Source organism: Campylobacter sp. (genome assembly GCF_019423325.1).
Taxonomy (GTDB): domain Bacteria; phylum Campylobacterota; class Campylobacteria; order Campylobacterales; family Campylobacteraceae; genus Campylobacter_B.
Genome location: NZ_JAHZBQ010000001.1, coordinates 402,451 through 863,823, shown reverse-complemented (window position 1 = coordinate 863,823; position 461,373 = coordinate 402,451). Strand labels below are relative to the sequence as shown.

The 461,373-nt window shown below is 46.7% G+C and carries 392 protein-coding genes, 2 tRNA genes, 1 other RNA gene, 8 pseudogenes and 2 CRISPR repeat arrays (2 of these 405 cut by a window edge); of the genes and pseudogenes, 189 read left to right on the top strand and 214 right to left on the bottom strand.

Features of this window, described 5'->3' with window-relative positions:
• From QZ367_RS03885 to cas1, 8 genes are all read left to right on the top strand, one after another.
• Positions 1-614, top strand: the 3' portion of a protein-coding gene (locus tag QZ367_RS03885; protein ID WP_291937676.1) for a CRISPR-associated endoribonuclease Cas6. The gene continues 118 nt to the left of window position 1, outside the view; only the last 614 of its 732 coding nucleotides appear in the window; its start codon lies off the left edge, out of view; it ends in the stop codon at positions 612-614.
• Positions 615-730: 116 nt separating this feature from the next.
• Positions 731-2,524, top strand: coding sequence for a TM1802 family CRISPR-associated protein (locus tag QZ367_RS03880; RefSeq protein ID WP_291937673.1), 1,794 nt, complete (start codon positions 731-733; stop codon positions 2,522-2,524).
• Positions 2,524-3,441, top strand: a complete 918-nt coding sequence (cas7b, locus tag QZ367_RS03875; protein ID WP_291937669.1) for a type I-B CRISPR-associated protein Cas7/Csh2 — start codon at positions 2,524-2,526, stop codon at positions 3,439-3,441. The genes QZ367_RS03880 and cas7b overlap by 1 nt, the downstream gene beginning before the upstream one ends.
• The gene (gene cas5, locus QZ367_RS03870) at positions 3,442-4,155 is read left to right on the top strand and encodes a CRISPR-associated protein Cas5 (RefSeq protein ID WP_291937668.1); all 714 of its coding nucleotides are present in this window, start codon (positions 3,442-3,444) and stop codon (positions 4,153-4,155) included.
• Entirely contained in the window at positions 4,145-6,322 is a 2,178-nt protein-coding gene (cas3, locus tag QZ367_RS03865; protein WP_291937666.1) for a CRISPR-associated helicase Cas3', read from the top strand. The genes cas5 and cas3 overlap by 11 nt, the downstream gene beginning before the upstream one ends.
• Positions 6,322-6,819, top strand: coding sequence for a Dna2/Cas4 domain-containing protein (locus tag QZ367_RS03860; RefSeq protein WP_291937663.1), 498 nt, complete (start codon positions 6,322-6,324; stop codon positions 6,817-6,819). Before cas3 ends, QZ367_RS03860 begins: the two co-directional genes overlap by 1 nt.
• A gap of 8 nt (positions 6,820-6,827) precedes the next feature.
• On the top strand, positions 6,828-7,106 hold the full coding sequence (gene cas2 / locus QZ367_RS03855) for a CRISPR-associated endonuclease Cas2 (RefSeq protein ID WP_291937660.1): 279 nt from the start codon (positions 6,828-6,830) through the stop codon (positions 7,104-7,106).
• Positions 7,107-7,122: 16 nt separating this feature from the next.
• Complete coding sequence (gene cas1, locus QZ367_RS03850; protein ID WP_291937657.1) at positions 7,123-8,121, top strand: CRISPR-associated endonuclease Cas1; 999 nt, start codon at positions 7,123-7,125, stop codon at positions 8,119-8,121.
• Between the two features lie 389 nt (positions 8,122-8,510).
• Positions 8,511-11,603: a CRISPR direct-repeat array (repeat unit 30 nt; unit sequence GTAGAATTCCATCCCGTTGGGAATTGAAAC).
• A 625-nt stretch (positions 11,604-12,228) separates the two neighbouring features.
• Here the strand turns inward: cas1 and QZ367_RS03845 are convergent.
• The 18 genes and pseudogenes from QZ367_RS03845 to dsbD form a co-directional block, all read right to left on the bottom strand.
• Positions 12,229-12,363: a hypothetical protein gene (locus tag QZ367_RS03845; protein ID WP_005869088.1), complete on the bottom strand. Its 135-nt coding sequence runs from the start codon at positions 12,361-12,363 to the stop codon at positions 12,229-12,231.
• Between the two features lies 1 nt (position 12,364).
• The gene (locus QZ367_RS03840) at positions 12,365-12,610 is read right to left on the bottom strand and encodes a helix-turn-helix transcriptional regulator (RefSeq protein WP_040303199.1); all 246 of its coding nucleotides are present in this window, start codon (positions 12,608-12,610) and stop codon (positions 12,365-12,367) included.
• A 1,032-nt stretch (positions 12,611-13,642) separates the two neighbouring features.
• Positions 13,643-14,197 carry a hypothetical protein gene (locus QZ367_RS03835; RefSeq protein WP_291937603.1) on the bottom strand — a complete coding sequence of 185 codons (555 nt, stop codon included), beginning with the start codon at positions 14,195-14,197 and terminating at the stop codon, positions 13,643-13,645.
• Positions 14,198-14,351: 154 nt separating this feature from the next.
• A complete protein-coding gene (locus tag QZ367_RS03830) occupies positions 14,352-14,804 on the bottom strand; it encodes a hypothetical protein (RefSeq protein ID WP_291937599.1) in 453 nt (150 codons plus the stop codon).
• A gap of 16 nt (positions 14,805-14,820) precedes the next feature.
• Positions 14,821-15,027, bottom strand: coding sequence for a hypothetical protein (locus tag QZ367_RS03825; protein ID WP_291937596.1), 207 nt, complete (start codon positions 15,025-15,027; stop codon positions 14,821-14,823).
• Positions 15,028-15,042: 15 nt separating this feature from the next.
• The gene (locus QZ367_RS03820) at positions 15,043-15,525 is read right to left on the bottom strand and encodes a hypothetical protein (RefSeq protein ID WP_291937593.1); all 483 of its coding nucleotides are present in this window, start codon (positions 15,523-15,525) and stop codon (positions 15,043-15,045) included.
• 221 nt (positions 15,526-15,746) lie between these two features.
• Positions 15,747-15,904: direct repeats of the CRISPR family, unit length 29 nt; unit sequence GGTAAAGCATGGTTGTATGAAATTTAAAC.
• Positions 15,905-16,072: 168 nt separating this feature from the next.
• Positions 16,073-17,893 carry a penicillin-binding protein 2 gene (gene mrdA, locus QZ367_RS03815; protein WP_291937589.1) on the bottom strand — a complete coding sequence of 607 codons (1,821 nt, stop codon included), beginning with the start codon at positions 17,891-17,893 and terminating at the stop codon, positions 16,073-16,075.
• Positions 17,890-18,378 carry a hypothetical protein gene (locus QZ367_RS03810; RefSeq protein WP_291937587.1) on the bottom strand — a complete coding sequence of 163 codons (489 nt, stop codon included), beginning with the start codon at positions 18,376-18,378 and terminating at the stop codon, positions 17,890-17,892. Before QZ367_RS03810 ends, mrdA begins: the two co-directional genes overlap by 4 nt.
• The gene (locus QZ367_RS03805; RefSeq protein ID WP_291937584.1) at positions 18,345-19,193 is read right to left on the bottom strand and encodes a GNAT family N-acetyltransferase; all 849 of its coding nucleotides are present in this window, start codon (positions 19,191-19,193) and stop codon (positions 18,345-18,347) included. The genes QZ367_RS03810 and QZ367_RS03805 overlap by 34 nt, the downstream gene beginning before the upstream one ends.
• A gap of 112 nt (positions 19,194-19,305) precedes the next feature.
• A pseudogene (locus QZ367_RS10390) lies at positions 19,306-19,668 on the bottom strand (YihA family ribosome biogenesis GTP-binding protein); the annotation flags it as partial.
• A gap of 321 nt (positions 19,669-19,989) precedes the next feature.
• Positions 19,990-20,205, bottom strand: a pseudogene (locus QZ367_RS10385) (GTPase); the annotation flags it as partial.
• Positions 20,202-20,717, bottom strand: coding sequence for a lipopolysaccharide transport periplasmic protein LptA (gene lptA / locus QZ367_RS03795; protein WP_291937578.1), 516 nt, complete (start codon positions 20,715-20,717; stop codon positions 20,202-20,204). The pseudogene QZ367_RS10385 and the gene lptA, both read right to left, overlap by 4 nt.
• Entirely contained in the window at positions 20,681-21,214 is a 534-nt protein-coding gene (gene lptC, locus QZ367_RS03790) for an LPS export ABC transporter periplasmic protein LptC (RefSeq protein ID WP_291937575.1), read from the bottom strand. Before lptC ends, lptA begins: the two co-directional genes overlap by 37 nt.
• Before the next feature lie 55 nt (positions 21,215-21,269).
• Positions 21,270-21,758, bottom strand: coding sequence for an HAD family hydrolase (locus tag QZ367_RS03785; protein ID WP_177389116.1), 489 nt, complete (start codon positions 21,756-21,758; stop codon positions 21,270-21,272).
• Positions 21,759-21,844: 86 nt separating this feature from the next.
• Positions 21,845-22,792: a substrate-binding domain-containing protein gene (locus QZ367_RS03780; RefSeq protein WP_291937569.1), complete on the bottom strand. Its 948-nt coding sequence runs from the start codon at positions 22,790-22,792 to the stop codon at positions 21,845-21,847.
• A gap of 1 nt (position 22,793) precedes the next feature.
• Entirely contained in the window at positions 22,794-22,931 is a 138-nt protein-coding gene (locus QZ367_RS03775) for a hypothetical protein (protein WP_005869117.1), read from the bottom strand.
• Between the two features lie 698 nt (positions 22,932-23,629).
• Positions 23,630-24,208 (bottom strand): imidazoleglycerol-phosphate dehydratase HisB, encoded by a 579-nt coding sequence (hisB, locus tag QZ367_RS03770; protein WP_291937558.1) that lies wholly within the window; start codon positions 24,206-24,208, stop codon positions 23,630-23,632.
• Positions 24,209-24,256: 48 nt separating this feature from the next.
• Positions 24,257-26,230 carry a protein-disulfide reductase DsbD gene (gene dsbD / locus QZ367_RS03765; RefSeq protein ID WP_291937556.1) on the bottom strand — a complete coding sequence of 658 codons (1,974 nt, stop codon included), beginning with the start codon at positions 26,228-26,230 and terminating at the stop codon, positions 24,257-24,259.
• 108 nt (positions 26,231-26,338) lie between these two features.
• Between dsbD and ppk2 the strand changes: the two genes are divergently transcribed.
• Positions 26,339-27,241, top strand: coding sequence for a polyphosphate kinase 2 (ppk2, locus tag QZ367_RS03760; protein ID WP_291937553.1), 903 nt, complete (start codon positions 26,339-26,341; stop codon positions 27,239-27,241).
• 577 nt (positions 27,242-27,818) lie between these two features.
• On the opposite strand, the gene QZ367_RS03755 is transcribed toward ppk2, so the two are convergent.
• Positions 27,819-30,428, bottom strand: a complete 2,610-nt coding sequence (locus QZ367_RS03755; protein ID WP_291937550.1) for an AAA family ATPase — start codon at positions 30,426-30,428, stop codon at positions 27,819-27,821.
• A 216-nt stretch (positions 30,429-30,644) separates the two neighbouring features.
• Here QZ367_RS03755 and QZ367_RS03750 point away from each other — a divergent pair, with 216 nt between their 5' ends.
• From QZ367_RS03750 to QZ367_RS03715, 8 genes are all read left to right on the top strand, one after another.
• The gene (locus tag QZ367_RS03750) at positions 30,645-31,934 is read left to right on the top strand and encodes a S41 family peptidase (RefSeq protein WP_291938142.1); all 1,290 of its coding nucleotides are present in this window, start codon (positions 30,645-30,647) and stop codon (positions 31,932-31,934) included.
• 10 nt (positions 31,935-31,944) lie between these two features.
• Positions 31,945-32,664, top strand: a complete 720-nt coding sequence (purC, locus tag QZ367_RS03745; protein WP_291937547.1) for a phosphoribosylaminoimidazolesuccinocarboxamide synthase — start codon at positions 31,945-31,947, stop codon at positions 32,662-32,664.
• A 3-nt stretch (positions 32,665-32,667) separates the two neighbouring features.
• Entirely contained in the window at positions 32,668-32,904 is a 237-nt protein-coding gene (gene purS, locus QZ367_RS03740) for a phosphoribosylformylglycinamidine synthase subunit PurS (RefSeq protein ID WP_291937544.1), read from the top strand.
• On the top strand, positions 32,901-33,566 hold the full coding sequence (purQ, locus tag QZ367_RS03735) for a phosphoribosylformylglycinamidine synthase subunit PurQ (protein ID WP_291937541.1): 666 nt from the start codon (positions 32,901-32,903) through the stop codon (positions 33,564-33,566). The genes purS and purQ overlap by 4 nt, the downstream gene beginning before the upstream one ends.
• Entirely contained in the window at positions 33,560-34,852 is a 1,293-nt protein-coding gene (locus tag QZ367_RS03730; protein WP_291937538.1) for an SH3 domain-containing protein, read from the top strand. The genes purQ and QZ367_RS03730 overlap by 7 nt, the downstream gene beginning before the upstream one ends.
• A complete protein-coding gene (locus tag QZ367_RS03725) occupies positions 34,833-35,519 on the top strand; it encodes a lysophospholipid acyltransferase family protein (protein WP_291937535.1) in 687 nt (228 codons plus the stop codon). Before QZ367_RS03730 ends, QZ367_RS03725 begins: the two co-directional genes overlap by 20 nt.
• A gap of 440 nt (positions 35,520-35,959) precedes the next feature.
• Positions 35,960-36,445, top strand: coding sequence for a hypothetical protein (locus tag QZ367_RS03720; RefSeq protein ID WP_291937532.1), 486 nt, complete (start codon positions 35,960-35,962; stop codon positions 36,443-36,445).
• Positions 36,446-36,460: 15 nt separating this feature from the next.
• Positions 36,461-36,943, top strand: a complete 483-nt coding sequence (locus tag QZ367_RS03715) for a hypothetical protein (RefSeq protein ID WP_291937529.1) — start codon at positions 36,461-36,463, stop codon at positions 36,941-36,943.
• A 163-nt stretch (positions 36,944-37,106) separates the two neighbouring features.
• On the opposite strand, the gene QZ367_RS03710 is transcribed toward QZ367_RS03715, so the two are convergent.
• Positions 37,107-38,144 carry a hypothetical protein gene (locus QZ367_RS03710; RefSeq protein WP_291937526.1) on the bottom strand — a complete coding sequence of 346 codons (1,038 nt, stop codon included), beginning with the start codon at positions 38,142-38,144 and terminating at the stop codon, positions 37,107-37,109.
• Between the two features lie 106 nt (positions 38,145-38,250).
• On the opposite strand from QZ367_RS03710, the gene truD reads away from it, so the two are divergent.
• Complete coding sequence (gene truD / locus QZ367_RS03705) at positions 38,251-39,363, top strand: tRNA pseudouridine(13) synthase TruD (protein WP_291937523.1); 1,113 nt, start codon at positions 38,251-38,253, stop codon at positions 39,361-39,363.
• A 404-nt stretch (positions 39,364-39,767) separates the two neighbouring features.
• Here truD and QZ367_RS03700 read toward each other — a convergent pair whose 3' ends face one another.
• The gene (locus QZ367_RS03700; protein WP_291937520.1) at positions 39,768-40,133 is read right to left on the bottom strand and encodes a hypothetical protein; all 366 of its coding nucleotides are present in this window, start codon (positions 40,131-40,133) and stop codon (positions 39,768-39,770) included.
• Positions 40,134-40,473: 340 nt separating this feature from the next.
• Between QZ367_RS03700 and rnpB the strand changes: the two genes are divergently transcribed.
• Together rnpB and QZ367_RS03690 are read left to right on the top strand one after the other, a co-directional pair.
• Positions 40,474-40,790: RNase P RNA component class A (gene rnpB, locus QZ367_RS03695), an RNA gene on the top strand.
• 36 nt (positions 40,791-40,826) lie between these two features.
• Positions 40,827-41,105 carry a hypothetical protein gene (locus tag QZ367_RS03690; RefSeq protein ID WP_291937518.1) on the top strand — a complete coding sequence of 93 codons (279 nt, stop codon included), beginning with the start codon at positions 40,827-40,829 and terminating at the stop codon, positions 41,103-41,105.
• A 1,958-nt stretch (positions 41,106-43,063) separates the two neighbouring features.
• On the opposite strand, the gene QZ367_RS03685 is transcribed toward QZ367_RS03690, so the two are convergent.
• The 3 genes from QZ367_RS03685 to rsmH all read right to left on the bottom strand — a co-directional run bounded on the left by QZ367_RS03685 (position 43,064) and on the right by rsmH (position 47,029).
• Positions 43,064-44,134 carry a DNA recombination protein RmuC gene (locus QZ367_RS03685; RefSeq protein WP_291937516.1) on the bottom strand — a complete coding sequence of 357 codons (1,071 nt, stop codon included), beginning with the start codon at positions 44,132-44,134 and terminating at the stop codon, positions 43,064-43,066.
• Positions 44,124-44,939 (bottom strand): hypothetical protein, encoded by an 816-nt coding sequence (locus QZ367_RS10380; RefSeq protein WP_367116679.1) that lies wholly within the window; start codon positions 44,937-44,939, stop codon positions 44,124-44,126. The genes QZ367_RS03685 and QZ367_RS10380 overlap by 11 nt, the downstream gene beginning before the upstream one ends.
• Positions 44,940-46,093: 1,154 nt before the next feature.
• The gene (gene rsmH / locus QZ367_RS03675; RefSeq protein ID WP_291937514.1) at positions 46,094-47,029 is read right to left on the bottom strand and encodes a 16S rRNA (cytosine(1402)-N(4))-methyltransferase RsmH; all 936 of its coding nucleotides are present in this window, start codon (positions 47,027-47,029) and stop codon (positions 46,094-46,096) included.
• A 64-nt stretch (positions 47,030-47,093) separates the two neighbouring features.
• Between rsmH and QZ367_RS03670 the strand changes: the two genes are divergently transcribed.
• From QZ367_RS03670 to QZ367_RS03645, 6 genes and pseudogenes are all read left to right on the top strand, one after another.
• A complete protein-coding gene (locus QZ367_RS03670) occupies positions 47,094-47,654 on the top strand; it encodes a class II aldolase and adducin N-terminal domain-containing protein (protein ID WP_291937511.1) in 561 nt (186 codons plus the stop codon).
• Positions 47,655-47,786: 132 nt separating this feature from the next.
• Positions 47,787-49,244 carry a peptidylprolyl isomerase gene (locus QZ367_RS03665; protein ID WP_291937508.1) on the top strand — a complete coding sequence of 486 codons (1,458 nt, stop codon included), beginning with the start codon at positions 47,787-47,789 and terminating at the stop codon, positions 49,242-49,244.
• A complete protein-coding gene (gene ftsA, locus QZ367_RS03660; protein ID WP_291937505.1) occupies positions 49,237-50,610 on the top strand; it encodes a cell division protein FtsA in 1,374 nt (457 codons plus the stop codon). Before QZ367_RS03665 ends, ftsA begins: the two co-directional genes overlap by 8 nt.
• A 22-nt stretch (positions 50,611-50,632) precedes the next feature.
• Positions 50,633-51,793: a cell division protein FtsZ gene (gene ftsZ / locus QZ367_RS03655; RefSeq protein ID WP_040303139.1), complete on the top strand. Its 1,161-nt coding sequence runs from the start codon at positions 50,633-50,635 to the stop codon at positions 51,791-51,793.
• Positions 51,794-52,306 carry a pyridoxamine 5'-phosphate oxidase family protein gene (locus QZ367_RS03650; RefSeq protein ID WP_291937499.1) on the top strand — a complete coding sequence of 171 codons (513 nt, stop codon included), beginning with the start codon at positions 51,794-51,796 and terminating at the stop codon, positions 52,304-52,306.
• A gap of 97 nt (positions 52,307-52,403) precedes the next feature.
• A pseudogene (locus QZ367_RS03645) lies at positions 52,404-52,823 on the top strand (methionine ABC transporter permease); the annotation flags it as partial.
• 707 nt (positions 52,824-53,530) lie between these two features.
• Here QZ367_RS03645 and QZ367_RS03640 read toward each other — a convergent pair.
• Together QZ367_RS03640 and QZ367_RS03635 are read right to left on the bottom strand one after the other, a co-directional pair.
• Positions 53,531-60,340: an autotransporter outer membrane beta-barrel domain-containing protein gene (locus QZ367_RS03640; RefSeq protein WP_291937496.1), complete on the bottom strand. Its 6,810-nt coding sequence runs from the start codon at positions 60,338-60,340 to the stop codon at positions 53,531-53,533.
• A gap of 861 nt (positions 60,341-61,201) precedes the next feature.
• Entirely contained in the window at positions 61,202-62,623 is a 1,422-nt protein-coding gene (locus QZ367_RS03635; RefSeq protein WP_291937493.1) for a Do family serine endopeptidase, read from the bottom strand.
• Positions 62,624-62,791: 168 nt separating this feature from the next.
• Between QZ367_RS03635 and QZ367_RS03630 the strand changes: the two genes are divergently transcribed.
• The 3 genes from QZ367_RS03630 to QZ367_RS03620 all read left to right on the top strand — a co-directional run bounded on the left by QZ367_RS03630 (position 62,792) and on the right by QZ367_RS03620 (position 66,151).
• Entirely contained in the window at positions 62,792-63,706 is a 915-nt protein-coding gene (locus tag QZ367_RS03630; RefSeq protein WP_291937489.1) for a DnaJ C-terminal domain-containing protein, read from the top strand.
• Positions 63,707-63,718: 12 nt separating this feature from the next.
• On the top strand, positions 63,719-64,030 hold the full coding sequence (locus QZ367_RS03625) for a helix-turn-helix transcriptional regulator (RefSeq protein ID WP_291937486.1): 312 nt from the start codon (positions 63,719-63,721) through the stop codon (positions 64,028-64,030).
• 489 nt (positions 64,031-64,519) lie between these two features.
• Positions 64,520-66,151 (top strand): cation:proton antiporter, encoded by a 1,632-nt coding sequence (locus QZ367_RS03620; protein ID WP_291937484.1) that lies wholly within the window; start codon positions 64,520-64,522, stop codon positions 66,149-66,151.
• Between the two features lie 385 nt (positions 66,152-66,536).
• On the opposite strand, the gene QZ367_RS03615 is transcribed toward QZ367_RS03620, so the two are convergent.
• From QZ367_RS03615 to QZ367_RS03525, 19 genes and pseudogenes are all read right to left on the bottom strand, one after another.
• Positions 66,537-67,538: a hypothetical protein gene (locus tag QZ367_RS03615; protein ID WP_291937481.1), complete on the bottom strand. Its 1,002-nt coding sequence runs from the start codon at positions 67,536-67,538 to the stop codon at positions 66,537-66,539.
• 263 nt (positions 67,539-67,801) lie between these two features.
• Positions 67,802-68,614, bottom strand: coding sequence for a class I SAM-dependent methyltransferase (locus tag QZ367_RS03610; protein ID WP_291937478.1), 813 nt, complete (start codon positions 68,612-68,614; stop codon positions 67,802-67,804).
• A gap of 269 nt (positions 68,615-68,883) precedes the next feature.
• Positions 68,884-69,345 (bottom strand): hypothetical protein, encoded by a 462-nt coding sequence (locus QZ367_RS03605; protein WP_291937475.1) that lies wholly within the window; start codon positions 69,343-69,345, stop codon positions 68,884-68,886.
• 132 nt (positions 69,346-69,477) lie between these two features.
• Positions 69,478-70,011: a hypothetical protein gene (locus QZ367_RS03600; RefSeq protein ID WP_291937472.1), complete on the bottom strand. Its 534-nt coding sequence runs from the start codon at positions 70,009-70,011 to the stop codon at positions 69,478-69,480.
• Positions 70,004-70,687 carry a hypothetical protein gene (locus QZ367_RS03595; RefSeq protein ID WP_291937469.1) on the bottom strand — a complete coding sequence of 228 codons (684 nt, stop codon included), beginning with the start codon at positions 70,685-70,687 and terminating at the stop codon, positions 70,004-70,006. The genes QZ367_RS03600 and QZ367_RS03595 overlap by 8 nt, the downstream gene beginning before the upstream one ends.
• A 188-nt stretch (positions 70,688-70,875) precedes the next feature.
• Positions 70,876-71,202, bottom strand: coding sequence for an ABC transporter ATP-binding protein (locus QZ367_RS03590; RefSeq protein WP_291937467.1), 327 nt, complete (start codon positions 71,200-71,202; stop codon positions 70,876-70,878).
• Between the two features lie 289 nt (positions 71,203-71,491).
• Positions 71,492-72,130, bottom strand: coding sequence for a YggS family pyridoxal phosphate-dependent enzyme (locus QZ367_RS03585; protein WP_291937464.1), 639 nt, complete (start codon positions 72,128-72,130; stop codon positions 71,492-71,494).
• On the bottom strand, positions 72,127-73,242 hold the full coding sequence (rseP, locus tag QZ367_RS03580; protein ID WP_291937461.1) for an RIP metalloprotease RseP: 1,116 nt from the start codon (positions 73,240-73,242) through the stop codon (positions 72,127-72,129). The genes QZ367_RS03585 and rseP overlap by 4 nt, the downstream gene beginning before the upstream one ends.
• 627 nt (positions 73,243-73,869) lie before the next feature.
• Positions 73,870-74,427 carry a CDP-diacylglycerol--glycerol-3-phosphate 3-phosphatidyltransferase gene (gene pgsA / locus QZ367_RS03575; protein WP_291938139.1) on the bottom strand — a complete coding sequence of 186 codons (558 nt, stop codon included), beginning with the start codon at positions 74,425-74,427 and terminating at the stop codon, positions 73,870-73,872.
• A complete protein-coding gene (locus tag QZ367_RS03570; RefSeq protein ID WP_291937459.1) occupies positions 74,424-75,203 on the bottom strand; it encodes an enoyl-ACP reductase in 780 nt (259 codons plus the stop codon). The genes pgsA and QZ367_RS03570 overlap by 4 nt, the downstream gene beginning before the upstream one ends.
• Positions 75,204-76,100: a 4-hydroxy-tetrahydrodipicolinate synthase gene (dapA, locus tag QZ367_RS03565; RefSeq protein WP_291937457.1), complete on the bottom strand. Its 897-nt coding sequence runs from the start codon at positions 76,098-76,100 to the stop codon at positions 75,204-75,206.
• Positions 76,093-77,346 (bottom strand): pitrilysin family protein, encoded by a 1,254-nt coding sequence (locus tag QZ367_RS03560; protein WP_291937455.1) that lies wholly within the window; start codon positions 77,344-77,346, stop codon positions 76,093-76,095. The genes dapA and QZ367_RS03560 overlap by 8 nt, the downstream gene beginning before the upstream one ends.
• Positions 77,347-78,383: 1,037 nt before the next feature.
• A pseudogene (locus QZ367_RS03555) lies at positions 78,384-79,436 on the bottom strand (quinone-dependent dihydroorotate dehydrogenase); the annotation flags it as partial.
• 354 nt (positions 79,437-79,790) lie between these two features.
• The gene (locus QZ367_RS03550) at positions 79,791-80,987 is read right to left on the bottom strand and encodes a hypothetical protein (protein WP_291937452.1); all 1,197 of its coding nucleotides are present in this window, start codon (positions 80,985-80,987) and stop codon (positions 79,791-79,793) included.
• Between the two features lie 11 nt (positions 80,988-80,998).
• On the bottom strand, positions 80,999-81,298 hold the full coding sequence (locus QZ367_RS03545) for an AtpZ/AtpI family protein (protein WP_291937449.1): 300 nt from the start codon (positions 81,296-81,298) through the stop codon (positions 80,999-81,001).
• Between the two features lie 31 nt (positions 81,299-81,329).
• Positions 81,330-82,601: a glutamate-1-semialdehyde 2,1-aminomutase gene (gene hemL / locus QZ367_RS03540; RefSeq protein WP_291937447.1), complete on the bottom strand. Its 1,272-nt coding sequence runs from the start codon at positions 82,599-82,601 to the stop codon at positions 81,330-81,332.
• Complete coding sequence (locus QZ367_RS03535; RefSeq protein WP_291937444.1) at positions 82,598-82,990, bottom strand: cytochrome C oxidase subunit III; 393 nt, start codon at positions 82,988-82,990, stop codon at positions 82,598-82,600. The genes hemL and QZ367_RS03535 overlap by 4 nt, the downstream gene beginning before the upstream one ends.
• A 50-nt stretch (positions 82,991-83,040) precedes the next feature.
• Entirely contained in the window at positions 83,041-84,282 is a 1,242-nt protein-coding gene (locus tag QZ367_RS03530; RefSeq protein ID WP_291937441.1) for an ArsS family sensor histidine kinase, read from the bottom strand.
• A 488-nt stretch (positions 84,283-84,770) separates the two neighbouring features.
• Positions 84,771-85,448, bottom strand: a complete 678-nt coding sequence (locus QZ367_RS03525; protein ID WP_005870247.1) for a response regulator transcription factor — start codon at positions 85,446-85,448, stop codon at positions 84,771-84,773.
• Between the two features lie 326 nt (positions 85,449-85,774).
• Here QZ367_RS03525 and QZ367_RS03520 point away from each other — a divergent pair, with 326 nt between their 5' ends.
• The 7 genes from QZ367_RS03520 to QZ367_RS03490 all read left to right on the top strand — a co-directional run bounded on the left by QZ367_RS03520 (position 85,775) and on the right by QZ367_RS03490 (position 89,939).
• The gene (locus QZ367_RS03520; RefSeq protein WP_291937435.1) at positions 85,775-86,071 is read left to right on the top strand and encodes an HU family DNA-binding protein; all 297 of its coding nucleotides are present in this window, start codon (positions 85,775-85,777) and stop codon (positions 86,069-86,071) included.
• A gap of 70 nt (positions 86,072-86,141) precedes the next feature.
• Positions 86,142-86,228, top strand: a tRNA-Leu gene (locus tag QZ367_RS03515).
• A gap of 115 nt (positions 86,229-86,343) precedes the next feature.
• Entirely contained in the window at positions 86,344-87,777 is a 1,434-nt protein-coding gene (locus QZ367_RS03510) for an acetyl-CoA carboxylase subunit A (RefSeq protein ID WP_291937433.1), read from the top strand.
• Between the two features lie 8 nt (positions 87,778-87,785).
• Entirely contained in the window at positions 87,786-88,070 is a 285-nt protein-coding gene (locus QZ367_RS03505; protein WP_291937431.1) for a hypothetical protein, read from the top strand.
• Positions 88,063-88,782, top strand: a complete 720-nt coding sequence (locus tag QZ367_RS03500) for an arginyltransferase (protein ID WP_291937428.1) — start codon at positions 88,063-88,065, stop codon at positions 88,780-88,782. Before QZ367_RS03505 ends, QZ367_RS03500 begins: the two co-directional genes overlap by 8 nt.
• Before the next feature lie 263 nt (positions 88,783-89,045).
• Positions 89,046-89,450: a hypothetical protein gene (locus QZ367_RS03495; protein ID WP_291937426.1), complete on the top strand. Its 405-nt coding sequence runs from the start codon at positions 89,046-89,048 to the stop codon at positions 89,448-89,450.
• The gene (locus QZ367_RS03490; RefSeq protein WP_291937423.1) at positions 89,451-89,939 is read left to right on the top strand and encodes a hypothetical protein; all 489 of its coding nucleotides are present in this window, start codon (positions 89,451-89,453) and stop codon (positions 89,937-89,939) included.
• A gap of 153 nt (positions 89,940-90,092) precedes the next feature.
• On the opposite strand, the gene QZ367_RS03485 is transcribed toward QZ367_RS03490, so the two are convergent.
• From QZ367_RS03485 to QZ367_RS03470, 4 genes are all read right to left on the bottom strand, one after another.
• Positions 90,093-90,911: an ATP-binding protein gene (locus QZ367_RS03485; protein WP_291937419.1), complete on the bottom strand. Its 819-nt coding sequence runs from the start codon at positions 90,909-90,911 to the stop codon at positions 90,093-90,095.
• Between the two features lie 1,026 nt (positions 90,912-91,937).
• Positions 91,938-92,660, bottom strand: a complete 723-nt coding sequence (lptB, locus tag QZ367_RS03480; protein ID WP_291937416.1) for an LPS export ABC transporter ATP-binding protein — start codon at positions 92,658-92,660, stop codon at positions 91,938-91,940.
• A complete protein-coding gene (gene tsaE / locus QZ367_RS03475) occupies positions 92,653-93,060 on the bottom strand; it encodes a tRNA (adenosine(37)-N6)-threonylcarbamoyltransferase complex ATPase subunit type 1 TsaE (protein WP_291937413.1) in 408 nt (135 codons plus the stop codon). Before tsaE ends, lptB begins: the two co-directional genes overlap by 8 nt.
• The gene (locus QZ367_RS03470; protein WP_291937410.1) at positions 93,044-93,289 is read right to left on the bottom strand and encodes a S4 domain-containing protein; all 246 of its coding nucleotides are present in this window, start codon (positions 93,287-93,289) and stop codon (positions 93,044-93,046) included. Before QZ367_RS03470 ends, tsaE begins: the two co-directional genes overlap by 17 nt.
• Positions 93,290-93,377: 88 nt before the next feature.
• Here QZ367_RS03470 and QZ367_RS03465 point away from each other — a divergent pair, with 88 nt between their 5' ends.
• From QZ367_RS03465 to QZ367_RS03385, 17 genes are all read left to right on the top strand, one after another.
• Positions 93,378-94,601, top strand: coding sequence for an argininosuccinate synthase (locus QZ367_RS03465; RefSeq protein ID WP_291937407.1), 1,224 nt, complete (start codon positions 93,378-93,380; stop codon positions 94,599-94,601).
• A 174-nt stretch (positions 94,602-94,775) separates the two neighbouring features.
• Positions 94,776-95,219: a 50S ribosomal protein L9 gene (gene rplI, locus QZ367_RS03460; RefSeq protein ID WP_291937405.1), complete on the top strand. Its 444-nt coding sequence runs from the start codon at positions 94,776-94,778 to the stop codon at positions 95,217-95,219.
• Positions 95,212-95,760 (top strand): ATP-dependent protease subunit HslV, encoded by a 549-nt coding sequence (gene hslV, locus QZ367_RS03455; RefSeq protein WP_005870266.1) that lies wholly within the window; start codon positions 95,212-95,214, stop codon positions 95,758-95,760. Before rplI ends, hslV begins: the two co-directional genes overlap by 8 nt.
• Positions 95,757-97,076: an HslU--HslV peptidase ATPase subunit gene (gene hslU / locus QZ367_RS03450; RefSeq protein WP_291937399.1), complete on the top strand. Its 1,320-nt coding sequence runs from the start codon at positions 95,757-95,759 to the stop codon at positions 97,074-97,076. The genes hslV and hslU overlap by 4 nt, the downstream gene beginning before the upstream one ends.
• 491 nt (positions 97,077-97,567) lie before the next feature.
• Positions 97,568-98,437 carry a GTPase Era gene (era, locus tag QZ367_RS03445; RefSeq protein WP_291937395.1) on the top strand — a complete coding sequence of 290 codons (870 nt, stop codon included), beginning with the start codon at positions 97,568-97,570 and terminating at the stop codon, positions 98,435-98,437.
• 62 nt (positions 98,438-98,499) lie between these two features.
• Positions 98,500-100,020 (top strand): hypothetical protein, encoded by a 1,521-nt coding sequence (locus QZ367_RS03440; RefSeq protein WP_291937392.1) that lies wholly within the window; start codon positions 98,500-98,502, stop codon positions 100,018-100,020.
• A gap of 116 nt (positions 100,021-100,136) precedes the next feature.
• Positions 100,137-100,673, top strand: coding sequence for a hypothetical protein (locus QZ367_RS03435; protein ID WP_291937389.1), 537 nt, complete (start codon positions 100,137-100,139; stop codon positions 100,671-100,673).
• 23 nt (positions 100,674-100,696) lie between these two features.
• Positions 100,697-101,101, top strand: a complete 405-nt coding sequence (locus QZ367_RS03430) for a hypothetical protein (protein WP_291937386.1) — start codon at positions 100,697-100,699, stop codon at positions 101,099-101,101.
• Complete coding sequence (mshL, locus tag QZ367_RS03425) at positions 101,079-102,584, top strand: pilus (MSHA type) biogenesis protein MshL (protein ID WP_291937384.1); 1,506 nt, start codon at positions 101,079-101,081, stop codon at positions 102,582-102,584. Before QZ367_RS03430 ends, mshL begins: the two co-directional genes overlap by 23 nt.
• Positions 102,577-103,407, top strand: a complete 831-nt coding sequence (locus QZ367_RS03420) for an ATP-binding protein (protein WP_005870282.1) — start codon at positions 102,577-102,579, stop codon at positions 103,405-103,407. The genes mshL and QZ367_RS03420 overlap by 8 nt, the downstream gene beginning before the upstream one ends.
• A complete protein-coding gene (locus tag QZ367_RS03415; protein WP_291937378.1) occupies positions 103,400-104,407 on the top strand; it encodes a hypothetical protein in 1,008 nt (335 codons plus the stop codon). The genes QZ367_RS03420 and QZ367_RS03415 overlap by 8 nt, the downstream gene beginning before the upstream one ends.
• Positions 104,404-104,943, top strand: coding sequence for a hypothetical protein (locus tag QZ367_RS03410; RefSeq protein ID WP_291937375.1), 540 nt, complete (start codon positions 104,404-104,406; stop codon positions 104,941-104,943). The genes QZ367_RS03415 and QZ367_RS03410 overlap by 4 nt, the downstream gene beginning before the upstream one ends.
• 5 nt (positions 104,944-104,948) lie before the next feature.
• Positions 104,949-106,697 carry a GspE/PulE family protein gene (locus tag QZ367_RS03405; RefSeq protein ID WP_040303655.1) on the top strand — a complete coding sequence of 583 codons (1,749 nt, stop codon included), beginning with the start codon at positions 104,949-104,951 and terminating at the stop codon, positions 106,695-106,697.
• Positions 106,694-107,938, top strand: a complete 1,245-nt coding sequence (locus QZ367_RS03400) for a type II secretion system F family protein (RefSeq protein WP_005870289.1) — start codon at positions 106,694-106,696, stop codon at positions 107,936-107,938. Before QZ367_RS03405 ends, QZ367_RS03400 begins: the two co-directional genes overlap by 4 nt.
• 159 nt (positions 107,939-108,097) lie before the next feature.
• Positions 108,098-110,329, top strand: a complete 2,232-nt coding sequence (locus QZ367_RS03395) for a DNA translocase FtsK (protein WP_291938137.1) — start codon at positions 108,098-108,100, stop codon at positions 110,327-110,329.
• A 1,095-nt stretch (positions 110,330-111,424) separates the two neighbouring features.
• Positions 111,425-112,585 (top strand): FtsW/RodA/SpoVE family cell cycle protein, encoded by a 1,161-nt coding sequence (locus tag QZ367_RS03390; protein ID WP_177389148.1) that lies wholly within the window; start codon positions 111,425-111,427, stop codon positions 112,583-112,585.
• 136 nt (positions 112,586-112,721) lie between these two features.
• The gene (locus QZ367_RS03385; protein WP_291937358.1) at positions 112,722-113,735 is read left to right on the top strand and encodes a UDP-N-acetylglucosamine--N-acetylmuramyl-(pentapeptide) pyrophosphoryl-undecaprenol N-acetylglucosamine transferase; all 1,014 of its coding nucleotides are present in this window, start codon (positions 112,722-112,724) and stop codon (positions 113,733-113,735) included.
• Positions 113,736-113,963: 228 nt separating this feature from the next.
• Here the strand turns inward: QZ367_RS03385 and QZ367_RS03380 are convergent, their stop codons facing one another.
• Positions 113,964-114,875: a hypothetical protein gene (locus tag QZ367_RS03380; RefSeq protein WP_291937355.1), complete on the bottom strand. Its 912-nt coding sequence runs from the start codon at positions 114,873-114,875 to the stop codon at positions 113,964-113,966.
• A gap of 334 nt (positions 114,876-115,209) precedes the next feature.
• Between QZ367_RS03380 and htpG the strand changes: the two genes are divergently transcribed.
• The gene (gene htpG / locus QZ367_RS03375) at positions 115,210-117,051 is read left to right on the top strand and encodes a molecular chaperone HtpG (protein WP_291937352.1); all 1,842 of its coding nucleotides are present in this window, start codon (positions 115,210-115,212) and stop codon (positions 117,049-117,051) included.
• Between the two features lie 447 nt (positions 117,052-117,498).
• On the top strand, positions 117,499-118,890 hold the full coding sequence (locus QZ367_RS03370; RefSeq protein ID WP_291937348.1) for an OprD family outer membrane porin: 1,392 nt from the start codon (positions 117,499-117,501) through the stop codon (positions 118,888-118,890).
• 472 nt (positions 118,891-119,362) lie between these two features.
• On the opposite strand, the gene QZ367_RS03365 is transcribed toward QZ367_RS03370, so the two are convergent.
• The 4 genes from QZ367_RS03365 to QZ367_RS03350 form a co-directional block, all read right to left on the bottom strand.
• On the bottom strand, positions 119,363-119,815 hold the full coding sequence (locus QZ367_RS03365) for a hypothetical protein (RefSeq protein WP_291937346.1): 453 nt from the start codon (positions 119,813-119,815) through the stop codon (positions 119,363-119,365).
• A gap of 389 nt (positions 119,816-120,204) precedes the next feature.
• Complete coding sequence (locus tag QZ367_RS03360) at positions 120,205-120,876, bottom strand: NapC/NirT family cytochrome c (protein WP_291938135.1); 672 nt, start codon at positions 120,874-120,876, stop codon at positions 120,205-120,207.
• Positions 120,873-121,304 (bottom strand): cytochrome c3 family protein, encoded by a 432-nt coding sequence (locus tag QZ367_RS03355; RefSeq protein WP_291937344.1) that lies wholly within the window; start codon positions 121,302-121,304, stop codon positions 120,873-120,875. Before QZ367_RS03355 ends, QZ367_RS03360 begins: the two co-directional genes overlap by 4 nt.
• An 80-nt stretch (positions 121,305-121,384) precedes the next feature.
• Positions 121,385-122,926: a flavocytochrome c gene (locus QZ367_RS03350; RefSeq protein ID WP_291937343.1), complete on the bottom strand. Its 1,542-nt coding sequence runs from the start codon at positions 122,924-122,926 to the stop codon at positions 121,385-121,387.
• 141 nt (positions 122,927-123,067) lie between these two features.
• Between QZ367_RS03350 and QZ367_RS03345 the strand changes: the two genes are divergently transcribed.
• Positions 123,068-123,979 carry a LysR family transcriptional regulator gene (locus QZ367_RS03345; RefSeq protein ID WP_291937341.1) on the top strand — a complete coding sequence of 304 codons (912 nt, stop codon included), beginning with the start codon at positions 123,068-123,070 and terminating at the stop codon, positions 123,977-123,979.
• Positions 123,980-124,219: 240 nt separating this feature from the next.
• Here QZ367_RS03345 and QZ367_RS03340 read toward each other — a convergent pair whose 3' ends face one another.
• Positions 124,220-125,209 (bottom strand): c-type cytochrome, encoded by a 990-nt coding sequence (locus tag QZ367_RS03340; RefSeq protein ID WP_291937339.1) that lies wholly within the window; start codon positions 125,207-125,209, stop codon positions 124,220-124,222.
• Positions 125,210-125,913: 704 nt separating this feature from the next.
• On the opposite strand from QZ367_RS03340, the gene QZ367_RS03335 reads away from it, so the two are divergent.
• Positions 125,914-126,171 (top strand): hypothetical protein, encoded by a 258-nt coding sequence (locus QZ367_RS03335; protein WP_291937336.1) that lies wholly within the window; start codon positions 125,914-125,916, stop codon positions 126,169-126,171.
• 532 nt (positions 126,172-126,703) lie between these two features.
• Here the strand turns inward: QZ367_RS03335 and QZ367_RS03330 are convergent.
• The 14 genes from QZ367_RS03330 to QZ367_RS03265 all read right to left on the bottom strand — a co-directional run bounded on the left by QZ367_RS03330 (position 126,704) and on the right by QZ367_RS03265 (position 143,190).
• Positions 126,704-127,882, bottom strand: a complete 1,179-nt coding sequence (locus QZ367_RS03330) for a pyridoxal phosphate-dependent aminotransferase (protein WP_291937333.1) — start codon at positions 127,880-127,882, stop codon at positions 126,704-126,706.
• Complete coding sequence (locus QZ367_RS03325) at positions 127,879-128,358, bottom strand: hypothetical protein (RefSeq protein WP_291937330.1); 480 nt, start codon at positions 128,356-128,358, stop codon at positions 127,879-127,881. Before QZ367_RS03325 ends, QZ367_RS03330 begins: the two co-directional genes overlap by 4 nt.
• A gap of 10 nt (positions 128,359-128,368) precedes the next feature.
• Complete coding sequence (cysE, locus tag QZ367_RS03320; RefSeq protein WP_291937327.1) at positions 128,369-129,064, bottom strand: serine O-acetyltransferase; 696 nt, start codon at positions 129,062-129,064, stop codon at positions 128,369-128,371.
• Complete coding sequence (speA, locus tag QZ367_RS03315) at positions 129,061-130,899, bottom strand: biosynthetic arginine decarboxylase (RefSeq protein ID WP_291937324.1); 1,839 nt, start codon at positions 130,897-130,899, stop codon at positions 129,061-129,063. Before speA ends, cysE begins: the two co-directional genes overlap by 4 nt.
• Positions 130,896-132,137 (bottom strand): histidine--tRNA ligase, encoded by a 1,242-nt coding sequence (gene hisS / locus QZ367_RS03310; protein ID WP_291937322.1) that lies wholly within the window; start codon positions 132,135-132,137, stop codon positions 130,896-130,898. Before hisS ends, speA begins: the two co-directional genes overlap by 4 nt.
• 206 nt (positions 132,138-132,343) lie before the next feature.
• On the bottom strand, positions 132,344-132,895 hold the full coding sequence (locus QZ367_RS03305; RefSeq protein ID WP_291937319.1) for a hypothetical protein: 552 nt from the start codon (positions 132,893-132,895) through the stop codon (positions 132,344-132,346).
• A gap of 1,023 nt (positions 132,896-133,918) precedes the next feature.
• Positions 133,919-134,401 carry a hypothetical protein gene (locus QZ367_RS03300; protein ID WP_291937315.1) on the bottom strand — a complete coding sequence of 161 codons (483 nt, stop codon included), beginning with the start codon at positions 134,399-134,401 and terminating at the stop codon, positions 133,919-133,921.
• Positions 134,402-134,615: 214 nt separating this feature from the next.
• Entirely contained in the window at positions 134,616-136,067 is a 1,452-nt protein-coding gene (gene recG / locus QZ367_RS03295) for an ATP-dependent DNA helicase RecG (RefSeq protein ID WP_291938133.1), read from the bottom strand.
• A gap of 2,152 nt (positions 136,068-138,219) precedes the next feature.
• A complete protein-coding gene (locus QZ367_RS03290) occupies positions 138,220-139,479 on the bottom strand; it encodes a pitrilysin family protein (protein ID WP_291937313.1) in 1,260 nt (419 codons plus the stop codon).
• Between the two features lie 450 nt (positions 139,480-139,929).
• Positions 139,930-140,979 (bottom strand): dehypoxanthine futalosine cyclase, encoded by a 1,050-nt coding sequence (locus QZ367_RS03285; RefSeq protein ID WP_291937310.1) that lies wholly within the window; start codon positions 140,977-140,979, stop codon positions 139,930-139,932.
• 2 nt (positions 140,980-140,981) lie between these two features.
• Entirely contained in the window at positions 140,982-141,356 is a 375-nt protein-coding gene (locus QZ367_RS03280) for a HepT-like ribonuclease domain-containing protein (RefSeq protein WP_291937307.1), read from the bottom strand.
• Entirely contained in the window at positions 141,349-141,699 is a 351-nt protein-coding gene (locus QZ367_RS03275) for a nucleotidyltransferase domain-containing protein (protein WP_291937304.1), read from the bottom strand. Before QZ367_RS03275 ends, QZ367_RS03280 begins: the two co-directional genes overlap by 8 nt.
• On the bottom strand, positions 141,689-142,273 hold the full coding sequence (locus tag QZ367_RS03270; RefSeq protein ID WP_291937301.1) for an NfeD family protein: 585 nt from the start codon (positions 142,271-142,273) through the stop codon (positions 141,689-141,691). Before QZ367_RS03270 ends, QZ367_RS03275 begins: the two co-directional genes overlap by 11 nt.
• Complete coding sequence (locus QZ367_RS03265; protein WP_291937299.1) at positions 142,270-143,190, bottom strand: stomatin-like protein; 921 nt, start codon at positions 143,188-143,190, stop codon at positions 142,270-142,272. The genes QZ367_RS03270 and QZ367_RS03265 overlap by 4 nt, the downstream gene beginning before the upstream one ends.
• Before the next feature lie 116 nt (positions 143,191-143,306).
• Between QZ367_RS03265 and QZ367_RS03260 the strand changes: the two genes are divergently transcribed.
• On the top strand, positions 143,307-144,497 hold the full coding sequence (locus tag QZ367_RS03260; protein ID WP_291937295.1) for an MFS transporter: 1,191 nt from the start codon (positions 143,307-143,309) through the stop codon (positions 144,495-144,497).
• Between the two features lie 10 nt (positions 144,498-144,507).
• Here the strand turns inward: QZ367_RS03260 and QZ367_RS03255 are convergent, their stop codons facing one another.
• From QZ367_RS03255 to murJ, 4 genes are all read right to left on the bottom strand, one after another.
• A complete protein-coding gene (locus QZ367_RS03255) occupies positions 144,508-145,659 on the bottom strand; it encodes an MFS transporter (RefSeq protein ID WP_291937291.1) in 1,152 nt (383 codons plus the stop codon).
• A gap of 509 nt (positions 145,660-146,168) precedes the next feature.
• Positions 146,169-147,890 (bottom strand): ABC transporter ATP-binding protein, encoded by a 1,722-nt coding sequence (locus QZ367_RS03250; RefSeq protein WP_291937288.1) that lies wholly within the window; start codon positions 147,888-147,890, stop codon positions 146,169-146,171.
• A gap of 885 nt (positions 147,891-148,775) precedes the next feature.
• Positions 148,776-150,206, bottom strand: coding sequence for a cysteine--tRNA ligase (cysS, locus tag QZ367_RS03245; RefSeq protein ID WP_291937286.1), 1,431 nt, complete (start codon positions 150,204-150,206; stop codon positions 148,776-148,778).
• Complete coding sequence (murJ, locus tag QZ367_RS03240; RefSeq protein WP_291937283.1) at positions 150,193-151,590, bottom strand: murein biosynthesis integral membrane protein MurJ; 1,398 nt, start codon at positions 151,588-151,590, stop codon at positions 150,193-150,195. The genes cysS and murJ overlap by 14 nt, the downstream gene beginning before the upstream one ends.
• An 80-nt stretch (positions 151,591-151,670) precedes the next feature.
• Here murJ and QZ367_RS03235 point away from each other — a divergent pair, with 80 nt between their 5' ends.
• The 15 genes from QZ367_RS03235 to QZ367_RS03165 all read left to right on the top strand — a co-directional run bounded on the left by QZ367_RS03235 (position 151,671) and on the right by QZ367_RS03165 (position 165,889).
• Positions 151,671-152,774, top strand: coding sequence for an ABC transporter permease (locus tag QZ367_RS03235; RefSeq protein ID WP_291937280.1), 1,104 nt, complete (start codon positions 151,671-151,673; stop codon positions 152,772-152,774).
• Positions 152,771-153,541 (top strand): ABC transporter ATP-binding protein, encoded by a 771-nt coding sequence (locus QZ367_RS03230; protein ID WP_291937277.1) that lies wholly within the window; start codon positions 152,771-152,773, stop codon positions 153,539-153,541. Before QZ367_RS03235 ends, QZ367_RS03230 begins: the two co-directional genes overlap by 4 nt.
• Before the next feature lie 478 nt (positions 153,542-154,019).
• Positions 154,020-154,949, top strand: a complete 930-nt coding sequence (locus QZ367_RS03225; protein ID WP_291937273.1) for an MlaD family protein — start codon at positions 154,020-154,022, stop codon at positions 154,947-154,949.
• A 2-nt stretch (positions 154,950-154,951) separates the two neighbouring features.
• Positions 154,952-155,515: a hypothetical protein gene (locus QZ367_RS03220; protein WP_291937270.1), complete on the top strand. Its 564-nt coding sequence runs from the start codon at positions 154,952-154,954 to the stop codon at positions 155,513-155,515.
• The gene (gene ruvA / locus QZ367_RS03215) at positions 155,512-156,066 is read left to right on the top strand and encodes a Holliday junction branch migration protein RuvA (protein ID WP_291937267.1); all 555 of its coding nucleotides are present in this window, start codon (positions 155,512-155,514) and stop codon (positions 156,064-156,066) included. The genes QZ367_RS03220 and ruvA overlap by 4 nt, the downstream gene beginning before the upstream one ends.
• A gap of 23 nt (positions 156,067-156,089) precedes the next feature.
• Positions 156,090-157,118 carry a D-alanine--D-alanine ligase gene (locus QZ367_RS03210; RefSeq protein ID WP_291937264.1) on the top strand — a complete coding sequence of 343 codons (1,029 nt, stop codon included), beginning with the start codon at positions 156,090-156,092 and terminating at the stop codon, positions 157,116-157,118.
• A gap of 59 nt (positions 157,119-157,177) precedes the next feature.
• Positions 157,178-157,396, top strand: coding sequence for a type II toxin-antitoxin system Phd/YefM family antitoxin (locus QZ367_RS03205; RefSeq protein ID WP_177389042.1), 219 nt, complete (start codon positions 157,178-157,180; stop codon positions 157,394-157,396).
• Entirely contained in the window at positions 157,386-158,117 is a 732-nt protein-coding gene (locus QZ367_RS03200) for an alpha/beta fold hydrolase (RefSeq protein ID WP_291937259.1), read from the top strand. The genes QZ367_RS03205 and QZ367_RS03200 overlap by 11 nt, the downstream gene beginning before the upstream one ends.
• 856 nt (positions 158,118-158,973) lie before the next feature.
• Positions 158,974-160,770, top strand: a complete 1,797-nt coding sequence (locus tag QZ367_RS03195; RefSeq protein WP_291937256.1) for a Mur ligase family protein — start codon at positions 158,974-158,976, stop codon at positions 160,768-160,770.
• Between the two features lie 242 nt (positions 160,771-161,012).
• On the top strand, positions 161,013-161,693 hold the full coding sequence (locus tag QZ367_RS03190) for a DNA alkylation repair protein (RefSeq protein ID WP_291937253.1): 681 nt from the start codon (positions 161,013-161,015) through the stop codon (positions 161,691-161,693).
• Positions 161,694-161,791: 98 nt separating this feature from the next.
• Positions 161,792-162,160 carry a pyridoxamine 5'-phosphate oxidase family protein gene (locus QZ367_RS03185; protein ID WP_177389050.1) on the top strand — a complete coding sequence of 123 codons (369 nt, stop codon included), beginning with the start codon at positions 161,792-161,794 and terminating at the stop codon, positions 162,158-162,160.
• Positions 162,161-162,418: 258 nt separating this feature from the next.
• Positions 162,419-163,192: an SDR family oxidoreductase gene (locus QZ367_RS03180; RefSeq protein WP_291937249.1), complete on the top strand. Its 774-nt coding sequence runs from the start codon at positions 162,419-162,421 to the stop codon at positions 163,190-163,192.
• Between the two features lie 376 nt (positions 163,193-163,568).
• Positions 163,569-164,162 carry a BON domain-containing protein gene (locus QZ367_RS03175; protein WP_291937246.1) on the top strand — a complete coding sequence of 198 codons (594 nt, stop codon included), beginning with the start codon at positions 163,569-163,571 and terminating at the stop codon, positions 164,160-164,162.
• Positions 164,163-164,756: 594 nt separating this feature from the next.
• Positions 164,757-165,383, top strand: coding sequence for a uracil phosphoribosyltransferase (gene upp, locus QZ367_RS03170; RefSeq protein ID WP_291938131.1), 627 nt, complete (start codon positions 164,757-164,759; stop codon positions 165,381-165,383).
• A gap of 344 nt (positions 165,384-165,727) precedes the next feature.
• On the top strand, positions 165,728-165,889 hold the full coding sequence (locus QZ367_RS03165; RefSeq protein WP_291937244.1) for a hypothetical protein: 162 nt from the start codon (positions 165,728-165,730) through the stop codon (positions 165,887-165,889).
• A gap of 65 nt (positions 165,890-165,954) precedes the next feature.
• On the opposite strand, the gene QZ367_RS03160 is transcribed toward QZ367_RS03165, so the two are convergent.
• On the bottom strand, positions 165,955-168,009 hold the full coding sequence (locus tag QZ367_RS03160; RefSeq protein ID WP_291937242.1) for an ATP-dependent helicase: 2,055 nt from the start codon (positions 168,007-168,009) through the stop codon (positions 165,955-165,957).
• 41 nt (positions 168,010-168,050) lie between these two features.
• Here QZ367_RS03160 and QZ367_RS03155 point away from each other — a divergent pair, with 41 nt between their 5' ends.
• The 6 genes from QZ367_RS03155 (at position 168,051) to QZ367_RS03130 (ending at position 181,889) form a co-directional block, all read left to right on the top strand.
• Complete coding sequence (locus tag QZ367_RS03155; RefSeq protein ID WP_291937239.1) at positions 168,051-171,662, top strand: transglycosylase domain-containing protein; 3,612 nt, start codon at positions 168,051-168,053, stop codon at positions 171,660-171,662.
• A gap of 47 nt (positions 171,663-171,709) precedes the next feature.
• Positions 171,710-176,875 carry an alpha-2-macroglobulin family protein gene (locus QZ367_RS03150; RefSeq protein ID WP_291937237.1) on the top strand — a complete coding sequence of 1,722 codons (5,166 nt, stop codon included), beginning with the start codon at positions 171,710-171,712 and terminating at the stop codon, positions 176,873-176,875.
• A gap of 272 nt (positions 176,876-177,147) precedes the next feature.
• The gene (locus QZ367_RS03145) at positions 177,148-178,698 is read left to right on the top strand and encodes a flavocytochrome c (RefSeq protein ID WP_291937234.1); all 1,551 of its coding nucleotides are present in this window, start codon (positions 177,148-177,150) and stop codon (positions 178,696-178,698) included.
• A gap of 458 nt (positions 178,699-179,156) precedes the next feature.
• Positions 179,157-180,701: a flavocytochrome c gene (locus QZ367_RS03140; RefSeq protein WP_291937230.1), complete on the top strand. Its 1,545-nt coding sequence runs from the start codon at positions 179,157-179,159 to the stop codon at positions 180,699-180,701.
• Positions 180,702-180,849: 148 nt separating this feature from the next.
• Positions 180,850-181,611, top strand: coding sequence for an EFR1 family ferrodoxin (locus QZ367_RS03135; protein ID WP_291937226.1), 762 nt, complete (start codon positions 180,850-180,852; stop codon positions 181,609-181,611).
• 65 nt (positions 181,612-181,676) lie between these two features.
• Positions 181,677-181,889: a hypothetical protein gene (locus QZ367_RS03130; protein ID WP_291937223.1), complete on the top strand. Its 213-nt coding sequence runs from the start codon at positions 181,677-181,679 to the stop codon at positions 181,887-181,889.
• Positions 181,890-182,470: 581 nt separating this feature from the next.
• On the opposite strand, the gene QZ367_RS03125 is transcribed toward QZ367_RS03130, so the two are convergent.
• The 3 genes from QZ367_RS03125 to QZ367_RS03115 all read right to left on the bottom strand — a co-directional run bounded on the left by QZ367_RS03125 (position 182,471) and on the right by QZ367_RS03115 (position 186,101).
• Positions 182,471-184,192, bottom strand: a complete 1,722-nt coding sequence (locus QZ367_RS03125) for a HAMP domain-containing sensor histidine kinase (RefSeq protein WP_291937220.1) — start codon at positions 184,190-184,192, stop codon at positions 182,471-182,473.
• Positions 184,176-184,838 carry a response regulator transcription factor gene (locus QZ367_RS03120; RefSeq protein ID WP_291937217.1) on the bottom strand — a complete coding sequence of 221 codons (663 nt, stop codon included), beginning with the start codon at positions 184,836-184,838 and terminating at the stop codon, positions 184,176-184,178. The genes QZ367_RS03125 and QZ367_RS03120 overlap by 17 nt, the downstream gene beginning before the upstream one ends.
• 759 nt (positions 184,839-185,597) lie before the next feature.
• On the bottom strand, positions 185,598-186,101 hold the full coding sequence (locus QZ367_RS03115) for a PepSY domain-containing protein (protein WP_291937215.1): 504 nt from the start codon (positions 186,099-186,101) through the stop codon (positions 185,598-185,600).
• A 207-nt stretch (positions 186,102-186,308) separates the two neighbouring features.
• On the opposite strand from QZ367_RS03115, the gene QZ367_RS03110 reads away from it, so the two are divergent.
• On the top strand, positions 186,309-187,925 hold the full coding sequence (locus QZ367_RS03110) for a phosphoethanolamine--lipid A transferase (RefSeq protein WP_291937213.1): 1,617 nt from the start codon (positions 186,309-186,311) through the stop codon (positions 187,923-187,925).
• A gap of 193 nt (positions 187,926-188,118) precedes the next feature.
• On the opposite strand, the gene QZ367_RS03105 is transcribed toward QZ367_RS03110, so the two are convergent.
• Entirely contained in the window at positions 188,119-189,024 is a 906-nt protein-coding gene (locus QZ367_RS03105) for a LysR family transcriptional regulator (RefSeq protein ID WP_291937211.1), read from the bottom strand.
• A gap of 141 nt (positions 189,025-189,165) precedes the next feature.
• Between QZ367_RS03105 and sdhA the strand changes: the two genes are divergently transcribed.
• From sdhA to QZ367_RS02950, 29 genes and pseudogenes are all read left to right on the top strand, one after another.
• Entirely contained in the window at positions 189,166-191,046 is a 1,881-nt protein-coding gene (gene sdhA, locus QZ367_RS03100; RefSeq protein WP_291937206.1) for an 8-methylmenaquinol:fumarate reductase flavoprotein subunit, read from the top strand.
• Complete coding sequence (gene sdhB, locus QZ367_RS03095; RefSeq protein ID WP_291937203.1) at positions 191,043-192,017, top strand: 8-methylmenaquinol:fumarate reductase iron-sulfur subunit; 975 nt, start codon at positions 191,043-191,045, stop codon at positions 192,015-192,017. Before sdhA ends, sdhB begins: the two co-directional genes overlap by 4 nt.
• Before the next feature lie 21 nt (positions 192,018-192,038).
• Positions 192,039-192,884 (top strand): 8-methylmenaquinol:fumarate reductase membrane anchor subunit, encoded by an 846-nt coding sequence (gene sdhE, locus QZ367_RS03090; protein ID WP_291938129.1) that lies wholly within the window; start codon positions 192,039-192,041, stop codon positions 192,882-192,884.
• 405 nt (positions 192,885-193,289) lie between these two features.
• Positions 193,290-194,435, top strand: a complete 1,146-nt coding sequence (locus tag QZ367_RS03085) for a hydrogenase small subunit (protein ID WP_291937201.1) — start codon at positions 193,290-193,292, stop codon at positions 194,433-194,435.
• Between the two features lie 2 nt (positions 194,436-194,437).
• Positions 194,438-196,159: a nickel-dependent hydrogenase large subunit gene (locus QZ367_RS03080; protein ID WP_291937198.1), complete on the top strand. Its 1,722-nt coding sequence runs from the start codon at positions 194,438-194,440 to the stop codon at positions 196,157-196,159.
• 3 nt (positions 196,160-196,162) lie between these two features.
• A complete protein-coding gene (gene cybH / locus QZ367_RS03075; protein WP_291937195.1) occupies positions 196,163-196,837 on the top strand; it encodes a Ni/Fe-hydrogenase, b-type cytochrome subunit in 675 nt (224 codons plus the stop codon).
• Positions 196,834-196,929: pseudogene (locus QZ367_RS03070) on the top strand (hydrogenase expression/formation protein); the annotation flags it as partial. The gene cybH and the pseudogene QZ367_RS03070, both read left to right, overlap by 4 nt.
• A gap of 27 nt (positions 196,930-196,956) precedes the next feature.
• Entirely contained in the window at positions 196,957-197,670 is a 714-nt protein-coding gene (locus QZ367_RS03065; protein ID WP_291938127.1) for a hydrogenase maturation protease, read from the top strand.
• Complete coding sequence (locus tag QZ367_RS03060) at positions 197,654-199,291, top strand: hypothetical protein (RefSeq protein ID WP_291937191.1); 1,638 nt, start codon at positions 197,654-197,656, stop codon at positions 199,289-199,291. Before QZ367_RS03065 ends, QZ367_RS03060 begins: the two co-directional genes overlap by 17 nt.
• A gap of 285 nt (positions 199,292-199,576) precedes the next feature.
• Positions 199,577-202,681, top strand: a pseudogene (locus tag QZ367_RS10375) (Sua5/YciO/YrdC/YwlC family protein); the annotation flags it as partial.
• Positions 202,682-204,089: 1,408 nt separating this feature from the next.
• On the top strand, positions 204,090-204,521 hold the full coding sequence (gene nikR, locus QZ367_RS03040) for a nickel-responsive transcriptional regulator NikR (protein ID WP_291937189.1): 432 nt from the start codon (positions 204,090-204,092) through the stop codon (positions 204,519-204,521).
• A 764-nt stretch (positions 204,522-205,285) separates the two neighbouring features.
• Complete coding sequence (hypB, locus tag QZ367_RS03035; RefSeq protein WP_291937186.1) at positions 205,286-206,113, top strand: hydrogenase nickel incorporation protein HypB; 828 nt, start codon at positions 205,286-205,288, stop codon at positions 206,111-206,113.
• Positions 206,113-206,394 carry a HypC/HybG/HupF family hydrogenase formation chaperone gene (locus QZ367_RS03030; RefSeq protein WP_291937183.1) on the top strand — a complete coding sequence of 94 codons (282 nt, stop codon included), beginning with the start codon at positions 206,113-206,115 and terminating at the stop codon, positions 206,392-206,394. Before hypB ends, QZ367_RS03030 begins: the two co-directional genes overlap by 1 nt.
• 34 nt (positions 206,395-206,428) lie before the next feature.
• On the top strand, positions 206,429-207,526 hold the full coding sequence (hypD, locus tag QZ367_RS03025) for a hydrogenase formation protein HypD (RefSeq protein ID WP_291937180.1): 1,098 nt from the start codon (positions 206,429-206,431) through the stop codon (positions 207,524-207,526).
• Between the two features lie 186 nt (positions 207,527-207,712).
• Positions 207,713-208,915, top strand: a complete 1,203-nt coding sequence (hypE, locus tag QZ367_RS03020) for a hydrogenase expression/formation protein HypE (RefSeq protein WP_291937176.1) — start codon at positions 207,713-207,715, stop codon at positions 208,913-208,915.
• A gap of 109 nt (positions 208,916-209,024) precedes the next feature.
• Entirely contained in the window at positions 209,025-209,582 is a 558-nt protein-coding gene (locus QZ367_RS03015) for a hydrogenase maturation nickel metallochaperone HypA (RefSeq protein WP_291937173.1), read from the top strand.
• Positions 209,583-210,271: 689 nt separating this feature from the next.
• The gene (locus QZ367_RS03010; RefSeq protein ID WP_291937171.1) at positions 210,272-212,341 is read left to right on the top strand and encodes a TonB-dependent receptor; all 2,070 of its coding nucleotides are present in this window, start codon (positions 210,272-210,274) and stop codon (positions 212,339-212,341) included.
• A 34-nt stretch (positions 212,342-212,375) separates the two neighbouring features.
• Positions 212,376-213,122 carry a DUF4198 domain-containing protein gene (locus QZ367_RS03005; protein WP_005870462.1) on the top strand — a complete coding sequence of 249 codons (747 nt, stop codon included), beginning with the start codon at positions 212,376-212,378 and terminating at the stop codon, positions 213,120-213,122.
• A 384-nt stretch (positions 213,123-213,506) separates the two neighbouring features.
• The gene (locus QZ367_RS03000; RefSeq protein ID WP_291937165.1) at positions 213,507-213,896 is read left to right on the top strand and encodes a hypothetical protein; all 390 of its coding nucleotides are present in this window, start codon (positions 213,507-213,509) and stop codon (positions 213,894-213,896) included.
• Complete coding sequence (locus QZ367_RS02995; RefSeq protein ID WP_291937163.1) at positions 213,872-214,273, top strand: hypothetical protein; 402 nt, start codon at positions 213,872-213,874, stop codon at positions 214,271-214,273. Before QZ367_RS03000 ends, QZ367_RS02995 begins: the two co-directional genes overlap by 25 nt.
• Positions 214,252-214,431: a hypothetical protein gene (locus QZ367_RS02990; protein WP_291937161.1), complete on the top strand. Its 180-nt coding sequence runs from the start codon at positions 214,252-214,254 to the stop codon at positions 214,429-214,431. The genes QZ367_RS02995 and QZ367_RS02990 overlap by 22 nt, the downstream gene beginning before the upstream one ends.
• A gap of 116 nt (positions 214,432-214,547) precedes the next feature.
• Complete coding sequence (locus QZ367_RS02985) at positions 214,548-215,486, top strand: ABC transporter substrate-binding protein (protein ID WP_291937159.1); 939 nt, start codon at positions 214,548-214,550, stop codon at positions 215,484-215,486.
• 361 nt (positions 215,487-215,847) lie between these two features.
• The gene (locus QZ367_RS02980) at positions 215,848-216,894 is read left to right on the top strand and encodes an ABC transporter substrate-binding protein (RefSeq protein ID WP_177388356.1); all 1,047 of its coding nucleotides are present in this window, start codon (positions 215,848-215,850) and stop codon (positions 216,892-216,894) included.
• Positions 216,894-217,874: an iron ABC transporter permease gene (locus QZ367_RS02975; protein ID WP_291937156.1), complete on the top strand. Its 981-nt coding sequence runs from the start codon at positions 216,894-216,896 to the stop codon at positions 217,872-217,874. Before QZ367_RS02980 ends, QZ367_RS02975 begins: the two co-directional genes overlap by 1 nt.
• Positions 217,858-218,622: an ABC transporter ATP-binding protein gene (locus tag QZ367_RS02970; RefSeq protein WP_291937153.1), complete on the top strand. Its 765-nt coding sequence runs from the start codon at positions 217,858-217,860 to the stop codon at positions 218,620-218,622. Before QZ367_RS02975 ends, QZ367_RS02970 begins: the two co-directional genes overlap by 17 nt.
• A 481-nt stretch (positions 218,623-219,103) precedes the next feature.
• Positions 219,104-219,697, top strand: coding sequence for a hypothetical protein (locus tag QZ367_RS02965; RefSeq protein WP_291937151.1), 594 nt, complete (start codon positions 219,104-219,106; stop codon positions 219,695-219,697).
• 108 nt (positions 219,698-219,805) lie between these two features.
• Complete coding sequence (locus QZ367_RS02960) at positions 219,806-220,501, top strand: hypothetical protein (RefSeq protein ID WP_291937148.1); 696 nt, start codon at positions 219,806-219,808, stop codon at positions 220,499-220,501.
• A gap of 109 nt (positions 220,502-220,610) precedes the next feature.
• Positions 220,611-221,255, top strand: coding sequence for a hypothetical protein (locus tag QZ367_RS02955; protein ID WP_291937146.1), 645 nt, complete (start codon positions 220,611-220,613; stop codon positions 221,253-221,255).
• Between the two features lie 151 nt (positions 221,256-221,406).
• Positions 221,407-222,225, top strand: a complete 819-nt coding sequence (locus QZ367_RS02950; RefSeq protein WP_291937145.1) for a hypothetical protein — start codon at positions 221,407-221,409, stop codon at positions 222,223-222,225.
• 190 nt (positions 222,226-222,415) lie between these two features.
• On the opposite strand, the gene QZ367_RS02945 is transcribed toward QZ367_RS02950, so the two are convergent.
• Genes QZ367_RS02945 through QZ367_RS02925 form a run of 5 tightly spaced genes read right to left on the bottom strand, consistent with a single transcriptional unit; the run spans position 222,416 to position 229,127 of the window.
• The gene (locus tag QZ367_RS02945; RefSeq protein WP_291937142.1) at positions 222,416-223,507 is read right to left on the bottom strand and encodes an ABC transporter permease; all 1,092 of its coding nucleotides are present in this window, start codon (positions 223,505-223,507) and stop codon (positions 222,416-222,418) included.
• Positions 223,504-224,745 (bottom strand): hypothetical protein, encoded by a 1,242-nt coding sequence (locus tag QZ367_RS02940; RefSeq protein ID WP_291937140.1) that lies wholly within the window; start codon positions 224,743-224,745, stop codon positions 223,504-223,506. The genes QZ367_RS02945 and QZ367_RS02940 overlap by 4 nt, the downstream gene beginning before the upstream one ends.
• Complete coding sequence (locus QZ367_RS02935; protein ID WP_291937137.1) at positions 224,742-226,358, bottom strand: ABC transporter permease; 1,617 nt, start codon at positions 226,356-226,358, stop codon at positions 224,742-224,744. The genes QZ367_RS02940 and QZ367_RS02935 overlap by 4 nt, the downstream gene beginning before the upstream one ends.
• Entirely contained in the window at positions 226,355-227,236 is an 882-nt protein-coding gene (locus QZ367_RS02930; protein ID WP_291937135.1) for a hypothetical protein, read from the bottom strand. Before QZ367_RS02930 ends, QZ367_RS02935 begins: the two co-directional genes overlap by 4 nt.
• Entirely contained in the window at positions 227,223-229,127 is a 1,905-nt protein-coding gene (locus QZ367_RS02925; RefSeq protein ID WP_291937133.1) for an ATP-binding cassette domain-containing protein, read from the bottom strand. Before QZ367_RS02925 ends, QZ367_RS02930 begins: the two co-directional genes overlap by 14 nt.
• 663 nt (positions 229,128-229,790) lie before the next feature.
• Between QZ367_RS02925 and QZ367_RS02920 the strand changes: the two genes are divergently transcribed.
• On the top strand, positions 229,791-230,084 hold the full coding sequence (locus QZ367_RS02920; protein WP_291937131.1) for a hypothetical protein: 294 nt from the start codon (positions 229,791-229,793) through the stop codon (positions 230,082-230,084).
• Positions 230,085-230,413: 329 nt separating this feature from the next.
• Here the strand turns inward: QZ367_RS02920 and QZ367_RS02915 are convergent, their stop codons facing one another.
• Complete coding sequence (locus QZ367_RS02915; RefSeq protein WP_291937129.1) at positions 230,414-231,379, bottom strand: HlyD family efflux transporter periplasmic adaptor subunit; 966 nt, start codon at positions 231,377-231,379, stop codon at positions 230,414-230,416.
• Between the two features lie 661 nt (positions 231,380-232,040).
• Positions 232,041-232,523 (bottom strand): flavodoxin domain-containing protein, encoded by a 483-nt coding sequence (locus QZ367_RS02910; RefSeq protein ID WP_291937127.1) that lies wholly within the window; start codon positions 232,521-232,523, stop codon positions 232,041-232,043.
• Between the two features lie 213 nt (positions 232,524-232,736).
• Here QZ367_RS02910 and QZ367_RS02905 point away from each other — a divergent pair, with 213 nt between their 5' ends.
• The 3 genes from QZ367_RS02905 (at position 232,737) to QZ367_RS02895 (ending at position 234,574) form a co-directional block, all read left to right on the top strand.
• Positions 232,737-233,234, top strand: a complete 498-nt coding sequence (locus QZ367_RS02905) for a hypothetical protein (RefSeq protein WP_291937125.1) — start codon at positions 232,737-232,739, stop codon at positions 233,232-233,234.
• Between the two features lie 270 nt (positions 233,235-233,504).
• Positions 233,505-234,020: a hypothetical protein gene (locus QZ367_RS02900; RefSeq protein ID WP_291937123.1), complete on the top strand. Its 516-nt coding sequence runs from the start codon at positions 233,505-233,507 to the stop codon at positions 234,018-234,020.
• A 50-nt stretch (positions 234,021-234,070) separates the two neighbouring features.
• Entirely contained in the window at positions 234,071-234,574 is a 504-nt protein-coding gene (locus tag QZ367_RS02895) for a hypothetical protein (protein WP_291937121.1), read from the top strand.
• 117 nt (positions 234,575-234,691) lie between these two features.
• On the opposite strand, the gene QZ367_RS02890 is transcribed toward QZ367_RS02895, so the two are convergent.
• The 6 genes from QZ367_RS02890 to mltG all read right to left on the bottom strand — a co-directional run bounded on the left by QZ367_RS02890 (position 234,692) and on the right by mltG (position 239,854).
• On the bottom strand, positions 234,692-235,246 hold the full coding sequence (locus QZ367_RS02890) for a 2-oxoacid:acceptor oxidoreductase family protein (protein WP_291937119.1): 555 nt from the start codon (positions 235,244-235,246) through the stop codon (positions 234,692-234,694).
• Positions 235,243-236,088 (bottom strand): 2-oxoglutarate ferredoxin oxidoreductase subunit beta, encoded by an 846-nt coding sequence (locus QZ367_RS02885; protein ID WP_291937117.1) that lies wholly within the window; start codon positions 236,086-236,088, stop codon positions 235,243-235,245. Before QZ367_RS02885 ends, QZ367_RS02890 begins: the two co-directional genes overlap by 4 nt.
• The gene (locus QZ367_RS02880) at positions 236,089-237,210 is read right to left on the bottom strand and encodes a 2-oxoglutarate synthase subunit alpha (protein WP_291937115.1); all 1,122 of its coding nucleotides are present in this window, start codon (positions 237,208-237,210) and stop codon (positions 236,089-236,091) included.
• The gene (locus tag QZ367_RS02875; protein WP_177388316.1) at positions 237,210-237,521 is read right to left on the bottom strand and encodes a 4Fe-4S binding protein; all 312 of its coding nucleotides are present in this window, start codon (positions 237,519-237,521) and stop codon (positions 237,210-237,212) included. The genes QZ367_RS02880 and QZ367_RS02875 overlap by 1 nt, the downstream gene beginning before the upstream one ends.
• 393 nt (positions 237,522-237,914) lie before the next feature.
• On the bottom strand, positions 237,915-238,796 hold the full coding sequence (locus QZ367_RS02870; RefSeq protein ID WP_291937111.1) for a hypothetical protein: 882 nt from the start codon (positions 238,794-238,796) through the stop codon (positions 237,915-237,917).
• Positions 238,797-238,903: 107 nt separating this feature from the next.
• Complete coding sequence (mltG, locus tag QZ367_RS02865) at positions 238,904-239,854, bottom strand: endolytic transglycosylase MltG (RefSeq protein WP_291937108.1); 951 nt, start codon at positions 239,852-239,854, stop codon at positions 238,904-238,906.
• Between the two features lie 49 nt (positions 239,855-239,903).
• Between mltG and QZ367_RS02860 the strand changes: the two genes are divergently transcribed.
• Both QZ367_RS02860 and QZ367_RS02855 read left to right on the top strand, forming a co-directional pair.
• Positions 239,904-242,573: an AsmA-like C-terminal domain-containing protein gene (locus tag QZ367_RS02860; protein WP_291937105.1), complete on the top strand. Its 2,670-nt coding sequence runs from the start codon at positions 239,904-239,906 to the stop codon at positions 242,571-242,573.
• A complete protein-coding gene (locus QZ367_RS02855; RefSeq protein ID WP_291937101.1) occupies positions 242,570-243,631 on the top strand; it encodes a tyrosine-type recombinase/integrase in 1,062 nt (353 codons plus the stop codon). Before QZ367_RS02860 ends, QZ367_RS02855 begins: the two co-directional genes overlap by 4 nt.
• Before the next feature lie 930 nt (positions 243,632-244,561).
• On the opposite strand, the gene QZ367_RS02850 is transcribed toward QZ367_RS02855, so the two are convergent.
• The 4 genes from QZ367_RS02850 to QZ367_RS02835 form a co-directional block, all read right to left on the bottom strand.
• Positions 244,562-245,206, bottom strand: coding sequence for a ferritin family protein (locus tag QZ367_RS02850; RefSeq protein ID WP_291937099.1), 645 nt, complete (start codon positions 245,204-245,206; stop codon positions 244,562-244,564).
• A gap of 411 nt (positions 245,207-245,617) precedes the next feature.
• A complete protein-coding gene (locus QZ367_RS02845; RefSeq protein WP_291937097.1) occupies positions 245,618-246,292 on the bottom strand; it encodes a histidine phosphatase family protein in 675 nt (224 codons plus the stop codon).
• A 44-nt stretch (positions 246,293-246,336) separates the two neighbouring features.
• Entirely contained in the window at positions 246,337-246,894 is a 558-nt protein-coding gene (locus QZ367_RS02840) for a rhomboid family intramembrane serine protease (protein ID WP_291937094.1), read from the bottom strand.
• A gap of 752 nt (positions 246,895-247,646) precedes the next feature.
• Positions 247,647-248,282 (bottom strand): NlpC/P60 family protein, encoded by a 636-nt coding sequence (locus tag QZ367_RS02835; RefSeq protein ID WP_291937091.1) that lies wholly within the window; start codon positions 248,280-248,282, stop codon positions 247,647-247,649.
• A 123-nt stretch (positions 248,283-248,405) separates the two neighbouring features.
• Here QZ367_RS02835 and murA point away from each other — a divergent pair, with 123 nt between their 5' ends.
• The 9 genes from murA to QZ367_RS02790 all read left to right on the top strand — a co-directional run bounded on the left by murA (position 248,406) and on the right by QZ367_RS02790 (position 256,237).
• The gene (gene murA, locus QZ367_RS02830) at positions 248,406-249,674 is read left to right on the top strand and encodes a UDP-N-acetylglucosamine 1-carboxyvinyltransferase (RefSeq protein WP_291937088.1); all 1,269 of its coding nucleotides are present in this window, start codon (positions 248,406-248,408) and stop codon (positions 249,672-249,674) included.
• Between the two features lie 476 nt (positions 249,675-250,150).
• Positions 250,151-251,332, top strand: coding sequence for a molybdopterin molybdotransferase MoeA (locus QZ367_RS02825; RefSeq protein ID WP_291937085.1), 1,182 nt, complete (start codon positions 250,151-250,153; stop codon positions 251,330-251,332).
• A 61-nt stretch (positions 251,333-251,393) separates the two neighbouring features.
• Positions 251,394-251,468 (top strand) — tRNA-Gly (locus QZ367_RS02820).
• Between the two features lie 76 nt (positions 251,469-251,544).
• Positions 251,545-252,099, top strand: coding sequence for a UbiX family flavin prenyltransferase (locus QZ367_RS02815; protein WP_291937083.1), 555 nt, complete (start codon positions 251,545-251,547; stop codon positions 252,097-252,099).
• A complete protein-coding gene (coaD, locus tag QZ367_RS02810; RefSeq protein WP_291937081.1) occupies positions 252,099-252,575 on the top strand; it encodes a pantetheine-phosphate adenylyltransferase in 477 nt (158 codons plus the stop codon). The genes QZ367_RS02815 and coaD overlap by 1 nt, the downstream gene beginning before the upstream one ends.
• Before the next feature lie 73 nt (positions 252,576-252,648).
• Positions 252,649-253,731: a hypothetical protein gene (locus QZ367_RS02805; protein WP_291937079.1), complete on the top strand. Its 1,083-nt coding sequence runs from the start codon at positions 252,649-252,651 to the stop codon at positions 253,729-253,731.
• 603 nt (positions 253,732-254,334) lie between these two features.
• Positions 254,335-254,667, top strand: a complete 333-nt coding sequence (locus QZ367_RS02800; protein ID WP_291937076.1) for a hypothetical protein — start codon at positions 254,335-254,337, stop codon at positions 254,665-254,667.
• 41 nt (positions 254,668-254,708) lie between these two features.
• Positions 254,709-255,335, top strand: a complete 627-nt coding sequence (tmk, locus tag QZ367_RS02795; protein ID WP_291937073.1) for a dTMP kinase — start codon at positions 254,709-254,711, stop codon at positions 255,333-255,335.
• 314 nt (positions 255,336-255,649) lie between these two features.
• Positions 255,650-256,237, top strand: a complete 588-nt coding sequence (locus QZ367_RS02790) for a hypothetical protein (RefSeq protein ID WP_291937071.1) — start codon at positions 255,650-255,652, stop codon at positions 256,235-256,237.
• A 270-nt stretch (positions 256,238-256,507) separates the two neighbouring features.
• On the opposite strand, the gene QZ367_RS02785 is transcribed toward QZ367_RS02790, so the two are convergent.
• The gene (locus QZ367_RS02785) at positions 256,508-257,221 is read right to left on the bottom strand and encodes a hypothetical protein (RefSeq protein WP_291937068.1); all 714 of its coding nucleotides are present in this window, start codon (positions 257,219-257,221) and stop codon (positions 256,508-256,510) included.
• Positions 257,222-257,320: 99 nt separating this feature from the next.
• On the opposite strand from QZ367_RS02785, the gene QZ367_RS02780 reads away from it, so the two are divergent.
• The gene (locus QZ367_RS02780; protein WP_291937065.1) at positions 257,321-257,545 is read left to right on the top strand and encodes a hypothetical protein; all 225 of its coding nucleotides are present in this window, start codon (positions 257,321-257,323) and stop codon (positions 257,543-257,545) included.
• Positions 257,546-257,948: 403 nt separating this feature from the next.
• Here QZ367_RS02780 and ychF read toward each other — a convergent pair whose 3' ends face one another.
• From ychF to secA, 11 genes and pseudogenes are all read right to left on the bottom strand, one after another.
• Positions 257,949-259,052 (bottom strand): redox-regulated ATPase YchF, encoded by a 1,104-nt coding sequence (gene ychF / locus QZ367_RS02775; protein ID WP_291937062.1) that lies wholly within the window; start codon positions 259,050-259,052, stop codon positions 257,949-257,951.
• The gene (locus QZ367_RS02770; RefSeq protein ID WP_291937059.1) at positions 259,053-260,513 is read right to left on the bottom strand and encodes a leucyl aminopeptidase; all 1,461 of its coding nucleotides are present in this window, start codon (positions 260,511-260,513) and stop codon (positions 259,053-259,055) included.
• Positions 260,488-261,105 carry a DedA family protein gene (locus tag QZ367_RS02765; RefSeq protein ID WP_177388946.1) on the bottom strand — a complete coding sequence of 206 codons (618 nt, stop codon included), beginning with the start codon at positions 261,103-261,105 and terminating at the stop codon, positions 260,488-260,490. The genes QZ367_RS02770 and QZ367_RS02765 overlap by 26 nt, the downstream gene beginning before the upstream one ends.
• 2 nt (positions 261,106-261,107) lie before the next feature.
• On the bottom strand, positions 261,108-261,656 hold the full coding sequence (locus tag QZ367_RS02760; RefSeq protein ID WP_291937052.1) for an adenine phosphoribosyltransferase: 549 nt from the start codon (positions 261,654-261,656) through the stop codon (positions 261,108-261,110).
• On the bottom strand, positions 261,653-261,895 hold the full coding sequence (locus QZ367_RS02755) for a hypothetical protein (RefSeq protein WP_291937050.1): 243 nt from the start codon (positions 261,893-261,895) through the stop codon (positions 261,653-261,655). The genes QZ367_RS02760 and QZ367_RS02755 overlap by 4 nt, the downstream gene beginning before the upstream one ends.
• A 650-nt stretch (positions 261,896-262,545) precedes the next feature.
• Positions 262,546-262,788 (bottom strand): annotated as a pseudogene (locus QZ367_RS02750) (RpiB/LacA/LacB family sugar-phosphate isomerase); the annotation flags it as partial.
• Between the two features lie 306 nt (positions 262,789-263,094).
• Positions 263,095-263,259, bottom strand: a pseudogene (locus QZ367_RS02745) (RpiB/LacA/LacB family sugar-phosphate isomerase); the annotation flags it as partial.
• 9 nt (positions 263,260-263,268) lie between these two features.
• Positions 263,269-264,114 carry a signal peptidase I gene (gene lepB / locus QZ367_RS02740; protein ID WP_291937048.1) on the bottom strand — a complete coding sequence of 282 codons (846 nt, stop codon included), beginning with the start codon at positions 264,112-264,114 and terminating at the stop codon, positions 263,269-263,271.
• A complete protein-coding gene (folD, locus tag QZ367_RS02735; protein ID WP_291937045.1) occupies positions 264,115-264,972 on the bottom strand; it encodes a bifunctional methylenetetrahydrofolate dehydrogenase/methenyltetrahydrofolate cyclohydrolase FolD in 858 nt (285 codons plus the stop codon).
• Positions 264,973-265,763: 791 nt separating this feature from the next.
• The gene (locus QZ367_RS02730; RefSeq protein ID WP_291937042.1) at positions 265,764-266,954 is read right to left on the bottom strand and encodes an ABC transporter permease; all 1,191 of its coding nucleotides are present in this window, start codon (positions 266,952-266,954) and stop codon (positions 265,764-265,766) included.
• A gap of 947 nt (positions 266,955-267,901) precedes the next feature.
• Positions 267,902-270,520 (bottom strand): preprotein translocase subunit SecA, encoded by a 2,619-nt coding sequence (gene secA, locus QZ367_RS02725; RefSeq protein ID WP_291937039.1) that lies wholly within the window; start codon positions 270,518-270,520, stop codon positions 267,902-267,904.
• Between the two features lie 121 nt (positions 270,521-270,641).
• Here secA and lolA point away from each other — a divergent pair, with 121 nt between their 5' ends.
• The 5 genes from lolA to QZ367_RS02700 all read left to right on the top strand — a co-directional run bounded on the left by lolA (position 270,642) and on the right by QZ367_RS02700 (position 273,810).
• A complete protein-coding gene (gene lolA, locus QZ367_RS02720; protein WP_291937036.1) occupies positions 270,642-271,154 on the top strand; it encodes a LolA-like outer membrane lipoprotein chaperone in 513 nt (170 codons plus the stop codon).
• A 6-nt stretch (positions 271,155-271,160) separates the two neighbouring features.
• Positions 271,161-271,721 (top strand): low molecular weight protein-tyrosine-phosphatase, encoded by a 561-nt coding sequence (locus QZ367_RS02715; protein WP_291937033.1) that lies wholly within the window; start codon positions 271,161-271,163, stop codon positions 271,719-271,721.
• A 65-nt stretch (positions 271,722-271,786) separates the two neighbouring features.
• Positions 271,787-272,239, top strand: a complete 453-nt coding sequence (locus QZ367_RS02710; protein WP_291937031.1) for an FxsA family protein — start codon at positions 271,787-271,789, stop codon at positions 272,237-272,239.
• Positions 272,236-273,165, top strand: coding sequence for a hydroxymethylbilane synthase (hemC, locus tag QZ367_RS02705; RefSeq protein ID WP_291937029.1), 930 nt, complete (start codon positions 272,236-272,238; stop codon positions 273,163-273,165). Before QZ367_RS02710 ends, hemC begins: the two co-directional genes overlap by 4 nt.
• A 9-nt stretch (positions 273,166-273,174) precedes the next feature.
• Positions 273,175-273,810 (top strand): hypothetical protein, encoded by a 636-nt coding sequence (locus QZ367_RS02700; RefSeq protein ID WP_291937026.1) that lies wholly within the window; start codon positions 273,175-273,177, stop codon positions 273,808-273,810.
• Positions 273,811-274,074: 264 nt separating this feature from the next.
• On the opposite strand, the gene QZ367_RS02695 is transcribed toward QZ367_RS02700, so the two are convergent.
• The 8 genes from QZ367_RS02695 to QZ367_RS02660 all read right to left on the bottom strand — a co-directional run bounded on the left by QZ367_RS02695 (position 274,075) and on the right by QZ367_RS02660 (position 280,276).
• Positions 274,075-274,275 (bottom strand): hypothetical protein, encoded by a 201-nt coding sequence (locus QZ367_RS02695; protein ID WP_291937023.1) that lies wholly within the window; start codon positions 274,273-274,275, stop codon positions 274,075-274,077.
• A gap of 78 nt (positions 274,276-274,353) precedes the next feature.
• Entirely contained in the window at positions 274,354-274,596 is a 243-nt protein-coding gene (locus QZ367_RS02690) for a hypothetical protein (protein WP_291937021.1), read from the bottom strand.
• Entirely contained in the window at positions 274,589-275,296 is a 708-nt protein-coding gene (locus tag QZ367_RS02685) for a hypothetical protein (RefSeq protein WP_291937018.1), read from the bottom strand. Before QZ367_RS02685 ends, QZ367_RS02690 begins: the two co-directional genes overlap by 8 nt.
• 116 nt (positions 275,297-275,412) lie before the next feature.
• Complete coding sequence (locus QZ367_RS02680) at positions 275,413-275,769, bottom strand: MmcQ/YjbR family DNA-binding protein (protein ID WP_291937015.1); 357 nt, start codon at positions 275,767-275,769, stop codon at positions 275,413-275,415.
• The gene (locus tag QZ367_RS02675) at positions 275,766-276,968 is read right to left on the bottom strand and encodes a replication-associated recombination protein A (protein WP_291937013.1); all 1,203 of its coding nucleotides are present in this window, start codon (positions 276,966-276,968) and stop codon (positions 275,766-275,768) included. Before QZ367_RS02675 ends, QZ367_RS02680 begins: the two co-directional genes overlap by 4 nt.
• A gap of 699 nt (positions 276,969-277,667) precedes the next feature.
• Positions 277,668-278,582 (bottom strand): cysteine synthase A, encoded by a 915-nt coding sequence (gene cysK / locus QZ367_RS02670; RefSeq protein ID WP_291937011.1) that lies wholly within the window; start codon positions 278,580-278,582, stop codon positions 277,668-277,670.
• A 9-nt stretch (positions 278,583-278,591) separates the two neighbouring features.
• Entirely contained in the window at positions 278,592-279,005 is a 414-nt protein-coding gene (locus tag QZ367_RS02665) for an Rrf2 family transcriptional regulator (protein ID WP_005870604.1), read from the bottom strand.
• A complete protein-coding gene (locus QZ367_RS02660) occupies positions 279,005-280,276 on the bottom strand; it encodes an aminotransferase class I/II-fold pyridoxal phosphate-dependent enzyme (RefSeq protein ID WP_291937005.1) in 1,272 nt (423 codons plus the stop codon). The genes QZ367_RS02665 and QZ367_RS02660 overlap by 1 nt, the downstream gene beginning before the upstream one ends.
• Positions 280,277-280,468: 192 nt before the next feature.
• Between QZ367_RS02660 and QZ367_RS02655 the strand changes: the two genes are divergently transcribed.
• From QZ367_RS02655 to QZ367_RS02630, 6 genes are all read left to right on the top strand, one after another.
• Positions 280,469-280,828, top strand: a complete 360-nt coding sequence (locus tag QZ367_RS02655) for a hypothetical protein (RefSeq protein ID WP_291938123.1) — start codon at positions 280,469-280,471, stop codon at positions 280,826-280,828.
• A complete protein-coding gene (locus tag QZ367_RS02650; protein ID WP_291937001.1) occupies positions 280,829-281,743 on the top strand; it encodes an HAD family hydrolase in 915 nt (304 codons plus the stop codon).
• 935 nt (positions 281,744-282,678) lie between these two features.
• Positions 282,679-282,924: a DUF2018 family protein gene (locus QZ367_RS02645; protein WP_291936998.1), complete on the top strand. Its 246-nt coding sequence runs from the start codon at positions 282,679-282,681 to the stop codon at positions 282,922-282,924.
• 1 nt (position 282,925) lies between these two features.
• Positions 282,926-283,924 (top strand): polyprenyl synthetase family protein, encoded by a 999-nt coding sequence (locus QZ367_RS02640; protein WP_291936996.1) that lies wholly within the window; start codon positions 282,926-282,928, stop codon positions 283,922-283,924.
• Positions 283,924-285,480 (top strand): glutamyl-tRNA reductase, encoded by a 1,557-nt coding sequence (gene hemA / locus QZ367_RS02635; protein ID WP_291936995.1) that lies wholly within the window; start codon positions 283,924-283,926, stop codon positions 285,478-285,480. The genes QZ367_RS02640 and hemA overlap by 1 nt, the downstream gene beginning before the upstream one ends.
• The gene (locus QZ367_RS02630) at positions 285,470-287,188 is read left to right on the top strand and encodes a proline--tRNA ligase (protein WP_291936992.1); all 1,719 of its coding nucleotides are present in this window, start codon (positions 285,470-285,472) and stop codon (positions 287,186-287,188) included. Before hemA ends, QZ367_RS02630 begins: the two co-directional genes overlap by 11 nt.
• Before the next feature lie 613 nt (positions 287,189-287,801).
• Here the strand turns inward: QZ367_RS02630 and QZ367_RS02625 are convergent.
• The 9 genes from QZ367_RS02625 to QZ367_RS02585 form a co-directional block, all read right to left on the bottom strand.
• Positions 287,802-288,125, bottom strand: coding sequence for a hypothetical protein (locus tag QZ367_RS02625; RefSeq protein ID WP_291936989.1), 324 nt, complete (start codon positions 288,123-288,125; stop codon positions 287,802-287,804).
• A 545-nt stretch (positions 288,126-288,670) separates the two neighbouring features.
• The gene (locus QZ367_RS02620; RefSeq protein WP_291936986.1) at positions 288,671-288,976 is read right to left on the bottom strand and encodes a hypothetical protein; all 306 of its coding nucleotides are present in this window, start codon (positions 288,974-288,976) and stop codon (positions 288,671-288,673) included.
• Positions 288,940-289,128: a hypothetical protein gene (locus tag QZ367_RS02615; RefSeq protein WP_291936983.1), complete on the bottom strand. Its 189-nt coding sequence runs from the start codon at positions 289,126-289,128 to the stop codon at positions 288,940-288,942. The genes QZ367_RS02620 and QZ367_RS02615 overlap by 37 nt, the downstream gene beginning before the upstream one ends.
• A gap of 592 nt (positions 289,129-289,720) precedes the next feature.
• Positions 289,721-290,272, bottom strand: coding sequence for an NAD(P)H-dependent oxidoreductase (locus QZ367_RS02610; RefSeq protein WP_291936979.1), 552 nt, complete (start codon positions 290,270-290,272; stop codon positions 289,721-289,723).
• Between the two features lie 119 nt (positions 290,273-290,391).
• On the bottom strand, positions 290,392-291,027 hold the full coding sequence (locus tag QZ367_RS02605; protein ID WP_291936977.1) for a Type 1 glutamine amidotransferase-like domain-containing protein: 636 nt from the start codon (positions 291,025-291,027) through the stop codon (positions 290,392-290,394).
• 377 nt (positions 291,028-291,404) lie between these two features.
• Positions 291,405-292,355 (bottom strand): UDP-3-O-(3-hydroxymyristoyl)glucosamine N-acyltransferase, encoded by a 951-nt coding sequence (lpxD, locus tag QZ367_RS02600; RefSeq protein WP_291936974.1) that lies wholly within the window; start codon positions 292,353-292,355, stop codon positions 291,405-291,407.
• 31 nt (positions 292,356-292,386) lie between these two features.
• A complete protein-coding gene (gene ilvN / locus QZ367_RS02595) occupies positions 292,387-292,857 on the bottom strand; it encodes an acetolactate synthase small subunit (RefSeq protein WP_291936972.1) in 471 nt (156 codons plus the stop codon).
• Positions 292,858-292,859: 2 nt separating this feature from the next.
• The gene (locus QZ367_RS02590) at positions 292,860-294,554 is read right to left on the bottom strand and encodes an acetolactate synthase large subunit (protein WP_291936969.1); all 1,695 of its coding nucleotides are present in this window, start codon (positions 294,552-294,554) and stop codon (positions 292,860-292,862) included.
• Between the two features lie 464 nt (positions 294,555-295,018).
• Positions 295,019-295,717 carry a helix-hairpin-helix domain-containing protein gene (locus QZ367_RS02585; protein WP_291936966.1) on the bottom strand — a complete coding sequence of 233 codons (699 nt, stop codon included), beginning with the start codon at positions 295,715-295,717 and terminating at the stop codon, positions 295,019-295,021.
• Positions 295,718-295,829: 112 nt separating this feature from the next.
• Between QZ367_RS02585 and pta the strand changes: the two genes are divergently transcribed.
• The 3 genes from pta to QZ367_RS02570 all read left to right on the top strand — a co-directional run bounded on the left by pta (position 295,830) and on the right by QZ367_RS02570 (position 299,804).
• Entirely contained in the window at positions 295,830-297,428 is a 1,599-nt protein-coding gene (gene pta / locus QZ367_RS02580) for a phosphate acetyltransferase (RefSeq protein ID WP_291936963.1), read from the top strand.
• Positions 297,428-298,660, top strand: coding sequence for an acetate kinase (locus QZ367_RS02575; protein WP_291936960.1), 1,233 nt, complete (start codon positions 297,428-297,430; stop codon positions 298,658-298,660). Before pta ends, QZ367_RS02575 begins: the two co-directional genes overlap by 1 nt.
• A 610-nt stretch (positions 298,661-299,270) precedes the next feature.
• Entirely contained in the window at positions 299,271-299,804 is a 534-nt protein-coding gene (locus QZ367_RS02570; RefSeq protein ID WP_291936958.1) for a hypothetical protein, read from the top strand.
• 243 nt (positions 299,805-300,047) lie between these two features.
• Here the strand turns inward: QZ367_RS02570 and QZ367_RS02565 are convergent, their stop codons facing one another.
• From QZ367_RS02565 to QZ367_RS02535, 7 genes are all read right to left on the bottom strand, one after another.
• Entirely contained in the window at positions 300,048-301,220 is a 1,173-nt protein-coding gene (locus tag QZ367_RS02565; protein WP_291936953.1) for a HAMP domain-containing sensor histidine kinase, read from the bottom strand.
• A complete protein-coding gene (locus QZ367_RS02560) occupies positions 301,213-301,875 on the bottom strand; it encodes a response regulator transcription factor (protein WP_291936950.1) in 663 nt (220 codons plus the stop codon). The genes QZ367_RS02565 and QZ367_RS02560 overlap by 8 nt, the downstream gene beginning before the upstream one ends.
• Positions 301,875-302,108, bottom strand: a complete 234-nt coding sequence (locus QZ367_RS02555) for a hypothetical protein (RefSeq protein WP_291936948.1) — start codon at positions 302,106-302,108, stop codon at positions 301,875-301,877. Before QZ367_RS02555 ends, QZ367_RS02560 begins: the two co-directional genes overlap by 1 nt.
• A gap of 430 nt (positions 302,109-302,538) precedes the next feature.
• Entirely contained in the window at positions 302,539-303,528 is a 990-nt protein-coding gene (locus QZ367_RS02550) for a methionine ABC transporter ATP-binding protein (RefSeq protein WP_291936946.1), read from the bottom strand.
• 43 nt (positions 303,529-303,571) lie between these two features.
• Positions 303,572-304,558, bottom strand: coding sequence for a diaminopimelate dehydrogenase (locus tag QZ367_RS02545; RefSeq protein WP_291936943.1), 987 nt, complete (start codon positions 304,556-304,558; stop codon positions 303,572-303,574).
• A 60-nt stretch (positions 304,559-304,618) separates the two neighbouring features.
• A complete protein-coding gene (locus QZ367_RS02540) occupies positions 304,619-304,765 on the bottom strand; it encodes a hypothetical protein (protein ID WP_169748464.1) in 147 nt (48 codons plus the stop codon).
• A 40-nt stretch (positions 304,766-304,805) separates the two neighbouring features.
• Positions 304,806-307,421: a valine--tRNA ligase gene (locus tag QZ367_RS02535; RefSeq protein ID WP_291936937.1), complete on the bottom strand. Its 2,616-nt coding sequence runs from the start codon at positions 307,419-307,421 to the stop codon at positions 304,806-304,808.
• Between the two features lie 233 nt (positions 307,422-307,654).
• On the opposite strand from QZ367_RS02535, the gene QZ367_RS02530 reads away from it, so the two are divergent.
• The 6 genes from QZ367_RS02530 to QZ367_RS02505 all read left to right on the top strand — a co-directional run bounded on the left by QZ367_RS02530 (position 307,655) and on the right by QZ367_RS02505 (position 314,368).
• On the top strand, positions 307,655-308,431 hold the full coding sequence (locus QZ367_RS02530) for a MetQ/NlpA family ABC transporter substrate-binding protein (RefSeq protein WP_005870677.1): 777 nt from the start codon (positions 307,655-307,657) through the stop codon (positions 308,429-308,431).
• 114 nt (positions 308,432-308,545) lie between these two features.
• Positions 308,546-309,370, top strand: coding sequence for a peptidylprolyl isomerase (locus QZ367_RS02525; protein ID WP_291936931.1), 825 nt, complete (start codon positions 308,546-308,548; stop codon positions 309,368-309,370).
• Positions 309,371-309,605: 235 nt separating this feature from the next.
• On the top strand, positions 309,606-310,205 hold the full coding sequence (locus QZ367_RS02520; RefSeq protein ID WP_291936929.1) for a DedA family protein: 600 nt from the start codon (positions 309,606-309,608) through the stop codon (positions 310,203-310,205).
• A gap of 315 nt (positions 310,206-310,520) precedes the next feature.
• Entirely contained in the window at positions 310,521-311,927 is a 1,407-nt protein-coding gene (locus QZ367_RS02515; RefSeq protein ID WP_005870686.1) for an aspartate ammonia-lyase, read from the top strand.
• 286 nt (positions 311,928-312,213) lie between these two features.
• Entirely contained in the window at positions 312,214-313,557 is a 1,344-nt protein-coding gene (locus QZ367_RS02510; protein WP_291936921.1) for an anaerobic C4-dicarboxylate transporter, read from the top strand.
• Positions 313,558-313,840: 283 nt separating this feature from the next.
• A complete protein-coding gene (locus QZ367_RS02505; RefSeq protein WP_291936917.1) occupies positions 313,841-314,368 on the top strand; it encodes an NAD(P)H-dependent oxidoreductase in 528 nt (175 codons plus the stop codon).
• A gap of 1,477 nt (positions 314,369-315,845) precedes the next feature.
• On the opposite strand, the gene QZ367_RS02500 is transcribed toward QZ367_RS02505, so the two are convergent.
• From QZ367_RS02500 to QZ367_RS02470, 7 genes are all read right to left on the bottom strand, one after another.
• Positions 315,846-316,529 carry an SMI1/KNR4 family protein gene (locus QZ367_RS02500; RefSeq protein ID WP_291936915.1) on the bottom strand — a complete coding sequence of 228 codons (684 nt, stop codon included), beginning with the start codon at positions 316,527-316,529 and terminating at the stop codon, positions 315,846-315,848.
• A gap of 323 nt (positions 316,530-316,852) precedes the next feature.
• The gene (locus tag QZ367_RS02495; RefSeq protein ID WP_291936912.1) at positions 316,853-317,011 is read right to left on the bottom strand and encodes a hypothetical protein; all 159 of its coding nucleotides are present in this window, start codon (positions 317,009-317,011) and stop codon (positions 316,853-316,855) included.
• A gap of 64 nt (positions 317,012-317,075) precedes the next feature.
• Complete coding sequence (locus QZ367_RS02490) at positions 317,076-317,762, bottom strand: tyrosine-protein phosphatase (protein WP_291936910.1); 687 nt, start codon at positions 317,760-317,762, stop codon at positions 317,076-317,078.
• 419 nt (positions 317,763-318,181) lie between these two features.
• Entirely contained in the window at positions 318,182-318,637 is a 456-nt protein-coding gene (locus tag QZ367_RS02485; protein WP_291936907.1) for a DIP1984 family protein, read from the bottom strand.
• Between the two features lie 18 nt (positions 318,638-318,655).
• Entirely contained in the window at positions 318,656-319,336 is a 681-nt protein-coding gene (locus tag QZ367_RS02480; protein ID WP_291936904.1) for a DUF799 domain-containing protein, read from the bottom strand.
• Positions 319,333-319,827: a DUF4810 domain-containing protein gene (locus QZ367_RS02475; protein ID WP_291936901.1), complete on the bottom strand. Its 495-nt coding sequence runs from the start codon at positions 319,825-319,827 to the stop codon at positions 319,333-319,335. Before QZ367_RS02475 ends, QZ367_RS02480 begins: the two co-directional genes overlap by 4 nt.
• Positions 319,828-319,836: 9 nt before the next feature.
• Positions 319,837-320,514, bottom strand: a complete 678-nt coding sequence (locus QZ367_RS02470) for a CsgG/HfaB family protein (protein ID WP_005870708.1) — start codon at positions 320,512-320,514, stop codon at positions 319,837-319,839.
• Between the two features lie 98 nt (positions 320,515-320,612).
• Here QZ367_RS02470 and QZ367_RS02465 point away from each other — a divergent pair, with 98 nt between their 5' ends.
• Together QZ367_RS02465 and QZ367_RS02460 are read left to right on the top strand one after the other, a co-directional pair.
• The gene (locus QZ367_RS02465) at positions 320,613-321,293 is read left to right on the top strand and encodes a response regulator transcription factor (protein ID WP_291936894.1); all 681 of its coding nucleotides are present in this window, start codon (positions 320,613-320,615) and stop codon (positions 321,291-321,293) included.
• On the top strand, positions 321,290-322,342 hold the full coding sequence (locus QZ367_RS02460; RefSeq protein WP_291936891.1) for a HAMP domain-containing sensor histidine kinase: 1,053 nt from the start codon (positions 321,290-321,292) through the stop codon (positions 322,340-322,342). The genes QZ367_RS02465 and QZ367_RS02460 overlap by 4 nt, the downstream gene beginning before the upstream one ends.
• Here QZ367_RS02460 and QZ367_RS02455 read toward each other — a convergent pair.
• Positions 322,326-322,526 (bottom strand): hypothetical protein, encoded by a 201-nt coding sequence (locus tag QZ367_RS02455; RefSeq protein WP_291936889.1) that lies wholly within the window; start codon positions 322,524-322,526, stop codon positions 322,326-322,328. The two genes, QZ367_RS02460 and QZ367_RS02455, sit on opposite strands and share 17 nt — an antisense overlap.
• 1,020 nt (positions 322,527-323,546) lie before the next feature.
• Here QZ367_RS02455 and QZ367_RS02450 point away from each other — a divergent pair.
• A complete protein-coding gene (locus QZ367_RS02450; RefSeq protein WP_291936886.1) occupies positions 323,547-324,167 on the top strand; it encodes a hypothetical protein in 621 nt (206 codons plus the stop codon).
• Positions 324,168-324,228: 61 nt separating this feature from the next.
• Here the strand turns inward: QZ367_RS02450 and QZ367_RS02445 are convergent, their stop codons facing one another.
• The 3 genes from QZ367_RS02445 to QZ367_RS02435 all read right to left on the bottom strand — a co-directional run bounded on the left by QZ367_RS02445 (position 324,229) and on the right by QZ367_RS02435 (position 327,817).
• A complete protein-coding gene (locus tag QZ367_RS02445; RefSeq protein WP_291936883.1) occupies positions 324,229-324,969 on the bottom strand; it encodes a sulfite exporter TauE/SafE family protein in 741 nt (246 codons plus the stop codon).
• 116 nt (positions 324,970-325,085) lie between these two features.
• Positions 325,086-325,769: a hypothetical protein gene (locus QZ367_RS02440; protein WP_291936880.1), complete on the bottom strand. Its 684-nt coding sequence runs from the start codon at positions 325,767-325,769 to the stop codon at positions 325,086-325,088.
• Positions 325,770-326,392: 623 nt separating this feature from the next.
• Positions 326,393-327,817 (bottom strand): SPFH domain-containing protein, encoded by a 1,425-nt coding sequence (locus QZ367_RS02435; RefSeq protein ID WP_291936877.1) that lies wholly within the window; start codon positions 327,815-327,817, stop codon positions 326,393-326,395.
• A gap of 159 nt (positions 327,818-327,976) precedes the next feature.
• On the opposite strand from QZ367_RS02435, the gene QZ367_RS02430 reads away from it, so the two are divergent.
• The 4 genes from QZ367_RS02430 to QZ367_RS02415 all read left to right on the top strand — a co-directional run bounded on the left by QZ367_RS02430 (position 327,977) and on the right by QZ367_RS02415 (position 330,666).
• A complete protein-coding gene (locus tag QZ367_RS02430; protein WP_291936874.1) occupies positions 327,977-328,996 on the top strand; it encodes an ABC transporter substrate-binding protein in 1,020 nt (339 codons plus the stop codon).
• A 500-nt stretch (positions 328,997-329,496) separates the two neighbouring features.
• A complete protein-coding gene (locus tag QZ367_RS02425; protein ID WP_291936871.1) occupies positions 329,497-330,060 on the top strand; it encodes an isoprenylcysteine carboxylmethyltransferase family protein in 564 nt (187 codons plus the stop codon).
• Between the two features lie 70 nt (positions 330,061-330,130).
• The gene (locus tag QZ367_RS02420) at positions 330,131-330,361 is read left to right on the top strand and encodes a hypothetical protein (protein WP_291936868.1); all 231 of its coding nucleotides are present in this window, start codon (positions 330,131-330,133) and stop codon (positions 330,359-330,361) included.
• Positions 330,362-330,471: 110 nt separating this feature from the next.
• The gene (locus QZ367_RS02415; RefSeq protein ID WP_291936865.1) at positions 330,472-330,666 is read left to right on the top strand and encodes a hypothetical protein; all 195 of its coding nucleotides are present in this window, start codon (positions 330,472-330,474) and stop codon (positions 330,664-330,666) included.
• Between the two features lie 240 nt (positions 330,667-330,906).
• On the opposite strand, the gene QZ367_RS02410 is transcribed toward QZ367_RS02415, so the two are convergent.
• Positions 330,907-332,262 (bottom strand): SH3 domain-containing C40 family peptidase, encoded by a 1,356-nt coding sequence (locus QZ367_RS02410; protein WP_291936862.1) that lies wholly within the window; start codon positions 332,260-332,262, stop codon positions 330,907-330,909.
• Positions 332,263-332,318: 56 nt separating this feature from the next.
• Here QZ367_RS02410 and QZ367_RS02405 point away from each other — a divergent pair, with 56 nt between their 5' ends.
• Positions 332,319-333,656: an AAA family ATPase gene (locus tag QZ367_RS02405; RefSeq protein WP_291936859.1), complete on the top strand. Its 1,338-nt coding sequence runs from the start codon at positions 332,319-332,321 to the stop codon at positions 333,654-333,656.
• Positions 333,657-333,664: 8 nt separating this feature from the next.
• A complete protein-coding gene (locus QZ367_RS02400) occupies positions 333,665-334,630 on the top strand; it encodes a DUF3137 domain-containing protein (protein WP_291936857.1) in 966 nt (321 codons plus the stop codon).
• A gap of 46 nt (positions 334,631-334,676) precedes the next feature.
• On the opposite strand, the gene QZ367_RS02395 is transcribed toward QZ367_RS02400, so the two are convergent.
• Positions 334,677-335,555 (bottom strand): aminotransferase class IV, encoded by an 879-nt coding sequence (locus QZ367_RS02395; RefSeq protein WP_291936854.1) that lies wholly within the window; start codon positions 335,553-335,555, stop codon positions 334,677-334,679.
• 83 nt (positions 335,556-335,638) lie between these two features.
• On the opposite strand from QZ367_RS02395, the gene QZ367_RS02390 reads away from it, so the two are divergent.
• The 5 genes from QZ367_RS02390 (at position 335,639) to QZ367_RS02370 (ending at position 344,225) form a co-directional block, all read left to right on the top strand.
• Positions 335,639-336,142, top strand: coding sequence for a hypothetical protein (locus QZ367_RS02390; RefSeq protein WP_291936850.1), 504 nt, complete (start codon positions 335,639-335,641; stop codon positions 336,140-336,142).
• A gap of 412 nt (positions 336,143-336,554) precedes the next feature.
• The gene (locus QZ367_RS02385) at positions 336,555-337,364 is read left to right on the top strand and encodes a transporter substrate-binding domain-containing protein (RefSeq protein WP_291936847.1); all 810 of its coding nucleotides are present in this window, start codon (positions 336,555-336,557) and stop codon (positions 337,362-337,364) included.
• A 94-nt stretch (positions 337,365-337,458) separates the two neighbouring features.
• On the top strand, positions 337,459-338,265 hold the full coding sequence (locus QZ367_RS02380) for a transporter substrate-binding domain-containing protein (RefSeq protein ID WP_291936845.1): 807 nt from the start codon (positions 337,459-337,461) through the stop codon (positions 338,263-338,265).
• Between the two features lie 100 nt (positions 338,266-338,365).
• Positions 338,366-339,169 (top strand): transporter substrate-binding domain-containing protein, encoded by an 804-nt coding sequence (locus QZ367_RS02375; protein ID WP_291936842.1) that lies wholly within the window; start codon positions 338,366-338,368, stop codon positions 339,167-339,169.
• A gap of 583 nt (positions 339,170-339,752) precedes the next feature.
• Positions 339,753-344,225, top strand: coding sequence for a hypothetical protein (locus tag QZ367_RS02370; protein ID WP_291936839.1), 4,473 nt, complete (start codon positions 339,753-339,755; stop codon positions 344,223-344,225).
• A gap of 996 nt (positions 344,226-345,221) precedes the next feature.
• On the opposite strand, the gene QZ367_RS02365 is transcribed toward QZ367_RS02370, so the two are convergent.
• The 3 genes from QZ367_RS02365 to QZ367_RS02355 form a co-directional block, all read right to left on the bottom strand.
• Positions 345,222-345,896, bottom strand: coding sequence for a methionine ABC transporter permease (locus tag QZ367_RS02365; RefSeq protein WP_291936836.1), 675 nt, complete (start codon positions 345,894-345,896; stop codon positions 345,222-345,224).
• 261 nt (positions 345,897-346,157) lie between these two features.
• A complete protein-coding gene (locus tag QZ367_RS02360) occupies positions 346,158-347,993 on the bottom strand; it encodes a menaquinone biosynthesis decarboxylase (protein ID WP_291936834.1) in 1,836 nt (611 codons plus the stop codon).
• A 9-nt stretch (positions 347,994-348,002) separates the two neighbouring features.
• Positions 348,003-348,992: a hypothetical protein gene (locus QZ367_RS02355; RefSeq protein WP_291936832.1), complete on the bottom strand. Its 990-nt coding sequence runs from the start codon at positions 348,990-348,992 to the stop codon at positions 348,003-348,005.
• Positions 348,993-349,223: 231 nt separating this feature from the next.
• Between QZ367_RS02355 and QZ367_RS02350 the strand changes: the two genes are divergently transcribed.
• Entirely contained in the window at positions 349,224-349,805 is a 582-nt protein-coding gene (locus QZ367_RS02350; RefSeq protein WP_291936830.1) for a hypothetical protein, read from the top strand.
• A 40-nt stretch (positions 349,806-349,845) separates the two neighbouring features.
• Here QZ367_RS02350 and metG read toward each other — a convergent pair whose 3' ends face one another.
• From metG to mqnE, 6 genes are all read right to left on the bottom strand, one after another.
• On the bottom strand, positions 349,846-351,843 hold the full coding sequence (gene metG, locus QZ367_RS02345; protein WP_291936827.1) for a methionine--tRNA ligase: 1,998 nt from the start codon (positions 351,841-351,843) through the stop codon (positions 349,846-349,848).
• A 27-nt stretch (positions 351,844-351,870) separates the two neighbouring features.
• Positions 351,871-352,566, bottom strand: coding sequence for a type II secretion system protein (locus tag QZ367_RS02340; RefSeq protein WP_291936824.1), 696 nt, complete (start codon positions 352,564-352,566; stop codon positions 351,871-351,873).
• Positions 352,567-352,593: 27 nt separating this feature from the next.
• Positions 352,594-353,820 (bottom strand): hypothetical protein, encoded by a 1,227-nt coding sequence (locus QZ367_RS02335; RefSeq protein WP_291936821.1) that lies wholly within the window; start codon positions 353,818-353,820, stop codon positions 352,594-352,596.
• Positions 353,821-353,932: 112 nt separating this feature from the next.
• A complete protein-coding gene (locus QZ367_RS02330) occupies positions 353,933-354,382 on the bottom strand; it encodes a phosphoribosyltransferase (RefSeq protein ID WP_005871628.1) in 450 nt (149 codons plus the stop codon).
• Positions 354,383-354,397: 15 nt separating this feature from the next.
• On the bottom strand, positions 354,398-355,693 hold the full coding sequence (locus QZ367_RS02325) for an NCS2 family permease (protein WP_291936815.1): 1,296 nt from the start codon (positions 355,691-355,693) through the stop codon (positions 354,398-354,400).
• A gap of 18 nt (positions 355,694-355,711) precedes the next feature.
• On the bottom strand, positions 355,712-356,794 hold the full coding sequence (gene mqnE / locus QZ367_RS02320) for an aminofutalosine synthase MqnE (RefSeq protein ID WP_291936813.1): 1,083 nt from the start codon (positions 356,792-356,794) through the stop codon (positions 355,712-355,714).
• Between the two features lie 141 nt (positions 356,795-356,935).
• Between mqnE and glmS the strand changes: the two genes are divergently transcribed.
• Together glmS and QZ367_RS02310 are read left to right on the top strand one after the other, a co-directional pair.
• Positions 356,936-358,753 (top strand): glutamine--fructose-6-phosphate transaminase (isomerizing), encoded by a 1,818-nt coding sequence (glmS, locus tag QZ367_RS02315; RefSeq protein WP_291936810.1) that lies wholly within the window; start codon positions 356,936-356,938, stop codon positions 358,751-358,753.
• 60 nt (positions 358,754-358,813) lie between these two features.
• Positions 358,814-359,947 (top strand): hypothetical protein, encoded by a 1,134-nt coding sequence (locus QZ367_RS02310; protein WP_291936807.1) that lies wholly within the window; start codon positions 358,814-358,816, stop codon positions 359,945-359,947.
• A 657-nt stretch (positions 359,948-360,604) separates the two neighbouring features.
• Here the strand turns inward: QZ367_RS02310 and tgt are convergent.
• From tgt to QZ367_RS02235, 15 genes are all read right to left on the bottom strand, one after another.
• Positions 360,605-361,771: a tRNA guanosine(34) transglycosylase Tgt gene (tgt, locus tag QZ367_RS02305; RefSeq protein WP_291936805.1), complete on the bottom strand. Its 1,167-nt coding sequence runs from the start codon at positions 361,769-361,771 to the stop codon at positions 360,605-360,607.
• 372 nt (positions 361,772-362,143) lie between these two features.
• A complete protein-coding gene (locus QZ367_RS02300) occupies positions 362,144-362,488 on the bottom strand; it encodes a hypothetical protein (protein ID WP_291936802.1) in 345 nt (114 codons plus the stop codon).
• Positions 362,478-364,559, bottom strand: a complete 2,082-nt coding sequence (locus tag QZ367_RS02295) for a heavy metal translocating P-type ATPase (RefSeq protein WP_291936799.1) — start codon at positions 364,557-364,559, stop codon at positions 362,478-362,480. Before QZ367_RS02295 ends, QZ367_RS02300 begins: the two co-directional genes overlap by 11 nt.
• 3 nt (positions 364,560-364,562) lie before the next feature.
• Entirely contained in the window at positions 364,563-365,057 is a 495-nt protein-coding gene (locus tag QZ367_RS02290) for a hypothetical protein (RefSeq protein WP_291936797.1), read from the bottom strand.
• Positions 365,050-365,352: a Cys/Met metabolism pyridoxal-phosphate-dependent enzyme gene (locus tag QZ367_RS02285; RefSeq protein ID WP_177386687.1), complete on the bottom strand. Its 303-nt coding sequence runs from the start codon at positions 365,350-365,352 to the stop codon at positions 365,050-365,052. Before QZ367_RS02285 ends, QZ367_RS02290 begins: the two co-directional genes overlap by 8 nt.
• Positions 365,353-365,360: 8 nt before the next feature.
• Positions 365,361-365,852, bottom strand: coding sequence for a hypothetical protein (locus QZ367_RS02280; protein WP_291936792.1), 492 nt, complete (start codon positions 365,850-365,852; stop codon positions 365,361-365,363).
• A 95-nt stretch (positions 365,853-365,947) separates the two neighbouring features.
• Positions 365,948-366,559, bottom strand: coding sequence for a hypothetical protein (locus QZ367_RS02275; RefSeq protein ID WP_291936789.1), 612 nt, complete (start codon positions 366,557-366,559; stop codon positions 365,948-365,950).
• The gene (locus tag QZ367_RS02270; protein WP_291936786.1) at positions 366,556-366,873 is read right to left on the bottom strand and encodes an HMA2 domain-containing protein; all 318 of its coding nucleotides are present in this window, start codon (positions 366,871-366,873) and stop codon (positions 366,556-366,558) included. The genes QZ367_RS02275 and QZ367_RS02270 overlap by 4 nt, the downstream gene beginning before the upstream one ends.
• A gap of 65 nt (positions 366,874-366,938) precedes the next feature.
• A complete protein-coding gene (gene mog / locus QZ367_RS02265) occupies positions 366,939-367,466 on the bottom strand; it encodes a molybdopterin adenylyltransferase (RefSeq protein ID WP_291936781.1) in 528 nt (175 codons plus the stop codon).
• 29 nt (positions 367,467-367,495) lie between these two features.
• A complete protein-coding gene (locus QZ367_RS02260; RefSeq protein WP_291936779.1) occupies positions 367,496-369,277 on the bottom strand; it encodes an AAA family ATPase in 1,782 nt (593 codons plus the stop codon).
• Positions 369,246-370,478, bottom strand: coding sequence for a tRNA (N(6)-L-threonylcarbamoyladenosine(37)-C(2))-methylthiotransferase MtaB (mtaB, locus tag QZ367_RS02255; RefSeq protein ID WP_291936776.1), 1,233 nt, complete (start codon positions 370,476-370,478; stop codon positions 369,246-369,248). The genes QZ367_RS02260 and mtaB overlap by 32 nt, the downstream gene beginning before the upstream one ends.
• Positions 370,475-372,184, bottom strand: a complete 1,710-nt coding sequence (locus tag QZ367_RS02250) for a mechanosensitive ion channel family protein (protein ID WP_291936773.1) — start codon at positions 372,182-372,184, stop codon at positions 370,475-370,477. The genes mtaB and QZ367_RS02250 overlap by 4 nt, the downstream gene beginning before the upstream one ends.
• On the bottom strand, positions 372,181-373,212 hold the full coding sequence (gene aroB, locus QZ367_RS02245; protein ID WP_291936771.1) for a 3-dehydroquinate synthase: 1,032 nt from the start codon (positions 373,210-373,212) through the stop codon (positions 372,181-372,183). Before aroB ends, QZ367_RS02250 begins: the two co-directional genes overlap by 4 nt.
• Positions 373,213-373,255: 43 nt before the next feature.
• Positions 373,256-374,674, bottom strand: coding sequence for a TrkA C-terminal domain-containing protein (locus QZ367_RS02240; RefSeq protein ID WP_291936768.1), 1,419 nt, complete (start codon positions 374,672-374,674; stop codon positions 373,256-373,258).
• A 291-nt stretch (positions 374,675-374,965) separates the two neighbouring features.
• Positions 374,966-377,284 carry a TonB-dependent siderophore receptor gene (locus QZ367_RS02235; RefSeq protein ID WP_291938121.1) on the bottom strand — a complete coding sequence of 773 codons (2,319 nt, stop codon included), beginning with the start codon at positions 377,282-377,284 and terminating at the stop codon, positions 374,966-374,968.
• Between the two features lie 226 nt (positions 377,285-377,510).
• On the opposite strand from QZ367_RS02235, the gene QZ367_RS02230 reads away from it, so the two are divergent.
• A complete protein-coding gene (locus tag QZ367_RS02230) occupies positions 377,511-378,332 on the top strand; it encodes a YihY family inner membrane protein (RefSeq protein WP_291936766.1) in 822 nt (273 codons plus the stop codon).
• Positions 378,333-378,529: 197 nt separating this feature from the next.
• Complete coding sequence (locus tag QZ367_RS02225) at positions 378,530-379,015, top strand: hypothetical protein (RefSeq protein ID WP_291936763.1); 486 nt, start codon at positions 378,530-378,532, stop codon at positions 379,013-379,015.
• A gap of 74 nt (positions 379,016-379,089) precedes the next feature.
• On the opposite strand, the gene QZ367_RS02220 is transcribed toward QZ367_RS02225, so the two are convergent.
• The 6 genes from QZ367_RS02220 to QZ367_RS02195 all read right to left on the bottom strand — a co-directional run bounded on the left by QZ367_RS02220 (position 379,090) and on the right by QZ367_RS02195 (position 384,642).
• Entirely contained in the window at positions 379,090-379,326 is a 237-nt protein-coding gene (locus QZ367_RS02220; protein ID WP_291936760.1) for a hypothetical protein, read from the bottom strand.
• Between the two features lie 236 nt (positions 379,327-379,562).
• A complete protein-coding gene (locus QZ367_RS02215; RefSeq protein ID WP_291936757.1) occupies positions 379,563-380,318 on the bottom strand; it encodes a septal ring lytic transglycosylase RlpA family protein in 756 nt (251 codons plus the stop codon).
• Positions 380,319-380,331: 13 nt separating this feature from the next.
• Complete coding sequence (locus tag QZ367_RS02210; RefSeq protein WP_291936754.1) at positions 380,332-381,330, bottom strand: lytic transglycosylase domain-containing protein; 999 nt, start codon at positions 381,328-381,330, stop codon at positions 380,332-380,334.
• Positions 381,327-382,124: a TatD family hydrolase gene (locus QZ367_RS02205; RefSeq protein WP_291936751.1), complete on the bottom strand. Its 798-nt coding sequence runs from the start codon at positions 382,122-382,124 to the stop codon at positions 381,327-381,329. Before QZ367_RS02205 ends, QZ367_RS02210 begins: the two co-directional genes overlap by 4 nt.
• Before the next feature lie 125 nt (positions 382,125-382,249).
• A complete protein-coding gene (locus QZ367_RS02200) occupies positions 382,250-383,773 on the bottom strand; it encodes an AAA family ATPase (RefSeq protein ID WP_291936749.1) in 1,524 nt (507 codons plus the stop codon).
• The gene (locus QZ367_RS02195) at positions 383,767-384,642 is read right to left on the bottom strand and encodes an NAD(+) kinase (protein ID WP_291936745.1); all 876 of its coding nucleotides are present in this window, start codon (positions 384,640-384,642) and stop codon (positions 383,767-383,769) included. The genes QZ367_RS02200 and QZ367_RS02195 overlap by 7 nt, the downstream gene beginning before the upstream one ends.
• 84 nt (positions 384,643-384,726) lie before the next feature.
• Between QZ367_RS02195 and aspS the strand changes: the two genes are divergently transcribed.
• The 6 genes from aspS to QZ367_RS02165 all read left to right on the top strand — a co-directional run bounded on the left by aspS (position 384,727) and on the right by QZ367_RS02165 (position 389,925).
• Positions 384,727-386,481, top strand: a complete 1,755-nt coding sequence (gene aspS, locus QZ367_RS02190) for an aspartate--tRNA ligase (protein WP_291936743.1) — start codon at positions 384,727-384,729, stop codon at positions 386,479-386,481.
• Positions 386,478-387,059, top strand: a complete 582-nt coding sequence (locus tag QZ367_RS02185) for an adenylate kinase (RefSeq protein ID WP_291936740.1) — start codon at positions 386,478-386,480, stop codon at positions 387,057-387,059. The genes aspS and QZ367_RS02185 overlap by 4 nt, the downstream gene beginning before the upstream one ends.
• Before the next feature lie 278 nt (positions 387,060-387,337).
• Positions 387,338-387,694 (top strand): NirD/YgiW/YdeI family stress tolerance protein, encoded by a 357-nt coding sequence (locus tag QZ367_RS02180; protein WP_291936737.1) that lies wholly within the window; start codon positions 387,338-387,340, stop codon positions 387,692-387,694.
• A 9-nt stretch (positions 387,695-387,703) separates the two neighbouring features.
• Complete coding sequence (ppa, locus tag QZ367_RS02175; RefSeq protein ID WP_291936734.1) at positions 387,704-388,222, top strand: inorganic diphosphatase; 519 nt, start codon at positions 387,704-387,706, stop codon at positions 388,220-388,222.
• Between the two features lie 205 nt (positions 388,223-388,427).
• Positions 388,428-389,510: a hypothetical protein gene (locus QZ367_RS02170; RefSeq protein ID WP_291936731.1), complete on the top strand. Its 1,083-nt coding sequence runs from the start codon at positions 388,428-388,430 to the stop codon at positions 389,508-389,510.
• A 28-nt stretch (positions 389,511-389,538) separates the two neighbouring features.
• The gene (locus QZ367_RS02165) at positions 389,539-389,925 is read left to right on the top strand and encodes a leucine-rich repeat domain-containing protein (RefSeq protein WP_291936728.1); all 387 of its coding nucleotides are present in this window, start codon (positions 389,539-389,541) and stop codon (positions 389,923-389,925) included.
• 760 nt (positions 389,926-390,685) lie between these two features.
• On the opposite strand, the gene QZ367_RS02160 is transcribed toward QZ367_RS02165, so the two are convergent.
• The 8 genes from QZ367_RS02160 to QZ367_RS02125 form a co-directional block, all read right to left on the bottom strand.
• Positions 390,686-393,703 carry a TonB-dependent receptor gene (locus tag QZ367_RS02160; protein ID WP_291936725.1) on the bottom strand — a complete coding sequence of 1,006 codons (3,018 nt, stop codon included), beginning with the start codon at positions 393,701-393,703 and terminating at the stop codon, positions 390,686-390,688.
• A 460-nt stretch (positions 393,704-394,163) separates the two neighbouring features.
• The gene (locus QZ367_RS02155) at positions 394,164-395,189 is read right to left on the bottom strand and encodes an SEL1-like repeat protein (RefSeq protein WP_291936720.1); all 1,026 of its coding nucleotides are present in this window, start codon (positions 395,187-395,189) and stop codon (positions 394,164-394,166) included.
• Between the two features lie 133 nt (positions 395,190-395,322).
• On the bottom strand, positions 395,323-397,404 hold the full coding sequence (locus tag QZ367_RS02150) for an RNA degradosome polyphosphate kinase (RefSeq protein ID WP_291936717.1): 2,082 nt from the start codon (positions 397,402-397,404) through the stop codon (positions 395,323-395,325).
• Between the two features lie 113 nt (positions 397,405-397,517).
• A complete protein-coding gene (locus QZ367_RS02145) occupies positions 397,518-397,685 on the bottom strand; it encodes a hypothetical protein (protein ID WP_291936714.1) in 168 nt (55 codons plus the stop codon).
• A 174-nt stretch (positions 397,686-397,859) separates the two neighbouring features.
• Entirely contained in the window at positions 397,860-398,453 is a 594-nt protein-coding gene (locus tag QZ367_RS02140) for a hypothetical protein (protein ID WP_291936712.1), read from the bottom strand.
• Entirely contained in the window at positions 398,393-398,932 is a 540-nt protein-coding gene (locus tag QZ367_RS02135; protein ID WP_291936709.1) for a hypothetical protein, read from the bottom strand. The genes QZ367_RS02140 and QZ367_RS02135 overlap by 61 nt, the downstream gene beginning before the upstream one ends.
• A 490-nt stretch (positions 398,933-399,422) precedes the next feature.
• A complete protein-coding gene (locus QZ367_RS02130; protein ID WP_291936706.1) occupies positions 399,423-401,597 on the bottom strand; it encodes a hypothetical protein in 2,175 nt (724 codons plus the stop codon).
• Complete coding sequence (locus QZ367_RS02125; RefSeq protein ID WP_291936703.1) at positions 401,551-403,665, bottom strand: replicative DNA helicase; 2,115 nt, start codon at positions 403,663-403,665, stop codon at positions 401,551-401,553. Before QZ367_RS02125 ends, QZ367_RS02130 begins: the two co-directional genes overlap by 47 nt.
• A 286-nt stretch (positions 403,666-403,951) precedes the next feature.
• On the opposite strand from QZ367_RS02125, the gene QZ367_RS02120 reads away from it, so the two are divergent.
• Positions 403,952-404,155 carry a hypothetical protein gene (locus tag QZ367_RS02120; protein WP_291936701.1) on the top strand — a complete coding sequence of 68 codons (204 nt, stop codon included), beginning with the start codon at positions 403,952-403,954 and terminating at the stop codon, positions 404,153-404,155.
• 315 nt (positions 404,156-404,470) lie between these two features.
• On the opposite strand, the gene ispG is transcribed toward QZ367_RS02120, so the two are convergent.
• From ispG to groES, 4 genes are all read right to left on the bottom strand, one after another.
• Entirely contained in the window at positions 404,471-405,538 is a 1,068-nt protein-coding gene (ispG, locus tag QZ367_RS02115) for a flavodoxin-dependent (E)-4-hydroxy-3-methylbut-2-enyl-diphosphate synthase (RefSeq protein ID WP_291936698.1), read from the bottom strand.
• A gap of 629 nt (positions 405,539-406,167) precedes the next feature.
• Positions 406,168-407,232 carry a hypothetical protein gene (locus QZ367_RS02110; protein WP_291936695.1) on the bottom strand — a complete coding sequence of 355 codons (1,065 nt, stop codon included), beginning with the start codon at positions 407,230-407,232 and terminating at the stop codon, positions 406,168-406,170.
• Between the two features lie 583 nt (positions 407,233-407,815).
• Complete coding sequence (gene groL / locus QZ367_RS02105) at positions 407,816-409,453, bottom strand: chaperonin GroEL (protein ID WP_291936693.1); 1,638 nt, start codon at positions 409,451-409,453, stop codon at positions 407,816-407,818.
• Positions 409,454-409,465: 12 nt separating this feature from the next.
• Complete coding sequence (gene groES / locus QZ367_RS02100) at positions 409,466-409,729, bottom strand: co-chaperone GroES (protein ID WP_005871710.1); 264 nt, start codon at positions 409,727-409,729, stop codon at positions 409,466-409,468.
• A gap of 205 nt (positions 409,730-409,934) precedes the next feature.
• On the opposite strand from groES, the gene QZ367_RS02095 reads away from it, so the two are divergent.
• A complete protein-coding gene (locus QZ367_RS02095) occupies positions 409,935-412,181 on the top strand; it encodes a hypothetical protein (protein ID WP_291936688.1) in 2,247 nt (748 codons plus the stop codon).
• 382 nt (positions 412,182-412,563) lie between these two features.
• Here QZ367_RS02095 and QZ367_RS02090 read toward each other — a convergent pair whose 3' ends face one another.
• From QZ367_RS02090 to alaS, 10 genes are all read right to left on the bottom strand, one after another.
• A complete protein-coding gene (locus QZ367_RS02090) occupies positions 412,564-413,199 on the bottom strand; it encodes a hypothetical protein (RefSeq protein WP_291936685.1) in 636 nt (211 codons plus the stop codon).
• Between the two features lie 52 nt (positions 413,200-413,251).
• Positions 413,252-413,869, bottom strand: coding sequence for a hypothetical protein (locus QZ367_RS02085; RefSeq protein ID WP_291936681.1), 618 nt, complete (start codon positions 413,867-413,869; stop codon positions 413,252-413,254).
• A gap of 186 nt (positions 413,870-414,055) precedes the next feature.
• A complete protein-coding gene (locus QZ367_RS02080; protein ID WP_291936678.1) occupies positions 414,056-414,499 on the bottom strand; it encodes a GatB/YqeY domain-containing protein in 444 nt (147 codons plus the stop codon).
• Positions 414,500-414,771: 272 nt separating this feature from the next.
• On the bottom strand, positions 414,772-417,009 hold the full coding sequence (locus QZ367_RS02075; RefSeq protein ID WP_291936677.1) for a nitric-oxide reductase large subunit: 2,238 nt from the start codon (positions 417,007-417,009) through the stop codon (positions 414,772-414,774).
• A 144-nt stretch (positions 417,010-417,153) separates the two neighbouring features.
• Positions 417,154-417,804, bottom strand: coding sequence for a hypothetical protein (locus QZ367_RS02070; RefSeq protein ID WP_291936674.1), 651 nt, complete (start codon positions 417,802-417,804; stop codon positions 417,154-417,156).
• Between the two features lie 50 nt (positions 417,805-417,854).
• A complete protein-coding gene (locus tag QZ367_RS02065) occupies positions 417,855-418,496 on the bottom strand; it encodes a hypothetical protein (RefSeq protein WP_291936671.1) in 642 nt (213 codons plus the stop codon).
• 144 nt (positions 418,497-418,640) lie between these two features.
• Positions 418,641-420,551 carry a transglycosylase domain-containing protein gene (locus QZ367_RS02060; RefSeq protein WP_291936669.1) on the bottom strand — a complete coding sequence of 637 codons (1,911 nt, stop codon included), beginning with the start codon at positions 420,549-420,551 and terminating at the stop codon, positions 418,641-418,643.
• Positions 420,545-421,090, bottom strand: coding sequence for a septum formation inhibitor Maf (maf, locus tag QZ367_RS02055; RefSeq protein ID WP_291938119.1), 546 nt, complete (start codon positions 421,088-421,090; stop codon positions 420,545-420,547). The genes QZ367_RS02060 and maf overlap by 7 nt, the downstream gene beginning before the upstream one ends.
• Positions 421,090-421,599: a hypothetical protein gene (locus QZ367_RS02050; RefSeq protein ID WP_177386618.1), complete on the bottom strand. Its 510-nt coding sequence runs from the start codon at positions 421,597-421,599 to the stop codon at positions 421,090-421,092. Before QZ367_RS02050 ends, maf begins: the two co-directional genes overlap by 1 nt.
• A complete protein-coding gene (alaS, locus tag QZ367_RS02045; RefSeq protein WP_291936664.1) occupies positions 421,596-424,139 on the bottom strand; it encodes an alanine--tRNA ligase in 2,544 nt (847 codons plus the stop codon). The genes QZ367_RS02050 and alaS overlap by 4 nt, the downstream gene beginning before the upstream one ends.
• 122 nt (positions 424,140-424,261) lie before the next feature.
• Here alaS and QZ367_RS02040 point away from each other — a divergent pair, with 122 nt between their 5' ends.
• Together QZ367_RS02040 and hemH are read left to right on the top strand one after the other, a co-directional pair.
• Positions 424,262-425,134 carry a Gfo/Idh/MocA family oxidoreductase gene (locus QZ367_RS02040; RefSeq protein ID WP_291936661.1) on the top strand — a complete coding sequence of 291 codons (873 nt, stop codon included), beginning with the start codon at positions 424,262-424,264 and terminating at the stop codon, positions 425,132-425,134.
• The gene (gene hemH, locus QZ367_RS02035; RefSeq protein ID WP_291936658.1) at positions 425,131-426,228 is read left to right on the top strand and encodes a ferrochelatase; all 1,098 of its coding nucleotides are present in this window, start codon (positions 425,131-425,133) and stop codon (positions 426,226-426,228) included. The genes QZ367_RS02040 and hemH overlap by 4 nt, the downstream gene beginning before the upstream one ends.
• 16 nt (positions 426,229-426,244) lie before the next feature.
• Here hemH and QZ367_RS02030 read toward each other — a convergent pair whose 3' ends face one another.
• From QZ367_RS02030 to sstT, 15 genes are all read right to left on the bottom strand, one after another.
• Positions 426,245-426,808, bottom strand: a complete 564-nt coding sequence (locus tag QZ367_RS02030) for a hypothetical protein (RefSeq protein ID WP_291936655.1) — start codon at positions 426,806-426,808, stop codon at positions 426,245-426,247.
• Positions 426,809-426,907: 99 nt separating this feature from the next.
• Positions 426,908-427,036 carry a hypothetical protein gene (locus tag QZ367_RS02025; RefSeq protein ID WP_291936652.1) on the bottom strand — a complete coding sequence of 43 codons (129 nt, stop codon included), beginning with the start codon at positions 427,034-427,036 and terminating at the stop codon, positions 426,908-426,910.
• 57 nt (positions 427,037-427,093) lie between these two features.
• Complete coding sequence (locus QZ367_RS02020; RefSeq protein WP_291936650.1) at positions 427,094-428,329, bottom strand: nucleotide sugar dehydrogenase; 1,236 nt, start codon at positions 428,327-428,329, stop codon at positions 427,094-427,096.
• Positions 428,330-428,837: 508 nt separating this feature from the next.
• Entirely contained in the window at positions 428,838-430,658 is a 1,821-nt protein-coding gene (locus tag QZ367_RS02015; RefSeq protein WP_177386612.1) for a penicillin-binding protein 2, read from the bottom strand.
• Positions 430,659-430,720: 62 nt separating this feature from the next.
• Entirely contained in the window at positions 430,721-431,404 is a 684-nt protein-coding gene (gene aat, locus QZ367_RS02010) for a leucyl/phenylalanyl-tRNA--protein transferase (RefSeq protein WP_291936645.1), read from the bottom strand.
• Positions 431,404-433,785, bottom strand: coding sequence for an AAA family ATPase (locus tag QZ367_RS02005; RefSeq protein ID WP_291936643.1), 2,382 nt, complete (start codon positions 433,783-433,785; stop codon positions 431,404-431,406). The genes aat and QZ367_RS02005 overlap by 1 nt, the downstream gene beginning before the upstream one ends.
• Positions 433,786-433,800: 15 nt before the next feature.
• Entirely contained in the window at positions 433,801-434,106 is a 306-nt protein-coding gene (locus QZ367_RS02000) for an ATP-dependent Clp protease adaptor ClpS (protein WP_291936640.1), read from the bottom strand.
• On the bottom strand, positions 434,096-434,794 hold the full coding sequence (locus tag QZ367_RS01995) for a TlpA family protein disulfide reductase (RefSeq protein ID WP_291936637.1): 699 nt from the start codon (positions 434,792-434,794) through the stop codon (positions 434,096-434,098). Before QZ367_RS01995 ends, QZ367_RS02000 begins: the two co-directional genes overlap by 11 nt.
• A 55-nt stretch (positions 434,795-434,849) precedes the next feature.
• Positions 434,850-435,314, bottom strand: a complete 465-nt coding sequence (gene smpB, locus QZ367_RS01990) for an SsrA-binding protein SmpB (protein WP_177386608.1) — start codon at positions 435,312-435,314, stop codon at positions 434,850-434,852.
• 125 nt (positions 435,315-435,439) lie between these two features.
• Positions 435,440-436,183, bottom strand: a complete 744-nt coding sequence (locus tag QZ367_RS01985) for a 4-(cytidine 5'-diphospho)-2-C-methyl-D-erythritol kinase (protein WP_291936627.1) — start codon at positions 436,181-436,183, stop codon at positions 435,440-435,442.
• 826 nt (positions 436,184-437,009) lie between these two features.
• Positions 437,010-437,858 carry a tRNA pseudouridine(55) synthase TruB gene (truB, locus tag QZ367_RS01980; protein ID WP_005871770.1) on the bottom strand — a complete coding sequence of 283 codons (849 nt, stop codon included), beginning with the start codon at positions 437,856-437,858 and terminating at the stop codon, positions 437,010-437,012.
• The gene (locus QZ367_RS01975; RefSeq protein WP_291936626.1) at positions 437,851-439,911 is read right to left on the bottom strand and encodes an ATP-dependent helicase; all 2,061 of its coding nucleotides are present in this window, start codon (positions 439,909-439,911) and stop codon (positions 437,851-437,853) included. Before QZ367_RS01975 ends, truB begins: the two co-directional genes overlap by 8 nt.
• Entirely contained in the window at positions 439,908-440,315 is a 408-nt protein-coding gene (locus QZ367_RS01970; protein ID WP_005871775.1) for a hypothetical protein, read from the bottom strand. Before QZ367_RS01970 ends, QZ367_RS01975 begins: the two co-directional genes overlap by 4 nt.
• A 1-nt stretch (position 440,316) precedes the next feature.
• On the bottom strand, positions 440,317-442,230 hold the full coding sequence (locus QZ367_RS01965) for a M3 family oligoendopeptidase (protein ID WP_291936616.1): 1,914 nt from the start codon (positions 442,228-442,230) through the stop codon (positions 440,317-440,319).
• 110 nt (positions 442,231-442,340) lie between these two features.
• The gene (gene sstT / locus QZ367_RS01960; RefSeq protein ID WP_291936613.1) at positions 442,341-443,600 is read right to left on the bottom strand and encodes a serine/threonine transporter SstT; all 1,260 of its coding nucleotides are present in this window, start codon (positions 443,598-443,600) and stop codon (positions 442,341-442,343) included.
• 144 nt (positions 443,601-443,744) lie between these two features.
• Here sstT and metK point away from each other — a divergent pair, with 144 nt between their 5' ends.
• Entirely contained in the window at positions 443,745-444,944 is a 1,200-nt protein-coding gene (gene metK, locus QZ367_RS01955; protein WP_291936610.1) for a methionine adenosyltransferase, read from the top strand.
• Positions 444,945-446,009: 1,065 nt separating this feature from the next.
• Here metK and QZ367_RS01950 read toward each other — a convergent pair.
• Complete coding sequence (locus QZ367_RS01950) at positions 446,010-447,194, bottom strand: TRAP transporter substrate-binding protein (RefSeq protein WP_291936607.1); 1,185 nt, start codon at positions 447,192-447,194, stop codon at positions 446,010-446,012.
• A 121-nt stretch (positions 447,195-447,315) separates the two neighbouring features.
• Here QZ367_RS01950 and QZ367_RS01945 point away from each other — a divergent pair, with 121 nt between their 5' ends.
• A complete protein-coding gene (locus tag QZ367_RS01945) occupies positions 447,316-448,662 on the top strand; it encodes an FAD-dependent oxidoreductase (RefSeq protein WP_291936604.1) in 1,347 nt (448 codons plus the stop codon).
• A 34-nt stretch (positions 448,663-448,696) separates the two neighbouring features.
• Here the strand turns inward: QZ367_RS01945 and QZ367_RS01940 are convergent, their stop codons facing one another.
• Positions 448,697-448,864 (bottom strand): hypothetical protein, encoded by a 168-nt coding sequence (locus QZ367_RS01940; protein WP_291936602.1) that lies wholly within the window; start codon positions 448,862-448,864, stop codon positions 448,697-448,699.
• Positions 448,865-448,973: 109 nt separating this feature from the next.
• On the opposite strand from QZ367_RS01940, the gene pyk reads away from it, so the two are divergent.
• From pyk to QZ367_RS01915, 5 genes are all read left to right on the top strand, one after another.
• Entirely contained in the window at positions 448,974-450,443 is a 1,470-nt protein-coding gene (pyk, locus tag QZ367_RS01935) for a pyruvate kinase (protein WP_291936599.1), read from the top strand.
• Positions 450,444-450,452: 9 nt separating this feature from the next.
• Positions 450,453-451,403, top strand: a complete 951-nt coding sequence (locus QZ367_RS01930; protein WP_291936596.1) for a hypothetical protein — start codon at positions 450,453-450,455, stop codon at positions 451,401-451,403.
• A 197-nt stretch (positions 451,404-451,600) separates the two neighbouring features.
• Positions 451,601-452,308, top strand: a complete 708-nt coding sequence (locus QZ367_RS01925) for a cytochrome-c oxidase (protein WP_291936593.1) — start codon at positions 451,601-451,603, stop codon at positions 452,306-452,308.
• A gap of 412 nt (positions 452,309-452,720) precedes the next feature.
• Complete coding sequence (locus QZ367_RS01920) at positions 452,721-453,956, top strand: hypothetical protein (RefSeq protein WP_291936590.1); 1,236 nt, start codon at positions 452,721-452,723, stop codon at positions 453,954-453,956.
• A gap of 289 nt (positions 453,957-454,245) precedes the next feature.
• The gene (locus QZ367_RS01915; protein ID WP_291936585.1) at positions 454,246-454,680 is read left to right on the top strand and encodes a hypothetical protein; all 435 of its coding nucleotides are present in this window, start codon (positions 454,246-454,248) and stop codon (positions 454,678-454,680) included.
• A gap of 88 nt (positions 454,681-454,768) precedes the next feature.
• Here QZ367_RS01915 and QZ367_RS01910 read toward each other — a convergent pair whose 3' ends face one another.
• Entirely contained in the window at positions 454,769-454,981 is a 213-nt protein-coding gene (locus QZ367_RS01910; protein WP_291936583.1) for a hypothetical protein, read from the bottom strand.
• 267 nt (positions 454,982-455,248) lie between these two features.
• Between QZ367_RS01910 and QZ367_RS01905 the strand changes: the two genes are divergently transcribed.
• The 8 genes from QZ367_RS01905 to QZ367_RS01870 all read left to right on the top strand — a co-directional run.
• Entirely contained in the window at positions 455,249-455,416 is a 168-nt protein-coding gene (locus QZ367_RS01905) for a hypothetical protein (RefSeq protein ID WP_291936580.1), read from the top strand.
• 9 nt (positions 455,417-455,425) lie between these two features.
• The gene (locus QZ367_RS01900) at positions 455,426-456,982 is read left to right on the top strand and encodes a disulfide bond formation protein B (RefSeq protein WP_291936577.1); all 1,557 of its coding nucleotides are present in this window, start codon (positions 455,426-455,428) and stop codon (positions 456,980-456,982) included.
• 21 nt (positions 456,983-457,003) lie between these two features.
• Positions 457,004-458,431: a hypothetical protein gene (locus tag QZ367_RS01895; protein ID WP_291936574.1), complete on the top strand. Its 1,428-nt coding sequence runs from the start codon at positions 457,004-457,006 to the stop codon at positions 458,429-458,431.
• 15 nt (positions 458,432-458,446) lie between these two features.
• Positions 458,447-458,902: a hypothetical protein gene (locus QZ367_RS01890; protein WP_291936571.1), complete on the top strand. Its 456-nt coding sequence runs from the start codon at positions 458,447-458,449 to the stop codon at positions 458,900-458,902.
• Between the two features lie 154 nt (positions 458,903-459,056).
• Positions 459,057-459,404, top strand: a complete 348-nt coding sequence (locus QZ367_RS01885; protein WP_291936570.1) for a hypothetical protein — start codon at positions 459,057-459,059, stop codon at positions 459,402-459,404.
• A gap of 251 nt (positions 459,405-459,655) precedes the next feature.
• Positions 459,656-460,396, top strand: coding sequence for a hypothetical protein (locus QZ367_RS01880; protein ID WP_291936567.1), 741 nt, complete (start codon positions 459,656-459,658; stop codon positions 460,394-460,396).
• A 68-nt stretch (positions 460,397-460,464) separates the two neighbouring features.
• Positions 460,465-460,890, top strand: coding sequence for an ecotin family protein (locus QZ367_RS01875; RefSeq protein WP_291936564.1), 426 nt, complete (start codon positions 460,465-460,467; stop codon positions 460,888-460,890).
• A 203-nt stretch (positions 460,891-461,093) separates the two neighbouring features.
• Positions 461,094-461,373, top strand: partial view of a YbaK/EbsC family protein gene (locus tag QZ367_RS01870; protein ID WP_291936561.1) — the beginning only. 422 nt of this gene lie beyond the right edge of the window; the window shows 280 of its 702 coding nt (coding positions 1-280); it begins with the start codon at positions 461,094-461,096; its stop codon lies off the right edge, out of view.

Below are 461,373 nucleotides of genomic sequence, written 5' to 3'. Positions count from 1 at the left end.
GGCACGAATCAAGCGGTAAAATTTTTAAACGCACGGTGTTTGATTTTATCTTGCGAGGAGAGGACTTGCGCGTGCGATTTACTTCATGCGAGCCGGAGTTTGAACGTAAAATCGCGCTAGCAGTGCTAAAAGACGGGCTAAGCTTGGGTGAAATTCTATTTACGCAAACTACCGTCGAAGCGAAAAATCATAAAATTTGCGAGAACGAAACTATTGTGCAAGGCTACGTGGCGTGCGCAGTAAGCGGGCTTTTGGGACATAAGGTCTATTTGCAGCCGCAAGATAGCAGGCATTTAGAGATGATGAAGACGAATATTTTACAGCGATTTGAGACGATTATGGGGCGAAAATATAATGGCGAAATGGAGTTAAATTTATTGTGGCAAAAGCTGGGTGAGTCTGTGAAATTCTATTATGGCAACAATCGCGAGCCGGTATATGCGTGGCAAGCAAGATGGAAAATTGTAGCTAATGCAGAACTAATCAATTTGATCCTTGGCACGGGCGCTGGAAGTGGGTGCATGAACTACGGAGTAGGGGTTTTGGAGGTTGTAAAGCAAGACTGCATTAAAGCACAAATTTCAAATCCTAAAAAAGATGATTGCTTGCTTTAAAACCGATTGTATAATAAAAATTTAAAAAAGGCAAATTATTTCATTAAAACACAATAACTATTGACAATATAATTAAAATTAGTTATAATTCGCGTATATTTTAGAAAGGATAAATTTTGGGCGATATAGTTAAAATTTTTTCTAGTATCGGCGAAATTTATGATAAACAGAAAACCAAAATTAACAACAAGAGCTACGAATACGATGCTATTAAAATTTATCTTTGTGATATTAAAAGTAAAGAAATATCGGTAAATAACAATATTTCAAGAGACGATTTAATAGTTTGTAGATTTGGTATAGGCGCGAATTCTGGTAATTTGTTCCCTAATGTTCAATTCATTAGCAAAGCCGTAAAATACGATACTCCTAAATTTATAAAAGGAATTTTAAAAGCCGTAAAAAATATGCTCTCTTGCTTCAATCCTGACGATATCAAAAATGATAAAATATTAACGGATTTATCTAGCTTAAACGAGAGCTTTTTTGATGATATTTTAAGTGAAATTGTAGCTCTACAAGAAGAGCCTAAGAAAAAGGGCATGAAAGTAGCTACTTTTTTTGCATTATCTTGGGAGGGTAGGCCGATTTCAGCGTATTTCAAAAATATTTTTACGAGTCATTTAAGTGATAGCGATAATGGTAAAACTGCCAAAATTTATGGTTATGATATGCTTACAAATAGTATGGGTATCGGTGGAGATGCGAATTTAGCGTTTTGTTCTGTAAATGAGCTACCGACTGCTTTGCAAGACATTAAAGTTAGATTACTACCTCTAAATAGTGCTAATGCAAATTTGGTTAAAAACGGTTTTATGGCAATTGATAAGGAATTATCTTTTAATTTTTACGGGGATAAAATGGCGGTCTTACCGACGTTAATGGTAAATGATGCAAATTTATTAGAAAAAATAGTGGAAATTTTAAAAGATCCGAGCGAAAAGAAAAAAGATCTGCAAGGCATACAAAATATCGAAGAAAGTATTAATTACGAGTTGGAATCCGTAGCTAAAGCGCAAGCAAATATGCCCGTGCTAAATACAATTTTATTTTATAAAAAAAGCAATGCTGCGGTTAATGTATTATTGCAAATAGATGATGTATTGCCGTCTTATATTTCTAAAATTTCCGATTTAATGGGTAGATATAACATTAGGGCGATTAGGCGAAAAGATAGTAAAGATCAACAAGACGATACTATTTACATGCAAAATTTATTTCTTAAAAACATCGATATTATGGATTTTTTATTATCGCAAAATAGGATGAATTTAGATGATATGATGGAAAAATACGCTGCTTTGATTTATAAAGGCAATATTAACTCTAGTTATGCGTCAAAAATAGAATGGGGATTTTATTTTAATCGCGTTAAGACATATCAAAATAGAAGTATAGAAAGTATCGAAAAATATCAAAATTTCTTTAATGAAATAGGTGCTTTAAATGAAAAAATATCATTTGCAAGGGAGGTTAATTTGCAAGGTTTAAGCGATAAAAAAGAGCTAATAAGCTCGATTTTGAAAAATAGCGAATTTCTAAAAGATAATGAAGTATTGCAGAGTGCATATTTACTAGGAATGATGTCTGCAGGGTTGATAAATCGCCAATTTGCTATTAGCAAAAATAGTTCATTTGAAAAATGGCTGAATAATGCCGGACTAATTACGAAAGAGCTTTTAGAACGGATTTGGACCAAGTGCGATGAAACTAACAAAAAACTCTCCAATGTATCGCGAGGAAAAAGAAGTGCTAATATAGAAATCATGCGCGATATTTTGATTGGAATTTTACCAAGTGCGTTTTTATCTCAAAAGCGAGTTAAGAGCGCTTATGTAACTCTGGCTTTTGCTATGGGCGGAAGTGATTTTACGAAATATATTAAAGATAACACTCAAGGAGACGAGTAATGAAAAAGAAGGAAATTCTATTTCTTTGGGATGGCGAAAATTTTAATCCAAACGGCGATATGCTAAGAGATAACGCTCCTAGGATAGACGATGAGACGGGTATAGCAGAAGTCACTGATGTACGTATAAAGCGAACAATTAGAGATGAAATTATGAAAAAAGACGAAAGTGCGATTTTCATTAAAGAGTATAAAAGAGATGAAAATATCTTAGATTGCAAAAGCGCAATACGTGAAGTAATTAATGTAAGGCAAGAAAAAATCGAGATTGAAAAAGAAATTTTATCTAAATTTATCGATATTCGCGCATTTGGTGGAGTTTTGCCGATATCGGATAAAGACGAGATGAAAAAAGAAGGCATAAAAACGGCAGGAATTCAATTTGTTGGACCCATTCAGTTTAGAATGAGCAGATCGCTTCATAGAGTTGCGGTAGAGCATATAAAAGGCACCGGCGCGTTTGCAAGCGGTATCGATAAGGCGAATAAAACGTTTAGAGAAGAAGATTTTTTAAATTATGCAATGTTTGCAACTTACGGAATAGTGGATAATCATAGTGCAAAGATTACAAATTTAAGTGAAGATGATGTAAAAGTGATTTTAAGAGCACTCTGGAGCGGGACTAAAAATTTAATTACTCGCACGAAAATGGGTCAGATGCCTAGATTTATGCTAGTAATTACATATAAAAATGATACTTTTGCTGGAGATTTAAATAACTGTATAGCTATAAATAGTAGCAAAGAAGACATAGAGATAAGAAGTATAAATGATTTTACGATTGATTTTTCTAGATTAAAAGCTAAACTTACTAGATACGCGCAAGAGATCGAAAAAATAGAGTATATGAGCGATTTTGACTTCGAGCAAAATAACAGATCACAATTTGATAGTAATTGGATAAAAATAGGATTTTAAATGGATATAATAGCTTTTGAGCTATCGGGAGATTATGCGCATTTTTCTCATCCGGCTACTATCTACTCGTCTCTTACATACCCAGTGCCGCCAAAGACTGCCGTAATGGGGTTTTTGGGGGCGATTATAGGTGAAATGAATTATTTTAAACTTAACGATATAGGTTATAGCGTTATTTTAAGTTCGCAATTTCGCAAAAAAACTATGATTTTTAACGGTATAAAATTTGCTCTATCGTCAAGTATGCATATCGAACAAGGCTATCAAGATTCTAGCGAGAAAAAGCAGTTTTATAAAGAGCTAATAAAAGATCCCAGATATATCATATTCGTTGATTTAAGTGCTTTAAACGTTTCTTATAAAGAAAATATAATCAACAGCTTAAAAGCTCATAGATGTGTCTTTACGCCATATTTAGGTATAAATTTTTGTATAGCGGATTTTAAATATATCGAGATAAAAAATTGTGAATTGGTGCATGAAAAGGAAAGTTTTATAGATACGTTCGTTTTAATGGACGATTTTATATTTGATGCACAAAGCTTTGATATCAGACTTACTGCGGCCAGAATGGCTTGCGGATGCGAAGAGGATCGAATTTTTAAGGATTTTAAAGATTTCGTTATCAAGCTAAGCGGCAATAGTCAAATCAAAGCAAAGAATAGAGGAAATATTTATCAAATAAATGACTACAAGGTCTACTTTGCAAAGTGAGCTGCTATCGCATCCTAATAAACCGCTAATAAAGCATATAACAAATATGCTTGCTGAAACGGATAGTAGGCTTTTACAATGCATTAAAATTTATCACGATATAGCTAAGCTAAAAACTAATTTTCAAATTTATATCAAAAATCCTACCGAAAAAATTGCAGATAAAAATCATGCTTTATTATCCGCTTACATATTTTTACTAAATTCAGAATTTAATGAGCTAGATACGGCTTTTGGGTTTTTATCCATCGTATCACACCACGGAAATGTAGAAAATTTTTGTGAGCTTACAACGCAAAATAAAAATTTCGGTAAATATTTTGAGAGCTCGAAAGAGCTAGGCTTTTGGGATGAGGTCTTAGATAAAGCTTTAGGTTTAGAAATTTACAAAGATATTAAAAGGGATAAAAATGAGCTTTTAATTAAAGCTAAACATTTAAGAGAATATTTCAAATTTGCGAAAAAGAAGTTTGATTACGATGACTTTTTAAATTTCAAAGACATATTTTCGTCGCTTATTTATAGTGATAAATATGAAGCTATTTTTAATCAAAGAATTCCTGTTTCTAAACCGGCGAATTCTAATACGATCGAAAAATATATCAAAGCTCTGGAAAATCGTAAGCCAAACGCAAAAAGAAGTGAGTTTAGAAAATTCGTTTTAAATAATTTCGATGTAAATCATAATCTTTTTACTTTAACCGCGCCTACTGGCTACGGCAAGACTTTGACTGCGCTAAATTTTGCCGCTAAATTTAATAAAGAACGTATTATTTACGTGCTGCCGTTTACGGCTATCATAGATCAAGTTTATGATGAGATAAAAGAGATTTTCAAAGACGATAAAAATATATTAATTCATAAAATTCATCACAAAACTATGATAGATGAAAGCACTCCGCAAGATCGCTATTCTAAAGTTAAATTTTTGATGGATTCTTTTAGCGGAGATATTAACGTAACTACGCTATATCAATTTATATTTGCACTCTTTGGAAACAAAAATAAAGATAGCGTAAAATTTAACCGATTAAAAAATAGTGTAATAATAATCGATGAGGCGCAGGCGGTACCGTATAAGTTCAGGGCGGATTTTATGAAACTTTGCGAGATGATGGCGGAGAAATTTGGCTGCATTTTTATCTTTATGTCCGCCACGATGCCTATTGTTGATACGACTAAATTTAAAGAAATTTCAAATTTGGATTATTTCAAAGACCAAAATAGATACGTTTTAAAGTGGTTTGATGGCAATGAGAGTGCTTTAAAAGATAAGATTAAACAATCGGCAAAAGGCAAAAATACACTAGTCGTCGTAAATACCATTAAAAAAGCGCAAGAGCTATTTTTGGAATTTTACGACGAATTTAAAGTTTTTTGCCTAAACGGATATATGTGCGACGATCACAAACGAAAAAATATCGAAAATATAAAAGATGCAATTGCTAAAAATAAAAGTGGGCACGGTGATCCGATCTTGCTAATTTCTACGCAGTCTATCGAAGCTGGCGTGGATTTGGATTTTGATGTCGGATTTAGAGAGATAGCGCCCATTAGCTCGATTATCCAAACTGCCGGTCGTATAAATAGAAATTTTGCAGCTCTGGGAGAATTATACGTATTTAACGATATTTGCGACTATTCCGATCTCATTTACGGTGATTTAAAACGCATTAGCGATAATATTTTGGTAAAAATTCTAAAGCAAAGGGATATCATCGAAAGCGAAATTTTAGATATTTCCACTAGGTATTTCAGCGCCATAAAGCAAAGCCTAGAGAGTTTATTTTTGGCGGAGCAGATGCGAGAGCTCGGATTTTACGATATAAAGGAAAAGATTAGCGAGGCGATGGATGATGGGCTTAAAATTTTAGTAATAATTGAGCCAAAAGAAGATTATATTAAAAAATTTCAAAATGAAATTTTTGAAATCAATAGGCTTGATATGGACAAATTTAATAAGAAAGATATATTTACGAATACTATTAAGAAAATTAATAGATTTGGTGTAAATATCACAGAATTTGATGCAAAGCGTTTAAATATAAAGCGTATTGATGGGCTAAAAGATGTCTATTATTTACCATTCGGCGATACTTCGTACAATAATAATTTCGGGATTAAAAAGGATGCCGCCTTAAATCTCAAGAATGAGTTTTTCGACTAATGTTTTGCAAGGACCAAATCACCGGCACGCTTGTGAATTATTACATCACCTGTAAGCGTGAGGCGTGGCTTTACGGACACAATATTCACGCCAATCAGGAGGATGAAAACATGCTGATGGGCAAGGCGCTAGCGGATATCAAAGAGAACGGTTTGCAGGAATTCGCATTTTCAAATTTGAAATTTGACAAGCTTTCCAAGCAGCGCGGACATTATCTCATCACCGAATATAAAAAGAGCCTAAAAAATCCAGAAGCAGGCAAGATGCAGCTACTTTTTTATATCTATCTTTTAAAAATAGGCTTAAATTTAAAAGAGGTGAAAGGCAAATTAATTAGCGGCAAAACCGTCATAGCCATTGAGGATAACGCCGAAAATTTTACTAAAATCGAAATAATTCTAAACGACATTGTCGCCCTTGTGAACGAGCCAAAGCCGCCTAAATTTAGACCGCAAAAGATTTGCGAGAGTTGCGCTTATTGTGATTATTGCATTTAGGAGATAGGATGTACGCTATTTTATTTTACGATATTTCAAGCAGCGACGAAAAGGAGAAAAATAACGCCGCGCGCGTCCGAAAGGCGGTCGAGAAGTTTCTGCCTCGCGTGCAATTCAGCGTTTTTGAGGGTGAAATCAGAGCGAGTGATCTTAAAAAATTAATGGCGATTTTGCAAAAAGAATGCGCCAGCAAGCTTGATTCGGTAGTAATTTATACTTTTAATTCGCTCAAATATTCACAGCGTCTCGTCATCGGACGCGATAAAAACGAAGCGATTTTCAGCTAAAATTTAAGGATAAAGTATGCAAAAATCGGATCGCACGCATTTTATTTTAAGCCCCGGCCGATTGCGCCGCAAAGATAATAATCTATACTTCGATAAATTTAACGACGAGGGCGGAATTTTAACTAGTAAAATTTTGCCGATTAACGCGATTGATGAAATTTATATTTTGGCGCGAGTGGAGCTTGATACCTATGCTATGGCATTTTTGGCCGATAATAACATTTTGCTTCATATTTTTAGCGCCTATCAGAGCTTCCGCGGCAGTTTTTTCCCAAATACTTCAAATTCTGTAAACAAAAGCGGCTTTGTGCTTTTGGCGCAGCTGCGGGCTTTTGATGATCTTTCTAAACGCCTTTTTATCGCTCGCGAGATTACTCGCGTTCGCATCTTAAATGCGACCATTAATTGCAAGGCTTATGGCGTCTCGCTCAATACTACGCCGCATCTGGATGCCCTAGCGCGCGTCTGCGACATAGCAGCGGTAATGGCAGTGGAAGGCGGCTTTGCCAAGCAATATTTCGCGGCCTGGAACGAAATCATCGAGGATCAGCGCAGTTTTAAATTTACGACGCGTTCCAAACGCCCGCCGGCAGATAAAATTAATGCCCTCATTGGCTATGTAAATACGCGCATTTATAACATCTGCCTCAGCGAAATTTACAAAACCGAGCTTGATCCGCGCATCGGCTTTTTACACGAGCCAAACTACCGCGCGTTAAGCCTGCATCTAGATCTTGCGGAGATTTTTAAGCCCATTTTAGGTGATAGATTAATTTTTGGAATGTTAAATAAACGCGAGATTACGGCAAAAGATTTTGAAACGAATGCGGGGCGTATTCGATTCGGTCGAGAAGCGGTGCAAAAAATCGAGCTAAAAATGATTGAGAAACTATCATCTTGCGCGAACGTAGCGGGACAGAGCTTAACCTGGCGTCAAATCATCCGTCGCGAGGCAAATCAGATTAAAAAATACGTCTGTGAAGGCGTGCCTTACGAGGGGCTGGTATGGCGGTAGGTTGGGGATTTAAGCTCATTCGTGCTTTTGAAATTTTGACTAGAATCACTTGTGCCTATAGATTGTGCCCTCTTAAGATGTATGTGCTTTTGAAATAAATTTGATCTGAAGCACGGAACGGCGAACAAATTGGCTTTAAAAATATATATGCTTTTAAAATTTTAGCTTTTTTTGTTATTCACACTTCGATTTTTTGAATGTCTTATATTGAGATTTTAACATTTGCACTCACGATACATATAGATAGCGATAAAGTTGCTTTTAAGATTTTGAAATGCCGAAATCTTGGGCATTGAGCGATCGAAGCTTTTTTAAATTTAGTCCATTTTAAGGCATAAAAATATATACTCTTAACACTTTCTACCTAGAAAAATGGCAAAATTCGTGCTGTAGAATTCCATCCCGTTGGGAATTGAAACACCTGGTGGCTTACCTATCACGCGCATTTGTTTGTAGAATTCCATCCCGTTGGGAATTGAAACCGCCGAGATAGCCAATAGGACAAATACTATACATATGCGTAGAATTCCATCCCGTTGGGAATTGAAACGCATTTCGTCGCTAAGCCCAACATCTACCGATCGGTAGAATTCCATCCCGTTGGGAATTGAAACATAAGCTTTATGAATGTTTTATCAGTGATACTAAAACGTAGAATTCCATCCCGTTGGGAATTGAAACAAGCGTTTTTGCAAACTTCAAAAGCTAAGGTTTTGTAGAATTCCATCCCGTTGGGAATTGAAACTGGGATTTGCAAGTAAAGTTAAAGCGTTTTTGCAAAGTAGAATTCCATCCCGTTGGGAATTGAAACTATATTCGCAAATTTCTCGTATTGTCAAAATTTTTCGTAGAATTCCATCCCGTTGGGAATTGAAACTCAGTCTTAGCACTATCAGGATTTGATGCGCTCTTAGTAGAATTCCATCCCGTTGGGAATTGAAACTGGGTTAAGAAAAAGACGCAAGTTTTTAATCCTTGGTAGAATTCCATCCCGTTGGGAATTGAAACATTCTATGCTACCCGGACTCGAAGGGCGATATAAGTAGAATTCCATCCCGTTGGGAATTGAAACTCGATTTTTTCAACTATCGAAGAGAAATAAAAAAGTAGAATTCCATCCCGTTGGGAATTGAAACCGCCGATCTGTATTTGAAATTTGGCAAGAAAGAGTGGTAGAATTCCATCCCGTTGGGAATTGAAACAAGAGCTATATCGCTCCAAGCTCAGACCGGTTAAAGTAGAATTCCATCCCGTTGGGAATTGAAACGAAGTCTCCTGCGATTGCGTAGGAGCGTTTTGAGTAGAATTCCATCCCGTTGGGAATTGAAACAAGAAAGGTGTTGCTATGAAAAAGTTGTCTTTTCGTAGAATTCCATCCCGTTGGGAATTGAAACCTGCTCGCTGCTTGATCCGAACTCGCCGCATTATCGTAGAATTCCATCCCGTTGGGAATTGAAACAGTCTTTGGGCGTCATAGAAGCTTTTAAGGATGTGTAGAATTCCATCCCGTTGGGAATTGAAACAATAACGTTTCTCCTAAAAAATAACAAACTTTACAGTAGAATTCCATCCCGTTGGGAATTGAAACGATCAGAGCGGGTCACGATGTCGCCTAAAGAATTGAGGTAGAATTCCATCCCGTTGGGAATTGAAACCCAGACGGCAAGTCTTATGAAATAGTAGTGGATTAGTAGAATTCCATCCCGTTGGGAATTGAAACAAAAGCCGTCGCTGGAGTAATCTAAAAAGCTACTGTAGAATTCCATCCCGTTGGGAATTGAAACAAATTCCCTCATTCATAAATCCCGAAATTTGGAAAGTAGAATTCCATCCCGTTGGGAATTGAAACTTCTTGGGGTTTTGGCTTGTCCTATCATCATATTCCGTAGAATTCCATCCCGTTGGGAATTGAAACGCCAGCGGTAGCGTGTATAGCTATTTTAGCCGCGGTAGAATTCCATCCCGTTGGGAATTGAAACGTTTCGTGCGATTTTCATCGCCCGTCTCAATAGTGAGGTAGAATTCCATCCCGTTGGGAATTGAAACTACCCCAGCCTCTTAGGGTATCGTATGGGATACCGTAGAATTCCATCCCGTTGGGAATTGAAACGCTAAATTTTTGCGGTAATCGCCTTTTTTTATACTGTAGAATTCCATCCCGTTGGGAATTGAAACGCCGAAAGCCTGCAAGCGGTCAAGAAATTCGACAGCGTAGAATTCCATCCCGTTGGGAATTGAAACCATTTCCAAAGGAGAGGCGGCATTTGCTAACGGCAGGTAGAATTCCATCCCGTTGGGAATTGAAACCCTTGCGCTGGCGGGGCTAAATCATAGCCTAAAGTAGAATTCCATCCCGTTGGGAATTGAAACCGTCCTCTATCTCTCCGTCGTTTAGGGCGTATAGGTAGAATTCCATCCCGTTGGGAATTGAAACTAATTCAAATTTCCGACGAAACAATAAGAAACAACGCGTAGAATTCCATCCCGTTGGGAATTGAAACCCCTACAAGATAAATTTCAATACCGCGGCAAAACCGTAGAATTCCATCCCGTTGGGAATTGAAACTTAAATCAACGGCGCTAACTAGCGCTGCATAAATGTAGAATTCCATCCCGTTGGGAATTGAAACTCGCAAGCTCGCATACGGCAAATTTAAACTTCGGTAGAATTCCATCTCGTTGGGAATTGAAACGCTTGCCGCCGATCACGTATTTCAGCGCAGCCGGGGTAGAATTCCATCCCGTTGGGAATTGAAACTTATTGTTGACCGTTCGCTCGCTCTTTGTAATTTGTAGAATTCCATCCCGTTGGGAATTGAAACTAGCTTGGCACCAAATGCACCTCTTTTACGTCCGCCGTAGAATTCCATCCCGTTGGGAATTGAAACGCATGATCGTAAGTTTCATACTTGAGAAAATTACAGTAGAATTCCATCCCGTTGGGAATTGAAACAAGGCAAAGGCTTTTCAAGGGTTCAATCTGAAATTGTAGAATTCCATCCCGTTGGGAATTGAAACTAGTTTTGCTCGATAGAGAAAAGATACTTTAAAATAGTAGAATTCCATCCCGTTGGGAATTGAAACGTATTCTTAATAGGTTAAAGACGCTCGGTATGCTAAGTAGAATTCCATCCCGTTGGGAATTGAAACCTCTTGCAAATAACTCTTACGATGACGCGGATAAGAGTAGAATTCCATCCCGTTGGGAATTGAAACTCTTACGATAAACCCAAAGCGGGATTGGGTTTTGCGAAGGTAGAATTCCATCCCGTTGGGAATTGAAACTCGATCGCTAAATATCTATAGTCGGCGCCGTTTAACGTAGAATTCCATCCCGTTGGGAATTGAAACCGCAACTGCTAAAGGCAAAGGACGGGTCGATATTGTAGAATTCCATCTCGTTGGGAATTAAAACTTCTGCCACTGCATTTTATAGTGTCCCGTAGGAATGTGGAATAATTCTATCCTTTGGGAATTGAAACGTATAAATAGGCTCATTGTACGATTCGCGTAGGCTGTAGAATTCATCTTATTGAAATCAAAACGGATCTTTTTACGGCGGAAATGGATAGAATTCTCATCTCGCTATAAAATTTAAAAAGATTAGTTGTGGCTGGGATAGGATACAACATGGGGTACTTATATGAAATTCATTCGGTTTTAATTCACCTACTAAATATGTTAAATTTATGGGTTACGAATGAAATTTTGGAGTTACTCACAAATTAAAATTTTAACGAACTATATATTTGCCGCAATATAAATAGATTTAAATGCAACTCATTTAATAGCAATTCAAAATATTTATAAAAATGCACGCTATGGATCTTAAAAGCTAGGTTAAAGAAGGAATTCTGCATTAATTTTAATTAAATTTACGCTACAAATTTAAGATCATGAGCCAAAGTTAGAATTTAAAATTAAATTAGATGATACCAAAGAGGCAGAAAGATGGAAAAAATTTTATAAAGCAAAATTCGGTAGCATCCTCTGAAAATGCAAAACAAAGAATATCGGTGTGGTCGTCATAAAAAGGAAAATCATCTAAATTTAATGGATACTACCGCCTTTGCCACATAAAGTATAATAAATAAATGCCTCCGCCAATTATTTTTTAAAATTTTTAAAAAATTTCTTCAAAAGCGCCTTATAAAAGATCGCGAATTTCGACTCTTTTTTCTCATAAATCACGCGAAAGACGCCCTGCAGATCCAGCTTTTCTTGCAAAGTAATGTTTTGCACTCTACTCTCCTATAAGTTTTTTTATCTTATGCAGCACAAACGCAGCGTCGTCGCTATCGAGCTCGCACAACATCTGGCATATCGCGGTCGCGGCTTGCGGTTTGGTCGTGCCCAAGCGCCAGTCCTGATACGTCCGCATCGACACGCCTAACCTCTGCGCCATCGCGGCGTGCGAGATCTTTTTACCGTTATTTTTGGCTTCGACGGCATTGTGCAAAATGTTGAATATATCGCTCGTTTCTAACATATGAAAATTATACAAATTTATTCGTTAATTATACATAAAATCGTATAAAATGAATAAAAATCGTGTCATTCATAAGTAAAAATGGCAAAACACTTCGTTTATCCGTGTGAATTATACAGAATACTGCATAAAATAAACATAAAATTTTATAAAATTTTGCAAGTTATGCTATAAGGATGAATAGACTCGCGTAAACAGGCATCTTACAGAACGGCACATTAAATTTTAAAACGGGGATAGATGAAATTTTACACATCGAAGCTTTTGGGGTTTGATTTTTTTTGATCGGCTCTGGTAGCAATTACAAACAAGATGTAATTTTACCCCATGCCGAGCCATATCTGCCGGCACAAAGAGCGTTTCAATTCCTAGTGGAATAGAATTTTCTACGGAAAGGCGGTGAATGCGGGATATGTGAATTTCGCATTTCAATTCCCGTTGGGAATTGAAACTTTTGCTTGGTGGGATCAGCCTGTTAAACGGGTATTGTAGAATTCCATCCCGTTGGGAATTGAAACAAATTAATATTTTCCTGCCCTAAAATTTCACTTTTGAGGTAGAATTTCATCCCGTTGGGAATTGAAATGCTGTATTTGAGATTTCATATTTTTCTCTCCTATAGGAGCATTTAATAGAATTTACCGAGCCGAATTCTGCCCGATAAAATTTTTATCAAATTAAATTCTAGACTTGAAGTTTTAAAATTTTATCGAGCAAGGCTCCGCATCTCAGAGCTTAGAATTTCAAATTTAAGAAACAGTGACTTTGAGCTGCAGGATTCAAAAGCGCAAGTATTTTAGATTAAAAAATTTAAGAAGGCAGATGAGATTGAAATTTTAAAATTCGAAGTCGATGATCGAAATTTCAAACCGCGCAACTTGAAATTTCAAATCTGAAGCGGAGGCAAATTTTAAGATCGTTTCAAAATTTGCCCTTTTAAATTTACATATCTCGAGCTATATTCGTAAAATTTTGCGTATTAATTTACATAAAATTTAGCTAAATAAAGATAATCCCATAAACTTATCCATATTAAATTTTATCTCTTCTTTTTAGAATAAAAACCGTTACAGACGCGATTATTAGCGACGATAAAGCGCTTATCATCATTATGTTAAAATTAAAATTTGAGCGATCAAACAGATGTCCCAACCAAGTCAAATCGGCTTTTGCTAGGATTATCACAGCTAGCGGATAAGCATAAAATAAACTTATAAAAAATGCAGATGCGGCGGATATTTTATCCAGCAGAATAAAAGCCTTTATCTTTGAAAATACAAAACAGCAGATGATTAGAGGCAAAATTACCGTCGCGCAAAATAGATACAATACCATAGCGCCGAAAATATCGCTTTCGCTATCGCTTGCTTCTTCGTGCCACGTTAGTTCAAAAGCTTTCATAACGATAGAAAGCGGATTCGCGATATCGTAACCGCTATACTCCGCCAAAAAAACCGCGTCTATGCTGGCAAATATAACGCCCAAGCAATCTATAGTAAAAATGAGCAAGGCGATCCAGAATAAAATCCTCACCCCTTTTAGCTCAAAACATTTTTTAATGAACTCTTTTATCGCCCTACTCCCCAATTCATAGCTTTTAAGATAAATTTGGCTTTTATATCTCGTTTCATTTCGGCGCTTTTAAAAACACTTTGTCGTAATTTATCATCAAAATTTAAGCCTTTCGCTGCGCTAAATTTTAAAATTTACCGAGCTGAATTCTGATCGGATAAAAAATTATTTATCCTTTTCTTGCATCTATCAACGTGACTTTATAATTCTCACCTTGCTTATATAATCCATCAAGCCCAAATACTATAAGTTGCTCTTTTAAAAGTGAAAAAATTTCATCTACTGATATTTTTTCGCTACCATTTGGCACTATTGACAATACTTTCCAGACTTTATTATATTGGATACCTGAAACTTTTTCATCTAATCCATAATCAAGAACGATGTCAAATATATTACCTTTATAATAGAATTTCCACATTGCTTTTGATAGATATGCGTGGTCTATCTCTGGATCATTAAATAATTGAGTTTTCATAATCCAACAATCCAGTTTTTTATCTATAATCCAGCTCTTTTGACTTGGTAGTGTCTTATATAATGGATTGTACTTATAGTAAATCTCGCTAAGTCCATACTTCTCATCATCCTCTTTAGTGATAATTGCATTTTCAAACGCCATTTTCTACTCCTTAAATTTAATATTTAATTATATCTACGACATATTGATATTCGCTTATATGCTCGTAGATATCGCCTTCGCTTTTAGTGCCTAGCTTTCTAACCATATCGTTTAGAAAAAATTTCTCAAAATTTTCACCGGTTACCTTAGCGCCGCTACTGGTGCGTACATCTTTACCATTTGCAATATCTGCTAAAATTTGATCGGCTTGTTTACTCGTCATTATTTATCCTTTAATTTAATCATGCAGAAAAGTTACGACTTCATGTTCTTTTGGCAAGAACTTTCTACCGTGTATACCACTTTCTCCATATTCTATCAAAGCTTCATTAAGCACCTTATAGAGCTCATCTAACGAAATTCTGTCAAGACTAGAATTGATATTTTCTAGCTTATATTTTATAAAAAACGGATTGTCTACGAGCATTTTACTCGTAGTTTCGTCATAGACCCGTCTAATGTCAAGCTCAATTTCTCTACCTTTATAATAAAGCAGCCAAATCATCTCTCCGGTATATCCGTCTCTTGGATCAGGCAGATGCGGGCTACAAACAAAGATAAGCCAAATATCTCTTTGCCTGTCGATGACCCAGTTCAACCACTTTATTTCATTGGGCTCCTGTGGATCATAATGATATTTTGCCAAGCACTGATCTACGCGATTTATAATATCATATTTCTTCAAGTCCTCTTTAGAAATATGCTCCGCAACAAACGCCATTCTCTCCTCCTCAAGAAATTTTTAATAATCTTAGATTTTACAATATGTTTATATTCGCCTATGCGCTAATATATAATGTATTTAAAATTTAAAACTACTTTGATCTACTCAATTTTAAGGTCTTTTACTACTATAAATTTTAAAATTTAAAATCTGCGAAGGACGGGTAAAATTCTAAATTTAAAAGCCTCCGCACTGCGCTAAATTTTAAAATTTAAAGCAGGTAAAGCATGGTTGTATGAAATTTAAACTCTTCGCTCATATTCAAAACACCAGGCAGTGGCGCAGGTAAAGCATGGTTGTATGAAATTTAAACCGCGCCCAAGCTCTTTAAGAAGTCTTTCATATTGGGTAAAGCATGGTTGTATGAAATTTAAACCCCCAAATCCTAAAGACAAGATAAATTCTATACCTCTAGCCTGCACGAAATTTTAAAATTTCAGACTCACGGAAGCGGATAAATTCCAAACCTATGGAAGCTAGATAAAATTCCAAGCCCGCGAAGGACGAGTAGAATTCTAAAATTTTATAATTTTAAAATTCCGCTCTACTTCGTTTTCTTTGCGCTGTCTTTGATAGTCGTTGCGTTGGCGTCGATGTAGCCCATCTGAGCGAGCTTTTCGTAGATTTGCATTATCACGGGACCCGCCGCGCTTCCGCCGCCGCCGCCGTGTTCGACTAGTACGGTTACGGCATATTGCGGCTTGTCGTACGGCCCGAAGCTAGTCATCCAGGCGTGCGAGCGGTGGAAGTAGTCCATATCGGCCTCTTTCATTCGCTTTTTGGTGGTCTGAGAGATGCCCACGACCTGCGCGGTTCCCGTCTTGACCGCTAGAGGCACGACTGCGGTATGGATGAGCTTGTAGGCGGTGCCTCCGTCGGGGTTGTTGCCGACCTCATACATACCGCGTCGCACGAGCGGCAGCTGAGCCTTTTCTTTCGGCGTGAAAAGCTCGGTAGGGGCAAATTCCACCGGCTTGCCGTCGATGCTTTTTAAAAAATGCGGCGTGATAGCCTTGCCCGAGGCGATCTGCGCGGTGTTTTTCGCCACCTGCATAGGGGTTACGAGCACGTCGCCTTGACCGATCGAGGCATTGACCGTCTCGCCCTGATACCACGCGCGCTTAAATTTCTGCATTTTCCAGGCCTTATTAGGCATCGTGCCTACAAACTCATTGGGTAAATCGACGCCTGTTTTACTACCAAACCCCAGACGCTGCAGATACGCGGACATGTAGTCGATCCCCACTAGCAGCGAGCCTTCGTAAAAATACACGTCGCAGCTGCCTTTAATCGCCTCTACTAGGCTCACGCGGCCGTGACCCCAGCTCTTCCAGCAGCGAAATTTACGCCCCCCTAGCTCTATCGCGCCGCTGCAAAACACGCTCCAGTTCTCGTTGATCTTGCCGCTGTTTAAAAAGCTCATCCCCACGGCCATTTTAATTACTGAGCCCGGCGGATAGAGGCCGTTTACGAGCTTATTCGTAAACGGATGGCGCGGGTCTTTTATCAGCTCGTCCCACTGCGCCTGCGAAATTCCGCCCACGAAGGTGTTTAGATCATACTCGGGGAAGCTGCCCGCCGCGATGATAGCGCCGTCGCGCAGATCCATCACGATCGCTACGCCGTCCTTGTCTTTAAAAATTTCCTCGAGGTATTTTTGCAGCTCAAGATCGATGGTAAGCGAAATTTCGCTGCTGCTGGGCTCTTGCATCGAGATCTCCTCTACGACCTGATTTAGCGCCGTAACCTTCGTCTTGCGCTCGCCCTTGCTGCCCTGCAAAAGCTCGTTATAATACCCCTCGACGCCGCTTCTGCCGTTGTATCCGGTAAGCGCGCTTAGGGGGTTACTTTGGATATCCTTTTTATTGGCGCGGCCCACGTAGCCGATGATGTGCGAAGCAAGCGCACCGTAAGGGTAGAAGCGCTGCGAAGCGGGCGAAATTTTAATATTTTCGTGCAGGCTCAAGCTCGCGAAATGCTGTATCGTGGCGTTGTAGTCCAAAAACGGCACGACTTCGATAAAGTCTTGATTGTAAGCGGAATTCGCGTCCTTGTAGCTCTTGCTCATCGCAGTGACGTTGAGATCTTTGAAATAGCGCGAGATATTATTTAGCTCGCTTTGCAGCGCGGCGTCTTTTAGATGCGGCGCGATCGATAGCGAAAAGCCGAGATTGTTTATCGCAAGCGGGCGGCCTTTGGCGTCTAAAATTTGACCGCGCACCGGTGGGATGTATTCGGTGGAGATGACGTTGTTTTTAGCGACCTGCTCGTAGAATTCGTTTGATTTGATCGAAAGATAATAAATTCTAACCAAAAGCATGCTAAAAAATAGTATCACGAAAGCAAATACGAACTTCAGCCTCATACCAGCCGCCCCTTAAAAAAGAGCAGAGCAAGCAAAATTTCAATCACGATGTAATTTAAATACTCGCCGCTTAGAGGCAGATACTCGCTCTTTTTGATCGCCGAGATCGCGTTGCTCACCACAAAGACCAAAACATAGCTGATCATAACGTCAAAGCAGATCAAAAAATTTCTAAATTTAATATATTTAAATGAGTTTTCATAGACCACGAAATAAAATATACAATACGCGATAGCCACGCTAAATAGGTTAAATCCGTGGATCTGCTCGGCGCAAAACAGATAAAAAATAGAGAAAAACCAGCTAAATCCGAACTTTTTAAATTTTACGTCGTTTTCATATTTTTGCACCACCATCGCCGTGAAAAAAAATCCGATCAGCGGCGGTAGCCCCCTATACACCGCACTTAGAAGCAGGTAGAAAAGAACCCCCGCGCTAAAAAGCGTGTCCGCTATAAGGTATAGATAAGTGCGATTTCGTTGCATACCGGAAACTTTTTGCATTTAATACAATCGGCCCAAATTTTTTGCGCGGGCAGCTCATCCTTTGGGATTTCGGTAAACCCCAGCCGCTCGAAAAATTCCTTTTGATAGGTGAGCGTAAATACGCTTTTTAGCCCGTAAAATCTCGCCTCGTCTAGCAGCTCATTTACGATAGCTCTGGCAATGCCCCGCCTGCGAAACTGCGGAGCGACGATGAGCGAGCGCACCTCGGCAAGATCTGCGTTAAAAATTTTAAGCGAAGCAAAGCCCGCTAAAATTTCGGCTTCTTTTAAGCACTGGGATTCGTGGGGCTGCGAATGTTCGGTTCTATAGATGCCCGCTTCTTGCGTATATCCGCTCCGTAAAATTTGCTCTTTTCCCGCTTGTGCGCAGCTTGCCCCGGATACGGCTTGCGCTGCGCTATTTTGCGGCGTAGCTAGTTGCGGCGCAAAATTACCCGCGGCATCTTCGGCGGAATTTTCAGAAGTAATTTCGGCAAAATTTTCTGCGGAGCTTTGGATTAAATTTAAATCGGCATTGCGCGCTAAATTTGAATCCGAATTGCGTGCTAAATTTAAATCGGAATTCCTGGCTAAATTTAAATCGGAATTTTTTTTAGAATCGAAACTCAAATTTTCCTTGGAATCAAAGCTCGTATCCGCCTTAGAATCGCAGCCGAACGCCAGCACGTATGAGCGAATATGAGCAGCGATCTCATCGCTTTCAAGCGGCAAGATTACGCCGTTTTGAACCTCCTCTTTTACGAGCTCCTGCATACGCAAAATGTCGCAAAGGCGCGCCTTTTTTAGCCGTATCATCTAAAATTTTCCCTAATCTTTGCGCGATCTTGGCGGCGCATTTTATATCCTCTAAATTTAATTATTTTGAAATTCTGCGCCGCTAAATTTAACGTATTTAAATTTAGAAATTTCATAATCCAAACGCCCCGCGTACGATGATCTCGCGCGCTTTCGCAAGCCCGCTGCCTTTTAGCGTAGAGACCAAAACCGCCTGCGGATCGTGCCTCAAAAGCTTTGCGCGCTCGCTTTGGTTGAGCTTGTCGGCTTTGGTATAGAGCCTCACGACCTTTTGATCGCCGCGCAGAAAACTAGCGAGATAGTTTTGCAAATTTTTATCTATCGCAAGATCAAACTGCCTCGCGTCGATAAGATGGACGAAAAGCTTGATATTTAGGCGCTCTTTGATGAACTCGTCGAGATTTTTCTGCCAGATATAATGCAGTTTTTTGGAGACCTTAGCGTACCCGAACCCGGGCAGATCCACGAAGATCAAAGAGATATTTTCTCCCAAGCTCGCAAGACCCGAGAAAGCGGAATTGCCCGCTAAATTTAGCGCGGATCTGCCTGTAAAATTTAATTCGGAGTTTTGCGCGGAATTCGGCGCGAAACCCGCCGCAAGATCTGTCTCGCGATCCGATCTAAAATCCGCCGAGGCGCTTTTTAAATTTAAAACGAAATCCTGCTTCAAATTTCGCTCAGACGCCGCAGCATCCGCGTGATCTTGCGCACAATTTGCAGCCGAGCTTAAAGCCTCTTTGCTTGCTAGATCGGGCGATGTTTCATTTTGCGAGCCGTCCGAGCCTGCGGCAAGCTTTTGTTTAAATTTAACTTCAAAGAAATTTATCAGCTGTGTTTTGCCCGGCGTCGAGCTTGATTTGGCTAGATTTTTGCGCCCGGTAAGCGCGTTTATCAGACTGCTTTTGCCGACGTTGGAACGCCCCAAAAACGCCACTTCGCTCATCGCAAACTCGGGCGCACCCGCGATATTTGCGGCGGAGGTGATAAACTGCGCGCTGCTAGGATAGATCATTTGTTTTGATCTTCGACCTGAAAAATCAGACGCACGGGCTTTTTCTCGCTGCCGCCGCTTTTTACTTCGTAGGTGCCCTTTTGGCGATTTACGATGATCTTATCGCCGTAAACCTCCTTTTTGGTCTCGGCTTCGTGCAGATAGGCGTTGTTTTCAAGCGTATAAGCCTCGATAGTCGGATCGTAGGTCAGCATGCCGCCCTTGCCGTCGTAATGCTTCTGATTGAGTAAAATTTTAAAATTTGCGTTTCCGGTCGCGACATATTTAGTAGGCTGGCGTTTAGCGTCGAAGTAGATCGTCACTTTGTCGGAATTTAGCGTATCATAAGCGCCCTTTTTGATACGGACGTTGCCTGTTAGGACGCTGATCTGCTTGATCTCGTCGGCGAAAAAATTATCCGCCGTGACCTCGACCTGCTCCTGCGCGGCGCTAAGAGTAGTCGCGCCAAAGCCCGCAATTAGCGCAGATGCGAATATTAGTTTGTGGAATTTTGATCTTTTATTAAATACCATGCGTGGATTCCTTTTGAGTTTGTTTGTTTGGTTTTGGTGTCGTAGCTGATACTTGCGCCCGTGATGCGGTCGCCGCCTTGGCGCAGCACGTACGGCACGTCGGAGCGGACGATCTTGCTGCTCGTATCGTAGATGATCTCCTGCGCCGTGTAATCAAAGCCTCTGCTATTTACGTAATGCGCGTCGCCGTTAAATTTTATCAGCTCGCCTGCGCGCGTCGCGGTCTTTGAAACCAAAGTGTGATTCAGATCCGCGCTAATCTCCTCGGCTTTAAAATTTACAAACTCGTCGCGATCCTTATAGCGAGTGCCGCTGTCCGCGGTAAATTTAGCATCCACGCGCTCGCCGATCTGATAATCGACGATCTTTTTCATCTCCATATTCGCAATGCTTAGATCCTGTCTAAACATATCGCTAAAATACGGCGTCTGCACGCTTAGAAACACCATCGCGACGCAAAAGATCGCAATCGCGACGTAGAAAATTTTTATCACCATCGCTCAGTCCTCTTTGATCTGCGCGGAATTTTACCCATCGCGCGCGCTTGCGAAACTACAGCCATTTACTATTCCACTCTTCGCGCATGCCGTTTTTATCGACGAGTATTTCGATCATCTCGCGCACTGCGCCGCAGCCGCCGTTTTTGCTTAGCGCGACGTCCGCTTTTAGCGAGCTTAGCGCATCGGCGGGCTTGAAGCTGATCGCGACCGCATTTAAAAGCTTCGCGTCGTTTATATCATCGCCGATTGCAGCGGCCTCATCGAAGCTTAGGTTAAAATTTTTTAAAATTTGCTCCGCCCTTGAGAGCTTATCTTTTTCGCCTTGAAAGAGCGTATCGATCTTTAGCTCGCGCGCGCGGTTTGCGACGATTTGCGAGCTTTTGCCGGTGATGATCGCGACCTTTAGCCCCAGCCGTTGCCACTCCTGGATGCCAAACCCGTCTTTTACGTTAAATTTCTTCATCTCTTCGCCGCCGTTTGAATGGTACAGCCCGCCGTCGCTAAGGCAGCCGTCTACGTCTAAAAATATGATCTTTATCACTTTGTTTTCCGTTTTTTGAAATTTTATGATTTTAACGAAATTTGGCTGAATTTTTGGCAAACGCCGTATAAATTTAAGCTGCGATCTTAGCCCTTAATCGGCACGTAGCCGCTATTTTCGATGATACTTTGCCCCTGCGGTGAAAGGATCCAATCTATCAAGATGCGGATATTTTCGTTTTTGTTGTTTTCATCGTAAACCGCGTAAATTTCGGCTACGAGCGGGTATTTGCGGCTAGCGATATTTTCTTTGTTAGGATACGCGCCGTTTAGGCTAAGCATCTTCACGCCGCCGTTTCGCACGATCCCCTCGACGTAGTATCGAAACGAAAAGCCGATCGCGCTACCGAAAAAGCCCGTGATCTTGCGCTTAGGCTGCGTCTCGCCCATAAATTTCAAAAATGCGCTCTGGCTGCCGCTGCCCGCGTTTCGCTGCACGGCATCTATTCGCATTCGCTCGCCGCCGAGCTGCGACCAGTCGCTATATTGCCCCGAATAAATTCCTCGCACCTGATCCACGCTTAAGCTTGAAACTTTGTTATTTGCATTTACGATAAAGACGAACGCCTCCAGCCCGATCGGCACGAAGCGTAAATTTGCGCCCTTTTCTCGCGCGTAATCAAGCTGCTGCTTCGAAGGGGCGGCGACGAATATCAGATCCGCCTCGCCGTCGCTTACGGCCTTGTATGCGCCGCGAGTGTTGCTAAATTTGAGCCTGCTAGCATTCGTGAAATTTCGCCCGTCAAATTCCACGCTGTCCTTCGGATAGCTCGCCGCGACGAATGCCGAAAAGACGGGATACAAAGCCGCTGCTCCGTCGATTATCGGCAGATCGCCGCTAAGTTTTAAACTGGAGCTAACGCGCACGATCTGCGAGCCCTCATCAAACGGCAGAAATTTATGTAGCTCGATCGATTTGGCCTGCATCTCGGCGCTGCTTTGATTTACGTATCGCTTCACGACGAGGCGGTAAAACGCAAAATCGAAAGCCGCCAAGATAAACACCAGAAAAATGGCGATAATTGCACGCTTCATCTTAGTTTCCGTTTGCGATATAGGAGATGATCGAGCATTTGCTCTGCAGATACAGCGCCGCTGCGACTAGCGCGCAAACGCTGATCGCCCAAGCCGTAAATATTACGGCGATCGTTTTTTGAAAAATTTCATCGCTCATTTTGTATCTCACATATGCGCAAGTGCGTTGTTAAGCAGCCATAAAAAGCCTATTAAGGCGGCTGAAAAGATTATGAATAAAAACGCGGAGAGAATCAAGAGATTTCTAATTCTTCTACGGCGCTCAGCCGTGCTTTTAGCAGATCTAATAAATTTTACTAAACTTACAATTAGCCAAATGAACGAAATTACCGGCAGCCAGGTAAAAACCAAGATAAGTGTAGAAAAAGGATCAAATAGCCACTGAGAATATATGAATGGAGCAAAAGCGCATGCAAACACAACCATCGAAATAATTAGAAATTTTTTATCTCTTTTATGGCGCTCCGGCTCATCTTTTGATCTGATAAATTTAATCAAGCACGCGACAAGCCAAACAAAGCAGATCAAAAACAGCACATTTAAAATCTCCATAAGCGATCCGAAAATATTCATTTTTTACCTTTAAATTTTAATGTACAAAGCAGCATTTTAGCGCGCCGATTAAATTTACGCGCCCGTCAAGCAAGAGCACAAGCGCAAATACGCTAGAGCAAGCGATCTTAATAAAGCGGCGATCCTCGCCCGAACAAAAGCGAAATTTTGCAAATTTCAAGCAGCGGCGAGAGTAAAATTTCAAACGCCGATAAAATTACAAAACCACGAATTGCTAAATTTATTAAATTTAGCTTCCGTTTTTAATTTAACGCCCCTCTACCGCTATAAAACGCCCTTAGTGCTAGGCACGCCAGCGCGCTCGTTGATACTTATCGCGCGACGAAATGCGACGGCGAGCGCCTTAAACGCGGCTTCTGCGACGTGATGCAGATTTTCGCCTCGAATCTGGCTTATATGAAGCGTGAAATTTGCGTTGAAAGCCAAAGCGCGGAAAAATTCCTCCACGAGCTCGGCGTCGAATTCGCCGATCTTGCCGCGCTTCAGGCTCGGGCAATCAAATACCAAAAACGCGCGGTTGGAAAAATCAAGCGCTGCAGAAACCGCCGCCTCGTCCATCACGAGGACGCTATCGCCGAAGCGCTCGATATTTTGCGCGGGATAGATCGCCTCTTTGATCGCGCTTCCGAGCACTATGCCGCAGTCTTCGACGCTGTGGTGAAAATCGACCTGCAAATCGCCCTCACAGCGTAGGTTCAGATCGATCCACGCGTGCTTGGCAAACGCGCCAAGCATATGATCGAAAAAACCGATGCCAGTTTGTATCTGCGCTGCGCCGCGCCCGTAAAGCTCAAGCTCAAGCTCGATTTTAGTCTCTTTCGTAGCCCTATTTTTGCTTATCATCGCGCAATCCTTAAAACTAAATTTTGTTTGAAATCTATCTAAATTTCACTAAATTTCGGTTAAAATTTCGGCCAGCTTTTCGGAATTTACGCTGCCGATCTGGCGCAGGTTCGCAATCTCGGCGCCCTCTTTAAAAAACAGAATCGTAGGCGGGCCGAATACGTTAAAATGCGTTTTTATCGCCCTATTTTGCTCGCTATCTTCGCTAAGATCGATCTTTAAAAGGCTAAATTTATCAAGAGCGCCAGCAAGAGCGGGATCTGCGAACGCTCGCTCGCTCTGCTCGCAATTTTTACACCAGCTAGCCCAAAAATCCACTATCACGGGCTTTTTGGAATTTTCTATTTCGCCGCGCAGCTGCGCCAGATCGTGCACAAACGAAAAATGTGCGCCGCTTAAATTTTTAACGCGAAAAATTTCGCCCGCTTGCAAGCTCTCGCCGCCCAAACCGCCGCTGGAATATCTCGTGCTTTGCGGGATTAGATTACCAAGCGGTCTGGAAAAATCTCTCGCGCCGCTGGCAAAGCCCGCGAGTAGCAGCGCCGAATATAGCGCGATTATAAGGGCCAAAGCGCGCTTTATCCCGCTCGCGCCGCCGTCAAACAGCCCCAAAAATCCTGCGAAAATCGCGCCCAAAACCGCATAAATCAGCAGGCTTAAATTTTCGCCGATGAGCGTGCGCGAAATCCACACAGCCGTAAAAAGCAGCAAAAAGCCAAAAATTTTAGGCACCGCCTCCATCCAAGCTCCCGGCCTAGGCAATGCGCCGCCGAGCCCCACCACAAGCAGCAGTGCGCCGCTTCCGAGCCCAAGCGCAAAAAGAGCCGCCGCACCCAGCAGAACGTCGCCGCTGCCCGCGATGTAAACGAGCGCGCCTGCAAGCGGAGCGGAGATGCACGGCGATACGACGAGCGCCGAGATAAGCCCCATCGAAAAAACTCCGATCAGGCCGCCAGCATTTTCGCTTTTGCTATTTAAAAAGCTCTGAAAGCGCGCAGGCAAGCGGATCTCATAAAATCCAAACATAGAAAACGCGAGCGCAGCGAATATCAGCGAGGTTAGGATCAGTGCGGGCGGAGTTTGCAGCAGGCCCTGTAAATTTTGCCCGAAAACCGCCACGAAAGCTCCTAAAATCGCATACGAGCTCGCCATCCCGAGAATATACGCAAGGCTTACGGCGAGGCTTTTTTTCGCGCTCGGCTTCGAGGAAGTTTTCGCCACGATGATCGACGAGAGGATCGGGATGAGCGGATAGACGCAAGGGCTTAGCGAAAGCAACACGCCGTAACCAAAAAACAGCGCGATCGCCGCGATGAAGCTTTTGCCGCCAAGAACGTTTAAAATTTTATCCTGTTCGGAGATGGGATTTGCGCCGCGTGGATTTTTGTGAGCGGAGGATTCATCGGAATTTACAGCAGTGTTTTCAGCCGAGCTTGCCGCGGAATTCCCCGCTGCGTGCGAGCTTGCCAAGGAATTTGCCTCTGCGCCCGAAGCTGCGGCATTGCTTTTAAAATTTACAGCCCCGCCTTGTGCGCTGTCTGCGGCAGAAATCTGCGCGTAATTTGCGCCTTTTCTATATTTTTTCAGTTCGGAGTTTGAAATTTTGCTGATCTCATAGCCCTCCACCACGCGCTTAAAGCTAAAGCCGAACTGCTGCGGCTGGTAGCAAAAGCCCGCTTTAGTGCATCCCAAAAAATCACCATTAAGCACGAAATCATCGCTGTCTGCGGCATTTGCAAGCACGAGGCCCAAAGGCACGGTGATGCTAAATTTGCCCTCGTAAATTTTATAATCCTTATATTCGGTCGCGGCGGGCAGATTTATTAAATTCGTTACCTCCGCGCCGTCAGTGAAAATTTTTATCTCGTTTTGATAGAGATAGACCCCGTCCGCGATATCGAAGCTTAGCGTTACGCTATCGCTTTGCGCCGCCGCATTAAGCTTGAACGCATCGGAGGGTTTCAGGGGCTCGGCGCCCAAGCCTAAAAGAAGAAACGCTGCCAAAATAAGTGATCTGATCAAATTTTATCCTTTGAAATTTTTTCCTACATTCTAACGTAATAAGTATGAATTTATAGTGTAATATAAAGAACTTTTTTGTAAAATTCCTCAAAATTTTTAGGAGGCGATATGAGCAAAGAAATCAAAACCGAAACAGGCGAAATAGCGCTGAAAGAGATAGAATTTAAAAGCTCAAAGTACGAAAAAATCTCGTTCAAAGACTACGAAACCCTGCTTGAGAGATACCAGATCGAGCTTTTGAAGCTGCAAAAATTCGTAAAAGAAAAAGGCTTAAAAATTTTGATTTTGATGGAGGGGCGCGACGCGGCGGGCAAAGGCGGCACGATCAAGCGTTTAACCGAGCACCTAAACCCGCGCGGATGCCGCATCGTAGCGCTCGAAAAGCCGAGCAATGTCGAAAAGACGCAGTGGTACTTCCAGCGCTACGTCGCGCACCTACCCAGCGGCGGCGAGATCACGATCTTTGACCGCAGCTGGTACAACCGCGCGATGGTCGAGCCCGTGATGGGCTTTTGCACCCACGCCGAACATAAAGATTTCCTGCGTCAAGTGCCTAAATTTGAGGAGCTTTTGGTAAGTGCGGGGATAATTTTGTTTAAATTTTACTTCTCAGTCTCCAAAGAGGAGCAAAAAAGGCGCTTCGAATCGCGCCGTACCGATCCGCTGAAGCAATATAAACTCTCGCCGGTGGATGCGAGATCACAGGAGCTGTGGAATCAATACACGCTCGCAAAATACTCGATGCTGCTCGCTTCGAATACCGAGTTTGCGCCGTGGACGATCCTTGATAGCAACGACAAAAAGATCGCGCGGCTAAACGCCTTCCGCTGCATACTCTCGCGCATAGACTATCCCGAAAAGATCGACGCGAAGGAGCTTGCGGTGGACCCAAACCTCGTGCGAAACGGAGCCAGGGAGATAGTGCTAATGGAGGATAGCCAAAAAAGCGAGGCTTGGCGCAAGCTGGGAAGCCCCTCTCGCAAGAACAAAAAGGATAAGAAAAAGGGCTAAATCTTGCCAATGAAGATTACTCGCTAAGAATTGCCATGGAGGCTTGCTAAGAAAATTGCTTATTAGGAATTTATTTCCTAATCATAGAAAGGCATTAAATTCTATGATTGTGCTCCTCAAGATCCTTTGGAATTCTATCTAATGGAATGGAATTATGCACAACGCCACGGGCTACGCGATGAAGTATATCACGTTTCAATTCCTAATGGAATGGAATTCTACGTTACGCGCGCTGCCCTTCGTATATAGACAAGCAAAGTTTCAATTCCCAACGGGATGGAATTCTGCCCGATGAGGATGACGCTTACTGGATAAATTTCTTAAAGTTTCAATTCCCAACGGGATGGAATTCTGCGTAAGTTATACGTTATGCGTCATACATATGCGACGTTTCAATTCCCAACGGGATGAAATTCTACTACAATACGCTTCCGGCAAGCGAGATGAATTTGCTGTTTCAATTCCTAAGGGGATAGATTATTCGCCCAATTTATATTAATAAAGTATTAGATTCACCTCGCCAAATTTACTCCACCAAAGCGAGGAATTTACCCTGCAGGATAAATTCCGCCCGATTTTACTTCACCCTCTTTATCTCGATCTCGCCGTCACGCGCGCCGATTTCGATCCGATCGCCCGTTTTGATCTCGTCGCTTAGGATCATATCGGCGATCTTATCCTCCACCAGATCGTAGAGCGCCCTTCGTAGCGGTCTTGCGCCGTATTCGATATCAAAGCCCGCCGAGGCGATGAGCTTTTTGGCATTTTCACTTAGGCTCGCGTTAATGCCGCGATTTGCGAGCGTTTTTTGCAGGCTCTTAAACATAATGCCCACGATTTTGATGAGATTGTCCTCGCTTAGGGCGTTGAAGATCACGATGTCGTCCAGACGGTTGATAAATTCGGGCTTGAAATAATTCTTCAGCTCGCTCTTTATCGCCTCCTCGCGCTCGGCAAGCGCGACCTCGCGCGGCTTGTCCGCATTTTTGGCGTCAAGCTCCATAATTTTAGCCGAGCCGATATTGCTCGTTAGGATGATGATCGTGTTTTTGAAATCGACCGTAATGCCCTTGTTATCGGTCGCGCGCCCGTCGTCTAAAATTCCAAGCAGGATGTTAAAAACGTCCTTGTGCGCCTTTTCGATCTCATCAAAAAGCAGCACAGAGTAGGGCTTTCTGCGCACCGCTTCGGTAAGCTGTCCGCCCTCATCATAGCCTACGTATCCAGGAGGCGCGCCGAGCAAGCGCGAGACGCTGTGCTTTTCCATATACTCGCTCATATCAAAGCGGATCATCGCTCGCTCATCATCGAATAAAAACCTCGCTAAGCTCTTTGCGCTCTCGGTCTTGCCGACGCCGGTAGGGCCTAAGAACAAAAAGCTTCCGATTGGACGGTTTTCGTTTACGAGCCCCGCTTTGTTGCGCTTGACGGCGCGAGCGATGGCGTGCAGCGCCTCATCCTGCCCCACGACGCTTTCTTTTAGATGCTCCTCGATGTGGAGGAATTTCTCCTTTTCGGAGGAGAGCATTTTGCTTACCGAGATGCCCGTCCATTTGCTTAAAATTTCAGCCACGCTCTCATCGTCCACGCGGTTTCGCAAAAGCACGCCGTTTTCTTTCATCACGTCCCATTTCGCCTCAAGCTCCTTGACCTTTGCCTGCGCGGCGGGGATCTTGCCGTACTCGATCTCGGCAGCCTTGCTAAGATCGCCGTTGCGTCTTGCTAGGCTGGCTTCGTTTTTAAGGCTATCGATTGCTTTTTTCGCCTCGCTGATGCCTCCAAATACGGACTTTTCGTTTTCAAATTTAGCCTGAAGCGCATTTTTCTGCTCAGTTAAATTTTCGATCTCTTTATCGATCTGCGCGAGCCGCTCGTCGTTTTTGCCGTCATCCTCCATCTTAAGGGCTTCCTTTTCGACCTGAAGCGTGAGGATGTCGCGCTTAGCCTTGGCAAGCTCGTTGGGCTCGCTTTCGATCTGCATTTTAAGCTCCGCCGCCGCTTCGTCTATCAGATCGATCGCCTTATCAGGCAGAAATCTATCGCTGATGTAGCGGTCGCTTAGCCTTGCAGCCGCCACAAGCGCGCTATCGGTGATGGTGACGTTGTGATGCACCTCTAGCCGCTCCTTTATGCCGCGCAAGATCGCCGTAGCCTCGCTCACGCTAGGTTCTGCGACCGTTACGGGCTGGAAGCGGCGCTGAAGTGCGGCGTCTTTTTCAAAATACTTTCGGTATTCTTTCAGCGTCGTAGCGCCGATCGCATGTAGCTCGCCGCGCGCAAGGGCGGGCTTTAGGATGTTTGCGGCATCCATCGAGCCTTCGCTTGCGCCTGCGCCTACGATGGTGTGAATTTCATCGATGAAAAGTACGACGTTTGCGGCTTTTACGACTTCGTTTATGACGGCTTTGAGCCTATCTTCAAACTCGCCGCGGTACTTCGCGCCCGCAATCAGCGCACTCATATCAAGCGCGATGACGCGTTTGTTTTGCAGGCTGAGCGGAACCTCTTTTTTGGCGATCAGCTGAGCAAGACCCTCGACGACCGCGGTTTTTCCCACGCCCGGCTCGCCCAGTAGGATAGGATTGTTTTTCGTCTTGCGGATTAAAATTTGCATCATTCGCGAGATCACCTCGTCGCGACCGATGACCGGATCGAGCTCGCCCGCGATCGCCTTAGCGGTGAGATCGACGCCGAATTTACTAAGCGCCTCAAGCGTCTCGTCGGCGGTTTGCGAATCGATGCTTTTGCCGCCGCGAAGCGCTTCTAGCTCCTTTTTGATCTCGATAAGATCTGCAAATTTAGACAGAATTTTCTTTAGCGGATCTGCGTTTAAATTTGCAATCAGCCAGGTATCTACGGCGATAAATTTATCGCCCGAGCTCGTCATCAGCCCTTTTGCGATCTCTAGCGAGTTCATCAGCTCGCGCGAGATTCGCACGTTTTCCTTTGTGACGTTTGAACTGGTCGGCAAATTTGAAATTTCGCTTTTGATCTCAAGCTCGACCGCGGTCTTTTCGATGCTAAATTTATTAAAAATTTGATTTAGAACCGAGCCGCTGTCGGCTACCAAAGCCCAGAGCATGTGTAATACGTCCACTTCGCTATTTTTAGAATGGATCGCCAAAGAAACGCTGCTTTCGAGCAAAGAGCGCATTTTATCGGTTAAAATTTCAATGGTTTCGTTCATAAATTTTCTCCTAAAGTTGAAGTTGATCGCATTATATAACTTTAGTGTCTTTATGTCAAGGTTTTTTAGTGAGATTTTAAAATTTTCGGTTTAAATTTATCCGTAAACGCGCAAATTTCGTATGAAATTTACCTTATTTTTAGCCAATTTTCTATAAAATTCACTCCATTTTACTTTCAAGGATAAACTTTGCGACAAAAACACCTCTTCTTCGGCTTGGGATTCATATTTTCTCTATTTTTAGGCGTTAGTTTTTTTACCGGAAATTTACAAGCCAGAGAGGTCAATGCGACTAAAAAACCAGATAGCGAAAAAACGCGTCTGGAGGCGCTAGCTAAGCTTACCAAAACGCTTGCGATCGTCGAAAACAATTATGTTGATGAGATGACATTCTCGGAACTTGTGGACAAGACGATCTCGGGGCTTATGAATAACCTCGACGCGCACTCAAGCTATATGGACGAAAAGGCGTTTAACGATACGAAAGTCCAGACTGAGGGCGAGTTCGGTGGGCTTGGAATTCAAGTGGGTATGAAAGACGGCGCTTTGACCGTCATCTCGCCTATCGAGGGCACTCCTGCCGACAAGAAAGGTATTCAGGCTAACGATGTGGTCTTGCGTATCGACGGCAACGCGACCTTCGGCATCACGATCGACGATGCGGTCTCAAAAATGCGCGGTAAGCCGAAAACCAAAATCACTCTAACGATCGTCCGCAAGGGAGTTAGCAAGCCTTTCGACGTCGAGATTATCCGCGACATAATCAAAGTAGAATCGGTCTATGCCAAGATGATCGAGGAAGATAAAATTTTATATCTGCGCGTTACGAATTTCGACCAGCACGTGGTGGCGGATGCGAGTAAATTTATAAAAGAGCACAGAGACGCCAAAGGCATTATTTTGGATCTGCGAAACAACCCGGGTGGGCTTTTGGATCAAGCGATCGGGCTTGTAAATTTATTCGTCGGCAAAGGGCTTATCGTCTCTCAAAAAGGACGCGCGAAAAACGAAACCGAAGCGCATAACGCCGATCCTAAAAAGAAGATCACTGATTTGCCTCTGGTAGTGTTAGTAAACGGCGGCAGCGCGAGTGCGAGCGAGATCGTAAGCGGATCGCTTCAGGATCTAAAGCGCGCCGTGTTGGTTGGTGAAAAAACTTTTGGTAAGGGAAGCGTGCAGGTGATTCTACCGATCGAGGATAAAGAAGCCTTGCGACTAACCATAGCGCGTTACTATCTATCAAGCGGCCGCACCATCCAAGCGGTGGGCGTGACGCCCGATCTCATAGTGGCGCCGGGCAAGGTGCCGAGCCGCGACGAGGATGAATTCTCGCTAAAAGAAGCCGATCTCAAAAAGCATTTGCAAGGCGAGTTAGCCAAGGTCGAGACCAAGAAAAAAGATGCTCAGAAAAAGGATGAGAAAAATTTCATCACCGCAGAGCAGATTAATAACGATATCCAGTTAAAAACCGCAATAGACGCGATAAAAATTCTAAACATCAAGTAAGGAGAGTGTGATGCAAGCTACCAAAAAAGAGCTCATCTACGAAGGCAAGGGCAAAAAGATGTGGTCGGTTAACGAAAGTGACGACCTTTTGATCTCAGAATTTAAAGATTCGCTGACGGCGTTTAACGGCGTCAAAAAAGCCGAAGAGAGCGGCAAAGGTGCGCTGAATTGTAAAATTTCGACGCTGATTTTTGATCTTCTTAAAAAGCATGGTATCGACACCGCGCTTGTTGAGACGATCAGTCCGACCGAGCAGCTCGTAAAAAAATGCAAGATTTTCCCTCTTGAGATCATCGCTCGCAATATCGCCACCGGCTCGCTTACAAAGCGCCTGGGCATCAAAGAGGGCACGAAGCTTCCGTTTACGCTGGTGGAGTTTTGCTACAAAGACGATGAGCTGGGCGATCCGATACTAAACGACGAGCATTGCTTGCTGCTTGGCGCCGTAAAGAGCCAAAGCGAGCTTGACGAGCTCAAAAAGATCGCGCGCAAGATCAACGAAATTTTGATTAAATTTTTCGACGAGCGAAATTTAAAGCTCGTGGATTTCAAAATCGAGCTCGGCAGGGATAAGGACGGAAATATCCTGCTTGCAGATGAGATCAGCCCCGATAGCTGCCGCTTTTGGGACAAACAAACTGACAAAAAGCTCGATAAGGACGTATTCAGGCAGGATCTCGGTAGCGTAAAAGTGGCCTACGAAGAGGTCTTGCGTAGAATTTTAGGATAAGCGATGAAGGTAATCGTAAACGTAAGACTTAAAGAGGGCGTGCTCGATCCGCAGGGCAAGGCGGTCAAACACGCCCTCGCTTCGCTTGGTTTTAGCGGAGTAGAGGACGTGCGCGTAGCCAAACAGATCGTGCTTGAGCTAAACGGCGAGGATAGGGATAAAATTTACGCCGACGTCGCTAAGATGTGCGATGAAATTTTGGCAAACACCGTCATTGAAGACTACGAGATCGAGATATGAAGGTAGCGATCGTAAATTTTCCCGGCACCAACTGCGAGCGCGACAGCAAATACGCTTTTGACGCGCTGGGTTGCGAAACGCAGATAATCTGGCATAAAGAAACCGCTATAAATGCCGATCTGATCGTGCTGCCTGGCGGATTTAGCTACGGGGATTATTTGCGAACCGCGGCGATTGCTAAATTTAGCCCCATAATGCAGGCGGTGCTTGATCACGCGCGAAAGGGCGGCTATATTTTGGGTATCTGCAACGGCTTTCAGATGCTTTTGGAGCTGAAGCTGCTTGCAGGAGCGATGAGTAGAAATATAAATTTAAGCTTCATCTCAAAATTTCACCATCTGCGCGTCGTTTCAAACGACAATAAATTTCTGCACTGTTGCGACAAGGGCGAAATTTTAAATATCCCGATCGCGCATGGCGAGGGAAACTATTATGCGCCTGCGGATACGCTAAAGTCGCTATACGACGATGACTGCGTGCTTTTGAAATACTGCGACGAAAACGGCGCGGATCTAAATCCGAACGGCTCAGTGGACGCAATTGCCGGGATTTGCGATAAAAACAAAAAGATTTTCGGCCTGATGCCGCATCCTGAGCGCGCGATAGAGCCTATTTTGGGCGGTACGGACGGAGGGAAAATGCTAAAAGGCTTAATTTGCTAAAAAGAATTCTTACTATTTTAGGTGTCTGTACGCTTGCGTTTGCTGCGCCGGAGATTGAGATCGATTCGCTTGATGATCTAAGTAAATATGCGCCGAAAAAAGCTGAGGATAAGCCCGACGAGCCGCAGACGCGCGATAATTCTAAAGTAATGCTGAAGTATAATAAAAAAGAGGTTATGTCGATGGATAATCTAAGCATCGACGATCTTAAGGCTCTGGCGCCTACTAACGAAGTCGATCTGGATGTATCCGACGATAAGGTCTATCAGGACATTAAGCCCAAGGAGCTTACGCTAAAAGCCAGTGGAATGCCTAGGAAGGTGTATTGCAATCAAATTTTTAAGATTGATTTCGCCGTGTATTTGGGGCAGAAAATCACCGTTAAGCCAAAGCTGGAGATCAGCCGCACCAATGGCATGAAGTGGCTTAATGCCGACAATCTTACGTGGATTGAGGGCGACGAGATGTTTGAGACGACGCTGTGGTTTGCGGCAAGCGATAAGAGCGATAAGATAAATGAGCTCGTTTTGACGCTGCAGCGCAACGGAGAATTCTTTGAAAAAAGCTCTATTAAGCCTGATAATCCGGAATTTATGAAGCTTGACACGAAGCCTAATTTTTCGCATATCGTAGCCGACGAGCTGAAGCTTAAAAACTACAAAACTACAAAATTTGACGACGCTTCAAATTTACTCACGCTCGATCTTGGTATCCGAAACGGCGCAATCAGCGCTTTTAGTATCGATAATCCAGCCATTATCAAGCAGGGCGTGGACTCCGTGCGCGGCACATACGCAAGTCAGAGCGGATATTATTTCGCCGTCGTGGATAAAAATATCACAAATTTAGATTTCAGCTATTTCAATCTTAATACTAAAAAATTTGAAAATTTCGGTCTTGAGCTTAATCCGCGCGCCGAGGATCTTAGCACGCAGATCGGGCTAAATCCGAAAGAGAGCAAGTTCGAAGCCTATAAGCAGATCGCGATCTACACGCTAGCTGCTGTGCTTTTGGTGATGTTTCTGCTTAGCAAAAATATCACGCCGCTTATCTTTGCTGTGCTGATTTTGGCTGTAAATTTCTATGCGCAAAGGCCTTATGGCACGGGCAGTATCGCGCAAAATTCCCCGGTTAGAATTTTGCCTATGCAAAGCTCCACGGTATTTTACGTGACTAAAAATCCCGAAAAGGTTGAAATTTTGGGTACGAATAAGGAATTTTATAAAATCATGCTAGGCGGCAACAAGATCGGCTGGGTTAAAAAAGATGAGCTTAGCAAGGATTAGAGCGCTATTTTACGCGATTTGGTTTATTTTTACCGTCGTTTGCGTCGTGATCGCTATGGCGGTGAAAAACTCCTCTCATCGCCGCTTCCGCCGCATTTGGGGGCGCTTCCAGCGCTACGGCGTCGGATACGATATCCAGATCATAGGTACTCCCGATCCGCGCGCGCAGCTAGTAATCGCCAACCACCAAAGCATAATGGATATCGTCGTGCTCGAAGAAACCCATCCCGCCGATATCTGCTGGATCGCTAAAAAGGAGATCGCAGACATCCCTATCATCGGCAAAATCATCACTCTTCCGAAGATGATCCAAGTCGATCGCTCAAATCCGCGCGATCTGGTGCGGATCGTGCACGAAGTACAACAGCGCGTGAGCGAAGGGTGCGTCATCACGATGTTTCCCGAGGGCACCAGACATCGCGGCACGCAGCTTTTGCAATTCCAAAGCGGCGCCAAAGCGATCGTTAGCAAGCTCGGTCTGCGTGTCCAGCCCGTGGTGCTCATCGGCACGCAGCACATCGCAAACTCCCACGATTTCACCGTCCACAGCGGACACGTCAAAATCATCTACCTAGACCTGCTCGATACGAGCGATAAAGATTGGCTGCAGCACGCCAGAGAGGCGATGCAAGCCGTAATCGACGAAAACGAAACCGCCGAAGCATAGGCGGGATTCATAAATTTATCGATAAAATTCAAACGCGACTTTTGTTAGTTCGCGCGATTTCTGTGCGCTAGCGCGTTTATTTGCGCTTTGATTTGCGGCGGCAAAATTTTATAAAATTTCATCCGCTCGTGTTAAGCGGCGTGGAATTTTAAAATTTCGTTCGTGCGCGTGGACGACGAAATTTTAAAATTTTATCCATGCGCTCAGGTAGTGGAATTTTAAAATTTCATCTAAGCAGCAGGCGGCGAGTTATCGGCGAGAGACCCGCAAGAAAACAGCGCCTACATAAAAGCGAAATTTTAAAATTTACGCGGCGCGGCAAGATAAAATTTAGCCTATATTTAGCCATTTGCGAAAATGGCTAAACGATTTGTCGCAAGAGCAAAAGATGGCGGCAACCCGCAAGCGGTCTAAAATTTTAAATTCTTAAGGAGGATAGAATGGCGTTTGTTACAGAGGAAATTTCAAAAGAGGATGTCGAGAAATACGATTTGCTAAAACCGTGCAATGAGATATGCAATAAGTATTATCAGGGTGAGCTTGATTTGGTAGATTTAAATTCGAGAGATTGGTGCATAGATCGAGAAAGAGGTATTTGGCTTTTTCCTGTGCGCAGTATCACTATCGGAGATCCGAGAGATATGAACTATAGCGGCGAAGATATATGGATCTTGCACTACAAGGGTAAAGATATAGAAATCGATCTGAGGAATATACATAATGAATATACCAGTAAAAAAGATACGGATAATCCGTTTATACTAATATATGAACTGGAATCTATAAGAAGCGATATCGGGGATATACCAAAACAAGAGATTGTAGATATTTTAAAAGAAATTTTAAATGAGTTTAAGGGAGGAGACATTATAACGTATTTTATCCCTAAAGAGAATATTCAAGTAACTTTCATATCAAAAATTTAAAGCAAAGGGGATAAGGTGGCGTTTGTTACAGAGCGTATTTCAAAAGAGGATATTGAAAAATATAGTTTATTGGAAACGATAAACAAAATACGCAAAAAATATGATGATGATGAAATTAGTCTATGGTTCCTAGAAAGATTAGATTGGTGTATAGACCGAGAAAATAACACTTGGCTAATTCGTATATCGCATGATCATTTAAGAGATATAGGAGATTATGCCTTAACTAAAACGATATGGTTATTGCATTATAAAAGTAACGATATAGAGCTGGACTTGAGGCGGATTTTTAATGATGAAACGATTGGCGATCCGCATAGAATTATTTATGAGCTTCACGATATAAAAACAGATGCCGAGAATACAACCAGCGATGAAATTATAGATATTTTGAGAAAAATTTTAAACATATATGGCGGTGGTGGAGTTGGACTAGAAAATTTTACTTTAAAAGAGAAATTAAAGGTAAGCTTTAATAGTCAATTTATAGCAAAGTAAGAATACGAGCCATAGGGCAAAACAACAAATACCCGAATTAAAGAAATAGTAGAGGATAAACCGCCTGCGATTAAGAAAACTATTTGCTTTATGCCGATCATCAATATGCAGTCGATTTAAAATTTTACCGTCGTAATAGGATAAATTTTAAAACCTCGTCCGCTTAAATCAGCATCGGCTTTAGCTTGCGTGCCGAAAAGTCGGGCCTCTCGCCGCGAGCTAGAGCGATGAGCTCATCCGTCGCGATTAGATAAAAGCCCGCGAGATCTCTACCGAAAAGCCTTTGGATTTCATCGCTTCTGCCGTCTAAAAAATCAAGCGCAAGCTTGGAATTTACTAGCAAAAAATCGCTTCCGCTATCAAACGCGTCAAATAAAATTTCGCCCCCCAGCCGCAGCGCGCACTCCTGTTCGCGCTCATATATCTGCGCTCCAAGCGGCGCGCCTTCGTGCTCAAAGTGCACGATCTGCGCGCCCAGCCTGCTGGCTAGATCCTCCGCAGCCTCGTCGTACCATACGGCGACGTTAAAGCCGCTAAAATTGTGCTTCGCGCCCGCTGCGTCAAATTCCGTCATGCTCTGCGCGCTTAAAATTTTATTGCTGCGCGCTGGCTCAAATTTTAAAATATCGCAAAACGCCCTGTATGCCGCGCGGTCGTCAAACTCCATCCCCACGGCGTCGCACTTCGTAAAATACGCCATCTGCAGCTCGATGATCTCTAAAACCCTCATACGCTCGCTCGGGTGCGTCTGCATCAGGCGGTGCGCGAAGATAAAGGCGCTGTTGCCCAAAAACTCCTGCGAGCATGCGGGGATTTTCGTCGAGTAAAAATAGGGCGCAAGGCTTTTGTAAAACTCGAAATCAGCAGCGTCCGCGATGCTCTCAAAGGCTCTAAATTTATCCAAAAACGCTCGTGGCTCGCAGTGCAGATCCTTTATCGCCTCTTTTTCGCTAAGAGGCGAGATGATTAGCTCGCTTCCAAAGTGCGCTATGAGCGTATCTAGCGGCTCTTTTACGCTCACCGCGGTGCCGCCAATTTTTACAAATTCCACCCCCTGCGCGCTAAAATAGGGATCGTGCGCATAGATGTCGTCAAACAGTGCCGCAAGATCGGCAAAGGGCGCGCTTTCATAAACATAGGGCTTGAAGTAGCTCGTGACGTCGCAGTGCGGATCGAAGCGAAAGAGCCTGATTTGAAGCATTTTTCATCCTTTTTTTATGGCGAATGATACTAGAATTTGCCTTAATAATGAGTTTTTTAGGCTCAATTTTATAAAATTGAGCCTTAGATTAACGCAAAGGCGGGCTATGAAAAATTTATACACCCTAAATCACGCGCCGATAAATGCGCATTTTAGTAAAAACTCCAGCGATTTCGTCGTGCGCGAAGTACCGCTTTACGAGCCTAGTGGTGAGGGCGAGCACTGCATTTTGCTGCTGCAAAAAAAGGGCATCAGCACGCACGAGGCGCTGCGGATTTTAAGCGAGTGCACGTGTGCAAAGATGCGCGAGTTCGGCTACGCGGGGCTTAAAGATAAGCAGGGCCTTACGACGCAGCACGTTAGTATGCCCGCTAAATTTGAGCCCGCGCTGGGCGGATTTTCGCACGAAAGCCTTAAAATTTTAAGCGTGCAAAGGCACAAAAACAAGCTTAAAATCGGCCATCTTAAGGGCAACGACTTTTTCATCCGCCTAAAAAAGGTCCTGCCGCCCGACGCCGTCAAGCTCGCAGCCGCGCTAGATACGCTAGGGCGCGAGGGCTTTGCGAACTACTTCGGCTATCAGCGCTTCGGCAAGTTCGGCGACAACGCGGCGCAGGGCGAGGAGGTGCTGCGCGGACAGAGGCGGCTTAAAAACCCCAAAATGCGCGACTTTCTAATCAGCGCCTATCAGAGCGAGCTTTTCAATCGCTGGCTTAGCAAGCGGGTCGAAATTTCAAAATTTGCGGCGGAATTTAGCCTTGGCGAGTTTTCTAAAATTTATGGACTAAGCAAGGAGGAGGCACGCGAGATCACGGCTCAACCGCAGTTTTTTAAGCTTTTAAGAGGCGAGATTTTAGGACACTTTCCCCATGGTGCGTTTTTTAGCTGCGACGATCTTGGCGCGGAGTGCGAGCGGTTTGCGAGGCGAGAAATCACGAGCGCAGGCCTTATCGTCGGGCGAGCTAAGCTGCGAGCTAGCGGGCTTGGCGGTAAATTCGAAGATGAGATTTTCGCGCCTGCTCGCGAGCTTGAGGCGCAGATGAACGGCTCGCGCAGGTTTGCGTGGAGCTTTATGGAGCGCGTGCAACACGCCTATGATGCGCAAAATGCGCATTTTAGCTTCAGTTTCTACCTGCCGAAAGGCTCTTATGCGACGGTCGTTCTGGAAGAAATTTTGCACCGAGATATATTCGAGGGCGCCGCGACAGACGAGGATTGAGCCGCATCGCGCCGCGGATTAGGGCTCATGCCGCGTCAAACGGCACCGCAGAGTGGGGTTCACGCCGCACTTGCGCTCATCGCACCGCGCCGCGAAGTAGGGCTCGCGCGTCCCATGTCGCGCCCACGTCAAACCACGCCACGTCGCGGTGCACCACGCTGCACGGAATTTTGGAGCCAGCTGCGCGGATTTAAATTTGCGCGGTAGAAAAATTTTATGAAATTTCGTAAAATTTTATTGCAATAAGCGCGCCGTTTTGTCTAAACCATAGAATTTAAAATTTTATTCTGCTCGGTCGTAGGTGAAATTTTATAAAATTCACCTTTTTATAGTTGCCCAAATTCATTTTGGCCAATAACTAGCAAAATATTATTAAGCTTAAAATCGCTTAAGTCTTTTATCTACTATTGCCAGTTTACAATATTTTCAAAAAAATTATTCTCTTCCCAAAAGTAGCATTCTAACATTTTTAAAATTCCATTTTCCAAAAGAACCATTGCTCCTCCAATGTTTTCATCAGAAAGCGTTAAATTTACATTGCCGACAAAACCGTTGTTTTTGCTTTTTTCTAATATTTTTTTACACTTGAAATGGCAATAATATCCGGCTGTCGAAACCTCTCTTTTTGTAATTTCTGAATTTTCAAACTGCTTATAAAGCGCATAATCGCCTAAATCATCACTTATTAGCTTAATAATTTCAGCTTCGATATTTGCAATATCCGTAAAATTATCTAAGGATAAACATTGTTCCGATTTTTGGTTTTCCATTTTTTATAACTCCACGTACAGTAATTTCATAGCCTTTAATATTGACTTTATGTCATTAGTAAAATTATTTGGCAACTTACCATTTGCCATATCTTTTTCAAATTCTTTAATTATAGCATTATAAGCTTGTTATTGATTATTTTTAAATTTATTTAAAAAATCATCTAATTTATGCCCTTTTTTGTTAAAGATATGATTTAATTTATTAGCTTCTTTATCGTCATCATCCTCCGGCGGTAATGATGCAGGGGCAGGAGTTTATACTTGCTCTCGGCGTAAAATTCCACTCCTTAAATTCCGCGAGTCCTGAAATTTAAGCCAAAAAAGCTATAATTGCGCTCGGGTGTGGCGTGCGGTCGCTCCGCAAGGAGAGGAAAGTCCGAGCTGCGATAAGACAAGGTTGCGTCTAACGGACGCCGGGGGCAACCCTAGGGAAAGTACAACAGAAAGCAAACCGCCGCGCAAGCGGTAAGGGTGAAAGGGCGGGGTAAGGGCCCACCGCGCGCGTGGAGACACGGGCGGCAATGCAAACCCAACCTGCAGCAAGAACGGGTGGTTTCGTCTTATATTCGAACCGTTCGCTCGAACCGATTTGCAAAAATCGGTCTAGATAAATGACCGCTGTAACGGAACTCGGCTTATAACCACACCTCTTTTACGCCGAATTTATTTACTTGAAATAAGGAAAGAATTTTGAAAAGCTTAATTTTATGTGGCGCGCTTTGCGCCGTCGTTTTAGGGCTCGGAGGCTGCGCGAGTGCGGGTCCTGATAAGTCAGTAATCTTGCAAGGCGATGCTCATGATCGCGCTTGCGCAGAGGTTTATGAGCACTACAAAGAGCTCGAAGCGGAGCTTTTGGCGGTCGAGGATAGATACGCAAACCCAAGCGTTGCAAACGATTATATACAGGCTTACGACGAGTACGAGCGCACCATAGCCTACTACAATGAAAATTGCGCGACCGATAAATAGGCGGTGCAGACTGAGCGTGATTTGGTATAAGTGTGGCGCGGCGCAGCAGCGCAAAATGCTCAAAATTTTATAAAATCTCTAAAAACTATTGAAAATTTTATGCGAAACAAAAAGCATTTAAAATTTATTACGTACGCTTGGCTCTAGCGATACAAAGTCGCGGCACGGCGTATATCGGCGGTGCTTATTTGTGCCCGCATTTAGCTTAGCACGCCAAATTTGCTGTAATCGTATAACGGCGTCACATACTCGCGCATTGGCTAAGGAGCGCGCAATTTATTAATCGAATCGGCGCTAAGCCTTGAAGTTGCGAAGTTGCACCAAAAATTCCGTCGCGTGGATTTGGCTGTTATGTCCGTTTATGTGTCTGCCAAAGCCTCGCAGCCTCAATATAAATAATTTCATCGAGTGGATTTGAATTGGCGCCTAGGCGCTTGGATCGATCGTAAAATCAAGCCTTTAAAATCCTATCTCGCTCAGTTTCGACCTATTGCGCGATTTTCGCGGCATATAAAGGCGGTAAAACGAGATCGTTAGGGTAGCTTTAAGGTGCAGCGATTTTTTCGCTTACGCATGCGGCTTTGAGACGCTCGGTAATTTCGATTTACTCGCAGAATTTTCATATGCGCAGTTTTTTGAGACTATGGCAGCGGGATTTTGGGTTTTTAGCGCGAAGGTATTTGGCGAATTTGCAGTGCTATGGCTTTGATTTTTGTCGAGAAATTTTGGAATCTTACGATTTTACAGGAGAATTTTGTGTGTTTTGGCACCGCGTCGAACTTAAAATTTCATCTTGCCGCCGCGTAAGATTGCGCGCCTCATCTTTCCATTTTTTTAAATACGGCGTATGTTTTGAGATTTGCGTCCGTTTTTAAAATTTTACTCCAAATAAACACCTAATACACAAAATAAGCTGCCTGGCGGATAATTTTAAAAAGCCTGCAAGCCTGCAATGCAAAAGCTAAAGCTTTATGAGAGGCGGAACTTAAGGCGCCTTTGCCGATAATCTAGCCGCTCAAAATGCCGTGGCTTTAAAATTTCGCGAGTTAAATTTTAAAATTTACGCCACTTGCTGCGGCTGATAAAATTTCGCGAGCTAAATTGCGCTGAAATTTTACGAACGGCGACAAAAAATATTCGGCGTAGAATTTTATTTGGCTTGTTTATACGTAGCGAAGGTTTGAGCTCGCAAGTAGCCGCGGTTTTTGCTTTACGCTCGCACCAACCATCCGAAGCCTATTGCCGTATTAGCGCGATGTTTATCTTGGCTACGCTTTAATGCGCGAGGTTTTTGTGTCGCCGTAAAATACAAATTTACGAGCTTTTGGGATTGCAGATTAATTTTGCGTGCTTGCAGATCGCTTTTGAAATTTTGTCAAAATATGAATTATATCCGCGCAACGCTCATAGATTTCTTAGCGTCAAACGGCTAATCCTGCTCGCAGCGCTGCTATTTGAAATTCATAGTACCCGTAAGCCGCTTTTTAGAGTTTCGCCAAAATACGAAATTTAGCTCATGAATCATGAATTCCGCCTCTGAAATGTAGAATTTTGCCTACAACCGCAAATTTACGCATGCAATAATGCGGCGTCAAATTTTGTTTCGGTATAGCAGCGCTGAATTTCTTGGGCAAAAAGCGTAGCGATTGATCTTGCCACATCGTGATGAGGGCGTGCGTTTAATGCTTGAGCGGATTGAATTAGCTCGCGCGTCCATAAAATTTAGCCGATCAAATTTTATGCGCGTCAGACAGCCTTTGAATTCTGCTCGCTCGCGTAACAAATCCATTAAGCTGAGTTTTAAATTCTATCTATCTACCCTAAATGGGAATTTTATCTGCAAAATAGGCGAGGTGCAAATTTAATTTGAATGCCACTCGCCTGCCTATGAAATTCCGCCGCGTTACGGCGTGCTAAGGCCGCCCGAAGCGCCGCATTGTACGCTACGGTTCGCCTCATTACAGCTCGCTAAAACGCTCAAAGCGGGCTTTTAGAGATTTTGCATTTTTGTTTAAAAGCTCTGCTTGCGCGGCGAGCTTATCTGCGTATGCTTGAAGCGCCGTCGCATACTTAGCATGCGTTTCAAAGTCCGATTTTAGCGCGTAAATTTCATCTTTTACCGATTTGATATTTTGCGCGAGCGCCTCGTCTTTTGCGAAAATTCGGATTGTGCCTAAAAGCGCCAGTAGCGTCGTGGGTGATGCCGCAAAAATGCCGATTTGCGCGCAGTATTCAAGCACCTGCGGCAGCCTCTCGCAGACGTAGACGAAAACCGCCTCACTCGGCACGAATAGCACCGCAAACTCCGTGCTAAGAGGCGGTATGATGTATTTTTCCGCGATATCTGCGGCGTGCTTTTTCATATCGGCGGCGAGTTGCTTATCCGCGCTAGCAAGCGCTGCGGCGTCGTTTGAGGCGGAGGCGGCGATAATTTTTTCATAGCTTTGAAGTGGAAATTTTGAGTCGATGCAAAGAATTTTTTCTTTTGCGATATGTAGCGCGCAGTCCGCGATCCTGCCGTTTGGTAGATGCTTTTGCAGCTCGTAAAACGCGGCGTTTTGCCCATAAATCATCGATAAAATTCTCTCTAATCGGTACTCGCCGAAGTTGCCGCGTAATTTTACATTACCTAAAATCGAGTTTAGCCTTGCGATTTCGTCACGCACCTGAAGTGAAGTTTTATTTTGTTCGCTCATTCGCGCTAGATTTTCCGCTATGTCCTTAAAGCCGCGATCCAGCGAGCTTAAATTTTCGCTAAGTGCGCTGTTTTGGCGTTGCAAGCCCTCGCCCAGGGATCTATTAAGATAATAGAATTTATCACTAAAGCCGTCATTTAGGCTTTGATTTAGCTTAAAAAGCTCGGCACTTGCTCTCGCACTTTGAGCCGTGAGTTTTTCGTTTAAAAGCTCGCTAAGCGTGGAGTTTGCATCGTTTATGCGGCGGTTTTGTAGCACGAGCGCGATCAGCAAGGCAAGCACTAGCGCAGCAAAAAACGCAAACGCCGCGAGCAAAATCCCATCAGCGCCCATTTTCTTGTACGCTTTGTGGATCTAAAATTTCATTTTTATAGCGTAGATATTCGATATCGTTGTTAAGCGCGCGATTTTCCTCAAGCAAAACCTCGTGCTTGGTACGAAGCGCGGCGATGTCGCGGCTGATGTAATAAATTTCGTTGCGGATGTAAATCGCCGGCACCGTCAGCAAAAACGCAAATCCGATCAGCAGATAAACGACTAAAAGCTGATAAAGCGTGAGATTTTTCTCCTTTTTTTTCTCGGCGTCGTAGTTACGTAGCAGCTCGTCCTGCGCGCCAGCAAAGCCGCCGTAGCCGCGCCCTGCAGCAAGGCTTGAATAATCCTGCGCGCCCAGATCCGCGTAATTTTGATTTTGCGTGCCTGTAAAGCTTGCATCTGCAAACGCCGCATAATCCACCTTGCCGGTAAAATTGGCACCTGTAAAATTGCTGTAACCTACCTCGCTTGCGGATTTCTCGCTGCCTCGATTGGCTGAAAGATTTGCGTCGCCGCCACGTCCTTTTAATTTTACTTTGCTGCTTTTATTAAATTTTGTTCCGCCGCTTTCGGAATTTAGATAGTTTTGGGTGTTTGTAAAGCCTGAACTTTCGAATCCCAAGCCGGTAAAATCGTCGTAACCGCCCGCTGCGCCCGCGTAGTTTCGTTTTACGGAAAGATCCGCGGCAAGCTTATCCTCTAGCTCCTCATCCGTCAGATCCTCCATAGCTCGTCTTTTTGCGAGCTCTATGCCCGCTAGATCGGATGTCCCTGCGAAGTCGTGCCCGTCATCGTCGTCGGCAAAATATTCATATTTGTTCATCTAAAATCTCCATAAATTTAAAACCACGATCCTATTTTTACTTGCTGCCAAAGCGCCTGCGTCAAGATAAATTCTGCTCGAAACCCGCAGCTAGCGTACGCCCAGTAATGAGCCGTTAAGGTAAAATTTAAAAGCCAAAGTTACGAGCAAAATTTTTCTTTGCAATTTTACCTCGGTAAATGGAATTTTATCTTAACTTGCCAAATTCTATCTCGGCAAGCAAAAGTAAAATTTTAATTTAGCGGGCTATTACGTTTATTTATTTGGCTCTTTGCACGATATTGTATAGCAAGCAGAAGCTTCAAAAGAAGCATCGCGTTAATTTTGCTCGCCTTTGCACCGGCAGGCTCGTGGAATTTAGGTAAAGATCAATTCCGCCGTAGCGAGCAGAATTATGCTGATTTTACCCATTTTATACGCTGTCGGCTTGCAAAATTTATATCAGCAGCAGAGTTATCTGCTGAGTCCCGCTGCCTAGTTTAAAATTTTTACGTTGATAGTTTTTGCATTTGCGGCGAAATTTCATTTACTTTATCCGCTATCTATCTGCAAAATTCTATCTTGGCAAGCGAAATTTTAATATCTTTGCCTATTTACACCGCCTCTTTGGGAAATTCATTTTGACAAGTAAAAATAGAGCTCACTTTACCAAGATTGACTATTTATAAAATTTTGTCAAATCGTCTGAAAAACCGCTTAAAATTTTTACTGCGTCTTCGATGCGCCTTAAAACGCTAAGCGAAAGATATCGCTTGCAAGATAAGCTCTATCATCTAAAATGTCAATGAAACTACTGCTCGCTTACAAAATTTCGTTAAAGCAAAGGGTGAGATTTGACATTACGCCGCTTGCTTTAGGCGCCAAATTTTAACTCTCACTCTGTTTTGTATCCATGCTGCCACTTAGTTTTTAAAATATGTAGCAGTTAATAAATCTCATAAAATTATACATTAAATTTAGCGTAAAATTCAATGTTAAATTTTATGATTTAGACATTGCGCGTTCGAAGTAGCGCTGAAAATATCATAAATTCTAAAGCGAATCTTTGTAAGCTGGATTTTAAAATTCCATAAAATTTTAAAATTTAATGCCTGCAAATCTATAAATTTTACAAAATTTCGTCAAAATTTAAAATTCATAGCAATCAAAGGCGGTCATTTTAGTCGAAAAATTCTTAGCTTCGCGCTTGCAGCTCGCGAGTTTTTTGCAAGCTCTTGCGCGTCCGCTATTATAGGGCTTTTGGTTAGGATTTTACCTAACGAATGCCCGCCGCCGCATTCGCAGCGCATAAACTCTCTAGGGCAGACGCAATCGCGCTCCCACGCCCTAAATCGCTCCTTTACTATGCGGTCTTCAAGCGAATGAAATGAGATTATAGCGACAGTTGCATTAGTTATAATTGAATCGCGCGATTTTTGCTCAATGAGCGCGAGCAGGCGCTTTAGTTCGCCAAGCTCGTCGTTTACCTCGATGCGGATCGCCTGAAATGCTAGCGTAGCCGTGCTGATGTTGCGCCCTTTAACGGGCTTTTTTCCGATTAAATTTGCCAAAGCTTTAGCGCTTGTTAGTGGTGCGTTAGTCCGCGCAGTAGCTATTTTGGCAGCGATTGCGTTAGCGTTTGTTAGCTCGCCGTATTCGCGGAAAATGCGCGCCAGATCTGCTTGTGAGTAGTGGTTTACGACGTATGCCGCATCTAGAGCTGCGCTCTCATCCATTCGCATATCCAGCGCGTCGCTTTTAGTGGAGAAGCCGCGGCAGTTTTTATCCAGCTGAAGAGATGAAACGCCGATGTCGGCTAATATCCCGCGAACTGCGCGGAGCTTTTGCTCGGGCAGAATTTCTAAAATTTCGCTAAATTTTGCTTTGTGAATTTCTATGCGATCTTTAAATTTACTGAGCCGCTCGCGCGAAAATTCCACCGCTTCGGCATCTCTGTCGCAAGCGATGAGTTTAAGGTGCGGATTAGCGGTCAAAATGCCCTCGCTGTGCCCTCCGTAGCCTAGCGTGCAGTCGATAACATAGCCGTCTTCAAGCTGCGAAAATGCTGCGATCGTTTGCGAAAAAAGTACCGGAATATGTGGAGCTTGCACTTAAATTTATCCTTTTGAAATTTCTAATCCTATATAATAGCGAAATTTTTTACAAAGGCGAGAGATGGACGAGTATTATTATGAAATTTTACGCAAAATTTCGCTTTCGATGTTTAGAGATAGGCTTTTTGGGATCTTTCACGGCTCGATTTCAGCAAAAATTAAAGAAAATCAATTTTTGATCAACAAAAAAGACGCGATTTTCGATAGCCTGGATAGAGATGATTTTATAACGCTGTTTTCAAAAAAAGACTACCGCTGGCAGGATGCTAGCATCGATAGCGATATACATATAAATATTTACAAAAATATAAAAGAGGCGAAATTTGTAACCTACGCGACACCGCCATATCTCGTCGCATATACGCTGGAGCATGATTTTATTTTGCCGCGAGATTACTTTGGGGCGAACAAATTTAAGCGCATTGAAATTTACGATCCTAAGAGTTACGACGACTGGCACGAGCGCGCGCCGTATGAAATTTGTAACTATATGATAAATGAAAATAGCGATATAATGGTGATTCGCGGCTATGGGGTTTTTGCCCATGCAAGGAGCGCGCAGCAAATGGCAAAAAAAATAGCGATTTTAGAAATGAGTTCAAAGCTGCTTTTGCTAAGCTAAGATTAATGTATACCAAATCGTTTACTAACGCGTTATAATTCGCTAAAAATGCCTATTTTTCAGCCTTACATAAGGTTTTATCTGTATAATTACTAACAAAAAATTTCTTTAGTTAGCTATTTAAGGATTTAGATGATAGAATGGATGCAAAAGCATAAGAAGTCGCTTATACCGACGATTTGGATAAGCACGATAGCTTTCGTGGGCGCAGGCTTCGTCGGCTGGGGCGCATATGATATGAACGCTAACCGCGCAGGCTCAATCGCTAGAGTAGGACAGATCTCTATAACAAATCAAGAACTAAACACAAAATATTCCGAACTATACAACAGGCTGAGTGCTATGAGCGATGGGCAATTTACTCAAGAACAAGCCAAAAATATGCATCTAGATCAGATCGCAGTAGATCAGCTAATTGGCGAGGCATATTTTCTAAATTTTGCTAAAGATCTAGGCGTTCAGGCTAGTGATAAAGATGTCGCGGAGTTTGTAGTAAGCTCGCCGAATTTCCAAGAAAATGGCGTATTTAGTAAGGAACTTTACAACAACGTAGTAAAAAATTCTGGACTTACTAAAAAAGAATTTGAGCGCAATCTACAAAAGGTCCTAACTTTAGAAAAGCTCGGCAAAGCGCTAAAAATAACGCCTAGTCCTAAGATCGTAGAAGCATTTGCTGCATCGCAGCTGATGCAGGATAAGGTTTCTGCAGAGATAGTCTACGCAGACGCTAACGTCACTTTTAACGATGACGAGCTAAAGAAATTTTGGGAAGGCGAGAAATCACATTTTATGACTGAGAAAAAATATACTCTCGGAGCGTATTTTGTGGCACCTAGCAATGCCGATGTGAATGAGACCGAACTAAGTAAATTTTATGAAGAACACAGAGGCGAGTATAGAAGCCTGGATGATAAACTATTGGATTTTGCAGAAGCCAAACCTAACGTCTTAAAAGATTACCGAATGGATCAGGTTAAAAAAGACGCTACAAAGGATTATCTGGAGATTAAAAAAGGCAAGCTCGATACTAATGAAACCATAGTCGCTACGGCTAGCAATTTTCCAATATCTGAGATTGAGGTTGCAAAGCCAGGAGATGTCATCAAGCCTTTCGAGTACAAAGGCGGATATTTGATTGCTAAACTAAACGGTGTAGAGCAGCCTAGGCAGATGAGCTTTGAAGAGGCTAAGTCTTTGGCTTCTAAAGAATTTGAAACGAAAAAACGTAAAGAGCTACTTGAAAAAAGAGCTCAAGATGCGCTTAAAAATTTCAAAGGCGAAGATTTCGGCACGCTATCTCTTAATAGTAAAAACAATACCAAGCTAAGCGATGACGAATTTTATAAATTTCTTATCGATATGTTTAATAAGCCGGCTAAAGAAGGGATAGTGATGTTTGATAACAAAGCCGTAGTGTATAAAATTTCACAGCAGAGCCTAGGTAGCAGCGAAGAGATAGATAAAGAAAAAACGATCGTAGCTGATAGGATAACCGCTTTATTAAATTCCAATCTGCAAGACGATCTAACCAAAATGCTAGAAAAGCGCTATAAAACCGAAAGATATTTTAAAGGTAAAGACAGTGAGTGAATATATTTTAGGTCTAGATATAGGCTCGACTAAAATTCGCGCGATAATCGCTAAAAATGATGGCATTTTTACGGTCTTAGGCGTTGGCGGAGCCGATACTTTAGGTATCAAAAAGGGTGTTATAACAAACATAGAGCAAGCTGCGGGCTCAATAAAACAGGCGGTAAAAGCAGCGGTAAAAGGCGCCGGCAGAAGCTACGATAAAGCTATTATATCGATCTCTGGCTCATATGCCAAAAGCGTTAAATCTCGCGGCGTCATAACTATGGAAAATGAGATCGGACTAGATGAAATCAAGCGTGCTATGCAGGTTGCCGAAGCTCAGGCTAACGTGCCTAGCGATAGTGTAATCTTACATGTGCTTCCGTACGATTTTAGAGTCGATGAGCAGGAACACATCGAAGACCCCCTCGGTATGAGTGGCACGCGTCTAGAGGTATCTACGCATATCGTTATTGCGCCAGAAAGCTCTATTAAAAATTTGAAAAAATCCGTTGAGATGGCGGGTGTAAAGGTAGATAACATCGTCCTTTCTGGCTATGCATCTTCTATATCTACGCTTAGCAAGGACGAAAAAGAGCTAGGTGTCGTACTGATCGATATGGGCGGTGCTACTTGCGATATAGTCATCCACCTGGGGAATTCCTTACGTTATAACGATGTTGTGATGTTTGGCTCCAATAACGTTACTAATGATCTATCGCGCGCTCTGCATACGCCGCTTCCGTATGCGGAAAACATAAAGATCACCTATAACGATCTGATTAATCAAGGCAATAGCGAAGTTGAGCTGCCTGCTTTGGGCGATAGCGAGTCGGAAAACCACATCATAAGCCTTGAGATCATCTCTCAAGTCATACTCGCTCGCGTTAAAGAGACCTTCGATATGATAGCCGACAAGATCGAAAGAAGCGGTTATAAAGACCGCATAGGCGCAGGTATCGTGATCACCGGCGGCATGGCGAAGCTAGACGACGTGCGCGATTTAGCGGCGATAGTTTTTGATAACACTTCCGTTAGGGTCGCAAGAGCAAAGAGTGTGGGCGGCTTGCACGAGATCGCCGATGATATTTCAAATTCTTGCGCACTAGGACTTTGCATGTATGGCTTTGGCGAATTTACCCCTTACGAGATGGACTCTAACGGCAAACTCCGCTACAAAGACGAAGTTATAAACAAGGCTTCGAAACGAAACGTGAACGAATATTATGAAAAAGAGGTCAGCAAGGCGATAGAAAAAGACGGCGTTAGAGCGGACGGCGGTGCAACTGCGACTAAGAAGGAGGATTTGAATATCCAACTTCCTAAAAAAGACGGAACAAATTTTTTCAATAAAATTTGGTCGTCTATGAAAAATTGGTTTTAAATTTTAAGCTAAGGAGATACTCGTGAAAGGATATAGTATGGAAGAAAGAAAGGGCATCTACGGTGCCAAGATGAAGGTTATCGGCGTCGGCGGCGGCGGATGCAACATGATAAATCATATGATCCGCGAAGGATTTACCAAAACCGACGTTGAGCTTATGGTGGCTAACACCGACGCACAGGCGTTAGAAAAGTCGATCGCAAATACTAGAATTTTACTAGGCGAAAACACCACCAAAGGCCTTGGCTGCGGAATGGATCCTGCGCTTGCTAAGATGGCTGCGGAGGAGAACTACGACGATCTTAAGGACCGCTTGGACTACTCTGACATCGTTTTCGTGGGCTCCGGTCTAGGCGGCGGTACCGGCACGGGCGCCGCACCTATCGTTGCAAAAGCTGCAAAAGAGAAAAAGGCGCTAACTATCGGCGTCGTTACTACCCCTTTCGGTTTTGAGGGTAAAAAGCGCATGCGACTAGCACAAGAAGGTCTTGAAGAGCTTAAAAAAGAGTGTGATTCTATAATCGTCATCCCAAATCAAAATTTATTAAAGATCATCGATAAAAAAACAGGTCTAAAAGACGCCTTTAAGATCGTAGATAATGTCCTATTCCAAGCCGTAAACGGCATGATCTCCGTGATCTTAGAATCAGGCGATAGCGATATAAACGTCGATTATGCCGACGTTAAAAAGGTAATGACTCACCGCGGTTTAGCACTGATGGGTATCGGCGTTAGCGAAGGCGACGGCGCGGCGGAGGAAGCGCTAAAAAGCGCGATCCAATCTCCACTTTTGGACAATACCTCCATCCACGGCGCTATGGGCGTGTTAGTGCATTTCAAGATGTCGCCTGATTGCTCCTTGCTTGAGATCGAATCTGCTATGAATATCATCGAAGATACCGTGGATAAGGATGCCGACGTTACTTGGGGCACTACCACCGATCCTAAGATGGAAAATAACCGCGTCGAGGTTACTCTCATCGCCACCGGCTTTGAAAGGAGCATCGAGGAAAAAAAGCAGGTCGCCAGCGATAACGTAGCAGATCGCAGGAAGGCGCTTTTAGAGAGCATGGGTCGAAATTCTATCTTTTCTAGACAAAAGGTAAGTAGCGGCGATTTTAACGGAGACGAAACCTACGACGAGCTCGATGAGCCCGCATTCTTACGCAACCAGATGGACTAAATGCGCAGACGAGATAGGCAGCTAAGCGAAGATGAGGCGTTAAAAATCATCGACGAGAGCGAATATGCTACGCTTAGCTGCATCGACGAGAGCGGCGAAATTTTTAGCGTGCCTATCTCGCCCGTGCGCGATGCAGACATTATTTATATTCACGGCGCGCCTGCCGGTACAAAGGCGAAACTCTTTCAAAACGGACGCGCGGTAACGGCTGTTTTTGTTAGCTACAACCGCGTTCCTACCCCAAGCGACGAAGAATACCGATCTATCGCAAACGACGCTGCCGCTTTAGGCTCTAGAGTTTATACGACGGAGTACCGTAGCGCGATCGCCGTTTGCGAAGCAAACGAAGTGTTAGATGACGAGCGTAAAATTTACGCCCTGCGGATACTATGCGAAAAATACACCCCAAACTATATGTCGCGCGTGGAATTCGCCTCCAGAGCATCATTAAAGCGCACGAAAATTTATGAACTCAAAATGAAATCCGTAACCGCAAAGGCTAAAATTTTATAGAATTAAATTTAAGAAATCTAAATTTAAATTGCTTGATTTCTTAAAATTTCAAGTTTTAATGCTAGATAAATTTTAATTTTAAATTTCGTATCGCCAAATTACGAAGCTTCTTGTCGGCACGAGCATCGGCACCACCGCGGCGATCGTGCCGCTTACTATCGGTTCGGCCCCCTTTATCGCTCGCCTCATCGAAAGCGCGCTGCTGGAGGTCGATAGCGGCGTGATCGAGGCGGCGAAGAGCTTCGGCGCGAGCAAGACGCAGATAATCTTTCGCGTAATGTTCGTCGAGGCGCTACCTAGCATCATCGGCGCAATTACGCTCACGCTCATTGTCATCATCGGATTTACGGCGATGGCGGGCACGGTCGGCGGCGGTGGGCTCGGCGACGTGGCGATCCGCTATGGCTTTCAACGCTTCCGCCCCGACGTAATGGCATACACAGTCGTGATCCTGATCGTACTCGTGCAGATCATACAAAGCATAGGAAATTTACTCTATAAAATTACGAAAAAGTAGGGGCATATAATTTATCACTAAATACGGTGCGTAAAATGTCTAAGGTGTTTGCAATTAGAATTTTTGCTAAGATTGCGTGAAATGGAATTTTGAAATCGAAATTCCATGAACCGTTAATTCATAAGTAAAATTCTAAAATTTTTTAATTATTTATGCTCCGGTTTTTAAATTTCATTGTATCTAGCATTGCTATGGATGGCTTGCTAAATAGTTGTGTATATTCATAAGATTCTATTCTTGCCAAAGAATTTCGTCTTTACTTTAGATTTTGCTTTGCTCTTTAAATTCTGCTCTTGTTAGCAAGACTAATTAGATGCAACCTGGCGAAGATAATAAAAGCTCATTTGAGAGACTCTACTCTTACTAGCGAGATTCGGCATTCACTCGCAAGGCTCCGCTTTCGCTCATTTGATTGCACCCTTGCAGTGAAATTTTGCCGTAAATTTTAAATTTGAAATTTCGTATTGCAAATTTTAAAACGGCATAGAATTTTATGAATTATCTTGCACCGCTTGCAGTAAATTTTATGCGGGCGGATACGGCGCGTTTAATTAAGATAACTATCTGTATATAAGAGCGAAGCTATGAAATTTATCTAGTGCATAGCGTCTAAATTTAAAAAGGGGCGAGAAATTTCCCGCCCCTGAAATTAAGTATAGGATCTGAAATTTTATAGATATGCAAGCTAGGGCTTACGCATCTTTTATTTAAAACATAATCTCAAACCCTGCATTGATAGCACCGCCTCTTGTTTTACCTATATAGCCCTTGCCTCCTAGGCTAAGGATAAGGTTTTTACTCTCATACTTATAGCCAGCTTCAAATACTCCGGTCGAGCCTTTTAGGCTAGGCTTAGGAGCGTCAAGTCCCATAGTGGATGCTTTAGCATCTCCGCTAAACTCATACTCGTATGCGCCTCCAAAGTATAGGTTATGCTCATCTTTTAGATTTATAGTATCTCTAAGGCCAGCTCTTAGCCTATTAGATGTAACGCTATCAAAGTGATATCTCTCGCCAGAGCTTATAGTAGCATCTGCATCATCCGTGTAAGCATATAACCATTTAGTATAAACGTCTAGTTTATTACTTTGGCTTAGATCAAAGATCTGACCTATTCCTATATGAGTAGCTATATAGGTTGAGCTGATATCAAACTTCTCATTATGAGCTAATACTCCAGGAGCTATAGCATAGGTCCAGTCGTTACTATTGTAGTCGCTGCTTATCTTACCTACGTGAAAGCTTGCATCTAGGTAGGTGCCGCTAGTAAAGTTTTGCTTTAGCATCAAGCCTCCGCCTATATACTCGCTATCTCCGTCTGCATGTAGACCGCTATCTAAGTAGCTATCGTAGTTTGCTTTTCCATATTCAACGAATACTCCGCTTAAGATATCTCCTGCGAAATTCTCAGTTAAGCTGGCAAGGCCTGCTGCTACTCCATAGCCTTTGGAATTTACGTGTGAGCCCGTCTCATACCTTAGAGAGTAAGCTTCGCTTATAGCAAAAGGAAATAGCTCTAAGTGTCCATCAGGTATTAGCTTATCTAGGTAGTTGGTAATTAACTCGCTTCCGCTCTTTAAGCTGGCTAAGCTTGCGGCACGGGTTTCGGCGAAGGATTTGGTATCCTCTTTTACCCTTCTTTTACCGCTAAATCTAAGATCCAATGCTCTTCCGTTTGCGTCTACCATACCGTAGGTCTCATACTCTATGGTAGCTCCTTGTTGAACCCTGGTTTGTAGATGCGAAGGATCAGGAAGTAGTAATTGTCCGCTTCCTTGCTTATCGATTAGGTGGATAGTGCTGGTATCTCCTACATCAGTATTTCCACTAACATAAGCGGTGATCTTGCCTCTCATATTGCTTAGATCGGTATTGGCTGTAGGATCGGTAAGCTTGATCATCGAATCGCCGTCTTTAACGGTAGGTGGCATAAAGATATTGATATCGTCAAACCCTCCGATATTCTTGGCGGTGATCGAATTAGGAGCTGCTGGATTGGTAGTATCTTTACCCACGTTTAGAGTGCTTCCGGCTCCACCGGTGATATCTCCGATATTATTGCCGCCGGTTAAATTTACGGTAGAGTTGTTGCCGCCGTCGATATTTAAGCCGTTGAAATTCGTAGGATTGTTTGGATTTTCGTTAACTACGTTTATTATAGGATTTGGGATCGGATTGTATCTATTGATCTCATCGTTTCCAAACTCGCCGCCGGTGATATTTCTAGACGTAAGCTTGTTTCCTTGAATCAAGATAGATTGATCGTCGCTGCTCTTAATCAAGCCTTTTAGCATTATATCGTAGGTGGTAGAGTTTTTAAGAGTAAACTCGTTGGTCGTTTGCTTAGCCTTCTCTGTAAAGCTCGTAAAGGTATTACCAGTATTGCGGATAAGGTGATACTCTTTACCCTCTTCGATATTAAGTGAGCCGTAGGTATCTTTATCTACGTTGTACTCTTCACCGCCAAGTTTAAATTTGGCGTCATTAATGTCCGTATCGGCATTAGTAGTTAAATTTAAAGCAGCGGTTGCAGCATTGCCGTTAGCATCCGAAATTCCGTCAAAGTTAAGAGCATTGAAATTCTTAATATCGCCTGCGGTTTTTTGGGTGGAAGCGTTATTTACGTTTAGGGTGTTGCCACTATTATTGCCTCTTGCGTTAGATGCATCATCAGAGCCGCTAATAGCATTTACTACGCTTCCTGCATTGAAATTTACTACGTTGTCGTAAACCCTACCGCTACCTTTAGAAGCACCGGCGAAAATCTCTTTAGTATCAGCACCATTAATGTTTACGGTATTGTTAAATACGTCATCCGTGCTGCCGCTTAGTGTCGCACCGCCGTAAACGGATTTAGTGCTTAGATCGCCTGCAGTAGATACGATATTTACGGTATTGCCTTTATTATCAAATAGAGGCGTTCCGCCTTGATGCGCGTTATCTGCTTTATTCTTAGTTAGCTCGTTGCTATCAAAGTCGTTGTCGTTCCAAGCATCGGTAATGGTGCCTTCTCTATAGATAAGCTCTTTATTGTTATTTTGCTTTCTAAAGGTCTCGCCGTCATATTGATAGTGAGCGTTGTCTATAATGTTATAGACTTGCTCTTTTTGAGTGGTTTTATCTTGGAAATTTATATCAGCGTTGCCTTTGATTAGGGTATAGTCCTTATCTTTTTGAGCATTATTTATCTTAACGTCGGTACCGATTAGATTTGTAGAGGTATTGCCAGTTAGTTTAAGAGCCGGATCGCCGTTGTAACCATTAGGCATATTGAAATTTAACTTGCCAACGCCTACGATATTTTTAGCTTCGATAGTGCCCGGTACTAAAGAGCCATCTTCTTTACCTACGTTTATCGTATCGTCAGCATCTCCTTTGATAGTGCCGATATTTTTACCATCTACCAAAGTAACTTTAGATTTAACGCCAGGTGTATTTGAAGTATCTATGTCAAGTCCTTCAAAATCTTTATTAGTTCCCGGAGTTTTTCCTACGTTAATATTAGCACCATTGCTTAGATCCGGAGTATATTTAGTAATTTCTTCGTTATCGAATTTGCCGTCGCTAGATATATTTCTGCCGGTAAGTCTTTTGCCTTGAACTAAGATAGATTGATTGTCGGCACTTTGGATTAAGCCTTTAAGGTTAATCTCATAGCTACTCTTACCGGTAATGGTAAATTCATTATCCGTTTGCTTAGCTTTTTCTTTGAAGCCTGTAAAGGTATTGCCGGCATTATGGATTAGATAATACTCCTTACCCTCCTCAATATTAAGCGAGTGGTAGGTATCTTTATTTACGTCATACTCTTCGCCATTTAGTTTAAATTTAGCGTCATTGATGATATTAGTATCATTAGTAGTAGTTAAATTCAAAGCTGCAGTTGCAGCGCTGCCGTTAGCGCTTGAAATTCCGTCGAAGTTTAATACGTTAAGATTTGCTATATCGCCTGCGGTTTTTTGAGTAGAGGCGTTATATACGTTTAAGGTGTTATTTGTGCCGCCTGCGCTAGATAGACCGTAGATAGTTTTACCGACTTTACCACCATAGAAATTTACGGTATTACCGCTGCCGCTAGCAGCATCTGCTGCGTAGACGTTGCCAGCAACTTGCGTGTTGCTTAAATTCACGGTACTGTTTGTTGCAGAACCGCTAGCTTTTGAGCCGTATACATCGCCACCTACTCTACTGCCTTGTAGATTTACAATGTTTTTAACTGCATTGCCGTTAGCTGTCTGTGCGCCGTAGACATTGCCGTTAATGGTGGTATCATCAGTGGTTACCTTATTATCATGAACGTTTCCATTAGCGTTATAGCCTGCACCGATATTTCCGTTTACTACCGCGCCTTTTGAAGTCTCTTCAAAGTTTAGATGGTTGTCGTGAACATCTTGGGTTCCGCTATCACCATAGCCTGCATATACATCGCCAAATCCCGTTCCGCCTTTGATCGTAGTGTAGTTATTGTGGATAGTATTAGGCGTTTCAGTATCTTTGACGTCGGCTCTACCTGAGCTTATGTTTTTGTTGCCTAGATTACCTGTGCCCTCTTTTACGATTACGGTGTTGCCTTTATTGCCGAATAGCTCAGTAGCGCCCGCAGCTTTATTGCTAGCTTGATTTTTGGTTAGCTCGCTGCTATCGAAATCGGTATCGCCCCAAGCGTTGGTAATGGTACCTTTTTTATAAACAAGCTCTTGATTGCCGTTTTCTCTTCTAAAAGTCTCGCCATCATACTGATAGTGATCTTTGTCTGTAATAGTATAGGTCTGGTTTTTTTGGACGTCTCTATCGTTGAAATTTATAGTGCCGCCGTTAGTCTTTTTAACGAGTGTGTATGTGGTGCCATCTTTGGCATTATTTACATTGACATCAGTACCAGTTAGATCAGTAGTGCCCGAGTCCGTAAGTTTGATCGCAGGATTACCTCCATTATAGTTATTAGGCAAATTGAAATTTATCTTTAGTTTGCCGGGGCCTGATTTTTCGATATTTTTTGCAGTTATATTGCCCGGCACTAGTGGATTGTTGCCGTCTTTGCCTACGTTTATAGTATCATCATCATTGGCTTTTATCGTGCCGATATTATCACCGCTTACTAGATTTATCGTGGCTTTAGGAATGGCATTCGTATCGATATTTAGCCCACCGAAATTCTCCGGTGCATTTGGATCTTCGCCTACATCGATAGTAGGATCCTCACCTGCAGGTCCTTTGTATTTATTAAATTCGCTTTGGTCGAATGTTCCGTCGGTGATAGTGCGGTTGGTTTTCTTTTTGCCTTGGATTACGATGGATTTTCCGTCATCGTCCTCCATCAAGCCCTTTAAATTCATCGAATAGGTAGTAGCATTTTTGATAGTAAATACATTATCGGTGTGCTTGACCTTTTCATCAAATTTTTCAAATTTGGCTTCATTATGGATCAGATAGCGCTTCTCGCCGTCGCCTATCGCGTAAGTATCTACATCATAATCATGGTCGCCAAGCTGAAATTTAGCCTTATTGATATTAGTTTTAACCCCGTCCGTGATTTGAAGTGCGGCTTTGCTTGCATCGGAATATGCATTTGATATGTTTTGGAAATTTAAAACATTAAATCTAGCAATATTGCCCGCTTGATTTGGATTGCTAGCGTTTGAAGCATTTATCAAGGTGTTGCCGCTGCCGCTACCGGTGCCGTATAAGCCGTAAATCGTGCCGGTGACGGTGCTATCTGATAAATGTACCGTATTATTATCACTATTTGCCCCCACAGCCTCCGCGCCGAAAACATCTCCCGTTACGGTGGTATGATCCCATAAATTTACACGGTTACCCGATGCGGAGCCCAACAACATAGCATTGCCGCCTTTGACTTGTTTACCACCCTCTACTTTAGAATTTGACAAGGTTAAAACGTTTCCCGTAGCATTACCTTTTGACGTAGTTCCACCAGAAACGTTGTCGTTAAAGGTTACTCCGGTTGCAGAGAATTCATTGCCGCTGACGCCTTGCTCGCCGCGTCCGCCTAGAGCAGCACCATTTAGCGTTCCGCCGGTTACTTGCACGTGGTTATTATTTGCCGTTCCGCTGCCGATGCCGATTTTATTGGTTCCGCCGATTACTTGATTAACGGTCTTATTTGTTAAATCCGCTACTACCCAACTACCTTCGACCTTGCCTTCTTCACTTCTACCGCCGATGATATCGTGACCTATCGTAGCGCCTTTTTTGATATCTACTCTGGCGCCCGTAACCTCGCCATTAACGCTGTTTCCGCCGATGACATCGTGGCTCACTTCGCCACCGTTTAGAGTTACTTTGGTGTTTGAAATTTTGCCGTTAACGCTGTTTCCGCCTATAGCATCTTGTGCTACTTTGCCTCCGCTCATTTCAACGTAACTACTTTTTATCTCTCCGTTTACGTTGCGGAAGCCGTAAGCGCTACCGCCTATCTCGCCGCCGCTTATATTCGCATAGTCGCCCTCGCTCGTAGCGACGTGAGTAGTGTTCCCGCCGCCGCCAAAGCCTCCTTGTACATCGCGTATAACGGTTCCTCCGGTAATCTTAGAATAGTTATTTTTAGATACTGCAGCCATATATGAGCCGGTGGTGGACTCGACTTGTCCAGCTTTTAACTCTACCCAGTTGCCGATCGCCGTAGCGTTGCTTCCAATGGTAATGCCCTCTCTAGTAGCATTGGCGCCTGTTATATTTTGAAGCTTAGCGCCGGCGCTGTTTATGACGACATAATTCTCCTCTAATGTACTAACGAAATTTGGAGATACAGATACCGCGCCGTCTATTTCTTGACCGCTGTTTAAGACGATAGCACCCGTAATATTTACGCTATTACCTTTTGCAGAGCCACCTTCGTGTATGGTAGCACCTTCTATTCTGTATTTATCTATTTGTGCTGCACTTTTTATATTTACCGTATTATTTTCTGCGGAGTGACCATATCTAGCACGACCTCCCGATACTATAGCTTGGAAGTATCCCATTGTTTTATTATCGCCGATTATATGGCTATTGCCTTCGATATTTACGGTGTTGCCGACGGCATTTCCCGATTGAGGTCTCATTCCTGCCCAAGTGCCGTTGCCGCCGAGAACAACTCTATTAACGGTTGCATTTATTATGTTTACGGTATTGCCTGTTGCGCCTATACCTTCACCACCTATTACGGTAGTAACGGTAGCGCGGTTTTGAATAGTGATCTGATTTCTATCGGCCGATGTCGTAGGTGTAATGTTAGAATTACCCATACCGCCACCATATATACTGTATCCCGACATATCAGTGCCTGAAGCACTTCCGGTGATAGTTACTATATGATTTTTAGAGCCGCCTCCGTTACCAGTTCCCTCGTAGCCGCCCGAGTAATACCCGTCGCCTGGAGTATGCAAAACACCATCACTACCGCCGCCGGTTACTGTCGCTATTGCATTGTCGGCTAAAGCTTGCATCGGCATCAGTGCTAGCGTAGCAGCGATGCTCAGACCTGAGATAATTGGTATCTTAATATCTTTCATAGTTGTAATCCTTCGTAAAAAATAAAAACTATTCATTATACTATAAAAATACCTATTTACAATAAATTTAATAAAATTTCTAACGAAAGGTAGCTTAACGCGAAAAAATGGGTATCGCGATGTAACGTTTTCGATAATAAAGTAAAATTTCAGCTTATTTTTGTTATCGAAGCTTAAATGAAAAATTACGATTACAAAATGATGGAATTTTAAAATTCCGACCTTAAAATTTAGTCAGCGGGATCCCCAAGAAACGAGGCTGCGAGAAAAGCGCTAGAATAAAAAGACAGCAGTTTCTGATATCGAGAAATAGGGCAAGGCATAAATTTTATAAATTTGGATTTTGTGGAATTTAAAGCGAAGCAATATATATGAGAGGGATTAAAATTTGAAGTCCAGGCTAGAAGCGCATAATTCTACGATATGTCGTTTAAAATTTTAAAGCAGTTCCATGCAAAGCGACAAAAGCGATAAAGTAGCGGCGTGGAGGGTTAAATTTTAAAAATTCTAAGTGAAAACAAAAGTAAAATTCTAAGAATTTTAAGCGAAATCTAGGCTTTCAGAGGTGTTTTTAAATAGCTAAAGGTCTTTCAGTGGTATTTGAAATGGCAAAGGGCTTTCGGAGCTGTTTGAAATAACAAAGGGCTTTCGGCAGCATTTTAATGCTCGCCAAAAGCCCATTTTTATAGTTTATGTATCTCTTACGCTCGAAAGCTCGAAATTCCGCTTGTCAAAAAGTCCAAAACCTCAAAAGATTCTGTTTGCTTACTCGCAATGCTCCGCTAATGCTTTGAGCTGGGCTTGTCGCGGTTAAATTTTAACGTTTGCGCGTTTCTCGCAGCTAAGCTTGGTGGACCAAGCTTAGCGGATTACAAGACCTTGCGGAATTCCGCGTCTGATGACCCAGACTAGGGTCTTTTTGCCCTTGTAATCTTTGATGTATCGATCGAAGTCGTCTGAGCTTTTGACATCGTTTTGACCGACTTGGATGATCACGTCGCCTACCTCAAAGCCGTAATCATCGGCTTTTGAGCCATCTTTGACGCTTAAGACGAGGGCACCCGAGACATCGTCGTCGAGGTTATATTTGCGGCGCAAGCTGTCATTTAACGTCCTTAGCTTTAGCCCCTCTATTGCGCTTTTTGAGTCCTCGCCGGCTGAGCCTAAGGTGGTGGAGTCGGATTTCATCGCGTCTAGCTTGATAGTTGTGCTCTTGCTTTTGCCGTCGCGCTCAAATTCTACATCCACTGAGCTTCCTGGAGCCATTGAGCCGATTAAATTTTTTAGCTCGTTGGCGTTTTTGATAGATTTGCCGTTTATTTTGGTAATCAAATCGCCGCGCTTGATGCCTGCTTTATCGGCAGGCATGTCTTTTTCGACGCTTGAGATTAGCGCGCCCTCTTTGCTTTCATAGAGCTCTTTTTGGTCTTTAGACATATCTGAGATCGTAACGCCTATAAAGCCACGCTCGATCTTGCCGTTTGTGATGAGCTTTTCAGCGATCTCTTTTACCATATTTGAAGGGATCGCAAAGCCTACGCCATTATTTCCGCCGCCGCGACTTAAAATGGCGGAATTTATTCCCAAAAGTGCGCCGCGACTATCCACTAGTGCGCCGCCTGAGTTGCCCGGGTTGATCGAAGCGTCGGTTTGGATGAAATTTTCATATTGATTTAGCCCGATGTTGTTTTTATTTAACGCGGAGATTATGCCTTGAGTGATGGTGCCGCCCACGCCGAAAGGATTTCCAATAGCAAAGACGATATCGCCCTCCATAGCCTTGGACGAGTCGGCAAATTTAACCGCAGAGAGATTTTTTTCGTCGATTTTGATGATCGCAAGGTCGGTTTTAGGGTCGGTGCCGATTACCTTGGCTTTATACTCTTTATCGCCTTCTAGTAGTGTAACTACGATTTCGTCGGCATTTTCTATTACGTGATTATTTGTGACAATATAGCCGTCTTCGGAGATGATGACACCAGAGCCTAGTGAGCTTCCCTCGCGCTCTTGTTGTTGCGGAATGTCAAAGTCGAAAAATTGCTTAAAAAACGGATCGTCAAACATCTGTGACATCGGGCTGTTGCCTGCTTTGATCTTGGTTTTAGTCGCGATATTTACGACGGATTTTTTCACGTCCGCAAGCGAGCTGTGATACGAAAGCACGACATCTTGATTAAAGCCCGGATTTACGCGCTCATAATTGCTTGGAGCTTCTTTAATGTCGATACTGGCGCCAAAAAGCGCACCTGCTAAAGCTATCGATATGATGATCGATTTTTTCATTTTTGCTTCCTTTGTGATAATGAAATTTTGGCGGAATTATAAATTTTGTCCGCTAATATATTCTTAACGCAAAATTAAAATTTATAAATAGAATTTAGCAAACTTGATTGACACTCACTAAAGTTTTATGATATAATCTACATAAATTTTAAGATTTTAAGGATTAAAATGGCAAGTACAAGCAGTTTATACGAAACCTTAGGCGTGGATAAATCAGCAAGCGCCGAGGAGATTAAAAAAGCTTACCGCAGGCTGGCTCGCAAGTATCACCCGGATATCAATAAAGAGCCCGGAGCTGAGGATAAATTTAAAGAGATCAACGCTGCGTATGAAATTTTAAGCGACGAGAAAAAGCGGGCGCAGTATGACCGCCACGGCGACGAGATGTTCGGCGGGCAGAATTTCCACGATTTCGCGCAGGGTTCGGCAAACATGGGCGATCTAAACGACATCCTAAACAGCATTTTCGGCGGCTCCTTCGGCGCAAAAAGCGCAGGTTCGCGCGGTGGATTTAGTTTCAGCTCTTTTGGTGGCGGCGAAGGTTTTAGTGGCTTTAGCGGCAGCAGTTTCGGTGGCGGATTTGGCGGCGCGCAGAGCCTAGATACGCACAGCTCGATTGAAATTCCTTTTGAAACCGCGATACAAGGTGGCGAGATGAGCGTGCGCATAAGCGGCGAGACGGTTAAATTTAAAGTACCCGCGGGTATAAATGCTGGCGAGAAGCTGCGCATAAGGGGCAAGGGACAAAAATCAGGCGCTCAAAGCGGCGATCTAATTTTAGAGATAAAAATCGCGCCAAGTGCCGAGTATAGCCGCGAAGGCGACGATCTTTTCAAAAAGATTGACGTGCCTTTGAAAACGGCGATGTTTGGCGGAAAAGTAGAAATTTCGACGCCGAGCAAAAGCGCAACAATAAAGATCGCAAAAAATACCAAAAACGGGCAGAAATACCGCTTAAAAGGCTACGGCGTGCAAAATCGCAAGAGTAAAATTTTAGGCGATCTATACGCGGTGGTAAATGTCGTTTTGCCCGACGTCGATTCGCTGGGCGAGGACGTCAAAGCCGCGCTGCAAAAGCTATAAGGAGGCATCAAAATGCATGATTACGACGAGCCGGTTTATCTCATATCGATAGTTTCGAAGGTCCTAGATATCCATCCGCAGACGCTGCGGCAATACGAGCGCGAAGGACTCGTGAGTCCTGGGCGCACGGAGGGCAAGATGCGCCTGTACTCGGCGCATGATATGGACCGCATACGCATGATTTTAAACCTTACAAAGGAGCTTGGCGTCAATCTTGCGGGCGTGGACGTGATCTTTCGCCTGCAAGAAAGGATCGCCGAGTATGAGCGCGAGATCGAGGAGCTGCGGGCTAAAATTTTAGAGCTTGGCGGAGAGACAGATTAAGGTTTGCGAGATAAAGACTTCAAAGCTCAGCAAAAATCAGATCCTGGTGCTATAAGCTGAAATTTTAATGCTATCAAAAAGCAAGATCGCCTCTTTAAGCATCGATTCAAGCGATAAATTTTGACTTTCAGTGCAGATTTATGGGCGCGTCAAATTTAAAGTTGCGCTAAGTAAACCCGGGCGAATTTTCTTGCAATTAAATTTTAAAACCGCCTTGATCTAATTTGGTTTTAAAATTTAAAATTCCAAGCCGTACTGGGCTTTAAAATTTTGTCGCGAACCTCTAAATTTAGCGATAAAGTGCGATATAATTTCTCTATTTTTAAGCGGGATTTTAGTAAAATCACATTATAAAATTTACCCGTAAATTTATATGAAAAGATAAAATTTCATCGATTATCGCCTCCGGTAAATGGTCGCGGATAATGTAAAATTTGACAATAAATTTAGCGCTAAATTTTACGCACAATCTTACAAAAAAGGGAGTTAATGGAGCTTGTTATAGAGCTATTTCTTGCGATCACCGCGCTTGCGATAGTGCTAAATATCGTCTTTAAAATTTTTGAAATTCCCACTATCATCGGTTATATTGTTGCGGGCGTGTGCTTTTCACAGATCTATAGTCTAAGCAGTGTCGAAAACGCCCATATGTCCGAGCTAGCAGAATTTGGCATCGTCTTTTTGATGTTTACCATCGGGCTTGAGTTTAGCTTCCATCACCTGATGAGCATGAAAAAGGACGTGTTTTTTAACGGTATACTCCAAGTGCTCGGCACCGGTATTATCTTAGCGCTCATCATCGATCAAGCTTTCGGCGGAAACATAAAAACGGTGATGATTATCGGGCTTGCGCTCGCGCTTAGCTCTACGGCGATCGTGCTAAAAACGCTCAACGAAACAGGCGAAATCAACCAAAACTACGGGCGCAAGGTGCTTGGGATCCTGCTCTTTCAGGACCTCGCTGTCATTCCGATCTTGCTGATGATTGACATATTCGGCTCGACCGACAGCACCCCCGTGAACTATCTAATCTTAAAAACCGCCGTAAGCGCCGCCATAGTGGTAGTGATCCTTTTCGTGCTCGGTAAATTTGCTTTTAACCGCTTCCTCTACTACGTCGTAAGGACAAATTCTAAAGAAATTTTCATCGCAACCATCCTTTTTACCGTCGTGGGGGCTAGCTTTTTGGCGCATGTTTTTGGCTTTTCGTACACGCTGGGCGCATTCATCGCGGGTATGCTCATCGCAGAGACCGAGTATAAACACGAGATAGAGGCTGATCTGACGCCGTTTCGAGACATACTGCTCGGACTTTTTTTCATCACGATTGGCATGCAGATAAATTTTGAAGTCATCGTCTCGCACTATGGGCTGATCCTGCTCGCTATTATCGTTATAATGGCGCTTAAAACGGTTGTAATTTACGCGATCTTATTTCTCTCGACCGGCAAAAGGATAGCGCTAAAAGCGGCGCTGTCGCTATGCCAGATAGGTGAGTTTGCGCTTGCGATCTTTTCGCTGTTGATGAGCCGCGATATGCTAAGTAAGGAAAACGGGCAAATTTTAATTACAGTCGTAACCGCGACTATGATTTTAACGCCGTTTATTCTTAAGAATTTAAACAAAATCGCCAACCGTTTCGAGTCCAAGGTCGAAAAGCTCGAAGATGAGGAGCATAAAACTCAAATCCCTCCAATGAAAAATCACATCATTGTAGCAGGCTACGGCAGGATAGGGCAGGAAGTTGTGCTACGCCTTAAAGATCAGGGGCTGCTATACGTAGTCGCCGAGAGCGATTTAGAGCTTGTGGATCTGGGCAAATCGCGCGGAGAGAATATATACTTTGTAAATATAATGCAAAAAACTGCGATCGACGAGCTGCATGCGCGCGAAGCGTCGGTCATCATCCTAACGATTGCAAATCAACAAAAGCTCGACATCGTCGCTAAGATGCTAAACGGCTCCAATCTAAAAGCAAATATCATAGTGATGCATACGGGCGCTGATCCGCAAAGCGAGCTGCAGAGCGAATACGGCGAAAATTTTATCTTCGTAAAAAAGGAGAGAGTAGTAGCCAATGCGCTTTTGCAAGAGGCGCTGAAATGTAAGCTAACGCAGTAGCCTTGAGCGTTTAAGATCAAATTTAAACGCATTTGCTATGCCTAAAATATCCACGCTCTTTATTCTTACTTCTATGCTCAGCTAATTTGAAGCGTTTTAATGAACGCAGATAAATAGATATATTTAAATGGCGGGCTTGCAAATTTAAAGACGCAAAGTGCTGCTTTGGATTGATTTAAATTCTAAATTTAAGCTGTCATTCCATAGCAAAAGGATACTCCGACAAGGAGCTGATGAAGTATATTCGCGCGATATTCGTTTAAATTTTACTAATTTCACTCTTTTATCTCTTTATAAACGCTTAAGTTGCGTGCTAGGCAAACGATGGTAGTAATAACGGACACAGGCGTCACTGCTAGAAGATAAAATAAGCCAAAAAATAGCCCTATATCGCTGATTCACTACCGCCGCCGGCAAGCCATAACGCTATAGCCATAATGGGATAATACAAAACCAATGTCACAATCGCAAAATTTTCTATCGCGAAAATCGTATTGCTTTTTTCGGGATTTTCTACGAAAAGTTTGCTATATCTGCGTTTTGAAAAGAAAAATATAATCGTGCAAACGGCGCTAACTATAAATGCCCAGTGTAATTCGTACGAATCCGATAAAAATAAAATCAAAAAAACCGTTGTTGCAAAACTCACGAAAGCAAATCTGATCAAACGGTGAAGCTGATATTTTTGCTTTAAATTTTTTGCAATTCGTGCTAGAGCTTTGCCGTACTCTAGCGCTTCCTCTTTGCTTTGGATAGATTCTGTTTCAAGGCTCGCGTCATTAAATTTTTGCTCAAATTTAGCAGTTTCATCTTGGGCGCCTTGCGCCTCGCCGTTTGTTTTGTTAAAATTTTGCTCGCCGGAAATTTTATCAGCGATCGCTCTGCTAATTTTTGTCTGCGATTTTGGCGCCGGTAGATACACGGTCTCATCGGCGTCAAATTCCGGATTTGCGTTATATGTTATTATCGCCACCGGAATAGCGATAAAAATAGCGGGTATAATCTGACGTGTATCCCAGTCTATGTGATATTTTATCTGTAAATAAAATCCGGCCAAAGCATAAAGGACGTAAAATATCGTAGCCACATGTATCCATATAAGCATAAAGGCCTTATCTGCATCGCTAAATAAGAGCAGGGCGTATTTTTTATACTTCAGCCTGTTTAGGCAGACGAGTATATTTATCGCAGATAGCGTGAGCATGCATGAAAACGACATTATGGGCGCATTATGTACAAACGTAAGAAACACGATGATATAAATCAGGAAGGTCAAAAGTGCCCCGAAAAACAGATATCTACAAAAGCGAAATCTATCGTAGCTTTTTAAAATTTCTTGCGGAATTTGGCTGATGTCCGCGGGGATTTTGTCTTTTTGCGTTTGCATTTTACCGCCTTTCTCGGTTATTTTAGCTCAAATTTTGCTTTTTTACTCCGTGGCGTTTTAAATTTAATGAAGCGAGTTTTTTGACTTGCTTCTTTTTTAGCGGACAAGCGATCCCGATTTCTCATTAAATTTTAAAAGCGAATACTTACCGGCTCTCGCAATTTAATCGATAAAATTTTTAGCAGGCTAAATTTACGCTTCATTTCTAGCTAAATTTAGCTTCAAAATTTATCTTGCTTCATTCATAAAATAAGGCAACCAAACTAAGGCTCATCCATTTTATCCACCCGCACGAACGCCCAGTGCATAAAATCCCGCTTTGGCTCGTATTTGCCGCTGTTGAAATACTCCGCTAGCCGCGCTTCCTCCGCGCCGCTTAGCTCGTCGCCTAGCATCCAGCGCGTCTTTTGCATAAACTCCTCCGCGCTTTTCGCTCCACCGCCGTGGCACTGGGCTTTGATATAGCTGAGACTCGGCAAATAGTCCATTTGAAACAGGATGTTTAAAAGATAAACGAAGCCTGGCTTTTGCTCCACTTCGCGCCCTATCGCGTCTAAAATATCCCCGTCCACGAAGCTGCCACCCACCTTAAACGTGATGTAAAGCGATTTTTTAGTCTTTGAAAGAAGCTTATTAAGCGCGGTTTTTAGATCGTCCACCTCAAGGCAGCGCGAAGCAAAGACGATATCGCACGCAGGCACGTCCGACCAGTCGTCCTCAAAGGCTTTTTGCGCAAATTTCGCGTTTTTTGCGCCGTAAATTTGAGCGTTTTCGCGGGCAAATTCCAGCATTTTGGGCGAAAAGTCATAGCCGTAAATTTGATCCACCTTTTCCGCCGCCAGCACGCTTAGCGCGCCCGCTCCGCATGCGAAATCAAGCAGCGTAGAAACACCCGTAAAATCGACCTTGTCTATAAACTCGCGCGCGTAGGCGCTTTTCATCACGCCCTCGCTGAAGCTCGGCGCCTTTTTGTCCCAATGCTCGGCCAGTTTTTTGCCGAATGAGCTTTTTGCTTTTTGTGCCTTATAAAGCGCGTCAAAGTCTATTTCATAGTAGTTTGAAGCTAAAATCATCATTATCCTTTCCTGAATTTATCGGGCAGATCGCACCGATTTTTCATTAAATTTTAGCGTAAAATTATGCGCCACGCCCAAACCCGCCTGAAATTTCAAACCGCCCGGCGAAAAGTACTAAGGCAAGCCTACCTCTGCGTATTTTATATGCTCGAAATTCTTTAAATTTTCACCGAATGATTGCAGTTAAATTTTAAAAGTCCGTGCATAAATCAAAATTTTTAGTTTGTCGTCCGCACTTGTTCGCTCCGCTTTTAAATCATCGCTCAAATTTATTGCAAAGCCCCCAATCTAGCCGCTATCACCTTTTGCATCGCTTGATTTTTCTTGTTTTTGGCTAAAATTTGCAGCCTCCTTTTGCCGATGCGCTTGTCGGCGGCCTTCAAAATATTTGCGAGCCCCCATTCATCGGCATCAAAGTGTTTTTTAAACAGCTCCTCTTTTGGCGTATCGATATATTCGGGGATAAGCTCGCCGATGTCGCTTATGTCGTTACCATACGGATAAATTTTCGCTAGAGCACCCTGTGCTAAGCTTTTTACGCCACCGCTTTTTAGCACGAAATCCTTCGGGTAATCAAAAATAATCTCGCCCGCAAGCGTGATAAAATATCGCGGCAAATCCGTGCTGCCGCGCTTGCTTTGCATCCGATAAACCGTGCAGTGGAGCTTAAAATCAATGCTTTCATCCACGAGTTTGTAAAGCCGTTTTGCAAGCTTGCTCCAACGTTTCATTTTGCCTCCCATTATCTATTTATCGCCTCTTGCGGTTTTGCGCGTAGCTTTTGCCGTCCTTTGCGACGATCGCCGCTCAAAGATCTGCACTTTTTCTATTTTTTGCAAATCGCTTTATAAAATTCTGCCTCGCTAAACGCTCTCCCAAAATCTAGACTCCGTCTTGATCGCGCCTCGGTTTTTCTCGCGTAAAATTTGCAAAAATTCTTTAAAGTTTGGCTCAAAAATCGAAGCGGCGGGCGCAAATTTATACTCGTTTGCGCCGTCTTGCTCGGGCTTGTTCGTGCTGCCGCGTTCAAGCTCGCTCGCGCCGCCTGCAAAGCTGATCCGCCAAATCCTAGCATGATTTATCCGTATTTTTGTGGCTTCAAGCGTCAAAATTTGCTCAAATTTATACCTCGCCGCGAGCTTCTGTCCATCAAAAACGTAGATAAAATCCTGATCGAACCAAAGGCTCTCACGCGAAATGAAAAATCGCTCCAGCCAGAACAAAAACGGCCTCACGGAAAGTCTTTTTACCGCGCTTGCTTCGCTTATCCAATCTATCGCGGCAAGCTCGCGCGAGCTAAGCTTGCGAGGATTGCGCCAAAAAAGCGTCCAAACAATCCCGCCCAGAAGTAAAACGCTAAAAATTACGATTAAAATTTGAATTAAAGCTTCAGCCATTTAAAATTCTAAGTCCTTTTACAAATGCAAATTTCTCCTCCGTATCGCCCACAAACAAACTCTTGCTAAAATCCGCCTCCGCGCCGTTTGCAAGCTCCTCGTAAAGCTTATAAAATCGCCCTTTGTAGGTGCAATCGCTTAGGCAGACGTTGAAAAACGCCTCCGCCGCGTCCCTGCCGCCGAAATAATAGATAAAGTAGATCGGGCGCAGATCGAAGGCGCTTAGATTTTTATTAAATTTAGCCCCGCGTTGCGTCATAAATTCCACCGCCTTTTGCTTGTCCTCAAAAAGCTCAAAAATAGGCAGCGAGTAGTCTTTGATAGCCGCGCTAATCTCGCGAACACTGGGCTCAAAGCTAGCGCCCGCGAGCTGCCAGTCGCGAAACTGCCTGCGCGGCGTGAGATAGCTCAGATACGATACGAAAACAAGGTCGGTCGAGTAGGGCAGCTCCTCTTGCATAAGCTTTTTTAGGCGCTTGCAGTAGATCGCGACCTGCGGTAGGATGCTCACGCTGCCCGAGTAATTGCGCATGCTGGAGCTGAAATAAATTTCAAACGAAATATCTTTGTTGCTTGCGAGCTTCGTTAGTTTTTGCCCCTTTTGCGTGGGCTTGAAGTCCGTGAAATTCGCCGCAATCTCATTGCAGCCGTTTAAAAATATCTCCCGCGGAGTCATGATTTTCCTTTTAAATTTATCGTTTTGTTCGCTAGCAATTCGGTTTGCTGCTTACATTGCCGCAGTCGCGATCTGCAGCTTGCAGCTTGGCGTTTTTCGGCGCGCCGTCTTGCCGCCGAAAAGTTATTCTATACGCGCAATTTTACCCCAATTCGGCTAAATTTAACGGCGCTACGCGCTCGTAAAATTTATAATCTATCCTCGTATCTTTCGTAGTTTATGCTGTAAATTTTATCGATATTTTCGGCGTTTATGAGCTGCTCGCTGCGCCCGAAGGCTAAAATTTCGCCGTCTTTTATAAACAGCGTCAAGCTTGAAACGAACTTCGCGTGGCGTGGATAGTGCGTCGTCTGCACGAAGGTGTAGCCCTCATCTCCCAGCGCTTTTATCATCTCTAGTAGCTTGATCTGATTGCCAAAATCCAGCCCGTTGGTCGGCTCGTCCATAAAGATCACTTTCGCGCCCTGAACCAGCGTGCGCGATGTACGCCAGCTGCCGCTACTTTGAAATTTCATCTTTTAAAATTCCGTCTTTATACGGATCGCGCTTAAAATTTTATATCGCCGCGTCTTTAAAATTTACGTCGTTGCGAATAAATTTTTATCGAAGTTTAAAATTTGATGTCGCATTACCGCGCCGCGTAAAATTTCAATAACGCGCTAAATTTAAGTAGCACGTAAAATCAAGCATTGCGCTAAATTTCAAATTACGCGCCCAATTTCGCCTGCGCGGCAAATCAAGCACGCCGCCTAATAAAAGCGGTATAAAATTTGCTCGCGCGATAAAGCCCGTCTTTCGGTAGCCTTAGGCGTATAAAATTCTACCCAGGCGGATCATGTTCGAGCCGCATTTGATCGCGAGCTCAAAATCATCGCTCATCCCCATCGAGCAGATCCGCGCGCCGTGCGGCACGAGCGCATCAAAGATCTCGCGGCTCACCTCGAAGCTTCGCGCGATCTGCGCGGGCTCGCTCACGTGCGCGCCGATGCTCATCACGCCGATTAAATTTAGATTTTTGCACTCCTGCTTGATGCGCAAAAACTCCTCCACCGCGCGGTTTTTATCAAGCCCCGTTTTGGAGCTCTCGCCCGCAGCGTTGATCTCCAGCAGCGTATCTAGCGGATAATTCAGCCGCTTATTTACGGCAAGCGCGAGCTCGCAACTGTTGCAGCTCTGCCACAGCGTCGGGCGTAGAGCGATAAGCTGATTGATTTTGTTGCTTTGCAGCGTGCCGATGAAGTGCCACTTTAGCGGCAGCTCGCGCAGTACCTCGCTTTTGCGCTTCAGCTCCTGCACCCTGTTTTCGCCAAACGCGATCTGTCCTTGCGAATACAGCTCGCGCACCTCATCCGTGCCTACGTTTTTGCTTACCGCGACTAGCTGCACGTCGCCTGCGCCTGCTTTTGCAGCCTCAATGCGCTTTAAAATTTCATCCAGCCTCATTTGTAAAATCCCAAAATTCTAGCGAAATCATTTAGTACCGTAAATATCATCAAAAGCGCCAAAATCCCCATACCTACGTAGCTGGCACTCACGAATACCCGCTTTGGTACCGGGCGGCGGAATATGAGCTCAAAGAGATTAAACGCGATGTGTCCGCCGTCGAGCGCAGGGATCGGAAATAGATTGATGAGCCCTAAATTTACCGATATTAGCGCCACGAGCGCGAGTAAGACCGCCGCGCCGTAATCGACCGCCTTTGAGGTGATATCGGTAATGGCGACGATGCCACCCATCTCCTTTGGCGAAACGACGCCGCTGGCGAGCTTCTCAAGACCCACCAAGATGAGCTTTGATGCCTCTACCGTCTGATCCCACGCGAAGCTAAGCGAGCGAGCACCTTTGTGATACAGCGTCACGGTCGCGTTGTAATCGGGCGAAATGCCGATGAGCGGCACTCTGATACTCTCGCGCCAGATAGTTTTTTTCTCGCCGAGCTTTGGCGTGAGCGTCAGGCTCAGCCGCTCGCCGCCGCGCATGATTTCTAGGCTTAGGGGTGCTGCGGTTACCTGCTTTGAGATGTCGTCCCATTCGCGGATCTGCTTGCCGCCGATCGCTAAAATTTCATCGTTTAGCATTAGCCCTGCGCTTGCCGCGGCAGAGCCCGGCGAGATTTTGCCGACCTTCGGCGCTAGCTTTTCGACGCCGATGTAGCCAAGCGCGATGTAGATCAAAAACGCAAGCAGCAGGTTGAAAAACGGCCCCGCAAAAAGTATGATTATGCGCGCGATCGGGCCTTTGGAGTTGTAGCTGTCGGGATCCGTGCTTGCCGCGGCGGGATCTAGATCCTCCTGCCCCTTAAGGCTTACATAGCCTCCCAGAGGGATCGCGCTGATGGCGTACTGCGTCGCGCCGATGCGCTTAGTAAAGACCTTCTCGCCGAAGCCCACGCTAAAGACGTTCACCCCCACGCCCAGCGCCCGCGCCGCCAAAAAATGCCCCAGCTCGTGGAAAAAGATGAGGAAGCTGATCGCCAGCACCGTGACCATAAAATTTATCGAGTAAAAATAAAATCCGACCGCCAGGATCGCGAGCGTTAAAATTATGCTTTTCAAATTTCAGACCTTTGTAAAAAATGGGCTAAGCTTACTATGATTTTGTAAATTTTAAGCTTAGATTGCTTTTTGGGCTTAGCCCGCTTTTTTAAACTTGGTTAGCTTTTAAACTTAGCTCACCGCCGTTTCGGGCTATAAATTTAGCTAAATTAAGGTGCGCGGCGGATGGAGGACGCGAGGAATTTAAAATTTTAAAAGCGAAATTTTACTGCGAGATTTTGCGGAGCGGATTATAAAATTTCGCCGCACGAGGCTTTGTGGTTTGAATTGCCGCTATGCTTTGAAAGGTCGTTATACTTTGTAATTCCGTCGTGTTTTAAAATACTGCCGCGCCGCCCTGAAATTTTGCGTGGCGGTTAGACGGAATTCTGCGCCGTGAAATTTTGCGCGGTGGATTTTATCTTTCAAATTTTATAGGCTTAGCGCACTGCTGTGCGCGTACAAATTAAACATTTATAAAATTTTATGTCACAATTTATAGCGCGAAATTTTAAAATTTTACGCTTGTCGGTATGAGTGAAATTTCACGCTGAAATTTTATCACCAAAACCCGCTTTAAGCATGCGTTTTGGCGCTCTACGATACCGATTTTGTCTTCAAATATGGAAGCTATATCTAGCCTAAAATTTAGCCTTTTTTCGTAGCCTTAGCATACGCTGCGACGTATTCAAAGCCCGAATATAGCGTCAGCGCAACTGCGATCCAGAGTAGGGTGTTTGCATAGGGCCATTGCATCGTGAGCCAGCCGATAGCGATCATCTGAAAGACCGTCTTTACCTTGCCCGCCATCGACGCGGCGACCTCTACGCCGTCGCCCGCCATCGCCACGCGAAGACCAGTGATAAAAAACTCGCGGATTAGGATCAGATAGATCGCCCAAGCACTGGCGCGCCCGATAAACATAAGCCCCAAAAAGCCCGCAAGCGTTAGCATCTTATCGGCGAGTGGATCGATGATGGCGCCTAGTTTGGTCTTCTGGTTCCAAGAGCGCGCGATGTATCCGTCGAAAAAGTCCGTGACGGAGGCGATGACGAAGACGAGCGCGGCAAAATAATCGATCCAGCTTACGTGCACCGAGCCTACCATGCCGCCGTTCGCATGGCCTGCTAGTAAGATCAGCCAGAAAAACAGCGGCGCCAGCGCAACGCGAAAGCTCGCTAAAATATTGGGTAAATTTAGCATTATTTAAAGGTCGTTCCGCCGTCGACGATGAAGGTGTGCCCTGTTACCCAGCTAGCCTTGCTTGAGCATAGAAACAAACATGCTCCCGCCAGATCCTCCGGCTGTCCCATGCGTCCTAGCGGGCTAAGCTCGGCGGTTTTATCGCGTACTTCTTCGTAGTTTGTAAAGGCTCGTAGCGCGTCCGTCTCGATCGGGCCGCCGCTTACTACGTTTACGCGGATATTTTTCTCCCCAAGCTCGGTCGCGGCGTAGCGTGCCATCGCTTCAACCGCGGCTTTTGCTGTGCCGTGACCCGCGTAGTTTTCGATATAGACTAAATTTCCCGTGGAGCTAAGCGAGATGATCGAGCCGCCGCCTACCGCTTCCATGCGTTTTGCGGCTTCTTGCGCACCCACGACGAAGGCATTTACGGTCGCGGTAAAGATATTGTTGATGCCGCGCGGCTTTAGCCTCATAAATTTAGTGTATCCGCCCGCGACTGCGCGACCCGAGATGATGGCGTTTGAGATGAAAAAATCCACTCGCGCAAAATCCTCGTCGATCTTGGCAAAGAGCTCCTTGTAGGTCTCGGGCTCTAAGATATTGAGCGCATAAGCGCGCGCCTTGATGCCGTAAGCCTTCTCAAGATCGGCTGCTTGCGAAGTCGCTAGCTCCTCGTTAGAATTATACGTAAAAGCGATATTCGCCCCTGCAGCTGCGAATTCCAAAACTATCGCCCTGCCTATACCTCTCGTGCCGCCGCTGATAACTAGCGTTTTTCCTTTAAATTCGTTCGTCAATTAAAATCCTTTGATAGTGTATTGTTTCATCACGTTTTCTATTTTTTTGAGGTTTTCCGCGCTCGGCTCGCAAAGCGGCAAGCGGTACTCCAAACTCGGCGCGAGGCCCGCGATATACATCGCCGCTTTGATCGGGATCGGATTGCTCTCGCAGAATAAAATTTTATTGATCGCGTAGAGATCGTCGTTGATCTGCTTGGCTTTTAAAAACTCATTTTGCAGCGCAAATTTCACAAGCTTCGCCGTGTAATCGGGCAGTAAATTTGCCGTAACGGAGATCACGCCCTTGCCGCCGTTACTTAGGATCGGATAGTTGATCGCATCCTCGCCGCTAAGCACGCTAAGGCGCGGCTCGTGTGCGAGCAGATCGACGCATTTATCGATGCTGCCGCTAGCTTCTTTGACGCCGTAGATGTTCTCGCAGTCGTTAAAAAGCTTGATGATCGTATCTGCGGCTATGTCGCAGCCGGTGCGCCCTGGCACGTTGTATAGCAGTACCGGCAGATCTACCGAGCTAGCGATCGCCTTGTAGTGCAGATAGAGTCCTTTTTGGGTGGGTTTGTTGTAGTAGGGCGCTACGGATAAAATTCCGTCCGCGCCGTGAGCCTGCGCAAACTGCGCTAGCCCGATCGCTTCGTGAGTTGCATTACTGCCCGCGCCCGCTAGCACCTTGACGTCCGTGCCCTTACACGCATCTACGGCGATCTCGATACAGACGCGGTGCTCGTCGTGCGTCAGCGTCGCGCTCTCGCCCGTGGTGCCTACGGGTACGACCGCGCTTATGCCGTTTGCGATCTGTCTTTTGATGAGCTTAGCGTAGGTCTGCTCGTCTAGTTTGCCCTCTTTAAAAGGCGTGATCAGCGCCGTCATAGAGCCGATTATGACATTTTTATTCATCGTTTTCCTTTCGTAAGATAATGCTTGTGGAGCTTTTAAGGCTTAGATAGGTTTTCATCGCTTTTTTAACCGCGTTTTTATCTAGACTTTTGATTTCACGCTCCAGCCTAAATAGCGCGTCCAGATCGCCGCGGACGATGTAGCTGCCGTACATCTGCGCTACCTTGCTAGCGCTGTCGAGGGAGTAGATAAGATCGCTGCTTAGGGTGTTTTTGATCTTTAGCATATCGTCGTCGCTTATTTTAGCTTTTTTGGCTTTTTCGATCAGCGTTAAAATTTCATCTCTCAGCGCCTCGCCGCTTACGCCTTGGTTGCAAACGGCAAAGACTATAAATAAATTCTCGTCCTTGGCGCTCATATCGTAGATGTTGATCTGATTGGCGAGCTTTTTCTCATCGACCAGCACGCGCTGCAAAAGTGAGCTCTTGCCGCCGCTAAGATATATATCCATCGCTTTGATCGCCGCGGCGTCGGCGTGGTTAAACGGCGGAATTTTAAAGGCGACCGCCACGATCTGCGCCTCGCTGCTTTTGTAAATAACGCTAAGCTTCTCGCCGTCTTGCGCGGGCTCGGTGCAGTGAAGGCGCGGAATTTCGCTTTTGTTTTTTACGGACGCGAAGTATTTTTTAGCCGCATCAAACGCAGCCTTTTCGCCGATGTCGCCGGTGATCAGCAGCACGGCGTTTTGCGGCTGATAAAATTTAGCGTGAAATTCTTTGATATCTTTGATACCCCAGTTTTCGATATCCTTACGAAAGCCGATCGGCGTCCAGTGGTACGGGTGGTACAAAAACGCGGCGTTATATAGCCTGAAAAATAGGTATCCGAACGGATCGTTATCGGTGCGCCACAGCCGCTCCTCGAGCACGACCTTGCGCTCGGGCTGAAATTCTTTGTCTTTGAGGCTTAAGTTTTGCATTATGTCGGCGTAAAGATCCAAGCAGACCTCTAAATTTGAGCTCGCGCACTTGATGAAGTAGTGCGTGTAATCAAAGCCCGTGCTTGCGTTATTTACGCCGCCAAAGCCCTTTACGATCGCGTCGAACTCGCCCGCCTTGCGATTTTTCGTGGATTTAAAATTTAGATGCTCCAGCATGTGCGCTATGCCGCTTTTGCCCATCGTCTCGTCGCGCGAGCCGACGTTGTAAAACACGTCCACGCTGATGACGCCGCTGCCTTTATTCATCGGAATGTGATAAATTTGAAGCCCGTTTTGTAGCGTGATTTTCTTAAATTTCGGAAACATTAATCTTTTTTCGCCTTTCGTTTTTTGTTTGAGTTTTGCTCCGCGTCTTGGGCGCCGCTCGCTTCTTTAACCTCTTTAAGCTCTTTGGCCTCGGAATTTTTAGTTTTGGCGCTGCTTTGCTTTGCGTTTTTGCTCTTGGAACTTTTGCTTTCTGCGCTACTTTTTGGCGCGGCTTTAGTTTTAGAATTTTTGCTTTCTATGTCATTTTTTAGTGCAGCTTCAGTTGTGGTTTTATTTTTCGGCGTGGTTTTGGTTTTGGCGGTTTTACTCGCCGTGTCGCTTTGTTTTGCTTTTTTGGCCTCTAAATTCTCGCTTTTTGTGTCGCTTTTCGAGAGATTTTTAGCTGTGGCATCTTTCTGCTGCGAGGCGTCCTTCTGTAAGGCGTCATTATCCTGCGGAATATCCTTCTGCGCGGCGTCTTTTTGCGTAGCATCCTTTGAAATTTTATCGCATTTAGAGCTTACGTCGCTTTTGGAGGTAGTTTTTGAAATTTTATCCGACTTTCGATCCGCACCGCTTTGCTTTGCGCTTTTAGCCTCTAAATTTTTGCTTTTTGCGCTGCTTCGTTTTGTGTTTTTAACCTCGGAATTTTTACTTTCCGCGCTACTTTTAATCTCTGAATTTTCGCTCTCCGCACCGCTTTGCTCGATTGATCTTTGATCCGTCGCGGTATCTGCGCTTACCAAGGCGTTTAAATTTGCCGAAGCACTAGAAATTTCATCCTCTTCGGAGCTTGAGTTTGTTTGAGCGCTCGAAATTTCATCTGCTTGAACGCTCGAAATTTTATCTGTTTGAACGGCGGGAATTTTATCGGCTTGGGCACTCGATATTTCACTTTTGCCGTCGTTAGAATTTTCGTCCGCATCCCTGCTTTCGGGCGCGTTTGAAATTTCATCCGTTTCCTCGCCTTCGGTCGCACTCGAAATTTTATCCGCTTTAGCTTCCGCGTCTTTATTTTTGTAAGTGCGCAAATCCGCGCCGTTGCCGAGATTTTCCGCCAGATCATTTCTGATGCCGTATCCTTCGCCCGCGCGAGCTTTTAAATTTACCCCGATCGCCTCGCCGATGCTATTAAAGCCGTCTGCGCGCAGAAGCTTCGCGAGCCCCTCGTTGATCGATTTTGCGACGAACGGACCCTTGAAGATAAAGGCGGTAAAAATTTGAACCAGGCTCGCGCCCGATTTGATGCGCTCATAGGCCTCTTGCGCGCTGTCTATGCCGCCGCAGCTGATTAGGATCGTGCGGCCGAAGAGCTCGCGAGCGACCTGCGCGAAAAGCTTTCGCGATTTTTCGGTGATCAGTCTGCCGCTTAGGCCGCCGAAGTCCCTGGCGTTGGGGCTTAGCGAATAATCGACGCTCGTGTTGTTTATGATGATGCCGCTTGCGCCGCTTTGCACCGCGCACTCGCACAGTGCTATCGCCTGATCCGCGCTCATATCGGGCGCCAGCTTTAAAACGAGCGGTCTGTTCGTGATCTTTTTCATCGCTCCGATCAGCTCGCTTATGAAGCTGTTTTCTTGCAAAGCGCGCAGATTTGGGGTGTTCGGCGAGCTTACGTTGATGATAAAAAAATCGCACAGCCCGTTAAATTTACGGCCCAAGGCTTCGTAATCGCTTAGCGCGTCCTCGTTCGAGGTGGCTTTGTTTTTGCCGATATTTGCGGCGATCGGGATTACAAAAGGATAAATTTTTCGCACGCGACGCTCGATAACATCGGCACCTTCGTTGTTAAAGCCCATCGCGTTTTGAATGCTCTGCTCGCTAACGAGGCGAAAAAGTCGCGGCTTAGGATTGCCGCTTTGAGGACGCGGCGTAAAGGTGCCAAAATCGATGTGTCCGAAGCCAAGAGCAGCTAGTGGCGCGATCATTGTGGCGTTTTTGTCGAATCCGCCCGCGATACCTACTGGATTATCGAAGCTTAAATTCCATATATTTTGAGTTAAAATTTCATCTTTATAAACGCCGAATTTTGCCAAAGCCTCAAGCCCGCCCGGAGTCGCATAGAGTGCCCGAAGTCCGAATTCTGCGATCTTGTGGGCGGTTTCTGGATCGAATAGAAAAAAGATTTTTTTCAAGGTATTGTAATTCATAATTTTTCCTCAAATTTTGCATAATGGTAGCTAAAATTTAATTAAATATAGATAAGGATTTCGCGCTGTATTTGCAATCTGCGGCGGTTAAATTTAATTTTAAAATTACGCGCTTAAATGCTGCGTAGAATTTCTACGGCTCGTCGCGACGATCTGAATTTACGCAGAAGTTTAAAGATGCGCGCCGCAAATTTTATAAATTTAGCCCGCCCGGGTACGTGCCGAAACGCGCGGTGTCCGTGGCGCAGCTTGCGGTGGCGGGCATCGCCGCGATTTTATCCTGCGCCAATCTGCGCTCAATCCCGCTGACGCTAAATTTTAAAATTTAAAGCGTCCACTCGCACTGTTTGAACTTTAGCGTGCGTCTTTGTCAGCGAAGGCAACGATCATCGTGCCCAGAGGAATGATCGCAACGCCCAATATAATAGCTAGCGGGTTTAGCAATGACAGCTTGGCAAGCAGGTAGATCGCCGCCACGAGCGCCGCGTAGGACAAAATTTTAAACGGAGAGAAAAACGCCCCCACGAAATTGCTCCGAACCTCGCCTCTTTTGCGCTCATCATCCAAACCATCAATGCTGCCGTCCGCGCCGTCGAAATTATTATTTGATACGTCGCGCGCGCCGCCAATCTCACCTCCAAAATCACTCGTACCGTCGCCCAGCTCGCTGCTATTTACATCGCCGCCACGATTGCCGCTATCTGTGCCATCGCTCCACTCGCTGCTATCTAAGCCGCCGTCCAGATCGCTGCTCGCTGCATTTTTCAAGTCGTCGCAACGCTCGCCTATGCCGCCTTGCGAACTATCGCTAGCTTCGTCGCTTATGCAGCCGTGTGAGTTGCCGCAAGTCGAGCTGCCATTCATATTAAATTTATCGGCGGCGTGTCCCAAAGCAGTTGCGCCGCAAGTAGAGGTTTCGTTGCGACTGCTCTCGGTGGAATTTACGTCGCACTCGCTAGCGGCGGCTCTGCCGTATTCGGCGTCTAAATTTGAGCCGCGAGTAAAATTTATATCGGCGGAGCTTGCGGCGCGCTCGGCGGAGGTCTCATCGTACAGAGCGTGGCTATCATCGTTTTCGGTGCTGGTCTCGCCGCTAGTGAAATTTACCGCGCCTTCGGAATTTTGAGAATTTGAAATTGCGGCGCCTGAATTTGCGCCGCTAAAATTCTCGCTCTTTAAAATTTCGCCGCTGCAAGTTTTGCCGTATGAAATTTTATCGTCGCCGCTCGCACCGCCTTGGTTTTCGCCGCCAAAGCTTGCGGAATTCGTATCGTTTGCGGAAGTTTCGCCGCTTATGAAACCTGCGGAATTTTTAGAGCTTTGCTGCAAAATTTCATCGTATTTGCCGGCTCTTAGCTCATCTTCTATCTTGTTGCGGTAAGCGCGAAACGAAAAATATACCGCGCCGAATGCGCCCAAAAATCCGGCCTCCAAGCTGAGAAGCCACGCTAGCGCCCGCACGCCGAAAGAGCCCGTGCCGAAAAATCCGCCGCCGCAAAGCGCTAGCCCAAGCAGGACAAACGCCGCGTTTAGCGCGCAATATATGAGCAAAAACCGCCTATTCAATCCCGCTCATCCCATTCATCGTCGTCGTCGAAATTTTTCGGATCCGCCTTGTATTTCGGATCGTTTTCAAGCTCTTTTAGACTCGAATTTAGCGCCTTGCAGGCGCGGTAAACGTTCAAAAACGCCGCCGCGATGCCGATAGCGATGCCAAGCCATAATAAAAGCAGCGAGCCCGTGAGGTGCCGCAGCCCAAGCCCGATCGCTACGCCGATGCCGATCGCTACGACGATCGAGATGCCTAGACTGATGTCGCAGGCGCCCCTTGCGATTTTGTTTAAATTTTTCGTTACTCTCATCTAAAATCCGTAAAATTTTAAAACGTAGCCCTTAAAGCGCCGCCATCGCTTCATCCGCGGCGTTTAGCGCAAAGTCGATCTGCGCTTCGTCCATGCTGGCGCAGATAAAGCCTGTCTCAAACTGACTAGGCGCCAAAAATACGCCGCGCTTAATCATCTCGCCGTGAAATTTCGCAAAGCGCGCGGTGTCTGCCCGCAAGGCGCCGTCATAGTCGCGCACCTCTTCGTCTGCAAAAAAGTAGCCGAACATCGAGCCTACGCAGGCGGTTTGCAGCGCGATGCCGCGGTGCTGCGCGATGGCGCAAAGCCCGTCCGTAAGCCTGCGCGCCAGCTCACCGAGCCTTTCGTAAAGGCCGCTGTTAGCGTAAATTTTACTTAGGCTAGCGATGCCTGCAGCCATTGCGACGGGGTTTCCGCTTAGCGTGCCCGCTTGATACACCGCTCCTAGCGGGCTTATCATATCCATGATTTCGCGCTTGCCCGCAAACGCCGCCACGCTCATACCGCCGCCGATGACCTTGCCGAAGGTTACCAGATCGCCGCGGACGCCGTAGATGCCGTAGCTGCCTAGCTTGCTAGCACGAAAGCCGCTCATTACCTCGTCTATTATCAGCACGATCTTTTTCTCGTCGCACAGCGCGCGAAGCTCGGTTAAAAATTCGGGATCCGCTGGCACCAAGCCCATATTCCCCGCGATAGGCTCGATGATAATCGTGCCGATGTCGTTTTGTGCTAGGACGTCCTTTACGCTTTGTATGTCGTTGTATCTGGCTAGGTAGGTGTTTTTCGCGACATCCTGCGGCACGCCCGCGCTGCTTGCGTTACCGAAGGTGCTTGCGCCGCTGCCCGCTTTGACGAGCAGGCTGTCGCTGTGGCCGTGGTAGCAACCCTCAAATTTTAAAATTTTATCTCGTCCGCTAAAGGCGCGCGCAAGACGGATCGCGCTCATCGTGGCTTCCGTGCCGCTGCTGGTAAAGCGGATCTTATCTAGGAAATCGAAATTTTTTAGCACCAGCGAGGCAAGCTGCGTCTCAAGCGGGCTGGATGCGCCGAAACTTAGCCCCTTTTTAGCGGTCTGCACGACGGCGCGCTCAATGTCAGCATCGGCGTGGCCGAAGATGAGCGGGCCCCAGCTCTGCACGAAGTCGAGATATTTTTTGCCCTCGACGTCGTAGATGTACGAGCCCTCGCCGCGATCTACCATAAAAGGCTCGCCGCCTACGTTACCGAATGCTCGCACTGGCGAATCTACGCCGCCTGGGATAAGTTTTTGTGCCGCTAAAAATTCGTCGTGATTATTCATTTTTTCTCCTTCTTTTTGGGTTGATTTATCGATTTTATATATTTGTAGATGATGATGATCTCGTTTTGCGTCAGGAAGTAGCTCGGCATCACGTCGCGCGAGCTGCTGATCCCGTCGGCGAGCTCCTGAAGCGAGAGATTGTTGATCGGCGGTGCGTTTAGAGAGCGCTCGTAGTAGGCGCCTGCGGTGCGGTTAAATTCTTTATATGTCGCGATCAGCGAGCCCTCGCCCTTTTCGCCGTGGCACTTGTCGCAGCCCACGCCGCGCGGATTTTTATACAGCATTGCGCCGTACTCCTCATCGGTGATAAAGCTCTCAGCTTCTGCGCCGCGAGGTAGAAAAAATATGACCGCGTTTAAAAACAGCGCTAAAAATATGAAATTTCGCATCTTCTCATTTCGAATTTTTGGCGCAATAATATAAAAAATGTGCTTAAATTTCATAACGCAGCTATCTTTTCGATCCCCTCGAAATAAAAGACATTTAGCTCGTCCTGCCTGCGGTAGAGGAATTTTAGCCCGTGCGCCTTGGCGATGTTATCGACGATGTAAAGCCCCAGGCCGAAGCTTTGCTTAGCGTTCGTGCCCTTGACGAAGGCCTCTTTGTAGTAGCTAAAGTCCTTCTGCAGCGGCTCTCCGAGCGTTATGAAGTCCATCGTTTGGGCATCTAAGCGGATTAAAATTTTACCGTCTGCGGCGTATTTTACGGCGTTGTCGATTAAATTTTTCACCGCGACGCAAAAGAGCTTCAGATCGACGTTTAGGCTTAGGCCTAGCGGATTTTCCAGCGTCACGCAGCCGGGCTCGATCATTGCGATACTAAGCGCTTCTTTTAAAATTTCATCCATTGAAAAAATTCCGCGTTCGATTAGTGCCGTACCCGCGGTCGCGCGCTCGACCGCCGCAAATTCGTTGATTAGGCTTTCCAGCCGCTCAAAGACCGAGATGAGGCGCTCTTGATTTTTGCCGTGCTCGATCATCTCGACGGCGATGCGACCCTTTGTGATGGGAGTTTTGAGCTCGTGCATTATGTTTCGCAAAAACAGATGGCGTGATTCGTTAAGCTTATTTATCTGCGTGACCGCCTCGTAAAATGCGTGCGAAACCTCGGAAATTTCGTCGTTTCCTACGCTTACGTCCTTGATCTGAAGATCGCCTTTAGCAAATTTATCGATCTGGCGTTTGAGCTTGCGAAGGGGGCGAATTTTGCGGATGATGAAGATATACGCAAGCAGGATGATCACCAAAATGACGCCGTAGATCGCCTTGAAAATATCGTAGCGGTAGGGCTGATACTCCTTGTCGTTTAAAAGCCGCGTCTCGCCAGCGTGAGTGATTTTTAAGTAGTGCTTGCGCTTAAAAAGCAAGATGTCCGCAGAGCCGATGTCTGCGGAGATGCTATCTAAAATTTCGGCGCCTTTGATGATCTCATCGCGCTTGGCTTCATCGCGGATGGTCGAAAACTCGAAATTTGCGACCTGCCGTTCGTATTCGACGTCGCTGATGAGCTTGCTCATTTGATATAGGTTCGCGCGCGCAACGATGGAGTATTTGGAGTTTAGCTCGCGGGTGTAGTTTTGCTGATCGTAGCCAATGAGCCAGAGTAGAGCGAGCGAAACGCCCACGGCAGCGAGCGCGAAGATGAACGTGATGGTGTAAAAAATCGACGATCTTACTTTCATTAAATTTATATGATCCTTAAATTTTTAAAATTTCAAAGCTTTTAAGTCGCTGACTTGCTTTGCTTTGGCGCACGGACCGGCTTGCTCGGCTTTAAATTTATGGCGCGTCTTAAAGGCGCGACACGTAAATTTTAAAATTTCATCGCAAAGCAGGGTGCTTTTAAATTTAACAGCCGCGCCGCTTTAAATTTTAAAATTTGCCTCTTCTTGCTGCCCTGGGCTCTGTCTTTTACAACTCGCCTCGCGCGTAGAGCCGAATTGCTTGTCGAATTCGACGATAAAATTTCGCGCGCATCTAACCGCGTACCAAATCTATAACTACAAAATTTTATCGTAAAATTTTAACGCTTCAGTTGCGGCGCCTTAAATTTAAAGGGGAAATCGCGCGGACCTACTTGCGATTTCAGTTTCGCCGCGCGGACATCTATTATAAATTTATAGCCGCGTGCGGCTAAATTCTATACGCGACACCCGCCAGGCGCAAGTGCTTATTGTATCAGCTTATAGCCTACGCCGCGGATGGCGTGGATGTAGCTAGGCGCCTTGGACGTTTCGCCGAGCTTTAGGCGGATGCGACCGATGATGACGTCGATGCTTTTGCTCGAGGATTCCTCGCTTATGGAGCTGCAGTTGTAGATGAGCTCCTCGCGGGTGATCGCGCCGCCTTCCTTTTTGATGAGATACGAAAGCACGTCGTATTCGGCGATGGTGAGCGACAAGGGCTGTCCTTTGAAGCTGATGACGTGGCGGAAATCGTCCACTTCGAGGTCTTTTTTTGGCTTTGCGGCGCGCTGAATGGAGTTTATGTCGTAGCGCTCGATGTGGCGCTTGATGCGCGCTAAAAGCTCTTGCGGATTATAGGGCTTTGGCAGATAATCGTCCGCGCCGAAGTCAAAAGCGTTGATCTTGTCGGTCAGATCGTGGCGGGCGCTTGATATTATGATCGGTATATCGGTGTTTTTGCGGATCTCTTTGCAGACCTCAAGCCCATCCATCCCAGGAAGCGTGAGATCTAAAATCACGAGGTTGAAATTTTCTAAATTTAACTTAGAAAGCCCCAAAAACGGATCGTCCGCGACGGTGATATCGATATCGTATTGTTGCAAATATTCGCTTAAAATTTCGGCGAGTTCTAAATCGTCCTCTATCATTAAAATTTTAGTCATAAAAAGCCTTTGAAATTTTGCGCGGATTATAACAAAATATAGTTTATATATTTTAAAGCGGCGGGCTGGGGCGAAATTTTATAAAAATGAAGCGCTAATGGGTAAAATTTTGAAATTTTTCGAAATCTGGTGAAATTTCAAAAATCAGCCCCAAAAATATGGCGAAATTTTGAAATTTAAAGAAGCAAAATCTGAAAAATTGACGAATTTGGGCTAAATTCGGCTAAATTTTGCCGATTTTTGCGTTTTTTTCTTAAAAAACTATTGTATTTTTTGCGAAACTATTGTAGAATACCGCCCAAGCCACTTTATTTTAAAGGATTAGCATGAAAAAAGCTGATTTTATCCAGGTAGTTGCCGATAAGGCAGGTCTTTCTAAAAAAGATACCGTTAAGGTAGTTGATTCTGCACTTGAGGCTATCAAAGAGCTTTTGGTAAAAGGTGATGACATAAGCTTCATCGGCTTCGGATCTTTCGGTATTGCAGAGCGTGCAGCTCGCGAGGGTAAAGTTCCTGGCACAAACAGAACTTACAAATCTCCTGCTACTAAAGTAGTAAAATTTAAAGTCGGCAAACAGCTAAAAGAGGCTGTTGCAGCTGCAAAAGGCAAGAAGAAAAAATAATTTTCTTGCTTCAAGCCCCGTCTTCGGGGCTTATCTTTTTTAAATTTATACAATCAAAACTTTTTAAAATGCCCGAGTGGTGAAATTGGTAGACGCACCAGACTCAAAATCTGGCGAGGGCGACCTCGTGTCGGTTCGATTCCGACCTCGGGCACCATAAATATTCTTTAAATTTTGTCCGTAATTTCAACTGCCTTTTGCAAATTTCAACTTGCTATAAAATTTTTTATACTATTATTACCGCGGTATTTCTTTAAAAGAGGCAATTATTTATGATACGTAAAATTCTTATCGCTAATCGCGGCGAGATCGCGGTTCGCATCATTAGGGCCTGCAGAGATCTGCATATTAAAAGCGTCGCGATCTACACCAAACCCGACATCGATTGCTTGCACGTAAAAATCGCCGATGAGGCCTACGAGGTCAGCGCCGACGCGCTAAAAGGCTATCTGGACGCCAAAAAGATCGTCGAAGTCGCCAAAGAGTGTGGCGCTGATGCGATACATCCTGGATACGGCTTTTTGAGCGAGAATTTTGACTTTGCAAGAGAGGTTGAGGACGCGGGGATCATATTCATCGGCCCAAAGCCTGACGTTATCCGCAAAATGGGCAACAAAAACATCGCTCGCTATTTGATGCGCAAAAACGGCATTCCGATCGTGCCAGGCACCGAAAAGCTAAATCACGAGAGCATGGATACGATCAAAAAATATGCGCGCGAGATCGGCTATCCCGTGATTTTAAAGGCTAGCGGCGGCGGCGGCGGACGCGGTATCCGCGAGGTGTGGGAAGAGAAGGATATGCAGAGCGCCTATGACTCGTGCACAAGGGAGGCGAAAACCTTTTTTAACAACGATGAAATTTTTATGGAAAAACTCGTCGTCAAGCCTCGCCACATCGAGTTTCAGATCATCGGCGATAACTACGGCAACATCATTCACCTCTGCGAGCGCGATTGTTCGATCCAGCGCCGCCACCAAAAGATCATCGAGATCGCGCCGTGTCCCTCGATAAGCGAGCATCTGCGTAAAACTATGGGTACGACTGCAGTCGCTGCGGCAAAAGCGGTGAATTATACCAATGTCGGCACGGTGGAATTTTTGCTCGATGACTACAATAACTTTTATTTTATGGAGATGAATACCCGTATCCAGGTCGAGCACGGCATCACCGAGGAAGTTACGGGCGTCGATCTGGTCGTGCGCCAGATCCGCATCGCAAACGGCGAAATTTTAGAGCTTGAACAAAGCGATATTAAGCCGCACGGCTATGCGATCGAGGCGCGTATTACCTCTGAAAACGTCTGGAAAAATTTCACCCCCGTTCCCGGCACCGTCAGCGATTATTATCCAGCACTTGGTCCTTCCGTGCGCGTCGATAGCCACATCTACAAAGGTTATAAAATTCCGCCGTTTTACGACTCGCTTCTAGCCAAGCTCATCATTAAAACCACCGACTACGATCTAGCCGTCAATAAGCTAGAGCGCGCGCTGAAGGAGTTTCGCATCGAGGGGGTGCGCACGATCATTCCGTTTTTGCTCAGTATCAGCAAGTCGCGTGAGTTCCGGCTTGGCTTTTTCGATACGAGCTACGTAGAGAAAAATTTAGACAAAATTTTAGAAAACACTATTGATGATATGCAGCCGAATAAAAACGAAGCGATCGCCGCCATCATCGCTGCGATGCGTAAATCGGCGCGGATTTAGGAAAGAGTATGGATTTTTTAGATAGCCTAAAAGATATAAAAAAGGATATGCTTAAGGATAAGGCGGCAAGCTCCGCGCCCAAAAAGCCCAAAAAACCTAATCCAAATCGCGACGAGTTTAAAGATATTTTTAAAGATGATGATTTGAGCTTGCAAAGCGGGGGCGGCTTAGACGGCGTCGTGACGGAAGAGCTTGACGTAGCCAAAGAGAGTATCGCCGCACGCGAAAAGCGCCTCAAAGACGAGTTTTTAAAATACGTGGACGCGGCAAATATCAAAAAGCTGAATGACTGAAATTCCATTTTGTACGCTGGATTTTGCCTGCCCCTATCTAGGCGGCAGAGCCGCACGCAGCGAGTATCTCTACATAAAAGACTGCGACTTCGAGTATAATTCAAGCTTAGTGCAGCACGGCTACCGCCGCTTCGGCAGGTATTTTCAAAAGCCCATTTGTGCAGCCTGTGCGGAGTGTAAAAGCCTACGCGTCGATGCGGCAAATTTTAAATTTAGCAGATCGCACCGCCGCGTCTATAAAAATAATCGCACGACCGCCTATGTGTGGCAGCCTCGCCCGCTTTTAAACGATGCGCGTTTGGAGCTTTTCGCGCTCTATCACGACTACATGCATCTAAAAAAGGGCTGGCCTCTGCAAGAGATCGATTTTGAGCGATATGATGAAATTTACGTCCAGGGCCACGGCGACTTCGGCAAAGAAATTTCCTACTACGGCGAGGACGGGCGACTTATCTGCGTCGATCTCATCGATATCGTGGATGACGGCATCAGCTCGGTGTATTGCTACTACGATCCGTATCTGCCGCATCTAAGTCTGGGTAAATTTTCGCTTTTAAAACAGATCGAGTTCGCCCAAGATCTGGGGCTACGCTGGATTTATTTGGGCTATGCGGTTGAACAGTGTCCGAGCCTAGCGTATAAATTTAGCTACGAGCCGTATGAAATTTTATCTAACTACTCTGACCTAAACGAAAAGGCGGCTTGGAAATAGGCAGCGTAAATTCTGCGCCAGTACTCGTTATTTTGTGTTTTTGAGCATTTGTTATAGTTGCCTAATTTTTCGTTTGAGAAGAATTAATTTTTCATCAAATTCTACGAAATTTAAATCAAGTCTTATGTATATTTTTTGCTACGCAGTATTTTAAAAATTTGTGTATTGAATCGAAAACTATTTAAATTCTATTAAATTTTTAAGGTATCTTTTATATGCACGTATATATAATTCCAGCTAATTTTTTCATTAAAGGAGTTTAGTTGAAATATATTTTTTGCATTATGATCGCGTTACTATTTTGTGGTTGTGCAAGCGGGTATAAATACAGAGAAACATTACTTGTGCCAGATAGCAAAAAGATCGGTATAAAAAGTTTTTACGTTGTTAAAAATCCATATGACCAAAACGGTATTGCGGGAATGATCGAACGTTCGATTTCTCGTCAGGGTTTTAATATTACTTCGGATCAAAAGAATGCAGATGCGGTTGTAACTTATGACGTTGTACATTTAAGCATAGGCGTGCTTTACGTCTTTTTTAGAGATGCTAAAGATAATTTTCCTATGGTTATCTGTAATGATGCACGTCGCGGAACTGATGCCATAAATCAAGAGCTTGCAGTTAGCGAAATAATCGAATCCATGTTGAAAAAAGAAGGAATCTAGATGAGATATGTATTAATTTTTATTATGGCACTATTTTTAGGTGGTTGTGTACAAAAGACTACTTACACTGAGCTTACGCCAAATTTTATTGGCATGAATATGTTTAAAAAGAGTGTAGAAATCCATGCTTCTGGTATTGCGCTTGTAGATACGGACTTTTATGATGCATTTGAAAAGGCAATTGGCGAGAGCGTGCAAAGATCTAATCTATTTTCCCAAGTAGTCGCAAGCGGTTCAGACGTGACACTAAATACATTTTTAGTAAGGGTATCCACACCGATAGCGGCTATTAATTTTGACGCTACGGTAGAGGTTGCATGGACGTTAAAACAGAATGGACGAGTTATTTATAGGCGTTCGTTTACTACTAGCTCATCCCAAATTCGAACAAGTTTTGCCGCCATAGATCGTGCAAAATCTGCAATCAATGCAGCGGTAAAAGAAAATATTGCTCTTGCGCTTACCGATATATCGAGGCAGAAGCTTTAGAAAAAAAGATATATTCAGGGTATGAATTTAGTAAATTCCATAGATATTAAGCTTTGTAGAGTGGCTATTTGAGACTACTTGCAAATTTCTAAGCCGATTTGAAATTTACAAATTTTAAATCGGCTTGAGAAGTTGTGGAAATTTTTAAAATTTTCAAGGCAAATTTATCAGCTCCACCTTGTTTTCCAGCGTTTTTGGGATCAATAAAACCTTGCCGTCGCTTGAGATGTCCGCAGGTCTTTGCATCGCGCCGAGGTTTATTTTGCGTATCTGCCCGTTTGCATCAATACGCCAAATTTTGCCGCTTAAAAGATCCTCGCCCCAGTCGCTAACTAAAATTTCGCCGTTTTTTCCGCGCGCTATGCCGTAGAAAACCCCCTTCATATCGGCAAAGATCGAAATTTCTCGAGATTTCAGATTCATGCTTAGCACGCGCCCCGAAACCTTTCCACTAAGATCGAATGTAGTGATCAGAAGCTTATCGCCTTTAGCCAAAAGTCCGTTTGGGCTGCCTAGCGATGGATCGATGCGCGCAAACTCATCCGCGGTGCGCGAGAGCAGGTCGATGCGCCAGATCGTCCCACGCACATTATCGCTTGCGAGCAAAACCTCGCTACCGAGCGCTACGACGTCGTTTAAGGCCTGCGCTCCCTCGATTTTTAGATTGAAAATCTCCTGGCCTTTGCTAAAGCCCCTGATTGCGTCCAGATCGCACACGTAGAGCACGTCGCCGATCTGCGCCATTCCGCCCGGATTTACCAGATCGTCTATAAAATTTGTCTCAACGACACCCGAGTTTTTTACTATGCGGCTGATGAAGCCGTCGCGCTCTTGTGGATCTTCACTACTACCGCGATTTGCGATATAAAAGGCGTCATCGGTAATGAGCGAACCGCTAGGTGCGCTAAATCCGTCGATCTCTAGGCCAAAAAGCGCGCCCGCCAAGGCGCACGAAAGTAGAACTTTTTTCATAATCTCTCCTTGATCTCGCCAAAATTTTAAGAATTTTAAAATTTAAGCCGAAAACGACGAGCGCCGGGTTAAAATTTTAAAATTCGCAGCGAGCTTTAAGATGAGCGAAATTTAAACCCGCAGAGCAAATAAAAGCGCAATTTTAATTAAACAAAGTGGCTTAATCGGAAAAATTCTAGCGGGTTGGAAGGCCTTGCTTCGCGCGTCGCTTTTAATTTGATGCGTCGAAGCAGAAGCGAGTGGTTTTGTGTGCGCTTTGGTTTACGCCGCGGCTCGCGGAATTTAGCCGTGAAATTAGACAGCATCTCGCGCGTAATTTCAAGCACCGTTGAATATGTAATTCATTTGCGGCTGTGTTCGTTTTGAAATTTAATTCTACGAGTGGATATTTTTTGCAAATTGTGGGCGTGATTTTGGTGCGCAGACGGCGGCGCCGTGTTTATAAAACGGCTCGCGCTTTAGAATTCGGCCGAATTTAAACAAAGCGCGATTAAAATGCGATTTAAATTTTATGCACCGCGGGTGTAAAATTTCGGTCGTAAAAGTGAGTCTGTAGCAAAAAATATTTAAAATTTGCAGCGTAAAACGCCCTTTGAAATTTAAAAATTTTAAAACGAGTCTATATGCTCTTAAAAATTTAATACGTGAAATTTAAACTTTGAATAGAACGCGCCATCCTATCCTTACTGCGCCTTTAAAAATTTAATATGCTAAATTTTAAACGCTGGACTCAAATCCCGCCGCCATAACTACTTTAAAAATTTAAAGCGTAAAATTTAAACCCCAGCTTTAGAATCGGGCGCGGACAATAAAATTGGCTTTTAAGATTTAAAGCACAAAATCAAATCGCTCTATCGTACGGCCGTGGCAGTGGCTTTAAATTTTAATATGCAAAATTTTAAATAAGTGTCGCGCGTACGGCTAATCGCAGCCGTACACTTGAAATTTAAATCGCAAAACTTAAATTATAGAATTTAACCGTGCGCGCCGAAGTGGGAGCTGAAAATCTAAAACGCCCTTGCCGGCTTAGATACTAAAATCCTCGCCGAGATAGAATTTACGGACATTCGGATCGTTAGCTATCTCTTTTGCGGTGCCGCCTGCGAACAGCTCGCCGTCTTTGATGACGTAGGCACGGTCGCAGATCGCAAGCGTTTCGCGGACATTGTGATCGGTGATGAGCACGCCGATGCCAAGATCGCTTAAATCGCGCACGATGCTTTGGATGTCGTTAACGGCGATCGGATCGACGCCTGCAAACGGCTCGTCCAAAAGTAGAAATTTCGGCGTTATCATTAGGCTTCGCGCGATCTCGCAGCGCCTGCGCTCGCCGCCGCTTAGGCTCACGCCTTTGCGTAATCTGATCGGCTCGATGTTGAGTAGATTTAGCATCTCATCGACCTTTCGTGAGGCTTCGGCCTTGTTTTTATAGGTAATCTCTGCGGCAAGCATTAAATTTTCCTCCACACTAAGCTCCTTAAAGATGCTACTTTCTTGTGGCAGGTAGCCTATGCCGAGCTTGGCGCGCTTATGAAGCGGAACCTTTGCGATGCTATTTTCATTAAGCAAGATATCACCACCGCTAGCGCTTATCAGCCCGCAGATCATATAAAATGTCGTGGTTTTACCCGCGCCATTGGGCCCTAGCAGCCCTACAATCTCGCCGTTGTAAAGCTCTAGCGAGATTCCTTTGATGATCGGCGTGCCTTTTATGGTTTTTTTAAGACCCCTGACTTCCAGTTTATGCATAGCTTACCTCGTATTTTCGCCCTTGCGCGTGCGGCGTGATCCTCACTACGCAAAAATCAAGCTCATATTTTTTAAGTAAATTTATCAAATTTTCATCCGCCCATTCAATCAGATGAAGCCCCTCTTCAAATAAATTTTCAAATAGTCCGTTTTTTAAAATCCCCTCACAGCCGCCGTTATAGATGTCGTAATGATAAATTTCGCCGTAGTTTTGCATGATCGAAAACGTAGGCGAGCTCACGTGCTCGTTTAATCCGTGCGCCCGCACGATTGCGCGCGCAAGCGTCGTTTTGCCGGCGGCGAGACCCCCGATTAGCAATATTATGCCGCTTTTTGGCAGAGCCTGCACGAGGCGCAAAATTTCATCCTCGCCGCAGATGAGTTCAAAGCTCTTGGACATACTTAGCCTGCTCGCTTTTGGGCGTATTTTTCGCACTAGGAAAGGCTAGGACTTTAAAGCTTTGTTTTCTATCCAAAAAGCTTATCGTGATAACGTCGCCGATTTTAAGCTCTTTGGCGGGCTTTACTACCGCGCCGTTTACGGCCACGACGCCGCTTTTGCACATATCTTCGCTGATTGCGCGCCGCTTGGTGATATTGACTGCGTTTAAAAATTTATCGATTCTCATAAGCGTGAGTTTAGCGATATTTGCCTTAAAAGCAACTATTAAACTATTTTTGGTAGAATTTCGCCAAATTTTACGTAAAGGATTTGAGATGGCAAAAAAAGATGTAAAAAAGGTCGTTTTGGCGTATTCCGGAGGACTTGATACTAGTATTATTTTAAAGTGGCTCGGCGATACTTACGGCTGCGATGTGGTGACTTTCACCGCAGATATCGGTCAGAACGAGGATTTAGAGCCGATCAAAAACAAAGCTGTGAAGCTAGGCATCAAAAAGGAAAATATCTTCGTAGAGGATCTGCGCGAGGAATTCGTGCGCGATTACGTGTTCCCGATGTTTCGCGCAAATGCCGTCTATGAGGGCGAGTATCTTTTAGGCACATCGATCGCGCGCCCGTTGATCGCTAAAAAGCTAGTCGAAATCGCTAAAAAAACCGGTGCGGACGCCATAAGCCACGGTGCGACCGGTAAGGGTAACGACCAAGTCCGCTTCGAGCTTGGCGCATACGCGCTAAATCCCGATATTAAGGTGATTGCGCCGTGGAGGTTGTGGGATCTAAACTCTCGCGAGAAATTGCTTGCCTATGCTAAGAAAAACGGCATCGACATCGCTTCAAAGCCAGGCAAATCGCCGTATTCAATGGATGCTAATATCCTTCATATCTCCTACGAGGGCTTGGTGCTAGAAGATCCCGCTCATGCGCCCGAGGAGGATATGTGGCGATGGACCGTGAGCCCTAAAAATGCACCCGATAAGAGCGAGATCATCGAGATCGAATACAAACACGGCGATCCCGTAAAGCTAAACGGCAAGGCGCTTAAGCCGCACGAGATGCTGGCAGCACTTAACGAGCTTGGCGCTAAAAACGGCATCGGCAGGCTCGATCTAGTAGAAAATCGCTACGTCGGCATGAAGAGTCGCGGCTGCTACGAAACTCCGGGCGGCACGATTATGCTAAAGGCTCACCGCGCGATCGAGAGCATCACGCTGGATCGCGGCGCGGCGCATCTAAAAGACGATCTGATGCCGCGCTACGCCGAGCTTATCTACAACGGCTTTTGGTTCAGCCCGGAGCGCTTGCTGCTTCAAGAGCTGATAAACAAATCCCAAGAGCACGTAAACGGTAAGGTTAAACTCGAGCTTTATAAGGGCAACGTGACCGTGCTAGGCAGGGAAAGCAAGAGCGATAGCTTGTTTAATACCGATTTTGTGACGTTTGAAGAGGACAAGGTTTTCAATCAAAAGGACGGCGACGGATTTATCAAGCTAAGCGCGCTAAGATTTATCATTGCAGGCAAGAACGGACGCAAGCTTTAGCTGAAATTTTGCCGCAGGGCGTGCAGGCAAATTTCGCAAAACGAAATTTTAAAATTTATCGAAAAAGTAGCGAGCGGCTGCGGGCAGGTTTCATGAAATTTCACTAAATTTCAGATCCGCCCGCGCCGCTTATAAAATTTTATAAATTTAAAGCTAAATTTAAAAGGATAATGGATGAAAGTATTACTAATAAAAGACGTTAAGGGGCTCGGAAAGGCGGGCGAGGTAAAGGAAGTCAAGGACGGCTACGGTAATAACTTCCTAATCGGCAAAGGTTACGCCAAAGCCGCTACGACTGAGGTTTTGCGTAAATTTGAAGCGGATAAGAAAAAGCAAGCCGAGCTAGAAAAATATGAGGTTGCAAGCTTACAAAAATTAGCCGAGGAGCTAGCTAAGATTCGCGTAAAAATCGAAAAGCAAACGGGCGAGAGCGGCGCGCTTTTCGGCTCGGTGACCAAAGATGAGATCGCAACCGCGCTAAAAGAGCAAAAAGGGATCGAAATCGATAAGAAAATTTTAGAGACCAAAGCCATCAAAACGACCGGGATCTACGACGTAAATGCCAAGCTAAAGCACGGTATAAGCGCTAAATTTGAGATAGAGGTGGCTAGTGTTTGAAGCGACTACCATTTTAGCCTACAAAGGCGCGAAGGGCTCCGTCATCGGCGGCGACGGGCAGGTTACGTTCGGAAACACCGTCTTAAAAGGCAATGCGACTAAAATTCGAAAGATCGGTAAAGAGGGCAACGTCTTGGCGGGCTTTGCGGGCAGCACTGCCGATGCGTTTAATCTTTTTGATATGTTTGAGAAGTGCTTAGATGGCGCAAAGGGCGATCTTTTAAGGGCTGTGATAGAATTTAGCAAGCAGTGGCGCAAGGATAAGTATCTGCGAAAGCTCGAAGCGATGATGCTGGTGCTGGACCGCAAAAATATCTTTTTGCTTAGCGGCACGGGCGACGTGGTAGAGCCGGACGACGGCAAGATCGCGGCGATCGGAAGCGGCGGAAATTACGCTCTTAGCGCGGCGCGAGCTTTAGATAAATTTGCTAGCCTAGACGAAGAGGAGCTCGTAAAGCAAAGCCTTAAAATCGCGGGCGAGATTTGCATTTACACGAACGAAAACATCAAAACATACGCAATTTGGGACGAAAAGAGATGATGACGCCAAAGCAGATTGTAGAGAAATTAGATGAATATATAATCGGACAAAATAGCGCCAAACGCACGATAGCGGTGGCTTTGCGAAATCGTTACCGTAGAATGGCGCTCGAAGATGAGATGAAAAACGAGGTGATGCCCAAAAACATCCTGATGATCGGATCTACCGGCGTGGGTAAGACCGAGATCGCGCGCAGGCTTTCGAAGATGTTCGGACTTCCTTTTATCAAGGTCGAGGCGAGCAAATATACTGAAGTAGGCTTCGTGGGGCGCGACGTGGAGAGCATGGTGCGAGATCTGGCCGCCGCGTCGGTAAATTTAGTACGCGGCGAGGAATTTGAAAAGAACAAAGACAAGATCGATGATTACATCAAGCGTAAAATTTTAGAAAAAGTCCTTCCGCCGCTTCCGCGCGGAGCGAGCGAGGAGAAGGTCGCAGATTACGAAAAAAGCTACGAAAAGATGGCGACCAAGCTCGATCGCGGCGATCTGGACGATCTTAGTATAGAGATTGAAGTAAGCGAAAACGCGCTCGAATCAAATCCGAATTTGCCGCCCGAGATGGCGAATATGCAGGAAAGCTTCATCAAAGTAATCGGAATTTCGACGCGCAAAAGCAAAAAAGAGATGAAGGTCAAAGATGCCAAAGTTGCCCTTAAAAGCGAGGCTAGCGAGAAGGTCTTGGATATGGAGAGCATCAAGGCCGAAGCCGTTAGGCGCGCGCAAAACGAGGGCATTATCTTTATCGACGAGATCGATAAGGTGGCTGTCTCAAGCGGAAATAGCGGCAGGCAGGATCCGAGCAAAGAGGGGGTGCAGCGCGATCTGCTTCCGATCGTGGAGGGCAGCAGCGTAAGCACGAAATTCGGCAATATCGACACCGATCACATCCTTTTTATCGCCGCGGGCGCCTTTCATATCAGCAAGCCTAGCGATCTCATACCCGAGCTTCAGGGGCGCTTCCCGCTTCGCGTCGAGCTTGACAGCCTAGACGAGGCGGCGCTGTGTGAAATTTTAACCAAGCCAAAAAATTCGCTTCTTAAGCAGTACTCGGCGCTTTTAAAGACCGAGGGCGTGGAGCTGGAATTTAGCGAGGACGGGGTTAAAGCGATCGCGAAATTTGCGGCAAGCACGAACGAAAAAGTCGAAGACATCGGCGCTAGAAGGCTGCATACGATAATGGAAAAGGTGCTTGAGGATGTCAGCTTTGAGGCGGATAAGTTTAAAGGGCAAAAGATCGTCGTGGATGAAAAGCTCGTAAGCGAAAAGCTCGCAGACATCGCAAGCGACGAGGATCTGGCGAAATACATTTTATAAGGTGGCACGGTAGCTACTTTTAGAATTCTACAGAGTCGCGGAATTTTGCGGTTTTTAAATTTACAAAGCGCTAGAATTTTAGGTATAACATTTAGTGTAATTTTAAAATGCGCAGAAATTTTATCTTTTTAAATTTGACGATGCTTTAAAATTTTAAGTCTGTAAAATTTCAAGAATGATTGAATTCTGCGCGGTATAGGCTATATATAATGTAGTCGTGGGATGAAATTTAAAATTTTGTTGCTAGTTTATGAAGCCGCAAAATTTATGGCGCGCAGAATTTGAAATAGATAAAATTCTGCGCTATGGCAAGCGAAATTCAGCGCTACCGTGCAGCTTGAAATTTTAAAATTTCACTTGCTTATACGGCGTTGGAATTTTAAAATTCCGACGCTCGTGCGGAGCCGGCCTGCGCAAAACGAGTTTTTAGAATTTACCTGCAAGAGCTTAGTGTTGCGGTCGCAAGATAAATTTATAAATTTAAGGAAAATATGAAAAGCGGATTTGTAACGCTCATCGGGCGGACGAATGCGGGCAAGAGCTCGCTGTTAAACTATCTCTGCGGCGAGAAAATTTCGCTCGTCTCACACAAGATCAATGCCACGCGCCGCAAGATTAACGGCATCGCGATGAACGGCGCAGATCAGGTGATTTTCACGGACACGCCGGGGCTGCACGAAAGCGCCAAGCTGATGAATAAGCTGATGGTCGAAGTGGCGCTCGGGGCGATTGAGGGCTGCGATTTGGTGTTGTTTTTGGTGCCCGTGCACGACGATACCGCGGAATACGAGAAATTTTTAAATTTAAATCCTAGCACCAAACACATTGTGATTTTAACTAAAATTGACGAAGCAAATGACGAAAAGATCGTGCAAAAGCTGCTGCAATATCAAAAATTTACCGATAAATTCGAAGCTATAATCCCCGTTAGCATCAAAAAAAAGGTCTATAAAAAGCAGGTTTTGGACGAAATTTGTAAAATTTTACCCGAGCACGAGTACTTTTATGATCCTGAAATTTTAAGCGCGACCAATGAGCGTGAAATTTATCGCGACTTCATACTTGAAGCGATCTTTGAGAGTATGAGCGACGAGATCCCGTATTGCAGCGACGTCGTGATGGAAAAAATAGTGGAAAAACCCAGTCTAATCTCGGTATATGCGCGGATCATAACGGACAGCAATTCACACAAAGAGATGTTGATCGGCAAAAACGGCGAGGCAATAAAGCGGATCGGAATTCGAGCCAAAAAGTTAATTTCAAATTTTTCTAAGGTCAAAATTTACTTAAAATTAACAGTTTTTGTAAAAAAAAGCTGGAAAAATGACGAATTTATGGTGAAAACCGATTTTATCTATTGACATTTTATTTTATTTCTATTAGTATTAGCAACGTAGAAAATTTCATTTGGAAGTGGAGTGTTATGGCAAAGAATAGTAAAAATGCTAGTTCGATTGTTGCGATTAACAAAGTCACGCAAACCATATTCGGTCTAAGTGAGAATGAAGTTTTCGAGCACGACTTCTCAAAAGCGAATCGTGCGAAGGAAACTTACGTCTCATATATTCCGTATAAGGATATAATGACTGCGACGGTCGAGATAAGCAGATCGGTAGAGGACGCGGATCTTTTAGATGCGATCGTCGTTAAGGTGTATGAGGAGCTGGGGCTTGACACCGCTTTGGATTACAAAATCACTTATAGTGAGGTAATAGGCGCTGGCGGCGACGATAGAATTTTCAATGTCTTTGTCGTAGATAATGCCAAACTCACTTCAGAATTCGATGCGATCGCCGCTAGGACGAACTACATCGACTATGTGGCTATGGCTCCGTTTTTATACGAGGGCTTGTATAATAGAGGTGTCCTAACTCGCGACGGGATCGACTGCTTTATCTACTTACAGCGCGACGATGCATTTTTGGTAGTGTATCAAAACGGCGAATATTTTCAATCTCGTCAAGTAAGATATAACCTAAAATTCTTGCATGAAAAATATGTCGAGCTAGTCGGTAGCAGAGTCGATGAAGAGAGCTTTTATAGATTGCTCTCCAAACAGGGAGTAAATTTAGAAAATCCGACCGATCGTGATTATATGATCCAAATTTTTGACGATATGTTTTACTACATCAACGACGTGTTGAACGGTATTAGTAAAATTTACAACGTCAATATTCAAAACGTTTATATCGGAACGGATATCGGTAAAATTCCTGCGATCGAGGTTTTTGTAGAAAATAATCTAAAGCTAAGATACAAAGATTTTAATTTTAACGTTGCAATCAACGCGAAAGATTATCCGCTCACTCAGCTAGATATTTTAATGTTCTTGGTGGGTCAAGATTATTTGGTTACTAAAGACGACGATCACAACTACTCGCCGTTTATGAGACCTCCGCCTTTGACTCAAAGATCAACCGGCAAGCTGATAGGCTATATGTTGCTAGGCTGCCTACTTGGCGCTGCGTATCCTGCGTATAACTTCGGCTACGGATATTATAATAATATGGTAGCTAATGATAAAACTAGCGAATATCAGGGATTAGAAGATCAGATGGTTCCTGCTAGAGCCGAAAGTGCGCGTTTGGATAAAGAAACTAAAGAGGTAAATGCCCAGGCTGCTAAGAGTGGTAAGGAGCTTAATGACAGGCGCAAACTAATTAATGCTATCTTAGATAAGAAAAATAATTACGCTATGAAGGGTGTTTCTATTTTTGAGCTAACCAATATGGTCGTTAAAAATAAGGGCAATATGGTTAGGATCGGTGATGAGAATAGGACTCTAACTGTTCAAGTGCGCACCAAAAACGATAAGCAGATGACCGAGCTTTTAGAGGATATCAGTAAAAAAGAGGTGTATGGCGTGGATACTAAAACAATCGCGCTACAAGAGGGTAATAAAACCGTCTTTTACGATAGCAACATCAGTGTGGAGGTTAAATAATGAAAAAGAAAAGTTCATTAGATCAACTTGATCAATGGTTTGCCTCCAAGGGAAATAGTGCAAATAACTATTTTTACATAGCTTTGTTGTTTGTGGGTGTGGTAGCTTACTTTATTTTGAGTAACTATGCGGATCCATATTTAGAGGAGAGCGAAACAAACCTAAGTACTGCCACGACGAAGCTTGAAGGCGCACAAAGAGAGTATAACGAGTTTTTTGGCGGTGATCCTGAGGCTTTTGTTAATAATAAACGCAATATCCTCAATGGTGCTAAGACCAACCTTAAAAATATCAATGATGAGCGTGGGTATCTAGACGGCAAGCTAAAAGAAATTTCAAAGCTTACCTATAATGAAAAGAACTGGGCTACATTTATGGATAGCCTCTCAACGATCGCAGAGAATAACAATATTAAAATTTACGCTATTCACAGCGATAGAAGAGAGCCTAGCATCAAACAAATTTTTCAGCCTGAGGCTTTGCTGGATATAGATGTGAAATTTGAAGGAGCATTTTCGAACGTCCTTAGGTATATCAACCTTATAGAACAATCGGAGATGATCGTAGATGTAAATAAGATGGATATCAATGCCACTAAAAACGGCAAAATCGGTGGAAGTATCGGTATATCTATCTGGGGAGTAAATTACTAATGAAAAAGTTAATTTTATGCTCTTTGCTACTTTCTACTGCTCTATTTGCTGTAGATAATAATCAGACGGTGGCGCCTAGTAATGGAGCCTATAAAGCTAAATACGATGCGATATTTGATGATCTTAGTAAGCCTAGAGTGGGTCTTAGCGATGAGCAGATAGCTTCTTTGCAAGATCCGTTCTATCCTAAAGAAGCCAATGCGCCTAGAGAAGCTAATCAGCAGGTGGATCTAGGTTATCAGCTAGTAGGTATTATGGGCGATAAGGTTAAGCTAAACGATAAGTGGTATGGTTTGGGCGAGTATGTAGGCTCATATAAGATCGTGCAAATAACGGGTAATAGCGTTATTATTACCAACGACGATGAAAATAAAGTCGAACTAACACTAAAACAAGGAAGTCAAAATGTCATTATTACATATAAGTAAAAAGCTTAGCATAGCCGCTATGCTTGCTTTGTCTGTTACGGCTACTAGTCTATATGCCGCTCCCGCAACTGCAGGTAACTGCGATAGGAAAGCGCTAAATATTAAGATTAACGATACCGTTACGCTAAACGAGATGCTAACTCAGCTATCCGATATGTGCCGCTTTTCGGTGGTAGCAAAAGATGCTATCGCTCAAGAGGAAATGAGCAAGCCGCTGCAAGGCGTAAGCATCAAAGACCTTTCTTTACGCGAAGTTTTAGATCTACTCATAAAAGAGAATAATCTAAGCTATGAGTATTCTCATGGTATATTAAAAATTTCGGCGCTAGAGACTAGGACTTTTAAGGTGGATTACATCACTTCTATTAGAGAAGGTACTGCTGTTACTAAATCTTCTGTCGATTCCGCACCTACGAAAGTGGATGATAGCGACGATAAAGAAAATAAAGAAGATAATAAGATCACTACCAAAGAAAAATTTGATTTTTGGGAGAAGATTAGTGAGGAAATCACCTCTGTTCTAAATAACGGTACCGAAAAATACGTCGCAGTCGCTCCTATTATAAATCAAAATGCCGGTTTAGTAACCGTTACTGCTATGAAGTCTCAGATAGCTCGCGTCGATAGATATCTAAGTGGTATGCAAAAACGCCTTAGTCGTCAAGTCTTGCTAGACGTAAATATCATATCTGTCGAGCTAAATAACGAATACACTACCGGTATTGATTGGAGTAAATTCCAACTAGGATTTAATACCTATGTAGGCGGAGATCCGACTAAGCTTTCAGGATATCATATAGATAACGGCAATAGAGGAAAGGCTAGCGATACTCACGGAACTTGGACGATAGGAGCTAATCTAAATTTCAATATCGACGGTTTGATTAACTTTCTAGAGACTAAAGGTAAAACTAAGGTTATTTCAAGCCCTAAAGTAACTACGATGAATAATCAGCCTGCTATTATCTCCGTAGGTGATACCATTAACTACGTATTAAAATCCACTAATACGGGTGATTATCAGGGTGGTAGTACTCAGTCAGACGATCAGTATTCGATATTTGTAGGTATTCTTTTGAATATCTTGCCTGAAATTTCAGATGATAATAGGATTATGCTACGAATTAATCCATCTTTAAGCTCTCTTAAATACGCAGAGGACAATGTAAGAACAAATAATAGAAGAGAGATTGCACCTGATACCTTGCAAAAGAAACTCTCAAGCGTAGTTTGGGTAGATGATGGAGATACTGTAATTTTAGGTGGTTTAATTGGTGCAACTAAGTCGAAAGATAACACTAGGGTGCCTGTGCTAGCTGAAATTCCATTAATCGGAAATCTTTTCAAAAGCACTGCTGATGTTTTGCGAACGTCGGAGTTAATCTTCGTAGTAACTCCACATATCATCGACAATACCGGCGCGCCGCTTGCTACCTCTCTTAAAGAGCTAGGTTACTCAAAATCCATCTACGAAAATGAGTAATAATTATACGGCGATCAAGGAGATTTTTATCGAGGATAACGAAGTCTCGGACTTCGTTAATCTCGATAAATCAACCCTTGCTTATCATAAAATTTTAAATGCTTTGCAAAAGCCGTTAAAACTTATACTTTTTTACGGCAAACCGGGTTGCGGCAAGACATTTTTGCTTAATAAGATCAAGGTCGATCTTGAAAAAAAGGTAAGAGTTGTATTTGTGCCGCAGCCGTTTTTTGATGAGAAAGAATTTTTCTTAGAGCTTTATTCTCAGATATTTCACTCTACGCCGAGTGAACCGATAGATAATTACGAGAATTTTATGCGGGTTTACAGAGAGAGATTTGGAATTTCTACTAACGTAGGAGCGGTAGAGCAGGTCGTTATTTTGCTTGATGAGGCTCAGCTGTATCCTGGGAATTTAATAGAAAAAATTCGTCTTATGGCAGATACTAGATTGTTTAAATTTTTATTTACGGTACATAAGACGGATGAGGAAGATCGCCTCGCGAAGGATTATTTTAAAACTAGAATTTGGGAGAGCATTGAGCTTCCTAATTCAAATTTAGGCGAAGTCAAGCTGTATATTGAAAAAAAGCTTGTGCTTCATGGCTTTCAACAATACTATTTTATGTTTAGCGACGATAATTTCGATTTGATTTTAAATTTAACGGACGGCAATATGAGAAACATCAACAAGCTTATGTATAAGATGTATGAGCTTTTTGAGTATTACGAAGTAAATAAACCTACGGAAATTAGTTTTTCGCAGATTAATAATAAAATCATAGAGATGGCAGCGATAGGCTCGGGGATAATAAATGCTTGAATTTTACGAAGTAAACGAACTTGAAAAAAAATGGGAAGAGTATAACAAAAACAGAAAGCAGTTTTCTTTCCTGAAATCTAAGCCGAATTTCGTATTGAGATTTGACAAGACGATTTTGGGACTTTTGATTTTGATCTCAGTTGCGATCGGAGCGATATTCTGGCTGCTTAAAGACAGTGATAGCGTCAGTATGGCAAGTATCAATCAAAATATTGAGGACAAAGGTGGTGCTGTAAATTCTACTAATGATGCCGAGCAGCAGGCGGCAGATCTTGCAGTGCAAAATAATATCTCCAAAGAGGATTATAATATCAGTGCGCCGAAAGTTGCCCGCACCTCTAAACACGAAAAGGAACGCCCAAGTTTAAATTTAAACGATGTGGGTGTGCTATCCAGCGAGGATTCCGGTGGGTTTAAGATAACCAATAATTACGAAAATGGCGGAAACTATGGCGGGCAGGCTCAGGCGCAAAATTTCGGCGGTCAAAATTTTGGCAATCAGAATTTTGGCAATCAGAATGCTCCTACATTTAATGTGCCTAATACCAATAACGCAGCTTTTGCAAATCAGCCGCCTAAAAACGAGGTTATAGATTTTGGGCGTGCTCCATTGCCACCTAAATCAAATTTCTCTGGAGGTTCTACAAATACCGCAAGTAGCGCTCCGCTAAGTTCCAGGATTGAGATAAAAACTTCAAATTTAAGCGAAGATAAGCAGAGCTTGGAGAGCAAATTTTACGCGACGAATAAGATTGAGTATTCGCTATCGCTAGCCGAAGAAGCGTATAATAAGAAAGACTACGACAATGCGATCAAATGGGCTCTTACGTCAAATGAGCTTGATAAGGACAACGTCGCCAGCTGGATAATTTTTGCTAAAGCCAATTATAAAAAGGGTCGTAAGGAAGACGCGCTTTACGCTCTTGAGACCTTTAACGCAAAGGCGAAAAATAGTGAAATTTCTAACCTCATTTCAAAGATAAGAAGCGACAAACTATGAAAATTTTATATATTTTAGCTTTTGCGATCGCGTCGTTATTTGCAGTTAGCGCCGATGACGTGCGCAACTGGGATCAGATCGGTCAGTATAACCGTATCTGCCAAGAAAGCGTGCGAAATTTATTCATCGAGGAGCAGAGCGAGGCACTTGCAAATATGTATGCCAAGGCGTGTCTGAAGATGGACAAAGTAAACGAGCTTGTAGTGCCTACGGTGATGCTTTATAAGACGAAAGAGGCTCGCGAGAATGCTTCTCTTTATTCGACTATAATTTTTCAAAAAAAGATGCTTTATTTGGCGCTTTGCGACGGCGTGGATATTAGCTATATACGCACGCCTAAGATAAATTATATTTTGTCTGAAATTTTTGATAAATTTACGGAGAGAGCATACGTAAAAAAGAGTGATACGTATGTCTTTACCCTAGAAAACGGCGAGCGTGCCGAGCTTTTTATCAAAGAAGAGGAAGGGGTAAAAAAGATGGTAATTGCAATTTATGCTGGCGATAAACTTAGCTCGATTAAAATTTATTGGTGATTGCGATGACGAAGATTGAAGAGCAGATTGTTGCGATTTTAATAAGAAACAATATCCTTACTAGCACCGTTGTTCCGGAAATTAAAGATAAGATGGATATTGGCTTGACGCTAGGCGAGGTTTTAGTCGGAGATAACTATCTAAGCCAGGATGATTTTTGCTCGATTTTAGTTGAGTTATACAAGCGTCGTCAGATAGAATTTGACGATATAAGCGAAAAATTTTCGATGGATCCGAAGGAATTTTTGCAAATTCTAGCTAAAAAGATGAATCTGTCGTATATGAATTTAGACGATATTGACATAGACTTTAGGCTATCGGAACGCACTCCTACCGCACAGCTTAAAAGATACGGCGTGATACCGGTTAAAGCGGATGATCTGAATATTTACGTTGCTTTTTCTGATCCGTTTAATCTTGAGTCGCAAGATAAAGCGCAGGCTATGTTTAGTAAACAGCTGCTTAAAATCGTAGTAGCCGATCCAAATCAAGTAAATAAATATCTATCTAAGCTTGAGCTTTCAGAGAGTATTAAGGGGCTCGTAGCAGAGATCCGCAAAGAGCTCGCCAACACTGGCGGTAGCGGAAGTAGCGATGATACCTCGGCGATTTTGAAGCTCATTGAGATGATAATCAGCCAGTCTATTAAGATGCGCGGTAGCGATATTCACATCGAGCCGACCGAGAATAACTGCGTCGTGCGTACCAGAATCGACGGAATGCTCGCTGAAATTTTTATCTTTGATAAGGATATCTATCCACCGCTAGTAAGCCGATTGAAGCTACTTTCAAATATGGATATCGCCGAGCGTCGCAAGCCGCAAGACGGCAGGTTTAGTATGAAAATTTCAGGTCGCGAATACGACTTTCGTATCTCGACGCTGCCTATTATCAATGGCGAATCTACCGTTATGCGTATCCTAGATAAATCCAAGGTTATCATCAGCCTGGAAAAGCTAGGTATGCACCCTGATAGCTTTAAGAAATTTAATAACGCTATGAAGGCTCCATATGGTATTATCTTGGTTACCGGACCTACGGGAAGCGGTAAGTCTACGACGCTATATGCGGCGCTAAACGATATTAAAAATATCGACACTAAGGTTATTACCGTAGAAGATCCAGTCGAGTATCAAGTAAATTTAATCCAACAAGTCCAAGTTAACGAAAAAGCGGGTCTTACCTTCGCTTCAGCATTGCGCTCGATCTTAAGACAAGACCCCGACATCATAATGATCGGTGAGATCCGTGATCAAGAGACCCTTAGGATCGCGATCCAGGCTGCTCTTACGGGACACTTGGTTTTCTCGACCCTACACACCAACGACGCCGTTAGCGCGATCCCGCGAATAGTGGATATGGGTATAGAGGCCTATCTCATAAGCGGTGCGCTCATTGCAGTAGAGGCACAGCGTCTCGTGCGAAAGCTTTGCCCGCACTGCAAGCAGCCTACGAATCTGCCTAAATCGATGCTTGATCAGCTGAAGGAATTTTTGCCTGAAAAATACACGTTTTTTAAGGCTGTAGGTTGTGATCAATGCGGTCAAACGGGCTACATGGGGCGTGAGATGATTAGTGAAATTTTACCTATTACCGATAAAATGCAGAGCTTGATCGCTAACGGCGGCTCAAAGGACGATATGAGAGCCTTAGCGAAGGAGGAGGGATTTATAGATATGTTTGAAGACGGTGTTATACGTGCTGCGCGCGGAGTAACTAGTATAGAAGAAATTTATAGGGTGGCTAAACAATGAAAAAGCAATTAGAAGTTGAATACAACGCAAAGGGCGCAAGAAGAAAGATGTTTTTGCAAGCTAGCGATAAGGTGCAAGCAAACAATCTCATGAAGCAGCGCGTAGGCGGGACGATCGTAAAAAGAGGTGAAACCCAGGTCGTAGCCAATACGGGCGGCGATTTTAAGGCGCAGGTTTCGCGCATGCTAGGTGGTAGCGGAAGAGTTAGAACACTGCCGTTAGTGGCGTCGATCCGTCAGCTTTCGGTTATGACAAATGCGGGAATTTCAATCCACGACTCGATCAAAGAGGTCGCAAGGGCGGCAGAGGATAAGACGCTAAAAGAGATTTTTAGCGCTATGAACGATGATCTTAACGCGGGTCTTAGCTTGACCGAATCTACGGAGAAATTTAGAGGCCAGCTCGGCGATGTCGTCGTTGCGATGGTAAGTCTGGGCGAAGCTACCGGTAATATGGCGGAGTCTCTAGCCAAGCTTGCCGCTATGCTTCAAGAGCTTTGGGAAAACCAGCGTAAATTTAAAAAGGCGATGCGTTATCCGATGATCCTTATGATCGTTATGGCGATTGCATTTTCGGTTTTGATGATGTATGTCGTGCCGAAATTCCGTGAGATTTTTGAGGATTTAGGCGCGGATTTGCCACTACCTACTAGAATTCTACTTGGCATCGAAAGCACGCTTAATAATTATGGAATTTTTGTTTTAGCGGGCATCATAGGCACTATCATAGCTCTTAGATGGGCATATCGCAATAACCCTGAATTTAAAAAAGGCTTTGACAAGACGATTTTAAAGGTCTATCTATTCGGCAAGATCATATTTTTCTCGACTATGTCGCGATTTATGCTTATTTTTACAGAGCTCGTGCGAGCGGGTATTCCTATCGCTGATGCGCTGGATACATCTGTTTTAATGGTGGATAATCATACTTTAAAAGAAAAGCTCTCTACCGTTAAAATCGCCGTGCAGCAAGGCGTGAGCCTAACAGAGGCGTTTAACAATACAGGGCTTTATGAGAGTATGCTTATTCAGATGATCAGTGCGGGCGAGCAGGCCGGTAACCTCGATAAGATGCTCGGCAACGTCACGGATTATTATAAAGAGAAATTTGATGATATCATCGATAATATCTCAAGCTACGTCGAGCCGATCATGCTATTTTTTATGGCGGGCATGGTTCTTCTTTTGGCTCTTGGTATCTTTATGCCTATGTGGGATCTGGGCAAAGCCGTCAAAAACTAACCCCTTTAATTCCGCGCCTGTGAGGGCGCGGAATTTTATCAAAGCATTAAAATTTCATCCTTCAAATAAAATTTTAACCTTCGTTTGGCTAAAATACCGCTTTAAATTTAAGGATCAATCATAGTTAAAGAAGTATATTTTATCGTCGTATCGGCTATCATAATATTTTTTGGGCTTGCTACTATTGCGCCCGATTCCGCGCTTGTAGGCAGCGCAGGCAACGCCATTCGCTCATTTAATACCCAGCTATTCGGCTATTTTGCATACATCTATCCGCTATTTTTGCTCGCCTTAGCATACGTAGCCTATAAGCATTTTCGCGGTTTTGACTTTAGATTTTTTGAGTTTAGCATTGGCGCGATTTTGCTGTTTTTTACCATTTTGATGGTGCAGTCGAGTCTCTTTGGCGCTAGCGGCGGAGCAGTCGGTAGCTTCGCGGTGGACGGGCTTAGGCGAATGATCGGAAGCGTCGGCGTGTGGATTTTTAATATTACGATTTTTGTGCTTTCGCTAGTGCTCATATTTGAAGACCGTTTTACCGACATTATCAAAAACTGCTTTATTGGCTCAAGAGATGAAAGCTTGCAGGATGAAATTGGGGATGATTTTGCTAGCGATGCGGATGCGGCGCAAAGGGGTGGGCTTGCAAGGTATTCGTCTGCGCAGGGCTTGAGAGGTACGGAAAATTTTAACGCTTTGAGCGCAGAGGACGATTCGGTGAAACAGGGTAATTTTGCGGAGCAGGGCGCAAGCGGGCGCGGTTTTGAAAGCGGGCAAAATTTTCAAAATTTAAACGATGCTCGCGAGCCCGAGAATGAGCAGAATTTTGGTGACGCGCAGGGTCCGCAGGCTTCCGCTGAACGCGAGCTTAAAATGCCGCAAAAGGGAAAGCCGAGCAGGCTAAAAAGGGTCGAGCGCCTAAGCGAAGTCGCCGAAAATAAAAGACTTTTGGATCAGCTCGATAAGGGCAGGGTGGCTAAGCCCAAGGATTTTAAGCTGCCGCCGCTTGATTTTTTAAACCTGCCGCCGAAAAAGAAAAGCAATATCGACGAGAGCGAGATCGATCGTAAAATTTACGACCTGCTCGATAAGTTGCGTAAATTTAAGATCGACGGCGACGTGGTGCGGACATACTCGGGCCCGGTCGTTACGACATTTGAGTTTCGCCCCGCCGCGCACATCAAGGTAAGTAAAATTCTAACGCTGCAAGACGATCTGGCGATGGCTCTTAGGGCGCAGACCATCCGCATCCAGGCGCCGGTTCCGGGCAAAGACGTCGTGGGCATCGAGATACCGAATCAAAATATCGATACGATCTATCTGCGCGAAATTTTAGAAAGCGACGTGTTTAAAAGCGCCTCCAGTCCGCTTACCATCGTGCTTGGTAAGGACATCGTGGGGCAGCCTTTCGTCACCGATCTTAAGAAGCTGCCGCACCTTCTTATCGCAGGCACTACGGGAAGCGGCAAGAGCGTGGGCATCAACGCCATGTTGCTTAGCCTTTTGTATCGCAACTCGCCCAAGAGCCTGCGCCTTATAATGATCGATCCGAAGATGCTCGAGTTTAGCATCTACAACGACATCCCGCACCTGCTAACGCCCGTCATCACGCAGCCTAAGCAGGCAATCATTGCGCTAAGCAATCTCGTTGCGGAGATGGAGCAGCGCTACTCGCTCATGGCGCAAAACAGGACGAAAAACATCGACAACTACAACGAAAAGATGCTGCGCGAGGGGGGCGAAATTTTGCCTTACATCGTCGTTATCATCGATGAGCTCGCGGATCTGATGATGACGAGCGGCAAGGACGTAGAGCATTACATCGCGCGTTTGGCGCAGATGGCGCGCGCTAGCGGCATCCATCTCATCGTAGCGACGCAGCGCCCTAGCGTGGACGTCGTCACGGGGCTGATAAAGGCGAATCTGCCTAGCCGTATCAGCTTCCGCGTGGGCTCAAAGGTCGATAGCAAGGTGATTTTGGATCAGATGGGCGCGGACAGCTTGCTTGGGCGGGGCGATATGCTCTTTACGCCGCCTACCGCGCCGGGACTCATCCGCCTGCACGCGCCGTTTACGACCGAGAATGAGATCAACAAGATCGCGGAATTTTTAAAGGCGCAAGAAAGCGTCGTTTATGACGAGCGATTTTTGATCGAAAACGAGGGCGCCAAGCAAGAAGGCGGCATAATCAATCCGCAAAATATCGTGCTTGACGAGCTTTATGATGAGGCGAAAACGATAGTCTTGGAGGAGGAGAAGACCTCGATCAGCTATCTGCAGCGCCGCTTGCGTATCGGGTACAACCGCGCCGCGACGATCATCGAGCAGCTCGAGCAGATGGGCGTTTTAAGCGAGATCAACGCCAAAGGTCAGCGCGACATAATCAAGTAAGCTTTAAAATTTCGATAAAATTTAAGCGGCGAAATTTTGAAATTTATTGGTTTTGCGGCGTCGGAATTTTTGAAATTTGATCGGTCTGCATCGGTGGAATTTTAAAATTTTTTGATCTCATGGCGGATTTTAAATTTTAAAATTTGCGCGTTCTGCAGCTCGCGCTTGTATCTCTATGGCTATGGCAAGGCAGACGGTTTGTACGGATGTGAGGATATGTCAAAGTTCTTTGCGGTGCAGCGGCACTTTTAAAGGTGGATGTAGCGCAGTACAAACAGCGCGTTTTGCAGCTTGTGTTTGCTGCGCGCCCGCTTTAAGACGTATTGAAATTTAAGGCGCGGTTTAATTGAGCGCTGTGCTCTTGGCACTACATTTCAACTGCAGCGTGAAATTTTAAAGTGCAAGCGCAGTGAAAAAAGCGCTGGATTTAAAATTTTAAAATTTGAGCGAAAGGGTTTTGGGATTTAAATTTTATTGCTCGGCGGGATTTAAATTTCATCTGCGACGCAGAATTTAGAGCTTGTCGCGCTACCGATACGTGAGCGATAGGCGGTCTGCGGCGGATAAAATTTCATTCAAGACATCGCGGCGATCATCGACGTAAATTCGAAATTTTATCCGAAACTGCTGCATACGGGGACGCTGGGCGGCGCAAATTTTGATTTTAAAATTTCGCCGTTTTTGGACTTTTGAATTTTAAAATTTGCCGCCGCGGACCCAAATTTTAAATCGCGCAGCGTCTATCGGCAGACGGCGTGTGCGGTATAAATTTACGTTTCGTATGCCGAAAGCCGCCTTGTGTAAGAAGAATGCGTACTTGCAAGGCGACGCAGGACGTGCTTCGCGACGCTCTATCCGCAGCGTGCGCTGCCAAAGCTGCCTATGTGCGAGAATATAATTCGCGCTATGCATCAAAGATGCACGATCGTGCTGTGCGCCAAAAGACAATACGAGGTCGTGCCGTACGCTTTTTAAAAGGCGGTGCCGCGATCTGCACTGTGCGGCAGGGGCGTGATTCGAGGTTTGAGCCTCGCGCGGTAGACGAAGCGTGCACGGCGCACGTAAATGCGAATAAATTTTAAAACGGAGAGATGATTGAGAACCGATAAATGGCTATATTACTTCACCTGCGCGCTCATTACGATCGGCATGATATTTTCGCTGTCGCTGAGCTCATATACGGTGCTTCTGCTGGGTGCTACGCCACTGCATTTTTTTTATCGTCAGTGCGCGGTAGGGATCGCGTGCATCGCGGTGATGTGGATCGTCTCGCGCGCCGATCCCGATAAATGCCTAACGCCGGTGTGCATGTCGCTTTTTGCGATAATGGGGATTTTGATGCTCGCGATGGGCTTTTTGCCCAAATCCCTGGTCGCCGACGTAAACGGCGCAGCGCGCTGGATCAGACTGCCGTTTTTTAACCTCGCGCCGGTGGAATTTTTCAAAGTGGGCTTCATCTACTTTTTGGCGTGGAGCTTCTCGCGCAAGCTCGATCACTCCAAAAAAAGCATCGGGCGCGAGATCGCGACGCTGCTTCCTTACGTAGCGCTTTTCGGCTTTGTGGTGATCCTGGTCGCCATCGTGCAAAACGATCTGGGGCAGGTCGCAGTGCTGGGGCTTACGATGATTTTTATGTCGCTTTTTGCGGGCACGAGCTTCAAGCTCATCGGTTTTAGCTTTATGGGGATTTTGGGGCTCGCCTACGTCTTTATCGTCACGAGCGCGCACAGGGTCGATCGCGTGCGCTCGTGGTGGGGCGGCGTGCAGGATTTCGTGCTGTCGTTTATGTCGCCCGAAACAGCCGCCGGGCTGCGCATAGAGGACGCTAGCGCGCCGTATCAGGTCGGACACTCGCTAAATGCGATAAACAACGGCGAGTTTTTCGGGCAGGGACTTGGGCTCGGGAGCTTTAAGCTAGGCTATCTGAGCGAGGTGCATACCGACTTCGTGCTCGCAGGCATTGCCGAGGAGTGGGGGTTCGTCGGGATTTTGCTCATCGTGGCGCTATTTTATGCGATGCTCTTTCGCATCTTTCAGACAGCGAGTAAGTCGCCTAGTAACGTAAATTTCCTCTTTTGCCTGGGTATCGGCTTTATGTTTTTCTTTTCGTTCATTATCAATTCCTACGGCATCACGTCGATCTCGCCGGTAAAGGGCATCGCCGTGCCGTTTCTGAGCTACGGCGGCAGCCACCTGCTCGCGGCATCGTTTGCGGTGGGGCTCGTTTTGATGGCGTCGAAAAGGGCGAAATTTTAAGGCTTTTGCGGGCTTTGGAGCGAGTGCGATTTAAATTTAGGCGTAAATTTAGAGCCAAATCGCGCTTAAAATTCTACGCCGAAGCGCACCGAGGCTCAAATTTAGGGGCGAAATTTTATAAATTTAAAGGAAAAATATGGTCATAGCAATCAGCGGCGGCGGCACTGGCGGGCATCTGATAATCGCTAAAAATTTAGCCGCCCGCCTCGCGAAGCAGGGCATTGAAACAATCTTCATCGGCTCAAACCGCGGGCAGGATCGCGCGTGGTTTGAGGGTAGCGAGCTTTTTGCGCGCACCTATTTTCTGCAAAGCTCGGGCGTCGTCGATAAAAAGGGCTTTGCCAAGCTAGCCTCGCTGCTAAATATCCTGCGCCTCTCGCTTGCGGCGCGTAAAATTTTAAAGCAAAACGGCGTCCGCGCGCTCATCAGCGTGGGCGGATACAGCTCGGCGCCCGCATCCATCGCGGCGATCCTTTCTCGCGTGCCGTTTTTTATCCACGAGCAAAACGCCGTTTGCGGGTGGCTCAATCGCCTGCTGAGGCCATTCGCGCGCGCGTTTTACAGCTCCTATGAAAAGCCCGCGTTTGCTTATCCGATCGCGGATATTTTTTTCGAGACGGCGCGGCCGCGCACGGCGCTTAAGAGGGTTATCTTTTTGGGCGGTTCGCAGGGAGCGAGCTTTATCAACTCGCTTGCCGTGGAGCTTGTACCTAAGCTCTTGAGCCTCGGCTACGGCGTGATCCATCAGTGCGGCGAGCGCGAGTTTGAGCGCATCTCGCAGATCTACGCGCAGCAGGGCCTAGATGTACAGCTCGTGGGCTTTTGTAAAAACATGCACGAGCTCATCGCAAGCGCCGATCTTTGCGTCGGACGCAGCGGTGCCAGTACGCTGTGGGAGCTCTGTGCAAACGGCCTGCCTGCGATATTTGTGCCGTTTCCGTTCGCAGCGGCAGATCATCAGTTTTACAATGCGAAATTTCTTAAAGAGCGCGGACTTTGCGAAATTTTACGTCAAGAGGACGCAAGCGGCGAGCGGATTTTGGGCTTGATTGAGAGCTTTGATGTGGCACGAGCGAGCAAAGGACTGCTTGAGCTTGTTGATCGAAACGGCGCGCAAGCAATAATCGACGACGTGATGAGTAAAATTTAAAAGCGCGCCGGACAGTATGAGCTCGCGTAAATTTAAGGCGATCTCTGCGCTAGGCTTTAAATTTATTAAACCGATTAAATTTGACTTTCTGCGTTTGTGTAAATTTAACGCGGCGCTTCGGTTTGAGTAAAATTTGAAATCTGTATGCTTGCAGACGAAAGACGCTTTTTGATTTGCGCAAATTTAAACCCGCAAGCGCAATGCGCAAAAGTGCATTGAGCCGCAAAATTATCTGCGCCTAAAGCTGATTATCGCATCGTCGTTTTCTTGTTGATATTTTTCAAACAGAGCCTGATATCTTTGCGATTTTGCCGGATCATTTGAATAAATTCCCACTAAAAAATAGCACGCCTCTGCAAATCGTAACTCACACGATCGCTCAAAGTATCGCGCACCCGTTTCTTTGTCATCGTCGTCAAAATACGCGACGTAACCGAACATAAAGCAGCCTTCGCCGTTGCCGAGCTTGCATGCTTTTTTGTACAGTTTTCTGCCCTCTTGAGAATCTCTATCCTCGTAGCCTGCGAGTCTCGTGCAGCTTTCGCCGCCGTTAAGCTCGTAGCAGCCTTTTTTAAGCAGATCTTTGGCGCCTTCTTGCGAAATTTCACCATTTAGTAGCAGAAGGCTCGAAAGCACGGCACAGGCATCGCCGTCTCCGCCGTCGCAATCTTCGCGAAATCTTACGGGATTTTTCATTTTTAAAGTGCCGTCTTTGGTGCGAATAGAAATTTCTTTAGGATTTTTGTTTGCGTCTTCGTTTGTTTGATTGATAGGAATTTGGGTTTCGTTCAAAATTTCTGTGCGAAAAGGCGCTTTTATCGCTATAAAAACCGCGACTATACATACGATGACGAGAGGGAGCATTTTCAGCGCAGATCGATTATTGCGTGGAGTGCGGAGATCTGCGTCTTTGATTGATTGCTCACCCATTAAAGTAACGACGGAGGGCTTAGAGCTCGGTTTTTGGCTTAAATTTACTGCCGAACCTGCGCCTGATTTTTCGGTCAAATTTGCGGCAGCGTCCGTATCCATATCTGCATTAACATCCGTTTCGCAGACAGTTTCACTTGGGCTTTTTAAATTTTTGCCACGCTTTTCTCTCAGCTCATTTATGCGTTGTATGATTTCCTCGTTATTCAAATGAGATCCTTTTTTGCTCGATAAATTTTGTTTTAATTAAACATCCGTTTTTATCATAAAAATCGCATTAATATCAAGGGGATTATATCATCTTGTTTTGAATTTTTCAAAAAAATATGACCAAGAAAAATCCGCAAATTTAATGTAAATGAGCCGTAAAATTTGGATTGGTTATCGCCGGTATGATCTGCAGATAGGTTTAAATTTTATATACTTCGGACGCGCATAAATTTACAAAACTTGATAGGATGCATATCAAGTTTATTTATTCTACTCTTGACAAGATTAGCACTCCATGATATAATCTGCCAAAATTTTCAAAAAGGACCGCATAATGGCAAAGAAAAAATTTAAGACCGAAGTGAATGATCTGCTAAATTTGATGATCCATTCGCTTTATTCAAACAAGGAAATTTTCCTGCGCGAGCTCATCTCAAACGCAAGCGACGCGCTGGATAAGTTAAACTATCTAAGCCTTACGAACGACGATTACAAGGCGCTTTCGTATGTGCCGCGCATCGATATAAAGATCGACAAAGATGCCAAAACGCTAAGCATCGGCGACAACGGCATCGGCATGGACGAGGCTGAGCTCGAGAGCAATCTAGGCACTATCGCGCGCAGCGGCACGAAGGGCTTTATGGCGAGCCTTAGCGGCGATGCGGCGAAGGACAGCAACCTCATCGGGCAGTTCGGCGTCGGGTTTTATTCGGCGTTTATGGTAGCAGACCGTATCGAGGTGATCAGCCGTAAGCCGCTCTCGCAGGACGGCTATAAATGGAGCAGCGACGCGAGCAACTACGCGATCGAAAAGGCGCAAAAAGAGGACTTCGGCACGACGATAATCCTGCATATGAAAGATGAGGAGTTTTTGGACGGCTACAGGCTCGAAGGCATTATCAAAAAATACTCCAACCACATCCCATATCCGATCTTTATGGATAAAGAAGAATACGTACCCGCGCAAAAAGAGGGCGAGCAGGGGCATAGCGAAATCAAAAACGTCCAGATCAACCGCGCGAGCGCGCTTTGGCAGCTTCCAAAAAGCAGCCTAAAGCCAAGCGATTACAATGAATTTTACAAGCAGATCAGCCACGACAGCGGCGATCCGCTGTTTTACATCCACACTAAGGCCGAGGGCACGCACGAATACACGACGCTTTTTTACGTGCCGAGCAGCGAGCCTTTCGATCTATACCGCGTCGATTATCAAAGCGGCGTGAAGCTCTACGTCAAGCGCGTTTTCATCACCGACGACGCCAAAGAGCTGCTGCCTAGCTACCTGCGCTTCGTACGCGGCATAATGGACGTCGAGGATCTGCCGCTAAACGTAAGCCGCGAAATTTTACAAGAAAACCGAATTCTAGCCTATGTCCGCGAACAGAGCGTGAAAAAAATTCTATCCGAGCTGCAGAAGCTTTTGCAGAACGATCGCGAAAAATACATAAAATTTTACGAATTATTCGGCAAGGTTCTGAAAGAGGGGCTTTACGGCTTCGGCGCAAACAAAGAGGAAATTTTAAAGCTCTGTCTTTTCAAATCAAACCTGCGAGAGGGGCTCATCACTCTTGGCGAGTATAAGGAAAAAATGGGCGCGGAGCAAAAAGAGATCTATTATATCGCGGGAAACAGCGCCGCGATGCTTAAAAGCTCGCCTCTGATCGAAAAATTTAACACCGAGGGCACGGAGGTGCTGCTCTGCGACGATGAGATCGATACGATCGTGATGCCTGGCGTTTTTGAGTTTGACAAGACGCCGGTTAAAAATGCGACTTCGATCAAGCAAGAAGCTGCAAGCGACGATACCGCGACGCCGCAAGCCAAAGAGATCGCCGCAAAGATCAAAGAAATTTTAGGCGAACGCGTCAAGGACGTTAAAATTTCATCGCGTCTAAGCGGCTCGCTTTCCTGCCTTGTTTTTGACGAGAACGATCCAGATTTTGCGACACAGCAGCTGCTTAAGCAGATGGGAGGCCGCAATATGCCGCCAATAAAGCCGATTTTGGAGATCAACGCAGATCACGAGATCATCAAAAAGCTGCAGTCCGATAAACTGATGCTGCCGCAAGTAGCCGAGATAATTTACGATCTGGCGCGCCTTAGCGAGGGGCAGGAGCTGGAAAATCCGAGCGAGTTTATTAAAAACGTAAACGAGCTAATCGCAAAGGCTCTATAGATTATCTAAATTTAGAGCTTCGATCGCTACCTAAATTCTGCGCGGCTGCATAGGTTGTATAAATCTATGTAGCCGCGCTTTTAAATTTAAAAAGAAATTTCAGCTCGCAAGCTTCACTGCGTTTTCTAAATTTTAAAATTTAAAAGCGGCGGAATTTCACTCTTTGATTTCGGTAAAAATTTTATTTAGCGGCTCGGTTTGGCGTTTTGAAAATTTTAAGGTTTCGATCGCTTTTATCCGCGAGTCGAGGTCGGGGCGCAAGCCAAAAATTTTCGCCAAAGCATGAAATCATAAATCGGGCTATAAATTCCGCCACTCATTAATTTAATCTTTACAAAGTTGCGTAATTTTATTTTTAATTTCCCCCTTTTTTATCGCAAACAGCGAGATTGTTTGATATAATTCATTTTATAAATATTTGTAAATCTTTATGAAAGGAGATTTCGAATGAAACTCATCAAACTAAGTTTGGCTGCTACGGTTTGCGCATGTGCTGTATCCTCGCTAAGCGCGGCGGAGAGCGTAGCCGATGCGATCACTAACGGTAAGCTTGGCGGAACGGTAAAGACAACTTACGCCAATAAAACCGTAGACAATAGAGGCGAAGCCGCTACGGGCGATAACGACTACGAGGCATTCGGCGTGGGTCTTGAGCTCGGATACGTTACCGATCCTCTTTACGGCTTTAGAATAGGGCTTACCGGACAAGGCTGGTTGATGCCGTATCATGTAGGCTCAAGCAATAAGACCGCCTACGATAAGGAGTGGTATACCAAGGGTGCGGTATTATCTGAATTATACCTAGGATACGGCATAGGAAATACCGATATAAAAGCAGGAAGACAATATGTTGTTACTCCGCTGGTAGCAGGCAACTATACGAGGGCGTTTAAAGAAGCTTTCGAGGGTGTAGCGATATCTAATAAAGATATCCCCGATACTACCTTGTGGGGCGGATGGTTTTATAAATTCCAAGGAAGGAGCAAAACCGCTATGGGCGCTCCGGCAGGCGAAGGAAAGGCTCCTTTGTTTAAAGATAGAGTGATTCTGGGTAATATGACGGGTCCTATCGCCGTAAAATTTGAAAATATCTTCTCCGCATACGTTCAAAACAAATCCCTGCCTTATACTACTTTAACCGGCGCTTACGCAGCAGTAACAGACGTAAAACCTGTTAATGCGTTAAAGGACGGCGACGTTAGCCTATATCTTGCCGAGGCGAATGTAAAAGTGCCGGTAGGCGAGATTTTAAAGCTAGGATTTGATCTTAACTACAAAGGCTCGCGCGTAAACGGAGGGCTGGAGCCAAGAAGGCTTGACGGCGATATGTTCGGCGCAAGAGTCTCGGTTAGCGAGTTTTTTGGATTCGGTCTATCGTATGCCTATACGACCGTTAGCGACGACGATGCCGTTATTTTAGGCGTCGGTAACGGCCCTGGATCATACACCGCTCTGCCTATTAGAGGTCCGTTCGTATTCACGGGATACGCGGGTATGGATACGCATAAGGTCGTGCTTGATTACAACTTCGGTGCTATTGGCCTAGATGGCTTCAAAACCGCACTACACTACGTAAAAGGCAATCAAGACAGAGTAGGCGGCACGAATAATATCAATGCTAGCGGGGCTGCGGGCCAAAGGGTCGGCACCAGCATGGACGTAGAGGGCTGGGCGGTAACGGCAAACTACGCTCCTAAGGCCGTGAAGGGGCTAAGCTTGGGCGTAACTTACACTGCGCTTGAGAGAAGCGATCACTACGCTAGCGGCGTAAATAGAAAGTTCGACGAGAACGAGATATGGTTGCAGGCTGCGTATAAATTTGATCTAAGCGGCAACTAAAGCTTTAAAGAGCGGAGTATTTCCGCTCTTTCTCATCTGCATTATTTTGCCTCATATATAACGCAAAAAGGGCGTTAAACCCGAAAAATTTACTCTTCCCCATCATGCATTATCAAGCGGGCTCGCGCTTGATAAATGCTTCATCCAAACCTCCTAAATTTAAACATGCTCTTGAATTTTAAAATTTATCTAAAATTTCACCGCAGAGCTTGGCGTACCGAAATTTAAATAAAGCTTGGGCGTTGAAATTTTGACGAGGATTTTGTTACGCGTGCTTTATAGGAATTTTAAATTTATAAAATTTTAGAAATTTCATTACAATTACAAGAAATATACCTTTCTAGCGTTTTAAATCTTTTGATACGAAAGGTGTGGATATTCTTTTAGGTGCATCGTTACAAACTCTCCTATTTCAGGCACATTTAAAATTCCTTTTGGAACATGCCATGCAACAAACGCCATTTTATTTCTCTTACTTATCGATTAAGTTTTGTAACTCCATAGTGTAGTTCTCTCTTGATTTATATAGATCAATATCTCTATATGTTTTCAATGCAGCTTCTAATATATTTAAAATATCTTGAAATTCTAAGGTTAAAGTATATTTTGGTTTTAAACTTAAAAGTTGCCAAATTCTATGAAAGTCATTCGGTATTTTTGTTTTATTGATTTTACAACTTTCATCTAAAATAGCTTCGATATATTTTCCATCATAATATAAAACCCAAATAGATTTAGAAAGCAATGCTCTGTCATAATTTGGATCTGGAAAGCTATAAATTTTTAAAAGCCAGCAATCTAATTGCCTATCTATTGTAAAATTTAGATTTGGCAACTTTGCTCCATAATTATACTTACCATATAGCGCACTCAATCCATACTTCTCATCATCCTCTTTGGTGATGATTGCATTTTCAAACGCCATCGCTTCCTCCTAAAATTTTAATTCGATTATACCCTCGATAATTTATGCTAGCCTTATGCTCTCATAAATGTATCGTGAGTATGAAATTTTTAAGTTCGCACCATAGTAAGGCTCATAGAGATGTAATTGCAAGGGTTTTTGTCGATACTTTTCGTTTACAAGCTGGCGAGTAAGAAGCGCATAAACTTAAGTTGCGGGCAGTTGGTTTAAATATGGTCTGATAGATGAAATTTTAAATCGAGAATTCGGGTAAATTTTAAATCTAAAAGTCGATAAAATTTAATAAAAATTTCACAAAAACCTCGCCAAAATTTCAAAAATCCCGTCAAGGTCTCAGCTAAACCTCGGCGGAATTTTGAAATTTAGAAATTCTAGGATTTCAAGCGGCGTTATTTCTTCGCACTAGAAGCGTCCATAAAGGCCTGCTCTTCGGCGCTCGGTTTATACTCGTCGCCGAAAAATTCCTTCTTAGCTTTGATCTTTTCCTCCATCATCTTCTTTTCGTAAATTTTATACGTCGGTCGCCAGTACTCTAGGTAGTTGCGAAGCCCAATGCCGTGTCCCGCGCTTACGTGGCAGCTCGCGCATTTGAGCTCGCGCTCGGTGCCTAGGAGCTTTTTGTAGTGCGCGTGCATGCGCTGTGCTTGCTCGGAGGTGATTTTGCTGTCGATCACGGTGGCGTGGCAGCTCGTGCAGCCGTTGTCAAACACATAGTGCTCGCGGTTTTCGCGCCTTTTATTCCAGTCGTATTTCTCAGGCTCGTCAAAGAAGTGCGAGTAGCCCTCCAACACGCCGTTTTTGGCCTTTTGATAGACGTATTTTACGATATTGTCGTGCGGTAGGTGGCAATCGACGCATTTGGCTTTGACGCCCGTTTTGCCCTTGCCCGAATGCACGTCGTCTTGATAGGCGATCACCATCGGATCCATCTCGTGGCAGACGTCGCAGAATTTATCGGTGCTTGTTTTCTCAAGCGCGTAATGCACCGGCACGACGACGAAAAACCCTATAATGCCGCTTATTAAGATGATAAGCGCTAGTAATTTTTTAGAAATTCTCATGGCGTCACCCCCATCCATTGCGGCACTTCGTGCTCGTGGCATTCGGTACACATATTCGTAGATGCCTTGTGCTCGTTGTGGCATTCGTCGCAGTATAGCGTAGGACCGTCGTGGACGGAGTTGTGCGGATTGGCCTTGAGCGTATCCATAAATTTAAGCCTCAAAGCGAGCTGCTTTTTGTCGCCGTGGCAGCTGATACAGCCTTTGTCGCCGATACTTTTAAATTTAGACGGATCGCTTCCTTGATTTACGTGGCAATCGACGCAGTCAAACGCCAAATGCTCGTGATGAGGTTTGATTTTGTATTTTGCCCGAAGCTCATCTGAAACGACTATGTTCGTGGCGTTGGCGTCGTTGGCAGACGGCGCGCCGAACAAAGTCGCGATGATACAGCACAGAAACAGCGCCGTAAAACTGAAATTTTTCATTTACAACCTTTTAGAAAACTGCCTTGCAGGCTCGCTTTAGCTACCTGGCAAGGCTTAAAAGAGCTTGCGCTCAGACCTAGTTAAGCGATCTGCTCGCCTGCGATCATTCCGAAAACTATGCAGTCGGTGATCGCGACGGTGCCTAAGCGGCTCGCGCCGTGAGTTCCGCCGGTGATCTCGCCTGCAGCCCAAAGCCCAGGGATCGGTTTATTCGTCTTAGATGATAAGACCTCGGCTTTGGTGTTGATCTTTAGACCGCCCATCGTGTGGTGAGGCTTCGGCGATAGGCGGATGACGTAGAAAGGTCCCGCTTCGTTGATCTCGCTAAGCGCGCTTTCTTGCTTGCCAAACTCGTCTTTTTTCGCCTTAACGCCTTCGTTGTATTTCTTAACGCTCTCTTTTAAAGCATCCGCAGGTACGCCGTATTTGCTAGCGATCTCATCTAGACTCGCGCATTCGCCCACTAGCTTACCGCTTGCCATGCCTTTAGAAATAACCTCTTCGCTTAGGTCTTTAAACGCCATTTTGGTATCGGCGAAGGTTATCGGATAGGCTTTTGGATCCTCGCGTAAAATTTTAAACTCCGCATCCGCGCGAGTCTTGCGATCTGCAAGCTCGTTCATAAAGCGCTTGCCCGTGCGCACGTCCACGGCGATACCGTATTTAAAGGTGCCTTGCTGAGTTAGGATTGGAGCGGTACCGAAGCCCTTCTCATCAGGGCTCGCCCACGGACCGAACTGGATCCAATCGACCTGCACCGGATACGCACCGATCTCAAAGGCTTTTAGTAGCACGCCCGCGGTAGCTCCCGCGTGATTTGTACTATCGACGTCATCAGGGATGCGCGGATCTTGAAGCTTGCGGAAAATTTTATCGCGGCAAAATCCGCCCGCTGCGAGCACTACGCCTTTTTTGGCTTTGAGCGTCTTTTTGGTGCCGCTGGTGTTTTCAAGATCGTCGCTATAGAGATTTGGATCAAATTTATACTCCTCGCGGATCACGACGCCTGCCACGCGATCTCCGTCCATTACGAAATCGTCAAATTTTGCGCGGCGGCGAAGCTCGCAGCCCTTGTCTTTCAGCGCTTCAAATTTTTCAAGCATCGGCTGGATGTAGCCAGAGCCGCTATCATTTGTAGTTAGCATCGAGCGCGCGACGCTGTGTCCGCCGAAGTGCGCGCAGTGATCCATTTTAAATTGCACACCGTTATCTACGAGGAATTTAAACGCGTCTAAGCCGCGATCTGCTAAGGTGCTTAAAAGCTCTGGGTGGTTGATGCCAAGTCCTGCTTTTAGACAGTCGTTCATAAATAGCTCTTTGCTGTCTTTGATGCCCGTTTTTTCCTGCACGGGGTTCATCGGCACGCTCATACCGCCGCCGTTGATGACGGAGTTTCCGCCGATACGGCCCATCTTTTCGAGGATTAGCACTTTATTGCCTTTTTGCGCCGCTTTTAAGCCCGCCGCAAGTCCAGCAAAGCCGCTACCGATGATGATTACATCCCACTCTTCGTCAAATTTGACGTCCTTTGCGTCTACAGCACTTGCTTGCGCATTCACCGCGCTAAGCGCGAGTGCACCGGCTCCTACCATACCCATTTTCAGTATGTCGCGTCTCTGCATATTTTGCCCCTTTACTTAGAGATTTTTTAATCTTAAAGATTAATGTCGTAATTTTATATTAAATCTTTATGTAAGTCAAATGTTATTTGGTATATAATTTAATAGCTAAAGGCTATAAAATTTCAACCGAAGGGGCAAAAAATGAGCCTGCGACATATGGAATTTGCGGTAAAAATTTCGGAGCTTAAAAGCTTTACAAAGGCAGCGAGCGAGCTTGGAATCGCGCAGCCGTCGCTTTCAAAGAGCATTATGCTTTTAGAAAAGGAGCTCGGGATCGAAATTTTTGATAGAAAAAACGGCCTTGAGCTTACATACGCGGGCGAAATTTACATCGCCAGAGCGAAAAATATGCTTAGGCTCAATAAGGAGCTAAATAACGAAATCCGCGGGCTTTCGTCGATCAAGACGGGCAAGCTCGTAATCGGCGCGACCTCGACCAGCTTTAAATTTATCGAAAAGATCATTGCGATGTTTTACAGCAGGTTTTCCAAAGCTGACATCAGGATCGTGCACGCTCACTCCGAGCCCGCGCTCATCGAGATGCTAAAAAGCGGCGAGCTTGACATCGTCTATGCCGCGCACTTCGGCGAGCTTTTTGCCGAGGGGCTTGAGTGCGAGTTTATAAAAAAGCGCAGGCTGCTTCTAAGCGTCTGCTCCTCTCATCCTGCCGTTTCGCGAGTGAGTATAAATTCTACCGAGAAATACCCTAAAATCGCACTTAGCGAGTTTAAATCCGATAAATTTGCAATTAGCAGTAAAATTTTAAAAAGCGAATCGAACTTCAAAAAGATCTTTGAAAACGCCGGCTTTACGCCTCAAATTTTCTGCGACACCTCCTATCTGTACGTGGCTAACGCGATGGTCGCGGCGGGGCTTTGCGTGAGTTTCAGCTTCGCGCGGTATATTTTTGAGACGCAAAAGGACTACATCACGCTCTTTGACGTCGCGGATGAGCCGCTTTTGGACGTGTCGTTTTCGGTCGTGTATAAAAAACCCTCCAAGCTCGCAAAGGAATTTATAAAGATGATAAAAGCGGGCAAAAGCGGCGAGTAGGGCGCGCGGGAAATAATATGCACAAAATTTGTATTTTAATCTCGCGCTGAGCCATATCGTACTGTGCAAATTTACAGTAAATTTCAAGTTATACCGCACATCGCAAATTTGCTTTGAAATCTGTGCCGTAACACGCTATTTGTATTAAATTCTGTGTCGCGTCGCACTAAATTTGCGTTAAATTCCGAACCGCATTAAATTTACGTCAAAATTCCGCCGCCGCGAGGACGGCGTTTGATTTTATTTTTTGATCATGCGTTTGTATGGGCCGAAGCGGTGATCGTTCTCGTCAAATCCGTCGTTGTAAGGCCCCACATCCATATCCATCTGCTTGACGTCTAGGTCAGGGAAATCTTTCTTCCTATCGGGTTTGATCTTGCGCGGCTTTGAGTTTATATACGCCGTCACGTCGAAAGCTTCCTCCCAGCTTAGCGAGGCGTCCCCTTTAGGCATGGTAGCTTTGACATACCTTGCTCCTTCGATGAGCCTATACATACCGGCGCCCGTATTGTAGCTGTCATCGCCCCAAAGCGCGGGGAATGTGTAGTAATCGCCGCTTTGAGCAAACCCCTCGTTTTTTATCCCTTCGCCGTTTTCGCCGTGGCAGGCGGCGCATTTTGCGGCGTAAATTTCGCGTCCTTTTTTAGGATCTGCCGCGCGGTCTAAAAACTGCGCCTTCGGCAGCCCCTGGCCTTTTACCTTTGCGCCGACCTCATATCCTGCGGAGAGCCAGTGCATGTAGGCGATCATCGCGCGCATCTCTTTGGAATTCGTAGGGATCGCTTTGCCCGCCATAGAGCGCTGAAAACAGCCATTTATGCGATCTTGCAGCGTGACTAGCTGATCTGATCTTGCGACATACTGCGGAAATCTCGCGTAGATACCCACGAATGGGCTTTGATTGGGCACGACGCCGCCGCTCGTATGACAGCTCGAACAGGATAGGTTGTTGCCCGCAAAGCGCATTTTTTCGTCCTTTGCCTGCGGTCCGAGATATCTCGTCGTCTCGTTGATAAGCTTCGCGCCGTAGATGACGGTCTTTGCATAAGGCGAGTCGCCGAGCTTTGCCTCATCTATGACGCCGTTTTCGTCGATGCCTACGGGCAGCCTAAACTCCTGCGTCTTTTGCTCGTACGGCACGGCTTTTTTGGCGTTGAGTTTGGCTACATCAAAGCCTAAAACGGGCGTAAAAAAGAGCGGAAGCGCTAAAACAAGGGCGGTTTTTCTCATATGTTCTCCTTTAAAAAAGTAAAATATAGATTTGAAATTATTGAATTTTTTAGTTAAATGTGCGTTAAAATTTTAAAAAAGAAGCTATTGCAGGGTTTGCATAGAGGAAAATTTTAAAGGAGCCGAAATTTTAACTTAGCGCGACGATGAAATTTGACGCTAATTTTGCGCGGCCTAGCGATAAAATTTAAAGTAAATGGCGAGATTTTTAAAATTTGAGCGGGTGATTTTGGTAGAACCTGCGCGATTAGATTACTTGATTTAGTCATGCGATAAATTTTGGCAGTGCGGCGAGCTACGCAGAAAAAGAAGTCGAGCCGTGACGCAGCGGATTTTTTTAAGGCTTGCGAGAGAAAAATTTAAAAGATTGCCTCACTCCCGTCACTCGTTTCGTCCGCACCGCTCGGCACGCTTGCTACGCCTATGTATTTTTTATCGCGCGCACGGATCGCTTCATTTGTGCGCCTCTGTATTTTTTTGTGTCACGGATGCGGCATCGCGCCGCGTATAAAATGCGGAGTACATGCAATCGCTCGCGGGAAACGAACGGGTAAAATTTAGACGGGTAATTTCGCTCATTCGTAAAACCGCAGTGTGTCGCCCGCGCAGGCTCCGATATTGCCGCCACAAACGAGCCGTTTGCAAAAACGTGTCGCGGCATGCCGTCGAAATACAAGTCGCAAATTAGTATTTCAGCGCGAGATTTGCAAAAGCATGTCGCGGTGCATCGCAGCAGGATCGCCGCCGCATTCGAAATTTATCGGCGCGATGGGGCGAGGCGGATCGTCTCGTCTATGTGCCGTTTAGGCGGCGCGCGTATTTATGCTCGCCTTGCACGCGCCTTAAAACGGGCGCTAGGTTTGAAATTTAACCCGAGCGGGCTAGGAATTTTAAATTTAAGCGGATTTGGGCTTTGGCGGTCGGATCTGCCTGCGCGCCGCGCAGGACCGTATCCGCGCTAGAAATATTGCCGCCTAGATAAAATTTCGCGCGACAGGCGCCGTAATGCGGCGGTATGAAAATCTAAAGCTCTTGAGTAAAACGTAAAGGAATTGGGGAAATCGAAGTAGCATCGGCAAGTGTGAAATTTTAATGCTTTTGAATAAAACGGCGCGAAACTTAATCGTTCTTAAGTAGAGCAAGAGCAAATTAGCCTTTATCGCCAAGCTCGCGATAGTTATAATTTTGAATTAAACGGCGAAATTTAAATACTTTTGGATAAAACAACATGGAATGAACTTAAACGCCTCGGATAAAAAACGTTAATTTTAACCGCACTGAACTACCGCGCTATCTGAGCTAAGCCGAGTCATATCGTGCTGTGATGGGCGGAATTTGAGTTAAATTCCGTGCTGCGTCGCACCGGATTTGCTTTAAATCTCGCGCCGAGCTGTGCCGTGCCACACTAAATTTGCCGCCAAGCCGCATTAAATTTTATGTAAAAATTTCGCTGCTAAGCTGTGACAAATTTAGATTCAAATTTCGCTAGCGTGCCTATTTGTGGTAATCTTTTACGAATTTTTCTATACGCTCAAAGCCGCGTTTTAGATTTTCCATAGAGCACGCAAAGCTTACGCGGAAGTGCCCATCCATGCCAAATCCGCTTCCTGGCACCGTGGCTACGAGCCCTTTATCTAGCAGTTGCATGCAGAATTTCATACTATCGGGTTCTACCTGAGAGCAATCTATGAAGAAATAAAATGCGCCATCTGGTTTTACGACACTAAGCCCTGGGATCGCACCTATCGCGTCCGTGCCAAAATCGCGCCTACGCTCGTATTCGCGCCTCATCATTTCGATATAATCGTCCGCCTCGCCCCGCAGCACCAGCATAGCGCCTGCCTGGACTATGCTTGCTACGTTGCTGACACTTTGACTTTGTAAGTTTATCATCGCCTTATTTAGCTCATCGATCGCACAGGCGGTGTAGCCGAAGCGCCAGCCGGGCATCGCGCCACATTTGCTTAGCCCGTTGATCGTCACGGTGCGCCCGAACATATCCTCGCTGATGCTTGCTGCGGCTATGAAGCTCTTGCCGAAGACAATTTTTTCGTAAATTTCATCGGCAATTACTAAAATATCCGTGCCTTTTAGTGCTTCCGCAAGCTCTTGCAGCTCCTGGCGCGAATATACGGCGCCTGCGGGGTTGCTCGGGTTGAAAAGGCACAGTGCCTTCGTGTGCGGCGTGATCGCGGCTTTGAGCTGTGAGGCGGTGATTTTATATCGGTTTTCCGCCTTTGTGTTTACGATGACGGGCTTGCTGCCACAGAATTTTACAATTTCGGGGTAGGTGACCCAATAAGGCGCCGGTATTATGACCTCATCGCCTTCGTTTAAGATGCAGTTAAAGGCGTTAAATAGCGAGTGCTTGGCGCCGACGTTGGTGATGATCTGATCGGGTCTGTAGTTTAGAGCATTATCGCGCTTTAGCTTCTGCGCGATTAAATTTAAAATTTCAGGCGTGCCGGCAACCGGCGTATATTTTCCGCAGCCTTTAGCCATAGCCTCTATGACAGCTTTTTTGGCGACCTCTGCAGTATCGAAATCAGGCTCGCCCGCACTTAGGATTACGACGTCTTGCCCCTGAGCTTTCATCTGCTTGGCTTTGGTGCTGATTGCGATCGTTAGGCTTTCGCCGAGCTTGCTTACGCGACTTGAAAGTGTTAATTTCATTGATGCTCCTTGGATTGGTTTAGACAATTTAAAATTTGATTTTTGACGCTAAAAGCTCTGCCGCCGCTTAGGTCTTGGTTGTAGATATCGTCGATTTTATAATCGCCTCCGCTACGGACGAGTTTGTAGATTATCGTCTGCGCGTCGTAGGGGCAGGTCTGCGTCACTACGACAGTATCGCGCTGCCCTAGCTCAAAATCATATTTCGCGTCGTCGCAGACATCTTGACCGCCGATTATCGGATCGTAGTCCAAGCAGCCTACCTCACCTTCGCCAGCAGATGCTTCATCCTGCATAAGCGCAGATTTGAAAGAAGCCGATAAGACATTTTTGTGATCGCCGAAATAGGTGTCCTTGATGTATAGGCTTTTTACTAGGCTTATTCTGGCGTCGTCCGCGGAATTTTTCGCGCTATTAGCATCGCTGCCGCTTGCCGACAAAATAGCAAAAATTGTAAAAAATAGAGCTTTTTTCACTTTAACCCTCTTATTTTAATGATTTTAGATACTCTTCGTAGAATTTATTTAGATCCTCATCCATTGCGGCGATATCTTTTCTGCCGCTGCAGATGCAATCTTCCAAAATTTCGATACGCTTGATGAGATATTTGATAAGCTCCTGGCTGATATCTGGAATTTTGTTATGCGCCAAAGGATCGCTCTCGCAGCCGCCTAAAATTCTAGCCGGCACTCCCACGGCGGTGCAGTTTGGCGCGACATCCTTTACGACGACGGAATTTGCGCCGATTTTGGAATTTTCGCCGATGGTGATGTTGCCTAGCACTTTAGCTCCTGCACCAACTACGACGCCGTTTTGCAGCGTCGGATGGCGCTTACCGTGCTCTAAGCTCACGCCGCCGAGAGTGACGCCCTGATAGATCAGACAGTTATCGCCGATGATTGCCGTTTCTCCGATGACAAGCCCCGTGGCGTGATCGAAAAACACGCCCGAGCCGATACGTGCGCCCGGGTTTATATCTACGGCGGTGATTATGCGGGTAAGTCCGCTGATCGCGCGAGCTATAAGCTTAAAACCTCGCTCATAGAAAAAATGCGCGAAGCGGTAATTTATTAGCGCCCAGACGCCTGGATAGCAGAAAAATATCTCAAATAGGCTATTGCATGCGGGATCTTGACGCAAGGGCTCGGTGAAGTCCTGTTTTAAAATTTGCCAAAAACTCATTTGATCGTCTTTAAGTAGCTATTGTCGTTTAAAAACAGATATAGTTCGCCCAGGATATGCTTTTTCTCTTTTGCGTCTATGAGATCCGATTTTTCGATCCGCTCGTTTAGGCTTTCGCGGATATCTACTACGTCGTAGTCCATATCCTCCAAGATGTCGATGACCGATTGAGATTCGATAAAATCCTTGATCTCAAAGCCACCGTCATCGTGCAAAATCACGGTCGCCTCTGTTGGGTGTGCAAAGAGGTTGTGGCTCATGCCAAGCACCTCCTGATAGGCTCCGACAAGGAAAAAGCCCAAAAAATACTCCTCTTTTTCAGGATCGAAATCGTGCAGAAAGAGCGGATTTTTTTGATTGTCGAATTCTATCTCGCCGTCGCTATCGCAGGTGATATCCCAGATCGACGCAGATAGCGTGGCGCGCTCGTCCAGCCTCTCTAACGGCATGATCGGGAAGTGCTGTTTGATGCCCCAAAAATCGGGCAGGCTTTGAAAGATCGAAAAATTTACTAAATAGCGCTCTTGGGCGTTGCCTAAGGAGCTTAAGAAATTGCTGTATTCTTGCTTGTTGCCTAAAATTCCATACGCCTTTCGCATTATTAGATGAACCAAAATTTCGCCGTTTGAGCGGTCGATCAGATCGACGTATCCCAGATCAAAAAGGGTAAGTACGCTTTCCATGTGCGACATGGCGTCGTGCAGATACTCTAGCGCGTTGGAGGGTTTTAGAGTTTTATACAGATCGTATAGTTCAGCGACTACCGGCGGATTATCCTTTTTTAGGGCGAGCTTTTCTTCTGTGTATTCTTGGGTAAAAAGCTCCAAAATCGGCGCTACGAGCACTGCGTGACTGGCGGCTACGTATCTGCCGCTCTCAATAAAAATATCAGGCTCGGCCTCTTTTTTATCCTCTGCGATCGATTTTAGCAAAAAAACCACGTCGTTGGCGTATTCTTTTAGCGTATAGTTGCGGCTGGAGCTTTCTTTGGCTTGGGAGTATTCGATAGCGAGCCCTCCGCCTAAATTTATGGATTTTAAATTTTTCGCACCCATTTTACGAAGCTCGGTGTAGATATTGCCCGCCTCGATGAGGGCCTTTTTGAGCGGGTGGATCTCTGTAATCTGCGAGCCGATATGAAAATGAATCATCGTAAACTGCTCGATGAGATCGTTTTTCTTGAGTAAGCTTATCGCCTCTATAAGCTCGGTCGAGGTAAGACCGAATTTTGAATTTATCCCGCCGCTTTTCGCCCACAGTCCGCTTCCGGAGTTATGCAGCCTGATGCGTAGCCCGATGAAAGGCTTTGGCGCAAAGCGCTCCTTGGCCGTTTCGATGATGGTTTCAAGCTCGTTTAGCCCCTCGATCGTAAGCGTCACGTTATGCCCCATCTCTGCGGCGATGAAGCCGATATTTATAAGCTCCTTATCTTTAAAACCGTTTACGGTAATCGGCGCGCCGTATTTGTTATACGCCATCGCTAGCAGCAGTTCGGGCTTGCTGCCGGCCTCGAGCCCGTATCCGTAAGGCTCGCCGATATCGACTAAATTTTTAACGAAGCCCGGGAATTGATTTACCTTAAGCGGATAGACGGCGTGGAATTTTCCCTTGTAATCAAACTCCTTAATGGCGCGGTTAAAATTTGAGTAAATTTCAACGATCTGCTTTTTGATGAGGTGCGGAAAGCGCAGCAGTATCGGGCCTCGCACGCCGTCTGCGCGGATCTCTTTTATAATGTCCACCAAAGGCTGCTTGAAATCGGAGTTTAGGCATAGTTTGCCGCCATCTATCGTGAAGTTGGAATTCCCCCAAATATTTAGTCCGTAATCGCTCATGCTCTATCCTTAAAAAACGCTTCGACCTCTTTAAATTTGATCGCAAAGGTGCTTTGATCTTCTAAATTTTTGCACCATACCTCGGCGCGATCAAACTCGTCCTGCCCGATGCAAAGGCAAAATTTCGCCTCCGCCCCGTCAGCTGCTTTTAAATGCTTGGCTAGGCTCTTGGGCTCGTATGAAATTTGAGTTTTACAAAGCTTTCGCAGCTTTAGCGCAAATGAAAATGCCGTGCTAACAAACGCCTCATCCAGCGCGCCGATATAAATCCCTTCGCGCTCTTGAGGGGCTTCGCGCGTTTTTAAAATTTCTGCTATTCGCTCGATGCCGATCGCAAAGCCCACGCCCGCCGTCTTTCTGCCGCCTAAAAACTCCACGAGTCTGTCATAGCGCCCGCCGCCGCCTACGGCACTTTGTGCGCCAAGCTCGCTTGAGACGAACTCAAAGGCGGTTTTGCAGTAGTAATCAAGCCCGCGAACGAGTTTTGCATCGATCTGAAATTTTTGTCCGTTTTGGGTTAAAATTCTTTGCAGCTGTGCAAATTCCGCGGCGCAGGCGTCGTTTAAATTTTCAGTTATAAGCGGTGCGGCGGCTAAAATTTTCTGGCAGCTTTCGTTTTTGCAGTCCAACACGCGGATCGGATTGGTGTCGATACGCCTTTGGCAATCCTCGCAGAGCCTATCTTTGCGCTCTTGCAAGAAATTTACGAGCTTGGTTTTATATGCCGGCATGCACTCCTCATCGCCTAAAGAGTTGATTTTAAGCGTTGCGGAGACATTTAGCTCGCGTAAAATTTGAGCTAACATCAAAATCACACTCGCATCCTCATAGACGCTACTTTGCCCGAAGCACTCGACGCCGAATTGATGAAACTCGCGCAGGCGCCCCTTTTGCGGGCGCTCGTAGCGAAACATCGAGCCTTGATAATAAAATTTATGCACGCCGCCGCTACGGTCTAGCTTTTTTTCGATAAAGGCGCGCACGACGCCTGCGGTACCTTCGGGGCGCAGGCAGACGCTATCTCCGCTTTTGTCGCTAAACTCATACATCTCTTTGCCGACGATGTCGCTGCTCTCGCCGACGCTTCGGCGAAATAGCGCGGTCTGTTCGAGCTTGGGCGTTTCGATGAGACAAAAGCCGTAATTGCGCGCCACGCGCTCGCACACGTTTAAAATTTGCGAGTAGATGCGCGCCTGCTCGCCTGAAATATCGTTCATACCGCGGAGTGCCTTGATCATCTATGAAATCCTTTGTGAAATTTTAAAATTTTTTGCGGCGATTATAGTTAAATTTACCTAAATTTTAAGCCCTGCCGCTCGCGGTTTCGTGTCGGTTCTGCTTATTTTCATCGCGCGCCGCAAAATAAAATACGCTTCGTGATAAATTAAATTCGGCAAAGTACGGATAAAAAGGCAAACCTCAAAGGTCGCTAAATTTCAATCGCCTATGCAAGCTCAAGCGAAAGTATCTCCGTCATCTCGCCCGTTTCGTCCTCGCAGCTTACGGCGATATAATCAAAGCCGTTTGCTTTGACCTCATCCCACGAGGCGGTTTCGCCGTTTATCAGTAGGACCCTGCCGCTCTCGTCTGTTTCGTATTCGTCCATTTCGTCGTCGTAGAGGGTGCTATAGCCGAATTTTAGATGGATTTTACGCGGCGGCAGGTTAAATTTCACTAGCTCGCGGCGGGCTACTTTTTCTGCGTCAAGCTCGTCGCAAAACATCGCGTTGTAGCCGTGCGCGGCGCCGTCAAAAAGTAAAATCTCCTCGCCGGTTTTCACGCATTTGGCTACGAGCTTGCACGGCACGAGCTCGTCCTCGTCGTAAAAATCGGCGATATAATCGTTCGGCAAAGCTTCGCCGCGAAAAAGCTCGCCGAAATAATAAATTTCAAAATATTCGCCGCCCACGCCGGATCTGACTTGGGCATTTAGATAATCGTCCTGGGCCACGTTAAATACGTGATTTGCTAGATAGGTAGGCACCCTCTCGTTCATCTTCGCTCCTTTGGCGTAAATTTTAAAATTTCGCAAAATTATAGCATACCTCGCGTCCGAGGCGTCTGCTTTGTGGGACGCGTATTATCTGGGCTCTACGTCCTACGTCTGCTTGCTACCGCTACAAGCCCGCTATCGCGGCGCGACTTGAAATTTTACTTACTGTCGCGTCTCGAAATTTTGCTTACTGGCGCGATTTGGAATTTTGCTTACCGGTGCGACTTGAAGCTTGAAATTTTACTTATGGCGCGGTTGCCGCTCGCGCTCGCACATATAGGCTCGTTGGCGAGCTAGGTTTAAGAGATGAATAAGCCCTGCCGCCCGCACTCTTTTGTACATACGTAACCTGCGAGTACGGCTTACAAAATTTTAACCCGCTCGCGCCGTTTGCGAATTCTAATCGCTTGTGCCATTTATAAATTTTAATCCGTTTGTATCGCACGCAAATTTTAATCCGATTGCGCCATGCGTAAATTCTAATTCACTTATGCTATTTGCGAATTTTAATCTGCTCGCGCCGCGTGGCTTTATCTATGCAAAACGGACTTTGAAATTCTTTCGGGAGCTGGGTATGTTTGTGAAGTGCTGCTTCGTGATACCTCGCTCCCGCCCGCTTTGAGGCTACGAAAGTGTAAGTAAAGGCCGCACGCCGCAAGCGACACGGACAAATCTAAACGCCGTGCGGAAATTTTAAGCCGCGCGCCGTATGGGTTTGGACTTGTTTGCTTTAAGCAGATTGCGAAATTTCATTACCTTCGGGGTTCAAACCTCGCCCGCCCGCAAGCGGCGAGATAGATCTAAATGCCGCACGAAATTCTAAGCCGCGCGGAAGAGCAACCCGCTGCGGGCCTTTAAAATTTGAGCGGCAGTTCTTACTTTGCCGCAAATCTCGGTTAAAAATTTAAACGGCGAGATCGTTTCGCCACTTTTTTGCGTAAAACAAACCCAAGACGGCTCGCTTCGCCCCCCCCCTGGCGGCGCTAAATTTGTGCGGATATCGGTTAAAATTTAATACGGCAAGTCCTACTTCGCCGCTTTCATAGCCAAGAATTCCTCGTAGCGGCGATCGATGATAGCCTTGATCTCGGCGTAATTTTGCGGCGAGTTTTCTATGTAAAAATAGGCGTTGTCGAAGTTTTTATCGCCAAATTTGCGCGCGACGAAATCGTCGTAATCTTGCAAATACCAGCCGTGCGTTTTGGCAAATTTCGTGCGGTCCGTGGTGTAGTAGGCATTTGCGAAGGTCTTGCCCGCGGTGTTTAGCTCGTCGCTTCCCAGCACGCCGTCCATGGCGCCAAAGAAATACCCGCGATAATCAAAGCTATCGTCCATCCGCGCTATATCGCCCGCGAAATCCGCCGCGAAGTCCTTGGAGTAGAGCTTGCGCTCCATGCACCAGCGGAAGAAAAACGCGATGTGCGTCGCGCCGTTTTCCTGCGGGATATCGGTCGGCGCATTTTTCGCGCCCCAGTGCCATTTTGCCTTGTCGTAGGTTACGTAAGCCATTTTGCTCTCCTTTTTTTGGACTTTTAAGTTGCATAAATTTTAGAAATTAAAAGCAAATGACGCTTGGTAAAGCTCTAAATTTTATCCGATGTAATCTGCGCCGTGAAATTTCAAATTTTATATCAGATCGCCCATTAACTCATAATCGCATTCGCTTCGTAAAATTTTGCCGCGACTAAAATTACGTTTAAATTCTATCGCATCTCGTAGAATTTCATGCACCCCGTCCTGTGTCTTTCAGTCGCTGTTTTGCTGCAGCCGTCACGTCCTCTTCGTAATCGTACCACGCAAACATCGCGCCGTGCTGCACCGAGCCGCCCAGCAGATCGCCTCCCTGGCGGTTTTTCAGATCGATATTTGCGACCTTAAATCCGTCCAGCGTCGCTGCGAACTCGCGCAAGCGCTGCGGCGGGGATTTGAGCTTGGTGTAGAGGTAGCAGCGCCCCGCCTGTCCCTTACGCCCGACGCGTCCGCGCAGCTGATGAAGCGACGCAAGCCCCATCCGCTCGGCGCCTACGATTAGGATGACGCTAAGCCGCGGCAGCGAGATGCCCACTTCGACGATCGTCGTAGTTATCAGTAGCCGCCCCTCGTCGCGGAAGCGGCGCAGGACCTCCTCCTTGTCCTTGTCGCTGCCGTGGGTGATCAGCACATCGGGGAATTGAGCCTTCCAAAACGGCGCCGCCTCCTCAAGGCTTTGATAGACCGAGCTTTCGCTTTGCTGCACGAGAGGATAGACGATGATCGCTTGATTGCCCGCGGCGAGCTCGCGGCGCAGATCCTGCATAAAGCCCGTAAATTCGTCGTTTTGCAGGATTTTGGTTTTGATCTGTTTTTCAAACGGCAGCTGTTTTAAAAAGCTAAAGCTCACGAGCTCGGACTGGATCATGCTTAGCGTGCGCGGTATCGGCGTGGCGCTAAATTGAATGAAATGCGCTCGAAACTCGCCGCTCCCCGTGAGGCGCGCGATCTTTTCGCGCTGGTTCGAGCCGAAGCGGTGCTGCTCATCGACCATTATGAGATTTGACGGCGCGAGCTCGTGGTAGAGCAGGGCGTGAGTACCGATGATAAGGTGCGCGCCCGCAAAATTCGGCTCGCGATCGCCGCTTTTTACGAGCAGGACCTTAATCTGCGGCGGCAGCAGACGGAGAGCTTCGGCGTAAATTTGTTCGGCCAAGATGCTCGTAGGCGCCATCAGATAGCTGATGCGCGGGTAATTCATCGCCGCGCTAGCGAGGATGACGAGCGTCTTGCCGCTGCCTACGTCGCCCATGACAACGCGGCGGCGCGCCAGAGGGCTTTGCAGATCGCTAGCGATGTCCTTTATCGCGCTTAGCTGATCGCGCGTAGGCTCGAAAGGCAGCGAGGCTAGCCAGTCCGAAATGTCGTGCAGCGGGTAAATTTGCGCAGGAAAGCTCGTTTTTTTCGCGCTTAGCTTTTGCAGGTAGTTTAAAATTTCGACAAATTTCAGCGTGCGTAAAATCGCAGCACCGCTTATCTGCGTAACGGCTGCGCTCCTGACGGCATCGGCGGCATGGATAGTTTCAGCCTCGCTTGCGATTTGAGCGATTGTAGGTATGGCGGTTGTAGCTTGGGCGGCTGCGGTCTGGATAGTTTTGGTTTGATAATGCGTAGGTTGCACGGCACAATCGCGCAAAGCGCCCATCGGTGCGGCGAGCGCGTCTTGAACAGCCTCGGCGGTGCTTGCGGCCTGAGTGATCGTAGGCTCTGCGGTCTGCACGGCTACTACCGCCTGAACATTTTCGGTTTGATCACAGGCAGGCTGTGCGCCCGTAGCTTGTGCGTTCAAATTTTGGGTGGTTGCGAATTGTGCGCTCGCTACTTGGCTTGAAGTTTGGATTGCTGCGGGTTGCGCGCCTACCTCTTGAGTTTGGATTGCTGCGGCTTGCAAATTTGCGATTCGAACGTCTGAAGTTTGAACCGCTGCGGATTGCGTATCTACGTCTTGGGCGCTTGAATTTTGTTGTGCGGCTTGCTCGACTACGGACTGCTTGGTCGCGACATGCTCTAGCATGGGTTGCGCGGTTGCGGCTTGAGCGTCTGCTGGTCGTGCTGCTTGGACATTGGATACTAGGTCGTTTGAAATTTTATCGCCGCTTGCAGCCGCATCATTGTCAGCTTTAAGATCGTCTGAAATTTCATCCTCACGCGCCTCGGCGCCGCATGTGGCAAGAAAATTATCGTCGCTTTGGATATTAAAATTTTCGTCGTTACAAATCTCTGCACAGCGCGCCCAAGGCTGATCGCCGTCTAAGATTTCATCGCTTGTAATCCCGCCGTCACGGAGACTCGGGTGGGGCGAAGCCTTCGTCTTCTTTGGAATTTCTCCGCTTAAAATTTTATTCGCCGCACCACGCTTTGCCTCGCAGGCAAGAACTCCGTCGCTTCGCGGATAGTTTGAAATTTTACCTCCAAAAATTTCACCGTTTTGTGATCTGCCCTTTAGAATTTCGGCGGCGACCGAGCTTTGCGAGCTTGGAATTTCTCTGTTATCTGAAATTCCGTCGCCATTTAAAATTTTATCGCCTAAAATTTCACTGCCACTCGGAATTTTGCCGCTGTTTGAAACGTCGTCGCGCTCGCTAAAATTTTCCGCGCCACCTTCCTTGAACTGCCTATTTAGCGCGGCTAGCATTCGCACGCTGCGCGGCGAGCTCTCGTGTAGCGCGAGCAGTACCGCCGCCTCGTCCGCGCGCAGTCCGCAGGCTAAAAGCGCGCCCGCGCTTAGATATTTTTTGATCAGCTTTTGCGCCGCCGCGTCGCTCAGCGTGGCTTTGTATTTGGGTGCGATCCTGCCTGGCTCGCTCACGATTTTTGGGTTTACGAACTGCCACGAGCCGAAGCTCTCGTCGCATTTGCCGTGGATGAAAAATTTTTTGCCGCGCTTAAAAGCGCCGAAGTGCCAGTTTTTGGCGTTAAAGATCACGATTTTGATCTCGCGCTCCCAGCTGAGGCAGTGCGCCGTGACGATGAGCATCGAGCCGCGCCTGTGCTGGAAGAGGCACTCGACCTCCGCCGTGCTCTCGCCCGCGCAGGGCGCGTCTCTAACGCTTAGATCGTCGAAGCTTTTGGGCAGAAGCAGCGCCAGATCCAAAAGCGTCGTAATGCCCGCCTTTTGCAGCGTCGCCGCGTCTTTTGCTTCAAAAATCAATTTTCATCCTTTAAATTTGATAGGCGCTTAAGCCCTCGCGCTGTGAAATTTTATACGCCGTGCAGATCGCTCGCCTAAATTTGATCGAAATTCTATGCGCCGCATCGAACGCTCACTTAATTTTATTCAAAATTTTCGCCCATTGCGGCAAATTTACTCGTCGGCTTCGCCTGTAAATTTTACTCGCTTACGCGCACTTTGTTTGGCAACCGCGTCTTTGCGGTGCGCACCTCGTTTTAAAACATAGTGCGAGCGCTTGAAATTTCACGGCGCGATTTGCGAACCGTACGATCCGAAAGAGATGCATGCGCGCATCATCTTTTAAATTTCACGGCGCGGCTTACAAACGGCATGCGAAATCGAGCTTTGATTTTGTGCGCTGAAATTTTACCGAGCCGTGCAAGGCGCCTTTAAATTTAGCCGTCCTTATAAGGTTTGCAAATTTAACAGCTTCTGCAAAGCCTCGCAAAGTTTTAGCGCGACGCAAGTGCGGTTTTAAATTTAAACGCAAGCCGTCCGCAAACGGAGCGCAAAAGTAAAATTTAGCGCCGTTCGCGCCTTAATATTATCTGCGCCGCTTTACAAATTTTAAAATTTACCCAAATTTTAGGCCGTCGCAGGTATGCGCTCGCTGTGCCGCGACGGGCTAAATTTTAAGCCCCTTTTTCGCGGCTGCCTCGTCGCAAATAACGGAAAAGCTTAGGTTCATAATCTCGTCGTGCGACTTGATGAAATCGTTGAGCGCCCCGAGGTTTAGCGTCTCGATGCGCTTTAAATTTCGCTCGAACTCGCCGAATGCATAGCTCTTGTAATACTCACTCTGCGCGATCGCCGCGCGCTTAAACATCGTCTCTTTTTGCAGCACGGCGCTTCCGATTAGGAATTTTTTGGCGCTTTTCAGCTCCGCTTCGTTCACGCCAGATGCGATAAATTTCGCGATCTCCTCTTTTACGAGCGCGGCGGCGTTTTGCAAATTTTCGTTTTTGGTCTGCAGATAGCCCCAAAACTCGCGGCGGCTAAGCTCGAAATCGCCGCGCGCATAGACCGAGTACGCAAGGCCGTGCTTGACGCGGATGCGCTCCATCAGCCTGCTGCCGAAACCGCTGCTTCCGAGCACGAAAAGCGCGGTGTTTGCGATGAACTCCTGCTCCTTTGGCAGCGTAAATGGCGCGCCGAAGTAGATGTAGGCTTGCTGCGTCTGCTCCTTTTGGATCTTTATATTTTTCGCATCGCTCGGCGTGAAAAACGGCAGCTCGTGCTTTTTGCCGCTTGAAAAGAGGCTTAAAATTTCTGCGATTTTCGGGTTTTTGTCGCTCACGTCGCCGCATAAAACGACGTATAAATTCTCTAAACTCAGCGAGGCAAAAAACTCCCGCACGTCCTTCATCGTGATCCGCTCTATGCTCGCCTCGTCGCCTATAAGCGGCTGAGCGAGCCTCGTGCGCGGATACAGAAGCGCTTTGAGGTTGCATGTCGCGATGTAATCGAACTCGCTTTTTAGCACGGCGATCTCGCCTATGGTTTGCATTTTTAGCTTTTCCAGCACCGAGGGCGTTAGATTGGGCTCTTTAAGCAGCTCTCGCAGCATGTCTAAGCCAAAATCGAAGTGCTCTTTTAGACAGTTTAGCTGGATACCGAAGGTTTCAAAATTGCTCGCGGCGCTTATCTCGACCGCGCGGATATCGAGCTTGCGGTGAAATTCGCTCACCCCTAGCGTCTTTGAGCCCTCGCCCAAAACGCCCGCGCAGATGCGCGCAAGACCCAGGGTCTTCTCGCTCACCGCACCGCTTGCTTTGAAAATTAGCTTGAAGCTCGCCACCGGCAGCGAATCGTCGAATTGATACAAAAAGTCGATTTTAGCGCTCTTGCCGCCTTTAGTTTTAAGTGAAATCTCTTTTTTTTCCATCGTTTTCCTTTATAAAATTTTTAAATTTCATCGTTCTTTCGGGCGCGATTTTAAAATTTTGACGCAGCTAAACGCGCCGCTTTTAAATTTGCACCGGGATAGTTTTTGAAATTTCGCGCCAAGGCAGTTTTGCCCGTCCTGCTTAAAATTTTAAAATTTAATCGCGCCGCACGTTTTGTAAAATTTCAGCGCCCAAAACGCCGCGACACGGAATTTCGCGTCCAAAAAATTTTAAGGCGAAATTCCATAGCGGAATGAAATTTTATTACATAAATTTCACTTGCATCCGTAAATTTGAACCCGTACCGATATCAAAATTTTAAATCCTGCCGCGAAATTCCACGCTCACGATCACGAAAATTCGCTATCTGTTTTAAGACAAAATTCTACCGCTAAATTCTAGCCGCAAGCGAACAAAATTCCTGCTGCAAACACGCAAAAGCTCACGCCCTAAGCGTAAGTCTCCAAAATATCGTAGTTGGTGTTGCGCTTGGCGGGTATTTCGCCTACGTCGCGGATCAGCGCTATCATCTCGTCCTTGCTCATCCGAAAGCTCGCGCCCGCGGCCTTTACGACGTTTTCCTCCATCATCGTGCTTCCAAGATCGTTCGCGCCGAATTTCAGCGCCAACTGTCCGATGTAGCTACCCTGCGTGACCCAGCTGCTTTGGATGTTTTTGAAATTATCCAGAAATAGCCGCGAGACGGCGAGCAGGCGCAGGTAGCGGTTCGGGCTTTGCTTTTTGATTTCGGGATGCTCACGCAAAAGGCGGGTGTTCTGCCCCTGAAAGCTCCATAAAATGAACGCTCGAAAGCCGCCCGTGCGGTCTTGCAGCTCGCGGATCTTATCCCAGTGCTCTACGATCTCGCGCGTGCTTTCCAGCGTGCCGAACATCATCGTGGCGGTCGTTTTCATACCGATGCCGTGTGCCTCCTCGTGCACTCTAAGCCACGTGGCGCTGTCGCTTTTGCGCGGCGCTACGAGGTCTCGCACGCGGTCGCTTAAAATTTCGGCTCCGGCTCCCGGCATCGAGTAAAGCCCCTTAGCTTGCAGCCTGCGAAGTACTTCGAGCGTGCTGATGCCGCTAAGGCGCGCGATATAATCGATCTCGATCGCCGAGAAGCCGTGGATCGTGACGCTCGGGTAATTTTTGCGGATGAACTCCACCAGATCCTCGTACCATTCGATTTTCAGCTTCGGATGGACGCCGCCTTGAAATAAAATTTGCGTGCCGCCCACGGCGATTAGCTCCTCGATCTTTTCGCTAATCTGCTCAAAGCTAAGCACATAGGCATCCGCGTCGCTTGCGTGGCGGTAAAATGCGCAAAATTTGCAATCCACCATACAGGCGTTGGTGTAGTTTATGTTTCGATCGATGATGAAGGTCGTGACGCGGTCCGGGTGCAACTCGCGCTTGCGCGCAAACGCCGCGCGCCCAAGCTCGTTTAGATCGGCATGCTCAATTAAATTTAGGGCTTCATCTATACTTAGTCTTTTCAAATTTATCCTTCCGATTTGCCTTTGCGATACGGTTTTAGTGCGCTGGTGATTTTTTGATTTAGCGTTGGCAGATAGTCCTTGATAGCTATCTCTATCAGCTCAAAATTTAGCCGTTCGTATTCGTGCGAAGCGATATTTCTAGTGGCGTTGATAGCTCTTATTTCATCTTTGCTAAAGATCGCCAAAGCCTGCAAATCGTTGCTTTCTTGCAGCCCTTTTAGCAGGGCGTGGATATTGATGAATTGCATCATTATCGCGGGTTGCAAAACGTCCTCATCGGCAAGAGCCTGCGCTACGCCGCCCTCGCATTTTTTTAGGATGGATGAAATTTTATCAGATATCTTTTTTAATCGCTCGACGCTTGATCTTTCAAACATAAATCGCTCCTTGCAGCAGCTTCATTTTTTCTTCGCGACTTAAAGAGGTAGTATCGCACAGATCGACATTAACATTAAATTTGCAGGATAGCTTTTTTTTAAAATCGTCTAAAAAAACCAACGCCGAAAATGGGTTTCCTAAATTTTCTACCATTTTTGCCCCATCGGTTTCGATCGCGATATCGATGTCTGAAAACGCGTCGGCGCTACCCTTGGCATAGCTGCCGAAAAGCCCTAGCTCGGTAACGCCAACTGCAAAAAGCCTCTTTTTTTGCGACGATAAAAATTTTAAAATTTCATCTTTGCTGTTGATCGCTTTTTTTGGTGCGGTTTTAGCGCTCACTCTGCGCCTCTTTCGGATCTTCGGGCGCTTCTTGTTTAGCGTCAGAGCTTTGCGCGCTTTTGCTTGCGGCGGCGTTAGAATTTTTATCGTCGGCACTCGTGCTGTCCGCGCCGCTTAAATTTGCGTCACCGTTATTTAAATTTACGCCGTCTGCGCCGCTAGAATTTCGACTGCTATCTTTTTTAATCACGATCTGGCCGTTTTTTACGCCTAAAATTTCTACTCGGTCGCCCTCGTTAAGATCCGAAATTTCATCGCTTTTCCAAAACGTGCCTTTGAAATAGACCATGCCGTTTTTGACGGTGCCGGTGCCGCTTTCGTCTAAAAAATTATCCTTATGCTTCTCTTCGGGCTTGAAAAAGCGCGATTTTAGCGGCCTTTTAAATGCGATCAGAAGCACGAAAGAAAGCACGAACGAAAGCAGAATTTGTACGTCCCAATCAAGATGAAAACCGAAGCTCAAAAGCCCCGTGATGAAAAATCCGGCGCTGAAAAATATAAAGGTAAAATCCATCACCAAAAGCTCGACGATCGCCAAAATAACGCCGATTATGATAAAAATCAGCGCGTTCATTTAGCATCCTTCGCGCCGTTTTTACTGAGGAATTCTTTAAGCACGCTAAGAGAGCCGATAAGCTCACTCGTTTCGTAAGGGATCAAAATTTTATCCTTGCTAGGGTTTTTAGACAGCTCGCTAAAGGCGTTTACGCGACCCTGCGCGAGCAGGTATTCCGCCGCAAAGCTGGAAGCACTCATCGCTAAATTTATACTGTCCATTGCGTCTTTTTGACCTTGCGCGAGCGCGATCTGCTCATATTTTTTAGCATCCGCCATACGCTCGATCGCCTCGGCTTCAAGCACCTTCTCCTGCTTTAGCGCCTCGGCGTTTCGGATGAGGGCTGCTTTTTCCGCCTCGGCTTTAAGCTCGATCGCGCGCTTTTCGCGCTCTGCCTTCATCTGCATATTCATCGCCTCTTCGATGCCGTGCGGTACCGAAATTTCGGAAATCTCCACGCGCATGATCTTTACGCCCCAGTTGTCCGCAGCGTCGCCCAGAGCAATTTGCAGTTTGGAATTTAGCTGATCGCGCGAGCTAAGCGTGCTATCTAGGCTCATCTCGCCGATCGCGCTACGTAGCGTCGTCATCGCTAAATTTGAAATCGCGCGGCGATAATCCTCGACATTGTAAAGCGCCATCTTGCCGTCGATGACTTTTAAGAATACGATACCATCGACGCTTATGTTGACGTTATCTTTGGTGATGACTTGCTGCTTGCTGATGTCCACCAGCTGCTCGCGCACGCTCATCTTAGCGCGCACCGCGTCAAAAAACGGCACGATGATGTGAAAGCCGCCGTCAAGCACCTTATGAAAGCGACCCAGCCGCTCGATGATTAAAATTTCCGATTGTGAGACGATCTTGACCCCCATCTTTAGAATTGCCGCGATGAGGACGCAAAATACTATTACCGTAGTTACGAACCCTTCCATTTTCACTCCTGAATTAAAATTTCGCAATTATAGCATTTTTAGCTTATTTTGGCTTTTAAGGCGCGTCGTGATACAATTTCGCTAGATTTTTTATATTAAATACGGGATAAAATTTTATGATCAGATACATCGTGCTGCTTCGACATTCACGCAACTACCGCCTGCTCTTTTCGGCAGGTTTTATATGTATGTTCGGCTTGTGGTTTTCTGTGGTTGGGGTCGCTACGCTGCTGATTGAGCTTGGCGCGCCGGTATGGGCGATTACGGCGGTGGGCGTCGTTTCGTTCGTGCCGAACGTTTTTTTAGCCCCCATTAACGGCATCATCGTGGATAAATTTCAACCAAAGCCGCTGATGACGGCGATGTTCATAACCGAAATGATCAGTATTTTCATGCTGATTTTTATCGATAGTTTGGATTATCTGTGGCTGCTGCTTCTGATCGTGGTCGTGCGCAGCGTCGCGGGCACGCTGTTTTTTCAGACCGAATCCTCCACGCTGCCGAAATTTCTAAGCCGCTCCTATCTCAAGCTTGCTAACGAGATGACGGGCATTATCTGGACGATCACATATACCTTCGGAATGGCGAGCGCGGGCGTTTTTATCCACTATTTCGGCGTGCGAGCGGCTTTTATTTTGGATTTTTGCTTATATGTTTTTGCATTTTTCATCCTGCTACGGCTAAATTTTAAAGACCTCGCAAGAAACGCGCGTGAGCCGGTGTTTAAGATGCTAAAGGAGGGCTTTTCTTACCTGCGCTCGCATCCTTTGGTGGTGCATCTCATCGTCCTTCACGCCTTCGTCGCCGTCACCACCTACGACAATCTAATCGCGCTTCTTGCGAAATACCGCTACAAAGAAATTTTAAGCGCCTCGCTAGTCATCGGGCTTATGAATATGTCGCGCTCGGCGGCTGCATTTTTCGGGCAGATATGGCTAAGCAAGATCGTGAATAAACACACCTTTTTTTGGCTATTGCTGGGGCAGTTTGCGGGCATCGCGCTGTGGGCGGTGCTGGAGTTTAACTACTGGCTTTCGTTTGCGGGCATGATCGCGGCGGGATTTTTCATCACGACGGTGTGGTCGTATTCTTTTACGCAGCTGCAAAGCCACGTCGATAGGGAGTTTTTCGGGCGCGTCATCGCTTACAACGACATGGCGTATTTCATCGTCGCGACGCTCGTGTCGGCTGCGATCGGATTTTTTTTCGAGCTTGGATTTTCGCTTTCGCAAATCACCTTCGGCATGGGCTTTATGTTCGCAATCGCGGCGTTTTATTATAAATTTTTGATCTACGAAAAAATTTAAACCCCGGTCGCTATCTTTTCGGCGCGATCTCGGGGCGGAAGATAGCAAATATAAATAAAAAGCTCATCGCCGCGAAAAACACCCAGATAAAGCCGTTTGCGCCTAAGAATTTCATCATCGCGCCGATGATCAAAGGGGAGCAGAGCGACGCGCTTGAATAGATAAAGAGCATCGCCGCTGAAATTTGCACGCGCGAGGCGCCCTCGCCGGTGATGGAGTCGTTTGCGCGCGCGATGGCGAGCGAATACAAAGGAAAGGCGCCAAATCCCAGCAGTAACGCAAGTGCGCACGTTAGGATGAAGCTTTTAGCAAAAAATAGCGCCGCGCAGGAAGCAAGACCTACGGCGCAAACTATCATTATGGCGCGTTTGCGGCCGAATTTATCTGAGATTACGCCGCAGACGAGCTGCGATAGGAAGCCTCCGACCATCGCCGATCCCATAAATGCGCCCACCGAGCCCACTCCAAGCCCCGCGCTTAGCACGAAAACGCTCGCCATCGAAAAAAAGCCGTTAATCAAAATGCCCGCGCAAACCACCGTCGCAAACGCAAGAGGCGGCACGATCGAAATTTGCGGCATCGAGATGCGCATGCGAGCGGGAACTCTGGGAGGGTTGAAGCGAATTAAATTTACCGGCAGCAGCGCTAGGATGATGAAAAATGCGCTTAGCACGAAGACCTTCATCGTTCCGAAATTTAGCGCTAAAATTATAACTCCTATCGCAAACGCGCCGTAAAAAACCGCTTCGTAGATCGCCAGCACGCGGGAGCGGATGGAGTTTGTGATCTTTGAGTTTATCCAGCTTTCGATTATCATCAAAAGCGCGTAGTAGCAAAAGCCCAAAATAAAGCGCAAAATCGCCCAATACACGAGGTTTGAGCCTAGATCGTGCAGCATTGCAGCAATTCCGAAAAGCGCCGTAAAGACCGCGTATGCCCGCACGTACGAGAGCGCGCCGATTATCGAAGGCACGAAAAAGCCGCTAAAGATCGCACCTAAAAAGAAAAATGCAGAAATCGCTCCGATCTCAAGCTCGCTGTGGCCGGATTCTTTTAGCATGATGCCCGCGCTTGCGATGACTAGCGCGTCGCCGATAAACATAAAGAAAATCCCCAGAAATAGGGGGCTTAGCGAGCGTGCCGCGCGCATAGATTCAAACAATGACTTTCCCTTGGAATTAAATTTGGCGTATTGTAGCCTTTTATTGATTAAAGCTCGGTTTTTATATAAAAATATTTGAAAAATTTCGATTCGGATGGGGATTTTAAAAAGATGCGAAAATTTATAAAGGAAAATAAAGCTAAAATTTTATCGCAGATGCCGAAGATCAGGTGCAGGTAACGCGCTGAAAAGCCCAGCGTGCGATAAAATTTTACCGCAGCGGTTTAAAACGGCGCGAGCGTTTAAATTTAGAGGCGAGCCCGCAACGAAGCTCTGAATTTTAAGATAAAATTTTGATCCAAACGTTAAAGCTCTAGCAGTCGTGCCTCGTCGCACAAAAGAGACGAGCTTTATTAAAAAGCACTGCAGCCAAAACCGCGATCCGCGCAGTTAAATTTCATAGCAGAGCCTTGGTCTTTGCGGATAAATTTATGCGGCTTGCTTCAAAGATAAAATTTTAAAATTTCATAGAGCAAAACCGGGGCGCAAAAGGGGCAGAATTTAAAATTCTAGCCGTTTTGCATGATCCCCTTTAGGCTGCGATACTCCTCGCACTCTCCCGTCAGCTTTGCGTCGGTGCCGATAGCGAGGATGCGGCCGTTTTTCATCACGGCGATATTATCGGCGCGCTCGATCGTGGATAGGCGGTGGGCGATTACAAAGACGATTTTGCTTTGTTTGATCTTTTCGATGACGTTTGAGATCTCCTTTTCGCTCGCGTTATCCAGCGCCGAAGTCGCCTCGTCGAATATTAAAATTTGCGGGTCCTTATACAGCGCGCGCGCGATGGCGATACGCTGGCGCTGTCCGCCGCTAAGATTTGCGCCGAACTCGCTAAGCACGGTGTAAATTCCATCCTTCATCGAGCTTACGAACTCATAGGCGTTGGCTAGTTTGAGCGCTTCTATGACGCGCTGCTCGTTAAATTCCGCGCCGTAGCTTACGTTTTGCGCGATCGTATCGTTGAAAATATATACGCGCTGGCTTACGAGGCCGATGTTTTCGCGCAGGCTAGGGATGCTAAACTCGCCGATCTCGTCGTTGCCGTTGAATAAAATTTTGCCGCTGCTTGCGTCGTAAAAGCGCATCAGCAGGTTCACGACCGAGCTTTTGCCGCCGCCGCTGTTTCCGACGAGCGCTAAAATTTCACCCTTTTTGACACTGAAGCTTATATCTTTCAGCGCCGCCTTGTCGCCGTAATTTAACGACACGTCGCAAAAGCTCACCGAGCCGATCTCGCCCATCTGCTTGCCGCCTCCGACGATCGTAGGCTCCAAGTCTATGAGTTCAAACGTCCGCTCGCTCGCTGCGATGGCGTCTTGCATGTTGTTGTAGAGCGATGAGACCTTTTTTATCGGCGTATAGACCATAAAAAGCGCCGTAAGGAAGCTGAAAAAGCTGCCGATGCTCATCTGGCCCGCGATGACCTCCTGCCCTCCGACGATGATCACTACGGCGATGCCCACTGCGCCTAGCATCTCCATGATCGGGCTTACCAGGCACGTCGTTACGACCGCCTTTAAATTTAGACCGAAAAATTTCTTGTTTTCGGCGTTAAATTTCTCCACTTCAAAGCTCTCGGCGTTACTTGCCTTGACGATTTCGATGTTGGAGTAAATTTGACTGAGCGCCGAGGAGATATCGGAGGTTTTCTCTTGAGACTCACGCGAAATTTTTTTCATCCGCTTTGCAAGGCGCGAGAGCGGATATATCGCGCACGGAAAGACCACGAGCGCGAAAAACGAGAGCTTTGGACTCTGATAGATCACGACGCCCAAAAGCCCCAAAATCGTAATGATCTGCGTGAAAAAATCGGGGATCATGTTTGAAACCACGACGCGGATACGCTCGATGTCGTTGATCGTGCGGCTGATGAGCTCGCCCGTGCGGAAGCGGTTGAAAAAATCCACGTCCAGCCGCACGAGGCTCGCGACGAGCCTATCGCGGAAGCGGCGCACCGTGTCTTGACCGATGAAGGCGGTGAAGTAGTTTTGCATAAATGCGCCGCCGCTTTTCATCGCAAAAACCACGATGATCGCGATCGGAAGCGTGTAGAGATACGGCTCGTTTTTTTCGACGAAAATTTTATTTAAAACGGGCTCGACCAGCTTCGCGCTCGCAGCAGTCGCCACGCTCGTCATCACCATACCCAAAATCGCCAATGCAAACTGCGGCTTATAATCCCTAAAATAGGGCTTAAAGCGCGATAGTAAAGTTTTAAAGCCGTTCAAATGCTATCCTTTTTTATAAAATTTTTAAAATTTGAAACCCCAAAATTTATAATTCCAAAATTCTTGAAATTTTAAAATTTCGGCCGCGAGGCAGCACGAAATTTATGGGGCGGCGCGGGACTAATGTGCGCTTCGCAAGCTCACCAAATCAACTCGCTCGCATGCGGCGACCGTGCGGACGACGCCGAGATTTAGCTTTTTTGTTTGCCGCTTTTAAAGTGTTAAGCGCTTAAAGCGAGCGAGTTTTTATTTGTCGCGATCTTTCGCGCTTTCGTACGCCATAAGCGTTAAATGCTTTGAGGCGCCATAAAGCGCTACAAAGTACCGTATCGTAATTGCATCGCGTTATATCGCTATTTTGCAGCGCCGCGCCGTATTGCGCTTTCATGCTACCGCGCCTTAAAAAAAATTGCGCTAAATTTACGCACAGGCACCGCAACGCTGTTTCTGCACTGCACCCATTCGCATCTTCGCGCTACCGATAAAAATCGCGACCCGCTTTGCGCTTTCGCCGCCACACTGCCATATCGCCGAACAAAAATCACGCTAAATTTATACGCAGCACTGTGGCACTACCTCGCCGCGGCACTATTCCGCTACACCGCAACTCGGCATAAGCAATACCGCCGATAAAAATCACGCTTTCATCATCGCGTCGGCCGCGCCGACGAATTTAAAATTGCGTCCGCCTTGCGCCTCTGTCGCTGCGTCGTGTTGCACATCGCATTGCTCCTGCGCCGTATCACTGAACAAAACCGCGCCGCCGTATTGCAATGCTTCAGATAAAAATCGCACTGAAATTTACGTATATTAGCGTTCGGATTTACGCTTTGTATCGTAAAAATCATAAAATTTAACGTAAAATTTTGCGTTAAATTTTATGATTTACTCCGCTGCGACCTCCCAAACGGTGCCGCCAGGCGTATCCATCACTTCGATCTTCATATCCGTAAGGCGCGCCCTGATGGCATCCGCGCTCGCAAAGTCCTTTTCCGCCTTCGCCTGCGCGCGCTGTTTTATCAGCTCCTCGATCTGCGCTCTTTGCTGCTCGCTCAGGCCGAAGCGAAAGTATTCGGTCTCATCCTCATATAAAATTCCGAGCGTCTGCTTCGCAAACTCCAAATTCGCAGCGATACGGGCTTTTAGCGCCTTATCTTTTGGCGCGCGATCTAGCGCTTCGTTCGCGCTTGCTACGAAGCTATCGAGCACCGCAAGTGCGCCTGAGGTGTTGAGATCATCGCTTAAAAACTCCATCATCTCCGATCTAAATTTAACCTCCGTAGCAGGTAGTTCGGGCGCAGAATTTTGCCCCGCAGCGGGAGTTAAAACGTCACGGACGCGCTTTTTAAGGCGGTAAATTTTATCGAGCCTCTTTTTGCTCGCGAGCAGATCGGCTATCGAATAATTAAAATTTGCCCTATAATGCGAGCTTAAGAGATAAAATCTCAGCGCCTCGCCCGGTGCGATTTTTAGGGCGTCTCTTACAAAAAACGAGTTGCCCAGGCTCTTGCTCATCTTTTCGTTATTTACCTGCACGAAGCCGTTGTGAAGCCAGTATTTGCTTAGCGCTCTATGGCGGGCACAGCGGCACTGCGCGGCTTCGTTTTCGTGATGTGGGAAGAGCAGATCGGCGCCACCTGCGTGAATGTCAATGCAAAATTTCGCGTCTCCGCTATCAAGGTGCGCCAAAATCATCGCGACGCACTCGCTGTGCCAGCCGGGGCGCCCTTTGCCAAACGGGCTATCGAACCAATTCTCGTCAAATTTCCACAGCACGAAGTCCTTCTCGTCGTGCTTGGCATCGTTTGAGGCGACGCGGGCAATATTTTTACTAGCGTCGTCCTTTTTACCGCTAAGGCTTAGATAATCCCCGTCTTTGCGCGTGTCGAAGTAGATACCGTCCCCTGCGATCTCGTAGGCAAAGCCTTTTTGAATAAGTGAAGATATGAGCTCGCAGATCGCGGCGATATTTTCGGTCGCTTTGGGCGAAATGCTCGCGTCCGCGACGTTTAGCGCGCTCATATCCTGCAAATATCTGCGGGTATAAAGCTCCGTGATCTCCTCCAGGCTCTTACCGGTTTCCGCCATCTTTTTTAAAATTTTATCGTCTATATCGGTGAAATTTCGCGCAAATTTTACCTCATAGCCCTCCGCTTGCAGTACGCGGCGCAGCAGATCGAAGCTCACGGCGCTTTTTGCATGCCCCAGATGCGCGTCGTCATAAACTGTCGGACCGCAGGCGTAAATGCGCGCTAGCCCCTCGCTAATGGGCTTAAAAGGGAGTTTCTTTTTGCTCAAACTATCATAAATTACCATAATACAAGCCTTTTAAAATGTATAAAATCGCCGCTTCGCCCGCACAAAGCGCCGCGATCGCAATAATTTTTTTTGCGCGGATTATAGCCAAAAAGTTATTAAATCCAAAAAAATAGAGATTAAAGCCGAGCAGAAACGCCCCCGTTATCGTGCTTGCAAACGCAAGTCCCACCGCTCCGAAGGGTTTAAAAAACAGCGCGCACAAAGCGACATTTATAAAAACGCACCAGATCGAAATTTTCGCGCTTAGCTTCTGCTTCATATTTGCATACAGCCAGTGCGAAAAAATCCTAGACAGCCCGAACGGCACGAGCCCCACCATATACGCGCCGAGAACTGCGGCGCATTCGATGGAATTTTGGCGGGTAAATTCTCCGCGCTCAAACAGCAGCTGCGTGATCTCGTTTCGTAGCATCACGCCGCCTATCGCAGAGAGGCCAAGTAGCGCCAAAAGGAAGTAAAACCCGCGCTCCACGAGCGCCAGAGCCTGCGCGTCGTCGTGAGCTTTTACGAATTTGCTCATGCGCGGAAAGATCGCCGTGCTAAGCGCGATTGCAAAAAGCGCGAGCGGCAGCTGAAATATGCGGTTGGCGTAGTAAAGATAGCTGATACTGCCGCTAGCAAGGAAACTCGCAAAGAAGGTATCTATAAACGAGCTTAGCTGAAGCGCCGACGCACCGAGTACGCCTGCGAAAAAATTTTTATAAAAGCCCTGCGTTTGCGGCTTATCGCCTCGTGCAAGCCGCGCAAAGCCGCCGGTTAAGACGCGCAGCATGCCGGTAAACTTTAGCGCATAAACGTGCACCGCAAGCTGTAAAAGCCCGCCCACTACGACACCGAAGCTAAGATAGAGCACCGCCGTGGCGCCGTCCTTACCGCGAGCTAGCAGAAGCGCCGCGATCATCGCTAAATTTAGAAGTGCGGTCGAAAACGCCGTCGTAGCGAAGTGGTCGCGATACTGAAGCAGTGAGGCAAAGAGCGTAACGACGAAGATAAACGTGAGGTAGAAAAAATTTATCCGCACGTAGGGCACCGCAAGACCGATCTGCTCGGCGCTAAATCCGTATGCCAAAACTTTAGTAAAAACGGGCGCGGCGAGCAGCACGAGCGCCGTCAAAAGCGCGATGAAAATGCTAAATTTAATAAGCACCGCTGCGGCAAAAATTCCTTTTTTACGCGCGGCGGTAAAGCTAGGCAAAAACGCCTGCGTAAAAGCTCCCTCGCCGAATAGTCTGCGAAAAAGATTGGGCAGTTTAAACGCTACGAAAAACAGATCGCTGTAAATCCCCGCGCCCAAAACCGATGCGGTAAGCAGGTCGCGCACGAAACCCAAAACTCGCGAAACCAGCGTGCCTGCGCTATTTGTAAAAAAGCCTCTGAGCATAAATCTCCATTAAATTTTATAAAATGCCAAGGTTGATTATATTATAATTTCCCCTATTTTTTGATTTTGGAGAGAAATTTTTGCGGAATTTAGCCTTTTCGCTCGAAAGCTCGGGCGGGAAAAACACCTTATCGCTACGCGGGCAGTGGAACTACAAAAGCTCGCGCTCGCAGCTACTTGCACTAAAAAAAGCGGTAAAAAATCTAAACGAGCTGGAGCTAAGCTTAAGCGAAATTTCAAATTTAGACTATTTTATGGCGCTGATGATCAAAAACGCCCTTGCTGGCAAGCGGGTTAGCCTTGTGGAGGATGGCAGCAAAGCCGCCAAAATTCTAAACTTTATGGATGATAAAACGATCGATTTTAGCTACGTGCCCGAGCCTCGCAGACTAAATTTTTTAGCGCAGATCGGACTTTATTGTCATCTTGGAATTTTAGGCTTGCTAAGCCTTGCAAGCTTTTTGGGCGAGTTTTTCTCCAAACTCGCGGCTTTTGTAATTCATCCGATGAAATTCCGTTTCAAAGAAACCGTAAATTTTATCAAAGATAGCGGCATAGACGCGCTTTTCATCGTCTCATTGACGGCATTTTTGATCGGTATCGTGCTTGCTTACATAGGCTCGGATATGCTTTCTAAATTTGGCGCTAGCATCTATATCATCGATATAATGGGTGCTTTGACGCTCCGTGAGGTAGCACCTCTAATCGCCGCTATCGTTATCGCAGGTCGCTCGGCTTCGAGCTTTACGGCGCAGATCGGCGTGATGAAGATCACCGAAGAGATCGATGCGATGAGGACGATGGGCTTTGATCCGTTTTATTTTCTTGCGATGCCGCGCATTATCGCGATGGTACTAATCATGCCGCTAGTCATTTTTATCGCAGATTCGGTAAGTATTTTTGCTCAGATGATCGTGTGTGATGCGTATTTAGATATAGCCTTTAGCGATTATTTGGATAGATTTAAGGCTTCTGTAGAGCTTAGGCATTTTTTAGTAGGTATGATTAAAGCGCCGTTTTTCGGGGCATTCATCGCTATCATCGGCTGCATGCGGGGTTTTGAGGTCAAAGGAAACACCCAAAGCATCGGCGAATACACCACCATTAGCGTCGTAAATGCGATATTTTGGGTTATCGCGATCGACGCGGTATTTGCGGTTCTGTTTTCGGAAATCGGACTATGAGCGAGCAAGTGCAATCTAGCGGGATATCTCAAATTATAGTCGCGCGCGATGTTACTACAGCGTACGGATCGCGCGTTATGCACGATAGCGTGAGCTTTAGCGTTAAAAAGGGCGAAATTTACGGCTTTTTAGGCGGCAGTGGCAGTGGCAAAACGACGTTAATGAAAACGCTCATATTTTTAAAGCGCCCGCAAAGTGGCGAGATTAAAATTTTCGGGCGCGATATTTGGCGCGCAAGCGAAGCAGGGCAAAACGAGATCCGCCTAAAATGCGGCGTGATGTTTCAGTTCGGCGCACTTTACAGCTCGATGAGCGTGCTCGAAAACGTAGGCGTGCTGCTGCGCGAATACTCTAAATTTAGCGAGCGCGAGATAGACGAGCTATCGATGTTTTGGATCCAAAAGGTGGGGCTTAAGAAGGAGGCCGCCGCGCTTAGGCCAAACGAGCTTAGCGGCGGTATGAAAAAGCGCGTGGCGCTGGCTCGCGCGCTAGCACTTAGCCCTGAAATTTTATTTTTGGACGAGCCAAACTCGGGGCTTGATCCGCTTAGCGCCAGAGCCCTTGATAGGCTTGTTTGCGAGCTTAGAGACAGCCTCGGCGTCACGGTCGTGATGGTGACGCACGATGTGGATAGTATCTTTGACATTTTGGATCGGTTTTTGATCGTGGATAATCAAAAAATTGCCTTTGAAGGAAGCATAGAGGAAATTTCGAGCCTAGAAAACAACCCGCTTGAAGAGCTATTTAAGATGCGACAAAGGGATTGAGCTTTGAAATTTAGCGAGCCGAAATACGCATCGCGGCGGGTAAAATTTAGATAGGCGCAAGTTGAAATTTTAAAATAGCGGCAGTAAAATTTTAAATTTTAAACCTTGCGAGGAATTCCAGGCTCCGCAGAGCTTAAATTTTTAAAATTTAGACCTTAGCGGCTCAATCGAAATTTTAAAATTTAGGCGGGTCGTATTTAAGGGCGCATTTATTGGATAGCGCATTAAATTTTAAAAATTTAAACGAGCAAGCGGCGCTAAATTTAAACCGGGGCGGTAAAATTTTACGCTAAAATACGGCGCGGCGATATTTTGAAATTTCAAAATGCACGCTAAGCTTTAAAATTTAAACTCAGATGATTCTGCAAATTTTGCGTCTATTTGAGAAAAGGTTGAGTTTTAAAATTTAAGCCCAAACGGCTATTTTTAAGCCATATCGCAGGGCTTAAATTTTACGCTCTGAAATTAGGAGAAAAGATTGGAAAATAGAACTTCATACACGATAGTAGGCGCATTTGTTATGATCTGCGTCGCGGCTCTTACGGCATTTATGTGGTGGATGCTTACTAAGACCGACCGCAGCGAGAGCTACCGCTCCTACTATATCCACACAAAAGAGCTTCCCGTAGGCATTAAGGAGAATTCTGAGGTTAAATTTATCGGCGTAAATGCGGGCATTATAAAAAGCATCGATTTTGCCGATATCGAAAATGCGATCATCGAGATTGAAATTTCAGTAAAAAGCAAGCTACCGATCTCGCAAGATAGCGTCGCTAAGGTAGAATCTCAAGGCATCAGCGGAATCGCGTTTATAAATATCACGAAAGGAAGTGGCAAGCTTTTCCCGCCGAATGATAAAAAGCCGATAATTGCGCTGGACAAAACACTTCTTGATAAAATCGGCTCTAAAGCTGAAGTTATCACCGATAGCGTAAGTGAGATGATCTTTAAGATTAATGGGCTACTGTCTAAGCAAAATACCGATAAAGTGGATAGAATTCTATCTTCGATGGATAAATTTAGCGCTGAGCTAAGTGATGAGAAAAAATTCCAAAGCCTAGACGCGCTGCTTGCTAACGTAAATACTCTCATAGCAAATTTAAACGAGCGCGAGAAGGAGCTAGACGCTCTGCTAGATAATCTAAACGCCTTTGCCGTGAGTGCTGCCAATCTATCGAATTCACTGGATAAAACCGCAGGCATCATCACTAAGCGTATCGATCGCGGCGAGTACAATCTAAAAGCGATCTTGGATCCTACACTTGAGGAGGCAAAAAACACTCTTGGCGAGCTCAAAAAATCGCTTAGAGAATTCCAAGGCGCGATGTTTAGGCTAGAGGACAATCCTTACGATTTCTTTTTCAAAGACACTTCTAAAGGCGCGGATCGCGACGATAAAAAGGAATAAAGATGAAAAATTTTATAAAGTTTACGCTTGCTGCGATGCTGGCGGCAATATTTTTAGGCGGCTGCTTAGCTAAGCAGGCTAAGCCATACACCTACTACGAGCTGCGTTATGATCAAAAGCGCTGCGTAAATCCTAGCGGTACGCGCAAAAATATCTTTATCGACACCATTACGGCGACCGATCTCGTCGATAGGCGGGATATTTTAATAGTGGATTTTAGAAACCGAACGCGGTTCGCAAGTGACGCCAAATTTATCACGATGCCTAGCGAGATGGTATATAAGGCGCTGCTTGATGCGGCATTTTCCACCTGCTCGCTAAATCCGATATTTGTGCCAAAAGAGCGGGATTTGCGCCTAAAAACCAGTATCGTAGCGCTTCAGGTCAATAACGATCAAGCAACCGTCACGATGGGGTATGAAATTTTGAATTCTTTAGAAAGCATAAAATCAGGCATCGTCACTAAGCGCGTTTTTGTGCCTGATCCTAGCTCGCAAAGCATTTATAATGCCCTAAATTTAGCGCTTAATGAGAGCATAAACGAAATTTTAAAGGCTCTTAGATGATAGCGGCGATCGAAGGAATTATCACGCGCAAGGAGCCCACTGCTTGCGTCATTAAATGCGCTAGCGGCGTAAGCTACGCTCTTTCATTGTCATTAAATACCTCCGCGAAGCTCACGCAGGGCAAGCTGACCGAGCTTGCGTGCGTACAAATTCTGCGCGAGGATGCCGATTCGCTGTATGGGTTTTTAGACGAGAGTGAAAAAAGGATGTTTGAAACTCTAATCAAGCTTAGCGGTGTAGGTGCAAGCACGGCGATGGCGGTTTGTTCGACGCTCGCTCCGCAAGATTTCGCGCGTTGCGTAGCTACGGGGGATGCTGCGACGTTAACTTCAGTTCCGGGTATCGGCCCAAAGACCGCTAGACGGATCATTGCCGAACTAGGCGATGCGAAGCTAATGGAATTCGGTCCTAGCGAGACTTATAAGAACGAAGCGGCGTCCGCGCTACAAAGCCTTGGATTTAAGCGCGATAAGATCAATCAAATCTTAGCGGGATGCAGCAGCACGAATACGTCAGATCTTGTCAAAGAGGCGTTAAAAAAATTAGCGTAGAAAATAAAATTTGAAGGAAAGCAATGAAATTTGGCATAGTTTTTGGAGCTCAGAGCTACGAGCACGAAGTAAGTATCATCTCGGCAATTGCCGTTAAAAATGCCCTAAAAGGCTGGGACTTGGAGTTTGTATTTTGCGATAAAAATCGTAAATTTTACCGCATTGAGGATAAAAATATGCGCGCGGCATATTTTAAGCAGGGCGGCTATGCTAAAGCAAAAGAGCTTAGTATTGGTGCGGGCGGATTTTTTGAGAGTGGAATGTTTAGCAAAAGCATGCTAGAAGTCGGCACATATATCAATCTAATCCATGGCTGCGACGGCGAGGATGGCAAAATGGCAGCGCTATTTGAGTTTTTTGGCATCCCTTATATCGGACCTCGCATCGAAGCTAGCGTGCTAAGCTATAATAAAATTTTAACCAAGCACCTAGCCGTAATCGCAAATGTAAAAACCCTGCCGTATGAGATCGTAAATCGTACTAGTCTGCCTAATTTTAATTTTCCGATCATTGTTAAGCCCGCTCATTTAGGCTCTAGCATCGGAATTTCGATAGCCAAGAACGAAAGCGAGTTTAGCTACGCGCTGGATCAGGCTTTTGAGCTAGACGACAGCGCGATCGTAGAGCCGTACTGGGAAAACGTAAAAGAATTCAATCTCGCAGGCGCTAAAATAGACGGCAAAATCGTATTTTCAAACATCGAAGAGCCGAAAAAATCGGGCTTTTTGGATTTTGATCGCAAATACCTTGATTTTGCACGCCCGCAAAAGATCGAACCTGCCGACATTGAGTCTGAGCTAGCGGGTAAAATGAAGGACGCCTTTACTAAAATTTACGAACAGGGTTTTGGCGGTGCGCTGATCCGCTGCGATTTCTTCGAAAGAGAGGGCGAAATTTATCTAAACGAGATAAATCCGAACCCCGGTAGCCTCGCAAACTACCTATTTGACGACTTTGCGGCGGTGTTAAACGCGCTAGCCTCGTCGCTTCCCGCGATGCAACACATCCCCGTAAGCTACGAGCTGATCACGAAAATCACCGCTAATAAATAGCTAATCGTTTAAAATTTTACGCTAAATTTTGCGTAAAATTTTACCCCAAAGGTCGAGTTATGATAAATCAAGACGAAATTTACACCGCTACCGAGATCGTGCGCAACTTCAGCACCGTTTTAAACAAGATCAAAAATCAAGAGATCAAAAAAGCCCTGATCGTCAAAAATAACAAATTTGAAGCCGTAATGATCAGTATGAGCGAGTTTGAGCGGCTCGAAAAAGCAGTCGAGCTACTCAAGGCCGTTTACGCCAAAAGGAGCGGCGGTGGCGAGTAAAGAGCTCGTCTGCGGCGGCGAGAGCTACAAAATCAGCTACGAAATTTCAAACCTGCAGCGCGAGCAATACATCTTGATCCTGCACGGTTGGGGCGCGGATAAAAAGCTTATGCAGCGCGCGTTTGAAGGCAAGCTTAAACGCTTTGCCGCGGTATTTGCGGATCTGCCTGGATTTGGCACTAGCTCGCAGCCCGCACACGCCCTAAATAGCGAGGATTACGCGGAGATTATGCGCGCCTTTATCGCAGCTTTCGGCAAGCAACCCGCAGCTATTATGGGGCATAGCTTCGGCGGCAAGATCGCTGCATTGCTGGCTCCGCGCAATCTCATACTGCTAAGCAGCGCCGGTATCATCGAACCCAAGCCCTTTGCCGTGCGCGCCAAGATCGCGATTTTTAAAATTTTAAAAAGACTTGGTCTGGCTGGGCTTTGGCGTGCGTTTGCGAGCAAGGATGCCGCAGGTATGAGCAAGACGATGTACGAGACGCTAAAAAACGTCGTAAACGAGGACTTCCGCGATATTTTTTCCGCGCTAAGCCCACAAAATGCGCTCATCTTTTGGGGCAAGGACGATCGCGCCACTAGCCTAAAAAGCGGCGAGCTGATCCACTTGCTCGTCAAAAACAGCAAATTTTATCCGCTGGCGGGGGATCACTTTTTCTTTTTGCAGAGCGCAGATTTTATCGGCGAGCAGATCGAAAAGGAGCTTAGCGGCAGCTAAATTTAACGATCTGGCGCCGCATTCGGTAAATTTAGAACAAAACGCGGTTTGGTATAAATTTTAAAATTTAGCCGCGAAATTTTAGCGCTGCTAAAAATCGCGCTTTAGATGCAAAAAAACAGATCGCGCGAAGGACAAGAGCGGGGTGCAATTTAAAAGCGTTTCAATGCGGCGGCTTTAGTCCGGCTTATCTCGCGGCGCGCGTTTTAAAATTTTGCAATCTGTTTGCGCCAAAGATCGCAAACCGAAGCGTAAATTTAAACATAAAAGTCGCGAGCACGCGGCACATATTAAAATTTAGCGGCATAAAATCCGCTCTTTTGGCGCGTAGTACAAAACGCAAGCTCAAATTGCAGCGCGTTGCGTTAAATTTTAAAATTTTAATGCGGCAGCGGATCGTTTCTGCTCTGTGTTTGCGGCAGCCGTACAATAGACGACAAAACCGCGTGCGTGCACCGAAAAAGCGAACAATTAAATTTAGTCGCATAACCGCGTCATGTATTTGCCGTGACACAAGGTCTATGTGTCGTAAATAATGCAAATCATCGCGCGAGGCAGGGCTCGATATCGCAAGATACGCAGCGCGCGAAAATTTCAGGTCGCGAGAGATGAGTGCGGCACAGTATCAATAACGAAAGAGCCGCGCGGCAGCGTAAATTTATCTAGCGTGGCTCGTGTAGCTTTTGCGAGAGCGTGAATTTACGAGCGCGCAAGTTTGCAAAAATAGAATTTGCAAAGCGAGAATTCGTAAAAGTTGCAAATGAAGCCAAATGCAGGTTAGTCCGAGCTCGCCGCGTTTTTGCCCGCATAGGCTCGCAAAGCGGGCGCGCAAATTTATAAAAAGGAATTTTAAAAGATGAATATAATATTTTTGATCGTGCACGCGGCATTCGTCCTGATGCTCGGCTTTTATCTGATCACCTGCCTGCAGTGGTTTTCGTATAAGCCCGCGCGCATCATCTTTCACTTCACCAAGCCCGCGTGGCACCTCTATTTTTTGATTTTGCCGCTGGCGACGTATTTTGGCTGCGAGATCGCGGCGAGCCTCTGTGCGGCTAAATTCGGCACCGCGCCCCTCTATGCTCTGCACGCCGCTAAAATTTTAATCGTCGCGGCCTATGCGCTAGCGCTTTATTTTTGGCAAAGAGGGCTTGATAAAAAGCTCGTCTTTACGCCGCGCGTGAAGCGATTTTTTGCGATTTTGACACTCTGTGCGTTTGGCTTTAGCGTCGCGTTTTATGCCGCGGGGGGGCCGATTTTGCCGATCTTTTTACCGCTTGGCGCGGGCCTTGCGGCGAGCTTTACTTACGAGCGGGCGCAGGCTGCGAAATTTAAGGCCGATGCACGCAAAAAACTAGCCCAGGTGCCCTCTCTTACGATCATTCAGATCACTGCGAGCTACGGCAAGACGAGCATTAAAAACTTCTTGTATCAAATTTTAAAAAATGACTTTCGCTGCTACAAGACGCCGCGCTCGGTAAACACGCTGGCAGGGCTCGTGCGCGACGTAAACGAGGCGCTGCCCGCAGATACGCAGATCTACATCGCCGAGGCAGGCGCCAGGCTAAGCGGCGACATCGCCGAGATCACCGAGTTTTTGGCGCCGCAGATCGTCGTCGTGGGCGAGATCGGCGCGCAACACATCGAGTATTTCAAAAGCATCGAAAACATCCGCAAAACCAAGCTCGAAGCGCTCACAAGCGCGCGGCTAAAGCATGCGTTTTTGCACAGCTCCACGCAAAAAAGCCCGAGCGAGCGCGTCACAATCTATGACGAGGGGCTGGAAATTCACGGCGCGGATCTGGACGGAATAAAATTTAGCCTTAGCTTGAGCGAGAACAAAAGCGGTGCGAGCGGCGAAAATTCCGTGCCGCACGCAGGAATATCCGCCGCAGGAGACGAAGAGCAGGGCGATTTAAGCCTAAATGCAAGTAGTGCGGCATGCGCGGAAAAAGACAAAAATTCTAAAAATTACGGCGCCGATTTTGACGATGCAAATTCCGTATCCTGCGCCGAACAAAGCGAGCGAGAATTTTACGAACAAGCCGCCCGCGCTGCTAGCGACGATAAAATTTGCAGCGACAGAGAGCAAGGCTCGCAAGAAGCTCCAAACGAGCATAAAATTTTAAACGGGCGTAGCGAACAAGGAAAGAGGCATGAGTTTTTCGCGCCGATTTTGGGTAAATTTAACGCCGCAAATCTCGCCGCGTGTATAAAGATCGCGCGATTTTTAGGGCTTAGCACTGATAAGATCAAAAGCCGCGTCGCACACGTCGGCGCCGTCGAGCACCGCCTTGCGCGGCTCGATGCGGGCGGCAAGATCATCATCGACGATAGCTTCAACGGCAATCTAAGCGGCATGCTGCAAAGCTACGAGCTGATGCGAAGCTACGGCGGGCGCAAGGTCATCATCACGCCGGGCATCGTCGAGAGCACGCGCGAGGACAACGAGACGCTCGCTGCCAAGATCGATGAAATTTTTGATCTCGCGATCATCACGGGCGAGCTAAATTCCGAGGTGCTGCAAAGCAAGATCGGTCCGGCAAAGACTATTGTTTTGAAAGACAAGCGCGATTTGCAGCGGGTTTTGAGCGAAAATACGCACAGCGGCGATCTGATTTTGTTTTCAAACGACGCGCCGAGCTTCATTTAAGCGGCTTTGACGATACGGCTTGCTTCGCCCGGCGGCATACTGCGCGATTTGACAGGGCGTATTTTTAGACAAAAGACTTTGAGCGAGTGCGGCGAGCGACTTAAACGCGATCTATCGGGCGATTAGTTTGAGCGTGCGGCGCGATCTGTTTAAATAGATAGCCTGTGCGGCTAAATTAGGCGCGCCGAGATCAGCTCGCGTTTTGACGAGTTAAAATTTGTAACGAAATTTAAAGGAAAGTCATGGATTTACGAGAAAAGATGCTAGGGCAGCTGCGGGCGCTAAGCGAGGAGAAATTTGCGCAATTTTCGCAGCGTTTAATACCCGCGCCGCAGATTTTGGGCGTACGCACTCCCGCACTGCGCACACTTGCTCGCAAAAGCTTCGCCGCTTTGGGCGGAGCAGATGAGGCGCGGCGCGAGCTGCAAAATTACGAGCCAATTTTTCACGAGGAGTTCGTGCTAAAAGGCTTTTTTATAATGCTTTTGAAGCAGGACGAGGCGAAATTTGCGCTTGCGAGCGATTTTATCAAAACGATGCCTAATTGGGCGGTTTGCGATATGTTCGCTCCGAAATTCAGGGGTGCCGCTCTCGCGGACGCGCTGCTAAAGCAGGCTAAAAGCGGCGTGAGCGAGTTTGAGAGGCGATTTTTCTACGTTTATTTTATGCAAAATATGGACGCGATCTCGCCCGAGGAATTTTTTGAAATTTGCGCCGCCGAAAGCGACGGGCGGTACTACGTGCAGATGGGTGCGGCGTGGGCGATAGCCGAGATGTTTATCAAGCAGCGCGAGATCACGCTTGCGTTTTTGGCGAGCAAGCGGGCGGCTAAATTTATCCAAAACAAGGCGATATCGAAGATCCGCGATAGCTTTCGCGTAAGCAAAGCCGAAAAAGACGCGCTTTTGAAGTATAAAATTTAACCACGGCGGAAAGTGGCGGAGGTAGTTAAAATTTCAGTTGCGCGCGGGGCTTGTCAGCCAAAATCGCGAGCTTTAAAATGTAAATTTAAGGAGAGAAAATGTTTAGCAAGGAATTTTTGGAGATTTTAAATTATGAATGCGCCGTAGGTATCGCTACCTGCGCGCAGGGCGAGGCTCATATCAGCAATACGTGGAACAGATATCTCGTCATTAAGGGTGATCGCATCCTCATCCCCGCTGCGGGTATGAAAAAGACGCAAAGCAACGTGGAGGCTAATCCGAACGTCGAGCTTAGCGTCGCAACGAAGGAGCTAGCAGGCAGGTTTGGCGCAGGGCGTGGCTTTGTAGTGAAAGGCACGGCGCGCTTTATTGATAGTGGCGCGGAGTTTGAAGAAACGAAGGCGAAATTTCCGTTTGCTACGAGGCTACTTGAAATCACGGCTAGTAGCGTAAAACAGGTGCTGTAAGCCAAGCGGCGCAGTTTGGGTAGAATTTACGGATGAAATTCCCGATGAAATTCCGCCGCGAGCTTTACGATGGAATTTTGCCGTGAAATTTTATCGATGGAATTTTAAAATTAGTAAAATTTTATCGACGAAATTTCGCTTCGCCGTAAAATTTTAAAGCGAGCGAAATTTTAAAGCCTGCAAAATTTCGAAGTTTGCAAGATCCGTAAGTCTCGCTCAAATTTTTAGAGCATAAATTTACGCATTGAAAGGAAAAGTATGAAACGATTAGAGGGCAAAACCGCCGTAATCACTGGTGGAAGCGACGGAATAGGGCTTGGCATCGCAAAGTGTTTTGCCGAAGAGGGCGCAAATTTGATCCTGCTCGGCAGAAGCGAGGAGAAATTAAAAATCGCACAGGAGAACCTAGGCGGTTATGGCGTGAAAGCTTACGCGATAGAGGCGGATTTGGCGCAAAGCAAAACGATAAAAGGCCTTTGCGAGCGCATTTTAGCGCAATCTCCTAAGATAGATATCCTTGTAAATAACGCCGGGTTGGGAAAATTCGTACCGTTTGAGGCGACCGACGAAGCGCTGCTGGACGCTCATCTAAACCTAAACATCAAAGCGCCCTATCTGCTTACTCAGGGGCTTTTGGGCGCGCTTGCGGCTAGCAAGGGTTGCGTGATCAATATCTCGTCGTATTTTGCGAACCGAATGCTCGTAGGGCGCACCACGACGGCATACTCGATCACCAAAGGCGCGCTAAATTCTTTCACCAAATCGCTTGCCTTCGAGGTCGGCAAACTAGGCATTCGCGTCAATACCATAGCGCCCGGAAGCGTGCTGACGCCGCAGTTTGAGCGAAATTTAAGCGCGCTTAGCCCGCAGGGGCGCGAGGCGTTCGAGCAGATGGTGCAAAATATCTATCCGCTCGGCAAAATTGGCAGCGCGCAGGACATCGGCGAGGCGGCGGTGTTTTTGGCGTCGGATGCGGCGAAATGGGTCAGCGGCGCGATATTTGCGATAGACGGCGGGCTTACGACGAATTAGCCGCGAGCGGGCGGAATTTTAGGCGCGGGTTTTGAAATATAAAATTTTACAGAGGCGAATTCCGCCGCGAGAAATTTACTCCGTAGAATTTCACGCGGCAAATTTGCAACGAAATTTAGCCACGTAGAATTTTACGGTGACGAATACTGCGCGCGAAATTCCGCCGTGGCAAAAGCGCAAAATTCTGCAAGCTGTGCGAATTACAACGTAAATTTTAAAATTTATATTGTAAAATTTTGCGGCGCGCGGTTTGGGCGTAATCTCGCGGCGCAAAATTTAAAGCTGCAGTAAAACGGTGCCTGCGGGGCTAAATTTAAAAAAGCGGCGCCGGCAGCCAGCTTGAGATAATTAGAAATTAAACGAGATTGGAGAGGGTTTGAGGGTTTTGTTTCTAGCGATTTTAGCGGTGTTTTTGCTCTCTTGCGCGGCGCTATTTAGCTCGTGCGCGGCTCCGCTGGCGCCCGCTGGCAACGCGCTTAGCGTATATGACATCTACTCCGTAGCGCGCGACCGCCGCAGCGTGAGCGAGGTCGCTAGCGACAAGCTAATCCAGACTAAAATCCAAAGCAAAATTCTATTTACCAAAGGCCTTAGCAGCTGGGATTTGGAGGTCGAATGCTTCTACGGCGAGGTCTATCTCATCGGGCTTCTGGATAGCGAAGCGATGCGCGAGCCGCTACTTGCTTTAGCTCGGCAAACCGAAGGCGTGCGGCGCGTGCATACCTATCTGCGCGTCAAAAAGCCCGAATATCCGTGCAATTCGTTTGAAATTTTTACAAATTTAAAGAAAAATCTCTTTTCCGACACCGACGTTTCGGGCACTGCGGTGCGCGTGGCGATCGTGGGCTGCGACGTGGTATTCAGCGGCGTAGTAACGGATATCGAGCACGAAAAGCACGCGATCTGGTATGCGACGCACGCGCCCGGGGTGCAGGACGTGTATTCGTTCCTGCGCGTGGTGAAAGAGTAGGGGGTTGCGATTAAATTTTGATCGCCAGGCGGCGGAGAGTTAAAATTTAACAGCTTGCGGCGGGCTAAATTTGAGGATATGCCCGATTTATTTTAGCTCGTTTGCGGGGCAATCAGCGTGTATGAAATTAAAATTTTATCGGCGCGCAAGATAACGTGGAATTTTAAAATTTGGCTCACGAGCGAGAGCATTAAGTAAATTTAAAGCCGCCTCAGACGATAATTTCGCAGATGAAATTTACGCCGCGAGCGCTTGCTGAAAAGTAGCGCCAGCGTGCCGATAAAAAGCGTACCCTGTTTAAAGAGCGGTTAAATTAGAGGCTGCGCAAGCGAGCGAAATTTAAAGCGCTGCGTTTTTAAAGGCGCTGAATTTAAAGCGAGCTGCCGAGCTAAATTTAAACGTAACGCGCGCATTGCGAGCTAAAATGAGCCAAATTTAAAATCGCGTTGCCGTTATCGGCAAATTTCAGCGCCATGGCGTAAAAGCTCGCGCTAAAATATACGATCAAAATGCCCCAAAGGGCGCAAAATTCAGTAAATTTAAGGAGAGAAAATGAGCCAAAGCCAAAAATGTACATACCAAACCGCGTGCGAGCTGTCTAACGTGAGGCTGATCAAGCACCCGCTGATCGAGCATAAGCTCACGATCCTGCGCGATCGGGAGACCGATCCGTTTCAGTTCCGCATGCTCGTCGATGAGATCAGCTATCTGATGATGTTCGAGGCGACGCGCGATCTGGCGCTGCGGGAGGTGAGCGTGCATACGCCCGTGGCGCAAACCAGCGCGTATAAGCTCGCCACGAAGATCATGATCTGCCCGATTTTGCGCGCCGCGCTGGGTATGCTGGATAGCGTATTTAAACTCATGCCGGACGCTAGCGTGGGATTTTTAGGCTTTCAGCGCGACGAAAAGACCGCGCAGGCGGAGTTTTTTTACGCCAAGCTGCCCGCAGACGCCGTAGAGCGCACCGCAATCATCATCGATCCGATGTTTGCGACCGGCGGTACGGCGATCGATGCGGTAAAATTTCTGCTGAAAAACGGCGTTAAAAAGATCAAATTTATCTCCATCATCGCAGCGCCCGAGGGGCTTCATAGATTTAGCGAGATCTACCCGCAGGTCGAGGTTTTCACCGCGGCGATCGACGAGAGACTAAACGAGCAAAAATATATCGTGCCGGGCCTCGGAGACGCGGGAGATAGGGTGTTTAATACGCTGTGAGTTTACGCGGCGAAGGGCTTTGCGCTGCGTTAAATTTGCGCGACAGTATTTTATGCGGCGATAAATTGATCGGCAGCAAACTTTACCGGCAATGGAATTTTACGCGATGCGAAATCTATTTAACAAATATGCGAGTTGTCGCCGCTCGGAATTTCACGCTGCAATAGATTTGGCAGGGCACGTACTTTTTACGGCGCGCGCAATACGTAGTGAAATTTAAAATTTGTAGCGCTGTAAATTTGATGCGCTTTAAAATTTTAACTCGTCGTGGAATTTGCGGCATTTTGGAATTTATTAAATAAAATTTAAGCTCCGCGATGTATAAAACACGGCAGCGGAGCGTAATGGAAATTTCAAATTTTAGTCCTTACAAAATATCGTGCAATATCCGCGCCGCAAAATTTACAAATCGTAAAATTTTACAAAAATCGTGCGGCAAAATTCTTACCAAGCAATCCGATAAAGAAGTCGTAGCAGACGGCGCGTCAGACGTACGCGAGGAGTAAAATTCTTACTCAACCGATCCGCCCGCGCTAAAATGAAATTTTCAAATTTAACGAGCAAAATTTGCCTACTTCACCAGCCCCGCTTCCCTTAAAAAGCAGCTCGGCTCGTAGCTAACTTTTCTGATCTTATCAAATTTCGCGTAGCTTAACACCAGCTCGTCGCGCGCTCTAGTAACCGCTACGTAAAAGAGCCGCCGCTCTTCCTCCAGGCTGCCTCCCATCGCCATTAGCTTGAGGTTCGGGAAGCGGTTTTGCGCCAGATCGATGAGATAGACGCTGCAAAACTCGAGCCCCTTGCTTGCGTGCACGCTGAGCAGATTCACCCCTTCGCCCTCGCTCATCTCCTTTGCGCCCAGAGTTATGAAATTATAAAAGCTCTGCGGATCCGCGTATTTACCGGCGATCTGCTCTAAAATGCCGCATTTATTGTAGATGCGGGAGATCTCATCCTTTTTGCGCTCATCGTCTATCTTGCCGTTTTTCAGCGCCGCGCGCTTTGTCGCGATGAAATCCGCCACAAGCGCGAAAAGGCGCGAGTCTTTGATCTGTGATATCAGCGTAGCGGACCTTACAGCTGAGCCGCTTTTTTTAAAAATTTTATAAATTTCGTGCAAAAATACGGCGCCGCCTTCGGTGATTTTATTATGTTTTAGCACCGGATGCGAGCGAAAAAACTCGTCAAATTCCAAAGCTTCAAAGCGCGATACCGAGCCGATAATATCCACATCGTCAAAAAGTCCGAGCTGATAGTTTTTCCTCTTTTTTTCAAAAATTTTAACGCTCTCGTCGGGGCGCAAAAGACCTACGTGAATGCTTCCGTGCCCAAGCGCGATCAGCGCGTCGAAAAGCTCCTTGCTTAGCGCACTGCCGACGCCTCTTGCGTATTCGCACGTGCTCATAAAGGCCATCATATCTTTTGGGTTTATTATCATCGCGAAGATGTCCGTAAAGGCCTTGATCTCGCGGCTTTCAAAAAAGCTCACGCCGCCTTTTCGCTTCGCGCCGATACCGAGCTCCTTAAGCGCGACCTCGACGCCGTCGGCGCTGGAGTTGTTGCGAAAGATGACGGCGATCTTTTCGCGCGGGGTACCGCTTTGCGCGATCTGTGCGGCTACGTGGGCGTATTGTGCCGCCGTATCGTCGTAAACATGTAGCTTAGGCGCGCTAAATTTACCCTCGCGACCCACGATCAGCTTCTTTTCGTAAAGGCGCGGATTGTTCGCGATGACGCGGTTTGCAAGCGCCAAAATCGCCGAGCTTGAGCGGTAGTTGATATTCAGCGCGTAAATTTTAGCGTCCGCAAAGCGCTTGCCGAAGCTGCCGATGATGTCGATGTTTGCGCCGTTGAAAGCATAGATACTCTGATCGAAATCGCCGACGCAAAAAAGGCTTTTCGTCGCAAAGGCATCGATGAGACTTCCTTGCAGCGAGTTCGTGTCCTGATACTCGTCCACTAAAATTTCATCAAACCGTAGCGGCGCGCCCTTTTGCAGCTCGCGGCGCATCTTTAGCAATACGTCGTTGAAATCGGCGTAGTTAAATTTTGCCTTTTCCTCTTCAAACTCGCGCAAAATATCTGCATAAATTTCGGCAAATTCCGCCTGATCCTCGTAGTTTTTGCTAAACCACGTCGCAAAATCCGCGCTCATCTCCTTGTTTTGATACAGTGAGTACACGTCGTAAAGATATGCCCCGCCGTAGGGGCGTGCGTCGCTTACGTGATAAAATTTGCGCTTTTCTACGAGGCTTTTTAGCAGCGTCTTTAGCTCGGCGGGCTGCTTTAGGATCACGCCTTTGCCCAGATCACGAAGTAGGGCGTAGGATACGGCGTGGAAGGTGCCCGCGACGATTGCGGAGGTGATTTTTTTATCAAAATGCCGCTGCAGCCTCGCTATCATCTCGCTCGCGGCCTTATTCGTAAAAGTAAGAAGCAAAATTTTTCTAGGGCTCGTGCCGAGATTTAGCAGATGAGCGATGCGCGCGACGATGGTGCTGGTTTTGCCCGTGCCTGCGCTTGCGATTATTAGATTATGCCCAGCAGGAGCGGTTGCTGCGGCGTATTGTTCGGTGTTTAGCTTAGCTAGAGCGTCCAAGATTATTCCTTTGCAAAAAGGCGCCATTATAGCCTAAAATCATTAAAATTCTTTGATATAATTGCGCGATGAAATTTCTAAAATTTACGTTAAAAATCACGCTATTTTGCGCATTTGCATTCGCTATGTTTTTGATCTTGGACGCGCTTTATCCGCTAAATTTGGATATGCTAAACAAGCAGAAGAGTAGAATTTTATATGATCGAAACGGCGAAATTTTAAATATGCAGATCAGCGACGATCAAATTTGGCGCTTTTACGCGAGCGCAGACGAGATACCGCCGCGGCTGAAACAAAGCGCGATCTACTTCGAGGATCGCTATTTTTACTACCATTTCGGCGTCAATCCAGCCTCGATCCTGCGCGCGGCTACGTATAATTTTACGCAAAATTTTACTAAAAAAAGCGAGGGCAACGTCGAGCGCGTCGGAGCTTCGACGATTACGATGCAGGTTGCGCGTATGATGCGCCCCAAACAGCGCAGCTACAAGAACAAAATCATCGAAATTTTCAACGCCTTTCAGCTGGAGTGGCACTTCAGCAAGGATGAAATTTTAGGAATGTATTTCAACCTCGCCCCATACGGCGGCAACATCGAGGGGGTCAAAACGGCGGCGTATTTTTACTTCAAAAAGGATCTGCGCGAGCTTAGCAACGCTCAAATCGCGCTTCTTAGCGTGATCCCGAAAAACCCGAACAAAAACCGCCTGGACCGCAGATCAAACATCAACGCGCTTAAAAACCGCCTAATTTCGCAGCTGCGGCAGGGCGGCGTGATTTCGCAAAGCGAGTATGAGCGTGCCCTCGCAGAGCCCTTCTCGCCCAGACGCTACGCAGCACCCAATTACGCGCCGCATTATGCGCTGTTGGCGTTTAGCAATTATAAAATGCAAAATTTCATCGCTAAAGATGATGCAAATTTCACTCAAAATTTAAAGCAGGGCGGCACGCCCGGCGGGACGGCGGGGCAAGCAAGCTCGGCTGCGCACCGAACCGCGGCGGCAGAGTCAAATTTTTCGGACGCGACTAGTGCCGAATCAAATTTTACGGCTGCGGCGAATGTTAGGGCGAATTTATCAAGCGCCGTAAACGCGCAGGCGGGAGCGGATTCGAAAGAAGCGGAGACGACGGAGAGTTTAAATTTGGGCGGACGGAGGGGTCTAAATTTAAAAGAGCGCGAAGGCGCAAAATCGCAGACAGGCGTAAAACTAAATGAACGAAAGAGTACAAATTTAGATGAGCGGCGAGATTTTATTGCCGTACATCCGTCGCAAAACTCGCAAAGTCTAAATTTAAACGAGCAACGAGCCACTGCGTATTCGCCGCAGAATTTTGGCGCAGATGCAAATTCAAATAAACGACAAACCGAGTATTTGCCGCAAAATCCGAGTGCGGATATAAATTTAAACAAGCGGCAGAACGCCTCCGGTGCCGCACATCCGTACCAAGAGCCGCAAAATTCGCAAAATCTAAATTTAAATAATCGGCAAGATACCGCACATTTACCGCAAAATCCGCAGGCAGATACAAACTCTAGCGAGCGGTCGCGCATAAATTTTATTGTACAGACAAATTCCGTTTCGGATGTTAGTATGCAGGCGGATTTCACCTCGTCGAACGCTAATGCTCAGACAGATTCTACTTCGGACGCCAAAATGCAGACGGCTTCTGCTGCAAGCGCCGAATCGCAGGCAAATTCCGCTCCCAACGCCAAGATGCCACAAAATTTCGCTTTAGCCGCCCAGGCGCAGATAAATTCCGATCCTAACGCCAAGACGCAGGAAAATTTCAAAAACTTTAAAGGGAGCTCGCAGTCCAAGGAGCAAACTGCGCTAGCGCAGGAGCTTGCGCGTCTAAACGAGGGTAAAATTTATTCGAGCTTGGATCTGAAAACCCAGATCGCGCTTGAGGGTTTTTTGAAAAGCGAGATCCTCTCCCTGCGCGATAAGGGCGTTAGAAACGGCGCTGCGGTGCTGATCGATAACGAAAGCATGAGCGTGATCGCCTACGTCGGCAGCCACGATTTTAGCGGCAGAGAGGGGCAAAACGACGGCGTTCGTTCGCAAAAAAACGTGGGCTCGACGCTCAAGCCCTTCATCTACGCCAAGGCCCTTGAGCACGGGCTCATCACCCCTTCAAAAAAGCTGATCGACGCGCCGATAATCTTCGCGGGCTACGTGCCGCGTAACTACAATCAGGGCTTCATGGGCGCGGTGAGTGCGACTGACGCGCTAAGTCTGAGCCTGAATATCCCTGCGGTGAAGCTAAATTTGATGCTTGAGGGCGACGGGCTGTATGAGATGCTATCAAATGTGCATTTGGCGGAGTTTAGCAAGGATTATTACGGCGCAGGTATCGCGCTGGGAAGCATTTCGATGAGCCTAATGGATCTTGCTCGCCTTTACAGCGCGTTTGCAAACGGCGGGAAGCTACGAAAGCTCGAAATAGCGGGCGCAAAGATCGGCGACGATGCTAAAATTTTAACCCCGCAGAGCGCCTACGTCGTAACGCAGATGTTAAGAAACGCGCCGCGCTCCTACCTCGGCTCGGTGTGGCAAAATACCCTAAACGCGCCGCCGCTGATGTTTAAAACGGGTACGAGCGCCGATGCGCGCGATCTCTACACCGTCGCTCTGACACCGAAATTTACCCTCGGCGTCTGGCTGGGAAATTTCGACGGCTCCAAGACTAGGGATCTTAGCGGCGGCGTAAGTGCCGCAAAAGTGGCGTTTAATATGTTTGCCTTCCTCGATAAATCGGGCATGCTGGGCGAGGTGGAGTTTGCGCGTCCTACGGGCGTGAGCTTGCGGCGAGTATGCACCGACGCGTACCGCGAAAAGGAGTGCGCTCAAAGCGCCGAGGATCTTACGATCGATGGAGTTGAGCCCAACGAGGAGTGCGAAATTTACGGTACGAGCGAGCTTTTTTATCTGCTAAAACACGGCCTAGTCGATCCGCAAAAGGTGCGCGCAGGAAGGTGCGCGGCTAAATTTGCCGCCGTAAAGCCCGTACTAAACGACATCAACGCCAAAACCTACGAGACCGGCGCGGACGGCTTTTTGCGGCTTAAAGTGCAGTGCACGGCGGTTTTTGGCGAGCGGGTATATATCAGACTAAGCGGCGGTTCGCGGGAGTTTATAGTGCTAAATTCCACTGCGTTTACGGGGGAGAATTCCACAGATTTGGATTCCAAGCATTCTAGCACGGCGCAGCAAGATAATTTAAAGCAAAATTTAGTACAGCAAAATTTTGTAGAACAGAATTCTGCGGTACAAAATTCTATGCGACAAAATTCAGCGTCGCAGAATGTAAAATCACAAAATCTTACGAAGCAAAATTCTGCGGGATTGAATTTTATAGCTGAAAATCCAGTCACACGGAATTTGGCGTCGCAAAATTCTATCTTGCAAAATTCTACAGAGCAAAATTCGGAGACTCAAGATTTCACAGCGAAAAATTTTACGGATCGAAATTCCTCGCAACAAAATTTCACGGCACGAGATTTTACCACGCAAAGCCTAACGCCTGCAAATTCTAAAGTTAAAACGGGAGAATATTTTGCGCGCACTAACGGCGAGGCTTTTACGCTAAGTCTTGGAGCAGGGGATTTCGAGCTTGGCTGCTTGGACGAAAATGCAAATTTCGCTAAAGCAAATTTTAGAGTAAATGAAAGAAAATAAAAGGTTAATTTGTATATAATTTCGTAAAATTTTTGCAAAGGAATTTTATGAAGACAAAACTACTAAGCGCAGCGCTATTTTGCGCTTTGGCTAGCTTTGCCGCGGGCGTAGAGATCAAATACGCTAGCGGGGCTTACGAGATTAGCGGGGTGGACGGCAGTGGATTTAGCGTCACGCAAAAGCAGATCTTAAAATGCACTCCCAAAATCACGGGCATCTACGAAAGCGTGAGTGAAAGCTCAATCAGGCTTTATCCAAAGCCGATGCTTAGCGCCGGGGTTAATTATTCGTGCGAGGCGCGCGGGGTGCGCTTTGAGTTCGAGACAGAGCCTTTTAGCACCGAGCATATTGCGCTTCTGCGTCCGGGGTTAGTGGCAATTAAATTTAACGATGCGGTTAGCAAGGACGCACTACAGCAAGCGACTAGAATTTACCGCGCGCAGAATTTAGCCCAAAACGACATATCCTACGAGCTTAGCTCGCACGATGATAGGAATTTTTTATTCAGCTTCGATCCTAAGGCGCAAAACGTCGTATTGCAAATAGAATCCCTCACCTCAAAAGCGGGCGCAAAGCTGCAAAATCCGGTGGAGCTGCGCACGGACGAGGAGCCTTTTAATGATAGCATTAACGCTTCAAATTTAAGTGGCGTGCAGATCCGCCCTGCGGCTCTAAAAGACGGCTCGCTCGCGGCTAGAGTGTGTTTTCCTAACTATATGGACGAGCTGTCCGCCAAATACGTAAGAATCGCAGGCGTGAGTAAATTTAGCCTCACTCAGCCGCGATATTATTATTATGACGAAGATGAAGAGGATGGCGGAAGCGACGATCCTTCATGTTACTACTATGCAGATATAGTAAGCGACGAGTTTATGCCGAATAAAAGCTACGAGATCAGGCTGCTAAAGGGCTTCGGAGATAGCTCATATATTTTGCGTGACGAGATAAAACAAAGCGTAAAAATGGGCGACAGGCTGCCTTTCGTAGCCTTTAGCGACGAGAAAAATTTTATCCCAAAATCCGCTTCGTTAGCTTTTAAAAGTTCAAACGTAAATGAGGTTAAAATTTCGATTGCCAAAGTCCCTGAGCAAAATTTTAGGTATTTTTTAAACTTTGAAAGCAACGAAGATAGTGTAGGTGGGTTAGCTAGCGAGATCGCGGTTAAGAGCTTTGATATAGGAGGCGCTAAAAACGCCGTTGCGGAACATAAAATCGCGATGGATTTTAAAGGCTACGAGGATGGAATTTATAAAATCACGGCGTTTTACAAAGTGGGCGAAAAGATGCAAGAGGTTTCGCGCGTAGCCTATCTTAGCGACATTACGGCTCAAGTGGTGCTGCTTGAGCGCGGTGCGCTAATTTATACTTCTAGGCTTAGTAATGGCGAGGAGCTAAGCAGAGCGAAGGTTAAAATTTACAGCGATAAAAATGAGCTAATCGTAGAGGATAAAACGGACGGAGATGGAATTTTGCGATTAGAAAATATGGAAATTCTAGCCAAAAACCCGCGCTCTATCGAGATTAGTAAAGGCGATGAGCATGCGTTCGTGCTATTTAATAACGCCGTAGCAAGCGTCGAGAAAACGATTACTGCAAAGCGTCCGTTTGTTTATCTCGCAAGCGAGCTGATAAGCCCGAATGAGCGGCTTTTAGGCACGATCGTGATGAAAAATCGCGATTTTAGCTCTTTAAAAAATACGCCGATTAAATTTAAAATTTACGATCCTAGCGGCACTGTGGTCATCACGCGCGCGCAAAACACCGATGAGTTCGGCAGCGTTAAAATCGATGAGCTGATGGGCGAGAAAAGCGGCACTTACCGCCTAGATCTCATCTATGAGGATAAAATCATCGCTTCTAAAAGCTTTAGCGTAGAAAATTTCCTCCCAAACCGCATTAAAAATGAAATTTTAACTGCTAAAGACGAATATGGCGCGGATGAAATCATAACTTTAAAGCTAAGCTCAAACTATCTTGCAGGCGCGCCAGCTGGAGATTTGAAAGGCTCGCTAGAAGCAAACGCCTATGAAAAAGAGCTAAAAATTAAAGGCTACGAGGGCTTTTCGTTTCTAAACGATCGCTTAAAGAAAAAGGGCGCTACGCAGCTTCGTAGGGCAGAATTTACGCTAAGCCCCGCCGGTAAAAAGGAGCTTGCACTCTCGCCGGCAGCAGCTGATCTTAATGTCTCTAACGCCATAAATATTCTACTAAATTTCAGCGTAACCGAGGAGGGTAAAAACGTAAGTGCATATCGCAGCCTGAGCTATCTGCCTTATGATCGTATCGTAGGAATTCGCGCGAGCAAGGATTTCATATCAAGCGGCGATAGCGTAAAATTCGGCTTTGCGCTGCTAGATTCCAAAACCAAAACCGACGTCAAAGGCAAGATCGACGTTGAAATTTACCGCGACGATTTTACTTACGTTTATGACGGCAACAGATACGTCGAGCAAGAAAGCTTTAATCTCGTAAGCGCCGTTAGCACCGATGCGCGCGAGTTTGAGTATAAATTCCAAAACGGCGGCAATTATCTAATCGTCGCAAACGATTACTCAAGCGGCGCAAGTGCTGGCGTGCGCGTGGATGTAAGCGGCTGGGGATATTATGGACGGGTAAACGCCAAAGACGTGCAAAGCGCTAAAATCAAACTCGCAAGCGACAAGGTTAAAGCCGGAGATAAAATTAAAGGCGTCATCAATTCGCCGGTAGAAAGCGGCGTGCTAAATATCTCGCTCGTAGGCGAGCAGGTTTACGACTATAAAATTCTATCCATAAAAGGCGGTAGCGCGGAATTTGAGCTTAGCGTGCCGGATAATTTCGTCGGAGGACACATCAACGCTGTAATCGCGCGCGCCGCGACACCCGCTGCGATGCCGCTTAGAGCCTATGCAAACGTGCCGGTGGCGCTAGATGCGAGCTCGCACAAGGCTAACGTGCAAATCCTAGCCGAGAAAAGCTACAAAAACGGGCAAAACGCGCAGATCAGCGTAAAAAGCGAGCCAAATTCCAAAGTGGTGCTCTACGCAGTCGATCTTGGAATTTTAGATATCGTCTCACAAGAGGAGCTTGATGCATTTAAGGCGTTTGACGTTAGCGCGTATTTTGCGCTGCGGTACTTTGACATTTACGACGATCTTAGCGTGTATCAAACTACTGCAAAAGAGCTAAGCTTCGGCGGCGACGGCGTGATGGCGAAAGCTAAACGGAATTTAAGCCCGGTCGAAAACAAAAAGCAGAAAAAATTTATCAAAATGCTGATCGCAAAAGCGGATGCAAACGGCGAGGCGAAATTTGAGCTTGCGATGCCGAAAAATTTTAACTCCACGATCCGACTAAGCGCCATGGCTATCGGAGAGGCGGCTACGATCGGCTCGGCAAACATCGAAGCCAAGGTCCGAGACGACGTGATCATAAAGCCCGCCGATCTAGCCTATATGGTGCGCGGCGATGAAATTTCTGTGCCGCTAACGCTCATCAACACCACTGATAAGGAGCAAAAGGCGGTCTTAAAAATCAGCTCATCTCCTTCGGTCGCTATAAGCGGCGGTGAGGCAAATTTCACGCTCAAACCGCTTGAGGTCAAGCATACGAACTTCACCGCAAGCGCACTTGATATTGCGGATGCAAATATTAAATTTGATCTTGACGCAAACGGGCAGAAATTTAGCAACGACGTGGAATTTGACATAATCAGCCAGTTCCCGCGCTCGAAGCTATTTCACGTAAGCTATGGCGATAAGCCGGTAACGCTCAAAATCGATCCGAGCTATAAAGAAATTTATACTCACATCAGCGCTACGCCTAATGCTTTTAGCCTAGCGGACGAGTTATATCTCTATCCTTACGGCTGCACCGAGCAGCTTACTTCAAAGATGGTAGCGGTTGATTATGTCGCACGCAAAGACTCCAATAAAACCTTAACCAACCGCGTAAACGAGTATGCAAGTAGAATTTTATCTCGCCTCAAACCTAGCGGTAGTTTCGGCTACTGGAGTGCTCACGGCGTTACTAATTACTACGCTTCGATTTACGCAAGCGACGTTTTACTAGAGCTTGACGCGCGCTATAAATTCCTTAGCAATAAGCAAAGATCGCTGATATTTAGCGCCTTAAAATCAGACTACGAAGATCAAGCGACGCTTCGAGTATATGCGGATTTCGTGCTAGATCAATACGGCAAGCTGGATGACGATGAGATAAATTTCATTTACGACAACGGCCTTTATGACAACTCGCCGATGGCTCGCATCGCTATGGCTGCGATACTTAAAAAGCACAATATGACGACCGAGTTTAACTTCATGCGTGAAAAAATAAACCAAATGGATTATGATTACGCCGAAGATGGAGCGGGCTTGACGTTTGCTAGCGACATAAGAGACGCCGCCTTTAAGCTCTACGCATTCGGCAAGGCGGGCATCAAAGACGATAGCACAAGCAAGGCGGCTATCGCGCTCGTGCGCAACCTAAAAGATGCGGACAATACGCAGGAGAGAGCGAGCGTTATACGCGGATTTGATGCGTATTTTAAGGACGCGAAAAAAGATATTAGCTTTGCTTTGAAATACGACGGCGAGACGAAAAATTTTAATTCGCCGCTGGATACCAAGCTTGCGGTTAAAGACGGCTCGATAGAATTTACGCCGATGAGCGGCAACGGCGAGCTGTTTTTTACGGTGCTGGGATTTGGATATGAAAGCGCTGCGGTCAAACACAATCCGCTTAGCATAAATAGACCGTTTGATAACGACCGAGATAAGAAGGTTGAAATTTATCGCGAGTTTCTCGATGCTCGCGGCAACATCGTCGATCTAAACAAACTCAAAGTAGGGCAGAAAATTTACTCTAAGATCAGCTGGCGAGCGAATCATTATCTGTATAATTTCGCAATCGACGAGGCGATGCCTAGCTGCTTTGAGGCGGTAAATGAGCGCCTGGGCTCGGCCGCACAGGCTCGCCCGGAAGGCTTTGTGGATAGCGTAGCGATCGAGCATACGGAGTATCTGTACGACCGAGTACTTCACTTCCCGAAAAGCGGTTATTTTTACTACGATCCGCAAGAGGGCCATAATAGTACCGGCGTCATCTACACGCCGATAAACGTGATCATGTCGGGCTCGTGCGCGCTTCCTGCGATCTCTATCGAGGATATGCAATACGAGCGAGTAAATAACTACGATCTGCAAACGCTTAAATTTAAAGTCGCTCGCTAAGGCGTAGCGGCTTTAAAGCTCGGCGCGAATTTTGCATTCATTGCTATTTTCGTGCCGAGTGCGCTTTTGCGTTCACAAGCATTTTGCAAACGAGCGCCTGATAAAATTTTAAAATTTTAATTCCGCTCGCCCGCCGAATTTTCAAATTTTATATTAATCCCTAAATTTCATAGCTTTTTACTATCTATTTATAAAGTTATTCTATTTGACTTACATTTAAATTCGAGTTATCATTTCTTTTAAATATACACTTTCAATTAAAGGAGTTGCAAATGCAAGACGTATCAAGACGTAGTTTTTTAAAAATCAGCGCGGTGGGTGCGGGGGCGCTTGCGCTGGGAGCTAGTAGCGCGTGCGCGGCACAAAACGCCAAGGACATCAAATTTGACGAGGAATACGACATCGTCATCATCGGCACCGGTTTTGCGGGACTTGCCGCGGCGATTAAAGCCAGCGGGCGCGGCAAAAAGGTGCTAGTGCTTGAAAAAATGGGTCGCGCGGGCGGAAATTCCGTCATCAACGGCGGAAATATGGCCGCTCCGATGAATAAATTTCAAGTAGCGCAGGGCATCAAAGACAGCAAGGAGCTTTTTATCGCTGATGCCGTAAAAGACGGGCTCGGGCTTAACCATACCGATCTTTTGGGCGTGATGTTCGATCGCAGCAACGATGCGGTGGATCTTTTGGTAGGCTGCGGAGCGGAGTTTAGCGATAAGTTGATCTTTGAAAGCGGCCACAGCGTCGCAAGAAGCTTGCAATCGACCAACGGCTCGGGTTCGGGTTATATCCAACCGATGATGGGTAAACTTCAAAACGATCCTAACGTCACGATCAAAACTCGCACGAAATTTGACGATTTTATTGTGGACGACAGCGGCCGCGTCGTGGGTGTAGAAGCTCGCGAGGAGTATAAATTTGATCCGAAACTCTTTAGCGACGATCTGGAAAACAAAAGCGGCGAGAAAAAGAGCTACAAAGCTAAAGACGGCGTTTTGCTAGCCTCGGGCGGATACGGACGCGATCTATGGTACCGCCAGATCCAAGATCCGCGCGTAGTGCCTAGCATAGACAGCACCAACCATCCGGGAAGCTCGGCAGGAGCGATGCTAGCGGCAAACGGAATCGGCGCATTTACCCTTTTAACGTCATGGATTCAGTTCCTTCCGTATTGCTCGCCCGACGAAAAGGGCTTCGGCGCCGCAGTAAATTTCACCAACCACTGCTGCAACACCTACGGTCTAACCGTCGATCCAAAGACCGGCAAACGCTTTATGGACGAGCACGCAGGGCGCAAGATTAAGGCGGATGCTTGCTTTAAGGTCATCGGCGAGAGCGAGAAAAACGACAACTATCCGGTAAACGTCTGCGACTCTCAAGCCGTCGCCGCACGAAACCCGGTCTATACATCAAGGCCGCTGGAAGCGGGCGTCGTGAAGAAATTCGATACGCTAGAGGAGCTTGCGAAGGCTTATAACTTGCCGCTGGAGCCGTTTTTAAAGACCGTCGCGGATTATAACTCTTACGTCAAAGCGGGCAAAGACCCAGAATTCGGCAAAGTGGTAGATAAGCTAGACGGCATCGACGTTTCCAAGCCGCCGTTTTACGCAAGCCGCACGATGCCGAAGGTGCACCACACGATGGGAGGGCTCGAGATCAACACCAAAGCTCAGGTAATCTCTAGCCTTACTCACGAGCCGATCCCAGGGCTTTGGGCTGCGGGCGAGGTAACCGGCGGCGTGCACGGTGCGAGTAGGCTCGGAACCTACGCGATTCTTGATTGTATGGTTTTTGGAATGATCGCTGGCGAAACAATCGGGGCTTAAATTTAGCACCTGCAAAATTTCGGCGCGAAGTGGTTGCAAACGCGCGCTTTATTAAATTTCGGCGCGAAGTAGCGGTGCGTGCTTTGCGCCGAAATACTATGTGCGCCTTTAAAATTTAGAAGTAGAGCCGCAAAGCGTGCCGCGGAATTTTAAAATATTTTAAAATTTAAAGCGCTTAAAATTCCGCGGCGCGAGTTTTAAATTTGAATACCGCGCACTTTAAAATTTTATAGCGGCGGCAAAATTTCGCACAGGCGGCGAGCAAATCCGTGCGCCGTAAATTTTAAAATTTACGCCTAGACTCCGGCTAGCGGAGCGGAATTTATTCGCTTTAAATTTGCGCTTTTAAAATTTTCTTTTCTAAATTTTTAAAATTCTATCACTAAGTCTTTACGTTAAATTTTAAATTTCGCTACGTGGGTGTATAATCTATAAAATTTCAACGCAAGGAGCAAAAAATGCAAGAAATTTCAAGACGAAATTTTATGAAAATCGGCGCGGCGGGAGCTCTGGCTTTAGCTGCAAGCAGTGCGAGTGCAACGCAAAACACCAAAGACGTAAAATTTGACGAAGAATACGATGTTGTTGTTATCGGTAGCGGTTTTGCAGGCTCGATGGCGACACTTCAGGCTCTTAAGCGCGGTAAAAAAGTGCTTATGATCGAAAAGATGGGCCGTGCGGGCGGCAATTCCGTCATTAACGCCGGTAATATGGCGGTGCCAAATAATGAATTCCAAAAAGCCGCGGGCATCACGGATAGTAAGGAGGCTTTCATCGCAGATTGCCTAAAAGACGGGCTAAATTTAAATCACGTAGATTTGCTAGGCGTCATCTACGACCGCGCAGGCGATGCTTTTGAATACCTAAAAAGCATCGGAGTGGAGTTTTCGGGCAAGGTGATATCTGCTAGCGGACACTCGCTAAAGCGCGCCGTACAGGCCAAAAATGCTAGCGGCTCGGGCTACATCCAGCCGATGCATAAGGCAATCGAGGAAAATGCAAATGCTGTAATCAAGAAGCGTACTAAATTTGATGATTTTGTCGTGGACGACAGCGGTCGCGTCGTAGGCGTGAAGTGTCGCGAAGAATATAAGTTCGATCCGCAGCTTGCTAGCGATGATAGGGAAAACAAAAGTGGCGAAGTAAAATTTTTTAAAGCCAAAGATGGTGTCATTTTGGCTGCGGGCGGATACAGTTCGGATAAATGGTTTCGCGCGCAGCAGGTGCCGTATCTAAAAGACAATATCGAAACCGTAAGCCAACCAGGCGCTACCGCAGGTGCGCTTATCGCGGCGATGAAGCTAGGTGCGAATCCTTTGCAACTCAGCTGGATTCAACTAAATCCTTATACTAATCCTAGCGAGAAGGGATTTGGTACTTCTGCGCTATTTTCAAATCACTGCGCTAACGACTATGGTCTAACCGTCGATCCAAAGACGGGCAAACGCTTTATGAACGAGCACGCCGGGCGCAAGATCAAAACCGAAGCGATCTTTAAATGCATGGCGGAGAGCGAAAATAACGACAACTATCCCGTAAATATCTGCGATCAAGCCGCAGTTGATGCAAATAATCCGGTCTATACGTCAAAAGGCGTAGAAGCAGGCTCAATTAAAAAATTTAATACCTTGGAAGAGCTTGCAAAATTTTATAAAATTCCGCTGGAGCCGTTTTTAAAAACCGTCGCGGATTTTAACGGCTATGTCAAAGCAGGAAGTGACCCGGAGTTTGGCAAGCCTTTGACAAAAGCCGATGTAGGCGGTATCGACGTATCAAAAGCTCCATTTTATGCGTGCCAAACAAGCCCGAAAATTCTTTACTGCATGGGCGGCGTGCAGATCAATACCAAAGCTCAGGTTATCGACGCAGCTAGCGGCGAGCCGATCGCAGGGCTATATGCAGCGGGCGAAATCACCGGTGGCGTTCACGGCGCAAGTAGGCTCGGTACTATGAGCATGGCTGATTGTATGGTTTTTGGAATGGTGGCGGCAGAAAATATCTGAATTGATTTTGCTTTTTTAGGGTGCGACGGCATATTTAAATTTCGCCGTCACGTCTAAATTTTAAAATTTTATGCAAAAGGTGCATAAAATTTTATCCATTCGGTAAGGGTTAAATTTCACCGAAATTCGCATAGTTTAGGAGACGTGCATGATAGCGATCTATTTTAGCGCCACGGGCAACACGAAGCATTGCGCGGGTAGGCTCATCGCTCATCTTGGCGGCGTCTGCGTCTCGATCGAGAGCGAGGCCTGCGGCGAGCTTTTAAAATGCCACAATGACATTATTTTGGCGTATCCCGTCTATTTTAGCGACCTGCCGCGTATCATGCGCGACTTCCTCTACCGAAACGGCGCAAGCTTTAGCGGCAAAAACGTATTCATCCTCGCTACGATGGAGATTTTCAGCGGCGACGGAGCAGGGTGCGCGGCTAGAGTTTTAAAACAATTCGGTGCAAACATAACGGGCGGCGCTCATATTAAAATGCCGGCGTTCATCCTCGACGTGGCGATTTTTGGCTACTCGCGAGCGAAAAACGAGCGCATAATCAAAGAGGCGGACGCTAAAGTCAGACGCGTTGCGGAGGCGCTTAGCGCAAATCATCCGCCGCAAGAGGGGCTAGGCGCGCTTTGTCGTATCGCAGGGCTTTTAGGGCAGCGACTTTGGATGAAAATTTGGGATAAAGGCCCCTTTGCTAAGCGCAAGCCGAGCCTTGATCCATCGCGATGCAGCGGATGCGGGGCTTGTGTCAAACCCTGCCCGATGCGAAACATAAAGCTCGCTTGCAAAAAGGCGCAATTCGGCGATGAGTGCACGCTTTGCTACAGGTGCGTAAATATATGCGAGCGCAGAGCCATAACGATCCTAGGCAGGGCGAAAAATTTAGAAAAGTCCATCGCCGCAGACTTATGAGGACGAGCTCATGCCTCACAAGTTCGCAATCAAATGCGTAAAAACGGGCGAGGAAATTTTAATTTTTGATAGCACTGCGTACGGCTAAAGCGCGATGTCTTGCAACGAATATGGCGCAGAAAAAAGTAGCCCGCCGCGAGCTCGTGAAATTTAATCTACCGCTGTGCAAGATCCGCGTAAAATTTGGCTATAGCACCCGCTACGACGACTACGAGAACGACGAGAGTGACATTGTCCTACTGATAAACGACGGGGCTGCCTTGCGTAGCAGGAGGTAAGGCAAACGGCTATATCGCCGTAAGCTACGAGGACGAAGCGGGCAAAAAGACAAAATTTCGCTTATGTAAGCGGGCCTTAAATCTCAGTCCGTCTTTTTTGCTCCGTATTTAAATTTTACTCGGTCGCTAGATACTCCTAAATTTAAATTCTCTAGAGCCGAATGTGGCATCTTAGAATTTTAGCAAAGGTTTATCCTGTAATACTGCGCCGTGAAATTTCAGCGAAGGCTTATTTTGCCGCATACCTCAAAATTCTTAAATTACCCGCGCCGGCCCACTTAAGCTTTAAAGCGCTTGCCTTATCACTTCGCCCAAGGGCAAAATGCCGCGCCTTGCCTTATTAATTCGCCACGGAATTTCGCGGTAAAACTAAATTTTAAAATTTGGCCCATTTAAATTTAAAAGCGCACGACTATCACAAAAATCATCCGATATTATTGGTGACGCCGGCCTAATTTTAAAATTACACCATCACCCCTATATACGGCTATAGTCGTTAAATTTTAAGCAACAATAGGCGATAAAATTTTAAGAATTTCGCCGCCCAGCATTTCTTTACGCCGCCAAGCCCAAAAAACCGCCTAAACCTTCTTAAGCTTTACGCTAAATTTGCTTCCGCGTCCTACTTCGCTACGTAGTGAAATCTGCGCGCCATGGATCTTTGCGATTTGTGAGGCGATGGCTAGTCCGAGCCCCGCGCCACTATTTTGCTCGCGATTTCTGGAACGCTCTATTTGATAGAGCTTGTCCCAAATTTTAGTTTGTAAAGCAGGCTCGATGCCCTCTCCATCGTCGCTTATGCTAAGTTCGCACGCGTCTGCACTGACGCAAAGCTCTAAAACGACGCTGCTGTGCGTAAATTTTAAAGCATTGCTTAAAAGATTATTAATTAGCCTGATCAAAAACAGCTCATCGCCGTTTACGCGCGCACCCTCGGCTATCTGCGAGCTAAAGCTTAGCCCTTTTTGTGCGCACAAAAGTTGAAAGTCTTGCGCGCACTCGTTTGCGATTTTACTTAAGCTTACGGGTACCAAACGCGCGCCGCGCTGCAAGCGGGCAAGCTCTAAAATCTGCTCTATTAGCGCCGAAATTTTACGCGCTTGATTGTTTATGACGGCGAAACTCTCCTTCGCCTCGCTCGCGTCTTGCTCGTAGGCTAGGGCGTAGTCGCTTTGAGCCAGTATGATGGCAGCGGGCGTACGCAGCTCATGCGAAAGGTCGGCGCTTAGCTGCCGCTCGCGCTCAAACGCGCTTTGCAGTGATACTAGCATTTCATTAAACGTAGCCGCGAGCGCGCTTAGCTCATCCTTGCCTCGCGGTAGTTCTATTCGTCGCGTAAAATCGCCGCTAGCTCCGATCTCGCTAGCTGTACGCGACATAGTGCGCACGGGCTTAAACGCTCTTTTTATGATCGCGTAGCCGCCGTAGATGACGAGCACCACAAATAGCGGCGATAGGATAAGAGCGATCAGCATCACACGCTTCATCGCAAGCTCAAACTCGCTAACTGCGATGACGCCGCGTATCCATGCGCTGCGTCCTTTAATCTGCGCGTCATAATAGAAAAACTCATCGTCGTCAAGCTCCGCCTCGCGCGCGCCTTGAGGAGAGAGCGGCATCGCAGGCTCGAAGCCTTTAGGCACAAACCCTGCGATCACGCCGCCTTTCCCGTCATGCTCGTAGAAAAATACACCGTCATCAAAGCTTTTAAATTTTCCCTCGCGCGCGGCTTTTTGCACTAGGTGAGCAAGCTTTTTTTGGCTGACGGAGCTTCCTGATACTTCGTCTAAAATATAGCCGCAAATGCCGATAATAGCGCCTGCAAGCGCCAAAATAAATACGCTGTAATAAAGCGTCACGCGCAGGCTGATAGGTAGCGCGCGCGAGCTAAAATTCTCTTTAGCGGTTGTAAATACTCTAGATAAGACTTGAGCAAAATTTTGTATTGTGATTTTAGACACGAAATTTTGTTCATGACTTTGCGCGAGGACGCTATTAGAATTTTGCGCTAGATCAGGCGTTGCGCTTGTAGCAGCAAAATTCGGCGCAAAATTTGATGCCGTATTTTGCGTGGAATTCCGTTTAAAATTTGACGCCTGGCTTTGAGTAGAATTTAGCGCCCGGTTTAACTCGATATTTTGCGTGGGATTTTTCTTGCGGCTTTTCTTTAAACACGCAAAATTATGCGTAAAATTCTGTTTAAAATTTCGCACGAATTTTAATATGAAAAGCGCCGTAGCGGCAAAAATCTGCTTCGCAATCGCCGAAATTTTAATCCAAATCTTGCTATTTTGCCACGACATAGCCAAGCCCTCGCTTCGTTTCTATTATATCGCCGTGCTCGCCTAGCTTTTTGCGGATATTTTTGATTAAAACATCGATAACATTTGAGCTTGTTTCGTCGCCAAAATCCCAAATGCTCTCACCGATTTGTTCTCGGCTTAAAATCGCACCGCGATTTAGCATCAAAAGCTTTAAAATTCTATATTCCTTACCCGTTAGCTCCACTACCTCGCCCGCGCAGACGACCGATTTTTTACTTAGATTTAGGCGCACTTGCCTTATGATAATTTCGTTATCCGCAGTAGCGTTTTTGCGCCTGATAATTGCGCGAAGTCGCGCCAAAAGCTCACGAAAATCAAAGGGCTTAACCATATAATCGTCTGCGCCCAGATCAAGCCCTGCGATGATATCTTCTTTGGCGTCCCGCGCAGTTAAAAATAAAACCGGCGTGCCCAGTCTGCGCGCCCGTGCCGCCTTCAAAAACTCAAAGCCGTCCATCACAGGCATCATCGCATCAAGCACGATAGCGTCATATTTTGCGACATCCAAAAACTCTAGCGCTTCCTTGCCGCAAAAGGCGCAATCTACGCTGTAGCCGTCCTTTTTCAGACATTTTGCGATGATTTGATTTAGATCTTTTTCATCCTCGACAAGTAAAATTTTCAAAGCGTTCCTTTAAAATTTTGCTAATTCTAATCCGCCATTTTAGCCAAAAACGCATAAATTTTGCGGCGCCTTGGATGTGTAAACCCGCTCGCTTTTAAGCACCGCTAAATTTCAGTAGCGTTGAAGCCCCGTTAATTCGCAGACGCCTTTTGCCTAGCTCTAATCTCGCTTGCCTTTTTATCCGCTACGCTTCCTAACCGCCCTAAAAAATTTAGTGCGCCTGCTGCGATATTTAGCGCAAAAAGCCCAAATCCTACGCAGCCAAGCTTGAAATTTTGCTTAGCGATTTCGCGTTTGCAGCGGCTGCAAAGCACTGGCTTGCAAGAATTACAAACCTCCGCGCAGTTTGCTGCGCTGGCAGAATCTCGCGCGCTTGCGAAATTACTTGTATCAGAAAAATTTTGTGTATCGGCGAAATTTTGCTCGCTAGCGAAATTTCGTGCACTTGATAAGTCTTGCGTCTGCGAAGAATTCCACTCGTCCTTATAATCTTTCGCTTCCGAAGAATTTTTTTGATTTTCGCAACATTCATGCTGGAAAAATCTTTAGAATTTTGCTTGCAGGGCGCGGGATTCCGCTCGCTCGTTTCGCTTGCTAAATTTGCCGAAAAATCCTACGCATTTTCATCTAAATTTTTAGCCATGTCTGCATTTTGGGCACCATAGTCAACGTTTTCGTTTATGCTAAAATCCATAGCGTTCAAAGCCTCACTAGTTTGGGCGGAGTTGTCCACTCTACCTTTTCATCTCACGCCTTTGCTTATTTTTGACGCTGCAAGATCTGCTCGCCCGTAGCAGCGTCGATTAGCACCTCTTTTTTGCTCATGCCCTGGCGCAGTTTCACTTCGTATGCGGGCTTACCACCGTTACTTTCTAAATCGACCTTGCGAAAATCCCAGCCGGCGTTTGCGCTAAGTGCTTTGGCGCGAGCGTCTGCGGCACTGATTTTGACCTGCGAATAATCAATTTTACTAGGCTTTAGCTTCTTTTGCGTTTGAGTCTTTAAAATTTCGCCGCTTTGAGCGTCGATTTTGATCTCGTTTTCGCTACCTTCTTTATATGACTCGATCTCATAGACGAGCCTTCCGTGCTCATCGTCGATTTCTACGCTTTTTATAGTCGCGTCACCAAAGTTTTGCTGTGCGATCCCTATCGCTTGATCGAATGAAACTTTAGCGTTTTTTTCACTAAAGTTTCCTGCGTTTAATGCGCCCGCAAGGGCGAATGTAGCGGCGAGCGCGCCTAAAGCTTTAAGATTTTTCATCTTTAATTCTTTTGATTTTATTTCCAAATTTTATTTTGGATGGCGCAATTTTAAAATTCCAAGATGAAGCTAAGATGAATACGCGCGGAATTTTAAAATTTCACAAAAATTTTGCTGCGATTTGTGAGATACGAAGCGCGGAATTTCCGAGCATTTACCAAAACGCCGTAAAATTTCAACTTGAAATTTTATCTCAAGGAACGCTTCGTGCCTAGTTTTTTCAAAAATCCGTCGCAGCAGAAGCTTATTTTTCTAAGCTCGCTTGCTTTTGTGGCATTTTTTAACTTCTCGTTTTTCAAAAATATCATAAATGCCTACGGAATTTCAGGGCTAAATTTTATCTATTTTGTCTGCGACATGGCAGCTTTGATCGCTTTTTTGACGCTATTTTTTACGATTTTTAGCTCGCGCTATACGACCAAGCCGATTTTGATGATATGCTTTTTTATTTCGTCGTTTACGGCGTATTTCATGGATAGCTATAACGTCGTAATCGATTCGGAGATGATCCGTAACGCAGCCCAGACGAACTTTGCCGAGTCAGCGGATCTTTTTAGCCCGAGACTAGCGATTTATGTGCTGGTGTTGGGTATTTTGCCCTGCGTGCTGATTGCTCGCGCGCGCGTTAGCTACCGTCCGCTTAAATTTGAAATTTTAGCTAAGCTCAAAGCGGCGGGCATTTGCATAATAATCATCGCGGCGCTACTTTTTGGATTTAGCAAATACTACGCGTCGTTTTTTAGAGAGCATAAAATTTTACGCAGCTACGCAAATCCCGGATATTGGATCTACAGCGGCGTTAAATTTGTCGCAAAATCTAAAAAGCAGGGCTCGCAGCCTCTGATGCAAATCGCTACGGACGCGCATATCGATGAAAATTCCACAAGCTCAAAAAAGCTCGTCGTCGTAGTCGTGGGCGAAGCGGCGAGAGCGGATAGATTTTCGCTAAACGGCTACGAGCGAGATACTAATCCGCTACTAGCTAAAGAGCAGGGCGTCGTAAGCCTAAGTAATACCCATTCTTGCGGCACTTCGACGGCGCAAAGCGTGCCGTGCATGTTTTCGCTGCTAAATCGCGATGAATTTAGCGTCGAAAAGGCTGCAGAGGAGCAAAACGTATTAGACATACTAAACCGCGCTGATGACATGGCAATTTTGTGGCGTGATAACAATTCCGATTCCAAAGGTGTGGCGCTGCGCGTAAAATATCAGGATTTTAAAATTCCGCAAAATAATCCGATCTGCGATGTGGAGTGCAGGGATGAGGGGATGCTTGCGGGGCTTGATAAATTTATCGCCGAAAGCGCGGGCAAAGACGTATTAATCGTGCTGCATCAGATGGGCAATCACGGGCCTGCGTATTTTAAGCGCTATAAGAAAGAATTTGAAAAATTTAGCCCCGTTTGCCGCGATAACGAGCTTGAAAACTGCTCGCAGCAAGAAATTTCAAATGCCTACGATAACGCGATTTTATACACGGATTATTTTTTAAGCAAGGTTGTAGAATTTTTAAAACCATATTCTAAGACGCACGAAACGGCGATGATCTATATGAGCGATCACGGCGAGAGCCTCGGCGAGGGCGGCGTTTATCTGCACGGCATGCCCTATCTTTTCGCTCCCGAGGCGCAAAAGCATATCGGTGCGATCGTTTGGCTAGGTGAGGGAAAAATGCGCGAAAGATACGATCTAAGCGCACTTAAATCGCATAAGGACGACGCTTTTTCGCACGATAATCTTTTTCACACGCTGCTTGGAATTTTTGAAGTAGATACCAAGGTGTATAACAAGGATTTGGATATTTTAAATGGAGTGAAAAATTAGAATTTCGCACTAAATTTCGTCGTAAATTGTGAGTGAAATTTTAGCAATAAAAAATTTTATTGGCAAAATTCTAATTTAAGCTTAGTTTGAAATTTTACCTAAACTTGAGCGAAATCCGCTCCAAAAATTTTTGTGCAAAAGCTAAAAGAGAGACAAAGTGCTGCAAAAACTCAATCTATCATTTATCGTTGCGTTAAATTTCATTAGAAATTTTACGTGCAGTTTTGATAAATGCCTGCGCTAGATGGTTTAGACGTTTGCCTTTTTTGTAGGCGATTATCAGCGTTTTATCGAGCTCACGTGCACCTACGTCAAAGAGCTTAATCCTGCCTGCTTTATCCTCTTTTATCATCTGCGGTATGCTAAAGCACGCTCCTGCGCCGCTTGCGACGATAGCATTGGCGATATCAAAGGTCTCCGTACGGCACAGCACTTTCGGCGCAAAGCCTGCGGCAAAAAAGAATGCATCTATCTGCTCGGCGCTTCTTAGGCTTTGATTAGGCAGGATGAATCTTTCCTCTTTTAAGCGCGAAATGTCAATTTTGGGAACAGATTCGTTTTTAAACTCAAGCGAGAGCGGATGGGTGGAGCTTAGAGCGACATAGGTTTTTTGCGTTAGAATTTTAACCCCGTCAAGCCCGCTCATAACGATGGGCAGTATCAGCATACCGACATCAAGATCACCTTGAAGTAGCATTTCGCGAATGCTAAGCGCAGAAGAAAATTGCGTAATTTGCAGATCCGAATCCTTAAATTTCTTGCAAAACATCGGCAGTAGCGACGGCAGTAGATTATAGCCGTTTTGCGAAAAACCGATGCGAATTTTATCATTTTTTACGCCGCTTATTTCAGAGATATCGTTTTTTAGGTCGTTTATGGCATCAAAAATGACTTTGGCTTTACTAGCATAAATTTTTCCCGCATGCGTAAGCGAAATGGGATTACTCGTGCGGTTAAAAAGCTGCGCTCCAAGCTCACGTTCCAGTGATAAAATGCTCTGTGATAGCGACGGCTGCGGGATTTTAAGTGCCTCGGCAGCCTTAGTAAAGCTACGGAATTCTGCTACTTTTAATACTAGCTCCATGCGATGCAAATTCATTTAGCCCCTCCAATTGATAACTCAATTCTTATGAAATGATACACTAAATAATATTTGACTTATGTTAAAAATGAAACTAAAATTACGCTTTTAGTTTAGAACTTTAAACTTAAACTAAGAATTTCTCGAATGGAGAGGAAAATGAGCGAATCAAATTTTAACAGACGCGATTTCTTAAAATCGGCCTGTATCAGCGTCGGCGCGCTTAGCCTTAGCGGCTGCATGGATACCGACAAAAGTAAAAGCGGAGGCGGCGGCAACGAAGGCGGCCTTCCTAGTGTGGACGTACTTATCATCGGCTCGGGAGGCGCGGGTTTGCGTGCAGCCGTAGCGGCAAGAAAGAGTAATCCAAATCTCAGTGTTGTAGTAGCTACGAAGATGATGCCTTCGCGCAACGCCACCTGTATGGCGGAAGGCGGTATCAACGGCGTTACGAGCTTCGCAAACGGCGATTCATACAAGCTTCACGCCTACGACACCGTAAAGGGCGGCGCATATCTCGTAGATCAGGACGCCGCGATTAAATTTTGCGAGCTTGCGGGCCCTACGATTGCCGAGATGGATTACATCGGCACGCTGTTTTCCAGAAACGCTAGCGGCGGCGTGGACGGCAAAGAAAGCGGCGTTCCTGGCGGCGTAGCACAGCGCTTTATGGGCGGCGCGTCTAAAAAACGATGCAACTACTCCGCCGATAAGACGGGTCATATCTTGATGCACGCCTGTTTTGACGATGCGGTCAGCAACGGCGTGAAATTTTTAATCGATCACGAGCTGCTTGAGATCAGCGCGCCTGGGGGCAAATGCGAGGGCGTCGTGCTTCGAAATATACAAACCGGCGATTTTTATCCGGTGCTTTGCAAAGCCTTGGTAATCGCAACGGGCGGATATACGAGGATGTTTTACAACCGCACCTCGGTACCTTATATCGCTACCGGCGACGGTATCGCAGCTGCACTGCGCGTGGGTCTTGGATTTAGCGATCCGGAGATGGTGCAGTTTCATCCGACCGGTATCAAAAGCGGCGGCGCGCTCATTACCGAAGCGGCGCGCGGCGAGGGCGGATATCTGCTCAACAATAAAGGCGAGCGTTTTATGAAAAACTACCACGAAAAGATGGAGCTTGCGCCGCGCGATGTCGTAGCTCGCGCGATCGAAACCGAGATTCGCGAGGGTAGGGGATACGGCGAGGGGCTAGGCGCATACGTGCTACTTGACGTAAGACATCTCGGAAAAGATAAAATTTTAAAAGCCCTTCCTAAGATCAGACACACCGCCATTTTGTTTGAGGGTATCGATCTAATCGAGGAACCGATTCCGATTCGTCCGACCGCACACTACTCGATGGGCGGCATCGAAGTCACAAAATTTGACGATATGAGCACTAAAATTTCGGGGCTTTACACCGCGGGCGAAGCGTCTTGCATTTCGATCCACGGCGCAAACCGCTTGGGCGGAAATTCTTTAACCGACGCAGTCGTAACGGGCAAACTCGCAGGACTAGGCGCAGCGGATTATGCCGCGAAGCAGGAGGGATTCGGCTCTGGTAAAAGAGCAAGCGAGCTCGTGCAAAAATGGCAGGCTAAATTTAAGCAGATCGCAAACGGCTCGGGCAAGGCAAACGAGATGTATGAGTTGCGCGAAGAGTTAGGCGCGCAGCTTTGGGATAATATGGGCATCTTTAGAACCGGCGAAAAGCTCGATCTGCTTTCGCAAAATTTAGAGAGTATCAGAGCGCGCTACGACGAGCTGCGCGTCGCAGATATAAATCCGGTTATGAATACCGCATTTACCGACTACGTCGAGCTTGGAAATTTAATCCTGCTTGCGCGCTGTGCGTGTTTGGCTGCGCAAAAGAGGCTTGAAAGCCGCGGCGCGCATACCAGAGAGGACTATCCGAAGCGCGACGATAAAAATTTCTTAAAGCACAGTATCGTGACGATGAACGACGCGGGAGAGCTAAGCTTGGGCTACAAAGAGGTCGTCGTTACGGAATTCTCTCTTGACGGAAGGAAACCTCAATGAAATTTATCATAGACCGCTTCGACGGAAGCAAAAATTATAAGCAAGCCTATGAGCTTAGTTTGGAGCAGATCAAAGGAAAGACCCTGCTTGGAGTTTTGCAATTTATTAAGCAAAATTTAGACATCACTTTAAATTTTACCGCAGCGTGTCGTATGGCGATATGCGGAGCCTGTGCCGTAAGGGTAAACGGACACTCATATCTTGCCTGCGATACCAAGATGGAGGCTCTGCTTGCAGAGTATGAAAACCCCGATAGTTTTACGATCTCTGCGTTAAATAATTTTCGAGTGATCTCGGATCTAGTAGTGGATTGGGAGCCTAGTATCGAAAATTTAAGAAAGATTAAACCTACTATTACTCCTAAGAAAGAATTTAGCGCAGATAAGGGCTGTAAGCAAAGCCCTGAGCAGATGGAGCGCGTAAAAAAGCAGTGGGATTGTATCCTTTGCGGATGTTGCGCTAGCGAATGCAATAAGCTTGGAGCGGACGCAAGCGATTATATGCAGCCCTTTGTTTTCACGCACGCTAACCGCGCCGCATTTGATTCAAGAAGCAAGGACGCTATGCCTCATCTAAAGCCTGCGGTTCTAAACGGATTATGGCTATGCGTACACTGCCAAGAGTGCGCCGATCGCTGCCCTAAAGGCATAAGCGCTCAAAGCGACATCACCGCACTTCGCGCTCTAGCGATGAAAAAAGGCTTAACCGCAGGAAGCGGTCCAGCTCACGCAGAGGCGTTTTTACTAGATATCGTAGAGGGAAGCGGAAGGCTAAACGAGATCAAGCTTGCTCTAAGAAGCGAAGGCGTATTTGCAAATATGGGTAAGATGGATGTAGCGGCAAATTTAATGATGGCGGGCAAGATGAATCCTCTTCATGCTTTCGGCGGCGAGGAGATCGAGGGACATGCAGGGCTCGTTAAGATGATAGAGGCCGCACGCAAAGCTCAAGCTAGCGGCGAGATAGAATAAGGAGGAGAGGATGAATAACGAATTTGCATTTTCCCGGGTTGCGTTTTAAGTCAAGCCGCAAAGGAATCTAAAATTTCACTTGAAGCGATCGCTCCGGTGCTGGGTATTAAACTTCACGAGATAAAGGGCTGGAGCTGCTGCGGGGCTAGTCAAGCTCAATGCGTCGATCCTATGGCAAGCCTGGTGGCTAATGCCAGAAACATCGCGCTAGCCGAGGGTATGAATATGCCTCTGCTAACTACCTGCTCCACCTGTATGCTAACTCTAACTAAAGCAAAGCTAGCGTTGGATAAGGGTGCTAAAAGCTATATCAATACCTTTTTAAAAGAGGGCGGCATGCAGTATCAGGGAAGTACCGAGATTACGAGCCTGCTTTGGGTGCTATATCAAAATTTAGACACGTTAAAAGCTAAAGTCGTTAGACCGCTAACAAACTTAAAAGTAGCTCTATTTTACGGCTGCCATTCATTAAGACCGGAGCGCGAGCTTAAAAAGGAAAGTTCGACCAATCCGAAAAGCTTTGAAGCGGTAGTTAGCGCACTTGGTGCTCAGATCGTGCCTTTTGAAAAACGCCTTGATTGCTGTGGTTTTCACGCTAGCTATCCAGCGGTAAAATCGGTATCTAAAATGTCAAGCGAGATCGTAAATGACGCTGCCGAGCACGGTGCCGACGTCGTAGTTACCCCTTGTCCGCTATGCCAGATGCAGCTAGATATCTATCAGGAGCGATACCAAGAAGCGATGAACTCCAAAGCAAGAAAGCCGATCATCCACTTATCTCAGCTGGTAGGCCTTGCTCTTGGGCTAAGCAACGAGCAGCTTGGACTAAATATCAATATCCAAGATGCAACGAGATTGGTAAGCTGATCTTTGGAAATTTTCTAAAGATTTAACGGGTAATTTTGCAAAAATACTTCGCTGCGGCACACAAACAGTGCGCCTGCTAGTATCGCACAAAATCATCCAACCTACGCCTGCTTTATCCTAAAATATTTTTCGCTACTATAAAATTCTTGATAAAATTTCAGCGTCTCGTAAATTTTAACGCTTCATAAAATTTAATGCTTCATAAAAATTTAATGCTTTCTCCGCTGTAATTTAACGTTTCGCCCGCCGAGCAAATTTTAATCCGCCTTTTATTTTTAAATTTAAAACCCATTAGACAACGAATAAATATAAAATTTTAATTAAATCTAACGAAATTTAAGGTGCATGAATTTTAAATTTTGATAGAATGCCATTTAAAAATATCCTAAATTTCAGGAGGACATTATGGTTGATTTAGCTCAAATTTCGGCTAGACTTGATGCCGTTGAGCGTTTGCCGCGAATAAAAGCGGAGGAAAGCATAAAAGAAAGGCTTAAGAGCAAAGGTTTTTCGCGCCGCGATTTTATGAAATGGAGCGGAGCGATGACCGCGATGCTAGGGCTTCCGGCCGCATTTGCACCGAGTGTGGCGCGAGCGGCGGAGCTTGCGGATCGCTTGCCTGTGATCTGGCTTCATATGGCGGAGTGCACGGGCTGTAGCGAGAGCTTGCTACGCACCGAGACGCCTAGCATCGACAGCCTAATATTTGATTACATCAGCCTAGAATACCACGAGACGATAATGGCTGCCGCAGGCTGGCAAGCCGAGGAAAATTTAGAGGGCGCGATCGAAAAATACAAGGGGCGCTATATCTTGATGGTAGAGGGCGGAATTCCAAGCGGCGAGAATGAATTTTTTCTAACCGTGGGTCCTGAGGGCAAAAGCGGAGCTCAGCACTGCAAGCACGCTGCCGAAGGCGCTGCGGCGATATTTGCGATCGGCACCTGTTCGAGCTTCGGCGGTATCCAAGCCGCGGCTCCGAATCCGACCGGCTCCGTAGGTTTGGATAAAATCATAAATAAGCCCGTCATCAACGTCCCGGGCTGTCCGCCTAGCGAAAAAAATATCGTCGGTAACGTGCTAAATTTCATCCTTTTCGGCACGCTTCCAAGCCTTGACGTTTATAACCGACCTAAATGGGCTTACGGGCTTCGCATCCACGATCTATGCGAGCGTCGCGGGCATTTCGACGCGGGCGAGTTTGTAGAAAGCTTCGGCGATGCGGGCGCAAAGGACGGATATTGCCTTTATAAAGTAGGCTGCAAGGGCCCTTATACGTTTAATAACTGCTCGCGCGAGCGCTTCAACTCCCACACTAGCTGGCCGGTACAGGCGGGTCACGGCTGTATAGGTTGCTCGGAACCTGATTTTTGGGATCATATGGGACCTTTTGAGGAGCCTTTGGCGGATCGCCTTTACGAAAGCGTTTTCGGCGGGCTCGGCGCTGATGCTACCGCAGATAAGATAGGTGTCGGAATTTTAGCGATCACGGGTGTTGCGGTAGCCGCACACGCGGCGATTGCGTCATTTAAGAAAGATAAAGGGGAATAATCATGTCGCAAAGAATCGTAATAGATCCGATAACCAGAATAGAGGGACATTTAAGAATAGAGGTCGTAGTGGATGATGAAAACGTCGTCCGCGAGGCTTATAGTAGCTCGACGCTATGGCGCGGGCTTGAGACTATAGTAAAAAACAGAGATCCGCGCGACGCGGGATTTTTTATGCAAAGAATTTGCGGCGTCTGCACCTTCTCGCATTATAAAGCGGGTATCGTCGCGGTAGAAAACGCCCTTGGTATCACTCCGCCGCTAAATACCTTGCTGACGCGTACGCTGATGGCTAACGCGCTATTTTTGCACGATCATCCGGTGCATTTTTATCAACTCCACGGGCTTGATTTTGTAGATGTAGTAAGTGCGCTTAGCGCCGATCCTAAAAAAGCAAGCGAAGAGGCGTTTAAATACTGCGATACCCCTTATGCGTGCGGCGCAGATAAGCTAAAAGAGGTGCAAGATCGCGTGGGTGCTTTTGTTAAGAAGGGCGCTTTGGGACCTTTTGCCAACGCCTACTTCGGCCACCCAACATATAAGCTTAGCCCGGAGCAAAATTTGATCGCTCTTTCGCACTATCTTGAGTGTTTGCGCATTCAGCGCACGGCGGCTCAGATGATGGCGATATTCGGTGCGAAGCAGCCTCATCCGCAAAGCCTCACCGTAGGTGGCGTAACCTGCGTGATGGATATCCTAAGCCCTGCAAGACTGGGTGAATATATGTCTAAATTTAAAGAGGTCGCAGACTTCGTAAATCGCGCCTACTATCCTGATCTCGTAATGGCTGCGAAGGCTTACGGCAACGAGCCTAGCGTGCTAAACGATATCGGCGTGGCAAATTTATGGACTCATCAAGAATTCCAGCTTTCAAAGAACGAATGGCTATTTCAAAGCGGCATGATACTCGACGGCGATATTAGCAAGGTTTTGGAGTTGGATGAAAACAAGATCACCGAGGAGGCAACGCATGCGTGGTATAAAAACGATGCGGCGCTTCATCCTTACGACGGCGAGCAAGAGCCGAATTATACTGGCCTTAAGGACGGACAGAGCATCGACGCGCACGGCAAAGAAGCGCATACGAAGGTGCTCGATACCCAGGGTAAATACACCTGGATTAAGGCTCCGCGATACGACGGCAAGCCGCTTCAGGTAGGACCGCTTGCAAATATCGTAGTAAATTACGCTAAGAAAAACGAGCGCGTAGTAAAGGTCGTGGATCAATTCCTAAAAGACGCCGGCTTGCCGCTTGAGACGGTATTTTCGACGCTTGGACGAACGGCGTGTCGTATGATCGAGGCTAAAGTCGTAGCCGACAACGGACTGATTGCGCTAGAAAATTTAATCGCAAACATTAAAAGCGGCGATACGCAGACCTGCGCAAAATATGTAATCGATAACTCTAAAGAGTACAAAGGTCGCTATATCGGTCACGTGCCGCGCGGCGCACTTAGCCACTGGTGCAGGATCGAAAAGGGCGTCATTAAAAACTGGCAGGCGGTCGTGCCGTCTACTTGGAACGCCACACCGAAGGATAAAGACGGCGCTATGGGCGCTTACGAATCCTGCTTGATCGGGCTTAAACTTGCCGATCTTTCCAAGCCGCTAGAGATTATCCGCCGCATCCATTCATTCGATCCTTGCATCGCCTGCGCCGTGCACGTAATGGACGCTAAAGGGGCGGAGCTTGGCTGCTATAGGGTAGATCCCAGCAAAGGATAAACGATGAAAAAAAGATTTGCGGAATACGAGTTCTCCATCGGTCTTAGACTCACGCACTGGCTGCGCGCGCTTTGCATTACGCTTTTGGTGATCACCGGATATTACATCGCCTTTGTTTTCACCGCGCCCGAGGTAAATCCCGAGCCGGTGCTTTTCATGCAGGCTAAATTTAGATTCGTACATCTGATCTTCGGCTTTGCGATGATTGGTGCGGCGATCTTTAAAACCTACCTTTTCTTCTTCGATAAAAAGAGCAGAAAAGAGCTTTTAAGCATCAAGGATTTTTTTAGCCCGCGCGTCTGGATCGCCCAGATCAAATACTATATCTTTTTGGGCGAGCACCCGCATCTTCGCGGCGTTTATAACCCATTGCAGTTCATCTCCTATCTGGGCTTTTATCTAGTGCTATTCGTGATCTGCCTAACCGGAATGATTCTATACGTTCACGTCTATCACGAAGGGTTAGGCGGCGCGCTATACGGGCTCTTGCGCCCGCTGGAAGCTGCGATGGGCGGACTAAGCGAGGTGCGAATGATTCACCATCTTTGCATGAATATCATCATAATCTTCGTGCCGATCCACGTCTATATGGCGGTCTTTAACGCCGTTAAGGGCAGGGACGGCGCAATGGATGCGATCGTAAGCGGTTATAAATTTAAAAAGGAAGAGCACGCTTGAGAGTGCTGGTACTGGGTATCGGCAACGTCATCTACGCGGACGAGGGCATAGGCGTGCACTTCGTCCGCGCGCTCGCGCAGAACTATAAATTTTATCCTAAAACCGCCGCACAAAATTCTATGTCGGGCGAGAATTTTGCGGCGCAGAATTATACGCAAAATTCCACAGAGCGCGACTCCTCGCAAAATTCTGCGAATGAAAATTCTATCTCCGAGCAAAATTTCGCAGCAGTAAATTTAGACCGAAATTCTACTTCAGAACATTCCGCCAAGCAGAATTCCGCTTCAAATTTTACTTCGCAGAATTCCCTTATATATTCCACAGTGCAAAATTCTATCAATTCGGACTTCGTCGCCGTAAATTCAGCCGTGCCGAACAGTAGCTCGGATCAGATCCGATTTATCGACGGCGGGACTTTGGCTAGCTTTTTGATGCCTACGATGGCGGAATTTGATGAAATTTTGCTCGTAGATTGTATAGACGCGGACGGCGCAGAGGGCGGCGAGGTGTATTTTTTCGACTACGAGGCGATGCCTAAGCAGATCAGCTGGAGCGGCTCGGCGCACGAGGTCGAAATGCTTCAAACCCTGCAGATGATGGATCTTTGCGGCGATCTGCCTCATGTTAAAATTCTAGCTGTCGTGCCGCGGCGCATCGAGGAGGCGAGCTTTAAGCTAAGCTCCGTGATATTAGAGTCCTCAAAAATCATGGAAAAAACGGCGCTGCAGTACCTATCGGATCTTGGTTTCGCGCATGAAAAAATCGCCGATCTTAGCGCCCAAGACATCGCGGATCGATTTGCAAAAAGGGGGCGAGATGATAGTATCATATGAGTTTAACTACCTTAATGAAAACGCGCTGATAGCGCACTTCTTGCTGTTTTATGCTCGCAAAAGCGCGCTGGAGTTTTACCTGAAAAAAGAGGCGAACTTAATAAGCCTTTTCGTGCGCGGCGGCGAGGATGAAATTTTAAAATTTAGCGACGAGGCGATGCCTCTGATTCCAAACTCCATATTTTTGGCAAAATCCTCCGTGCGCGTGGTGGACGAGGACGGCGCCGAAGCAAAAACGCTGAAATTTAACGGCACGTTTGAAGATACCTCCTCGGGCGATATAAGTAAATTTTTAGAGGATGAAATTTCAAACGCCCACAACACCGCTAGATTTAATAACTTCACTCCGCGAGTGATGAAAGAATACCTCGCTCACTCCGAGCCCTCCCAAAATGAATTCGAAATAATAAGCGGCGCCGGCGTACTTCATGACGGCAAATTTGAAGCGGTAAGCAGGGAAAATTTCGCCCGCTTGTTGGAGCTTTGCCGTCTAAGCTTGCTTCACGCAAGGCAGGTGCAGATCGAGCGCGGCGGCGCAACTTTCATGCTCAAGGCGGACGTGGATTTTAGCGCCGATTTTCTAATAGCCGCAGGGGTGGGGGCGCTGGATGGGATTTTTGTGAGCGACGAAAAGAGTAAAATCGCGCTCGCAGCCTTTGAAAAGCCGCTCATAAGCCTGAAAACCAATGCGATCTTTAGAAAAAACCACGAGGACGCGCCTAAATTTTTTGACGTAAAGCTTGCGGGCGACATATTCCTGTTTGCGCTGGGGCGCGCTTTGGCAAGCGACGGGATCTATTTTTTAAGCGCAAAATGCGAAAGCGCGGCGCAGAAAGATAAAATTTTTAAGGTCGCGCCGCTGCAAAACGGCTTTTTGATCGTGCAAAACGAGGACTTTTTAAGCGACGCCGCAAGCGCTTATCTGAAAAACTCAAAGGACAAAAACTCCGCTCTTTTTGCGCTTACGTGCCGCGAAAAGGGGCTTTTAGATGATCCTAAAAAACGGGTTTTGCGCTGCTTTTTGGGCGTGGGCGCGGACGATGAGATCGCAATTTATAGCGAAAGCTCCAAAAAAATTCTGCTTAAATTTGATCTGCCGCGCAGTTTTGACGAGCTTAAGGCGCAAATTTGCGCCGACGAAACGGGCGCTAAGCTGCTTGAAAATTTTAGCGCCAAATTTGACGTAGGCGCCGCGAAAATCGATGAAATTTTAAAAAGCGCAAACGCGGGATTTCACAGCATCTTTAGTGTCGCCGCGCAGCTTATCTGGGGGCGCGATGCGGCGTTTTTGACGGCGGCTGCGGAGGATTTTGCGGGCGGCAAAGGGGTGCGGCTTGATTTTTGCACGGACGAGCGCGGCTGCGTGCAAGCGGATAAAATTTTGCGTTCGGCGATGAGCTATGCGCTCGCAGGCGCCAATGAGAAGCTGTTTGCGTTCGGATTTTTCGATAGTTTGGGCTATTTTTTAAGCGATCTGGCGGATGAGCGCAAAGAGGATTTTGACGTTTTGATCTTCGGCGGCGCGATGTTTGGCGGACGCAAATTCGCGGATTTAATGCTTAAACTTTGCAAAAATTTTGACGCGAGTTTTAGCGACGAATTCACGCTTCAAGCTCGCTAGATTGGGCATATATGCGTATTTTTGGCAAAGCTTCAAAGCCTTATCCGCAAAACAGCGAGTTGCGCGGGCATTGCGGTGCCGATAGCTGCGCCATACGGGCTAAGCTTAGCGCAAACGAGATCGCGCGAAATTTCAAAAAAGCGGTAAAGAGCGCGGAAGCAAAGGATCAAATTTTATTAAATTTAGAGCACATTTTGCAGCGTCCGGAACGCTTTATCCGCCCGCTGCGAGCGCAACTTGCTTGCAAAATAGCTCCTGCGGCGCGCAATTTATGAAAGCACATACATGAAAGCGGCTAAATTTGAGGTTTTCGGAGCGGTGCAGGGGGTCGGGTTTCGCCCGTTCGTCTACAAGCTCGCCGTGGATTTGGGGCTGAAAGGCGAAGTTTATAACGACGGCGAGGGCGTTAAAATCATCGTTTGCGCAGACATTTTTGGGGCGCAACAGAACTCAGTCGATAAAAATTTCGCCCATTTAAATTTCGATCAACCCAATTTTAACGAAAATCAAGCACAGAAAGTATCGTTATCAGCTGCTCGGTCTTTAAATTCTGCCGAGTCGGATTCTAACGAAGCCGCAAGCTCGTCACTAAATTTTACGAGCTCAAATTTAAGCGGAAGCTCCATTTCGCCGCAAATCGCACCGAACTTACCGAACGATTCGGCCGGCTCGCTACGTGATCTAGCAAACGATTTAGCAAACCTGCCTGATTTGACGAGTTTGCCGCATGATTTGACGAGTTTGCCGCATGATTTGACGAGAGATTTGCAAGCCACAGCGAGCGAGAAATTTTTACCAAACTTATTCGAGATTGATCTAAACGAGCAGGGCTCTATTTTGCCCGCTTCGTCGGATCAAAATTTCGTCGTGCAAAATTCGTCGCAGCAGCGCGGTATGTCGCAGAATGAATCGCCGCAAGGCTTGCAAAATATTAAGCGCGACTTGCAAGGCGCGAAGGGGGATTTACAGAGCTTTAAACGCAATCCGCAAAACGCCGAGCAAGATCTGCGCGAAGAAGAAATTTTAAAAATTTTCGAGCAGCGCCTTCGCAGCGAGGCGCCGCCGCTTTGCCGAATCGATAGGATTATTCGCGCAGATATTAATACACAAGATTTTGCGCAAAATTTTACTGATTTTAAGATCACGCAATCCAAAGAGGGGCGTAAATTTAACCCGATCCTGCCCGATTTTGCGATCTGCGATCAGTGTAAAAAAGAGTTTTACGACCCGCAAAATCCGCGCTTTCATTATCCTTTTATCAACTGCACCGATTGCGGCCCGCGCCTTAGCATCATCGCCGCGCTGCCGTATGACCGCGCAAACACCACGATGAGGGAGTTTGAGATGTGCGAGTTTTGCCGCGGCGAATACACGGACCCGCTCACGCGCCGCTATCACGCCGAGCCGATCTCCTGCCCGCACTGCGGCCCGCAGCTGTTTTTATGCGGCGCGGACGGCGAAATTTTATCTAGCGGCGAGGATGCGATAGCGCGCACGGCGGAGCTTTTACGGCGCGGGCAGATCGGCGCGATCAAGGGAATGGGCGGCTTTCACATCGTCTGCGATGCGACGAACGAGCGCGCGGTACGCATGCTGCGAACGCTCAAAAAACGCCCGAGCAAGCCTTTTGCGATCATGTGTCGCGATGCAGCGCAGGCATGGCGCGCAGCGAGCCTAAGCGCAGAGGAAGAGGCGCTGATAGACTGTAACGTCAAGCCGATCGTGATTTTAAAAAAGCGCGAGTTTGTTTGGCGCACAGAGGCGGGCTTTGCGGCGGATTTCGGTACGCAAAATTTAAAAGCGCAAAGCAAAAATCCTATGTCGCCGAAATTTACTGGCGAGCAAGAAGAATCGGCGCAAGAGCAGGGCTCTGCGTTACAAAATTTACGCAATTCTGTGGAACAAAATTTTAGTACGCAAAGCGCTGAAAATTGCGCGGAGCAGGGAATATTACAGAGTGCGCAAATTTTCAGCAAAACGACGCGCCGTAATTTCGCCTGCGATGCGTCGATTGCGGGCGACTCGCGGAGCGCAGAAAACGAGCTAGAACGCGCATCGAATGGGTCTGATTTGCAGTACGCGGCTAAAAATTTGAACTCGCCGCAAGCAGAAGGCGAGCTAAAGCTGCGACATACAGCTAATGATTTAAATTTACAGTCCGCAGCGGATAGCCAAGACTTGCAATGCGCGGCGAAGAAGTCTGATTTTTGGCTTGCGACGGACGAGTCTATTTCGCAAAATTCGGCGAATATGGAGGGCTTGCGACACGCTGCAAATAAGGCAGATTTGCAGCGCTCGCCGAGCGAGCCGAGTCCGCAACAGACGATAAATTCGCAAGACTCATGCTCTGCACAGGCGTGCATGGCGGACGCGCGCGGCGCCCATTCCGATAGCGAGGGCGATTTCGTGCGTTTGCCCGCAAGCTTTTCGGCGATTTTTAGAGCAGGCGCGATTTTTATCGCTCAAAGCGTGGCGCCGAACCTTAATAAAATCGGCATTTTCCTAGCCAACACCGGCGTGCATCTGCTGCTTTTTGAATACTTTGATCGCCCGATCATCGCTACTAGCGCCAATATAAGCGGCGAGCCCATTATTTTTAGCAGCGAGCAGCTGCGCGAGAAGCTGGGCGGCGTCATCTCGTTTTACCTGGACAATAATCGCGAAATTTTAACGCCGAGCGACGATAGCATCGCCTTTTTGCCGCAGTTTGAGGCGCGTGCTTCGGCGTCCGGTTCAAAAACGGCTCATAGCTCTGGTAAAATTTCCGCACCGCTTCCGACCTGCGCCAAGACCGAAAATTTCGTGCAAAATTCCATTCTAGCGCAGAATTCCGTGATGAATTCCGCGGACGCACAAACCCTTACCGCGCCGCAAAATTTTAATGAAAATTCCGCCGCCGAAATAAATTCTGACTGCGAGACGAAATCCGCCCGCGCCGCAGGTCTAGCAAATCTCGCAAGCGCTGTAAATCTCGTAGACGCCGCAAAATCCGCAAACACTGCAAATTTAGCGAACTACACAAATCTTTCCGCCGAAGCGGACGCTTTGGATCGCGCGCTGTTTTTGCGAACATCTCGCGGAATGAATCCAAAAATTTTCCCTAGCAAATTCCGCACCAAAGGCACTTTCCTGGCGCTCGGAGCGGAGCTTAAAAATCAGTTTGCAATCTACAAAGACGGGCAAATTTTCATCTCGCCCTACATCGGCGATCTTAAAAATGTCGCCACGAATGAGCGATTTTTCGCGCTTTTGGATATGTTCGTGCGCGCCTACGAGCTGAAATTCGACGCCGTCATCGCGGATCTGCACCCGCAGTTTTCGCACACGCGATTTTTTGAGCAGCGCGGATACCCCGTGGTGCGCTACCAACACCATTTCGCGCATCTGGTATCGAATCTGGCGCAAAATGATCTTCTTTTTAGCGGCAAAAAATACCTCGGCTTTTGCTTCGACGGTACCGGCTACGGCACGGACGACACGATCTGGGGCGGCGAGGTGATGGTCTTTGATCCGCGCGGCTACCGACGCGTCGCGAAATTTGACGAAATCGCGCTTATCAGCGGCGAGAATGCGATCAAAAACATCTACAAACTTGCGCTCGCGCTCGTATTTAAATTTAATACAAAGGGCGCTGCGCGCGAGTTTTTGGCAAAATTTAGCGCAAGCGAAGTGGCAAATTTAGAAAAAATCGCGCCGCGTGCCGTCCGCTCAAGCTCGCTAGGGCGGCTATTCGACGCGTTTGCGGCGGTGATCTGCGACCTGCGAGCAGTCAGCTTTGACGGCGAGGCGGGCATGCGACTTGAAAACCTATACATCCAGGGCTGCGAGCAAAGCTATAAATTTAGGTTGAAAAAAGCGGGCGAAAATTTTATCCAAAACGCGCCGTATTTCTCTTCGCAGCAGCGGAGCGCCGATGATTTACGGCACGAAACACAGCGCGAAGCGGGGCAGGGCGGTCTGAATGCGCAAAGTCATAGCGGCGCCAAAAACAGCTGCGCGTTGCGAGGCGATTTTAAAGAGCTTGAGGGCGATGCGGCGAGCAAAGACTGGCTTGAGTGGGCGGCTCGAAACATCGCAGGCGGCGGTGAAAAGAATGCAAACGTCGCCGTAAATTCTATAGAGCAAACGTCCGCTCTAAATTTAATAAATTCTGAAAGCAAAAACGCCGCCGATGCGGATCAAATTCCGCAAAACGAAGCTTGCGCGCCGAGCCTTGGGGGCGAATGCTACGTGATCGATTATGAAGAGGCGTTTTTACAGGCTTTAAGCGATGAGCCGCGTTTGGCTGCGACGAAATTTATAAACGGCTTGGCAAACTTCATCGCAGAGTTTGCGGAGGGCTTCGGGCTCGAGGTCGTGCTAAGCGGCGGAGTCTTTCAAAACGCCACACTGCTAAATCTTACGTGCGCAAAGCTGCGCGCACGGGGCATCAAATTTCATCTAAACCGCGCCGTTCCTTGCAACGACAGCGGTATCGCATACGGACAGCTCGCGGCGTATCTAAGCGAAATTTCGCGCTAAGGTAGAATTTGCGCTGTATGCAGAAGCCCTTGTTGCGTGCGGTGCAGCTCGTTTAAGACCAACGAAAACGAAGCAGATTTAAAATTTCACTTCAAAATTTTTACAAATCGCGGCGTGAAATTTTTGCGAAATTTCTGCGCGAGCGGGCAGAATTCCAAAGCACGAGCAAAATTTAAAGCAGGGGGGCGATTAAATTTCAAAATAATTTAAACCTAGATGAAATTTGAGCGGAATTTCGGTAAAATTACGTTCAAAATACGCTAAATAGGGGGAAACTATGAAAAAAGAGGAAAAAGAGAGCGCCGTAAGATTTAGCATTTCGCTGCCGACGAAGCTTTTTGAGGATCTCGATGAGATGGTGCGCGCCAAGCAATACCTAAGCCGCAGCGAGTTTATCCGCGATCTGATCCGCGAAAAGATGGTCGAGGGCGTGCTTCACGGAGATAGCGACGAGGACTGCGTGGGCGTGCTTTGCATCGCGTATGATCATCACCAAAGCGATCTGATCGAGCAGCTCGTAGAGATCGAGCACCACGCAAACGTCACCATCATCAGTACCAGCCACTTCCACATCGACGAGCGCCACTGCTTCGAGGAGATCACGATGCGGGATAAAATTTCAAAGATCGAGCAGCTCAGCGCCAAAATCGGCGCGCTAAAAGGGGTGAAATTTTCCAAGCTCGTAAATGCGGTCATCACCGAGGCGTAGGGCTTTTACGCATTTTTAAAAACAGCGCGTCGCGCTAAATTTTCGCGTTTCTATTCGTGCGCTTCTAAATTTAAACGCAGGCTGCGCGACTTTTGCGAGTTGCGAAGAACAATTTTGCGGTCGCGTAGTAAAATTTAAAATTTAAACGTAGCGTCTGCGTTAGGCGGCAGCAAAGTTTGTTTAAATTTAGCCGCGGCGAGCGCTAGCGTGAAATTTAGAAATTTTAATCAAAAGCGCTCTTGCCGCGGGTTGAAATTTACGCACTGGCGCAAGATCGGCGCAGCTCGCGACTAAATTTTATAAGGGTCGCGCTTTAGTGCCGTATTTGTAAAGCCGAGCTAGCGCAAAATCGATATGAAAACGGCCGCCACGTTGATATTCACCACGCCGTAGAGCACGCGCGAGATTGTAGAGCGCCGGTAAAATCAGCTCGCAAGCCCTGAATTTCGCGCTTCTATCTACGGCGACTTTTTATTGTTTTGAGCCGCTGCAAAGCCGCGCAAGCCCTAAATTTACGCCGTGCGACTTGCAGTCTACGAGCAGACGATTAAATTTAAAGCAGCGTCTTTGCTCGCTAGCTTTAAATTTTGCGTTGAGTCTTTGTAAACAACGCATAAAATTTAGATAAAACTAAAGCGCGTAAATTTCAAGCCTCATTAAATTTCATAAAATTTTGCACTTCGATATAAAATTTATCAAATTTACGCAGCTTAAAGCAAAAACGTGGTATTTTACGCGCAAAATTTATTTTCCAAGGATAAAAAATGTGTAAAGATTGCGGCTGTTCAGTAGGCCATACTCACGAGGCGGGTGCTCATTCGCACGAGCATCTCCACACCCACGCGGACGGCACCGTCCACTCCCACGCTCATATGCACGAGGCGGGGATCGATCACGAGCACGACGCGCACGATCACGTCCACGCAAATGTCGCTATTAGCGACGCCAAGACGATCGAGGTGATGAGTAAAATTTTAAGCGCCAACGACGAGGAGGCCGCTCACAACAGAGCTCATTTTGACGAGGATAAAATTTTATGCTTAAATTTGATGTCGAGCCCCGGTAGCGGCAAGACTACGCTACTTGAGGCCACTATCAAAAGCGGCAAATTTAAAATCGGCGTCATCGAGGGCGACCTGGAGACCAACCGCGACGCCGATCGCATCATAAAAGCGGGCGCACAGGCCCATCAGATTAGCACCGGCGAGACCTGCCATCTGGATGCCTTTATGGTTCACGAGGGTCTTCATCATATCGATACTAAAAATTTGGATCTGGTTTTCATAGAAAACGTCGGAAACCTCGTCTGCCCGGCGGCATTTGACGTGGGTGCGCACCTGAACGTGGTGCTTCTAAGCGTACCCGAGGGCAGCGATAAAATCGCAAAATACCCCGTGATATTTCGTCGCGCAGACTGCGTCGTAATCACTAAAACCGCGCTGTTACCGCATTTTGACTTCGATATGGAGGAGGTAGTGCGCGAAGTGCACAAACTCAATCCGAAAGCCGACGTCATCGCGCTTGATAGTAAAAGCGGCGAGGGCGTGGAGAAATGGCTGAAATTCCTACAATACAAGAAGGAATTTCGTTAATGTGTCTTTCAATCCCTTCAAAAATCATCTCGATTGACGAAAATAATTTCGCGACCGTGGAGACTCTGGGCGTGCGCCGCGGCGTGAGCTTGGATCTGCTTCCCGAGCCAGCGACGGTAGGGGAGTACGTGCTGATCCACGTGGGCTTTGCGATGGAGAAGATCGATACGCAGCGAGCGAAGGAGAGTATCGAAATTTACGAGCAGATCGCAAAGCAGATGAGGGCGGAAGAGGGCTTGGTGTATGAAAGCATGGAGCCGAAAACCGGCGCAGAAAACTAAAACGCTTGCAAACCCGTAAAATTTAAGGTAAATAATGGATCTAATCAAGGATTTTAGGGATAAGGAGCTGATTTTAGCGATTAGCAAGCTGATAATTTCCAAAAGCAAAAAGCCGCTAAACATCATGGAGATTTGCGGCGGACACACGCACTCGATCATGAAATTCGGCCTTCCGAGCCTGGTCGGCAAAAATATCAAATTTATCCACGGCCCCGGCTGTCCGGTGTGCGTGATGCCGCGCAGTCGCATTGACGAGGCGATCAAGCTCGCCGCGATACCGCAGAGTATTTTTTGCACTCTAGCAGACATGCTGCGTGTGCCCGGCTCTCGCACGAGCTTGCAGAAGCTGCGCAGCGAGGGGCACGACATCAGGGCGCTTTATAGCCCGCTTGATTGCATAAAGATCGCGCAGGAAAATCCGCAAAAAACGGTGATATTTTTTGCGATCGGCTTTGAGACGACAACGCCGATGAGCGCCGTACTGATCGATAAGGCGCTAAGCTTGGGGCTAAAAAATCTCTTTTTTCACATCAACCACGTTACGGTGCCAGCGCCCGTGCGAGCGATCTTAGACGACGCGGACGTGCAGATAGACGCGTTTTTAGGGCCTAGCCACGTAAGCGTGATCACCGGCGCGAAGGTCTACGAAAGCATAGCGCGCGATTACAAAAAGCCGATCGCCGTAAGCGGATTTGAGCCGCTTGACATAATGGCGGGCGTGTTAAATTTGGTGGAGCAGCAAAACGCCGGCACCTACGAGGTTTTCAACGAATACGAGCGCGTCGTAAAAGAGGGCGGCAACCAAAAAGCGCAAGATTTGATAGATAAATATTTTGAAATTTGCGATTTTCCGTGGCGAGGGCTCGGCGAAATTCCAAAAAGCGGCATGAAGTTGCGCCCGCAGTACGCGGCGCTGGATGCCAGGGTACAGTTTGATTGCAGCGTACAGAGCGCGCCCGAGAGCAAGGCCTGTATCTGCGGCGAAATTTTACGCGGCAAAAAAAGCCCCTATGATTGCAAGGTCTTCGGCAAGAACTGCACGCCGCAAAACCCGATAGGATCGTGTATGGTCTCAAGCGAAGGCGCATGCGCAGCGTATTTCAAATACGGCAACGTCAAAAACGCGGGTTAAATTTTGCGCGCGGTATCCGGCTAGTGGAGCGTAAATTTTAAAAATAAGTCGTACTTTAAAATTTTAATCGAAGCGGAATCGTTGCGCTAAATTTGCTTTGAAATTTTGCGCGGCGCCGTAGCGGCACGGCTTGTTCGGCTGCGGAATACGGGCTTATAAATTTAAAACCGAGTGAAAAGGAAAAATTTGAACGAAACTATACTTTTAAGCCACGGCGGCGGCGGCGAGGAGATGAATAGGCTCATCAACGAGACGATCTTTGCGGCGTTTGACAATGAAATTTTACGCGCAAACAACGACAGCGCGATACTAAATTTAAATTTAGACGATTTAAATTTAGACGCCGGGGCGGGTTTTGATCGCGCGGCGAACTCCGCTTTGAATTCTACGAACCTCGGCGGCGAGCTAGCTTTCAGCACTGATAGTTTCGTGGTCACGCCGCTGTTTTTTAACGGCGGCGACATCGGCAAGATCGCCGTTTGCGGCACCATCAACGACCTTGCGATGGTAGGCGCCAAGCCGCTGTTTTTAAGCTGCGCGCTCATCATCGAGGAGGGGCTTAGCCTAGGCGAGCTGCGACGCATCCTGGACTCGATGGCAAGCACCGCGCGAAGTTGCGGCGTTCGCATCGTTTGCGGCGACACAAAGGTCGTGCCGCGCGGCAAATGCGATAAAATTTTCATAAACACTAGCGGCATCGGTCGTGTTTTGCGACCTGCGCGCGTGCAAAACATCAAAGCGGGCGCAAAAATCCTCCTTAGCGGCGATATCGGGCGGCACGGAGCGGTGATACTCGCGGCGCGCGACGAGATCGCGCTAAGCAGCGAGCTACAAAGCGACTGCAAACCGCTTTGCGCTGCGGTAGAAAAGCTGATCTTGCAAGGCGTGAAGATCCAAGCGATGCGAGATGCGACGCGCGGCGGACTTAGCGCGGTTTTAAACGAATTCGCAAGCTCCAGCGGGCTTGAATTTTTAGTGCGCGAAGAGGATATCAAAATCAGCGACGAAGTGGTGGGCGTGTGTGAGCTGCTGGGCTTCGAGCCGTACGAGCTTGCAAACGAAGGCACGTTCGTAGCGGTCGTAGAAGATGATGCCGAGGCGGATAGGGCGCTTGAGATACTGCGCGAATTTGACTCAAATGCCGCAATCATCGGCGAGGTACGCGAAGTAGGGCACGGCGGAGGCAATTTTGAGGGTACTTTGACACCAAAGCTTAGCGTGCAGGACGAATTTACGGGTGCGAGCGACGCGGGCGCAGTATCAGAAAATAGGGCGGGGCAATTTAAAGCTCCGTATGCGGCAAAAGGGCGAGTGATTTTGCAAAACGCCTATGGCTCGCAGCGATTCTTGGAACTTCCAAAGGGCGAGCTACTGCCGAGGATTTGTTAAATTTTCGTGCAAATTCGGCAAATTTAAGCCTAAATTTCAGAGCACGTTTTAAATTTACAACAAAATTTCGTATAGAATACGGCGCGGCCGTAAAATTTTAGAGGTAAAAATGCATGAACTATCGATCGTAGCGGATCTTGTGGCGCTATGCGAAAAGGCGCTAAACGCCGAAATAGCAAAGAAAAAAGGCGCGGCCGAGCAGGGCGATAAAAATCGCTGTGATATTGCCGATACCGCTAGAAATACAGACTCTGCAAATACCGACATAATAGACACCAAGAATGCCGAAAATAGGGGCATTGCGAATATGGACTCGAACGACAAAAACGGCGATTGTGCTGAAAACTTGAATACGAATCCGCAGGCGCCTTGTGATACACCTAGCGCAAAAAGTCCGCAGTTAAGGGAACTGCACGTAAAAATAGGGCGGCTAAGCGGCGTGGAAGCGCATTATTTGCAAAACTGCTATGAAGTCTTTCGCGCAGGCACCGTCTGCGAAAATGCAGATCTCATTATCCACACCCAAGAAATCGTCGTAAAATGCAAAAACTGCGGTTTTAGCGGAGATTTGGCACAGAACGACTTTTCTTGCCCGCGCTGCAAAAGCTCCGAAATCAGCGTAATCGACGGCGAAGATATGTATCTAATGCGCCTGGTTATTGAATAGAAGAGAGCCTTTTCTGGGCGCAAAACTTTCCATATTTTGAATCTAACTCCTTGCTATAAGCAAAATTTCATTTCCGCCTAATTTAGATATTTACCTCTATTTCATTCTTGCAATAATACCATCCATTATCCTGCTGATTTCATTTGAAATCACAAAATTATGAAATGTAAAAATTCTTCTAATAAAAACCATTAATAAAAACAACAAATGCGTTAAAAATACATGAAATTATTCATATAATTATACGTGAATTTCGTATTAGATTTTTACTTGAAAATTATAGTTTTCAATATAAAATACCTAGAATTATAGTGTTTTTGCTCCAAAAAATTGAAAAATGATGAACTACTGATATATATTTTCATATTAATGATTTCTATGTAGTAAACGATTTATAAAAATGATTTTTTGATTTTATTAATTTTGCATCATTTCCATAAATTTTATGAACGTATTTATTTAAATTATAATAAGCTTATTGTATCGCCCTATTTCGTATCTAAATTTGCAACATTAAATTCAATATAAATCATGCTTATATTTTGCATTAATTTAATATTGTAGTAGTATTGACAATGATTATCTCATCTGATATAATAACGCGAAAATTTTATCAGATTTTAGGAGTTAAATTTTGAAAGTTTTTACTCTCTCTCTCTCTCTCTGAAGCTGCAGCCGCCCTACTTTTATTGAGCGCCGCAAATCCAGCCATAGCCGACGAACAAACTAAACAAAGCGTAAATCTCGGCGAAGTAGAAGTTACCGCAAACAAAATAAGTGAAAATTTAAAGGATGTGCCACAAAGTATCAGCGTCGTAAGCGATACTGAGCTACAAGAACGAGAAGTCAAAAACGTCGAGGAGCTGGTAAAAACTATGCCAAACATTACCGGTGTGGGCGGGATGTACGAGGGCATCAGTACTAGAGGACTCAATCCTTCGATATATACGAGTTCTAACCCCGTCACGGTCTATGTCGGCGGCGTAGCGCAAAGTAACAAAGACGCAGCCTATATCCCCGTTACAAATATTGATCACGTCGAGGTTTTGCGAGGTCCTAGCAGTGCGATCTACGGCAAAGACTCAATCGGCGGCATCATTAATATCGTTTTAAAAGAACCGACTAACGAGTGGAGCGGCAGCGTCGGCGCCGAATACGGCTCGCACAAATACATGCTAGGTCTTTTTGAAACCAGCGGCGCGCTGATTGATGATAAACTATTTTTAGGCTTAAACGGCTCGGCGTCCAAAGAGGACGGCTGGATCATCAACGATCTAAACGGCGATAAAGCCAACGACAAGAAAAATTACAATTTCGGACTAAATTTAAAGATAGTGCCGACCGATCGTTTTACGATTAAAATTTACGGCGATCTTTTTCACCGCCAGGACGACTCGCTCGACGAGCTTTTTATCCCAAAATCGAGATTTGGCAATATCTCAAAAAGCGAAGCCAAGCATATAAACTTAGAAACTCCCGCCCGCGTAAAGCAAACCTCTAGCTCGGGAGCGTTAGATCTAAAATATGAATTTGACAAATTTGACGCGACCTCGGCTACGACCTTTCGTAGAGCCAAAAAAGACGGGCTTTACGACGAGGATTTCGGTAGTAAAATAACCTATCTCGACCCCGATCACTACGGGCTAATTACATTTTTAAATTCTAAAAATGATACCTTCTCCGAGGAACTTAGATTTAGTAGCGTAGGCGAGCAAAGCTTCAAATGGGTTGGTGGACTTTATTACGAAAACGAAAAGCAAGTCTTCGGCCCGATCGGCGACCAATACGGCGACGGCGGTAGGACGATAGTCGAGGATTGGCCTTCGGTCAATCGCGCGCAGACAGCATCGGTATTCGGTCAGATCATCTATCCGATCACGAGCAAATTTGATGCTACGCTTGGCGGCAGGTATCAGCAGATCAGAAAACACACAAAGGTCGATTACTTTTCATACGAGCTGGGACACAATCCCGGTGCGCCCGCGTTTTCGATGGACGAAAAAGCGACATTTAGGACGTTTTTGCCAAAAATCGCACTTGGATACGATATCACCGACGAGCTAAATATTTACGCGATGTATTCAAAGGGCTATCTAGCCGGCGGCTTTAATTTCTACACCACTGGCGGCAGCAGGGAGGATAATAAATTTGACGCACAGACGAGCGATGACTACGAGATCGGTGTAAAGGGTTCGTATGAGAGCTTTAGATTTTCTACCGCGCTATTTTATATGGACATCAAGGGCACGCATATATTTTATACCGACCCCAATAACCCCAACATCTACTCGACCGCAAACGCTGATAAATCAAAATCTATGGGCGTGGAATTTGAAGGCGTCGCAAAAGCAAGCAAAGAGCTTGATATAAATTTAGCCGCGAGTCTGCTAAAGACCAAATACGGAGATTACATCAACAAAGACGGCACGAACAATAAAGGCAATAAAATCGAGAAAAACCCCGAGTATAAGCTCTCTTTGGGCGCGTCATACTACGCTCCGATGGGAATTTATACAAGACTGGACGGAAATATGATAGGCAAGACCTACTTCGATGCTCAAAATAAGCTAGCCCAAAAGAGCTATTTTACGGCGGATGCAAAAGTAGGCTATCTAAAAGATGGCTTTGACGTGTATTTTTACGTCAAAAATTTGACCGACAAAGAGTACTTCTCGCACATACGCGACAGAGCGAGTAATGTCTTGATCACCTATGGCAAAGGCAGAACGCTCGGCGTCGGCGTAAGATATAGTTTTTAAATTTAGTAAATTTTACTAAAAGAAAGGATGAAAAATGAGGAAAAGTTTAGCTGTATTGGCAGTTTTAGGTGCATTTAGCGTAGCTGGCGCGCATGATTTTTGGCTTGCGGGTCAAAATGACGACAAACTGAGGGTTCAGATCGGATTTGGAGATGGATTTGCCACGTGCGAGCCGATCGATAAGCAGAGGGAGAATAATTTTGAAATCCCCGTAGTCATAGATAAAAACGGCAAAAAAATCGAGCTAAAGCGCACGAGCGAAAACTATAAATTTGAGGGCGAAAAGCAGCCGGAAGGCGTCTATATCATTACCGGGCAATATAAACCGACCTTTTGGACCGAGGATAAAAGCGGCAAATGGCATATGGGCGGCACGAAAGATACGATTAAAGACGCTAAATTTTGCCGTCGCGCCACTATGCTCGCAAAGGGCGTAATCAACACACAAGCAGGCGATCTCATAACTAAGCCCGTGGGCGAGCGACTCGAGCTCGTACCTTTAGAAAATCCGGTAAATTTCAAAGCCAATAAGCCGTTTAAAATTAAAGTGCTATTTGAAGGCAAGCCGCTTGCAAATGCCGCGGTTGAAGGTGCGCCGGATGGATTTCTGGAAGATATGAGCGCATTTTATGGTATGACCGACGATAAGGGCGAAATCGAGGTAATGGCGCTAAAGCCGGGTCCTTGGATACTAAAAGCAAGAAATAAACTCGCATTTTCGGATCCAAAGAAATGCGACGAAGAGACGATCATCGCGTCCTTTGCTTTTGAGGTAAAATAGTTTAATTTTACTCTAAATTTTACCCCGGCTTTTAAATTTAAAAGCCGGATTACGCTATGTGAGAACTTTCGCGAACTTTGTAGTTGCCGCGCGTAGGTTGCGCTTTTAACTCGTCGCGATTTACGCATTGTACTACGACAATCTTTCCTGGCAAAATTTCAATTTTAGCTTGAATACTCGCTTTTTCATAAATGCGCACATATTTTTAAAATTCAGCTTCTAGTGCCCATTTGCCTGAAACAATCCTCGTTCAAAACCAAAAGATTAAATTTAATTCAAATTTTGCTCTATTCAAAATTCCACTCGCGCCCTAAAATTTATCTAAATTTCAAACCATGCAAGTATAATCCGCCATAGATTTTAAAATTCCAAAGGCACAACTTTATGAACCCTAAAATTTTAAACGCCATAAAATTTCGCGGCATAACCTCTAGCGTTTTGGCAATCTGCACTTATCTGATCATTTGGGTTTGTTGCGAGTTTTGGCATGACGTTGAAATAAGCAAATTTTTAGGCGTTGCCGCCGTAATTGTTGCCATAATTTTCGCTTCGATGATTTTTAAACTCTCGGCAACCAAAATGATCTCGGATATCTCCGCTAGCAAGGTATTTAGGGCGTATTTGATTAACTTTATCGCCCGAGTGCTTTGGGCTATCGTATTTATTTCACTTTTACCACATTCTATGAATAATAATATTGTGAGCTTGGAGACTCTAGATATACCTTACACGAGCGAGGCGGTTCTTTCGTGGAGGCATTCTATTGCATTTTAGCGGCTATGGCCATAGGACTTAATCACTCTATAGAGATTAAAGAGACGCAATTTGTTACCATTTGGTATGTAACGATTACAGCGTTTAAGATTGTCAGCACCATAGCCCCGGCAATAGTATATTGCTACTTAGGAGAAGCCACTAAGAGTAAAATTTTTTATGCTTACGCGTGGTTATATTTTATATCTTTAGTACTTGTAGAAATCATCAATTCGTTTATTAAACTGCCGGAAATGAGTAGTGCAACTGCAGCGTACATGGTACTCGCGATAATCCTTTTATCTGAAATTTTAGAAATTATCGCTTGGATTAGGGTTAAAGGGATTTCGGGTGCGGAGCTTTGGAATAAAAGCTTATGGACGACGCCTACAAAATAAATCATAAAATCCAATCTAAAATTACGTGCGAGCCGATTAAAATTTCACAAATTTGCTTCACAAATTCCATATCGCACCGCGAAATTCTGCATGAAATTTATATGTACGATGTAAATTTTTCAAATTCGCCCTACTTTAAAATTTCATCTTTTACCTAAAATTTATCATTAAAAATCTATAATATTTCAAAGTATATTTTCTAAACGTAACCGCCTAAAAAGCGCGCAAAATAGGGCGTATTAAGAAGTATATAATCTAAATTAAAGGGAAAAACATGAGTAAGCCTCACTCTTTCGCGCTAGCTCTTGCGCTGTGCGCGAGTTCGCTTTTTGCAGACCGCGTCGTAACCGATCAACTAGGTCGCGACGTTACGCTACCCGACGAGATTAAGCGCATAGTCGTGCTTCAGCACCAAAGCCTAAACGCGCTCAACGAGCTAAACGCGCTGGATAAGGTCGTCGGCGTGCAGGAGTCGTGGGAAAAGTCGCTCGGCAAAAACTACGTCCGTCTAGCGCCGAGCCTAAAAGATATGCCCACACCGGGCGATCTGAAGGTCATCAACTACGAAGCGGTGCTTAAGCTAAAGCCCGACGTCGTGATCGTCACGAACTACATCCCGCAAGAGCACATCGACAAAATGACGGAGCTCAAAATCCCAGTCGTCGCCGTTAGCTTTCAGCGCAGCGACGCCGCCGATAAGGGCAAGCTAAATCCGACCTTCAAAGACGACGAAGCGGCCTACACCGAGGGCTTTTACGACGGGATCGAGCTTCTTGGCAAGGTCGCAAACCGCGAAAAAGAGGCCGCCGAGCTCATAAGCTTCGTCAAAACCTCGCAAGAGCAGCTAAAGGCTAAATTTAGCGACTTCATCGTGGATAAAAGTCCTAAAATTTACATGGCAAATCCGGACCTCACGACCTACGGTAGCGGCAAATACACGGGCATAATGTTTATGCGCGCAGGCGCGCAAAACGTCGCGGCAGAGAGCATCAAGGGCTACAAACAGGTATCTGCAGAGCAAGTTTTAGCGTGGGCGCCGCAGATGATCTTCGTGCAGGATCGCTACCCGCAGGTACCCGCCGAGCTCAAATCCAACCCGCAGCTTGCAAATTTAAGCGCAGCTAAAGAGGATAAAATTTACATGATGCCCGAATATGTCAAAGCGTGGGCTATCCGACTGCCGAAGCCATGGCGCTTGGCGAGTGGTGGCTAGCGATGAAGCTCTATCCGAAGTACTTTGACGAGGCAGAGTTTGACAAAAAAGTGGAGGAATTTTATCAAAAATTCTACCGCACGAGCTATAAATGAAATTTTCCGCCCTACTGCTGCTCTGGGTCCTGCTATTTGCGGTATCGCTGGGCATCGGGCAGTATCCGGTTAGCCTAGAGGAGACGGGCAAAAATTTTTACTAGCAAAATTCTGCGTAAAATCACAAAATTCCGCCTTGCAAAAGTATCTGAAATCCCTCACGACAAAATCAAATTTATATAAAAATTTATCTGGATTTTATGCCGATCGGCTATAATTCCGCTATTCTAACCCCGCATATTTTGCGGAATTTTCAAGGAGAAAAAATGCTTAAACTTCACTCAATCCTTCTTGGTGCAGCGCTTTGCGCTAGCCTGGCTTTTGCAGATCGCACGATTACCGATCAGCTCGGTCGCAAGGTCACAATCCCGGATCAAGTAAATCGTATCGTCGTGCTACACCACGAAGCACTCAATGTCTTAAACGAAATCAACGCCCAAGATAAGGTCGTAGGCATCCTAAAAAGCTGGGAGCAGCGCCTAGGCAAAGAGTATAATCGTTTGGCACCGAGTTTTAAAAACCTACCTAATCCAGGCGATATCAAAGATGTCAATTACGAAGCTCTGCTTAGTCTAAAGCCCGATGCGGTCGTAGTGGTCAACTACTTCCCTAAAGAATATATCGCTAAAATGGAGGAGTTGAAAATCCCAGTCGTAGGTATTTCATTTTTCAGCTCTGCACAAGAGGAAAAAGCTAAGCTAAATCCGACCTTTAAAGATGAGCGCGATAGCTTCGCTGCTTACGATGAGGGCTTTTACGAGGGGGTTAAAATTCTAGGCGAACTAAGCAATCACGAAAAGGATGCCGCTGAACTAATAGATTTCGTTAAAAAATCGCAAGCTGATTTAAATGCCAAATTTAGTAATTTTATCGTAGATAAAAGACCTAGAGTTTATATGGCAAATCCCGATCTTACGACCTACGGTAGCGGCAAATATACTGGCGTAATGTTAGCAAGAGCGGGTGCGACGAACGTTGCCGCTGCAGATATAAAGGGCTACAAACAGGTTTCGCCGGAGCAAATTTTAGCATGGAATCCGCAGATTATCTTAGTGCAAAACCGCTATCCTCAAGTACCTGCCGAGCTTAAAGCAAACCCTGCGCTAAAAGGTCTTAGCGCCGTGAAAGAGGATAGAATTTATCTAATGCCCGAATTCGTTAAAGCATGGGGTCATCCGACTGCCGAAGCAATGGCGCTTGGTGAGGAATGGCTTGCGATGAAACTTTATCCGCAAAATTTTAAGGACGCAAACTTTGATAAAAAAGTAGAGGAATTCTACGAGAAATTTTACCGCGTCAAATATCAAAAATAATGCTGAACCTAATCCTGCTTCTTTTTTGGGTAGTGCTGGCGCTAATCTCGCTCGCTAGCGGGCAGTTTCATATCCCGCTAGAAGAAATTTTTAAAATTCTCTTTAGCGGAGGCGGCGATGAAGCCGCCAAAAGTGTGATGATGGATGTTAGAATTCCGCGCATTCTACTCTCCAGCCTTTGCGGTGGAGCGCTTGCTATCGCGGGTTTGAGCTTGCAGGCGGTATTTAAAAACCCACTCGTTGGCCCACACATCGTAGGCGTTAGCACCGCAGCGGCATTCGGCGGCGCGCTTTGTATCTTGCTAGGATTGAGCGGCTTATGGCTTGCGGGGTTTGCATTTTGCTTCGGACTTGCGGCGCTATTTTTGCTCTATCTTTTGGCAAAATTCGTAGCACGCGCAGATATTTTCTCGCTCATTTTAGCAGGTATAGTCATTAACGGCGTATTTGCTGCACTTACGAGCTTAGTGCAGTATCTAGCAGACGATGAGGAAGTGCTGCCTAATATCGTCTTTTGGCTACTAGGAAGCTTCGTAAGCGCAGGATACGATAAGGTAATTTTGATGTGCGCGATCGCCCTGCCCGCTTCTGCAGTATTAATCGCGCTGAGATGGCGGTTTAATCTACTCAGCCTAAATGATGATGATTTGCGCGTGCTAGGCGTGGATGTTAAATTTCTGCGCTGCACGATCCTAGCGCTTTGCACCGCTCTGATCGCCGTACAAGTTAGCGTCAGCGGAAATATCGGCTGGGTAGGTCTTGTAGTGCCGCACGCCACCAGGCTCATCGCGGGCAGCGACCACGTGAAGCTAATGCCTGCCTGCTTCATCGCAGGAGCGATCTTTATGCTGGCAATCGACGATCTATCTCGCTCGCTAAGTAGCGCCGAAATTCCTTTAGGAATTCTATCTGCTCTCATCGGAAGCCCGATCTTTGCCCTACTTCTAAAAAGGAGCGCCAAAAATGCAAAATCTAATTGAGGTAAAAAACGCTGGCTTTTACTACGAGGCGGAAAAATTCTGCTTTCGCAACTTAAGCTTCAAGCTTGCCAGCTCTCAAACATTAGCGATTTTGGGCTTAAACGGGCAAGGCAAAAGCACGCTAATGTCGTGTATGATGGGGATTTTACAGCCTAAAGAAGGCGAGATCGTGCGCAAGGCAAAATTTGCTTTCTTGCCGCAGAGCTTTAACGTCGCGTTTGATTACAGCGTACTTGACATCGTACTAATGGGGCGGGTACGCGAGATCTCGCTCTTTTCAAAACCGGGCAAAAAGGATATTCAAATCTGCCTTGACGCTCTGGAAACGCTAGGCGTCGCCCATCTGCAAAAGCGCAGCTTTAACGCCCTTAGCGGCGGGCAGAGGCAGCTCGTGCTCTTTGCTAGAGCTCTAGCTAGCGGCAGCGACGTGCTGTTTTTGGACGAGCCTGCCAGCGCGCTTGATATCAAAAACCAAGACCGCGTGCTAAGCCTCATCGCAAATTTGCGCTCAAATAGCGATGCGAGCATAGTTTTCACCACTCACCAGCCTAACCACGCCCTCGCAGTCGCCGATCGCACACTGATCTTGCGAAATGATCTTAGCTACAACTACGGCGCGAGCAACGAAATTTTAACCGAAGCTGCGCTTAGCTCGCTCTATGGCGTACAGATCAAAACGGCGGAATTTGACGTTGCGGGCGAGCAAATCCCCAGCATCACGCAAATTTTCAGCGCGCAGGTAAGGTAGCGCCAAAGCGGCGGTATAAATCGGCGCGAAATTTTAAATCGCGAGATTTTATCTTGAGCGAAATTTAAATCGCAGAATTTTGCCTTGAAATTTTATCTTCGAATTCTGATTAAAATTTTATATCGAGATTTTGTCTTAGAATTCCGGTCTAAATTCCATAGTGAAATTTTACCTAGAAATTCCGATCAGAAATCTCATAGCGGAATTTTCTGTGGCTTGCCGGTTTTCTAAGCGTGCAACGAAAGCATGCCGCGCTTGAGATTTAGAATTTCATAGCAGAATTCTGCCCCGCAAATACATAGGTGAAATTCCGTTTTAAATCCCGCGGCGAAATTTTATTCTCGCTCTGGTAGGATTCCTGAAATTCCGCAGTCTGCAAACTTGACCGCGACGAAATTTTGAAATTTTAAATTTAGCTATTTAATTCCTGCTTTACATCGATTTATGTATACTTCGGGATAAATTTTTAAAGAGGCTTATTATGCAAGATCTCGTATCTCAGGCAAGAAAAGAGGGAATGATCAGCACCGGCATCGATCTGTTTTTAGCGGCAGTGCCTGCGACTTTAGTTGCGCTAGATATTGCTACTGGCGGCATGCTAGGGCTTAGCACCAACAAGACGGCTACCTATATCACTGGCGGAATTATTTTTGCTCTTTTATGTGTTTCGGTATTTTTCAGGCTAAAAGCGCTCCGCAAAATTTCAATGCTTAGCGGCATAAAAGCGGCGGCGCTTTACCGCAACTGCGTAATTGTCTGCATCTGTGCCATTGCCATAACAAGCATCTTTTTATCGATTCCTTTATCGATCTCACACAAGCATTTAGCAATGATATTGTGCATTTTGATAGCGTTTGCAGGCGCAATTTACATAGCCGTAGCGTGGTTTTGCATAAATTTTGCTCTAGCGCGCGTAAGCGGCGTGAGGATCTTTGAGACATATGTGTGGCTCTGCGTCATCCTTTTTCCATTAAATGCACTATACCATTTGATATTCCCCATAACCCTCATAATAACTAGCATCGTGCATCTGCTAGCCTGGAGCAAGATAGAAAAGATAAGCGTAAACGTTTAGAATTTCACAAATATCTTGTCGCGATAGAATTTCGATCTTGTCGGTTTAATTTATATTTTATGCTTGTTTATATATACTTCGGGTCAAATTTTTAAAAAGGGTTTATATATGCAATTCATTGTATCTCAGGCAAGAAAAGAGGGGATGATCAGCACCGGCATCGATCTATTTTTAGCGGCGCTACCTGCGGTTTTTATCGTGGTAGGATATGTCTCTTACAGCGAGCCATGGCGCCTTGATGACGAGATGACAAATTATATCGCTAGCGGAATTTTGATTGCTTTTATTTGTGTTTCGGCATTTTTCAGATTGCAGGCACTCCGAAAAATTTCAGCGCTTAGCGGCATAAAAGTGGCGACGCTTTATCGCAACTGCATAATAATCTGCGTCTGCTTTTTTGCGCTAGCACTTGTGCTCAATTACCTTTATCCGAGGGAGCCTGACGCAGACGGCGGGCAGAGCGATAATCCATTTGCGGCGATATTTGGACTAGCGCTTTTCGTAGGCGTTATTTACATAATCGTCGCATGGTTTCGCATAAATTTCTCTTTGGCGCGCGTAAGCGGCGTGGGTACCTTTCGGACTTATGTGTGGCTCTGCGTGGGACTTTTTGTGCTAAATATACTATGCAACGCAGCAATTATTGCTATAGCCATTTCCGAGCCACGGACCGAGCAGGTCTCGGCTTTGGCTATTGCCGTCGTAATGCTTAAACTGCTCCTGCCGTTCATCGCTCTTGTGATAACTAGCATCGTGCACCTACTAGCCTGGAGCAAGATAGAAAAGATAAGCGCGGAGGTTTGAAATTTCGCAAACCTCTTGTCACGATAAAATTTCGCTCTTTTCGGTTTGATTAGCGTTTTACATCTGCTTTTTGCATATTGAAATAAATTTTTAAAAGGAGTTATACGACGTGCAAGACACCGTATCTCAGGTAAGAAAAGATGGGATGATTAGCACCGGCATCGATCTGTTTTTGGCGGCGGTGCTCACGGTTTTTAAGGTGGTAGGTCTTGTTCCGGGCGGCATGTTCGTGATCGCGAGCGGAATTTTTATCGCTCTTATCTGCTCCTCGGTGATTTATAGGCTAAGAGCGCTCCGCAAAATTTCAATGCTTAGCGGCATAAAAGCGGCGGCGCTTTACCGCAACTGCGTAATTCTCTGCATATGCTTCGTGGCGCTTTTATTATTTTATCCGGCAGGTTGCTACAGAGAAGTAACGATAAAAGAGATGATAGAAGAAACTATATGGAATTTAGCGGTGCCCGCAGCCGCAATCTACATAATCGTAGCGTGGCTTCGCATAAATTTCTCTTTGGCGCGCATAAGCGGCGTGATGACCTTTCGGATCTATGTGTGGCTCTGCGCCTTCTTTTTCGCGTTAAATTGGCTATGTGGCGCAGGACCCTTCGGTTTGGCTACCTCCAAGCCGCAAATTGGCGATTCCGATGCGGTTTTAATTATCGCGTCATTGAAGGAATTTTTGCCGTTTGTCGCTCTTATAATAACCAGCATCGTGCACCTACTAGCCTGGAGCAAGATAGAAAAGCTCGCCTAAGCCGAAGCGCTTTCGTTTTGCGGCGACCGCGTGCTTTTGCAAGTCTAAACCGCAACGTCCAAAGCCGCGCTGTTATAGCAATGTCAAGCGCGCCGCCGCAGCAGCAAAGCCGCAAGATAGCGCGTAAATTTAGAAAATTCAAAGGATAAAAATGAAAGAAATTTCAAAGCAAGATCTACTTCGCAAGGCGAAATTCCGCGGAGTTTTAGGTGCCGTGATTTTGCTAGGCATCGGCATAAGCGGCACGGTGGGCGTAAGCAGCATAGACGAGGACGCGGTCGCGATTTTTAGAGTTTTAGCGCTGCTAGCGACACTAGCGATATTTTACGACTGCTTCGTTTGCCTAGAAAAGGCGCTAGGCGTGCGCTTTGTTAAGACCTATAGGCTGATAGAAAGCATCCCGATCGTCGCGATTTTGTGCTACTGCGCCATGGTAGTAGCGCTAAAAGAGGGCGCGATGCTAGGTCTACTCTACACCCTGCTCTACGTCCTTTCGACGTGCGCAGCAGTGATAATCTGGGGCGTATTAAACTGCCGCCTAGCCACACTTAGCGGCGTGGATTTATTTAAAATCTACGGCATAGTGGTGTCCGTGACGTGGCCCTGCGAAGCGGTATCGGGCGCGCTAGCTAAAATAGGCGTAATCCTCGCGCTGCCGTATCTAATCGCAGCGTCGCTGGTAACGGCGTTTTCGGGGATTTTGCTAATCATAGCATGGATAAAATTCAACCCCGCAAGGTTATGCGGCGCGGAAAATTCTAGCGAGCTTGACGGTGCCAAGCTAAGCGCGGACGGCGAAAAACCGAGCATTTACAGCAAACTCGCCGCTTTTAAGAAATCGGACGCGGACGATGCGAAAAAGCCCGCTTCCAAGGCGAGCGCAGATACCGCAAAAATGCCTGCTTCCAAAGTGAGCGCAGATGATACGACCGCCGCAAGACGCCCGGGCAACCCCGGATTTAAATTCTAACTCTACTCGCAAGACGGAATTTCGCAAAATTTTTAAAATTTAAGGCGCAAAATTTATCGCGACGCGCGGCGCATCGGGCGGAAACGCGGAATTTTGATTTAATTTTATCCGCTACGAACGCGCAAAATTTAGGGCAAATCCAAGCCAAAATTCCAGCTGAAATTCTAAACTAAAATTCCGATCTAAATCCCTAATCCAGCTTATTTCTAAAAAGCGACGCCGCAAAGCTCAACGTGCCAAGCCCGATCAGCAGCAGCGGCACGATGAGATGCCACAGCTCGCCTAGGCCCGCGCCCTCCAGATAGATCCGCCACATGCAGTTGTTGGCATAATACATCGGATCGAGGTGCGCTATGTAGTAAAACCACCGCGGCATCGCGTCCGCAGGCGTTATCAGCCCGCTTATCATAATGCACGGCAGCAGGAACAAAAACGAGCTCACGACCGATTGCAGCGAGGTTTTGCAAACGGTCGAGATCACGAGGCCGATGCCTACGTTGCAGGCGCTAAAGATCGCGATGATCGCAAAAAGATCCGCAAAGCGCCCTCGAAACGGAATTTCAAAGTAAAATACGCAGATCAAAAACAGCGCGAGCCCCTGCGCGATCGCAATCAGCACGGGCGGCGTCGCCTTGCCGATTAGCATCTCAAGCGGGTTTGCGGGCGTCATCAGCATCATATCGAAGCTCCCCTCCTCGCGCTCGCGAGAGACGCTAAACGCCGATAGCATCAGCACCTGAATCATCGAAAGCCCCAAAATCATCCCCGTCATGATCGTATAGCGCGTGATCGTGTTTTCGTTAAAAACATAGCGCGGATTTATGCTGATTAAATTAACAAAATGCTGCGAGTTGTATTCCCCCACTATGGCCTGCACAAAGCCGATGACGGTGTTTGCCAAGGTCGTATTGCGCGAATCCGCGATGATCAAAAGCTCGTGCGTGTCCTTAAAATCACTGCCGAAATAGATCCCGATGATCGCTTCGCCCTCGCTTACGGCGCGGCGTAGGCAGACTAGGTCTTTGCAGCCAAGATCTGTCTTAAACATCGGCGTAGCGGCGATGCTCTGTACCAGCGCGGTGGACGTCGCATCGCGGGCATCGTCCAAAATCGCGTAGCGCACCTGCTCGGGGGTGAAATTCGCGCCGTAGCCGAATATGATCGCCTGCACCAGCACCGGCACGATCAGCACCATGCGCGTGCCCTTGTCGCGAAACATCGCCAAAAATTCCTTTTTTATCAGCGCGCGAATTCGAAGCAGGGATTTTCGCAGAGCGTTCATCGCGCACTCCTTTCAAATTTAGCGGCGCCTTTAAATTTAACGCCATTTTCAAATTTAGCGGCGCGAGCTCGCGGCACGGAATTTAAAGCAAAATTTAAACGCACCGCGGACGCGGGTTTAAATTTGCGCAGCTCGGGCGTAAATTTTAAAATTCCAAACCGATTGCGCAGCGGTTCGGGCGTAAATTTTAAAATTTTAAATTCATTGCGCGGCACCTCGGGTTTAAATTTTAAAAACCACGCCGCCGTTTGCGAGCCAAAACAGCTCGCACCGAGAAATTTTAAAAATTTTATCGCATGCCTATTCAGAGCATAAAATTTCATTCTTTGCACTCCCCGTGAAAGCGAAGCGTTCGTCGCTTGCCCTACTTCATAGTGCGAAATTTTACCGCTTGCGGCTCGAATCAAAGCGGGGTACTTATGCAAGCAAACGGCGTAAATTTCGCTACGCCACGCTTCGTAGTTACGCCGTGTAACCGCGCTGCAAAGCTGCATCGTAAAGCGCGATTTAAAATTTAAAAGCGTGCCCGCGAGGTCAAATTTGCTAAGCTTTTCTGCGCGCCCTACTTCGTAGCCGTGCCGTGCAGCTGCGCCATAAAGTCGCACTATGCGGCACCGCATAAAATTCAAATATCCGCCCGCATGATTAAACTTAACCGCGCGCCGTTTTTCTGCTATGTCGCATCCGTGCCACGCTTCGGCTTTATCTGCTCTCGGCAAAATACGACGCGGAGCACGTAGCGGCTCGCAAACAAGCTTTAAAATTTTAAATCCACGCTGCGATATAAAATTTTGCGCTGTGTCCGCAAGACGCGCCGAAGTGCGCGTAAACTTTAAAATTCCAAACCGATTGCGCAGCGGTTCGGGCGTAAATTTTAAAATTTTAAATTCATTGCGCGGTGGCGCGGGTGTTAAATTTAAAAACCCCGTCGTCGTCGTCCGCAAGCCAAAGCTTCTCGCGGCGGTAAATTTTAAAATTTCAGATCTACGCCCTGCCGCCTGTTTATGTGAGCCAAAATGCCTCGCGTTAAGAAATTTTAAAATTTCAAATCTACGCTCCGCCGCCCGCAAGCCAAAGCTCCTCGCGTCTAGAAATTCTAAAAATTTCATCGCGTCCTCTCTTTTGGCGGCGTGAAATTCCGCCATCGATGCCTTGGGCGAAAGCGAAACGTTAATTGCGTCGATTTTTGCGGCACGAAATTTCTCCGCACAAGCGTAAAGCAAAAATAAAAATTTCATCGTGCGCCCCTTTTTACGCTAAGTACGCACAAGCTGAAAAACAAAACCGCTCCGAGCGCCTGAATGGCGAGGTTTACCCACAGCGTCGCGCTCTGTCCGCCCGATAGGAAGCAGATGCGAAAGGACTCGACTGCGTATGTAGGCGGTAGCAGGTGCCCGATGAAGTTGACCGCCGCGGGCAGTCCGCGCAGATCAAATATCATGCCGCTAAGCAGCGTCACGGGCATATAGCCGATGACGATGGCGTATTCCTGCGCTAGGAATTGATTTTTGCAGATCGCCGAGATCAGCATGCCTAGGCAGGTCATCTCCAGCACGAAGACGCACAGCGTCGCCAGCAGCATCGCCACGCTACCGCGGATCGGGATACCTAAAAGCGTCTGCCCGTAAACGAGCGTCATCGCGCCGCCCAAAAGCGCTAGGAAATAATACGCGCCGACCTTGGCAGTGACGATCTCAAGCGCGCTTGCGTTGGAGTTGTAAAGCGAGGCGATCGTGCCGCGGTCCCATTCGCGCGAGATCACGACCGCGACCATAAATAGGCAGATGAGCCCCAAAATCCCCACGTACTCGGCGGATACGAGATACCACGTCGATTCGTTGGCTTCGTTGAACCAGCTGCGATAATTCACGCTGACGGGTCTTGCGGCAGCGTTTAAATTTGCGTTCAAAAAGCCGTAATCTTGCGCCAAAACCTGCTCGATCACGCCTGCTACGTAAACATAGCTAAGAAGCGCGAGCTGCGACTGCGTGGCGTTTTGGATAAGGAAAATCTCGGCGCCGTCTTTATTCGAGCCGCTCGCGCCGCCTGCACCGCCCGCGCCGCCGCCGTTATTTGCAGCGCCGCCTGCGCTGCGAGCGCCGTTAGCGGAAGGGTTTGCATTGATGCCGCCGCCCGTATTTCCGATATCGCCTGCGCCGTCGATAAAACCAGCATTCGTATCGCCCACCCCGCCGATTAAATTTACGCCGCCTTGATCTACGCCTATGTCGCTTGCGCTGTCGCCGGAATCTACTCCACTGCCGCCGCCAAAAGAATTTGCGTTGTCGCCCGCTTCCGCGCCGTTGCGGTGCGAAATATCTCCGCTTGCGCTTGCGCCGCCCGCGGAGGTGTTTATGCCGCTTTTCATGCCGGTGTCCGCGCCTCTGTCCTCAAGCGGACGGACATTTTCGCCGCCGCTAGTATTTCGGATATCGCTTGCGCCGCCCGCGAAGGAGCTTTCGTCGATAGATAGGTTTAAATTTACGCCGCCGCCCGCGCCGCCGAGTCCGCCCAAAGTGCTTTGAAATTTCGCCGCAAAGCGCGGATCAAAATACAAAATACTCTCGATCTCGTGCGCCTTAAAATCTCTCCTCGCGCTCTCTAAGTCCGTGTAAACGCGGGTTTGTAGGTATTTTGAGCCCAAAAATCCGCCGAGTAGATCCCGCTCGATTTTGGAACCCAGATCGCTTACGAAGCCCACCTTGACGGGCTTTATGTCCATTCGCATCGCGTATCCGTAGATCACGACCAAAATTAGCGGCATCAAAAACGCGATCACGAGCGCCGATCGGTCCTTTGCGATCTGCGCAAACTCCTTTTTTACGAGGATTTTTAAAAAGGTAAAATTCATCCACCCTGCCCCTGTGCTCGGATTTTGCGACACTGCGCCGCTCGCGACGAGCCCCCGAATTTTGATCGCACAAATTCGGCGACCGTCGCGCTTTGAAATTTTAGCCGCGGGGTCGCATTCGGCGGGCTTTGGAATTTCAATCGCAAAAGTGCGGCAACCGAGATTTGAAATTTTAACGGCACAGACAGACCGCCCGCGCCCATTTCGCTCATCGCGCCCTGAAATTTTAATCGCGCGAGCACATACGGCGGGCTTTGAAATTTTAAGCGGTTGCGCGGCACGGTCTCGCTGCGGAATTTCTGACGTAAAAGCTCCGTAGCGGTGCTAAATTCGTGATGAAATTTTTGCATTAGGGCTTTAAATTTACAAGCTACTCGCAGACTGACCGCCATTTTAAATTTGCGATCTGTTTGCAGAGCGGTCGCCCTTTTAAATTTATAATCCGTTTGCGAGCCGCTCGCACTTTGAAATTTACGGCGCAGACGAAGCGGGCTCGCTTCGGCGCGGAGCTCGCGCAGTACCCATCTACTAAATCCGCGCCGCGTCCCGCCGCGCGACATTCGGTTCAGAACTTCGGCGCCGCGCAAAATTTTACGATCGTTTAAAATTCCTACACTCTTTAAAATTTCGCAACCTTTCAAAATTTTATTATCGATCCAAAATTTGCCGCCGTTTAAAATTCCGCCGCTTGGAATTTTACCGACATTAAGAGCCAAGCCGCTCAAAATCCAGCCGCCATTTAAAATTTCATCGCCCCGCATGACCCTTTCGCCGCTTAGAATTTTATCGCGCGGGCGCGCAGCTTTTCGCCCCGCCCGCATAAAATTTGGATCAAAAATCCTAGCCGCTCGCGTAAAATTTAGATCAAAAGCTCTCATCGCCCGCCTCGCTTCTAAATTTTTGCACCTCGTTTATGAAGGCCTGCTGCACGCTAAGCCGCCGCCCGTCCTGCACGCAGACCTCGTCGGGGCTGCCCAGCGCTAGGATTTTGCCGCGATCTTGGATCAAAAACCGATCGCAATACTCCGCCTCCTCCATAAAATGCGTCGTCACGACCACGCTCACGCCGGTGCGCGCCAGCGCATTTATGCGGTTCCAAAAGAGCCTGCGCGAGAGCGGATCGGCACCGCTGGTGGCCTCGTCGAGAAACAAAATCTCGGGGCGATGGATGAGCGCGCACGCCATCGAAAGGTTGCGCCCCGCGCCGAACGGCAGGTTCTGCCACGTCTCATTTCGCAGCCGCTGCAAGCCAAACTCGCTCAAAAGCTCCTCTATGCGCCGCTTCAGCGCCATGCCGCCGATGCCGTAGCTGCGGCCGAAATATTCTAAATTTTGATAGCAGCTTAGCTTTTTGTAAAGCGAAAATTTCTGCGAAACGTAGCCTATGCGCGATCTGATCGCCGATTTGGCGTAGCGCAGATCCTCGCCCATGACCGAGATCTCGCCCCCGCTCATCTCCAAAAGCGCGCAAATCATGCGAAAGGTCGTCGTCTTGCCCGCGCCGTTTGGACCCAGAAGACCGAAAATCTCGCCCTTTTTGACCTCGAAACTCGTATTTTCTACGGCGGTGAATGAGCCGAATTTTTTACTCACGTCGCGCACTTTGATGATGGTTTGAGCCGCATCGAAGCTCTTTTTTTCGTAGCTGAAGTTTGCCGCGCCGATCTCTGCTTTGTTTAAAAAAATATACGCATCCTCTAGGCTCGCCTCTCGTGGGCTCAGTTTAAATTTAGCGTTTTCGTTTTCGTTAAATTTGGCATCTCCGCTTTTACTAAATTTAGCGCCCTCGCTTTCGTTTGAAATTTTAAAATTTTCGCCGCGCCCGTTTTCGGGATCCGTGCCTTTGTCGCCCACATTTTCGCGCTCTGTATTTTCACTATCATCGCTTAGGCTGGCGTTTAAAAACTCCTGCAGATCGCGCAGGCTTATCGGCTCATCGCTTAGCAGATCGACGCTGCCGTCTCTGGGGCAGATGTCGATGAGCGGGGAGTTTTTTAAAAATCTTTGCGTCTTAAACATCAAGCAGCGCGCCAGGCTCTGATAATCCTCGCTGCATATGCGAAAGGTGCGGTCCCGCAGCGCCGCGGTGATCTTTGCGGCAGGGCTCTGCGCTATGATCTTGCCGCCGAGTAAGATCAGCGTCAGATCGGCATCCGCCGCCTCGTCGAAATACGCCGTCGAAAATATGCATTTTGCGCCGCTTTGATCCAGATACTCACGCACGATCGCCCACAACTCCCTGCGTGAGAGCGGATCGACGCCGACGGTAGGCTCATCGAGCACCAAAAGCCGCGGACGAGCTGCGATAGCGCACGCAACGCCAAGCTTTTGTTTCATTCCGCCGGAGAGCGAATCCACGGCGTAATCTTTAAAGCTCAAAAGCCCCACGCGACGCAAAAGCCCGCGCAGATACTCCGCGCCGCTTTTTAGTTCAAGCCCTTTTAGGCCTGCGAAGATATTTAAATTTTGCCAGACGCTAAGCTCCTCGTAAAGCCCCAGGCTCTGCGACATATAGCCGTTTGCGCGGACGAATTCTTTATTTTCGCCGCTAGGGGTGAAACCTGCGAATTTTATCTCGCCGCAATCGGGCGCGATGATGCCGCAGATGAGCTTTAAAAGCGTGGATTTGCCCGCGCCGTCGGGGCCCGTGAGGCTGATGAGCCGCGGCGCGTCGCCGATTCTCAAATCAAAATTTTCAAAAACGACGTTTTTGCTGCGATCCTCTCGCAGATAAAATTTCTTTAAATTTACGATATTTAGTAGATCCAAGCTTAGCTCCAAATTTTATTTACTCGCCCCGTCGCTTGGCGCGACGAACGAGACCTACGCACGCCGAAAAGGTGCTCTTTATCGCAACGCCTTGCTTCTGCAGCCGCAAAGACGTCTTGGTTTTGCGGCCGCTATGACATCTTAGTTTTGTGACAGCCGCGGCATCTCGGTTCTACAACCGCCGCGCGATTTAAATTTCGCAACGAGCGATGAAAACTATCCGCGCATAAAACGTCGCGTTCCCAAACATTGAGCGGCCCGTGAAGTATCCGCGATAAATTTGCTTCAAAACGCAAACGAAAGCGAGTTTTCAGACGCCTGGCGACCTGTGAGCGCCGAGCTCTCTATCTGCGCCGCGCCTTTCGAGGTGAAATTTACCACCACCATGTCTTTTGGCGAAATTTTACCTAGTCCCAGCTTTCCTTAGCATGGTACCGACTTCAACTACCGCGCCCTTTGGGGTAAAATTTCACTTCCGCCCGCAACCTGCATTTAATCACGCCGCTTGTTTCGTAGTGAATTTTACTACCGTCCACGCTCGGTTCAATCACCGTTCGTTTATCGCAAAACGCCTGCTCAAAACAAAACCCGATCCCGCTCTACCGCCCAGTTTTTACCTTGTCGCCGTCGTGCCACAAATTTTAAAATTTCACCCGCACTGCTTTGCAGCAAAATTTCGCCGAAATTTTACTCGCCGCGCTGCAGAATTCCGATCTTTTATCCAAAGCCGCCGCCTGCTCGCACAAAACCCGCGCGATAAAATTTACGCCGCCTTTGTACGGCTTCGTTATAAGCGTGCAGCATTTTATCGCCGCCGAGACGATGTATTTTAGGAGCGGCTCAATTTCATCGCCCTACTCTCTGCTGAACAAGCGCCGTTTAAATTTTACCTCAAAGCGCGCTTTTAAAATTTCATCAGGCCCACGCCGTACGCACGGCTCGCGCGATATTACGTAAAATTTACCGCTCGGCAAGCTTGGCTATCCAAATTTCGCCTGCAAGCGCCGCAAAAATAACTCGTAAATTCCGCGCCGTAGCAACTTGAACCATTTAAATTTTACTCGCCGTCTACGAGCGGAGCTCTCTTAAATTTCACTTGCCGCAGCGTTAGAATTTTCGCGCATCAAAGCGCGGCAGGCTCATACCGCATAAAATTTTATCGCTAGCGGAGAGCTATAAATTCCGACTCGCCGTTCTGAATGGCTCTAGACAATCGCCGCGATAAAATTTAGTTCACGGTAACTTGCGAGCTGTTTGTGTGATAAACGATAAATGCTGCTCGCCCGTTAAAAATCCACGCTGATCGGCTGCCCTAAGCGAAAGCTACCGTCATCGTCGCTGAAATCGGCGCGCGCCTCCCACACGAGATCGGCGCGCAGCTCCTCGGTCTGCACCGTGCGTGGCGTGTACATCGCGGTTTGGCTCACGTAGGCGACCTTTGCACTCGCGCTAGAGCCGTCCGCCGCGATGATCCGCACGCTCTGCCCGGCACGCAGGAAGCGGAGCTGATTTTCGCTTAGATAAAATTTCGCGCGCTTGTTTTTTACTTCGCTAAGCTCAAAAACGCCCACGCTGGGTATGCTGATGTCGCCGAGCTCTTTAAGGCGCGCTCTGATCTGCCCGCTAAATGGCGCTTTTAGCACGCTTTGCGTCTCGATTTGGTAGTTCAGATATTTCAAATTTTCCTCGCAGCTTGTCAAATTTGCGCGGGCGGCGCCGACATCCTCGCTGCGGTAGCCGCTTTGAAGCTGGCGCAGATTAGCCTGCGCGCTTTGCAGCTGGGCTTGCGTGCGCTTCATAGAATAAAACGCCTCGTCGATCTGCTGCTTGGATGCGGAGTTGGTTTTACCTAGGCTTTTTAGGCGCTCGTTCGTCAAAGTAGCGAGCTGTAGGGCGTTTTGCAGCGCGCTTACGTTCGCCGCCGCCATCTCGATCTCCTCGCTACGAAAGCCGCTTTGCAGCTTTTGCAAGCTAAATTTAAGCCCGTCGCATCTCGCGATCTGAACCTGTCTTTGAAAACTCAGATCCGCCGTATCCAGAGCCGCCAAGACGTCGCCAGCCTGCACGAAATCGCCCTCGTCGCGATAAAGCGCGCTAATGCGGCCGCTGCGCTCGAAGCTAAGCGAGCTCTGCCTGATATCGATGATGCCGTAGGCCTTGTGCGTGACCTCTTCGCGCCTATCGAGATTGAAGTAGATCGCCGCGGCGAGAGCGGCCAGCGCAAAAATGACGAAAATTAGAAGCCTTTTCATAGATCGCCTTAAATTTTGATATGCGGTTATTATAAAATAACTTTTCTAATGCGGCGCTGATATTTGAAGTTCGGGCGATGATTTTATAAATCGATCGCATTAAATTTGCCGTATTGAATTGACCGCCGCGCGAGCAGAATTGAAGCTTGGGCGGATAAAATTTAGCCTATCTACGCGATTTTAAGCGGTACGGCTTGTAAAACACAGCGACTTTTTGAATTAAAAATTTTAAAATTTTGACGAGGGAGCCCCGCTCGGAAGCAGAGCGTGAAATTTTAACGTGCGGGCGATATATAGGTGCCGCGAGCGTAATTTTGACGCGTAAGTAAAATTTTAATATGAGATTAGAATTTTAATGCGCAGGTGCTACACTGGCGCTGTGGGCGGAAATTATAGTGCATAAACAAAACATCGCAAATTAAATTTTTGCTATGTTTATAGTAATCTACGCGGCAAGTTGGAATTTACAGCCTCCGCTAGCAATAAAATTTACGCGATATGAGCTGGCGGCGCTTGGATGCGGTGAAAATTCTAACAGCGCAACGAGTAAAATTTAAGAGGGCGCCGCTTTCAAGCAAAGCGTGGAATTTAATGGGGAAATTTAACGAGCTTTAGGCTCGATGAGCCCAAATCTCGCTCGGTCGCGCAAAAGTTGAAATATTTAAAACTCGCCTTTAACCGCGGCGATCCATTTATCAGCCCTCGCCTGCCAGTGCTCGTCGCCCTTAAAATCGATCGTAAGACCTACGAATTTGCCGTTTATGAAGGCGCGCGAATGTTTAAATTTATAGCCCTCCGCGCCCCAATCGCCGATGAGATTGGCTTTTTTAAGCACCGGCAAAAACGCGCTCATGCCGCTGCAAAAATCGCTGCCGTGGCGCTCGACGTTGCCAACGCCTATGAGCGCGACCTTGCGTCCGTCAAAATCAGTTTTGTTTAAAAGCTCCAATTTGTCGTCAAATTTGGCCTGGATCTGTCCGTCGCCGTGCGTCGAAGCCGCAAAAATAAACGCGCTAGCGCCCGCCAAATCCTCCTCATTTAGCTCTTTGGCCTCCTTGATCTCAAAGCCGAGCTTTGAAGCGATGTATTCGCTCACGACCTTCGTATCGCCGCCTTTGGTGGCGTAAACTAATAGTTTTTTCATTTTCTCTCCTTAAAAATAAGAATGATTCTAACAAAATAAGATAAATTTTGAGTGAAATAAAAATTTTATAAGGCGTCCAGATACGGCACAATGCCTCGTATCCAGCTAATTTTAAGCGGCAGCGAGCCGGTAAATTTTAACGCCGCCGCTTTAACCGCTCGTATAAAAATCCATAGTATAATGCCGCCCGTAGCTCATTATAAAGGAGAAAACATGAAGAATTTCACATTATGTTTGATCGCAGCGATCGCGCTTTGTGGTTGCGCGACCCCGCAGGATCGATATGGTGGAGATGTTTATGACGCGAGCGAGACGAACCGCATGAGGCAAAGCGATCAGATCGAGATCATCGACGTCCTGCCCGCCAAAATAAACGTAGAGCGCTCCGAGGGCAATACGGGTAAAATTTTAGGCGGCGTCGCAGGCGGAACCACGGGCGCTATCATCGGGCATAAGCTCGGCAAACATAGCAGCAGCAAGCGCTTAGCCGAAACCGTAGGACTCATAGGCGGCGCAGCAGTGGGCGCAGTCGCCGGAGATGCGATCCAAAACTCCCAAAAGACGGTGCAAGGCTCCAACATCATCTATAAATTTAAAGGCAAGGAGTACTCATCGGTGCAAGCCGACCCGCCGTGTAGATTTAGGCGCGGCAAGGCCAAACTGATCCACATCGGCAACGAAACGCGGGTGCAGCCGAACTCGGGATGTTAATAGAACTCGATATGCTAAATTTAAGGTCGCCCAAAGCTTGCGATGAAATTTTAAAATTTCATCGCGACGTTTTGAATTTTACCGCGACGCTTAAAATTTCATAGCGGCATTTAAAAATTTAGAAGCAGCGTTTTGAATTCCAAAGCGGCGCGGCTTTTGAAAACGGTGCCGCTAAAATTTACGGGCGATCGAAATTTTAACTCTGCGAAATTTTAAGAGCCCGCTAAAATATTTTAATATATAATCGCCGCTTAAAAACAGGGAGCGGCGATGAAAAAAATCTATCTTAAAATTTGGCTACTTGCGTTTATAGCGGCATTTGCAGCGATCCCTGCTGCGGCAGCGGAAGGCTTGGATTATTTATTAAAAACCAAAGAGGAAAAAGATTTAGCGATCTCTTGCGATAGCGGCAATGGAAAATACAGCGCATGCACGAAACTCGTCGAAATTTTATCCAAAAAGTGCGACGGCGGAGATTATGAAAGCTGTGGATCGCTCGGCATAGCGCTTTTCGACTCCAATAGATATGAAGACTCCGCCTCCGCTTATAAAAAAGCCTGTGAGGCCGGCGTAGTAACCTACTGCTATATGCTAAGTGCGACCGAAATACACTATGGCGGAGATGTAAATTTGGTAATTAAATATCTTGGTAAGACATGTGAAGCAGCAAATAGCCTGTTTAAAAACGAAGCGTGCAAGATAAAAGAGGAATTGGAAAAATGTCTAAATGACAGCGAGTGCAATCCTATAAAAAAAGCAAGAATTTTGTTAAAAAGCGTAAGATGATGTTGTTTAAAAAGCCGCTTTATATATCAAAATTTTAAATAGGAGAGAAAATGCAGAAAATTAAATTTATAATTCTAGCTTTGATATTTTCAATATGCTCTAGTATGGCAAGACCAATGGATTCGAGCTTTTTCAAAACTTGGGAAGAAAAAGAGCTAAATTTAGAGTGCGATAGCGGCGATGGAAAATACAGCGCATGCACGAAACTAGTCGAAATTTTATCCAAAAAGTGCGACGGCGGAGATTATGAAAGCTGCGGATCGCTCGGCGCGGTGCTTTTGGTTACAATGGGTAGATATAAGGATTCCGTTTCAGCATTAAAGAAAGCTTGCGAGGCAGACATGATGTATTATTGCTTTTTGCTAGCAGGGAATGAAATATTTTACGGCGGAAATATACATAGGGCTATCGGTTACTTTGACAAGGTTTGTTACGGAAAAAACAGCGACAAGAAGGATTTTTCCTGCAAAATAAAGGAGCAATTAGAAATTTGCCTAAGCGATAGCGAGTGCAATCCTTTAAGAAAAGCGATGAGTATACTTGTACCGAAATAAAAATTTTAACAACGCGATAAATTTCATCCTTATAGCTGATGCACTTCGCAAAAAAAAGCAAGAATAAAGCCGCTAGAATATTACCGCCCGCTTCTATCGTTTCGCTGCCATAAAATTTTACTCCGTCTCCAAAACCTCTCTCGCGTATTTCATCCCCAAATCATACGCCTTTTCATTTAGCGCACGGGTTTTTTCAGGCACAGAGCGGAGCATTTGCTCTTTTACTAGCCCTGAGTCCATACAGCGACTAAGCTCTACTGCGATCGCTAGAGCCACGACACTTTGAGTGATGACATTTCCAACTTCGTATTTTGCGATAGTAATGATTGGAATTTCATAAATTTTAAAGCTTGCCCTATCCTCATCGCTCGGTGCTACTAAATTCGGCTCGATTACGATCACGCCGTCTTTTTTCACGCCATTTTTGAAAGCATCGTAGCTACTCTGCGCCGTTGCGAGCATGAAATCGATCTCGCCATCGCTCGCGTAAGGATATAGAATTTCTTCATCGCTTAAGATAATATCCACTTTCGTAGGTCCGCCGCGTACCTGAGAGGTATACGTAGATGCCTTGATTCCATAGCCGCCGTGCGCGATCTTTGCCGCAGCTAGAATTTCGCCTGCTAAAATCACGCCTTGACCGCCCACTCCCACAAATCTTAATTGATTCATCTTAGTCCTTCAAAATTTATCGCTTCGCCGCTTTGTGCCGCGTCTATCACCTTTTGATACGCCTTTGTGTATTCGGTGTGCTCATTATCTTCGTGCAAAACCCCAATCGGAAATAGCCCCGCTCGCTCATCCTCGCTAAGAGCGTCAAATTTTGCTTTAGAAATCGTTCGCGAATCAAGCCACTTTAGCATTTGCACCGCCTCGCTCATTTTATTTTTACGACCCAAATTTACGTGGCAGTTGCTAAAAATATCAAAAAAACTATAACCCTCGTGCTCAAAGCCCTTGGCTAGAAGTCGCTCGATTTTTTCGGGATTTGTCACGCTCTCGCGTCCGACAAAAGTTGCTCCAGCGGCAATCGCAAGTTTTGCCGCATCAAAGCTGGGATCGACATTGCCGTATTGTGCCGTAACCGTCCAAAATCCGCGCGGCGTCGTAGGGCTCGTCTGCGAGTTCGTAAGCCCGTAGATGAAATTGTTTACTAAAATATGATTTAGATCGATATTGCGGCGGCATCCATGGATCGTGTGATTGCCCCCTATCGCAAGCCCGTCGCCATCGCCAGTAACTACGATTACGTGTTTGCCTGGATTTGCGAGCTTGATACCCGTAGCATAAGCTATCGCACGCCCGTGCGTCGTATGGACGGTATTGCAGTCTATGTAACTAGACATCCTACCGCTACAGCCGATACCGCTTACCACGCACACATCGTCCATGCTCCAGCCTACGCGGTCAATTGCGCGGATGATCGCTTTTAAGATCACTCCGTCGCCGCAGCCCCAGCACCAAAGCGTAGGCATCTTGTCCGTTCTTAGATATTTATCGTAATCAAACGCCATTTAAAGCTCCTTTACTTTCTCGATAATCTCGCTAGGGCTGATCGGTCTGCCGTTTGCCTTAAGAAGCGTCTTAAAATCATCTCTCAAACAAGCGCGCTGCACCTCTAGCAGATACTGCCCTAAATTTAGCTCGGCGATCAAAATTTTATTAAATCTCTCCCCTAGCTCCCTTAGCTTGCGCGCTGGGCTTGGCCACAGCGTGATCGGGCGAAAAAGTCCCACACGCACGCCTTGCCCACGTAGCTTTAAAATCGCGTCTTTTGCGGCTAGACTAACGCTGCCGTAGGCGATGATGCAAGCATCAGCGTCATCTAGCATAAATTCCTCGTATTGCACGATCTCATCTTCATGCGCCGAAATTTTATTAAAAAGCCTTTTTATAGAGCGATCCACGATCTGCTCGTTTTCAGTCGGAAAGCCCTTCGCACCGTGATGCAGCCCCGTTATGTGATAGTGATATCCTCTAAAAAAGGGATTTAGCACCGCAGCCTTATCGGGCGCAGCATCGTAAGGCTCATAATCTTTCGGACTACCTTTAAATTCCGCCCTGCGCTCGATTTTTAGATCCGAAATTTCAGGGAGCACCGCCTTTGCTTGCATATGCCCAAGCGTCTCATCAAGTAGCAAAAATACCGGCGTCATAAACCGCTCGGCTATATTGAAGGCACGCACGGTTTGCGTGTAAGCCTCCTTTAGCGAGCCCGGACACAGCACGATGCTTTGAAAATCGCCGTGAGTGGGGTTGCGAGCTTGCAAAATATCGCCCTGTGCCACTCGCGTAGGAAGCCCGGTGCTAGGACCTCCGCGCATAACATTTACGATTAAAAGCGGAATTTCAGCGATGAAGCCAAGTCCAATCTGCTCTGATTTTAGCGAAATTCCAGGACCGGAGCTTGCCGTCATCGCCTTTGCACCGCTCATAGACGCGCCTAAAGCTACAGAAATGCCCGAAATTTCATCCTCCATCTGGATAAATTTACCTCCGACTTTAGGTAGCAAGCGACTCATCTCGTGCGCGATCTCGCTGCTCGGCGTGATCGGGTAGCCGCCAAAAAAATTACAGCCGCAATCAATCGCCGCACGCGCAATTAAGGCGTTGCCTGTGGAAATTACCTCTCTCATTATGCGTCCTTGGGTTTCATAAAATTATTGTTTTTGATCTTTTCTGCCATCTCTCTAGCCTGCGAGCTTAGACGAGCGAATTTAAAGCCTTTGGGCGCAACGAAAATCGCAAAATCAGGGCAGTGCAACTCGCACTCCCTACAGCCGATACAGGCGCCCTCATCCACCACGTCGATCATCATGCCCTGCACGGCGCCCTCGTCCTGTCTCATCGCGATCGCGCCGCTAGGACAGACGCTTACGCAGATATTGCACGCCTTACAGCGGCTCTCATCCGTCCAAACGGCGCGCTGGCTCTCGTTTTCGCTCATATTTTCTCCTTAATTTATCAAAATCCGCACTAAATACCGCCTCGCGATTTAAAATTTGAAATTTTGCGGCGCAAGCCTGCTTTGATCGCATTAAAGTCCTCTCGTTTTTAAATTTTGCAGAGTTTAAATTTTAAAATTTTGTGGCTTTTAAAAATTTTACGTCACGCAAAATTCTGCGCCAAAGTAAAATTTTAATCTACGAAATTTCACAGCAGGCGAAATTGCGCAAATTTTAAAATTCCGCAGCGAATGAAATTTTACGCTACACAATTCCGCGAGCTTAAATTTCTTACCAAAGTGAAATTTGATGCTGCAAATTCTATCGCAAGAATTCTGCGCTTTAAAATTTTAGCTCTGTAAATTCCGCATCGCGTCGAATTCGCTCTATATCCACTAAAACTTTAGCTCCGCTATCCGCTCACGCATCCGTTCAAGCTGCGCGTAAAACTCGCCCGAGTAGGCGAAATTTCTCTCTATCGCGCCCATTTTGCCGACGCTTACGAAGCGCCCCAAAGGCACTCCGGATCTATCCGCGACGCAGCAGGCGAGCGTGCCGCAGGTATCAAAAAGGATGTATTTTATGATCTTTACTATCCCCGCAGCGGGCGCCAAATACGCCGACGTGCCCAGTAGCTCGCCGATCTGCGCGCCGGCGCGTTTAGTGTTTTGCACCGCGCGACCAAAAATTTCATCAGAAATTTCAAATCCCAGCTCATTTTTAAGCGCGATCATCTCTTCGCTATGCGGGCCCACGATCGCGCTTCTCATCGATGAAATTTCCTTGCCGCTCGCTCGCGCGAGTTCAAATTTAAGCCGCGCGCCGTCTAGCTCGCCCGCCATGCCGATGACGCGCTCCTTTGCAAACCCGCTAGCCTGCAGCGCCGCATATACCATCATATCAAGCGGATTGGTAACGACGACGATAATGGAGCTAGGCGCGTATTTTGCGGCATCTCGCGCGCATTGTGCGACGATGGCGGCGTTGCTGCCAAACAGTTCCTCCCTGCTCTGCCCCGCCTTTCTTGCATGCCCCGCCGTGATCACGACGATGCCTGCCTCCGCTATGTCGCCGGGCTCCGTGCTGCCGCTTATGCGCAGGTCGCGCTCATAAACCGCCGCCGTATGGGCAAGATCTAAAGCCTTGCCGCGCGCGATCCGCTCTACAGCATCCACAAGCACGATGCTATCTATCTTTTGGCTCAAAGCATCGCTTACGATAAGATCGTTCGCTACCACTGCGCCGATGTTTCCGGCGCCGAATATCGCTATTTTCATTGTTATCTCCCAAATATCGGCCCGCATTTTTATAACTGCGGGGGTTAAATTTTAAAATTTAAAGACGAAATCTCGTTTTAAAATTTAAGCCGAAACGGCCTTAAATTTTACCTCTGCGCTTTTACGTTGCGCTCGTGCTCTGCTTGCGTGCGCGCAAAATCGTGAAGCCCCGTTTTTTTATTTCGCATAAAATACAGATACTCGCTCTTTGCAGGCGCGAAAACGGCGCGTATCGCATCGCGAGAGACCACGCACACGGGCTCTTTGGGAAGTCCGTCGTTGAGGTAGGTATTGTAGTGGCTGGTGTCGGTGCGGATGCGCTGCGGAGTGATCTTGACGTGCGAAAACTCGCCGTAATTCAGCGTGCCGTCCATCTGAAGGCGCATATTTTTGGCTAAGCGATTGTCGATGACGGAGGCTACGAGCGGCATTTCATCGGCGTTTGCGGCCTCTTTTTGAATGACCGAAGCCTTGATCAGCACCTGCTTCCACGCCGTGGCGTTATAGTCGCCGCTAAGCTCGCGCGACAATCCTTCGTGGAATTTTTGCGCGCTTGAGATGAGGTGGTCGATGATATTTTTTTCGCTTTCGTTTTTGCTAATTTTGTAGGTTTCAGGCACCAGAAAGCCCTCGTAAAACGGCGCTGTGGCGTTGTATTCGCGCTCAAGCTCGCTAAAGCTTAGCCCGCGATCTTTCGCCAGCTGTTTTAAAAACACGATCGTAGTCTCGCCCGGGATCAGCTTGATCTCGTTCATCACGGGTTTTGCGACACTTAATTCATATAAAAACTGATATTTGGGCAAATTTTCGCCGCTAAGCTCCAGCTCGCCGGTTTTTGCGCCGCCGTAAAAAGAAAGCAGCCTCGCGTCAAATTTCGTAAATTTTGGATAGCTCTTTGAGAGTTCGGATAAAATTTTCGTTGAGCTACCCTGACCTATCTGCACGGTTGTCGCGTTGCCGACGCGCTCGTGCAGATCAAAGCCCACGGCCAAAAGTAAAATAGCCGCAAGCTCGATACAAATGCACGCCGCTTTGATGAGCTTTATAAAGAATTTCATGCATTCCTTTCAAAATTTAGCTGAAATTATAGGCAAATAAGCCAAAATTTTGAATAAATTTCATATTATAAGCGCAGTTTTTCGGCACGCCCGCTTTGATTTTGGGGCGGAGTTTTTTGATGAGGCGATGATGTTTAGAACTTTGGCTAGATTTTTTTTGTGCATAACCATACTTTTTATAATCTGTGCGGTAGGCCTAAAACACGGTATTGCGATTTCGCAGCTGGACGTGGGCTTTGCAAAGCTCGAGGGGTTTTATCTCAAGCTAAATAAAAGCCTCGTGCTGCGCATCAAAAATCTTGAAATTACGCAAAATAATACACAAAATTTAGAGCAAAATTCCACCGATCTGCGCACGCAAAGCGAAAAAATTTTAGAATTTAGCAAAAAAATCTCGCTAATTAACTCCTTTTTCGAAGAGATCGACGTGCAAAATTTAAAGATCAAAGGCGAAAGCCTAAAGCTAAAATACAAAAGCGACGTTTTTTACGCCGATACGCGGTTTTTTAGGCTAAGCTCAAAGATCACGCCTGGCTCAAACGGACTTAGCTTTGATCCGATCGAGCTTGAGCTAAATGATTTTAATCTCACTCTGCACGGCACGGCGCGAGCAAATTTCAGAGCCGATACGTATGATTTTAACGGTACCTTCGCTTCGCACGAGATCGCGGGCGAGCTTGACGTGCACAATATCGGCTCGGAGCTAAATATCGAGATAAACCGCGCCTCGGCCTTGAGTCTGAAAAATTTTATGAATGAGCTGGGCGCACTTACGGGGCTAAATCCTCTTGCGAACGAGTGGATCTACGGCAAGGCGGTCGCGCAAAACTACTACATCGAGAATCTGCACGCCAAAATCGATCTGAAAGATCCGCGCCCGATCGCCGAAAACGTTAGCGCCACGGCTTACGCGCAGGATCTTACGATAAAATTTCAACCGCAAATCGAAGCCGTAACGGTGAAAGATGCAAACATCACGCTCAAAAACGATTATCTAAGCTTCACGCTGAACGAGCCTAAATTTAAAGGCAAAAGCCTGGAGGGAAGCGGCGTGCGTATCGGCGGGCTTTTTGAAGAGAGGCCGGTCGTGTATCTGGATCTGCGGACCAAGGAGAGTTTGGGCAAGGACCTTATAGCGATCCTGCAAAGCTACGGCATAGATGAGCCCGTATATCCGCTTGGCGGCGGGATCGATGCGCGCGTGCTGATAGACGTAGACGTCGAAAAGGAAAGCGCCAAGGTGGATGCGAACGTGACGCTAAAAGACGCCGATCTGATGATCTCCAAAGCGAAATTTCACTCCAAAGCCGCGCGGGTGCATATCACAGAAAAAAAGATCGATATCAAAGACGCAAATCTGCAAAATGAAATTTTTAACGCCACTGCAAGCGGCAGTATCGATATCGCCACGCGCAAAGCTAAATTTAACGGCGTTATTCATAGCTTCAATCTCTCCCCGAACGGCAAAGAAATTTTAAAATTTGGTGACGCGCGAGATAATATAAGCCTTGATTTTAGCGGCAAAGCGCCAGTGCTGAGCTCGCAATTTTTAGGCGCGAAGATGAGCTTCGGCGAGCGGATCGAGATCAGCTCGCCCGATATTAGCGGAATTTTGCCCTTTTCTAAGACGCTTAAAAACGCGGGCATTAGCGGCGGAGATCTTAAAATTTTAACCAGCGATTTTACAAACTTAGATATCAGCAGCAGCAATCTCATCTTTGATTTCGGTCTGCTGAACAAGGACGGAAGCCATTATAAAAACGACTCTTTCGCGCTTCGAGTGCGCGGCGGCGATCTGGAAGGCTCTAGCGGAAGCGGTAAAATTTCTCTCAAAATCAACAAAGGCGGCAACTTCGTCTCTTTAAAAGACGTGGACGTCGCGATCAATACGAGCGTGCAAACCAGCGAGTTTAATAGCGGCACAAAGGAGCGCTCGCCGATAAATTTCAGCGGGCAAAATTCTGCGATCGTGCTATCCGATCTTAATAAGACGCTTAAATTTACGCACTTTAACGGCGTGCTGGACGGTAAAAATATGAATTTAAACGCAAATTTTAAGCGCGGCGACGTGAAGTTGATCTTTAAAAAGAGCTTGCTTCAAATTTTTGCGCAAAACATCAGCGGCGAGGCGCTTAATCAATTTCTGGGCTCGCAGAGCTTCGACGGAGGGGTCTTTACGCTAAAAGCAAGCGGCATCGATCCGCGCAACTACCGCGGCGAGATCAACGTGCAAAACACCTATCTGAAGGACTACATCATCTATCAAAGGCTGCTTAGCTTTATAAACTCCGTGCCGTCGCTACTTACTTTTAAGACGCCCGATTTCAACGATCGCGGCTTTAGCGTGCAGAAGGGCAAAATTTACTTTCGCCGCAGCGGCGATAAAATTTACATAAACGCGATGAGCTTTACCGGCAGTAGCGCCGACATCGCCGGCAACGGCGAAGTGGATATGAAAAGCGGCGCGCTGAATATCGATCTGGAGCTTAAATACCTCAAAGACGCAAGCTCGATAATCTCAAAAATCCCGCTGCTAAATCATATCATCTTGGGCGAAAACAACACGATCTCCACGATCATCGAGATTCGCGGCACGACGAAAAAGCCCACCTATTCGACCGGCGTTGCGACCGACGTGCTAAAAACGCCGTATAATCTCATCAAAAACACGCTGATGCTGCCTTTCGTGATCTTCGGCGACAGCGAGGAGAGCAAATGAAATTCCCGCTCGATTATAAGGATAGCTTTGAAAAATCGCTGCTGTTTTGGCTCGTAAAATTCGTGCGCTACAAGCTAAGCGCGCTATCGAATAAGGAACTGAAAAACGACGCGCTGTTTCGCCGCGCGAGCCTGGCTCTAAATCACGAGGTAGCAAGTATCGGCGAACTCGAGCGGCTCGCAAAAGATGCGCGAAATGCGGGACTTACCGGCATCAATACCTATTTTAACCCGCTTAAAAAATTTTACGAAGCGATCATGCAGTACGGTCTTGAGAGCATGAAAAATATCGACGAGGAGCTTTTGAGCGAAATTTTAGCTTCCATTACGGGTGGACTGAGCGATGCGAGCAAAAAAAATTACCGAATCGCGCTGATAAATTTTTTCGGCTTCATCGACCGCCAAAACGAGCAGGACGGCACCTCACATAACTTCGGCATCGAGCTTAAGCACTGGGGCGGTATTAGCGGCAGCCGCGGCACGAAGCTTCCGGAGTTTATGAGCGAGGAGGAGCTGAAGCGGTTTTTGGACGCGATAAATTTAAGCGAGTTTCCCTCCTTTGCTCATCGCAACCGCCTAATCGTAAAAATAATCGTCTATACGGGTATCCGCGTGGGCGAAGCGATAAATCTCAAGCGCAAAGATATCGCGCCCGAGGGCGATCTTTTCGTAATCCGAATCCGCGGCAAGGGCAATAAATACCGCATCGTAATGATCAAGCGCCACCTAATTGAGGAGCATCTAAATGCGCTGGAGACGAACTTTGCAAACAAAGAGGGCTATCTTTTCGTCACCAAAAACGGCGCGCCGCTTACCCAAGCCTACGTCAGCGGCATCGTGGAGAAAATTTTAATGAGCGCGGGCATCCGCAAGGAAAAAAACGGCGCTCACATGCTGCGCCACACTTTCGCGACGATGCTTTACAAAAAGCAAAAAGACCTCGTGCTCGTCCAAGAAGCCCTCGGTCACGCGAGCCTAAACACTTCGCGCATCTACACCCACTTCGACAGCGACAAACTACGCCTTGCGGCAAAGGTCGCGGAGGAATTCGAGGAGTGAAATTTTAAAATTTGAGGTAGCGAGAGGCTTGCTTGAGCGAGATTTTTTGAATTTCGTTTTGAGACGGCTTTAAAATCGTTTTTATGGAATATTTTACAAGAATTTCAGAATTTTATTTTGAAAAATTCTGAAATTTGTTTTTCATACTAGCATAACAGAACCTAAAAATTTTACCTTGCGAGCTTTAGAATTTAACTAGACAAAATTTAAAATTAACGCGCGAGCCTTAGAGCTTGATCGCAAAAGAATCTAAAATTTTACTCTTTTGGAATATAGAATAATTTACTTTTTAGATTTTCTCATGCGATTTTGCCTAAAATTCCAGATAAATTTAGTATAAAATTTCATTTAAATTTTGACGATACGGGATTTCATCCGAGGATTTTATAAGCAAAAGATAAACGGCATATTAAGAGGTAGCGGATATAAAATTTATCAGCAAATTCCGCAAGGATGGAATTTCTAATTTAAAATTTAAACTCTCAAAATTTTATAGTTTGATTTACTTCCAAATTCTCATCGCACCGAATTCTCCTTAAAATTTAAAGACGCAAAAGATTGCCACCAAAGTTTGCTACGAAATTTACCGGCGCGAAGTTTGCTACGTAAATAGCGCAGGAATCATATAGGAATTTCTAATAAAATTTAAAGAGATAAAATCATCAGCATGATTATTTTAGATTTATTTTACGACAGAAATCCCGCTCTTGCGAGCAGGATTTCATTTCTTAGGGGGATAAGAAAAGGAGTTTAGGCTAAATAAATTTAGCCCGAGATTTCGTCTAACCACGGAGTCCGCAGCAAAAAGGAGCAAAAAGACGAAATCTCGCGCAAAATTTTAAGCCAAGATTTAAGCGATCGGCTCGCGACAATAAACGAGATTTGCGATGGCTTCAAAAGCTATCGCAAAAACGCCGTGCCAGCATCAAATTAAACTAGCCTTTGTTTTTTGAAATACTCGCGCGGAGCCTTGCAAAGCGGACAGGCGCCCGGGGCTTTCTTACCGCGATGAACGTGGCCGCAGACCTCGCACACCCAAACTTCCTCGTCAAAACTCTCGAAAAAGCCCTCTTCTAGCAGAATCTTTTGAAGCTCGTTGTATTCGCGCTCGTGCTCCTGCTCGACCTTGCTGATAGCGTTAAAAAGGCGCGCTACCTCTTTTTTGCCCTCTTCGGTCGCGATTTTAGCGAAGCTCGGATACATACTCTCGTGCTCGTAGCGCTCGCCGGCGGCGGCATCAAGCAGATTTTTATCCATCTTATCAAGCGGAATGCCTGCGGCTGCATGATGCGCCTTTAGCTCGGCTCTGGCATGCCATTTTTCGTTTTGGGCAGCCTCGTAAAAATGTCGTGCAATGGCGTGAAAGCCAGCTTCTTTGGCTAAATCGCCGTAAAGATCGTATTTGTTGCGCGCTTGAGACTCGCCTGCGAACGCCTTCATTAAATTTACCTGCGTCAGATCCTCGGTGATACATTTCATCGGCTCGCCACAGCAGCTAAGCGCACCGCCGCCTACTTTTTGCACCTCGACCTCCGCGCCGCACTTTTCGCATCTGTAAGTTTCGTACTGTCTCATTTTAATTCCCTATCAAAATTTTTGGGGAATGATACCACGGCTACTATTAAATCTTACTTAATAAATTTTATTCTTCTCAATAAATTTATGTTTTTGAGAAAATTTTGGCACGGAATTTCCATCCGCAAAATCTAAACTTAAGATTTTTCAAAGCAAATGAAATTTCAAGCAAAAGCGCTAACGCTTGATCGTCTAAAAATATGAAATTTAGTTTTTTGACTCATTTAGTCTACAATTTTCAAGGCGAGCCACATTATTGGAAATTTTTTAAAATTTTAAAGTTATCTCAAAAATAACTTGCTAATTTTGCCGCGCAGTCTTGTTTACGAGTATATAACAATGCTCAGTAAAAGCAGCTTTAAATGCGCCAACGAGCCGCCCGATTGTAATTATGAAGCGTTAAAAGCGTAATTAAGGGCATTGTAGCATTACCTTCTTGCCACTATGATCGGTAATATCTGAGAATTTATGAACGTCAAATTCTAAGCCGCAAATCGAACAAGGAGGAAATTTATCGACTTCCTTCTTGCCTAAAAGCGAGCAAATTCCGCCTATTGTCGGATTATGTCCAACGATAAATACGCATTCCGCGCTAGCTGCGTTAAAATTTCGCATAACATCTGTGCTAGAAATTTCCACATCATTGCAAGATAGCGCATTATTTTCGCCAATGCTAGCGGGAATTTTAGCGCTCTTAAAAGCAGAATTTTCCGCGTTTGCGTCGCGAGGTTTTTCGCTACTCAGACCAACCGCATTGTATTTTTCAACATTCACACTGCACCCAAAAAATCGTTTCTCATCCAAGCTGCGAACAAACTTTGCCAAATCCCATAAGCTTGCGTCGTATAACTCTCGCAATGACGCTACCCTTTTTGTCGCATCCAACGCATTAGCGATAAGTTGCGCCGTATGGAGTGCGCGTATAGCCGAACTTGTAATAATCAAATCAGGCATAAGTCCCAAACTACGCAGCTTTTCTCCAAGTTTATTTGCACAAAGTTCGCCCACTTGGCTTAATGCCCGTTCAAAATCGCTTTTGCCGCCGCTTTGCGCCTCGGCATGTCTTATAAAATATATCCGTTTCATCTGCATCCTTCCATAAAATTTTATGTAAAATTTAGCGTTAAATTCTACAAAATTCTAAATTTTTTCTGGATCATTCCAAAGCCATAACCGACCACGAATCCCGCTATGTGCGCATACCATGCTACATTTACGCCCATTAGTATCGGCGCAAAGCTCATTATCAAAATCGCGATAAAAATCCCGCCCGCATTGCGTTCATCAAAATAAGCAATCACGCCTAAAAGCACGCAAATAGCGCCGCTAGCGCCTACGATATTGACGATTTCTCCCATGCTCATGGCATAACGGATATAAATTAGACACAAAGCGCCACTCAGCAGCCCGCCTACGATGTAAAGTAGCGTAAATTTTATCCCACCGAACGCTCGCTCTAAAATCCCACCGAATTGATACAAAACTGCCATATTCATCACTAGATGCATCACTCCGCCGTGCATAAAAAATGAACTTAGTAGCTGCCACGGCATCCCCTCGAAAAAATATGGATTGAGCCCAAAAAATAGATAGGACTTAAAGCCGAAAAAATATTCTAATGCGAATGAAATCACGAAAAATAGGACATTCGCCACAATGATCGCGAGAGTAAATTTGCCCGATTGCATGAAACTCCTTAAATTTTTCACGCATAGTAGCGAAATTTTGATTAAATTAAAGGCGTCGTGTAATTTTACAGGCTAGAGATAAATTTATGGATAAGCGCTAGCATTAAAATTCACTAATAGTTTTAATTGCAAGCGCCTTATCAAAATAGCTGCGCTAAAATTTAGATATAGAGCTTTAAATTAAAATCTCCATAATAAAATTTAGACCATAAATCTTTTTTGAAAGTTTTACGTAATTTATAAAGTTTATCCGACGTAAATTAAAAAGCAAACACACTGTAAATTTAAAAACGATAAAATTGCAGTTATATGAAGCCATTTTGTAGAATTTTATATAAAATTATAAGTATAATTTTACTAAGAATAACAAAAATTTGAGTTTAAATTAATTTCAAAATAAATTTTAGAGTAAATAATTTTAAATCCTTATTATATTACGCGTTAAAAATGCTAATTTGACTTGCTATAACAGCATCAAAATGAGTTTTTATTGGTAAGTTTTTGCTGCAGGAGTTTAAAAACCATAAAATTCTAAAATTTGATTGGAATTTTAGGAATTTAATAAATTCTACAAAGCTAGGTTACAGCTAAAATCCCAAGCTAAATTATCTGCAAAATTTTACTTGAAATTTTAGAGCATAAATCAAACCGCCGCGAATTTTTAAAAGGTCTAGCAAAATTCCATAAAATCTAATAAATTCCAAACGTTATAAGAAATTTTTCAAAAAATACGGAAAAAAATTTTCAAAATTCTAGTTATTTACTCGTCCATACCCTGCGAAGCGATTCGATGCTAGGCAGCTTATGCGGTCTTTGCCGCAGCGCACGATATAGCTATTTTCCATCTTTTGCCCCGCTACATGGACGTTTTTCTTATTTAAATTTACGAAGTCCGCTTGATTTCTACCACGAGTATTGTGGACGAATTTCACGCGACCATCGGCATATATCTCGCGCACGATACCGATATGGCTGATTTCGTTATTGACCTTACCTTTGTTAGAACGCAAGGTGTTTTGAAAAAACACCAAATCCCCCACTCGCGGCGTATTGCTGAGTAAATTTCTACGGCTGTAATAATTATATATTGCTTGGGATTTGCGTCCGTTTGTGAAGTATTTCGGCAGATCTTTTGAGTTAAAAAATAGATCATCGTATTTATCATTTAGCACGGTGATAAATCCGCTGCAGTCCCCTCCCGCGCGAGTGCCGGTGTAATCGTCCACAGATGCGATTAGCGGGCGGTTAAACTCGCTTCCTGGCACCGAAGTTATTCCTTCTTCATAATCGTTTAAGACATACGCTTGCTGGCTGCCGGCAGACGGGGCTTTTGAGGAGCAACCGACCAGCAAAAACGCACCCAAAGCGCAAATAATTAGTTGTTTCATATAAAATCCTTATAAAATTATGTAACGGTTAAATTTAGGCGCAATTTTAGCGCCTGGCGGTAACAAAATGGTAACTTTAAAGCTAAATTCTGTATAATCGCCGAAATTTTATACGGAGAAATCATGCATTATCTACGAATTAACGGGGGCAAAAAACTAAGCGGCAGCATCAAAATAAGCGGCGCAAAAAACGCTGCACTGCCGCTCATAGCTCTATCTATCCTTTCAAAAAACGAAGTCGTAATTAAAAATTTACCTGCAGTTTCCGATATCCACACGCTAATTCGGCTGCTTTCAAATTTAGGCGCAAAGTGCGAGTTTCTTGACGCCAATATCGCCAAAATCGATCCGCGCGAGGTAAACTCGACCAAAGCGATCTACGACATAGTACGTAAAATGCGAGCTTCGATCCTGGTGCTGGGGCCGCTTTTAGCGCGGTTTAGACACTGCGAGGTAAGCCTTCCGGGGGGCTGCGCGATCGGCGCCAGACCGATCGATCTGCACCTTAGCGCGCTTGAAAAGATGGGCGCAGAGGTTAAGATCGAGCAGGGTTACGTCGTTTGCACCGCAAAAAAGGGGCTTAAGGGTGCGACTATAAATTTTGACAAAATTACCGTCACCGGCACCGAAAATATCGTAATGGCGGCGGCTTTAGCAAGCGGTACCACGCATATCATAAACGCGGCGAAAGAGCCCGAAGTAATCGCCGTTTGCAACGCATTAAAAAGCGCAGGCATCGACATAGAGGGCATCGGCACAAACGAAATCCTCATCAAAGGAAGCGGCGGCGAGCTTTTAAGCTTGGATGAAATTTCGATCATTCCCGATCGCATCGAGGCAGGCACCTATCTGTGCGCAGGCGCAATCACGGGCTCCCGTATCACGATCACGCACACCTGCGCAGCTCATCTTGGCGCCGTGCTTGCAAAATTTGAAGATATGGGTTTTAAATTTGAAATTTCAAACGGCGGCGACGAGATCACGATCCTGCCCACCTCAAAGATCAAACCCGTAGAGATCATCACGAGCGAATATCCGGGCTTTCCTACCGATATGCAGGCGCAGTTTATGGCGCTAGCATGCATCGCCTCGGGCGTCAGCACCATCGACGAGAGGCTTTTTGAAAACCGCTTCATGCATGTTAGCGAACTCTCGAGAATGGGCGCGGATATCCGTTTAAACGGACACATCGCGACGATCAGCGGCGGCAAGCTAAACGGCGCGGACGTGATGGCGACCGATCTGCGCGCCAGCTCAGCTCTCGTTTTAGCCGCCCTTGCGGCGAGCGGCGAGAGCAAAATACATAGAATTTACCATCTAGATCGTGGATATGAGAGACTGGAAGCTAAGCTTAGCGCGCTCGGCGCAGACATACATAGGCTGGAGGAATGAGGACTTCGGAATAAAAATCTTGTGCGAGCAAGTGATGCGGAATTTTATGCAAAACGTGTTCTGAAACAACACGCTGCGTAAGAGCCACGTAAATTCTATCAGCAGCAATGCATTTAAATCGCCAAAGCTAAGTGTGGCGAAATTTTAAAGGCAAATCTTGGTAGAATTTCGAAGGATGAACCCCTTAAGAATTTAAGTGGCGAGCTTTGGTAAAATTTAATGAACGATCTGTGGTGGAATTTTTTAAGCAAATGTGGGTGGAATTCCGAGGGCAAAGCGGAATTTTACGAGTGATATGCTTTGAAATTTTAAGCAACGCTCGCATTAAAATAAGGCAAGTTTGAGCCCGTGAAATTTTGCGCACTCATTTGGATAAAATTTTGCTTTGCAAACTCCGGCAAAACATAGAATTTAATACTATGTGAGATCTTAACTGCGCGAATTTAAAATGTAAAAAATGATAAAAAGGACTTAAAATGATAGGAATAAATGAGGCTATAGATTTGGCTACGGCTAAAATCACATCAAGCAGGCGGAGCGAAATGGTGCCTCTTCCCGGTGCCCTAGGTCGCATCCTTTCTAGCGATATTTCTGCGATTAAAAACCTACCCTGCTTCGATAATTCGGCGCTTGACGGCTATGCCTACGCGGCGGAATTCAAAGACGAAGAGCTAGAGATCGTAGAGCCTACGATTTTTGCAGGAGACGAAAAATTTTATGAAATCAAGGCTGCGCAGGCGCAAAAGATAATGACCGGCGCGCCAATGCCTGCAGGCGCGGACTCTGTCGCGAGGCTAGAGGATGTAAACGCGCAAGGCGGAACTCTAAAAATCCCTGCTTCCGTTCATGCTCACGACGGCTTTCGTAAAAAAGGCGAGGAAGTGCGTGCGAGCGAGCTCTTATTGCGCCGTGGCGAAATTTTAAACCCTGCCAAAATCATGCTTCTTGCCGCGCAAGGAATTTACGAAGCAAGCGTTTACGCGCGTCCTAAAATCGCCCTATTTTCCAGCGGAAACGAGCTAAAAGAGCCGTGGCAGAGTGCGAGCGAGCGCGAAATTTATAACGCCAACTCTAGCGGTATTGCTGCATTGCTACAAAAATACGGCTTTGAAAATGAGTATTTAGGGATTTTAAAGGATGATTTTAGCGCAGTATGCGAGGCGCTAGACGCTGCTACGCGTAAATTTGACGTGCTAATTACCAGCGGTGGAGCAAGTGCCGGGGAGGCGGATTTTATGCAAAGCGCTATGAGTGAACTTGGATTTTTGCAGGTTTTCGATCACATCGATATCAAGCCCGGCCGCCCCAGCAAGTGCTTCGCAAAAGACGGCAAATTCGTCTTTGCAATGGCAGGCAATCCGATGGCTGCTTTCGTGCTTACGCGCGCAGTCATACTGCCGATCCTATTTAAGCTTAGCGGCGCAAGCGAGGCTTTTAGCGCAGAAGCGGCGATCTATGCCAAGCTCGCAAGCGATCTGAAGCTAAAAAGCGGCAGAGTAAATTTAACCGTAGGCGCATATGAAGGCGGAGTTTTTACGCCTATGCCGTCGCCTTCTGGGCGCATCAGACCGCTGGCTGCGGCATCGCATTTTTTCTTGGCTGATCCCGAATGCGACAAAGTTCGCGCTGGAGAAATCGTAAAAATTTATGAAATTTAAGCGAGAAATTATTGACAAATGAAAATTTATAGGCTACAATCGCGCTTTATTTTTACCGCATGCGGGAATAGCTCAGTGGTAGAGCGCAACCTTGCCATGGTTGATGTCGCGAGTTCGACTCTCGTTTCCCGCTCCATCTTAACTTCAAATTTTAAAATTCCTTCCGTTCCGCTCACTTTTAAACCGCAAAATTTCGATATGAAAGCTTTGAAATGAAAATTTTAGTTTGCGTAAGCGGCGCCAGTTTTTGCGAGATCGGGCTTGATATGCTTAAATTTCTTGCCAGCTCACCGCATGAAATCCACGCCGTGCTTACGCAGGGCGCGCGCCGCGTTCTACGCGCTGAAAGCGGCATAGACGCGGACGAGGCTTTAAAATCTGCGGAATTTATGAGTGTAAAATTTTATCCCGACGATGATCTGGCCGCGCCGCCCGCTTCAGGCTCCTTTGGCATTGATGCAGTGATCTTTGCGCCCTGCTCTATCGGCTCTTTGGCTAAAATTTACGGCGGGCTTTGTGACAGCCTAAGCACGCGCGCCGCTGCAGTCGCGTTAAAAGAGCACAAGCGGCTGGTTCTTGGCGTGCGTGAAATGCCGCTTTCTGCGATCAGCCTGCGACAAATGAGCGAGCTAGCTGCGCTCGGCGTCATCATTGCTCCGCCTGTGATCGCAGGCTACTGCGGCGTGCAAAATTTAAAAAATTTCATAATCGGCAAGTGGTGCGACGCGCTGGGCGTGCAAAACGAGCTATTTAAAAGGTGGCAATAATGCAAAACTCAAGAAAATGTATCTATCCGGGCACTTTCGATCCTATTACGAACGGCCACCTGGACGTCATCAAGCGCGCGCTGGGGCTTTTTGATGAAGTCATCGTCGCAGTCGCGCTAAACGAGAGCAAAAAGCCCTATTTTAGCCTACAATCCAGACTAGAGATGGCGCGAGCCGCGACACGCGGACTTCGCGGCGTGAGCGTGCAAAGCTTTGATAATCTACTCGTGGATTTCGCCAGATCCTGCGGCGTGCGCTTTGTAATCCGCGGACTGCGCGCGGTTAGCGACTTTGAGTACGAGCTGCAGATCGGCTATGCAAACGCCTCGCTATGGGAGGAATTTGAGAGCGTGTATCTGATGCCGACGCTCAAAAACGCCTTCATCTCAAGCTCGATTGTCCGCTCCGTTTTGAGCCACGGCGGCGACGTTTCGCACCTGGTGCCGAGCGAAATTTTAAAATTTTTGAAAAAATGAGCTCGCAAGCGACTGAAATTTAGCCTACAGGTGCGATTAAATTTAAAATTTACAAGCTGCATAAGAGATAAAAATGAATAAGCAAATGGATGAGATAGAAAAACTGCGAGAGCTTTTTAAAAGCGCAAAAGATGGCTACGAAGCCCTAAAAAAGAGGGCCGAAGCGCAGGCCGTAAGCAGGCGCTGGGCGTCAGACGAGTATATTAATTTAGAGCCATTTTATTTTGAGTTCAACCGCTTCTCAAAGGGCAAAATTTTAAAAACTAAACCGAAAAAGATCGTAAACGCCTACGAATACGGCTTTGACGCGCAAGATCGCGTCGTTTTTGAAAGACAACATGACGGCAAAAAACATTTCTTTGAAAGCCTTTATTTTTGGGGGCGGGACGAAGTTTTAAAATATCATTTCGGTTGCTATAACAAAAAATGCTCAAGATGCTTCAATATAAAAAGATTTATCTATGAAAATGGCGCGCTAAAGTCCATCTACTCGGCCTTTGACAACAACGCCTATGGGATAGAAAATTTTACTTACGAAGGCGGCAAGCTCGCACAAAGACGGAAGTATGTAGAGCACCCTCGCGCAGGCAGAAGGAATGACGTAACAAACTATGAATTTGACGAAATGGGCGAGCTAAGCTTAATAACCGAAAATGGCTATGTGCGCTATCAAAAGCCAGATAAGAATATGAGCTACAAAAAGCTCTATGAGCTCGCCGCTCAAAGGCTGCTGCCCGCGATTAAAGAGACGATCAAAAAGCACGCGCCCGCCGGCAAACTCTACTGCATAAATTTAGCTTGCGACAATAGGAGTTTGCCGCCGATCATCGGATTCGGCTCGCAAGAGCAGCGCGTGCAGTGGCTTGCACAAAAGGATGGTTGGCTTCTTTGGCTTGTTCCTGATTACGAGTTTCGAGCCGAGGTCGAAGTAGACTACGAAACGGCGAAAATTTTTGATCTTTTCAATCAAGAAACGCAGCTAAATGATAAATATGCACAGGCTAAAAAGCTCATTTGGGAGTGCGTGAAGCAGCTCAAAGCAGGTCTTGGCGAATTTGCGCTCGATATGACGGAGGATTTTACGATCACGGCTACCGATTGCGATCTTGGCAATCTGAGGAAAGATTTCATAGCGGTAAATCCCGAACTAGCGTAAAAGGATAAAATTTAAAATTTCATCTTTCGGCGCACAGGACGAGCTTTGCGCCTTCGCTCATTGCGGCAAAATTTCATGATCTGCGGCGGCTAAAAATTTTATCGGCGCCACGATTTTATATTTTGTCATCGCACGCGGCGTCCGCCCGTCGCCGCATCTATTGCGTTATCGGACAATATACCATGCTTTATACGGCGCCCGATGCCTTCCAGACGCGCTATCTGTTTTTACTAAAAAACATACGATACCTCGCACCGCCTTCTTCACCGACGCGCCGCCTTTCGTTTATCTAGCGCCCGTTGTTCTGCCGGGCGCATACCCCGCTCCGTTTCCACCTCGCATGACGCGCGCCATGTCCCGTCTAACGCCCTACTTCGCTCGGCACGCCTGCTCTTCTGCACGAAGACATCCCGCTCCGTCTGGCGCACTCTGCTAGCTCTATCCTCTCAACGCATAGGATTTAGCTCCAATAGCTCGACCGTCCGACACCCCCGCGCCAATCCTATCCCGCTTCACCTACGCAGCACGCCGCTCCGCCGACATATACTCTCTCGCCCTACTGCGTGGCGCATTGCTTTGCTCGGTTCGATACGCCGACCCAATTTGCCCGATATGTCGTCTCGCTTCGTCCGATACATACCCTATGCGTCGCCCGACGTGCCATTCTATCCGCACGGCGCGCTGTCTTTATCGACCGGCGCCCTACTCCGCTCGGTAAATGTCCGTAAGCGTAAAATTTACTCGCTCGTTGTTATGCGACACATCCATTCGAACGCTAAATTTAACCGCGAGCCGTGTCGCAAAAAGCAAGAGCCGAGTAAGGCGCCCGATAAAATTTTACGCCAAAAGATCAAAAGCAACTCGTACAAGCTCGCGCAAAAGCCCGATTTGGAGGCGAAATTTTACGCTCAGCTGCTTAAAAAAGCGGCTATTTAGCTATAAGCTTGTAAAATAGCGCACAAATTTAAAGGCGAAAAATGTATGTAATATTCGAAGGTATCGACGGCGTGGGCAAAAGCACGCAGATAGCGCGGCTAGCGGCTGCTTTTCCGCAAGCGATCGTGACCAAGGAGCCCGGCGGCACGAAGCTCGGCGAGGCGGTGCGAAGCCTCGTTTTGGGCGAGGATTTTAAGTGGTCGCGCGGCAGCGTAAATCTACGCGAGGCCTGTGGCGAAATTTCAAAGCGTGCCGAGCTACTTTTGTTTCTCGCAGACCGCGCCGAGCACTACGAACGCGTGATAAAGGGCGGCGCGGACAGGCTCGTGCTAAGCGATCGCGGCTTCATCTCGGGGCTTGCCTATGCGCTGGCAAACGACGAAAACGCGGATCTTAGCGAGCTTATCGCGCTTAATAAATTTGCGCTTGGGGGCAAATTCGCAGATAAAATCGTGCTATTTTCGGCGGACGAACAGCTCGTCAAAAAGCGGCTTAAAACGCGCGTTAGCAGCGATATAATCGAGGCTCGCGGGCTTAAATACCTAATGCGCGTGCAAGATCTTATGGCGCAGGCATGCGCGGCGTGCGGCGTTGAGACCCTGCAAATCGACGCCGCACAGTCCGAAGAGGCGATCTGCGATCAGATAAAAAATTTCATACTTTCTTAAAATTTTAAGGCGTGGAATTTTGCCGCGGAAAAGAATTTAAGAGCTCTGCCGTGAAATTTTAGCTATAGAATTCCGCCCATAAAATTTCATCTCCTAATTTCGTTTATGGAATTTTACAGGCGCAGTTCTAGGGAAAATTTCATGGGCGGAATTTTTTTATAATTTCGCGGCAAAATTTCGCTACGGAATTCTGTCTTAAAATTCCGCCGTAGACTGAAAAGGCGCGGGATTTCATAAGCGAAATCCCGCGCGGAATTTTAATCCGCGGATTCGCAGGCGGAATTCCGCTTAAGCTTTAAATTGAAAGGATAGCGATGAAAACATTGAAGTTCGTTTTACGTAAGATTTTTAAATTTATATTTCTGTTTTGGGTGGTCATAAGCTCGCTTTTTGGCACATATATGATCGCCGATAAATTTTTCGGCCGTACCGTCGTATCATGGGCGCTCATCCGTGATTTTAGCAGCGCTTCGCTGGATCTAGAAGATTTTAGCATCAGCGCCCGCTTAAGAGCTACCACTATCGGCGGACGATCATGGCGCGACGAGCGCGAGCCGAAGCCCGACTTCTCGGACGACAACTCGACCGGCGCCCCGTATGAACTAAGTATAAATTTTGAGCACGTGAGCGTGCCCAGGATCGTGCTGAAAAATATCAAACTCGAGCAGGTGCAAAGCGGGCGTGTCGTGTTTGAAAAGGATGAGCTAGAGGTGCCGATAGAGATGGGCTATAGCGGTTACAAAAGCGGCGAATTAGAGATACCTGATCTCGATTCTGCGCATGTCAAACACAGACTGAGCGCCGAAATATGCGTGTCTGGGGGCGCTTGCACAAACTTCGTGCATTTTTTCTTGCCGTACAGGCACGTAGAGGGCACAGCGGCTCTGCGGGGTATTTTTTAGTCGCGAAAGATTCTGCGTGAAATTTAAAAGCATAAAATTTGCGGCGGCATGGGTTAATTTGGCGAAATAAACGATTAGATTATCAATGCCGCAACGCGGTATGGTTTACTCGTAAGATAGAATTTTGCCGCTTGCCGTATTTATGCGAAACGGAATTTCAAAATTTCGCGGCGCATAAAATTTATAGCACGGCGCGAAATTCTGCTATGCAAAATTTAAAGCGACGTAATTATGAAATTCCGCGCTGTGTATTTATGCGGCGGAGTAGCGCTATTTTTTACGACGCTTGCGCCATGATGAGAGTTTTTGCATGCAAGTGGAGCAAACCAGATACGAACACACGAATGCGAGCACTAAACAAGAAAAGAAATAATCCCCAAAGCCCAAAATATCGCAAATATAAAGCAATACCGCAAGCGCGATGATAAAAACGGCAGTAAAAAGCATAAGGAATATAGCAAAGTAGGTGCATGTCAAAAATATCCGTGTCAAACGAGGTGCGCGCCTTTCAATAGCGCAGACGATCGTGTAAACGTATGCCAGAATTATCATCGCAACGAGCGCAAGCCCCGCACAAGTGTAGAAAAAATCGCTTAGGTTTGGGAATGCGTCTTTTGCGAACGTAAAATAGATCGCGTAAAATACCGTCGTGACGAAAAAGATCAGACCGAACGTAATCAAAATGTCCCAAGCTAAAGATAGCGTGCGTTTTACGGCATCCAACGCGCTCAACGCAAAATCGCGGGCATATTCCAAAGGCGTTCTGCGGCGCTCGACTTCCAAGGCGACGAGGCTACCTAAATATCCCTGCTTGCAGTATTTTACGCGCACTAAATCGCCCTGCTTAAACGAGAACGCCCTGCAACGCATACGAAAGCGAACGCCGCCGATCTCAAAAAGCACGAGCGTCTCGATCTCCTGCCTAAGGACGCGGACGTACAAGTTTTCTATCCTGCCTTCGATACAGGGCTGCTTATTTTGCATAATCCTCCAAAATTAAGTTTAAATTTCGCGCCGCTTGCTAGGCGCTTGTTTGCTCGGCGCTAGAAAAACCCGCTCATCTTTCCCACAAGGCTCTGCGGCGTGACGGAATTCTACGCGACAAAATTCCGCGACTCTGAATTTCGTGCGGCAAGATGGACTAATCGCGAGCTTGATTTTAAATTTTCGCTAAATTCCGCCACGCTTATCGGCGGCAAATTTAATATGGCTAGCTTTACGCACGGTATCCGCATCGCAGACCAAGCAACATTTAAATTTAAGATCATAAAATTTAAAAATCGCCAGATATCAAATTACAAGCCGTAAATTTAAATATATAGCTCAAATTCTATCGCGCGCAGATACGAGCTTTGAGATCTTAGTAAAATTTGCCTTTTAAAATTTACGCGCAGTTTTCGCCGTATATAAATTTTGGCGCGATTTTGGAAGTATTTCTTAGACGTATTTGCTAGGCGAATTTAAGCGCAAATCCAGCGCAGTGCAACTTTTTGCTTGCGTAAAATTTTACGCAAGCAAAGCCGATTAAATTTGACCTCGAAATTTTAACGATATTTTAGCGCACAAGTTTCGTTTTGTTCTAGCGATACAAATTTCAGCTAAAATCCGCTGCTCGCAAAAATCAAAATTTTATTAAACTCGCGTTTGAACCAAAATTTACTAAATTTTGAGGCTAGCGCAGACCAAATTTCAACACACCTAAAAACAAATTTTAAACATTAAATCTAAAGTGCATCACGTCGCCGTCTTGCACGACGTAATCCTTGCCCTCAAGGCGCATTTTGCCCGCTTCTTTCGCCCTACTCTCGCCGCCGCACGCGATAAAATCGTCAAATCCGATCACCTCGGCTCTGATAAATCCGCGCTCAAAGTCGTTGTGGATCACGCTCGCGGCCTTCGGAGCCTTCCAGCCCTTCGTGATCGTCCACGCGCGCACCTCCATCTCGCCGGCGGTAAAGTAGCTGATGAGGCTGAGCTTCGCAAAGGAGCGCTTGATGATGAGCTCCAGCCCGCTTTGCTGCGCGCCTAGGCTCTGCAGCATCTCGTGCGTCTCCTCGTCGCTTAAGCCTATGAGTTCCTCTTCGATCTTGGCGCAGAGCTTGATCACCTCCGCGCCGCGGGCGTTTGCGTATTCTCTTACGCGCGCGACATATTCGTTATCCTGCGCGATTCCGTCTTCGTCCACATTTGCGCCGTAGATTACGTCCTTGGCGCTAAGCAGGCGCAGCTCGCGATTTAAAGCGATGTAGCTTTCATCCTCTTTGAGCGCGAAATTTGAAGCGGGCTTGCCGTCGTTTAGATGCGCCAAAAGCTCGTTTGCTACGGCTAGCGCCTCTTTAGCGCCCTTTTGATTTGTTTTGGCTTCCTTACTGAGACGCTCGATCTTGCGTCCAAGCTGCTCGATGTCCGCTAAAATCAGCTCGGTTTCGATGATCTCGATGTCGCGGATAGGATCGACGCAGCCTTCGACGTGGGTTATGTCGCCGCTTTCGAAGCAGCGCACGATATGAAGGATAATCTCGCACTCGCGGATATTTGAAAGAAATTTATTCCCCAGCCCCTCGCCTTTGCTAGCTCCACGCACTAGACCCGCGATATCTACAAACTCAATAGTCGAATGCACGATGCGACCGGGCTTAACGATCTCCGCCAGCTTGCCGAGCCTGGCATCGGGTACGGGCACGACCGCCTTATTAGGCTCGATCGTACAGAACGGATAGTTCTGCGCCTGTGCGTTTTGCGCGCCGCTAAGTGCGTTAAAGGTAGTGGATTTACCGACGTTCGGAAGCCCTACGATCCCTACTGAAAGCCCCATCTACGCGTCCTTTAGCTCTTTGGCTAGAGCCTGCAAGAAGTATAGGCTCGCTCTTACGCCCGCACCCGTCGCGCCTGCCGCGTAATAGCCCCACGCCTTTTCCAGATACGCAGGACCCGCGATATCGAGGTGAAGCCACCTATCTTTATACTCGTCTTTTATAAATTTATCCAAAAATAGCCCCGCGGTTATCGCGCCGCCGTACCTGCTGGAAGCGCAGTTGGAAACGTCTGCGATACTGCTTTTGATTAGCTCGCGCAGATAATCGTTAAATTCCAAAATGCTAAATAGCTCGCCGCTGCAGCTGCTAAGATCTTTAAATTTACGCTTTAGCTCCTCGCTGTTTCCCATTATACCGCTCGTGTATTCGCCCAGGCCCACGACGCAAGCGCCGGTTAGCGTCGCCATATCGATTAGCAGATCGGGGGCAAGATCCTGCGCGTAGCTTAGGCAGTCGGCAAGCACGAGCCGCCCCTCCGCGTCGGTGTTTCGAACCTCGATACTCACGCCGCTGCGGCTAAGTAGCACGTCGTCGGGCTTATACGAATCGCCGCCGATCATATTTTCGGTAGCGCCGATAACCGCGTGTATCTCAAACGGCAGCTCGAGCTCGGCAGCGCCCTTGATGATACCCATTGCAGCAAGCGCGCCGCTTTTGTCGCTTTTCATCGTAAGCATATAATCGCTCGGCTTCAAACTTAGCCCGCCGCTGTCGTAAGTAAGCCCTTTGCCCACGAAAACGACGCGCTTTAGGCAGCGCTGCGGCTTATAGATCAGATGAATTAGGCGCGGCGGATGAGCGCTGGAGCGATTGACCGCCAAAAACGCATTCATATTCTGCTCGCGCAAAAAGTCTTCGTCGTAAATTTTAACGCTCACGTCGTCGTAGTTCGAGGCTAAAATTTCAGCCTCGCTCGCCATCTTTTCGGGCGTGTAAATTTCAGGGATCTCATTGACGCCGTCGCGCGCAAAATTTGCGGCATTTGCTATCACGGTGCCCTGCTGCACGCCGTAGTTCATCTTTTGCACGTCGGGGCTACTGCCTCCGTACTCCTGCGTAGAGATTAAAATTTCGTTCAAGCTGGAGTTTTTTTTATCGCTTTTGTATTTGTTAAACTCATAGCCGCCCAGAAGCACGCCCTCGACCATCGCCATCGTGCTTCTGCGGTCGCAGCCGCATTTATAAAAGGCAATTTTGAAATTTTTGATCGCGTAGCCCTTAAGCGCGTTGTATGCGCTCGCAAGTGCTGTGCGGACGCGGTCATATTCTAACGCCTTGACGCCGACGTACAGCCGCCCACTCTCGGCAAGCAGCAGATTGCCCTCGCCTTTATAGTTAAAAAGCGCAAACTTATCCGCGTCTTTAATAAATTCGTGATTTAAATTTTTATCTACAACCAAAATAACTTCAAAATCCGCCTCTATCTCGTTAATTTTACGATCTAGCAGTTTTACTTTCATCTCGTTCCTTTCGTGAGTTCATAAAGTGATTTTCCATACGTTTAAATAACCTAAAAAATAGATATAAAATTCCGCCTATGATAGGTATCGCAAAATACCAGTGTTGCTCGATTAGCCGCAGCCCGCTCCAGATCTCCTCACCAAAATACCACGCCAAAACCATCGTCGCGCCCGACCAGCACCAAGCACTAAAAAGATTGATAATCGCAAATTTCTTTGCGCTGTAGCGAGTGATACCGATACTCATCGGGATGATGACGCGGAAGCCATACATATAGCGCTGCATTAAAATTATCGGCCAGCCGTAGCGTTGCAAAAGCAGGTGCGCGATCGCAAATTTTCGGCGCTGTGCCGCGAGCTTTTTACTGATATATTTTTTATTGTAGCGACCGATATAAAAATAAAACTGATCGCCGCAAAATGCCCCAAGCCCCGCGACAAAGATACCTAGCGGCAAATTTATATGTCCCTCGTGTGCCATGATACCGCCCAAAATCAGTGCGATTTCGCCTTCTAAAATACACCAAACGAAAAGCACGATATAGGCGTATTGGTGGTATTCTTGCAGTAAATTTTTAAGTAGCTCTTCCAAAATCACGCCTCTAAAACGCAATAAACATTTGTGCGTCGCGAAAACTCGCCTAGATCGTTTAACTCACGTAAATTTAGCAAAAAGCAGGCTTCAACGCACTTAGCCTGCGTCTGCGCGATGAGATCTAATGCCGCTCGTGCGGTGCCTCCGGTGGCGATTAGATCATCGATTAGAAGCACCTTGGCATCCTGCACGCCAGAGAATGCATCCACGTGCATCTCGACCTGATCGAAGCCATATTCAAGGCTGTATTTTTGCGAAATCGTGATATAAGGGAGCTTCTTTGGCTTTCTAATCGGCACAAAAGCGACCCTCAACCTCGCGGCAAGCGCCGCTGCAAAAATAAATCCGCGACTTTCTATGCCTACTATGTAATCAAGTCCGTAATCAGCATAGCGCTCGGCTAGATGATCAAGCAGGAAATTGAACGCCTCGCGATCGCCTACGAGCGTCGTGATATCGTAAAACAAAATACCGGGCTTTGGGAAGTCGCGCACGGTGCGGATCGAGCGAAATAAATAGCTTTTTTGCTCGCTGCTTAGACTTTTCATAGCTTACCTCTTTTCAATCTTGCGTTTTGGATTTTTAAGCTGCAGTTTTCGCTCTCCTCGTTTTGCAGAGCCTCGATGCCGAAGCGAAGGGCAGTTTTGAGCTTTTCGTTATCGCTTTTAAGCTTTGAAATTTTCTGCTCGCTTTTACGAAGAAGGGCGTAAATTTTAGAATTTTTTCGGATCGATAGAATAAGTAGCGCTGCAAAAAATAGCGCTAAAACGCCTAATACTACGCTCATTGCTCGCCTCCTTTATTTGAATTTGCAAAGCGCATAGTAGTGGAGGTTGCGCTAAAATAGGCAGAATTTATGCTCCTAAAATACGCACTAGAAATATTTGCTCCCTTTAAATTTACGCTCGTAATAGCAGAATTCTCATCTGTTAAACCCGCACTAGCGCAATTTGCGTTTTCTGGCTTAACGCTCATGCAGAAGGAATTTGTAGCCTTGAAATTTATAATTGTGGGGTTCAAACTGACAAAATATTTGCGGCTAGCTTTTTGAGCGAAATTTTTCTTGCAAACGCTCTCGCGCGTAAAATTTAACGTAGAATTTGTGCTAGTGGAATTTTTACCCAATGGATTTTTCTCATTAAAGATTATCTTTGCGTGCGTAGAATCTAAATTTATATGACGTGCACCGCAAAAGCTTATCAAGGGATTCTTGCCGGTAAAGAAGGAATTTTTATCGTTAAAGCTCCGTGCACAATTTAATTCGGAATCCGTGCCGATAGGATTTTTGCAAGAAGGGGTTTTACCACCGAAGTTTAATTTGGAATTCCGCCCATTTAAATTAGCGCCACTGCTTTGTTCCGCAAAATTTTGAGCGTAATTCTGCATGGAATTCTCCCCATCAAATCCATACGCGCAATTCGCACTACCGCAAGCGCCTAGCTTTGCGACGCGCTTAATGTGCCTACCGCCCGCAAAATCGGTATTAAAAAATGCCCTAATCATATCTTCAATCACCAGCGCGCCCATTAATCGCTCGCCGAAGGCTAGGACGTTGGCGTCGTTGTGCTCTCTGGCTAATCTAGCGCTCGTTGCGTCATGACACAGCGCGCAGCGGATGTGAGCGTGGCGATTTGCAGCGATGCTGATACCGATGCCCGTACCGCAAATCAAAACGCCGTAAATGCCGTAGTCGGTGGAATTTAAAATTTTATCCTTGCTCGCGTTTGCGGCAGCTATGCTTGCGCAGGCAGTCGTATTTGCGTCCGCATCAAAATTCTTGCCGTCGCCGTTCTTGACGGCGTTAAAATTTTTATCTTTCTCGCCGTGCTGCGTGGTAGCGCTAAAATTCCCGCTACCGTTTATACTTGCGCCGAAATTTTCACTGCCGCCCGCTTCGGAATTTTCCGTGGCTGCAGCGGAATTTATGCCGTCGTTTTCTTTAAAATTTTCACTTCGCGCGCAGGCTTCACATTCGGCTAAAATTTTATCCGCCAACGTGTCCGCAAAATCGGGATAGTCCACGCTCGCTTCGGCACTATGCGTGCCAAGATCGACCGCTTCGTAACCTAAAGCGGCAAGCGCTTTTTTGGCTTGCTCTTTGGCATGAAAGCCCGCATGATCGCTCGCTATGAAAATTTTATTTATTTGCATTGCCGCTCCTTATTTTTGCTCGTAAATTAGGCTCTCATCGTTTTGTAAGGTATCGACGAAGCGCCCGATTCGCTCCCAGCGGATCTTGCGATCGGCGTCAATACTAAAATAGGTAAACCATGGCTTGCCGACGATCAGACGATAAGGTACCGGACCCCAGAAGCGGCTATCGGCGGAATTATTTCGATTATCGCCTATCATAAAATACTCATCCTGCGGCACTTTGATGTAAAAGGCATTGAAGCTTATCCCCGCAGCTTCGAAGCTATGAGGAATTTCGCTTAGGCTAATGGGTTTCATAGAAAATTCACCCTTCTCAAGTGCGATTTTGACATTTGTTAGCATTGAGTTTCTAGCATTAGGGTCGTAGTGAATGCCCTTAAATTTATACGGCTCTTTGACATATTTTTCGCCACCTAAAATCACAATGTCGCGAGCATCATAGTTCGCAGCAATGAACTCGTCGCCTTCATGCGGACGAAGGTAGAAATTATTCAGATCAAATATCACCTCGTCGCCGCCTACGGCAAAATTTCGCTTTACAAAGTGCATTTTTTCATTAAGCGGATAGCGAAAAACCACGATATCACCGCGCTTTGGACCCTCGCCGCGGATGATATGTCCATCTCCGTCGCTATCCGGAGCCACCTGCCACTCTACAAATGGAATATGTGGGGTCGGGATGCCGTAGCTAAATTTTTTAACGAATAAAAAATCGCCCTCCAAAAGCGTAGTGCGCATCGATCCGCTGGGGATCACGAAGGCTTGCGCCACAAAAAGAATGACGAATAAAACGACGATGACCGTCCCCGTCCAACTCGATAAAAATTTATAAATTTTGCTTAGTATTTTCATTTAGGCTCTTTGTCTTAAGCGATTTTTCGCCGATTTTATCGTATTGCTCAAAAGCATCGCAATCGTCATCGGCCCCACGCCTCCGGGCACGGGCGTGATGAACGAGCATTTTGGCGCGACCGCATCAAAATCGACGTCGCCTCTTAGTTTGCCGTCGCCGCCGCGATTAATCCCCACATCGATCACCACCGCACCTTGTTTTATCATATCGGCGCCCACAAAATGCGCCCTACCGACCGCCGCGACCAAAATGTCGGCGTCTGCGCAAAGCCACTTTAAATTTTTCGTCTTGCTATGAGTGATAGTGACGGTGGCGTCGGCATTTAGAAGCAGGCTCGCCATCGGCTTTCCGACGATATTGCTGCGACCTAGCACGACGGCATTTTTGCCCGAGATCTGCACGCCGTATTCCTCAAGCAGGCGCATCACGCCAAGCGGAGTGCAAGGCACAAAACCGTCCGAAAGCCCGCTAGTAAGCTTGCCTACGTTTATCGCACTAAATCCGTCCACGTCCTTTTGCGGGTTTATTTTTTCTAAAATTTTATTCGTATCAATGTGCCTTGGAAGCGGCAGCTGCACTAAGATGCCGTCGATACTTTCGTCATCGTTTAAATTTTCTATCAGTTCTAAAAGCGCCGCCTCGCTCACATCGGAACTCAAGCGGTGCGCTACGGAGCGGATCCCACAGGCGGCGCAGGCTTTTTCCTTGCTCGCGACATAGGTCTTGCTAGCCGCGTCCTCGCCTACCAAAATCACCGCCAGCGCGGGCTCTACACCCTTTGCAGCAAGGTTTGAAGCGACCGATTTGATCTCCTCTTTTACCTTTGCGCTTATGCTTTTGCCGTCGATTAAAGTCATTTAAAGCCTTTTTGAGAAATAGGGAATGTTACCCTAAAATTTATAAAATTTAGATTTATTCAGCGGGATTTTATGGGAATTTGAAAGAATTTTAAAAAGAATTTCGTCCTAAATTTAAGCCTATTTAAATAAGCCTAAATTTTATCGTTATTATAGACGGATAAACGCCTTGGCGCCGCTACGCTCAGGCCGAGACGCTGCTAAGGCTCGTATTGCAGGCTTGAGAGCTTTTGTCCACGAATGAGCAAAAACTACAATGTTTCCATTTTCTCGCCGTTAAACGTCTCGTATCGCCGCCCGCTGCTCAATATACGCTATGCATAATAGTAGCCTGTATAATGGTGGCTCGGTGCCTTATTTTGCTTTGGCTTTGGAACATCTTGCGGTCCGCTCCTAGAGCAGCTGCATAGAAACAACGCCGCACACAGAAATAAAACGATCTTTTGCACCATAGATCCTTTCAAAATCTTTATGATTTTATCTTTGAGTGGTTTTGAAATTTTACAAAATTTAGAAAAGCGCTCTAAAAATTTGCTCCACTTTGGAATTTAAAATTTTGGCGAATTCCAAAGACATAAATTTTGTCAAAATTTAGGCTTCGCGCAGCTTACAATCTCGCGAAAAAATTAAAATTCTGGCGATGCGAGCCGTATTAATGCGACATCCACGCGACGTGCGCCGTGTAAGATTGCGCAGCCTCCGCCCCGCTCGCCGAAATAGCGCGCTAAATATAGCCGCGCCGCTTTGGAATTTTAAAATTTCGCCGAATTTTTAAGGCGCCGCATTTAAATTTACTCGTTGCGCAGTGTTTGCAGAACGTCGATCTGCGTGGCTTTTTTGGCCGGGTACCATGACGAGAGCGCCACGATAAGCACCGCGCCGATCAAAATCATCGCCAAATCGCCTAGCGAGAGCTCCATCGGCAGCTTTGAGCTTCCGTAAACGTCGGCAGGTAGATTTACGATGTCGAAGCTTCCGAGTAGCCACACGCCAAATAAGCCCAAAATGAGCCCGAATATGATGCCGCCGCCGCCGATCGTGGCTCCGAGCGCAAAAAAGGTTCTCTTAACCTCCTTTTTGCTGGCACCCAGGCTAAGTAAAAGCGCGATCTCTTGGCGGCGGTTCATCACGGTCATCAGAAGCGAACTTACGATATTTAGGCTCGCAACCAGGATTATTAGCATCAGCACGATGAAAAGCGCGCGTTTTTCAAGCGCAAGGGCGCTGAAAAAATTGCCGTTTTGCTGCCACCAGCCCACGGCGTTAGCGCCGCCGGGAAGGCTTTTTTTGATGCGCTCCAGGTCTTTAAACGGATCGTTTGAAAAAACATGCACGCCGTCGAAGGTCCCCTCGTCGTAGCCTAAAATTTTGGCTAGATCGCTCGCGTCCGCGTAAGAATACGCCTTGTCGTAGGCGATCAGCCCAGAGCTGAATTCCGCGCGCACATCGAAGCGCTTCATCTTAGGGATCAGCGCAAAGCCGCCAGGATCGCTCTTCGTAAAGATCATCGTGATCTTGCCGCCCTCATCCAGCATAAACTCATCTTTGATCCCGCGCCCTATCATGATGCCGTAGTCCGTTAGATTGGCGTCTTTAGCGCCTGCTGCGACGACGGAGTTGATGCGCTTTTCATCGTTTAAATTTACGCCGAAAATCAGTCCGCCCTCGAGCTTCTCGCCGCTTTTGGCGATGACTTGCGAGCTAATATAAGGACTAAAGATCAGATCGGGAAAGTCCGCCCGCAGTCCCTCCACGTCGTCTTTTGAAATGCCACCGCGAAAGTGGCTGTGGATCGTGATCGGGTAGTTCATCGTAAAGAGCTTGCGCTCGAATTCTTTATCAAAGCCGTTCATTATCGCCATCGCGACGATCAGCACCGTAAGCCCCACGCCGACGCCCAAAAACGCAAGCAGCGCCGAAAGCGTAATAAAGGGCTGAGAGCGGTCGAATCTGAGATATTTAAATAATAAATACTTTACCAAAAAGCCGTCCTTGTAAAATTTCACATAAAATTTAGCGTTAAATTCTATGTGAAATTTTAAGTATTTTGGAATTTTAAAATTCCAAAAATAGGTTCCACGCCTTGGAATACTAAGTTTTAACTAAATAGAATTTTACCTAGGTGTGAACTATAATCTTAAACACTCTTGAAATGTTTCAAATCCCAACGGGACAAAATTGAAGTTAAATTTAAAGATAGTGGAAAATGAGCTTTAACTCCCAACGGGATAGAATTCTACTCTATTGTTTCTTGCACTTTGCTTGATTGCTAGCCGGTTTCAAACCGCAGCGAGTTTTAAAAATTTAAAATCGCACCTAAATCTATTTATACACAATGAAATTCGCCCCCAAGATATCCGATACGGCAAATCAAACAGACCTCTTTACCAAAACTTTGAAATTTTAAACCCGAATTCTAAATTTTAAAATTTAAAATGCCTCGAAACTTTAAAATTTTAGAAATTTTAAAATTTTTTAGAATTTTGAAATTCTTAAAATTTAAGGCTGATTTCGCTTGTAAGCTCGCCCGCGTCGCATAAATTTAAAATTTCAAATGCCGCGCAGTATCCTAGCTGCGCACTAAATTTAAGTATCACGCGCTGATTGGCTTGCGTTTTGCCGCACGGTGCACCGCAACAGCGCTATGAAAAATATGCGACAAGGCATTGGGCGCGTTTTGAAATTTTAAAACCAAAATTCCGCCCCATCGCGCAGCTTTGCGCACCGTTCGTGCCGCCTCGCGAACAAGCTCTTTTAAAATTTCTGTCCACGCCGCCTCGCGATTAAGCCTCTTTTAAAATTTTATAACGCCTTTCGCCCTTAACCGCTCTTTTAAATACAAAAATAAATCAAGGTCAAGAAGCGCCGATTGCGCAATGCTCGCAATCGAAATCACCGATCGCGCGATACTTACGACCGAGCGCCGCGCCTACCTCGCAAAACCGCCTTTTTTCGGACCGCCCTTGCCGTGGCAGTCTTTGTATTTTTTGCCGCTGCCGCAAGGGCAAGGATCGTTTCGCTTAGGTTTTTTGTCGCCGAACTCGTCTGAGCCTTTTAGCTGCGCTTCATTCGTGTTTGCGGCGGCAAGCTCTTTGGCGTTTGAGCTCTCCATACGCTCCTGCATCGCGCGCTGCTCGGCTTCGATCTCCTCCTGTGATTTGAACTGAATCGAGTGCAGCAAGCGGATACTGTCGGATTTGAGGCGCATTACAAGCTCCATAAAAAGATTGTAGCTCTCCTTTTTATACTCGGTAAGCGGGTCTTTGTGGTTGTAGCCGCGAAGTCCGATGCCCGCTTTTAGGATATCCATCTGATACAGATGCTCCCGCCAGTCGCGATCGACGATCTGCAAATAAAGCATCTTTTCGATACTTTTGCGCTGCTGCGGATCGATCGGCGCCATCTTGTTTTCATACGAAACGGCAAGCGCGCCGATGATCTTTTCTTTCAGCTCTTTGAAATCATCGACCTTTTCAAGTTCGCTGTTTTCGAGCACCTCGCCCGTTTCTTGAGCGATTTTAGCGACGATCGGGAATTTATCGACCTCTTTGATATTTGCGCCGTCGAAAATTTCAAGCTCCTCAAGCACGCTAGAGATGTACTCCTCGCGGTTTTGGATGATTTTATCTTTCAGATCGTAGTCGGGGTCCAAAAGCTCGTTGCGATATTTATAGATCGTCTTGCGCTGCTCGTTTGCGACGTCGTCGTATTCTAGGATATTTTTACGTGCTTCAAAGTGCAAGCTCTCGACCTTTTTCTGTGCATTTTCTACGGCGCGCGAAACCATGCCTGATTCGATATGTTCGCCGTCTTTTAAACCCAAGCGATCCATGATATTTTTGATCTTGTCGCTGCCAAAAATTCTAAGCAGATTATCCTCCAAGCTTAAGAAAAACCTACTCTCGCCCGGATCGCCCTGTCGCCCGCTTCGTCCGCGGAGCTGATTATCGATGCGGCGGCTTTCGTGGCGCTCGGTACCTAAAATATACAGCCCGCCCAAAGCGCGCACTTCATCGTCTATACGGATATCCACGCCACGTCCCGCCATATTCGTAGCGATCGTAACTGCGCCCTTTACGCCTGCGTCTTTGATGATCTGCGCCTCGCGCTCGTGATTTTTGGCGTTTAGCACGGAGTGCGCGATGTTTTCTTTGACCAAAAGCTCGTGCAGCTTCTCGCTCTTTTCAATCGACGCCGTGCCCACGAGTACGGGCTGACCTTTAGAATTTAGCCGCTTGATCTCATTGATGACGGCGTCAAATTTCTCGCGCTCGGTTTTGTAGATAAGATCGTTTTGATCCTTTCTGATTACCGGCACATTCGTAGGGATAGAGACCACTTCGAGTTTGTAAATTTGAGAAAATTCCGTTGCCTCCGTCTGCGCCGTACCCGTCATACCAGCGAGTTTTTCGTAAAGACGGAAGTAGTTTTGAAAGGTAATGTCGGCAAGAGTTTGGCTCTCCTCCTGGATCTGCACGCCCTCTTTAGCTTCAAGAGCCTGATGGAGCCCTTCGCTGAATCTGCGACCCTCGCTAAGACGACCCGTAAATTCATCCACGATTATGACCTGTCCGTCGCGCACGACGTAGTGCACGTCCTTTTCAAAAAGATAATTCGCCTTAAGTGCTTGATCAAGGTAGTGGCTAAGCACGGCATTTTCGAGACTATAGAGGTTATCGACGCCAAAAAGCTTCTCGGCTTTTGAAATTCCTGCCTCCGTGATCAAAACGGCGCGGTTTTTCTCATCTACGGTAAAATCGCCCGTCGCCTTGCCTTTTGGATCGGCTGGCGCCTCGCCGCGGATCATTTGGCGAGCTACTTCGTTTGCCTTGATGTAACCATCTAGAGTGCGGTTCGTAGGACCTGAGATGATTAGCGGCGTCCTAGCTTCGTCGATTAAAATACTATCAACTTCATCGACGATTACGAAATGATGCCCGCGCTGCACCTTTTCATCCGCGCTAAATTTCATATTATCGCGCAGATAGTCAAAGCCGAACTCGTTGTTTGTGCCATAAGTGATGTCGCACGCGTATGCAGCCTTGCGCTTGGCGTCATCGTATTCGCCGCCCACGATCACACCGGTGCTAAGTCCTAAAAATTCATATAGCTCGCCCATCTGCGCGGCATCGCGCTTAGCTAGGTAGTCGTTTACGGTCACGACATGAACGCCTTTACCCTCCATCGCATTTAGCACTACCGCCAAGGTCGCTACGAGGGTCTTTCCTTCGCCCGTTTTCATCTCGGCAATCGCGCCGTCGTTTAGCACCAAACCGCCTATTAGTTGAACGTCGAAGTGGCGCATATTTAGCACTCTTTTGCCCACCTCTCGTACGATAGCAAACACTTCGTTAAGCACGTCATCCGTGCTCTTTTCGCCCGCGCGAACTTGCGCTCTTAACGCTTCAAATTCCGCCTTAAGCGTCGCATCGTCCATCGCCGCGTAGTTTTCTTCAAGCGCACTGATCTGCGCCGCGCGCTTGGCGTATTGTTTGACGATCCTATCGTTTTTAGTACCGAAAATCCCGTGGATGACCTTTTTAAACATCTCAAACCTTAGTTTTAAAATTTTAACCGCACATATTAACATATTTTTAGTTTCTATTTAATTAAATCCTAGAAAAACGGCTATAATACGCGCAAAATTTCAAATAATAAAGGCAAAATTTATGAAAAAAACTCTTATTTCTTTAGCGGCAAGCTGCGTTTTTGCGTTTGCGGGCGGAATAGAATTTAACACGCTGAGTGCAAATTTTTCGCAAACCGTGCAGAGCGACGATGCGAAAATCAGCTACGGCGGCGATTTTAGCGCCACGAAAGAGCACGCCGTATGGCATTACAAAACCCCTACGATAAAAAATATATTTTTTAGCTTCACAAAGGTCGTCGTAATCGAGCCCGAACTTGAGCAAGCTATCATCACGAATATCAAAGAAACGCCGAATTTAACAGCGATCCTAGCGAACGCAAAGCCAAATAAAAACGGCGTTTATGAGGCGAGCTTCGACGATGTGAAATATCTCATCGAGCTAAAGGGCGATTTGCCGAGCAAGATCAGCTATACCGATAAAATGGACAATAAAGTCGTCATAAATCTAAGCAATGTCCGCAAAAACGCACCGGTAAACGAGGCTATCTTTAAGCCCTCGATCCCCAAAAACTACGACATCATTACGCAGTAGGCGCGCGTGAGGCTACTTTTTGTATGTCACGGCAACATCTGCCGCTCACCGATGGCGCAGTCCGTGATGCAAAATTTTATTAATCAAAGCGGCCTAAGTGCGCGCGTGAGCGTAGATTCTGCAGCGACACACACCGACGAGATCGGCTCGCCGCCCTACTACGAAACGCAGCGCGTGCTAAAAAAGCAAAAGGTGCCGCTCGTAGCGCATCGCGCCGTGCAGGTCACGCCCGCAGACTACGAGCGCTACGATCTCATACTTTGCATGGATGATGAAAATATGCGCTCGCTGGGGCGAATTTTTCGCGGCAAGGATATGGCTAAGGTAAAATTTCTTTTGGAATTTGGAGGGAAAAATTTTACAGACTGCGATGCGCGAAATTCCAAAGGCTCGGCAAAACAAACCGGCTTAAATTTAAAAGGCGCCGGTTCAAATTTAACCCATCCCGAACACCTACAAATCGCCGATCCATACTACACGCGCGATTTTGAGCGCTGCTACGCAGATATCAAACGCGGCTGCGAGGGACTCTTGCGATACATTAAAAATTCAGACGGAATTTGCTAAAATCCGCGATTAAATTTTAGCGTCTTTGAAAAGGCGCGGCTTAAAGCGATAATTCAAGGAAAAATATGTTTAGGCTTTTGATCGTTCCGTATCTGATAATTGAGGCATTTACGACCTATTATTTCGTAAGCGCAAACGGATTTGCGGCGTATGCGGTGGAGATCGTCATAAGCGCGATTTTAGGCGGTTACGTCGTGGCAAATCGCTCGTGGATGGGCTTTTTTAATCTAATGAAAATCTCGCCGAAAGAAATTTTAAGCGGCGTGGGCTTCGTCGTAGGCGGCGTTTTTCTCATTGCACCGGGCATTTTCGGCGATATTTTAGGCGTTTGCATAATTACCGCGTCATTTTACTGCGTCACCAGCGACGTGCCTAAATTTAACGCTAGCAGCGAAAATTCCGAAAAAAGAGAGCGAAAATTTTGGCGACGCAGCCGCACAAGCGACGACGTAATCGACGTTGAGGTGATCGAAGAGAACGAAATCGAGATTCGAAAAAGCATAGGAGAGAAAAAATGAAAAATTTGATCATCGCTACTCGCGGCAGCGTACTTGCGCTGTGGCAGAGCAAACATATCGCATCGCTGCTTGAAGTTAGCGGCATCCAAGCGCAGCTAAAAAGCATGAAAACCAAAGGCGATAAAATTTTAGACACGCCGCTTGCAAAGATCGGCGGCAAGGGACTTTTTACGAAGGAGCTTGAGGAAAGCATGCTTCGCGGCGAAGCACACATCGCCGTACATAGCCTAAAAGACGTGCCCGTGGAGTTTCCGCAGGGGCTAGTGCTAGCGGCGATCTGCGCGCGCGAGGATGTGCGCGATGCGATGATCAGCGAAAAATACTCTAAATTCGGCGAGCTACCCCGCCGCGCAAAAGTCGGTACCACGAGTCTTCGCCGCAAGATGCAGCTGCTTAGCATGCGCCCCGATTTAGAGGTTATATCCTTGCGCGGCAACGTCCAAACCCGCCTGCGAAGGCTAAAAGACGGGGAATTCGACGCGATCATCTTAGCGATGGCGGGCATCAACCGATTAAATTTACGCGCCGAGATAAAGCACGTAGCGCCCTTCGAAATCTCGCAGATGATCCCTGCGATGGGGCAAGGAGCGCTCGGCATCGAGGCAGTGGACGAGCCGCAAATTCTACGCGCGATAGAATTTTTAAAAGATGAACGCGCGATCATCGAAACGACCGTGGAACGGGATTTCGTCAGGGTTTTGGAGGGCGGCTGCCAGGTGCCGATCGGTATCAACGCGCGCCTTGACGGCGAAAATATCCACATCAGCGCGATAGTGGGCCTGCCCGACGGCAGCGAGAGTATCCGTCAAAGCATAGTCGCGCAAAAAAACAAGTGGCAAAGCGTAGGCGCGGAGCTTGCGCGCGTTTTTATCAAAAAGGGCGCAAAGCAGCTCCTCGCGCGCGCCGAAGCGATGGCGAGCCTATAAGAAGCCCTAATGCAAAAAGAGCAAATGCCGCTTTTTATAATCAAAGATTATTGGATCAGGATTTATATCGATCTGGGCGCTACTTCGTCCATCGTCATGCTTGTTTTTGAACTCGTCACTAGGGGTATTCACTGGCATTACTGGGTTGGGGTTTGGATTTTAACCTTAATAGGTCTTTTAGGGATAAATAAAAACAAATTTTTAAGCTTCTATCCCGGCAGAATAGAATATAACAAATCCTCTGCAAACTATCAAGAAACGATAGTTACAAAAAAATCTATCGACATAGCGCGTATTGATAAGGTAGCGATTTATAAATTCGTAGATTTTGCGGTAGAAGAATTTAGCTATGATAAAAATATTGGCACCTTTAAAAAGCTTATTTTAATGGCTTTTTCGTGGATATTGTATTTGATGGATTTGATATGCTTTGCCGTTTTGCGGCTAAGGGGTAGGATAAAAAGTATAAATTTATATGTCTTGATATTTTTAGACAGCGAAAATGGGGTATTCGTCAGTATCCCACTTGCGATGTTAAGCGATTTTGAACGAAAAAATTTAGAAAAATATTTAAAAGATGAACTCGATCTAAACCTGGAGGATATCGAGGTTAGAGATAGGCTTTTGAATATAAATTTTATGTAACGCCGCTAGCTTACGTGACGATGTAGAATTTTACGTCGATATGAAATTTCTGAGATTTATACGGCAAGATGCTAGATAAATCTGAAAGCAGCGAAGTAGCGTATAAATTCTGAAATTTATACGGTAACAATGCAAAAATTTAATGCTGCTCATCGGCGGGTAACTCCGTGGGCTTTTTGCGGGTGCAAGATGAAGCAGACCTGCCGTAAATGAGTCCTAGCGAGTTTATAATGATAGAAAAAATTGCGCCGAATTGGTATCTTTTTAAAACCACATAAAAAGCCGCGCCGCAAGCGGGGTTGAAGCCTTGCGGTGATCTAAATTTAAAAGCGCTACCCGCGCCTTAACCATACCGCCGATCAAGAATCGCGCGAATTTTAAATTTAAAAAGACGATCTGTAAATTCCGCACGCCATAACTTTTGAGAGAAATTTTAAAAATTTTTTGAAGTCTAAATTTAAACAAAGCGTCGCCAAAACGCGCCGCGATAAATTTAAACATGGCGCGAAAGAGACTTAAACATAGCGCTCACAAGCAATACGCTTAAAAACGCCGACCCAGCCCAGGCTTAAACTGCGCAAAGTCCACTCCCGTCGCGTCTAAAACCGCCCGCGAATAAAAATAGAGGCTGTAAAATAGCTCATCGTCGTAAAAGTGCTCCTCCCAGAGCTCCTCGTCATTCTCATCGCTCTGCGGCCACAGATATTTTTCCGCAAGCATATCCGAAAAGTTCGCCAGCGGCGCTGCGTGCGAGATTTTATCGGCATCATCGCAAATCTCAATCATAAACGCAAAAAATCCGCCGAGCCGCGATAAAGCTCGCCGTTTCGTTTTCACAGTTTTCGTCTTTGTCGTTTTTACTTGCCGCATCGTTTTGCTTTTTGCCCGCCACAGCGCGCGCATACATAAAGATGCGCGCCAAAAAGAGCAGCGCAAAAGGGGTTGCGTGCCAAAACGAGCTTTGATGTTCTATCTCGTTAAAAATCTTACTAAGCGCGTCCTGAAGGGCCTTGGCGTCAAATTTCTCCCGCTCTCTCGCATCCGAGCTCTTATCCGCCGCGCTCGTTTTAAATTTACTCGCCTGGCTCGCTTTAAATTTTATCGCCGCGCTATCCACACTCTTAAATTCCGCCTCGCCGCACTTCGCCGTATCCGTTTTAAGCTCCGCTTCTCCGCCCGCTTTAAATTCCGCCGCCTCGTTATCCGCCTTTTTAAATTTAGACTCACTCTTTTGCGCTAAATTTACGGAATTTTGCGCCGCGCCGCATCTTGCCGCATCCGTAGAATTTTGCCCGCAACCGGACTTGCTTTTTAAATTTTGCTCGCCGCCCGAACTGCGCGCCGCATCACAAGCTTCGATTGCCCGCGCGAGTTTCTCAAAAATTTTGGGAAACTCGCTCGCCCTGCCGTAAGCGGTCGTGAGCCTACTCCACGGCACGTCCTGCGCTTTTAAATTTGCGATATATCTCAAATTTTGCTCATTCATCCGCGCTCCTTGCAAATATTTTTAAATTTAAGCTCTGTGAGCCGTTAAAATTTGCGCTCTCGGTTCAAATTTAGCCTCTTTCGCACGCAAATTTAAACCGAGCCCAGGCGCAAATTCTACCTCGTAAGCTCTCTGCTCTGCTCGATTAGATCCTCGATCTGTTCGCGCGGCACCGCATCAAGGCAGACGCTGATCCAGTGCTTTTTATTCATATGATAGGCTGCAAAAATTCCCTTTTCATCACGCAAAATTGCCGCCAAATCGGGCGAAACTTTTAAATTTATCACATCGCTTGAGCCAGGAAGTGCGCGACCGAGCTTTTCATTAGCAAGCCCGCGCATCAGAAGTGCAAACCACTTGCGCTTCCCTCCTGCGTGACGAAAAACCGCGAAATTCGGATATCCATCCCACAGATACTCGCCATCCGCGCCGTAGCGCTGCTTCATTAGTTTTAGGACGCTGCTGAAGTTCATTCTCGTTCCTTAATATCGATCTTTTCTTTGCGCAATCGCGCCAGCCACTCATCCAGCGTCTTTTCAAAGCCGATCCCCTTGCTTTCGTAAAATTTTGCCGCCTCGCTCATATAAGCCTGCTCGACCCAGCCGCCGAAGTCGTGCGGGTATTTGTAGTCTGCGATCTGCTTGTCCGAGTTGATGAGATAGCGCGGCGTAGGCAGCGGTGCAGCGGAGCGGACGAACTTCAAAGCGGCGTTGATGCCCAAATACGCGGCGTTTGATTTGGGACTGTGCGCCAGATAGATCGCGCATTGTCCTAAGATAATGCGAGCCTCGGGGTAGCCGATCTTGCTGACGGCGCTTAGCGTGCTGGCGGCGATATTTAGGGCGTTTGGATTGGCATTGCCGATGTCCTCGCTAGCTAGGATCACCATCCTGCGCGCGATAAAATCCGCGCTCTCGCCCGCATCTATCAGCCTCGCGACATAATACAGCGCGGCGTCGGCGTCGCTTCCGCGCAGGCTTTTTATCATTGCGCTTGCTAGCTCGTAATGCACGTCGTCGCTGCTAACGCCTGCAGCTACGGCATTTGCGCGCAGCGTGCGAAGCGTATCTAGCGTAATGGCGCTGTCTGCCAAAAGCGCAAATTCTAGCAAATTTAACATGCTCCTTGCATCGCCGCTACTGGAGTTTAGCAGGTATTTTCGCGCCTCCTCGTCCATCTCAAAGCCGATCTCTCCCTGCACCCGCGCCAAAAGCGCCTCCAAATCCTCGTAGCTAAGCGGCTCGAACTCAAAGATCATCGAGCGCGAGCGGATACCGCTACTTAGCACGAACTGCGGATTTTCCGTCGTCGCGCCGATGATGATTGCGGCGTAGTTCTCCATCGGGATGAGCAGCACCTCCTGCTGCGTCTTGCTGAGGCGGTGGATCTCGTCGATGAAAATGAGCGGCTTTATGAGCGAGCCGGCGTGCGAGGATAGAATTTTGCGAATATCCTCGACCTTCAGGCTCGTGGCGTCAAGCTCGTAAAAATCGTAATTCAGCTCGCTTGCGATCACGCGCGCCATCGTCGTTTTGCCGCTGCCTGCGGCGCCGAAAAATATACTGTGCGGGATACTGCCTGCAGCGACGAATTTTTTAAAAACCGCTACGATCTTGCCCTGCCCCACGATCTGCTCTAAGCTTTTGGGGCGAAATTTCAAGCTCAAACTCATTTTGCAACCTTAAAAATTTTGCCCCGATGATAGCGTTTTTATGATTAAATTTTGAAATTCGGCTAAATTTAAAGAGCGGTTTAGGTTTTACATACGGCGAGGGTTTGAAATTTATACACGGCGCGGGTTTGAAATTTGCGCCGCGCAGCGAACTTTAAAATTTCAGATTATGATTTTAAAATTTTGTGCCGCATATGCGGACGGCGATATAAAATTTTGCGGCAAGAACGGATCGCGCAGATTTGGCGGGCTTGGCGGTTTTAAAATTTAATGCCTTGCTATGCGGCAAGCGCCGTCATACATAGCGCGCCCAAAAATTATTGTCTGTGAGCGAGGCGAAATTTTAAAATTTAACCCTATTTTGGAGCTAAATTTTATCTCGCAGCGAGCCGCTAAATTAGTAAATCAATAAATCGCAAAATCGACGAAGCTAAAAATCGTCTCGCTCTCATAAAGTCATCGCGCGACCATCGCGACTATCGCCTCATCCGCGCAGAAACTATCATATTAATTCTCGCGCCTACGTAACGCAAAAAATGTAAAATATAGTTTCGCAATCGTCGCAATAACCCGCGCGATCGCGCAAAACTCATCGTGCCAATTTCGGCGCCTGCGTAAAATTTAATCTCGCGAAGCTGCGCGTCCGCGTAAAATGCGTAAAATTACCGCGCTAACGCCGCACTGGCGCAAAACTGCTGTCTATTTAAAAAGCTCGGTAGAAAGATACCTTTCGCCGGTATCGCAGAGGATCGTAACGATCACTTTGCCCTTGTTTTCGGGCTTGGCGGCGATCTGCGCGGCTGCGTAAACGTTCGCACCGCTTGAGATGCCCACGAGCAAGCCCTCTTTTTGTGCCAGCTGTCTAGCTGCCGCAAACGCATCGTCGTTTTCGACGCTCAAAAAGCCGTCGATGACGCTTCTATCAAGATTATCAGGGATAAAATTTGCGCCGATGCCCTGGATTTTATGGCCGCCCGCACTACCGCACGTAAGAAGCGGCGAGCTAGCAGGCTCCACGCCGTAGGCTTTTAGGTTTGGATTTTTAGATTTTAAAAATTTCGCCGTGCCGCTGAGCGTGCCGCCGGTGCCAAATCCCGCGACTAAAATATCTACCTTACTGCCGCTTTGCTCCCAAATTTCAGGTCCAGTGCTTTGAAAATGCGCTTTTGGATTGCTCGGGTTATCAAATTGGCTCGGGATAAAGCTATTTGGGGTGCTCGATGCTAGCTCATTTGCCCTATCTACCGCGCCTTTCATTCCGAATTTTGGATCGGTTAGCTCGATTTTGGCGCCAAATGCGGCTATGAGCTTTTGGCGCTCGATACTCATCGAGCTTGGCATCGTTAGAATGAGCTTCATACCGAGCTTTGCTGCGATCATCGCAAGCCCTACGCCCGTGTTTCCGCTGGTAGGCTCTATCAAAACGCTATTTTTGTCGATTTTGCCCGAGCTTAGCGCATCTTTTACGATCTGCCACGCGATGCGATCTTTGACCGAGTGGCTCGGATTTAAAAATTCCGCCTTGGCTAGGATGATGGCATTTTTGCCAAACGTATTGATTCTGACTAACGGAGTATTGCCGATGAGCTCCGTAACATCGTTTGCTATTTTCATATTTTTCCTTTAAATGCTGAAATTTAAATACTGGACGCTTCGCGCCATCATCTCCTCATAGCTGCTTAGAGGCTCGTTAAATATCTCTGCCAGCTTGACGTCAAATTTTTCAAAAAACGCCCGCAGTCCGGGATCACTCATCTGAATGCTAGTCATCCGCAGATCCTTTTCAAGAGCGGTAAAAATCTCACCGAAAGAAATCTCGCTAGCATCTCTGGCTAGGTGATAGCCGCCGTTTTTACCTTTGATGCTACACACTAGCTTCTCGTTTCTAAGGGTATTTAGAATTTGCTCCAAATAATTCTTAGAAACTCCCGTACGCTCGGCGATCTCTTTTATACTTATCGGCGCTACTTCGCTAGCTTTGGCGATCTGCAAAATCGCAGCCAGCCCATAAACGCCCTTTGTGCTTAAAAGTGCCATTATTTCAGTGCCTCACTAAGATCGGAAATCAAATCATTCGCGTCCTCTATACCCACACTTAGGCGGATTAGGCTCGCAGGCACGCCAGCGCGGTTTAGTTGCTCCTCGTTTAGCTGCGAATGCGTCGTGCTCGCAGGATGAGTGATGATCGACTTCGTATCGCCGATATTTGCTACGACGGAGAAAATTTTAACCTTGCTAACCGCCTTTAGCGCTGTTTCTTCGCTATCTACGATGAAACTCATCAGACTGCTTGCATAGCCGTTTTTAAATTTTGCTTTGATTGCGGCATTAAATGGCGAGCTTGCAAGCCCTGGATAATTAACCTGCTTTACCTTCGGATGATTTTGCAAAAATTCTGCTATCTTTAGCGCGTTTTGCGAGTGTTTTTGCATGCGAAGCGGCAGTGTTTCAAGCCCCTGGATGAGCTGAAACGCGTTAAACGGCGATAGCGTCGCACCAATATCGCGAAGCAGGGACAAACGAATCCTAAGCGTGTAAATGTCGAAATTATCTACTAAATCCGCATAAACTAGGCCGTGGTAGCTCTCATCAGGCTCGTTAAAATGTGCGTAACGCGGATTGCCTTTGAGTTTAGAATTTAATCCTTTGCCCGCAACGATCGCACCTGCAATGCTAAGCCCCTGCCCGCTTATGTATTTGCTAGCGCTGTGGATTACGACATCGGCGCCGTCATCAAGCGGATTGTAAAGCGCAGGACTTGGGATCGTGTTATCTGCAATCGTTACTACGCCGTGCTTATTTGCGATTGTAGCGATTTTAGCGGTATTTGCAACTGAAATTTGAGGATTTGAAAGCGTCTCAAAAAAGATCGCTCTAGTCTTATCGTCGATTAAACCTTCCAAATTATCTGCCGTTTCGGAGTCAAAAACCCTAGCTTCGATGCCGAAACGCTTGATCGTATGCGCCAAAAGCGTAGTCGCGCCGCCGTAAATTTTCTCCGCGATGATGATATTTTCGCCCGCCGCGGCTAAATTTGCCACCGCAAAAAATATCGCCGCCTGCCCACTAGAGACCGCGATTGCGGCTTTGCCGTTTTCCAGCGCCGCAAGTCGCGCCTCAAAAACATCAGTAGTAGGATTTGTCAAACGTCCATAAATCGGCCCTAGATCACGCAGCGCGAAGCGATCGGCGGCCTTTTTGCTAGAACCGAAGTTAAACGCGGTGCTTTGATAAATGGGAACTGCCATCGTGCCGTAGCCGGCGACGGAGTCGTAACCAAAATGAGTTGCGAGGGTTTCTTTTTGCATTTTTGTCCTTTGTAAAAAATTTGGCGAATAATAGCTAAATTTTAAAATAAAGTCAAGTATTTTTATATGGTTTTAAAATGCCTATAATAACGGGATTTATAGAAAAAATGTTATTAAAATATAGTTTTACAATATGCGTAATTTTGCCAAAATTTCGAATTTTGCTATAATGCGCGCTTTAATTAAGGAAAAATCATGCAAATCAAAGAAAAAGATGAGCGCGTTAAATATATCCGCGCACTAGAACGCTTCGTAAAATCCGCCGTAGCACTGCTAAAGCGCGAGGATTTCGACGCAGAGCTTTTTGCGAAGCGAATAGCTAAAAACTACGAAATTTTATCTAAAACGGCCGCCGTAAATTTAGATAGCCCCTACACCAAAGCGCTTGAGAGCTTTGCCAAAAACGTCCTTGATGCTAGCGAGGCAGGACAGATCAGCGATGCTGCGTTTAGATCGGCGCTACAGCATGAAGCAAACGCCTTGCAAAAGCTCAAAAACAATAAGAGTTACAAAAAAGACAAGCACAAAATCGATTTTTTAAAGGATTATTAGATGAAAACCGTGATTTTTGATATGGATGGCACGCTACTCGACTCCTCGCGCGCGATCGAAATCAGCGTCAATAACACTCGCCGCGAGCTCTACGGCCTAGCACCGCTGCAAAAGAATTTCATCGTCCACACCATCAACGATCCTAGCAAAAACGCCTTTTTGGAATTTTACGGCAAAACCGAAGCGAGCGCCGAAGAGCTTGCTTTTTTCGAGAAGGAATTTGTAAGCAATTACCGCGATTTCGCCATGCTTTACGATGGTATCGAAGATCTTTTGCACTCGTGCAAAAAAGTAGGATTTTTTCTCGCAGTCGCCTCCAATGCACCTTCCTATACCCTAAGCGCGATCTTAGAAAAAACGGGCGTGCGCAGGCTATTTGATCTGGTCGTAGGCGCGGACGAGCAGATGCCATCAAAGCCCAACCCTGCGATGCTGCTACACGTAATCGCACGCTCGCCGCACAAAAACGCGATTTTTTTAGGTGATAGCAAAAAAGATGAGCTAGCCGCACTCCGTGGCGCGGAATTTTTACAAAATTTAGAATTCCAAGGCGGCAATGACGATGAGAGCTTAAATGCTAGCCGTGACACGAGTAGAGAGAATTTCGGCGCTAGCAGCGGAAGCTTAAGCTCTTGCGGCGAGAATCTTAACGCGGATGAAAAATTTCGCCCTAACGACACAGATGCTGACGGAGCGGCAACGCTAAGCTTTAAAGGCGCTAAAATTGCCGCAAAAGCAGAAGCGACGGAAGACTCACAAGCTGCGGCAGCACGATGCTTTCAAGCAAATTTGGCAGATCTAAAAGGCGCAAAACTTGAGTATTTGCAGGTATGCTGGGGGTTTGGCGAGCCTAGCAAACTAAGCCGCAATGCCCTAAGCATCGCACAGGCGCGCGAAATCATCGGCGGAATTTAAAGCAGCCTGGCTTTTTAGGCATAGCTAAATTAAAAGCAGTATTGCAGCATGGCAAAATCACGCTTAACTCTTAAAACGGAGCAAATTCCGTCCTCGCGTGCAACGCAAGCGAAATTAAAATTTAAAAATAATCCTTGCGCGAAAAATTCCGCTAGCACGAGAAATCGGGATTTCATCTGCGCGAGTGGAATTTAAAATTTTAAAAGTAGCTTTTGTAGTGCGCGATTTTATCTGCGCGAAAAATGAAATTCTATCTGTAAAAGGTGGCGAAATTTTAAAATTTAAAGACACCTCTCGCGGATTAATTTAAAATTTGCCTCAAAATATAGTTTAAAAATTTAATGCCAAACGCGATTTTGGAATTTTACTGCGTCCATGGAGTTTCAAATTCTCGTAAAGCGGCGGAATTTTAAAATTTTAAGAAGCCTGATGCGTGTTGCGCGTACGATTAGATTTTGTACGAGTAAATTTTTCCACCGCGCAGAAATCAAGATTTTACCGCACAAGCAAAGCGAAAACTATCTCCGTCTACGCAAAATTCAAGAATTTTACCGCTTAAACAAAGCAGAATTCTATCCACTCACAAGAAATCTAAAATTTTACTCGCGCCACAAAATTTTAAAATTTCCGCAAAAATCAAGCCGCTTATCTACAAATTTAAAATTCCGCCTATCTACAAAGCTTCGCGTTTAATCCGCCACGCGACCAAGATTAAATTTTTAAATTCCGCTCACTCTGCCTATCTCGCAAACAAGTAAAATTTTAAAATTTATGAGATTCAAAGCCCAAAATCCCGCGCTTAAGCTTAAAATTTACCGCACGCAAGTGCAAAATCTGCGTAATTACTCATGTTTAAAAGCCCCCGATAGTTTGCCGCGTCCTAACCTAAATTAAATTTTACATTTGCTATAATCGCGAAATTTTAAGGAAGGTAAATGGATATTTTTGAAGGCAGCCCAAGAGAGAAATTTTTTGAAATTTTATCCGCTGCAAGCCCTACTTTGGTGCAAAACGAAATCGAAGAAGCTCTAATCCGCCTAATCGCCTGTGAGCGGCTCTGCGAAGCGCGCGGCATTAGCGAGCGCGAGATCGAAAGCTTCATCGCGCAGCAGGATCTACAAGACGAGCTAAACGACAAATTTTTGCAAATAAGCGGAAATATCCTAAGCAACGACGAGTAAAATGCTAGATCAAATTGATTTAATTATGAAAAGTTTCATCGCAGACTGCGGATATGAGCCCGCTAGCGAGATGTTTGATAGGCTAAGCCCCGGCAAAAAACTGCGCTCCAAGCTACTGCTAAACATCGCGCAAAAGGATGAAAAATCGCTGCGTCTGTGCGCGATCATCGAGCTCATTCAAGCCGCAAGCCTGCTGCACGACGACGTCATCGACGAAAGCTCGGTGCGCCGCGGCAAGCCCTCGATAAACGCCACCTACGGCTCCAAAAACGCCGTGATGCTGGGCGACATACTCTATTCCAAGGCATACTTCGAGCTTAGCAAATTTGAAAGCCGCATCGCCGCCGCGCTTTCGGGCGCTGTCACGAAGCTTGCCGTGGGCGAGCTGATGGACGTGAGCTTAAGCAACGATTTCAACGACGATGCGAGCAAATATCTGCAAATGATCTATCTAAAAACCTCCGCTCTCATAGAGGAAGTCGCGCGCTGCGGGGCGTTTTTAAAATTCGACGGCGCGGAAAATCGCGGCGAAATTTCAGATATGAGCGGCACAAAAAACGAAGTCGAAATTTCAAGCTCTAGCACCGCGAAAGATCATGATAAAATTTCAAGCGCGAGCGTAAAATTCGGCGAATACGGCAAAAACCTTGGGCTTGCGTTTCAGATCATCGACGACATCTTAGACGTGACGCAAAGCTCAGAAGCGCTGGGTAAGCCGAGCCTGAGCGATTTTGCGGAGGGCAAAACCACCCTGCCCTACATCTATTTATACGAAAATTTAGATGATGCGCAGCGGCAAAAGCTAAAATCGTTTTTTAAAAAGCAGCTTTGCCAGAGCGAAATTTCATGGATCAAGGCAAAGCTTAGCGAGCACGGCATCATCGAGCGCTGTATAAACGAAGCTCGCGCCTACGGGCAGAAGGCGCTTGAAGCCGTGGCGGAATTTAAAAACGACAAGCTGGAGCAAATCGTGCGAGATATGATAGATAGGGAGTTTTGATGGCGTATATGAGCGTGAGCTTCACCCACAAAAACACGGACATCACGGTGCGCGAGAAACTTTCGTTTTCAAACGACGTGCGTAAGAAAGAAATTTTGCGTCTTTTAGCTTCAAACTCTGCAATAGAGGAGTGTTTGGTGCTAAGCACCTGCAACCGCGTAGAAATTTTTACCGTCGTAAGCGACTTTGATGAAGCGCAAAAGTTCGTGCTTTTGGCACTTTCGCGCATTAGCGGCGTGAGCTACGACGAGCTAGCCGAGCGTGCCGATATTTACGAAGATTACGGCGCGATACACCACCTTTTCGCCGTCGCAGCCTCTCTTGATAGCCTCGTAGTGGGCGAAACGCAGATCGTAGGCCAGCTCAAAGACGCCTATAAATTCGCGATGCAAAACGCTCGCGCCGGCGCGCAGATCGCAAGAGCGATAGATGAAGCGCTAAAGTGCGCGGCGCGCATCCGCAACCAAACCGAAATTTCAAAAAATCCGATCTCGGTCTCAAGCGTCGCCGTGGCGATGGCAAAGGATAGGCTGGGCTCCTTGCAGGGCGCGGACGCCGTGGTAGTGGGCGCGGGAGAGATGAGCGAGCTAGCGTGCAAACACCTGCTCGCAAACGGCGCTAATATCACGATCTTAAATCGAAATTTAGCCGGCGCGCAGAGGCTGGCCGCCTCGCTACTTGGCGAGAATTCCTTGTATGCGAAAAATTGCGCGGATGAAAATCCCGGCACAGGAAAAAATTCAGACGGCTTAAATTCCGGAAATGTCGCGAATTTCGCGGGCGAAAATCCCACGCAAAAACAAAATTCCAAAGACGGCGTAAATTTTAATAAAGAGACTTTTACAGACAGCAATGAATCTCGCATAGCAGGCGAAAATCCCAAGGACGATAAAAATTCCACCGCCTGCGCAAATTCCTCCGCGCAGGTACAATCCCGTATTAAAATCGATAGCCTTGATAATCTCAAAAAATATCTGAACGTAAATAGCCTATTTTTCAGCGCTACGGGCTCGCAAGAGCCGATCATTACCGATAACTTACTTGAGCCCAAAAGCTTTAAGCGATATTTTTTCGATATCGCCGTGCCGCGCGACGTGGAGCTTAGCCAGAGCGAGGATCTTGAAGTTTACAGCGTCGATGATCTGGAGGAGATCGTAAAGAAAAATTTGCTGCTTCGCGAGGAGCAGGCACAGATCGCTTACTCGATCGTAGCAAAATGCACGAATGAATTTTTCAAATGGCTGAGGGCGGCGGCATCCACGCCGATCATCAAGGCTTTGCGCCAAAGCGCAAAACAAGTAGCCGAGCTAGAACTAGCCAAGGCGCTTAAAAAGGGCTATCTAAAACACAGCGATGCAGAAGAAGCACGCAAGCTTATCCATCAGGTTTTTAAAGCGTTCCTGCACGCTCCGACGGTAAATTTAAAAAACCTTGGCGAAGCGGACGATGCTGACGGCACGGTAAATGCGCTGGTCGAAATTTTTGAACTGCAAGAAAACTACGAAAAATTTTTAAATCAAGAAAACGAGAAAAAGGACAGACAAAATGAAATTTAGCAAGCTTTTCGCTCCGAGCCTAAAAGAGGCCCCCAGAGACGCGGTACTACCTAGCCACGCGCTTTTGATCCGCGCGGGATTTATCGAGCAGCTGGGCAGCGGGCTTTATAATTTTTTGCCGCTAGGAAAGATAGTGCTAGAGCGGATCTGCGCCGTCATCAGGCAGGAGATGGACGCTGCGGGCGCGCAGGAGGTTTCTTTTAGCGTCGTGACGTCCGCGGATGCATGGAAAAAAAGCGGCCGCTACGCCAAATACGGCAAGGAGCTGCTGCGTTTCAAAGACCGCAAGGATAACGACTTCGTGTTAAGCCCTACCAACGAGGAGGCGGCGGTTTTGATGATCGCGGATAAGATCACGAGCTACAAGCAGCTGCCGCTAAATATCTATCAGATCAATACGAAATTCCGCGACGAGGCACGCCCTCGCTTTGGGCTTCTGCGCGGCCGTGAGTTTACGATGAAGGACGCCTATAGCTTCCACGCGGACGCTGCGGATATGAAGCGCGAGTTTGAGGTGATGAGGCAGGCGTACTCGCGGATTTTTACGCGACTGGGGTTAAATTTTAGAGCGGTCGATGCAGACAGCGGCGCGATCGGCGGCAGCGGTAGCAAGGAGTTTATGGTACTAGCGGATAACGGCGAGGACGATATCGTCGTGTGCAAGCGCTGTGAGTATGCCGCAAACATCGAGGCTGCGCGCCGTGCGCCAAAAACCACGAACGCCGCCTCGCCCGAAACCGACGGCATGATGAAATTTAAAACCCCCGCGATGAAAACGATCGATGCGGTCGCGGAATTTTTTAAAGTGGATAAATTCTACACCGTCAAAGCGGTGATCAAAAAAGCGCTATACGAGGATCGTAGCGAGATCGTAGCGTTTTTTATCCGCGGCTGCGACGAGCTGCAAGAGACCAAGGCGCAAAATGCCTGCGGTGCGCTGGAGCTAATCGATACTAGTGAGGAGGAGATCGCGCGAGCTGGCTTTACGGCGGGCTTTTGTGGACCTTTCGGGCTCGGCGAAGGGGCGAAATTTTATATCGACGTCGAGCTAAAAGGAGCGCGCGAGATGATCGCGGGCGCGAACGAGCCGGATTACCACTACGTGGGTGCTAGCGTGATAAATTTTAACGAATCACGCTTCGCGGATCTTACCGCCGTGAGCGAAGGCGACGCGTGTCCGTGCTGCGGCGGCGAGCTTGGCATCACGAAAGGCATTGAGGTGGGTCATATCTTTCAGCTCGGCACGCGCTATTCCGAGCCGATGGGGGCGCGATTTTTGGACGCAAACGGCAAGGCTCGTGCGTTTTACATGGGCTGCTACGGCATCGGCGCAAGCCGCCTAATCGCCGTGGCGATCGAAAGCAGCCACGATGAGCAAGGCTGCGTGTGGCCGCGCGAGCTAGCGCCTTTCGAGCTTGAGATCATCATCTCAAATCACAAAGACGCCGCGGCAGTAGAATTTGCCGAGAAACTATACGAGCAGTGCCGTGCGCGCGGAGTTCGCGTGCTGCTCGACGATCGCGTGGAGCGTTTCGGCGTGAAGATGAACGACTTCGAGCTAATGGGCTTTCCGTACGCGGTGCTCGCGGGCAAAGCCTTAGCGGAGGGAAGCGTCGAGTTCATCACTCGCGCAGGCCTAAAGCGGCAGAGCGTAAGCGCGGATGAAATTTTAAAACTTATCGAGAAGAAATTAATCGAGAAAAATTAGAAGCGCATGAAATTTAGCCCTAAATTTGGGCTAAATTTTGCCGCCATATTTTGAAATTTGCGAGCTGATTTTGCTACACGGCGCGGCGTGAATTTTATAAATTTACCGCACTAGCCGCAGCAAAAACAGGTTTTGAAACTCAAACAGAGCATAAATTTTATAAATTTACTATGTTGCCGCGCAAAGATACCGCCGAGGCGCAACGATAAAATTTACGCTTAAGCTGCACTGCCATTTCACTAAAGCTAAATTTTAAAGTATGAGTTTGTGACTAAGATTACATCGACAGCCAAACCGCTGTTTCAAGGCGAGAATTTAAAGTACCAACTTGACCGCGCAAGTAAAAAATAAAGAGCGTGCGCTTCTGTCGCTCCCCGCAAGAGTTGCCAAAAACAAAATTCCGTGATAAAACTCTGGTCTCTACCCGCCGTTTTCAAAACGATTTTAAAAAGTAAAATTTAAACCGCGATTTCACTTTTCTGATTTCGCTATTTAAATTTAAGATTTAAATTTCGCGGCGTAACTGGCACATAAATTTAATCAGCGCGCAAAAGCCGATCAGAAATTTTACCGGGTTAAAATTTTGCCTAAATTTATTCGGCGACGACCGATTTTAAATTTTATTCGTAGGTTTTTCGTAGTAACCCCATTTGGCGCGGCATTTTCTCCTCGCTATCCGAGTCAAAACGATCTGAACGATCAAAAACGCAAGCGCACCGCTGCCCCATTTCAAATATGTGATTTTATAGGAATCGGATATGGTATTGTAATAAAATCTGGCTGCAAAAGCATAATCGTATTTTAAAACCATTTGCCCGTCTTTAAGGGCGATCTGCCGTGCAAGGTCGGTATCGCCCCCGATCCTTTGGTACCAAATTTTTACATCCTTGTCGTATATCGCAGCCCTGTATCCGTCTATCTGTGTACCGGTAAACATCTAAAGAAAAACGCCTCTGCTTAAGCTCGCTATCCACTAAATTTAACCTATAGTAACTAGCTCCTCTGCTCTTATTCGTTTGCACATATATGACGCGCCCCTCTATGGTCTGCAAATCCTCTGGGCTAGACGGTAGCACCGCGGTGTAGGACATATACAGCGCCGCACCCGCGCCAAGGATAAAAAACAGCAGCACGCATCTTAAAAGCGTATTCATCTGATTAAAGCTAGCAATCTTTTTTTTCATCGTATTTTGTATCAAAAAACATCGAATTCTCTTTTGTTTAAATTTTATTTCGGCGCTTCATCCTGGCGCGCCGTAGCGGCAGAAAAGCAGAGCTGCGTCGCTATAAGCTATCGCGATCTTTAAATCCGCACTTCTGCAGCTAATACGGCTCGGTTTTTTCCAGTGCTGTGCGCAATACAAGGCGCCGCTTTTGCCGAAATTTAGCTTGGATTTTCATTCATTTTCATTCGACAAAGAGTAAATTTAAAAGCTAAATTTAAAAAGCGCGCGAAAGAAATATTTCTCTTTTTAAATTCCACTAAAATTTCATCCAAAATGCGGCAAGCTCGTAGCCGCGCACGCTCAAGCTTTCAAACGCAAGCGTAACGCCGCTGCTTAAGCTTAGCTTCAAACCCTCATCCGTTGCGCGCTCGCGATACTCGATATGCTCGCGATTTAAAGCGCCTTTTGCCGCCGCAAGATCGATAGGAGCAGGACAGCCCGATAATATCCAAGGCTCTATTTCGATTTGCCCCGCCCTTGCGCCGCCGAAATCCAAAGGCTCGCTTCTGAAATGACCCGAAAAGATCATAAAAATTTCGTCCCGAAAAAAAGTGAAACCCAAAAGGCGCCATATCTTAAAATTTCAGCTCCAGCACTCTTAAAGCTCGCGCCCGCAGGGCCGAACATCGCGATGGTCTGCGCGCGGCTCAAGCCCCTTTCTACGCCTGCAAACTCGCCCGAGCGAAAGAATTTAAGCATATCGATTTTTAGCATCTCTTCCCCTGTAAATAAACATCGCACCTCTTAAAGCCACTAGCAGCACAAACGGCACGCTAATAGTTACACGAGCCAGCCATCGCGCTATCCATGCTTAGGCACTCGCTGACATGGCACTAACGAGCAACGGCAAGCCAGACGCGTACATCACATAAAAGTGCGCCGCGTAAAATTTTATCTCGCGCCGAGCTAAAATACAGCGCATTTGCAAAATTTAAAACGATCGCAAAATGCCACGTCGTTTCGCAAGTTTTATTTCACACAGACTTAAAAGCTGCGACAGCCGTATGAAATTTTATATAGTGACTGCATAAATCGCGCGCCGCAAGACTCGAAATTTCACGCCGCAACGCCGCAAATTTCACACCTCCTGCACATCACGCAGTGTCAGTCAGCCGAGCAAAGCTCGAATCTCGCGATTTACGAAAACCTCGCGCGTCGCAAGCCACACTCGAACAAGTACTGCTTGGCATTATTTTAAAATTTCACAAACGACGTAATATCCGGCTTAAGAAGCGATCTTATAAATCCGCTTTAGCTCATCTGGCGCTGTATTGCGAGTAGATAAACTCGTTTGAGTCCGTCAAGGCTAGCCGAAAACCATTTTTAGATGCGCTTCGTAATCTCTCATAAAACGCTCTACATCAGGGTTTTTAACGACGTCGTTGCACATAAAAGTAGGTAGCCTTTTCGTGCCTAAAAACTCGTTGGCTTTATGAAAATGCAGATAAACGCCGTCCACGCCCACGCCTTCAAAAAAATCGCCTGGCTTGTCAAACGCTTGAAGCGGCGCATTCCAAGTGACGCTTAGCATGTGCGATTTGCCCTTTATCAGTCCGCCCGTGCCGTAGCCGTCGTTTGCCACTATCTTGCCTATGCCGCCTATAAACACCTCGTCTACGTACTTTTTGACTAGCCAAGGCTCGCCCATCCACCACGCGGGCATCTGCCAGATCACGGCATCCATCCATAAAAATTTTTCTACCTCGCCCTCTATATCGTAGCCCTCATGTATCGTGGTCTCGCGCGTTTCGTGCCCTAGGGCTTGTAGCGTCTTTTTGGCTAGCTCGTGCAAAGTTTTGTTTAGCTTGCCGCCTTTGCCGTTAAAAGGTGCTCCGCCATTGATAAGTAATATTTTCATTTTGATCCTTTGATTAAATTTATTCGTTAGCGACTCGCTGCACCTAAGTTAAAATTTCACCTCGTAGCCCTATGCGAAAATATAAGCGTAAATTTTACGAAGCGTTTAATTACTAAATTTTACTTTCGCGCCGCAGTTTCGCGCCCTAAAATTTCAAATTTATCGCCGTGCACCGCGATCGCCTCGGTGTTGTTTATCGGCGCCAAATTTAGCTTGCCGCCGTAAATTTTTAAAATTTCAGCCGCGCTTTGCACGAACGGCTCCTCGCCGTAGTGCGGCACGGGGTAAAATTTCACCAGATCAAGCCCCGTTTGCGCCGCCGCCCCGTAGTCGCCAGCATCGTCCATCAAACTCGCGTACTCCACGCTAGGAGCCGCGATCATCGCGCCCGCCGACTCGCCCACGTAGATGAGCTCGCCGCTTCGGACGCGATCTGCGATGAGGGCTACCAGATCCTTCTTTTTAAGCTCGCGCAAAAGATAAAAGGTGTTGCCGCCGCTTACGTAAAGCACCTGCGCCGCGCCGATTTTTGCTTTCGCTTCGGTCTCGCTCGCTTTGGAAACGTCTAAAATTTGAACCTCAAAGCCCATTTTGGCAAACGCCTCTTTCGCCTCGTCCACGTAGTCTCGGTACTCCTCGACGTTTGCCGCAGTCGGGATAAAAAGTACCTCCTTGGCACGGATATTTTGCCTCGCATAGTCCTCAAAAAGCGTCGCCGCGCCCGCAAAATAGGAGCATAAAAACATCTCCATCATCGTTTTTCCTTTAATTAAATTTGCGCTGATTTAAAGCGCTCGTAAAGCTTTGCCGCAATGACTGCGAGCAATGCGACCCAAACTAGCAGAGTAAATTCTACCGCGCCCACAAAGCAAGCGCATGACAAAAAATGGTGCGGGCGGAATTCTACCGATAAAATGGTAAAAATTTATCGCCGCGGCGGTCGCAAGCTACGCTGAAGCCTAGGCTAGATGGCAGCGCAAACCGCCCCATAATCACCAACTGCCTGACGGTTTTAAACTTCACTAAAACGACGCGAGCCTGCTAGATTAAGCTAGCTAGAGGAGTCGATCAGAGCGAACGATCAAAACGATCAAATCAAACCGATCGACCGAACCGATCAAGGCAAGTCAGGCTAGTGCTTTTTATCTTTAAAAAATCTAACGATCTTAGCCTGCAGCTTGAACCACTCGCTAAGCTCCATTATAGGATGCCCCGCGTAGTTTTTACCGCCCGCTAAATCCTTGCTTATGCCACCGCGCGCCGCGATCTGCACGAAATCACCCACGCTTACGTGCCCGCCGCTTCCGCTCTGTCCGCCCATCACGACGTTGCGTCCGAGCGTCGTCGAGCCCGCAAGCCCCACCTGAGAGACGATGAGGCAGTTTTGCCCAAGCTCGCAGTTGTGCCCGATCTGAACGAGATTGTCGATCTTGCTGCCGCGCTTAACGATCGTCGAGCCGAACACCGCGCGGTCGATCGTCGTGCACGCGCCGATTTCGACCTCGTCTTGCAGCACGACGTTGCCGTTGTGATAAATTTTAACGTGCTCGCCCATTTTGGTGTGCGCGTAACCGAAGCCGTCGCTTCCGATGACGGCGTTTGCGTGGATTATGCAGCGCTCGCCGATGATCGCGTCATTGTAGATGACGGCGTTTGCGTGGATCACGCAGCCGCTTCCGATATGCACGTCATCGCCGATATACGCGCCGCTTAAAATGACGCAATCCTCGCCGATCGTAGAATTTGCGCCGATATGCACGTTCTGCCCGATCTGCGCACTAGCGGCGATCTTTGCGGGCGCACCGCTGCGAATGAGGGGCTTGGCAAAATGCGCGCTTAAGATCGCAAAAGCTAGATGCGGATTTTCGCACTCCAGCGCTCGCACGCCGCTTGGAACCGCGGTGCCGCACTTTACCAATACGGCGGCCGCTTTGGTGGCGGATAAAAATTTCTCGTTTTTGTCGCTATCGCAGTAGCTCAGCTCGCTTTGCCTTGCGTTTTGAAGCGAATTTATCGCGGTAATCTCCGCATCCGCTCCGCTAAGCTCTATGTTTAAAATTTCGGCAATTTTTGATAATTTCATTTGCGCTCCTTTGATTAAATTTTATCGCCGCTTACATATCCAGTGCGACGCTGCCGCCGCGTACAATGTCGATCGGATTGTATTTTTTTATCGTCTTTAAAAATCCGTCGATGCGGTCTGCGTCGTCGCACGCCATAATGACGATCTTGCTGTCGTCGCTGTTTGCGATGCTACCGTTGTAGGCTTTTAAAACGGCATCAAGCCCCGCTAAATTTTCGCTCAGCGCGATCTTTACCAAAACCATCTCCTTTTCGACAAATTTTGCATCCTCAATGACCTTGTAGACGGGGATCAGTTTATGAAGCTGCTTAGTGATCTGCTCTATGACGCGCTCGTCGCCCGAAGTGACGATGCTAAGGCGCGATAGACCGGTATTTGGGATCGGTGCAACGGTAAGGCTGTCGATATTATAGCCGCGCCCCGCAAAAAGCCCCGAGATCCGCGACAAAACGCCGTGCTCATCGGTAACGACGACCGATATTACTCTTCTTATGCTATTCATCTTTACGACTCCTGCTCAAAAATCATATTATAAAGCGCGCCGCCTGCGGGCACCATCGGCCAGACGTTTTCGAAGCGATCGATCTTAGCCTCGATGACGCTTACTTTCTTACTCGCAAGAGCCTGCTTCAGCGCATCTTCAAATTCCGCTTTTGTGCTAACGCTAAAGCCCACGCCGCCGAAGCCCTCGACAAGCTTTACGAAATCGGGCTGCGAGCTAAGATCGGTCGATGAGAAGCGCTGCCCGTAAAATAAGCTCTGCCACTGCCGTACCATGCCTAAGAAATTGTTGTTTAATACGATATTTACGACGTTTAGGCCGCTCGCGCTAGCAGTCATCAGCTCTTGGATATTCATCAAAATCGAGCCGTCGCCGCTGAAATTTATAACCGGTCTATCTTCCGTATAAGCCTTCGCGCCCAATGCCGCAGGAAGGCCGTATCCCATCGTGCCCTGCCCACCGCTACTTAGTAGAGTGCGCGGCTTGCAAAACGGATAAAACTGCGCGACCCACATCTGATGCTGTCCCACGTCCGTAGCGATAATAGCGTCCTCGCCCGCGATTTTTGCGGTACTTTGGATAACCCACTGCGGCTTTAAAATTTCATCGCTGTCGTTAAATTTAAGCGGGTGAATTTCATCGTATTTGCGGATGAGCTCGCGCCACTGCTCGAAATTTTTAGGGCTGACCTCGCTTTTAATGCGCGGCAGCATCTCCTCTAGCACCGACTTCACGTCGCCAACGATCGGATAATCCGCGTTTATAATCTTTGAGATCGAGCTAGGATCGATATCGACGTGGATGATCTTGGCGTTTTTGCCGAATTCGCTAAGCTTGCCGGTGACGCGATCGTCAAATCTCGCGCCCAAGCAAATTATCAGATCAGACTCGCTAAGCGCCATATTTGCGGCATAGCTGCCGTGCATTCCTACCATACCGAGGCAGTTTTTATTATCGCTTCGCACGGCTCCCAGCGCCATAAGTGTTTCAACGACCGGAATCTGCGCAAACTCGCTAAGCTCGCGAACCAGCTCGCTTGCGCCCGCGCTGATGACGCCGCCGCCGATGTAGAGGATAGGTTTTTTGGAATTAGCGATTAGCTCGACGGCTTTTTTGATCTGTTTAGAATTGCCCTTATAGTTCGGCTTGTAAGTCTGCATCTTGATTTCGCTAGGATATTCAAAAACACCAAGCTTCGCCGTTACGTCTTTGGGAATATCGACGTGCACGGGTCCAGGTCTGCCGCTGCGAGCGATGTAAAAAGCCTCTTTTAAAATTCTAGGCAGCTCTTCGATCGTCTTAACTAGATAGTTATGTTTGACGCAGGGGCGTGAAATTCCAATCGCATCGATCTCTTGAAAAGCGTCGGTACCGATGAGCGAGGTCGCCACCTGCCCGCTGATAAGCACGATCGGGATGCTATCGCTATACGCCGTAGCAAGCCCTGTAAGTGCGTTCGTAAATCCAGGACCGCTCGTGACGACGGCCACGCCGACCTTGCCGCTAGCGCGCGCATATCCGTCCGCAGCCATCGCCGCGGCCTGCTCGTGGCGCACCAAAATATGTCTGAAGTATTTTTGTTTGTAAATTTCATCATAAATGTTTAGCGCCGCGCCGCCCGGATAGCCGAAAACAACCTCTACCCCTTCCTGCCGCAACGCCTCCACGATCATCTGCGATCCGCTAATTTCTTTCATACGCCCATCCTGTTTCGTTGGAATAATTTTGTGATTATATTATTTTGTAAATTAAATTTCACGAATTTTAGGCGTTAAATCGGGTCGAATTTCAAATTTAATAACGGCGCAGACTGGGGCAAAATTTCGGAATTTAGAAAGAGTGAAAAGGCAAATTTAAAATTTAGCCATAAATTTAAAACGGACGGGATGTTCGGATTTAAAATTTTAAAGTGCAGATTTGTTTCGACCAAACGCGGCACGGAACTTTTAACGTAAAATTTTAGCTTGAAATTTTACCACGCAAGCTGCTGATTAAATTTATAAAATTTTTTGGAATTTTATCGTAGCGCAAAGCGATGCCAGCGTAAATTTGAAATTCCATAGCTACGAAATTTTAAAATTTAGCCGTAAATTTAGGGCGGGCGGAATCTCGATTATAAAATTATAAAATCCCGCCTGCGTAAAATTAAATTTTAAAACCCTTATTGCACGCCGACGCTAACGCAGTCGCCGCTTTGCGGATCGCAATTGCCGAAGCTTGTGACGCTACTGGATCTTTTTGAGCGGATCGTTCCCATATGCATAGGCACCGGCATGTTACGGCGCGAGCTTCCGCCAATCTCGCTATCGCTCATACTGTCAGAACTTCTCTTGCGAGAATAATCATCACGCGGAGGTGGCGGTGGAGGAGGTGGTTTTATACCTCCGTGCGGAGGTGGTGGCATGCCGCCAGGAGGCGGGGGAGGAGGCGGCATCATGCCGCCGTGCCCACCATATCCTCGAGGAGGAGGTGGCGGAAAAGTGCCGGTCTCTGTGATCGTGATGCCGTTTCCGTAATTTTCCACGCGCCTATAAGTAGAGCCTCCATAAACCGTGCGGGTGCGGGTCTTTTCGACCACGACTATATCGCGATCAGGCTGCACCGGCTGCTGCACGTTAGCTCTAGGCGATATTTCAAAGCTCTTCTGCAATTTGGCGGTATCGTAACTTGCAAAGCCGTTGATGCCCTTTAGCTCATCTGCACTTGAAATTTCGCGCTTTTGGCGGTATTGCATAAGCATATCCGCCCTACCCGCATCAAGTCCGCCGATCGTCATCAGCTCGTAGCGACTAGCTTCGTTTATGTTGATTTTCGCCAAGGCGAGGCTCACTAAAAGAGCCAAAATCACTAAATTTTTCATGTGCGCTCCTTTGTTGAAAGTTACCAAATTCTAAACCCTCACGATAAATCTTTGATTAACACGCAAGCAAAATTTTGCTACAATTGCCTATCTTATTTCAAAGGATCAACCGATGAACGGAATTTTGCTCCTATGCGACGAACCCGCCGCCTATCAATCCGAGCTAAAAAAACTAGATAAAATTTTATCCATGAGCTTTCACAACGTTTTGCAACTTTGCATCGCTGGCGACAATGCCCTTTTTAGCAGGAGTGAGCTTGAAAAAGCACTCGCGGACGGGCAGGATGAGCGCGTGCGAAAGGCGGCGATAGAGCGCTTTGCACAGATTTTAAAGCAGTGTAATTTTGTGCTGGTTCGCGGCGTAGCGGGAGCCGATCTGCGCGAGCTAAATTTACAAATCGCAAAGGATCTAAATATCCCCGTTTGCGGATTTTATCCTAACGAAATTGCCGCGCGCATCGGCACGCACTCGATCGCCGCAGCAAAAGCGGTAAGCTTTGCCAGCATATATGAGGATAAAATTTCATTTTCCGCGCTAAGACCTGCACAAGAGGGTGCAAATTCTAAAAAATCGGAGCTTTGCGGCAAAAATTCCGCTTGCGAAAGTGATGCAAAATTTCACGACGAAAATTCCGCTTGTCAAAGCGGCGCGATAGAGCTTGATAAAGTCGTTGCCGACAAAAGCTACTTCACTGACGCCGCAAACTCCACGCGCTGTGAAATTCTAACCCCGTTGAAATTTGAAAGCAAGCTCTACGCCAAGGCTCGCGCGAACGTTAAAACAGTCGTGCTTCCAGAAAGCGACGATGAGAGAATTCTGCGCGCAGCCGCGATCATAAAGCAAAGCGGCGCGGCAAATTTGATCCTTTTAGGGCGCAAAGACGAAGTGCAAAAAAGCGCAAACAAGCTAGGTCTCGATCTAAGCGGCGTTAAAATTTTAGATCCGCAGACGGATGCGAGCTTGGAAAAATTTGCGCGCGATCTATATGAGCTTCGCAAGGCAAAGGGCATGAGCGAGGCTCAGGCGCGCGATCTCATTCGCGATCGCACCTACTTCGGCACGATGCTCGTGTATGAAGGGCTAGCCGATGCGATGGTAAGCGGCGCAAGCACGACTACTGCTGAGACGATCCGCCCCGCGCTTCAGATAATCAAGACAAAGCCCGGCATCGCAAGCGTCAGCGGCGCATTTATAATGTGCCTGGATACGCAGGCTATGCTTTTTGCGGACTGCGCCGTAGCGCCGAGCCCGAGCGCAGAGTATCTGGCAGGTATCGCGATCTCAAGCGCCGCGACCGCAAAGGCGTTCGGGTTTGAGCCGCGTGTGGCGATGCTAAGCTACTCCAGCGGCGACAGCGGTAGCGGTGAAAACGTGGAATTCATAAAAACTGCAACGCAAAAAGCGCGCGAAAAGGCGCCGGAGCTTTTAATCGACGGACCGCTGCAATTCGACGCAGCGGTTGATGCGGCGGTAGCTAAGAAAAAGATGCCAGGCTCCGCGGTCGCAGGGCGCGCGAACGTATTTATCTTCCCTGATCTTAACTGCGGAAATATCTGTTACAAAGCCGTGCAGCGCACCGCAGGCGCCGTGGCGATTGGACCGATCTTGCAGGGCTTAAAAAAGCCGGTAAACGATCTAAGCCGCGGCTGCAAGGTCGCCGATATCGTAAACACGATACTTATCAGCGCCATTCAAGCAGGAGGGAATTAATGGATATCCTAGTCATAAATTCCGGCTCGAGCTCGGTTAAATTTAAATTCCACGATATGCTAAATCACGCCTGCATCGCAAGTGGGCTCATCGAGGAGATCGGCTCTACGCACGCAAGCGGAAGTATCAATTGCGCCAATGGACGAAACATAAAGGTTGAAAACGAGCAAATTCCAAATCACGAAACCGCGATCGCAATCGCGATTGATCTTTTAAAACAAAGCGGAGTAATCAAAGATCTAACTCAAGTAGGCGGCATCGGACACCGCATCGTTCAGGGCGCGGATTATTTCGACGCTCCTGCGCTCATAGATGAGGATGTAATGGCTAAAATAGCCGAGCTTGCGCCGCTTGCACCGCTACACAATCCCGCGAATTTAGCAGGCATCAAATCCTGCCTAAAGATCGCTCCTAAAATTCCAAACGTCGCGGTTTTCGATACAATATTTCATCAAAGTATCCCACCGTATGCGTATATGTACGCGCTGCCGTATGAATTCTACGAAAAATATAAGGTTCGCCGCTACGGCGCGCACGGCACATCGCATTGGTTCGTCTCGACGATGGGAGCGAAATTTTTGCGTAAAAAATACGAAAACTTCAACGCCATTACGCTACATCTTGGCAACGGCTCGAGCGTGAGCGCCATAGAAAACGGCAAATGCATCGACACCTCAATGGGGCTAACGCCGCTTGAAGGCATCATCATGGGCACCAGATGCGGCTCGATCGATCCCGCTATCATCCCATACATCGAGCGCGTCGCGGGCTACAACGCGCAGGATATGGACGCCATAATGAACAAAAAAAGCGGGCTTCTGGGCATCTGCGGTGCGAGCGATCTGCGAAAGGTCTATGAAAAGATGGAGGGCGGCGAGCCACGCGCGAAACTCGCGTTTGAGATGCTCGTGTACAGCGTCGTTAAGATGATCGGGGCGTATTATGCCGTGCTCGGGCGAGTGGACGCTTTGATCTTTACCGGCGGTATCGGCGAGAATGCACCGCATTTTAGACAAAATGTCTGCGAGAAGCTCGCTCATATCGGCATCGAAATCGATGCGACAAAAAACGCCAAAAATACCGGCTCGATTAGAAATTTAAGCGCGGCGGATAGTAAAATCAAAACGCTCGTAATCCCCACCAACGAGGAACTTGCGATCGCTGAAGCTACGGTCGATACGATCAACAAAAACTCCGCGCAGATCGACTATCAGAAATACTCGGAATTTTAAATTCTATCTAGTGAGGTTCTGCGGTTATTTTGCGAGCAGCAACGCCAACTTGCCTTTTTCGTTAGGCAATTAAATTTTAGGTTTTGGCTGCGAGCTTGCGTGAAATGAAAGGGCTTTCTTTATTTTAGTGGCTTTCTGGCTAAGACGATACGAGAAATTGCTACGCTACGCGCGGGTTTAAATTTTATTTGTCGCTTCCGATAAGGCTTAAATTCTTTCTCGGAAGAGGCGGAGCGGAAGGGGCTATACTTGCGAAGCTCCCTTTTACTTTGCTTCGGCTAGCAACCGCAAGCAGGTCTGCCGCCCAAACCCCGCCTAGATCACTGCGCGTTAGAAGCGGCGAGACTTTGTTTGTAAAAAAGCATTGCTCGGTTAAATTTAATAAATTTTATTTCAAATTTGACCGCGAAATTCCAAAGCAAGTCCTCGTCGTGAAATTTTACCGAATGATAAGGCACAAAATTTTAAAATTTAGCGCAAGCCGGGTTTTGACACGCAAATTTTATTAAAGGAGCGAACGATGAGCGATTTGCTAAATTCACAAGGCGCGTAAGAGCAAGAGGCGCCATATCCCGATACGAAATTTACTAAATTTTTCGGGCGACTTTACGTGGCGGTTTTTGCGCTATTTGCGATCACGGCGCTTAGCGTATTCGTGCTACCTGAAAACATTTTGGACGTAAGCGCAGCATGCGCGGACTTCGTTGGATTTATGAAGCAGTTTTTTCCAAACATCGCCGCAATCGGCAAAATAAGCCCGCATACGCAGCTTGCGGAATTTTACGTCGCAGCGATGTGGGTACCTATTTTAACGGCTTTCGCGCTAAGCTGCGTGTATTGTCCGATCGCCACATTCTTATACAAAAAAGAGCTTCCCGCCGTCAAGACGCAGCTATTTGTGATATTGCTCGCTATACCTTTTGCTTACTGGGCATTAAACAATTATTTCTACGCCGATTTTGCCATAAACGGCATCCCACACAGAGTAGGCAGCGGACGGATATTTCCTACTTTTGCGAGCAGAGAGAGCCTATTTGGCTGGATATCGTTTTTCACAGCCACCTCGATGTTTATGAGTATGCTTGTCGTGATTTCGCTTAGCGATATAGTCCACTGGATATATCTATCGAGAAATAAAAACTAAATTTTATAAAATCGCGGACGAATAAAATTCCGCACCAATAACTTTCAGGGTCATTTTACGAGCGCAAAGCGGACGGGCGATAAAATTCTGCGCTCCGTTTTAGAACAAAAACAAGCGACGATTAAATTTAAACGCTCCAGCAATTAGAGCTTTTTTGCGCGGAATTTAAGCGACCAAACTACGATTAAATTTAAACCGCAAGCGACCGCTTTTAAATTTTAAATTTCACTAAATTTTAAAATTTTACTCTCGCCACGTAAGGCGAAAGGTCGTTATCTCGCCCGGCACGCTGTCGTAGGAGATAGAAAAGGAGTATTTTTTGCAGACCTCGCTTACGATGCTAAGCCCGATTCCAAAGCCGCCCTCGCTTGAGTTAAAGCGCGCAAAGCGCCTGAAAATTTCATCGCCCCTTTTCCTATCGATCCCTTCACCGCTATTTGAGATCGCTAGCTCGCCGTGCCTTAGCCGCACATCCACGTAGCCGCCTGCATCGGCGTATTTTACGGCATTACTTAGCAAATTGTCGATCAGGCGCGAAATTTCATAAATATTTGCGTTCATGCTCGCATCCGAAAGATCGGTTTTAAGGCTTAGTCTGCGCTTTTGAATAAACGGCGCGAAGTATTCGCAGCGCGAAGCGACGAGGCTCTTTAGATCGATTAAGCTAATCTCGCCCTCCTTATTCATACCGAAGGTTAAAAACACGAGATCCTCGTAGATGCGCGAAAGCGTCTTGGCGGCAAGATCGATATTAGCGACGCGCTTGGCGTTGTATTCTCCAAGCTCTGCGTGCCGCATCGTCTCGACGCTCATAGAGATAATGCTAAGCGGAGTGTTGATCTCGTGCGTGCTATCCTTGATGAAGCGATTTAGCGTGTCAATCTTATCGTAAAGCGGCTTTGTGCCTAGCCGCACCAGATAAAACGCCACGGCTAATATCACGCTCAAAAGCGCTATCATCATCGCTGCTGTTTTGATACGAAGCGTTAAAATTTCGCCCTGCACGCTACTTCCAAGCAGAATGATTTTAGCCTTGGAAAAGGCGTTTCGCTCCTCCATATTTTGCAGATTCTCATAAATTCCTAGCCTTCCGCCACTTATAAATTCCGCCTTTAGCTTCGCTTTATCAAGTGCGCCAAGTTCGCCGTCACAGCCGTAAATTTCATCAGAGTTTGGCTTAAATATACACGCGCTTACACCCTTTTCGCGCTCGAAGTCCGCTAGTGATTCCAGCCCGTCCATGCTCGCTTTCATATAGATCATCATTTTGATCTCTTTTAGCTCTTTTATCCTGTGCGAAAGTAGCGCGGCTTCGTTCATACTGTAATTTATCTTGAAAAAATATCCTAAAAATAACGCGCTTGAAATGAGATATAAAGATAGAATTTTAAGCGTTAAAGCAGTCTTTTCAGACATACAGATACCCTGCGTTGCGGCGATTTATGATGTGCTCTTCGCCTAGGACGCGGCGTAGATTTTTGATATAAGTTCGTAGCGCTTCTTCACTAGGCGTTTCATCAAAAGCGTAGATCGCGGAGAAAATTTCATCCTTGCTCAAAAGCCTATTTTTATTTTGCAAAAAAAGCGCCAGCAGCTCGCGCTCTTTGTTTGAAAGCGTGACGGGCACGCCCGATCTGCGTAGCTCTTTGCTTGCAAAGTAAAATTTAAACTCGTCGTCAATAGTTACAAAATCACCAAAATTGTGGCTGAAGTTTCGCTTTATGAGTGAATTAACACGCAGTAGTAGCTCTTTTAGTTCATAAGGTTTTTTGAGATAATCATCGCAGCCGCTTTTAAAACCGACCTCAAGGTCATCAAGTGTATTTAGCGAGGTGGCAAATATCGCGGGGGTGCGATCTCCGCTCTTGCGCAGCTCTTTTAAAAGTGAGAATCCGTCGCCTTTGGGGATCTTTACGTCAAATATAAAAAGATCGAATTTTTGTTCATAAGCAAGATCCGCGGCGCTTTGAGCGTCGCTGCAAACGCATACGTCAAAGCCCGCGTCTTTTAGATATTCACCGATGAGATCGCAAAGCGTCTCATCGTCATCTACGAGTAAAATTTTACTCACTACATCTCTTTTTTCATCTCTTTTTTCATTTCGCCTTTCATCTCATCCTTCATATGTTTACCCTCTTTCATAGCATCCTTGTGCATATCCTTCATGTCGCCTTTCATCTCTTTCGCACCATTATGCATTGATGTATTGGCGTCCTTCATCTCATCTTTCATGCCCATGTCAGCAGCTACGGCAAAAGTGCCAGCAAATAGCGCACTAAGCGCAAACAAAGTAAGTTTTTTCATTACGTACTCCTTAAAAGAAATTAGCGGAATTATACTTCCGCAAAAGTGAAGTATGTGTGAAATTCCAAAAAATTCAAATTTAAATTTAAACGCCTGTAATTTCAAACGCGGCGCGGCTTAAATGCGCTCGGTCGGTCGCGATCTCTGAAATTTAAACCATCTCGCTATGGCTAGTCAAATTCTAAACGCGAATCAAAGCTAGCCAGAGCGCACGCCAACAGCGCATCACCGAGCTTGCTTTACCGCGGCGAGATAGAAATTTAAACCTCCAGCGAAACTGATTAAATTTATAATGCCACGGCTCGGTCATTAAATTTAAAACGCCGCGCGAGCTTTTAAATTTGCAGCATCGCGCGAGCTTTTAAATTCGCTATACCGCGTAAGCCCTTAAATTTAGTGCGGCGCAAGCGCACAGGGCGCGAAATCGCACCTAGATCGCGGCGCAGCTTTTGATCTCATCCTCGCTTACGATCTCGTAGATCACGCCCGCGTTTTTGATAAACTCCTCCACGCGCGCGACGTGTGAGGGCTCCACGTTGATCACGAGGCTTCCGACGACGTTTTTATCAAGCCGCTCGAGCTTGCCCCAGACGATATTAAAATTTATCTCCAAAGCGCGCGCCATATGCGTGATCACGCTGTCAAACGCAACCGCGGGCGGGAAAAAGAGCCTGATATTCACGCCGCTTGCGGGCAGCACCTCCTCCTCGCCCAAAAATTCCTTCATATTCTCATCCGGGTGCAGAAACAGCGAGACGATATCGCCAGAATTGCTCACGCGCCCGCCCTTAAGCAGGATCGCGCGCTGCGCGATACCCTTTACGACCTCCATCTCGTGCGTGACGAGCACGATCGTGATGCCTAGCTCGCGATTGATGCGGCGCAGAAGCGATAAAATTTGCGCGGTGGTATTGGGATCAAGCGCCGAGGTCGCCTCGTCGGAAAGCAAAATTTTAGGGCTTAATGCAAGCGCGCGCGCAATCGCCACGCGCTGCTTCTGTCCGCCGCTAAGCTCGCTAGGATAGGCATTTGCTTTATCCGCAAGCCCCACGAGCTCCAAAAGCTCGGCTACGCGCCGCTTCGTGTGATCCTTCGAATACCCCCAAAATGCTAACGGCGTGGCGACGTTTTGCGCGACGCTGCGGCGGCTCATAAGCGCGAAGTGCTGAAAAATCATACCGATATTTTTGCGCAACTCGCGGATCTGAGCGCCGCTTAGCTCTCTTACCTCCCTGCCCTCTACCTTAAGGCTTCCTTCTTGATAGTCCTCAAGGCCGTTTATGCAGCGCAGCAGAGTACTTTTACCCGCGCCGCTGCGACCGACGATGGCAAAAATTTCGCCCTGTTTCACCTCCAGGCTCACATCGTCGATCACGCAGGTTTTTCCGTAAAATTTCTTTAAATTTTCTATCTTTATCACTTAGATTTCCTCGTTCATAATTCCGCCGAAACGCCCCAGAAATTTATAAAATTTCGCGCCTTAGCTCATCTGCGCTCTTTGGCGAAAGAAGCGCCGGAGCGATGTCAAATACGCTAAATGCGCCACGCTCGCCCCTTTTTACTAGGCGGTACGCCGCGCGGGCGTAGGCTACGAGCACGCTTGCGGTAAATTCTGGATTTGAGTCGAGTTTTAGCGAAAACTCGATCAGGTGCTTGTTTTCGCCGCTCTCGCCCGTCGCTCCGCTTCGCAAAACGAATCCTCCGTGAGGGATGCCGCCGTGCTCTTTTTTAAGCGTTGCAAGACCCACGAAATGCACGCTCGTGTCGTAGTCGGCAAAGTAGTTTGGCATAGTTTTTATCTCTTGCTCGATGCGTGCTTTATCGGCGCCCTCTTCGGCTACGACGTAGCACTCGCGCAGGTGCTTTTCGCGCGTAGTTAAATTTGGGTTTTCGCCCGCACGGACTCGCTCTAAGGCGCTTTCTATCGGCACGGTGTATTGGCGCGCATCCACGACGCCCTCGATCCTGCGGATAGCGTCGGAGTGGCCTTGGCTCACGCCTTTACCCCAAAACGTATAACTGCTGCCGTTTTGCAGCACACTCTCGCCGAACAGTCTATTTAGCGAAAACAGACCCGGATCCCAACCAACGGCGATGATACCTACGTTTCCACCTTTTTTGGCGGCGGCGTCTACCGCGGCGAAGTGCTCAGGTATTTTTGCGTGCGTATCGAAGCTATCTACGACGTTAAAGCTCTGCGCAAACTCGGGCGTCTGCGTCGGCAGATCCGTCGCGCTACCGCCGCAAAGCACCAAAACGTCAAATTTGTCCTTGTGTGATAAAATTTCATCCACGCTAAACACCGGCGCGCCGTATGTTTTTACCTCGCTTGGATTTCTGCGACTAAAAACCGCCGAAAGCTGCAGATCCTTGCTATTTCGCGCTGCAAGCTCTACGCCGCGACCTAAATTTCCGTATCCCAAAACCGCTATTTTTATTTTTTCGCTCATTTTTTATCCTTGATAAATTTTAAAATTTAGCGCGTAAAACGGCGCGCCGCCGATGAAATTTTACCTCAGTAGGAAATAATAAATCACGTATAACCAACTTAAAAATCCGTGGATTATCGCCCACATTATGCTTTTATTAGCTCCCCACGATAGTGCGACGGCTATGACCGTGCCTAACGTAAATCCACCGATACTACCTTTTGACATATTTTTCTCCTTGATTTAAATTTAGACTCAAACGAGCGGACTACTCGCCAAACGCCTTTAATTCGTCGCATACTTTGGCGAATTTTTCCTGCGCGCTTTGCAACGCTTCGCGGTTTGCGGCGACGACGTCAGCGGGCGCGGAGGAGATAAATTTTTCATTGCCAAGCATTGCAGAGAGCTTTTCGATCTCTTTTTGCAGCTTGGCTTTTTGCGCGCTAAGGCGCGAAATCACGCCGCTAAGATCGACTCCCTCAAGTGGCACGAAAGTTTCCAACCTCTCGCTTACGTCGCGAGCGGAATTTGCAATATTTTGCTGCGTAAATTCCACTTCATCTACCTTGGCAAGCGTTTTAATGTAGTCTGCGGCGGCGCTTAGATCGACTGCGGATTTAACGTAGGCTTTTGCTACGCGCGCATTGCCGAGCTCGATCGTCGCCTTTGCGCGGCGAATACTAACGATCGCTTCGGTAAGAAGCGAAAATAGCTCCTCGATCCGCTCATCGCGCCCACCCGGCTGCGGGTATCGCATCACCATGATGGAGCGCGCGTCTTGCAGCTTCGTGCCGCTTAGCTCCTGATACAGATACTCGCTTAGAAACGGCATAAACGGGCTTAGCAGCTTCATCGCTTCTTTAAAAATCATCCCCAGCTCGCCTATCGCGGCCTTGTCCGCTTTGCTAAGCTCGATGCCCCAGTCGCAAAACTCGTCCCAAAAAAACTTATAAAGCTCGGTCGCAGCGTCGTTGAAGCGGTATTCGTCCAAATTTTCCCGCACCGCACCCACGCAGCAGCTAAAGCGCGAAAGCATATATTTGCCGAGGCTCGTTTTGATCTGCGCCGCATCTAAATCGTCGAATTTAGAAGCGTTTAAAAGCAAAAATTTGCTCGCGTTATAAAGCTTATTCGTAAAATTTCGATATATCAATAGCTTGTCGTCGCTAAGGCGCAGATCGCGCCCCTGCACGCACAAAATTGTAAGCGTAAAGCGCAAAATATCTGCGCTAAATTCATCTATCTTTAGCAGCGGATCGACTACGTTTTTGCTCGATTTGCTCATCTTTTTGCCGTCTTTGTCCTTAACCAAGGCATGCAGATAGATGTCGCGAAACGGCAGCTCGCCCATGGCGTTTTGGCACTGAAACATCATGCGCGCGACCCAGAAAAACAAAATGTCAAAGCCCGTAATTAGCATGGTGTTTGGATAAAATTCGCTCAAATCCTCTTCGAACCACTTCTCGTTTTTCAATGCCTCGCCATTGCCCCAGCCAAGCGTGCTGATCGGCCAAAGACCGCTTGAAAACCATGTATCGAGCACGTCGGGATCTTGAGTAAAATTTTTGCCGCCGCATTTCGGGCAGACATCAGGGCTCTCGCGCTCATCTGCCCACTGATGGCCGCAGTCGCAGTAAAAAACGGGAATTCTATGCCCCCACCACAGCTGGCGGCTGATACACCAGTCCTTCAGCTCACGCATCCAGGCGTTGAAGCTATTAATCCAGTGCTTCGGGAAAAATTCCGCCTCGCCGGAATTTACCTTAGAGATCGCCTCTTTTGCGATATCTGCGCGCACGAACCACTGCTGCGAGATGTACGGCTCGACGACGTTTTTGCAGCGGTAGCAGTAGCCGACTTGATTTTCGTAGTCCTCGATTTTTTCGATAAAGCCCAGCCGTTCGAGCTCCGCTACGATCTGATCGCGCGCGGTTAGTCGCTCTAAGCCTCTGAATTTACCGCACTGCTCGTTTAAAATTCCTTTTTCGTCAAATACCGTGATAAATTCCAGCTCGTGGCGCTTGCCGACCTCGTAGTCGTTGGTGTCGTGCGCTGGCGTGACCTTCACGGCACCCGTTCCGAAGCTCATATCGACGTATTCGTCGGCGATGATCTCTATCTCGCGGCCGATTAGCGGCAGCACGACTTTTTTGCCGATCAAATTTTTATAGCGTTCGTCCGCGGGATTTACCATGACGGCGGTGTCGCCGAAATAGGTCTCGGGGCGCGTAGTAGCCACTACGATAAATTTATCTTGCTCGTCCGCGAAGTAATAACGCAAATAATAAAGCTTGCCCTTGTTCTCCTTGTGCTCGACCTCTACATCGCTTAGCGCGCCGTCGTGCGTGCACCAATTTACCATGTAGTTTCCGCGCACGATGAGCCCCGCGTTGTATAAGTTTACGAAGGCTTTGCGCACGGCGTTTTTAAGCCCTTCATCCATCGTAAATCGCTGCCTGCTCCACGCAGGCGTGACGCCAAGGCGCTTCATCTGCTTTACGATCTGCCCGCCGCTTTGCTCCTTCCAGCGCCAAACGTGCTTTAAAAACTCTTCGCGCCCGATCGCTTCTTTTTTAATCCCTTGCGCCAAAAGCTCGCGCTCGACGACATTTTGCGTCGCGATACCTGCGTGATCTAACCCCGGCTGCCACAGCGTTTTGTAACCGTCCATTCGCTTGTATCGCGTCATTATGTCTTGTAGCGTAAAAGTGAGAGAATGCCCGATATGAAGCACTCCAGTGACGTTTGGAGGGGGCATCATAATGCAAAAGTTTTTACCTTTTTGCTGGATATCTTTATTGCCGTCGATCTCGAAATAACCGCGCTGCTCCCAAATTTTATAAAAGCTCTCCTCTACGGCTTTCGCGTCGTAAAAATCTGCCATTTTCAGCCCTTTTTTAAAATTTTAAATTTTGCGATTTTAGCGGAATTTATGTAAAGCGCTCATTAAAGCGTGCCAATTCTGCATTATACAATAAAATGTAGTATTTAAATATATATAGAAATATCGAATTTTAGAATATTTTAGATAAAATTTTAAAAAATCATATAAAAATACTTGACATTAAAAATTCTACCTGCTATAATACCGCGAAATTTTAACCAAAAGGATTAAATATGAAGAAATTTCTTCTCGCTTCGCTTCTTAGCGCTAGCGTCGTCAGCTTCGCTCTTGCCGAAAAAATCGTAGTCGCCGCTACTCCGATACCGCATGCCGAAATTTTAGAGCAGATCAAGCCCGATCTAAAAGCCCAAGGCTACGATCTTGAAGTAAAAGTTTTCAACGACTACGTAACCCCGAACCTCGCTACCGACAGCGGCGACGTGGATGCGGGATTTTTCCAGCACGTGCCGTATATGGAGGAATTTAACGCCAATAAAGGCACGAAGTTAAAAGCGACCGTGGGCGTGCATTTAGAGCCGATGGGCATCTACAGCCATAAGATTAAAAATTTAAAAGATCTTAAAAACGGTGCTAAAGTTGCCGTGCCAAACGATCCGACTAACGAAAGCCGCGCTCTTGATCTACTCGTAGCCGCGGGGCTCATCGAAGTTGATCAAAATGCCAAGCTTCGCACGCCGTTAGATGTCACGAAAAACCCTAAAAATTTAGAAATTTTAGAGCTTGAGGGCGCCGCACTTCCACGCACTCTGGGCGATGTAGATATTGCGGTTATCAACTCAAATTTTGCCTTTAACGCAAATTTAAACCCGATCAAAGATTCGCTATTTTTAGAAAAGGCTGAGGGCAACCCTTATACAAATGTTATTAGCGTTAAAGAAGGCAACGAAAACAGCCCTAAGATCAAGGCGCTAGATAAAGCGATTCAAAGCGAGAAAGTGAAAAAATTTATCGAGACGCAATATAAAGGCGCAATCATCCCGTCGTTTTAACTCCCCTCTTTTTAAAATTCGGCGCAGGATTCGCGCCGAATTTGCTGGCATTCGCTATTTTGTTTACTATCTTTTTTTATAATTGCGCGAAATTTACCGAATAAAGGAAAAATAATGAAAAGAATTTTATCTTTCAGCTTTGTTGCCGCTATGGCTATATCTTCGCTTAATGCAGGCGTTTTGGCTACTGCAAAAGACGCAAATATCACTATTACGGATGAGGATGTTGCACCGTTTTTGGCTCAAGGTATGCAGCACGGCGGACAGGAACCAACCGCCGATGAGAAGAAAAAACTAATCGACGATCTGATCAAATACAAACTTCTAATCGCAGAGGCGAAAAAATCAGGTATTGAAAACAGCGACGAATATAAACATCAGCTAGAGCTAGCTAAAGATGGCATAGCATTTAATCTATGGCAACGCGAACAGGCTAAAGACGTAAGCATCAGCGACGAGGAAGCTAAAAAAATTTATGATGAAAATAAACAGAATTTCATGCAACCAGATTCCGTTACTGCAAGCCATATCTTAGTAGCAGACGAAAAGGCTGCTAAAAACGCGATTGCGAAGCTATCAAAAGTCAAAAAAGAGAATTTAAAAGAGGAATTTAATAAGCTAGCTAAAGAAATTTCAATCGATCCAAGTGCGAAAGAAAATGGTGGCGATTTGGGCTCTTTTGGCAAAGGCATGATGGTGCCGGAGTTTGAAAAAGCGGCGTTTGCGCTAAAAGATGGTGAGATGAGCAAAACGCCGGTAAAGACGCAATTCGGATATCATATAATCTACAAAGAAAGCAGCAAAAAGGCTGAGACTATGCCGTTTGAAAAGGTAAAAGATCTCATCAAAAATCAATTACTTCCAAGCAAAGTAAATAAAAAAATCGATGACAAGGCTAATGAGCTATTCGGCAAACTAAACATCGAATACGCAAAATAGTTTTAATTTTAAGGCGCGAGGCTATTAAATTTATAATGCAAGTTCGCTACGGTGGCAACTTGCAGGGATAAATTTTAGTCCGCGCCTTTGTTTTATATGCGCTAAATTTCGCGAAATTTTAAGCTCACTCTTATATTGCTGGGTTGTTAAATTTCAAACTTATTTACTTTGCTGATGCTAAATTCCGCGAAATTTTAAGCGTATCCGGTTTTTTACATTAAATCAAGGAATTCAAATGCTTTCTAATATCGTAAATTTTATCGTAGAATTTGTCGCAGGTTGGGGATACCTTGGCATTTTTGTGATGATGTTTTTAGAAAGCAGCTTCTTTCCCTTCCCAAGTGAAGTAGTGATGATCCCTGCAGGCTATCTGGCCTCAAAATCGCAGATGAGCTTTGCTCTAGCATTTGTTTGTGGGCTTGGCGGCAGCATCACCGGCGCGCTGTTTAATTACTATCTATGCTACTTTTTTGGACGTAAGATTATCGCTAAATACGGCAAATACGTAGGCATCACCGAGGAGAAATTTGCAAAATTCGAAGCTTTTTTTAACCGCCATGGCGAAATTTCAACGTTTAACTGCCGCCTAATCCCTGGCATCCGTCAATACATCAGCCTTCCTGCGGGGCTTGCAAAGATGAATGTCGCGCGCTTCGTGCTATTTACCGGGCTTGGAGCTGCGATTTGGACACTAATACTGATGAGCTTAGGATATTTCATCGGCGAAAACGAGGAGCTAATCAAGCAAGATCTGCATCTAATTACGATCGCTCTGTTCGCTGTCGTCATTATAATCTCGCTCCTATATATTTATTTTATAAAACGCAAAAAATAGCTCCACTCTAGTAAATACAAATACAATAAAAAATTCCATTTTGCCGCCTTTAACTTTAAATTTTTCAAATTATAATTTAAGCTAAACAAGAATTTTTATAATTTCACTTTCATAATCCGCGTGCGATACGATATTTCTATTAAAGTGTAATTATACCTTAGTAGCGAATTCCAAAATATTTTTTAAGTAAAATTATATTTAAAGCCTTAAACAATCATACTAATTTCTAAATTTTAATTTTTCGTTACGTTTTAAGCTGCTTTTAATACTAAAAGCTTTAAAATTCCATTAACAATTTCAACGAAAGGACTTATTATGGCAAAGACCAGAAAAGAACACGATTTCATCGGGGAATTAGAAATTTCCGACGATTTTTACTACGGTGTGCAAACATTTAGGGCACTAGAGAACTTCCACCTAAGCGGACGAGCGCTCAAAGACTATCCATTTTTTATCAAGGCATTTGCACAAATCAAAAAAGCAGCTGCACTAGCCAATAAAGAGGTCGGAGTCCTAGACGCGCAAAAAGCCGATGCGATTGCAAAAGCTTGCGACAGGCTCATCGCAGGAGAGTTCAGAGATCAATTCGTAGTCGATATGATCCAAGGCGGCGCCGGAACTTCGACGAATATGAATACCAACGAGGTCATTACCAATATAGCTTTGGAGAGCATGGGACATAAAAAGGGCGAATACCAATACCTCCATCCAAACGATCACACAAATTTGGGTCAAAGCACCAACGATACCTATCCTAGCTCGATCAAAGTCGCCGCTTACGCCAAGCTAACCGATCTATTAAAAGCTATGGAAAATTTGAAAAAAGAGCTTGAAGTTAAAGCCAAAGAATACAAAGATGTCATCAAAATGGGAAGGACGGAGCTTGAGGACGCCGTTCCTACTACTCTTGGAAACACTTTCAATGCTTTTGCTACCTACATCAAAACCGATATCGCACTTATCAAAGCTGCTAGAGAGTCGATGACTTACCTAAATATGGGCGCTACGGCGATTGGTACGGGCATCAACTGCCACCCTGATTACAAAAACGTAGTCGAGAAAAAACTGGGCGAGATCACCGGCGTTAAATTTAAAGCCGCAGAGGACTTCATCGCCGCCACACAAGACACTGCGGACTTCGTCCACGTTAGCGGCGCGTTAAAAACAGCAGCCGTCCGCCTAAGTAAAATCGCAAACGACCTACGTCTTATGAACTCCGGTCCTAGATGCGGTCTAGGCGAAATCGAGCTTCCTAAGATGCAACCGGGCAGCTCCATCATGCCGGGCAAAGTAAACCCAGTCATCGCTGAGGTTGTAGGCGAGGCTTGCTATGAGGTAATCGGCAACGACGTTACGATTATGCTTTGCTCCGAGCGCGGAGAATTCGAGCTTAATGCGTTTGAGCCTGGCATCGCATATGCGTTATTTAACTCGATCGTGCTTTTGGAAAATGCGATGAATACACTAGCTGAAAAAGCTATCAAACATCTAAAAGCAAATCCTGAAGCTTGCCTAAAATCGGTGCTAAATTCCGTCGGTATCGTTACTGCATTCAATCCTTACATCGGCTACGAAAAATCTGCAAGTATCGCCAAAGAGGCACTTCAGACCGGAAAATCCGTCGGCGAAATCTGCCTAGAGCGCGGATATTTAAAAAAAGAGGAGATCGATAAGATCCTAGAGCCTAAATCTATGCTCAACCCACATATGAGCAAAAAATAGTTTCAAACTAGGTGCGGCGCGGAATTTCGTCGGTTAATTTAATAGGCGAAATTCCGCAAAGTAGAATTCTAAATAGATAAAATTGATCGTGCAGAATTCCGTAGATGCAGAATTTCATCAAGTTAGATTTAGCTTCCGTGGAGTAAAATTCCACTTGCGAAATTTTAGGATAAAATTCCGCATAGAATTCCGACCACTGAATTATAAAGATAATTCGGATTTTACCTGCTGAAATCTTTAGAATTCTGCGCGCCGTTAAAAAAATTACTTTATAAGGAGTTTTGCAATGGACTTTATGGTGATATTGCAATTTATCGTGTTGCTAGGCGGCATCTACCTAGGCGTTAAGCTAGGCGGCATGGGCGTCGGTTATGCAGGCGGCTTGGGCGTTGTCGTCCTAGCCATTTTGGGCATGAAGGTCGATATGAAGGATATCCCGATTGACGTTATCCTAATTATCGCATCGGTAATCTCCGCGATTACGGCGCTACAAGTCGCAGGCGGACTTGATTATTTGGTTCAGGTTGCATCTAAAATTTTAAGGAAAAATCCTAAGCAGATCAACTTCCTAGCGCCTATCGTTACCTATCTACTTACGATACTTGCGGGTACCGGACATACTGCGTTTTCTATGATCCCTGTTATCGTAGAGGTCGCAAAGACGCAGAACATCAAGCCTTCCGCTCCTCTTGCGCTTTCGGTCGTCTCGTCTCAGGTAGCGATCACTGCGAGCCCTATTTCGGCGGCATTCGTCGCTATGAGCGGTCTGTGCGAGAAGCTAGGCGTTAGCTATCCTAAGCTTTTGTTTATCTGCATCTCTACTACCTTCGTAGCTATGATCATCACGGCTTTCATCGTAAATAAATTCTACGATCTCGATCTTTCAAAAGACCCTGTTTACAAAGAGAGACTTTCAAAAGGTCTCGTAGCCGAGATCAAAGCCGAGGAGTATAAAGAGCCGAAGCCTTATGCGAAAAGATCGGTTGCGATATTTGCTGTCGGCGTTTTGATCGTCGTTTGCTATGCGCTTGCGATCTCAAAGAGCGTCGGTTTGGTGGAAAAACCAATCCTTTCAAGAGATAGTGCGATCATCAGCTTTATGCTAACTATCGGCTTTCTTATCGCTGTTTTGTGCAAGATCGATACGGGCAAACTGCTCTCTACCAGCACTTTCCAAAGCGGTATGAATGCGTGCATCTGCGTCATCGGTATCGCATGGCTCGGTACTACTTTCGTAAACGGTCACATCGACAGCATCAAAGAGGTAGCTAAAAACGTCGTTACGCAGTATCCTTTCGTACTAGCCGTCGCGCTATATTTCCTAAGCTGCTTGCTATACTCGCAGGCTGCAACCACAAAGGTTATGATGCCTGCCGTTGCTGCCGCGCTTGGAATGACTAGCCCTGAAAATTCCGGTCAAATTTGGATCTTAGTCGCATCGTTCGCAGCCGTTTCAGGCTTGTTCGTGCTCCCTACCTATCCTACGACGCTCGGCGCGATCGCGATGGACGATACTGGAACAACCAGAGTCGGTAAATTTGTATTTAACCACTCGTTTTTCCTTCCGGGAACCATTATGGTTGCGCTTTCGGTTGCTCTAGGATTTTTAGTAGCTCCTGCGCTAATCTAAGATTAGTATTCCTTTCATTTGCGCCGAATTTTTCGGCGCATTTTTCATACCATTTAAAATTTTTAATACAATTTAATAGATAAAATTCTATCGATTTTGGGATCTGCCATATTTGCTTATAAATTTAACTTCTAATCGCATGCAAAAAACTACAAGTCTTCCGGTAGTATTTGGGTGGAAGTAAAATTTTATTTGAAATTTCATACCCATATTATGCTAGATGATAAATCAAAATTTCAGCCAAAAAACATATAATGTAAGAAATTTAAAACAAGGATAAAATATGAAAAACCTAATCATCATCGCTCATCCCGATATGGCAAGCTCGCACGCAAACAAGGCGTGGCGCGAGGTAGCCAAAAAGCAAGCGGATAAATTTGATATTCACGAAATTTACGCTGCTTATCCGAACGGCAAAATCGATGTTGCGCGCGAACAGGAGTTACTTTTAAGCCACGATAAAATTATCATTCAGTTTCCACTTTATTGGTACAGCTATCCGCCGCTTTTAAAGCGATGGTTCGACGATGTATTTGCCTACGGCTGGGCTTACGGCAGCACCGGCGACAAGCTAAAAGGTAAAGAATTTGCCCTAGCGATCACTATCGGCGACGAGCAAAATAACTATAAAAAAGACGGCACGATCGGATTTTGCATAGAAGAAGTTATCACACCTTTTAAATGCGCTATGAATTTTACGGGTGCTAAACTGCTGCCGTGCCACTTCGGCTATGGATTTTCATTTCATCCAGATAGCGAATATATCGCAAAAAGTGCAGAAAAATACGAAGAATTTTTAGCAAAATTTTAAAATTTACAAAGGCAAAATCGCTTTTTAGTCGAGAAATTTTATTTTAAAAAGTGACGGATGAAAATCATCTTTTCATCCACACTACTCGATACGCTTCCTGTATCGCTATTTTTTGCGTTGCACACGCAGCCTGCTGACATAATCCCCCGCTCTTTTGATCGTAAAATTTTACTCCCTTCTCTTCTCCCCTAAATGGGCAAAGTTTACGTTAAAAATTTATACGAAATTTTTCTGTATGAAGCATGCTTTAGTACAACCATATAAAAATCAATGAGCATAAAATTTTACCTAAAAATTTGCACCCGCTCGCAATAATACTCGTTTTAAATTTACATAAGACGTTAAAAAACTATGTATGTCCCGTCATAGCTACTGCTTCAAACTCTCCGTTAAAATTATATTAAACTCGTAAAGTCGCGCGTTCACTATACACTACCGGGCTTGTATTGCACTCACCAAGCTCATCCTCATCAATGCTAAACAGCATTAATCATATTGCTAGAAAGTGCGTCAGCTGGCAGGTATCAAGGAGAGTTACTGCGAAAGCGGTGCAAAATACGATACCTCCGCGCCGAGCTGCTTAGTGCTTGCTGCTCTGTGCGCGCAAACCCAAGATCCAAAAAGAGATTTAAAGTAAAGTAGCGCCTGCCACCTACGCGCGTGCAAACAGCTCAAAGCTGCCAAAAAGTTTGCGCTCACTTCGCCACTGAGCGCAATTTACCTATTGCACAATTATTAATGCTTTCAGATTTTAACTTGTTCGCTTTTACTTTCCGTCTTTTAAATGCCTGCGCGCAGCTAGCTGCAAAGACGTATTCGCTGGATATACCTTATAGCTCGCCCCCCCATGCCCTCGATAAAAATCCGTCGTAATTTATACGGATATTTGACAGCAGGATCGTTTGGATGCGATCTTTCATATGAAGCCTAAAAGCGCTACGCCGATACAGATGCTCGCGCCATTTTTTTGCTCTGAGCGCGCTGCCTGCGTCGCTGCGGTCACAATTTTTCTGATACGACATTTAAAGACAACCTATCGCCAAAACTGCCGAAAAGCTTTTAGCCTTGTTTTTTTTGCCTTAGAATTTAAGTATCAATCAGTTCTTTGCTAAACCGGCAAGGCTTCCATATGTTTGGCATATCAGCTCATCCACGCGGAATTTAGCTAAATTTATTTGGATTCCTAAAGACGCGGCAACTTACATCGCACCCGCATTTCAGATCACTGCGAAATTTCGCCGCTACACTGCAAAGAGTTAAATTCTATCGAGCAAATTTATTAAAAATTTTAAAAGTATCAGAAGTAGTAATAGATGATTAATGCTTTTCTATATAGATACCGCCGCCAAATTTTAATAAAAAGATATCCATTAAATTTACGCTCTTTAAATTAGCCAGTAAAAGCTTAAATTTCAAGGTTTCCTACGCAAATAGGGTCCAAAACACTTCATTAAACGGCGCAAAAGCCGCTTTAATTTCACTCTGCGACGCGATTTACCCAGATCAAAAACTCGTCGCTCGGGTTCTCGTCGTCTAGATGCGCGGGCGCGACGAGCTCAAGCGCAGTTTGCGGGATCGTCGTTTTAAACATCTGTGTTACCCGCTGCTGAAATTTCTCGTTTGGATGCACGATAAAATCGTCATCCTCGCTGTTTGGCGGCGCGCTAAAATCCTCATCCCAGCAGATCTCGTCGTATCCGATCGCAAGCAATCGCAAAAAATCAAGCCCGCTGTTAGCCAAAACGCAGGTCATCGTCGAGCCCGAGCCGGAGCCCATGTGCACGATCTTCGTCTCGCCCGCATCGTCCAGCCACAGCGCGCACATCGAGCCCTCCGAGCCGCTGCCCGCGAACACGCAAAGCCGCTGCTTGATCTCCGCGGCAAGCTCGCGATCCTCGCCGTAAAACCAATACCTTAGCTCCTCGTCGCGATTTTTCGGCTCATCCGTGAAAAATACGATGTCCGTGCCGCCCTCGCGCTCATCGCCGCTCCAGCTCTGCCGTAGCCGATCCTGCGGGTAGAGATAGCCGCGTCTGCGCCCGCCAACGTCGTCATAAAAGCTGTTTGCTTCGATCCACGCATAAAGCGCCTCAAGTTCGCTTGGCACGCGCATGCCCTGCGGTAGCGCTTCGCGCAGCTGCGCCAGTAATAAATTTTCCACGATCGCTCCTTTTGTTAAATTTGCCGCTCGAATTTTACTGCGTTTCGGATAAATTTACGGATATTTTGTCTGATATCTGCGGCATTTTACGCGCCCCGTCGCCGCAAACGCAAATCGAGCTCTTTAAATTTAGCCGATTTGATTGCGATACGCACGCGGCAGCGATATGAGCGCATATTTGAAAAAGAGTATGAGAATTTTCAGTAGAAAAATGCGTAAAATTTTACGACCTGAATTTTACTATTTTAAGGTTTCTTTGCTTTTTTGCAGAAATTTACGGTTTTAAATTTAGCTCGCCGCAAAGAGTAAAATTTTAGCGATACCTATAAATTTAAAATTTCCCGCGCCTTTTGCTTGCACGCCTCAAATTTTTGCTCAAATTCCGCGCGCCTTTGCAGCTCGTTTTTTGCCCTCATTTTGGTGTATCCCGAGCCTCGCCCCAGAAAATATACATAGCCCATATTATAAAATTTCGTTATCAACGGCACTTTGTCATTATTAAATTTACAAATTTTGCCGCCGTCTGACTAACGGGCGAAATTTCGTCTAAATTCCAAGCTCGGCTCTTACGAGTGCCTCGTTTTGCGGCGTCAAAAAGCCTGCGATATCCTGCCACATGGAGTGAAAGCCGTATCCGCCGTCTATCATCTCGCTGCGCGCGGCATCCAGGCTCCATCCCTGATAGATCACGCGGTACATCGCCACCACAAGCCCAGTGCGATCGGCTCCGTGATAGCAGTGCACGAGCACGGCGCCCTCCTTTTGGCGCTCGCGAATGGTGCGCAAGACGTCCGCGATCTGCGCGGGCTTTATCTCCCAGCTTTGAAGCGGCTTGCTTGCGAGCCAAAATTGATTCCCAAACGCCCTTTTGTCGCCGTCTCTGCTAAAATGGCGCAAATTTACGATGCTTTTGATACCAAGCTCATGCAGCTTTGCGGCGTAGCTTCCATCAAGCTGAGCGCTACGAAACAGCAGCTCGTCCACGCGGTAGAAATTTTTCGCTTCGTCGATGAGGGTCGCTTTTTGCGATGAGTTTGGGTTTGCACCGCGCACTGCGGTATCTGCGCTTTTAAAATGCGCGTTTTGAAATTTGGCGTCTTTTGCGTCCGCGAGATTTTGTTCCGCGCCTCTCGTTTTTCTAAAATTTATGGAATTCGCTTCTGTCGTGAGCTCGGCGTTTGCGCTCGTCACAAAGAAAAATGCGACCGCTAGCGCAAGGGTTTTAAATTTCAAATTTCATCCTTTAAATTTGGCCAAATTTTATGATTTTTGTAAAATTTGACGCTCGTGGTTAAAATGCAAAATTTGTAAGCGCGCCTTAATTTAACGCAAAATTTGAGCGTCAAGCCCGCCCAAATCGCCGCGAGATTTCGCCGCGAGCCAGCAAGCGCACCGTTAAAATCAAAATTTCGTTTTAAATTTCCCCGTTCCCGCCCTCGGTATCGCTAGATCAGTACGCGGTAGTTACATTGCGTAGTTACATTGCCCCTGTAAATTTACTGAAAATAAATCGTAAAAGGGGTGCGCCCGTTTCCGCGAGCGCTGCCATAAACCTGCTTTGCAGGTGAGTTTCGTACTCGCCTCTTGCGATACTTACCCGAAATTTTATTTTTCGCGAAATCCTTTCAAATTTCGCCGCCAAATTTGACGCTTTAATCGATCAGATCGGTCTGCCAATTCGCGCCTTGCAGCGTCGTATCAAGCTGTCTGATCTGCTTAGCCAGCTCGTCCACCTGCTTTTGCAGCGCCGCGACATCGACCGTGCTTAGGATTTTAATCTCGCTGCGTGAATAAACATCCACTTTTTGCGCGGAAGCTTGCGCGAAAGCCCGCAATGCACCAGCTTTTAGCGTGAGTACATCGCGCTTGGCGATTAGCTCGGTTAGGCTCTTGCCGTCGGCTTTTGCAGTGCAGTTGGTTAAATTTATCCGAACGATTAGCCGCTCAAGCTCGCCCGTAAGCGCCTCTAGCTCGGCTAGTAGTACCTTTGGCTCCTCACTAGGTTTCTCGCCCTCTTGCACCTTCGCGTTATCCGCGAGCCTTGATTTTAGCTGCTCGATGCGTTTTTGTATATCGGCGCGCAGTATCAGCGCCTCGGCTAGTTTCATTTTCGTCCTTTTTAAAATTTATTTTCCGCCGCCAAGCTGTCTATCCTGTCCGTAGTGTGGCGAATACGGGCCGTAGAGCAAGCATTTGTTGCAGTTCTGGCCTAGCAGCATCGCATCTGCGCTCGCAGAGAGCTTGTATCCCGCATCGGTGATCGTATCACTAACCTGCTTAATAACCGCGGAGATCAACATACCCACGAGATTGTTACCGCCTCCGCCTGAGTCGTCGCTGACCTGCGCCGAGCCCTCCCAGAGCATCGCGCCGCTTCGCAAATCCACGAGTTTGGCATTGACCGCCACCACGTTCGTGCTTTTGATAAGCATATACGAAGTGCCGTATTTGACGACGTTCAGATACAGCACGGCGTCTGCGCCGAAAATCTGTCTTAGCTTGTGCGCGGAGACATTTTGGATGTCGCTAGCCTCGTAAATTCCGTTATTTTTGAAGGTCTCATGCACGAGCGCTGGATCAAATACATAATACCCCGCTTCGCTTAGCGGATAGATCGCGTTGGCAAGCACGGCAGCACTTGCGTCCACTTCGGTAGTTTCGTTGCTCGGCATTAGCACCAAAATCGATCGAGGCTTAGCCTGCTGAAGCGCCGAGTAGTCATAAATTTCAGGCTCACTTAGAGCGCACGCATTAAAAAACAGCGCCACGAATACGCTAAAAATAGCTATTTGAGCTTTATTTTTCATTTTTTAGCCTTTTTATTCGTTTTGCCGCCCTGCTTTGCGGCAGCTTTGCCTTGCTTCGCAGAGGCTGCTTTGGCGGCTTCGCGTCCGCTTGATCCTTGGGCTTTATCGGCGCCGGGCTTGGCTGCAGCCTCAGCTTTTTTAAGCGCGGCGGGGTTTGTAACGAAGGTCAAAAACGGTTTTGATTCAGGGAAAGCCTGAGCTTCTTTTTCAAAGCTCTCTCTTGCCCTCGCGCCGTTGCCCGCGCTTAGATACAAAAGTCCCAGATGCGAATAAAGCCCCGGCGGGACTTTGAGTCCCTTTTCGTATGCTTTTTGGATAGATTTTTCAAGCGCTTCGATCTGCTCGCCTACGTCGCCTTCCTGCTTCAGATACTGATAGGTCGAGTCCGTGTAGCTGCCGTCCCAGTAATAAATTTGATTCCGGCTCCCGCCGCCGCAGCCGCAAAAGATCACGGCCACAGCAGCAAGAGCAAGAGTGCTACTCGCTTTCAAATTTAATCCTTATCTCACTTTAAACGCGCCGTTTTCAAGGCCGTTTACGAGATTATTGACCGCTTCGATGATCGCTAGGCTTAGCACCTTGCCGTTTAGCGTCGAATCATAGCCCGCAGTGCCGCCGAAACCTAGCACTTCGCGATTTGACAGCTCATACTCGCCCGCGCCCTGAGTCGAAAAGACCACCTCGGACGTTCTGACGTCAACGATGTTTAAATTTACTTTAGAATACGCGGTTTGAGTCTTTCCCTTGCCTAAAATTCCAAACAGCTGATGATCTCCGGTCGTCTTGCGGCCGAATTCAGTCACGTCGCCGGTGATAACGTATCTGGCGCCTTTTAAGTTTTGTGCGCTTTTGGAGATTGCGCTTTCCTCTTTGATGGCGCGCATATTCGTGCGGTCAAGCACCGAGAAACGTCCTGTTTGTTGTAAGCTTGAGATCAAAATTGTCTGCGCTTGGTTGCCCAATCTGTCCTCCCCGTCGGAGAACACCCCGTTGTTGTAAGAGGACTGGTTGTTAAAGCGTCCTACCGACACGGCGATCCGCTCGCCCGAGTAATTAGTGTTTAGACTCGCTACCGTAGGGGTTTGCACTACACGAGAGCTCTCTTTCGCGCATCCGCTAAATAGCGCCAGCACCGAAGCTGCAATAACAGCAACCGATATGGTTTTTTTGAAATTCATTCTTTACTCCTTGAAAAAATTTACGTATAATATCTCATTATTTCTTAAAATTTTATGTATAAATTTAAGCGCATAAATTTAGCAAAGCGGGAGCGATTATGCTTAATATTTTACTGGTCGAAGACGACGAGGCTTTGAGCTCGGCGATAAGGGAGAAGCTGCTTGATGAGGGTTTTAGCGTGAGCTGCGCCTTCGATGGCAAGCAGGCGGCAGAGGTGCTAGATGAGGCGCACTTTGATCTGATCATCTCGGACGTGATGATGCCCAAGATGGACGGCTTTGAGCTTAGCAGATACGTTAGGCGCGACGGCAAGAGCCAGCCGATACTGATTATAACGGCAAAAAGCGAGATCGAGGATATGCAGACGGGCTTTAAAAGCGGCGCGGACGATTATATGAGCAAGCCGATAAATTTAAAAGAGCTCGTGCTGCGCGTGCATGCGCTGCTAAGGCGCGCAAAGATCGCAAACGAAAAGCGGCTTCTCATCGGTGAAAGCGAGCTTGACTACGATACGCTTAGCGTCCGCTCCGAGGGCGAGCGGATAAGCCTAGCGCCAAAGGAATTTCGTCTTTTGTTTTTGCTGCTAAGCTACGCGGGCAGAATTTTTACGAGATTTGAGATAATGAGCGAAATTTGGGGTTACGAAACGGACAGCGACGAGCGCGTCGTCGATACGCACGTCAAAAAGCTGCGGGCGAAATTTGAAAACTCCAAGGACTTTGAGATAATCACCGTGCGCGGGCTCGGCTACAAAGCCGTAAAAAAGGAGCGAGCATGAAAAAATACCTCATCAGCCTCAAAAGCTTCATCGCGCTTTACTCTTCGCTCGCATTCGGCGTGATAAATTTCATCGTCTGCTTTGCGGTTTGCATGCTTTTTTACATAGGCATCGGCGGCAAGATCGGCGGCTTTTGGGACGGAGTGGCGCTGTGTGCGATCATCTGCTTAATCACGATGGCGCTAAATTTCACCCTGCTTTACTTCGGGCTTAAAATTTTATTCCGCCCGATCAAGCGGCTACTAGACGCGATTACCGCGATCGCAAACGGCGATTTTGAGGCGCGCGCCGAGCGCAAGATACACAGGTACCGCACTGATTACCTCTATATGCACGAGCTGGACGAGCTCGTAGTAAACGTCAATAAAATGGCGCAGAAGCTGCAAAAGCACGAGCAGCTGCAAAAGGAGTTCGTCTCAAACGTCTCGCACGAGATGAAAACGCCGATCTCCTCGATCGCCGCGTTAAGCGAGATGATAGAGGGCGGCGTGAGCGAGGAGCGCGCGGTGCGATACGCAGCCTCGATCGGCGCGGAAGCAAACCGCCTAAGCAAGCTCTGCACCGATATGCTAAAGCTAACGAGACTTGATAGCGGCGCGGCGATCCGCCTAGATGAAGCGGTACGTATCGACGAGCAGCTGCGGCAATGCATCATCTCACTGAGCCAAAGCTACGAAGGGCACGAGTTTGAACTCGATCTAACGCCGCTTAGCGTGCGATCAAACGCGGGGCTGTTAAATCAAATTTGGCGAAATTTGATCGAAAACGCGCTTAAATACTCGCAGCTGAGCGGTAAAATTTTCGTCCGTTGCTGCGCTTGCGATGGCTTTGCGCAGGTGAGCATCAAAGACGAAGGCATCGGCATCGCGCGCGAGAAGCTGGATAAAATTTTTGACCGATTTTATCAGTGTGAGGAATCGCATAAGGAGCTTGGCAGCGGGCTTGGGCTTAGCATCGTACGCAGAGCGCTCGATATTTTAGGCGGGCAGATCGAATACGAAAGCGAACCGGGCGTCGGAACCGAGGCGCGCGTTAAAATTCCGCTTTAAATTTCAAATCAAGACGGCGCGGATGAGCAGCGTCTTGCAATTCGTAACTCGCCGTAAAATTTCGCCCCACAGGCGAAGTCGCGTCGATGCAAGCTTTGACGATACGGGCCCTGACGGCGCAATCTTGGCCGATGCAAGCTTTGACGGCGTAAAAAAGCGCGGGCGTGTCGCGCGCCGCATTCACATAAAATTCTGCTTTAAATTTTATATCGATTTGCCGCGGACGCCTCGCGTGCCGCGACGAGATCGGAAATCTGCTTTAAATTTACCGTACGCTGCGACTTTGCCGCCCTTTACGACTTTACCGCGCATTACGGCGGGCGGCAGGCTCGCTTAAATTTGCCGCGCCTTAACGCGGGTAGCTGAATTTTGCCTGGAATCTGCCGCCGCTCGCTCGCACTTTACGACAGGCGGTAAAAATTTCGCCGTAAATTTTAAAAGACACATTAAGAACACAATCACCTTATATAATCCCGCCCATAGATCGATCGGGCACGCCTCTGGCGGTCCGAGTCTGGCAAATAATAAAATTAAAAATAAAGGAGAAGCGATGAGTAAGGCCGTACTTCACTCGGTGCTAGCGATAGAAGCCATTTTATGGGGGCTTTTGTCGGCTGTGATTATAGGCGCGTAAATTTTGCGCTTTGAGCTAGGCGATCCGCCGAAATAATTTAAAATTTACGAAATTTGCGCCCCGCTTCGCATCCGCTGCGAAAAGGGGCGCACCCGCGCTAACGATAAATCAAAATTTAATCCACCCGCCGCTTGCGCGCAACCTGGCCGCACATAAACCTCGCTACGCATAAATCTGCCGCGCAAAACCACGCTACATGCAAATCTATACCGCAAGCAAGCCGGCCGCACGCAAACCTCGCTGTGTGCAAACCCCCGCCGCAAACTATAAAGATCGATAAAATTTTAAATACTACGAGCGGACGGACGAGCTAGTTGATGCCCTTTTTATCCGCGCTTTTTCGCAATATGTGCTCGTCCGAAAACAGCTTGCGATAGGAAATGATTTGAACGGCGCAAATTTCAAAATACGCGACCTGTTCCAAGCACGCAAATTCACCGCTTTTGCCTCTAAGCGACTTTTAAAAGCTCTCAAGCTAAAATTTATCCCGATTTAAGATCAAATTTAAACCAGACGGGCGAAAATTTCACGAAAGACGCCGCAAGCGGCGAAATCTCAAAGGAGCCTAGCGTGAAAAGATTGATAAATTTCCTGAAGCGCATTTGCGCGGATCTGCTCGCAGGCAGAGCGCTGCTGCATCCGATCCTGCTTACGGCTGCGTTTTTAGCGGCGAAATTCGGTGCGCTATATGTCATAGATGAAAAAATTTTAGGAAGCGGCTATGATTTGGGGATATTTGGAGAATTCGCTTATTACATATTTTTTGATTTTGTCGCAGGTGCCTATTTTATAGCTCTTTGCGCGCATATAATCTATGCTTTGCCCGAAGTCAAATCGCTTAAAATTTTACGCAAAATTTTACTCGCGATAATCTTGGCATCTTGCGCACTGGGTTATTTTGCTTCGGACGTAAACTACCAAAAGCTAGGTGTCCTTGAAGCCTTTTTGATTGCCTCGCTAATTTGCATTTGCATCTATTTGGTCGCAACCGAAATATCAAACGACCGCTCAAACGCGGTATTTTGGGGTTTTGCTTATGTTCTTAACTACATAGGTGTCTTATTCGTAATATTTCATGCGCAAGCCGCCGAAGTCGTAGCCGTCATTTTAATAATCCTCTGTCCGCTCGCGTGGATGTTTTATTTCAAATACGAATTTCAAAAATCACTCGCGCAAACGGACGGAGTTTAAATTTTAAAATTTAAAGCACGCTCTAGGCCTAATTTGGGCGCGACAGGCAAAACGAATAGCGCTAGTTTAGGACGATAAATTTTTTGATCGTCACGCAAAGTATCGTGACGATAAGCGCGATCATCCAGCGCTTTTGAGCCTTTTTGCCGATCTTGTGCGAGGTTTTGACGCCCGCGTAAACGCCCGCTAGCGAGCCGATGCCTAGCAACGCGCCGATCTTGTAGTACACGAGCCCGTGCGCGGAAAGGCTCAGAAAGCCCGCGCTTGAGGAAAATATCACGAAAAATAGCCCCGTACTGACGGCCTTTTTGATGTCGTAGTTTAAAAAGCTGATCAAAATAGGCATCACGAATACCGCGCCGCCGATACCCACGCTGATCGCCACGGCGCCGACGAACAGCCCCACGATAAAGAGCAAAATTTTAGATTCGTTGGCCTCGCCAGTGGGCTCGGTCGGGGTTTTAAAGAGTTTGATTAAATTTATGATCTGCACCAAAATAAGCGTGCCCAGAAGGAATTTTGACGAAAAATAGCTTACGATAAAGCCGCTGCTAAGCGCGCCGCAAAAGCCCCCGAGCCCCAGCACCAGCGCGGGCGCGACGTCGAGCATTTTGCTTTTAAAATTTACGAACGAGCCGAAAATCGAGCTGAAGATCATCTGCATGATGCTGATGCCGATGGCGTACTTGACGTCGTAGCCGAAGAGCATCATCACGGGCACCACGACGGTGCCGCCGCCGATGCCAAAAAATCCGCTGATAAAGCCTACGCAGGCGCCGATTAAAATGTATTCAAAAAACATCCGTATTCCTTCTCGGCCCCTTTGATCTCTCAAAATTCCGCTTTTTGCGGCTTGTTTTAAATTTTACCATTTTGCAAGCCTTTAAATTTAAACGCAAAATTTAGTAAATTTAAGCCTTATAGCTGTTTCGCTCCGCGCATCCATTCGCGGTAGCGCTCGCGCGAAATTTTTATATTTTCATATAGTAAGGTGCCTGCGCGAAAGCATTTCAGGCTCAGTTCATTACCCTCAAAGCCCGCAAAATCAGCCTGCTCGTAGATGTCGTAACCGCCCTGCATGCAGTCTAAAACGTCTACATATCTCTGCTCTTCATTCATCGGCTCGGCAAAGCTCACCAAATGCACGCCGTTTGGAGCCGCCCAGTAGCAGCCGCGCGCGGCCAGCGCGTCCCAACCCCGCAGATAGTGCACGCCGTCCCAAATGAAGCTCTCCTTGCCGTCTAGCCAGGCGTCCGGCACGAAGCGCATGATCTGCGCTGAGGCTAGATCAAGCACGCTGTAGCCGTATAGATCCTGGCGAAAGACGAGGTAAAATTTGCCGTCTGCGTGGCGGATCAGGCTAAAAAATTCCGCCCTATCGTCTATACAGCGCCAGCTTATTATCTGCATTTTGCGAGCATCAAACAGCGTGTATTCGCCGCCGCTAAAGCTTGTCGCGCCGAGCCTATATGCGTCCTTTACGATCTCATATCCACCGCTTAAATTTATCGTTTGGCACCGGGTAAAATTTCGCCCCTCGAAAAGAGTTTCCGCCTGTTTGATGCGCGCTTGGTACTGCGCGGAATTTACGGCGTTTGTCATCGTGCGCTCCTTAAAATTTTATGAAGACGGGTTAAATTTTACGCTGGCGCCAACGCCGCGCGCTTCCTGAATTTCATCCGAACCGAATAAATTTAGCCTCGCATGGCGGCAAAATTTGACCGATAAACAGCAAGCTCAATCATTTGGCGGCAACCGATAACCGCTAAGCGTAGCCTATTGCAGGTAGCCGCGCGTCCTAAATTTTAAATCTCGCTTTGCCAATTTTTTAAAATTTACCCGCAGTTTCGGCGCTCTGCGAATACTTGCGATACCGCACCGCTTCCAAACGCTACGCACGGAAGGCTTAAAATTTTACTAGCATTTAAAATTTCGAGGCATTTAAATTCCGCGATGTTTTAAAATTCCACGGCATTTTAAAATTTCACGACGTTTTAAATTCCAGCGAAATTCGAAATTTCGCGAGTATTTGAAATTTCACAATCTTTAAAATTCCGCTAGCGCCTTAAATTTTATCCGATGCGAGTAGGTAAACCGCCCGAGCGGACAGATCACTCAAATTTACTCATCCCGCGCTGTGCCACCAGCTATTACTCAAATTTACTCTCGTCTGCAGAGCTGCTAGCGTATAAATTTAAAATTTTACTTGCCCCAGGCTGCGAATATTACTCGGATTTGTCCTCACTCTTGGCGCCTGAAATTTTATCCAGCACCTTTTTGCCGACCTCGCTTTGATTTAGCGCTTCAAGCATCGCGGCTAGCTGCGTGCCGCCTTTGGCGCTTAAAATTTCGCCGAATTTACTCATCCCCTCGCCCACGCTGCCTTCGTTTGCGATGATCTTAAGATCCGCCGAGCTTAGCGCCTTGGCCTGCTCTAGTCCGATGTCGCGGTTCGCTTCGATCTGTTTGATCGAAATGAGATAGGTCTGATAGCCCTGATTTTCGCCGATCTCGCGCGCCAGCTCGATCTGCGCGTTTACGGGTGCGAGCTCTTTTAGCCTAAGCGCCTCGGCCTCTGCAGAGCCTATCTTTAGCGTACCCTGCGCTTCTTTGTCCTTCATTTCCAAAAGCGCCGCGGCGGCGAGAAACTGCTTCTCTTTATCGCCCTGCGCTACTAAAATTTGATTTTCCTTGATCGCTTCGGCGTCGCGAATTTTCGCGTTTTTACGCGCTTCGGCGTCGATCTCGATCTTGCGCTGCTCCTGCTCGGCCTTTACGATCTCTACTTGCTTTTTGATCTCGGCCTGCTTGACGTCGTTTACCCGCACGACCTCCATCGCCTTTTCCTGCGTGATCTTTTGCTGATCCTTGATGAGCTGCTCGGCCTGCTCCTTTGAGATCGCGACCTCTCGCTCGTTTTCGACGGTTTTAAGGCCTACCATCTTATTGGCCTCCTGCTGGCGCACTTCGGTTGCCTGTGCGGCTTCGATCTCGGCGATCTGGGCGAGCTTGGTGTTGTTTGCCACTTCGACGCGGCTTTCCTTTTCGATCTGGGATTTTTTCTTCTCCATGATGTTTAAGATGACCTTACTGCCGCTGCTATCTCGGATATCCATTAGCTCGATGTTTTTAACGGGCTCGATACCCCAGTTTTGCAGCTGCGTCTTTACCGCCTTGGTAAAATCATCTCCGAGCTCGGAGCGGATCTGCAAGATGTCCTCAAGCACGCGGCTCGAAAGGATCGAGCGGATCGAGCCTTGAATGATATTTCTAAGCTGATTGTTAAGATCCTCAAAATTATTGACACGTTGCGCAGCTAAATTTGAATCCATAATCCTAAAAAACGCCGTGATATCGACGACGAAAGGAAGCCTGCCTAGATCATACGCCTCGTAATCCTCGATCTTGATGCTAAAAACAGAGACCGGCAAAACGATCTTCGTAACGCCCAGCACCGGCACCCAGCTTGGGAATTCATAATAGCTGTTGCCGTTACCGGTATCTTTGCCGTAGCTCGTCGTCTTGCGCGCGCTTTGGACGATATGAACTTCATTCGTCTCCACTATGCGCCTGAAAAACAGCGGCACGATGATAAAAAGCGCGATTAGAACCCCGACGGCGGCGCCTATCAAATATAAAATTTCACCCATTTTCTCTCCTTTAAAAATGCTAAATTTAAAATGGATTATATAAAAATTTACTTTGAAAAATAATAAATAATCGCGGCGACAGCGGTTAAAATTTACGCAATTTTAATGAGGTTTTTTGTAATATCGCGACATATATTTCAATACCGTTTAGGAGAAAAAATGAAAAAATTTTTACTACTGCTTTTGGCGGGTGCGCTTTTTGCGAGCGCGGCAGAGCTTAGAACTATCAAGGATATGGACGGAGCTGAGGTCAAAATCCCCGCAAAAGTTGAGCGTATCGCGGCACTCTGGCACTCGAACAATCAAATTTTACTGGCTCTGGGCGGAGCGGATAAGATCGTCGCTACCACCGATAACATTAGCAAAAACTCGTGGTTTCTTAAAATTTATCCGCGCCTGGTGCAGATCCCCGTGCTGCTAAAAAATAACGATGTAAATTTAGAGGAGCTGATGAGCCGCAACCCCGACGTAGTCATAGTTCCAACCGCACTGGCAGGCGAAAATTTAGCCAAACAGGGCTTTACCGTTTTAAAGGCGAGCTTTAGCGATTACGAGCAGATGAGGCGCAGCATCAGGATGTGTGGCGATATGCTAGGCGGCGACGGACCGCAAAGAGCGAAGGATCTGATCTCAAATCTCGATAAAAATATCGCTTTGGTTAGCAGCCGCACCGCGAATTTAAGCCCCGATAAGCGTCCGCGCGTCCTTCACATCGTAGGCGGGAGCGATCTTTTAAAGATCGACGGCAAGGGCACGCTGATCGACTCGTGGATAGAGCTGGCCGGCGGAACGAATGCGATCACCGCCACCAAAGGCCCGATGAAGACTATCACCGCCGAGGAGATCATCGCTAGCAACCCGCAGATCATAATCGTGGGCGGCGATCACAACGAAGATGCGGTAGAGAAGATCAAATCTAGCCCGATCTACAGCGGCACGGATGCGGTCAAAAATGGACGCGTTTACGGCAATCCGCGCGGGGTTTTCAACTGGGATCGATACGGCGCGGATACGGTGCTTCAAATTTTATGGGCGGCCAAAACTATCCAGCCGGAGCTTTTTGCCGACATCGACGTAAAAGCCGAAACGAAGGCGTTTTATAAAAAATTTATGAATTACGAGCTAAGCGATACGGAATTTGGATATATTTTAAAAGGACTTAGCCCGGAGGGTAAATAAGACGCGGCACCGAAGCAACGGCGTCAGCGCCGCACCTAGTAGGAAGCATCCGTGCCGAATCTCTCATCAGTGGCGGCACATCGGTACAGAATGTTTCATCGTGCAACGCACATCGGTGCCGAGCAGGCCGCCCGTCCTATCTCGACACCGGATAGACAAATCATCTAGTCATACGGGCGGGCGTCGTCGTATCGTCAAAACAAGCGCCGCTATCTCGCATTTTGGCGCGTTGAAGTGCGGATGCCGTCCACATAAAGCGCAGATCTCATCATTGCTCGGCGCGTCGATACCCAAATGAGCGGCGTCGCTATCGTATTGCCTTACCGAAGCGACATCCTAGGCGGGCGCGTGCCGAGCAAACATAGCCGCAGTATGTCAAACGGGCGGTGCGAGGCGAAATAAAATTTAAACCCACGGCAGGCGAAAAAGGGCAAAGCAACGGCAAGCAAACAAGGGTAAAACAAAGCTACAATATAAAATTTAAAGCTAAAGGGGCGGTCATGGAAATTTCATTTTTTACGACGCTTGAGCCTGCTCTAGCGGGCGCTTGGAAACCCTCATTTGCGATGGTGTTGATACAGTTCACGTATATGTTTATCTACAAAGAGGTCGGCAAGCGCGCCACCGATACCTCGTGGTACACGCTCGCGGATAAGCGAAATGCGATCATAAGCTCGCTGCTGCAAGTAGCGCTGCTCATTTTGTCGGTGTTCGTGCCGCTTAAGACGGGCAGCGCATGGTTTTGGATCGGAGCGGTGATCTACGTAGCGGCTTTTGCGGGCTTCATCAAGGCTTTTTACGACTATGCGGCGGCCCCTGCGGACAGAGCTGCACAGAGCGGTATCTACCGGCTATCGCGCAATCCAATGTATTTCTTTTATTTCCTCGGCATAGCGGGCGTTTGTATCGCCTCGGCGTCGCTGTGGCTACTCATAGCGATAGTGCCCTTTGCCATATACAACCACCTCGTAGTCCTCGGCGAGGAGCGCTACTGCGAGCAAGCCTACGGACAGGAGTATCTAAAGTATAAACGCAAAACGCCGAGATATTTTTTGTTTTTCTAAGGGGAGGGTAAAACCTAGGGCATGCCGCAGTTCTAGACGTTTTATAAAATTTTGGCACTAAGGAGAGAGTATGTTCGTAAGGAAAAATTTGGCGCTCGTCGCCGCTTTGTTTCTAGCGTTTTGTCTAAACGCCACCGCGGGCGAGCCGAGGACGGTTAAAGATATGCTCGAAAACGTCGTCGAGCTGCCGGAGAAAGTAAGCAAAGTAGCCTCGCTTTGCAACGCAAGCAACCAAATCATCCTCGTAGGCGGCGCAGAGCTTGGATACATACTGCACGGCCTGGGCCTAGACGGCAAATGACGCACGCTCCCGCTTGCGGCAAAAATAGCTTCGGCTGAAGTCTGGGCGCGTTTAGAGCCGTCTGCACATTTAGCGAAAAAGCGTTTCTTAAAATTTTAAGGGCCGAGCGAATGAAATTTTACCTGGCTCGCGACGGCTCCTTTAAAATTTCAAACGAAATTTTAAAGCAAAATTTTACCGACGGCGCAAGGATATGTATATTGGTGATGAAGACACGAAATGTAAAATTTAGCGATACGCCGAGCAGACACGACGAAACAGCAAACGTATCGCCAGTAAGAACTACACAAGAGGAGATGTTTTAGACGAAGCGATTTGCAAGGGACGGCGGCGAGCGCGCTTATACCCGCGAGCTTCTATCCATAGCGGCGAGCAGTTCGCGCCTGCATACACAAACAAGACATCGTTTTTCGATAGCGGCGACGGCTTGCACTCATCTCAGTAGCGCGCGGTTCGCTCTTTTTTACATGCATCCGGTTCTCGTCGCTTGCTTTTTTCTGAGGCCATTGCCCATAACCCGCTCTTTATTTTTTACGAGGCGCTGCCTAATTCGCGCCGAAATCTGCAGAGCCGAACCGATCGTCCGAGATAGCGTCATCCTCGCCCGAAAGCACGCTCATAGCGCTGATACGCGAGATCAGCAGGCGATCCTCGGCGATGTCCGCTCGATCCGAGCCGATAGTAAGCGACGTAATCGCCGTGCGCCCGATGACTGCGCGCCCGCCGTCCATCGTGCGAAGCCCCCAGATGTCGTGCAGCACCGCGGGCTTGCCGTCCACCTGCCCTACGTAGAGCATCACGTGGCCGGGCATATACAGCAGCGTTTTATACGCCACGCCGTTTTTGCCAATGAAGCTAAGCTTTTCATCCGCGCTCATCCCAGCCAGCGAAAAACGCTCGCCGCGAGCTGATTGCGCCTTGGAATTTCGCGGCAGCCACAGCCCGAAATTTGCCAAAAAGTCTTTCGTCATAAGCGAGCAATCGCGAAGAAATTTATACCCACCCCAGCCGTATTTCTGCCCGAGCAGGCTAGCGGCTACGATCTTTGAGTTTTGCTCATCAAGCGGCGCGGGCCAAAGCCTCGCATCCTCCGCGCTGACGAAATATCTCTTGCCGCCAAACTGCGTTAAAATTTCGCCGCCGAAACCGCTCCGTACGCCGAGTGTGCCGCCAAGATCGCGCTCGCCGCTAAAATCATACGGCAGGATCGTGCCGGTGCGCGCTCTAAAAAGCTCCGTGCCGCTTTCATCATAAACGACTGCGCCGTCGCGCAGAATCGTTATAAATTTAGAATTTGCATAGATATCCGCCTGCTGCGGACTGATGCGCTTTATCGCGTCGCTTCTGATCCAGCTCCACACGCCGTCGTTGCGCACGAACGCCCACGCACCGTCTCTGCTGTAATGCGACAGCAGCATCGGATAGCCCACGCCCACGGCGGAATTTGCGGCGTAATCAAACGGCTCTCCCTCCCCCGGCTCGCTCGGATCGCCGAAAATCGGCAGATCGCTTGGGATATTTCGCAGAAGCGCATTTTTTACCGTTATCGCGGGCACGGAGATTAGCCCGAATGCCTCTTCGTTCGCATTTATGCGGATGCTTTGGTAGATCGCGTCGTTATATATCCTGCCCGCGGCGTCAAAGTGGCGTCCCTTGGCGTAATTAAGCCCCCAAAACGTGTCGATTTCGGCTTTAATCGGCGCATCGTCAAACCAAATTTTAAAATAGCGGCTCTTAAACGCGCTTCCGCTTATGTTTTGCACCGAGGCGGGAGCGGGCAGCCGCTCGCTGTTTTGAGCGTAATCAAGATCTAAAACCGCGGGATTTTCCGGGATAAACTTATGGGTGGCGCAACCTGCAAGGATTAAAGCCGCGAAGATGAGAGATACTAGTCGTTTCAAACAAAATGCCTTTTAAAAAATTTTGGCTATAATTTTGCCAAAAAATAGGAAAAAACTTGATAAATTTCATAATCCAAAAGCTAAAAGATCGCAATATTTTCATCACGGGCGGCGCAGGCGTGGGCAAAAGCTACGTAATAAAAAGCGTCATCGAAAACTACCGCGCTCGCGGCAAGCTCGTCATCGTGCTCGGCAGCACCGGCATCAGCGCCGTAGAGATCGGCGGCGTGACCGTGCATAGCTTCTTCCGCTTCGGCATTTGCAAAAACCACGAGGAGCTAAAGAGCTTCGATCGCAAACAAAGCGGCAAACTAAGCGAGCTGCGAAAAATTTTAGCCCTCGCAGACCTCATCGTGATCGATGAAATTTCGATGATCGGCGCCGAGCTTTTCGAGATGATCTATCTTAGAATTTCAAATTCTAAATTTAACGGACGGCTGCTCGTCACGGGCGATTTTTATCAGCTTCCGCCGGTGCGTAAAGAGGGTGAGAGCGCGCCGCGCGCGAGCCTATTTAGCGACTCGGATTACGCCTTCGGATCGTACGCGTGGAGGCAGTGCGAGTTTTTTTACGTCGAGATGATAGGCTCTAAGCGCACCGCAGATGCGGCGCTATACCGCCTGCTTTGCGAGCTGCGGCTCGGCATCACAAGCGAGCAGACGGCGGAGCTGATGCGATCTTTGCTCATCGATGCCGCGCAAGCCGAGCCGAACGCTACGATAATCTCGGGTAGAAACGCCGAAGTAGATGCGATAAATAACGCCAGACTAGCCAAGCTTAATGCGCCGCAGAGCAGCTTTGAGGGCGTTTATGAAGCGCTGCAAAGCGGCGTGAGCGAGCAGAAAATTCAAAAATGGATCGCCTCGCTAAACACGCCGCAAAGTCTGACGCTAAAAGAAGGCGCAAAGGTGCTGTTTACCGCAAATAAAAGCGGCGAGTTTTTTAACGGCGAGCAAGGCGTCGTCGAAAAGATCGAAAAAAGCTCCGGCGACGAGATCGAAAGCGTGGTCGTAAAAAAGCCCTCGGGCATACTAAGCCGCGTGGGGCTGCAAACATACGAACTAAGCGAGATCGCCGCGAGCGGCGCGGATGCCGAGCAGATCGTGCTGGCGCGGTATTATCAGTTCCCGCTCAAGCTCGCATACGCCATCACGATCCACAAATCCCAAGGCATGAGCATTCCACAGCTCATCTGCGACATCGACAGGATCTTTGCCAAGGGGCAGCTCTACGTGGCGCTTTCGCGAGCGACGAGCCTTGCGGGGCTCGGGGTGATATATACGCGCGCAGAGCCCTTGCTGCGGTATTTGCAGCGCAACGTAAGCGCGGACGAGGCTGTGGTGAAATTTTATCAAGAGAACGAATTTTATAAAATTTCGGATCAAAAAATTTAAGGAAACGCATGCAACTAGACAGGGCGATAGCGCTAAGTAGAGCCAAACAAAAAAAGTGTATTTGCAAGGTAGTGATGATCTATGCCAAGATAGTATTTTTGTATCTGTTCCCATTTATCGTGATGTTTGCGATCGATGCGGTATTTAAAACAGACGATGATACGGATTACAAGATGATCGAAGTTTATCTTATCTACGCGGTGCTTTTGATTATTTATGTTGCTTGCATTTACGACGGCATTGCAGACGCCGCTTATGAATATAAACTATTTTACAAAAAAGTTTTGGTGCGCACGGCGATCTCGCAGGCGTATCCGCAGCTTACTTATTCGCCAGGCCGCGGCATAAGCGCGAAGGAATTCAGGCGAGCGGGAATCTTTGCAAACTCCGATTTTATCAGCGAAGATGAGATAAAAGGCGAATGGGATGGGGTAAAATTTAGCCTTAGCGAGGCGATTAGAATCAAAAAGAACTACGATCTGGGCATAGACAATACCTATGTGAAGCTAGCTTCGCTTGCAATGAGCTTATATGATGCGTATATGGATTTTAACGGCAGCGTGCTGATATGCGAATTCGGCAAGAGATTTTACGCCAAAACCATCTTGGCGAGCCGCGAGCTAAATACAAAAATTTTAGGCGAGAAGGAGCTAATGGACAATGTCATTTTTAATAGCGAATTTCGCGTGTTTACTGATGACAAGGTCGAAGCTCGATATCTATTGACGCCCGCGCTGATGGAGCGACTAAACGAGCTAAAGCGATGCTACTATAAATTTAGCATAAGTGCGGCGTTTATGGATAATAAATTTTACCTATTTCTAAACGGCGCGCCGAACCGCTTTGAAACAGAGCTATTTAGCATACCTCCGACAACCGGAACAGCGTATGCTCATCAATACGAACTGTCTGAAATTTTAGAATTAGTAAGCGAGCTGGGTCACATAACCGGGGAGCTAGAAAGCAAAATTTAATCAGCCCGCATAGTTTAAATTTAACGGGCTAAATTTGACCGCCCTATTACAGTCCCGCTTCGGCTCTTAGCCGCGCGGCGTACATCTCGCGCAGGCGCGGTACGTATTTACCGACTGTGCCGCCCCCGATCGCTCTGCCGTCTGCCTTTACGATCGGCAGCACCATCAGCGTCGCCGCGCTGATAAAGGCTTCATCGGCTTCATAAACCTCGCTCATTCCAAACGCTCGTTGTTCCACACGAAGTCCCGCCTGCTCGGCAAGGCCTAAGATCACCTTGCGGCGGATGCCGGGCAGTATGTCGTTTGAAAGCGGCCGCGTGATAAGGACGTCATCTTTGATGATAAACGCGCTGGAGCTCGAACACTCGGTAACTAGCCCGTCCTCGATCAAAAAGCACTCATAAGCGCCCGCCTTGTGGGCCTCGTGCTTTAAGATGCACTGCGCGAGAAGCGAGATCGATTTTATATCGCGCCTATGCCAGCGGATCTCGGGCAGGCTTACGATCTCGATCCCCTCTTTTGCGAGCGGATTATCAAAAATTTGCGTATGATACACAAAAGCAAAGACGCTAGGTTCTATGCCGCGGACGTAGTCAAAATCGCGCATAGCCGCACCTCTTGTGATCTGAGTGTAGAAAGCGCCCTCGCTCACGCCGCCCTGCGCGATGAGCTCATATAAAATTTCCTCATATTTTTCGCGAGAATACGGGATCTTTAGCTCGATCTGCGCGGCGCTACGCTCAAAGCGCTCCCAAAAATCCGCTCTGTCGCAAATTTTAGAATTTACCACGGGTGCTACTTCATAGATGCCGTCTCCAAGCACGAAACCGCGATCAAAAGGGCTTATCGCAGCCTCTTTGGCTTTGCAAAATTTGCCGTTAATATAAACTATCTCATCGCCGCTCATTCCGCTGATTTCAAACATAATCGCTCCTTGAAATTTCGCGCTATTTTATCTTATAACAATTTAATTTAAGATATAATGCCGCAAAAATCGAAGGAGCTCCGATGGATAAATCAAATTTTAAAGATAGACTTTTAGATATTATGTTTCATGTATCGCATAAACCCGTGCTTTTCCGTGATCTGCTCGAAGCCAACGCCGAGTTTAACGACGGAATGCTCGTCGATCCTTCGAAGCTAAATTTTAAATTTAACTACGGCAAATCCTACGTTATCTTCGCTTGCTTCGCATTCGTCTGCGTTATGTTTCTGATAACGCTGACGCACGCGATGTTTGAAAAGATCGACTTTCACTTCTCCATTTTATTTACGATCATAGCAACATCTGCGGTTTTTATCGGCTTTGATTGCTTTAAAGCGTGGGCTAGAAAAAAGCTTACTCACGAGCTCATCAAACGCGCTTGGGCGAACCATTTCCTCTACTTTCCTTACGAAAAATATAGCCGCATAGTCGAAAATATCTACAACGAAGCGCTCAAAAATGACGTGCCTAGGCGCGAGCTAGAACAATACGTGCTAAGCAAAATCGTAGAAGTTGGCGAAAAATAGTTTTAAAATACCGCAAAATTCTATAACACAAAACAGCATTTCAACCCAAGCAAATTTTAAAATTTTATTGCGAAATATGCGGCACGTAGGCAAGACGTAAAAATTCTAGCTCGAAAAGCAAGCAGGTATGATGGATGAATTCCAAATTAAAATTCTATGCCGATACAGTAAAAACTGCACCGTAAATTACGATAGATAAATTTTAATCAAAGCTTATACTTTCCTGCGCCACATTTCGCTACGGCTAAATTTCACTTCATAAAATTTATCTATCGTTTCTTAAATTCTAATCTCGTTCTCTTACTACCGATTTAGCAATCCGTATTATGTAATTGAAGTTATGTTTAACTATTTTAGGGTAAAATCACGCAATATCTAAGAGATAATATTAAATTTAAGAAAAGGATAGTTTATGAAGCTACTTTTTTGCATTATTTTTACGCTTTGCAGCAATGTTTTTGCGGGCAGTTTGGAGCAGATCAGATCTGCCGGAGTCGTTAAAATCGGTGTTCGTGATGGTAGGCCACCTTTTAGTGATGAAAAAAGTGGTAATTTCGAAGGCTTTGAAATCAACCTTGCAGATGCTATAGCTAAGAGCATATTCGGTGATAAGCGCGGTAGAGTCGAGTTCGTCCCTTTAAACGCCAGCGATAGGATCTCTGCATTACAAAACGATAAGGTAGATCTTGCAGTCGCGACCATCACGATAACGCAAGATAGAAAAAGGCAAATCGACTTTTCTTATCCATATTTCTCGATGAGCTTGGGAGTTTTGACGCGTAAAAGCGATGGCATCAAAAGTATAGACGATCTTTCAAACAAAAAGGTCCTAGTAGAGGGTAGCGGGACTACAGCAGAAAATTTTTTGTATAAAAATAAAATCCACAATCTAATCCATTGCTCCATTACTACCGAATGCTACGATATGCTTAAACAAGGCAAAGCCGATGCTTACGTTAACGATAATCTCATTGTACTAGCTTATTCCATTATCGACGACAACTTAGAAGTAGCAATCCAAAATCTAGGTAATCCGGAATTCTTAGGCATCGGGGTGCGCAAAGGCAATACCGAATTGCTTGATCTGATAAATAAAGAGCTTGTTACACTTAGCAAGCAGGGCTTTTTCGAACGTTCTTACGATGAAACTTTCAAGCCATTTTATCAAGGCGCTGCAGATAAAAAATATTTCTTACTAGATGGGCTCTATGCTATATTTTAGGACGGAATTTAGCAGTGTTTTATCTAACGCCTTCGACTAAAACATCATTTATTATAAGCGGATAATATGCGAAATCCCATTTTAAGGACATAAAATGAAACTACTTTTTATAGCGGTTCTATTTTGTGCGGCGCTTTTTGCCGATAGCCTAGATCAAATTAGACAAAACGGCGTCATTCGCATCGGAGTGCGCGACGCCCATCCACCGCTTTGCGAGTCTAATGGCGGCAAATTTGAAGGATTTGAAATCGATCTTGCAAACGCTATTGCTAAAGAAATTTTCGGCAAAAAAGAGGGCAAAATCGAGTTCATCCCACTAAGCGTAAATGATAGAATTCCATTTTTAGAGGCAAATAAGCTTGATTTGGTGATCGGTCTATTTAGCATCACAAACGAACGAAAAAGAAAGATCGATTTCTCCCTCCCCTACCTCTCCGTAAATTTGGGCGTATTAACGCGCAAAGCCGACGCTTTTACCGATATCGCGCAGCTTCATGATAAAAAGATCGTATTCGAAGGCGACGCGACAGTAGCAGAGAGATTTTTCAAAAACAAAGGATTTAAAAATTTAGGCCATTGCGCTTCGGCTAAGGAATGCTACGAAATGATTCGAAATGGCGATGCGGACGGCTATATAAATGATAATCTCATCGTGCTTGCATATTCCGTCATCGACGATATATTGGAAGTGCCGTTTAAAAATTTAGGGCCGAGCGATTTTATAGGCATCGGCGTGCAAAAAGATAATAAAGAACTGCTTGATTTCGTCAATGCAGAGCTCATTAAGCTGAGCAAAGAGGGCTTTTTCAAAAAGGCCTACGAGCAGAGCTTTGATCCATTCTATCGCGGTACGGTGGATAAGAAATATTTTCTGCTAGATGGAATTTATAATATACTCTAATAGCTTGCTTTAAATTTTGGGTTCGGCTTTTAAAATTTTAGCAAATAAAATTTCCTGCTTAGTTTGAAAGCGGAAAAGAGATTAAATTTAAGGATTTGCCATGAAATTGCTTCTTGCAATGTTACTACCATTTATCGTTGCTTTCGCCGATAGTTTGGAACAGATTAGATCAAAAGGCGTCGTTCGCATCGGCGTTTACGACGGACAGCCTCCTTTTAGCGAGCTGAACGATGGAACTTTTGAGGGTTTTGAGGTTACGATGGCGCAGGCCATAGCAAATGATCTTTTCGGCGAAAAAGGCGGCAGAATCGAGCTTGTGCCGATGAAGGTCGAGGATAGAATTCCAGCACTAGTAAACAACCGCGTAGATATCGTCATCGCTACGATTACCATTACGCCTGAACGCGCGCAGCAGATCGATTTTTCAACACCGTATTTTTCAGTAAATCTTGGGGTTTTAACCCGCAAAGCCGATAGAATAAAATCCTTAGCCGATCTGAAAGAGAAGAGAATTTTACTCGAAAGCGGCGGTACGGGCGAGGCATTTTTTAAACAAGAGGGTTTTGGAAATTTTACATTTTGCAAGATCGCCAGAGAGTGCTACCGCATGCTAAAAGACGGCGACGTGGACGCCTACGCGACCGATAATCTAATCGCGATGGCATATCCGGTAGTCGATAGCGAGGTAGAAGTGCCGCTTAAAACTCTAGGCAAGCCTGATTTCATGGGTATTGGCGTGCAGAAAGGTAATAAAGAGCTACTAGACTTCGTCAATGCAGAGCTTATAAAGCTAAGCAAAGAAGGCTTTTTTGAAAAGGCATACGAAGGGACCTTTAATCCATTTTATCACGGCGCTGCGGATAAAAGATATTTCTTGCTAGATGGAATTTACAGCTTCTTGTAGGATTTGCGGCTCATTTTAAAATTTATTACGCAAGATTTATCACGTAAATTTTATCTCCTGCTTGCTATGCTTTAGCTCTTGCAGAATGGATCACATAAAATTTATCGCGCAATATTGCTTGTTTAAATTTTTCAAAAAAGCTTTTTCGCGGGCGAAACGGCATTTATATAAAATTCCGCTCGTTTAAAAATTATCTTGCATAAATTCTACTGAGTTTTGCAGCGCGCAGACTTTTGTTTCGTCCTTTTAAAATTTACCCTGCATAAATTCTACTGCAGTTTGGAATTGCTAAAATAAATTTAGCTCAGATTTTTATTATTTCAAATTTTACTCAAAATCTCTTTACTAGGATTTTTTTACCACTTGCAATCCACTCGAAATACCCCCCCCCCCCCCCACTAAAAAAGGTTAAATTTTTCAGCCAGGAATTTATTCTGCGCAAAGAGTAAATTTTTATTACTTAAAATTACAAACGCAGCCCCCTCTGTCAAAGACTAACCAGCGCTTCTTTAAAATTTCATATTGCAAACTGATCTATTTTTATGTATAATCGCAAACTTTATGAATTTTAAAGGATCAATATATGAAAAAATCCATCTGCTCCTCTATGCTTAGCCTCGCAGCGGTGCTCGCACTAGCACCCGCACAAGCGCTTTGCAATGCAGATTCTAATCCGCCGCTTATCCATACCCATAATAACCTCTATTCGGCAGGATTTAGCGGCAATACTAGCGGCAGCGGAAGCACTAGCCCAAATGGCAATATTACGACGATTACGGGCGTTGTAAGCGGCGGGACGGACTACTCCGGCAGCGTGATTTACGGTGGAGGAAGTGGCGACGGGATCGCGGGCTTTACCGAGTTAAACTCTGCCTCCAACAATAGACTTACGATTAGAGGCACAAACGCCTACGTGGGTATTGCAATAGGCGCCGAAGCCAAGGGGGTATCAGATAATTACGTGAGCTTAGAAAATGGCTCTAAGGTAAATTTAGTCGTGGGCGGGCAAGGCATAGCGGCGTCAAAAACGGGTAACGAAGGCGAAGCGACGCGAAATCAGGTTTTTGTAAAATACGGCGCCGAAATTACGGGAAATGCCGATAACTTCGGCGGTAGCTCAAATAGACATTATAATATCATCGGCGGCAGAAGCGGAGCGGACAAAAAAACCTCCTCTAACGCCGTAACGATCGACGGGGGTACTATCGGCAACGGCTCCGTTACAAACGTAATCGTAGGCGGCATAGTAAGCGGCAGCGGTGATGCCGTATCAAATAGAATAACTATCAAAGGCGGCACGTTTAGAGGGAGCTTCGATATATTCGGCGCTCAATCCTCCACGGGAAAAAGCAGCTACAATAGCGTCAATATAACGGTGCCTTATTATGGCAGCACAAACACTATTACTCTAAACGGAAGCGGTAGAATTTGGGGCGCAGCGGGTGGAAGCGGAAGCTCTAGCGCAAACTCCGTATCCATAAGCGCAAAGCTAAAAGCGCAAAATTACCAAGTAGTAGGCGGTCAAGCAAATAGTGCTAGCGTAATGAGCGCAAATCGCGTAGAAATCAACAACGACGATGTGATCGTAGGCAGCGTCACGGGCTCTTTGGGCGGCGCCTCAAGCTCGCGAAGCGTAGTTGATCTTTACAAAGGTACCGTAAAAGGCGATGTCGCGGCAGCAAGCGGCATTGCAGGCGAATCGGACGGCGATAGAGTTACTCTAGGAGCGTTCGATTCTAACAAAGGCGTGCATATCGGCGGTAATGTCTATGGCGCACGCGCAGGAAGCGTCAAAAATGCAGTCGTTTATATCAATAAAGAAAGAACGACGATAGCAGGAGACGTCTATGCAGGCTATGCTACAAGCGGCAGCGTCGAGAATAGCAACGTAAATTTTAGAGGCGGCACGATAAGCGGTACAATCTACGGTAGCAATAAGCCTACGGATAAAACTAATACCTTACATATCGAAAATTGGGTCGGCGGCGGCATTAAAAAAGCTAAAGATATTAAGAATTTCGGCTCTATAAATTTTCACGATCTATATTCCACTACCGAAGCTGATGCGCCGCTTACTCTAACTACTAGCGGCAATACAAATTTAAACGGCACAAAGATAGAGGGTATAAAATCAGATTTAGGCGAAGGAAAGTACTATCTAATCCATAATTCAGGCAGCGGCACGATCACTAGAGCCGCGCAAACCGTGCAAGATAATCAAATTTATACGATTACCGACAAAGATCACTATCAAATCACCGGCACCACGATCGAAGTCGAAAACAATAAGAATTTAATTATGCAGAAAGGCACACTAACTCGTTCTTGGATAGACCCCAACTTCGATCAAAGCGAGCTAATGCAAAATCAAAATTCCAACAAGGCTGCGGGCGCTACTGAGCTATTCGGCAATAAAGGAAACACCGTAATAATAAAGGAGAATGCAGGCAATCTAGGCGGCAAAAACATAAGCTCGGGCAGAGACGACGCTACCGACGGAAGCAACAGCGTCCACGATAACTACGCCAAGATCAAGGGCGGAAGCAGCATAGGCGAGATCGACGGCGGGTATTCAAATTCCGCTACCCCACAAGAAATTTATAATAACCACGTAACCTTCGAAGCAAGCGGAATAGACGTGGGGTATGTAAATGCGGGCATCACCCACAGCAGTAGCGGCGGCGGAAACGTCCACGACAATAGCGTAACTACGAATGCTACGATAATCCGCAATAGCATTTACGGCGGCAATACTAGCAACGGAGAAGCTAAATCCAATATCGTAACTATAAACAACGGCAGCGTAGGAGCAATGGCGGTAGGCGGCAAGGGAAACAGCGCGATTTCCAACACCATAACTCTTAACTCGGTAAACGTAGGCGGAAGCGTATACGGCGGAAAGGCTAGCGGCACCGCTTCCTCCAACACTGTAAATTTAAACGGCAACACGCAAGTTGCTGGCAACGTCTACGCAGCGGAAGCCGCTAGCGGCAGCAACAACGTAGTAAATTTCAGAAGCGGCAGCGTAGCAGGCACGATATACGGAGTATCTAGCGCAAACGCTAGCAATTCTGGCAATAGCCTAAATATCCTATCTTCAAACTCGGGCAATGGCCTAAATGCGAGGAATTTTGCAAATTTTAATAAATTAGAATTTAACTTAGCCTCCCTTAGCGAGATTGAAAACGATGCTTCATCAAGTACCAAAAAAGCTTTAAGCTTGACGGGTTCTGGCAATACCGATCTAAGCGGTACCGATATATTCGTAAATTCCTCAAACGAATTTAACGCTTTAAACAATGCAAGCTATCCAGATGGCGATAATAAGAAATACACACTTGCCTATAAAAGCGGAGGCGGTAAATTTACCGGATATGATCCGCGCTTTAAAGACAAGGGCTACGTAACTCAGCTAAATAAAAACTATGTCATAAAAGATGCCAATACCTTTAGCAGAAACATAGGCGGTATGCATATAAGCGAGGATGAGCGGGAGCTTTATATCCAAAAGCTTATTAAGACTAACGAGAGCATAAACGGAGACTTTGATGCGGATGAGCTACAGAAATATCTAGGTGCCGGCGGTCTTAACGGAAATAACATAGATATAGGCAAAGCGGGGGAAGATAAGAATTTTAACGCTAGAAATATCCACGCAGCAGGCGCAAATAATACGTTAAATTTTATTAGCGGTCACAATGTAGGCGTAATAAGCGCAAGCGGTAGCGGCAACACCCTTAACATAGGAGCTAGCAATAGCTCTCCTGCGGCAGTAAATTCCTTAAGCGCTAAAAATATTAGCGGCTTTGACAGGCTAAATTTTTTCCTTCCCAGCTCTATTAGAGCAGGCGATAGCGTACTTACTCTAAGCGATCCTACCGCTAACACAGATCTAAGCAACGTAAGCAATATCACGGCTTATATCAGCGGAGTAAGCGGCCCGTTAAGTCCAAGCAGCGAGATTCATCTAATCAATAAGCAAGGAAGCGGCAGCCTTATAACTCCTAACGCAGCCAATATGCATGCAACGCTAAATGTAGGAGTAAGCCTAAGCTATAGCCCTAAAATTTATCAAAGCGGCAATTATCTAAATTTAGGCTTTGATGCTTCCTCGGCTCCTAGCGCGCGCGTAAGCTCTAATACCAAATCCTTCGCAGAAACCCGTGCTGCAAGCTTAGCCAGCTTAAAGAGCGGAAGCGAGTTAATCACCAACTACCTAGATAAGCTAATACCTGACGGACACTTAGAGCTATTTCCTTTTGCTATAAGCGAAGCTTATGATCTAAGATATGAGACTGGTTCGCACGTAAATTCCAAAGGTTACGGAGTAGCAGCAGGACTTGCCAGCTTAACTGAGAATTTCGCAGGAGATATCTTAAGCGGAGTATTCGTAGAATACGGAAAAGCAAACTATGATAGCTACTTAGATAGCGGCCTACATGCAGATGGAGATAGTGAGTATATAGGCGGAGGCTTGATGCTAAAGCAAAACTTTACTAGTGGTACCTACCTTGATGCAAGCTTTCACGTAGGTAAGATAAGTAGCGACTACAATAGTAACGACTGGACCTATGCCATAGCTCCTGGAGTATTAGCTCATAATGAGAAGTTTGATATAAGCTCAACCTATATGGCTACTCATATAGGAATAGGTCAGATCTTTGATCTAAGCCAAAGTAATAAACTAGACGTTTATACTAAATGGCTATATGCTTATACAGATGATGCAGATGCTACCATAAGCTCTGGCGAGAGATATCACTTTGATAGCGTTACATCTAATAGAGTAAGAGCGGGTATTAGAGATACTATAAATTTAAAAGACGAGCATAACTTATATGTAGGAGGCGCATATGAGTATGAGTTTAAAGGGGATGCTAAAGCATCTACTATGGGACTTGACGCTCCTAAGCCTAGCCTAAAGGGTTCAACCGGAGTATTTGAAGCAGGCTATAAATACGATAGCAAAAACCTTATCCTTAGCCTAGGAGGCAAGGGCTACGTAGGCAAAACAAGAGGTGCGGCTATCAATGCAGGGTTTGAGATTATGTTTTAAAGGCGAGCAAGCCCTAGCTCACACATCTATAAAATCAAATCCTATACTTAATTTCAGGGGCGGGAGATTTCTCGCCCCTTTTTAAATTTAGATGCTATGCACTAGATAAATTTCATAGCTTCGCTCTTATGCAGATAGTTATCTTAATTAAACGCGCCGTATCTACCCGCGTGAAATTTTACCGCAAGCGCCGCAAGATAATTCATAAAATTCTATGCCGCTTTAAAATTTATCAATACGAAAGAATTTAGGCTCAATTCGCAGAGGAATTTCATAGTCTGCTTTATTTTTAAAGAACTGGCGCAATATTAGGTTCTTTTACCAAAGCCAAAAAAGCTTGTCAAAGCAGCAATACCATCATTATTGGCTTTATTGCTAAGGCCGGTGCCTTTTATTTATATCCTGCGCTTTATATTTTAAAAGTGAAGCTACGAAATTTCTAAGTAAAAGTGAAATTGTATAAGAAAGATCTTGCAAAACTTAAAATTATAAAATTTTAAAACTGCTTGTCTTAGAATTTATAAGCAAAATTTCGTAAGGTCTAAATTTTTAAAATTTTAAAATTCCGTGCTTTAGAATTTCAAATTTCAACACGCTTCTCATTAAGGTTTGGGCTAAATTTTAAATTTTAGGCAATTAAATTTTAAAATTCTGCGCCTAAATCTTGCCTGCGAATTTTAAAATTACCCAGCGCAGTTTTGATCGTTCGCTTCAAAGATGCGACCTGTTATAAAACTACGCGAAACAAGTCTTGGCACGAGCTTTGCTTTAGCTACACAAAGCCTTAAATTTAAACCTTGACGGCAGGCAAAAATCTAACTGCTTACGATATAGAATTTTAAGCGGTATTCATAGCGTTGTAAACCTATATTTTTTATAATTTACAGTTTAGCAAAACAGGCTATGCAAATGAACGGCCTATAGTTTAAGATCTACTTTTTGCAATTTTATACTAATAGAAAATATTTGATATCTCGTTAAGCTACGGGTTTAAGCCTACTTTTTCGTAATTTTATAGAGTAAATTTCCGATGCTTTGTATGATCTGCACGAGTACGATCAGGATCACGACGGTGTATGCCATTATATCGGGGCGGAAGCGCTGAAAGCCGTAGCGGATCGCTACGTCGCCGAGCCCGCCGCCGCCGACCGTGCCTGCCATCGCCGTAAATCCGATGATGACGATGAGCGTCAGCGTAATCGCGCCGATGATGCTAGGTAGCGCCTCGACGAACATTACTCGAAAGATTATCTGCGTCTTGCTCGCGCCGAAGCTCTTCGCCGCCTCGATCACGCCGCTATCTACCTCCAGCAGCGCGCTTTCGATGAGCCGCGCGATAAAGGGCGCCGAGCCGATAGTAAGCGGGACGATCGCCGCGGTGGTGCCGATGCTCGTGCCGACAAGAAGCTTCGTAAGCGGAAAGAGTACGATTAGCAAAATTATAAACGGAAAGCTTCGCAGCGTGTTTATCGCGACGTCCAGCACGGCGTAGACGATGCGGTTTTCGCAGAGCCCGCCGCGACGCGTAAGGATAAGCACAATCGCAAGCACGAGCCCCAAAATAAACGCCAAAGCCGTGCTTACGAAGGTCATATACAGCGTCTCCAGCGTCGCGTTTAGTAGCAGCTTCGGAATCATTCCGCTAAAAAAATTTTGTATCCACTCTATCATTTATGTCCTTTCGTTTTCTGCCTGTTTACGCTATATCGAGCTTTTGCACCTTTTCAAAAAAATTTGAAATTTTAAAATTTCCGCTGCAGCAAATTTTACGCCTTAAAATTTCAGCCCTCGCATGGCGGTAAATTTTATGAAATTTTATCGCCTTTAACTCTAAGTTTAGATGAAATTCTATCTAAATTTAACGCGCAGCCCTTAAAATCAGAGTGTAAAATTTTAAAATTTCAAATCCGTGCGAAATTCCGCCCCGCGTCCTCAAAAAATTTCAAATTTCTTAAATAGCTCGGGCTCATCCTGCACGATGCCGCGCTCTATGAGGCTTGCTACTACTTCGCGGTTGCAGAGCGTTTCCTGCGGCCACCGGCGCGTATAGCCCTCCCACTCGTGCTTACTCGTAGCATCGATGCAAATTCGATCGTCCTGCGTCACAAACACGTCACGCAGCGCATCGATGCTATTTACGACGCGCCAAACGCTCATATAGAGGTTGCTCGCGTCATTCCCCGCATCGGTAAAAATCAAAATTTTAAAATGCTCGCTAAATTTCAAAATCCGCCGCCAGCTCCGCTTTACGAGCTCTTTTTTGTCTATGTTTATTAGCACGAGCGGGTTTTTCGTATCGCAAAAGTGCTGTTTAAGCGCTAAAATAGAGGGCTCTTCGCTTTGAAATTTAGCCAGCAGCTCCTCGTCGCTTAAAATTTGCGGCGCCTGCGAGCTTAAATCAGTAGTCGCATCAATGCCGAGCTTGCCGCCGAAGCAGGAGTTCGGGCTTGCGTGATCGAGCTGATCACACACACCCTCGCTAAAAACAAGGCTGCGCGCGCCTATGCGGTTTAGGACGTACTTCGTAAGCGCCTCGTACTCATCTAAACTCGGCGCGTCCTGTGGCACGAAAACGGCGTGTTTTACGAAGCTCATCTGCCCCACGCCCCAAAACGCGTGCATGATCTGTTTGGCAGCAGCGGGGTAGCGCACGGCGATCTTAGCCAAAATCAAGTTGTGAAATACGCCGTTTTCGGGCATTTTATAGTCAATCAGATCGGGCGCGCTCGTGCGAAACAGCGGCAAAAAGATCCGCTCGGTCGCATACCCCATAAATTTATCCTCAAGCGGCGGCTTACCCACGACTGTGGCGTGAAATACGGGCGCGCGCTTGTGCGTGATCGCGCTAACCTCCATCACCGGAAATGGCTCTACCGGCGTGTAATATCCGGTGTGATCGCCGAAAGGCCCCTCCGGCTCGCTTACGGCGGGATCTACGAAGCCCTCGATCACGTAGTCCGCACCCTCTGGAACGTAAATTTCATTCGTAAGCGATTTTACGAGGCGGGCGGGGCTGCGGCGGATGAAGCCGTAAAGCAGCAGCTCAAAAATCCCCTTCGGCAGCGGCGCCTGACCGCACCAGATATAGAGCGGATCACCACCGATCGCCACGGATACGGGCATCTTGCGCCCCGCTTTGCGGTATTCGTCAAAAAAGCCCGCGCCGTCTTTATGGATCTGCCAGTGCATCCCCAAGCGATCGCGCCCGTAAATTTGCAGGCGGTACATGCCGAGATTTTGCGTTTGCGAGTTCAGATCCTTCGTATAGACCTGCCCCATCGTGATAAATGCGCCGCCATCATTCTCCCAGGTTTTAAGCACGGGAAGCTCGCCCAAATCGACGTCAGCACCCAGATGTGCGACCTGCTGGCACTCGCCGCGGCCGCTAAGGCGCTTTACAAAAATTTTACGCAGCGAGATTAAGTGCGCTAAAAAATCAAGCTTTTCGCTGAAGTTTTGCGGACGCTTCGGCTTTAGCAGGCTCTCAATCTCGGCGGCGATCTCGTCAGGTTCGCGACCGAGGATTAAATTTAATGCAGAAGATGAACCGAAAATATTGCTTAGCACCGGCGGCATCCGTTTGCCCTGCGCGTTTCGCACGTTCGTAAAAAGCAACGCCTGCGAGTGCTCCCTTTTGACCTCGATGTAGCTTGCGTGCGCGATCTCAAGCTCGGTGCCGATCTGCTCCTTTACCTCACGCAATAGCCCGTTTTCGTAAAGCCTCTTTATCCAAAAATTTCTGTTTAAAATTTCATCAAAGCTCTGCATCCGCTGCCTTTAAAAAAATAGATTTTTTTCTTGCGGTTTTTGATTTAGAAACTGCACGATCGCGCTTTTTTCCGCAAAAACCAGCGCGTAATGAAACTCCGGCAGGCTCTTTAGCGCGCTTAGCTTATTAAAGCGAAAGTCGATTTTAACGCCGTCTAAGCGATCCTCCCAGCTAGCGCAGACGATAATTTTTTCGCGGAATTTCGCCCGCAAAAAATCCGCCTCGCGCGCAAAAAGCTCAGGATCGCTCTCGGCAATAAAGGCGCGGTAGCTTCCGCCAAGCGAGCTAACGTTAAAAAATCTATCCACAAAAATCGGCTCAAAATGGCCGAATGCGCTTAAGCTTTGAAATTTAAAGGGTATGTTTTTGCGCGAGAGATACTCGATCACGCCGCATAGCTCGGGCAAAAACAGCTGTGGAAAGATTAAGTTTGAATAATAAAGCCCGCCGAAAACGAAGCTACTGTAAAATATCGAGCCGCCGTAAAGCAGCCTAAAATCCGCGCTAGCGGGAATCGTGACAGGCGAGATACCGAGGCTTTGCAAAAGATCGCCGTCGGTGGTGAAGTAGGTATTTTTCTCTTTGGCATTCAGCAGACTGATGAAAAGCTCGCCCTTGCTGCGCGGCGCAAACATCAAATTTTTCGGCACGCTCGTGTAGCGCAGGATCTCGCTTTGCACTTCGTTTATCAGCACGAAGCCGTGCCGCCACGTCTCGCCCAGAAATTTTATCAGCCGCACGAGCGCCGAGCATAAATTTTCGACCTTGATAAAGGCGATCTCGTCGTTAAGCGGCTTGAAATTGTTATCGAAAATGATCGCGTACGCGCCGTTATCGATCGCGGTGCGCACGTCGCGCTCGTTTGCGCCGAGTGCTATGAAAGCTCCCTTTTTCGCGACCTTTGCGGGCTCGATCGCAAAGCTCTCGACCGCGGAGATCGCAGGATTATTTAGCATCGTTCCGTTTACGATACGGGTTAAATTTAATAAATTTACCATTACGATTTCCCCGCGGCGGAACTTTTAAGAAGCGCGCTCTTTGCGGCGCGGTGCGGCTGCTTTGCGGTAGATGCGGAACTTACGCCGGACGCGGCGGCGTCTTTTGCGGCGATTACGGCAGGTGCGGCAGTATTTTTTTCGATGCGGCGAGATTTTGCGTTCCGAGAGGCACTTTTAGCCGGTACCCATTTTGCGCTTGGCGCGGAAATTTTATTTTGCGCGGCGCTTTTTATGGACGCTGATTTTGCGACAGATGGCGATTTTGCCGTGGATGTAGAGACTACACTTGCTGCGATACTTTTGGCGGTCGATGCGGTTTTTGCGATAGGTACAGGTTTTTTAGCAAGCGGGGATTTTTTTGCGGGCGCGCTTTTTGTCGCTGTGTTTTTTTTAGTAGTGACACTTTTGGAAAGCAAGGCGTCTTTTTTAATGCTTGCGCTAGAAACACCTGCCGTGCGCTTTCTGCGCGACGCGGCGCTTGCTTTAGAGCTCTCGCCATCCGCGCTTGCACGCTTTTTTGTGCGCTCGTCCGTAAATTTATCGGTACGTGAAAACGAGCGCACAACCGCGCGCGTACCGAGCTTTGCACATTTTAAAGCGGCGAACTTCGACAGCTCGCAAATGCCGAGCGTTAAAATTTTACGCGCCGCAAATTTTAAAGCAACACCTGCGCCGAGCTTTAGCGCCAAGGGTGTGCTCACGCACGCAAGCCCGCCTGCACCGATCTTTGCGGCAAAGCCACAGCGACGGCAAAGTTTTAAAATTTTATCCGAAGCGCCGCTTTTTTGCGCGCAGAGCCCAGCCGCGCCGTAGATAGCGAGCTTTGAAGCCTTGCGCGCTAGAGCCCTCATCGCTAACCTACGATCGCGCCGTTTTTTACGGGTGCGAGAGTGCTAAGCAGCGTAAGGCTGCCGTCCTCGGCGCTTAAAATCATACCCTCGCTGCTATGTTTAAAAATTTTAGCGGGTTTTAAATTTGCCAGCACGCAGATCTGCTTGCCGACAAGCGCGGCGGGATCGTAAAATTTCGCGATACCGCTGATGATTTGACGCGGCCTCTCCTCCCCTAGATCGATCATAAATCGCAATAGTTTCTCGCTGCCCTCTATGTTTTCGCACTCCAAAATCGTGCCGACTTTGATAACGCATTTTTTAAAATCGTCGATTTTAATCTGCGCTTCAGATGCCGCGCCTTTGGCTTCTTGCGCCGTAGCGCCCGAGCCGGAAGCGTTTGCGTTCAAGTTTAGCGCGCCTTTTGCGGCAGTGTCTGCGCTCGAACAGCTTGTAGAATTTACAGCGCCATCCAGTCTATCGTAGTCCGCCTTCGGCATCAGCTCGTGATCGATCTTGGTAAAAAGCGGCTCGCACGGCTTAGCCTTAAAATCTAAAATTTCGCCGCGAAGTACGAGCTTTTCATAAAGCGGAGTGGATATTTCAAAGCCCAGCGTGTCTGCGATACGAGCCGCCGTCTTCGGCATCGCAGGACTTAGCAGTACGGCGACTTTAGCCAAAATGTTTGCGACCAATGCGACGAGAGCCAACGCCTTAGCCTGCTCGCCGTTTTTAATCAAATTCCACGGCTCGTATTTCGCGATCGAAGCGTTTGCGAGCGCAAGCGCCCTCCAAAGCTCCTCTAAATATCTATTGGTAGCAACCTCCTCAAGCGCGCTAATTGCGGCGCTCAGATAGGAGTTTGCTTCCTTGATCTCGGCGGTGAAAAATTTCATCACGTCTTTGGAATTTATGACGTAATCCGAGTATTTTGCGCTCATGCCGACGATGCGGCTGAGTAGATTTCCAAGCTCGTTGGCAAGCTCGGAATTTACGCGGTTGATGATCGCTTTTTGCGAAAAATCGCCGTCTTGGCCGAACGGCACCTCTCGCAGCAAGAAATACCTAAACTGCTCCAGCCCGTAGGCGTTTGCGACCTCGCGCGGATCCACTACGTTGCCAAGGCTCTTGCTCATCTTTTTGCCGTCGCGCGTCCACCAGCCGTGAGCTGCGATGCTGCGTGGCATATTTAGTCCCAGGCTCATCAAAAACGCAGGCCAATAAACGGCGTGAAAGCGCAAAATGTCCTTGCCTACGATATGCAGCGCGTCGCCCCAATACTCCATCCGCTCGCCGCCCGCACAAAATCCGAGCGAGCTAAGATAATCCATCAGCGCGTCCAGCCAAACGTAAATCACGTGTTTCGAATCGTTTAGCTCGGGCGGAATTTTAACGCCCCAATCAAAGCCCGTTCGCGTAATCGAAAGATCCTTCAGTCCGCTTTTTACGAAGCTTACGACCTCGTTTTTTTTGCCTAGCGGCAGGATGCACTTTTCATCCTCGTACCATTTTAAAAGCCGCTCTGCATAGGCGCTAAGCCTGAAAAAATAGCTTTCCTCTTTTAAAATTTTAGTCTTTTTGCCGCAGTCGGGGCAATACTCGCCGTCGATGAGCTGAGCGGAAGGGAAAAAACTCTCGCAGCTTACGCAATAGTTGCCCTCGTATTCGCCCTTATAAATGTCGCCCTTTTCATACATCTTGCGAAATACGTTTTGCACCGCCGCCTCGTGCGCGGCATCGGTAGTGCGCGAAAACATATCGTAGCTGATGTCAAACTCGTCCCACAGGTCTTTAAATTTAGCGCTTACGCCGTCTGCGTACTGCTTTGGGCTCTGAGCGTGCTTGGCTGCGGCCTCCTCGATCTTTTGACCGTGCTCGTCGGTGCCCGTTTTAAAAAAGACTTCGTGTCCTTGCAAGCGGTAAAATCTAGCCATCGTATCGGCGATAATCGTCGTGTATGCATGACCGATATGCGGGACGTCGTTTACGTAATAAATCGGCGTCATTATGTATTTTTTCATTATTCTCCTTAAGTGTGTAGGATTATCCTACTGCCCTCCGGGACCGGTATTGGAAGCCAAAGTATAATTTACATATCCGGTCTCGGGTTGGATGGTAATAAGGGCATGCTCGCCTGCGCTGTTAGTAAGTGTAATAACGCAAGGAGCTACAAACATCCTATCATATGGCACGGCAGAGTCTGACACTTGCCCCATAGGGCGCCCGTAGGAATCAAAGACTATAGTTTGATTTGCCCGATCTCCACAATTAGTAAATTCGACATTTCTAATATCGTAAGTTTTGCTTAAATTCAGCTTCTTATTGATTCTTTCAGCATTTCTATTTATCGCTTGGTTTTGAAAGCCTGCACTTAGAATTTTATTTGGATTTTGCGGATCTATGGCAAAATCAACCCTTGATAAATCAGACAGATCCGCACTACCGTTAGGATTACCGCTCATAGTGCTATCATAATACACCGTATAAGTCCAACCCTCTGCACTTCCTTTGGCTGTAGTTTCACTGAATTGAATTCTCCAAAGTTTCTTAAACCAATTCGGATCGTCGGGATCGAATTTATTATCGTTCATCGCAAGCTGCTGCGTGTAACGAATATGAGCAGCGACTTGATCCGCCGCCTCCACTAAACTGTTTCGATTGATTTGAGGCACTGCCACGGCCGCTAGAATTCCAACCACCACGATGATGAAAATCAGCTCTATCATAGTAAATGCTTTTTTCATAATTTTTACCTTTCATAAAAATTTTGTTTATATTTTAACATAAAATTTCGCAATTCGCACGCCTCGCTTGTAAATATCTATATTTTGTATCGAATTTTTATGATCCGAGACATATTCCGGCTCATCCGCATAGATAAAAGCGCTATCCCCGCTAGGCAGTCCGTAAAATTTTAGGCGCAGACAGAGCCTCTCGTCTTCGCATCTTACGCTTTTTACTCCGCGATTTTTTAACTCACTTGCCAGCTGCCTAGCTACATCAAATTTATAGATAAAATGCCGCTGCGGTTTGTTTGCGAACATCGCCTCATACATCACGTCGCTGAAAATCACTGCAAAATAACTCACTGCTAAGCTTACCAGCGTTACACCCACGGCGATCTTGTGAAAGGTGCGAAATTTAGGCAACCTGACGCGATATGAGTTAAAAAGCACGCGGATAATCAAAGGCGTAGCGATGACGCAATACGGCAGCATCATCTCAAGCGCCACGCGCTGTCTTAGAGAAAAAAGCATCGTCAGACAAAGCGCGCTCGTAGCGATGAACCAAAGCAGGCTCTTTTCCTCTTTGATCCAAATTCTATAGATCGTGTAGATGAAAAATAAAAACACGAGAGGCGAAAACGCGCCCGCAAAAACGCCCACGGTGTCCAGAAAATACCCCTTCGGCTTGCCCTCCGAGCTTACGTCGTAAAAGATCACGCTGAAGCTAAATAGCGCTATGCACAGTAGCAAAAGCTCCTTTTTGCGCATATAAAGCGCCCAAATTCCAAAGCCTACGTAGAGCATAAAAAATGCGCGGTCGATCAGGGCGCAAGCGGACAGAAGCACGAAAAGCGCGATATTGTATTCGCTCTTTGCAAAATAGATCGCTAGCAGCGTGAAAAAAACGATGATGCCCGCGGGATTTAGCAAGATCGCGCTACTCATCGACGCAGGGAGCGCCATAAATAGCGCCGTAGCGACCACTCTATCGAAGCGGCGCTTTAGAATAAATTTTGAAATTTTATAGATCATCGCGGCGTTTGCGAAGTGGATCAAAATAAACGGCACGCGCAGGGCGTAGTCGTTGCGCCCGAAAATTTCGCAGCTTAAATTTGCGATTAGCGAAACGAGGGATTTTTTATCGTAAAAAATTTCGGCCTCGTAGTAGCTGATGCTTAAATTTGAGATCGCATAAAGCAAAAATATGCCCTGAAACAGGCACATTATGGAGATCACGAAAATTTCGTTTTGATAAAGCTTCTTCACTCTCATCCTTGCTGCGGGCGCTTTAAATTTACGGCCTAAATTCTACGGCTTAAATTTTATAAAATTTAAGCCGTAGAATCCTTTAGAATTTAGCCGCTAAATTTAACCGCGCGCCGCTTCATTCCTCTATCGTATAATTTTCCCAAAAGAAATTTATCCACTCATCCGTCTTTGAAATTTTAAAATCGGGTTGGATGAGCGCCTTGGGTTTGTAAAAAATCACCGCCGTTTTAAGCTCTATTTGCGGGAATTTCTCCAGCAGCACGCGCTTGATCTCGACCATGCTGTCGCCGCTGTCGATGATATCGTCCACCAGTAGCACGCGCTTGTAAAGCTCTAGATCGGGCACGTTGAAAACGTCGATGGTATCGAGCTTTTTGGTATCTGCGTAGTGGATGGAATTTATCGAAAATATCGTCCGCATATCAAGCGCATTGGCTAGCGCGTGGCCGAATGTGAGCCCACCCCTAGCGATCGCCACGATCGCATCGGGCATAAATTCGTCCCTAACCTGCTTTGCTATAACTCTTGCATCGCGATCCATCTCGTCAAAACTATAAAATCTCATATCTTTCCTTAAAATTTAATGCATTAAAAATACTAAAACGCTAATCGCGCCAAGCGTCAAAACGCCGAAATTTAAATCTTTTATCCTGCGCTGAGCGAGTCTAACTACGATATAAGCGATAAAGCCGAAGCTTAAGCCGTTGGTGATCGAATAGGTAAAAGGCATCAAAAATACTATAAAAAACGCAGGGATTAAAATTCCAGCGTCGCTATAATCGATCTTGCCAAGCTCGCTAAACATCAAAACCCCGACCATTACGAGGATCGGATAGATCGCATTTGCGGGAATCGCCTTAAATAGCGGTAGCATAAACAGCGTCAGCACGAAAAACATAGCGCAAAATACCGCGGTAAGCCCCGTGCGACCGCCCGCTTCTACTCCACTGGCGCTTTCGGCAAATGCAGTGACCGTGCTTGTGCCGATAACGGCTCCTGCGACGCTACCTATCGCATCGGAGGTTAAATTTCTAGATAGTTTTTTCATGCCGTCTTTGCTATTCTCTCCAAAAAGCCCCGCGCGGTTTCCCACGCCGGTGAGAGTGCCGATGCTATCGAATAGATGCGTAACGAAAAATGTGATTATAAAAGGTACGAACGCGAGCTTTAGCGCTCCGGGGATATCTAGCTTAGCAAATATCGGCGTTATGCCGCTTGGCGCGCTTACTATGCCATGCGGTGCGGGCGAAATTCCAGCCACCCACGCAACGCACGAAGTAATCAAAATGCTTAAAATAAAAGCGGCTTTTACCTTAAGCACAAAGAGCACAAGCACGACCGTAAGCCCGAAAAGCCCCAGCAAAACGTTCATATCTTTAAAATTTCCAAGCGTAACCAGTGTAGCTTCGCTGTGCGCGATGACGCCCATCTGCTTAAGTCCGATGAAGCAGATAAAAGCGCCGATACCCGCACTTATGGCGCGACGCAGATCAAGCGGGATCGATCTTATGACCCAAATACGAAAATTCGTAAAAGAAAGTACGGTAAAAAGCGCCCCGCTTATCGCTACGATGCCAAGCGCGCTCTGCCACGGCAGCTTCGCATCCACGCACAACGCAAAGGTAAAATACGCATTTAGCCCCATGCCGACGCTAAGCGCTACGGGGGTATTTGCAAAAAGCCCGTTAAATAGCGTCGCGATTATCGTAATAAGCGCGGTTGCCGTAACCAGCGCATCAAACGGCATGCCTGCGATGCTCATAATGTTAGCGTTTACCGGCACGATGTAAATCATCGCCAAAAACGTAGTAAGCCCTGCGATAAGTTCCTGCCTTACCGACGTTTTCGCGGCGGCGAGATGAAAGAATTTCTCCACTTGCTCCTCCTTTAGAATTTATTCGTAAATTTCGATCTGATTATACAAGCTGTCGCGCTCTACGGGCACAAAGCCCGCCGTGCCGATCATATCGATAAAATCGCGCTTGCTCTGCCCTTTTTTGCTGCCGGCGCCGGCGCTGCTTTGAATGCTTTCGTTCTCGATCGTGCCGTCAAGATCATCCGCGCCGAAATCCTGCGCTACGAGGGCTAAGCTTAGCGTCGAAGTTGCCCAATACGCCTTGATATGTGCGACGTTATCAAGCAGAATTCTACTAATCGCGATCGTTTTTAAAATTTCGACCGAACCCAAAAAGCCCTTCACGTCCAGATAGTTGTTCTCGCGCTGATACACGAGCGGGATAAAGGCATTGAAACCGCCGCCGTTAGCACGAGCCAGGCTCTCATCTTGCAGCGCGCGGATGCGCAAGATGTGATCTATGCGGTGCGCGCGGCTTTCGATATGTCCAAAGAGCATCGTGGCGTTGCTCTGACGCCCGCGAGCATGCCACAGCGAGTGGATTTGCAGCCACTGCTCGCTTGAGACCTTGCCTTTGCAAATTTTATCCCTGATCTGCTCGTCGAAAATTTCGGCGCCGCCGCCCGGCATCGAATCCACGCCGCTTTTCATCATCAGCTCTATCGTCTCTTCGTAGCTCATCTTCCACTTTCGCCGCCAGTAATCGATCTCTGCCGCGGTCATCGCCTTGATATGCAGAAGCGGATATTTTTGCTTTATCGCTCTGAAAATTCCCAAATATTGCTGCGGCGTAACGAATGGATTGTGCGAGCTTACGATATGAATCTCCTTCGTGCCGCGCGCTACCGTCTCATCCACGATACGCATGATCTCATCATCGCTCATCGTGTAGGCGTTTTCGTTCTTGCGGTGCGCCGAAAATGCGCAAAATTTACAGGTATCTGCGCATAAATTTGAAGGATTGATATGACGATTTGCGTTGAAATAGACATTTTTGCCATTTTTTTCTTTGCGAATTTTAAAGGCGAATTTGCCCAGATCGAAAAGATCTAAATCCCATAATTTCACGCCGTCTTCGTAATTTAATCTCTCGCCGCTTTGTAGTTTTTCTAAAATTTCCATCGATTTCCCAAGCCAAATTTTGTGCTAATTATATAATTTTTTGCTTACAAAACGGATAAGCGGACTAAATTTAGAACCGAATTTCGTTAATTTAAAATAGCGTAGTAAAATGGGCGCCAAATTTTAAACAAGGAAAGCAAAATGTGTGGAATCGTAGGCTACATCGGAAATGAAGAGAAGAAAAAAATCATAATAAACGGACTGAAGGAACTCGAGTATCGCGGATACGACAGCGCTGGGCTTGCCGTGATGGATGAGAGTGCGAATATAAAGTATTTCAAAGCAGTCGGCAAGCTGAATAATCTCGAAGAAAAGATGAAAGATTTCACTTCGCAAGGCTTTGGCGTTGCGATCGGGCATACTCGCTGGGCGACGCACGGAAAGCCTACTGAGCTTAACGCGCATCCGCATTTTGGAGATTTTAGCTTCGTCGTGCATAACGGCATCATCGAAAACTACATCGAGCTAAAGGATGAGCTCGAAGCGGACGGCGTGAAATTTTTAAGCCAGACCGATACCGAAGTGATCGTGCATCTTTTCGAGAAAAATTTCAAGGCTAGTAACGACGCATTTAAGGCATATGAAGCTACAATTAAACGACTAAAAGGCGCATACGCAACGCTTTTAATCACCAAGGCAGCACCCGGAGAAATTTTCTTTGCTAAAAACGCAGCTCCGCTAATCGTCGCAAAAAACGATAAAAACGAAATTTTCTTTAGCTCCTCAGACGCCCCACTCATCGGGCTTGCGAATACGGCTGCATATCTGGACGATCAAATTTACGGCGTTGCAAAGCTTGGGCAAATCGACATTTTTAAAAACTCTAAACCGCATAATTGCGCCTTTAGTGAGCTTCCGAAGGATAAAGGCTATGCACAAAAAGAGGGCTTTAGATTTTTTATGGAAAAAGAAATTTACGAGCAAGCGCAAGTCGTAACCGAAGCGATGATGGGACGCGTGATCAAGGGTGGCAAGATAAAATTTGACGAACTTGATGCGGCGATGTTTGAGGGCATCGACGAGGTCGTGCTATGTGCCTGCGGTACGAGCTATCACGCCGCGCTCGTAAGCTCGTATCTTTTCGAGCGCATCGCTAAAATCCGCACAAAAGTGGAAGTCGCCAGCGAATTCCGCTACAAGGAGCCGTTTTTAAACAAGAATTCCTTATTTATCGTGATCTCGCAAAGTGGCGAGACCGCCGATACATTAGAGGCGCTGCATATCGCTAAAAAAGCCGGTCTTAGGACGCTTGCGATCTGCAACGTCGATAACAGCTCGATCGTGCGCATGGCAGGCAGCGTGATCCTCACCCGCGCGGGCATCGAAAAGGGTGTGGCATCTACGAAGGCTTTTGCAACGCAGGTTATGGTGCTATGGATGTTTGTGGTGTATCTTGCAAATCTGCGCGAAGTCATCTCGGTGCGCATGAATTCCGCTGAAATTTCAGCGATGCTTCATATCCCGCAAATTTTAAAGATCAAAGACGGCTTGCAGGATAAAATTTACCGCATGAGCAAGCACTATCTGCACGGACACGGCTTTTTCTTTATCGGTCGCGATATTTTCTATCCACTCGCTCTTGAGGGCGCACTCAAGCTCAAAGAGATCTCATATCTGCACGCGGAGGGCTATCCGAGCGGCGAGATGAAGCACGGACCTATCGCTCTTGCCGATTCTAATCTCTTTACGGTTGCGCTGATGCCAAAGCATTTGCTCTACGAAAAAACGAAAAGCAACGTCGAAGAGCTTGCCGCGCGCGATGCGTATATTTTAGCTATCAGCCCGGAAGAGCCCGAGATCGCGGATGATTTTATCAAAACGAGCGAGCAAAGCCACGCGATGAGCGAGTTTTTTGAGATGATGATAATTTTACAAATTCTAGCTCTTGAAATCTCCGTCAGACTTGGCAATGACGTGGATATGCCGCGGAATTTAGCCAAAAGTGTGACCGTAGAATAATCGTTTTTTAAGTTCATTTTGACTAATATTTCTCATTAAAAAATCGGGGAATGTTAGTATATGAGACTTATCGGATTTATTAGAGGTGAAAATGTCATAGTCGCCACGGGCGGGGTCGAGTATAGCTACGAAATGCTAGGCGAGCGCGATCCTAGCCTAACCGACGGCGATGAGGTAAGCTTCGACACGCTAGCATCCAGCGCGATAAATATAAAGCGCGTCGAGGGCTCTAAATCCAAAGACCGCGTAGCGCAAAAAGTAACCCCACAGCCAAAAGAATCTGCAAAGCAAAACGATGAAATTTTTGGCGATAAGGATTTTAGAGAAGACAATATATCCGAAGCGCCATCCTTTCAAAGCTCCACCGAAAATATTACGAACGATATATCTGCCGTAAAAGAAACGAAGGTCGCAAAAAAATTTAATAAATTTAAATTTAACCGCAAAGCCAAGCCTGCTAGTGCAAAAAAACCGAAATTCTTTGGATTTGAGTTCGTCCAAACCGACGATCTGCGCACTACGCAAAGCGTCGAGAGTAAAATTTATACTTCATCTATCCGTAAGGAAGGGCTTAAATCCATAATCCTGCCCATAGCGCCAATAGTCATTATTTTGATATTCCGCTCACAAATCGCAAGCATATTTCTATCTTTTTCGCAGATCGAAGCTTACGTCAATCAAGATACGGTTTATATGGTGATGGATCTGCTGATTTTCCTCAGTTTTGCGCTATTTTATCTGCTGCCGCTTAACCGCGCGATAAACCTACTCTCCATAGCGACACACGATCAATACCCGATGCGTCAAATGGCGAATTACAACGTCTTTATCATCCTGTGCGTCATCTCTACGATCCTGCAGGATAAGAGCCTGGGGCTGGATGAGTTCGAGCAAATTTTCATCTGCGGCGTGATCGGATTTGGGCTCATTTCGTTTTATTATAAGTTCAAGGCGTTTGCGTTTATGTTTTTCAAAACCGCAGGCTCAATCCTATTTGCCCCCGCGCTGCTTGTGGAGCTCGTAGCTATTATTTTCATCGGCATCGGCGACCGTTATACTGGCGCGTCGATGAAATTTATGGAGCTTACGGGGCTATTTTTTGCTAGCACGGCGTGGAGGTACATCATAATTTTTATCGTTATGTCGCCGCTTTATTTCCTTGGATTTTGTATGCTAAGGCGGATTAAAAAATAATTTTACAAAATTTTGCCGCAGATTTAGTTACGATGAAATTCTACTATGATAGAATTCCACTCAAAATTTCATCGCAAAATTTAGCACGAAGACAGAATTTAGCGAGAATTTGAACTTTATCAAAGTAAAATTTTATCGCAATAAAATTCCATAATTTAGGCGCAGATCGCACGTCCTAAAGCAATATACGTGTTTTTTTACGCGCAACGCTCGTTTGCAAAAATACACCAATACTGCGAATTCCGATACAATGTCCCTCTTTTATTTGACAAAAGCCATAGCAATTTTACATCGCGTCTGTAAAATCCTACCGCTAAATTCCATCTTTAAATCTCGCGCGCTCAACACATATCAAAGCAGAATTTTATCCACGCAATTCGGCGCGAAATTCAAAGCTAAATTTTATCTCATATTCTACGGCGAAATTCCAAGACATAGCTCTATCATAATAAAATTTTGCTGAAATAAAATTCTAATTGATGCCAAAGCCTAAGTGCGAAATTTAAAACTACAAGCTCCACGCTACACAGCTCTTAAAATTTCACTGCCCAAATTTTGTCGCGTTTAAATTTAACCGCGCGCCATATTAAAATTCCGTCCGTCGCCGCGGCTAAATTTAACTATCGCGCTAAATTCCATGCCCTCGCCCGCCGAAATTTAATCCCGTGCCGTGTTTCGTGCGGCGTAGAATTCCCGCCTAAACTCAGCAAACCGCCCGCACATTATCGCCTCTCTCATATCCGCGGCAAGGCGCAGGTAGAAGTGCAGATTGTGAATGCTCGCGAGGCGGTAAAAGCTAAGCTCGCGCGCGCGAAATAGATGATTTAGGTAGCCGCGGCTGAAGCGTTTGCACGTGTAGCAGTCGCAGTGCGGATCGATCGGATCGTGATCGCTGATAAAGCCCGCGTTTTTGATGCTAATCTTGCCAAAGCTCGTAAATAGCGTGCCGTTGCGGGCGTTGCGCGTAGGCATCACGCAATCGAACATATCCACGCCGCGAGCGACGTTTTCGACGAGATCCTCGGGCGTGCCGACCCCCATCAAATACCGCGGGCGCGCCGCATCGACGTATGGCATCATAGCCTCTACGGTTTCGTACATCAGCTCGTTTTTCTCGCCCACGCTAAGCCCTCCGATCGCAAGCCCGTCAAAGCTCATCTCACACAGCGCTTCGGCGCAAAATTTGCGAGCTTGCGGGTCGGTGCCGCCTTGGATGATGCCGAAGATGTTTTGATGAGCGTGCAGGCCGCGAGATTTCATGGTCTCGTGATAATCTATCGCCTCGCGAGCCCATTTTATCGTGCGCACGACGCTTAGATCGATACGCTTTTTAAGCCGCGATCTATCATCGAAGCTCAATGCGCCCGGCTCGCGCGGCAGCTCCACCAAATCATCCAAAATCATCATAATATCGGAGTTTAGCTCATACTGCGTATCCAGCACCGAGCGCGGCGTGAAATAATGCGTGCTGCCGTCGATGTGGCTTTTAAATCTTATGCCGCCCTCGTCGTTTTTAGTGTTTGCGCGCAGACTGAAAGCCTGAAAACCGCCGCTGTCGGTCAAAAAGCTGCGGGGAAATTTCGTAAATCCGTGCAGCCCGCCGAAGCCCGCCACCACCCGCGAGCCGGGGCGCAGATACATATGATAGGTGTTAGCAAGGATGATCTGCGCGCCTAAAAGCTGCTCTACGTCCGTCGCATCGAGCGCCTTGACCGCGCCCACGGTGCCGACCGGCATAAAAACGGGGGTGCGGATCGTGCTATGCGCCGTGCGAATCGTGCAGGCGCGCGCCGCGCCGTCTGCGGCGTCTATTTGAAAATCCATCTTGATCCTTTAAATTTAGCTTCTTGCGCGCACTCGGCGCAAAATTTTAAAAAGCGATTGTAGCGAAATTTAAATTTGCGGCAGGTAAAGGCGGGTTAAATTTAAAGGATATTATGAAGCGTTTGCGGATTAAAATTTAAGTAGCGGAATCGCCGCAACTGCAAAACGTAAAATTTGCAAGCGAAACTATGACCACAAAATTTGAAAATACAAATTCGATTAAATTTACGAAGTGAGATTATTGATAGCAAATTTAGCTGAAAACGGTGCAAATTTGACCGCTTACGACGTTTTATTCGGCGGCTGCGTCTAAAGAAATTTAGCGGCTTTAGAGTTTCTTTGCACTTTCAAAAGCCGCGACGCACTATGCCGCTAGGCGCTTTTGCGGGCGTGAGGCTTTCTTTTTGTCGGCGCGCTTTTTGCGGAGACGCTTTTGCCGTCCGATAAATTTTGCAAGGCTAAATTCGCTTCGGATCTCTTCCTGCCCCGACCCTTTGCTTTTCTATTTTGTAAAAACTCGCTGTACGGCGAGCCGTAAAGGCTAGCGTGCCAGATCGCGCATCCTAGCATCACTATGCCGGAAATTTTATGCAGCTGCGACATACGCGAGTTCATATTCAGCGCGGTTAGAGCCGTGATACCCATACTCACTCCCAGCGCCATTTTAGCCGCTTTGCGCTGAAAATTTAGATCCAAAATTTTATCTTCAATGCTCAAATTTTACCCCTTTAATGGAATTTAGTAGTAGCCCAATCGTCGTGCCGTTATGCAGCAGCGCCGTAGCTACAGGACTTAGCGCGCCGAAGGTCGCCAAAAATAAAATGATCGAATTTATCCCCACGGTGGCGTTGAAATTTCGATTTACGAGCCGTAGCGTGTCGTTGGCCAGCGCCTTTACCTGCGCGACGCCCTCGATATCGTTTTTCAAAAGCCCGATCTGAGCGGAAGCCTTGGCGATCTCGGCGCCATTTAGCATGCTGATGCCGATGTCCGCCTTCATCAGGCTCGGCGCATCGTTTATGCCGTCGCCCACAAAGACTACCTTTCGCCCCTCAGCTTTTAACTGCTCTAAAATTTCGGTCTTTTGCGTCGGCAGGAGCTCACCGTAATAGCGATCTACGCCGAGTTTTTTGGCTACGGCGCGGGCTTTTGATTTCACGTCGCCGCTTAGCATGACGATCTGCTCTGCACCCAACTCGCGGAGCCTAGCGATGACGGCGCGGGCGTTTGCGCGCACCTCGTCTCTAAGCCCGATGAGCCCCAAAAGTCTGCCGTCAAATGCGATGTAAAGCAGCGCGAGCCCCTTTTGCATCGCAAGATCGATGGTCTGCTCATGCGCCGCAAACGAGATCATCTCGTCATCCTCCAGGAAGTGGCGCGAGCCGATGATGAGCTTTTTGCCCTCGATACTGGTCTTTACACCGTGAGCGACGACGAATTCTACCTCGTCGTGGTGTTTGTGGATAAAACCGTGCTTTTTAGCCGCATCCACGATTGCCTCGGCTACGGGATGAAAGTAATGCTCCTCGGCGCTTGCGGTTAAATTTAAAATATCGTTTTTACCGAAGCGCTCGTCAAACGATATGATCTCGGAGACTTCCAGGTTGCCGTACGTAAGCGTGCCCGTCTTGTCAAATACGAAGGTATCGGCGGCCGCAAGCGACTCAAGAGCCTTGGCGCCTTTGATCAAAATCCCGTTCTTGCCCGCCTTTGAGATGCTCGACTTAAAAGCAACCGGCGTAGGTAGCTTAAGCGCGCACGAGTAGTCCGCCTGCAGCACCGAAGCTACGCTCATAAAATTTCGATTTATCAGATAGGACACGCCCGCAAGCCCGAAGGTTACTGGAACGAGCTTGTCGGCCAGGTGGGTCGTATGCATGCCAATGCTGGAGCGCTCGTTAAGAGATGCCGTGATGTAGTGCTTAATGCGCTGCGTAGAAGTGTTTTCGCCGACGTTTTCCGCCCAGATACGGATCCTGCCCTCCTCCACTATCGTGCCGCTTAGCACGCTATCGCCGCGAGATTTTTTCACCGCGACCGACTCGCCTGTCATATTGGCTTGATTTATCATCGCTTCGCCGCTTACGACGTGTCCGTCCACGGCTATAACGTCGCCCGCTCCCACGACTACGATATCGCCTACCTTTAGCTTAGAAGTTGCGATTTTGACCTCGGTCTTTTTGCCGTTTTGATCTATCTCGACCCACGCCTCGGCAATATCCGGGCGGGCGAGCTCGCGGATCAGATCGTCGCTTTTATAAACGGTGCTCTCCTCCATATATTCGCCAAGAGCAAGCATCGTATTGGTGCTGTTTGCGGCAAATACATCGCCGCGAGCGAGCGAAATCCCGACAGCGGCAGCCTCCAAGCCCTTTGAAGTAAGCCCGTGGCGGAAGCTTTCTTTAATGCCCTCTTTTAAGATAGGCATGCACGCCACGATGCTAAATGCGCGCGCTAAAGGCGAAGTGCGGAAGATTAAATTCCCTCCCAATGCGAGAAGCGCTAAAATAAATTCGTTTTTGCTTGGCAAATTTTTATGGCTAGCGGGGATAATTGATTTTAATTCGCTTAAATTTAAAGCCACAAGTTGCCTTAGAATTCCTGCCTTATTCGCACCCTCGTCAAGCTTAAGGATCAAAGAGCCGATTTTAGCGTTAAATCTAGCTTCCGTTACGCCTTCAAGCCTCGCAGCAGCTTTTTGCAGCGCGCTCGTATCAAGCCCTTTAAAGCCCGCGACCTTTATGCGTAGTCTAGTTTTAGTCTCATGTAAAATTTTAAAATTTTGCATAAACTACTCTTGCATCTCTGCCTTGGCGTCTTCGAATCGCTCCTTCATCTCTTCGATGCCCATCTGAAACATCTCGGTACCCTTTGCGATGAGCTTAAAAAGCTTTTTTTGCGCGTTTTCGTCAGTTAGAAAATAGGTCGCTGCGGCCCCCAGAACGATGCCTGTGATAAATGAGTTGCTACCAAATAAGCCGTTCGCGTTTTGCCTGCTACCCAGGGAATTAAAAATTCCACCGGAAGTGGAATTTTGTGAGCCCTGGGTAGAATTTACGTCGCTTGAGCTTGGAGCGGCGGAATCTTTATTATCCGAGTTATTGCTGGAAGCAGAACTATTAAAAGGTGCAGAATTTACCCGCTCGTTTATCCATTTTGCCCAGCCGCCAAGCTTATCATCGCCGTCAAAGCCGCCCGCAGAGCCGCTAGAATATTTATTGCCACCAAAATCGTAATCGTCTAGAATTTCTTTCAAATCTTTTTTTGTGATATACGGATTACTCATTGCCTACCTTAAGAATAAAATTTCTACCCGCAATGAGCGCGCCTACGCATACTGCGACGCCTGCCGCTGCGCGTAGATACTCGCCTTGTACGAGCTTATTTGCGCTGTAAATCGCGCCGCCGCCGATGATACCGCCGCTTAGCGCAATATCTAGCGCATCGCGAATCGCTTTAGATTTGCTCTTGCCTTCTTTGGCTTTAACGAGCTCTACGGCGCAACCGCCGATCGCCCCTGCTATAGCGCCGCTTAAAACGTGATCCAGCGGCGAACGCTGTGTCGTAAGTGATCTATTCATTTAGGCCTCTATTTTTCTGATTTATCGTCTGCGGACGTAAATTTAGCCGAAGAATTATCGTCCATTTTTACGATCTGCGGGATATTAAGCGGAGTAGTAGATACTACGGATGTCTCACCTACCGGTGTTGCGCCAGTCTTAGCGCTCGCGGTGGATTTTTTAGTTCTTTTAAATCCAGGTTTTGGTCCCGGTTTTTTTCTAGTTTTTTTTGCAGTGCTAGTTTCAGTGCTAGTGCTACTTGTCGCAGCTTTTTTACCGCCAGACTTTCTTTTACCTTTTACCGCCTCAGCGACATCGTCTAAGCCTTCTTTGGCTTCCGCAAAAATTTCTTTTGATTTTTTGCTTAATTTTTCCGCTCCGCCTTTGACGCTATTTTTTAGCTCCTCGACGCTTTTGCTATTTACGATTTTATTCGCACCTTCTTTGATTTTATCTCGATTGTTATAAGCGTAAACCGCCGCGCAACCAAGCGCAAAACCTGCTAGAAATGGGATCGGCATTTCATTCTCCTTGTGTTAAGATTATAAAGTTATTTTATCAACTTTACATAGATTTTGATATTATAGCGACTTTTTTAGATTTTTGCAATCCTAATTTAATTTTTCTGCAAAATTCCTTTAATTAGATTAGAAAATGCACTATTTAAGATATTTTGCAAATCGTATTTTTGAAATATCCGCTCTAATTCCTGCGGATTTTTTAAAATTTCATTTAACAAATCAGTTAAATTCAAAGAATTTAAATCAACCTCGCATTTAGAATTTAGTTTCTTTAAAATCGGCAAAATTTCATTATACGAAACTGCCTGCGCCTTATGCAGCAGCTCTTTAAATTCCGCGTTCTTGCACGAATTAATTAAGTCGTCATAAAACATCATAGAGCTTTTTTCTATCAAAAGCGCGGAAGCCAAAAACTCATTCATACCTTTTGCAGCCAGCGCCTCACTGCTATTTTCAGGAGGCGTAGCGCCAAGTCCGCAAGAATTAGTAAAGTCTAACATCCGCTCAAGTAATCCAGCTCGTAAAGATAGAATTTCTCCTAGCTTTTTATCTTGAAATTTAACTGCGCCCAACGAATAAAACTGTAAAATTTGTGCCTCTTTTTCGAGCAAAAGAGCGATATCTGCAATTTGCGCCTCATTTAAATTTCGAGATTTATTAGAAATTTTGCGCGATTTTTTGGTACTACGTAATGCTTCTTCGCTCAAGAAATCGCCTCGATATTAGAATTTACAAGCGCTACTAGCTCAGGCGAACTGATGCCGCTTAAAAACTGCTCCCAAAGGTGCATCGGAAAAACGCTTTCATCATAATGAATCGTCAGCGAGCCGATTAGAGAGTTAAATTTATACTCTTTTATCCCGCGAATTGCAGCTATTTTAGCCTTTAGGCTCTCTTCGCTCACGCTATCTCGCAACTCTCTAATTTTAGGACTTACGCGGATACGAATACGACCTTTGCTGTGGCTGATTTTGCTAAAATATTTATGAAATTCCAAAATATCGTTGTGATTTATTTTCATATTTTTCCTTAAATTTGCACCCAAATAATATCATAAATCATTTAATTCCCGCTAAATTTTGCGAATTATTTGCGTTTAGGGCGAAATATTTTTATCTTATTTTCATCCGCTGTTATGTAATTTCCTCCCATTAGATCAATGCAATACGGCACGGCAGGAAATACCGGCAAAAGGCACTCTTTAATCGCTTTTGGATTGCCCGGTAAATTTATAATCAGAGATTTTTTGCGGATCACTGCTATCTGGCGCGATAAAATTGCCGTAGGCACGATCTTTTGGCTTTCTGCGCGCATTAGTTCGCCAAAGCCCGGCATTAATTTCTCGCTTACCGCTTCGGTCGCTTCAGGCGTTACATCGCGTGGAGCAGGACCCGTGCCACCAGTAGTTAGCACCAAATCACAACCCGCTTCGTCGCAAAGATAAATCAGCTTATCTTTGATCTGCTCCAGCTCATCTGGAACTATTTCATAAAAATACTGCTTCTCGCAAGTTAGCCAATCATCCATCACGGCAATTATTTCTTTGCCTCCTAAATCCTCGTAAACGCCACCGCTAGCGCGATCACTGATCGTTAAAACACCTATTTTTACCATTTTCCTCTCCTTTATTGGAATTTTAAAATTTAATCGAAATTTAGCGTGCCGTCTTGCGGCTTTTCTTCAGAGCTTTCGCTATCTTTTTCCAGCTTTTGCAAATCCTGCTCCTGCGCAGAAGCGCCCTCTTGCTCCACACCATCGGATTCGCAGATCTTTTGAACATCCTCGAAAGTGATGAACTCATAGACGAAAATTTGCTTTGAAATTTGATTTAGCTTATCCTGCATCGTGCGGATTATCTCGCTTACCTCGTCGTAGCAATCTTGCAAAATTTTATTCACGCTCTGCGCGCTAGGGGTGAAACTATCGCCCATCGCGAGCTCAAAAACCATCTTTTGCGCCAGCGCGATAGCCTGCTTTACGTCGCTAGCGGAATTTGAAAAAGCGTCGTTTTTATGGATCTGTAGCGCTGCCATGCCGCTTAAAAGTACTTTGATTTGATTTAAAATTTGCGTTTTGGATTCGATCTCGAAATCCTCGTTTAAAAATTTATCGTTTAAAAGCTCAATCTTTTCGAAATCAAACGAATACCAATACGCGCTAAGCGCCTTTGCGCCCTGATAAAATGCCTGGATCTCCTTTTCGTATTCGGTGAGAATTCTACTTTTTTGAACGCCGTAAAAGACCCTCATTCGTACGTTTTCAAAATCGCTAAGCTCGATCGTATCGCTGCCGCGCTTAAGAGCGTTGATCGCGGCTTCATTTACCAGCGTCGCTACTCCCGCGCCGCTAAAGCCCACGCAGAGGCGGCTTACTTTGTTGATATTTGCGCTGCATCTTTTGCCCTCTAAATAAATTTTTAAAATTTCGATGCGGTCTTTGTAGTTCGGAAGCCCGATGAAAACGCGCCTATCAAAGCGCCCCGAGCGCAATAACGCATCGTCGATCAAATTTATTTTATTGGTTGCGCCGATTACCATCACGCCGCTGTTTTCCTCAAACCCGTCCATCTCGGTCAGCAGCTGATTTAGCGTCGCTTCTCGCTCGTCGTTGCGCCCGATACCGCGCTTGCCGCCGACTGCATCGATCTCGTCGATAAAAATAATCGCGGGTGCGCAGGATTTAGCCTTCGCAAACAGCTCGCGAACCCGCCTAGCGCCGACGCCCACAAAGACCTCGGCGAAACTTGCGCCGCTTTGGTAAAAAAACGGCACGTCCGCCTCGCCAGCTACGGCTTTTGCAATAAGGGTCTTGCCGACGCCGGGCTCGCCGATCATTAAAATTCCTTTCGGCAGCTTGATGCCAAAATTTCGGTATTTTGCGGGATTTTTTAAAAAATCCACAATCTCGATTAGCTCGTCCTTAACCTCGCTGATGCCCGCGACGTCGCTAAATCTCACGTCGCTAACGCTTGGCGAAAGATCGCCGAGCTCGCCGCCTGCGCTAGCACTCTGACGCGCGGCGCCGTCCATCCTGCGGCGTCTAGCCAAAACCGTTTCAAAATAATATACGAAGAGAAAAAATGCGAATGTAAAAATCACGAGCATCGCGCTGATACCGCTCGTGCCATCATCCTTTTCTTTGCTGATTAGAGCGTGATTTGATAGCTCCTTAAGATCTACGAGATTGACTAAAATTTTATAGCGTTTGCCGTCGTAGGTAAAATTTAAATTGCCGTCCTCGATATGCGCGCGTTTGATCTGATCTTTTCGCACGAGCTCGCTAAATTCGCGCTCGGCGATGTATCGCGAATCGTCTTTAAAATAAACGATCGAGAGCAAAACGATAAGCAGCACCAAAAAAATCAGAATTATATTTAGCTTGCTTTTTTTGATTTTATGCAAAATTTCCATCAAATTTAACCTCATAATCTCTTATCTCCATCCATTTTTTCGACAAATCCTCATCGCTTTCGATCCAAATTTTATCATAAAATTGATCATATCCTTCATAAAACTCTCCGTTTTTCCGCTCGATCAGCACATTTAGCGGCACCTTGTGCGAGAGGCGAAATTTATAATTATTCAGCGCCGTTATGTTCTGCAGCATCTTTAGTCGCGCCTTCGCCGTTTTACCGTCTATACGGCCTTTTAGCGACGCCGAGGCGGTGCCTTGCCGCGGCGAAAAGATAAAGGCGTGCAGATGCGTGAGCGGAAATTTTTTGAAATTTTCTACCGCTTCGAGCCAAATCTCTTCGCTCTCGCCCGGATGCGCGACGATAAAATCCGTCCCCAGTGCAAATCCGCGCTCGGCAAGCTCGCAAAAAAGCTCCAAATCCCTTAGCGCGGAATTTCGGCGGCGCATTATGCTAAGCATCTTTTGCGAAGTGTGCTGAAGCGCAATGTGCAGATGCCGCTCCAGCCACGGCTCGGATAAAATTTCGCGAAAACTCTCGTCTATCTGCGAGGGCTCGATACTGCCTAGGCGAATGCGGCGAATTCCGCGGATCGCGCCCAGCTTTTGAAGCAGCGCGCCCAGGCTCTTACCAGCGGCTTTGCCGTAGCTGCCGATATTGGTGCCGGTTAGCACGATCTCGCTAAAGCCGTTTGCGACAAGGCTCACCGCCTCTTTTAAGATCGCGTTTTCAGAGCTGCTGCGCGAGCGGCCGCGCACGGAGGGGATTATGCAATAGCTGCAGTTAAAATCACACCCTTCCTGAATTTTAATAAAGGCCTTGGTGTGATCCTCGTAGTCGCTTACCAGGTTTTTTTCGACGCCGTCAAGACCTCCGATATCGTAAAATTTCGACTCCGAGCCCAAAAACTCGTCGATCTTCTCCTTTTGCGACATCCCAAATACCCCGAAGACCGCGCCGTTTTTATACAGCTCCTCGCCGCGCGAAACCGCGCCGCAGCCGGTTAGCAATATCTTTTTACCGAGGCGGTTCATCTTATTTACGTAGTTTCGTACGTCTGCGTCGGCGCCGTTCGTAACAGTGCAGGAGTTTATCACGACGATATCCGCGCCCTGCTCGTCGTGAGTGATCTCGCCGGATTTGAGGTTGCTTTTTATAAGCTGCGTGTCGTAGATATTGGTGCGGCATCCGAACGTTTTAAAATAAATTTTCAAATTTCGCTCCCGGATCCGCTTCCTGTGGCAAAGCCCACGCCCTGCGCCGTTGCGTTTAAATTTTGCGAGCCTTGCTGCTCCGAGCCGAGATCTTGCGCCGCAAAATTTCCGCCCGCAGCCGCATAATTTTTGCCGTTAAAAAGCGTGTAAGCAGGATAGGCGATCTTGATGTCGGGCTCGCTTCTTAGGGCGTCTAAAATTTCAGCCGAGATGTTGCTGCGAAGCCCGAGCGTCGCGTAAGAGTTCGTCATATACCAAACCGAAATTTCAATGCCGTATGGCTCAAAAAAGCTGAAAATTCTAGGCTCGACGTTTGGATTTTTGATACTGTATTGCGAGCGAAGCTTGCCCATCTGCTTTTTGGCGATGTCGGTGTAGCCTTTAGAATACTTCCGCACGATGTTTTTTATGAGATACATCGCCTTTTTATGGTTGCTATCAAATGTTAAAAGTATGCTAATGCCGTCCCAGACGGTCTTAAGTCCGCTATGGGTGTAGTTTGAGATAAGATCGGTAAAAATATAATTATTCGGTATGAAAATTACCCTGCCTGCGCGCTTGTTTTCTCTCCACGTAGTCATAGTAACGTCCTCGAAAATCGTCATCCTAAGCACCGAAATATCGATAATATCGCCTACGTAGGTCTCGCCGTTTTTATGCACTCTGATACGATCGCCCACGCGAAAGCTGCCGCCAAGCACGATCGTAAGCCAGCCTAAGGAGCTCATAAACATATCTTTCATCGCAATCGCTAGACCTGCCGAGGCAAAGCCAAGAACCGTCACGAAGTGCGTCATATTCTCGATGTAAGAAAAGAGTAGTATCAGCGCGATCAGCGTGAAATTTAAAACGTTGATAGCTTTATTTACGATATAAAAATTCTCGTCGTTTTTGATATATTTTTTCGCCACTACCTTGCATAAAAACGACAGCGCGATGACTACGAGTATCCATACGGCGATGTTTCCCGCGCGCTTGATTTGAGCTTTTATATCGGCGGTCTGCACGGTGATTTGGGAGTTGATCTTTTTTTCGTAAACGTCGTATGTAGTCTGCGCGATCTCATATGCGGAGCTGAACTCTCCGAGCTCATAGTCTAAGCTTTTAAGCTCCGCCGCAGCGCTTGCGTCCGCACCCACCTGCATCAAACGCTCATATAGCGCCCTTTTTGCTTCAAGTTTATCGATTAAAGCTTTAATATTTTCGATGGCGTTTTTCTGCTCCATCTTTTGAGCTTGCAAATTTCTAATCGTAGAAAAACCGGAAATTATCGAAAAAGGATTTGTAATGCGCGCAGGCTCTGGAGTTTCGGGCATCGCGATGATATCTAAAAACGGAGATTTTTCATACTCTTTTAGCAGTATGAGCTGCTCTTTTACGGCGCGAAGTCTTTTTTGAATCTCTGCGATCTTATCGGTGCCGGCGCTCTTTTTTAGCTCCGCTTCAAGCTGGCTGGATTGCTTTTGTAAATTTTGATAGCCGATGAAATTTGAAAAGCGAGAGATCCAGATATTATTTTTAATCTCATCGTCAATAACACGGATCTGATCTTTTAGCGACGCGGATAGCTTAGAATTTTCATCTTTCTTCTCACTAGCGGCGGAGCTAGCGTTGGATTCTAAGCGCGTGTGCGCGGCGGAGAGCGTAGAATTTGCCTCGCAAAATGCAAGATTAAAAATCAAAAAAATAGCTGCAAGCGCTCTCATTCAAACTCTTTCAGCGCTGCGATTACTTCATCTTTTGCGATCTCTTTGGAAGCGTAGAATTTACCAATGCCATCGGGCAGGATAAATTTTATCTTGCCGTTTTCGCTCTTTTTATCGAGAAAAAATAGCTCGTAAAATTCCGCCGCATCCTCTACGTGAAATTTTATCGGAAGCGCGAATTTTTGAAGCACTTTACGGATCTGCTCCTCTTCAAGCTCATTTAATTTACCAAGACGGCGCGCTAGCGCGTTTGCCATCACCATGCCGATCGCCACAGCCTCGCCGTGCAAAAATTTTTTATAATCAGTAATTTTTTCGATAGCGTGAGCTAAGGTGTGTCCGTAGTTTAACACTGCACGCACGCCGCTTTCGCGCTCGTCTCGCTCTACGACGCCCGCTTTAATCTCCACGCAGCGCGCGATTACGTGCGAAATTTCATCGGCGCTTTTTAGATCGTGCGTCTCGAAAAATTTAAATAGTTCGACATCAAAGCATACAGCCATCTTTACAGCCTCCGCAACGCCTGCGGCAAACTCCCGCGCAGGAAGCGTCGATAAAAATTTGCTCTCGCAATAAACCGCGCGCGGCTGGTAAAATGAGCCGATTAAATTTTTGCCGAAGCGATTATTCACGCCCGTTTTACCGCCGACGCTTGCGTCCACTTGCGCTAGCAGGGTCGTCGGAATATTGATAAAATCGATGCCGCGTTCATAAATACTCGCGCAAAAGCCCGTTATATCGCTAATGACACCACCGCCAAGGGCGATGAGCGTGCTTTTGCGATCAAGCTTGGAGCTGAAAAGCTGTTCTAAGATTTGCTCCACGCTCGCGGTATTTTTATACTCCTCGCCGTCTGGGATCGTGATGATAAATTTTTGCTCGCAATCTAGCCGCTGCAGTAAGAAATCAAGCCACAGCCCCGCTACTTTGGGATTTGTCACGATAGCGACCTTGCCGCTAAGTTTTAAACTATGCAATTCGTCGATAAAAACGCTGTATTTTTTGCCTAAATTAAGATCGATTTTCATACGCTAGCCTTTGATTTTTGGGTAATTGTAACATAAATTTCGATTACTTTTCATACCCGTAATCGCTCGGAACGAAAATTTGATGATTTTTGCCGAGTTTAAAATACATCTGATCCAAATCCTGATTAAAAATCGATGTGAGCTTGCGCGCCAAAATTCTATCATTAAATGGCACGAACTGCAGCAGATCTCGCTCGCTACCTAGCGCTAAAATCGGATTTTGTCGCTCGCAAGGAATCACGAATAAACTCTGCTTAAAAAGCTTCGATAAGCTCACGTAGCTTTGCGCAAACTCGCCCTTTTCGCTCTCGCCGAAAAGATACAAATACACGTCTAGCCCTAGCTGCGAGCTGATGTCAAAGACGATACTTGATTCCTCGCGCAGCCGCTCGCCAGCACTTAGCACGACGCTTTTACGCACATCTTTTAGCTCGTCCTCTCCAAGGCTTAGCACCGGAATTTCAAGCGCTTTAAGTGCTGCTTTTTTCGCTTCGAAAACTCCGTTTGAGCAAACTACCAAGCCTGCTTTATTTTCGCTCACGTCGCGCTTTAAATTTAATTCGCCCGAGTAATCGATGAGAATTTCAAATTTATCCCGCTCACACAGCGCTTTAAGCTCGCTAAAAGCGTCGTTTAGCAGAGGATTTAAAATTCGCAGATAAATTTTATGATTTCTAATATGTAAATCCAAAAACTCAAGCGCCCTAACCGCCCTAGCTATCTCGTCACCGCTCATTTTTTTCATATCGATTAGCGCGAAAATATTTAGCCCAAACGGCGATGGAAATTGCCCGCTTTGCTTTTTTACTTCAGCAAACACCGCTCGTAGCGCACTAGGCTCACCAACGACTAAGATCGTATCATTCGGATATATCCGCGAGCCGGGCGTCGTTACGATGTAATTATTGTGACGGTAGATCATCGGAATTTGATATTTGGCATTAGAAAGCGTACTGATTTTTTTATACGCGAACGAGCTTCCTACGGGCACTTTTACCTCCATTATCTCTCCGCGTCCAAGCCCGATGTTATCAGCAAAAACGGGACTGTCCGGCAAAAAGCCGATAAAGCGCGAGGAATTTAGCGCGAGAGTATTTACGATTTTTACGTGAGCTTCGTTTTTATTATCGCGCAAAAGCCCCCAAAAATCGGCTGCGTACAGCTCTAAATCGGGAGCGAGCGTCTTTAAATTTTCTAGCGTCACCTTGGCGTCAAACTCATCATCCATTATCATTATGCAGCGATCAAATTCCGCTAGGCTTAGCACCGCGCGCAGCCGCTCAATGCTCGTGGGATCGAAAATTTCGATGCTGAAATTTTGCTCTTTTTGCAGCGCCTCCGGGACGCTGAGCGCGTTTTTTGCGACGACGCGGTAATTGTGCACGACGTCTTTGATCTTATAAACCTGGGATAAAAAATGGCGCGCAAACTCGCCGCTTGCGATGATGAGGATCTGTTTCATTGCTCTCCGTTTCGTGGTTTTGCAAAGATTATAACCAAAAACGGCTAAATTTTAAACCGCGCGCGGATAAATTTTGCGAGCAAGTCGGGCGCGGTGACTTAAAAATTTAAAGATCGAAATTTTAAAATCAAAGTTTGAAATTCCAAAAGCGAGGCTTAAATTTTAAAATATATTAAAACCAAGCCTCGTTAAATTTAGTCTCGCTGCTTAGAGCGATAAAATTTCATAAATTTAAAAGCGGCACCATAATCATTCGCGCCGCTTAAGCAGAAATTTTAAACCCGCTAGATTTTAAAATTTTACCTCCGCAGAGAGCATGAAGCTTCTACTCTCACCGAGCGTCACGCCGTTTGCCGAGCCTAGGACACTTTTTGGATTTATTCCGCCTTCGCCATCGGCACTCGCAGGATACATTCCCGCCCAGTATTTTTTGTTAAATACATTATTTACGTTGAAACGTAGCGTGGTCTTATCGCCTAAAAGATGCTCGCTCGTATATCTAATGCCGATATCAGTAACGAAAAAGCTAGGCGTGTGCTGAGTGTTTAAATCGTCCAGATACATCTTGCCGGTGTAGTGAAAATTTGTGCTGACCGCAAGCTTGTTTGTGCCCGGGATCACGTAATCAAGCATTAAATTTGCATTGATTTTCGGGATGCCATTTACGACCTTGCGGTTAGCGCCCTCGATACTTACGTTATGCATCTTAGGATCGATGTAGGTAAAGCCTCCTAGCACGCTTAAATTTTGCGTAATTCGTCCGCCGCTCATAAACTCAAATCCACGGTTGCGCTGCTCGCCGTTTATGCCGTAGATTCCGGTAGAGCTATTTAGATACGCGATCGGGCGACGTATATCAAAATACGCTACGCTAAAATCGATCATATCGGCTACGCGGATCTTAGCGCCGATCTCGTGTTGCTTGGAGCGATACGGCGACGTAGAGGCGACCTCTCCCGCATATGGGCTGCTCGCCGGATAAACATAGGTAGAGCCCTGCTGTAAGCTATCTGCGTAAGTGTAGTAGATACTAGCATCCTCTATCGGATGGAAGATCAGGCTTCCCGCCCAGCTATAGCCCGAATCGCTATAGGCTTTGACAAGTCTTTGCTGGCGGGCATTGTAGGATTCCTGCCTCATCCACGCCTTAGATGCGCTTAGCATCACGTCAAATTTATCGTTTATCGTGATATCGTCTAACACCGAGACGTTATACATATCCAAAACCGCATAGTGATACAGCCCACTTCCGCGCCTAGCGCCAGTGTAATTTAGAATTTTAGGATCGTAGATATTGCCTATGGTAGGCGAGGTGTAGTTTGTGCTCGCGTTTTTATATCTATCCTGCGTCCAGTGATAGCCGTTAGTCTGCACGCTGAAATCGTGCTCGATATCGCCCGTGTTAAACTGCGTATTAGCCTTGAGATAGCCGCTTGGCAGATCGAATCTATATGCCGCCGTAGCACCGCCGCTGTGTTGAGTATAATAATCGCCCGGCTTCGTCCATTTTGCATTCGGATTACTATTACATATGCCTGGTCTCTTTTTAGGCGGTAAAGCGGCATAATTTGCGCAATCAAACCCTTCGGGAAGCAAATAGTTTACGACGCCGTGAGTATCACGATCGGCACGCTGAAACTGAAAGCCGCCCTCTAAATACCATTTATCGGTAGGCGTAAATTTAAATTTTGCGCTTGCGGTAGTGGTTTTTAGATGCATGCCTCCAAAGCTCTGACCAAGACCGCGCTCTGAGGAGTCCACCGCTTTTGGAAGCGTAATTCCATCCGTGATCTTACCGTTTATTACGCCGAGGGCAAACTGCCCCGCAAAGCCTTTAGTATTGTGCTCGTAATAACTAGCCGCGGTTTCGAACGTTAGATCGCCCGTCGGATAAAATTCCATCGTGATGCTGGCTAAGCGACGCTGTAAATTTGAGCCCTTCGGCTGTCTGTCGCCGTTGGATCCGTAAAACACCGCGCGGTAGCCGAATTTTTCAAATTTATCGGATAGATCAAAACCAAGACCTAGGTTGCTTCGCGACATATAATCGCTCCAGATGATGTACTGATCTTTTACGGGGCGCTTGCGCGTGTAGCTGAAAATGCCCACCGGATTTTGCGCGCCGTAGAGCGAGCCTGCGACGCCGTTTTGTACCTGAAAGCTCTCAAACATCGCCATCGGAATCGCCGTCGTCGAAATCGTATAAAAGCCGTCCCAGAAGCTGTTGCCTACGACGCTGCCCTCAAAGCCGCGCGTCTGCGGACGTCCGACCGTAGCGCCGCCGCGCATCTGAATCTGCGCGGACGGGAAGTATTTAACCGCCTCCTCATAGCCGGTGACGCCCTGGTGATTCATGATCTCCTTGCTGATCGTGTTGATCTGATACGGAAGATCTAAAGCGCGCTTGCCGGCAAGCATGCCTTGCTGCACATTTTTGCTCAAAAAGCCCTCGTCGATGCCGCTCTCGCTGATATTATCGCCGACGGAATTTACCTCGATTACACCCATATTCTGCGACTTTTCAGGCGCAGAATTACCGCCATTTTGCGCTGCAGCCAAACTGCTGCATAGTAAGCACATACATGCCGCTAATGAAATTTTAAATTTCATCGTTTTCCTTCGTTCCATTATTTTCCCTTCGTTATGGATATATTTAATATTATTTTTTAGCATATTAGAAAAATTTTCCTAAATTTAGACTAAATTCGAGATATAAATTTATATATTTGTAGTCGCATTTTTTAGCTTTAAATTTTATAGACGATATACCACGATACAAAAGAAAAATTGCGCAAATTTATATGAAATTCTAAATTTTTAATGTAAAATCGCCCGTATGAAAAAACTAATACCGACGCTTAAGCAAGCGCAAAGCCGACTCAAAAATTTTTTCCGCCTCTACGATACCGAGCTCATGCACCATGCATCAAGCCTTAGCTTTCACACGATTCTGGCGCTACTGCCGGTGCTGATGGTCTCGCTTAGCGTTTTTATGCAGCTGCCAAGCTTCAAAGGCTACTACGATAAGATTATGGGCTTTATTTTTTCAAACTTCCTGCCCGCAAATCAAGCGAGCATGGCGCACTATATCGAGGAATTTATGGCAAACGGGCTAAGCCTTGGCGTAACGGGCTTTTGCGCGGTGCTAGTTACGTCGGTGCTGTTTTTCGGAGATTTTGAAGCGATAATTGCGCGCATTTCGCATTCGCCCGAGCGGAGCTTTTTTAAGAGTCTAAGCACCTACTGGACTCTGATGACGCTCGCTCCTGTGGGGCTTGGAGCGTCGTTTTATATCAGCGGCGAGCTTCAGGAGCTACTAAATAAAACTGAGCTTACGAGCTGGATAAATTTGCTTAAAATTCTACCCTACTTAATCGTTTGGGGGATATTTGCGATCACTTATGCTACGGCGATCAACCGCGAGATCCGCGCAAAAGCAGTGCTTGCCTCATCGCTCGTAGCATCGATTTTATGGTGGCTTTCAAGACTGGTTTTCGCGCAATACGTCTTTTATAACAAAACCTATCTTAGTATCTACGGCTCGTTTTCGGTCGCGTTATTTTTCTTTCTGTGGATCTACATAAGCTGGATTTTCTACCTATACGGCGTGAAATTCTGCGTATTTTTAGACGCTAAATTTAAAAGAGGTGGCGAGTGACAAAGCGCCTGAAATTTTTAAATTTCATAACGAATTTTACGAAAAATTATAGTAAGAATTGATGATAATCGCATATAAATTGGCAGCTTTAACGATAAGTTCTCGTCAGTAAAAGGATTAAATTTGAAATCTCGTCTTTGTTCGGTCTATATACGAGCGATCTACTTTAAATTATAGAATTTCTCAAGGAGGGCTAGATGGCGTTTGTTGCGGAATATATTTCTAAAGAGGACTTGAAGAAATATGATATTTTAAGCAATATGAACGAGCTATTGATGAAACACAATTACACATACCCAATCCAGGATAATGATACCGATTGGATGAATTGGGTTATCGATAAGCAAAGAGATGCTTGGCTTATTCATGTATGTTTGGCATCTATGCCGGATCCGCGAGATGGATTTACGGGTGAGGATATTTGGTTGCTTCACTATAAAGGTAGAGATATTGAGCTTGATATAAGACGAATTTATGACGAGACTACAAGTAAAATGCTCGTGGATAATCCGTTTTTTATCAAATATAAGCTAGAAAGTATAAATTCCAGCACTTACAGAATTTCACTGGACGAGCTTTATAAAATTTTAAAAGAAGCTCTAGCGGAATACGGCAATCGCGGTATTAGAGGTAGAGAAAATTTGCCAAAAGAACACGAAGTCGTAACTTTTTTGCACGATTAAAATTCAAACAGACGATGAGCTGCGTTTAAATACCTCTGATATTTCGCCATCCAAATTTAATATTTTCTACTGCGCTATAAAATGCCCCACTCTTTTTTATATTCGTTTATTATCTCATCGGGCGTTCTTTCTCCCTTATCGACCTTGATAAGATCGATTATATCTTGCTCGTTTGCAAACATACCCTCTATCGCGTGGTTGCAGATGATAGATCTGTTTTGCTCGTATTGTTCTGCGCTCAGCTCGTCTTTATATTTTTCAAGTATAGCCAAACTCTTTTCTAAACTATAAACTTCCGGATATTTTTGCATGCTTTATCCATAACAATATAGAAATTTTATCAGCTACGGCGTCCTATTAAAAAACAAAGCTTAAGCAGGCAGGCGCACTTTTCTGCTACGAATAGCTTGCAAGTAGCCTGCACTTCGCCACAGCTAAAGCAGATAACTATTAGATGACGAGAAATTTTACTGCAAGTAGCTCACAAATAAATTTGACAAAGCCCTTATCGAGAAAAAACGAAGGTAAAAGCCGTCAAATAAAACTGCTACTCCCTTACGATGAAAGCCCCCGTAAACTTGCCATTATGCGCGAAATCTCTCGCCTCATCCTCACTCTTAAATCCACTTAAAAAGACGCGATAAATCGGCGCGCCATCTATGCTAAATTCTTTGATGATCGCAGGATATCCCGCTGTGCCGTGGTAATCGCGCTGATAAATTTGTGCGCCGCTTCTGTTTCTAAACGCACCGATTTGTACCATAAAATTTCCGCCAACGATGGTTGCTTTCGGCGAGCCTTTAGCAATAGTGCGCCCATAAAAACCCACTACTTCGAGCTTTACAGGCGCCGTACCTTTGGCAAATACGCCCACTAGATTGGCAGCTGTTTTGCTAAGATCGATGATGCGACCATCCACGAATGGGCCGCGATCGTTGATGCGCACGGTTGCGGTAGCGCCGGTGTCGCGATTCGTGACCTTTACCATAGTATTCATTGGATAGGTTTTGTGCGCGGCGGTCATGCCATTCATATCGTAAATTTCGCCGTTTGAGGTGTATTTGCCATGAAAATTCGGCCCATACCAGCTGGCGATGCCGATTTGAGTGTCACCGACGCTTACTTGCTCGGGGTAGTAGGTTTTGCCGTTGATTTTATAAGGGCGCATGGTGGCGGGAGAGTTTTTGCCGATCTTGCCCGCACCGCCCGCAGACGATCTAGACGACGGTGCGGTGCGAAACGAGCAACCGGCAAGAATCAGCGCAAAAAGCGCACTAAAAAGAGCGATTTTCTGGTACGACACCTGCGATCCGATCTTATTTGTTGAATTTTATATTATTTAGCGCTATTTCGTTTTTGTCTTTGAGGCTAAGCTCGTTCGCCAAACCTGCTAACACGCGTCCTGGCTTGCGCTGTTTCAGACGTGGTTCATACGCTTGAAATGCGCCTTGATTTACGACAAATTCTGCATATTTGCTTTGTGGGATATAAAAGAAGTACTTGCCGTTAAGCGGCGAAATTCCATTTTTAATATGCGCGTTGTAATCCTGCATCTGCGACGGCGAAATTCCGATCTGTTTTGCAACCGCGCTTAGCTTTGTGCCCGGAGCTACGGCGATACGCTTTAGCCCCCACGGCTCGCTTTCAAAAAGCAGAATTTTACGCATATTTTCATTTTGAGCGATGTAAGCGTATTTAATAATGCGCTTGATAAAATTCTTAGTCTCATTAGGAAGTGCGGGACTTTTTAGCAAGCGATCCAGATCATCGCTGCCAGTAGCTGCAATCGCATTTTTAAGCTTTTGATCGCCACAATTATACGCCATTAGCGCTAAATACCACTTGCCAAAATTTTGCTTCAGATGCAAAATATACGAAAACGCAGCATCCGTAGAGGCTGCGGGATCGCGACGCTCATCCACGGCGCTATCTACTCTAAGACCGAAATTTTTCGCAGTTGCCGGCATCAGCTGCCACATACCACCTGCGCTAGCACCTGATGTGACCGTATTTTTAAGATGTGATTCGACCATTGCCAAATACAACAAGAATTCCGGAGCTTCGATGTTATCGACCTCGGATTTGACTAAGTAGGCATTGTGCGACTGCGAAGTCACGATATGCTTAAACTGCTTGCGATCGCTTGCATTGATCGCACGGAATATGCCCGCGACTACGTTTTTGCTCGATTCGTTATTTTCGATGCCGAATTGATTTAAAATATAATCGTGATTTGCGCGCATCAGACCGGGCTGGCTCGCAAACGCTTCGCCCATTAAAAGCAGGGCTAGCAGTATAAATTTTATGGCTTTCATATCTCTCCTTTGATTTTATCGCCAAAAAGCCTACAGGCGTTTTGAGTCGTTATTGCTTCAACCTCTTCTACGCTTAGGCTTAAAATTTCCGCGACTTTTTCTACCACGAGTCTCGTAAATGCAGGCTCGTTGCGCTCGCCGCGATGCGGATGCGGGGTTAGATAGGGTGCATCCGTCTCGATTAAGAGGCGCTCTTGCGGAATTTGCGGTAAGATCTCAGCTAAGTTTTTTGCATTTTTGAATGTCAAAACTCCGCCGATACCGAAGTAAAATCCGTATTCGCTAAGACCTAGCAAAAGCTTGCTGGCATTGAAGCAGTGTAAAACACCGCCGCATAAATCGCCGGCGCGATCTTTTAGAATTCCAAAGCTATCTTCGTTTGCTTCTCGGATATGGACTATAAGTGGTTTTTGAAGTTGTGTTGCTAGATCGATTTGTGAGATGAAGGCGTCTTTTTGGCGGGAGATTTCTAAGGCTTTGGCTTCCTTGCTCTCTTGATGCTTAAGTCTGAAGTAATCAAGCCCGCATTCACCAACGCCTACGCATTTGGGATCGTCAGCATACCGCTTCAGCACCTCCATATCGAAAGAATCTATCTCGTATGGATGCACCCCTACGGCAAAATACACATTATTCCGCGCGTGTGAAATTTTACATGCCTTATCTAGGTCTGCCATATCGGCACCGGGAATGATGATGCTGCGCACGCCTGCAATCGTGGCGCGCTCAATTACCGCGTCCAAATCGGTATCGAAACTAGCATCGTCTAAATGGCAATGTGTATCTATAATCATAAAACTCACTTGATAAAATTTTTCGAAGCGGATTTTACGTCGTTTTGCAAAATCACACTTAAATTTAAATTAAACGTGGTATTGTAGCAAAAAATTTCAGATTTAAACTTAAGCTTAAAATTCCTTCAGCTTTGCCTTAGTTTTTTAGCGAATTCCAGGGCTTCTGCAGTAATAGTCTCGCCGCTTATCATACGAGCTAGCTCTGTTATTTTCTCATTTTCGCTTAATAATCTCACGCTAGATTTGCCGTTCGTTTTACTTACTAAAAAGTGTGACGCAGCCTTTGAGCTAAGCTGCGGCTGGTGCGAGATCGCAAAAATTTGATAAAATTTTGAAATTTTTACCAGCACGTTTGCAATACTCATCGCCTCTTTTCCACTTAAATTTGAATCAATCTCGTCTAAGATTAAAATTCCTTCGCCGTTATTTGTAAGCTCCAAGCTTGCCGCGATGAAAGCAAGGCGTAGGCGGTTCGTTTCGCCTGAGCTTAAATTTTTAAATTCCGTCTTGCACAAGCTGACGCAAATTTCGTCCGTGCCGCACTCACTAAGAACCGCGGGCTTAAAACTAAGCTCCACTCCGTCCATATAAAGCTGCTTTAGATAGGAATTTATCAGATCCTCGAGCCGTTTTTTAGCGCCCTTGCGAGCCTCGCTAATTTTTTCGGCAAGGGTAGCGGTGCTTTCGCTAAGGCGTTTAAATTCCGTTTGTAGCTTGGTTTTTTCAAAGCTTAACTGCTCGTAATGCTCAAGCTCTTTCTTACGCGCTTCAAGTGTAGCTAGCGCCTCTTCTACGCTTCCGTAGCGCCTATTTAGCGCGCTAAGAGCTTCGATACGATCTAAAATTTTCTCTATGTCGATGTTTTCTAGCTCGTCTAAGCTCAAGCTTTCTTGCTTTAGCCGCAGTTCGTTCATCGCATCCTCAAAAAACGCACTATCCAGTCCGCTAAGACTTAGCGCTTCGATGACGCTGCGCTCCAGCTCAAAAACGCCCTGCGCCCTAGCCCAAAGTTCCTCGATCTTATCTTTCTTACTAAGCTTTTTTTTGATCTGCAAAAGCTCCTCGTATTCGCCGATCTTAGGCGATACGCGCTCGATTTTTTCAATCTCGAAGCGAGCAAATTCCTTTAACTCCTCAATCTTGCGCTCTTGATCTAAAATTTCATCCAGCTGCTTTTTTGTGCGGCTAAATTCCGCAAAGGCACTTTGAAGCTCCGATAGGCTTTGCGCGTGCGCCGCATCTTTTTTCGCGGCGATAAAATCAAGTAATTTTAGCAAGCTATCGCTACTCATTTCTCCGGCGTTTTTCGCGCCTAAAAATTTCACGTATTCACCGGCGATCGTGCTTAGATTTTTTTTCGAGATCGATTGGGAATTTATAAAGTATCGCAAGCTACGCTCTTTTAGGACGCGAAAGGTATTTGGCGTATCGTTTATCAAGCCGAAATTTTCCATATCAAATTTATGCTCTACGTCCGCTTCTATGAGCTCTGCCTCGCATTCTTTAAGCCCGAACACCGCTAAAATCACGCCTATTAATACCGATTTACCCGCGCCGCTGATACCTGTAAATACGCTAAGTCCCGGGCCAAAACTAAGCTCGCTCTCGCAAAAACCTAGATTATTTTTAATATAAATTCTTTCTAGCATCCGCCGTGCCCCCATCTGAGTTTGGCTTTTAAAACGTCGAAATAATCGTAGCTTCTGCGTTTTATTAAATTTGCTTTGGCGTGTGAAATTTTAACGCTCACGCTGTGAAACTCCGCCATATCAAAAACGTCTTGTCCGTCGATGACGACGCTAACTTCGGAGCTTCCGGCGTTTTTGAAACTTGCGAGATACTCTTTTGGCAGGACCAAAGGCCGCTGCGTCAGGCTATGCGAGCAGATCGGCGTAACGCAAAACACGTCGCACAGCGGATAGACGATAGATCCGTTCGCGCTCATATTATACGCGGTCGAGCCCACGGCGGAGCTTACGATCACGCCGTCGCCGTAGTAGGTGTTGAAATATTTTCTATTTAAAAACGCGTCGATCTTTGCCATCGAAGAGATATGGCTGCGAGTGATTACGACGTCGTTAAATGCGGTCTTGCGGACGATCTTGCCGCTGCCGTTTTCCAGTATCACTTCAAGCAAAAACGGGCGCTCGATCTCGTATTCGCCGCGCAGAAATTCCTTCAAAAATTTTGCAAATTCGCTCGGCTGCACGTCCGTTAAAAACCCGAGAGTGCCCGCGTTGATACCCAAAATAAAAGCGTTTTTGTCGCTTAGCAGCCTCGCAAGCCCGATGAGCGTGCCGTCGCCGCCGAGGCTGATTAAAAGATTGGTCTTTTTTAAAATTTCTGCAAGCGTATGCGGCTTAAGGCCGAAAAATTCCGCTCCGTCCTCTTCAAGCAAAAGCTCAATGCCTTGCGCTTTTAAAATTTCGCAAATTTGCTCCACGATGGGGCGAATCTCTTCTGATTTTTTAGCTATTAGCCCCGCGAATTTAAGGTTTTTATGAATTTTGTTTTCCATAGTTTTATTTTATAAAAAATTAGCTTTGTAAAAGCAAAATTTAACTATAATCGGCTCTTGAAATTTTATTAAAAAGGAGTAATTTTGCGAAGTCATTACTGCACGGATTTGAGTAAAAACGACGTCGGCAAAGTCGTAACCGTATGCGGCTGGGTAAATTCTTACCGCGACCACGGCGGCGTTATTTTCATAGATTTGCGCGACCGAAGCGGCCTGCTTCAGCTCGTGTGCGATCCCAAAGATAGCAAAAAAGCGTATGAAATTGCAAACGAAGTACGAAACGAATTTGTCCTAAAAGCCGTCGGCAAGATCCGAGCTCGCGGCGAAGGGCTGGAAAATCCAAATTTAAAAACCGGCGATATCGAAGTCGTGGTAGAAGACCTACAGATCGAAAATCCAAGCAAGCCGCTTCCTTTCGTAATCGGCGATAAAAGCGTCAATGAAGAAACGAAGCTGAAATACCGCTTTTTGGATCTACGCGCCGATGGAAGCTTCGATAAATTTAAGATGCGTTCCAAGGCTGCGATCGCCGCGCGAAACGCGCTCGATAGGCTGGGCTTTGTGGAGGTCGAAACGCCGATCTTAACGCGCGCGACGCCTGAGGGCGCTAGGGATTATCTGGTGCCTAGCCGCGTCTATCCGGGCAGCTTCTACGCGCTTCCGCAAAGCCCGCAGCTTTTCAAACAGCTTTTGATGTGCTCGGGCTTTGATAAATACTTCCAGATCGCGCGCTGTTTCCGCGACGAAGACCTCCGCGCCGACCGCCAGCCGGAATTTACGCAGATTGATATCGAGATGAGCTTTAATACCCAGTACGACGTAATGAGCGTAGCCGAGGAGGTTTTAAAGGATATTTTCAAATCCTGCGGCCGCGAGATCGTCACTCCTTTTAGACATATGGAGTATAAGGACGCGATGGAGCTTTACGGCAGCGACAAACCCGATCTGCGCTACGATATGCCTTTCATCGACGTAGCCGATATTTTTGAAAAATCGAGCAACGAAATTTTTTCAAATTTAGCCAAAGACCGCAAGGCTAACCGTGTAAAAGCTCTTAAAGTCGAGGGCGGCGATCTGAAATTTAGCAAGCGCCAGATGCAAGGCTTTGAGGAATACGTGAAAAAATTCGGCGCGCAGGGCTTGGCGTTTATCCAAGTAAAAGAGGATGGTCTAAAGGGGCCGCTGGTAAAATTCTTTGAAAAAAGCGAGCTGGACGAGCTCATCAAGCGCTGCGAGCTAAAGGTCGGCGACGTCGTATTTTTCGGCGCTGGCAAAAAGAAAATCGTGCTTGATTATATGGGCAGATTTAGAATTTTCCTCGCAAACGAGCTCGGTCTCATAGATTCGAACAGGCTTGAGTTTTTGTGGGTCGTAAATTTCCCTATGTTTGAGCAAAACGACGACGGCAGCTACTCCGCGATGCACCATCCTTTCACTATGCCGAACAATCCCGACGAGCCTGATTTAGAGGATATTACCTCGATTGCCTACGACGTCGTGCTAAACGGCATCGAGCTTGGCGGCGGCAGCATCAGGATCCACAAGGCGGACATTCAAGAAAAGGTCTTTAGGCTGCTTAAGATCGAGCCTGCAGAGCAGAGGGAGAAATTCGGCTTCCTGCTCGATGCGCTAAGCTTCGGCGCGCCTCCGCACGGAGGTATCGCGATTGGCTTTGATAGGCTGATGATGCTGGTTACCGGCTCAAGCAGTATCCGCGAGGTTATCGCGTTTCCTAAAACGCAGCGCGCGCAGTGTCCGCTTACCAAAGCCCCTAGCGTCGTTACAGACGAGCAGCTTCGCGAGCTAGGTCTCAGGCTTCATAAGAAGGAGCAAAAATGAAAAGCCTTTTTCTAATCATTGGCGCTCCTGGCAGCGGCAAAACGACCGATGCGAGCATGATCGCTCAGATGAATCAAAGCATCGAGCACTACTCCACAGGCGATCTGCTGCGTGCCGAGGTAGCAAGCGGCAGCGCTCTTGGTAGGCAGATAGACGGCTTCATCTCTAAAGGCAATCTCGTGCCGCTTGATATCGTCGTAAATGCTATCGTTAGCGCGATTAAAAGCTCACCTAAAGACTTCATCATCATCGACGGCTATCCAAGAAGCGTCGAGCAGATGAATAAGCTAGACGAGGTACTGCGAGGCGACGATGATGTAAATCTTAGCGCAGTCATCGAGGTGTGCGTCAGCGAGGAGGTCGCCGAGCAGCGCGTTTTGGGGCGCGCTCGCGGGGCGGACGATAACAAGGAAGTCTTTAAAAACCGCATGGCGGTATTTTCAGAGCCGATCGAGGATATCCGTAAATTTTACGGTGACGCGGGCGTATTTTACAGCGTAAACGGCGAGCGCACGGTCGAGGAGATCGTAGCGGACATAAACGCTATAATCGCCGCGCAGATCGAAAAACTGAGCTAGCGCGCTTGGATGGCGGCTTAAATTTAAAGCGCACCCAGCTTCTTTTTCGTATTGCAAGCGGCGCAGATCGTGGATCGCACTTAAATTTAATGCGCCTCCGAAGTGAGCGCATTTTTAAATTTATAGCTTGCCGTTGCGTGAGATAGCCAAATTTAAAGCGTAAATTTAAGCAGCTCGCGCGGCAAATTTAATGCGAGCGTTAAATATGAGCGGATTTTAAATTTAATGAAATTTCAGATCTATTTGCGGACGCAGAGATTAAAATTTTAAGGATGGATATGGTTAGAAAATTTTTACTTAGTATGGCTTTATGTGCGGCTGCATTCGCCGCGGGCGGGTTCGTCCCGAGCGGCTCCGCGGCGCAAACTCAGCCGTCGAGCGTCAAAGAAGCGCTTAAATTAAGAGATGATTCTTTTGTCGTAATCGACGGCAGGATAAAATCTCAACTCAGACACGAGCATTATAGATTTGTGGATCAAAACGGCGATAGCATCGAAGTTGAGATCGACGATGACGTTTGGCGCGGCGTGAGCGTGGATGAAAATACGCTCGTGCGAATTAGCGGCGAGATCGATAAAGATTTTACAAAAACGACGATAGACGTGAAAAATATCAAAATTTTAAATTCTAAATAAAGGAAAACTATGGATCTTTCAAAGATAAAAGTGGGCTCAAGCCCCGATAAAATCAACGCGGTAATCGAGATCCCTTACGGCTCGAATATCAAATACGAGATAGACAAAGCAAGCGGTGCGCTCTGCGTAGATCGCGTGCTCTACGGCGCGATGTTTTATCCCGCAAACTACGGCTTCGTGCCCAACACCTTGGCAGACGACGGCGATCCTGCGGATGTTTTGGTTCTAAACGAATACCCGCTTGCCGCCGGTAGCGTGATCCCGTGCCGTCTAATCGGCGTTTTGATGATGGAGGACGAAAACGGAATGGACGAGAAGCTGCTTGCCGTGCCGGTTAGCAAGATCGATCCGCGATATGAGGGCATTAAATCTATCTCCGATCTGCCTAAAGCGACGCTGGATAAGATCAAAAATTTCTTCGAAACCTACAAGCTTTTAGAGCCGAATAAATGGGTCAAAGTAAAGGATTTTGCAAGCGCCGCGGAAGCGGAGAAAATTCTAGACAAAGCGATTAAGGCTTATAAATAAAATTTACAAGCATCCTTCGATTTGGAATTTCGCCTCGCCTTTAAGACACTGGCGAAATTCTAAAATTTTAAAATTTGATAGGATTTGCAAAGCGCATAGCGATCTTAGGATTTTTAAATCAAGCTTGCAAAAAGCGGTCGCTTAAATTTTATAAATATCGCGCAGCTAGATACCAAGAATGTTAAATTTTAAAAAGGCAGCTCAAATGAAAAAGATTTATATCGCGCTATTTATAGCAGTTGCTTTTTCGCTCTGCATACAATCGATCTCCGGTTTTAAAGGCATTAAAATTAGTATGCCAAACGATGCGCAGGGCATCCGCCTGAAGTTTAGCCCAAAGCTGAGCGAGGATCAAAATACGCAAATGCAAAACTTGGCGAATTTTTTACGCTTTAGCGATAAAGGGCGAGAGAATTACTATGGTATAAGCTTCTTTAGCGATATCGCTACGACGTGGGATTTGTATGAAAAGCTTGCGGACATTGATGAGCTAGACTTCGGCAGAAACGCGAATTTTATGACCGTTTCGCCGATTATAGTGGATGAGGTTACGCAGGTTCCGCCCGAGATCTGTTTGCTTTCAAATTTAAAAAAGCTTGATTTGCAAGGCACGAGAGTTTCGGATCTGCCCTCTTGCGTACAAAATTTAAAAAAGCTCAAGTATTTAGGCTTGCGCGCTACCGAATTTACGGAGATTAGTGAAAATATCTCTAAAATTCCGAATCTTAAGACTCTGATTTTGGACCGTTGCCCCGTAAAAGAGTTGAGCGCGAATGTAGCAAATTTAAAGAATTTAGAATATCTCGAACTGGATGAAACGCATATTTCGCAATTGCCGCCGCAGATTACAGGGATGAGCAAGCTGCGAGAGCTCCACTGTTATAGTTGTAATTTTTTACATACTTTGCCTACGTATCTAGCAGAGCTGAAAAACCTGGAAATTTTATATCTTACGAACACGCATATAGAGGCGCTACCCGATGAGGTTTCGCGAATGCCGAGTCTAAAGGAGCTGACCGAAGATTTTACCTCTCCTCCTGAAAATATCGTAAATTTACCCAATCTTGAGGAGTGGGGTCATATGGACGAGCAGAGATTGCGGCTCGCCGTGAAAATCCCGTCGCTCAAAAGGCTTCATATAAGTTCAAATATCAAAACGATCCCATCTGAGTTAGGGGATTTGCATAATCTGCAGGAGCTTGATATTTGGTCTGAAAATATACAAGAAATCCCTGAAAGTATCGGCGCATTAAAAAGCTTAAAAAAAACTCGATATTGGCAGATATAAGCAAGAGAGTCTGCCTGAGAGCATCGGCATGCTTGATGCTTTGGAAGAGCTGAAAATTAACAGCCAAGCCATTACGAAAATCCCTGAGAGCATCGGAAATCTGCATAATTTAAAGGAGCTTTACATCCACGGAAAAAATATTACGCAGCTTCCGGAAAGCGTAGGAAATTTAAAAAATTTAGAAATTTTAGATCTCTCCGAGACTGCAATTAAAAAATTACCGCAGAGTATAAACAATATGACGAGTCTTAAATATCTTGATCTTCGCGATACCGATTTAGAGGAGCTTAACGTCGATTTTATCCGCCTTAGCAAGCTTTACGGCATTAATTTGTATGGCGTTAAGCTTAAAAAGAAGCCCGTAGTTCCTAAGATAGAGGGAAGGCATATTGGCATTAGAGGATATGAGGATTAAATTTAAAACGAAGCTATGATTTGTCCGGCGCCGACATATACCGCGGCGGGAGTTTAAGCAAGTAATACAAGGAGATAAACCGCACAAAAGATTGCTAGCAGGATCAGCCTTGCGTGCTAACGACGGCGAGACTTAGCGAGCTTTAAAGTCTCCTACGGGCGCCGCAAATTTAAAAACCTCGTGCGCCGCGCTAAAATAGAACAATTTATCTGTGTGGGCTCTTCCTTAAATTTAGCGAGCTTCGGAGCAAAATTTGAAGTTAAAATTTTTAAAAGACCACTGCGTTTATAAGACTTGTCGTTACAAGCGGGCGAGATAGAGCGAAGAGAAATAGATTACGCACATTGCCGCAAAAAGTCTCTCGCTGCTTGGGAGCGAGATGATCCGCTTGCAGATTCACGGTATTAAAATTCCCCTGCGATTTGCGTAGTGCAAGGGCTGTGCGCCTGCGAAATTTTTAGCACATACGGGCGCTATGTTTTTCAGCTCGGTAAATTTACACGGGCAAAAAATTCGATCTCGAAGCGACGGAAAGATCACAAACATCATTGCAAAATTACGAAGCTGATGTCATCACAGACAGGAGCCTTTGGTCTGCCACGTCACGTAAAATTTGAAATTTACACGCTGCATAAAATTCGGAAATCTAAATGATGCCAAATGATTTACTATCGCCATCTTTTTAAATTTAGTAATAAATCTATAAATTTTGATTCCAAAGGCTTTTGTTTTAATAAGACGTCAAACACTTGATTAAATTTTAAAACTGAAACTCCCATGTCAGTTTATAGTTCCTACCCGGCGAGTAAAAACGGTTGATACCAAGTCCTGTTTCTTGATCTATCAGATTGCTAGTTCCAAAAGGCCTTATTGATCTGGCGCTTTCCCAAGTGATATATTTGCGATCGGTTATATTATATGCGCCTGCACGAAGAGTTAGATATTTGATCGGCTTTACATATGTTACGAAGTCTATCGTGGTATATGCGCCGCTTCTCCATTCCACTTCGCTATTGCTTACAGGTTTGCCGTTTACGATTTTGCCGCTTCGCGCTTGCTCATACCAATACATATTATAGGTGTCGTCTCCTTTTTTTGCAGCTACCGCAGTTATAAATAGATCTGCGCCGAATTTATCGCCTGGGCTTTGGTAGCTTACGCTATAAACCGCCGTTCTAGGCTGGATCGCATTCATCGGGGTATCTATTTTGCCATTACCTATGTCCATTCTACCCTTTTGGATACTTAGCTTGTATCCAATGCTAAAACCCTGCAATTGCTGCCAAATTTGATCCAAAGCCAGTCTCGAATCTATCTCTATTCCTCTTACTCTTGCTTTTGGACGATTTACGTTTTGATACACAGAGGTAGGCATTGTACTTCCACCGTTTCCATAAGGAAGCTGAAATTCCCCCTTATATTGTAAATCTATAAAATTCCTATAATCCGTTTGGAATAAATTCAATGTAACAAAGCTTGGCGAATTATGAAGCGTAAAGGCAATCTCTTTAGTCTTTGCCGTTTCTTTTTTCAAATCCAAATTTGGATATATCGAAAAATCCGGATGCTGGAAAGTGAAGTAAATTTCGTCCGAAGTAGGCGCCCTAAATCCGTTTGCATATTTAAGTTGAAGTCTGAAAAAATCAAGTGGATCGATGCTTGTAGCTAAAGAATATGAATTTGCCGAATATTTTCTCTTCTGAGAAGCTAAATATACGGCGTTGGCTTCTGCATTTGCATCTTTGTGAGCTTTTATCTCGTCGTTAGACGGAGTGCCCGGAAGCGGCGTATAGGGAACGAACATACCGATAAACAGATCGGTCGGAATTTTAGGCGTCACGCCGGGAGTGTAGCTTGGATTATGCTTCACTCTGTCGTATCTATAATTAAGATCAAAGCCTAGGATATCGTTTATGCGAAAATCATCCCCCACATAAAGCGCTCCGGTTTTAGTCTCAACCGGAATAAGAAAGCTAAAAGGATCGTCTTCGTGGCTACAAAGCGTTACATAGTCGTTTCCGTTGTATAGCTTACATTTATCCGCATACCAAGTGCCGAGCATAGGAAAGTCGGGGTTAGTATTTCTTACGCCGAAAAAGGTTTCGGCCCACCACTGTTTATTCGTAGGCTCGTATCCTTGTCTGTTTACCATTCGCTTATCGCTTTTACTAAAAAGCCCGCCGTAGCTTAAGGTGTGCTCTGAGCTTTTGATAGTAAAATCCTTGGTAAGATCGAGATTTAATTGTTTTGTATCGGTGATGAGATCCCTGTCTTTCCAGTTGTTATCTACAAAGCCGTATTGGCTCGGCAATAAGAGAGAATCGCCGTTCCAGCTATCTTTTGGATTGATTACCGCATAGTTTCCTTTGCCATTAGGGGTAGGTACAGGGGTAAGGTCGTAGTGCTGATAGCTCCACGTATTTGTATCAAATAGATCGATACCCTTTGAGCAGTTATAGTTATCGCAATTGACTAAAATATCGGAGACTCCTCCCGTGTTTAATTCATTCGTGTATCCTCGGTAGGTGTTATCATCCACTTTATCGCCTCTACTATCTACTACTATATCTCTCGTCCTAGGTATGGGAACAGGACTCCACCACGGCTGTTCGTAATACGTCTCGGTAGAATGTTGCAGCTCGCCTCCGTATTTATCTACCATTTTTCCGTTTTCGTTTATATGTAGACCAGACGGATTTGAAATGCCTGCGCAGTTATCGCCCTCGCAATATTCGTCCGTTCTTGCCTTTAGTTTAATGCGCTGCTTGTTATAGCTAAATTTCAAGCTGTCCCATAAAGGCGTTTCATCGAAATTTTCGTAAGAAAACGAGTAATTCTTTCTTTCGCTTGTGTCGTTAGTGTGTCGTATATCGTTAGTCAATGCTCCCCAAGGGGTTTGCGTATTATAAAGAGCAAATTGATTCGACCAGTCTATTCCCTCTGATTTTATATTAGACTTATCGTATCCTAGGCTAAATCTATCGGTATCGGTGGGTTGAAAACCAAATTTGACAAGGGTGCTTTTCTTGTAAATTCTATACGGATCGGGCTTTTCCCTAACTTTTCTGATGACGGCTGGGTCATAGTCTTTATAACCCCAGTTTTTTAGTTCATGTCCTTCTCTATCAGTATGAATAGCCAAAAGATCAAACCACTTAAACCGAACTGCAGCTGCATGGCTTTGCCAGTTTTGTCTATCCGCACTTTGATACCCGCGCTTAAATCCGTAATACCAATCCTTCTCCGTTAGATAATCTCTCGCATCCTTTGTCTCAAACGCTACTGAGCCACCTAGCGCGCCCGAGCCTCTTTTTACCGAATCTGCACCTTTAGTGATATCTACTTGTCTTACGTTTTCAACCTCAACGCCGTTTCTAGTGTTATTAAAATTTCCATATCCTTCAAATAGATCTTTAAAACCTTGCGAGCTTAGTGTTTCTGCTTGGCGAAGTCCATCTATACTGATATCGACGCGATTTTCATCCACGCCGCGGATCGAATAACCACTAGCACCGAATCTTCCGCTTTCGACAACTGAAACGCCGGTTTCGTGACGAACCATATCTCTACTATCGCTAACTTGCTCTTTGGCAAGTTGCTTGGCGCTCTTTTTAGTTTCGCCGACTTTTTTGGTAAGCGGGTCGCTTTCTACGTTTCCCGTAACATTGATCTGCCCTAAATTTTGGGAGCCACCTTCGCTATCATCCTGTGCAGCTAAAGTGGCCGCGCATAAACAAAGCGCTCCCGCCGCTGCAATGGAAAACCTAAATAAGCTCATTTTGATCCTTTTATAATACTATTTCTCATAGGCGTTATTAAAAATAGCAATATATTAGTGAAAAATTCTTTAAATTTAAATTAAAAAGAATTTATTTATCATTTATAATTATAGAACTTAATTAAATTTAAAGAATTTCCAGGCTTACGCCTTTATCTCTTAAATTTACATTTTTTAAAATTACAAATTTTTACTTTAAATTTGAAAGTATTTTAATGAAATACTAAACGATGACGGGTAAATAAACTTTGAAATTTTAAGTTAAAAAATTTAAAATTTTATCATAAGCAAGCGGAATTTTATCTACGCGCAGTATATAGCTGGCATCGTGGCAGACTAGTATTTCTAGGAAGCTGCGCCTAAGATAATTTATAAAATTTAGAATTTTAAAATTCTAAAAAATTTGATAGCTCGCTGATTGCGTAGCCTTGTTTGCGCGCAAGCATGCAAGCTTCACGGATTAAGGCGCGCTCGGTGTGATGTCGTGCTTATCATCGATGAGTTCTGCTTCGTTTAATTGCTTGTATTCGTCGCAGCCGATCTGCTCTGCTAAATCGCATGCTTTCCCGTAAAATTCTTTTGCTAAGGATCTATCTTGTTTAATATGCCATCCATTTTTGTATAAATCCCCGAGATAACTACACGAGTCCGCATCCCCGCTCTCGCAAGTATTTTTAAGCAAATTTAGCCCGCTTTGATATAGGCTTTCTGCTTTTTGGTAATTATTTGCTTTGTATAAGTCTCCCAGAATCAAGCACGCCGCCGCCCTGCCGCCATCACAAGCCTTCTGGTATAAATCCGCAGCCTTTTTGAAATCCTTCTCTACGCCCTTGCCGTCTATATATAGATCCGCTAAGCGCTGGCACTCATATAGGCTGCCTTCATCGCATTTCTTTTGATTTATTTGAGCTTTCTTTTGGTACAAAACAGCCGCTTTTTTATATAAGCTCTCCGACTTTTGCAAGTCCTGTCCGACCTTGTCGCCGTTTTTATATAAATATGCAAGGTTATTGCACATATCTGCATCACCGTTATCGCAAATCATTTGACGCAAAACCATAGCCTTGTGCCTGTCTCTTGAGACGCCGATACCGGATTCGTATGAAATTGCAAGCAAATTGCACGAAAACATATTGCCGCCGTCGCAAGCCTTTTGATGCAGGCTCGCAGCCTTTTGATAATCTTGTCTAACGCCATAGCCTTCAAAGTATAGTCCTGCAAGCTCATAGCAACCGGTCATATCTCCGTCATCGCAGGCTTTTTGATAAAAATTCGCCGCTTTTTGATAGTTTTGAGTGACGTTCCTGCCGAATCGATATAAGTTTCCGAGCCTATAGCAGCTTTGCGCCTCTCCGCTGTCGCAGCTGCGCTGCCACATTTTTATCGCTTTAGGATAATCGCCGTCCTCATAGAGCTTGTCCGCGTCTTCAAAAACCCCGCCCATGCAAAACATAGCTATAACGGCTAGATAAAGATATCTTTTCATTTAATCCCTTTGAAATTTCTGTAAATCTACTCGCGCATTCACGGCGCGAAATCTCGTATTTAGTATTTTATGATCTCGGTCTGCGCGCGGGCTTAGCGAATAGCTAGCCCAAACGACGCAAAATTCTAGATGTCTAGCTCTCTTTCAAAAGCTTGGTTAGCGCCGTGCCGCTTTCGTCGTGTTTGCGGATGTTTTTGTAAATTTTATTGAAATAAATTTCTAAAAATTCCTGATCGTCGATTTTCTCTTCGCCCTTTTTCGGCACGATCTTTCGGTACTCGCCGCTGCTTTGCAGCTCGAATGCGAGCTCGTTATCGCTTAGCTGAAGTTTTAAAATTTCTTTGAGTTTGTTTTGCAAATTTTCGTTGTAAATCGGGCTCATCAGCTCCAGTCTGCGCTCTAAATTTCGCGGCATCCAATCCGCACTCGCGATATATAGGCTGGGCTGCGCGTGCGCGAAGTAAAAAATTCTAGCGTGCTCCAGGTATTTGCCGACGATCGAGATCACGCGGATGTTTTCGCTGACGCCCTTAAGTGCGGGGCGCAAGCAGCAGATGCCGCGCACGATGAGATCGATCTTCACGCCCGCGGCGCTTGCTTTATACAGCGCCTTGATCATATCGCCGTCGACAAGAGCGTTCATCTTAGCGATGATCCTGCCGGCAGAGCCTTTCTTCTCCTCGTTTTTTATCATAGCCAGGAGTCGCTCTTTGATCTGCATCGGCGACATAGAGAGGTTGTCCAGCTTGCGGTTTTTGTTGTAGCCCGAGAGGATGTGGAAGAAATTCGTCGTATCCTTGTCGAAGCGGTCGCCGCAGGTAAAAAAGCTCACGTCGGTGTAAATTTTAGCGCTAGAGCCGTTGTAGTTGCCCGTGCCTAAGTGGATATAAAATTTTAACTTGCCGTCCTCTTTTTTGATGATCTGAGTTACTTTGGCGTGAACCTTAAAGCCCGTGATACCGTAGATGACATGTGCGCCCGCGTCTTCGAGCGCCTTCGCCCAGTGCAGGTTGTTTTCCTCATCAAATCTCGCCTTAAGCTCGACCATCACCGTTACCTGCTTGCCATCGCTTGCGGCCTCAATCAGGCTTTGAACGATCGGGGAGTTTTTCTCCACCCGGTACAGCGTCATGCGGATCGAGATGACTTTCGGATCCTTGGCGGCTTCTTTGATGAGTTTTTGGACAGGATCGAAGCTTTCGTAAGGATGGATTAGCAGGATATCCTCCTTCTCCATCGCGCTCATAACAGAGGTGTTTTCGTTAAAGGGGGGCAGAGTCTTTGGCAGATACTGAGGATGGGCTAGAAAGGAAAAATCCTTATTAGAAGCGATCTCCCAAAGCCCGTCCAGCGTAAGCGGCACGGCGCATTCATATATATCTTTGTAAAAAATTTTAAGATGGGAATTTAGAAATTCTAATAGTTCGACATCGGCATCTTTTTCGATCTGGAGCCGCACAAAAGCCCCCTTGCGGCGCAGTTTAAGCCCCGCTTCCAGGATCATCATAAAATCGTCCGCTTCCTCCTCTTCGATCACGATATCTGCGTTTCGCGTGACGCGGAAGGCTGCGGAGCTGATGAGCTTGTAGCCGGGGAAAATCTCTTCCGCATGGCGTTTTACGATGGTACCGATCGGCACGTAGGTGTTTTGCGCGACCTGCACGAAGCGCGGAATCACGCGCGGAATTCTAATCATTCCAAAATGCACCGACTCGGGCGCGCCCTCATCGCAAAGTTTGACTGCGAGGGAGAAGCTGAGATTATTTAGATGCGGGAAAGGATGGGTCGCATCCACTGCGATCGGGACGATGACGGGCATTATCTGCGAGAAAAAAAACTCGTCTGCCGCCGGCTTTAGCTCGGGCTGTAGCTCGTCGTAGCTTTTGATAAAAAGCCCGTTTTTGCAAAGCTCCTTTTGGATGCCGAAATACTGCTGCTCAAGCTCGGTTTGTTCGTTCCTCAGATATGAGCGGATCGCGCGCAGCTGCTCTAGAGGCGTCATCTCGTCATCGCCGCTGGTTATAACGCCGGCGGTAAAAAGCTGCTTCAAGCCCGCCACGCGGATCATATAAAATTCGTCTAAATTCGTGCTGTAAATCGCTAGAAATTTTAATTTTTCAATTAGCGGGATATCCTTTTTGCATTGTTCCAGCACGCGGGTATTGAAGCGTAGCCAGCTTAGCTCGCGGTTTATAAAATTGCTCTGTGTTTGCATAAAAACTCCTTTTTGAATATTAATTCTAAGATTATAGCCCAATTAAGATTAAATTTTAAAGTCCGAATTTCATGAGCTTGCAAGTGGGGCAATTTAGTATTTAAAATTCTGCCCTAATTCCCTATTTTTCCTAAATCCTTGCACATTTGCGTGTCGCCGCCTTTGCAGCCCAGTTCCAAATACTGCCTTAAATATAAAATTTGCTCTTTCTCCTCCTCGCTCATATCAAGCACCCATTTGCACGCTTGTTTTATTGCGAGTATAAAAAATAGCGCTTTCATGTTAGCTCCTACATACGATATAAATTTAAATCAGAAAGCGACGTAAATTTTATCTTTTGCTAGCAGCTGCACTTTGATTGCGCTCTGCCGCAGCTTGCGTTATTAAAGGCGCCGAAATTGCTGGATAGAATTCTTTAATTATCGCTCTTTGCTCTTCTTTGGATTTGCCATCTTTTACTCCTTGGTTGAATTTGCGTCGTATTTATCGCTTATTTCCCAAAAGGCTTTTTTCGCACACTTTACGGGATCGTGTTCCTCCTGATCTCGTAAGCAGTTTTCTAAAGCCGTCTTTAGCGCACAAGACTTTAGTTTAAATATTCTTTCTTTTTCCAAGCGCTCTGAATATTTTTCGCAAGCTATAGCGTAGTTATGTGCCGCTCTTTTGACATTGCCTCTTATCGCAATATCATGTATACCGAGGTTAAAACAAGAGGCTGCAATACCTGCCTTGCAAGATTTTTCTAAGGGCACAAAAGCCGCTTCACGCATACCGAGCTCTAAACCCATAACATAGCCCAAATCATCGCATTTTTCCATATTACCGCTATCGCATTTTTTAGATAAAATTTCTATTAGTTTAGTGCATGAGCTATATTTGCCGTTTCCTTTATTGCATTCGTTATAAAGATTTTGTTCCTCTGCCGTAGATTTGGCAGATAACGGACACGACAATATCATAATCAATAAGAATAAAACGCCAATACTTCTCATTTCAGCTCCTCTACAGTTCTTTTTAAAAGAGCCTTGCCCCTTATTATCGGATTGCATTCTTTATCTTTTAAACAGCTCTTTAATTCCTCATTCATTCTACAAAAAAGCTCACTATTCTTCAGCTTGCTATCGCATACTTTTTCAAAACTCCTAATTGCCCTTTGTATATTGCCGTTAAATTCTATATCTTCCCAACCTAGCCCCATGCAATATTCGATAAGGTTAGCATCGCACAGCTTAATCAGATATTTCATAGCCTCCTCTTCTCTAAACAAAGATTGTAAAAAATCACTCTGTATAGTACATGAGCGCATATCGCCGCCCTCGCACTCTTTAGATAAAATTTCAACGAGTTTATTGCACGATCCATATTTTCCGTCACCGTAATCGCAGGATTTAAAAAGCGTCCTTTGCTCTTCGTTATTAAAATCCTCTAACTTTATCAAGCTTGTCAAATGCGATTTTGCCGCAGCAGGAATCACTACAAATGCCGTTATAAACGCAAATAACGAAATTTTAAGATAGAATTTTTTCATTAGCACTCCTTATTTTAAGCGGCGATTATATATAAAAATTTTTAGCTGCTTCTTAAAAAATTTAAGAGGCGCGGCAGTGCGATAAGTGCGCCGTAATCCCGTCCGCCGCCTGCGCTTAGATTAAATTTTAAAATTCCGCCGTCCGTTGCACACAAAAATTCTATAATCTGCCGCCAAATTTTACTCGCAACCGATTTAAATCGCACAGGTGCAGCAAGGCAAGCAAAGCGGAATAGAATTTTATAAAATTCCTCGCTCGCGGCGCTGTTTATTGCACACCCACTACGCTATTTGTCTTGTGCGCCTATTTTTGCCGCTAGTTTCGCTACCGCTTCGTACCTACCGAGCCGCCCATTTTGATGCATGGCACCCGCCGCCCACACTTAGATGAAATTTTAAAATTTCGCCGCCCGCTACGCACGAAAGCTCCATAATCCGCCGTAAAATTTCGCTCGCAACGGGTCTAAGTTACGCTGGCATAATCCGCCGCCTACTTCCCGTCTAAATTTAAAATTTCACTCGAAATTTCATCTATCGTCGCGTTGAAATCCTGCGCCAGCGCGCGCTTTAGCTCCTCTTTTGCCGCCATCATATCGCGCACGATCGCGGCTTCAAACTCCTCTCGATTGAGCGCCTCGTCGCCCTTGGCAAACGCAAAATCCAGCCCAAACCACGTAGCCACGGCAAACGCAGGCACGCACACCACCGCGCCCGGGCCGCATACGAGCCCCGCACTACCGCTGGTCGCGCTAGCGCCCGCTTTGGTAAGGGTTTTTGCGCCCGTCTTGGCCGCAGTTTTAGCGAGGCTCTTGCTTATCAGCTTTGCGCCTAGCACGCCGCCCAGCGCCCCCAGCCCCGTTCCGCTCGCGCGATACGCCTTGCTTTTTAGGCTGAAGCTCTGCGTGACGTTGAGATCGATTTTCGCGCCGTATTTTTTGAGCGTAAAATTTAGCGAGCTCTCATAATTTTTGACGTTTGCCGCAGCGATTTTAGCGATGTTTTCGCCAAAATCCTTCGGGAAGCTTTCGCTTACGAAGAGCGCAAATTTCTCATTCAGATACGCCCCCGCGTCATCGTCCCACACGCCGTGCCACAGCACCAGATAATCGCTCAGAAACGAGTAATTGAAATCCGCCATTTTCTGCGCGCTAAGCCTCGCGCCCTCGTCGTAAACGGCGTCGATGTAGCTATTTAGCGCGGATGCGGCGTTTGCCTCCGCGGCAAAGCGCGTGGCGTTTAGCTCGCCTCTTAGAACGTCCGCCTCGCGCGCGCTTAAAATCAGCCGCTCGCCGCTTTGCAGCACGATCTGCACGCTCGTCTCGACCGCGCTTTTAGGATGCACACTCTCCGAGCCGCCGCCTGCCGCGCGCGTCTGCGCGGCGCAGATCAAACACAGCGTGACATAAGCAAGCGCAAAGATCGTTCCACTAAAGCGCCCTATTTTGGGCGCGGACGTGGCTCGCGGCATAAAAAGCACGAAGGCGCAAAGATGCAAGATCGCGCAGTAAAAGAGGAAATCTCCCGCACAGATCAGAAACAAAAGAGCGATTTTTAGCGCGCTAGGGCTCTGCGACAGCGCCAGATCAAACAGCGCGTTTTTGTAAAATTTCAAAGCGTAAATTTCATTTAGCAGAGCGGATTTGAAGTGCGCTTGCGGCACGGTAGATTTTAAAATTTCAAAAATTTCGGCTACCGATGCGGGGCTGGTCGCGGATTTTTCAGCTGAATTATCGGCGGACACGTTCGGCGTGACGGGAGTTTGAGTTAAATTTTGCGCTGCGGCGGGGCTAGCCGTAGAATTTTTAGCGTTGATTTGCGATGTAGCGACGGGAACTGCCTTATAATTTTCAGCCGAGGCGTACACCGCCCCGACGGAGCTCGCTTTAAAATTTGCGGGCGAAGCGGTGAGATTTTTAGCGGCGTTCGGCGCGGGCTTGACGGCATTATCAGTCTCGGAATTTCGCACAATTATGGCGGCGTTATTCGTCGCGGATTTAGCGGTGTTATTTGTTGCTAAATTTCCGACGGGCGCGGAAGCGTTGTTTATCGCGAAATTTTCAGCGAATGCGGCGGTGCGGGCGGGCGAAGTAAAATTTATCGCGGAATTTTGAGAGTGTGCGGTAGTATCTACGCCGTCTGCGAACCGCAAATAGGCTAAATTTATAGTGAAATTTACCGCTACGGCAAGCGCGGCGAGCAGCAAAATGCTAAGTTTGAGCGATAAAATTCTAGGATTTTTAATCTCTTTTAGACTGAGCTTCAGCACCGCCAGGCGCATCAGAGCAAGAGCTGCAGGCAGCGCCGCGAGCGTCACGAATAGCTCCGCGCCGCGCAGATCCGCTAGGCCTAGCGCCAAAGTGACGCTCAAGAGGATCGCGCCCGCGCAGGCTAAAACCCCGCTTATCAGCCTGCCTCTAAAAATTTTAATCAAAGTCCCGCTGCTGCGAAATAGTGCCGCATTGGCGCGCTGCTTCGCCTCGTAAAAAAAGCTAAATAGCACCTGAAATAACGCATAAGCCCAAAACGCCGCCAGCGCGCAAAAGCCTGCGTCACTGAAATCCTGCGCGTAAAGTGCGAAACAAAAAACGCTAACGATCAGCGCTAGCCTAAGCGCTATTTCACAGATCCAGCGGCGCGTCGTCGTCATCGAGCCTGTTTGCCTCATTGATCTTTGGAATGCCCATTTCTTCGATATTTAAAGGCGGCGCTGGTTTAAATTTCGCCTCGTCCTCTTGCGCTTCAAAAGACGACCTGCCGCCATCGACACTATCATCACCCCCAAAATACGAGGCATCCTCTCGCTGCACACTCTCCGCTCCTCGCGACGCGCCCGCTACCTTCTCTGCGCCTTGCGATGCGCCTTTTACATCTTGCAGCGCGTCTTTTGCGCTCTCCGCACTCTTTACGTTTTGCTCGGCCGAATTTCCACGCATGTGCTCTGTTTCGGGCGAGATACTGCCCGCTATTACATCATCTAAATTTTGTCCCTGAAATTCTTGCTTTTGCGGTGCGCGCTGCACCTCTGCTAAGCCCTGCTCTGCGCTAAGCTTAGACTCGCCGTCTATCTCCTCGCCGTCCTGCTCACTGCTTTCGCCAAAGCTAGGCATCTCATCAAAATCGATATTTACGCTGGAATTTCGGGCGCTAGTGGAGCTTGTGTTTAAGCTTACGCCGCTATTTTGCGCTTCGTTAAAATTTTGGGCTTCATTAAAATTCTGCGTTAAATTTTGCTGCAAATTCTGCGCTGTATCGGGATGCTGCCCAACTAGCTCCTCAAAGCCCTGATCTTGCAGCTGCGAGACGTAGTCGAGATTATCGTTTTCGTTAAAGATCGCACTCTCGCTGGGCTCGCCGCCGAAGCTCGTATCGACGAAGCGGGTAAATCTACCCTGAAAGCCTACCTCGATCGTCCTGCCCGCCTCGCCCGAGCGGTTTTTGCCGACGATGATTTCGGCTTTTTCCTGATAGTCGTTGCGCCTAAACACGGGCTCGCCCGCGTCCTTGCCCTCGGCCTCCAGCCGCGAAATGCGCTCGCGCTCCATCTGCTCTTTATAAACCTCGTCGCGATAGACGAAAAGTATGATGTCGGCGTCCTGCTCGATCGCGCCACTTTCGCGCAGATCGCTTAGCATCGGGCGTTTGTTAGAGCGTGCCTCAAGCGAGCGGTTTAGCTGCGATAGCGCGATGATCGGGATGTTGAGCTCGCGCGCCAAAAGCTTGAGCCCGCGCGAAATTTCGGCGATTTGCAGGTGGCGTTCGGAGTAGTTGCTCGTGCTCGTCATAAGTCCGATGTAATCGATCACGCAAAGCTCGATGTTAGCATCCGCGGATTTGAGCTTGCGCAGCTGGGTGCGGACTTGGTGGATGTTTACATAGCCGCTGTCATAGACGAAAAGCGGCATATTCAGCACCGCGTCGCAGGCGTCGTTGAAGCGCGTCCAGTCGTCGTCGCTGAGCTTGGCGCTCATTATGTCGCTTAGCGGGATCGAGCTAAGCGCGCTTAGTATGCGATACATCAGCTGCACAGAGGGCATCTCGAGCGAGAAAAATACGACGCCCTTGCCGCTTTGCAGAGTTTTCATCATCAAATTTAGCGCAAAGGCGGTCTTTCCCATACCGGGGCGGGCGGCGATGATGATGAGCTCGCCCGGCTTTAGCCCCTTCGTGTAGTCGTTTAGGAAGCGAAAGCCGGTATCCAGCCCCACGAGCTCCGAGCCTGCTAGCGCCTTTTGACGCTTCAGCTCCTCTACTACGTCGGCGATGATCTCGTGCGATTTTTTGATGCCGCCGTGGCGCTCCTCGTCGATGAGCTCGTAAATTTTGGAGCTGATTTTATCGGCGGTGTCTTTGCTGCGCACGGCTTCGTTTACCATCGAAGGGATCTCGTGCGCGACCTTGATTAGTGAGCGCTTGATCGATTTTTCGCGCAGCTCGAGCGCGTATTTTGGGGCATCGACTACGCCGCTGGTGGCTACGACCTCGGTAAATGCGCCATCGTCGTAGCGCTCGGCTAGCCATTTTTTAACGAAGCTTGGCGCGATCGGTTCGTTGTGCGAGGAGCACTTGACGATCGCCTCGTAGATGTCGGCGTGCGGCTTGTAGAAAAAATCGCCGACCGAGATTATCTCGCTCAGCTCGCCGTATGCGTCCTCGTTTTGCAAAAGCGAGCTTAAGATCGCGCGCTCCATATCCAGATCGTATAAATTTGCAGGCACATTCTGCTTTGTTGCCATCGCTTCCCCTCGTTTCGCATTTAAATTCTATAAAATTTCAAGCTCGCCTCCGCAAATCTCTGCGGCGCGATAATTTTAAATTTTATAGAATTGAAATCTCGCCTCTTAGCAAAATTCTATCGGGCAAAATTTTATAATTTGAGCCGCTTTAAATTTTGCTATCTAAAATTTCATCCTCAGAATTTTCGCCTTTAAAATCCCGCCGGCTTTAAATTTCGCCCTTTGAAATTTTGACTCTTAAAATTTCGCTCGCCTTAAATTTAGGTGCAGGACGAAATCCAGCCGGATGAAATTTCGTGGCGTATCGGAATTTCATCCGTCAAGATTCCGCTTTGCGGCACGGAATTCTACCGAGGCAAATCCTGCGAGTAAAATTGGCGAGCGCATAGAGCCTGCGCCTAAATTTCATAGACAGCATAAAATTCTACCGCTTAAAATTTCGCGCGGTAAATTCTACTCTATAAAATTTCGCTTCAAATCGCGAGGTTGAAATTTTAAAATGAAATTTCAAGACGAAATTCCAAAGCCAAAATTTTAACTCAAAATTTCACGCGAAATTTCAAACCAAAATTCCAAGCCGTATTCCCCAAAGACTCAAATTTAAAAGCGCCGCCTTAAGGATGAAATTTTAAAATTTCACGCCAAGACACGCTGTACCTATGAGCCTAAACGAACCGCGATAAGCCCGAGAGCGCCTTAAAACGCCGAGCAAATTACAACTAGCCCAAGCGCACCAAAATTCAGAGCCGAGCCACCCAAGCCACGAATAATAACGAGATTTGAGCTGCTAGGCGCTCCGCGGCCCTCACGCTCCTTCGCGAGCCCGCACCTCGTCCTCGACCTCTTGCAAAAACCGCTCCACGAGCTTGCCCTCCTCGAGTTTGGCGACCACTTCGCCGTGGCGCATCACGATGCCGCGCCCGTTGCCGAACGCGATCGCCACGTCCGCGCCCTTCGCCTCGCCGATCGCATTTACGACGCAGCCCATGACGCTGATATTTAGCGGCGTTTTGATGTGCGCGGTTTTTTCTTCGACGATTTTGATCGCGCTTAGCAGATCGCTTTGCAAACGCCCGCAGGTAGGGCACGAGATGATATTGACGCCGCTTTTTTGCACGCCCGCATCCTGCAGGATCGCGCGCGCGACGCGGATCTCCTCCTCAAGCTCGCCCGTGATACTCACGCGCATCGTATCGCCGATCCCCTCCATCAGAAGCGCTCCCAGCGCGATCGCGCTCTTGATGCTCGCGTGAAATTTCGTCCCCGCCTCGGTCACGCCCAGATGAAAAGGATACTCGCATAGCGGGCGCAGCGCGCGATACGCAGCCACCGTGCTCGGCGCGTCCGAAGTCTTAAGCGAGATCGCGATATCGCTAAAGTCCTCATCTTCAAGCAGCGCGGCGTTATACAGCGCGCTTTGCACCATCGCCTCCACGCTGCGGCCGTATTTTTGCTCAAACTGCTCCTCGAGTGAGCCCAAATTTACGCCGATGCGGATGGGCAAGCTGCGAGCTTTGCACGCACGCACGACCTCCTTGATACGGTCCTTGCCACCGATATTGCCCGGGTTTATGCGGATAGCATCGACAAACTCCGCGACCTGTAGCGCCAAGCGAAAATTAAAATGGATATCCGCTACGATGGGAAGCGGCGAGCTTTTTTTGATGCGTGTGAGCGCGTCCGCATCCTGCTTATCGAGCACGGCGCAGCGCACGATGTCGCAGCCCGCGAAATACAGGCGGTTTATCTGCTCTAGCGTGCCCTCCACGTCCTTTGTTTTAGAAAAGCTCATCGACTGCACGGAGATGGGCGCACCGCCGCCGATTTTGACGGAGCCGACGGAGATTTGACGGGTCGGATAGCGATTTTTCAAATTTAAGCCTTTAGAATTTTTGGCGCTATTTTATTCAAAACGGGGTTAAAATTTAATAATTCGCGCTCGCCACCCGCCGCTAGAATTTTGCCTGCAAAATTTCACTCGCTAAATTTTGCTTTCGCGCTTGCAAAAAATTTCATTTTGCCGCGGAATTTGAGCGAATAGAGTTCTATAAAATTCCGCCATCTAATAAAATTCTAAAAATTCCGCTAGCAGGCGAAACTCTGCAAAATTTGATGGCAAGCGAAATTTAATAAACCACGCAGCCAAGCAAAATTCCGCGAATTTAGTAGGCGAGGCGGGCGAAGTCCTGCGACGTAAAATTACAAAATTAAGCTTTTGAAATTTCGGCGAAATTTTATCCGCAGTATCGTCGCAGCGCCCGTTCGCGCAAAACGAGTGCAGTCTGGTTTATCCTAGCAGCGCGGCATGCAGCCGTGAAATTCAAAGCCCGTAGATGAAATATGAAAATTTTATTTTTAATTGCAGCATTAGGGCATTTTTCGCACGGCGACAAAGCCGAAAAACGTCAGCCGTTCGTGTTTTTGCAATGCAAGCGCCGTTCTTACAGAGGCAGTAAAATTAACCCGCCTACGCATATAAATTGCGCTGGCGCGCCGCTTAGGCTAGCGCACCAACTCCATATTCACCTTGACCCTGCTCATCTTATCTTGCAGCATATCCATCACCGACTCATTGCGCGACGAAGCATCATCCGTCGGAGCTTCGTGCTGCTGCCACTTACTTTTCGGCGCGGCAGGACCCCACTGCGACGAAAATATCAGCCCTCGCTTTTTCTCGGTCTCAGGCGCAGGCTCATAAGGCTGTGGAGCGGGCTTCGCCCAACGCTCATCATAATGCATCGCAGCACCTTGTCCTAACGCATTACCTCGCTCTAGCGACGACATCTTACCAAGCGCGCTACCGCCAGAGCGCCCTATCGCACGGCTAGAGCGAGCAGATGTGGGAAGATAGGGCGCGCGAGCATTTTGACGAGCCGTATACTTTGTGGCGCTCGAATGAGATGCAGCTGTATGCCCCATAGCGCCAGAACGAGTTGCACTATAGCCGTAGCGAGCTTGCGGCTGTGCAATTCGAGTCGTCGTTAATTTGCGAGCTTGTGCGTCTACGGTTTTGCCGGTCTGATCATCCGCGCCTCCGTGAGTTTGCGCGCTTACGCTTCTCCGCATATCTGCACCTCTGTAAGTTTGCTCCGTATCGCGGGCGCTTGGCGCCTCGTCCTCATAGATACGGGTCTTTGGCAAACGCATCAGTGTCGCGACTAGACTCTTGCTAGCTACATTCTGACTGCTTGATTGATTAGCCGGGCGCTTAGATGCTTTATTTCTCGCAGAATGTGATGCGAAATTTTGCCTAGAATTTTTAATAAAATTTTTCGCACTTTTTCGCGTGGAATTTTTAGCAGAATTCCCAGATGCACGCGTATTTTTTGTGAGCTTGGAATTTGAAAGGCTTTTAGCATTTGCAGATTTTTTAGCATGCGGCTCGGCAGAGGATCTTGCCGAGGTATTTTTACTCAGATGATCTTTGGCTCGCAAATTTTGAGATGAAATTTTATATTTATGGTTTTGCTGCGCGGCGGTAGATTTGTGGCTTTGCTGCGCGGCAAAAACGCTAGAAAAGCTCGTCAAAATGAACGCAATTAAAAAAATACGAGCTAAATTTTTCATCGTTTTCCTTTCCATGGATTTTAGGCGAAATTTAGCAAAGCTTAGATTAAGCCGCGTTAAATTTAATGAGTGAGGCTATGAAATTTCAGCTCTAATTCCAAGTCGTATCGCCAAATAAAAACCTGGATAAAGGCTAAGCTTTAAAAATTCCGCAGCTAGAATTCTATCTGGCAATAAAATTTTATCACACTAAAAATATGACGTCACGGCAAAAATTTTATCTTGTAAGCGCTTAAGAAGGAGAGCTGAAAAATTTTAAAGTTTTAGAATTCTGCGCTTAGATTTTGAGCGGCAAGTCAGAATTTAAGGTAAAAAGTAAGCTCAGATAAAATTTTAATTTTAAAGGATAATGCAGCAAAACCACAAATTTGCGGTGAGATACCATGCGGTGACTAAAAATTACACCACTTAATCGCTAATTCATAATAAATCGCCGCGCTTCAGACGTATTTAAAAACGCGGCACATATCATTTTAGCGGAGTATAGCTAAAGCATCGCCGCACATAAGGCATTGCAGAGCGCTGCAAAATCTCACAGCGCCGTTGCAATGGCATAGGAGCGCCGAATGGCGCTCCTATGGGGCTACATCATTCCGCCCATGCCACCCATTCCGCCCATATCAGGCATTGGAGGCATTGCAGGTTTCTCCTCTTTGATCTCGCTTACGGTCGCTTCGGTCGTTAGAAGTAGGCTTGCGACAGAGACCGCGTTTTGAAGCGCAATACGCTCGACTTTGACCGGATCGATGATACCTGCCTCAAACATATTGACGTACTCGCCGTTTGCGGCGTTGAAGCCGAATTTTTTGTCCGAGCCTTGCTCAACCTTATTTGCTACGACACCCGCGTCAAATCCTGCATTCTCGGCGATCTGGCGAAGCGGAGCGAAAAGCGCGCGCTTAACGATGTCCGCACCGATAAGCTCGTCACCGCTTAGGGCTAGCTTTACGCTAAGTCCCGCTCTGATTAGCGCAGCGCCGCCGCCGATTACGATACCCTCGTCTACGGCTGCTTTGGTTGCGTTTAGAGCGTCGTCCACGCGGTCTTTTTTCTCTTTCATCTCGGTTTCGGTCGCAGCGCCCACCTTGATAACCGCAACGCCGCCGCTAAGCTTAGCCATGCGCTCTTGAAGCTTCTCTTTATCGTAATCGCTCGTAGTCTCGGCGATTTGAGCTTTGATCTGCAAAACGCGCGCGTCGATATCTTTTTTCTTGCCCGCGCCGCCTACGATAGTGGTGTTATCTTTGTCGATCACGATACGCTCAGCCTGTCCAAGATCGGCCATGGAAGCGCTTTCTAGCGTTCTGCCAAGCTCCTCGCTGATGACGGTGCCGCCTGTTAAAATCGCGATATCTTCAAGCATCGCCTTTCTACGATCGCCAAATCCAGGGGCTTTGACCGCGGAGATGTTTAGCACGCCGCGAAGTTTATTTACGACTAAAGTCGCAAGCGCCTCGCCCTCGATATCCTCGGCGATTATTAGAAGAGGTTTGCCGCTTTTTTGAACCTGCTCCAAAACTGGTAATAGGTCTTTTAAATTTGTAATTTTTTTGTCAAATAGAAGCACTAGCGGCGAGCTTAGCTCGACTAGCATTTTCTCGGCATTTGTAATGAAATATGGGCTTAGATAGCCGCGGTCAAACTGCATTCCCTCGACGACGGTTAGCTCATCGTTGATCGATTTTGCCTCTTCTACGGTGATGACGCCGTCTTTACCGACCTTCTCCATCGCATCTGCGATCAGATCGCCGACGGAGCTATCGTTGTTTGCAGAGATAGTAGCAACCTGAGCGATCTCTTTTTTGCCGCTTACTTTTTTAGATGATTTTTTTAGCTCCTCGATGATCGCAGCGCTAAATTTATCCATACCGCGCTTAACTTCGATCGGATTTGCGCCCGCAGTTACGTTACGTAGGCCTTCTTTAAAGATCGCGTGAGCTAGCACGGTTGCTGTAGTAGTGCCGTCGCCCGCTTGATCGTTGGTCTTGCTCGCTACTTCGCGCACCAAAGAAGCACCCATATTCTCTAGCGTATCTTTTAGCTCGATCTCTTTAGCTACGGTTACGCCGTCTTTTGTGATCGCCGGAGCGCCGAAGCTTTTTTGGATTAAGACATTGCGACCGCGAGGTCCCATCGTAACTTTTACCGCGTCGTTTAGTTTCCTAACGCCCGCGTAGAGTTTGTTTCTTGCGTCGTCTGAAAAAATAATCTCTTTTGCCATTTTCAATCCTTTTTATTTAATTATGCCCAAAACATCTTCTAAATTTAAGATAAGGTATTTCTTATCGTCTAAGCTGATCTCGCTGCCTGCGTATTTTGCAAACGCTACGGTATCGCCATTTTTGACGCCTTCACATTCGCTGCCGACGGCTACGATTTTGCCGGTCGAAGGCTTCTCTTTTGAAGCATTGTCGGGGATGATGATGCCCGAAGCGGTCTTTTTGGTTTCCTCCTCGCGCTCAATTAGAACGCGCTTGCCAAGTGGTTGAAATTTCATTTCAGTCCTTTCTTTGATTTGTGATTTCTAAAATTGGCACTCAATGTGTTTGAGTGCTAAAATTATATGCAAAATTTAAAATCTTGTCAATAGTTTATGAAAAATTTTTATAAAACTTTAGTGATTTAAACTCAAGTATTGAGATTTCAAACGTTAAATTTTAAGGGCTATAATACCCTCAAATTTTAAATTTTAAGGGGACGAAATGAAAATTTTCGGCATAATCGCAGGAATTTTAATCCTGCTTATCGTAGGCGCGGGCTGCCTATTTTTCAGCGATTTTGGCAACAATCTTACCAGGCCTTACATAGAAAATTTGATCAAAGAAAAAAGCGGCCTTGACGTGAAGCTTGAGAAATTCGATCTAAATTTCGGCGATCTGGACATCAGCGCAAATGTAAATGACGCTGCGAGAGTAAACGTAAAGGGCAAATACTCGCTTTTTGCGCGCTCTTTCGATCTTAACTACGACGCAAACGCGCACGATCTAGCCAAGCTCGGTATAAAAACGAGCGAAGAGCTAAGCCTCAAAGGGCAAATTTTAGGCGATCTTGACAAATTCGGTATCAACGGCAGCGGGCGGATTTTTGATAGCAACGTAAAATTTTTGGCAAATTTAAAAGACCTCAAACCGCTTGATCTGCAAATCGACGCTAAGGGCTTAAACGTCGAAAAAGCCCTTGCCGTAGCCTCTTTGCCGATCTACGCCAAAGGAAATATCGACATTCTCTCAGACATCAAGGCTAGCAGTGGCAGCGCAGAGGGCAACGCAAGCATCAAGAGTTCAAATTTGATCCTCAACGAATCTGCATTTAAAGATATGAATATCTCTATCCCAAAGGGCGTGCAGATCACGCTAAACTCGGACATAACCGCGCAAAATGACATCCTGCGAGCAGCAAGCAAGATCGATTCGACGCTAGGCAAGATCAGCGCCGAAAAGTCGGAATTTGATCTGAAAAACAAAACTTTAAACTCAGATTTTAATCTGAATTTGCCCGATCTAGCGAAGCTCGAAAGCCTGCTCGGGCGTAAAATTTCGGGCGACGTTAAAGCAAGCGGAAATTTAAAGACCGATTTTTCTACGCTTGAGCTTTCAAACTCGCAAATTTCAGCGTTTAAAGACGCGCTTAAAGCGGACGCAGAGGCCAAATTTGACCTGAAAAATAAAAACGGCGAGCTGTCCGCGAAGCTAAATACAAACGATCTGGCCGCGCTGCAAAACATCCTGGGAGTGAAGCTACAAGGCAAGGCAAACGGCGAGCTTAGCGCGGCTCTAGCGCAGAACGAACTTAAAAATCTAAGCTTAAATCTAAACGCTATGGGCGGCAACCTGAATGCGAGCGGAAATTTGAGCGATCTAAAGCTTAAGGCGAGCAATCTAAATCTGGCCGTGCTTTCGGCTCTGTTTTACGGTAGTGCCATCGGAGAGGGCACGATAAACGGCGATGCGAAGTTAAGCTTAAAGGACGGTATCAACGGCACGGCGCAAATTTCGCTCGCTAACGGCGTGATTTTTAAGAAATTTTTAGACGGCGCGACGGACAAGAACTTCCCGAGCGATCTGAAAGCGGACGCGCAGGCGCAGACAAATATCAAAAACTCGGTCGCGACCTTTAGCGTAAGCGCAAACTCCGATCTGGCGCAGCTTCAGAGCCTAAACGGCACCTACGAGCTCAAAAATAAAGCGCTTAAGGCAAACTACGCGCTGCTGATCCCGAGCCTGCAGCGACTAGAATTTTTCTTAAATCGCAGACTAAACGGCAAAATTGCTGCGACGGGCGAGCTTTCGCATGACGGCAAGAGCCTGTTTGCGACCATAAATTCCAAGGTCGCGGGCGGTGAGCTGAACGGACAGATCGCGGGCGATGAAGTGAACTTTAAAATCCAAAATTTTATCGTCAAAGAGCTTACGACGCTTCTAAATATCGACCACGTCTACGACGGCACGGGCAATGCAAATCTTACGTATAATACAAACTCGCACAGCGGAAAATTTGACTCGATCATCAATAACGGCCGCCTTCCTAGCGGCGGATTGATCGATAAAATCGGCAAAATTTTAGGTCGTGATCTAGGCGGCGAGGTCTATAACGACGCCAAAGTAAACGGCACGATCAAGCAAAATTTAATCAATTTCAACGCCGATATGAGCGCGCAAAAAAGCAAGCTAAACGTCACGGGCGGCACTCTGGATAGTAAAACGGGCGCGATTTCGGTGCCGGTTAAGGCAAACATCGAAAAAACCGATCTTGAAATAAACATCACCGGCACGATCAAAGAGCCGAAATACAATATTCAATCGGACTATCTAAAGGGCAAGCTCGACAAGCAGATCGGCAAGGGCATCGACAAGCTTTTCGGCGTCAAAAAGGACGATAATAGCAGTAAAAACGACGCGAAAAAGGAGCAATCAGACGCGATTAAAGGGCTGATAAATGGGCTATTTTAGCCCATTCGCTCCCATTTGGCGTTTGGAATTTATGGATACTGCTAAACGAGCGCGAGATTTGAAATTTTGAAATTTTGAAATCTCGCGCAGTTTAAATTTTAAAATTTTATGCAGTTTAAAATTTAGAATTTTGCGCTTGCCGGAGTAGCTAGAGTCGCAAAATTTCAAAACTCGGCGCAAGCTATTTATCAAAATTTTAAATCTCGTTTCGGTCTGTTTTTGATGACGATTTAAATTTATCGCCGTAAACTTATCCTGCTCGCGTTGCTATCTGCAATGAAATGTACGTCGCAACCTAGCGTCTTTTAAAGTGTTTCGTATCGATACTGCGCGCCGTGTTTTCAGGCTATCCGATGCTACTTAAAATTTCGCGGCGCAATGTTTATTGCAGCAGACGCCATGTTAGATAAAATTTGCCCGCCACTATCACAAGAAAAATGAGCGTTAAAGCTCCAAATACCGTAGCCGTAAATTTATCATCCATCGCGGCGTATTTGTCATATCTGAATTTCATCAGATACTCGCGCTGCGGTGGGTCGACGCTCGCATTATAATCCAAAAATAAAACCTGATACGCCGTGCCGCGACCCTGAAACGGAAACGGACGGCTTTGATACCAAGCTTTAACTCGCTTGCCTTCCAGCCATTCGTATGCGATTAGCGAGATAGAAGGCTTGATATTTACACCTTGCCACTCGTCCGCTCCTGAGCGCTTAAAATTAGCTTCAACAATTGCCGCATTGAGCAAAATTTTATTTTTATAAAAAGAGGTTAAGTTATCCGTATCGTCATTTAAAAAGACTTTGATAAATTTGCGCTCATCCGTAAAAATCTGCATATATTCGCGCCCATCATCGCTTCTGACATCCATGATTATTCCATTTGCGATTTTCAGATCGTCTAAGCTTTTCGGATTCAAGCTAAAAAGAAATCCGTACCACATCGCCGCCAAATAAAATGCGATCATAAATAGATCGAACTTGCGATCTAAGTTATACCAAATTTCGCCGAGCTTCATCGATCATTACATTGTAAGTTTCGCTGCAAGATACGGAATTTTACGGCTTTTATTATCGCGGGCTATATTCCTGCATCATCACCACGGGCAGAAACAGTACCGTTCCCACGATTATTATCGGCACAGCTACGATGGTGCTTATCGTATACAATAGGGCGTTGCCCTCGCAGCGTTCGGGCCTAACCTCGATGTTTGCCGGAATCGGAGAGCGCAGCCTATCGCTTGGCTTCATTATTTCGCTAAGATTTTTGATCTGTACGACGCGCGCATCGAAGTAGAAAATCGCTTCTATCTCGCCTTTTTTCTCATCGATTTCGATGCGGTTCGCTAGAGCTTTGATTTTGGCGACGTCTGCTCCTGCGGCAGAGTTTAAAAAAGCACTGAAGCTACCGCGCGCCTCGCCGTTTTTAGCATCGGTTACTTCGATCTGTACAAACTCGCGCTTAAGCCCTTTGGCGTATCCGCCATCGTAAAATTCCGAGATATTCTTAAGCGACGAGCCGTTCGTTAGGACATAGCTGAGTTTCTCACCTACGATGTATTCCTTGCCATCGTTTATGAAAAATGCCGTAATCTTTTCGGGCGTTTCATTTGCCCCAGGCACTACGTTTTGTTTGCACTGGCATCCCACAAGCAGGACAGCTAGTAAAACCGCGATAAATTTTTTCATGATGATCCTTTAAAATTTTAAATTAGCGTATAAATTCCGCAGCCAAAGCTCTATCTTAAAAAATTTCAGCAGCGAAATTTTGGCGTGTAATTCCGCGTCGTAAAATTCCGGCATAGAATTCCACTCCGTAAAGCTGCAACGACTATAAAAAGCAGCTCCAGCTTTTAAAATCCAAAGCCTCGAAGGCTACTTCAGTGCCGCTTTGACCGCCTCGCTCAGCCGCTTGCCGTCCACACTTGAACCAAGCGCTTCCTTGGCAGCTCTCATCACGCGCCCCATATCCTTTGCGCCGCTAGCGCCAAGCTGCGTGATTAGCGAGCTAACCTCGGCGGCAAGCTCGGCATCGCTTAGCTGCGCGGGCAGATAGGATGCGATAATCTCGATCTCGCCCTGCTCTTTTTGCACCAGATCGTCGCGACCGCCCGCGCGGTACTGCTCTACAGAGTCATTTCGGCGCTTGATCTCGCTTTGAAGGATGCTAAAGACGCGCTCATCGCTAAGGCTGATGCGCTCGTCCACCTCGACCTGCTTAAGCGCGGCGTTAAGCATCCTAAGGCTGTCTCTGCGGAAGTGATCGCCGCTTTTCATCGCCGTTTTAATGTCTTCTAAAATTTGCTCTCGCACACCCATTTTTCACTCCTTTAGATTGAAATTTCGGCGGTAATTGTAGCAAATTTAAAATTTGGCTCGGGTAAATTTAAGAGGATGAAATTTTAAAATTTTAAAGATTTAGCGCAATTTGCGGCTAAACTTAAAGCTCGCGCGGATATCGTCCGCGGTAAAGACTCGCGCGCAGCTCCCATTTGCAGAAAAAAGCTCGCGCGAAGTGCGCTAAATTTAAAAAGCCCCGCGAGAAATGAAATTCCTGCGAGGCAAACAAACGATAAGAACTCGCGAAAGCTCTATTTAGCGCGTGAGAATATCATTCGCACGATTTGAAGCAAGAAGCACACGCTTCCAACCAAAAAGATCGTATCGCCGATGATGCGCGCCCAGCGGAGCCCGTAGAGGCTGTCTTTTTGCAAAAATTCCGCGCTTCTTGCGTACCACATACCCACGTCGATCGCCGCGAATGCCTGCAAAATTCCGACAGGCAATAGCGAAATCAGTACCATTAGAAGCAGACCCGCGTTAAGCGCCCAAAAGCCAATCTTCATAAGCGTATCGTCAAAGTTTTTTTGCCTGTAGATATACAGCGCCACGAGCCACACGAAGCCGAGCGCCAAAAAGCCGTATACGCCAAATAGCGCCGTATGAGCGTGCACCGCGGTGGTGTTTAAGCCCTGGATGTAAAATAGCGCAAGCGGCGGGTTGATCAAAAAGCCGAAAACGCCCGCGCCCAGCATATTCCAAAACGCCACGGCGATGAAGCAGTAAAGCGGCCATTTTAAACGCTTAGCCCAATCCTGCGCGAATTGAAGCTTGTAGTAATGAAACGCTTCCGAACCCAAAAGCACCAAAGGCACGACCTCAAGCGCCGAGAAGCTCGCACCCACAGCCATTATCGGCGTAGTAGTGCCCGCAAAATAGAGGTGGTGGAAGGTACCAGGAATTCCGCCGATTAGGAAAATCGACGCGCTAGCAATCGAGGTGTAGGTGGCAAATTTCTTGCTTACTAAGCCCAAGGACGCGAACACGAACGCCAAAGACGCCGTCGCGAAAACCTCGAAAAATCCTTCGACCCAAAGGTGCACGACCCACCAGCGCCAGTACTCCATCACAGGGATCGGCGAGCGCTGTCCGTAAAATAGTCCCGCGCCGTAAAAAAGCCCCACGGCGATGACCGAAGCGGTAAAAATCGCCAATAAATTCTTATCGCCCTCGGCTCTAAAGCCCGCGATAAAGCCGCGTAGCACGAGTACCATCCAGATCAGCAGGCCCACAAACAGTATCAGCTGCCAAATTCTACCGAGGTCTAAATACTCATATCCTTGATGTCCGATCCAGAAACTGCTGCTTGGATCCATCTTACCCGCAATCGCCATGTATTCGCCCGCGAAGCTGCCGACGACCAAGAAAAGAAGCGCGTAGAAAAGCACGTCCACACCGAGCTTTTGAAATTTAGGATCCTTGCCGCCGTTGATGATCGGAGCTAGAAACAATCCCGCCGCCAAAAAGCCCGTAGCGATCCAGAAAATGGACGCCTGCACGTGCCAGGTGCGAGCTAGCGAGTAAGGGATATATTGCGAAATATCAAGCCCGAAAAAGGACTGACCCTCGATCGTATAGTGCGCAACAAAGCCGCCGATGAAGGCTTGAAATGCAAACAACGCAATCGCTACGAAAAGGTACTTGCCGAGCGCCTTTTGCGACGGCGTAAGCGCTAAAGCGGCGATCGGATCGGCGTTTAGCTTCGCAGGAGCCTCGAAATCCTCGTCCTTTTTGCCGTAGAAATTTCCAAACCATACTAAAAGACCGATGCCGGTAAGCAAAATAACGAGGCTTGCGATCGTCCAAACGACGTTTTCCGTGGTAGGGACATTGTCTATCAGCGGCTCGTGCGGCCAGTTATTGGTATAGGTCGCCTCTCCGCTCGGACGATCCGTAGAAACCGCCCACGCAGTCCAAAAGATGAAATCCACGAGCTCGGCGCGATGCTGCTCGTTTGCAAGCGTGTTTTCCTTCATCGCGTAATCCTCGCGAAGCTTTTTAAAGCGCGGATCGTTTCCGAAAACGCCCATGTATTCGTCTTTTACGACCGCCATAGCCTTCAAGCGATCATCGCTTAGCTTGACGGTGCCGTCTTTTACGGTGTTGGTGCGATACTCGGCCTTGGTAAGCGCCTTGATCTGCGCCTTTTGCTCGTCATTTAAGGCGTCAAATTTCACGCCGAAACGCTCCTGCGCCTTGATATCCATAAACGCGACCAGCTCCTTATGCAGCCAATCCGCGCTCCAATCAGGCGCCTGATACGCTCCGTGACCCCATATAGAGCCCACCTGCATACCGCCGATACTCTGCCAGGCCTCCTGCCCGCGGTAAATGCGCTCGGTACTGATTAGCTCAGCTCCGCTAGCATCGGTAAATTTTACCACCGGCGGAGACTGCCTATACACCTCGCCGCCGTAAAAACCCAAGAAACTAAAGCCCACGATGAGTACTGCTACAAGCGTCATCCAGAGCTTCTTAAATTCTGCCATTTTCACTCCTTTAACTGAAATTAGGAGAGAATTTTACCTATTTAAATTTCGATAAGCATTGAGGCTCGTCAATAAAAAGATAAAATTTATCTGCTTAAGCTGGAATTTATTAAAGTATACTGAAATAAAGGGTTTTAGAAAATTTTATATAAAATTTATATCTATAAATCTATCCCTGATTTCAATATTATCAAGATTTAGATTTAGTTTGTCTTTTAAATACTTTTTCAAATTTACTCGTTCATACTCACTTAACATAGTTAGCGGAATGGCAAAATAATTACTATGAGTGCTATCTAATAAAATTAGAACATTTAAATTTATGCTATCTATTCTTCTTAAAATTTTAAGTACACCAAAGCAAAGAAGATTTATCGGATGCAAAGCGTACGATAAAATTAGCAAGAGAAATTTTTTAAACTTAGTTATATTGGCATTGTATTTGCACGCGTCTTCAATCACGAGTCCAGAAAATTTATAAATAGCGATTTTATCAAAATTAGAAGTCTTTACACTTTTATGTATCGAATATACATCGTTATAATTTTTGCATAAAGAATTATATTCTATTCTATCGGAATAGAAATTTAAAAATTTATGTTTATTAATAAATAAAATTCCCACTAAAAAAGTAACAGCTCCTAGGAATTGATATGCCCAAGCACTTCCTCTGCAGAAAAATAGAAATATAACTAAAAATACAGCTAATATTAAATAACATTCTGTGCTGATTTTAGTCCAATAATCTTTGATCATAAAAAGCGGCATTTCAGATTTATAACTTTGAAATTTCATACGATAATACTCCAAATTTTTAATTCAATACACCGTTCTTTTCATTGACTTTACTCTGCATCTTTCACTCCTTTTAAATAGAAATATATTTTGTAAACAAATTCGAATGTAGACATTAATATTACGGAACCCGAAAGAGAAAAACCGGATTGAAAGAAAATGATATATCCAAAAATTGAAAATCTACTTTGAAATTCCGGCATAAAATGGCTTGTTCTTATGCTTATACCGCTGCTTGCAAAATATCCGGTATAATAAACCTCAAACATAAAAATACCAAAACCAAACATAAACGGAAGCAACAAAAACGGGCAATCGTTTTCACACTTCTTTTTTGAAAGCAATATAAAATCATCATCATATCTGCAAAAGTAAATATAATAAACCAATGAATATAAGCTAGAAACCGCAAAAATAATAATCCCGTATATCCACATAATACTAACGTAAAATTCCGAAAGTTGGGTGTATGGGCTAATACTACCGATAATTTCGATATTTGGAAAATAGCTTTTCATAAAATTTACGAAATTCAAGCACGCAGGAGAAATATCTAAAATATTTTTAGGAATTATAAAGGCGCTAAGAGAATATAAAAAATATATAAAACATAATTTCGTAAAAAATTTACCGAATTTTATACGAGTATTTTCTATTCTTATCTTTTTGCTTTTAAATTCTAAATCCTGCAATCTTAACCCCTAAATAAAATGATTACGCATTTTAGCGCCTACAACCTTATACAAACTATAAATTAGCATATTTATATTGTGCTTAATAAACGCAATCTATGTAAGGGCTTCCGAAAGTGGATCAAATTTGGATTTGCTCTAAATTTAAAATGATCCGTCGCTGCTACTTTCGCGAGGTTTAGGAAGCGGCGAAATTTTAGTGTAATACTCGTCTTTGCCGTTGTATTGGCGGCTAAAAATGCCGTCCGGGACGGTGAAGTTGCGCTTGGTTTGCGGATATTCTTTTAAATAGGCATCTAAAAATTTTGCAAACACCGGTGCTGCAGTGCGACCGCCGCCCTCGACCTTTCGCATAGGTTTATAATCGTCGTTGCCATACCAGATGATGATCTGTAGATCGGGCGTAAAGCCGCAAAACCATGCATCTATGCTGTCGTTTGAGGTGCCGGTTTTGCCCGCGACGTCGATTCCTTGCACGCGCGCGCGAGTGCCGGTGCCGCGCTGCACGATATTTTTTAATAGCGTAGTCATCAGATATGCCTGCTCCGGGCGCAGCACGCGGCGGCGCTCAGGCTCTATAAAGCGAGTTTTGCCGTCCTTATCGGTAATCGAAACGATAAATTTTGATTTTGCAGTAATCCCAAGCCCCGGAAACATCGAATACATCGTGGAGTATTCAAGCGGCGAAATTCCGTAGCTGCCGATAGCCACCGACAGGGCGGGCGGGACGTTTTTAAAGCCGAACTCGCCCAGCTTTTTTACCGCGCGATCAACGCCGATAGATTGCATCAGATTGATCGAGGCAAGGTTGCGCGAGCGAGTTAAAGCTTCTTTGATCGTGATGTAGCCGCTGTAAGTCTTGTCGTAATTTTTCGGCTTCCACGTTTTATCGCTGCCATCGTCGAATTCTCTAGCTATATCGGGAACTTCGGTCATCGTCGAGTAGCCCATATCAAGGGCGATTTGATAGACAAAAGGCTTAAAGCTGGAGCCAGTTTGGCGCTGGGATTGGCTGGCGCGATTGAAATTTGATTTCGCGTAATCCACGCCACCTACTAAGGCTAAAATTTCGCCATTTTGCGGATGCGTGACGACCATAGCGCCGTTTACGTTGCTTGCATTAGCGTCTTTGTTGCGCTTTAAAATTTCATTGTAGCCGAAAACTAATGCCTCTTGCGCCATCGCCTGCGCCTTTAGATCAAGGCTCGTATCTATGCGGTATCCGCCCGTGCGGACATCCGGTAGAATTTTTTCCGCTTCTTTTATGATCTCATCTACGGCATACGGTGCTACGTTTTGCGTGAGCGTTTCGTTGTAGATCGTAGGCTGTTCGTTCATCGCAAGCTCATATTCGGTCTTATTTATCCAGCCGAGCTCATGCATCCTATAAATCACGTTATTGGCGCGCGAAAGCGACAAATCAAGGTGCTTAGTAGGATCAAAGCTGCTAGGAGCTTTCGGCAAGCCCACTAAAATCGCGATCTCTTTAAGGCTTAAATCTTGCAAATCCTTTTTGAAATATCCCAAAGCCGCCGTGCGAATGCCGTAATATCCGTGCCCGAAATACACTTCGTTAAAGTAACGCTCTAGAATTTGTTCCTTGCTTAGGGCATTTTCTATCTTAAGCGATAGGATCGCTTCTTTGATCTTGCGATCAAGCTTCTTTTCGCTCGAAAGAACTAAATTTCGCGTGATCTGCTGCGTAATCGTGGAAGCTCCTTCGACAAATTTCATCGCTTTGACATCCTTAATAATCGCCCTAAAAATCGCCTCGACATTCACGCCGCCGTGTTCGAAAAACGCCGTATCCTCGATAGCTACGAGCGCTTCGATCACGCGGCCTGGAATCTCGTCGAATTTTACGTAAATTCTATTTTGTTCATTAAAAACATTGGCTATCAAATTGCCGTTGCGGTCATAAATTTTAGTCGTAAGCTCGGGATGATAATCGATGATTGAGTCCGATTCCAAGCGGATTTGCGAGTAAAAATACAAAAAAATCCCGCCTGCGGCAAACGCACAAACCGTAATAAAACTAAATAAAACTCTTACCATACAAACCTCTTTAAAATTTCCAGATCAAGCCCCATCGCCGTGAATTTTGACCCACGCGAGCTTTTGATATATTTTTCGTTAAAGCCTTCGATACTCATCGCACCCGCCTTGCCGCGCCAATCGCCGCTAACGATATAACCTTTTAAATCCGCTTCATTAAATTCTGCGAATTCAAAGCTTGCGACGCTAAGTGCCGAAAGCTCTAACGCCTTACTACAAAAAATCATCGCAGTATAAACGGCGCAGCTAGCACCGCTTTGAGCTCGTAGCATTTTTAATGCGTCCGCTTCATCCCGCGCCTTGCCTAAAATTTCGCCGCTGGCAAGTACGGAGCTATCGGCAAACAGCACTTTATCATAATTTTTATAAATTTTAAAAAACTGCGTTTTCTTGGCCAAGACAACGCGGTAAGCATAGGTGTGTGCATCGTCCTTACTAATGCCGCTTTCATCGAAATTAAAAGGAATTTGCGTAAATTCTACGCCGTTATCCTTTAGAATTTGTGCTCTAGTAGGCGAACTGGAAGCTAAATAAATCATCAAAACTCGCCCACCGTCACGCCTAGATAAACGCAAATCAGCGTGACTACGATATTTAGCGGGATGAAATATTTAACGACGATGATTAAATGCTCATTCGCCTCAAGCTCATCTCCTGCATCCAAAGCTCGCTTCAAAGATGAAATTTTATAATGCATGTAGATAAAATTTAGTAGTATAAAGCCGGCGCCAGCCCACAACGTGGCAATCGCACCTTTTACCATAGGATCTGAAAATTTAAAACTTCCGCCGTCCGCAAGAAAAAATCCACTTACGCAAACGATCACCAAAAATAGTGCAAAGAACTGCTCATAGCGTTTCATATATCGTAAAATTTCTGCAAATTTTACATCCTTCGCATCCGCTTGACTTTTACTGCTTAAATTCATAAAAATCCGCGCGATCAAAAATACGCAGATCTGCGCGCAGACCAAAAAAATCACGCTTAAAATGTGAATCAGCGGCAAAATTTGCGAGGCTTTGATGAAGCCGGTATCGATTTCGTTCAAATTTTACCTTTTGCGTAAGAGATCGCCTCTTTGATCGCTTCTTCGATTTTTAGCACGTCCCTGCCGCCTGCGGTCGCAAAATCATCGCGTCCGCCGCCGCCACCGCCTAAAATTTGCGCCGCGAGCTTAACCCACTCGCCAGCTTTGATCGGCGCGTTTTTAACGCCTGCCGCGATTGAAATTTTGCCGTCGGTGCCTACTTGCATCAGCATTATCGCCGCCTTTTCGTGGCTATTTTTAAACTCATCTATCATAGTTTTTATATCACCGCTTTCGACCGAGGCTACGCAAAGTTTGGTATCACCGACATTTAGAAAAGCCAGTGCATGAGAACTGCTTGCATGCTTGATCTGATCTTTTAGCGATCTGATCTCATCTTTTAATTTCTCAATCGCACGGAGAGGCTCAATCCCTTTTAACTCCGCAGAAATTTCAGCAAGCTTAGCGCGATTTTGAAGCGCTAAATTTAAAGCCGCGCGCGAACAAACTGCCTCGATACGCCTAACGCCCGCACTTACACTGCTTTCTTTGACGATAAAAAACGACCCTATTTCGCTTAAATTACGCACGTGAATTCCGCCGCAAAGCTCCTTACTAATCTCTCCGAAGCTCACGACGCGCACTTTTGAGCCATATTTTTCGCCAAAAAGCGCAATCGCGCCGCTGTTTTTAGCGTCATCTATATCCATAATCTCAGTTTTTGCCGTACAGCCCTTGCAAACGGCGTTATTTACAAATTCCTCGATTTTAGCTAGCTCCTCGCCGCTAAGTGCCTTAGGATGCGAGAAGTCAAATCTTAAGCGGTCCGCTTCGACCAAGCTTCCTGCTTGAGCGATATGAGCCCCTAGCACCGCACGAAGCGCCGCGTGCAAAAGATGTGTCGCGCTGTGATGACGTGCAATCTGCTCACGCTCCTCAGAAACCTTAAGCCCGACGATATCGCCGATTTTCAGGTTACGATTAAGGCGCAAGTGGGATAAATTTAGCCCATAAAATTTCTGCGTATCAAACACATCGGCTATGGACTCCACTTCGCCGCTATCGCCCGTCTGACCGCCGCTTTGTGCATAAAACGGAGTGATATCAAACATCGCCCAGCCGATATCGCCAGCTTTGAGCTCATCCACTTCCGCAAAATCCTCGTTAAGCAGCGCTAAAACCTTGCTTGTGCGACTAAGCTCTTCGTAACCGCTAAATTTATTCTCACCAAATTTCTCTAGCAGTGCCTTAAAATCGCCACGGACGTTTTTATCGCCGCTACCCTTCCATGCGGCTTTAGCTATCTGCCTTTGCTCGCTCATAAGCGCGTCAAATTTAGCCTCATCCACACGCAAATTTTTCTCGCGCAGCATATCGGCGGTCAGATCGAGCGGAAAGCCGTAGGTATCATATAGCTTAAACGCGACCTCGCCGCTAAAAATTTCTTTAGTGCGCGCAAGCTCTTCGTTAAAAAGCTCGATGCCGTTTGCCAAAGTGGCAAAAAACCGCTCCTCTTCGAGCTTGATCTGCTCCTTTACGGCTTGCTTTTTCTCGTTCAGATAGGCATAGTGCCCGCCCATCAGCTCGCATACTTTATCCACGAGGCGATACATAAAGGGCTCTTTGATGCCGAGCAGATAGCCGTGGCGAACGGCACGACGCAGAATTCTACGCAAAACATACCCCCTGCCCTCGCGGTTAAAATTTGTTCCCTGCGCTAGCAAAAACGTAACCGAGCGGATATGATCGGCGATGACGCGATAGCTCGCGCCGCTTTCATAAACGTAAGGTTTGCCGCAAAGCTTTGCAACCTCATCAATTAGCGGCATAAAAAGCGAGCTGTCGTAGTTGCTAAACTTGCCTTCTTTAATCGCCGTGACGCGCTCAAGCCCCATGCCCGTGTCGATGCTAGGTTTTGGTAGCGGAGTTAGCTTGCCGTCGCTGCTGCGCTCGTACTGCATGAAAACTAGGTTCCAAATTTCAAGAAATCTGTCGCCGTCGCCGCCCATGTAGTCCTCAGGCGTGTTAAAGTGCTCGCCGCCTTGGTCGTAAAAGATCTCCGAGCACGGTCCGCAAGGACCGGTATCGCCCATCGCCCAAAAGTTATCGTGGTCGCCGAAGCGATATATGCGCTCCTGCGCTATGTGGCGCGCCCAGAACCCAAACGCTTCGTCGTCCTTTTCGTGCACGGTGACGTAGAGTTTTTCTTTGGGAAGCTTTAAAATTTCAGTGATAAACTCCCACGCATAGGCGATCGCTTGCTCTTTAAAATACTCGCCGAAGCTGAAATTTCCAAGCATCTCAAAAAACGTATGGTGGCGCGCGGTGTAGCCGACGTTGTCTAGGTCGTTGTGCTTGCCGCCGGCGCGGATGCAGGTCTGACAGCTCGTGCGGATAGGCGGCGTCGGACGCGGAACGGCTCCTGTAAATATGCTTTTAAACGGCACCATGCCCGCATTCGTAAAAAGCAAGCTATCATCATCGGGCACCAACGGCGCGCTGGGGATGATCTGATGGCCCTTGCTTGCAAAGAAATTTAAATATTCGCTTCTAATATCCATGATTTGTCCTATTTCAAGTTAAATTTTAAAGGCGCATTTTAGCTAAATTAGATTTTAAAAACTATAAAATTTTAACCATTCTTAGTTATAATGGCGCGAAAGATTAAATTTAGGGCATAACGATGAAAAAAAAGATAGCGATCATAGGTATGGACGAGCTTGGTCAAAAGCACTTCAGCGAGCTAAGAAGGAGCGATTATTTCGAACTTGTAGCGCTTTATCATAAGGGCAGCAGTGAAAATTTCGGCCCGCGCTATCCGATCTTTGATAATCTAACCGATCTTTTTAACGTCGCTAAGCCCGACGCCGTAGTCATCACGGCTCCCCCACCATCGCATAAAGAGCTGATTTTAAAATGCCTGCCGTTTACCAAAAATATCTTTGTAGAATCCCCGCTCGCACAAAGCCTAGCCGAAGCTAGAGAGATAAACTACGCGGTCACTACTAACGGTACACGCCTAGCCGTAGGCTACTCCGACCGCTACAATCCAGTAATCGTATCCTTGCTACGCGAGCTTGCCAAGGGGGATAAAATTTTTTCGATGAGCTTCGTAAGCGGTTTTGCAAACGATGATAGAGCAGATATCGTCGCCAATGCCCTTTTTAGAGATATTGATCTTGTGCGGCTGCTTTCTCACAGCGAGATCGCCTGCATAGAACTTAGCAAAAATATCTCTAAAGAGCGCACTCTAGCCGCATGCGCGACACTTCACACAAAAAGCGGCTGCTATTGCACGCTAATGCAGTCCAATCTCTATCCGATCAGGCGCCACGGTATCGAGATTTGCACCGACAGCGGCGTGTATTTTGGCGATCTAATCTCAATAACTCTTTTTAAAATTACGCCTGACGGGCGCGTAAATCTGCGCGTCGATCGCGACGACTTTTCGCTACGCCGCGAACACGAAGCGTTTTGCGCGATGTGCGACAGCAGTACTAATGCAGGTCTTGCAAGCGTAGAGGATGCGATAAAAATCAGAGAAATCATCTCATGAAAAAAGCCCTAATTTTGCTCAACATGGGCGGCCCGAACAATCTGAGCGAGGTTGAAGTTTTTTTAAAAAATATGTTTAACGACCCCTTTATTTTGGGCGTTAAGAGTGATTTTTGGCGTAGCGTTTTAGCCGCGCTCATCGTAAGAAGCAGAACTTCATCGGCGCGTAGCAACTACGAAAAACTGGGCGGACGCTCGCCTATATGCTCCATCACCGAAGCGCTTTGCGAGCGGGTAAATTTACTCGCGCGAGCAAAATTAGGCGCGGGGTCAAAATTTGAAAATGCGGCGGATGCGGGCGCCGCGAATGAGTCGCCGCAAGAGATTTCATTGCAGAGCAAGCCGCCGCAAGACGCCCCGACGCAGGGCAAGGCGCTACAAAATGAAGCGCCGCAGGATGAAAAACCGATAGACGAGCTGGTTTGCGATTATGTGATGAATTACACGCCGCCCTTTGCGGAGGACGTGCTTAAAAAATACGCGGATTTTGACGAGATAATTTTGATGCCTTTGTATCCGCACTTCTCAAAAACGACGGTGCAATCGAGTCTGTGTTCTGCCGAAGCCGCACTTAAGCGGCTTGGTATAAAAAATTATAAGATAGTTGATATTTTCTACGATAGCGCCGCTTACAACGAAATTTTACTAAATTTAATTGCAAGCTGTGTTGCGAAATTTAGCGCGGATGAAATTTCGCAAATTTCGCTCATATTTTCCGCGCATTCGCTACCGGTAAAAATGATCACCGCGGGCGATCCATACGAAGCGCAAGTAAAGGCGCACGTAAAAATTTTAAAAGATCTGCTGGCTGCGCGCGGGATTAAATTTAAAGAGATTATTTTGGCGTATCAATCGCGCCTGGGCCCCGTGAAGTGGCTGGAACCTAATGTCGCGGACGTTTTGCGGGATCTGCAGAGCAAAAAAGCGCTCATATTTCCGATCGCGTTTTGCGTGGATAACTCCGAGACCGATTTTGAACTGGATATTTTTTATAGGGCCCAGGCGCGCGAGCTGGGTTATGAATACTACGAAGTGTGCAAATGCCCGAACTCCCGCGAAGATTTTGCGAAATTTATACTCGCGCAAGCGCTGTAAATTTAGAGATTAAAATTTAATCTTTTAGTTTGGATTTTTTATATTCTATATGAAGCTTGAAAGTAAATATAAAAGCTATTAAAACTAAAATTATACCAGCTATAACGCTAGTTTTTCTTCCTTTGTAGAGATAGCTCATGTTTGTCGTATCTTTAAATAAAACCAAACCATCATCGCAGCGGCTCAGCTTATTCAATACAAAATCAGACATATTTATGATTATACATCGATTAAATACATATTCTTTAAAAAATATATCACAAATATATGTTCCTTCTGAAATTTTTACATCTACAAAGCGTCTAGTGATGATTTTATTATTATTTTGGATTGACACTACACAATTGGCTTTCGTACGATAATGTCCTTTGTGCCTTTTAAGTTCTTTTATAGTACCGGAAAATACGAATGGATCTCTTATGCTTTGAGTACTTGGTACGATAGAGTAGGAGTACAAGAGAAGTATCGGTGCGATAAATGAAACGCAAACAACGATTAGCGTTATAAAAGTGTGTTTCCGATCGAAGCCGAATTTAATCAAATCATACCAATAATCTACGTAGTAAAGCGGGTTTTTCATTGTATTCCTTTAGTAGCTTTTGGCAAATCAGAATATTCTTGTAGCGATTTAAAACCACCTGTAATAAGTACACCTTTTATCAACACTTCCTCTACTCATCTATATCTCCTTTATTAAAATTAAGGCATTGGAATTTTGAGCATCAGAATTTTCCTGCAAGCCTTGCTCTAAATTCTGACGCCGCCCATCTAAAAGCCTCTTTAACTTTTCAAGCCTTGCTTCGTTCATCCTTATCCTCGCTAAGCCGCCGATTTAGAAGTCTAAATTTAACCCCCAAGCTAAATTTCAGAGCTTTCCTTGCGCGCCTTTATAGACGTTTTTTACGTCGTAAACCAGCGAGCCCGCGTAATCAAGCTCAAAAAACTGCTTATGCGCTACGGCGATTACGACGCAGTCAAATTTGCACAAGTCGGGCTTTTGCAGCAGATCGATATCGTAGTATCTCTTGGCGTCGGCGGCGCTCGCCCAAGGATCATAGACGCCTACCTCGCAGCCGAAATTTTTAAGCTCGCTTATCATATCCACGACGCGCGTATTGCGGGTATCGGGGCAGTTTTCTTTAAACGTCAGCCCCAAGATCAAGACCTTTGCGCCCTTTACCTTTTCGTCGTATTTTATCATCATCTTAACGACCTCCGTAGCGACGTAGCTTCCCATATTATCGTTGATACGGCGGCTTGAGAGGATGATTTCAGGGTGATAGCCCACCTCGGTTGCCTTCTGCGCCAAATAATACGGATCGATGCCGATACAGTGTCCGCCCACGAGCCCCGGACGGAAGCTTAAGAAATTCCACTTCGTAGCCGCCGCGTCGATGACGTCGTTGGTGTTGATACCGAGCTTGCCGAATAGGATCGCAAGCTCGTTGATAAAGCCGATGTTGATGTCGCGCTGGGTGTTTTCGATCACCTTCGCGGCCTCGGCGACCTTGATGCTGCTAGCGCGAAAGGTGCCGTTTTGCAGGATGCTAAGATAGACGCTATCTACGACATCCAGAGCCTCCGGCGTGCTTGCCGAGACGATCTTTTTGATCTTCGTGACGGTGTGAATTTTATCGCCCGGATTGATCCGCTCGGGCGAATATCCGCAGAAAAAATCGCGGTTAAATTTTAGCCCGCTCGTGCGCTGCAACACCGGTACGCAGTCCTCCTCCGTAGCGCCCGGATAGACGGTGCTTTCATACACGACGATGTCGCCCTTTTTAAGCACGGCTCCGACGCTTTCGCTGGCCTTGATTAGCGGCGTGAGATCTGGGCGATTTAGCCTATCTACGGGAGTGGGCACGCACACGATGTAAAAATTGCTCTGCCTCATATCATCTAGCTTTGCGCTAAATTTAAGCCCGTTTTGAATCGCCGCAGCAAGCTCCTCGTCGCTAAGCTCCAGCGTGCGATCGTGCCCGCCGCGCAGCTCGTCTATGCGCTCTTGCGAGACGTCAAAGCCCACGACCTCGTGTTTCGCGGCAAACGCCGCCGCCAAAGGAAGCCCAACGTAGCCAAGCCCGATTATCGCTATTTTCATTTTTCCCTCATTTGCTTTCATATTTTCCTCTTTTCTTTGCGTTAAATTTCATCGTTAAATTACGCAGCCAAACTCGCTAAATTTCGCAGTTGCGCAAACATACGGCGCGAATTTATAGCGCTGCGTCTTAAAAATTTAACGCCACAGGCTCGCTCGCCGTTTTACTTGCGCGACGGCAAATTTAAAATTTTGTCTTGATACGGAATTTTACGCCGCACCGAATTTCACATCACGATAAAATTCAGTTGCTTTAGTGCAGCGAGCGGCGCCATGCAAAATTTCAAGCCGTGATAAAATTTTACTACCGCGCCAAAATCCCGCGTCGCGATAAAATTCCATCGCCGTGCCGTTAAAATTTTGCGCCGCTAAATTTTACGCCGCCAAAATTCCGCGCCGTAAAATTTAAACGCCTTAAAATTTAAACGCCTTAAAATTTCAAAAGTCGCGCTAAATTCCGTGAAATTTCGTCGCCGCAAAATTTTAAAAAACCTTGCGAAATTTAGCAAATTTAATCTTTAATTTCAACTGCCTCATCCTTGATCTCGACCTTTTGCGTGGCGTTTGCGTCGGCTGCGGGCTTTAGATAGCCCTCCTCTATCAAAATTCCTACCGCCCGCTTAAAGATCGGCAGCGCGTTTTGAGCAGCGTAATAGCTGCCCCTTTTAGGCTCGCGCACCAAAACGCCAATCGTGTAGCTGGTGTCCGCGTCGTTGGCAAAGCCGAAAAACGAGCTGTTATAGGCGCTCGAATAGCCGCCCCCCTTAGCGATACGCGCAGTGCCCGTCTTGCCGCCGATTTGCAGCCCCGCTACCCGCCCTTTGCGCCCCGTGCCGCTCTCAACCGTTTTGATTAAAATTCCTTTTATTACGTCAGCGGTAGGTTTAGAGATTACCTGGCGGGTTTCGCTTTCGTTGACGATGTAAGTTTTGCCGTTATTTTCTAGATTTTCGACTAGACGCGGGCTGATCATCACGCCGCCGTTGTTAAAGACGGTGTAAGCGTTTAGCATCTGAAGGAAGGTCATCTGCGCGCCGTAGCCATAGCTGATCGTAGCTTTGTAAATTTTATTATTCAGGCTTTTGATGCTTGGGATATTTCCACTTTGCTCATACGGTAGATCAATGCCTGTTTTTTGCGACATACCAAAGTTCATAAGCCCGTCATAAATAGCCTGCCCCTCCAGCCGCTCTGAAATTTTAATCATTCCAATATTTGAGCTGTGGATGATGATCTCCTCGCCGCTCATCTGCTTTGCAGGATGCGTGTCGCGGATCGTGCGAGTACCAAGCTTATAGCTGCCGTTATAGGTATTGATGATCTCGCCCGGTTTGACGGCTTTGGCATCATAGGCGATTGCGAAAATTATCGGCTTCATAATCGAGCCCACTTCGTAGGCGTATTCGCTCGCGGTAAAATTTAAATTCTTAAGATCGTTTTTCGTGATGTTTGAGGGGTCATAGCGGGCATTGGTCGCAAGGGATAAAATTTTGCCCGTTTTGGAGTTCATAATGCCCACCACGATTTCTCGCGCATCGTAATTATCAGCGCCCTCATCGCTTAGGCGCTCTATTTTTCTTTGCAGCGTTAGTGGCACGCTTAGACGGACGTTGTAGCCGTCGATCCTGCCCGTTTTTTTGCTGCTACGCTCTAGAATGATATTGCCGCCGATATCGCGCGGGCCCACGATAAACTCATCTCTAACCGGCGCTAGATAATACTCATAGTACTTCTCGATCCCCTTAATTCCGCTAACTTTGGTGATGCCATCAACCTCTTTTTTATTGATATAGCCGATTAACGGAGTGAGCGAATCGCCGACATTGTAGCTGCGCTTCTCGCCGCTTTCGCTCACGCTCATGCGGATAGGCGGATTTAACCTGCCGTTTGAGCCTATGAAGCTGACAAAGACCTTTTTTAAATTTAACTTATACGCAAGTTCTTTTAGATGCACGGCGGTTTTGGCGTCGATCTTATACGACAGCACGGTCGTACCGCCAGAGCCCTCGATCGCGCTTTTGACGCGCTTTTCGCTATCACCCGTGTAGATGCAGTATAGCCGCACGAAAAGATCAAGCTTGTTTTTATCGATGCTACGTGCATCGACGCTAACTTTATAGAGTTTGACGGAATTTGCCGCGACATAATTATCTTTTGCGATTATCGCGCCACGGATCGCGCTGTTGGTTTCATTGACATCCAGGCGCGGTAGCTTGCGCTCAGTGCTGCCCCAAAAATATAAAATCGCCAAAAATACAAAAAGCGCCGCCGGCACGAATATAAACATCACAATAATCATACCGACCGAGGAGCTTTTATCTCTTTGCCACATCTTATTTCTTTAAAATTCTAAATTCTGCGCGTTTTTCGTGCTACCGCATTTCAAGCTTTGACTCAATGCTGCGCTCCGCGCGGAACTTTAAGATCCGCAAAGCGCTCAAAGCCGCTATCTTGCGCACTAAGCTCAGCAAATAGAGCGAGGAATTCCGCTCGCGGCATCTCTTTAGCACCCATAAATTTCAGATGCTCGTTCATAATCTGACAGTCGATTAGAAAGCCGAAATTTGCAAGCACCTCACAAAGCCTAATCAGCGCGACTTTCGAAGCGTTGCTCTTTAGGCTCAGCATACTCTCGCCGCAAAACACCCGCCCAAAAATTAGCCCGTATAGCCCACCTACGAGCTCGCCATCTTCGTATGCCTCGACGCTGTGAGCGTAGCCGTCTGCTGCCAAACGCGAGTAAGCCTGCACGATCTGCTCGCTGATCCACGTGCCGTCGCTCTCTTTTTTTCGTACGTCTTTGCAGCGCTCGATGAAGCCCTTAAAATTCGCGTCAAATTTAACGTCATATCGCTTAAGATAGGGCTTAATGGACTTTTGCACGCGCACTTCGCGCGGATCAAGCACTGCGCGCGGATCGGGCGACCACCATAAAATCGGCTCATCCTCGCTAAACCACGGAAATATCCCTGCGCTATAAGCGCTAAGCAAGCAATCCTCGCTCAGATCGCCGCCACTTGCAAGCGGCGCAAAATCGGGCGCATCCATAGGATCTGGAAAATCGTAAAACCGAGCCATTATTTAACGACACTGCTTTGAGCTAGTGCGGGTTGCTTTTTTTCTATCTGCGGCAAAGGCGTAGAAGCAAAGCTAAAGCTTAGCTCGCCATCTTTTACGCTCACGCTAACCAAGCCACCCTCTTGTAGCGCGCCAAAAAGCAGCTCGCCGCTTATATGATCGCTGATCTGAGAGCTGATCTCGCGCTTTAAATTTCGCGCGCCAAACTCGTCCGAATAGCCGCGCGAGATAATCAAATCTTTTGCTTCCTTGTTTAGACTAATCTTTACGTTTTTTAGCTGCGACTCTAGCTCGCCGATAGTTTTATCCACGATCTTTTCTAAAATTTCGCCGCTTAAGCGGTTAAAATTTATGATTTTATCGATGCGGTTGCGAAATTCCGGCGCAAAAAAGCTTCTTATGGCGCTATCTACTTTATAGCTCTCATCCTTTGTAAATCCGACCTGCGGCGCTTCTTTCGTACCTAAATTCGACGTCATTATTATGATCGTATTTTTAAAATCGGTCGTAACGCCGTTATTATCGGTAAGGCTTGCGTTATCGAAAATTCCTAAAAAAATATTCGTCATGCTAGGATGAGCTTTTTCTACCTCATCAAATAAAATGACGCTGTAGGGGTGCTTTTTGATGTTGTTTGTTAAAATTCCACCGTTTTCAAAGCCCACGTATCCGGGAGGTGCTCCGATGAGCCTAGAGACGCTGTGAGCTTCCATATATTCGCTCATATCATAGCGCTCAAAATGCACTCCAAGCTGCGCGGCTAAGACCTTGGCTAGCTCACTTTTGCCCACACCGCTGCTACCTGCAAATAAAAATACGCCGATTGGGGAGCTTGCGCCTCCAAGCCCGGCGTAAGAGCGCAAAAGTGCCTTGCAAAGGCTGCTAACCGCTTCATCTTGACCGAAAATTTCACGCTTGATATTGGCTTCCAGATTTTTTAGTACCTGTTTATTATCGACGCTACTGCTTAAATTTGCAATATTCGCGCTAATCGAAAGCGTATTTACCAAATCGTCCTTACTGATTTCAAGCGGAGCTTCGTGCGGTTTAAACGCAAAGCTAGCGCCCACCTCGTCGATGAGATCAATGGCGCTGTCGGGAAGGAATTTATCGCTTTGATATTTTTTAGCAAGCGTTACGCTATCTCGCAAAATTTCGTCGCTAAATTTTACGCCGTGAAATTCCTCATATTTTTTGGCTACGCCTTTTAAAATTTCGACGCTATCGTCAATGCTAGGCTCGCTCACGTCGATTTTGCAAAACCTGCGGCTAAGCGCTTTATCCTGCGAAAACGAGCGATATTCGCCGTATGTAGTAGCGCCGATGACCGATAGCTCGCCGCTTGCAAGCGAAGGCTTTAGGATGTTTGACATATCAAGTTCGTTGCGATTGCCCGTGCCTGCGCCAACGATCGTGTGAATTTCATCGATAAATAAAATCGCATTTTGATTAGCGCTAAACTCGTCTATGAGATCCTTTAGCCTCTCTTCAAACTCCCCGCGCAGCGTAGTGCCTGCGATCAGCGCGCCAGCATCAAGGGCGTAAATCACCTTGTTTTTTAGCTTTTCTGGCACTTCGCCGCGGACGATTTTTAGCGCGATGCCCTCGATGATCGCGGTTTTACCAACTCCTGCTTCGCCCACTAAGATCGGATTATTTTTCTTGCGGCGACAGAGGGTTTGCAGCGTCTTTTCGATCTCTTTTTCGCGTCCGATGAGTGGATCGATCTTACCCTCAAGCGCGATTTTATTGAGGTTTGCTGTATAAAGTGAACTAGGCGAATCCTTTTTAATATCGCGCTCGTTTATGGCGTCCTTTTCGCCCTCAAACGCAGGCTCAAATTCCGTATTCTGCCACTGCCTGCGGCTTTCGTCGTAATTCATCGCATGCGTGATATCATCGATATCGTATGAGTTTAGCTTAATCGCTGCGGCTTCGTCGCGAGAAACGACCTCATCACGGTGATCGAAAGCGGATTTGTACTTTCGCACGATGAGCTCAAAAATCGCAGCGTTTATACCGTAGTGATTTAAAATTTTAGTGCAGTCGTTTTCCTTATCATTTAGAATTTTAAGCATAAAATCAAGCTCATTTTTAGGCTCTTTAGCATTATTTAATTCAGTATAGAACTGCTTAAATTCTATCGTCTGCGCCGGAGCCTTGCCGCTTGATTTAGGCATCATATCCAAAAGCCCGCCCAGATTATCCAAAATATTTAGGTAGTTAATATCTGGAATTTCTTTGGCGATGAGCCCATGGAAGGGCTTATTGTATTTAAAAATCGCATAAACTACGTGCGAAGTAGTAATGTATTCGTCCTCGCCGTCATTTGCGACGCTGATTGCTTGTTCAAAATGTTTGTTTAAAAAAAATCCTATCATTGCTTTCCTTTAAATTTAATCCTCTTCGATCTCACATCTAAGAGGGAATCCTGCGGCCTTTGCCGCTTGTAAAACCGCTTGTTGCTTACACTCGGCTATCTCTTTAGGATACGCGCCGCAAACCGCGCGACCCTGCTTATGAACTTTCATCATTAAATCTACGGCGTCGTTAAAGTTTTTGGCAAAAATCTCCATCAAAATATAAACCACGAAATCCATCGTTGTTACGTCGTCGTTTAGTAAAATCACCTTATACGGACGAGGCACGAAAGATTTTGTTTTGGCGCGAGTGTGAATCTGCACGCCGGTTTTAGTTGCCATTTTTTATCCTGGCGATATCGCTTTTTATCACATCAGTATCGACCATGCCTAAGTAATACGGCTTACCCCGCTCATCGCCCTCGTTAATGTCGGTAAGCCTTTGATATTTTCCATCTTTAAGTACTACCTTAAAAGGGATCGAAAGCGCGTGACGATAACCGATGTCGCTTAAAATTTGACCCACTATGCGCTCGTTTTGTTTTGAATTGGAGATGAAATAATACGCATTAAACTTTTTCGTAAAATTTTCGATCACTTGCGCGTCCGTAATGTCCTCAAAATAAATCAAGCCAACCATTAGAAAATCCGCGGAATTTTTTAACTGAAAGTCCATCAGATGCGGCGCTTCGATGCGGCACGGCTGACAGTAAGTACCGAAAATATCAAACATTAAAATTTTATCGCTGTCCGCGAGCTTAAAGCCCTTTTCTGTCCGCTCGATCGTTACCTCGCCGCCTACGACGCTTTTAAGCGTAAATCGTTCGCCCGCTTTAAACGGCGTAAAAGCTACCTCCTCGCCACTTTCTCCGCCAATACGCTCGCCATTTTTATCTTGAGCAGAATTTTTTGCCATCTGATTCTCGCTCGCGGCAGGATTCTCGCCCGCAGAGCCCGTCTTTTTCTGCGAATCATCTCCGCAGCCACTTAAGACAAAAATCGCTAAACATAATAGTAAAAATTTCTTCATTGCATTTCCTTCGGGTTTAAATTTAAGCCCGCATTTTAACCAAAGTTTTGTGAATTTAAAATGAATGCTTGTCGTATCGCTTCATCGCGCTTTGCGCTTCGCGGTCGGCTTCCTTGCGCTTTAGCGATTCACGCTTGTCGTGCAGATTTTTGCCACTAGCCAAAGCGATACGCGCCTTTACGCGGTTTTTATCATTGAGATACAGCGACAAAACTACGATGGTAAGGCCCTCTTTGCTAACCGCGCCAAGCAGCTTGTCGATCTGCTTTCGGTGCATTAAAAGCTTTCGCGCCGCCCCTTCGTCGGGACGAAAATGGGCGTTTGTGCTTTCAAGATAGCTGATATGCGCGTTTAGCAAAAACAGCTCGCCGCGGATCACGCGACAAAAGCTATCTTTGAGATTGCCCCTGCCCGCGCGCAGAGCTTTGACCTCGCTGCCTTTTAGCACGATGCCTGCTTCAAAGCTTTCAAGTATCGTAAAATCGTGAAATGCCTTGCGATTTTTACTCAGTTCTTTCATCTTTTTCCTTCTAAATTTGGTCCTAAGCTTAGCCCGTTTTTGCTTAAATTTAAAAGCGGGCGAGCGAATTTTAAATTTTATCTTTAAATTTAGCTTTTAAATTTTAACCGCGCGCCTTGGAATTCTTATTTTAAGAAAAACACGCTGCTGCCGCTACCGCTTAGAAACATATCGCGATACTTGCTCATCTGCGGATATAGCTTTATGCACGGCGCGAAAAGATCGTTTAACGTAAAGCCGCCATATTGCGTCAGCAGCTGCTCGCTGCCTAAACGCAACATCTCTTGCGCCTGCGCGGCGTTTATATTTTGCATAAAGCTTGCGCGAAACTCGTTATAAACCGCGCCGGTGGAGCAAAAGATCGCGGGCGTTAAAATTTCGATCGCAGGCAGCTGGTCCTCGAAAGGCTCGATGATCTCGCCGATGCCGCGCACGTTTGCGGCCTCAAGTCCACTAACAAAAAACGCAACGTCCGCGCCGATATTTTGCGCGATTTTGGTAAGCCGCTCGCGCGAAATTTTTAAGCCTAACTCCTCGTTCGCAAGCCGCAAAAACGCCGCCGCGTCGCTACTGCCGCCCCCAAGACCCGCGCCGATCGGAATATGTTTTTTAAGCACGATCTTGTGCGAGCCGAAAAACTCCGCAAGCTCACGCGCAAAGCCCGCCTGCTCAAGCGCCACCTTGGCCTTTAAAATTATGTTATCTGCGATCTGCGCGGCGCCACATTCGAGCGCAAAGCCGCTCGCGCGCTCGAAGTTTATCTCATCAAAGAGCTCCCTGCGCAGCACGAAGCGCGAGGCGATCTCGTGGTAGCTGCCGCGCGTGCCGACGACTTTTAAAAAAACGTTAATCTTTGCATAGGCCTTCAAATTTTACTCCTTCTACGCTTTGGCGCGTTTGCGTTAATTTAGCGCGCCGCAAGCCCATCTAGCGCGATTAAAATTTTAATCCGCGCGCAAGTTAAATTTCAGCCTGCAGCAAGCCCTATCCAGTGCGATCAAAATTCAAAAACCGCGCACCGTGAAGCGCGCGCCGCGGAATTTAACCCGCGATCGCGGCGCCCGATACGTAAATTTTATAAAGCGCGAAATTTTAATCCGCAACGCACGCAGCTAAATTTCAACTCGCGGCGCAAATCTATCTTAGCGATTAAAATTCCAAGCCGGCAAAATTCTAGCCGCGTCGCTGCACGCCACACTAGATCATAAATTTAGTTTAGCAGTACGCCGCCCGCCGTAAAATCAAACCTATCGGCGCAGACTACGCACCGCCGCAAGCTAGAATTTCATTCGGCAGAGGCGCTTGGCGCGCCGCGATAAGCCCCGACCTGCGCGCTTTGTAAATCGCGAAATTTTAATCTCGCAGCGAGCCGTCATCGCGCACCGAAAAGCAAATCGAAACGCCGCTCCGCCGGATTCGCCGCGTTTAAATTTAGCCCCCGCGGATTTATGCCTTTTCACAAGCGAGCGCCGCCCGCCTAGCCGCGCGTTTAAATTTACACCGCCTGAGGCAGATTTTGCGATCCGTGCACAACAAAAGAGCGCGATCACTCGAGTCGCCGCCGTCTGCGATAGAATTTAACCGCACATAGCAGCGCGCTATGCGAGTAAATTTAAAACGCGCCGTATTTATAACCGCTCAAATTTCAAGCCAGGGCCGCCCGATCAAAATTCCGCCGCAGGCTAGAGCCGCTGATTAAAACGCGCCGCCTGCGATCGGAACGTCGTTCCAAAGATAGCGCACCTCGCCCGAGCTTATCTCGATGATCGAGTAAAAATCGCCGCAGATAAGCAGATAGCGCCCGTCTGCGCGGCTCGCCAGATCCTTTGCGGCAAGCTTTTTACCCAAGATCACGTCGCGCGCGTCGCCGTCGTAAAAGTTCGGCGCGAGGTCCAAAAACTCGAGCGGATTTAGCGCCGCCTCATCCGCAAAACGCGGATCTTTCAAATCGAAAGCCCCCTCGCTCTCCCGCCTAAGCGCGCTTAGCGTACCGCAAACGCCTAGTTTTTCTGCTAAAATTTGCGCAAAAGAGCGCACGTAGCCGCCCTCGCTAAGCGCAACGCGAAAGCTCACGAATGGATGAGCGTAGCTTAAAATTTCGGCATCAAAAACCCGCATCGAGCTCTCTTTTAGGCTCACCTCTTCGCCTGCGCGAGCGAGCTTGTATGCGCGCACACCGTCAATTTTCTTGGCGCTGAAAGCGGGCGGGATAAATTTTATCTCACCGCGCATTTGCGCTATCGCGGCATCTAAAACCTTGCGCGAAAGCGGCGGGATTTGTTCCACACGCTCGATATTTTCATTATCTCCGCTTGGGCTTTGCGCGCCCAGCCACAGCGTCGCAGCGTAGATTTTTGGCTCCTTTTTTAAAAATCTAAAAAAGCGCGCGTATTGCCCGAACGCGACAATCAGCGCGCCGCTCGCGAAAGGATCGAGCGTGCCGCTAAAGCCAGCCTTTTTCACGCCGTATTTGCGCTTAAGAGCGCTTAAAAATTTATTGCTGCCGATGCCCGCGGGCTTGTCCGCCAAAAACAATCTATTCATAAGAGCCGATCTTTTCTACGAAATTTGACATTATCACGCGCGAAATTCCGCCGAAATTTATAGTGAGTCGGTCGCCGTTTACCGCCGTGATCTGTCCGATACCAAAGAGTTTGTGTTTGATCAGCTCGCCCTTGCTAAAGCCGCTACTTTGCTCGCGCGGCGGCTCTTTGGCTACCAAACCCGCCTCGGCTATAAACCTGCTAGCGTCCAGCCTCTCGCGCTTGCCGCGATAAAAGCGGCTAGCAGCAAAGCTAAGCGTAAGCGTGCGCTTGGCGCGCGTAATCGCTACGTATGCGAGTCTGCGCTCCTCCTCGATGTCATTGCTGTCGCCCAAAAGCGGGAAAAACCCCTCCTCCAGCCCGATTACGAAAAGATGCTCGAACTCAAGCCCTTTGCTAGCATGCACGCTCATTATGTTTATCGCATCGCCCATGATGGCGTCCTGATCGCTAAGAAGGCTTAGCTCGTTTAAAAATTCCGCCAGATCAAAATCGGGTTTATTGCTAGCTTCGTCCTTTAGCATAGCTAAAAACTCGTCGATGTTCGCTACCCGATCGGCGCCGTCCGGAAGCGAGGCGTAGTAAGCCTTTAGCCCGAAAGTGGGCTCTAGCGCCTCTATTTTTTTGATAGTATCGGCTAGTGCGGAAATAGAAGCGATGCCGCTTTTAAGCTCCGCTAGAGCCTGCGCCGCCTTGGCGCTAAGCCCCGCATCAGGCTCACTAAACGCATCAAATAGACTGATGAGTCGCAGGCGCGAAAGCTCCTCGAGCTTTGCCAGCGAGACCTTGCCGATGCCGCGCTTGGGCACGTTTATGATCCGCCTCATCGAAAAGTCGTCGTGCTCGTCGTTTACTAAGCGCAGATAGGCGATCGTATCCTTGATCTCGGCGCGCTCGTAAAATTTCACGCCGCCTACCATTTTATACGGGATTTTGGCGCGATTCAGCCCCTCTTCCAGCGCGCGCGACAGAGCGTTTACGCGGTAAAGCACGGCGATTTGAGAGGGCGCTACTCCGCTTGAAAGTAGCTTTTTGATAGCTTCTGCGATCTTTGCCGCCTCGATACTCTCCTCGTCTGAACGCAAAATTTCGATCTTTTCGCCGCCGCCGTTCATGCTAGTAAGGCTCTTGCCGAGGCGGTTTTTGTTATGCGAGATGAGCTCGTTGGCAGCAGATAAAATTTCATCTGTGGAGCGGTAATTCTGCTCGAGTTTGATAAATTTTACGTTTGAGAACTGATCTTTAAAATTTAAGATATTTTCTATCCGTGCGCCGCGCCAGCCGTAGATACTCTGATCGTCATCACCCACCACCACGAGGTTTTCGTGCGCGGCACAAAGCTTTTGCAGCAGTTTGAATTGAATGTCGTTGGTGTCCTGATACTCATCCACCGTGATATAGACGTAACGGCGCGAAATTTCATCGCATAGCCGCTCATTGGCGCTTAAAATTTTATACGGCAATATCAGCAGATCATCGAAATCTACAAGATTATTCGCCGCCAAATACGCCTCGTAGCGCTTATATGCATCAGCGCAATGCGCGTAAAATCCGCTATACATCCTGCTTAGCTCGTCCTCTTCGCCCTTTAGAAGCTCGTCGATATCTTTGGGGCCGATTAGAGAATTTTTGTAAGTTGAAATTTTAGCTGCCAATAGCGATGTGGGCAAATTTATCTCAAAGCCCTTGATGATCTTTTTCTTATCGTCGGTATCGATTACTTGGAAGTTTGCGCTGCGCCCAAGCTCGCTAATATGAAATTTCAAAAACAAAAGCCCGAATTTATGAAAGGTGCACAGAAGCGGCACTCCGCTTAAATTTAACCCGCTTATCAGATTAAGCGCTCGCGAGCGCATCTCGGTGGCGGCTTTGTTCGTAAACGTAAGCGTGAGAGTATTTCCCGGAGGCACGCCGTTTGATAGCAGATAGGCAAGACGCGCGGTGATCGTTTTAGTTTTGCCGCTACCAGCACCCGCTAAGATTAGCATCGCTCCATCCACGTGGCTCGCAGCCTCGCGCTGAGCAGGATTAAGACCCTCTAAAATATCACTCATTTTGAGAAAATTTTACGCGATTTTTCGCGTTTAAGCCACTCGGACTCGGGCTGGGAGAAATTTACCGCGATAGGCTTGCCGTCCACGACGATCTGCAAGACCGCGTAAAACGGCACGCTAAGCGTGCTTGCAAAATCCTGCGGCCCAAATCCCGCCTCGAAAACCAGCTCATCCTTGCTAAGATGCGCGCTAGAAAGCGTGTATTCCTCCAGCTGCAAAAAGATAGCGGGCATTTTGAAGCTTTTTAAAATTTCCTCCGGCAGCGGCGGGTCAAATTTTATCTGATCCGTCCTCGCAACGATGCCAAATCCATATCCAAGAGCCAAAACGTAATCCAAAACCGCGCCTATATTTGCACTACTCGCAGCGATAAATTTATCGTCTTTTAAAATTTTATCTATCATCCTAACCCCTCACAAACTCATCTACAAGCGCCGCGACCTGTTCTATGCCGATGCGCCAAAACTCGCTTTTATTGATGTCAAAGCCGAATTTTGCCACCAGCTTTTGCGGCGCGTCGCTGCCGCCCGAGCTTAAAAACTCAGTGTAAATTTGAACGAAATTTTCGAGCCTGCCGCTCTTATACAGCCCGTAAAACGCGAGCACCAAAAGCTGCGCGTAGGCATAGGAGTAGCAGTAAAACGGCGTGTGAACGAAGTGCGGAATGTAGCTCCACCAGCTTTTGTAATGATCCTGCAAGATTAGCTCGCCGGCAAACATCTTGCGCGACTCCTCCATCCACAGCTCACCCAGCCGCTCGATGCTTAGCTCATCCGCGCTTGCATGCACGCGCCGCTCAAAGGTCGTAAATCCGATCTGGCGGTAAAGCGTAGCGAAGATATCCTCGATCTTTGCCGCAAGCATCGCTCGCAGCGCGGCTTTATCGTTTGCAGTCTGCGAGGGCGTATCCGTATCGCTCGCAGCAAGCTCGCACGAACCCGCAGAGTCTTGCGAGGCGGAGTTTTTTACGGCGCGCTCGTTTGGAATTTCACCGCCCTGAGCCTCTTGCGAAGCGCTACATTTAAAATTTTGCGAGCCGTCCAAGGCGGCGGTGCTTTTGAAATTCGACAAACCGTTTAAATTTGAAAAATTTTCGCGCATATAATCAAACACCAGCATCTCGCAGAAAACCGACGCGGTCTCAGCCGTCGTTAGCGGCGTGAAGGAGTTAAAATAGCCCACGCCGTAGCTTAGATACTGATGTATCGCGTGCCCCAGCTCGTGCGCGAGGGTAAATACGTCGCGGCGCTTGCGGGTAAAATTTAAAAGCACGAAAGGGTGCGTATCGCGAGAGCCCGAATGCGAAAACGCGCCGCTTTGCTTATTTTGCGCGGGCATTGCGTCGATCCAGTTTCGCTCAAACGCGATCAGCGCGATCTGCTTAAATTTTGGGCTAAATTTTTCAAATGCCGCAAGCACGATCTGCTTAGCCTGCTCGAAGCTAAACTCGCCCTCGTCGCCCCCAAGCGGCGCGTATCTGTCGTAATCATACAGCGCATCGTAGCCTAAAATTTCGCGCTTTTTGGCGTAAAATTTGCCGACTAGAGCGAAGCTTCGCTCCGTCTCTGCGATCAGCGCATCGACGCTTGCGATGTTTATCTGATTTTCCTCATGCATCACCGCCTCGGCTTTATCGTAGCCGCGCAGCTCGCAGCGAATTTTAAGATCGGTTTTGATCATATTGTAGATGTAGCCAAGCAGGTGGGAGTTTTGCTCTAGCACCGCGCTTAGCGAGGCTGCGGCGTCCTTTCGCACCTCGCGATCGGAGCTATGAAGCAAGCTTAAAATTTCCTCCTCGCCAAGCTTTTGCCCGCGAAAACCAAAGCTCATCCGCGCCATGCTCTCGTCAAAAAGCCGCGAAAACGCCTCGCCGCTTACGGGCGAAGTTTTTAAAAGCACGCTTTCTTGCGGCAAGCTTAGCTGGTGGGTCTTGCGCTGCTTAAGTAGGCTCAAATAATATCTAAATCTCCCGCTTCCTGCGATAAACTCGTCCTGTTTTGCGGCGTCAAGCTCGTTAAACTCAAGCTCGAAAAAGAGTAGGCTCTGCGAAATGTCGTTGCAAGCTTGCTCCGTCTTGGCCTGCTGCGCCCCGAGACTTGTATCTCGCGCGAATCTTAGATGCGCAAAGCTCATTATCTTGCCGATCTGCTCGCTGATGCCCTCATAAAGCTCAAGCGCGCCTAAAAATTCCTCCGCGCTAAGGGCGTGCAGCTTATCTTTAAATTTAAGCTCAAAATCCCTAGCCTGCGCGGAGGCGCTATCTATCGCGCCGCTAAATTCTGCTTCGTTTGCAAACAGCTCGCCTAAATTCCAATTCATCGATTTCCTTTTAAAATTTTTGGATAATTTTATCAAAAAAGAATAAGTAAAATTTTAAAAACCGCAAATCCGCCGTGCGGGCGGAATTTGCGGTAAAATTTTAAAGTGAGTTATTTTTGCATACTTTGCGACGCGATCGCCGTAAAAATCACGTCCGTGGAGCTATTGATCGCAGTTTCTACCGAGTCTTGGATCACGCCAATGATAAAGCCGATCGCAACTACCTGCATTGCGATGTCGTTTGAGATATTAAAGAGCGAACACGCAAGCGGTATCAGCATCAATGAGCCGCCGGGTACGCCGCTAGCGCCGCATGCACCGACCGCCGAGACCACGCAAAGCAGTAGCGCCGTCCAAAAATCGGGGCGCACGCCAAGCGTATGAGCCGCAGCAAGCGCCAAGATCGCGATTACCACCGCAGCGCCCGCCATATTTATCGTAGCCCCCAAAGGAATTGAGATCGAGCTTAGCTCGTCGCTGATACCGAGCTTTTTGCATAAATTTAAATTTACCGGGATATTCGCCGCCGAGCTGCGGGTGAAAAACGCCGTGAGGCCGCTTTCGCGCAGGCAGGTAAATACGAGCGGATATGGATTTTTCTTAATCACCGCAAAGACGATGAGCGGATTTACCACGAGGGCTACGAACGCCATCGCACCTACTAGCACGACTACGATTCGCACGTATCCAAGCAGCGCATCGACGCCGGTTTGATAAACGGTAGAAGCTACTAGACCGAAAATTCCAAATGGCGCGAGCTGGATTACGAACTGCACGATTTTGGTTACCGCTTCGCTAAGATCGGTAAAAATTTTCTTTGTTTCATTAGTGCAAAATTTAAGCGCAACACCAAGACCTATCGCCCAGGTTAAAATTCCTACGTAATTTCCGTGCGCGATAGCGTTTAGCGGATTATCTACGACCTTAAAAAGCAGATCTTTTAGCACGATCCAAACGCTCGCAGGAACCGCATTTTCCGCCGCGCCGACATTGCTTAGAGCAAGCTGCGTCGGAAATAAAAAGCTGGCTGCAACCCCCACGCACGAGGCTAAAAAGGTGCCTACGATATATAGGACGACCACGCGTTTTAAGCCGCTTGCGCTGCCGTATTGTTTATTTACGATCGAGCTTAAGATCAAGATAAAAACTAAAATCGGAGCTACCGCTTTAAGGGCGCCTACGAATAAATTTCCTAGAATTTCCGCAAAAGCTACTACGTTTATTAAAAACGAAGTGTGCTCTGCCGCAATATCGCCCGCAGCCGAACGCGCGGCAAAGCCCAAAATAGCGCCTATTATCAAGCCGGTAACTATGCGCAGAACTAGATTTTTATCTTTGTAGCTGGCTACTAATTTTTGAATCGAACTCATTTTTTACCTTTCAATCAAAACGTCGTTTGAAATATATCGAAATTTTATTTAAGCGCATTTAAATTTGAGCGGAATTTCGTAATTTTTAGTTAATCTTAAAACCTCGTTAGATAAAATGCCCCGAAATTTTAATTAGGAGCAGATATGTATCTATTTACAAGCGAGGTAGTAAGCCCCGGACATCCGGACAAGTGCGCCGATATCATCGCAGACAGCATCGTGGATGAAATTTTAAAACAAGATCCAAACGGACGCGTCGCGGCGGAGGTTTTCATCGCGGGCAAACACGTAGTAATCGGCGGCGAAGTAAACGCCAAGATCGATTTTACCCACGACGATTACCGCCACATCGTAAAGGGCGCGCTTAGCGAGATCGGCTATAACGACAACCCTCATTTCACGCGCGCGCAGTGCCTGCATCCGCAGGATCTGCAAGTGGACGTATTTTTAAACCAGCAAAGCCCCGACATCAACCAAGGCGTCGATCAAGAGGGCGGCGAGATCGGAGCGGGGGATCAGGGCATAATGTTCGGTTTCGCAAGCTGCGAGACGAAAAATTTTATGCCGGCGGCGATCACCTACGCGAGGCTTCTTTGCGATCACGTTTATGCCTATGCAAAGTCCCATCCTAACGAGCTTGGCGTCGATATTAAGACGCAGGTTAGCGTCGATTACGGCACGAAGAGCAATTTTGAGGAGTGCAAGCCGCAAAGCATCCATACGATCGTGGTTTCCGCGCCATGCGTCGAGAGCATGAGCATCGAGCGCGTCCGAGATCTGATCGGAAATTTAATCGATTCGGCGGGGCTTCCAAAGGAGCTTTACGACAAAAGCAAGACTATCATCTACATCAACCCGACCGGCCGCTACGTAAATCACAGCTCGCTTCACGACAGCGGCCTAACGGGGCGCAAGCTAATCGTCGATAGCTTCGGCGGCTACAGCCCTATAGGTGGCGGCGCTCAAAGCAGCAAAGACTACACCAAGGTCGATCGTAGCGGACTTTACGCGGCGCGCTACATCGCCAAAAATATCGTTGCAGCGGGGCTTGCGAAAAAATGCATCGTCCAGCTTAGCTACGCAATCGGCGTAGCTAAACCGGTAAGCGTCAGCGTCGATTGTATGGGGACGAATTTAGGCGCGGCAAGCGACGATGAGCTATCCGCTTTCGTGCTTGAAAAATTTCCGCTCACTCCGCGCTGGATCATCGATAAATTCGGTCTTGATCGCCCCGGCAAAGAAAGCTTTCTCTACGCCGACGTCGCCGCACGCGGACAGGTCGGAAACGACGAATATCCGTGGGAGCAGCTTGATAGCGTGGAGCTTTTTAAGGCTTTGAAATAAAATTTTACGCTTTGCAGTAGTGCCTTTTTAGCTTACGACATTCGCTAGGCTTGCAGCAGCGAGCCTAGCTCAATATTCTACGCGGCTTTGCAGCCGTGTAATTTATCGCGCGCCCAAAAGTAGCGTTGCAGCAAAATTCTCCATCAAAATTCTAAGCCGCGGAATTTAAGAGTTTTCGCAGGTAGAATCGAATTTTAAAATTTTAAGCCTAACTCGCGCAAAATTTTAAAATTGGCGCGCTGAAATTCCAAGGCTGAGCCCGTCTAGTTTAGTGATAAATTCTAACTAGAGCAGGCTTTAAAAAAATTTTCACGCAAGCTTTTAAATTTACAATCGCTTAAAATGAAATTTGACCTATAAAATTTTTTCTAACGCGCTTTTTACTTAATCTCCGAAGGAAAAAATTTTAAATTCTCCTTACTTATGATATTTAAGCGTGTAAATTTTAAAATTTTGCATTTTATTTGAAGTTTGCCGCTTTTATAATAGAAAGAAAACCCGAAGCAAATTTCATTTAAAAGCGGCATTTGCAAGATAAAAGCGCTGAAATTTTAAAATATGGAATTTATGAACGCTACTAATTTAAAATCTCAGATTGGCACGCTTCGCCAAAGCTCCTCCACTAACTACGCGAAATGAAAAAGCAAGATTAAATTCTCTCTCGCTCAATGTCACCCGCAAGCAAGCACGGCGGAATATCGAGCTTAAATAACGCAAAAGATAAAAGAATAAAGCAAAAAAGAGGAGGCTTGGAGCTTGATAAAATTTTAGCCTTGTACGGCGGCGACCGAGCGGCTTTTAAACTAGGCTTTAAACGCAGTGATTCGAATTACGCGCCTTAACTTAAATGCTAAAGCAGCGATAAAATTTCATCGCCGCTTTCATAAATTAAAATTTTAAAGATACTCCGAGCTACGCAGCTGCAATAAGTAAATCACCTGCATTTTAATCACCCGCGCCTCGCCTAAATTGCCTAAAATTGCCGATCAAATTTAAGCCGCATACGCCTTTATCTGGCGCTTAGTTTAGCCGCGCGGCATAAAAACGCAGCTAAAAAGCGAAGCACTATTTCGTCTGATTATCCTCATTTTTTGGTGCGGCAGTGCTTGCATTTATCTCGCTGGCTGCGTTATTTACAGGCTCAGGAACAGAGATTTTTTTCACCGAAGCAGTGAAATTCTGCTCGGCTTCAACGTCGCCCGTTTTTTCGATATATGTAAAATCGCCCATCTTCGTCCATGTTCTAGCTTTAGCTAAAAACGCCTTTTGGCTCTCCCAAATCTCTTTGAAATCGGGGTTTTTCTCGCTTTCTTCGGCTAAAATTTCATCCGTCGCCTTGCGAAGCGCACGCATAATCTCAGGTGAAAAAGAGCGAATCTGAACGTTCGGATATTTCTTTTTGATCTCGTCCCAAATTATTACGTTTTTATAAAACGTCTCGTTTTCTGCGTATTCGCGCGCCTTAGCGATCGAAGCCTCTAGGATATTTTGCAAGTCCTTAGGAAGCTTCTGCCAAGTTTGTAGATTTATCACGATCTGCTGCTCGCTAGCGGGTTCTTGCCATCCCGTATAATAGTAATTTGCGACTTTATGAAAGCCTAGAGGTATATCAAAGCTAGGACTTGCCCACTCGACCGCATCGATAGTACCCATCTCTAGCGCCATATATAGCTCACCTACCGGTATCGTAGCGACTGCGACGCCAAGGCGGCTCATAACCTCCCCGCCAAAGCTTGGAATTCTAAATTTAAGCCCTTTTAGATCGTCTAACGTATTAATCTCTTTTTTAAACCAACCGCCCATCTGCATGCCGCTATTTAGGATATTAAAGACCTTTAGATTGCTTTTAGCATAGAATTTATCCGCTAGCTCCTTACCCCCGCCGAAGTAATACCAAGCATGTTGCTCGTCTTTCGTCATACCAAAAGGCACCGTCGTAAACAGCATATTCGCGCTATTTTTGCCTTTATAATAGTAGCTCGCAGTATAGCCTAAATCGTATTGTCCGTTTTTGACCATATCATAGATCGCAAAAGGTGCTTTATGTTTGCTAGGCGCGTCGATGCTGATTTTTAGTCTGCCATCAGACATACTATCTGCAAGATCTGCCATCCGCTTGGCGACATCGCCTACGATAGGCATACTAAGCTCGTAAGTCTGAGCTAGCTTAAGGCGATAAATTTTCTTATCCGCGCCCCACAGCGACGTGGCTATAATCAAACTTAATCCGACAAGAATCGATTTTTTCATATACTACTCCCAAAATGAAATGGTGCGAATTTTATATAAAATCATCTAAATTCACGCTTTTATAACTAGCTTTTAAGCGAAATTTTCGCACAATTGCAGCCAAATTCGATAAGGAAAGGGCATGCAAGAAAAACATTACGAAGTAATCATCATAGGCGGCGGTATCACGGGCAGTGCGCTAGCATACGTGCTGGCAGAATTTAGCGGGATCAAAAATATCGCTCTACTTGAAAAATACGAAGGGCTTGCGACGCTAAATTCTAAAGCCAGCGCAAACTCTCAGACGATTCATTGCGGCGACATCGAGACCAACTACGATCTGCAAAAAGCGACCGAAGTCAAGCGCAAGGCGGATATGATCGTGAAGTATTGCCAAAAGCACGGATATGAGAATAAATTTTTATTTCAAGGGCAGAAAATGGCTCTTGGCGTGGGCGAAAGCGAGGTAGGGCTAATTAAAGAGCGCTTTGAGAAATTTAAAGAGCTTTATCCGTATTTGCAGCTTTTCGACAAGGAAGAGCTCAAAAAAATCGAGCCCAAGCTAGTTTTTGACGGGCGCGGAGAGGAGCGAGCGGAGGATATCGTAGCAATGGGTGTGCAATCGGGAGTTTACACGACGATCGATTATGGCGCGATGGCGAATTCCTTCGTGCAAAACGCTAAAAACGTGGAGGGCAAAACCTGCGATCTGTACCTCAACACCGAGGTGCAAAACATCACTAAAGTAGGCGATAAGTTCTATATCCGCACCGCAAATAGACTCTCGCTAAGCGCCGATTTTGTAGTCGTAGATGCGGGCGCCCACTCGCTGTGGCTAGCGCACAAAATGGGGCTGGGGCAGGATCTTAGCACGATTTGCATCGCCGGCAGCTTCTATCTAACCAAGCAAAAGCTTCTAAACGGCAAGGTTTACATGGTGCAAAACCCAAAGCTTCCATTTGCCGCGCTTCACGGCGACCCCGATCTTTTGGCGGACGGCTGCACGAGATTTGGCCCTACCGCACTTACGTTACCAAAGCTTGAACGCTACAAGGGCTGTCGTTCGGTGCCGGAATTTTTTCAATCATTAAATTTTGACATGGACGTAGCTAAGGTCATTTGGCAAAATTTTGGCGATAGCGAGGTAAGGGATTTCTTAATCCGCAATATAGGCTTTGAGATACCGATTTTAGGTAAAAAGCTTTTCGTCAAAAATGCGCGCAAGATCATACCTAGCATCCGCGAGGAGGATATTTATTATGCCAAGGGCTTTGGCGGCGTGCGCCCGCAAGTAATCTCACACTCGCAAAAAAAGCTGATTTTAGGCGAAGCTAGAATAGGCGAAAATCCGGGGATTATCTTTAATATGACCCCAAGCCCCGGCGCTACGAGCTGCTTAGGCAACGCACTTCGCGACGCAAAAAGTGCCTGCGAATATTTAGGAGCGAGCTTTGATGATGCAAAATTTGATGCGGAAATGATGCGATAAAGAGGAATTTTTAAATTTCGCTCGGGCAAGAATTTTAAAATTTTACTTCGGCGAGGATTTTAGAATTTTGCTCGTGCTTCACATATATAGAGAGTTTTAAAATTTCATTCAAACGCGAATTTTTAGAATTTAACCTGCGCTGCAAGCTATGAAATTTTAAAATTTCACCATGCCGTAGAATTCTAAAATTCTTGCGCACCATAAAATTTTAAAATTCCTTTGTCTAGCGAATTTTAAAATTTAGAAATTTCAAAATTTTGCGTAAAATTTCGCCTAATGCGGCGATAAATTTTAAATTTAAAGGAGAAAAGATGCTTAAAAAAACCAAAATTTTAGCGACCATCGGGCCCGCAAGCGACAGTGAAGAGATGATGAGCGCGATGGTAAAGGCGGGCTGCAATGCCTTTAGGATGAACTTCAGCCACGGCACGCACGAGTATCACGAGGCAAATTTAAACAAAATTCGCGCCGTAGAAAAGAGCCTTGGCGTACGCATAGGCGTCTTTCAGGACATCAGCGGCCCAAAGATCCGCGTCGGCAAACTCGAGGAAAATTTCAAACTAAAAACGGGCGATAAAATCACCTTCCTTCCTCGCGAAATCATCGGCAAAAAGACCGCCCCGAGCGAATACGAGCTGTGTATCAACCACCCAGAAATTTTGCCGTTAATGAAGGTGGGCGAGTTTATCTACCTCTACGACGGCTCGATCCGCGCCAAGGTAGTCGCGGTAAGCGAGCAAGGCGTGCAAGCAGTGCTCGAAAACGACGGCTTTTTAAGCTCGAATAAGGGGGTGAACTTCCCAAATACCCGCCTAAATATCGACGTCATCACGCAAAAGGACCTCGAGGATCTGCGCTGGGGCGCGGCGCACGGCGTAAATTTCGTAGGCATCTCCTTCGTGCAGTCTCAAAACGACATCCTGCGCGTGCGCGAAATTTTAAACTCGCTGGGCTCAAAAGCTAAAATTTACGCCAAGATCGAGAAATTCGACGCGGTCGAAAATATAGAGCAGATCATCGAAGCAAGCGACGGCATAATGGTCGCGCGCGGAGATCTGGGCATCGAAATGCCGTTTTATGAGATCCCGCGCATCCAAAAGCGCATCATAACGTTAGCCAACGCCCGCTCAAAGCCTGTCATAACCGCCACGCAGATGATGCTTAGCATGACCGAGCACGAGCGCGCCACCAGAGCCGAGATCAGCGACGTCGCAAACGCCGTACTCGACGGCACCGACGCCGTGATGCTAAGCGAGGAAAGCGCCATCGGCAAAAACCCCGCAGCCGTGGTCGCCGCGATGAGCGAGACGATCCGCGAGACCGAAAAGATCTATCCTTACGATAAATTTAACGATTACGACTTCTACGACGAGACCGATATGATCACTTCAAGCACAGCAGCGCTCGCCGCAAGGCTGGGCGCAGGCGCGATACTTTCGATCACGGGCTCGGGGCGCTCGGCGATCAAACTCGCACGCAACCGCGCCAAAATCGACATCATCGCAATCGCACACGACGAGCAGACCGCGCACGCGCTAAGTCTCGTGTGGGGCGTAAATCCCGCGATGGTCAAGGAAAAAACGAGCATCAACTCGCTGCTCGCGCAAATCATAAACGAGGCTATGCAGCGCGGGCTCATCGAGGAAGGCGGCACCTACGTGATGACGGCGGGCTTTCAAAGCGGACATCCCGGCAGCACCGACTACATCCGCATCATCAAAAAAGATCAGATAGATTTCTACCGCGACGCGGCAGAAACGGGTCTCAAGGATAAAATTTAAAAAATCAAAATGTCAAAGTCCATTAAAATCAAAGAATCGCGGTTAAATTTAACCCCTTGCTACGAACTAACGCCGAAAGAGGCGCGAGAGCTCGTCAGCATCGGCATCACCGAGCGCGGCGAGATATATTTTCTATGCGAGGATACGGGCGAATACGTCATAAAATTTATGCAAAATGGGCGGCTGCGCGAGATAAAAACCGACGCGGACGAAAACGGCTACCGCTTCGCCGTGCCCGTGGATTTTCCAAACCGTTGGGCGCTGCTAAACGCTCGCTCGCGCTACGATGAGAAGCTAAAACGCGGCGAGGAAAATTTAAAATTTATCGATGAGCTGGGCGTCCAGACGGGCAAAATTTGCGTGGACGATGGCATAGCAAAGATCATAGCGCAGGGCGGGCGGCTCTACGTTTCATATTTTGGCGACGGGCTCTTCGGCAACTTCGGCGGAGACGAGTGCGAACTCGCCGTTTGGAACGAGGCGGGCGAAAAGCTCTATGGATTTGACCTCAGCCGGATTCACGACTGCTACGCGATAAATCTATTTGGCGGCGCGTGCTACGCGCACTATTGCAGTAGCTTTGATTTCGTGCGTATCAAGGACGGGCAAGCCACGGCGTGTACTCCAAAAATCAGTTCTTATAAACCAGGCTCCGCGGCTATCGAAACGTGCGAGCTAGAATTTTCAAAGAGCGATTATATTTTTGCGAGCCGCGACTTCGCGCTGGATGAGCGAAGCGTGCTGTTTTGCCCGGCTGATAACGACAAAGATGAGCTGTTTTTGTTTAAATTTAAAGGCGAAACGCTAGAATTCGACAGAAAAATCAGCCTAAATTTTCTCGGCGCAGACGGCTCGAAAAATAACAAAAATGAGGGCTGCGGCTCGTACGGGAACGGCGAATATTTAGCTCTTTTAAAAGGCGCCAAAATTTATAAAATTTGCGTGAGCGAGCTAAATTGAAATGTAAATTTAGCAGCTAACGGCGTCTAAATTTAGCCGCGTAAAGCGTCGCGGTAAAGCCGAATCAAAAGAAAATAGAGCCGCCGCAAAAATTAAAATTCCGCAAAAATATATTCGTTAAAAATCAAGCTCACGCTCTTAAAATTTCAAGGTATAATTACGAAGCAAATTTACAAAATTTAACCGAAGGAGAGACCATGAAAAAATTTCGTTCACTGCTGCTGTGTGCGGCGGCGGCTGCGACTTTGAGCGCCCAAGGCGAGAGTGGGGATAAGGTGGAAAAAATCACTTCGATCGACATCTATGTTTCGCCGTTTTATTCGGCTAAGGAGGGTAAGCCCGAATACGTGCACGTTTACGAGCCGATCGACGATATGTTGATGAAAAACGACGTGCCGAGCCTAAAAAAAGCGATCAAAATCATCGAAGACGCCCCGGATATGATCGCTCCGACCACGCTGATGACGGTCGCTGCACGCGCTTATGATCTAGGCCTTAAGGACGACGCAGTGTTTTGGTTCTACGCGGGCAAAAATCGATTCCTAACCTTCGCTCGCGTCATCGACATCAAGGACGAGATGTTTCGTGAGACCGAGTCCGCGAATGCGGCGTTTTTACAGCTCGTCGGCAACGTGGTAAATCCATACGCATTCTGCGATCTCGCTAAACAGCGCGATGCGGCGGCACGCGCTAGGGACTGGGTCAAGGCGCACCCGTATAAAGCGATATTTGATGAGAAATTTCCGTCTCGCTTCGCAGATCGCGCCGCCGCGCTCAAGGCAGCCGAGGACAAAATGGACGCCGCGCTACTTAGGCAGGACGAGTTTTTCGCAGACCCCGCTAAAAAGGCGGACTTCCTAGCCAAGCGCAAAGCAAATAACGCGGATAAGCGCTTCTGCGATTAGTATCGCCTAACCAGCGGCACTTTTGAAAAATCGGCATTATTTGAAATTTTGAGCTGCCAAAAATTTAGTATTGCATTTTTATCTCCTCAAACGGATCTGCGCGTGAATTTAAAATTTTATTACGTAGAATTTTATCACTAACGGCATGCAGTGAAGCTTTGATATAAATCAGCCTAGATCTGTTTAAAATTTAGCAGAAGCTCGCACGCAATTCTATTTCGCATAAATTCTATCGACAACTAACGCAAAATCAGATCAAAATATTACTAAAATTCCAGCAGTTTGGCGACGTAAAATTTCACCGCTACCGCCTAGAAATCGAAGTTTTTCAAATTTAGCCGCGCGGCGAAATTTTATCCGTTTTTATATACGAACGTTATATAATTATCAAAATTTTTTCCAAGGAGAGAGGATGAAAAAGCTCGCTACGATACTTGCGCTGCTCTGTGCGGCGGCGTTTGCCAAGGAGTATGAGTATATGGTGCAAAGTATGAGCTACAGCTCTCTCGGAGATCGCAAGCAGAGCACGCATCTAAGCTACGATGCGGCGGCGCGCAAGCTGGAGCAGATAAGAGATACGAACTCCTCGGACGGCCTAGGCTCTAGCTACAAAGAGATCAGCTACTTTGACGAAAAGGGGGATATGGTTAAATTTGAAGTATTTAACCTCGATCTTAAAAGCGGCAAGTGGAAAAAAATAGAAGACTACACGGAAAGCGTCAAAGACGGCGTCACGACGCGCGAGAGCAATTCGATAGCGGATGACGGCACGCGCAATGCGAGCAAAACCGTCTCCAGCTACGACGGTAACGCGACGCAGGATGTGCGATATAAGCTCACAAAGGGCAAATGGCAAAAAGAGAGCATGAACAGATCCGTAAAAAACGCGTGGGATAAGGAGGAGCTTACGATAAGCTTCAAATGGGACGGCAAGAGCTGGCAGCCCAAAGATAAGACCGAAATTTTCTACGACGGCTCAGGAGAGATGAGCGGATACGTGAGCTACGAGTTTGCAAACGGCGCGTGGCAAAACAGCGAGCGAGAGATGCTTAATGGCGATCGAAACGGCAGCTACGAGCAGATCCGCAGCACCTTTGAGGACGGCGCGTGGCAAAACGCGACGATGAGTAAGCACGAGCTTGATGCCGCGAAGGGCGAGGAGATCGTTACGAGCTTCATCTGGAACGACGAGAAGGGCGCGTGGGATAATATGAGCAAACAGACCGCTATCAAGAAGGGCGCGGATCTTAATATGACCTCTTATCTGTGGGATGAGCAGCTTAAAGATTGGGTCAAAAGCTACTCAAACGGCGAAATTTACGACAAATCGGGCGAGCGACTACTCGAGCAAAGCTACGAATCAAATTCCAGTAGCGGCAAATACGTCTATAGCTACGACGAGCGCGGCAGCAATACCGCGATGGATATCTACAAGCTTGACGCGAGCGGTAAATGGGTGCATACCGGGCGCTCGGAGGCTACTTACGATACCGCAATCCCGGCTGATAGCGTGGGATACGGAGCCGCGCTCATGATGTTTGAGATGCCTAGCATTTACGCGATAACGAGCTTTAAGGAATTTGAGCTTAAAGACGGCAAACCCGAGCTCATAACGGAGCAGACGTGGAAATATAAAAAGATAAAGTAGCGTTTGAAGATGCACAGGTAAAATTTCGCGGCTAAATTTTACCTGCGCGATCTTGTACGCGTACTGCGGTTAAATTTAGCGGACGTAGCAATATTCGCGCGAGCTTTGCGTTTAAATTTAGCGGCATAGCGGTATTTATGCGAGTGCCGCGATTAAATTTAGCTAGCACGGCGTCACACGAGCTTTACAGTTAAATTTAACGGCGCGGATGTTTCGTGCGCCGCGTAAATTTTAAAATTTAAATCCTACGCCGCAGCAGGTCCGCACGCAGCGGCGGCAAAAGGAGAGGATGAAAATGGTTTTACCCAAAGCGACAAGAACGGCTATTTCGGCTTTAATTTCAGCGAGTATCTGTTTCGGCGTCGTAGCGGCGCAAGACCGCGGCGCGGCGAGCGAGCAAAAACAAACGATGCAAGGCGGCGGGAGAGATGATCGGACGCCCGCAGGCAAGCAAAGTAGCGAAATAAGCGCAACAAAGCGCGCAGACGAGCAAGGCGACGAGGCGCAAAATTTTAAAATCAAAAGGCGCTATTTTCGCAGCTGTTCGTGCCTGCACAAACAAAAATCAAAGGAGCCCGCCCGCCTCTACGATGAAATTTCGCAAGAGCAGGCCGAAAGATCGGCAACCTATTTCATCGGCTATTTCAAAGATGGCAAACTAAGTCGCTATGAGAAAATTTACGAAGGTGAGAGAGCTTTTTCGAGCGAGGATATAAAGCGGTAGCGAATGAAATCGCAAATTAGCGGCAAAGAGGCGCGATGAAATTTCACGCCGCCCAATGCCAAAAATAGCGCGCGTTAAATTTTTAAATTCACTCTTGCGCAGGCGACTGTTCTAATCTTTTAAATTTTACGGCTTGGCTTAAATTGGCTCGGCGCTCTACGACGATGGTGCCTTTTCTCTTTTCGCCGCTAAAGATGTCCTGCCGCATCGCCAAAATACCCGCTGCCGCTTCGCTAAAGATACTCCCCGTCGCTTCGCAAAGATAGTTCTCGCCGCGCCCCTTCTTTAAGGCCGCAGTCAAAGCGGCGAAATCATCAAAATTTTAAAATTTTATACCGAATATAAGATCGCGGAGCAGCTAAGTCCAGGGTGATCGATCGCTTCACGCCTCACGCATCACGGCTCAAATTTATCTTAATCGATCATTTTTTATCCGTTGATATATAGTTTCAAAATACGTATCGCTACAAAAATATATAAATTTTCATAGGCAATATTAAAATTTAAGTAAAATTTTATCCTAGCTGCATTACCATTCAATAACTATTTTCACGATAAGGAGAACGGCATGGAACTACTGATCCTTGTTTTGCTAGCGGCTGCCGTATGGCTAGTGTGGCGAAAGCCCGCGAAAGAAAAGGTTGCCTTTAGGCTCTTCGTGCTCGGCGCAGCACTATGCTTTGCGATGTATTTTATCGCGAGCTTCACCTCCGTGCTGCCCTTCGGAAGCTATTAGGAGGGCGCTATGCAAAAGAGATTTAACCTACTGATGACCACGGCGGTTTTACTGATCCTTGCCATCCCCGTAGGCATCGCAAACATCTACCTCGGATACGTCGTAGGCGAAAGCCCCTGCACGCTATGCTGGTTCGAGCGCATCGGCATGATCTTAATCGGCGTTTTAGGCATCTTCATCTTGCGCTACGGAGCTAAAATCAAATACGTCTCGGCGGTCTTCATCTGCGCGGCATACGGGCTTTTTATGAGTATCCGCCACACCTCGCTCGACGGCTTTGCGTGGGACGTGGGGATGGGCTTTGGCGACGCTATCTTCGGCGCGCACACCTACACGTGGGGCGCATTCGTGTACTGGGCCGTCGTTTTGGTAATGCCCGTGATGCTGCTTTTTGCGCCGAAAGTACAAAACCTAGACGAGCAAAGCGAAAGCTTCAACCCCTTTAGCGCATACACGACCGCGATCGTCGCGATCTCGTTTGCCGTCATCGTCTCAAACGCCTTCCAGGCCTTCTTCTCCACGGGCGTTCCGCCTTTTAGCGGCAAAGGCGAGCCCGAAAGGATAAGCTTAAATCTAGCTCAAGCGAGCGATAAATGGACCGCTCAAATTTGGACGAGGCTGCAAAGGCCATTTTCGCTTACGGGCAAAAACAAAGTGCAGATGCCGCACATCGCCGGCGCTTTAGAGGAAGGAGCGTTTAAATTTAACGAAAATCCAAACGACGGCGCCGTGAAAAATTTAAAACCCGCCCTTAAGATCAAAAGCAAAAAACCGCTTGCGTTTAAAGCGACCGGGATCTTCGGTCAAGGAAACGCGGGCGGGCTCGCATACGACGCCACAAGCGATGAGTTCGCGGTCGTCTCGACGGCTGCGGGGGTGTATTTTCTAGACGGCAGTCTGCAAAACATAACGCACCGCGCGATCCTAGACAAACCGAACGGATACGACATCAGATACAGCGTCGATAGCACCTTTGCAGACGGCAAGCTCATCACGACCGCTTTTAACAAGACCCTTTGGGCGGTGGAAAAAGCGCCGCAGGGCGAGATCGATAAATTTAAAGAGTGGAACACCTTCCGCGAAAGCAGCGGCGGGCTAAAGACCTCGTGGTATAGAGATCGCCCCGTCGTGCTAACCGTCAGGGCAAAAAAGGCCTACGTCCTATCGATCGCAAGCGACCCCGCAAGCGAGTTTATGTATATGTTCTCGGTGCCGAATGAGGTTTCAAAAAAAGTCGTCGTCATCAGGGTCGATAAAAACGATCAAACTCTAAGCGCCGAGAGCGTCCTAAAGGCGGGCGCAGGGCTTGAGCTAAAAGACGGACGCGATCTAAACGACTACTACATCACCGGCGCCGACGTGAAAAACGGCAAAATTCTAGCGCTTAGCAAAAATTACAATACCCTACTCGTCGTGGACGCAGAGACGATGAGGGCGGTGGATGCCTACGAGCTACCTGCCGTCGGCGATATGCACGCTATCGCGATCAAGGGCGAGTCGCTCTTCATCCTAAGCGTGGAGGGCGGACAGGACGTCGTGTATGAGCTCGAAAGCCCCGCGATTTAAAATTCAGATAAAGGATCGGTCATGAGAGGTTTTTTTAAAATTCCGCCCGAGGACGCGGCAGATTTTGCAGCGCCAAATTTAAAGGCGCGAGCGATTATTTCAGCGGGCGCTTTTAGGGTGCGGGCGGCGGTAAATTCGAGGGCACGAGCGGCAGTTTTAGCAGGCTTTATTTTGGCGGCGACATTAGCGCTTGCAATACCTGCAGGCGCAACCGAGACGGGCGAGGCAGCGACGAAACATGCGGCGGCGGATAAAATTTGTCTGCAAAAGACGAGCTACAAAACAGAGGGTGGCGCCGTGCCGCGCTACGAATATGAAGTAAGCCAAAACTACGACGCCAAAACCCGCCGCCTAGAAAAAATCTACAAAAAGAGCGGCGAAGAGGGAACCTCCGTATCGAAAAGTTTTAGCAAATTTGACGAAAGCGGCGAGCGCGAGATCGAAAATGTCGAATATGACTGGGACGCAAATACAAACAAATTTCGTGAAACGGCGATAAGCAAGCAGGAGATCGCAAAGGATGGCTCGAAAATTTATTTTAGTCTGCAAAAAGACGGCAAGCCATACGAGGGTGAAAAAGCCGTCGAAAAGCGCGAGGGCAAAACGGAAATTTTGCAAAATTTCACGCTAAAAAAGGGCAGATGGACGCCGACGCACCTTACAAAAAGGATTGTCGATGAAAGCGACAGAAACAATTTCGTAGCGACCTATGAATGGAACGCCAAAGCGAAAAAATGGATGCCCTACGAAAAATCAATATATCACTACAACGGCGACGTTTACGCAGGCTCCGAAGGCTACGCGTGGCGCGGCAAATGGGTGCCGCTTACAAAACGTACCGTCTTTACGGCTGCGGACGGGACGCGCAGCGAGATAAATTTTATATGGAAGGACGGCGCCTGGGGGCGCGATGAAAAGATCTTGCGCAAAATCGAGCCTAAGCATAGGCGTTTTACCGAGCTAAGATCGCGCTGGGACGCCGCAAAAAACGAGTGGAGGGAGTACTACAAAAACGTGCACGAGGAGACCGAGGAAAGCAGACCGCTGCGCGAGCAAACCGTACTTTGGCGCGAGGAATCGCAACGCTGGGAGGTCGTGTTTGAAAACGAGTTTAGCTACGACACGCGTGGCAACGTCATAAAAAATCGCACGGCCTCCGATGGCAAGCAGTACGAATATATCTACGACTACGACGAAGCGGGCAACAACATCTCGATCATCCTGCGCGAGCCTGATGAGGGCGGCAAATGGCACGAAACGCAAAGGACGCAAAACGTCTTTGAGCCTGAAATTTTAGCGCACGACGTCCTGGATCGCGGCTTCATCGGCGACTACATAGCCGCGGGCAAAAACGCGATCAAAAGCAGCAAGCAGTATTTTCTAAAGGACGGCGAGTTTAAGCTAAACGAAACTCGCGAGTGGGTTTACGGAAAATGCGGGCCGCAATAAAATTCGGAAAGCCTCATGAACGAGCCTTATATCGTTAAAATTTCAGATAGCGACGCGATGATGTTCGGCTGCGAAGCGGACGAGCGGGTGCGCGAATTTGTCGCTAAATTTGACGGCTGGGAGTACGAAAGCGAGTTTGAGCGGACCAGCTATCTGCTCGGCACGGACGTTTTTATCGAGGTCGCGAGCGAGGAGCGCTTAAATGAAGGCGCCTTACGCGCTCAAATTTCAAACGAAAAGGCTTTGGACGCTGACGGCGGCGCGGCGTATCTGCTCCTTAGCCCGCGACATATCGCCGCAGAGGAGCTGCGAGGCGCTTTTGAGGGCAGAGCGCCGCAGGAATTTGCGCGCATTATCGAGGGTCTCGAAGCCAAATACGACTGCAAGGATCGAATACTCTGCTACATCGTTTGCTATTTTACGCCGAAAGGCAAAGAGGGGATGCGGGCGGACTTCGGCGTGCAAATTTAAAGCGCGGCGGATTAAATTTAAAATTTGCCCGCACGGCATGCTTGCGCCGAATAGCAAGAGTTTGATCCTGCGCGTAAGACCTGCGCCGTATGGGCGCAAGTGAAATTAAGCAATGAAATTTAAAATCGCCGCGATGAGCGAAATGGGAGTCAGAATGATAAAATCCATAAAATTTAGGGGCGAGAGCATCGAGGAGCTGGAGGTTTGGTACTATGCCCCAAAGCACGAATATAGCGCGGCGGAGTTCGCGCAGCAATGCGGCAAGCTCGTGCGTGCGGACTTTAGGCTCGCCTCCCTTTACGAGATAAAATTTGAAAAATTCAAGTCCTGCGAGCCCGATGATTTTATGAAAGAGCGAATAACGGCTGCTTTGAGCGCGACGGCTCTATCAGGCGAGCCTCAAAATTTTGCAATGGGCGGCGAGAACGACTGGGATTGGCAGGAGTGCTCGTTTGAGGCGAGCGGACAGCGATTTTTACGCATCTGGGCAACGTCGGCTTGATAAATTTAGCCGCAATACAGGCTTTATGCGCCCGAGGTTTTGGGCGGATTTGCTGCAGAACGCTTGCAAAAGGCGCCGAGCGACATTAAAATTCCGCGCTACCGATTATCTCGCGCGTATTTGCGTGCCTTGAAGTGTGATAGCGTAAGCCAAGTAGCAAAGCAAGCAAGTGCGCCCTATTTTGCGCAAATTTACGCGCCGAGGCGCGGCGGGCGCCCTGCTTTGAGCCAAAATTTATTTGAAGGGAAAATATGAAAAATCTATTTCTAGCCGCGCTTGCGGCATTAGCGCTTAGCGGCTGCGCGGGCTTAAAATGCGGCGCAAAAGACGGGCGAGACGTCGCCGAGATCGACGTGCCCGAAGATGGCTGGACGAGATACCTAGGCACCGACGGCGAGATCAAGGAGGTCGCATTTTTCACGGCGTTTTTCTCCAAGCAGTTCCGCCAGAGCCCAAAAGATGGCGAAAAGATCGGCTTCGTGCTTACCAAAAAGATCGGCGAACGCATACCGATAAGGCTCGGCACTATGTATAAGGCGGCAGACGGCGCATTCGCGCTTGTGGATCTTGACGCGCAGAGCGACGTATGGGGCGGAGCAGAGGAGCTACGCAGAGCAAAACGGGTGAAATTTTACAAATTTCAAGAAAGCGGCGTCAAAGTAACCGACTATGAGGCGCAAGGCGGGCTTTGCGAGGCGTTTTACGCAGGCGAAAAGATAAGCGTTAAAAGCGTGCTAAGCCGTCGCACCAGCAAGATCGGCAAGACTGGCGGGGCTAGCGGCAAAATTTCCACCGTGCAGACTCAGGGCGAAATTTCGCGCGACGTCGTCAAAGCTTTAAACTCGCAGGAAAAGACATCGTCGCAAGGCTCTAGCAAAAATTTAGCGAATAAAAAGAGCGCCGCGCAAAAAACAGATAGCGAGGCGCTAAAATCAGAGACGGAGGCGCTAAAAAATATCATCTGTATTGTAGGCAAAAACGAAGTCGATTGAAATTTCAGACTAATGAGTGAAAATTTTGCTAAAATTTTGAATAAAAATATCTTTTCAAGGAGCAAAAAATGAGAAAAAGCGTTTTATTTTTTCTATTGCCGCTGTTTTTGTTCGGCGGCGAGGCGCAAAAGCAGCTAAACGTCTTTGAGCTAACGCCGTCAAAGATGCCGCCGCAGCAGTTTAAGGTCGAAGCGGTCTTTTCAAAAGAGATCGAAGCCGACTGCAATGACGCGTATCTGATCGGCGGTAAAATAGAGCAAAAAGAGGGCTCGGACGGGCTTTATTACGAGTTTAGCGGCGGCAACGAGCTTGCTCAAACGCTGATGCTGTGTAAAACCGAGAAGCAAAAAAAATGGGTCTATTATGAGCTTGGAGCGCCTTTTTTCTACACTCCGGGCGAAATTAGAATTTTAGCGCCCAAAGACGTTAAGGTCGAGCTTAAAATTTACGAGCTCGTAGAGAGCAAAAAGCCTAAAATCCGCAAGATGAAATAATTTCACAAGAAGCGCGGCGGACCGAGCTTATGCGTGGCGGAATTTCCGCCGCGCAATAGATTTTTCATCGCGCAATGGGTTTGCGCGCAGGTGAGATAAATTTTACGACGCAAGACAAATTCTACGGCGAAGAATGGAATTTCGGCATCGATGCGCCGTTTGGTTAAAATTTCAGTATAATTTCGCAAAAACAAGGAGAGAGAATGTCAGAGAGAATTTTTGAAAGCCTAAAAGAGTTTTTGACGCAGCAAGGCGCGCGCTTCCGCGTCGTAGCTCACGAAAGCGCGGGCACCTCCGCGGAAGTCGCCAAAGCTCGAGGCACGCAGCTGGGACAAGGCGCAAAGGCGCTGGTTTGCACGATCAAGGGCTTTAAGGACGGGCAAATTTCTTTCACGCAAAATTTAAATTTAACAAACGCCGATAACGCGCAAAACCCCAACGCTTCCGCCCTTGCAACCGCTCAAGGCTGCGAAAATGGCGCCT

Bases quoted from the DNA above. Each gene is read 5' to 3' on its own strand.
- QZ367_RS02515 (WP_005870686.1), top strand. From the start codon at position 310,521: ATGGCAAAGACCAGAAAAGAACACGATTTCATCGGGGAATTAGAAATT.
- QZ367_RS01905 (WP_291936580.1), top strand. From the start codon at position 455,249: ATGGAACTACTGATCCTTGTTTTGCTAGCGGCTGCCGTATGGCTAGTG.
- QZ367_RS03360 (WP_291938135.1), bottom strand. From the start codon at position 120,876: ATGAGAATTTCTAAAAAATTACTAGCGCTTATCATCTTAATAAGCGGC.
- QZ367_RS01900 (WP_291936577.1), top strand. From the start codon at position 455,426: ATGCAAAAGAGATTTAACCTACTGATGACCACGGCGGTTTTACTGATC.
- QZ367_RS02085 (WP_291936681.1), bottom strand. From the start codon at position 413,869: ATGAAAAAATTTATCGCGGTTTTACTAGCTGTCCTGCTTGTGGGATGC.
- QZ367_RS03185 (WP_177389050.1), top strand. From the start codon at position 161,792: ATGTTTAGCAAGGAATTTTTGGAGATTTTAAATTATGAATGCGCCGTA.
- QZ367_RS03625 (WP_291937486.1), top strand. From the start codon at position 63,719: ATGCATGATTACGACGAGCCGGTTTATCTCATATCGATAGTTTCGAAG.
- QZ367_RS03135 (WP_291937226.1), top strand. From the start codon at position 180,850: ATGATAGCGATCTATTTTAGCGCCACGGGCAACACGAAGCATTGCGCG.
- QZ367_RS03725 (WP_291937535.1), top strand. From the start codon at position 34,833: ATGAGCTTAGCAAGGATTAGAGCGCTATTTTACGCGATTTGGTTTATT.
- QZ367_RS02625 (WP_291936989.1), bottom strand. From the start codon at position 288,125: ATGTTTACCGGTACACAGATAGACGGATACAGGGCTGCGATATACGAC.
- QZ367_RS02990 (WP_291937161.1), top strand. From the start codon at position 214,252: ATGGACGACGCCTACAAAATAAATCATAAAATCCAATCTAAAATTACG.
- QZ367_RS03000 (WP_291937165.1), top strand. From the start codon at position 213,507: ATGAACCCTAAAATTTTAAACGCCATAAAATTTCGCGGCATAACCTCT.
- QZ367_RS02125 (WP_291936703.1), bottom strand. From the start codon at position 403,665: ATGGCAACAAAGCAGAATGTGCCTGCAAATTTATACGATCTGGATATG.
- QZ367_RS02130 (WP_291936706.1), bottom strand. From the start codon at position 401,597: ATGAGGCAAACAGGCTCGATGACGACGACGCGCCGCTGGATCTGTGAA.
- QZ367_RS02590 (WP_291936969.1), bottom strand. From the start codon at position 294,554: ATGAAAGAAATTAGCGGATCGCAGATGATCGTGGAGGCGTTGCGGCAG.
- QZ367_RS02250 (WP_291936773.1), bottom strand. From the start codon at position 372,184: ATGAGAGCGCTTGCAGCTATTTTTTTGATTTTTAATCTTGCATTTTGC.
- QZ367_RS03355 (WP_291937344.1), bottom strand. From the start codon at position 121,304: ATGAAAAATTTCAGTTTTACGGCGCTGTTTCTGTGCTGTATCATCGCG.
- QZ367_RS02080 (WP_291936678.1), bottom strand. From the start codon at position 414,499: ATGGGTGTGCGAGAGCAAATTTTAGAAGACATTAAAACGGCGATGAAA.
- QZ367_RS02585 (WP_291936966.1), bottom strand. From the start codon at position 295,717: ATGAAAAATTTAGTGATTTTGGCTCTTTTAGTGAGCCTCGCCTTGGCG.
- metK (WP_291936610.1), top strand. From the start codon at position 443,745: ATGTATCTATTTACAAGCGAGGTAGTAAGCCCCGGACATCCGGACAAG.
- QZ367_RS01995 (WP_291936637.1), bottom strand. From the start codon at position 434,794: ATGAAGAAATTTTTACTATTATGTTTAGCGATTTTTGTCTTAAGTGGC.
- QZ367_RS02960 (WP_291937148.1), top strand. From the start codon at position 219,806: ATGCAATTCATTGTATCTCAGGCAAGAAAAGAGGGGATGATCAGCACC.
- lepB (WP_291937048.1), bottom strand. From the start codon at position 264,114: ATGAAAATACTAAGCAAAATTTATAAATTTTTATCGAGTTGGACGGGG.
- QZ367_RS01920 (WP_291936590.1), top strand. From the start codon at position 452,721: ATGAAAAAGCTCGCTACGATACTTGCGCTGCTCTGTGCGGCGGCGTTT.
- QZ367_RS03015 (WP_291937173.1), top strand. From the start codon at position 209,025: ATGCATGAACTATCGATCGTAGCGGATCTTGTGGCGCTATGCGAAAAG.
- QZ367_RS03195 (WP_291937256.1), top strand. From the start codon at position 158,974: ATGAATATAATATTTTTGATCGTGCACGCGGCATTCGTCCTGATGCTC.
- hisB (WP_291937558.1), bottom strand. From the start codon at position 24,208: ATGATAAGCAAAAATAGGGCTACGAAAGAGACTAAAATCGAGCTTGAG.
- QZ367_RS02155 (WP_291936720.1), bottom strand. From the start codon at position 395,189: ATGAAAAGATATCTTTATCTAGCCGTTATAGCTATGTTTTGCATGGGC.
- QZ367_RS02060 (WP_291936669.1), bottom strand. From the start codon at position 420,551: ATGGTAAGAGTTTTATTTAGTTTTATTACGGTTTGTGCGTTTGCCGCA.
- QZ367_RS03385 (WP_291937358.1), top strand. From the start codon at position 112,722: ATGGTCATAGCAATCAGCGGCGGCGGCACTGGCGGGCATCTGATAATC.
- QZ367_RS03060 (WP_291937191.1), top strand. From the start codon at position 197,654: ATGATAGTATCATATGAGTTTAACTACCTTAATGAAAACGCGCTGATA.
- tsaE (WP_291937413.1), bottom strand. From the start codon at position 93,060: ATGTCCAAGAGCTTTGAACTCATCTGCGGCGAGGATGAAATTTTGCGC.
- cysS (WP_291937286.1), bottom strand. From the start codon at position 150,206: ATGGTAATTTATGATAGTTTGAGCAAAAAGAAACTCCCTTTTAAGCCC.
- QZ367_RS03670 (WP_291937511.1), top strand. From the start codon at position 47,094: ATGGACGAGTATTATTATGAAATTTTACGCAAAATTTCGCTTTCGATG.
- QZ367_RS02220 (WP_291936760.1), bottom strand. From the start codon at position 379,326: ATGCAAAAATATCCGGAAGTTTATAGTTTAGAAAAGAGTTTGGCTATA.
- truB (WP_005871770.1), bottom strand. From the start codon at position 437,858: ATGAATAGATTGTTTTTGGCGGACAAGCCCGCGGGCATCGGCAGCAAT.
- QZ367_RS03605 (WP_291937475.1), bottom strand. From the start codon at position 69,345: ATGAAACGTTGGAGCAAGCTTGCAAAACGGCTTTACAAACTCGTGGAT.
- QZ367_RS02855 (WP_291937101.1), top strand. From the start codon at position 242,570: ATGAAATTCCCGCTCGATTATAAGGATAGCTTTGAAAAATCGCTGCTG.
- QZ367_RS03535 (WP_291937444.1), bottom strand. From the start codon at position 82,990: ATGCGAAATTTCATATTTTTAGCGCTGTTTTTAAACGCGGTCATATTT.
- QZ367_RS03365 (WP_291937346.1), bottom strand. From the start codon at position 119,815: ATGGCGTTTGAAAATGCAATCATCACCAAAGAGGATGATGAGAAGTAT.
- recG (WP_291938133.1), bottom strand. From the start codon at position 136,067: ATGGGCGCTTTGCGCGATTGTGCCGTGCAACCTACGCATTATCAAACC.
- nikR (WP_291937189.1), top strand. From the start codon at position 204,090: ATGAAAAAAGAGGAAAAAGAGAGCGCCGTAAGATTTAGCATTTCGCTG.
- sdhB (WP_291937203.1), top strand. From the start codon at position 191,043: ATGAAATTTATCATAGACCGCTTCGACGGAAGCAAAAATTATAAGCAA.
- hisS (WP_291937322.1), bottom strand. From the start codon at position 132,137: ATGATCAAGGCACTCCGCGGTATGAACGATATTTCAGGCGAGCAGGCG.
- groL (WP_291936693.1), bottom strand. From the start codon at position 409,453: ATGGCAAAAGAGATTATTTTTTCAGACGACGCAAGAAACAAACTCTAC.
- QZ367_RS03700 (WP_291937520.1), bottom strand. From the start codon at position 40,133: ATGGAAAACCAAAAATCGGAACAATGTTTATCCTTAGATAATTTTACG.
- murA (WP_291937088.1), top strand. From the start codon at position 248,406: ATGCATTATCTACGAATTAACGGGGGCAAAAAACTAAGCGGCAGCATC.
- QZ367_RS01975 (WP_291936626.1), bottom strand. From the start codon at position 439,911: ATGAGTGATATTTTAGAGGGTCTTAATCCTGCTCAGCGCGAGGCTGCG.
- QZ367_RS01895 (WP_291936574.1), top strand. From the start codon at position 457,004: ATGAGAGGTTTTTTTAAAATTCCGCCCGAGGACGCGGCAGATTTTGCA.
- QZ367_RS01940 (WP_291936602.1), bottom strand. From the start codon at position 448,864: ATGGTGCGCAAGAATTTTAGAATTCTACGGCATGGTGAAATTTTAAAA.
- QZ367_RS02015 (WP_177386612.1), bottom strand. From the start codon at position 430,658: ATGTGGCAAAGAGATAAAAGCTCCTCGGTCGGTATGATTATTGTGATG.
- aroB (WP_291936771.1), bottom strand. From the start codon at position 373,212: ATGAAAATCGATCTTAATTTAGGCAAAAAATACAGCGTTTTTATCGAC.
- QZ367_RS03505 (WP_291937431.1), top strand. From the start codon at position 87,786: ATGGATTTTTTAGATAGCCTAAAAGATATAAAAAAGGATATGCTTAAG.
- QZ367_RS02520 (WP_291936929.1), top strand. From the start codon at position 309,606: ATGCTTTCTAATATCGTAAATTTTATCGTAGAATTTGTCGCAGGTTGG.
- lptB (WP_291937416.1), bottom strand. From the start codon at position 92,660: ATGCATAAACTGGAAGTCAGGGGTCTTAAAAAAACCATAAAAGGCACG.
- cas2 (WP_291937660.1), top strand. From the start codon at position 6,828: ATGTACGCTATTTTATTTTACGATATTTCAAGCAGCGACGAAAAGGAG.
- speA (WP_291937324.1), bottom strand. From the start codon at position 130,899: ATGAGCGATTACGGACTAAATATTTGGGGGAATTCCAACTTCACGATA.
- QZ367_RS02440 (WP_291936880.1), bottom strand. From the start codon at position 325,769: ATGACAAACGCCGTAAATTCCGCGCAGTACCAAGCGCGCATCAAACAG.
- hemA (WP_291936995.1), top strand. From the start codon at position 283,924: ATGGCGTATATGAGCGTGAGCTTCACCCACAAAAACACGGACATCACG.
- rplI (WP_291937405.1), top strand. From the start codon at position 94,776: ATGAAAGTATTACTAATAAAAGACGTTAAGGGGCTCGGAAAGGCGGGC.
- QZ367_RS03410 (WP_291937375.1), top strand. From the start codon at position 104,404: ATGAAAATTTTATATATTTTAGCTTTTGCGATCGCGTCGTTATTTGCA.
- QZ367_RS02790 (WP_291937071.1), top strand. From the start codon at position 255,650: ATGAAAACATTGAAGTTCGTTTTACGTAAGATTTTTAAATTTATATTT.
- QZ367_RS02415 (WP_291936865.1), top strand. From the start codon at position 330,472: ATGAAATTTTACCTGGCTCGCGACGGCTCCTTTAAAATTTCAAACGAA.
- QZ367_RS03420 (WP_005870282.1), top strand. From the start codon at position 102,577: ATGAGTAATAATTATACGGCGATCAAGGAGATTTTTATCGAGGATAAC.
- sdhA (WP_291937206.1), top strand. From the start codon at position 189,166: ATGAGCGAATCAAATTTTAACAGACGCGATTTCTTAAAATCGGCCTGT.
- QZ367_RS02445 (WP_291936883.1), bottom strand. From the start codon at position 324,969: ATGTTTTTTGAATACATTTTAATCGGCGCCTGCGTAGGCTTTATCAGC.
- QZ367_RS03720 (WP_291937532.1), top strand. From the start codon at position 35,960: ATGGCGTTTGTTACAGAGGAAATTTCAAAAGAGGATGTCGAGAAATAC.
- QZ367_RS03620 (WP_291937484.1), top strand. From the start codon at position 64,520: ATGGAGCTTGTTATAGAGCTATTTCTTGCGATCACCGCGCTTGCGATA.
- QZ367_RS02530 (WP_005870677.1), top strand. From the start codon at position 307,655: ATGAAGAAATTTCTTCTCGCTTCGCTTCTTAGCGCTAGCGTCGTCAGC.
- cas7b (WP_291937669.1), top strand. From the start codon at position 2,524: ATGAAAAAGAAGGAAATTCTATTTCTTTGGGATGGCGAAAATTTTAAT.
- QZ367_RS02980 (WP_177388356.1), top strand. From the start codon at position 215,848: ATGCTTAAACTTCACTCAATCCTTCTTGGTGCAGCGCTTTGCGCTAGC.
- QZ367_RS02370 (WP_291936839.1), top strand. From the start codon at position 339,753: ATGAAAAAATCCATCTGCTCCTCTATGCTTAGCCTCGCAGCGGTGCTC.
- purS (WP_291937544.1), top strand. From the start codon at position 32,668: ATGAAGGTAATCGTAAACGTAAGACTTAAAGAGGGCGTGCTCGATCCG.
- QZ367_RS02610 (WP_291936979.1), bottom strand. From the start codon at position 290,272: ATGAAAATATTACTTATCAATGGCGGAGCACCTTTTAACGGCAAAGGC.
- folD (WP_291937045.1), bottom strand. From the start codon at position 264,972: ATGACTTTAATCGACGGCAAAAGCATAAGCGCAAAGGTAAAAGAGGAG.
- QZ367_RS02835 (WP_291937091.1), bottom strand. From the start codon at position 248,282: ATGAAACAACTAATTATTTGCGCTTTGGGTGCGTTTTTGCTGGTCGGT.
- QZ367_RS03545 (WP_291937449.1), bottom strand. From the start codon at position 81,298: ATGAGAGTAACGAAAAATTTAAACAAAATCGCAAGGGGCGCCTGCGAC.
- QZ367_RS03030 (WP_291937183.1), top strand. From the start codon at position 206,113: ATGTGTCTTTCAATCCCTTCAAAAATCATCTCGATTGACGAAAATAAT.
- QZ367_RS02890 (WP_291937119.1), bottom strand. From the start codon at position 235,246: ATGAATCAATTAAGATTTGTGGGAGTGGGCGGTCAAGGCGTGATTTTA.
- QZ367_RS02710 (WP_291937031.1), top strand. From the start codon at position 271,787: ATGTTTAGGCTTTTGATCGTTCCGTATCTGATAATTGAGGCATTTACG.
- QZ367_RS01945 (WP_291936604.1), top strand. From the start codon at position 447,316: ATGCAAGAAAAACATTACGAAGTAATCATCATAGGCGGCGGTATCACG.
- ppk2 (WP_291937553.1), top strand. From the start codon at position 26,339: ATGAGCAAAGAAATCAAAACCGAAACAGGCGAAATAGCGCTGAAAGAG.
- QZ367_RS02295 (WP_291936799.1), bottom strand. From the start codon at position 364,559: ATGCAAAATTTTAAAATTTTACATGAGACTAAAACTAGACTACGCATA.
- QZ367_RS03165 (WP_291937244.1), top strand. From the start codon at position 165,728: ATGGAAATTTCAAATTTTAGTCCTTACAAAATATCGTGCAATATCCGC.
- QZ367_RS02825 (WP_291937085.1), top strand. From the start codon at position 250,151: ATGATAGGAATAAATGAGGCTATAGATTTGGCTACGGCTAAAATCACA.
- QZ367_RS02270 (WP_291936786.1), bottom strand. From the start codon at position 366,873: ATGAAAATAAATCACAACGATATTTTGGAATTTCATAAATATTTTAGC.
- mqnE (WP_291936813.1), bottom strand. From the start codon at position 356,794: ATGGAAATTTTAGAAAAACTACAAAGCGGCGAGAGATTAAATTACGAA.
- QZ367_RS01950 (WP_291936607.1), bottom strand. From the start codon at position 447,194: ATGAAAAAATCGATTCTTGTCGGATTAAGTTTGATTATAGCCACGTCG.
- QZ367_RS10380 (WP_367116679.1), bottom strand. From the start codon at position 44,939: ATGAACAAATATGAATATTTTGCCGACGACGATGACGGGCACGACTTC.
- QZ367_RS02140 (WP_291936712.1), bottom strand. From the start codon at position 398,453: ATGCAATCCGATAATAAGGGGCAAGGCTCTTTTAAAAAGAACTGTAGA.
- QZ367_RS02900 (WP_291937123.1), top strand. From the start codon at position 233,505: ATGAAAAAAATCTATCTTAAAATTTGGCTACTTGCGTTTATAGCGGCA.
- QZ367_RS02470 (WP_005870708.1), bottom strand. From the start codon at position 320,514: ATGAATTTCAAAAAAACCATATCGGTTGCTGTTATTGCAGCTTCGGTG.
- QZ367_RS02840 (WP_291937094.1), bottom strand. From the start codon at position 246,894: ATGCAATCGGGCAAATTTACTCTCGCGATCATTGTGGCGAATGTCCTA.
- QZ367_RS02365 (WP_291936836.1), bottom strand. From the start codon at position 345,896: ATGATAGAGTGGATACAAAATTTTTTTAGCGGAATGATTCCGAAGCTG.
- QZ367_RS02870 (WP_291937111.1), bottom strand. From the start codon at position 238,796: ATGAAAATAGCGATATTCGGCGCCGGAAACATCGGCGCAGTGGTAGCG.
- mog (WP_291936781.1), bottom strand. From the start codon at position 367,466: ATGGTAAAAATAGGTGTTTTAACGATCAGTGATCGCGCTAGCGGTGGC.
- QZ367_RS03490 (WP_291937423.1), top strand. From the start codon at position 89,451: ATGAGATATGTATTAATTTTTATTATGGCACTATTTTTAGGTGGTTGT.
- cysE (WP_291937327.1), bottom strand. From the start codon at position 129,064: ATGAGTTTTTGGCAAATTTTAAAACAGGACTTCACCGAGCCCTTGCGT.
- QZ367_RS02545 (WP_291936943.1), bottom strand. From the start codon at position 304,558: ATGAGCGAAAAAATAAAAATAGCGGTTTTGGGATACGGAAATTTAGGT.
- QZ367_RS02915 (WP_291937129.1), bottom strand. From the start codon at position 231,379: ATGAAAAGGCTTCTAATTTTCGTCATTTTTGCGCTGGCCGCTCTCGCC.
- ychF (WP_291937062.1), bottom strand. From the start codon at position 259,052: ATGGGGCTTTCAGTAGGGATCGTAGGGCTTCCGAACGTCGGTAAATCC.
- QZ367_RS02205 (WP_291936751.1), bottom strand. From the start codon at position 382,124: ATGATTATAGATACACATTGCCATTTAGACGATGCTAGTTTCGATACC.
- QZ367_RS03685 (WP_291937516.1), bottom strand. From the start codon at position 44,134: ATGGGCGCTGATGGGATTTTGCTCGCGGCGTTTGCGTTTTTTGCTGCG.
- QZ367_RS02170 (WP_291936731.1), top strand. From the start codon at position 388,428: ATGAAAAAGATTTATATCGCGCTATTTATAGCAGTTGCTTTTTCGCTC.
- QZ367_RS02630 (WP_291936992.1), top strand. From the start codon at position 285,470: ATGAAATTTAGCAAGCTTTTCGCTCCGAGCCTAAAAGAGGCCCCCAGA.
- cas5 (WP_291937668.1), top strand. From the start codon at position 3,442: ATGGATATAATAGCTTTTGAGCTATCGGGAGATTATGCGCATTTTTCT.
- sstT (WP_291936613.1), bottom strand. From the start codon at position 443,600: ATGAGTTCGATTCAAAAATTAGTAGCCAGCTACAAAGATAAAAATCTA.
- coaD (WP_291937081.1), top strand. From the start codon at position 252,099: ATGCAAAACTCAAGAAAATGTATCTATCCGGGCACTTTCGATCCTATT.
- QZ367_RS02970 (WP_291937153.1), top strand. From the start codon at position 217,858: ATGCAAAATCTAATTGAGGTAAAAAACGCTGGCTTTTACTACGAGGCG.
- QZ367_RS02180 (WP_291936737.1), top strand. From the start codon at position 387,338: ATGGTTAGAAAATTTTTACTTAGTATGGCTTTATGTGCGGCTGCATTC.
- dapA (WP_291937457.1), bottom strand. From the start codon at position 76,100: ATGAATAAAAATGTCATAATCGGCTCTATGACGGCGCTGATCACGCCT.
- QZ367_RS03530 (WP_291937441.1), bottom strand. From the start codon at position 84,282: ATGAAAGTAAGATCGTCGATTTTTTACACCATCACGTTCATCTTCGCG.
- QZ367_RS03350 (WP_291937343.1), bottom strand. From the start codon at position 122,926: ATGCAGAGACGCGACATACTGAAAATGGGTATGGTAGGAGCCGGTGCA.
- QZ367_RS02965 (WP_291937151.1), top strand. From the start codon at position 219,104: ATGCAAGATCTCGTATCTCAGGCAAGAAAAGAGGGAATGATCAGCACC.
- QZ367_RS03140 (WP_291937230.1), top strand. From the start codon at position 179,157: ATGCAAGAAATTTCAAGACGAAATTTTATGAAAATCGGCGCGGCGGGA.
- QZ367_RS03710 (WP_291937526.1), bottom strand. From the start codon at position 38,144: ATGCTTCAAATCAGGCTCTTTCGCTTCGATCCGCACTGCGACGTCACG.
- QZ367_RS02235 (WP_291938121.1), bottom strand. From the start codon at position 377,284: ATGAAATTTAAAATTTCATTAGCGGCATGTATGTGCTTACTATGCAGC.
- purC (WP_291937547.1), top strand. From the start codon at position 31,945: ATGCAAGCTACCAAAAAAGAGCTCATCTACGAAGGCAAGGGCAAAAAG.
- QZ367_RS03560 (WP_291937455.1), bottom strand. From the start codon at position 77,346: ATGTTTCCGAAATTTAAGAAAATCACGCTACAAAACGGGCTTCAAATT.
- QZ367_RS02665 (WP_005870604.1), bottom strand. From the start codon at position 279,005: ATGGCACTTTTAAGCACAAAGGGCGTTTATGGGCTGGCTGCGATTTTG.
- truD (WP_291937523.1), top strand. From the start codon at position 38,251: ATGAAAAATTTATACACCCTAAATCACGCGCCGATAAATGCGCATTTT.
- QZ367_RS02040 (WP_291936661.1), top strand. From the start codon at position 424,262: ATGAAAAAAAAGATAGCGATCATAGGTATGGACGAGCTTGGTCAAAAG.
- QZ367_RS03190 (WP_291937253.1), top strand. From the start codon at position 161,013: ATGGATTTACGAGAAAAGATGCTAGGGCAGCTGCGGGCGCTAAGCGAG.
- QZ367_RS02940 (WP_291937140.1), bottom strand. From the start codon at position 224,745: ATGAAATTTTTATTTTTGCTTTACGCTTGTGCGGAGAAATTTCGTGCC.
- QZ367_RS02285 (WP_177386687.1), bottom strand. From the start codon at position 365,352: ATGAATAGATCACTTACGACACAGCGTTCGCCGCTGGATCACGTTTTA.
- QZ367_RS02340 (WP_291936824.1), bottom strand. From the start codon at position 352,566: ATGAAAAAAGCATTTACTATGATAGAGCTGATTTTCATCATCGTGGTG.
- groES (WP_005871710.1), bottom strand. From the start codon at position 409,729: ATGAAATTTCAACCACTTGGCAAGCGCGTTCTAATTGAGCGCGAGGAG.
- QZ367_RS03280 (WP_291937307.1), bottom strand. From the start codon at position 141,356: ATGTTTGAAAGATCAAGCGTCGAGCGATTAAAAAAGATATCTGATAAA.
- QZ367_RS03755 (WP_291937550.1), bottom strand. From the start codon at position 30,428: ATGAACGAAACCATTGAAATTTTAACCGATAAAATGCGCTCTTTGCTC.
- mshL (WP_291937384.1), top strand. From the start codon at position 101,079: ATGTCATTATTACATATAAGTAAAAAGCTTAGCATAGCCGCTATGCTT.
- QZ367_RS03485 (WP_291937419.1), bottom strand. From the start codon at position 90,911: ATGAAAAAAGTTCTACTTTCGTGCGCCTTGGCGGGCGCGCTTTTTGGC.
- QZ367_RS02310 (WP_291936807.1), top strand. From the start codon at position 358,814: ATGAGACTTATCGGATTTATTAGAGGTGAAAATGTCATAGTCGCCACG.
- QZ367_RS02880 (WP_291937115.1), bottom strand. From the start codon at position 237,210: ATGAGAGAGGTAATTTCCACAGGCAACGCCTTAATTGCGCGTGCGGCG.
- QZ367_RS02005 (WP_291936643.1), bottom strand. From the start codon at position 433,785: ATGATAGGATTTTTTTTAAACAAACATTTTGAACAAGCAATCAGCGTC.
- QZ367_RS03500 (WP_291937428.1), top strand. From the start codon at position 88,063: ATGACTGAAATTCCATTTTGTACGCTGGATTTTGCCTGCCCCTATCTA.
- hslU (WP_291937399.1), top strand. From the start codon at position 95,757: ATGATGACGCCAAAGCAGATTGTAGAGAAATTAGATGAATATATAATC.
- QZ367_RS03115 (WP_291937215.1), bottom strand. From the start codon at position 186,101: ATGAAAAATCTTAAAGCTTTAGGCGCGCTCGCCGCTACATTCGCCCTT.
- QZ367_RS03615 (WP_291937481.1), bottom strand. From the start codon at position 67,538: ATGCAAACGCAAAAAGACAAAATCCCCGCGGACATCAGCCAAATTCCG.
- QZ367_RS03160 (WP_291937242.1), bottom strand. From the start codon at position 168,009: ATGGCGCCTTTTTGCAAAGGAATAATCTTGGACGCTCTAGCTAAGCTA.
- QZ367_RS03150 (WP_291937237.1), top strand. From the start codon at position 171,710: ATGAAGACAAAACTACTAAGCGCAGCGCTATTTTGCGCTTTGGCTAGC.
- ppa (WP_291936734.1), top strand. From the start codon at position 387,704: ATGGATCTTTCAAAGATAAAAGTGGGCTCAAGCCCCGATAAAATCAAC.
- hemC (WP_291937029.1), top strand. From the start codon at position 272,236: ATGAAAAATTTGATCATCGCTACTCGCGGCAGCGTACTTGCGCTGTGG.
- QZ367_RS03345 (WP_291937341.1), top strand. From the start codon at position 123,068: ATGAGCCTGCGACATATGGAATTTGCGGTAAAAATTTCGGAGCTTAAA.
- QZ367_RS03290 (WP_291937313.1), bottom strand. From the start codon at position 139,479: ATGGAAAAAAAAGAGATTTCACTTAAAACTAAAGGCGGCAAGAGCGCT.
- QZ367_RS02095 (WP_291936688.1), top strand. From the start codon at position 409,935: ATGAAAATTTTCGGCATAATCGCAGGAATTTTAATCCTGCTTATCGTA.
- QZ367_RS01965 (WP_291936616.1), bottom strand. From the start codon at position 442,230: ATGAATTGGAATTTAGGCGAGCTGTTTGCAAACGAAGCAGAATTTAGC.
- QZ367_RS01970 (WP_005871775.1), bottom strand. From the start codon at position 440,315: ATGATAGATAAAATTTTAAAAGACGATAAATTTATCGCTGCGAGTAGT.
- QZ367_RS03155 (WP_291937239.1), top strand. From the start codon at position 168,051: ATGAAATTTCTAAAATTTACGTTAAAAATCACGCTATTTTGCGCATTT.
- QZ367_RS03510 (WP_291937433.1), top strand. From the start codon at position 86,344: ATGATACGTAAAATTCTTATCGCTAATCGCGGCGAGATCGCGGTTCGC.
- QZ367_RS03610 (WP_291937478.1), bottom strand. From the start codon at position 68,614: ATGATGATTTTAGCTTCAAACTACTATGAAATAGACTTTGACGCGCTT.
- QZ367_RS02680 (WP_291937015.1), bottom strand. From the start codon at position 275,769: ATGAACTTCAGCAGCGTCCTAAAACTAATGAAGCAGCGCTACGGCGCG.
- QZ367_RS02755 (WP_291937050.1), bottom strand. From the start codon at position 261,895: ATGAGCGTAGTATTAGGCGTTTTAGCGCTATTTTTTGCAGCGCTACTT.
- QZ367_RS02390 (WP_291936850.1), top strand. From the start codon at position 335,639: ATGGATAAATCAAATTTTAAAGATAGACTTTTAGATATTATGTTTCAT.
- QZ367_RS03300 (WP_291937315.1), bottom strand. From the start codon at position 134,401: ATGGCTTACGTAACCTACGACAAGGCAAAATGGCACTGGGGCGCGAAA.
- QZ367_RS02510 (WP_291936921.1), top strand. From the start codon at position 312,214: ATGGACTTTATGGTGATATTGCAATTTATCGTGTTGCTAGGCGGCATC.
- QZ367_RS02540 (WP_169748464.1), bottom strand. From the start codon at position 304,765: ATGTCAAAAGGTAGTATCGGTGGATTTACGTTAGGCACGGTCATAGCC.
- QZ367_RS02165 (WP_291936728.1), top strand. From the start codon at position 389,539: ATGCTTGATGCTTTGGAAGAGCTGAAAATTAACAGCCAAGCCATTACG.
- QZ367_RS03260 (WP_291937295.1), top strand. From the start codon at position 143,307: ATGATCAGATACATCGTGCTGCTTCGACATTCACGCAACTACCGCCTG.
- QZ367_RS02225 (WP_291936763.1), top strand. From the start codon at position 378,530: ATGGCGTTTGTTGCGGAATATATTTCTAAAGAGGACTTGAAGAAATAT.
- QZ367_RS03085 (WP_291937201.1), top strand. From the start codon at position 193,290: ATGGTTGATTTAGCTCAAATTTCGGCTAGACTTGATGCCGTTGAGCGT.
- QZ367_RS02240 (WP_291936768.1), bottom strand. From the start codon at position 374,674: ATGAAACAGATCCTCATCATCGCAAGCGGCGAGTTTGCGCGCCATTTT.
- QZ367_RS02770 (WP_291937059.1), bottom strand. From the start codon at position 260,513: ATGAAAGTAAAACTGCTAGATCGTAAAATTAACGAGATAGAGGCGGAT.
- QZ367_RS02070 (WP_291936674.1), bottom strand. From the start codon at position 417,804: ATGAAATTTCAAAGTTATAAATCTGAAATGCCGCTTTTTATGATCAAA.
- cybH (WP_291937195.1), top strand. From the start codon at position 196,163: ATGAAAAAAAGATTTGCGGAATACGAGTTCTCCATCGGTCTTAGACTC.
- QZ367_RS02700 (WP_291937026.1), top strand. From the start codon at position 273,175: ATGCAAAAAGAGCAAATGCCGCTTTTTATAATCAAAGATTATTGGATC.
- smpB (WP_177386608.1), bottom strand. From the start codon at position 435,314: ATGAAAGAACTGAGTAAAAATCGCAAGGCATTTCACGATTTTACGATA.
- QZ367_RS02845 (WP_291937097.1), bottom strand. From the start codon at position 246,292: ATGAAACGGATATATTTTATAAGACATGCCGAGGCGCAAAGCGGCGGC.
- QZ367_RS03415 (WP_291937378.1), top strand. From the start codon at position 103,400: ATGCTTGAATTTTACGAAGTAAACGAACTTGAAAAAAAATGGGAAGAG.
- QZ367_RS01880 (WP_291936567.1), top strand. From the start codon at position 459,656: ATGAAAAATCTATTTCTAGCCGCGCTTGCGGCATTAGCGCTTAGCGGC.
- QZ367_RS02435 (WP_291936877.1), bottom strand. From the start codon at position 327,817: ATGGGTGAAATTTTATATTTGATAGGCGCCGCCGTCGGGGTTCTAATC.
- secA (WP_291937039.1), bottom strand. From the start codon at position 270,520: ATGTTTAAAAAGGTCATCCACGGGATTTTCGGTACTAAAAACGATAGG.
- hemH (WP_291936658.1), top strand. From the start codon at position 425,131: ATGAAAAAAGCCCTAATTTTGCTCAACATGGGCGGCCCGAACAATCTG.
- QZ367_RS02815 (WP_291937083.1), top strand. From the start codon at position 251,545: ATGAAAATTTTAGTTTGCGTAAGCGGCGCCAGTTTTTGCGAGATCGGG.
- QZ367_RS02075 (WP_291936677.1), bottom strand. From the start codon at position 417,009: ATGGCAGAATTTAAGAAGCTCTGGATGACGCTTGTAGCAGTACTCATC.
- QZ367_RS01890 (WP_291936571.1), top strand. From the start codon at position 458,447: ATGAACGAGCCTTATATCGTTAAAATTTCAGATAGCGACGCGATGATG.
- QZ367_RS02145 (WP_291936714.1), bottom strand. From the start codon at position 397,685: ATGAAAGCGCTATTTTTTATACTCGCAATAAAACAAGCGTGCAAATGG.
- QZ367_RS02905 (WP_291937125.1), top strand. From the start codon at position 232,737: ATGAAGAATTTCACATTATGTTTGATCGCAGCGATCGCGCTTTGTGGT.
- QZ367_RS03220 (WP_291937270.1), top strand. From the start codon at position 154,952: ATGAAAAATTTTATAAAGTTTACGCTTGCTGCGATGCTGGCGGCAATA.
- glmS (WP_291936810.1), top strand. From the start codon at position 356,936: ATGTGTGGAATCGTAGGCTACATCGGAAATGAAGAGAAGAAAAAAATC.
- QZ367_RS02565 (WP_291936953.1), bottom strand. From the start codon at position 301,220: ATGTCTGAAAAGACTGCTTTAACGCTTAAAATTCTATCTTTATATCTC.
- QZ367_RS01885 (WP_291936570.1), top strand. From the start codon at position 459,057: ATGATAAAATCCATAAAATTTAGGGGCGAGAGCATCGAGGAGCTGGAG.
- QZ367_RS02395 (WP_291936854.1), bottom strand. From the start codon at position 335,555: ATGTTTGAAATCAGCGGAATGAGCGGCGATGAGATAGTTTATATTAAC.
- QZ367_RS03145 (WP_291937234.1), top strand. From the start codon at position 177,148: ATGCAAGACGTATCAAGACGTAGTTTTTTAAAAATCAGCGCGGTGGGT.
- purQ (WP_291937541.1), top strand. From the start codon at position 32,901: ATGAAGGTAGCGATCGTAAATTTTCCCGGCACCAACTGCGAGCGCGAC.
- ilvN (WP_291936972.1), bottom strand. From the start codon at position 292,857: ATGAATAGCATAAGAAGAGTAATATCGGTCGTCGTTACCGATGAGCAC.
- QZ367_RS03860 (WP_291937663.1), top strand. From the start codon at position 6,322: ATGTTTTGCAAGGACCAAATCACCGGCACGCTTGTGAATTATTACATC.
- QZ367_RS03520 (WP_291937435.1), top strand. From the start codon at position 85,775: ATGAAAAAAGCTGATTTTATCCAGGTAGTTGCCGATAAGGCAGGTCTT.
- lptA (WP_291937578.1), bottom strand. From the start codon at position 20,717: ATGGTATTTAATAAAAGATCAAAATTCCACAAACTAATATTCGCATCT.
- QZ367_RS02330 (WP_005871628.1), bottom strand. From the start codon at position 354,382: ATGAGATTTTATAGTTTTGACGAGATGGATCGCGATGCAAGAGTTATA.
- QZ367_RS02895 (WP_291937121.1), top strand. From the start codon at position 234,071: ATGCAGAAAATTAAATTTATAATTCTAGCTTTGATATTTTCAATATGC.
- cysK (WP_291937011.1), bottom strand. From the start codon at position 278,582: ATGAAAATAGCAAACGATGTTACGGAGCTCATCGGCAATACTCCGTTA.
- tmk (WP_291937073.1), top strand. From the start codon at position 254,709: ATGTATGTAATATTCGAAGGTATCGACGGCGTGGGCAAAAGCACGCAG.
- QZ367_RS03270 (WP_291937301.1), bottom strand. From the start codon at position 142,273: ATGAACGCGCTGATTTTTATCATAATCGGCGTTATTTTGGCGATCGTC.
- pyk (WP_291936599.1), top strand. From the start codon at position 448,974: ATGCTTAAAAAAACCAAAATTTTAGCGACCATCGGGCCCGCAAGCGAC.
- QZ367_RS02385 (WP_291936847.1), top strand. From the start codon at position 336,555: ATGAAGCTACTTTTTTGCATTATTTTTACGCTTTGCAGCAATGTTTTT.
- QZ367_RS02195 (WP_291936745.1), bottom strand. From the start codon at position 384,642: ATGGAAAACAAAATTCATAAAAACCTTAAATTCGCGGGGCTAATAGCT.
- QZ367_RS03775 (WP_005869117.1), bottom strand. From the start codon at position 22,931: ATGAGCGATGAAATTTTTCAAAAAACGATCGCCGTAATATTTACGGCT.
- QZ367_RS02380 (WP_291936845.1), top strand. From the start codon at position 337,459: ATGAAACTACTTTTTATAGCGGTTCTATTTTGTGCGGCGCTTTTTGCC.
- murJ (WP_291937283.1), bottom strand. From the start codon at position 151,590: ATGCTCAGAGGCTTTTTTACAAATAGCGCAGGCACGCTGGTTTCGCGA.
- QZ367_RS02985 (WP_291937159.1), top strand. From the start codon at position 214,548: ATGAGTAAGCCTCACTCTTTCGCGCTAGCTCTTGCGCTGTGCGCGAGT.
- QZ367_RS02420 (WP_291936868.1), top strand. From the start codon at position 330,131: ATGTTCGTAAGGAAAAATTTGGCGCTCGTCGCCGCTTTGTTTCTAGCG.
- QZ367_RS03230 (WP_291937277.1), top strand. From the start codon at position 152,771: ATGAGCGAGCAAGTGCAATCTAGCGGGATATCTCAAATTATAGTCGCG.
- QZ367_RS02525 (WP_291936931.1), top strand. From the start codon at position 308,546: ATGAAAAGAATTTTATCTTTCAGCTTTGTTGCCGCTATGGCTATATCT.
- QZ367_RS03630 (WP_291937489.1), top strand. From the start codon at position 62,792: ATGGCAAGTACAAGCAGTTTATACGAAACCTTAGGCGTGGATAAATCA.
- ruvA (WP_291937267.1), top strand. From the start codon at position 155,512: ATGATAGCGGCGATCGAAGGAATTATCACGCGCAAGGAGCCCACTGCT.
- QZ367_RS02000 (WP_291936640.1), bottom strand. From the start codon at position 434,106: ATGGCAACTAAAACCGGCGTGCAGATTCACACTCGCGCCAAAACAAAA.
- QZ367_RS03210 (WP_291937264.1), top strand. From the start codon at position 156,090: ATGAAATTTGGCATAGTTTTTGGAGCTCAGAGCTACGAGCACGAAGTA.
- era (WP_291937395.1), top strand. From the start codon at position 97,568: ATGAAAAGCGGATTTGTAACGCTCATCGGGCGGACGAATGCGGGCAAG.
- QZ367_RS03470 (WP_291937410.1), bottom strand. From the start codon at position 93,289: ATGAGAATCGATAAATTTTTAAACGCAGTCAATATCACCAAGCGGCGC.
- QZ367_RS02375 (WP_291936842.1), top strand. From the start codon at position 338,366: ATGAAATTGCTTCTTGCAATGTTACTACCATTTATCGTTGCTTTCGCC.
- QZ367_RS03005 (WP_005870462.1), top strand. From the start codon at position 212,376: ATGAGGAAAAGTTTAGCTGTATTGGCAGTTTTAGGTGCATTTAGCGTA.
- QZ367_RS03440 (WP_291937392.1), top strand. From the start codon at position 98,500: ATGGCAAAGAATAGTAAAAATGCTAGTTCGATTGTTGCGATTAACAAA.
- QZ367_RS03590 (WP_291937467.1), bottom strand. From the start codon at position 71,202: ATGAAATTTCAAAGTAGCGGCAGCTGGCGTACATCGCGCACGCTGGTT.
- QZ367_RS02675 (WP_291937013.1), bottom strand. From the start codon at position 276,968: ATGAGTTTGAGCTTGAAATTTCGCCCCAAAAGCTTAGAGCAGATCGTG.
- QZ367_RS01925 (WP_291936593.1), top strand. From the start codon at position 451,601: ATGAAAAAATTTCGTTCACTGCTGCTGTGTGCGGCGGCGGCTGCGACT.
- QZ367_RS03080 (WP_291937198.1), top strand. From the start codon at position 194,438: ATGTCGCAAAGAATCGTAATAGATCCGATAACCAGAATAGAGGGACAT.
- QZ367_RS02090 (WP_291936685.1), bottom strand. From the start codon at position 413,199: ATGAAGCTCGGCGAAATTTGGTATAACTTAGATCGCAAGTTCGATCTA.
- QZ367_RS02805 (WP_291937079.1), top strand. From the start codon at position 252,649: ATGAATAAGCAAATGGATGAGATAGAAAAACTGCGAGAGCTTTTTAAA.
- QZ367_RS01930 (WP_291936596.1), top strand. From the start codon at position 450,453: ATGTCAAAGTCCATTAAAATCAAAGAATCGCGGTTAAATTTAACCCCT.
- QZ367_RS03780 (WP_291937569.1), bottom strand. From the start codon at position 22,792: ATGAAGCGTGCAATTATCGCCATTTTTCTGGTGTTTATCTTGGCGGCT.
- cas1 (WP_291937657.1), top strand. From the start codon at position 7,123: ATGCAAAAATCGGATCGCACGCATTTTATTTTAAGCCCCGGCCGATTG.
- QZ367_RS02555 (WP_291936948.1), bottom strand. From the start codon at position 302,108: ATGAAAAAACTTACTTTGTTTGCGCTTAGTGCGCTATTTGCTGGCACT.
- htpG (WP_291937352.1), top strand. From the start codon at position 115,210: ATGGCAAAGAAAAAATTTAAGACCGAAGTGAATGATCTGCTAAATTTG.
- mltG (WP_291937108.1), bottom strand. From the start codon at position 239,854: ATGAAATTCTTTATAAAGCTCATCAAAGCGGCGTGCATTTGTATCGAG.
- QZ367_RS02875 (WP_177388316.1), bottom strand. From the start codon at position 237,521: ATGAGCGAAAACGAGAGCCAGCGCGCCGTTTGGACGGATGAGAGCCGC.
- QZ367_RS02485 (WP_291936907.1), bottom strand. From the start codon at position 318,637: ATGAAACTAGCCGAGGCGCTGATACTGCGCGCCGATATACAAAAACGC.
- QZ367_RS02355 (WP_291936832.1), bottom strand. From the start codon at position 348,992: ATGGTAAATTTATTAAATTTAACCCGTATCGTAAACGGAACGATGCTA.
- QZ367_RS03810 (WP_291937587.1), bottom strand. From the start codon at position 18,378: ATGCAACGAAATCGCACTTATCTATACCTTATAGCGGACACGCTTTTT.
- QZ367_RS01875 (WP_291936564.1), top strand. From the start codon at position 460,465: ATGAGAAAAAGCGTTTTATTTTTTCTATTGCCGCTGTTTTTGTTCGGC.
- QZ367_RS02120 (WP_291936701.1), top strand. From the start codon at position 403,952: ATGAAATTTCGTGGCGTATCGGAATTTCATCCGTCAAGATTCCGCTTT.
- QZ367_RS03635 (WP_291937493.1), bottom strand. From the start codon at position 62,623: ATGAAAAAATCGATCATCATATCGATAGCTTTAGCAGGTGCGCTTTTT.
- QZ367_RS03665 (WP_291937508.1), top strand. From the start codon at position 47,787: ATGATAGAATGGATGCAAAAGCATAAGAAGTCGCTTATACCGACGATT.
- QZ367_RS03065 (WP_291938127.1), top strand. From the start codon at position 196,957: ATGTCGGGCGAGAATTTTGCGGCGCAGAATTATACGCAAAATTCCACA.
- QZ367_RS03830 (WP_291937599.1), bottom strand. From the start codon at position 14,804: ATGGCGTTTGAAAATGCAATTATCACTAAAGAGGATGATGAGAAGTAT.
- QZ367_RS02460 (WP_291936891.1), top strand. From the start codon at position 321,290: ATGAAAAAATACCTCATCAGCCTCAAAAGCTTCATCGCGCTTTACTCT.
- QZ367_RS02935 (WP_291937137.1), bottom strand. From the start codon at position 226,358: ATGAATTTTACCTTTTTAAAAATCCTCGTAAAAAAGGAGTTTGCGCAG.
- aat (WP_291936645.1), bottom strand. From the start codon at position 431,404: ATGGCTCGGTTTTACGATTTTCCAGATCCTATGGATGCGCCCGATTTT.
- QZ367_RS03805 (WP_291937584.1), bottom strand. From the start codon at position 19,193: ATGATACGGCTAAAAAAGGCGCGCCTTTGCGACATTTTGCGTATGCAG.
- QZ367_RS02660 (WP_291937005.1), bottom strand. From the start codon at position 280,276: ATGCAAAAAGAAACCCTCGCAACTCATTTTGGTTACGACTCCGTCGCC.
- QZ367_RS02260 (WP_291936779.1), bottom strand. From the start codon at position 369,277: ATGAGGTTAAATTTGATGGAAATTTTGCATAAAATCAAAAAAAGCAAG.
- QZ367_RS02605 (WP_291936977.1), bottom strand. From the start codon at position 291,027: ATGATGGAGATGTTTTTATGCTCCTATTTTGCGGGCGCGGCGACGCTT.
- QZ367_RS02200 (WP_291936749.1), bottom strand. From the start codon at position 383,773: ATGCTAGAAAGAATTTATATTAAAAATAATCTAGGTTTTTGCGAGAGC.
- QZ367_RS02290 (WP_291936797.1), bottom strand. From the start codon at position 365,057: ATGAGTAATCCGTATATCACAAAAAAAGATTTGAAAGAAATTCTAGAC.
- QZ367_RS02150 (WP_291936717.1), bottom strand. From the start codon at position 397,404: ATGCAAACACAGAGCAATTTTATAAACCGCGAGCTAAGCTGGCTACGC.
- QZ367_RS03595 (WP_291937469.1), bottom strand. From the start codon at position 70,687: ATGACTCCGCGGGAGATATTTTTAAACGGCTGCAATGAGATTGCGGCG.
- QZ367_RS03125 (WP_291937220.1), bottom strand. From the start codon at position 184,192: ATGTCGTGGCAAAATAGCAAGATTTGGATTAAAATTTCGGCGATTGCG.
- QZ367_RS02025 (WP_291936652.1), bottom strand. From the start codon at position 427,036: ATGAACGAAGCAAGGCTTGAAAAGTTAAAGAGGCTTTTAGATGGGCGG.
- QZ367_RS02685 (WP_291937018.1), bottom strand. From the start codon at position 275,296: ATGAATGAGCAAAATTTGAGATATATCGCAAATTTAAAAGCGCAGGAC.
- QZ367_RS02110 (WP_291936695.1), bottom strand. From the start codon at position 407,232: ATGAAAAATTTAGCTCGTATTTTTTTAATTGCGTTCATTTTGACGAGC.
- QZ367_RS03525 (WP_005870247.1), bottom strand. From the start codon at position 85,448: ATGACTAAAATTTTAATGATAGAGGACGATTTAGAACTCGCCGAAATT.
- QZ367_RS03180 (WP_291937249.1), top strand. From the start codon at position 162,419: ATGAAACGATTAGAGGGCAAAACCGCCGTAATCACTGGTGGAAGCGAC.
- QZ367_RS02480 (WP_291936904.1), bottom strand. From the start codon at position 319,336: ATGAAAAATAAAGCTCAAATAGCTATTTTTAGCGTATTCGTGGCGCTG.
- QZ367_RS02185 (WP_291936740.1), top strand. From the start codon at position 386,478: ATGAAAAGCCTTTTTCTAATCATTGGCGCTCCTGGCAGCGGCAAAACG.
- QZ367_RS03600 (WP_291937472.1), bottom strand. From the start codon at position 70,011: ATGGCTGAAGCTTTAATTCAAATTTTAATCGTAATTTTTAGCGTTTTA.
- lptC (WP_291937575.1), bottom strand. From the start codon at position 21,214: ATGGTGATAAAAATTTTCTACGTCGCGATTGCGATCTTTTGCGTCGCG.
- QZ367_RS02950 (WP_291937145.1), top strand. From the start codon at position 221,407: ATGAAAGAAATTTCAAAGCAAGATCTACTTCGCAAGGCGAAATTCCGC.
- QZ367_RS02910 (WP_291937127.1), bottom strand. From the start codon at position 232,523: ATGAAAAAACTATTAGTTTACGCCACCAAAGGCGGCGATACGAAGGTC.
- QZ367_RS03820 (WP_291937593.1), bottom strand. From the start codon at position 15,525: ATGGCGTTTGTTGCGGAGCATATTTCTAAAGAGGACTTGAAGAAATAT.
- QZ367_RS03640 (WP_291937496.1), bottom strand. From the start codon at position 60,340: ATGAAAGATATTAAGATACCAATTATCTCAGGTCTGAGCATCGCTGCT.
- lpxD (WP_291936974.1), bottom strand. From the start codon at position 292,355: ATGAAATTATCAAAAATTGCCGAAATTTTAAACATAGAGCTTAGCGGA.
- QZ367_RS02030 (WP_291936655.1), bottom strand. From the start codon at position 426,808: ATGAAAAACCCGCTTTACTACGTAGATTATTGGTATGATTTGATTAAA.
- QZ367_RS02230 (WP_291936766.1), top strand. From the start codon at position 377,511: ATGAAAAAACTAATACCGACGCTTAAGCAAGCGCAAAGCCGACTCAAA.
- QZ367_RS02930 (WP_291937135.1), bottom strand. From the start codon at position 227,236: ATGAGAGCTTTTGATCTAAATTTTACGCGAGCGGCTAGGATTTTTGAT.
- QZ367_RS03465 (WP_291937407.1), top strand. From the start codon at position 93,378: ATGGCAAAAAAAGATGTAAAAAAGGTCGTTTTGGCGTATTCCGGAGGA.
- QZ367_RS03340 (WP_291937339.1), bottom strand. From the start codon at position 125,209: ATGAGAAAAACCGCCCTTGTTTTAGCGCTTCCGCTCTTTTTTACGCCC.
- QZ367_RS02210 (WP_291936754.1), bottom strand. From the start codon at position 381,330: ATGAAAGCCATAAAATTTATACTGCTAGCCCTGCTTTTAATGGGCGAA.
- QZ367_RS02335 (WP_291936821.1), bottom strand. From the start codon at position 353,820: ATGAGAGTGAAGAAGCTTTATCAAAACGAAATTTTCGTGATCTCCATA.
- QZ367_RS02535 (WP_291936937.1), bottom strand. From the start codon at position 307,421: ATGGCAGATTTTTACGACGCGAAAGCCGTAGAGGAGAGCTTTTATAAA.
- pta (WP_291936963.1), top strand. From the start codon at position 295,830: ATGAACGGAATTTTGCTCCTATGCGACGAACCCGCCGCCTATCAATCC.
- QZ367_RS02135 (WP_291936709.1), bottom strand. From the start codon at position 398,932: ATGAAAAAATTCTATCTTAAAATTTCGTTATTTGCGTTTATAACGGCA.
- QZ367_RS02650 (WP_291937001.1), top strand. From the start codon at position 280,829: ATGAAAACCGTGATTTTTGATATGGATGGCACGCTACTCGACTCCTCG.
- alaS (WP_291936664.1), bottom strand. From the start codon at position 424,139: ATGGATATTAGAAGCGAATATTTAAATTTCTTTGCAAGCAAGGGCCAT.
- QZ367_RS02615 (WP_291936983.1), bottom strand. From the start codon at position 289,128: ATGCTAAAAATCGATATGCTTAAATTCTTTCGCTCGGGCGAGTTTGCA.
- QZ367_RS02760 (WP_291937052.1), bottom strand. From the start codon at position 261,656: ATGAAAAGTCTAAGCAGCGAGCAAAAAAGCTATTTATTTCGCTCGATC.
- QZ367_RS03585 (WP_291937464.1), bottom strand. From the start codon at position 72,130: ATGAGGCTGGATGAAATTTTAAAGCGCATTGAGGCTGCAAAAGCAGGC.
- QZ367_RS02020 (WP_291936650.1), bottom strand. From the start codon at position 428,329: ATGAAAATAGCGATAATCGGGCTTGGCTACGTTGGGCTTCCTTTGGCG.
- QZ367_RS02785 (WP_291937068.1), bottom strand. From the start codon at position 257,221: ATGCAAAATAAGCAGCCCTGTATCGAAGGCAGGATAGAAAACTTGTAC.
- QZ367_RS02945 (WP_291937142.1), bottom strand. From the start codon at position 223,507: ATGAACGCTCTGCGAAAATCCCTGCTTCGAATTCGCGCGCTGATAAAA.
- QZ367_RS02400 (WP_291936857.1), top strand. From the start codon at position 333,665: ATGCAACTAGACAGGGCGATAGCGCTAAGTAGAGCCAAACAAAAAAAG.
- QZ367_RS03825 (WP_291937596.1), bottom strand. From the start codon at position 15,027: ATGACGAGTAAACAAGCCGATCAAATTTTAGCAGATATTGCAAATGGT.
- QZ367_RS02975 (WP_291937156.1), top strand. From the start codon at position 216,894: ATGCTGAACCTAATCCTGCTTCTTTTTTGGGTAGTGCTGGCGCTAATC.
- QZ367_RS02160 (WP_291936725.1), bottom strand. From the start codon at position 393,703: ATGAGCTTATTTAGGTTTTCCATTGCAGCGGCGGGAGCGCTTTGTTTA.
- QZ367_RS03650 (WP_291937499.1), top strand. From the start codon at position 51,794: ATGCGCAGACGAGATAGGCAGCTAAGCGAAGATGAGGCGTTAAAAATC.
- lolA (WP_291937036.1), top strand. From the start codon at position 270,642: ATGAAAAAAACTCTTATTTCTTTAGCGGCAAGCTGCGTTTTTGCGTTT.
- QZ367_RS03305 (WP_291937319.1), bottom strand. From the start codon at position 132,895: ATGAACGAGAGGGTGCCTACCTATCTAGCAAATCACGTATTTAACGTG.
- QZ367_RS02850 (WP_291937099.1), bottom strand. From the start codon at position 245,206: ATGAGACAGTACGAAACTTACAGATGCGAAAAGTGCGGCGCGGAGGTC.
- QZ367_RS03265 (WP_291937299.1), bottom strand. From the start codon at position 143,190: ATGGAAGGGTTCGTAACTACGGTAATAGTATTTTGCGTCCTCATCGCG.
- hypD (WP_291937180.1), top strand. From the start codon at position 206,429: ATGGATCTAATCAAGGATTTTAGGGATAAGGAGCTGATTTTAGCGATT.
- QZ367_RS03105 (WP_291937211.1), bottom strand. From the start codon at position 189,024: ATGAATTTGCATCGCATGGAGCTAGTATTAAAAGTAGCAGAATTCCGT.
- QZ367_RS03330 (WP_291937333.1), bottom strand. From the start codon at position 127,882: ATGAAATTAACACTTTCAAGTCGCGTAAGCAAGCTCGGCGAAAGCCTA.
- hypB (WP_291937186.1), top strand. From the start codon at position 205,286: ATGTGTAAAGATTGCGGCTGTTCAGTAGGCCATACTCACGAGGCGGGT.
- QZ367_RS02645 (WP_291936998.1), top strand. From the start codon at position 282,679: ATGGATATTTTTGAAGGCAGCCCAAGAGAGAAATTTTTTGAAATTTTA.
- tgt (WP_291936805.1), bottom strand. From the start codon at position 361,771: ATGGATTTTCAAATAGACGCCGCAGACGGCGCGGCGCGCGCCTGCACG.
- mrdA (WP_291937589.1), bottom strand. From the start codon at position 17,893: ATGAGGCTGAAGTTCGTATTTGCTTTCGTGATACTATTTTTTAGCATG.
- QZ367_RS03400 (WP_005870289.1), top strand. From the start codon at position 106,694: ATGAAAAAGCAATTAGAAGTTGAATACAACGCAAAGGGCGCAAGAAGA.
- QZ367_RS03205 (WP_177389042.1), top strand. From the start codon at position 157,178: ATGATAAATCAAGACGAAATTTACACCGCTACCGAGATCGTGCGCAAC.
- QZ367_RS02280 (WP_291936792.1), bottom strand. From the start codon at position 365,852: ATGCCGATCCCATTTCTAGCAGGTTTTGCGCTTGGTTGCGCGGCGGTT.
- QZ367_RS02640 (WP_291936996.1), top strand. From the start codon at position 282,926: ATGCTAGATCAAATTGATTTAATTATGAAAAGTTTCATCGCAGACTGC.
- QZ367_RS02430 (WP_291936874.1), top strand. From the start codon at position 327,977: ATGAAAAAATTTTTACTACTGCTTTTGGCGGGTGCGCTTTTTGCGAGC.
- QZ367_RS02425 (WP_291936871.1), top strand. From the start codon at position 329,497: ATGGAAATTTCATTTTTTACGACGCTTGAGCCTGCTCTAGCGGGCGCT.
- hemL (WP_291937447.1), bottom strand. From the start codon at position 82,601: ATGAATAATCACGACGAATTTTTAGCGGCACAAAAACTTATCCCAGGC.
- QZ367_RS02690 (WP_291937021.1), bottom strand. From the start codon at position 274,596: ATGATTGAGATTTGCGATGATGCCGATAAAATCTCGCACGCAGCGCCG.
- metG (WP_291936827.1), bottom strand. From the start codon at position 351,843: ATGAAAAAATACATAATGACGCCGATTTATTACGTAAACGACGTCCCG.
- QZ367_RS03405 (WP_040303655.1), top strand. From the start codon at position 104,949: ATGACGAAGATTGAAGAGCAGATTGTTGCGATTTTAATAAGAAACAAT.
- QZ367_RS03840 (WP_040303199.1), bottom strand. From the start codon at position 12,610: ATGTTAGAAACGAGCGATATATTCAACATTTTGCACAATGCCGTCGAA.
- QZ367_RS01915 (WP_291936585.1), top strand. From the start codon at position 454,246: ATGAAAATGGTTTTACCCAAAGCGACAAGAACGGCTATTTCGGCTTTA.
- QZ367_RS02360 (WP_291936834.1), bottom strand. From the start codon at position 347,993: ATGCAGAGCTTTGATGAAATTTTAAACAGAAATTTTTGGATAAAGAGG.
- QZ367_RS02575 (WP_291936960.1), top strand. From the start codon at position 297,428: ATGGATATCCTAGTCATAAATTCCGGCTCGAGCTCGGTTAAATTTAAA.
- QZ367_RS02505 (WP_291936917.1), top strand. From the start codon at position 313,841: ATGAAAAACCTAATCATCATCGCTCATCCCGATATGGCAAGCTCGCAC.
- QZ367_RS02465 (WP_291936894.1), top strand. From the start codon at position 320,613: ATGCTTAATATTTTACTGGTCGAAGACGACGAGGCTTTGAGCTCGGCG.
- QZ367_RS02350 (WP_291936830.1), top strand. From the start codon at position 349,224: ATGGACGCTGATTTTGCGACAGATGGCGATTTTGCCGTGGATGTAGAG.
- QZ367_RS02885 (WP_291937117.1), bottom strand. From the start codon at position 236,088: ATGGCGTTTGATTACGATAAATATCTAAGAACGGACAAGATGCCTACG.
- QZ367_RS03370 (WP_291937348.1), top strand. From the start codon at position 117,499: ATGAAACTCATCAAACTAAGTTTGGCTGCTACGGTTTGCGCATGTGCT.
- maf (WP_291938119.1), bottom strand. From the start codon at position 421,090: ATGATTTATTTAGCTTCCAGTTCGCCTACTAGAGCACAAATTCTAAAG.